Here is a 461,373-nt window from a genome sequence, read left to right as displayed (position 1 = left end):
AGTATTAAAGTGGGGGGGCATAAATTAAAGAGTACCGTGGTTTGTCGCGGTGATCCTTTCGCAACCGGAAAAATGTAGGGGCGGCAGCAGATAACTCGGCCAATTCTAGTTAAGAATAGCCGGTTTGATTTACTGGAGATCGTATCTGCTGTCGCCCCTACCAAGCACCCCAACCCGAGGTATTGTCGTCACTTAATCATTTATCTATAACCCTATATACGACCAGAGTTAGCTCTTGGATGCAGTAATTTGAAATAAACAGTTATTTTTTGCTTTTGTGCTTAATTCAGCTCGCGACTGTGATAGAAAGACCACTAGAAAATTTAACCCGCGTGTACTAAGCAATGGCGATGCAGAATGACAATCAACAGCTCTCTCGGTCACTCAGCCGTGTCAGTCTCGGAGACCGAGCTGAATTTGAGAAGCTATATCGGGCGACATCACCACGTTTGCTGTCAATTTTACTGAGAATGATTCCTGACCGAAATTTGAGCGAAGACCTTTTGCAAGAGGTGTATATCAAGGTCTGGCATCGAGCGGGCTCTTATCGAGCAGACCACAGTCAAGCAATGACGTGGTTAGGTAGTATTGCGCGTTACACGGCTATTGATTACTTACGCAAGGGGCAGCGCCAAGTTGAAACGGTGACAAATGAGGCGGTTGCCGAGCCATTAAGTGAAGTTGGCGCAGAGCTTGATTCTGATCAATTGCAATTGTCGCGTTGTCTTAATCGACTAAATATCGAACAGCGAGAAGCCATCGTCGCAGCGTATCTGGGTGGCTACACTCATCAAGAATTAAGCGTGAAAACTAATAATCCGCTCGGGACTATAAAAAGCTGGATACGACGTGGACTGTCATCGTTGAAGGAGTGCTTGTCACAATGAGATATCAGAACCCAGAATTACGCGCTCAGTTGAGCGCCGCATATGTAGTTGGAACATTGCAAGGTTTGGCACGTCAGCGCTTTCAAAGTCTATTGCAGTCTGACGCGTCGTATCGTGATGAAGTGGCAAAATGGGAACAGCATTTTAGTCATCTAGATGGTCAATCAGCAGCGGTGACGCCGAGCTCATCAACGTGGTCTGCAATTCAGACTCGACTATTTGGGGAAGCCCAGAAGCATTCATCATCGACTTCATGGTGGCGTGGACTGGCGGTGCTGGCTAGTGCCGCATTAATAGCCATGTTCGTTTTGCAGTGGAACCAGCGGCCGCCCGCGGAGTCCGACTCGTTTGATTTTGTGGCCGTTATGCAGACCGCTGACAGCCAGCCTTTGTGGTCGATTACCTTGAGTGATCAAGGCCGCAAGCTTGAAGCTGTGGCTCTAAAAGTACCCGCTTTGCCGAGTCAGCAAGACTACGAGTTATGGTTGTTAGCCGGTGAAGGCGTGGCTCCGGTATCACTCGGCTTATTGCCAAAATCTGGAGTGTTAACGCGGCAACTCATTGATGTATCACTGGATGGCGCTTCAGCACTCGCCGTGAGCCGTGAAGTTGAAGGTGGCTCGGTTAGCGGTGCGCCCGCCGCGGGCGCGGTGCTGTATGTTGCGCCATTGTATAGCGCAAGCTAAGCTTGCTTGAGAGCGTAACTAACTCAACTTAAATAAGCTGAGCGGCGCTTAAATAAACGTCGCTCAAAATTTCGCGAGGGTTTTAAGCGCGCCGACTGCTAACAATGATCTCAGCGACTTGGTTAGTTCATCGCATAAACGTTGGTTTTGAATAAGGTCATCAGCAAAGATTTCGCGTATGCCTAATAAACCAGTAACCAGTTTTACGGGATCTTTCTCCGCGTCGTTAACGACCGCCTTGAAGCGCGCTGCCAACGGGTCTTGGACTTCAAATGGTTCGCCATTTTCACGGTGTGCCATCACATAGCGCATCCATGCTGCAATCGCGAGACTGGAGGCTTCAATCGGACCGTTGTGTGCTAAGTGAAAACGCAGTGTGCTTAACAAGCGCTGCGGTATCTTTTGGCTACCGTCCATCGCAATTTGGTAGGTGCGGTGTTGCAGTGCGCTGTTATCGTATCGCTGTTGTAGGTTATGTCGATACTCATCGATATCAAGTCCGCTCGGAATAGTCAGTGAGGTAGCCGCCTCGTCGCGCATAAAGATGTTCACATAACGTCGTAAATCCGCCTGAGCCATCGCCTGATGAACAAAGTCGAAGCCGGCCAGATAGCCTAAATAGGCGAGTGCAGAATGGCTCCCATTGAGCATCCGCAACTTAGTTTCTTCGTATGGCTCTACATTGCCGACCAGCGTTGCTCCAACCTGCTCCCACGCCGGCCTAGATGCGGCAAAACTGTCTTCGATAACCCACTGGGTGAACGGTTCGGTTTGTAATATTGCTTGGTCAACGACGCCTGTTGCTTCGGTGAACTCAGCGACCGCGCTGGGCTCCATTGCTGGGACAATACGATCAACCATGGAACTCGGGAAGGTGACGTTGGCATCAATCCAAGCGACTATGTTAGGGCAGGTTAGTGCTGCAAAGCGCGTGACAATACGGCGCAGTGTTTGCCCATTACTTGGTAGATTGTCGCAACTTAGTAACGTAACGGGCCCGGCATTGGTGTTGCAACGTTGTTGCAGAGCCGCGACTAGAAACCCAATGGCGGATTTTGGAGTGCTTGGGTTAGCAATATCGTGCTTGATGTCAGGGTGATTCTGATTTAGCTCGCCGGTGGCCGGGTCATGGCAATAGCCTTTCTCGGTAACCGTGAGGGAAATTATTTTGGTTTCGGTGTTGCTCATCGCAGCAATGACATCGACTGCTTGTTCGGGCGCGAACAACACATGGTCGATGCTGCCGATCACACGCCGTTGGGTCTTGCTGTTATCGCGCACTTCAATCGTATAAAGCCCGTCTTGCGGATTGAGTTGGTCGCGAATCGTGGTGCTTCGGAGCGACACGCCAATGATTTTCCAGTTGCCACGATTAGCGGCAATAGCATCATCAGTGTAAACCGCCATATGGCAACGATGGAATGCGCCAATGCCGAGGTGGACAATGCCAACGCCGATTTCTTCGGGTGCATAAGCAGGCGTGTCGATACCGAGCGGCAGACACGCCAAGGTCGTCTTCGAAAGTCGCATTACAGTTTGTAGCCTTGTTTGGCTAAATTGTAGCTGAGATCATTGGCGAGTATTTCGGCGTCGTGTAATCGGAGTCTGCCTTCTGCGACGAGTGTGGCTAAAAAGCGGCAGTCCATACGGCGCGCGACATCGTGTCGAGCCGGGATCGATAAGAACGCTCGAGTGTCATCATTGAAGCCAACCGTATTGTAGAAACCTGCTGTCTCGGTTGTTTGCTGGCGAAAGCGCAACATTCCTTCTGGGCTATCATGAAACCACCATGGTGGGCCAAGTTTGAGGCATGGGAAATGCCCGGCTAACGGCGCTAACTCTCGTGCATAAGTAGTCTCATCCAAGGTAAACAAGATAATGTTTAGTTTGGGTTCGTTGCCGTATTTATTGAGAAGCGGGGCTAAGCCGTCCAAATAGTTGGTGGGCGAGGGTACGTCGGCGCCTTTGTCGCGGCCAAAGCGTTGGAAAACCTGTTGATTTATATTACGTCGAGCACCGGCATGAATTTGCATGACCATACCATCTTCTATGCTCATTCCTGCCATTTCAGTTAGGATTTGCGCACGAAACAGTTCGGCATCTGACATGCTGGCTTGCCCTGATAAACAGCGCTTAAATAGTGCTTCGCACTCAGAGTTTGACAAATCAGCAGTGGCCGCCGTGGGGTGGCCATGGTCCGTCGCCGTGGCGCCAAACTCTCTAAAGGTTGCACGTCGAGCACGAAGCGCGTTTAAATAGCCTTGCCAGTGACTGGTGTCTTCACCGGTGATGTCAGCCAATTGTGCAACATTTGCAACAAAATCATCGCGATCCGGATCGGTCGCATCATCAGGACGGAAGGTAGTGATGACTCGTTTAGCCCATGGGCTGCCAGCAATAGCTCGGTGGTGCGTCAATGGGTCCGTGGCGCCCTCGGTAGTGGCAATCAATTCAATATTAAAGCGATCCAACAGCGCGCGCGGCCGATATGCGTCGGTTTGTAGTTCCGCTGTAATGAAATCATAGAATGAATCGGCTGTTTCGCTCGAAAACGGTTCTGTTAAGCCAAACACGCTGTGAAATACATGATCCATCCACATGGACGATGGCGTACCACGATACAGATGATAGTTCGCAGCGAATACTTGCCAGATCTTACGGGTATCGGTTTCGACTTCGCCGCCGTCAATCCTTGGCACGCCTAGGCTTTCCATTGAAATTCCTTGTGAATACAACATCCTAAACAGATAGTGATCGGGAATTAGTAGTAGGCTAGTCGCATCAGGAAAACAGTCGTTATTCGCAAACCAGCTGGGGTCTGTGTGGCCATGAGGACTGATGATTGGCAAATTGGCGATTGGCTCATACAGCTCTCGAGCAATGTTGCGGGTTTTTTGGTCAGCCGGAAACAATCGATCAGGGTCGAGCAGAATGTTAGTTACTGTATTCATGATTGCGTTTATGTTTTGTTGTCGTTATGTATGTTCAGAGCGTTACGCCGGTTTTCCACAAGGCTATTTCGCGGTAGCCATTTGTTTCATTTCGACTTGGTTCGCCTGATGCGGTGCGCAAAATTTGTTGCCACAGTGCGTCAGCAACGGCTGTTAACGATTCGCCGTCAAGCAGCGCGCCAGCATTGAAATCTATCCAGCGCGATTTGTCGGTCGCGAGCGTACTATTTGAGGCTATCTTCATGGTCGGAACGGGGAACCCTAATGGTGTGCCTCGGCCGGTGGTAAAAAGAATGAGGTTAGCGCCGGCGGCGGTCAGTGCGGTTGATGACACGGCATCGTTACCTGGGCCTTGGAGTAAGCTTAGTCCGGCTTTAGTGACTTGTTCGCCATAGTCAATAACATCGTTTACCGTTGCTACGCCGCCTTTTTGAATCGCGCCCAATGATTTTTCTTCAAGGGTGGTAATACCACCTTCGATATTCCCAGGCGATGGGTTTTCGGATACCGGTTGATGATTGGCGGTGAAGTAGCGCTTGAATTCTTCAATTAATTCCACAGTTTGCTGATACACCTCTGGAGTTTCAGCTCGATTCATCAATAGTTGTTCAGCACCAAACATCTCGGGTACTTCTGTAAGTATCGCGCGGCCACCTTGGGCGGTGACGCGATCGGTCATTTGACCAACCAACGGATTGGCAGTGAGGCCTGAAAATGCATCCGATCCGCCGCATTTCATGCCCAGCGTCAGCAGTGAAGTAGGAAGCGTTTCGCGCTTGTCTTCAGACATGATCTCCATTAGCTCTTGCACGGCATCAAGCCCGCTTAGCTCTTCATCTTGTACGCGCTGGGCGCTAAACGAACGAATGCGCTGCTTCACCGTGGGATCTACGGTTTCAAGTAGACGGTCTAATTGATTGTTCTCACAACCCAAGCCGATGATGACAACCCCGCCAGCGTTGGGGTGCGAAGCCAGTGCGGCCAGTATTTTTCGAGTATGGTCTAGGTCGTCACCTAATTGACTGCATCCAAATGGGTGCGAGAATGCATGTATTCCCTCCACAGCGCCACTTGCTCGACTGCTTGTTGCAACTCGAGCGGCGGTCGCATTAACGCAGCCAACGGTATTTAGTACCCATATTTCATTACGTGTTCCGGCGCGGCCATTGCTGCGCAGGTAGCCTTCAAATGTGTCAGTGTGGGTATGCGAGAGCGCAGGTTTGTCCGCCGGTTGATAGTGATAAGCATCGCCGCTAGTTAGTGCTGTTACTAGGTTGTGGCTGTGAACGTGTGCCCCCGCGCTTATAGTCTCGGTGGTGCGGCCAATGGGGTGGCCATACTTTAAGATCGCTTGGTCTTTTGCGATGTCGCTCAACGCGAATTTATGACCTTTAGGAATAGCCTGCGTTAACTGCAGCCCTAGTACTTCTTCGCCACCGGCAAGGTTCTCAAGCGCAACACCAACGTTGTCGAGCTGATGTACTTTTAAGGCTTTCACGACGCGGTCTCCGTGGCTAAATCGTCAAGGCTATTAATCGCTTTGCCGTCAACCGACATGTTTTGAAACCGTATATCACTGACGTTTTCAACGATTGACGGCTTTTCGGCGTGGTCAATAGTGATGTGGTTTAACGCAATGTTCTGAATTTGTGCATGTTTGAAACCGCGTACATTTAAAATGCGTTGAGCATTCGCGCAATGAATATGGTCAAACGTCAGTCCGTTGACGACTGGAGTAAAGTCGCCAGCTTCGCCTTCCTCGTAGTAGTAATTGATTAACAGCATGTCTCGTACCGTGCCGATATCAATGTGACGTACATTTAGGTTGGTGACGCCGCCGCCACGCATAGCATTGGTTTTGATACGAATGCTGCTCCATAAGTCAGGACTGCTCATTTTGCAGTGTTCGACAAAAATGTTCTTGATTCCGCCGGACAGCTCGCTGCCCATTACCACGCCGCCGTGCCCGGCTTTCATGCTGCAGTTGGCAACAATAATATTTTGCGACGGCACATTAATTCGACGCCCATCGGCGTTGCGACCAGATTTTATTGCGATACAGTCATCGCCGGTGTCAAATAGGCAGTTCTCGATTAGCACGTTGTTACACGATTCTGGATTGCAGCCGTCGTTATTCGGTCCGTAGCTGTGGCAGGTAACGCCGCGAACCGTAATGCTGTTCGAAAGAACGGGGTTTATTAGCCAGAAGGGTGATGCCGTGATCGTGACGTCTTCGATCAAAATGTTGTTGCACTTATAGAACTGGATGAATGGAGGGCGCAAGTAAGCGCCTTTAGCATAATCTCGTTGCTCTGGCGGAACCCCTTGCTCAGCTTCAATGAAGAGCTGCTTACGAGCACTGTTTTGGTTAGTTTCAGAGGTGGGGTTTTTAATCCCTTTCCATGGCCACCAATGCGTGTCATCCGCTCCGCCGACCAATCTTCCTTGGCCACTAACAGCGATGTCGGATTTTCCATACGCATAAATAAGGGGCGATAAGCCCATAAACTCCACGCCTTCCCAGCGCGTGAAAACGGCCGGCAAATAGCGATCAGGTTCAGGTATAAATGACAGCGTAGCGCCTTTCTTTACATGTAGGTCTATGCGATCTTGTAAATGTATTGGGCCGGTCATAAAGGTGCCCTCAGGCACTGTTACACGGCCTCCGCCAGCTTTGGTTGCCGCCGCGATCGCGCGGCTTATAGCGCCGGTGTTGTCATGCTTGCCGTCGCCTTTGGCACCAAAATCGGTAATAACAAATTCGCTGTCGGGAATAATTGGCAGCTGTATTCGAGCCCGTATCGAAGTGGCGAGTAACCAAGGGTCGTTGGGTGATTGCGGCGTGCTTTTAGCACAGCCAGCGATAAAAAATGACGGCGCGATAGAAGCTCCAGTCAGTCCCGTTAACACCGCGCGACGCATTTTATTAGCCATAAAGGATTTACTCGATTGGGTTGAAATTTGCCATCAATTTAGATTTGAGGTGCAAGGATAGTGTTTTTTGCTACCGGTGGCAATATTTCAATGCAAACTAATATTCGAAGCTTTCAGGTTTGTGCCAGTGCTGCGCTGTCGAGGGGCGGCTTGGTCTGCTAGCGCTTACGCACGATCTCAAGTTGTAATCGATGCGTGAGAATCAAATGTGCTGCTGGAGCACAGCGGTAAAAAAATTAATCTAGGAAATAGCGATGATAAGCACTCTGGCTTTACTCATCTGATGACTTATTCGAAATAGATTGGGTGGGGTGGTGAGTCGTTTAAGTCATCAAATGTTAGTCGATTGCCTGAGTCGATTGGCGCTTGATCAAGGAGGGCACGAGCATGACCGAACTGCTTGCTTCTTCCTTGCGACCATCAATGGAAGCAATCAGTTTTGATGTCGCTAGTCTAGCCATCTCTTGCACTGGGCGGCGTAATGTGGTCAATGGCGGCATAATTCGCGATGCTAAAATACTGTCGTCGAAGCCTGCCACGGATAGGTCGCCAGGCACTTTCAATCCCATATCTTGTGCGGCATTAATTGCCCCCACTGCCATCTCGTCATTACTGGCAAAGATCGCGGTTGGTGGGTTTTTATTGGCAAGTAATTCGCGTGTGCAATTGATGCCAGACTCAAATGTGTAGGCGCCCAAGGCGATCATATCGGGTTCAGGTTTGCAGCCGTGCATCTCGAGCGCATCGCAAAACCCTTCTAGCCGCTCACGGGTTGAACGCATCCGTTTGGGGCCGGCAATATAACCAATTCGACGGTGTCCTAATCTCACCAAGTATTCAGCCATGGCTGCGGCTGCGGATCGTTCATTTGAGATCACTACATGTTCCGCGGTATCGAGTGCAATAGAGGCGAGGCGTACGTAATTAACGTGTGCTTTACCAAGAGCGCCTGCGAGATCATTGTTTTCTGAGATCGGTGGCAAGATAACAACCCCATCGAGTTTCGAGCGGTTAACAAAGCTTACAGCTTCATCGATTAATCGATCAGATGTCATGTCACAGGGGTGAACCACAAGTTCATAACCGAATTCACGGCAAATGCTTAACACGCCCCGCTGTACGTCATTAATGTACAAGGCATCGGGGTTATCGTAGATCAGGCCGAGCAAATATGAGCGTCTAGCCGCGAGGCCGCGTGCCTGCGCATTTGGGCTGTAATCCAGATCATCCATGATTTTTTGCACACGAACGCGCGTCTTCTCGCCCACTTTCGTAGACTTGTTGATTACTCGTGAGACTGTCCGCTTGGACACTTCAGCGAGTCGCGCAACGTCATTAATGGTTGCCTTTTTGTCTCTTAGATCGTTCATTGCATCGTCATTGTTGATTGCGAAATATCAGTCTTATATCGCTTAGTCTAGCGTCGTTTGGGCGCTGCCGCTCGTATTCTAATGGAAATACATCTCTGTGCCTTATTACAGCGTGAGTTTGGCTAAGAAAGCTAATTGCTACCGATAGCAAAAATGCTCTGGATAATTTCATTGCGACTTGCATATACCAGACAGGCTGTCTATTAAGGTCGCGTTTAGGGTGATTGTAACGACTATAAAATGAAGCATAAGCTCATTAATATCAATGGTTTTTAGTGATTGCTCAATCGCTTAGGGATATTTTTGGTGATATTTATGCTCTAAAAACAAAAATGCCACCGATGGCATTTATTGCTTGCAATTTCCTTAAAATTTGTGAATCATGTCATTCCATTAGGGTATGAGTGTCATTACCCAGAATAAATAGAGCAGTTTCAACCGCCCTTAATAAGTATTAAAAATTTCGATAAACCAGAGGAGAAAAACATGCGACACCGGTTAAATTCAATATCCCGTGCAATTGCGTTAATGGCCAGCAGCGGGCTGTTGGTTGCGTCGGCAATACCAGCTTACGCTCAGGACGTAGAGCCACAAGGTGAAACTTTAGAAGAAGTAGTGGTAACTGGATTCCGTGCTAGCTTGCAGAGGGCGACTGCCTTGAAGCGAGATGCCGTCAATGCTCGTGAGAGTATTGTCACTGAGGACATAGGCAAAATGCCTGACTTGAACCTTGCTGAAGCAATCCAACGAATCCCAGGAGTTGCGATCGTACGTCAAGGTGGCGAGGGTCGCCAAGTTTCACTTCGTGGTTTAGGTGCTGGTTTTACACACGTGACACTCAATGGCATGGAAGTGCCAGCCTCTACCGGTGGTTTAGACAGTTCCGGCGGCACAAACCGTGGTCGTAATTTTGACTTCAATGTTTTCTCGGCAGAGCTGTTTAGTCGAATTGATGTTAATAAGTCGCCGACGGCCTCTATAGAAGAAGGTGGTATCGCTGGTAATATCGACCTCTATACAGTTCGACCGCTAGACAAGCCGGGCATGAATGCTTCGGTGTCAGCTCAGCTTGGTTACAATGATCTATCTGAAGAATCAGATCCTCGTGTTACCGCCACGATTAGCAATACTAATGAAGACGAAACGTTTGGCTATTTATTGTCGGTTGCTTATACCGAGCGCACGACGTTCCAAGACGGTTTCGGAACGGTTCGTTGGGCACAACCAGACCAAGACTTCGCGGCAAATAACGTTTTAAATGGTGTCGACCTGCGTGAAGTATGGTTTCCACGTCTGCCTCGACAAGACAGCTTTCGTCACGAGCAAGATCGCTTGGGCGTAAGTGGTGCATTGCAATTCCGACCTTCTGAAGCGCTAACGTTAGGCGTCAACTGGGTGCATTCTGAATTTGATTCGCAAACCGATAGCTATAACTCGTTTGGTGAATTTAGACGCAGTGGCGGCTATGGTTATCCAGCTATCACACCGAATGCGGTGACTCTGGATGGCACCGGCATCGTCGCGCTAGCGGGCAATTTTGATGGTGTTGGTCTGCGTACTGAGAGTCGTCAAACTATCGATGAAACATCGTTTGATCAATTTACCGTTGATTTCGAATACGACCTAAATGACAGTATGTCACTTAGCGGTATGGTTGGTACCGCAAGCTCTGATTATGCTGGCGAAATTTTCCGCGTGAATATTGAGACACCAACCGGTACAAACTTCTCTTATGATTTCACTCAAAATGAAAACGTGGCGGCCATTGATTACGATATTGATGTAACCAGTGTTGCTAATTTTGAAATCTTAGACGGCGAGCAGCTCCGCAGTAACAACATCGACCGACAAAACGATACGCTACGATTGGATTTTGATTGGCAGCTCAATGATTCGAGCAGCTTGAAAATTGGTGCGATCATGAATGATCGGGTGGTCGATGCAGTTGAGGCGGATCGTGTATCGAATGACCCTAGAAACCTAGCCGACCTAGGTAAAATATTCACTTATACTGATTCTGGTAGCTATGGAAGCGCCACTGAGTTGAACTTCTTGGTCTTAGATTTCGATAAGGCGGTACCAGCATTTGGTCAGGGAGCATACATTGCACGTCGTGGACCTGGCGTACCAACTTGGCAGATTGAGGAAGAAACGACTGGTCTCTATGTTGACTACAATCTCGATACTGAGCTTGCCGGACGAGGCCTAAGAGTTAACCTTGGTGGTCGTTATGTTTCGACTGATGTTACGGCAACCGGCTTCTTGGATGTGAATACGCCGAACGTTGAAACTAATGATTACAGTGAGTTCTTGCCATCATTGAACTTGGCGTACGATGTTACCGAGAAGCTAGTGTTGAGAGCGGGGCTGGCACGCACCATGACGCGTCCAGATCTAACTAGCTTGGCACCGTCTAAAGCTTATTCGGATGTGAATTTCACGGTAAGTGGTGGCAATTCGCAACTTGAGCCATTGGTGTCAGACGACATCAACTTGAGTGCCGAATGGTATTTTGGCGAAGATGCATTGCTAGCATTTAGTTATTTTAAGAAGGATATTGATAGCTTTATTTCATCGCCAACAAGCTTTGAGCCATTGCGTGCTGAAGACGCGGCAGTGATTGCATCGATTTATCCGACCCAACCAGGCTTGTTGGACCCTAGTTTAATCTGGCGCTACAGCAGCTCGTCAAATACCGAAGGCACTGAGTTGGATGGCTTTGAAATTGCTTATCAACAAGGTCTGACCTTTTTACCGGGTGCGCTTAGTAATCTGGGTGTGATTGCCAACTACTCGCATGTTGAGGCAGAAACAATCGTCACTCGCGACGATATTCCAACCATTGCGCCACTTCCTGGCTTGTCTGAGAATTCGTATAACTTCACTTTGTATTATGAAGTTGATCAATTCGGTGCGCGGATTTCGTTAAACAATCGTGATGATTATGTAACGCGCAACATCGGTAGTAACGGTAACTTTTCAGAGAATACAACGGGCCCAACGCATGTTGATTTCAGCGCCTTTTATAATCTGAATGACTTAGTCACCTTCACGTTTGAAATAATCAACTTAACGGACGAAGACGAGCGCTTATTTACCACTGGTAATGGGTCGCAAAACTTAATTCGTGAATACAACAATACCGGACGTCAGTATTTTGCTGGTGTTCGCGCCAACTTTTAGAGCTCCTTCTTTAAAAGGCATTGTTGCCCCGACCAGCGTGCTGGTCGGGGCTTTTTTTGTCAATTTAGACGCGCTTAACAGGTTGGGGAGAGATGAGTGAAAAGTAGAGGATGAAATGAAGCGGATGAAAATAGATAGATTAAAATCGGTCTATAAATGTTGGAGTGGATATTGGAGTGTGTGCGACCGGCCGGGTACTGTAGCAAGCCGCAAGGTCTTAAGTCGCAATCGAGCAGAGCTTACGATGCTGTATTTGTTTAGAAACGAAACGCCCTCCCGTTGATAACGGTATCCGTGGCGCACGGCCGCATTAAATTCTCTAGCCGATTACTGTGGTCGCTGCTCGCCACCGTCACGCCGTTTAACTTAAGCGATTCGATTGGTGTGGCTTCTGTGCCGGGTAAGTTAAGTGCTCGGTAAGCGCGCTGGCAGTTAAGATTAGTGATGCTTATATTGCGTATGACCGGGGCAAAGTTATGGTTGTTTTGTTCTTCTGGATCGTCTTTTAACGGTTCACTAAAATCGGCCTGAATTTCTATTAAGTTCTCCAGCGCCTGTTCTATGTCTGCATTTTTTATATGAATATGCTGGTTAATACCGCCGCGTCGCATATTGGTTTTGATGCGGAAAAAACGGTAGACATGAGTGGCAACTACATCGCTGATATAAATATTCTCTATTCCGCCAGAGCTCTCACTGCCACATGAGAGCGCTGAACGCTCACTCGAGAAGTGGCAGTTTGAAACAATTACGTTGCGGCACGGAGTATTGATTCGTCGTCCGTCGTGATTGCGTCCCGACTTAAGTGAAATGCAATCGTCGCCGGTATCAAACCTTGAGTTTTCAATCAGCACGTAATTGCATGACTCAGGGTCAATGCCGTCAGCGTTCGCGCCAACTGGGTTATGAATGGTTACGTTACGTGCAATCACATTGTTCGAGAGCACCGGATGTACTGACCAGAACGGTGCGTCATTAATTGTGACGCCGTCAATTAATACATTGCTGCATCGGTTGAACTCTATCATGGCTGAACGGAGGTAGTGCCCGTCGCCAAATCGTCGCTCTGCTACTGGTACGTCGTTGGCGGCCATAGCCATCAATTGATTGCGGCTCGCTTTCTGATACGGCATTCCTGGTTGCCAACCTGTTGACGTGCCTGATTTTGCACCTTTCCAGCTGCGCGGTCCGCGCCATGACCACCATCCATCAAACGTGGCTTGACCATTTAATGTGCCGGTTCCGGTGATGGCGACGTTGTGGCAATCAAATGCATAAATGAAAGGGCTGTAGTTCATTAGTTCTACACCTTCAAACCAAGTTTGTACTAATGGTAAGTAATCGGAGGTCTGGTCTGAGAAGCGCAGTTCAGCCTTTGATTCTAGGTGCAGCTCGGTATTGCTCCTCAAATGGATTGCGCCGGTTAAGAATAGGCCGTCGGGCACTAATACTGTGCCGCCGCCAGCGGTGTGACAAGCCTGAATCGCTGCATTGATTGCTTTTGTATTCAGTGTTTCGGCATCGTTAACGGCACCAAAATCGAGGATATTGAAGATCCGTTTAGGGAAAGTCGGGGCGATGATTTGTTTGCGAATGAAGTCGGCCTTGGCCCATTCGCTCTCTAGATTTGTATTGCTGCAGATGTCGCCTGGCTGGGCATAACTTTTTGAGTTGGCTAACGCTGTGCTGCTGGCGCAAGCCGCTAGCACAAACTGCCTACGTGATAATAAATGGGGAGTTTTCATAGTCAGGATTGTCCTCTAATGGCAAAATTGCTACCGGTGGCATTATATTTAATATATACTAATCACATAAAAGCTGCACTAAGCAGATGGTTCATAAATACCGGATTGGAGAGGAGAATGGGCATACCATTAAAATGGGGGCGGCGACTCTTAATTGTTGCGCTGACCTTGCTGGTCACATCCTGCAGTGGCAAAGACGATACCGTCGTGCTGAAGCTCGGTCATGCGCTGGATACCGGTGCCTCTGTGCATAAAGGCATGGTGTACATGGCGGAACGATTAGCGCTGTATTCAAACGGCAAAATGAAAATCGAGATATACCCTAGCGGGCAGCTTGGTTCTGAGCGTCAGCTGGTCGAATTGCTGCAGATTGGTAGCCTTGCCATGACTAAGGTGTCGTCTAGTCCCTTAGAGAGTTTCGTGCCAGAAATGAAAGTGTTCAGTTTGCCTTATGTGTTTGAGAATCAGGCGCATTTTAAGCGGGTTCTGGATTCTGAAGTTGGCAAGGCATTGCTGCTATCTCCTGAAAAAGTACGCTTACGCGGCATGGGCTATTACGACGCGGGTAGCCGTAGCTTTTACACAACGGATCGCCCAGTACGCTCGCCAGCCGACCTGAAAGGGTTAAAAATCCGTGTGCAAAAGAGTCAGACCTCGGTAGATATGATTGCCGCGATGGGCGGCGCGGCGACGCCTATTTCTTGGGGCGAGCTGTATACCGCGCTGCAACAAGGTGTGGTCGACGGTGCGGAAAATAATCCCCCTAGTTTGTACGACTCGCGACAGTACGAGGTGAGTAAATTTTACAGTTTAGATGAGCACACCTTTGTTCCTGATATTTTGCTAATGAGCTTACATATTTGGAACAACTTAGATGCGCAACAACAGGAATGGTTGCAAAAAGCGGCTGATGACAGCGTTAAGTTTCAAGGTGAGCTATGGCAGCAAGCCAGTGACGACGCCCTGAAAGCAATCGAAGCGAGCGGCGTTGAGATTATTCGTCCAGACAAAAAACCATTTATGGATGCTGTCGTTGATATGAAAGCAGCCTACCGCGGAACGCCTGTTGGCGACACGCTTGAAGCAATCAAAGACTTGTAGGGGTAACCGGCTTATGACATCTGCAGTTGAACGAGTGACATCTGGGCTAGACAGCTTGGTACGATTTTTAGTGGCGGCCTGTATGGGCCTAATGGTGTTGGTGGTGTCGTGGCAGGTGTTGTCTCGTTACATCTTAGGTGACCCTGCCGCGTGGACCGAAGAGGTGGCGCTTACTCTATTAATTTGGGTTGGTTTGCTGGGCGGTGTGTACGCGTACCGTGAGAAAGCCCATTTGGGTTTGGATTTGTTGGAGCATCGCTTAGGTCCGCTCGGCAAGCATCGAATTCACATGTTTTCGGACCTGTGCTGCGGCGTATTTGCCTTAGCTGTGTTGGTGGTTGGCGGTGGTGCATTAGTGCAGTTGACATACCAGCTCGAACAAACTACCGCGGCGCTTGGCGTGCCGATGGCGTATGTGTATGCGGTGTTGCCCCTTAGCGGTTTGTTAATCGTTTATTACAGCATCGTATCGCTATTTACTAAATCTCAAGAGGCTGACGTATGACCATCGCAATTTTACTTTTAGTCTTCATTGCCTTGCTGCTAATGGGTGTGCCGATTGCGTTTTCGATTGGCATAGCGACGGTGGCGACCATGTTGGTGTCGATTGATGCCTTACCCGCATTGACCACCGTTGCGCAACGCATGGCCGGCGGTTTAGACAGTTTTTCCTTATTGGCGATTCCGTTTTTTATTTTGTCTGGGCAGCTGATGGGGCAGGGCGGTATCGCACGTCGCTTGATTGATTTCGCACGTTCCCTAGTCGGAATGTTGCCTGGTGGGCTGGCGTTTGTGAACGTAATCTCTTGCACCTTGTTTGGTGCCATTTCTGGCTCGGCGGTCGCGGCGACCTCGGCGATTGGTAGCTTCATGATGCCGGTGATGGAGAAAGACGGTTACCCCAAAGAATTCAATGCGGCGTTAACCGCGGCATCATCCACCACTGGCTTACTGATTCCACCAAGCAATATTTTAATTGTGTTCGCGGTGGCAAGTGGCGGTGTGTCCATTTCGGCCTTGTTTGTTGGTGGCTACTTGCCCGGTGTATTGGTTGCACTTGGCTTGATGATGGTTAGCGCGGTATACGCAAAAAAGTATAACTTTCCACGCGGTGAGCGGGTCAAACTAGCAACGGTCATTAAGAGCACAACGGCCGCACTCCCCAGTCTATTTTTAATCGTACTAGTTATCGGCGGTATCTTAGGTGGCATATTCACCGCTACTGAAGCCGGTGCGATTGCGGTGCTCTACGCGCTGACTTTGTCCGTGTTCGTATACCGCGAAGTACAGGTGTCTGAGTTGTACGATGTGCTGATTAAGTCGGCAAAAACTACCGCCATTGTGATGTTACTGATCGCTACGTCCACCGCTATGTCATGGATTCTGGCTTACGAGAATATTCCAACTCTGGCGGCCCAAGCTCTGTTAACGCTTAGCGATAACCCGATTATTATCTTACTTATCATCAACTTGATTCTGCTACTGGTTGGCGCATTTCTTGACATGACGCCCGCCGTACTGATTTTTACACCCATTTTACTCCCCGTTGCGGTGGCACTTGGAATGACGCCGCTGCATTTCGGCATCATGATGGTGCTGAATCTGTCCATTGGGCTGTGCACGCCACCGGTTGGCAGCGTGTTATTCGTTGCCTGTGCGGTCGGTAAAACACGGGTGGCCTCCATTGTTCGACCATTAATGCCGATGTACGTCGCCATGTTTGGTGCGCTATTGGCGGTAACTTACATACCGGGTCTTAGCGAATGGTTGCCTCGCGCATTTGGATTAATTGACTGATTATTTTTTATACGGATACCAACATGAAAACAACGTTATTAAGCTCCCTTATTGCAGCGATTCTCGGTGCTGGTTCTACCGGACTCGCGCAAGCTGATGGTCACGCTGAGTCGGCTAAAGTTAACGAAGTTAAGTCTCACACGCTAAAAGTTGACGAAGTCGCGCGCGTGGATGTTGCCAACCCATCTGATTTTGCGCGGCCAGACAGTCTGATTAGGTTTAGTCTGAATGAGTTGGGCACGTCCTCGCAGGCACTACAGGTTTGGCTCGGCGATCAAGCCGTTCCCACTCAGCTAATTGACAGCGACGCCGACGGTGTAGCCGATCAATTGGCGTTCTTAGCCAGCCTCGATGCAAAGCAAACGAATCAATACGTCATTAATAATCACGTTAGTAAGCAACAGATAACAGCGCGGACTCAAGCTGAAGTTTCGATTAAAGACGGCGGTGAATGGCAAGACAAAGTTTATGTGGGGGGCACCTTTAAAAACGTGTCACAGGTCACGCCACCGTCGCAATACACCGATCACAGTGAATACATTCGCTATGAAGGTCCTGGTATTGAAAGCGATCAAGTCGGGTATCGAATTTATTTAGATTGGCGCAACGGTTTCGATATTTTCGGTAAGAAAACCTCAGACCTAGTATTACAAGACGTGGGGCAAGACGGCTACGCGAGTTATCACGAAATGTCAGACTGGGGCGCCGACATTCTTAAAGTTGGTTCGAGCCTCGGTGCCGGTGGCTATGGCTATTGGACTGGCGAAAAAGTTGAGTTGGTGTCTAAGGTCAAACAACGTTCTACCGCTATCAAGGTTAATGGTCCGCTGTATTCGGCGCTTGATATTGACTACCAAGGTTGGGACACCGGCTCCAATGTGGTTGACCTAACGGCCAGTCTTGCCATGCAGGCGGGTAGCCCAATGGTCGATGTTGAACTGCGCACCTCGGAGCCGTTGAGCAATCTCGCAATTGGGCTGGTAGCGCACCAAGGCACTGAGCTGTTAACTGGCGATTTAGACATTACCGGTGAAGCCTGGAGTTACGTCGCCAGCTTCGGTAAGCAGTCTTTGTTTGACGATAATTTAGCGATGGTGCTGCTGTTCAAAAAACGTGATTTTATTGAGCAAACCCAAGATGAAAATAGTTATGTGGTGGTATTGCAGCCGCGTGGCACCTACGTTCAATATGCATTTGGAGCCTTGTGGTCAGGGCAGCCTGGTGGCGTGCAAACCAAACAGGAACTGGAAACCTATTTACACAATGAAGTTGAGCGTCGAACCTTAGCGCCACGTATTCGATTACAAACCGCTGCGTCCAAAGTCTTAGCTAAACAAACGCCGGCCGAAATTGCGACTGGCTTGTCCAAGTCAGAGGTCGCACGCCGAGGCGACAGTTTAATATATGGCCAGTTCGACGATATCCGTGAGCGTGGAACACAATGGACTTACACCACCGGCTTATTGATGCAGGCCTTAGACGACGTGTCGCAGCTGACCGGCGATGCGCAGTTTAGCGACTACGGTGTGCGGATCATGGACAGTTATCTTGATCCCAAAGAAGCCATCAAAGGCTACGATCCAAGCAAGCACAATATTGACGACATTAACGGCGGTAAGATGATCCAGCGCTTGTATCAGCGCTCGAATGATCCCCGCTACCGTAAGGCGATTGATGCCTTAGCCGCTTCGTTGGAAGACCATCCGCGTACCTCCGAAGGCGCGCTGTGGCATAAACTACGCTACCCGCATCAGTTATGGTTAGACGGCGTGTATATGGGCATGCCTTTTCTGGCCGGTGTGGGCTTAATGCAAGGCGATGAGCACAAGGTCCAGGAGTCGGTAAACGAGTTTGTAATTGCACGATCACACCTCAGAGACCCCGACACCGGTTTGTACTTTCATGCTTGGGACGAGGCCAAACAGCAAGTTTGGGCTGATCCTGAAACGGGTCGTTCACGCTATGTTTGGTCACGAGGTTTAGGCTGGTATGCGATGGCTTTGGTGGATATTCTTGATGTTATTCCTGCCGATAAAACGGAGCTTCGCCAACCTTTGTTGGACATTATCCCTGAGCTCGCCAGCAGCTTGCTAGAAACTCAAGACGAATCCGGTGTGTGGTATCAAATCATGGATATGCCAGACGCGACGGGCAATTATTTAGAAGCGTCAGGCACGGCAATGTTCACCTATTTCCTAGCCAAAGCGATTGATCAAGGCTATTTGCCGGACACCTATCGAAGTGCCACGCTAGACGCATATGAGGGCTTGGTAAATGAGTTCGTGTCGATTCACGCTGACGGCACGTATCATTTGAATAACATTTGTGAAGTCGCTGGCTTGGGCTATGGGCGAGACGGCAGCTATCACTATTATATGAGTGAACGGCTGGTCTCGAATGACCCAAAAGGATTGGCTCCGGCCATCATGGCTAGCGTTCAAATTTCGAAACTATTGAATTCAACAGAGTAACGGTTATGACAACACATTACGAAGAACGATATGCCGTACATCCGGCAGACTACGAGCACTACAACATGGAGCGCCTACGTGAAAATTTTCACGTAGACGGCTTGTTTGTTGAAGGTGAAATAAATTTGGTTTACACGCAAATTGATCGCTTTATTGTGGGCGGTGCCTGCCCAACCAGCAGCGCGCTAAACCTCGATGCGGTGAATCCACTCAAGGCTGACCATTTTCTTGATCGGCGTGAACTGGGCGCTATTAATGTTGGTGGCGCTGGCTCCATCACCGTAGACGGTGAAACCTATGCAATGGCCTACAAAGAAGCCTTGTACATTGGCGCTGGCGTTAAAGAGGTCACCTTTGCGAGTGACGACCCGACACAGCCTGCTAAGTTTTATTTGAATTCGGCGACCGCACACCACAGCTACCCAGTAAAAAAGGTTGGTTTGGACGACGCCATTAAACTTGAGCTAGGTTCCTTAGAGACTTCCAATCATCGAGTTATTAATAAGCTATTGGTGAGTGGTGTGGTCGAGACCTGCCAGCTGCAAATGGGCATGACCGAGCTTAAGCCCGGCAGTGTGTGGAACACCATGCCGGCGCATACCCATGGTCGACGCATGGAAACCTATTTCTATTTTGAAGTGCCTGAAGAACAAGCCGTATGCCATTTTATGGGGCCGCGACACGAGACTCGCCATATTTGGGTGGCCAATGAACAAGCGGTCATTTCACCAACATGGTCTATTCACTCGGGTGCCGGAACGTCTAATTACACGTTTATCTGGGGCATGGCTGGTGAGAACCTAGACTACGACGACATGGACAAACTTACCCCCGCTGATTTTGCGTCATCAGGAGACTAACGTGAGTAATCCATTATTTGATCTAAGCGGCAAAGTAGCGCTAGTGACTGGGTCAACTCACGGCCTAGGCATGGCTATGGCAATGGGGCTTGGTGAAGCCGGTGCCACATTGATTGTAAATGGCTTTTCCAGTGACGAGAAAATCGCGGAAGCTGTTGCTACTTATCAGCAAAATGGCATCACCGCCCACGGCTACCGATTCGATGTAACCAATGAAGACGCGGTGGCAGACGCCGTTGCTAAAATTGAGCAAGAAGTCGGCCCCATCGATATCTTAGTTAACAACGCGGGAATCATTAAGCGGGTACCGTTATTAGATATGTCAGTGGCCGATTTTGAGCAAGTAATACGCACTGATCTAACCGGCGTATTTGTTATGACCAAACCGGTTGTGGCATCAATGATTCGTCGCGGCGGCGGTAAAGTCATCAATATCTGTTCAATGATGTCGGAGCTTGGCCGTAACTCAGTGGGCGCGTATGCGGCCGCTAAAGGTGGCTTGAAAATGCTAACCAAAAACATGGCGACAGAATGGGCGGCTAGCAATGTGCAAGTTAATGGAATTGGCCCTGGTTATTTCGCAACCAGCCAAACTGCGCCAATCCGGGTCGATGGCAATCCGATGAATGAATTTATCATTCAGCGCACACCAGCCGGCAAGTGGGGAGACCCCAATGACCTAAAAGGCGCTGCAGTGTTCTTGAGTGCTCCAGCAAGTGACTTCGTAACTGGGCAAGTAGTCTATGTGGATGGCGGTATTTTGGCCACCATTGGTAAACCGGCGAACGAGTAGCCTTTGAGTGCTACCCATCGCCGCGTTATGTCGCGGTGTCATGGCTAAGGCCGCAAATATTACGCCAAGCACTTCGTGCGGAACTCAGCAAAGACTACTTAGATCAAGAATTTAACAATGAAAGAACGTATCGCAGTGTTAGGCGAATGCATGCTCGAACTCAGGCAAGCGCCGGTAGGTCAAGAAACAGCCCTGAGCGAAAAAACAGCCCTGAGCGAACAAACAGCCCTGAGCCAGACCATCAGCTCACGGCCAATGAACATGGGCTTCGGTGGTGACACTTTAAACACCGCTGTTTACCTAGCTCGCTTAGGTTGTGAGGTGTCGTATTTTACCGCGCTCGGCGACGACCCAATGAGTGATTGGCTCATCTCAGAATGGACCAGTGAGAACGTAAACTGCATGAACGTAATGCAATTCCGAAACTCGGTCCCCGGCCTCTACATGATCAGCCTTGCCGACGATGGTGAGCGCTCATTTTACTACTGGCGCAAACAGTCACCGGCCAGCTTAATGTTTGAAGAGCCGAGTCGAGCTGACGCGGTGTTCGACGCCCTTCGTGACTTTCAATACCTTTACTTGTCTGGCATCAGCCTGGCCATTCTGCCTGACGCCTCGCAACAACGATTGCTCACCTTCTTGGCAGAATATCGTGACTCCGGCGGCCGCATTGTGTTCGATGGCAATTACCGGCCAAGTTTGTGGAGTCATCCGGGTATCGCACGCGCAAGCTACCTAAAGTTGTATCGCCTAGCCTACATTGTATTGCCAACGTTTGACGACGAGCAGAGCTTGTTTGATTACACCAGTCCTGAGCAATTGGTCGCCGCGGTTCATGCTCTGGGGTCTACTGAAATCGTGGTTAAAATGGGCGGTGAATCATGCTTGTACAGTTCGCCAGAGGGCACTGACTACGTGCCAGCTAAGCCGGTTAAACCGGTCGACACTACGGCTGCGGGCGATTCATTTAACGCCGCTTATCTCGCTGCAAGGTTAGCCGGCAAAAGTGCTAAAGACGCGTGCCAGCACGGTCATGCTCTGGCCTCAACCGTTATTCAGCATCGCGGAGCAATAATCCCGCGAAGTGGCATGCCGGCAAATCAGGCCTAGCGCACCTTCAACAGATATCTAAACCTCGAGCTAAAATTATGCGATTAAGTAGCCGCGCTTTTGTTGTTATAACCTTTTGCATTGGTGTGTTGCTTAGCGCTACTAACGCCGTTGCTAGAACCATTTATATTGCCGGCGACAGCACCGCCAGTGAATACGGTTTAGAGGTCTTTCCGCGCATGGGATGGGGGCAAGTGCTCAGCCATTTTTATACTGATATCAATGTCGTTAATCTGGCTCAGTCGGGTCGCAGCGCTAAGAGCTATATTGACGAAGGCTTCTTTGATGAGCTCGCCGCGAGCATTGGGTCGGGCGACTTACTGCTTATTCAATTTGGCCACAACGACCAAAAAATCGACAGCCCAGAGCGGTATGCTGACGCGGGCACTGACTATAAATCCTTGTTAATGCGTTATGTTGAGTTAGCGCGTGAGCATGCTGCCACACCCGTGTTGATTACTTCAGTGGCGCGACGTCGATTTGACAATGGCCAGGTTGTCGCCACACATGGCGATTACCCGCAAGCCGTGCGCGACCTTGCGGCGGAGCACCACATTGCCCTAATTGATCTGAACACTCAGAGTCGTGAATTGTTGTCGCACTATGGTGAGGCCGACAGCAAACGCTTGTATTTACACTTGCAGGATTTACACACACAAAATTTAATCCTACAGCGCAACGGTGGCTTAAAAAGTGATGACCAGAGCGATTTACAATTCGCTTTGAACGACGAGCCAACTGTAGACGATTCACATTTCTCCGAATACGGAGCGTATCGAGTTGCGGCATTAGTCGCACGCGAATTAGCGGCACTCGATTTAGCCGAACTCTCTCAGTTCGCTAGGCTGTCTGGGTTTGCTGAGCCAGCTCCGTTGAGCAACGACGCCAAACAACAAGCGACGATATTTATACGCGTTGAGCAAGACGGTTCTGGTGACGTAACTCGCATCAGCGACGCACTGAGCCGGTTAAACGACTCGCAAGCGCCAGCCATAATTTTGATTGGCGAAGGCGTATTCGAAGAGCAACTCATGCTGACGCGTGACAATGTAACGTTGGTTGGCAAGGGGCGTGACAAAACCACCATACGAACCAGCTTATTAAGAGCCAATTGGCGGCAAGATCATTTTGATGATTGGGGCGCGTCGACCATTAATATTAAGGCCAACGACATAACCTTTATGCAACTCAGGGTGGTCAACGATTACGGCCTTATTACCGGCGATCACTCGCACCAATTTGCGCTGCGCTTGCTAGAAGGCACGCGCATCATCACCGAAGACAGCACGTTTATCACTGGTGGGGCAGACACTGTCAGTCTATGGAATAAAGACAGCGGAATGTATTACCACCGACGCGGGTATTTTGAAGGCTACACCGATTTTGTGTGTCCGCGTGGTTGGAGCTACATTACCGACAGTCAGTTTTTTAGTCGAGGTGGAGCCGCTGCGATTTGGCATGATGGCCAACGCCAAGAGTCGCAAAAACTGGTGGTGAAACGATCCACATTTGATGGCGTGCAAAACTTCATTTTGGGGCGCCGCCATTACGACGCGCAGTTTTACCTGATCGACAATCACTATTCCGCCAACTTATCTGACACGCCAATTTTTCGAGTAACCTACGAAGACCAAGCCAAGAATAGACCAAATCTATGGGGCGACCGCGCGTACTTTTATGGCTCGCACAAGCAAGGTGAGCCGTATGCATGGTTGGCCGATAACATCTCCGAGTCAGCTGCGAGCATTAGTGCAAAGCAAACTTTTGATGGCCATTGGGACCCAGAGCAAAAGCTCGCACATTTAAAAGTCGTCATGGCTTTGCATGACGTAAGCGTATTGCCCCTACAAGCGCGCACTTCGCCGGCAGCTAAAGGGGGCAATGCATTTGAGCCAGAGATATCAGCCGTAACGCTAGCAAATCAGCATATAGAACGATTCCCCGAGCCATGGTTAATGCGTAAATCCGACGGTGAATACGTTTGGAGTTATACGCATGGTTTAGTGTTGTTAGGCATGCAGCGCTTAGCTGAGCAAACCGGCGACACGCATTACAACGACTATATCAAAGCCTACGCAGATCACTTTATTGATGAACAAGGCGCTATTACCAGCCTCAAGCTGAGCGAGTTTAATATTGACTCAGTGAATGCTGGCAACATCTTATTTGAGCTTTATCAAACAAGTGGTGACGAGCGCTATAAGCACGCCATGGATCAGTTAATGTTGCAGCTAAAGTGGCAACCCAGAACCCGCAGTGGTGGCTTTTGGCATAAGCGTAAATACCCCTGGCAAATTTGGTTGGACGGCCTGTATATGGCGCAGCCGTTCTATGCGCATTATCAACGAGAGTTTGGCGGTGAACCGAATCGCTCTTATGACAATGCTCAGCAAGACGTTAGTTATCAAGACCCTGTTTATCAAGACCCTGTTTATCAAGACCCTGTTTATCAAGACATTGTTAAACAGTTTGTTGAAATCGAACAACAAACCCGCGATGCCGATACTGGCTTGCTGTATCACGCTTGGGATGAGAGTCGCTTACAACCGTGGGCCGACCCAGTCACGGGTCGTTCACCGGGCTTTTGGTCAAGAGCCATGGGTTGGTATGCCATGGCTTTAGTAGACACCGTAGAGCACCTACCGCATAACCACGCGGGGCGCAAACAGCTTGGCGACATACTGAATCGTTTGGCGCAAGCCATTACACCGTACCAGCACGCAAGTGGCATGTGGTATCAGGTGCCGGATCAAGGCCAACGAGCTGGCAACTGGCTCGAGGCATCCGGTTCATCAATGTTTGTATACGCCATCGCTAAAGGCGTAAGGCTTGGTCTGCTCGATGCCAGCTACACCGACGTTGCTAATCGCGGGTACCAAGGCTTGTTAACCCACATAATCAGCACCGACCAACAAGGCAAAGTGCACGTGAATGACGTCTGCCGCTCAGCCGGGCTAGGTGGAGAGCCATACCGTAGCGGCACGTTTGAGTATTATGTTTCAACCGATCGCGTGTCCGACGATGCGCATGGCATAGGCGCATTCTTGCTCGCGTCGGCAGAGATATTACGAGCCAAAAAAACCGCAATAAAGCCGCTTTAAACACTACAAATGCTAACCGAATCCTGATTAATAACTAAAGTTGAATATTTTCACTCAAAAACGGTTATCAAGCCTTGACTCAATGGCGGCGCAAGTGTATTTTCTCGCCTCTAAATTCTCAGCTACACACCATTACAGGTTGTTGGCTAAGAATGAACATAAGCGTGTATTTGACCAACAAATAACAGGCCAAACAAATGTTCAAAACGCCAAAGGACGGCAGAAGTTAAAGATGGCTATGTAGCTCAGTTGGTTAGAGCACAGCATTCATAATGCTGGGGTCGGTGGTTCAAGTCCACCCATAGCCACCACTTTACACCAAAAAAACCTTTTAAAATCAACGGTTGCGCTTTTAGGTGACGACAGATTTCCTATGGTCTGTTACTGGGGTCTGTTACTATGACTCGCAGGCAAGGTTCATACATTACTAAGACTAAGCATGGTGTGTATTATTTCCAGATAAGAATCTCTATATCTGAAGCGACAAAACTGGGTTTAAAACCGCCTTTATTTAGAAAATCTTTAAGGACAAAAAACAAAGGTCAAGCAATCCATTTGGCTCGTCGATATTGGAACACACTTGAGAGGAAATTAATGATGGGTGACAAGTCTTCAACGGACAAATCAAATAATGACTATCAAGAATTTCTTCAAATTGAAGAAGAGTCTCAGCATCAAGAGCTATACGAGGCTGGGTTGATTAGATCGGCTCTGAGTTTTACTGAAAGATATAATGCCATCGCTGAGTGGGATGCTTTAGAGAGGGAGCATCTTTGGATGTCAATGACCGAAGCTGAAAGAGTGGCTATGGAGTGGGTTTCGTCTGAAGGAATTGATCTTAGTGCCTATCGAGCCCAAACTAACATGGCGGTGGGTAGTGAGAGGCATGACGAGACTATTCAAAAAAACACGAATCAAACAGAACTGCTAAGTAATCTGGCTGAAAAGCACTCAGCCAGATTGGAACGAAAAGGAATTAACCCGAGGACGATTAAGCTTTACAGAAGCTATTTGAAAACATTTATCGAATATGTGGGCGACCGCCAATCATGTGAGTTAACGTATAGGGATGTAGAGAAGTTTGTAGAGGTTCTTCCAAAAATCCCTACGAATAGAAACAATGGAAGATATCAAGGTCTGAGTATTGACCAGATTATTGAGCAACAATTTGGCACATATAATACTTTGGCAAAAAATACTCTGAAGGAGTATGCGCGAACTATTCGAAGCTTCTTACAAGAGTTCGTCAAGAAGGGTTATATCGATCCGATTTCTGCTACGGCGATCGAGAAAGAATTTACAACTAAAGAAAAAAATCCATATCTACCTTTCGACAAAAGTGACCTAGAAAAGTTATTTTATAGCGATGAGTACTTGAAGGGAAAGCACACAAAGGCATCCAATTATTGGGCCCCCCTGTTAGCGTTATTTACTGGGGCACGGTCAAATGAAATTTGCCAACTTCTGGTTTCAGATATTCGGCACGAAAAAATTGATCACAGGGTAGTTACGTATATAGATATTAATGAAGAAGAAGACAAGGAGCTTAAAACACCAGCCGCAAGAAGGGTTGTGCCAATACATTCGAAGTTGATTGAACTAGGATTTCTTGGATACGTTGAGACTGTGATCAATCAAGGTAGCAATGCCTTATTTCCAGAAATTAAGGTAGTAAACGGAAAACACAACCATGCGTTAGGTAGATGGTTTCGAGATACGTACAAGCGCAAATGCGGAATTGAAGACATCGGGAAGAGTAAGAAAGTCTTTCATTCTTTTAGACATACCGCTGTGCAGCACCTGTGGGATTCTCAAGGCTATGAATTGTCTAGGATAGGTGAGCTAGTTGGGCATACTCATACTACGATTACGGGCGGATATACGCATACTTTGAGTTTAGCTAAGAAAGCAGAAATGATAGAGGCTATGGATTACGGGATTGATTTTTCTAGAATAAGATTATGGCGGCCTAAGTGAAGTACTAGAGCTAGAATTGTTCGGGGTGTTTCATCATATCTGTCAAAATTGAATTGACCGATTTAGCTGACACCGTTTGGTTTCTCAAATAAATGGGGTCGATTTCAATATTTGATCCGCTGATGATTAAACCTTCTTCTAAAGGTACTATTTTCAATAATTCGACTCGATTTGCTTCTTTGATTTGATATTCCAGTCCTCCAGTGTGAACCAAAATGTTGCGTACTTTTTGCATACGACTAAGTCGCTCTGAAAGATTAGCTTCGATTTGCAAGTTCAGCTTCAAAATATGTGAGAAGTACTTCTTCCATTGTTGTTGAGGTGTTCTAGCGCGAGTATCTTTTAGGGACAATTTATGTTCAAGCCTTCTTTTAAAAAATTCAGCGGTATCAAATACCGATGACTCGATAAATCCTCAAATAGAGGCAAGCATTTGTTCTCGGAAAATCTGAGGATACTTATCAACAAACTGATGTTCGATAACAGACATTTCTAGTTGATAGTCTTCACTATTTTCATCTATGCCCGATTGCTTAAGCTCCTCATGAACCTTGGTTTTCGTTTCGCTGTAAAGAGTCTTGAATTGTAGCTCCATGGTATCCATGTAGCGCACTAGATATCCCAGATGAAATTTTTGCTCAAAAGCAACAGCATTAAAATTCAGATTTACCATTTAGTCCCAAATTGCCTCAAATCGTTTAATTGATGTGCGAGTGTAAATTACGGTGTGCTGAATGTTTTTATGACCGAGGTAGTCTTGTATCAATCGAGTGTCGTGGCCTAACTCAGCAAGAGCGTAACCGCATCCATGGCGAAGCATATGCGGATTAACATGAAAGGGTAAGCCGCCAAGTTTTGAGCATTGTTCTAAAAGGTGGTTAATTCCGCGTCTCACAAACTGATCGTTTCTCTCGTTCAGAAATAGTGATCTCTGATTGCTTTGACGTATCTTAAGATACTTCTTCAAGTTGCGTAAAACATCTGGGCGAATAGGCTGCGTTGTTGGTAAGCTATTTTTTAGTCGTTTGACAATCAAGCGAGCATTCTTTTCATCTAAATCATTTCGATTGAGTTCGCAGAGCTCAGTAACGCGAAGTCCGTGCCAAAACATAGTAAGTAATATTGCTTTGTTTCGAATTGGATGACGAGTCTTGGACGCGCCTTTTAATAATAAATCGAGTTCAGTTACTGTGATGAAATTCCTATCCTTTGAGCGATCAATAGATGGATTTGTAAAACTTGTCACATTACGATCATTTTTTGCTGCGGTATTCATAGTCATAAGCCCTTTGTCTATAAAGGTTTATTATACCACACATGTCACAAAAGGGTTGTTTTGAGACATGTATAGTGTTGTACACAGACTCAATGTAGGTGGTTCAGAAATACCGAGTGGAATAACTGGTACGATAATTGAAATTGCCGAGCCGCACCTTGGCTTGGTGTTAGGTTTCCGTTGCAGATACCTCGTTAGGATCAATCGGAATTAACCAGTCAAATTCGTTTTTGATCGTCTGCTGAACAGGTTTTTGTAGGGTCTGCATATAATTCGGCAAACCTGTACAATGGTGGTAAGGGCATAGCCCAAAATGGCAGACCAAAGCTTTCAGCTAAAGCTATCATTGGACAGGCTATTGAAACATCTCTAAATTATAAAATATACAAACAGGAGAGTTTATGAAAATCACTAAATTAGCAGCACTGGCTATTATTCTATGCTTCATGTCTGGGTGTGCTACTGCGCCGAAATTTAATGTTATTGATGACCCGTCCTCTCCGTACACCTTTGATGTGTTTTCTAAAGATGGTTATATATTCGACGGTACTATGATGTTGACATGGATAGAAGCAAAGGCCGCTCTAGTGTCTTCGTCAAGGGGCTGTACACATTTTAGGAAGTTGTCTCATGACACGAAGATGAAGGCTAATTATTGGACCGGTGGCGTTAATTCAAGAAGCTCTGCCATTTATGAATGTGTAGATATCACTAAAACTAAGGCCGTTAAAACTTCGAACGATACGATCACGATTAGTGATGGAGAGAATATTGGGGCATCACATAGAATCTATAACGATATAAAACCAGTATTGTTTAGGCATAGAGACCTTATCGCACGTATCCGGAAGGAGTCAGAGTAGTTGTGATTATCTCTACAGGCCAATATCATTCATTTATAAAATAGATTGACTATTGTTATAGATGAATTGGAACTCGCTCGTCGCAACAGTAGGCATATATTTCTTGATGAAATTTTTGATGGAATACTAGGTAGGGCTAGATGGCCTTTATTCATGTGGATGATTTAAAAGAATTGGCACTTAGGAAAATCGGTAGAAACGTACTGAACTTTCAGAAGATCGAGGGCATGTTGAAGCAATTTGTCGGTGCAAGTAATTTTCAATCACCCGTGAGCAAAGTTTCAGAGACGTTGGTTCAGCGTAAAATGTCGATTGAAAACAAAACGATGGGAGTGCTAGCTAAAGAGTATTTCAAATCCTTTGATAGAAGCGTCGAGGATATTCATAAGTATCCTGAAGGAAGGGACGAACCATGGGTGTCCCTCAGTTTCAAGATCGACAATGAAGATAGCTCTTTAGCTCAACAAAAAGCAGCGTTTTCATTCTTGGTTTCTGAACGAAACAGGTTAATTCATCACATGCTTATGGGTTTTGATGCTGCATCGGATCCTAGTTGTAGGGCGTTGATCATAGAGCTAGATAAACAAGATGAAATGATTCAACGGGAGCATCGAAACTTGTATACGTTGCTTAAGGTATTCGATGAAGCAAGCGCGGTGTTAGTAAGTGAATTAACCCAAGAACAAGCCAAAAAAATCAAGAGGTAGCATGAATTTGATTTAGTCACTTATAGCACGGCTAAATCGGATGCCACCGTTACTCGGAAATCCGATGCAATCAAACTCTACGCTCGTACGTAAATCAAAGTGTCTAGTTTTGAAAGCCTGATTCATGGGGATGTCGGCTATTGTTAAATTGATGATTTCAGTGTCATCTACAAAGCCCTTCCATGTTTTCATTTCATTAATAGCCCATATTAAAGCATCGCGTATTAGCGATTTTATCAATTCAGGATTAGTGAAAATAGAATCGGGGTCGCAAAAAATGGCTTCAATATTAGTAGAACTAGAAAAATTGGTTCTGGATAGACTTTGATCTAGTAGTAAATCACTCGAGAAAGCATATAAGCGAGTGCATCCATCTTTTGTTGGGCCGATGCTTTGGTTAAGTCGTTCATAAAATCTGTTCAAAATATATATTGATTCAGCACTGCTGACCATTCCATTAATTGAAAAAGTAAGATGTATGATTGGTTTTTCTGACCTGATCCAGCTATGTATTTTGTCGGCGTTTGGTTTTCCGCAAGCGGCCGAAATATACCGTTTTAGCCTTGGTTGCAGTTGTTCAAAATAGCGCAGTCTCATGCCCATAAAGTTCATTTTTTGTAGTTGATATTCTTCTAGAGATGAGAGCTCATTGGACGAGTTATTAAGATTAGTTTTCATTATTGGTTTCCTACTCAATGTTGTTTGTGATTAATCGTTATATGAGTATTTATAAGTCCAGAAAAACGGATGCCTTTGAGTTTTAATCAATCAACATGAGAATCAGATAGTCCATAACATTAACTTATTGAAATGATTTGATAAATGAATTTTATTTAGCTAAACCATTGATATTGAAACGTTATATCTGAAATTCATGTTCAGTGTCGTCTTTTGATTTCAGGTGGCGTGTGGGTGTGTCTATTGCGGCGTCTAGGGGGGGTGACTCGCTCTCTGGGGCTCTAAGTTCGGCTGATTCAGGAAGTGGCCTCTGTGTGCTGTCGCGCGGCTTGCGCGGGCAATGAGGCGGTTTGAGTGCTAGTTATATACTCTTTCTCCGAAGGTGAAGCCCTCGATGCTAGGATAGGCTATTTGATCAAATTTCAGATCATTATTTCTAGCGTGGTTTTCGAGATTCTTGGTTACATAGTTTTCCAGTCCATCATCACCATGATTGAAGTATTCCTGAACTTTGCATCTTGTTATTTGCGGGACAAAACACTTATCAGTGTTATCGGCCAACATGGCCTTTTTAAAATCACTATTTGCTTGGCATCTGGCAGATTCGATATCTATAACTATGGAACTAGTGTCATCGAAGATGGCATTGTCATCACATAAAATTAGATGAAAGTGGTTTGAATCTTCGTGTTTTAGGGACGTTTGCTTGTTTTTATCCTTAACAGCATTCTCGAGAAACGCAAACATCGAAATGAATTCATTTCTCTTTTTGTAAGTTCTGCCAAATTGATATTTACATAGGCAGCCATAAAAGCGATTTAGAAGATCGATGCTTTGATCGTGATTAATTGCACAATTAAAAACCATTGTAATAGCAGCAATAGGTTTCTCACTCTTTATCCATTTAATAACATCATGTCTTGCTATTCTAGTATTCGTTTTATCTAAATATTCTTGGGTGCGAGAGCTGAATTCATTAAATTCGTGTTTTGAAAAATTAAATCGCTTATTCCTTTTATTAATAAAATCATTTTTTGTTGATAGGGAAAGCTGATGATTTATATGAGTATTTCCTTCAGTTTTTATAGTCATTTTAATAATTTTTATGAGGTTAAGTTTACTGTGGGTGCAACTAACCTAATATAGGGAGCTATCCTAAATGGTTTTGAATCAGCGGCTCGAGGGAGAAGTTGTCCTACGGTGGTGTGCTCGTTTTCTACTATCTCAAGGTGTATTTATAAATTTTTCAATTTTGCTGGTTTCTCCCCCTCATTGCGTATTTATATGTTTTACAATATTGAGGGACGTTAGGAAGCCACGGGGAGCGAGATGCCAAGTTGAGTTCGACATCCCGCCCCCTCAATCCCAAACTAAGATTAAACAACTCATCACTTGTATTTATATGGGGTGAAAACATCAACCACACTCATTCAACCGATCACGAGTACACTTACGAAGGTGATATGTCTTGTTCAATTTGTAGATACTGTCTGCGGCTTGTCGGGCTAGGGCTGGGTTGGAGGTGCAGGCACTCGGCTAATAAGGTCGATAACAAGCTATTTCTTATTCCCCACCGTAATCACTTGTGCAAAAAATTCGAGAGGGCACCTGATGATCTCGAAGTAGAATCTAACTAAAAGTGATTCATCACTGCATATAGATCAGAGTCGTAGTGCTAGCGAGCAGTCCATTTAAATTACTTAAAATTATCGATGAGCAATCTGATTTCAATTGACTATGGGGATTGGTGAAAAATACTTGAGTGAGGTGTTAGCTCATGTTTGAATATAAACTCCAACAGTAATAATTGTTTTGGAACCAATCCAATTGGCTTACTTGGGTGGAAATTTCAATTTAGACAAGAGATAGAAAGATCATGGATTCGATACTGATCGCTGCATTCACTATAGTAATTGTACTTATTGCATTTGCAATAATTGTAAAGCAATCGCCAAGGAAACTTCAGGGTGCTGGAAACCTACAGTATCAAAAACTCAATATTTTGTTTACAGCAGCTGAGAGGTCATTCCTAGGAGTTCTAAAACTCTCCCTGACAAATAAGTTCGAGGTATTTGGAAAGGTTCGAGTTGCCGATGTCATAACGCCTAGAAAAGGCCAAGATAGGAGTGCTTGGCAAAAGGCGTTCAATAAGATATCTAGTAAGCATTTTGACTTCATAATTTGCGATAAAGATGATCTTTCGCCTATCTGTGCTATTGAATTAAACGATAAAAGTCATAATTCTAAGAAGGGAAAAGAAAGAGATAGATTCTTAGAAAGTGCGTGCAAATCGGCAGGAATGCCACTAGTCCAAATCCCCGCCAAAGCTACATATCAAGTAACAGATATTAATGAGGTTTTGTCTGCACATTTGCCTCAAATAGAATCGATCAAAGCTAAGATTGCCCCAGAATTTGCTGGAAGAAAATCAGCTCCAGAGATAGCTAGTGTCAAATCAACTTCTGAAAAAGTTTGCCCGAAATGCTCTTCTAGCATGGCGATGAAAATTGCCAAAAAAGGAAAGAATGTAGGCAAGGAGTTTTGGGCATGCAGCGCCTTTCCGAAGTGCAGGCATATAGAGGCGAAAGATGGCAAATAAAAAAGCCTCTACCCTTAGTCGTTTAGAGTACGTAAAACTTCAGCACCTATTCTCTGATGTTCATGATGATGAAGTTTTTGTTAGTGGGTCAAGTTTACCCCTGTCCGAGTTTGATCCTTTAACCTATTGATCATATTGTGGTGATGTGGTTAGCTTCTTAATTAACCATGGCGCAACACCTATTTACAAAGGCAGCGTTAGGCAATGGATAAAGGACAAGGTTAAATGAATCGTAAAGGTTCATGATAATGGATAAAGACCGACTGTTCGAAAAGGCCAAAAATTTGCATAACAAGGGCTTTATGAAGAAGCGTTTCTCTATTTTTAACTGGTGTCGAAAATGGTGAAATATTGCACGTGGCTCGCCCTGAGAACATGTATAGCTGCTGATGGGGAGATGAGTATGTATATGGTTTGGCGAAGCGTTATTATGCTCTGAGGAGGGCTTATGCAAATCGTAAATGTTGACATTAAAAACTTTAGAGCGCTGAAGAACGTTAGTGTGCCAATTGAAAAATTCAGCGTGCTAATTGGCGAAAACGATGTAGGGAAGACGTCTTTCCTAATTGCATTAGAAACATTCTTTGGGGTGAAAAAGTTAAGCTCTTCTAAAGATTGGTATAAGGATGAGACTGATGTTGATATATCGATTGTAATTACGTTTAAGAGTTTTGGCGATTGCGATCTTATCCAACCCTTCTTGCGAGACGATGGAAGCGTTGTAATTAACAAGCTATTTAAGTTTAATCAAAATGCGACATGGCAAGCAGAGCTATCGGATAATACTGTCTTGACTGTGCCCAGCAACGTTCAATCAAAATGGTTTTCGTCAGATAACTTCCACTTCATCCCAGTTAGACGTGATTTAAATATTCAATTTTCTATGAATAAAGCGGCAATGTTGGGGAAGTTGTTGAGAGCAAGAATGAAGATAGCAATTGAAGAGCAAGGATCGAGAACTCAGTTGGAGGAGGTTATTGCTGTTCTTAGAGAATCACTGACTGAGCCTCGCTTAGATATTGAGGCGTTCCTTAGAGAGCAGCTCAATAACGAGTCTTTTAAAGTCGGTTTCGATGAACTGACGATTGATCCTACAGAGGGAGTCAAATTTTCAATTTCTTTATCTGACGATCGTGCTAGTAACATAAATATTGAAGACCGAGGAGCGGGCACACAAAGTAACCTCATAATCGCTCTATTTAGACTTATTGCCAAGACCAACGTTTTGGGTACATTCATATTTGCGATGGAAGAACCCGAGAATAGCTTACATCCCAAAGCTCAAAGGCAATTACTTAGTGTGATCCAAGAAATTAGTGAAAACACTCAAGTCATTGTTACAACTCACTCCCCAGTATTCATAGACCGAAGTAAATATGAAAGTAACGTGCTTTTAAGTAGAACAATACAGGGAAATACCGTTAGTCGAAGTTTTAGGGCGGATGAACTCTCTTCGGTCAGAGATGATTTGGGTATTCGAGCTTCGGACGCATTACTAAAAGGAGGGGGCAATTGTGCCTTACTAGTTGAAGGTAATACCGAAGAGGAGAGTTTTCCGACATTTTTGGAGATGCAGGGTCTTAGTGAATTTAGATTAGGAATAGCCTTAATCAATATTGGCGGTTCAGATAATACTAAGACTTCGTTAATTGTCGATTTGTTGAATAGTTATGATATTCCGTGTGTGATTGTTTTAGACAACGATGCTCAGGGCACAAAGAGCGAGTTAGAACACAGGATGGCTGCTGGCGGATTGGCAAATATTCGAGAAATTTTCGTCCTCTCTAAAGGGACAATTGAAGACTATTTTCCACCTTCCATAGCTCTTGAAGTATTCAACTCTGAATTTCAACCTGACCCGCCTTTAACTGATAGCGACTTTGATCCAAATTGGTCGGGTGATGCTAGAATTTCTGGTTATTCAGCATTGCTCTGGAATCGAGCCAAAATGGGCTCTAAGGAACGTATAAAGCAGGTGCTGGGGGCGAAGGGAGCTAGGCTAATGCAAAAAAATGGTGACAGCCTAGACCCAGAAATTATCGCTATTATCGATAAGGTTAATGACGTTGTTGAAAAATCTGGTTAAGTGCGCTGAATCTCGATATCGCAATTTAGAAAGAGAAGCTTTAACTAATCATTGCTTCTCTGAAACCAAAGCAAATTTGATAGAGCCAAACCGATGATTTCACTGTTATCACAAAACTCAGAATATCCTCTGCATCTTCTCGGGTGGAAAGCCTTTCAAGATATCTCGCTCGTGATCGCTGAGGAATGTCTAAAACGACCCGTTCAAAGTTTTTTGGATACAAATGATGGTGGACGCGATGGTGCGTTTGTCGGAGCGTGGAGCGAGGATGACGACAATGCTGGAGAGTCCACTATTCAGTGTAAATTCACGTCTAAGCCTGATCTTAATTTAACACTCTCTATGCTGTCTGGCGAAATTGAGAAAGTTCGTAAACTAGCCAGCGAGGGATTAGTCAAAGACTACATCATCTTGACCAATCACAAGATTACGGGAGTCAGCGAGTTAAAGATAAAGATAGCTTTTAAAAAAGCTGGAGCAGGTAATTGTCGTGTATTTGATCATGGTTGGATAGTCAAAAAAATCAAGACCACTCCGAATTTGCGAATGATGGCGCCTCGCCTTTATGGTCTAGGGGACCTTAGTGAATTGCTTGATGCCAGAGCATACGATCAAGCAAGATTAATATTGAGTGCAATGGGAAATGATCTTGAGAAATTGGTGATTACGGATGCCCACAAAAAGAGTGTCAAAGCTATAACTTCATATAATTTTGTCCTGTTGTTAGGCGCACCAGCGGCTGGAAAGTCGACCATCGGTGCTAGCTTAGCAATTGGTGCATCAGATATTTGGAAATCTGCAACTATCAGGGCAACCTCACCAGAGGATGTGAAACGGCATTTAAGTTCCGCAGCAAATCAATTTTTTTGGATCGATGATGCATGGGGCAATACTCAATACCAAAAAGATAGGACTGAAGCGTGGAATCAAATATTTCCATTGATGCAGGCGGCTATGCACGCAGGGTCAAAGTTCCTAATAACTTCGAGAGACTATATTTGGAACTCTGCGCAGAAAGATTTAAAATTACATGCTCTTCCTGCGCTCACACAAAGTCAGGTGATCATCAATGTTGAAGAGCTTTCAGAGCAAGAAAAAGCTCAAATACTTTACAATCATCTTAAGCTTGGAGACCAAGATAAGAAATTCATTTCTAAAGTTAAACCATATTTACCCGAAGTGTGTGGTAAAAAAAGTTTTCTTCCAGAGTCAGCACGAAGGCTTGGGTCTCATTTTTTCACTAAAGAGCTTTATGTTTCGCAGGAAAGCGTCAGTGGTTTTTTTGAAAATCCCCAGCAGTTTCTAAGAGATACGATTTTTAATTTAGCTGCTGATTGCAAGGCTGCGATTGGTCTCATATTTCTGAATGAGGGAGAAGTTGAGTCACCTGTTACGCCGTGTAAGCTTAAGGGGGCAGCAGATGCATTCGGTGTTCCCGCAGCAGACGTTAGAGACCAATTAGATGCACTGAACGGAAGTCTACTTGTGTTGATGGAACGAGATACAGGATCATTTTGGACATATAAGCACCCCACAATTAGTGATGCCTTCTCAAGTTATGTTGCGAGCACTCCAGAGTTAATTGATATCTATTTAAAAGGTGCAAGTACAGATTCAATCCTAAAAGAAGTTGTATGTGCAGGTTGTAAGCTCGGTGGGGTATCGGTGGTGATACCTGATTCACGGCATAATTTATTATTTGATCGCCTTTCAAGCATTCCTGAAAGCAGGCTTTGTACATTTCTTTCGTATAGGTCAAATCAAAAGTTTTCGAAAAAGGTTATTGACGCTCGACCGTCAATATTAGAAAGGTTTAACTGGTTTTATGCGCCATTGAGGGATGACCGCGACGTTACGCTATTCTGTGCCTTGAATGAGCAAGGGTTAATTGACGAACAAAGGAGAGTAATATTTGTTGAGAGCGCAAGAATAGCTGCAACGACTGAGGCTGATTCGAGTGTTATCGACGACTACACGATATCTGACTTGCTGACCGAGGAAGAGTTAGAAGGAATATTGCTTGAAGTCCAAGAAAAGGTATTTGGTAACGTCCCTTACTATCTAGACCAATTTAAGGATAGTTGGGATTCTGACTATGACCCAGAAAATCACTTTGAACCTATTGCTGACGACCTCAAAAATTTTGCTGAAAGAATTTATCCTGAAGATCAATTGGCAGGAGTTATGCAGGCCGTAGCTAAGGAGATTGACAATTATGTTGCTGACTTATACGAGCAATACGAGACTCCAGAACATGACTCAGCACCAGAAATCTCGACACGACATGAACCAACGGAGTTAGAGAAGCTGTTCGTAGATGTAGACGACTAAAGTATGGTTGATCTAGTCTGTTACAACGGTCGTATACATTGCAGTTCTGAAGTATCGTAAGACCATGAAAACAATGACTTACAACGGTATGGTGGCTATTCCACCCATAGCCACCATCTTTTCTTATTAAAATCAATATATTGCAGACTGAAAATAGAGAGTTGGTCGTGCTAACTTAGTCTTGATTGATGGTTGTAGGGCGCAGGGCCTGATGTCGAGCTAGTCGCTCAAGTTATGGAAACCTTGTTAGCTATTTGTTGTGGGTTAAGGTGCTTCAGAGAATCACCCCTTTTGATTTTCACGCTTGAATTTGAAGGTTGCTCTCGCGTCTTGCGTTTGGCTTTCTACGCAAATGGCCTTTAGTTTCATTCTGATAGGCCCTATCATATGTGTGTAACTCGGAGTTCTATTCGATTATTTATAGATTATGAACAATATCCAGAAGGAGAGCATTTCAAGAACCCTTGAAGCGTTTGCTTACATAGCGAAACGCGCTCCAACTCATAAGCGAAATATGTATAACGTCTTGAAGGTATTTTACCTTGCTGACAAGTTACATATGGAACGCTATGGGCGCTTTATTTTTGATGATACATACTCGGCTATGCAGCGTGGCCCTGTGCCATCGGCAGCTTATGACCTTATCAAAGCCATTAAAGCAGGAAGTGAGCTTCCGCTCTCTATTGAGTCCCCTGTAAGGTTCGTGGAGGAGCATGTTCTTCGTGCTGAGCGAGAAGCAGACGAGGATTTGTTTAGCGGGTCTGATCTGCTTTGTTTAGATGAAGTGATTGCTCTAAGTGAAACAGAGGACTTAGGTGAGTTAAGTCATGATTCCGCATGGGAGGCCACTCAGCGCAATCAACTAATTCCAGTCGAAGCGATTCTATCTACGCTTCAAAATAGTGATGCTCTTATTAATCTGAATCAGAATAGGTATAACTAGAGCATCTGTTTGTTACGGAGTGTTTCTGGCAAGGAAAGCTGTATGCAAGTTGGTCACAATCCGTTGTCCACTTTAGCAGTAAACAACTTGAGAGTTGGGTCGGTGATATATAAGTTTTGTGATTTCACTACCCCACCCAAGCATAAGTTCATGGTTGTCGCGTCAATGGAGCCTAGACTATTGGTATTGATGATTAATTCAGAAATCAATCAATATTTTTATATGAACAATACTGATCAGTTTCACGTTGAGATAGATGCAGAGAGTCATGCGTTTCTAACACACGACTCATACGCGAATTGTGTCGCGGCCCACCGTGCCTTTGATTGTACTGACCTTAAGCAAGAAATTGCGCAGAACTATCGTAATGTCTTTAAGGGTTGGCTGACCGATGACTGCTTAGTCGCCGTTTATCAAGCGGTGAAAGGGAATATAGAGATAAGAAGGGGACATCAAAGAGAAATAATGGCTTCGATAGAGCAGCGCTTACCTCACTTGCATTCTGCTTTTTAGTAGGCGTGTTGAGGGGGCGACGACGTTAGTCGCCCTCTAAAACCTTAATGAATTAGGCACTTAACCTTCATCGAGTCAATTTTAAGTTATTCCCTTTATCTGACCACTCTGTGACCACCCCTTCAACAAAAACAACCGTACTCACTCCATACCTCCAAACGATTTCGTTGGTATGATTGTGTACTGTTGAAGGGTTCCCTTGAATCGACTGTATCTGCTTCATCTTCATGCCAATGGTGATGCATTTATACTCAGCATATGACTCTTGTGGGGCACTTAATTCAGCAGTCTTCTGTCTTGATTCTATATTTTCATACACCCTATAAAGCTCATTATTAAACTCTAGATTCTCGGCTTCAATTTGAGCCCTTTTCGTAATAGGGGCGCTCAATTCAGCAGTCTTCTGTCTTGATTCTATATTTTCATACACCCTATAAAGCTCATTATTAAACTCTAGATTCTCGGCTTCAATTTGAGCTTTTTTCGTAATAGAAGATTCAACTTTCTTCCCTTCCCGCAATTGGTTTTGGTCTAAATTTATATTCCATATGACTATTCCCACAATAGAGGCTGTACCTAAAACCATAGCTCGCCGCGGAAAACTATTCTTCGGTGATACATTTCGAAGATGGTCAAGATCACTTCTATCTGGAATCGGTTTAGGTCGCAGGCCATCAAGTCTAACTTTAGTCAATACCGCTAAGACGAACCCTAAACAAAACAAAAGGGGTGAGGAACTATATACACCGAATGCAATAAGGCCTATCGAACCAAATACCCCACAGGTTTGACAGAATCCTCGATGTAATTGTTCTTGTTTGAGTTTGTCGGTTACCCACTTCTGCCGTCGACCTTCTTCCTCAACCAAGCGAAGCCGATCTCTAGCTTCTGCTCGAGCACGTCTTGTGAACTTTTCCTTGTCCTCAATGGCTTTAGCTGCCGCTCCAAGCTCTCTATCTAGAACTTCAAACGCGTGTTTTACGCTGCACTTAAAGAACTCTTTATCATGGTGTACGGAGTTAAGCGCTCGGTGTGCTTTTTTTTTATCTTGACGTGGATTATCAGATTTGAATGCATGATCTACCTTGTACTGCGAAGGGACTCCAGCCCAACTACTATTCTCGTCGGTCCGTTGATGAGCTACGCGCGTTGTATACCCAATTTTCACTAAGTTAGGGATATCTGGGTTTGACATTATGTATATGTAGCCACCTTTGTTTGATGTAGATTTCATGAACGAATATTGCCAAGCCTGTTGGATTATATATAGAGTAAAACACTACTGAACTTCTCGCAAATTATGCAATTGAGTTAAACCCGTAAAGTCCGTGTTTCAGAAGCGATCTACACTATAAGTATTTGTTGACCGTTCAGTTTATAAACCCCTGTATGTCAAAGCTTACAAATAACCCTATCACACCAAAATCTGATTTTAATGTTGAAAGATCCCTGTGACTGTTATGGGTACAGCCTGTGCGAAAACGAAAAGATGAACTCGTGAACTGAGCTTTAAGCCTCAAAAATATTATAGAAAACCTCTGCAGCAACAGCCAAACCAATCAATTACAGAGCTTTTTAGCCCTCTCCGCACAACAATTTCTCACATACTCTTGGCGAATTTAAAATTTGAATTTTCACGCAGTCTGACTGGATAAGACTCATTGCGCGGAGGCGCAACAGGTAATATCGATACTTTTAGGTATACTCAAAAAGAACCAAGCGATTGGCATTGCGTTATTTCCAAATAGTATACGGGTCTCATATACTCGTGCTGGAACATTTCAGTCTGAGGAATCAATATCTCGTGATCTATCAATCAGATATGAACTCTTGAGAAGAGGTCTTTCGAGAACCTCTTAGGATTCAAATATGTACGGTTGTTATAAATGCAAGGAATTTGGGCTCGAGTTTAATCGATGCTATAAACCTGAGGAGTTCATTGAGGCGAAGACTAATAGCCGTATTTGGGTAATTGGCCTAAGTCCTGCTGTTGAAAAAGGAAGAACTATTTCATCTAAGAAATGCTACTAAGTTTTGGGGAAAGGTCAGGAGTTATTGATTGATTATCAGTGTTGAGAGTTCTACTAAACAGTATCAAGGGTAAGTCAGGGAACTTTGCTTCAGACCTATCAGCTCTAAAGTAATTTAGCCGGTTTTTCAAGTCGAGTTTTATTTAGGAGCTGGCTTACTTGTAGCTTAGTCAATGGGTGTGCTTTCATCAATTTTTCGATGCCATTACGATCAAAAATATAGATTGGCTCAAACATCTTTGCATAACCCCTAACTTTTCGGGCAATCAACTGGTTTGAAATCACAACCTTTTCTAGCTCTATTTCTAAATATTGACTATAAACTTTAGATCCAGTTTCAACTTCTATAATGGCATCCTTAGAAGCCAATTTCCTGCGCTTCGGGTTATTGGAGTGTTTGCTTTGTACTGCATAGTTGGCCTTAATGGATCGAATTATGCTGTCGATGCCATCATCACCACCTGTCGTGGTTAGTTCGACACTACCGTCGAAATGCTTGGCTAATAGCAAGGCTGAAAACGCTTCAAACCACTCGTAAGAGGCGCTATCCACATCGTCCATTGTAATGCTTGGAGAGTTATTAGCCTCCTCGTTACCACCTACTAAGCCAAAGCAGTCAAACTCTGATTCCGAGAACTGTTCTGGGACAACCACTGCATCGCTCCAGCTCGTTTTGTTGGCTAGTAGGTCATTAAGATTTTGTTCGTAACTTTTTACTAGGCGGTTTGAGTGATGCGTCACAGGCAAGTAGACATTAACGTTTTTTATCTGTCCAATTCGGTAGACACGATCCGTCGCTTGCGCCTCTTTTGCGGGATTCCAATGGCGCTCCAAATGAATAACGTTATTGGCTCCTACGATAGTTAGGCCAACTCCTGCAGCAATTGGTGACAGCAACATTATACCGAACCCGGGGGTCGCCTCGAACTGTTCAATTAGACTAGTTCGAGTCTCAGCGGTGGGGTTCTTCGCTGTTGCTTTAACATCGCCATTTATGATCGGAATATTCAGATTATAAATCTTGCCTAATGCAGCTTTTAGGAAGACTTGAAGATCCTTATTTACCAAGAAAATTAGCACCTTTTCGTCTCGAAGTTTGATTTGATCTAATAATTCTGTCATTTTTTGAAGCTTACTAGACTCTGCAATAATATTTTGAGCATCACTCATAGACGTAGGAAGCTTTTTCAGACCGGTATCATCCGCTAGTCTTGGATGAAGTGATGCGTTCCTTAACGCGTGCAGTGCCGTCAATACTTTTCCTTTTCGCGTATCCTCAGGATTTAACACATACTTTATGATTTGATCGTAAACTATCTCTTGATAGCCCGACATCGTCGAGTCAAGTATCTCTGAATATATCTCAGGCCCTGTTGTTTCTTTTGTGCCAACAAAGACTGTTTTACTAGGGAGTCCATTCAAATTATCCTGTTTAGTTCTTCTGCACATTAACGCGCCAACTTGCTTGCGAAGGGCTTCGCCGCACTCGACTTTTATTCTACTTCTAGACTCATCATTAGCCACCGATACCGGTTTCATATACTTACTATTGAAATCACGATATGAGCTTAAGTATCCCGGTCTTGCAGTATCCATTAGACACCAAAAATCGTTTAGCCCGTTCTCGACAGGAGTGCCAGTTGCCAGCAATTTAAAGTTTGCTTTCAGCCCTTTTGCTGCGATGGTTGCTAGCGTGTTAGGGTTCTTTATTCTTTGAGCTTCGTCAAAAATAACGATGGACCAATCAACTTTTGCTAGCGAAAATTGATAGCCTGCTAGGGTCTCATAAGTGGTGATTACTAGGCGTTTGGGCATATCTAAACGGGAATTTAAGTATTCGCCACCTACCTTTAGAGCGTATTTAATAGAGGCTTCATTGGCTCCTCTATTAAGGTTTATCTCATTCCCACCGTGGTTATTGCTACGATATTTTCGCAAATCTGCATCTGCTTGCAGAATAACTATGTCTCTAAATGGTCCATTTTCAGTACCAAAAAATTTGGCGACCTCAGCCTTCCAGTTTTGCATCAAGGTCAATGGCGCAACTATCAACATCGGTTTGTGGCTCTTATTGGCTTTATTGCATAATTCCATGTATTCGGATAAGGCTGCGAGTGACATGAAGGTTTTACCTAAGCCCATATCATCAGCTAGCAGCGCGCCAAGTTTTCCCATGTCGTTAGACTCAATATTCATAGATTGTTGAGCTAAACCAACGATCCACCGAATGCCTTCCTCCTGGTAGTCATAGGGTTTATATCGGTACTTTGTCCAATCAATGTCAGCCTTGCACGCTACTTCATTAATCGTTTTGCCAGAGAAGTATTCTTGAGCATCACGTGCATAGGTAATGCCATCGATGTTTTCATGTATCGCCAGCGCCTTTTTGCTGGGTTGTTCCCCTGTCTCTGATCCTGAGTCTGACTCAGTGTCACTATCCGAGCTAGTTTCGTGATCTTGAGGAGCATTTCTCTGAATTTTCTCCGAGGCTATTATCGCCTCCTCAAGAGGGGCTTCCCCAAACCAGTCTCTTTCAGAGTCTTCAAATTCAGTGAACTTGACAGGAATGTAGTCGGTCAGCCCTAAGACTCTTGATGAGAACCCTTCATCCAAATTAATTAGGGTGGAGTCGATAAAAGCAGAAGGGTTTTGAAGAAACTTTTTTAAATTATCTTTTGTGATTACTTTAGGCCGTGAGCCTTTACCTAGTAGCTCTCGTGTGGCCGCCATGATCCTTTCATCGAGAATCAGTCTTTTATGGCCAACCCTAAGAGAACCAACTCTCTCACCGTGAGAGAGTTGCGCAAGTCGGTTTACTAGATCGCTTTGATGGATGTCATTACCGTAATCGGGTAATAATAAGTAGCTACCATCACCCTGTGGATCCAAACTCACTTTTACTTCGGTGGGTAACACAACGTCGATATTATCAAATTGATCTAACTTGATTGACATCGACTCCGATTCCATTAATTCGTCGCTGCTCTCTGGGTTTTCAGACTCGGTTTCATCAATTTTTTTTGCTCGCTGCAGCGCATGTATTAACTGGAGATTCCTTAATTCGGTCGGTGTTGTTGAATCACTCTTATGTTTTGAATAAGCATCGAATGCTAGGTATTCTCCAGACGTCATTAGATATTCTGCATCACCGATTATTTCAATTAGTGCGCCTCTGATCTTATAACCGTGTTGGTGATGCACCTCTTCTCCATTAGGGAGATGAGGTATAATTGTTAGCCTGAATTCGGCCTGATCTAGCTGAGATACTGTTTCAATTTTAAAGTAGCCAGGAAAACGAGAGGGTAATTCAAATAGCCGCCGTAGGTCTTTGTTAAATTGAACCACCATCTCATTAGGGACTTTGAAGCCATTTGGAATTGGTTCCGCTAAACCCCGTTCAGCAAGCATCTCTAAATGAATGTATTGAAATGTAGCGAGTTCTGATCCGTTGGTTAATTTTAAAAGATCCAGAGCAGCTTTGTTTTCAACTAAAAAATACGCTGCATCTGCTTCAAAGTCGACAGTGAACGAATCATTTTTAGATGGTTCAGATATGAAAATGGAATTGATTATCTCTTTTACCGTCACTGCCAGATTCCTCGTAAACGTGACCGTTTACCGTATTTTCGGATAAACCATTGCATTTTCTCACGCGGTACAATATCGGCTTCTGTTACATCGATATTCGCTTTTCTCAACTCTTCTAAAAGGTCGTTGACCCAGCTTAAATTTACTGCGTGAGTTTTTTCTATATACCCCAGCTTCGTAGCAAATTCCTTTATCCACATAGTTTTAAATCCTTGCCCTCTGAAATCAGAAAGGTCCACTGCCGACTTAGAAAAGTCCATAATCGGCAACTTGGATGGGACTTGATCCATTACCTTAAGCTTAAAGCTGTGTGTTCCCTCAATAATATGCTTTGAACCAATTTTTAGATAAATCATGGAGGTTTTCGCGTCGTTGACTTTTTTATAGTTCGGCAAACGGTCTAAGTCTTTCATCCTTTTTAGGTGGAGCTCTGCCTGTCGACTCAGAAATAATCTCGATTCATCGATCACGCCTAACTTATCTAACCCTTCTATTACGGTTTTTCTATCGGCATACATGCGTCGCATGTCTTCATCCGTTGCACTTTGCTCTAAAATATCCAAAAACAATTTTAGATCAACTTTTGACATCCAACCGCGAACCTTAGCAACTAAATTCTGGTCGAGATGAGCCCACCATCGCTGATAGCTTTCAGATGTCTTTAGCACTCTCGGGTCGCTTGCAATAGATAAGATCGTATCAAGCCAAAACTCTGAAATACCTGATGCACTTGATCGCTCGATTAATATTTCTAAGGCCGCATGACCAACTCTTTTATGTTCGTCGATAGATAATTTACTGACGGATTCACTACACACTTCTTCTAATACTCTGTGTGGCTCTCCCAGAGGTATGGTCTGCAGCTTTTCTAGATAGTACAAACTTGAACAGAGTTGAGTGAACTCGCCAGAAATTACGTGTCTCAGTCCCATTTCTTTGAAAACAGCGGTCAACTCAATATCCTGGTCGATAGCTCGTTGAACGATCATCTTGGGCGCGTCACTATTGAAAAGCACAGATGACTGCGCCTTAAATTTTGAAAGCTGCGTAACGTTCTGGCTCTCGTTCAAGATCTTTAAGCTCTCAGCAATAAAAACGCTTAAATGGAGTATGTTCCCTTGCTGTCGTATTGAATCGTACTTTTCGAAATAGACACTTATCAAATTTAATAATGTGATTTTACTTATTGTGTCTTCATCTAGTTTAAGAGACTGAATGAGGTTCGTGTCGAGTTGTATATTTGTGAGTGACTCAGCCTCTCTAATGATGTCCAAAATGGCCTTGGCATGAAAAAAGCTGACAATTTTAATGTGTAGATGGTTATCAAGCCCGTGGGCTATATGCCGTTCTAATTCGCTCCTCGCTGCTTTGTATCTGTCTGAACCTTGTCCAGCTGATTGGGCGAGAGCGACTAGTTTTTTTTCATTTTTCTTAAGCTTATCAAAGGCAAAACTCGACCATGTTTCTTCGATGACATTACTACCTTTCCAGAGTGACGTAGGCAATGGCATTAGCGATTAACCTTTGCTGAATTCATTGAGAATGTTTCTGATATCTTCGCTCTTTGGGCGTTTAACGGTAATCCTCAAGTCTATTCGTCGATTCTGTCTAAGCTGCTCATTTGTCTGTTGTATTTTTTGTGTGGGGCGTGTTTCTCCATACCCGCTCACAGAAAATAGAGGAGCATTGCTGTGGTTCATTAATGAGCTTAGCTTGCTATTGTTATCTAGCGATTCCTCCCAAAACAACCAGACTGAAGCCGCACGAAAAGTAGACAAGCCCCAGTTACCCATATTTCGATTGCTTGGTCGAATATCGGTGTGACCTTCTACAAAGATAGTATCAAGATATCCCCATCTGTTTTCTTTTCGAATTGCTTGAGAAAGCACCGAACCTATTGCTCGAACCCTGTTTCTTAGTTCAACATTGTCGGGGATTTCAAACCTATTGGTTTTAAACGTAAGGGTGCTCTCAGGAATACGTAAAACGGTATCATTATCACCAATTTCAACCACAATATTGGCTTTTGCTAATTCCTCTCTGACTTCACGCAAAATATCTGCACGCACGCTCTCAGCCTTTACGAGTTCTTGGAGGCTTTGACTTACTCGAATCTTAGTGGCCATTAATTCTAAGATGAGAGCTAACGCGGCTAATATGAATAAGACTAATAGGCCCGCCATAATGTCTGAAAATGACACCCAGTAAGGGTTCTCTTCTTCATTTTCCGTACTTTTTCTGTATGTTCTGACGGCCAAACTGGTGCTCCTTCAGTTATCGTTGATTATCTTAATTATCGTCGGTTATCTTAGTTTTTAGATTTGGTGACTCTATCCATTTGATCTACAACACCTTGTAAAGCATTCATTGCAGACAGCATATTGTCGGTAAAGGTCTCTGTTTGCGTATTCCACTCAGACATTCGCTTTTCAACCGATGCTGACGTCGACGCTGCATATTCATTAAGTAACTCAGCCATCTTTTCTTCGATCTCCTTAACGTGATCGATGAGTGATTCTTGATAATCTTTGATCGACTCTCGCACATGATCGAACCCTTGCTTGGCGTCGACTACGGTTTCTCCTAATGCGCTCGAAGTGTCTGAAAGTGATAAAGAGGTGCGTTCGAAAGCTGGTGGTAAACTAGCTAAAAGAGTCGAAACCTCTTTTGAGTTTTCAACAACCTCAAGGGCAAGCGTTGTAGCGTTTTTGATATCTCGGCCCAGATGGCTACTAGCATCCTTTAGTGCTCCACTTGTGTCAGAAAAATCACCGGATACTTCACGCATTTTTTCAATTGTGACTCTCATTTCAAGGGCGGCCGCTTCATGCGCTTTTATTAAATCATTAAACGACTCTCTAACTATTAGGAGTTGCTCCACCGCCACCTGTTGATTTTGGTTCACTTGGGTGATTGCGTCCGTTGTTCCTTGCAATCGAGCTTGTTCTCTGGCCTCTGCAAGTTGCATCATATTGGAGATTTTTTCGGACATTTTTTGCATGTTCGAAGCGATTGAGTCGGAGGCGGAGTTGAAGCCCTGAGTCGCCTCTAATGTGGTGCTAACTTGATGGTTGCCAGCTTCAATAATTGCAGACTTCACCTCTGCTGCTGTGTCCGTTAATGCGCTTGCGCTGCTGCCTATTGCAGATGTTTGTGAAGCACTTAGTCTGGCAATGTCGGTTGACATCGCTGTGACTGTATTTTTGAGATCACGTGTTACGGTTTCAATCGACGATGACAGGGCGATTGAGCTTTCTTGCATGAGATGTTGTTGAGCTTGACCAGCATTGCCGACTTTCTCAAGAAATTTCTCAAGCAGCGCTTCAAGTACTTTTTCAGATGACTCTCTGGCGCCGTTAGTCAACTGTTCCATTACTGGTGCAACACCAGACAGCCCCTCGACAATTGCGTTGCTCATTGAGTCGGTTGCTTCAGACATCACTTCTTGCATGCGGTCGCCTATCTGCTCGGCAAGTGTTTTTAACGCAATATGAGAGCTAGTCAACGTTCTGTCTATACTCGCTAAGCTCTCTTCAGAAGTAACTCTTGGGTATAAGAAATCTATTTTATTCCTTAGTTTTAGTATTTGTCTACGAACAACTGACTCACAAGGTTTCTCAATTACGCTAAAAAGTAGGCTAGCGCCGACCCCCCAAATTGATGTGAAAAATGCGGAGCTTGCTCCAGCGATCATTACATTAATGCCGCCACGGAGTTCTTCTGCATTGCCTCCGCCAACATTGATTCCCTTTAAGCCAAACCATAGACCAGCAAAAGTCCCCAATACTCCAATTCCAGTTAGTAAGCCTGGGGTTGCTTTGACAAAGCGGCTATTTATAAATACTGGCGCAATGTTCTCCATATTGAAGAAATGCACGGCGTCAATAGTGTTGCCCAAGCGGTTTTTTTCTTCTCCGGTTAATACAAGAGATTCATCAAACTCATTCCAAAGTGATCTATATTTTTCACCCAGATTACGCTTTATTGTTTGCCTTGTTTGGACGAGATTCCGCTCATCGAGGTCTTTAATGGCATTTAGATATTGGTTTGTTGCTGTCCAACCGCTGAATGTTCCACTAATAACTTTTAAGATAGCCACCAAAAATAAGATGATGATCAGAAATTCACACCATGCTGTAATAGAATCTGCGCTGCTTAAAAAATCAGCCCTCAACCCACTTAGAAGGCTCAATGTAAAATCAATAAACCAGTTCAAATGATATTCCCCTACCCGAGCGATTTAGTTTTTATACAATCACAATATGCAGCACATTATGGCCTTCTCTTTTCAGGAGCGTCAATTTTTGAGGACATGTTTTCACAATGATTAACTCCCTGTTAGACTTTTGGGGCGTTGGTTTTTGCTTTCATATTACAGCTAATCAAACTAAACCCATGCCTAATCCACGCTTCTAAGCTATGGTGCTTTTATTGTTATATGTTGCTTTTATTTTATTTAGTTGCGCAACACTCCAAGGTTAAGTACTAAACAAAAAAATAAATCTTTATGTTAATCCAATCAGCAGGTTGCTTGTCAAGCCCTCTAATATGGTTCTATTAAGAACTGTCTACACCATAGTGTTTTTTTACGTGCTCTAGCCCTGGATTTAAAACAAGGTTTTAATTACCTATCGTCATGGGTAAACTCTAAAGCGTTGTCAGGAATACCAAGTCCGAAATTAGATTACTAATTCGGCGCTAAAGCTGTGCAACAGTAGTAATATCTAGCAATACGCAAGCTAAAAGCGAGTTGCTTAAAACAATAAAAAAGGAAGGTTAGGGATGAGCGTAGGTTCAAATAATTTAGCGGCCGCCATATGGTCATTGGCCGATTTGCTGCGTGGCGATTTCAAGCAAAGTCAATACGGGCGTATTATTTTGCCCTTTGCACTGCTACGCCGCTTGGAATGCGTGCTTGAGGCAAGTAAAGAAAATGTACTTGCCGAATATCAGAATGTTCAAAAGATGCAGGTGTCAGAAGAAGCGCAAGAAAAACTAATTCTGCGCGCCACAGATAACCTATCATTTTTTAATACCTCAAAAATGGATTTGAGCAAGTTGGGCGAGGCCGGCATTAAAGATAATTTGGAGTCTTACATTCAAGGCTTTTCAAAAGATGCTCGCCAGATTTTTGAATACTTTAAATTTGCCGAATTTATTGGCGAGTTAAGCGATGCCAATTTGCTTTATAAAGTGGTCCAGAAAGTTCGCACAATGGACCTTAGCCTTAAGGCTGTATCTAACCATGATATGGGCTTGGTGTTTGAAGAGCTGATTCGGCGTTTTGCAGAGAGTTCGAATGAAACTGCCGGTGAGCACTTTACCCCGCGCGACATTGTTCGCTTAACCACTGCTTTAGTCTTTTTGGAAGACGACGACGCGCTTACCAAGCCAGGCATTATTCGTACTATCTATGATCCCACGGCGGGTACTGGCGGCTTTCTATCATCGGGTATGGAATATGTGCATGAGTTAAATCCACAAGCGGTGATGCGGGCCTTTGGTCAAGAGCTTAATCCAGAAAGTTACGCTATCTGTAAGGCCGATATGCTGATTAAAGGCCAAGACGTTAGCAACATTAAGCTTGGTAATACACTGTCTAATGATCAGCTCTACGCAGACAAATTCGACTACATGCTATCCAACCCACCGTTTGGCGTGGATTGGAAAAAAATTGAAGAAACCATCAAAGACGAAAACAAGTTAAAAGGATTTGAAGGCCGCTTTGGCCCAGGCTTACCTCGCGTATCAGATGGTTCGCTACTATTCCTATTACACTTAATTAGTAAATTACGTGATGAATCCGAGGGCGGTGGCCGAATCGGCATTATCCTTAACGGCTCACCGTTATTCACGGGCGGAGCCGGTTCAGGTGAGTCTGAGATCCGTCGCTATATTCTCGAGGCGGACCTATTAGAAACCATCGTCGCGTTACCCACTGACATGTTTTACAACACTGGCATTGCGACCTACATTTGGGTGTTGTCCAATAAAAAATCCAACGAGCGCAAAGGCAAAGTGCAATTGATTAACGGTGTTAATCTGTATGCCAAAATGCGTAAGTCGCTCGGCTCCAAACGCAAAGAGATAGACGCCGACGATGTGGCCATTATTACCCGCGCCTTTGGTGGGTTTGAGGCAATCGATGCACGCGAGTTAGATAAACCCGCTGAGCAAAAAAGTAACCGTGGTCGTCAATCAGCTAACCCCAAAGAGGAAACAGCCAAAACCTTTGCCAGCAAAATATTTGCTAACCATGAATTTGGTTACCGCCGCATTACTATTGAGCGCCCCTTACGCGAAAGTTATAAGTTTAACGATGAGCGTATAGCCGCATTACGCTTTGCGCCCAAGCCACTTAACGCGCCAATGCAATGGATTTATGAAACCTATGGTGCCGATTGGTCAGACGACCCAAGCTGCCAATACTATGGCATGCTCGCCGAGCATGCCGTGGATATTCGCATACATCTGAAAGCCAATTTCAGCGAGCTGAAAGAAGCCAAAATAAAAGACCTACTAAACAGTGAAATTTGGCTGGCTCAAAAACACGTTTTACTTAAAGCCAAGCAATTGCAGCAGCAAATCGGCACCGAACAGTTTAACGATATGAATGGCTACGAGGCCAGTCTAAAAACCGCCTGCAAAGCGCAGGAGATCAACCTAGATGCTAAGGAGAAAAAACAAATTACCGCTGCGGTTAGTTGGAAGAATCCTGAAGCCAAAAAAGTTATTAAAAAAATCCATAAAAGTACCGCAGCTAATCCGCTGTATGGCCTGTTCGATGTGGGTGATCAAACAATCGAATACAAACCCGATTCCGACCTGCGTGATTATGAAAATGTGGCGCTTGACCCATCGCAGTCAGTGAATAATTTAAATGAGGCTTACTTTAAAAAAGAGGTGCAACCGCATGTGCCAGATGCTTGGATTGATGCCAGTAAAACCGACGAGCAAGATCAAGAAGTCGGCATTGTTGGCTATGAAATCCCATTTAACCGGCATTTTTATCAGTATCAGCCGCCTAGGGATTTAGCGGAGATTGATGCCGATTTGGATGCGGTGAGCAGCGAAATTATGAATCTGCTGCAACAGGTGCATTCGTAATGGCGGGGAAATATCAGGGGTATCCTGAGTATAAGAATATAGGCTCAAAATGGGTGCCTGAAATTCCAGTGCATTGGGAGCCAATTTTATTTAAGCGAATTGTGAATGAAATAAAAGATGGTACGCATGGAACTCATGTCAGGGTTAATGATGGTTTGCCATTTTTAAGCGCCAAAAATGTATTACACAAAGGCATTGAAATCACTGAGTCTGAAAGCATGATTTCAGAAAAAGATCATCAAGAAATTACAGGGAATGGTTTTCCTAGGAAGGGGGATTTATTAATAACTTGTGTCGGAACAATCGGCCGCACTTGTGTTTACGAGTTTGACGTGCCTTATGCATTCCAGCGGAGCGTTGCATTTCTTCGATTGTCAAAACTGGCAGATCCAAAGTTCTATAAGTATTTTGTTGAGTCGAAGACTTATCAATCTCAATTGGAAGCACAATCTAAAGCGAGTGCGCAAAGTGGGGTATATATGGGCGATCTTGTTAGCACCTCAACAGTTCTGGCACCAATTGACGAACAGCAAAAAATCGCCAACTTCCTCGACCACGAAACCGCCAAAATCGACACCCTGATCGAAAAGCAAAAACGGCTGATCAAACTGCTAAAAGAAAAACGCCTTGCGTTAGTTGATATAGCATCAAAGGGCGCTGAGCTCGTCAGATTGGAGAATTGCTCTGACCTTATTGCCAGGGAAGTCGTTTGCATTGATGATGAATTTTATACGCCGATAGGGCTATACAATAAAGGTAGAGGGCTTTTCCACAAAGATCCAACTTTAGGAAAAGAGCTTGGGGACTCGGATTTTTTTTACATTGAAGATAATGATCTGATTTTTAGTGGGCAGTTTGCCTGGGAAGGTGCTGTTGCGCTAACTGATGAGAAGGATAGAGGATGTATCGCATCACATCGTTACCCTGTAATCAAAGGAAACGATGGCATTTTGGATACCGCATACCTTTGGGCATTTTTCACTTCTCAGAAAGGGGCGTTTCTGATGAATGAATGCTCGAGAGGGGCAGCGGGCAGAAACAGACCTCTCAATATAAGCTACCTGATGAAAGAAAAAATTCCGGTGCCTTCAATGATACAACAATTGGCAATTTCGCGATTAGTGTGGAGTGAAAGGAAGATTGAGGAAAGAATAAAAAAAGTGATTTCTACGCTAAATGAAAAACGCACTTCCTTAATTTCAGCTGTAGTCACTGGAAAAATAGACGTCCGAAACTGGCAAGCCCCAGAGTAGATAAATTAAGAATTTATTCATCTAACAAAAGAGGAAAAGTAATGGAAGCAAGAAATAGACCACTAAAGGATTGGTTTTCTGAAATCAGGAATGGATACTTAGCGTTGCCGCGCTTTCAAAGGCATGAAGCTTGGTCACATAAACAAGTCGGCGCATTGCTAGATACAGTGTTGAACCAATTACCGGCAGGAGCTGTTTTAACGTTAGACGTAGGAGACAAGAAACCGTTTATATCGCGTGCTGTTGTGGGAGCGCCTGACTTACATGACAAAGAGACCGCGTATTTGTTAGACGGGCAACAACGTTTAACGGCGCTATGGCGAAGCCTGCATGATGGCTATGAAAATAGGAATTTTTTCGTCAAAGTGAGTGATGACGGCTCGTTCAGCACTGAATCTGTAGGACGTTGGTTGCATAAATCAAACAAGGTTTATCCTTTGTGGGCGGATGAAGCAAAAGAGCAATGGAGTCGCAATCTAATCCCTTTAACGTTGCTGTGCCCTAATCTTGAAAATGGGACAAAAGTTAACGATTGGGCTAAATCAGCCGGCAGCAACTCTGACGAAGTTCTAGAATTGGTCAGCTTAGTTGGAACACTCAAAGAATTGATCTCTAGCTTTAATATTCCTTTTTTATCTCTGAAGAAAGAGACAAGTAAAGACGTAGCGTTAGATGTTTTTATAAAAATGAATACATCGTCTTCTCCACTAACAGCCTACGACATTGTGGTAGCTCAAGTTGAAGCGGGTACTGGGCAATCTTTGCATGATTTAGTGGATGAGGTTAAAGAGGCCGCACCATTTGCTGAAAACTATCTTCATCCTGCTGACTGGGCTTTAGCGGTCGGGGCTTTGTTACAAGATAAGACAACGACTAAATCTGTTTATCTAGAACCGGATTTCAGCGCTGCCTTAATCAAAAACTGGGAAGACGTTAAACGCGGCATTCGCAGAGCGACCGAGTTTTTGAGGGAGCAACATATTTATGATAATCAGCGGCTCGCAACAGATGTGGTTCTCTACCCGTTGGCGGCACTATGGTCTAAGGTTAGTGACGGCGGAGACTCGGAGGGAGAAGCCCGAGTAATATTAAAGAAATATTTGTGGCGTGCGTTTTTTACTGAGAGGTATGAAAAAACATCGGCCACAAGAGCCTTAGTTGACTTTAAAGATCTTTCAAACTTACTAAAAGGTGAGAGCGTAAAAAGTCCTATCATTTTCGATAGCACACTATTCCCTCTACCTGAACAAGAGGAACTAAAAACTGCAGGTTGGCCTAAACGACGCGATCGCCTACCTAGGGCGATGCTAGCGTTGAGTCTCAATAGTGGTGCGTTTGATTTTGCTGATGGGAGCCAACTATCGTCTGAGAACATTGGTAAGCGAGAGTATCACCACTTATTTCCTGATGCGTGGCTAACAAGTAGAGGAGTTGAGTCTAACGAAATTTACCTCGCTCTAAATTGTGCGCTTGTTACATGGAAAACCAACCGCACGATGGCAGCGAAGGCACCTTCGGTTTATATGGAGGAAAGAATGAAAGTAGGCTCTGATGAAATAATGAGAAGGCTCAACGCTCACTACATTCCCATGAAAGAATTAATGTTAGACGACTACGAAACTTTTTTGGATGCGAGAGCTACTGAAATGCATAAAGCAATTTTAAAAGTTTGCGAGTAAATGATGATTCGCGCCAGAAATTATCCGGCCAAAGAACTGGCCATAAACTGGGTTTGAGCTGTTGTTGTTTTGATCTAACTACAATAATATCAATGCTTTAAATTAAATAATAACTGGCCAATAAACTGGCCATATAGATAAGTGCCAGTGCTATGAGCTTAATCCACACGATCAGCAGGGCTTAATGTCTGACTCAATTTTAAATTTAACACCTTTTGTGCCTAGCGATATTGCATTGCAGGCATCGTCGCTGCCTGATCAGGCAACACAGCTAAACCGATTGTCGGCTCAGCTAACTGGGCGTTTAGCCAAACCGGCTCAAGCCACACTTGAGCGTTATATGAGGGTAATTAATTCCTATTATTCTAATTTGATTGAGGGCAATGCCACACGACCGCATGAGATTAGAGCGGCACATAGTGGTCAATACAGTAGCGATCCAGCAAAACGCGATCTACAAAAGGAGTCTGTTGCGCATATGGCGGTACAACAGTGGTTACAAAATCAATCGCCGGATTTAACTGAGGTATTTAGCCCAAGCTTTATTAAACAAGTGCATGCGCGGTTTTACCAGCAATTGCCCGAAAGCTTATGGGATGTAAAAGACCAACAAGGCCAAGTTCTAGGTAGAGTCGTTCCTGGAGAATGGCGTAGCCAACCGGTAATTGTGGGTAGGCATGTGCCGCCTAAGGCTAATGATATTTCGGCTTTAATTAGTTCGTTTAGTGACACCTATGGCTCAGGTCGATTTAAAGGCGACCAACGATTAATTGCGATTATGGCTGCACATCATCGCTTTGCTTGGATTCATCCATTTCTAGATGGTAATGGCCGAGTAGGTCGACTAATAACCGACGCAGCACTAAAAGCGGCAGGGCTTGAAAGTTATGGCGTGTGGTGCCTAAGCCGAGGGTTGGCAAAGAGAACTGGTGACTATAAACAGTTACTGGCGTCGGCTGATATAACAAGGCAGGGCGATTTGGATGGGCGCGGCCAGTTAACTGAAAAAGGCTTGCTTATATTTTGCGATTATATGATGGCCACCGCCATTGATCAGATCGACTATATTAATAGCTTGCTTGATTTGTCTGAGCTGCGAAAACGAATAGACGCATATGTTAGCGCTCGGAATGATCATCGTGTGCCGGGTATTCAAGGCGAGCTTAAACCGATTGCAAGCTTGATATTGCATACGGCTTTTATGTATGGCGAGTTAGAGCGATCTCATGCGTTAGAGCTCTGTGGAATGCCTGATCGCTCAGCTAGAAGACTATTAAGCCAATTAAAAAGCGATGGTTTATTAAGTGATACTAGCAATCGATCATCACTGCGCTGGGAAATACCTGAACATGCAGAGCCATGGTATTTTCCAAACTTAGCGCCACAGGTTTAAAAATTAAAATGGAATCATAGGGAAATCAACAATGGCTAAGGCTAACGAACTAACCTTTCAAAACGACATGATTCGTCAGCTAGTTGCAAACGGCTGGCTACTCGGCAAACCAGAAAACTATAACCGTGAACTGGCGCTGTATGAAGAGGACGTTCTTGGTTTTGTTAAAGAGTCTCAAGATGAGCAATGGCAAAAGTTTTGTACGCTTTATCCTAATGACCCAGAGGATACGTTTTTAAAGCGCGTTGCAACCCAGCTAAATAAAGCAGACCCCAATGCGGCGAATAAGGAAATGCGCACCTTTGGCACATTGGGCGTGCTGCGGCATCAAATTCGTGACCGGGGTACACGCTTTAATCTTTGCCAATTTAAGCCTGAGCATGATCTAAACCCAGATACATTGGCACGTTATGGAATGAACCGTTTACGCGTGGTGCCCGAACTAGTGTATTCGCCTTGGGCTACGGCTGAGCATGAAGCAGAAACGGGAGTGCGGGCTAATAAATGGCGAATTGATTTAGTTCTATTTGTGAATGGCTTGCCAGTAGCGACGCTGGAATTAAAATCTGAATTTAAACAGGCGGTGCAAAACGCTATTAAGCAATATAAAACAACACGTTTTGCCATAGACCCCGTTACCAAAAAACCAGAGCCCTTATTAACCTTTAAACGCGGCGCATTGGTGCACTTTGCAGTAAGTCAATACGAAGTGTATATGGCGACTCGCTTAGATGGCGAAAACACATTCTTTTTACCGTTTAATAAAGGCACGGCTGATGGCGGGGCGGGTAACGATGTGCCTGAAGATATAAATCAGTATGCAACTGATTACCTATGGAATGAAGTGCTACTGCCCGATAATCTACTGAATATTTTAGCGCGCTATGTACATTTGCAGATTGAAGAGAAAGAAGACTGGGAAGGCCGAAAGTATAAAAAAGAAACACTGATTTTTCCGCGATACCATCAGTGGGATGTAGTGACAAAGCTTATTGCTGCTTCAAAATCGGAAGGGCCAGGCCATAAATACCTTGTTCAGCACAGCGCCGGCTCAGGTAAGTCAATGTCAATTGCTTGGGTTGGGCATCAGCTATCAGCACTCTACGACGACGCAGGCAATAAGCAATTCGACTCAGTGATAGTAGTGACTGATCGCACGGTATTGGATGACCAACTGCAAGATACCATTTATCAGTTCGAGCATGTGGATGGCGTGGTTGGCCGCATCAATCGTGAAACGGGCGATGGCTCAAAATCAGAAAAGCTGGCTGCAGCCTTAGAAAATTCACAGCCCATTATTATCGTGACTATTCAAACGTTTCCATTTGTCTTGAAAGCGATTGAAAACAGCGTCAATTTGAAAGAACGAAACTTTGCAATCATCGCGGATGAAGCGCATTCGTCACAGACTGGCTCAACTGCCCGTCAGCTGAAGGAAGTGCTAATGATTGATGGTAGTCAACCCGACGACGACCTAAGTGCTGATGATATTATCGATGCAGCGGTTGCCGCGCGCCGAGTAAGCCCTAATTTAAGCTATTACGCCTTTACCGCAACACCAAAAACTAAAACATTAGAACTCTTCGGGCGTTTACCGAACCCGAAGGAACCAGCCTCTATCGATAATTTACCTGAAGCGTTTCATGTATACAGCATGCGCCAAGCCATTGAAGAAGGTTTTATTCTGGATGTGCTTAAAAACTACACCAATTACAAAGTGGCATATAACCTTGCACTTAAAATCGAAGAAGCTGATAACGAAGTTGAAAGTAAGCGAGCTAAGGTAAAGCTAAACCAATGGGTGCGATTGCACGATTATAATATTGCGCAAAAAGTACAGGTGATAGTCGAGCATTTTAAAGACAATGTAATGGGGCTATTAGGTGGTCAAGCCAAGGCAATGGTAGTTACCAGTGGTCGTAAAGAAGCGGTACGTTATAAGCTGGGATTTGATAAATACATTGCGGATAAAGGTTACAAAAAACTACATGCCATGGTGGCATTTTCTGGCGACGTGCAATTCGATGAAAAAGATCCGAATAGCAAAGAATTACTAGGGGAAAAATTCACCGAAATTAGTATGAACCCGAATCTCAAGGGGCGAGATATGCGCAAGGCATTTGACTCGGACGATTACCAAGTGATGATTGTTGCCAATAAGTTTCAAACTGGTTTTGATCAGCCCAAACTATGTGCGATGTATGTGGATAAAAAGCTGGGCGGCGTGGAATGCGTGCAGACCTTATCTCGATTAAATCGCACCTATCCGGGTAAAGCGGAAACCGGCACATTTGTCTTAGATTTTTTCAATGAGCCTGATGATGTGTTGGGTGCGTTTAGACCCTATTTCAAAACTGCTGAATTGGATGATGTGTCTGACCCGAATTTAATCTTTGAGTTATTCGAAAAGTTACGTGGCTCCAGCATATTTCAGTGGCATGAAGTGGAACAATTTTGTAAGGCCTTTTATGTAAAGAATAAGAGCAATGCGGCTATCGCAAATATATGCAAGCCCGCGGTAGAACGTTGGACCATGCGCTATAAGTCTGCTGTAGAGGCTTACAAGCAGGCTAAGGATATATTTGAGCGGACCAAGAAGTCTGGTGATGCAGTCTTAATGGCCAATGCCGAAAATAGTTTTAACGACTGCAAAAAGGAAAAGGACGCATTAGAAATTTTCAAAAAAGATTTGGGTACGTTTGTTCGTTTTTATGAGTTTATGTCGCAGATTGTCGACTACGATGATAAGAACTTAGAGAAGCTCAGCTTATATGCACGAAACCTGCGGCCAATGCTGAGGGAGTCTGCAATTGAAGAGGATGAGATCGAATTAGACAATATTGTTTTAAGCCATTACCGCCTTTCCAAAATTCGCCAACAAGATTTAACCATGGAAACGGGTGAGCTCTACTCACTAACGCCTGGTGAAGGGTTAGGGTCAGCCACAGCAAAGGACAAAAAGGAAGAACGCTTATCGCAGATTATTCAAAGACTCAATGAGATATTTCTTGCCGATGAACTGACCGAAGCCGACATGGTGAGCTATGCGAACACCATTAGAGATAAGGTTAGAGAAAATGCTCGGGTAATGAAACAGATTAAAAACAACTCAGCTGAGCAAGCTATGTTAGGAGACTTCAGCAAAGCCATAGATGATGCCGTGATGGACAGTGAAAAAGCGCACAAAACGCAGATGCTACAGTTACTGTCTGATCCTGCGCGTGCCAAAAATTTCGCTAAAGTGATTTTTGATATGTTGAAGTTGGTAGATTAATAAAATGAATCAGCCGTTTCAAAGAATTGGTTCTAAATCGAACTCACAAGTTGGCTCTGATTTTGAGAAAGCTGCGCTCGCTTGGTTCGAGGCTCAAAAAATCAATCTAGTTAGAAATTTTAAGGTTCCGGTGGGAGTGAACGAAAATAAGAAAGTTCATGCATTCGATTTAGGTTGCGCTGAGCAACGCATAATCGTTGAATGCAAATCACATAGGTGGACTTCAGGAAGAAATGTTCCAAGCGCAAAATTAACGGTATGGAATGAGGCGATGTATTACTTTATGAGCGCCCCTAAGGGCTACCGCAAGATAATGTTCGTGCTCAAAGATTACAGCGCAAAAAGAAATGAATCACTAGCTGAATATTACCTCCGACGATACTCACATTTAGTCCCTGACGATGTCGAGTTTTGCGAATTTGACGAAGAGACAAGGGTCGGCAGCTTTTTAAAGCATCGCTTTTAATTGGCTAGTAGAGCTTGCCTAGAGATAATATGCACCGCTAGATCACTGCTCGGTTTAGAGTATGAGGTTGAGATAGAAGAGTTCTATTTAGCATGCAAAAAGGTTTGCGAGAACAAATTAACACGCGTCAAGAGTACCCAATCTAGTATTCTATTATGATCGAGGCTCCATCTACGCATAAGGGAGTTAATAGAACGATTAGTTTTTAAAGTCGACGCGTGTCACAAGCGAGAAATTGAGTAAGTCAATTCGAAAGCCATGTCGGCAGAGTGTAATCTTGACGTCCCGAGCAATAGTCAACATTTGAGGAGAGACAATGACAGCTAAAAAAGGTGATTCAGCATTGATAATTGCAGCTATATTTATAGTAGCTTTGGTATTTTTAGTTTCTATGATCGCGGTCGCTACGCCTATAGTTTTGCTAATTGTACTTTCTTATTACACTTATAAATCGGACAGTGTTAAAAGAACGCTGGCTGGTGACATGTCAGATTTTTGGTTAAACGAAAGTGAAAAATCTGAGTATAAGCAAACACTAACAGAATACCAACATGCCGACCATTTGATTCAAGAGGCCAATAGTCTCGGTAAAAGCGAAGGTGTTAGTCGCAACAAAGACGGAACTTTTAGCGCTAGGAGTAAATTAGGCAAGAAACTTAGATCGACAATTGAGCGATATCAGCCCAATCGAACAGCTTCGTTAGACTATTTAATACTGATATCAGAGCTGCCGATTTCCCGTTGGAGCGAGTTTAACGACAATCTGAAAAAGCGCTTTGCATCGATTTTTGCAATTTTAGCCTGGGTCTCAACACTCATCTATTACTCAGTGAAACTGGGGGTAGAGTCAGTTCGAGATGTACTTTCTGCTTACATTGCAATGGCTTCAAACCCATTTCGAGGTAGCGAAAATCAGCTACCAACCGCCGCCGGCGATTGGGACATGATTATCATTTCGAGCTTAGTCGCAATAATTTCATATTTTCTATTCAAGTTTATTTTTCGAAATCCAGCAAGCACGTTCACTCCAAAGCCAGAAACAGTTTCAATGGAAAACATAGATTCGTATTGACCTTAATCTCGCTATGGTTTACCAACAGCACTTATTAATAGTAGGTAGCCACAAAAAAGATCAGGTAATAATCCGAGTCTCATACAAATCAAACTTGATCACAATATAGTGATTAAGAAATTAGATAGCGATTGCCTCACTACTAAAACCTTTACTTTAGAGTTTTAAAAACGCATGAACCTGTTCAAAATTTTAGCTAATGGTAATGGCTCTCTAAATGAGCCGAATGTGTCAGCGTTTTTGGGGTATCTGCTCGACCCCAATCAAAACCACGGACTAGAATTCGTTTTTCTTGAGCGGTTTCTTGATCAATTCCTTAACATTAACGAGGATTTTCAACTAAGAAAATATGACTATGAAGTTCACTTCGAACAAGGCTTTCAACGTGAGACTACGGCGAAAAAAGAAATCGTGGATATTGTTATTCTTTGCTTTGAACGAGCGGAGAACACTGGCAAGCAATCAATTGTGCAAAGCGCGCTATCAGTTGAAAGGACGCTTAAGAACATTTTCTTAATAGAGAATAAAATCACTAAGGGTGCTAAAAATACTCAACAACTCTCTCGTCAGTATGCCGCCAGCATTGGTGCACTCGGGCTGGAGGCGGATTCAAATAAAGTAATCAGCCTGTATGTAACGCCTACCGGGAAAAATTACTCTACTGAATTTATGAGCTTTGACAACCAAAGGCATAAGTTTCACCTGACCTGGGAGAGCGAAGCAGATATCGGTGATCTGAATATCGATGATGAAATAACTAGTTCTATTTCAAGAGTCATTGAGTCGATCATTTATGAGGAAAGCATAGGAAGAATCGAAGCAATAGATGTGTACACGAGGCACACACTGATTTCGTTTTTGAAATTCATAGAAAGTGGCTTTAAGTCTGAGGCCACTGAAAGAAAGGAAAATAAAGAAGGGAAATATCAAAGAGATCTCAGCCATAGCGTTGCAAGCCTAAAACAAAAAAAACCACAGCTGATTAATTCAAGAGCATGGGCTATTTTGTCGGACGTCGAGTCTTGGCTGACGACTTACGAAAGTCCGCACATCACTTACCGATGCTCAAAAACGCATCCTATATCTGTTTTTTATGACGATAAGAAGGTTCTCAGCCTGAGTAAGTTGGGAAAGAACCTACGGTTTTATTTTATTCTCAGCAGAAACTTCGATTACACGAATGAACATAAAGATTACCTTACTGCACTCTTATCAGGGAGCAAAGGAGAAGTGTCTGACTCAGATGAAGGTGTGAAACGCGACTCCTTCTCTTCGGAGGAAGCCATATATTGGCTCGAAGAAATAGTCAAAATTTGCTCTCAGATTTCATAGCTTTAACTTTTCCGAGCAACGGTTAAGCTTAATAGTGACGGTCCTTTACACATTAATTTGAGCGGACTATTCTTGCCAAGACACCAATTTGTATTTGACTCCAATTTCAATATCGCACCGGTGTACTCCCCGACTTGTAACGCAAAGAAATCTAACACGGACTTAACATTGCGCATCGACACGCACTTTGATTATTGGGCCGACATTAGTCCTGGCCTCAGCATCTGGGATGCTAAGGGATCAAGAGATCCAGACTCGTCAAGCAAGCCGCTACAAGCGACTCATCAACTTCTCTGGACGAAACGGCTACCAAATGGCGCACGCGGCATGCTGTCGAAGATTAGTGTCCGAATGGATTTAACGCTTGAAACTATTCGTCGTCACTATGTTGGCGAAGTATCGCCGATGACCGATGTGTTAGAGCGCTACTCGGACTTCTTCGAGCTATTCGTTGATTTTGCTCAGTATGTCGACTTTTGGTTGCTGAACGATTTAGCTGATGATCAATATCAAGTACGGTTCTTTCTACCCTTCGATGGCTTCCAGCGGAATGCTACCCCCGCAAACGTCAATGAATACATTCAGCTGAAGCACGCAACAGTCGAATTTTTGAGCGCTAGAAACGCACGGATTGCTGAACAAGTATTTGCATGATTTTAAATAATCGGGGATTGATGATGCAATGGTGGTATTTGCGCTTGCTACATAACTAAGATATTCTCCATTCCGAAGGAACACCGCTGATTTAACTGGCAACTTGCGAGCGGTATACAAATTCAGCTAAAGCGTTATCCTTATTTTAGGCTTCGCCGTTGCCTTGATTATTCTTATCAAGGAGAAAGCAATGCAAATTTCTACGGTTTATAACGGTGAGCAAATCACCAGCGAGTTGTTGAATCACACCCGCTCATTTCTTGAAGTTCAAATAACCTCACCCTACGCCAATCACACTACCTCGTTGTCTGTGCCTACCTTTGCGCGAGCGCACACTCAGTACCAAGGTGAGATGTTAGAGAGTCGGTGTAACCAGCTTTTGATTGAGCTCTATGAGTTTGGTTCATTAATCGACAAGCATTTTTCGACATTGGTCGAACGATTTCGTTCGAGTAGTATTCCTGCATTACAATCAAGCGTTAACGAGTTGGCGGCTGACCTTCGGACTCGTAAGCAAGGTCTACGTAAGCTATTCATCAAGAATGAGATCACGCAGCGCGAGTATCAAAGTCAACTAAAGGAGGTGCGGGGCTTGATCAACAATGCGCAAAACCGAGTATGCAGCGCGATTGACGATTTGTTTGAAGGTTCACCATTTGATGGTGTTAGTTTTGATTTAAGAGCGATGCTAGTGCAACAGCTAACGCAGCAGACGTAATTCATCAGGTTTTGAGTCGGTAGCAGCGAGGACAAATTTCAAGGCCCAGAAGCGCCGATTGTCGCGGGTCATTCGGTTCTATTCTCTTGTCGAGTCAACAAACTCGATTACATGCGGCTGGTCAGTTTTGTCTCGGCGTTGGAAGAGTTTTGATTGTTTCTAGTTGATAAATCAATGGGGAGACAATCGCTTAGGGCTTGCTAAATAATTTGTCGATTAGTTATCTTCAAATTAGCAGGCTGCACCTTCTGACCAAGCCAGTTGTTACAGATATTTATTACCTCTTTGACTATTGATGTTAATAATTTTCTTCTCGCGTATCTCGATACCTTGGTTTTCGCATGCAATTACGAAATTTTCTTCTTGATAGAATTGTGAAGGCGCTAATAGGGTAATCCTCCCCCAAAAAAGTTAGGAATACCGGAATGACGGTGAGTGTAATTGACCAAGATGGACTTCCCAGGGTTTGCTAGACCCTAAATAGCGTTATATGGAGTTCCCCCGATCGCACGGACACTCATCCGTTATTTCCGATCTGAAAAGCTCTGCAATACCATTTGAACAATCCATCCTATTTTGAGCTACACTTTTATTCTGTGGGCATCATAAATGTAATCTAATGAACGTTAACGAAATTTCAATAATCGTACCGGTTAAAGATAATCAGCGGGGTATAGATGTTTTATTAACGACATTTTTCGATACCTTTAGTGCTGAAGATTGTCCGCTCGAGATCATTATCGTTGATAATGGATCGGCTCCATCTATAAGCATAGATCCCGTGTTTTTGGGTCGTTACTGTGCTGTTCGACTGTTAACTTGTACTAAGCGAGGGCCCGGTGCAGCAAGAAACACCGGAGCTAAGAAAGCAAAGGGTGCATTTTTACTCTTCATCGACAGCGACTGTGTGCCAGCTGCAAGTTTACTGACTGGTTATGTGAAGGCGAGGGTTCAAGACAAATACAATTCTGTGGGGTATTCGGGGTTTGTTGATGCGCTAGGAGATGACGTTTTATCGAACTATTATGTGAGCCAAAATATTCACCTGCCTCCTAAAGTTGTAAACTCAGATGCTGAATACTCACCCAAATACTTAGTAACCGCTAATGCACTAGTGTGTAAAATCGCATTTGATAGTGTTGGTGGGTTTGATGAGTCTTTTGTGTTAGCGGGAGGAGAGGACATCGATTTAGCGCTTAGGCTTAAACAATTCGGGGCCTTATCGTTCGCATCTGAGTCCGTTGTTTTCCACGATTTTAACGATGGTTTGATCGGTTTCATTAAGCGGTTTTTCCGCTATGGTCAAGGTATTCGATTGGTTAAAGAAAAACATCCAGATTACCGTTTTCCTGCTCCATTTACAGCGAACGAAAAAAAAACATTGATTAATAACGTGTTGGTCATTCTTCAGTGGGGGTGCATGTATTTGGGTTACCTGAAACAAGAAAGAGAATTTTTAAGTGAGGGTTAATTTATTGCCTGACTCACTACTTGAACCTTCATCTAAACCGTTAATTGTTGCTTCAATTCTAAATTGGAATCAATTTGAATTGACTGTGCGCTGTCTCACATCTCTGATAGAAAAGGGTTATCCAAATCTAATAGTCTGTGTTACTGACAATCATTCAGCGGTGTTTGATGAAAAACACTTACTATCGTTGTTTCCAAATTTAATAATCTTAAAGAACGGCCAAAATCTAGGTTATGCGGGAGGGCATTTAAAAGCCCTTGATTATGCTTTGTCGGTTAATGCCGAACTTATCTGGTTACTCAACAACGATACAGTTGTAACCGACCAGACATTGCCTCCATTGTTAAATGCTTACAACCGAGAAGGTGTGGCTATTTATGGCAGCCTTGCGATCAACTGTGATGGTGATATTAGTGAAGACGTGATCTGGGGTGTTACCGAACAGCTCAATGGTGCTGTCTGTAGTTTTGCAGCATTGACTCAAGATGAGTTAACCGAAATGCCAATCAAGCAGGTTGCAAACGTTTTAGGGTGTAGCATGTTGGTACCATTAAGTCTCATAGAAGCTTATGGGTTTATCGACACCAGTTTTTTTCTATATTTTGAAGAAACAGATTACTGCCTGCGTTTGCTTGAGCTCGGAGTTCCATCTTATATGGTAAGTGGTAGTGTTATTATGCATGAAGAAAAAGCAAGTATTGCCTCTAACCCTTGTTTACAAAAGAGAGTAGATTATTACCTGTATCGTAACCTTCATCGCTTAATATTGAGGCACGGTTCTAAGATGCTGGCCTTTCACTATTTAACGACAGTATTAAAACGCCTTGTGATAGCCAATGTTTTTAGAAGCAAACATATGTCAAAAGTAAATCGCTTTGAAGTTCTTGGGGTATTGCATTCATACCTTGGTGTCACGGGTAAGTATTATGATCCTGAACTTTATAGACAAGTTTGATTTTTTACCTTAATTTAAAAATCACATGGAAATTGACATTATAGCGAGTGGTTCGTTCTCAATTTTTATTAATGTTATGGTACATGGCCTCTTAGTAGCCTAATTAAATAGTAGCCTAATTAAAGTACAAACTGACTGCGCTTTCGGCTGTGGTGTTAAGTGAATGATATGATTAAAGCAAGCATAAAAGAATTCCTCTTGAATGAATTGTGCCCTCAGTATAGTGGTGACTTGGATGACGATGTAAAGCTGATAAGCGATGGGCTTATTGACTCAATTTCGGCACTTCAATTGGTAGATTTCATTGAAAAGCGTTTTAATATTGAGTTTGAAGCGCATGAGGTGGACAGAGAAAATCTCGATACGCTCTCCAATATCGAAAGATTTATTGTTGCAAAGCAATAGATGCTACCTTTTGCAACGCTAGGTGAATTAGTACGTAACAGCTTAGATTCTTTTTCGGGCCAGGCCTGTGATGACTTGTTAGTGAGTCGTAGCTATCCCGAACTTAAACGAGATGCTGAACATATCGAGCAACAGTTACTCGCTATTGGCGTAGAACAAAGCGATAGAGTTTGCCTTTATGTAAGCAAAAATACCCAGAGTTACGCCGCGTTGTTGGCTTTAGTTCTGTCTGGTGTCTGCTATATTCCTATTGATCCGCTTGCACCAAGTGCGAGAGCTAAAGAGATCATCCACGACAGTGCTCCAGCTGGTATTTTGCTTGATGCGACGTTATTCGATGATATTGGTGAGGAATTTCAAAATATATCCGTTCATCCTGTTGAAGGCACGTCACTAATCTTCGTTGGATTTAGTTTCGAAAAGCAAACTGGCAGTGATTCCAAGCTAGCCTACATACTTTACACTTCTGGTTCCACAGGGAAACCAAAGGGCGTATTAATTACTCACGAAAACGCCCTCAGTTTCATTAATTGGGTGGTGATCACATTCGATTTAAGTGCGTCAGATACGTTTTCTTCTATCGCGCCATTTCACTTTGATTTGTCAGTATTTGATTTGTTTGTATCGCTATACCACGGCGCGAAGGTTGTACTGTTTAATGATAAGCATATTCGCAATCCTTTGTTACTGGCGGCACAAATTGAAGAACACAATATTTCGGTATGGTATTCAACACCAACCATTCTGGTGTTACTTGAGCAATATGGAAAACTATACAAATACGCTCACTTATCCATGCGTGTCGTGCTTTTCGCCGGAGAAGTTTTACCGCTTTCGAGTTTAATTAAAATCAAATCCCATTGGCATAAAGCTAAATTATATAATTTGTATGGGCCCACAGAGACCAATGTAGTGACGTGGATCAAAATTGATGACGCCTTAGCTAATGATTACGATGTGTCACGTATTGGTCAGTGTTGCGAGCACGCCGCTGTGGCGATATTGAAAATGGGAGAAATTAAGCCGCTTCGATTGGGGCTTGAGGGCGAATTACTTGTTAGTGGTGTTGCGCTTAGTCCAGGGTATTTAAATAATGACACCATGGATCTCAAACACACAATCCATTGTGACAGCGTTCGCTGGTATAAGACGGGAGATCATGTGCGTGTGATCGATCAACTTTGTCTAAAGTACATTGGTCGGCTTGATCGAATGATTAAAAAGAGGGGTTACCGAATAGAATTAGATGAGATTCAGCAAACAATCGATCAGTGTGTTAGCGTTGAACGAGCTGGCGTTATTTCAGTAGATAGGAATAAGACACCGTTTATCATTGCATTTTATAAAGATCAAAATAGTACGTTTAATGAGACCGAGGCTACGGATAACAGTCTTCAGATATTGGGGGTTATTCAAGCTTATGTCAAAGAGCGGTTGCCAAACTATATGTGGCCAGATCAGTGGATATGCTTAGATAGCTTGCCACTGACCGGAACTGATAAAATTGATTACAAGGCGCTAGCCGATTACGACAGAGCATAATCATGGATTTCTCTCTTACAGAACAACAAGAAAAAATCAAAGGTGAAACACTCGATTTTGCTCGTGCGCATTTTAATAATGATTTGATCGAGCGTGATAAGAATCAAAAATTCGATCGAGACTTATGGCGGACTGCCGGAAAACATAAGTTAATGGGGCTTTGCATTCCAGAGCAATATGGTGGCAGAGGGTTAGACCCCTTGACGACTGTTGTTGCCCTTGAAGCGTTTGGTGAGGGTTGTGAGGACGGTGGTTTTTGCTTTGCTATTGCGGCACATTTGTTTGCAACCGTGGTACCCATTTGGATTTTTGGTTCGGATGAGCAGCGCCAACATTACTTGCCTAACCTTTGTGATGGTACTTGGGTTGCCGCTAACGCAATGACCGAATTAACATCTGGGTCCGACGTTTTTAACCTCGCCACTGCAGCAGTAGATATAAGCGCCGGAGATGAAACGCGCGAATTTGAACTTAACGGCCATAAGACCTATGTGTCGAATGCGCCGCATGCCGATATTTTGCTGACTTATGCAAGCACTGATTACAGCAAAGGCTTTTTTGGTGGCATCTCCAGTTTTATTTTGAATAAGTCCGAGCACAATTTTAAAGTTTCTGAGCCTATCGATAAAATGGGGGCACGAACGTGTCAGATGGGGGAAGTGGTTTTTGAAAACTTAATCGTAAGTCATTCTGCGCTACTGGGTAATGTCGGTGGAGGCGGAACTGTTTTTAATCGCTCCATGGAGTGGGAGAGAGTCTGTTTAGGAGCGACACATTTGGGCGTTATGAATCGTATGCTAGCTAAAGCGGTTTCATTTACCAAACGACGTATGTCAAGTGGTGTCCCCATTGGGCAGAATCAAGCCATCAGTCACGCATTGTCAGATTTGCGTACGCGCTTAGAAGCGGCTAGATTGTTGACGTATCAAAGTGCCTGGAAGCTTGGTAAATCAAAAAGAGGGATGGCACTCGATGCCTCGATGACTAAGCTGAGTGTGAGCGAATTGTTCAAAGATTTTTCATTAATTATTTGTCAAATTTATGCGGGAGAAGGATACGTCAATAACCATGAAGCCGAGAGAGTAATGAGAGACGCTTTAGGCAGTACTATTTATTCAGGCACCTCCGAAGTGCAAAAAAACATCATTTCGAAGCTAATTTAAGTTACTCGGGAGTAACCAGATAATGAAGAAAACATTTGATGTAATCGTTGTTGGGGGAGGCCCAGCGGGTAGCACTGTTTCAACCTATCTTTCGCGAGCTGGTTTTAAAGTCCTGGTGTTGGAGAGGGATGTTTTTCCCCGCTTTCACATCGGAGAAACCTTGCTGCCGTATTGCTATCATCTATTTGAGGACCTAGGCGTGCTGAAACAAATGGAGAGGGACTTTTCAAGAAAGCCTGGTGTTACGTTCTCTAGCGAAGATAATAGTAGCCATTCAAACTGGTGCTTCGCACACTTAATTAGAGATGAGTCAAGCCTCTCTTTTCATGTTGAACGAAGTCGCTTTGATGACATGTTACTGAAAAACTCAGTTAAAGAAGGTGTTGTGGTTTGTCAAAACACAAGAGTTGTATCGAGTTCAATAGATCAGGAAACACAAAAAGTTTGGGTGAAAACACAAGATGGCGATAGCTACGAAGCGCGTTTTTTAATTGACGCTTCCGGTCAAGACTGCTTTCTTGGCAATACCCAAAAAAGCAAAAAACCTAATCGTAAATTATCACCAAGAATTGCTGTGTCGTGTCAGTGGGGTAACGCTAATCTCGATGCGACCTTAAGAAAAGGCGGCCTCAGGATTATTCATTTGGAAGGTGAGAAGAAAGGCTGGTTGTGGATGATCCCAGTCGCTGAAGGCAAGCTGAGTGTAGGTGTAGTAACTGAAAGCTCATATTTTTTAGCAAGAAAAAAACAACTTGCTGAGTTTGGTCAAGAGTGGTGTGCTGAATTTTATCGACAGGAAATTTTTACAACAACACTCGGTAAACAGATACTCGATGAAGCAAACACTCTTAATGAAATACAGACCAACGGGGACTATTCTTATACCAATACTGACAAATATGGCGAGCATTACGCTGCGATAGGAGATGCGTCAGCATTTTTGGACCCTATGTTTGCGAGTGGGGTTTATCTTGCGATGAAAAGTGCAGAGTTACTCGCACAAGCGTTAGTAAAAAAACTAAATCATGATGACAAATCAGCATTGAAAGAAGCCTATAGTACTATTGATGGGGCTTATACTCTCATAGAGAAAATGATTAACATTTATTATAACCCTGACGCTGTCAGGTTTTCCGACGCACAGCAAGCACTGACATTCGATGATCAAGAAGGGGCATACGCGATGATACACTTTCTGTTAGCGGGTGATTTTTTTGCTAATCAAGAAAAATATAATCGGGCTTTGGAAATATTAAACAGTAAGAAAAAGATTGAAGGCTTTTTTCAGCTAATTGATCAAAAAGAAATATCCCGAGGAGCCCTTTGTGAATAGCGTTTACTCGATTTATTTACAAGAGGCCGCTACTTACACTGGATCATGTGATCGTTGTCGTGAACTCAGAAACAACCCCTTTACATTATGATATCGATTGTTATTCCATCAAATAGACTTGATGAGAAATTTGAACGATGCTTACTGGCCATTGAAAATGCTGTAATGCCAGATAGTACTGAATTGATTATCGTTTTGGATGGTATAGCGAAGGATCTCGGCTTCTTTAAAAAAATCAACTCTATTGATTCATATATTATAGAGCTTGCTGAGAATAAAGGACCTGCCTTTGCACGTAATCAAGGGGCAAAATATGCCAACGGAGAGGTGTTACTTTTCATTGACGCCGATGTTGCAATTCAAAAAGACAGTATTTATAAAGTTGATCAATGGTTTAATAAGTTTGATTCTGGCGACGCGCTAATTGGTATGTATGATGACCAACCTAGTGACCCGTCCTTGGTCTCTAAGTTTAGAAATTTATTACATCATTATACTCATTTGCATGGATCCCCTGTTGCTTCTACATTTTGGAGTGGTTTTGGTGCTATACGCAAAGAGGTGTTTTGGTCTTTAGGTGGATTTGATTGTGTTTATAGACAACCCAGCGTAGAAGACATTGAGCTGGGCTATCGTCTTATAAGTGCGGAGGGAAATATCACTCTCGATAAGGAGCTCAGAGTTAAACACCTAAAATCTTGGATTCTGTTGAAGATGATACACACGGATATTTTTCGCAGAGCTGTGCCTTGGAGCAAGCTTTTGTTTCGATTTAAAAGTGTTAAGCAAGACGACCTGAATATCAAGTCAAGAGAAAAAGTATCAGCACTACTATTGGTATTGGCTGTTGTTAGCCTAATTGTCGGTGCTCTGTTGCCTGCTGTGTGGTTATTATTTCCAATATTAATCGTGTCCATTTTAGTGCTTCAGGCTCGTTTTTATATTTTTTTAGCGCATCATTTTTCGTTATATGAGCTACCGCTAGCGGTATTTTTGCATTGGTTGTATTACCTTAGTGCCGTGTTCGGTTATGCCTATGCGGCTATCAATTATCGTTTGATTCAGTTCAGTAGAAGTGCCTGTTTGATACGTGCTACGAAACGATGATACAAAAGCAAACGGTAGTCATTATTGGAGCGGGTCCGGCTGGGTTAACGGCGGCTTACGAGTTAGCTATTCAGGGCTCTGAATATAATATTATCGTGCTCGAGGCTGATCAGCAGGTTGGCGGTATTAGTAAAACTGTCGACTACAAAGGCAATAAAATTGACATTGGTGGTCATCGATTTTTTTCTAAGTCCGATACGGTGTTGAATTGGTGGCAACATTTTCTGCCCCTGGACTCTGCTAGTAGCGAAGTTCTAACTACCTACCAAAAGAAAACTAAGAAGGTCACCGTAGATAGAGCGGCGAGCGAGCACGAGCCAAAAATGCTTCTTAGGCCACGTAAATCCAGAATTTACTACAATAAAAAATTCTTCGAGTACCCGTTAAAGCTCAGTTTCACAACTCTTTGGAAAATCGGTGTCGTCAAGAGCGTTAAGATTTTATTCAGTATTATTTATCGTCGATTTAAGCCTATAAAAAATGAACAGAGTTTAGAAGATTTTTACATTAACCGGTTTGGAGACGAGCTTTATAAGACTTTTTTCAAAGCGTATACGCAAAAGGTGTGGGGTAAGCCCTGTTGCGATATCGATGCTCAATGGGGGCGTCAACGAGTTCAAGGGTTAGGGCTTAGAAGTATCGTTAAACATTATTTAGTGACTCGTTTCTATACAGCCGGTCAAGCCTTTATGAGCAGTAGTACTGAGCGATCTCTTTCCGAGTACTTTCTGTACCCAGAAGAAGGACCTGGGCAACTGTGGGATAAAGTCGCACAAGCCTGTCGTCGTGAAGGTGTCGATATACGTTGCCAACACATGGTTGAAGGAGTGCTCTCTGAAGACTGGCAGGTAAATAAAGTATCGGTTGTCAACAAAGCCACTAATGATACTTATGAGCTCAATTGTGATCTTATTATTTCGAGCATGGCAATTCGTGATTTAGCGAAAAGTTTCGGCGACGGTCTCCCTCTTGAGGTCAAAGACATCGCGACCAATTTGGAATATCGAGACTTCGTGATTGTCGGGCTACTTATTGATGGCAGTGATCTTAGCAACATCTCCAGCATTGATGATAACTGGCTTTATATTCAAGATTCCAGCGTAACCTTAGGTCGGCTGCAGCTGTTTCACAACTGGAGTCCTAATATGGTCGCAAATGAAAACCACCTATGGGTTGGTGCGGAATATTTCTGCCAGCAAGGTGATGATCTCTGGAGTATGGCTGACAATGATTTAATTCAGTTAGCTACTAAGGAGCTAGAAGTACTAGGCTTGATTGATGCTAGCATGAAGCTCGACGGTGTTGTTGTTAGAATGCCGAAAGCTTACCCATCCTATGTTGGAACCTATAATAGTTTAGAAAGTGCTCAGGCGTACTTTGATCGCTTCGACAACTTGTTTCTAGTTGGGCGCAACGGTATGCACAAATATAATAATCAAGATCATTCGATGTTAACAGCGATGGAGGCGGTTAAAAATATCCTTACAGGTGAGACCGGCAAAGATAATATCTGGGAAGTAAATACGGAACAGGATTATTTTGAAAAATAGCCGGTGTAGCGTTGTTTTTTTGACAGCAATCGCGCTTTTTCTTGGTGCGATGGTAACCACCATAGCGGTTCAACCACAGGGGTTCACTCACAATGCGGATATGGCGATGAGTGCAACGGGGGTGGCATTAAGCCGAACCTATTATGATCCTAATCTGGGAGTAAAAGTTAACCAACCGGGATATATCAATAATGGAGATTTCAATGTTTACCCCAATTGGCCGGCGTTAGGATTTAAAGCAATTGCCGCTTGGTATCAGTTGCTTGGAAAAGATAGTATCGACAACGCGAGGCTACTTGTTGCCTTATTGTATGCTTGCACGACAGTGTTATTTTTTGCTTTCTTATTGCGCTCCGAGTTCGACTTTAATGTCGCCGTTTTAAGCACAATCTTGTTTGTGGTGTTGCCACAACATCTTACCTACGGAAATATTATTTTTGCCGATATGTGGTTGTTGCCATTTTGGTTGCTGAGCTTTTTGATTTTCACCGCACAGCCTAAGTTCTATTTTCTAATCGTATTCATAGCCATATTTGCAACACTAAATTTCATGTGGTTTGTGTTCTTCGTTATTCCGGCTTTGGTCGTCATGTTGGTGTATCGACATTATGCGTTGTCCGCTAGACAAATGGGTCTTTTACTGCTGTTGTCGGTTGCTTCAATATGGCTATTTCAGAAACTGCTGCTAACCGTATTTGATAATGTTCCTTTGTTTGCAGAGCTCAGGCAATGGTCTGTTTTCCCCTTGCTCACTAACATTAAACTCAGTGCATATTTAGTGCTAAAAAGTAGTGCAAGAGTATTGTACGAGGCCATTCCGGTCCTGCTACTAGTAGGCTGTGTGACCTATCTCGGAGTTGTTCGTAACGGTCTGCGCTTAAGGGCGAGGCATCTTGATAGTTTTATCTTTGTAGGTTTAACTTTATTCTTTGCGGTGTTATCTCTGCCAAGCTGGTTTGTGACCCATAATACAAGCAGTGTGTTTTTTAGCGTATTGATTGCCGTGACTGGAGCCTTAGTTCTACAAAGTAGCAATCAGCAACAACCAAGAAAGACCGTTCTTTTAGGGTGTTTGAGCATTGTTGCCGCGGTGGCGCTCTATGCAGGGTTGCCGCACCTAACACAGGGGCGTTCAAATATAGCGACATTCAAACAAATTGTTGAACATATTAGTCAAACTGACCGTCATACTTTAAAGCGTCCTAATGTTATATTTTCATTGCGCAGCGATAGAGGGTGGTCCAGGCATGGATTGAAAATGGCGGTTAAAGAAGAGCTTCGGGCCTATATTTTCAGAATCCGAAGTCCAAAAGAGCCAATTAAATTAGTAGACTATTTTCAAAGTTCCACCAGTAAACTGCGTCGCTTAGATGCTCCTGGCTTTGATTCGTCTAAGTTTTATTATGTGACTGACTTTCCCTATACCGAAAAATTGTTGCATTCAAATTATTTAAGTTTTACGGAATATTCTCTACCGTCTGGCGTATTTTTATACGAATTTGAACTAGAGGTAGCGCGTTGATTTCCGTCATTATCCCTACCTTTGACCGCCCCCAAGCATTGCTGAAATGTATCTCGGCTTTGTCATTGCAACAATATGATGGCCAATGGGAAGTGATCATAGTAGATGATGGTGGTCTTCATAACCTATCACCTGTGGTTGCTGGTTTCGAGACAAAATTAAACATCACACTAATTCGGCAAGCTCGTAACAAAGGGCCAGCCAGTGCGAGAAATGCTGGAGCATATCAAGCCAGTGGTGAATATTTAGCTTTTCTTGACGATGATTGCGAGCCAGATGTTAACTGGATTCGTGCCGTGGCGGTCAAGCTTAGAAGCGGCGTATTGCTTGGTGGTTATACCAAAAATAAACTGTCTAACAATACTTATTCGGAAGCGAGTCAGTTGTTGGTCAGCTATCTTTACTCTTATTTTAAAGAAACACCTTGGTATTTTTTTACCTCAAATAACTTTGTAATGGACAAAGTAAGTTTTTTTAATATAGGTGGCTTTGACGAATCATTTACAACATCGGCTGGAGAGGACCGAGCTTTTTGTGCACGCTGGATTAAGTATGGGTATCAATTAGAATACGTTCCTAGTGCACTCGTTTGGCATTCGCATGAGTTAACATTGTCTTCTTTTTGTTCACTGCATTCAAAATACGGGAAAGCCGCTGCCCATTTTAGGGTCAAGTTGCGTGAATGGGGCATTCAAGAAAACGCCTTTACGATGCGTTTTTATTTTCGGTTAGTCAGCTTTGTTTGCCATAAAGAGAAATACAGCGCAGTCAATAAGCTCAATATATTATTATTGTTAGCGCTAAGTCAGTTATGCACTTTTTATGGAGCCATGACTGCAGTCGATAAATAGAGTATATTTTTCTTAATGAGTGTGCACATTGGAATAACGATAAATTAGTCGCTGCACCTTTTTACAATACAAAAGTAAAGACAGGGAACATAAATATTTTGCCCTGTTTTGAGATGAAGTTCAGTTTTAATATATCGTTTTCCGTAGTCACATAACTCGTAGCGATCGTCATCTAGAAAAAGTTTTTCTATCTCAGGTTGGTCAATACCCAAAGGAAGTAGATTCCCTGCCAATGTTTGTCTCAACTTGTAAGGTAGTTCAGAAAATTTATGATTTTTAAGGTCATTTAAAAACTTTCTATCTACTTCATGTATAAACAAGGCACCACCGTGGCCTAATAAGGTTTTTAAAGATTGGGCGACAAACTCTCGGTCTCTAGTTTGTATTTGATGTAAAACGCCTTTTACATACACATTGCAATCGCCTAGTTTAGAGTGCAAAGCAACTGCTTCTGGCACATTAACTCCGTCAAATTGTGAGAACTCAATATCCGAATACATTGGGTTCCGATTGTTTTTATCGATTACCACCTGTGATGTATCGACCCCTATCACCTTATTAAAGAAAGCAGACAGAGCGAGAGTATGTTTACCAAAACCGCAGCCAAAATCGACAACGGGCAATGATTGGTTAAAATATTGCTTTAATAATATTGCATCTACATCAGTCATTGCTTTCTCCCAGAAAGGGAGTGAGTTATCGGCAGAAGAGTAAAAGTGATCCCAACTGTGCGAGTAGATTGATCTATTTTTTTCGACCCCCGATGATTGACTGCAGCGTTTTTTACTGTCCAAAAAGGCCTCCTTCTATACTAGATTGTTTATTTAGCATGAACCCAGGTTATTTGACTACGGTTGTTGTCTTAGCGAGTGCCTCTGATATCAACTGTTCTGTTAGCTCAATTTGTGCTTTTGCAATTTAAAAAGATTGGTCAGTGGCTACGTTATCTCGTATCAATCTATCACCGATTCTTTGTGCCCAAATGTCATGAACTGCTTCAATTGGGTGACCATCACCACGGATTGTGTTTTTGTGGGTGAGAGGCACTTGGCTATCGATATAACTGATCTGATTTTCATCGATGAAACTATCTGTAATGGGGTCATCGGTTTTTGATTTGATAAATACAGATAGATAAAACTTTACGTCATTCTCAAGACACAGTCGCTGCATTTCTAGCACCAATATCTGAGTTAGCTTGCTCATATTCTGTACTCGCCGGTAGGCGAGCAATTTATTGACGAGGGTTTCAGCCTTTGACAAGGTAACCAACTTTTCGCTAAATGGTATCTTCGTCATCCCTATTGGTACTTGACGTTGATATTCACCGAGGTCGTTCAAGGTTACATAAGGAGTTTTGGGGTGCACTTTTCGACTGTTATAGTGCACTAATTGAAGCCATCGAGGGTGGGCAACATTGCGAAAGCGGTGAGCGCCAATATAGCCATAGATGACTGCTTTCGGTTTATCTTCCTTTTTAAGCTCTTGTTCTAAAACTATTAGTGATTGATAGGTTCCGTAAGCGCCCACTCCGAGGTTGCGAATATCTAAATTTTTGAACCTGCTTTGAAGCTTCCACGTGAAGACTTGATCATCATTCAGACCGCTACCAAACGTAAAGGAACCACCTATAAATACTAGTTTTTCTAACCCCTCTGGCCGGTCTTCGCTAGTGGTTGCTCGACCGCCCTCTGGCAAGATGCTAGCATGCATTGAATGCCCCCATCTATTCACTGGGACGTCATACTGGCCCGGAGCGAATTTCCACCCAAGCTCCAGATCTTCCTGATGATAGATCGGTCCTTCAAGCGATTTTCGAGACATATGTGGTTGAAAACCAAGAAATCTCAACGAGAGCTCAAGACCTATAAAAGTGATCATCGCATAGAGGCCGACAAAGCTGAGTATTCGGCAGAGATTGGTTTTACGATCTGTTTTATTGCTTTGAGGTCTGGTATTCAAAGGCGTTACCTATAATTATAGATGCTAATAAATTTCTGCTTCGATAAAGCAGTGCTAGTTGTCGCGAATTTAGGACTAATTCAATTCAGGCTAACACTCATCGCTTTGACATGACTGGTTCCAGCGAGGGCACGGTTTTAAAAGGCGAGAAATAACTTGCTAATATACCACTCTCTAGGAATGATCCACATTGCTATTGATAATAAGAAAATATCTTGAAATAGGCTTAGAAATCATTTAGAAAGACCACTAGGGTTGAGCCCTCTTCCTGCTGCACTAATCCGGTTCTATACATACAATGAGGTTTTGGTGAACAGCAAAGCTAATTCAAACATTGATAATTCCTTTGCTGGTTTTAATTCATACGTTGCTGACCTTGGCCAATATGGACTGCTGATTTTCCAGCTTCTTATTATCGCTGCATTTATCCACCATTTTAATGTGGAGTCAGCGTTTAATTTGCCACTCTTGTTCTTGTTGGTGATTGGTGCATTTGTATTGCGGTTTTTCATTCCCAGCACGTATCGGCAATGGTTTTTTGTGCTGGTTACAATCGGTGCCTTGCTTATTGTGCTCGCTTGGCAGCAAACACTTATCTTCTTGGCTATTGCACTGACGATGATTGGTGTTTGTAATTTGCCAATACACCTGAAATGGCGTCAATTTATTCTGTTGGGAATAGCCATTTGGCTTGGAGTTATTAGGTTCGGTTTCGGCGTTCAATGGCTAGCGTCTTCGACATTAATACTTCTGAGTAGCATGTTTATGTTCAGAATGTTATTACTTCTATTTGAGCTTAAGCACCAAAAGGAAGCGGTGCCCATCGCAACTCAGGTCAGCTACTTTCTAATGCTGCCTAATGTGATTTTTCCTCTTTTTCCTGTAGTTGACTATAAACTGTTTCAACGGAATTACTTATCTTCAATTGATATCGAGCGTTGTCAGAGGGGGGTGTACCTGATTGCTAAAGGTGTACTTTATCTCTTTGTGTATCGCTTGATCTACTCTTTCCTAATACCATCGAAGTCAGACGTGGACTCGCCACAAGCATTTATGGTTTATATAAGCTTATCCTATTTGCTTACTATACGTTTAGCTGGAATTTTTCACTTTTCGGTCGGTGTCTTACACCTTTTTGGTTATAAATTACCTGATGTATTTAATAACCACTTTTTTGCTTCAAGCTTTTCAGATCTTTGGCGGCGCTTAAATATTTATTGGAAGGAGTTTATTGCTAAGCTGTTTTTTAATCCGCTTTATTTCATGTTGAGAACATATGGTGCTAAGCGAGCTATTTTCATTTCTACCATTGCAGCCTTTATTGCCACCATGATATTTCATCAGTATCAGTCGTTTTGGTTGACAGGGGTATTCGAAGTTCAGGGCAAAGACCTTGTTTTTTGGGGAGTGTTAGGGAGTGTGGTTGCTTGCCAAAGTTTGATTAAAGTGAAAAGGCCTGCAAGTTCGCTGTCTACCTCCATCTTATTGATGGCAAAAGTCTGTCTCACTTTTTCATTAGTCTCACTGTTATGGTCCATCTGGATAAGTGAAGGTCTTAGTCAATGGTTTGAGTTCACGAAAAACGCTATGCAAGTTTCCCTGTCTGGCTTGCTAGGGTTGGGCGCTGTTGTATTTCTGATGGTTGTTGGGGGCGGTTGTCTCTATCATTTTGCTCAGCATTTGCCTTTCACTAAGCATAAGAGGTTGATCCATCACCTTCCGATTGTATTACTGCTTATATTAGTGGTTGCTTTTAATCAGCAAACGCTAAGTGTGTACTGGAATAAGCAGCTTGCGGGCAACGATATCCATCGGATCTTCAATTTTGTACTGACCAAGGAGGACAGCCAGCGTGAGATAGCTAGTTATTACGACAATATTTTGACTGTAGGAGATCTAATGACTCCGATCATGAGGGATAGCGTGACTAAGTCGAAAATGTTTCAAAAGGGCTTATACAGTAAGGAAATTTTAGTAGCTAGCGAAGACGCACTTAAGAGAGTATTCACACCATCTTCTCAGATGACACTACAAGGCATTGACGTATCCATCAACAAATGGGGTATGTACGATAAAGAATATAGTCTGCTAGCGCCAGATGACACTTATCGAGTCGCTTTTTTAGGTGGCTCTATAGAGATGGGGTGGGCCATTCCCGTCGAGCAAGGCTTAGACAAATTAATTGAAGCACGACTGAACGAGGAAGCTATATTTTCAAAGTCTCAATATACTAATATTGAAATTCTTAATTTTTCTGTTCCTTCCAGAAACATCCTTAACCATCGTTACGCTCTAAATAACCACATACTTAGTTTTAAGCCACATATGGTGGTCATTTTTGATCACGACGAACATGAATGGCTAAATATTGTGAATGGGTTTCAGGAGTACGATTATTCTCAGGATTTTAATGGTGTGGTAGGAGAAATATACACGTCGATTCAATCATTACAAAGAAAGACCTTTACTGAATTAATGTTTGAGCTTGAGCAGTTTAGAGAGCGTCTTTTTCATGAAGCTTACAGTGATATTTATGCTGTTTCCGTTGATAATGATATTTTCCCGGTGGTTGTGAGTATGCCCGAGCTTCGAACGGGCCATACTGATGTTCGATATAACCACGCTGTGATTGCTGAGAGCATTGGCTACGAATTTATAGATTTAACATCAATATTTAATGGGAGTGAAGTAGAAGACCTTGTTATGGACTCGGCAGGCCACCCTAATTTATCAGCTAATGGTAAAATCGCGGCTGAACTTTATGTTGAATTACTCGATACCATAACGCGACGTTTTGAGATCGTTCGGTCGTTAAATGACAATAATGAGCAATAAGAAAAATCATGTGGTTGTAACCGGAACGGGAAGAGCTGGGACGACCTTCTTGATTGAGCTATTTACGCATTTTGGCCTCGACACAGGTTTTACTCCCGACACGCTAGTTGATAATAGTTACCAGCACGCTAATGCGGGTTTGGAATATCAAATAGGGTCTGATTTTTGCCCCTATATTGCCAAAGATCCATCCTTCTGTGATTACGCTGAAGAAATTTTTGCCAGAGAAGATCTCTTTATTGAACATATATTTATTCCAATAAGAGATATTAATTCGGTCGCAGCTAGTAGAAGACATAATGAAAAAGAACATATTAAAAGGATGTCGTTTAAAGAAAAGTTATGTTTTATAACAAAACCATATCTGATCCCTGGCGGACTCCTAGGTACGCACTCTCACACTAAGGGTGTGCAGGAAGCAATACTAATCGAAAAATTGTTTGGCTTATTGCTTCAAGTATCTCAATATCATATCCCGGTAACCTTCATACAGTTCCCTTATATGATGAGTCACCCTGAGTATTTGTACCAGAAACTATCTCCGATCGTATCACATATTCCTTTAGCTGATTTTATAGCCATCTTTAGAAAAATAGCACAAGAAAATTTGATTCATACCTACTAATGTTGAGGCTTCTAGATGAAACGTTCAGTATCAAGTAAGCCAAGCTTAGTCGAAGATATAAAGTTGATTCCTTACTATTGGGAAACGTTTTTGATTCTTTCTTGGAGAAACTTGCGTCTGTATTACCATTCTCCTTTATTGGTTTTCTGCTGGAACGTTGTCAGCCCATTATTGATGGCTAGTATTTTTTACATAGTCCTTAACAAGCGAGTTGGTGTAGATATTCCACATTACTTTATCTATGTCCTTTCTGGAATCATTTTTTGGCATACGTTTGTCGGAGGCTTATCGCAGGCATACCCAAGTTTTCTGCAGCATGCTGACATGGTCAAGCAAATTTATTTTCCTCGGTTTTTATTGCCACTTACTTTTTTAGCATCCAAGCTGATTGATTTTTTTATTGCTTTTACGGTGTTCGTTTGTTGTGTCTTAATTTCTGATTTAGAGCTGAACTGGTTTGCCTTCATTGTTTATTCGGTACTCGGCATAATAAACTTCATACTTGTTTCGACAGGTATTTACCTTGCATTTTCAGTGATATATGTTCGTTTTAAAAGCTTTCAAATGTTTTATCCCTTTCTGATTCAATCACTTTTTTTTAGTTCACCTATTGTTTACAACCCCTTTTTTGCAATAGAAAATGAAACCATTCAAACAGTATTAGAGTGGAACCCAATAGCTGGCATTTTATATATTTTCAGATCTGGGATATTCACTGACAGCGGTGAAACTATGACAGTAGTTTTTTATACGCTGTATTCAGCTATTGTCTTTATTGTTGGTTTTGTCTGGTTCCGCATGGAAGATATTCATTTGGCAGACCGACTATGAGCAAAGATAAGGCAGTAATTTTGGAAGTGGATTCTATCGGTAAAATGTACTGGCGCACTGACCCTGTCTCTGGAAAGAAAAATCAGTTTTGGCCATTAAAAGATGTCTCATTTTCAATGCAGAAGGGCTGTTGTATTGGCCTGACTGGCTCAAATGGGGCAGGGAAGTCAACCTTACTAAAAATAATAAGCGGTATTACTACGCCAACTTTGGGGCATGTAAATGTTGATGGCAAAATTGCCCCACTATTGGGGCTGGGAGCTGGATTTCACGAGGAGCTAACCGGTAAAGACAATATTTTTGTTTATGGGGCATTGATCGGAATTAAACACCAAGAGCTGAAGCTGCAGTTCGATGCGATTGTTGACTTTGCTGAAATCGGAGCGTTTATAGGTAACAAGGTTAAGAATTACTCAACAGGAATGAAAGTTAGACTAGCATTCAGTATTGTTAGCAGCGTTCGCCCCGATCTTATTCTTGCCGATGAAATACTTGCAGTGGGGGATGAGAGTTTTCGTTGCCGGATTATGCAGAGAATGCTTGAGTTAAAGCTTAATGGGACATCAATTTTACTTGTACAGCACGATACGTCGATTATTGAAACTATTTGTGACAAGGTTGTTAAATTAGAGGGCGGTCGCCTACAATCGTCTTACTAGTAAACACTACTTTTTTAAACATAGGCGCATAGACCATTGAAAACAATAGTTCATATCGGTCAGCATCGAACTGGTACAACATCGTTACAGTATTTTTTAAGAGATAATAAAAAACGTCTCTTAAAAAAAGGTCTATATGTGCCGTCGAAAGTAGCCGGACATACTCATAAATCTCATTATGTACTTAACCTATATGCTCTAGCTGATAACAGATATTCACCAAAAAAAGATGAAATTATCGCTGCAAGGGGTCATGCATATCTCAATAAATTAAAAATAGACATTCGCACGGGTATAGAAAAAGTTTATCGACAAGCATTGGCTCGTAAATGTACGACAGTCTTATGGTCAAATGAAGGTTTATATTTGTTAAATTCAGTCTCCGAATATGAGTCTTTGAAGGGGCTTTTTTCTCAATATTCAGACCAAGTACAAGTTGTTTGTTGTTTCCGAGATGTAGAGTCTTTTAAGAATTCTTATGCTCAGCATTTAACTCTTCAAGGGATCACATTCTCTGAACAATTGGACTCATACCGTTATGTAGAATCAGACTCCTGGTTATTTGACTATGAACGAAAACGGGCCTTGCTATCGATTGTTTTTGATCATTGTGTATATTTTCAATATGACTCTGGCGATAATCTAAAAGTGTTTATGCAGAGTATTGGATATGGTGACATTGACTGCGATGGTTACCGATTAAATACCAGCACCAACTAGTTATTAAAATATGAATCGCGGTAGCTGATCGGTATTGTTCAATAGCGGAATAGGATTTAGCAAAATAAAGGAAGAATATTAAAAGCTGCAAATGCAGGTGAGCGAAAAGTAGTCGGCAAACACTATTTTGGGTATCTCGCTTGCCGATGCTGTTTACCATGGTTAGTTTGATGTGCATTGGTGACCTTATACACAATCGACGCCGTTTTATAATTGACTAAAGGTAGTATGATATTTGACTTAAAAAAATTTACTAGCTATTACAGTTTTATAGTGTCCGAGACGTTATGAGCCATTGCTTTCTCTAGGCAGATGAGTTGGCCGAACCTAGTAGGGTAATTGCATAGTAAAAGCAGTGCGTTTTAATTACACTTTATGAAGTTAACTTGTAAGTCACTTCAGGAGAGCACATCTTTTTATTAACTCTTAAGCCATTAATTTTACGCTGTCTTCGGTTTTCACCAATTAAGTTTCTAGGTGCATTATTGTTGATGCTATTAAATAGTGTTAGCTCGGGAATTAGTATTATCTTGATCATCCCCTTGTTGGCTTCGGTGGGCATCGACGTAGGCGACAACTCTACAAATTCAGGCGCGGTTAAATACATTGTTGATTTTAGCGAGAGCGTGGGGGTACAGCTTAACTTCGCATTGGTTTTATGCTTGTATTTAGTTGTAATTATATTTATGGCTAGTTTGAGCTTTGTAAGCTCAGTTGTCACTACGGCGTTAACGCAGTCATTCATTATTGATTTGCGTAATGAAGTTAATAGATCGTTGTTTTATGCCCAATGGCAATACATTAATGGGCAATATTTATCTGACTTTATACGTTTATTGACTGGACAAATTAACCGCGTCGGGAGTTGTTTGAATTCCTTGCTGAGCTTGATAAGCAGTTTGATTCTTGTTTGTGTCTATGTGGTTTTTGCTATGTTGGTTTCGGTTGAATTGACGGCCCTGGCTCTTTTATGTGCTCTGTTGTTAGCAGCGGCGTTACTGCCAATCAATAAACGCATACACAAAAGTGGTGGCGTTGGCCTGAGTGCCAATATTGATATTCAACGAAGTATTTACGACAACGTTAATAGTTTGAAGATCATCAAAAGCTTTGCGGCAGAAGAGCAATATTTGGCTCGTATGATGCGCAGCAATACCGTGCTCGAATCTCAACTAGTACGCTTGGCGAAGTTCAACGCGCTTACTCGCTGGGTAAATTTGGTAGGTGCTGCGGTTATATTTACTGTGCTTTTTTATAGTTCATTTCAATGGCTAAATCTGCCTATCGCAAACTTGCTGGTGATACTGTTTATTTTTTCGCGCTTAATGCCGCAAGTTTCAGGTATTCAAAATACCATTCAGCGCTTGATCCATCAGGCTCCTACTTTTGAGGATCTGATGCGAAGGTTAGCAGAATTAAATCAGTGGTCTGAGAAATTTAATATTACTAGTAGCCATGATGCGCCGACATTTAGAAAGAAAATCGAAATTAAAGGGCTTTCTTATCAATATGCCGATAAGAGCGTCTACGCATTTAGCGGTATAGACGCATGTATTCAGTGCAACGAGACTGTTGCTATTGTTGGTCGGTCGGGAGCTGGCAAGTCAACGTTGGCTGATATTCTATCTGGACTATTGCCTCAGACATCTGGTGAAATATGGATTGATGATGTGCTATTGAGTGATGATAACCGCCTCGCATGGCGACCCAAAGTAGCCTATGTAACTCAGGAAGTATTTTTGTTTCATGACACCGTCAGAGCAAATTTGGACTGGGTGACGAATGGCAAAGTATGTTCTGACGATGATTTGTGGCGAGCTTTAAAATTGGCGGCAGCGGACGGATTTGTTAGATCTCTTCCTCATGGCTTGGAGACGATTATTGGCGACCGAGGTATTAAGCTGTCTGGTGGTGAGCGTCAACGTTTGGCATTAGCACGAGCGCTGCTATCCGATCCGGATGTGCTAATTTTAGATGAGGCGACCAGTGCCCTTGATAATAAAAATGAACAATTAATACGCGATGCACTGGTGGCTTTAGATGGCCAGCTTACTATTTTGATTATTGCTCACAATGAAGCCACGATTGAGCATGTCCAAAACCGGATTGTCTTAGTCTAGTCTACGAAACGTGCGCAGTCTCATATAAAAGTAGCTCAAAGTCTATGTATGCGCCATTATTTAACGCAATAGTCTAAATTCTTTTAGTACGCATTTTTATCTGTAAAAATAGTATGCAGAGTTTTAAACAGAATGCGTATATCCAAAGCAATAGACCAGTTCTGAATATATTCTAAGTCATACCTTAAGCGCCTTTGCATCTTTTCGATGACTTCAGTTTCACCGCGACAACCATTAATTTGAGCCCAACCTGTAATGCCAGGACGAATTTTGTGACGTGCCATATAGCCATGAACTTTATCGCGATAATATTCATTGTGCGCGACAGCATGAGGACGAGGTCCAACTAAAGACATGCTTCCATTGAATACATTTATCAACTGAGGAAGTTCATCAATCGAGTATTTGCGAATTACCGCTCCTACTTTGGTAATACGAGAATCACAGCGACTGGCCTGTGGAACATCATCGCCATCTTCAGCTACTGTCATTGAACGAAATTTCCAGACGATGATTTCTTTACCGTCCAGACCGTAACGCCGCTGCTTGAAAAATACCGGTCCACTAGATTCCAGTTTAATCGCCAAAGCCGTTATCACAAAGACTGGGCTTAACACTAGTCCCATTATGCTGGATAGAAACAAGTCTTCTATTCGCTTCAATCGATCTGATCCACCAATCATTGGCGTTGCTGATAGGTTTATCATCATGATGCCTGCGGACTCTACCAGCGAATATTGAGTGAAACTTGCGCCGAATAAATCAGGCACTAAAAACACATTAGTCGCGGTGTTTTGCAGACTCGTCTGTAGATGTTCGATTTTTTCGGCCGACGTTAATGGTAATGCAATCCAAACTTCCTTTATGGCGGCCTCGGGAGCTTGGCGTCGATCCTCAATAAAGTCGATAGCTTGAGAAATCGGCCCAACAATTTCAACGTCACGATAACGTGTATTTTCAAGGTTAATATCATCATCGAACAAGGCGACTACCTTTAGTCCGGCCCAACGCTCCTCGATAATGGCGTCACAAGCGTTTCTACCCAATTGCCCAGCACCGATGATAACGACATTACGTCGGTTCTGTGCCCCTTTTTGTTGTGCTTGCGAGTAGCTCCAAGCAAATAAGCGAGCACTAATCATGACGATGTAGGTACTGGTAAATGTCATCAATACCCATAGGCGTGAGAAGGTTTCTCCCGATTTTGTGAAGAAGGTAATCATACCCAAGCACAATGCCACGATGACCCAAGCCGTTGTTAAATTGCTAAGAGACTTGTATAGCCAGCGTCCATGCTCGGTTTTATAGACCCCCCACCAAGAAAACACGTAGAGAGTGACGAAGATAATGACTAATAACAATAATTGGTAATCGCCTTTTGGCAACCAAAAATTATTTCGAATTCTATACATGATCACCGCGCACAAGACAATCGCCAATATATCAAGAAATTGGAACAACCTATTTGGAGCGAGATGACGAAATTGCATATGCCTTTGAGTATGTCGTGGACGCTTACTCACAGGGTGAAAATGAATGTGAAAATACTCATGTCTATCTACAAGATTATTATTAGTATGAGGACATCTTTGTGCAATAACTATTACACCAACGTACACTGTTTGTCGATAGGTATAAGAGGCTTATTGGCGCAGATAGAATGACAGAAGCTCTTTTATAAAGGTTTTGTAGACAACCGCCACTCCTGTGATATAGATATATTGGTTGAGTCCAGCTCACTCAGGCTTGCCTCTGACACTATTATATCAGCTGATTACCAACAGCGAGAGCCGTGCGATATTAGCAAGCTTATTAGCTTTATCGAAAGTTATGAGCATTGGTTCCGGTGGCGTGATATCGGTTTTAGAAAGAAGTCGTTGGGCGTGGAATATATCGACTTACACTGGCGCATAGCTGACAGCTTTACCATTCCAGTAGAAACTCACGCGTTATTGGCTAAGGTCGAATTTATTTCAGTTAATGGCAAGCCGGTCGCAAGCCTGCCGTTCACAACGTTGTTTATTCACGTATGTGTACATGGATATTTAGATTACTTTTTCCGCTTGCGCTAATATGGTTTCCTGTGGCTTGGCTAATTCGACTCATTGCCTTGCTGAAGAAATAGTTAAAACCTTCGGGCTTATAGTAAGCTGCCTGAGTATTTAACCCGTTTATTATCTGCAAGGTGCGGCCATTGAGTAAGGCATAGGTCACAAAATTTACTGGCATACTTTCCTGAAACGGACAATTTGGAATGATTTGCCATGCTGTCGACCCAAATGGTTTTAGCACCGATTAGCTGACCAAACAATACAGCAAAGAAACCTGGTGCCGCGCCGGTGGAGATAATGTAATCAGGCCTTTTCCTAATGATTAGGGCTGCCATTTGTATGCTTAACGGAATTAACCTGACTTTTTGCGACAGATCGGCATCGATAACCACGCTGAGATCTGTTTGAGATTCGATCGCACTTAGGTTGAGATCAGTCGTCACATAGTGAATATCACAATGCTTGAAAGACTCACTTAATAAAGATAGTTGAACCCAGTGGCCGCCACCAGAGGCGACCGCAAGAACTTTTTTAGTATTAATGTTCGCTTTAGTCATGGAGAGCTTTGTCGATTAACGTCAAAAATTAATTCGCTTACTACCGCGCGATGATCACTTAAATTCGATGCATTCACGGTCTGGGTATGAATGGGTATAAATGCACGGCCTAAAATATAATCTATTCTAATCAACGTGCCGAGGATAGCTGACCTACGTTGCGCATTTGGGTAAGTGAACCCATAGCCACTGATAATTGAATCATTAAAGCCGTAGCGAGAAATTAATAAGTCATACAAGGAGTTATTTGGAGTGATATTGAGGTCTCCACATATAATGGCCGCTGAAGAATCGTCGATAAACTTGAACAGCTCTTGCCAACTCTCGGCAATGCCGTCCGACAAATATGGGCGATGCATGTGAGCGTTAATGACTCGTATCGGGCCAAATTTAGGATGGCTAAGTAAGCTTGCTTGAAAGTAGCCTACGTCCTTAATAGACCTTAGCGGGAAACGGCTCAAGGTCAGCTGGTTATTCGTGTTCTGTGTTTTATGTGGATATAACTTATTCAATTGCTCAGCAATAAGTTTCCGATCTTTTTGTGCCACTTCTTGTAAGCATAAAAGATCAGGAGCCTCTGATCTGGCGAACTTGATGATGTCCGAGGTATTGCTGGTTCTGGTTAATGTGCTGAACGTGGCAATGGTCAATGAACTAACAGCGTCTTTTTGGTCTAGAGTGTCGCTAATGCGGAAATTAGGGGCTATAAATATTAGATTGATAAATAGTGCATAGCACAGCGCCGAGTATAACCATTTGTGTTTTCTCCAGGCAGCGTAGATACCAAAGCAGAGGAGTGTGGCGACTGTGATTGGCTGCAAAGCGGCCTTGAAAATAAACAGAGCAGGTGAATGCAGGTCCGACGTAAAGTGGCTTAACGCCAATATAGTCGAGACCCCAACAATAAATAGGCTGCCAATTAGCGGTTGCTGTTGTCTTTGGCCCATGAGTCATTACCTGTAAAGAATTGCCACCTTGCCAACAGTAACGCAGCAATATTTACCAACTTGTAAATCAGTATATCGATGGCGTTTATTGGTGCTGTTGCCATGCTATCAGTTTCCAATTCACTCTCGGTTGTTTTTTTGGGAACCAGGATATGGCGGTCTTCAAATTGGTGGTCATTTAAAAATTGCTTTAGTTCCAAATTCCCGAGTTTTGAACGTGCTTTTACTTTAATTAATATGCTGGTAGTAAGCGGTGCTTTTACTATAACTTTTAAAGAATGCAGGATGTGTATTTCAGATGTGTTGAATTGACTTCGAACAAAACCATCATCGGCGATCAAACGAGGCCACTCATTGAATCGTTTTCGACCGGCCTGGTTTAGCAAATAAGCCCCAGCGCCATAGCCAAGTTGCTGAACAAATGGTGTGTTGTACCACACTTTATAAAAGCGCTTAACTGCCATTTGGCTTTGCTGAGTGATGATAGTTGAGCTGGGTACAATCAATGCGGGAGCTTCCTGTTTGGTTCCGGCATCGAATAGAGCTTTAGCATCCGCGGTCGCTAGTATTATGTCGGCATCGAGATATAATCTTGGGAATCCTGGAGACAAAGACTCAGCAAAGCGAATAGCTAAAGATTTTGATGCTTGTTCTAGAGAGACACAGATGACATCAGCAAAGTCTTGCTGAATAATTTTCTCAGTATCGTCGCTACAGCCGTTACAGATCACCAATATTTGATAATCTCTATTTTCACAACCCTCGATAAGTGCACTCAATGTATCGCGAATGATCGATGCTTCGTTACACGCTGCAATAATCACAGTTGCCATTGTTGATGATAACGCGGAACTATTCACTTTCAGTTTGTGATTTTTCACGGCTTAATTGGTTCTTGGTTAGACCTAAGCTCAATATCGATAATCTTGACCATTCGCGGCTTGAATTTAACTGCCCCAGAATGAGTGTTTTGCCAGCTCGTATAAAAGAGCCAATGGCAATAAAAAATCGAAATAACAGTGTGTAGAGCTGGCCGTGATGTTTGTCTATATACTGTATTTTCGCTAAAAATATAATGACGACTCTGTGTGCGGATTCTTCGTTTGAATGTGTTGAATGAGTCAGCTTCGCTCGAGGTATTACGGTAGGTTGATAACCTAAAGCTCGTGCTCTGCGACACAAATCTATCTCTTCAGAATAGAGAAAAAAATCAGGGTCAAAGCCTTGAGTTGCCTGCCATGCTGAGTTCGATATCATTAAGCAACACCCTGATACGCAATCTACATAATAGGGTTGAGCTTGATTGCTTACATGGTGTTGATAACTATTTTGCCAATTGGGCGAGCGAATAAATTTCTTGAGGCCCGTGGCCCATGCAAAGGTATTGGTTAGCGACGGCTCTCGCCAGGCATGTCGATAATCAGCTTGAAAGTGTCGGTCTACCGTAAGCCCGCCCCAGATGCCTTGGTGAGGATTGCTCGACGCATGATCTAGTAACAGAGATAGCGTATCCGGCTGCAGTGTTACATCGGGATTAATGAAACAAGCGAAATCAAATGATTGATTGTGCAAGCCAGCATTGATAGCATTTCCAAATCCCACATTGCACGAACTAAAGATCAGATTAACTCGAATGCTAGAGGTATCTTTTATTTTTTTTAATGCTAAGCGTTGATCTTTATTAACACTATTATCCACACAAACCACACGGGCATTGAAGCCCTCATCAAGATCCTGAGTATTGATTTGTTGGACCAGTTTTTCGATCAAATTAGCTGAAAAGTAATTGACGATCACGACCAGCAGCGTCATCTTTGTTCTATCACGCTCAGTCATTATCAATACTAGTCATTATCTATGAATGCTCTAAGAGACGATATGAGCTCTCCTCTTGAATCATTTATTTGCACTGATGTGGCTGGTCCGCCTGTTGACGAATTCAGTATAGCCAATATGGCCAACTCAAGTTCCTCGGCGTTGTCAGCAACTACAACCCCTGCTCGGTGTGTCAATGCCTGCGCTGTACCAACTTGGTGATCGCTTATATGCTCACCGAAACTCACACGTCTTGGCATAATTATCAGCGGCTTTTTTAGTTGTGCGGCTAATAGTATGTTGCCCATTCCGGCATGACTCACAAAAACGTCACAATCCGTCACGGCGAGTTCGAATTGATCGGTACTTAAGTTGGGTATTAATTCGATCGTGGACGACGTGTAAGGAGTGTTTCCAGCTTGTGCCTTGACCCGAATGTCAGGGTGTCTGTCAACTACTTGTTCAAGGCTGCTCAGCATTCGGTCCATCGAAAAACGCGAGCCGACAGAGGCAAAGACCGTTTTAACTTTGTTGCTCGTGGACATCAAAGAATAGCGCTTCATGCATAAAGCTCAGGCTGTTGATTGAAATAATAACTAGAAAGAGAGCAGCAAAGCCAGGCATGTGTAACGGGAAATCAACTAAAGAATGTATAGCCACGCTTATAATGCTGTACAAGCTGGCATAGGCGAAGGTTTTTTTCATTGTTGTGGTGCGGTCTGCGAGTACTCTTAAATTGTCACGGACGATTGTGATTATAAACAACGTTAGTAAAGAGACACCTAGTAGTCCGTACTCAATCCAAAATTGTAAGAAATCGTTATGGGCATAATTATAATACGTATTGCCAATCTCAAGTGTGCGGTATTGCGAAAACTGCGAGTAAAAAGAACCTCCGCCAATTCCAAATAGCCAGTTGTTTTTAAGCATGGCAAAACCCGCTTTGCTAAGTTCGACTCGTCGTAAAAAGGTGTGCTCAAAGCCTGAAATTTCATCTTCAATAATACTGTAATCTAAGGTCAATAAGATGGCTATGGCAATTAAGACCAGAGAAGCGAGTCCGAAGGAAATTGATTTCTTGTGTCGTGATTTCCGTATAACGTTTAATGTCATTATGCTAAAAACAACACTCAAAGCGACAAGAGCTCCGATCGATTTCGTGAGTATTAAAGTAATAAGCAAAAAGCCTAGAATGATGAGCTTTGGGCTATAAATGGCATCAGATAAGGTTGCAAAAATATTTTGGTGATGTTGCCGATGTGCCTTGGCGAGAGAGTGTGATAAGCACACTATGATAGCTAAAACCACGTAGGAGGCAAAATGGTTTGAGTTTACAAAGAAGCCCGTGGGGCGATCAAGGTAATGAAGCTTAGGCATCCAGAGCAATAGGTTCGCTTCGCTTAAAAATACCCAAATTCCATAGCCAGCTTGAATGGTCGTGAATGTGACTATGCAAGCATATAGCGCAGTCATGGCTTTATTTAGGCGGATATTGAAGAACCAAAGCGTAAGCAATAGTGTGAATCCCATACCGATCATGCTTTGGTTTAAGCTAGCTGTTTTATCGACAGAGAGTAGGCTAAATTGAAGTAAGCTCCAGAGCTGAAAAAGAATCAAGTAAATAGCGGGTAGAAAAGCACCCAAATTTTTTCTTGTGTTTGCCAAATCGGTGCGTAACGACGGGCTGCTGTACATAGCTATGGGAACAGTAATTGCACACATTGCAGTCCAAAATAGTGCCACCCACGTTGGCGCTCCGGCCTTAACTAAACAAAGACTGAATGTGAGGATCAATGTTATGGCCAGTGTGACACTGGAATTAGTATTTCTGATTGGCAAGAGGCTTTGTCGCTCCAATGTTGTTTAGTGGCTTGGGTTCAGCGAAAGGTCTCGTAGAGTCTATCAGTGCCAGCTGGTAAAAAAAAAGAACCTCGTAAAGAGGTTCTTTTTAGTCGTTCTGCCAAAATATTTTAAACATTCATATCGTTGGCCAACAAGTTTTCGATCTATCCCTTTAGGCTGGGTCTGTTGATGGCGAGCTCTATATACTAATTGCTTGGAGAACCGCCTGGCGCAGGAGTGGTTGGTACAGCAACTCCACCGCCGGCGCTGATCGCCGTTGATAGTGTCGGTGACTTTTTGTTTAAAGAACGTTGTGCGAACGAGCCTCCCTTGTTTTTCGTATCATCCGCAGCGCCAACAGTGTAAGTGTCGAGTTCACCTAGCTGGATTAGGTCACCGTTTGCTAGAGTGATAGAAATAGAGGATGCTGAGCCAGTGTTGAGTACATCGCCTTCGTTAAGAGTGTCGCTGTCGGTTAACCTTTTAACTTCACCGTTTGAGTTGGTGGCAGTAACATAGCCGATCAAACTTTCAATAGATGCCGCACGGCTATTACCAAAAGCTGAACTTGCCGAAGTTAATAATAAAAGAGTTGTAGTGAGAACGACTGAGAAGTTAACAGTCTTTTGAAAATTTAGTCGCATATGAAAAACTCCAAGTTTTACATTTAATCAGGCGGTCAACATCCGTTAAATACTTTATTCCGCAAAGGATCTTTAACTTCTAAACTAGAATAGTTAATAGACATTGCAAACACTATATCACTATATTAGAGTATCAGAAAAGTGACTTATCGTCATTTGTTATGCGTTTCGAACTTAAAGTGTTCTGAAATTCATTTATTGTGTTGAGAGCAGGCTCTTTCATTTGAGTAGCTTGATTTTTTCTAAAATAAATTTTGTTGATATCAACTGGCCTCATTGAAACGGCAATACGTTTGAAAATAGCGTTTTGCGTTTATTATGATTGTCGAGACAGTAGGGGGGCGAAGGTCAAGTGTCTCTTTATCCATGTGTATCCCACACACAGTGGCATATTGAATTGAACAATTGATCTTTACTAATACTAATTTTATTAGCTTCAACTTAAGAAAAACTATGAAAACTATACCTGCGTCACGATCCACGCTTATTGCTTCTGCAGTAATGACGAGTTTGCTTTTAACAACAGACGTCACTGCTCTCGAAAGCAAACCTCATAAAATCGGAGCGACGGAAGTTGATGCACAGATAACTAGTTCTTTAGGATATGGGAACAATGTTTTTCGCGGTTCAAGCGACGAAACAAGTACTGGGATTTTTAGTATCCAACCTATAGTTCAAGCTATTAGAGAAACTAATGAGCAAAGAATTGCATTTGGATACGAAGGTAACGGTGTGGTTTTTTTCGATAGCCGTGATGACAATTATTTATCCAGCAAGCTCTCTGGCGATTATTTACGAAAACTCAATGATATTAGTGAATTTGGTATTGGCTTGAGCTTTGAGGATGGCAGTACGGTTCGGGGAACGGATATAACCGAAGGGTCTAACGGCAGTGTTAAAGGAGCAACTGATTTTACGCGCAAAGACCTTTCTTTAAGTTATGGTATCGGAAGCTATAAAGTTGGTCCCAGTTTGGAGCTAAGTTATAACTTTACAGATTTAGGGTTTGATAATTTTGAACTTATAAATCAGGGTCGTGATTATAAGCTAGATAATTTGTCAGCAAGATTAGGCTATCAATATTCTGTGGCGACCAAGGTCTTCGTTGACTTGGGCTACAGTGATTACAAGTACGATTCAGTGACTCGACGTCTTGGTGTAAGTTTAGATAATACCGAGCAGTCATTTTTGATTGGCGTTCATTGGCGGCTGAGCCGCCTAACATCGGGTGAAGTGAGTGTTGGTAAGGTCGATAAAGAGTTTGATAGCTTTGAAGACCCCGAATCATTCACTTCATGGAATGCGCAACTGGAGTGGACGCCAACTCCTAGAGATAAAGTCACGTTGGAAAGTTTTTCAAGGCCGTTTGAGCAAGCTGGGACTGGTTTATTTCAAGACGTAGATCAAGTTTCGATAGAGTGGGTTCGGGAGCTCTCCAAAAAAGTAAGCGCCTCAGGCGGACTAACTATTGGCTCAGTTGATTTCGGTAGCGTTCAGCGTGACGATGATTATGAGTCTTTTAGGTTTGGTATTTTATATCGTTCAGGGCGCTACTCAGAATGGGCTTTAGATTTCGAGCGCGAAGACAAAAATTCCAATTTGCCACAATTCGACTATGGCGTTAACACGCTATACCTGTCATATTCATTGAGCCTTTAATCTGTTTGGGATGACTATAATATTTTCGCTAATGTCTTGTGTTTTGTTTGTTTTAAGACGTAGTTTATTGTGTTTGACGGTAGTCTTCGTTTTCAGTGGAGTGGCGTCTTCTCAATTAGACTCAAATTATAAACTCGGTGCAGGCGACAAGATAAAAATTCTGGTATTCGAAGAGCCAGATATGTCTTTTGAACTAACAGTCGATAACGCGGGAATAATTTCTTACCCTTATTTAGGGGAAATCAAAATTAAAGGGAAAAGTACTTCCGAACTGGAAAATGAGTTAACCAAAGGCCTAAAAGGGCGTGTTCTAGTTAAACCCAATATCGCGGTGTCCGTGGTCGAGTATCGACCATTCTCAATTGGTGGTGAAGTTAGAAATCCCGGAAACTACCCGTTCGAGCCTAATCTCACTCTCAGAAAAGCAATCAATTTAGCGGGTGGTGTGACTGAGTGGAGTAATGGCAAGCGCTTTAAAATTGACCGTGAACAAAAACAAGATGACGACCTTCTTAGTTTAGATTCATCGGTATTCCCCGGTGATGTGGTGACTGTTTTACCTCGGGGTTTCTAAATAATGCCCCGACTCTTGATTAGTTGCACTTAAACCAATTTTTTAAATTTATGCCTCTAAACAAGGTCGGAAATTGGATCTTTGACGATCCAGTCAGCATAGACAATGAATGATTATTACAACTCGTCGGCGATGGATCTACCATATTATTGGCAGATTCTAAAAACGGTTTTTAAGAAAAATTATAAAAAATCGATTTTTATGGCGTTGCTCGTTGGTGGGTTAACGTTTTTGTACTCGCTGACCCTTGAGTCACAATATCGAGCCACAACGCTGTTGCATGTAGCACCTAAGTCGACTGCCGTATTCAATTTAAGGGAGTTATTTCTTGATCGGCGTGACCCCGCTTTCCAGTCTACACAAATAGGCATTATGCGTTCGCGTGTATTATTGGCTAATGTTGTGGAACGTTTAGAGTTAGATAAGAGCCCATATTTTTCAGGCACAAAGGTAAGTGTTTTAAGCAAATTAAAACAAAAGGTCGGTTTGGGTGGTTCTAAACCAAGTGCCGAAAATAGAAAGCGTTTGATTGCATATACGCTCCGAAACAAGATTGATATAGATTCTGCAAAGGACTCGTATTTGATGACGATTTCTTTAGATTTGCCTGACCCCCAATTGGCCGCTGACATTACAAATGCGCTTGCAGCTGAATATATTGAATCGGTCGAATCGAACCAAAGAAAGTCAACTGAAGCCTCCGAAGAATGGTTGTTGAACCGACTCGCCGTGGTTAATGCTGACCTCAAACAAGCTGAGTTTGAACTGCAAGAGTTTAAGGAGCGCGAGGATATAATTGGTAGCAGTAGACAGAATGACGGCATGGCGTCACAAGAAGTCGATATGATTTCCAGCCGTTTGCTTGAGGCTAAACAAAAGCGCCTAGCTTCAGCTGCTTTATACCAGCAGATAGTCGCTACCGAGAAAGGAAAAGGCGATTTGCAAGGGATCAACGCAATTCAGAATGATTTAATAGTTCAAAGCATTCGAAAGGAATTGTTAGAACTTGAAAGTAGGCGCGGAGAATTAACTCAACGATATGGCTCTGAGCACCGACGGATGATTGAGGTGAACTCACAAATTGCTGCGGCAAACGAGAACTTACAAAGGCAGACCGAGCGCGTGGTTTTAGCCATCAAATCAGAATATGAATTAGCCAAAGAAAGTGAGGCATTTTTGACAAGTTCATTAGGTGCTTCGACTAATAAAGTTCAATCACTTGGGCGTAAGCAATTTGATTTACTTGGCCTTGAGCAAAACGTTCGCACTCAACGTGATGTCTATCAAGCGTTTCTAACGAGGTTGAACGAAAGTAGGGCAACCGGCGTTAGCGTAAATGAAAACGTCCGAATTGTTGACCCAGCCGGTAAGCCGTTGCAACCATTGGCCAGTAAGGCGCCGCTGCTGGTAGTTTTGTTATCAGTGCTCAGCGGTTTATTGGGCTTATTCATTGGTTTGTTACGAGAGCTGTTTGATAACACCATTAGCAATGATGACGATGTGGATAAAACCCTAGGCACCATTAGTCTAGGCTCCGTGCCGTTGATCGATGATATACCAGACGAGGCAGATCCCGATATCGCCTACAATTATTTCGGTAATCACTTAGTTTCTCAGTTTTCTGAATGTATTAGAACCGTGCGCTCGAGTTTGATGGTTTCATCAATTGACGAAACTAAGCGCCGAATTCTAGTGACCTCTACCGTGCCAGGCGAAGGGAAAACATCGATGGCGATTAGTCTAGCGATGGCATTTGGGCAGGTACAAAAAACGTTATTAATTGATTGCGATTTACGTCGTCCGTCGTTAGACGGGCTACTTGATAGCACGCCGTTCAACCGGAGAAGAGTCGGCTTGAGTGATCTATGTTTAGGGACGGCGTCTCCGTCTGAATGCATACACTCATTACCTATAACTGGGCTGCATGTGATTATGGCCGGAACGGTGAACCCGAATCCACAAGAATTATTTTGCTCAACTAAGTTTAGCGAGGTGTTAGATAAGCTCTCTGAGGTATATGATGTTATTGTAATCGACTCACCACCAAGTGGTGGGTTGAGTGATGCCATGCTGCTGTCAACTTACGTAGACCAAATAGCTTATGTTATAAAAGCTAATTCCACTCCGGTGACTAAAATTAGGGCAGCGATACAGTCAATGTTGAAGTCTGGAGCTCCGATTACCGGAGCTGTTTTGAATCAAGTGCCGTTGTTAGATTCTTCATTTTCTTACTATTATGGGCGAGGTTATTATGCTGAATCATTGCAGTACGACGCCAAGGACGCTGGGCCAGAACTAAATCAAGGCACATAATGCACGCACTGAGTAGTTAGTGTTTATGTGGTCCTTCACCTATAGGCTTGTCCTGATATTGGTGTTGTGTGGTTTCGCTATATGGTCAGGGCGTTATGCAATCTCAGCTTACTACTATGAAAGAGCCAAATCTTCATACGATGCAATTGATTTAGACTCTCTTGAGTACGCTAGTGATCTTTTACCTTTCATCAACGACGTAGATGAGGCTTTGCGCTGGCGTGAACAGTATGCAGATGCTTTGGATCTAAAGGGGGACCTTCTTTATCAATCATGGTGGTTGTCTCCAGATGGCCAGTATTTAGAGCAATCTACACTATTACAAACGGCGGCGATGTTGCACGAACGAGCTTTGCTAATTCGCCAGAATTGGTCATTTTCAGTAGCGCGTTTAGCGTTAATTTATTCCAACCAAAAAAAATTGGGCGACGAATTTTCATTGTGGTTTAGTGAGGCACATAGGCTAGGTTTGAACGAGACACGCGTCGCCTATTCAATGATGCAAATTGGCTTACATCATTGGCCCGTATTATCTGGACAACAGCGCCAACAAACCACTGACTTTACACGCATTTCGATTGAGCAGAAGGCTAATAGCACCAAAGTGATTCGGGCGCTACTGAGTGGCTATGGGCAGTTAGATTTTATGTGTAGTGAATTACCTGTCACTAAGCGTATGCAAGAGGTTTGCACAAACCGTACCGCCACTGAAACGAAGTAGAGGCTATTAGGTTGGGCGAAATTTACTCATCAGTAGTATTTGGATAACGCGCAGCAGTTTCAATGATTGAGCTCGGCATAGCGCCGATGAGGCATTAAAAAAACCAAGCAGGATAAACATACTGGCAAGGTAGTAAGCGGCTTTGTATATGAATGTATTGTTGTCATAGGTGAGCCAATACAAGACGTAAAATACGCTACTCGACATTACGGTTATCGCTAATAGTATTAGACTGTACTTTCTGATTCCATCAACCGATTTTGACAACAACTTCGATAGGAAAATAACATAGGCCAATTCACATAGAATAAATGCTAATGTAAATAGCCTAACGTCTTCACCTTTAACGACAATTAAAAGACCGATAGCTAACACTAAAATGCGCACCATATCGGCATAAAGGATTAATTTAGTTTCGTTTCCGCCCACTACTATTTGGTTTAGCCAGTGGCTCAGTTGACGTATCGCAACCAGCGTCACAACAGCGGGTATCAGGTACGGTATCGGTGGGTATTGTGTGCCAAAGACAAGACGAATAATTAGCTCTCCAAATATTGTAATAGTTAGCAAAAGAGGCAGCGCTAGGTATAGAGTGATCACGCCATTGCCATAAGCTGTATGACTAAGTTGGTCTTGAGTGGCTGTGCTGATTCTACGAATGAATATTTTCGATAAGCCAACTGCGATTATGTTTGCTGCATTTGCGGTAATCATCATGGTCAGAAAGTATAGGGTAAACTGATGTAGGCCGGAGTAGCTTGCAATGAGTGCTTTGTCGATTTCAGTGCCGAAGTACTTTAATATTCCGACCGCAACCAGCGGCAGACCAAAATGCCACAGTTCAAATATATAGTCTTTATTGAGGGCTAGGCGGTATGGGCGACTTGCCCAAAAATGAGATAACACTGTGCTAATTGAGTGACGAAACACGAATGAAATATAAAATGCCCAATAACTACTCCAAATTAGAGCACAGAGCAGCGCCATAACGATGGATGCGATATCAGCAGTAATCCCGATCTTTGCAGTTATAACAAAATTATTTTGGCGATGAAGGCGCTGCGGGTCCAAGTGAGTGAAACCATTTATGAATGGCACGACGGCTAATAATGCATAGTTAAATACACTAGATTGGACATTTAGGAAGCTCGCGATAGTCGGTGAGATCAATACAATGAACGCTGCGATAGAGAAGCCTCTCAATACCATGACACTTTGCATGGTGGCTTGAAACCGTTCCTTGTTTCCGTGCTCCGAACGTTGCATAAGCATTTCATGCCCAAAGCTAGTCATGTACTCAAAAAGAGATAACACAACGCCAAACGTAAGGGCTATTGAAAAGTCGTAGGGACTGAGTAAACGAGCAAAAAGAATGTTCCGCAAAAGCATGGAAACAATTGAGCTAGCATAGGTGCCCGAGGCCAAAAATGCGGATTGAGTATAGTTATACATGCGTTAATCTCAAAATCGCACGCACCATTAATCTACGGGAGAGGGCGAAACGCGCCTACCAATTTTATGTTGTGTTGTGGTACCTGAGCCCGATCGCTTGCGGCGCGGTGGAGTCCTGCCGACACAAGCCGCCAAAACCATAACGTAAACGCAGGCCATCTGGCCCCAGAAGTGAACCGTTGATGCTATTAGTGTCATAGCAAATGCAGATATAAACCATGCCTGCATCAAGCGACGGTCCTTTCTTTTGCTTAATCGGCGCGTTTGCTTTAGTGAACGACGAAGTACAAACAGCAGAAAAACTGCGAATAATGCGGCCATTGTGGCGCCATATCGAAGCATTAACACTAGCCAATAGCTGTCGACAGTATTTTGCATTAAGTTGCGTGAATAAAAATCATCTATAACGTCGAAAATGCTGATGTCGTAGCCATAACCGAATACCATGCCCCAAGTCGATTGAGTCAATACTTCTATGCCATTGATCCACATGTAGTAGCGTGCGTATCCAGTTGCTGGGTTTATTAGTAGGTAACTGAACATAACCCTAACAGGGTCGCGGTTCGAGAGTATGTCTACGAACACATAGAATACTAAGAACAGCAATAATAGCAGCCACCATTTATTAGCGTGGCGCCGTAATAGCAATGCCCATGTCAACATACCTAGCTGCACTAGAATCGCCAGAATGGGGGCTGACGATGCCGAAATCACCGCACCACCTCCAGCGAAAAACACCGCAGGCCAAAACTTCCTCTGCCGTTGAGCCAAGGTTATCGCGATAACCACGAAACTTGCACACAAAGTACCAAAGAGTATCGCGTGATCCATTGGTCCAATGGCTCGCCATATTCCATACCGCTGGTCGGCTATGCCTGTATAACTTTGGCCGGTTAATTGAGCGGCAATTTCATGAGTGAAATGTTGCCCAGTAATGGCTTCGGGTAAGCCTACCAGGAATAGAATAGTGACCATGGTGAGAAATGACGTGGCTAGCTTCTTTCTTTCATCGTAATTATTTACGTTTAAGCGAACGAGGAGATAGGGAACGCCCATTTCCAAGGCGAGAACGCCGCCTGATTCAATCGCGGCTGTTAAGCCTGTATTTAGGCCAAAGGCCAGCGTAGGCCATATAAAGACGATGCAAGCCATAACATCGCAATGATTCCAATCGACGTCATGTCCCCGTTTGAGCATTAACCACAGTATGTAAGGGGCCAAGGCAATCAGAACTATCCGATAACCACTTAATACGAGGCTGCCTAAGGTTAGGCTGAATTCGTCAGGAATCAGAAATGAAAAAATTAATATGCGAATAGCAGTCATGATTAATGTTGTCTAGTTATTCGTAACCAAGTTGCCTGGCGAGTTCGATGGGGTTTTTACTGCCAGCAGCTTGATTTGGAATTAATTTTAAAATGCGGCGATACGCGAGCCCAAAACGTATGCGTTTGTATTGAATTCCCCATTTTGTTATCGCGCCGCACACTGCATGCAATGGCAATTCATTGTGCCATTTTTTTTGTAGGTAGCGATAAGCGACTGCATAGTCTCCGCCAAGCGATTGGGTCCGCTTGCTATTGTGAATAACGGGTGCGTGGATCGCGTAAGAGTGTTTGCCTTTCGAACGCATCGTTGCGCAATAATCGCTGGCGAACAGATGGAACCCGACTAGGTCTGTGTCGAATGCTAACCTGTCTTGTGGTTTAACGATTAGCAGTAGCTCGTCTAAGGTTTCCACTTCGACTGGTGTGGTAAAGGCTTCACCTAGCTCGCGATCAAGGCCGCTGTCCCACACCCTGCCGGCGTTGTCGCCGTGAGATGTCTTGCCGAAAACGCCTAACACCCCCCAGTCTACCTTCCGATCAGCTAGTTCTTCGAGTGCGTCGACTAGATGTTGATACCAATTACGGGGCAGGTAAACGTCTTGGTGTACAAGTATGAGAACATCCTTATCGGCAAACTGCTCTAGTCCTTGGTTGTAGGCTTCGGCAGCAGAATTAGCACCCGTCACAAAGTAACGAGGGGTATCAATTTGTGAGAAAATGGGGGAGCGTAATAAATTACTATTAAGTATGTCTGAATCTGATACCGCCGCGACAACCGCGATATTAAGTGGCGGGTTCATTGTTGTGATTCGTCACTGGCACGCACAGCATATTGGAGATAGGCTGAGTCAAAACCGTATATTAATTGCATTATGTAAGAAAATACTAAACGTGACCCACCACCGCCACTACCATAGCGATTAACCCCCTTGATTATGTCAACTTTCCAGCCTGTTTGTCGCATTACTCGAAGTAGACTTTTCTTAGTAAAGAAACGAAGATGGGTGAGATCCAAGACCCCTGCATCTCGGTATCGCCAATCTTTCGAGAACAGAAGCTCATTTATATTTGAAAGGTAGCGTACATTCGGAATGGATAAAATAAGGCTTCCACCAGGGCTTAGTTTCGATTTTAAGTCTAACAAAAACTCGATATGATTTTCCATATGCTCAAGAACGTCATTGCATACTATCAGATCGAAATACTGTTTCGGTAGTTGATTAGATATGTCTTCGTAGTTGCCGACACTAACTTTGTCTAGTAGCACGCTCGCTTTTGTTGCGGCATCTTGATTTTGCTCAACCCCCCAATACTCGTGTTGCTTTTCCAAGTTGTTTCGAAAATTGCCTTCGCCGCACCCGATCTCTAATACCTTAGAATAGTTTGTTGGCAGAAACTGTCGCATTTCCTGTCGCTGAGATTGGTAATATGTGGGGTGTAGCTTTAGCATTTTATGTATCGAGCGACTTCGCTTTATAGTGAAAAGTGGTTGGGTAACGGATAGTCGATCTAGTCGTTACTTCTAATTAGTACAAGCAATGTTTTTAGTTTAGACCTAAAAAACTCTTTAATTTTTCTGACGGGAGTGAGGGTGGCGTTCTCCAATAGAATTAACCAATAGTGCTCATGCACGAGTTGTCTTTTTATAAATGGGAAGGCGTTGACGAGCACAATATTTTGAACTCGATAGCCTCTAATGCGGTTTGATACATTGTGTTTGTGAATAACCTGTAGCCACATGGCTTGCGAATTCAATTGATGTATCGTGCCAAAGTTGTGTAATTTAGTGTGTTGATGCTGCCAAATCGTTTTAATATTCGCCGACAACGGTTCCAGAACTGACGCAAATGGATTGCTCGTGTCGTGATGCGAATAGACTCGGTCACCACAGAGTATCAGCCCATTTTGGTAATTCATCACTAATGCGTTAGACTTATTGCTCAATGGTGCCGCGGCGGTTTGAAGTTTGCTAACAAAGTCTTTGTTAAGCGCATCATCGTTGTCGAGGCGAGTGGTTAATAGGTACTCTTTGTGCTCAGGTGCTCGTTCAAAAATCTGCTTTTGGATGTCGGCTAAAGGTATGTTTTTCCCCCAAAAGATAGTGATTTGCCGATATTGAATTTCGTATTGTTTTACACGCGTGCGAAACGGCTCAGGCGTGTCTCTGTCAAAGTAAATAAACCATTTGAAATCTGCATTAGATTGCTGCATCACTGATGGCAGGCAGTACGTTTCAAATAACTCAAAGCGGTTTTCCAGCCAGTTTGGTGAATTCCTTATTTTTGATTCACGCCCGCCTGAAGGCAGGTTGAACCGAGTAAGAATAATATGGCAGAGGTTTGACTTTGGAGGATTCATTTCAAGTGAAACAAAGCAACATCAATTAAAAGAACACAAGACCAATGCCCATGTTGCCCTGCTTGTTATCAAATATTATTTCCTTTGTCTGGTGTGTCAGTTTTAGCTCGTCCCAAAAACGATTTACCTGAATAGAGGGGTCGAATTGGTTTTTGATAATATCGTGAAGAATGATGATTCCTCTTTCCGCAACAAGGCTGCTGTAGAGTTCAAAGTCTTGTTTAACGCCTTCGTAACTATGATCGGCATCAATCATAATGGCATCAAATTTTCCTGTTGGCGTTATTTCTTGAACGCGACTAAGCGTGGATGGCAGGTGAGAATTCAGGCGCAGTAGGTGCAGCTGTTGAGTGTCTCCAGCAAATTGTGCATACAGGTCGGTTTTCCAGTTCGGGAAGCCACCTCCGTTGATGCCTCCAGGTAAATCAATGCTCACAATGGTTGCGTGCTTGGCGGCCGCTCGGCAGAATAAAAAGAGTGATCCACCATTCGCCGTGCCAATCTCTAGTACTGTTTCAGGTTTTCGCTGAGAAACGATTTCAATCAGGTTTAGTATTTCCTGAGGTTGCTGAATGGGCCTAAAAAAACCATTGTTCGCGTTCCATATAAAATCAACCCATGCTTGGGGAGAGCTTCCAAACTGGCGTGGTAACAGTGATGCTGCCGCGCCCTTTTTCTGTGTGCGTTGGCGTAGAGATTTAATATGGGCGTTGGCCGCTACTAATAAATTGATTAAAAACGTGAATTTTCCTTCTGCGCGAAGTTGGCGTAGCCGATATTTGATGTTGCCAATCATTTTTTATCAATTGCCCAGTGCTTGTCCCAATTCATTATACGAGATTTAGTGGTAAGTCAGTTCGTTAAATTGTGAAGTACTAAAATTTGAGAACGCCTAAGAAAGACTAACTAAAATACCCTTAAGACATCACAGGCAACCAGTCGGACAGTGGTTATGTATTACGTACAATGTCCCGCACTGTGCTAAATCAATTTATTAGATAATTCCTGAATGGGCATTTATAAACGACTACGGATTCCCTCAAAAGTAATTCAACACGCACTTTGGCTGTCATCTCGGTTTCATCTGAGTCATCTCGGTTTCATCTGAGTCATCGCGACATTGAAGATATTTCGTTCTGATTTTTGTTATCGCCGAGCGTCGTGCAATCCCCCCGAAAATTAGTTGGAGTTTTAAGTAGATTATTCTTTGATCCTAACAGGAGAGTTTTTTATGCGCAGTGCTAAATTTTCAGGCAACCGAATCATCGCTATCTTGAAGCAAAACGAAGAAGGTGTTTCAGTTCCAGATATGTGCCGCGAGCACGGAATGGGCCATGCGGCTTTCTATAAATGGCGCGCAAAATTTGGTGGAATGGATACATCTCTGATGAGGAAAATAAAAGAACTCCGAGCCGAAAATGCTCGTTTGAAGAAGATGTATGCTGAAGAGCGCGTCAAAGCTGAGATACGTCAGGATGGTATCAAGGCCATCTCAGCGTAAAGAGCTGGCCAAGAATATTGTCACCGCTCGCCAAGTGACAATCCGTCTTGCATGTATATTCATGAATATCAGTGAAACTTGTTATCGATATCAGGCAAGGTTGCCGAGCGAGAACATGCTCATTGCTGGCTAGCTGCTCCGGCTCATGCAAACCAACAAGCGATGGCGATGCCGTGAGAAATATCGAATTTTGAGTATGGTTATCTTAGTTTCAAAAACATCATTTAGACGATTGAGCTTGTCGCCAAAAAAACAGCTCAGACAACAGTGAGGTTTTTCGATATATCGAAATTCGAAGAGCCGTTGGCGGTGTAACTTGTCAGTCTTAGTGACTACGCCCAGATTTCCTCATCGGTCGGTACAGGTTTGTGGTTCATCGTGAAGCCAATGCGCTGCAGGTTGAGCATGTGTTGGTAGTTTAAGTTCTCTGACGTGGAGTTGTTGCCCCAGAAGCCGCAGCCAAGGGTGCCAGTTGGCACGAAACCGTTTTGCAATGTACCGCCCACCGACAATGACCCAGCCTCATTGATTGCTATGCGACTGACCGGTAATGCGGCGCCAATTTTTTCGATGTGCTCTACCGTGTGCGAATGAATAACACAGGTGTGGCCTTTACCTCTTACCTCTAGATTGAGTTTGGCGATAGAGATTGCTTGCTCGAGGTCTTGGTAGGCGAACACCGAAAGTACAGGGCACATTTTCTCACTGCGCAATACGTCGTCGGCGCGGCCATTCGATTTTACTAGAATTACTTTTGCTGTATCGGGTACATGAAGTCCCACATATTGAGCAATCACTTGAACATCTTGGCCGATCAAGTCAGGGTTTGTGTAGCCGTCTTTAAACAATGCCTCGCGCAATTTGTCCGCCTGTTGCTGGTCCTCTATATAGTAGGCTCCTTGTGACGTAAAAGCCTCAATAACCTGCTGGTAGTGCTGCTTAGGAATGATAATGCTTTGATCGCCTGAACAGATTATTCCGTTATCAAAACACCGTCCTGCAATGACTTTTTGTGCAGCGACTTGATAGTCTATGTCTACATCAAAAATGGTTTGTACGTTACCGGCACCGACCCCAAAAGATGGCATGCCGCTGGAGTAGGCGGACTTGACCATCGCCGGCCCGCCGGTCGCGACCAGTACATCAACCGATGCCATGAGTTCATTGGTTAATTGCATCGAGGGTTGCTCAATACATTGGACCAAATTTTCTGGTGCCTTAAGTTTGTCGAGTTCAGCGTTAATAATCGACACTGTTTTAGCGCTCACTTTTTTGGCGCGCGGGTGTGGTGCGATCACAATGGCATTGCCACCTTTGAGTGCGCACATCACATTACACATAATCGTCATGCTTGGGCTCGTAGTCGGTGTGACTGCCCCAACCACACCAGCTGGATGAGCAATGGTAATCATGCCGTTGGCTTCGTCTCGCTCAATGACTCCGGTCGATTTTTTTCCTTTTAGGTAGTGCCACACATTACGTGACTTGCTTTGGTTTTTAAGCGTTTTATCCGCCACATTTCCCATGCCGGTTTCGTTTACCGCATCTTCGGCCAGTTCCTTAGCGTTGTCGTAAAGAGCTTTACCAACTGCGCGTGCGCAGGCATCGAGTTGCTCTTGAGAGTAGTTTGCAAAAACGGCTTGTGCCGAGCGGGCGTCATTCAAAATTGTTGTCAGAGTTAACATGGCATTGATTTTCAAAGTAATAGGCTAGTGCTTGATTGGCATAATTAAGGGGTTTGGTATACGGCCAATTGGCTTACTGTCCGGTAAACGACTGAATGCCGGTTTGCGCCCGGCCTAGAATAAGCGCGTGGATATCGTGGGTACCCTCGTAGGTGTTGACTGTTTCTAAATTCACCATATGGCGAAATATTGGGAACTCATCCGAAATACCATTTCCACCTAGCATGTCTCGTGCTGCACGCGCTATATCGAGTGATTTACCGCATGAGTTGCGCTTGATGAGCGAGATTAGCTCTGGCGCCAGCCGGTCCTTCTCTTTTAGTCGCCCAGCTTGTAAACAGCCAAGCAAGCCCAGTCCAATCTCTGTTTGCATGTCCGCTAGCTTCTTTTGAATTAACTGGTTTGCCGCTAAGGGGCGACCAAACTGCTTTCGATCTAACACGTATTGTCGCGCCGACTCCCAGCATGCTTGGGCAGCACCTAACGCGCCCCAGGCGATGCCAAAGCGGGCATTGTTCAGGCAGCTCATTGGCCCTTTGAGGCCCTGTACATTGGGTAGCTTATTTTCTTCTGGAACGAACACATCTTGCATAACGATCTCACCAGTAATAGAAGCACGTAACGATAACTTACCTTCGATCTTGGGAGCGCTTAGACCTCCGTCACCTTTTTCCAGAATAAACCCTTGTATGGTGCCATCGTCGGTTTTAGCCCATACCACGAAAACATCAGCGATTGGGGAATTTGAAATCCACATTTTAGCGCCATTTAAACGGTAGCCACCGGGGACACTTTTAGCACGGGTTATCATGCTGCCTGGGTCGGAACCGTGGTCTGGTTCGGTCAGTCCGAAACAGCCGATAGACTCGCCGCTAGCCAATTTCGGCAGGTATTTTTGCTTCTGTTCTTCACTACCAAAGGCATAGATTGGGTACATGACTAAGCTTGACTGAACGCTCATCATTGACCGATAGCCAGAGTCGACGCTTTCAATTTCACGCGCAATTAAGCCGTAACTTACGTAACCTACACCTGAGCATCCATAACCCTCAATGGTCGGGCCGAGCAACCCAAGTGAACCTAGCTCACGAAAAATAGCTGGGTCAGTGCTCTCATCTCGGTACGCTTGAATAATGCGTGGCTGTAACTCTTCTTGCGCGTACTTGCGCGCCGTATCACGAATTAACTGCTCCTCTTCTGAGAGCAGATGTTCAAGTTGGAATGGGTCTTGCCAGTCGAAGTTAGGTCTTTTAGGCGTGCTCATGGTCGATTCTCCGCTGAAATCTTAAGCTGGGTAGTTTTATTGCTCGGCAGCACACACAAGGTTCTTTTTTGAGGCGTATATCTGGCCGTAACATAGTTCACAGGTGGCAGAGTAAACTGGAATTTGAATTGTTAATAGTTGCTAAACATGAGTGTTCTGGTGAGCTGCTAGCACCAGCTAAGTCATTATTCGCATCTCCAAAGTTAAGTCGCATCGTCTTATGATGATCTACATTAAAATAACGAGTATGGCTTAGATTCGACTAACCTAGGCTTTGTTCAACTAAACGTGATGGAAGATGGCGATTATGCAAATTATAAATTGGGCGTTGGTGGCTTATGCTATGACGGTGGCGTTTTCAAGCGCCTCGGCAGCAGGTTCAGACCCTGTTGACGCAGGCGCAACGGCACTGATTGTGTGTGTTGATGCCTCGAAGTTTGAACACTGCGATTTTACCGGTGGTGATGCCATTCAACAGGCAGTGGATGCGGCAGAATCCGGCGCCGTGGTGCACATTAAGTCGGGCGTCTATCAACCTAAATCCTATCGAGATACGCCGCTGAATGAATTGCAGATTCGCGGTTACACTCTTATCGAAGATAAGCAGCTCACGATTATTGGTGAAGGTGAAGTGGTGATCGATGGCTCGCTCAGTGCGGCCAATGGCTTCGTGACAAAAAACAGTCAAGTTAGCTTCAAAAACCTAAACTTGCAGAACTTTAAGTGGGGCATTCAAGAAGACGATATCTACGACGGCCATGGTATTTTTATTATCAATGGGGAGTCCAAGATCGCTGATGTGTCGATACAGAAGGTGCAAAAAATGGCGCTCAGTGTGCATGGAAATGCCAAGGTCGATGTTACCAATTTAACCATTACTGATAGCCATCTTGGGGTTTGGACCAATGATGACTCTAACGTCAGTATTAGCAACTCAGAATTTTCCGGTAGTGAGTCGGCCGGTTTGGCGGCGTACCAAAGGTCGCAGGTCGTGATATGGCAATCGGTGTTCCAAGCGAACCAAGACGACGGGCTATTTGCCAGTGATGACGCGCGAGTGTCAGTAACCCAGTCAGTTGTATTAAATAACAAGCCGTATGGACTGAATGCTGATGAAAACGGCGCGATTGAAATCGATAAAAGCTATGTGTCGGGCAATGACACAGACTTTGTCGTTGATAAGGTCAAGCGTATCAACGTTGGGGCCACGATGCTAAATGCTGACCCTCGACCTTTTACTGCTCTGTAACAATTGGGCAAGCACTGGAGTGGAGCTTGCTTGAGTTTCATCATTGATGTGGTTTGCTCGTTCGATCGCATCAGTTGCCAAGTGCAGCAGAGCGCAGAAGAGTGCAGCAGGGCGCAGCAGAGCAGCGACGGTTTAGTGTGGAAGTGGAATCGCTAGTCGGTATGACCAGCAAATAATTACTATTTTTGGAGGCGACGACATGTCGTGTTTTTTGAAAAAATTGTCAACAGTCAAACGGCTTAGGTTACTTGCGCTGACTGCTTGTTACTTAGCTTGCGCAAATTTATTGGCGCAGGCCGAAGACTGGGACATAAGTGATACCGGCCAGCCGTATATTGATGTCGAATTTACACTGAACGAAGGAACGTGGATGAGTTTGGACGTCAGTCCAGACGGTCAAACTATCGTCTTTGATTTGCTCGGTGACCTGTATAGTCTGCCGGCGACAGGTGGTGAAGCGCTTTTAGTGAGCGGCGGCGCGGCGATTGATCGAATACCCAGTTTTAGTCCCGATGGCAGTAAGCTGGTTTACATTAGTGATCTAAGCGGTGACGATCGCGTTTGGGTGGCAAATGCAGACGGAAGTAATGCACGAATGGTCACCGTAGTGTCTGAGAGTATGTTGACCAATCCTGCATGGAGTGCTGACGGTGAATACGTGGTCGCCACCAGTGTAGATCTTGGGTTTAATGATCAGAAAACGTCTTCCCTACGCATATTCCATTTAGGTGGCGGTTTAGGTCGCACCTTAGTCGATGCGCCGGAAAACAAACGTGATATTCAAGAACCCAATTTATCGCCCGACGGCAAATACGTGTACTACACGCAGCGACTCGTCGACCATCATATTTACGTGGATGCGAATCATGTTAACTATGCCATTATGAGACGCGACCTTGAAACGGGTGAAACCGTTGCGTTGATAAAAGGCTTTGGCGGTGCGCTTTCACCTCAGGTGTCGCCGGACAGCCAGAAGCTTGCTTTCGTCCGTCGTGTTAAAGACAAAACCATACTGTTTGTGTATGACCTTCAGACCGGTGAGCAGCGGCCAGTGTATGCCGAACTTGATCGCGACCAACAAGCAGACTTTTATCAGCAAGGCGTCTACTTTCCGCAATTCGACTGGTTTCCAGACAACACGCATGTGGCGATTTGGGGTAAAGGTAAGCTGTTCAAAGTAAACATGGATTCCGGTGTTGCCAAAGAGATTCCCTTTGTTGCTCACACTAAGCACAGGATTATACGGTCGCCTAAGTTTGCTGATACTTTGATGCCGGAAAAGGTTCAGGTAAGAGCGATTCGGCAGCTTGCTGTGGCAAACAACAATGACGAAATGGTCTTCAATGCGTTGGGCAGGTTATGGAAAAAAGCACTACCAGATGGTACGCCTAAACGCATCACGCAATCGCCTTCGTTTGAGTTTGATCCAGCCTATTCGCCGAATAATCGCCGTCTTGCTTATGTTGAATGGGATGACGAAAAGGGCAGTGCGCTACAGTTGATATCGCCGAGCGGGGGCAGTAAAAAAACGCTGGTCAAAAGCCGCGGTGTTATACGCCAACCGGCATTTTCTCCAGACGGCAAGACGATTGTCTATAGTATCGAAGAGGGCGGCAACGGCTTAGGCGGTTATCGCTCCACGCCAGGTTTGTATACTGTTGCAGTTGCTGGCGGAGAGCCCCAACAAATCGGTGACGCCGCCAGTAAGCCGAGCTTTTCAGCTGACGGAGAGCGAATTTACTTCACTAGCACGGTGTCTAAAAATACCTCAATTTCGAGTGTGACAGTGGATGGCTATGAGCGCCGAGACCACGCGCAAGCATTGGGCGCGGACCGCAGCGAGTTGTCGCGCAGCCCAGATGGCAAATGGATCGCTTTTAAGGAAAACCAACAATATTATGTGATGCCCTACAAGGAAACTGGAGGCTTAACTCCGGTATCTGCCACGGCTGGCGCGGTACCGACGTTTCGCTTGACCGAAGGCAGCGGCTACAACCTGACGTGGTCATCCGACTCGCGAACCTTGAATTGGAATTTAGGTGACGATTTATACCGTGTTGACGTAACCGAGTTGACGACCAACGATAAGCCACTGCCGCAGCCATTTGCGACTGTGGGTTTGAATGTGCCGCTGGATCGCCCGAGCGGTATGGTGGCTTTCCGTGGTGGCAGACTTATCACAATGGATGGCGATCAGGTTATCGAACAAGGAACGGTGGTGGTTGAAGGCAACCGCATCGTGAGTGTTGGGCGAACTGACGAAGTGGTGATTCCAGAAGATGCGTACGTGGTTGATACCACCGGTAAAACGGTGATGCCCGGCTTGATTGATATGCACGGGCATATCGACTGTTGTTATTACGGTGGCATCATGCCGCAGAAACACGCCAGCCATTACGCTGCCGCTGCGTACGGCGTCACCACCAACTATGACCCGTACACCTCGGAGTTGGCAGCCTATGCAACCACCGAAATGTTGCAGGCCGGTGAGCTGGTGGGGCCTCGATTTATTTCCACGGGCAAGGTAATTTATGGCCGCCCGGGAAAAGGTGATCGCACTTATGTGCCGCTCTACACGTACGCCGATGCCGAAAATACCATGCGTCGTAAACGAGCGCTAAATGGTCGAATCATTAAGAGCTATAAGCAACCATCGCGCCGTGCGCGCCAGCAACTGGTTAAAGCCGGGCGCGAGGCTGGTGTAATGGTCGATGCAGAAGGGGAGAGCCACTTCTATTTTGACATCAGCATGATTCTTGATGGCCACATGGCGTTGGAACATAACATTCCGGTTGCGAACCATTACGATGATCTTGTGCAGTTAATGGCACACAGCGACATCGCGAATACCCCAACTTTGAACGTCACCTTTGGGGAGATCATGGGAGAGAATTATCTGTATCAGACCACTAAAGCCTGGGATGAGCCTAAAATTAAGTCTTATGTTCAAGAGACAACATCGAGTTACAGCCCGGTTGGCACGCCCTACGGCGCGCCTCTTCACGTGCGCAGTATGACCGGCTTGCATGCCGCTGAAGAAATTTGGGACATCGGGTTTCGTGCGGTCAGCCGCTCAATTAAAAAACTGGATGATGCTGGTGTAACCATCAACGCGGGTTCACACGGGCAAGTCTTTGGGTTGGCGTTGCACTGGGAGCTGCAGTCGATGGCGCAAGGTGGTATGAGCAACCATCGAATTCTGCGAACAGCAACGGTTAACGGCGCTGAGACCCTGGGGCTCGATACTCAAATCGGTTCTCTGCAAGTGGGTAAGCTGGCCGATATTATCGTGCTCGATGCCAATCCGCTCGACGATATAAGTAATACCAATAGCGTGCGTTACACCATGCTCAATGGCCGCCTGTTTGATAGCCTAAGCATGAACGAGATTGGTAACTACGACCGTGCGCGGAGCAAGTTCTATTGGGAGCTGCCCGATTACAAGGGTATTGATTGGAACGAAGCTTGGTCTGGTCAGTAATTGTTGAGTCAGAATTTCGTTGTTAGTAGTTGTAACCAAAAGGGATCCCGATGCGTATTAACCGAATTGCCAATAGATTTTCCTGTGTAGTCTTAGCGTTGTTAAGTTGGCCCTCATTTGTATTGGGCTGGGACGTTAGCGATACCGGTCAACCGTATACTGACGCTGCGTTTCGCCTTGAAGAAGGAACCTGGATGAGCGTTGATGTGCATCCAGACGGTGACTTATTGGTCTTCGACTTGCTTGGCGATATTTATACTTTACCAACAACTGGTGGGCTAGCAACGTTAGTTCATGGCGGCTCAGCGATGGTGCGAATGCCGCGCTTTAGTCCAGATGGCAACTTGCTTCTGTATGTGAGTGATGAGAGTGGCGGCGATAATGCATGGGTGTCGAGGTTAGATGGGTCGCAAGCGCGCCAAGTTACGCGTGAAACCAAAGACGTGTTAACCAACGTCGTTTGGAGCCCAGAAGGTCAGTACATCGCTGCCACCAAGTTGTCGTCAGCGTATTCTGATCTTTTTACTTCAGAGCTGCGAGGGTATCACCTTGGAGGCGGTGCTGGATGGCCGATAGTTGAATCACCTAGCGCATTTCAAAATATTACTGAAGCCCAGTTTTCCCCTGATGGTCGATACCTGTATTACACGCACAAGGTCGGCGGCCCTGAAGGTACAGGGGTCTATATCGATGCCAACCATACTGTGCATGCGGTTATGCAGCGCGACCTTAAAACAGGTAAGACTAAGGAACTGTTGAAGGGCTTTGGTGGCGCTACCACGGCGCAAGTTTCACCAGACGGCAAGACAATTGCGTTTGTGCGACGCGTCAAAGCGAAGACCATATTGTTTGTGTACGACCTAGAAACTGGAGAGCAACGCCCAGTGTACGATCAATTGGATCGTGATCTTCAAGGTGAATGGATAGCTCAAGGCACTTATTATCCGCAGTACAGTTGGTTTCCTGACGGGCGCTTTATCGCTATTTGGGGTAAGGGAAAGTTATACAAAGTGGATACCCACACGGCGAGCGCCAATGTGATTCCCTTCACCGTCGATGCCAAGCATCGAATTACTCAGGCAACTCGATTTGATGCCAGTGCGGCAATACAAACAGACACCGTAGCGGTTAAAGCCATCCGGCACTTAGCTGTGTCACCGGACCAACAAACAATTGTGTTCAATGCATTGGGTCGCTTATGGCATAAATCACTACCAAACGGCAAACCAGAGCGGCTGACTAAATCCCGGGCATTTGAGTTTGAACCAGCCTATTCGAGTGACGGTAAACAGATTGCGTATGTTGAATGGGATGACGAAAAAGGCAGCGTTATACGCGTGATGTCAGCAGCTGGTGGTAACGCGCGGGCTGTGATTAAGAGTCGAGGTGTGATCCGAGAGCCAGTATTCTCTCACGACGGCCAAACACTTGCCTATCGGGTTCAAGATGACAGTAAATGCATGGGTGGCTTCGGTAATGACAGCGGCGTGTTCTTGCTCGACATACGCACTAAAACATCACCTGTACTGGTTGCTAAGTCCGGCGTTAAATTACAATTTTCGCCCGATGATCGGCGACTATTTTTGCAACATAGCAGCTATCAAAATGGCGCTGTGGTGACTGAGCTGCAGAGCGTCAATTTACGCGGCTATGAAAAAAGAACGCATGCCGTGTTGTCGGGTGCCGATCGAACCGAGTTGAGCGTCAGCCCAAATCTAAAGTGGATTGGGTTTAAGCAACAACAGAGCTACTATGCCATGCCACTGAATGACGCCGGTGGCGCCATGAATGTGTCTGCCAACGCGCCCGCCACACCGCTGGTTCGTCTCTCGGATGAAGGGGGCTATAACCTAGCTTGGGCGAGTGATTCTGAACGGCTTTATTGGTTGTTAGGTGACACGCTTAACAGTTTTTCGGTTGACGATTTAGCGTATTCTGCGCCGGTATCAATTGACCTGACGGTCGAGCGTGATGTGCCAAAAGGAATGCTGGCCTTCACCGGCGCGCGTATTATTACCATGTCCGACAGTGACGTAATCGAGAACGGAACCGTGCTTGTTGATGGTAATCGTATTGCTGCTGTTGGCCCAGTCGATCAGGTCGAGATTCCTAAGTCAGCCAAGGTTATTCCCAGTCATGGCAAAACAATTATGCCAGGGCTGATCAATATGCATGGTCATGTAGAAAGCTGCTATTACGAATCAACCGGAGGTATTCCGCAAAAGCAGGCGGCGCTGTACGCATCATTGGCATTTGGTGTTACTACAAATTTTGATCCGTATTCTTCGGAGTTATCCAGTTACTCATCTGGCGAAATGCAACGCGCTGGGGTGATTGTGAGTCCGCGCACAGTGAGCGTCGGTAGTGTGATTTATGGGCGCCCCGGCAAAGTTGATTCAGTCTACACGCCGATATCAAACTTAGCCGATGCTGAAAAAGTCATGACTCGCAAACGTGCGCTGGGTGGCACCACAATTAAGAGTTACCGCCAACCATTGCGTAGCCAACGCCAACAGTTGGTCAAGGCAGCACGAGCGGCAGGCATAATGGTGTCGATCGAAGGTGAGAGCCATTTCTACAACAACATTAGTTCGATACTCGATGGTCACAATACCATCGAACACAATTTACCGGTCGCGAATTATTACGATGACGTAGTGCAATTATTTGCCCACAGTGAAACCGCTAGCACGCCGACGCTGGTTGCACTATTTGGTGAAATATTGGGCGAGAATTATATTTACCAGACCTCTCGAACGTGGGAAGACCCTCGCATTGATAGTTTTGTGCCCGAAGTTACCAGTGGGTATAGCCCGCTGGGTATTCAGTATGCGGCGCCCTTATATGCACGCGGAATGACCAGTTTGCATGCCGATGATGAGCGTTGGGAGATCGGTTTCAGGTCGGTCGCTAGATCCACTAAAAAACTCGATGACGCGGGCGTGTTGGTGAATGTGGGGTCTCACTCTCAAGTGCAGGGCATGGCCATGCATTGGGAAATGCAATTAATGAGCGAAGGCGGTATGAGTAACGAGCGTGTGCTCAGAGCAGCCACGGTAAATGGCGCTACAACCTTGGGCCTCAATAAGGTGCTGGGGAGTCTTGAGGCTGGAAAATTGGCCGATCTGATTGTGTTAGATAAAAACCCGCTTGACAACATTCTGAATACAAAGTCGGTACGTCAGACGATGATTGGTGGCCGACTCTATGACAGTGGCAGCATGGATGAAATCGGCAATTATGATCGCCCTCGAAGTAAGTTCTATTGGGAGCAGCCAGATCATACTCACTCAGGTTGGAATCGGGCAGCGTCAGGTCAATAGCTGGTTCATGGTGATGTTTATGCACCGCTGCGGTGTTGTTTGGCAACTTCCTAACCATACAAAAGTAACGCTACTATGACGGTTCAGTGAAAAACCCACTTGGGATAACAATTATGAAGAGAACTAAAATAGACAGGGCAATAGTCATGGCAGTCGCAGCGTTGGGAACGACTCTAGCAGTGGAAGCCAGTGCCGAGCAGGTACTATTAGACGAGATTATTGTTACAGCGAGTAAGCGCGAACAGAGCTTAGTTGAAGTGCCGATGGCCATTGCAGCTATAACTGGCGATGAGTTAGAAATGCGAGGTATCGACACGATTCAAGACTTGTCATTCGCCGTGCCAGGGTTAACAATGCGCGAAGACGGCCCAGGCAGCTACCAGATATTTCTACGTGGAATCGCGAATGCTCATGGCGGCGGAGCCCTCACCAGCATTTACCAAGATGAGATCCCCATGGCCCTAACTGGTTATGAAGTATTGCCAACCCGAGTATTAGATCTGGAGCGAGTTGAAGTGCTCAAAGGTCCGCAAGGTACCTTATATGGTCAAGGTGCGGTTGGTGGTGCGATTCGTTACATCACTAAGCGGCCGAACACTCAAGAGTTTTCTGGTAGTGTGCAAGGTGACGCATATTCTGTTACTGACGGCGATACCGGTTTGGGTGTTACGGCAATCCTGAATATGCCAGTAGTCGAGAATAAGTTCGCGATGCGTGTGGTGGCTGATGTTAAAGATGGTGGTGGTTGGCAGGACCAGCCAGAGGCCGGTATCGAAGACGGCAATGGCGAAGACCTCTCGACAGTTCGTGTTAAAGCACTGTGGACGCCAACTGACAGTCTTGATGTATTAGCAACGGTGGTTAAATACAACGCCGAGTATGAGCTTGGTCAAGGCTATGAACAGCCTGATCGGACCGTCTATGTTCCAACTGACCCAGGGCTTACGTTAAAGCCAAAAGTATGGGACTATGATTTGTATAACTTGGAAGTAACTTATGATCTTGGTTTTGCTGAACTGTTGAGTTCAACCTCCTATGCTGAGATGGATCTCGACTACCCATTCTCTTATTTTGGCGGCCCAGAAACAATCTATGGCGGAACGCTTGCTGGCTACAGCAACCGAAATAACGTCGGAAATCAGTTTGCCCAGGAGTTGCGTTTAGTCTCAAATGCAGACGGTCGTTTACAATGGACCGCCGGCATATTCTACCGTGACATGGAAGTGGACCTAAATATTCCTGAAGTTGTGACTGAGTTCGGTCCCGATATTTTCTTATCTTCATACTACACACATGACACATCAGAATCTTTATCGGTATTTGCGGATATGTCATACCAGATAACCGACAAACTGAATGTTGGCGTTGGTGCTCGATATTTTGAAGACGATCAAACTCAATTCATTGAAGGTTCTACAGGTGTTCAAGCCGGCTCATTTGATTCAGTCGACCCTCGAGTTTATCTCTCTTACAACTTAAGTGATGATAAGAATATTTATGCCAGCGCAGCTAAGGGTTTTCGTAGTGGTGGCTTTAATGGCTTCGACTTCAATGGTGTTGAATTACCCGACTTCGACCCTGAGTCGTTGTGGAGTTATGAGCTAGGTTACAAAGCTAACTTGTTTGAAAACAAACTGTATTTTGATGCGGCTGTTTATTTCACTGAGTACGACGAAATGCTGCGTCGGGGTCTAGTGTTTATTGAAGGTCGTGGTTTTGAAAGCTTTGTCAGTAATATCGGTAAGGTTGAAGTCGCAGGCTTTGAAACGTCGATGAGGTGGCATGTAACAGATGCATTCACATTTGATGCATCACTGGCCGTGATCGACGCCGAAGTCAAAGAAATTGGCGGCACCGACACAGCCAACATCGTCGGTGACCCGATCGATTACGTGCCTGACTACAGTTATACCTTAGGTGCGATGTATAACTTTAATTGGTCTGCCGACAAGCCGGGTTTCTTCCGCTTGGGTTATAGCTATCGTGACGAAATGCCATATGTGGATCGAACCAGTTTCTCTGTGGAGAACATTGGTCAGTTTTCTGATGCCATTGGTCTTTTAGACGCGCGCTTAGGCATGACCATCGATGGGATTCGTCTTGAGTTATATGGTCAGAATCTCACCGATGTGAATAAGTACATTGACCCATATCATGCTTGGAACAATGCTAATCGTACTCGTCCTCGTACGGTTGGCCTAAGAGTCAGCTTCGATTTCTAACGTCCCCCCCGAAGGACTTCTCAAGTCGGCTAGCCCTTGTAGGATAGTTAGTCGGCTTGAGAATTTTGACTGGTGCAACCAACCGGTAATTCCTCTTCTTAAGTTAACCGCAGATTCAGTATCTGCTAGGCAAGGATCGCCATCAACATAGTTACCTATAGGTAGTTTCTTTCTTAGTCAGTCAGTAACGCTGCTATTTGTGGCCTGTGCTGAATACAAAACTCCCTTATGCCTTATGTTGAGTCTGCGCAGAACAATGCCCATTGGCATATTCTTTCCGTTCGCGTAGCTGGGCAGCGAGCTGGGCGGCTACGTGAGCAAGATCTTTAGCGTTGCTCAGGAAGACGTTAATTAGAAGGTGGAGTACATGAATGGATTGAGTTCGAATCAGTGGTCGGCCAAATGCCAATCTAGCTGGTCTTCGAGCTTGATCTGGCGCGCAGACTCGGTTGTTGAAGTTTTGCGGCTTGGCGAGTCTATATCACGACTTTTTCCAGATGACGCTCAAGCCGCATTGGTGTTGCACGATTGTGTGGCGACGGGTTGTTAGCTACGAGCGTCGGTGGCGAATACTGCCTTTTAAACTACGTAGCAATGCGTAAAGGAATACTTTGAATGACAGTGCTGCGGTAAGTAAACCGACCAGAAACACCCAGAACTGGCTTGCTGTGCCGAGTAATCGTCCGCTATGCAGCGGTAATTGGCTGAAGTAAAACAGGTCGCCGGCTGTTCCCTGGGCTGGTGTTTTAATTGCGACGATGCGGCCGTCAACGCCGCTCAGATAAAGCCAATTGTTGCCCATTCCACTGGGGTCTCGACTACCAAAAGCCATACCGTAGAAGTTATAAGCTCGGCTGTAAAACAGCTCGCCAATGGGGTATGGCCAGTTACGCTGAGCGCCTAAGCCAGTGGCCAGGTTATAAGCGTCTGTATAGCTGAGGTTGCGGTCACCAAAATCTTGCTCAGCTTTGCTGCCATATTCTTCATAGACACTGGGTTTAACGGGGGAGAAGACAGAGGTGATGGGTTTGAAAATCTCAGCTGAAAAATTCATAGCGATGCTACTGATGGCGAATGGCAGCATTACCAGTGCGACGATTATCGTAGCAGGAGCAGACAGTGATAGCCAAGTTGCTCCCTTTTTTGCAATCAAAGCTCGCGCCAGCAGGCTCAAACAGGCGAGTAACCATAAGCACGCAACCGCGCCGATTAATTGAAATCCGCGTGCGCCAGGTATGGTTAATGAGTGATGAAGCTCATAAAGGTAGTTGACCAGGTTTTCTGGTTCAAAACAGCATTTGCCCCATGCCCGAGCGCCAATAATTTCACCATTGCTGGGGTCGACATAGTAATAATTGTACTCTAGCTTCTGTGCTGCTTGCTTACCCAAAGGCTTACGCGGAGAAACCGCCAACATGCTACTTCGCCCAGGTTCCTCTGCGACTTGTTGGTACCAAACCTCGGCACTAGGAACCTGTGCCTCGAATTGAGCGATGATCTCCGCCGGCGGTAGCATCGGCCTGTTGTTGTCGGTTTGATAAAAATCAGGGTTTAGCCATTCATCGATCTCATAGTAGTAGGCCTGTACGCTACCGGTTAAGGCGACAATAACAAGTAATAATGCGGTTGCGGCACAGGCTAGCCAATAGGTACGAGTGAGTATTATTTTCACCATGCTTGTTCTCCAGTTTACCGATAGTCAGTGTGGCTGATGTAGGCTCAAGTATGCCTAGTTTGACGAGTTTCTTAGGTGTGAATTTGTCACCAATGGTGTGTGATTAAGCAACTACCTGATACCGATCATCTCTCTATACTTATAACTTCCCAGCGGCAACCTAACAACACACTGAAACCTAGGTGAAGGTGAATGGCGCGGCTGAAAGCTTAGATGAGTTTGACCGAGAGAGGAGATTGTCTTTGTTTGTCTACCAAAAAAGTATTCCTAAGATAGGGCCGTTTTCACTTCGCCCCTACAACAATACCGCAGACGTAAAGTTAATCCACGCTTGGGTGAACGCCGAGCATGCTAAATTTTGGATGTTGCAAAACACCAGCGTGGAGCAAGTAGCAACGGAGTACGAAAAAATTTTGGCGACCCAAAACACACAGGTCTACATCGGCTGCTTTAACCAAGCTCCAGTGTTCTTGTTTGAGTTTTATAATGCTGAGCATGATGACCTCGCCGAGTACTACGATGCTCAGCAAGGCGATTACGGTATGCATATTTTAGTTGCGCCGACACAAACCCCGTTGCCTAAGTTCACTTGGCATGTGTTCAAATTTATCCTTGAGTTTATTTTCTCTCACGCACAAGTCCAGCGAGTCGTGGTAGAGCCGGATGCAGATAACTCAAAAATTCACGCCTTGAACCTAAAAGCAGGTTTTCGTTACCAAGGTGTAATCGAGATGCCGACCAAGCGCGCGCGGCTGGCATTTTGTACTCGCGACGACTTCCGTTTGGCTGTAGCCGAAGAGGCTGAATCATGACTATATTCTTCTGCCAAGCTACGCCGTCTATTTGGTGCGAAAACCATGAACTTTAGCCAATATGCTGACTGCGATGGCCTTCAGTTAGCGCAATCTGTTAAGGCCGGCGAGATCAATCCACAGCAATTGCTCGAGCTTGCTTACCAACTTGTTGCTCAGCTCAATGAGCCATTAAACGCCTTCGTGTCAATGCAAACCGAATCCGCGTTAGAGCAAAGTCGTAACCTAGATTATGTCGCTGATTTTGCTGGCGTTCCATTGGCGATGAAGGATTGCGTGGGCTATGTCAAGGGTGTGGCGCGCGACTTCGGCAGTCGCTTGGCTCGCGGTACGGTGATCGATTTCGATGCTGAGGTTGTCAAGCGCTACAAGGCGGCTGGCCTTATTCTCATGGGTACCACCAATGTACCGGAGTTTTCATCATCGCTGACCACAGAGTCGCAACTGCATGGCCCATGTCGTAATCCATGGGACGTAAGCCGTTCTAGCGGTGGCTCGGGTGGTGGCGGCGGGGCGGCAGTCGCGGCAGGTATAATTCCAATTGCTTACGGTAACGATGGCGCTGGGTCAATTCGTGTACCTGCGTCTTGCAATGGCGTGTTTGGTTTAAAGCCGAGTAGAGGGCGGGTGCCAACTGGTCCAAGAGATGGCGAGTTTTGGTATGGCTTGATGACACATCATGTCATTACTCGTAGTGTACGAGACAGCGCTCTAATGCTGGATATTAGTGGTGGTCATGATACCGGCTCGCCATACTCTGCACCGCCTAAAAGACGCCCTTACTTACACGAGGTGAGTGCGGCACCGCAACGCCTCAGAGTTGCGGTGTGCGATGGTCGTGCGCAAGGGATTAACGTGCACCCAGATTGCCTAGCTGCGCTGGATGAGACCGCGACTTTGCTGAGTGATCTTGGTCATGACGTGGTGAAAGCCTCAGTCGATTACAGCGCGCCAGAGCTACATGATCACGTCACCACGATGTTAGCGGTCTCGATGGCGGCAGAACTCCAGCAGACCGCCAACGACAGGTGCCGAGAAATCGATCACACAACGGTAGAGCGCTGTAACCTTGCGCTCTACCAAAGAGGCTTAGCGACGAGTGGCGTCGAATTAACTAACGCGCTGCAATATCGTACTGAACTGGGTCGGTGCTTGGGCGCATTTATGCAGGACTGGGATGTCATGTTGACACCAACTTTAGCGCAGCCTCCAATTAGGCTGGGCGTGCTGGATGCTAACTCGGGCGATCTTGACGCGTATCTTGAACAAATGTGGCGCTATTGTCCTTTCACGCCGCTGGCGAATGTGACAGGCGTACCCGCTATGAGCGTGCCGCTCTGTTGGAACCCTAATAATTTACCGATCGGCATGATGTTTACCGCTGCGTATGGTGGTGAGGACACATTGTTTCGATTGGCGGGGGAACTCGAAGTCGCTCGTTCTTGGCACGATAAGCATCCTCCTCTAAGCGCTTGGTCGGTGTAGTAGCAAGTGTACTTTGCCAACCCAGTTTCAAACCGCTTTATGCCTGCACGCAATAGTGCTGCCAAGAGGCAAAACATCGTTCAGCTTTCTAACACTCCTTCAAATATGTATGACATGAATAATCTTGAATCTGCGCTTAGTTACCAGCCTTACCGACATCATGGTATTTGTCGAAGCTACTGGTTATTTGGGCTGCTGCTTGTGGGCTGCTTTTTGTCCTCTATTAACGTCGCTGTTGCTCAGAGGAGTGAGTTTGAACCGGTTTGGAGTGGTGCATGGACCGACGGAGAAGGTGGAGACATTTCGGTGCGGGCAGATGGCCGATTTCTGACTGTTTCTGGACGTGATGCCTACTCGGTCTACCAGACTAAGTGTTTGTTGTCAGCGGATCGGAAGCAGGCTACCTGTCAAGGTGATGGGGTTCAGATGCTCTCTGGAAACCGATTTTTATACCGCAGTGAATGGACATTGACGCCAGATGGAATTAATGAAAAGTGGGTAGCTGATCTTGCTAAGGAGCAACTCCATGGTGAGCTTAGTTTTAGTCGCAATGCTAACGCGCCCCGTTAAGAAAATGCCGATGATCAAGAAGGGTAGCGCTATGTACAGAAAAATATCCGCACACGTTATTTTAGTGTTTTCTATATTGTTATGGTGTCCATTTGTGGCCGTGGCAGAAGACAGCTTAGAGGAAATTCGGGCTCTGGTAAATGCGCAGGAACGTCAATTAAACGAACTCAAGAGTAGGCTAGCGCAACTTGAATCGGCCGCCGCTGGGTCTGTTGCTGAGCCTGTCGCAGTAGGGGTAAACAGCCCCGATTCAAATCCAGCAAGCGCCGCTATGGCTTGGGCTGGGGCATCGCCCCAGTTTAGTAAGCCAGAAAGTGAATCGCGATTTAGGTTTCGCGGTAAATTTCAAACCGAGCTTATGACGACCAGCAGTGATGTTGAGACAACTGACTATGGTCGAGCCAGTGAAATTCGTCGAGTTAGATTGGGCGCTCAAGGCGCATTTTCCCCGTCGCTAGACTATGTGGCCGAGTTGGATTTCAGTGGTGACAAGATAGGCTACGAGGATATTTTCATTCGATATCGAATGAGTGATCACACGGCTATTCGCCTAGGACACCATGAAGCCTCAGTGTCACTGGATGATGAAACCAGCGACTCTAATCATAGTTTTTTGGAGCGCTCGCTGCACAATTCACTAAGCTTAGGGCGTTCGGTAGGGCTAGGGTTTGAAACCCAGGGTGAACGTTGGTCGCTCAACGCAGGTTTGTTCGGCCAGTCTCAGCTCGACACGGAAGTGGGTGAGAGTGAAGGCTGGAAGGCGGCCGCACGGCTTATGTGGACGCCGTTGCACAGCTCGAACCACACGTGGCACCTTGGTGCAGCGAGCTATTACGTGTCACTTGGTGAGGAAGATTATCGGGTCTCGGCACGCCCGGAGAGTCATCAGTTAGCTGCGCTATTTGATACTGGCGAACATGCCGCTAATGACGTGAAATACGTTGGTTTGGAAGCGGCGTTTCAGCATCATAGCCTGCTGTTCCAAGCTGAATTCGGTGAGCAAACAGTGGACTATACGCAATTAGATGAGTCACGCTTTGTGACCGGCTATGCGCAAGCGGCTTGGTTGATCAGTGGCGAGCAGCGCAACTATGAACGCAGTCACGGAAAATTCGGCGGTGTTGTACCAGCGACTAGCTGGGGTGAGGGAGGTCAGGGTGCTGTCGAGCTGGCATTGCGTAGCAGTTACATGGATCTCGTCAGTGGAGATATAAGCGGCGGTAAGGGGGCGACACTTTCGGTAGGCTTGAATTGGTATCCAAAATCGTTTCTAAGATTGTCGGCTAATTGGGTTCACTTTGATATTGATAACAGTCTTGAAGTGTTACCTCAAGGGTACGCAGCACACAAAGGCGATGCTTTTGCTATACGCAGCCAGGTGACGTGGTAAAGATAATTGATTAACTGCACAAGTCAACAAAGGTTTGGCCCCGCCTTGCTCCGCTATGTGTTGTTTTGCGCTGTTCTGCATTGGAATGACGTTTTAGCTGATGTGGAGACCAAACCAGCGTTCGAATTTGGTATTGAAAAGCATAGCAAGTATGTCTCTCAAGCCAGAGACAGCCTCGATAGCGGAGGTTTGATCTCAGTTGAGGCTGCGATGAATTGGCAACCGCTCCGAGTCACCGTTTGGTTTGGGGATGGCGGTAGCGAACCGTACCAAGAACTAAACTTTGGCATAGCTCACGATTTGGAATTGGGTGTGGCTAATGTGTCTTTTGGGTATACACGCTTAATGTTCTTTGACACAGACGAAACCGACAATGAACTTAGCCTCAGCGTCAGCGTTGACCGTGATTTTTGGATTGTTCCCCGCGTCGACTACATCTATTCAACGGAAGCTGCTGCCGGCGTGTTCGAGCTGTTTCTAAGTTCTGAGTTTGGTCTTGGGTCAGAGTCAATTAGTGTCGAGCCTTATGTAATGCAGGGGTTCGATTTTGGCTATGCCGGGCAGGAAAACTATTTGCAGGCGGGGGTAAACGTTAGCTGGTCACTTTCCGAGGTGGCCGGTTTGTTCGCCAGCGCTAACCGCAGTTGGTTGGCTAGCAGTAAGAGGTATGCGCTACCGACTGATCAAGCTTGGATTACCGTAGGTTTATCAGCGGAATTTTAGCAGTGTGTTGTCGATGGAAAAAAGTAATAAATTGAATTTGGGTGATGAGGTTATTCATGCGTACTAGCTTAGTTAAGTTACATAGGTATCTTGGATTAGGAATGGCGTTGTTTTTGTTGTGCGCTGGCTTGACCGGAAGTGTGATTGCCTTCCAGGATCGTCTTGAAATTTGGCTCAATCCCGAACTATTCGAGATTGACGAAGTCGGTGAACCTAGTCTTTCGGCAACGGAACTGGTAGCGCGTATTGAAGCGAGTGATCCTCGCATAAGGGTAAACTACCAACCAATCGTCAGTGCCGCCACCTACGCTCTGGTGTCATATGTTGAGCCAAGACATAACCCAGTAACGGGTGAGCTTTACGATATTGATTATGATGAAGTGTTCATTAACCCGGTTACCGGCGAGATTAAAGGTAAGCGCATGTGGGGAGAGTGCTGCTTTGAACGGAAGAATTTGATTCCATTTATTTATAAATTGCACAACCGTTTGTTACTGCCAAAGCCGCTGGGTAGCCGCATCATGGGCATGGTTGCATTGCTGTGGGTGCTGATGTCACTCGTCGGCTTGTACCTAACACTGCCGCGAGGTAATCAGTTTTTAAAGAAATGGAAACGTGCGTGGACCGTGCAATGGCGCAACCCGTGGAAGATTAAGTTTTTGCAACTGCATAAAAGTATCGGCTTATGGTGTTGGCTGTTGATGCTTAGTAGCGCTGTAACAGGATTGTCGATGAATTTGGAAGACGAGCTATTTAACCCGCTTGTCAAAACTGTGTCGTCTTATAGCAAAACTGATGTGGTTGATGAAGCATCGTTGCCGGCGAATGCGGTGGACTTTTCTAGCGCGCTCGAGATAGCCGTCGAGTATGCTGAACGCAACCAACTTGCTGTTTTGCCTAGCGTCATAAAATACTCTACGTCCACAAATCACTATCGTGTTAATTTGGCCGAGCCAAGCACGCTCGGTTTAGGGCCTATCACGGTGTATGTTGGAGCCGGTAGTGGTCAGGTGCTGGCGGTCGCTGACCCGGCTGGTGACACTGCAGGCGACTTTGTGGCCGCACTCCGCTTGCCGTTGCATAGTGGTAGAGTCGCTGGAACCGCGGGCTCGGTGTTGGTCGCACTGACTGGTTTGATGACCGCGCTGATGGTTATTGTTGGCGTGAGTATGTGGTTTAGAAGACGCTTTCGATAGCGCAGTTCGTGCTGCGACAGAGTGTGTAAATCGACACTGTGTAAAAGCGTGAGCTAATTCAGTTACACAGTGTCGAGGCGGCGGTTAATTATCCAAATCCCAGGTGTTCATCAGTTTGATTGCCTCGTGATCGGTCCAATCGAGCTGAATCGGTGTCACCGCGATTAGCCCCTGCTCGTACACCGTCATGTCGCTGTACGATAAGTTTGCTTTCGGGTAAGAGAATGTTGGCTCAAATTTGTCACCGGTTTGGGTGAAGCCATCAACCTTGACATTATCGTGGTCCATCGGTGCGATGCGCATTCCCCCTTTGGCGTTTTCAGGTACGTTAACGTTTAGAACCACTCCCTTGGGAAGGCCGTTCTCTCGGATGCCTTCCACTAGTGTTAAAACTGCTTGCGTAGCAGCTTCAAACTTATTCTCTTTGGCCGCTTTGCTTTCAATCGACACTGCGATAGCCGGAATACCGTAGTAGGCGCCTTCCATTGCTGAGCCAATGGTGCCGGATAGGTGTGACAACGAGCCAAGGTTTTCGCCGTGGTTAATGCCAGAAATGACTAAATCAACCGCTTGGTTTTTCTCGCGTTGTTGGATGATACCAAAACGTGCTGCATCGGCAGGTAAGCCCTGCACTGAATAGGCTGAAACGTGGTAAGCGGGCGTGTCGGAGGTGGTATTTTTTAAATTGAATTTGCTAACCTCCATTGGGCCTTCCCACAACAATGTGCCGTGGCTTCTTCCGCCCCACTTTTTTGCTGGGGCGGAGACCACAACGTCGTAGTGCGGGCTCAGCGTTTTGACTAATGCGTGTAAGCCTTGAGCGTTGATACCATCGTCGTTAGTGAGCAATATACGAAAGTCTTTTGCGTCGGTTGCGAATGCCGGCGAAGTACTGATCAAGGTAAATAAGAAAAATAATAAGTGGGTAAAGAGTGAACGTTGGTGCATAGTGGATTCCTTTTAAAAGGCTACAAGTGTGGTAGAAATTAACAAGCGTGAGAGAGAAGCAAGGTTCGCTATCCGTTCCCGATGCTCATCGCGCGTCGGGTATGGTCTAGCGATGATCCAGCAGTGCTCGCCGTTGTATTAGTGTCGTTATAAGGTGCTTCTTAGCGCCTAGTTTGAAATTATTTTTTTACAAATGCGTTAAGTAAGGGGCCACGCAAAATCAGAATCAATAACCCACCAGAGGCGACAATCGCGCCATGCATTAACCAGAAAGAAGAGGGCGCCATAACCTCATAAAAACGCCCTAGCCAGCCACTAAATATTCCGCCAAAAAAAATGGCTAGGTAGTAACAACCGACTAGTGCAGAGTTGACTGACTGTGGCGCAGAGCGAGAGACTAAGGACAATATTGTGGGGCTGGCGTATAAAAAGCCGACGGAGCAAATGAGGTGAAAAATAACTGGGTAGATCAAGCTAATTTTCTCACTGCTGTCCGATATTTCTGAGTAAGCAAGCGCCAAACACGCGCTGCCGAACACAAGAAAACCAATCGATATTTTGGTTAAGTCACTGGGCTCAGTGTTTCGATTCGACTGGCGTTTCCACAACCACAGCACCACTGGAGCTAGTATTAACACCGCCAAGGTATCGATTGATTGGAACCAGCTGACGGGAATAGTGAGGTCAAATATTTCGCGGTCAACTCGGCCTTTTACCCAAATCGGGTAAGTGTTCCAAACCTGAGTTTGGGCAGTCCAGAACAGCGCTGTGATGGCAAGCAGCAATAGAATCAGCGCGATGCGCTTGCCGTCTCCTGGTTGCAGCGCTCGCACTTGTTTGTCGTCTGCTCTTGACTGAGTATCTGGTGGCAAATGGCGTCGACCTGTAATGTAGATGATCATGCCGATCACCATTCCGATTCCGGCAACGCCAAACCCGTAATGCCAACCGAAGACTTCGCCCAGTGTGCCGCAAATCAATGGTGCAGCGAAAGCACCAACAATAATGGCGATGGTGTAAATCGAATAGGCGGAGTCTCGGCGTTGATCTCCGTCTTTATATAACTGGCCGACTTGCGCGGTGAGATTGCCCTTAAGAAACCCAGATCCCAAAATTAGAAACAGCAAGGCAAACAAAAATGCTGATTCGATGGCCATTAAGAAATGACCAATAGCCATTAGTATCGCGCCGACTATTACGGCCTTGGTTCGTCCAATATAACGATCGCCAATAAACCCGCCTAAGACCGGTGTAAAGTACACCAAGCCAATATACAGACCGACAAGCTGTGTCGCGAGTGCTTGGGTCGATAGCGGACCAAATAAGCTTTCGAGCGCGGCACGAAAGCCGGAAAAAGCAATAACGTTATCAATCGTACCTGGAAGTAACAGGTAGCTGGAAAGATAGAGTATTAACAGAGCTTGCATGCCATAGAACGAAAATCGTTCCCACGCCTCAGTAAAAACAATGTAGCCCAAGCCCTTTGGGTGGCCTAAAAATGCAGAGTCGGTGTCGCTTATATCATCTGCTAACATAGTCGTAGAGGCATCTATACTCATAATTGTCCTAGGTTATTGCGCTGATTCTATCGCTTGGAGTAGAAGTTGGCAGCGGCGCTAAAGAATTCGTTATCGATTATTTGTTCGGTACTCATCGGTTTAGGTCGCGCGCTCCACACCACAATAACAACGCGCTTCTTTGGGTTAACATAAATACGCTGCCCAAAAATACCGCGCGCACTAAATGCGCCATCATCGAATGAGCCTTGCTGATCTGCGATTGCCCACCACATGTAGCCATATGGGACTACTGTGTCACCAATCTTGAACGGGGTCGTTGCTTGCTTTACCCAACCCTCGGGCAGCAACCTTTCACCGTCGACCACGCCATCGTTCATCATAAAAAGCCCGAAGCGACCATAGTCTCGTAGTGTAGCAGTGATTCCACTGCCGGCTATTTCGAGGCCGCCAGGTGACTCGAGCCACCAATGGCTATCCGATTCCATCCCGAGTTTTGACCAGAGGTTTTCACTTAGGTAATCAGCTAGGTACTGTCCCGTGGCCGCTTTTAGAAGCGCGCCAACCACGTGCGTTTCACCGGTGCTGTAGTTCCACACACAGCCAGGTTCAGCGACTTGCGGCAAGGTAGCCATGTAACGGAGGATCGCGCCAGGTTGCTGTGCGATTTGCAATTCGAGTACTTCTCTTCTTTCAGAGTGCGGGTTGGTATGGTCTTCATTCCAACGCGCCCCAGACGTCATTTGTAGTAGCTGTTTGATGGTTACTTTATCGTATGTACTGTTGACCAGCTCGGGTAGGTAGTCCGTAAGCGGGTCATCAACACTTTTGATGTAGCCTTGTTTTATTGCTATTCCAACTAAAGTAGTGCTAATCGATTTAGCCATTGACATAGACATCCAGCGAGTGCTCTCGTCGGTGCCGTATTGGTAGCGTTCCAGTAAAATCTTGCTTTGTTTTAGAATTAATAGGCCCGTTACTCGATTACTCGTGATGTAATCGTTGATGTTGTAATCACGACCATTTGAGTGGAACTGAACAGGTTCAGACTGATCTTTTTGATCTATCAGCAGATCGCTGGTACTGGGGCCTCTAGTGATGCGTCGGGTCGGAAACAAATGTTCGGTATTGCTGAACGCTTTGACTTGAATCTCTGATGGAAGTTCCCCCGCATAGGCTAAGCGAACAAACTCGTTGTTATCTATCTCATGGCCATGTCTTTGCGATAAAAACAAATTATCAGCCGGCGATGTTTTTTTCTGCATAGTCATGTTTGGGCTAGGCGGCTTTGTGGGTTGTTGTTCAGCAGGTTTTGTGACTGCCGGAACAGTGATTGAATACAGTATATGAATCAAATGATTGATGAGGAAGTTGCCAACAGAGTCGACGTCGGTGCGTCAATCACACCACTGATGCCGGCGGTGGTATGCAAGCAGCGAGGTGTGTTGCGCAGTAGACACCAGCGCAGTCGGCATTGGCATCTACATGGCATTTTGATGCCACGCTATACTGGCTGAAACAACGAATACTAATACTTAAGTCAGAGGACTCCGCGATGAAACTTGATGCTCATTGGATGCCATTTACGGCGAATAAAACGTTTAAGCAGGATCCAATATTAATGGAGTCCTCGAGTGGTATGCATGTAACGACCGAAGCCGGTCAGACCATGATTGATATGACGGCGGGATTGTGGTGTACCAATTTAGGCCATAGTCGCGAGCGAGTCGCCAAGGCGATGTATGAATCGGCGAAAACTCTAGGTTACGTGTCTTCGTTTAACCTTGGGCACCGCGCGTCGTTTGAGCTTGCCGAACGCCTGACTGACTTGTCTCCAGGAAACCTTAATCACGTGTTCTTTAGTAATTCCGGTTCGGAAGCGATTGATACGGCACTCAAAATAGCAATGGCCTATCATGCAGCCAAGGGTCAGTCTGGGCGCAAAATGTTTATTGCTCGAGAACGTGCTTACCATGGCGTGAATCTTGGCGGCACGGCCGTTGGTGGCTTAGTCAACAATACTCGTAACTTTGGTCGATGGGGTACGGTTGCTCATTTGCCTCACACGCTCGATCACGCTAACAACGCGTTTTCTCGTGGCTTGCCGAAAATAGGAGCCGAGAAAGCGCAGGCTTTAGCTGACTTGATTGCCTTGCATGGCGCGGAAAATATAGCGGCCGTGATGGTGGAGCCAATTGCTGGCGCTGGGGGTGTTTTACCACCGCCGGTAGGGTACTTAAAAGAGCTACGAAAAATTTGTGACGAGCACGACATCTTGCTGATCTTTGATGAAGTAGTGACCGGCTTCGGGCGCACGGGATCGTTCACTGCCTCTATAGAGTTTGATGTTGTTCCGGACATTTACACCTCCGCCAAAGGCTTAACTAGTGGCGCAGTTCCGATGGGCGCCACGTTTTGCAAAGATTTCATTTACGACGCAGTAGTGAATTCGGTTGAAGGCATCGAGTTTTGGCATGGCTACACTTACTCTGCACATCCAATTGCCTGCGCTGCGGCGATCGCTTGCTTGGATATTTATGAGGAAGAATCCTTGTTTACGCGGGTTAATGAAGGCATTGGTGATTATTTTGAAGAAGCACTGCATAGCCTAAATGACCTACCGCATGTGATCGATATTCGAAACTACGGCTTATTAGGTGCAATCGAGTTTCAGCCGCAGTCAGATGGTTTACCAATGGGGTCGCGAGTGTATAAAAAGGCCATGGAAAAGGGCGTGATGGTGCGTGGAGCTGGCGACAGCATTATTTTATCGCCGCCGCTTATTATAGAGCGCAGTCATATTGATGAGTTTGTTGAGAAAACTCGATTAGCGGCGGCTGAAATTGCTTAAGTGGTGTGCTGCCGAGCGGACGGCCTAATCGATCTAACTCGTTTTAGTACTTAGTTGACTAACAGTTGACTAACGCGTCTGAAGAGTAGGGTTTAGCCATGGAGCAAGGTTAAACCCTCATGTGTATGTGATTCAATTGAGGGAGTTGAGCTGGGCGTGCAAGAATGTTGGCCGGTATTAGCTTGCTCGGTCAATTTTATTTTGCATCATTCTAGCAATCGTTTGCGCGTTTGGGTCTTGGGTCTTATTTAGGCCCTTAATTACCCCCTCCAAGTCGGTCAAATCTCGGCTTTGCCCGAGTCGCTCAATACCTTCCATTTCGGATACGGTAAACCGAAAAGCCAGTACGCCTTGACTGAACTGTTCGAGTAACGTCGGGTCGGTTTTGTCTATGTGCCATGGTTCATCATTATCGCGCTCCATGTGATCGATTGTTTTGGCCAACACCTCAAGTGTTTGCTGGTGGTCAGTTATGGCGCTGAATTTCCCTCTAAGCTGAACAGCAACGTAGCTCCATGTAGGTATTTTAGGCTCCATGGTGTACCAACGAGGCGACACATAGGCATTTGGTCCCTGCAGCAACGCGATGCCTAGCGCGCCTGCGCGAATCGCCTCACAGTGTGGGTTGCGTAGAGCAATATGGCCAATAAATTCGTGCTGAGTATTTGCTGGAATTGTGGCGTCACTCGGTTCTTGCTTACCGATGTAAATCAACGGCGTGGCGGTGACTTGTAGTAAATCATTAAAGCTTGAGAACAACTGTGCGAATGGGTAGGCCTGTACGTAGCTAATAAGTTCATTGTGTTCCGAAAAATCAAAATGCTCAGGTATGAACATATGCTCGCCTACGTTATCAAGCGAGCGTTCGAGTATTTTTCCAGATATCTTTTTTGGATCAGCCACTGAGTTTCTCCTACGTGCCACGAAGGCAAGGTATGCCCTAAAAAAATGATGTGGTGCAGCGGTGACTATAGCCGAGTCGGCCGGCTTGGGCTGTTGTTAAAAACATAGTTGATGGTGATGTTTTATCACCTACCGCGTCGAGGTTTGGGCTTGATATGTTAAGCGTCAGGTTCAATAGTGATTTGCTAGGTCTAAGTTTGAGTTCTAAAGTGTATGCGCTAGGGGGGATCGATATATTGATTTGTCATTGTGGGAATTGCCGGTCAACTTAGACCCTCAAATTTGTCGTTGAACAAGCGTTATGGTTACTGTAACCTAAATTATAGCAGCGTCATTTTATGCGTCTAAGCGGTATCCTTGAACGGGTTGTTTCTGGCCCGGTCGACTTTAGGTAAGCGAGTTATTCATTTCTAAGAGAACTACATGAGCTCAGATTCCAAGTATTACGAACTTTCAAAGCGGATTCCTTCGCGAAAGTCGATACCGCCTTTTGAATCGTTACGCGCTTTTGATGCGGTAGCTCGCTTGGGGGGAATTCGCAAGGCCGCACACGCACTGTTGCGTAATCACGCGGTGGTGAGTAGGCATTTGAAAGCGGTTGAAGAATGGACTGGCTGCGCGCTGGTTGATCGAACTCCCGGTGGCGTTGTTTTGACCGAAGAAGGTCGAATTTATCATCTACAGATAACTCAGGCGTTGGACCTGATTTCTGAAGCGACGATTGCGTTAATGAAGCGCTGTTCTGATGACTCATTGCAAGTTTGGTGTATGTCCGGATTTGCAGTTCATTGGATGGCGCGTCACCTTAGAGCATTTGAAAACGCTAACCCTGGCGTGCACTTGGAGTTACGTTCAACCGGTGAAGAGCCAGATTTCACTCGTCACGAAGCCGATGTGAATATTCGAATTTACCGAGCGAACGAGAAGTCTTCCAACCTACCCCCAGGTATGAAAAGTCAGCGAATTGCTAGGCCGCATATTATTCCGGTTGCAAGCCCAGAATTTCTTGCTGATTGTGGCGATATTCGTGTGCCTGAAGATTTGCTTAAACACCAATTACTGCGGGAAGATAGTTTTGGTAATTGGCAGTACTGGTTCCAAGAAAATAACGTCGAAGACGTGGATGAACTAGATGGTGTCAAATTATGGGACGGCCATATGACGCTAGCTGCAGCTCGACATGGAAGGGGCATTGCGTTAACCAATAATTTGATTGCAGTGAACGATATAGCCAGCGGGCGACTGGTTGAAATAGGTGCCGATAACGATCTATTTAAACCGGTTTCACTCGGCTCCTATCACTTTATTGCCCGCGCAGATCGCTGGGATGTGCCGTCGATATCTCGTTTTCGAAACTGGGTAATTTCGACTTTGCAAAGCGAGTTTAAGGGTTAATCAGTTCGTTGCTCGCTGTGCGTAAGAGGTCAACGTGCACGCTTCCAAACCTTCCTAAATGAATTCTTGGTCATCGCTTAGGTGGTGATGTTCGCGCACCACGGACCACTCAATTGGCTTCTCAAGCACAATCGTGTCTACTGCTACACTGTCTACACCATTTTAAGATCATTGCCATTTATATCTATGCACGCCATTAAGTTGAGTTTGACCAAGAACGCCTTATTCGCATCGGCACTAGCGTCATTTGTATTCGCTACGACGAATCTACAAGCGGCTAGTCAAGACAGCCTAGTCCCGATAGTCAACATGGACAGCGGCGCGTCCTTGGAGTTCGATTGGCCGGGTATTCGAGTCGGAACCGCTAGCTATGAAGAAGGCCCAACTGGCGTCACTGTCTTCCATTTTGACAAAAAGGCCAAGGTGGCCATGGATGTTCGCGGTGGCGGGCCAGGCACGGTTAACGCACCTTATGTTGAGCTCGGTTACAATGTTGCTGAGTTGGATTCGATAGTGGTAGCTGGCGGTTCTTGGTACGGTTTAGAGGCCGCAACGGCGGTTGCCACGGCGATGATGGACGACGGGCTACGAGACGGTGATGCGTTTTCACTGACACCATCCGTTGCGATGTCATTGGGGTCGATCATTTTCGATTTTGGTAGTCGTCGGCTGAATGAAATCTATCCTGACAAAAAGCTTGCACAAGCGGCCTATAGAGCTGCTGTTTCGGGCCAATTCCCATTGGGAGCGAGTGGCGCTGGACGAAACGCGATGACAGGCGGGTTCTTTGGCTGCGCAGTGCACTCCGGGCAGGGTGGCGCGTTTAAACAGATTGGTGATTTAAAAATAGCCGCGTTTTCGGTGGTCAATGCCTTCGGTGCGGTTACCGATCGTGATGGCAAGGTGGATGCTTGTTATACCGATAAAGGCCTTGAGAGAGGTCTGCAAATCAAAGATATGTTTGCAAAGTTTGAATCTAAGTTTGAGGAACAAACACTCGAACGAGCTGACAACAGCAATAAAAACACCACGATCAGCGTTCTGGTGGTGAATCAGAAACTAGAGCCAGCCTTATTGAAGCGCTTGGCAGTGCAAGTTCATACTTCAATGTCACGCAGCTTACAACCTTACGCAACTCTGTTTGATGGTGACGTATTCTACGCCGTGTCGACTGAAGAAATTGATGACAAGGAGTTGAGCCCGGTGGATTTAGGTGTGATTGCGTCTGAAGTAATGTGGGATGCGTTATTAACGGCGGCACCGGCGCAACAACCTGAGCACGTGCAAGCAAACCCAAACGTGGCGTTGTCATCGGCAGACATGAATGCGATTGCGGGCGAGTACCAATTTAGCGACAAGGTGAAACTCAAGGTGTTTGTGCGCGAAGGCAAATTATTTGCACGCGCGACTGGCTCAAAAAAGGTGTTTGCAATTGCCACTGACGAAGACAAAGAACTACTGCCGGTAGCACAAGACCAGTTTGTGGTTCCATCACGAGTGCCGCTCACATTAGATTTTAGTACTGCCGAAAAGGTAATTTTGAACCCTGGTCATTGGCAGCAAACAGGGATGTTAATAGACAACTAGTAACTCCTAAATGGCAACCGGTTAGATAACGCTATTCTAGGTTGCTGACTTTAATTTGCCGATTTGTTAGTTACCCTGAAAAAAACATAGGCTTTGTGCCTAGAGGACATCATGAAACAGTTACCTTCTTTAGATAAACATTACATAAACGGTCAATGGGTGTCGAGCAAGTCGCCGGCGACGTTTGACGTGGTCAGCCCAGTGACTGCGAAGGTCGTTGATCAACTCTCGATGGGTGACAGCGCCGATATTGACTCAGCTGTCGACGCGGCCAAGCAAGCATTTCCACTATTCGCCGCTACCAGCCAAGAACAGCGAGTCGCGTTGTTTGATCGATTGATCGCCGCTTATGAAGATTCGCTCGATGATATGGCGCAGGCAATCACCACTGAAATGGGAGCGCCGATTACGATGTCGCAACAGAAGCAGACTATGGTTGGTCTGGGCTTGCTAAAAAGCATGCGCCAAACCCTGATCGACTTTTCGCCCACAGAAAAAATTGGCGATGTGCTAGTGCAAAAACAGCCGATTGGCGTTGCCGGCATGATCACGCCATGGAACTGGCCAATGAATCAAGTGGTGTGCAAAGTATCTGCCGCGTTAGCGGCGGGTTGCAGCATGGTGTTAAAACCGAGCGAATACGCGCCGTATAGTGCGGCTTTATTTGCAGATATTGTGGACCGCGCAGAGTTACCTCCGGGGGTATTTAATTTAGTGCACGGTGGCGCTCGAGCAGGCGAAGCATTGGCTTCACACGTTGATGTAGATGTTATTTCGATTACCGGCTCGGTTCGAGCTGGGGTGGCCGTTGCCCAAGCGGCAGCGCCGACTGTTAAAAGAGTTACTCAAGAGCTGGGTGGAAAGTCGCCTTTTATTGTTCTGTCCGATGCCGACCTTTCTGCTGCGGCCAATTCGTGCGTCGCTCGCTTAATGTTGAATACTGGGCAATCCTGCAATGCGCCAACCAGGCTAATTGTGCCAGAGCAACACAAGGCCGAGATTCTGGCGGCAATCAAAACCGCCATCAGTAACTTTAAGGTCGGCGACCCATTTGAGGATTCCACTGATATTGGGCCGGTGGTGAACAAGCTGCAATTTGATCGCGTAAACGCCTATATTCAAACCGGAATCGATGAGGGCGCCAAAGTGCTATGTGGTGGTGTCTCCGACCACGATGCGAGCCGCGGTTTTTTTGTAAAACCGACTTGTTTTTACGATGTTGATGAGGGCATGACGGTGGCGCAGGAAGAAATTTTCGGCCCCGTGTTAGTGGTCTTGTCTTATTCCGATATAGAGCAAGCGATACAAATTGCTAATGCGTCCAATTTTGGCTTGTCGGCTTATGTGTATGGTCACAATATCAATGACTCGATGCAAGTGGCAACCAAACTACAGGCCGGTATGGTGCACGTGAATGATGCGATTGCGACGATGGATGCGCCATTCGGTGGTTTTAAGCAATCAGGCAATGGTAGAGAGCGCGGAGTGTTTGGTTTAGAAGAATATTTAGAGGCCAAGTCCATTTATGTTGGCTAAAATGGGGCTTAATTTGGAGCTAGCGCAACCCTAAAATTTCGAGCTGATCACAAGTTTGCTTAAAATGGGTCCGGTTTATGTAGAGTCTTTAAAAAGATTTTTTTGAACCCCTAGTTCCTTAGCATCGGAGAGATCGAATGATCAAGCAAGGCGCACTGTCGCACGTTAAGGTTTTGGACTTGTCGAGAGTATTAGCTGGGCCGTGGGCCGGGCAAGTACTTGCTGATTTTGGCGCCGACGTGATCAAGGTTGAGCAGCCAGAAAAAGGAGACGACACTCGGCATTGGGCGCCGCCGTATATGCCTGATGCGAATGGTGCCGATACGGCAGAGAGCGCCTACTACCTGTGCGCGAACCGAGGCAAAAGGTCGATTTGTGTGGATATTCGTAGCGCTGAAGGTCAAGCTGTGCTGCATGCGCTGGTGGAGGACAGTGATGTCGTGATAGAAAACTTTAAGACTGGTCACTTGGCAAACTATAATCTTGATTATGACACCTTATCTAAGATTAATCCGGCTCTGATCTATTGTTCTATCACCGGGTTTGGTCAAACCGGACCGTATTGTGAACGGCCCGGCTACGACTTTTTGATTCAAGCCATGAGCGGGCTAATGAGTGTGACCGGAGACCCTGATGGTCCACCACAGAAAGTCGGCGTTGCGGTAACGGATGTACTAACTGGGTTGTATTCGGTGATCGGGGTTTTAGCCGCTTTGTCAGAGCGTTCGATCTCCGGATTAGGGCAACACATCGATTTGTCCCTATTTGATGTTGCGGTCGCATCCATGGCAAACCAAGCAAGCAATTACCTCGTTGGCGGAATGACTCCACAGGCGATGGGCAACGCGCATCCAAATATTGTTCCGTATCAGAGCTTTGAAACGCAACAAGGACACTGTGTGTTAGCCGTTGGCAATGACTCCCAGTTTGTGCGGTTTTGTGCCGTTGTTGGGCGTCCGGAATGGGGCGACGATGAGCGCTTTAAATCGAATAGTCAGCGGGTTAATAATCGGCGGGTCTTAGTTGCTCTAATTGCCGAAGAGATGCGCCGTGATACGCGTGACAACTGGTTGGCAAAGTTTCAAAAAGCAGATGTGCCAGCCGCGCCAATTAACAACTTACAGGATGTTTTCAATGACCCTCAAATTCTTGCTCGGCAGATGAAAATCAATGTGCCGCATCCGAGCAATCCAGACCTCGAGTTAGTCGGCAACCCAGTTAAGTTTTCTCGCACGCCGGTTAGCTACCATCGTCCGCCTCCTGAGCTGGGAGAACACACAGAGGAAATACTCAATAAGCTCAATCGGATTTAGTGCGTGAACGTCTCAATTGCCAGATGAGTCTAGAAAGTCTTTACCAAGCGTTATTAACTTTTTCATGGACACCAGCGACAATAGGCTAACCCACTAATTTTCCGAAAATGCTGCAGGTGTACCGAATAAAGCGTATCAGGGGGCGTGCATCACCCTTTGATGAATACTCCTAAACGATCTCCATGTCCGGCTGAAAAATCAGTTATGCAGTTTGGTTGTTTTCCGTATTAATTTAAGCCGTCGAGATTTTCGTCAGAGTAGATGGTATCCAATACTATTTGTGGTGAGCTGTAGATCAAGGCGGTGACGTCTTCGATGTGCTTCACGACACGTCGTAACACAAGAACAATCGTGCCGAGCTTCCACACCAACTAGCAAGAGTTTGAGCGCGCGGGATGAGAAAGTTTAAATCAACCATGCATGCTCAGAGATTTGTCCATGCGCAGGCATCCATTTACAACGCAATTATCCTTGGCTGCCATCTGCTTAATGCCAGTCACTGTCAATACCTAAAGACCTATACGTTCGTTGGTTGGAGCCAAGTAATTTCTTAGAAATTGCGCTTTTTCTAACTTTGTTCCAGGAAGTTACCTTGTCCTTTGTTCTAGGAAGTTACCTTGTCGGTGCTTCAAAGAGTCGGCTAATAAGCTTTTCCCACCCTACGCTGTTGGAATAATATTCTGCATGAGGAAGAAGTCTAACGCCATTTTCATCAACCAATATGAAAGTGGGGAAACCTTGTATATGCCATTTATCCATTAATAGATGAGTCTCTCGAATGACCGATTTAATGTCATTCTTAGCCTGCTCCATTTCTTTTATCCACTGAGTAGCGTCCACGTTTAAACCAGTTGCAAGATTGGTTAGCACTTCATGCTTTGTCGTGTCGATGCCGTTCTCGTAGTGCGCGTGTTGAATCGCTTTCAGCATCTCAAAGCCTCGACCATTTATCTTTTGCATGACGTGTATGGCTTGGGCTGTAACGATTGAATCTAAAACCACGGGGCTGTTTTCGGAGATTCTTTTTTTGTAAGCATGACCAAAAGATTGACCTGTCATGCTTGCGATATGTTGATCTTGAACTAAAACACGCGCTTTAAACTCAGAACTTAATGGTTTGTTATCGATCATGCCACCCGGGTGCATGACGAGTTCAATATTGTCGTTTTTGGCCAGTATTTCTGTGAGTGAAGTGGCGCCGTAGCACCACCCACACATTGGGTCGTAAAAGTAATGAATATTTACCATTTCATCTCACCCATATGAACCTTGGCTCCGATGTTGAGTGCTAGGGATAGCTGTGCTTCAGGGTACAGAGTAGTCATAGTTTCAATCAAAGCTTCGCTGCTTTTACTATTTTGTTTGGCAGTATTAAAAGCCTTTAGATATTCAATGGTATAGCGAATTCCATCACCATTTAGTTTACTTCCTGCTGCCATATGACCCGGAACGACGACTTCTGGCTTAAGGGATTGCATTTCTTCTAGTTGAGCGAACCATTCTTTTTGTAACTCAGGCGTCTGAACGTCGGCAGTCCAAACATGTAAACCATCAAATACGGCGATATTGCCGACAATGGCTTTTAGTGACGGTACCCAAAGGTATGGACGATGAGCTAAGCCACCTTCTGTGCCTTTAATTTCAATACGGTAACCATCAACAGTAAATGATTTTTGCTTAAAAGGTTCTGGTGTAACTGGGTAAACCGGTGCGTTCACTCCCATCTCAGGACTCCAAAATGCAATTTTTCCGGCCTTCTTCTTTTCAAGCATTTTCAGGACGCTGGGTGTGGCCAGTACCTTGGCATTTGGGAACATCTGCTTCAACACTTCAGCGCCAAAGTAATAGTCAGGGTCAGACTGACTGATAAAGATGGTCGTCAATGTTTTACCTGAGTCAAGGACATTGGCTGCAATGCGCAGGCCGTCAGCTCGGGTAAAGCCGCCATCGATCACAACGGCTTCTTTTTCGCCATAGATCAGGGTTGAATTAACGTGAAAGCTTTTGTCGGAAGCGTTATAGACCTTTAGTGTTAGCGGTGTTTTCTCCGTCGCGAGAGTTGAAGTGCTAATCAGTAAGGCCGCAAACAGTGTCAGTAGTTTCATTGGTTTTACATACAGTTGGTTAAGTGTGGGAAGGAGTATGGCTGATTGATTTGCTCGGATAAACATCATAAACTGACCAACATTGTTTCTTAATTCGAGCAGGTAATGGATAGAATTACAGCAGCTGAAGTGTTTGTTGATGTCGCTTATTCAGGTAGCTTCAGTGCTACTGCACAAAGGCTCGACATGTCTCGACCGATGGTTACACGGTACATTGAGGCAATGGAGATTTGGTTGGATGTGCGTTTGTTTCAGCGAACTACGCGGAAAGTTAGCTTGACCAGCGCTGGTGAGCGTGGGCTTCAAGATATTGAGCATTGGCTTAAAGATATGAAGCGTTTTGTGAGTGATGTAAATCCGTCAGATCAGCTCTCAGATTCCATCCGAATTTCAGTTAGTCAATCGTTTGGCTACAGTCAGGTCATGCCCGCCCTCATCGATTTTATGCAACAGCACCCTAAGGTGAGAGTTGATGTCGATTTACAAGACACTACCGCTGATCTAGTTGAAGAGCGAATCGATTTGGCGATACGTATTTCCTCGAGTCCACACCCTTCGCTCATAGGTAAACCAATAGCTTTATGTAAATCAGTACTGGTTGCTTCTGAAGCGTATCTAGCAAGCAAGCCAGTAATACAACAACCGACAGATCTAGCAGACCATGCTTGTTTGGGGTACAAAAACTTCGAGCGTAATATTTGGCACCTCAGTAAGGGAGCGCAGCATGAATCTGTCAGTGTTGACTGCCGTTTAACCGCCAACGAAGCAAATGCACTGATGTATGCTGCCATTCATGGGGCAGGGATTGCTTTATTGCCGACCTATTTAGTAAATGAACACATACGGAAAAACAAGCTTCAAAGGGTTCTGGCAACATGGGAGCCCTCCACAATGAAAATATATGTGCTTTATTCATCGCGTAAGCATCTGTCGCCAACGGTGCGAACACTCATTGATTTTTTAGCAGATCATTTTTCTAAAAATTATTGGGATGTTTGTGACCAGAGTGAAAACTGAGCGCTGTGCGTGAATACCGATAACGGTCAGTCAATCAATTGTGAGTCGGTATTTAGCAATCGAAACACAACCAACCGTTCAACTTGAGCCTCAAATATTGTCTGAACATAGAGGGGTTGCGTTGGCCAGTTGGCCGCATTGCTCTCTGCGGCCATTCGGTCTACAAAAGAGCTTCCAGACGGGTGCTCATAAAAGGTTATTGCAGAAAAAGCACCATTGAGGCTAACAAGCATATTCGAATGTACCTAGCATTTTAGGCATTTGTTAATGTTTGCTCCGAGCGTGCAACAACCTGAGCCGAGCATCATTCGACCGAAGACCTCAAGTTGCTATTTCGGTTATTCAAAATGAATCGAATAATCGAATTCGGTCATGCTTATGCCGGGCCCCACGGAGAGAGCTGCAAGCCTCTCGGATTGAACCAGCCAATTGCTAGGAAAAATCAAGTTTCAGTTAAGTATCTTGCAAGCCCCGCGCGTGAACAAAATGCTTTAGCTTCAAATACCTCATTACAAACTGAAAATTGCGGCTTTGCCGTTGCTTAGCGGAACCACAAAGAAGCTAGGGTCGTAAAAGGCATAGGATCCAATGTCGCATGACGTGCGTGATTCACCTCGTTTATCCTTCGTAGGGCAGTCGTTTTTTACCCCGGCGCCGATGGCTGGGCTGGATGGCTTTAATGCATGGCTTTTTGTTGGGCCGCCATTGGCGGCTAAGGTGTCTAAGATTGAGGTTAACGGCGTTGGGTAGTCGCCGTCGCTGGTGGCTGTGATGTCGGTGTTGGACAAGGTTATCCCCAAAATAGCGTCGTTGTTAATGGTGTCAATAGTTCCAATAAGGTTGCCTGCTGTATGAACCGTGCCAGCAAATCGGCCGATCTCCGATCTGAGAATTCCATTTTTTGCGAAATTCCCAGAAAAAATATTGTTGGTGGCAAACACTTCCGATGTCTCGCCAGTTACCGTTAGTCCGCCGCCAGCCAGGCCAGTGGTGGAGTTGCCGGTAATAGTATTGTTAAGTAACATCGCTTGGCCGCCGGCGTGTACATGTATTGCCGGGTTACTCGAGTTGGCCGACAGTGTGCTATTGATTATATAAAAATTACTATCATTGCTAATCTTAACGCCGCCCCCTATGTTGCCCGACACCGAGCTATAGGCGATCTGGCCGTTTGTGGCATCGGCAATTAGCCCAGCTCCGCCGCTTAGCCCCGCTGCTTGGTTTCCTGAAATGTCACTGTTAACCAGCTGTACTTCGGATGACAACACTCTTAGTCCACCGCCAGTCCCGCCTGCGTAATTATTCCGTATTGAACAGTTGTGCAAGCGAATTTCGCTTGATCCTGTGACTGAAATCCCCCCGCCGTTGCTGGCTGCAAAGTTTCCATGAATTGAGCAATTATTCAGAAATAGGCCGCTTGAGCCCTGCACCAGAATGCCGCCGCCTTCATCGGCTACGCTACCTCCGGTAACGGTAACTCGGTCAATAACAACTTGGGCAGAGTTCGATATTGTCATTGCTCTGTCGTTGTTGCCTGCGTCAAGCGTGACCGTGTGAAGGGGCGGCAGGGCAATAGTCACATCATGGGTGATGTTGATGGCCGAGTTCAGCTCAATCACAAGGTTCTGGTTCAGCATTAGTGTTGATACTTTGTCGTTATCACCAAAATCTCCGTTAAATTTAAAGCATCCGGCTTCGAGTGCTCCATTGTTTATAGACTCAATGGCTTCACGGAATGTGCATAACGCATCGTTGTCCTTCACGTTGTCGAACAAAATAGTGGCTGCATCAGCTGAGGCGCAGATAAGAGAGCTAATAACAACGGCTAAGTGTTTTTTGCGTAATTTGGAAATTAAAGCCATGAGCGTTTTGCCTATGTGTGGTCTAAGGTTTAGTTGCGAATATCAAAAGACGTTAAATACCCATTTGTCTTGTGTAAGACAAAATACTTGGTTACGTAGTTTGATTGTCGGCTCTTCAATTCTGTGCCAGTGACCTAACGCATCGTGAACAGCCATTGCGGCGATACGTTACGCACTCACCAGCTATTTATCTACTATCCAAACGGGTAGTTTGGCCCGTTCAAAATAGTTGGCCTTAGCACGAACCAACGAGGTAATGATTGTTAAAACGCAGTAGCCGAATGTTTTTGCCACACTCAAACCACGCGAGCTAATCAAAACTATTTTTCCAAACCAGTCGCTGTCTGCTAAAGTTGACAAATCTTAAGTCTGAGACATTCAGTTTTTTGAGAGCGAAATATCGCTAAACGAGTCAATGAGCATTACTTCTTCGTAGGGGGGGGAGACAATCAATGGCGAGGAGAAGAAAGAGCAAGGAGTCAGCTGGCGCAGAAGCGGTAGGCATAATCATCATCTTGGCGGTGGCATTTTTTATGCTAAACGGATCTTCATCGAACCCAGTCGCTGCGGCGGTACTTAGTACGCTTAAAACACCGCTGATCCTGCTGATATGTTTTGTGGCTGTAATGGCTGTGATCCGGTTTTTAGCGGCGCAAAATAGTTCGAAAGCTAAACCGCAAAAGAAACAGAGCTATCAGAAAGCCCAGAGACCAACAAAACCTAAAGCCAAGATCGACTCAATTCGCGCCAACGATATGCCCAAACCCACCGAGTGGAGCGAAGCACTCATCAACCAACTCGAATGGCGTGTGTTTGAAAAACTCTGCACTCGCCTATGGGAAGAAAAAGGCTTCTCAGCCAAAGAAACCAACGCAGGCGCGGATGGCGGTGTCGACTTCTACCTCTACGCCAACAGCACCAAACAAAAGATTGGTGCGGTGCAATGCAAAAGCTGGGGCAAGAAACAGATCGGCGTAAGCGTGTTACGAGAACTACAAGGCGTGGTCGCGTCCGAGCAACTCAAACTCGGTTTGCTGATGTACTCAGGCGAGTTATCAAAAGCGGCGAAAGAGTTTTTGGCGCTTTCTACCGTTTCAATAAAGTCCCAGGGCAGTGCCGCGATATTAGCTGAAATTGAAAAGCTGAATGAGGCTCGGCAGCAAGCCTTGTTGAGAGAAATTACCGTAGGCGATTACACAACGCCTTCTTGCCCGAATTGTGATGTTAAGTTGGTTGAACGCACGGCGCAAAAAACGGGGAAAGTGTTCTGGGGTTGTTCTAACTTTCCGCGATGCCGTCATGTTATGAACTAAGTTAGTTGGATGCGAGTGTTAATTTTAAAGTGGGGTATAAAGCGTTGAGTATTAATTTACATTCCTGGTCGTTAGCTGACATTGCGCGAAGAGGGTCGCAGTACGTATGGCACCATTGCCGCCTAGGGCGCGAGAGTGGAATGCAGTTAGGTGAAAATTCCATTACTGATTTTTATCTCTTAAACTTCAAATATTGGCTAGATAAGCACAATCATTCAATAAAGATTCACCACTACACACAGTACGAAGAGGGATCAACAGGCGCGGATTGGGCGTGGTTGTTTACCGATCCATCAGGCCAATGGTTTGGGTTCTTAATTCAAGCCAAAGTAATGAACTTCAAAAAGGGGAGCTTTGAGAAGCTGTACTACCAGAATCATAAGACAAAACAAAAGCAGGTAGACCTGTTGATTCAGCATGCGAAAAATGAGTCTTTAATCCCGTTGTATGCGCTGTATTTAAATTGGGAAAATAGGAAGTATGACAAGTCTTCATCATGCAAAACGTTTTCCAATAGCATTACGCACTATGGTGCTTCATTGTTAAATCCTCATTTCGTCAAGCGCAACCATGCGTTGAAGAACAAGCCAAAATCATTGGCGGCTCTTTTGGCTCAGCTGAAGCCATTGCATTGTATTTTTTGTCCGGCTTTAATGAATCAGTCCGGGTTGGTTCAGTCAGTAGCTCGATGGGCAGAACAAAACCTGCCTGAATCGACCAGAGATACCAGTACACTCATTCAAGACGGTAAACCTCCGTTGTTGACCTATTTCGAAACAGCATCAGAAGCGTCGCAAGAAAATGATCTTTCCAAAAACGTACTAACTGACTATGGAAATGTAAAGGGGCTTACTGTCGTTGAGCAATTCGAGCAATGAAAATTTAGTGTCTTAGAGAAAGCAAATTTTTAAATCAGCGGGGCAGAAAGGTAGTTGGAGATGTGCCACATGGGCTTAGAGGATAGGTCCTCGAATACTACCCATAAAGGGCTCTGACCCCTTAAATTCTAAGACACCAAGGCATGGCCCTTATATTCGCTACTGCCAGTAGTGTTTGAAGTGGTGGTCGCTAATGCGCTCATTGAATTTCCCTCGCTAGGTAATTAAGTTACAAAGCGCCGAACACAAATCGCGCTCTCATTAACTTAGATACATAATTTGGGCTTTTGGATTCAAATTTGGGGGGGGGGGGGGGGGGCAGCGTCGCGGCGCAGTGGTAATTAAGCGACAAAGGTGGGTTTTCTCAATAAGCGTTGAACTGTAGACTTGGGAAAGATCAATATGTCTTTGAAAGGGGCGGGGGATTTATGGCAGGAAGGCTTAAGCGCAAGTGTGTTCGAGGTTCACTATGCTTTGCATTGGTTGATCAATAGCCATGAACTACTGGTGGGTAAATCAAAAGCAAACCTTCGCTCAAGAAGTCGGTAACGGAGACGGTTATCTTTGGTCACCCAAATTACAGTCTGACGGTCGACGTAATTTCTCGTATGAGTTTATGAAGAAAGTGCGCCAAGGCGACGTTATATTTTCATATGCCAACAGTGCAATTATGGCAATAGGTGTTGCGCAAACTCACCACTACAGTTTCCCCAAACCAGATGAGTTTGGCAACGCTGGCGCAAATTGGTCTGATGAAGGCTGGAAGGTCGATGTTCGATACACTCGGCTAACCAGCCCGGTTCGAACCATTGACCACATTAACAGTCTGCGAAATTTACTACCTAAGCAATACTCCCCATTGCAAGCGACAAACGGTCATGCAAATCAAGCATATTTATTCAAAATTGACCAACATTTAGCGCTTGCGCTGGCAGAATTAATAGATCAACATGCCGTTGAACTGGTGCGCCAAAACAAAGTGAATGCAGAAACTGTAATTGTGCCACAAGTGTTTGAGCGAATAGAGGAGTGGGAGGATCAAATTCAAAGTAAGATTGAGTCAAATGATTCACTCTCGCCAACTGATCGTCTTACCCTAATAAAGGCGCGACGAGGCCAGGGCCAGTTCAGACAAGATGTTCTTCGGGTTGAGCAACGTTGCCGAATTACCGGTGTTGCTCGTGCTGAGCACTTAATTGCGAGTCACATCAAACCTTGGCGAAGCGCAAACGACGCTGAAAAGCTCGACCCGCAAAACGGTTTCATCCTAACGCCTACGGTGGATCACTTGTTCGACAAAGGCTATATTAGTTTCGAAAACAGCGGAGAGGTCGTGCTTTCCGATATTTTAGACAAAACGGCTTTGTCAAAAATGGGTGTCATCGGTCATGCTAGTAGGATCAATGCGGTGCAAATGTCAGTTCCAAAACGCCACTATTTAGAATGGCATCGGGAAAATATCCTTTTGTGATGCGCTGAGTCGCTCTCCCCTTAAATTGAACAGAAAGATCAACGAAGCTATAAGCCATTGCCACATATAAGCTAAAAAGCAAGAGATAAAGGGAGAAATGAAATGCGTAAAAAAACTAATATGTTTGAAGAGTGTACGAGTATTGGTAAAGAACTGGTAACTTCGTTTCATGCGCAATTTGCCCAAAATCAAAATCACCATCAATCTCTGTTTTTACAGGTGCTCACCGTACTGCTGACGGTGCTAATCGGATTCGGCTATTTATACGTCCGCGTAGGCATTAATGAAGAACAAGCTGGCATTAGAGTAACGCCAGAGACGATTTATGGGTTTTTAGCACTTGCGGCCGCATTGCTCTCGCTTTCGATTGCCCTGATTTCAAATATGGCTCTTGGGTTTCGACGCGATCAATTAGTTGCATGTAATATCCGCGTAAAGGCTGGTGTGATGCTATCTGAAAAAGGCGAAGACGAAAATTACTTCATCGGAAGATTCAACCCAATAAAGAACACTAAATTCTGGAATTGGATGCCGGAGTTCCATTTCATTTTCTTTTGGGCGTTGATAGTGATAAAGGCTCTTCTATTCTTTGGTTTAATTCTCAATAGTGAATTTGGCGTTGAATTAAGCTGTAGCTTCGATGCGATAGTAGCCTCGACCGTTGTCGTTGTTTGCATAAGTTTTATCGTTGATTTCATCGTTTTTAGGCATTATCAGTGCAAGTGGAAAAAATATGCAGCAGCAGCACCAGAAAGGTTAAGGTGAACCTATTTTCAATAAACCAAAATTGGTATAAGTAGGATGAAAGCCGCATTGTATTAACTCATACCTATTCAATCAGATAAATTATGGATGTGCCCCAGAAAAATGATTAACTCCTCACTGTTTCGCTCTGACTTTTTAGTATCAGCTAAGTATTTTCTTAGCTATATGGGTGTTGCTGCATGAGCACACAAGACTTCCAACCAATCGCAAATTTCATCTGGTCCGTAGCTGATTTGCTTCGTGGCCCATATCGTCCGCCTCAATACGAGCGGGTTATGCTGCCTCTTACCGTGCTACGGCGTTTTGATTGCGTATTGGCCAACACCAAGGAACAGGTGCTTGCTTCCCATGCAAAACTTCTAGCTAGTGGAAAACTTAAGGACCTCGATCCGACGTTGAACAGGATTGCTAAAGATACTAAAGGGACTGAGCTCGGTTTCCACAACCACAGTCCGCTCGACTTCCAAAAGCTTAAGGGCGACCCCGATAATATCGGGCGCCATCTCCAAGACTACATTAACGGTTTTTCGCAGAATATTCGCGACATCTTTGACAAGTTCGAGTTCGATAAAGAAATCGAAAAAATGGAGGAGTCAAACCGGCTCTATCTCGTTGTTTCCAAGTTTGCTGAGATGGATTTACATCCAGATCGAGTGGATAACATCACCATGGGGCTCGTCTTCGAGGATCTCATTAGGCGGTTCAATGAGGCTGCCAACGAAACTGCTGGGGATCACTTTACACCGCGCGAGGTCATTCAGCTCATGGTCAATTTGCTCATGGAGCCGGACGACGACTTACTCACCAATGGTAGCCCTATTGTGACTATCTGCGACCCTGCTTGCGGCACAGGCGGGATGCTTGCCGAAGCGCAGAACTGGATCCGAGAACACAACGAAAATGCCATCGTTAAGGTTTTTGGTCAGGACTACAACCCGCGCTCTTTCGCTGTTGCTGCTTCAGATTTGCTTATTAAGGGACACAAAGACAGTCGAGTAGAACTTGGCAATACTCTCACTGATGCGCCCTTCGATGATATTGAAGGCTTTGACTACCTCCTAGCCAACCCGCCCTTCGGAGTGGATTGGAAGGCTGAGCAGAAGGAGATCAAAAAGTGGAAAGACTTTCACGGCTATGATGGTAAGCTCCCGCGCGTGAATGACGGCGCACTCCTTTTTCTGATTTACATGCTATCTAAGCGGCAGGACTTCCGCCCGTCGCCTGATCCGCAGAAAAACAAGCGTGGCACACGTATCGCCATCGTTTTTAATGGCTCACCTCTATTTACTGGTGGTGCAGGTTCAGGGGAGAGTGACATTCGTCGTTGGATCATCGAAAACGACTGGCTTGAGACCATCGTCGCCATGCCGGAGCAGATGTTCTATAACACAGGCATCGGAACCTTCATTTGGGTCGTCACCAATCGAAAAGAAAAGAAGCGCAAAGGTAAAATCCAGCTCATCGACAGCCGCGACCGCTGGACGCCGATGAAACGCAGCCTTGGCGACAAACGCCGTTACCTTGATGCAGAGACCATCAATACCCTTACACGCGAGCACGGCACTTTCGCAGAAAGTGATACCAGCAAGCTTTTTGACAACGCCGACTTCGGTTATCGCAGAATCACAATCGAGCGGCCTCTACGCTTGCGCTTTCAGGTAACCGACGATGCCAAGGAAAGCTTTCTCAATGCCTGCCCTGAACTCTTCGATGCGGTAGAAGCCATCGAAGAAGAATTGGGTACAGAACCATATCTCGACTGGAATCAAACATGGGTCGATGTGCAGCGCATCGTCAAGGGTTGTGAAACAGGTTGGGACTCAGGAGCCAAGGGCACTAAGCAGAAGAAATTTTTCCGCGACTGTTTTACGGAGACAGATCCAGATGCCGAGCAGGTCATCGCTAAACGCGGCAGTTTCTCCGGCATCGTAGGCAAAGGGGAGTTCCCTGGACAAAAGCTCATTGGCAATCTCGAATTGAGTGAGCTCGATCAAGTCTTTGGTGTTGTTAATGAGAGCAAAGGCAAGAATGGCCAGGCAATTCAATACGAAGCCGACCCGAAACTACGCGATAACGAGAACGTGCCGTTAGACGAAAACATCGTCGCCTTCTTTCTCCGTGAAGTCCGCCCATATTTTGCCGACTCCTGGATAAATGCCGATGCTAAACTCTGCGACGAAAAGGACGGAGGCATCGGCAAGGTCGGTTACGAGCTCAATTTTAACCGGGAGTTCTTCAGCTATCAGGAACCGCGCAGCTTGGAGGAAATCGATAAGGAGTTAGCTACCGTCGAAAGCAAAATTCTTGAAATGCTTCAAGAGGTGACGCAGTGACCTCTTCAATGCTGCTTTGCTCAACACTTCCAGTCTCTTGGAAGTCGGTGCCTTTGAAATCAGTAGCTACTTACGAGGTAAGCAATGTTGATAAACACGCGCATGACGACGAATTAGCCGTTCGGCTTTGCAACTACACCGATGTCTATAAAAACGAACGTATCACTCTAGATATGGAGCTGATGTGGGCAACTGCTACGGAAAATGAGATTTCTAAATTTCACCTCGAAGAAGAGGATGTCGTGATTACGAAGGATTCAGAAGAGTGGAGTGACATTGCGGTTCCAGCGCTTATTTCAGAAACTGCCGATGATCTCGTTTGCGGCTACCATCTTGCTTTTATCCGCTCCAAGCCCGGAGTCTTGTCAGGACGATACTTGTTTCGCGCTATACAATCGCGACCAGTCGCCCTCCAACTTGAGCTAGCGTCTACTGGGGTCACACGTTGCGGGCTTCCTAAAGGAGCGATTGGTGCTGCCAAGATTCCTCTTCCACCACTTCCAAATCAGTTAAAGATTGCAGACTTTCTTGATTCAGAGACCGCTCGAATCGACAGCTTGGTCGAAGCAAAAGAATCAATGCTAGATCTTATAGGGCAAAAACGCTCGGCTCTGATCAATAATTTGGTTACTAGAGGGCTCAATCCGGAAGCTCCGATCAAATCCTCTGGACTCGACTGGCTCCGCGACATTCCGCAGCATTGGGAAATCGAGCGGGCAAAGAATCTCTTCTCAGTGCGCGATGAGCGATCCAAAGAAGGCGATGAAGAGTTGCTCAGTGTTTCTCATATCACGGGAGTGACCTCTCGGGCTTCAAAGGAAGTCAATATGTTCTTGGCTGAGAGCATGACGGGCTATAAAAAGTGCCAGAAAGACGACTTTGTGACCAATACGCTCTGGGCGTGGATGGGTGCTATGGGAATCAGCCCGCTTGATGGCATTGTCAGTCCCGACTACCATGTCTATGAATCGAAAGGAAAAATTCTTCCAGAGTTCATGGAGCTTCTTTGCCGCTCCAAACCCTTTGTAGCGGAAGTGACAAGATGGTCAAAAGGCGTTTGGTCTTCGCGCTTGAGGCTCTACCCTGAGAACTTTTTCGAGATTCGTTTCCCCGTTCCACCTCACGAAGAACAGGAAGCAATTGTTGCCGAAGTCGCCGTTTTTCGAGATAAGACTACAAAGCTTACGGAGGCACTTATTGACTCCATAAGGCTTCTTAAAGAGCGTCGTTCCGCACTCATCACCGCTGCCGTGAACGGAGAAATTCCATTGGAGGAAATGGTCGCATGAAGCTCAAATCAATAAGTTTGGCGAATTTCCGTGGCTTTGAACAGGTTGATTTCAGCTTTGAAGACGATGTTAACGTTATTGCTGGTGAGAATGGGATTGGTAAATCGTCGGTCCTCTGTGTGCTGGCAACTATACTCTCTCATGCTGTACGGGACACAACTCCTGCACGAAGTAGTGAACTGAAATTTTCAGATGCGGACGTCCGATTTGGATCAGAATCATTAATTGCTTCTGCCAAGATGGAGGTTGAAGGAAAGGTTCTGGATTACTCGATCAGGCGATCTCTAGAGAACAGAGAGAAGACAAACACACTCGTTAATGAATTGAGCGATCGACTAAACGAACTGCGAAAGGTTGAGGGCGGCAACAAGCGCGACCGCGAGAAGGAACAGGCGAAGATCCAGCGGAATATCGTATCGTTGAAACGAACCCTCACCGAGGGTGAAGACATCCTAAACCTCATTGTGAGCGGCATGGACGTTACGCCAGCAGTCGATGATTCAACAGCACAGACAAGGGCTGAAAAAGCATTCATGGCGGGCCTGCGGAATCGCGAAGGACAGCCAGTGGCGGTCTACTACTCGACCAAGCGTTTTTTCAACGATGAGTTCAAATCGATTCCGAAAACCCGCCCGTTTACGATAGCCAAGGCATACTCAAACGCCCTCGAAGACCTAGACGTCAGCTTGAAGGAATTTGCCCACTGGTTTCACTTCGCCTCCGAAAGTGAGAAGGGAGTCAGAATTGCTGGTCGAATGGTCGAGGTTATTTCAGAGTTCATTCCCGAGTTCAGCAATCTCCGATTGTCCGATAAAGGGCCACTTCGATTCCTTGTCGATAAAGGTGGGGCAACATTGCAACTGACACAGTTGTCAGACGGTGAACGCGGCCTTTTGGCAATGGTTTTTGATTTGACACGCCGCCTTTCACTTGCTAACCCAGAAAGCGAGAACCCTATCGCTGAAGGAAAGGCAATTGTCCTGATTGATGAAGTTGAACTGCACCTCCACCCGAAATGGCAGCGGGAAGTGCTTCGCCGACTGGAGTCTACCTTTGAGAATTGCCAGTTTATCGCCACTACACATTCGCCGCAAATAATCGGGGAAGTTGAGTCGAGGGGGGTAAAGCTTTTTTACAAGCGAGAAGGGAAAATCTTGGCCGAAACCCCAGGTATGGCATTCGGAGCGGACTCCAATTGGATTCTAGATGTCTTGATGGATGCCGACGACCAGAACGCGGAGGTGGAACAAGCTATCGGCGAGATTTCCAAACTTCTCGCAGAAAAAAATCTCGAATCGGCAGCTAAAAAAATCGCAGCACTTCGCGACACCATTGGCAATACCGCGGCGATCCAACGAGCCGCTTCAAGCTTAGACCGCATACGCCTGCTTGGAAAATGAGGCGGATTGAAAAACAAGCTGGCACACCCGATTGCTTGAGCGAATTTATCGAGCTGCAGCTGCAGTCGGGCCCTCCTGTGGTAAATCTTTGCTATCCGGAGTTTAAGAACCCTGGAAAGAAGCAGCTTCATGAACTACTCACGCGGGAGCAGTTTGGAATCTGTGGTTACACTGGAGCCCCCATTGACGAACGAATCGAAAATCTTCAGGTTCCGCGACCTAAGATCGCATATTCCAATCATATCGAGCACCTGAAGTGCCAGGAAGCATGCAAGGCCGAACTCGATGCCGCTGGGTTGGAGTACGGCTGCGATCTTTGCGATGATTTAGCCTATCACAATATGATTGCGGCCCTCGAGGTTCGGGGTGTGAAGGAGGAACATTTTGGTGCTGTTTATAAAGCTGACAATGAACTTCGTATATGGCCAACACAAGATGGATGCGAAGAAAGATTTCGATTTCATGAGGTCGACGGCGGGGTAAGTGCACTCGATCCAGATGCTAAACACGCGGTAGAGGTATTACACCTTAATCACGATACACTGAAAGGCTGGAGAAAAGCAGCGCTCGATAGTTTTCTCGACCCCGAAGTCATTGTGACACGAGAAGATTTTGAACGGGTGGTCCAAGCTGTAGAGCAGTCTTCAAACGACAAACTTCCTGAATTCTCATTCGTAATTGCCTCAGTGGCGAAACAGTATCTAGAAGCATGAAAACAACCTCTGAATTAACATTTGAGACGGCTATTGAAGCAGTTCTGCTGTCGAACGGTTATGTGAAGCACAAGTCGAAGCAGTTTGATGCTGAACTGGCAATTTTCCCCGAAGTAGCCTTAAGCTTTATTCAGAAAACCCAACCCAATGTTTGGGCTAAGCTCGAGACCTTGCATAATGAAAAAACCGGCGAACGCGTAATTGCTGCACTGTGTAAGTGGATGGATACGCACGGCGTTCTGACAACACTGCGACATGGTTTTAAGTGTTACGGTAAAACGCTGCGAATCGCTTTTTTCAAACCAGCACACGGCTTGAACCCTGAATTGGAGGCACGCTACGCAGAGAACGCTCTAGGCATCACAAGGCAGTTGTATTTTAGTACCAAACGCCCTAAAGACAGCCTAGACATGACCTTAAGCCTAAACGGATTGCCTATAGCCACATTGGAGCTGAAGAACCCGTTAACCAGACAGACGGCAGAGAATGCAATACACCAGTATCGCCATGATCGTGATCACAGAGAGAAGATATTTGAGTTTAAGAAACGCTCGCTAGTCCATTTTGCTGTGGATACCGAAGTAGTCCACATGACGACACGGTTAGCGGGAGGCTCAACTTATTTTCTGCCCTTTAATCGAGGCCGAGATGGCGGTGCAGGAAATTCACCTGACCCGGAAGGCCGGAATTACCGGACGGCCTACCTCTGGGAAGAAGTTCTTGAGCGTCACAGTCTGCTCGATCTACTCGCACGCTTTCTTCATTTGCAAGTCGAGGAGAAGCGCACGGACGAGGGTAAAAAAGTAAAGAAGGAGACTATGATCTTTCCTCGCTACCACCAACTGCGGGCGGTACGAGAAATTGTAGAGGCCTCGGCTGTGGAGGGAACTGGAAACAATTATCTGGTAGAGCATTCTGCTGGGAGCGGTAAGAGTAATACAATTGGCTGGCTTGCGCATAGGCTCTCGAATCTACACAACACTTCAGATGAACGAGTGTTCGATAGCGTGATTGTTGTGACCGATCGTTTAGTGCTCGATCAGCAGCTTCAGAACACGATATACCAGTTCGACCACCGTCAAGGTGTGGTCGAAAAAATCGAGGAGAACTCACGGCAGCTAGCAGAGGCGCTTGAAAATGCGGTGCCGATCATTATTACCACGCTGCAAAAGTTTCCTTTCGTTTCAAAACAGCTTCTCAAAATGTCGGAGGAGCGCGGAGAAGAGCGCAGTTACCTGCCAACCCGAAATTGCGCCGTCATTATCGACGAAGCGCACAGCTCGCAATCCGGAGAAACAGCCACTGACCTAAAGGAAGTGCTAGGTGGTGAGGCGTTGCGAGAGACCGCGAAGGAGTTAGCCGAAGATGACGGTGAATCAAATCTTGAGAAGATGTTCCGCAGCATGGCCAAGCGAGGTCAACAGCCGAATCTTAGTTTTTTTGCCTTTACAGCGACACCGAAGCACAAGACCTTGAAAGTATTTGGCCGAGATGGGAAGACCTTTAGCAAATACACGATGCGCCAGGCCATCGAGGAAGGCTTCATCGAGGACGTGCTCAAGAACTATGTCAGCTACAAGACCTACTACAAATTGCTGAAAGCGTGTGAGGATGACCCGAATGTAGAACGCAAGAAGGCAGCCCGTGCTCTGAGTCGCTACATGCGACTCCATCCGCACAACATCTCGCAGAAAACAGAGGTGATGGTAGAGCACTTCCAGAATTACAGTCGCCATAAAATTGGTGGGCGCGCGAAGGGAATGGTTGTTACTGGGTCTAGGCTTGAAGCCGTACGCTACAAGCAGTCTTTTGATAAATACATCAAGAAAAAGGGATACGAAATAAAGAGCTTGGTTGCGTTCTCTGGAAGTGTGATCGACGACAAGATTCCGGATAAGACTTACACCGAAGTAGAGATGAATAATGGCATCCGTGAGAAGGATTTGCCGGAAGAATTTTCAGGGAATGAATACAAGGTACTTTTGGTGGCAGAGAAGTATCAAACTGGATTTGATCAACCATTGCTCCACACCATGTATGTGGACAAGCGATTGGCAGGTATTCAAGCTGTGCAGACGCTGTCCCGCTTGAACCGAACCCATCCACTCAAAGAGGACACGTTCGTTCTCGATTTTGTTAATGACCCCGCTGAAATCCAAGAGGCATTTAAAGTCTATTTCGACGGCGCCACGCTCGGGGAGGAGGTCGAACCAGAGAGGCTCTATGAGATCAAAGCAGAGTTGGATGAATCCGGCATTTATCGCAACGATGAAGTAGAGGAGTTTTGCAGAGTCTTTTTCGCCCCGCGCAAGCGTCAAAGTGCCAACGATCATAAAGCTATGAATGCAATTCTGGACAAAGCTTCGGCTCGATTCGAGGATTTACAAAGGAGCGCTGAAGAAGAAGCCGAGCTTTGGCGTGGAAAACTTCACGCGATTAGAAATCTCTACGCATTCCTAAGCCAAGTCATTCCTTATCAAGATAGTGATCTCGAGCGACTCTACATCTATCTGAAACACCTTGCGCTCAAACTGCCCAAGAGGAAGTCGGGACCAGATTACCAGTTCGACGACGAGGTGCAGCTCGAATACTACCGCCTGCAGAAGATTAGCGAAGGATCAATTAGCTTAAACGAGGGCTATGCAAAACCTCTCGATGGCCCAAAAGAAGTTGGAAGCGGCATGGTTAGGGAGGAGGCCGTTCCACTCTCCCGCCTTATCGATCTGATTAATGAGCGATTTGGTGAGAACCTGAATGAAGCCGATCAATTGTTCTTTGATCAAATTACCGAAGCAGCAACTCAAGTCGACGCCATCAGGCAAGCTGCTGAGAATAATCCAATTGGTAAATTTCAGCTTGTCTTTGGAGAGATTCTTGAGTCTTTATTCATAGAGCGAATGGATCTGAACGAGGATCTTTTTGCCCGCTATATGAACGATCCTGAGTTTAAATCGGTTGCAGCTGAATGGCTTGGCCAGCAGGTTTACTCTAGGATTCCGAAGACTGTTTTGTATGAGAAAAATTAATTTAAGGGGTCAGAATTTAAGGAATTTAAGGGGTCAGAGCCCTTTTACACAACCACTTGTTAAGTGATACGCTGACAAGCGGAGAAAAAACAGAATCAAGGAGGATTCTATGCCAAGGAAATCGAGGTTTTATTTGCCGGGTGTGCCGGTTCATATTGTTCAACGTGGTCACTGCCGCGAGCCTGTCTTTTTTGATCGTCAGGATTACGTAACGTACCTACATTGGGTAAAAGTGTCTGCGAAAAAATATGAAGTATCGGTGCATGCCTTTGTGTTGATGACGAATCATGTGCATTTTCTTATTACTCCCAGCGAGGTAAATAACCCAAGCTTATTTATGCAGTATATTGGCCGTCGCTATGTGCCTTACATCAACCATAAATATGGCCGCAGCGGATCACTTTGGGAGGGGCGATACAAAGCTAGCTTAGTTCAAGAGGAAGGTTACTTTCTAAAAGTAATGAAGTACATTGAACTCAATCCGGTAAGGGCTAGCATGGTTGATGCGCCAAATTTGTATCGTTGGTCCAGCTTCTGTCACAACGGTGGCGCTAAGGCGATTGAGTTTTTAACCTGTCACGATATCTATTTAAGCTTAGGGTCATCTAAGAGTGAACGGACTGACGCTTACATAGAGCTCTTTAAATATGATCTTTGTGCACAAGATATGCGACGAATTCGAGACAGTTGGCAGACTGGAACACCACTCGGGAATGACTATTTTTTGGAGCAAGTGGAGCGTCAGCTGGTTTGCAAGGTGGGTCAAGCGCGCCGAGGGCGGCCTAGAATACGAAAGTCAGAGTAGGAAAAGAGCTCGAAAGGGCTCAAAAGGGCTCTGACCCCTTAGATTTCTTAAAAAGGGCTCTGACCCCTTAGGTTTCACCCCTTAGGTTTAATGGACATCTGTAGTAAACTACAACATGGAAAGGGATATTATCAAACGCAACAGAGTTAATGATTGCAGGAGAGATCATGATGAAAAAACAAAAGTCTACAGTAACCAGAGTCGGGCATTTTTTGCTGTGTGCCCTTACAGCCTTGTTAATCGCTTCGCCTATTCAGGCAGCGACTGTTTATAAGAGTAAAGAAATCTATTATCCGCCAAACCCCAATAATTTGGACTATCGCTATACTGATGGGCTACATAAAATTGGTCCGCGGCATGCGGTTTTCGTTGTCCCAACTAGTGAAGAAGGTGGTGTTTTTGGATCTTACCGGGAAGAGGGTTTGTACGTCTTTGATGCAGTGACTAAGCAGGCATCCAAAGTAGCCAGCCTCCAATCTCCAGGGGATACGTCTATTCGTGTTACGAGGGCAAATAGTCGTGAAGTTTGGGTCGATGTCATGGGGAACCTGTTTTTAGCCAATTCACAAACTGGAAGCGTTAAACTCATCAACTACTTTGGCGTGGAATACGGGGGGAGCTTGGGGCCGTGGCAATCATGTTTGGGGTTCGGGTCAGAGATCTTTGTGGTCAATAACTTTTCTTACATTTCAGTAAGCGATTACTGTGAAGTTCAACCGGGTGATTCACGTAATTTTATTTTTGACCACAGCAGACAGACACTTTCGCCAATCACTTACGATTTTCTTCCGGATGGCGAGGAATATTGGGGTAGAAAATTTGTATTCGATAACCCTTTACAGTCTGATAAGACTGCAATTGGCGTGTACTTAACGCCAGAAAACGGTGACGCCCCCCAAGTAATGCAATATTGGGAAATAGACCCCGAGTCAAAGAAAACGCGTCTATTAAAAGAAGATAGTATGGTCTTTTATTATTCCAGATTTAGTGGCAGCGCTAAGACCTCAAAAGGCATTTTTGTTTGCTCGCACGATAACGTCATCCGAATAGCAAATAATTTGAGCGTGGATGTTATGCCAAATTATCCGGATGCCGGCTGTGATCACATCAAGGAATATCAAGACCACCTTATTTGGGAGCCCGATACTCGGAACATATTCGTATTGTCAGATGGCACATTGCGGTCTCCAACTTATCTGGAATACAATAAAAATACTTACTTATATTTGGGGTGTGAGACTTGGGGTAAGCTGTTTTATGAGCGGTTTTCAGGATCATCTTATTCTCCTGCCTCATCAATAAATTACATCGATGAACGATTTAACCGTGTTGAGATTCCCCTCGATACGGAAACCGGAATCTATTCTTGTCTGAATAATAAGTTGGTGCTTACGTCAAACGGAGGGCAAAGATCAATTTACGACCTTCTGACCAATACCAATACTAAGGTATTTGGAAGCGGATATGAGAGTGGATTAACACAGTTCGTTGAGCTTGGGAGCAGTTTATTTGTCTTGAAATCCAGAAGAGAAGAGTCGGAGAACGGTAATGTGGAAAAGGTCGATTTTTCACTGCATGAATTGATCTTGGCCGACTTGCCAACTATCTCGCCGATTTATGATTTGTTATTGAGTGACTAGTTTTTAGCCATGATTATTTGATTAGGGCTTAACCTAACACCGCCGCTGGTTGTGAAGGAGTTACTCAACCACGAGCCAGTGTATAGCGAATCGATGATATGAACAGAATAATGAGGAAACTATGAAACTATGAAGTGTCCAAGCTGTAACGAATTTAAGGGCTCTGACCCACTGCTGTCTTCAATGTGAGGACTAGTCTAGCGCCGACTAATAAAGTTAAACAATGGGCCATTTGGACTAGGTGTTGTGTTTGCGTCTAAACTACACACAACAACAAGCGGGCAATGGAGGTGATTCATCGCGCGCTCAGAATCTAACCGTGACGGCGTTGCTTACCGTGTGCGGGACACGTGGGTGGCCCAATACACTGGGCGGTTGCTCGCCCAGGTATCAAAGCCACGTATCTCGATGAACCATTGGCCAGTTTGAATTGTGCCAGTAGCGCGCGCGCGCTCAAACACACTGTTCACATTCTGCGATACCCCGCGCAGCGTTCCGTTGGGATCAATAATGCGTAAATCGATGTCACTGTGAAAGTTATCGAACATGCCAGCAATCATTGCATTGTTACCTAAAACCGGTCCCTCGTGACCTTCTGGCCACCATAGAGCGGCGTCGACCACCACATTATTGTTGCCATTTACATTGACTGGAATACGAATAACGTCGCCTTTGGACACTGTGGTTTTACCCCAGCTGGCGCGGCCGTTGACTGGTAAGCCAAGCATGCCAGCACCGTTATTGTTGTCCATTGGGCCGGTCAGTTGGCCAGACAGAATCAATTGTGCATAGACCTGACCTGGGTCGATTGAGAACGAAGTTCTGCGTAACCAGTTACGTAGAAGTGCCGCTGCGCCGGCAGCATAGGGGGTTGCACCGCTGGTGCCGCTGAAGGTGCGGTAGCTCGAGTCACCACTACCGCGTGCGGTCTCTGTGACCGAGGGTGCTTGCACGTCTGGCTTTATGCGGCCATCGCCGGTAGGGCCATCGATTTGATCATTGCTCGGCACATTACTCCCTAGGTCAGTACGACCCGTACCAATGCCGCGATGGGCATTGCCCGGTGATGCAATGTTCGCTGGGCCATTGCTTACGTTGCCATTAGCCGAGACTACCACCGCGCCAGCATCAAATGCCGCATCGGCCGCTAAGCTCACGTCACTCCAGTGATCGCCACCTAGTTGCAGTTCGCCAACAATGACACGATCTAGTACCGCCAAGGCTTGTTGGAACGCATTAACTGAGGCGCTGCGCGTTGAGCCACCGGCGCCTCGCGCAGGGTAGACTCGGAAGCTGTCTAAGGTGATGTCGGTCACGCCACGGTGCGGCGCACTGACGCCTGATCCACCTGAGATAATCGCCGCCGACGAAGTGCCATGTGGCCAGATGTCGGTGGTGGTGATCGCACCCGTTCGGCAGTTCGCACCACCGTCAATGCAGTCGCGTAAAAAGTCGAGATTGTCGGGTGACGAGAACACTTCGTGTGTATCGCGGACTCCGGTGTCGAGTAGACCGATGTAGCCGCCGTTCAAACCCAAATTAAAGTACGGGTCACTGCGAATTATTGCCCGGCCATCTTGCACGTCGTTATTGCTATTGCCATCGGGCGCAGGTGGTAGATATTGCGTTTGATTCAGGCCAAAGAACACCGTATCTGGCCGCTTGGCTAGGGCTTTAAGTGCGCCGAGTGGCATGTCGACTAACATCGCATCAATTAGCCAAAATTCTTGCAGTACCTCGATCTCGTACTTTTTGAGCATCTCATAACGCGGATTATAGAATTTAGAACGTTGTTCTTGCAGATCGCGAATCAGCGCTTGAGTGCGTTCCATTGCTTGCTGGTTGGCCTTGCCCTTACGCGGCTCATTGGCAGCCGGTTCCGGAAACCGTGGCACACGCACTTGGCTAGCAAAGGAGATCATTACTCGGTCTCGATGCGCCTCGCCCTTGTCTTTTAATAAGGCCAACAATTCCGCATCAATCTTATTTCGTGTGCCGGTTGAATCGTTCGGTTTGGGTTGTTTTTTCGGTTCAAAACGATTGCCCCGTGTAATCTGCTTCTCGCTAATCTCATCAACCACCAGTGTGCTGGGGCGAGCCTTTTCAAGCTCAACGCTGTAAATCAGATTAAGTGGGTCTTGGGTTTCACGCAGATCAACCGTTTGCATCGGCTTAGCGTATTTCGCGTCGGTGGCATTTAAAAATTCTGCTAACTGCTTGCGAGGTTCTTCATTTGGCTCGGGTGTGTCAGCGCTGGCAATTCCTGGTAGGTTAAGCATCGCCGTGGCCAAAAGGCACAAACCGATTTTAGGCTGCAGCCGCCGTATAGCGGCCAGGGTAGGGTGGGTAAATTGTAGTCCTTTTTTAAACATGGTTCCGTTCTCCGTGGGTGAGTGTCATTGGCTAATCACTTAGCCTAGTGACCTATCAAGTCGAATGGTTGATTTAGGCAATGAGTTGCTGCTCAGTTGCCGTGTCAGCACCATCGATTCCATAACCTGCAGCTTGTAAGATCGCGCCTATAGTTTGCGCCTATAGTTTGCGTCGATTCAGGCAGCTAGCAGAAGGTTGGTGTAGCCAGTAGAGAGAATCTCTCAAGCAAGGAGTGATTCTTTACTGGTCAATATTTGGGATTGACAAATTTAAGGTGTCAGAGCCCTTTTACACAATTTAAGGTGTCAGAGCCCTTTTACACAATCACGACCCTTTTTATTTGACCAGCACCTTTTAATGCCTCACTGAAGAGCATTAGGGTATGCACAATAATGAGTCCCGAGTTGCGGTCTCTTAGGTGGACAGTTATTAAACCAAAGTTGATAATGATGACAATGCGCAGAATTAATATCAATATGGAGCGTTGCAGGATTATCTTCTTCGACCTGGAGTTTTATGTACCAACCGAAAGTAGGAGAGAAGGCGGGTTCTGCTATAACCCATGGGACAAAAAGAGTAAGTTACTCGGCGGTTCCTTTCTCTCACTATCGCCGACAAACGATTTTACCCAAGAGGACTCGTATCTAAATGAGATGATTCAACCGCTATGGCTTTGGAACCATGATTCGGAAAGATCTCTGCTTGAAAATATATTTGGTTACATGGAAAAAATACTCCAATTTGTCTCTAAAGATAATTCACCAAGCGTGTCACCTCTGCTTTGCGGTATTGGGATAACGACATCGGATGTGCCGGTGCTATTCGAACTTTTTAAACGTTATAAGATTCTGTCTAATGCGGAGGCGTTTCAATTTCAGAGTCAGTTTCGGTCTATAGACTTGTCGCAAGTAGCTATTGGAGTCTTTAATCATAAACACGATTTCTTATACCCTAAAACAAAGGGTAATCTCACAACCAAATATTTTGGCTCGAACGTTTTTGATGATGGAAGAAGTGTGTGGGATCTTTATGAGAGGCAGTGCTTGTCTGAAATTGAGGAGAGAACACATGCTGAGGTGCTTTACACATTAAAATTATATAGCAGCATCCTTAGAGATTTTCGCCAATCTAAAAAGCACGAACGGCGTATTCAGAATTTGGAAAAATTATTAGTTAAATTTAAAAGCAAATCGTGAAAGACCACTATTTAGAGTCAAATCGTGCGTCACTTATTATTCGAACTTTACGCATCCGAGCACAAGTTCGATCGAGTGAACGTGGTCTGTCTTTGAAAATCTAAAACAGCACCATAAAAAATATGACGAAAGCAGCAAAACTATTTGATCAAGCGATTAAAGACGCGGAAGGCTTATTGAGTCGTTTTGACAGTGAAAATAACTCAGACGCTGAAGGAAATTCTGAAGCCTTAAAGAGAGCTGGGATGGTAATGGCATTAGCCGCGTGGGAAACGTATGTGAAAGATAGGTTTAAAGACGAAATTGGAACTTGGCTATTGGCTGTCAGTGGGAGTCAGTTGGGGAATTTCGTACAGCGGCGTATCGATGATGATATGAAGCGGTTTTTTAATCCTAATAGCGCGAAAACCAAACAGCTATTTATGAGCTATTTTGAAATCGATATTACTTCGGGTTGGAAGTGGGACAACTACAACCCAGCTCAAGCGAAAAAGGTTCTTGATGAACTTGTCTCAAAACGAGGAGATGCCGCACATCAAGCTAGTACCATGCTTGGACAACCTCATATCGTAAAAAGAGATGAGCTTGAAAAGGCCATTCGGTTCCTGAAGGGGCTGGTACATGCAACAGACTGTATACGGATAGCAAGCTAGTAAAACCTAAGGGTGACAAGCTCTTTTTCGAAGCTAATAGAGTCAGCTGGCATGCAATGTAGAGCAGTCGCTTTGAGAGCGGCCTAGATTACCAGCCTAAAATAGAAGTTTTGGTAAAGGGCTTTACCTCCTTAAGTTGGACCTTAAGTTACACCATTCAAATCCCCCAGCGCGCCACGTACTGAATATCTGGACAGGGCACGTTTAAAGGTCTCGCCCCAGTGACAAAGTGAAACCGGACGCTTAAGTCCAAGGCGCGCCGGTAGTAAAGCCATTAAACCTAGCCTACCCCTAACTCTTCCAGCGCTGCAAGGTTTTGCTCTATCATACGGTCTTTGAGCTAAGGCCTGAACTGTCTCAACAAAACCCGTCACACTCTAGAGGAAACAATTATGAAAGCACTGAGTTTACTGCTACTGCGTTTATCGACTGGAATTTATCTCATCCTTTGGGGGATCGTTAAGTTGGCCGCGACCGATAAGGCAAACGCGGTATCTGACAAATACTACGGCGGGTTTCTGTCGGGCGACATGATCAACTTGGGCCTTGGTAGCTTACAAGTTTTGTTAGGGGCGTTGGTTTGTATTGGTTTCGCTCGCGCATTCTCATACACCGCTCAACTCGTTTGGTATATCGCCGGCATTGTGCCTATCATGGTCTATATTCTTGATCCGTTTGGCCGATACTTGACCGATGAAGCGAAACTGACCTTTTTTCCATCTACCACCTTGCTGTTCGCGTCGTTAATACTCATTGCATTTCGTGAGTATGATTCGCTCTCTGTCGACGCGAAGCGAGGTCGCTAGCGAGTCGGTAACAAAATCTAGGCAGCCCCCATTTTTACTACTGGGGGTATGGTCACCAAATCCTCGCGTACCTAGATTAAATTTAGCCTTAGTTAGACTTTTCTTGTTAGAGTAAGCCCATATTAAATTCTTTATTGGCTTCACTTTATGATCAACCTAAAGGCGACACTCTCTGCTGGTCTGTTGAGCCTAGTTATTTGTATGCCATTGGCACATGGCGGGCAAACAGAGACGCTCAGTTATCCGAGCTCTATTTCACCAGATTTAGCGAACCGTTTTTCGGCTTTGGCCATCGCTTGTGTGCAGCAGGAGTTCCCCAATAAGATTTCTAGAACCACCGACAACGCTGAGGCCATTGGTCGGCCTCGTGAACTTTTTCCAACGTTTTACGGATGTTTCGATTGGCACAGCGCGGTGCACGGGCATTGGCTATTGGTTCGTTTGCTGCGAGTAGGGCAACAAGATGCCGCTTGGCGGCAGGATGCTATTACAAAGTTAAACGAAAATTTCACCCAAGAAAATATCGCAGGCGAAATCGCTAACTTTGCGCGCCCTGCGCGCGGCTCATGGGAGCGCCCCTACGGCTTAGCGTGGTATTTGCAGCTCACCACTGAGTTACGGCAATGGGACGATCCGCAAGCCAAAGAATGGTTGGCGATACTTGCTCCGCTGGAAAACGACATTGCCGATAGCCTAAAGGTATGGTTACCAAAACTGGTTTACCCGATTCGCCTAGGCACGCACAATCAAAGCGCCTTTGCCTTCGGCTTAATGCTTGATTGGGCTCGTGAAGCGAACGACCAAGAAATGGAAACGCTTATTATCGAGCGTTCGCTGGCGTTCCATAAAAATGATGTTGATTGCCCGTTGGCTTACGAGCCCAGTGGCGAAGACTTCTTGTCTCCCTGCTTAATGGAAGCCGACTTAATGCGGCGCATATTACCCAGTAAAGCGTTCTCTACATGGTTTAGTCTATTTTTACCCACCGTGCCGACAGATGGCTCGGGCAATTGGCTTGCGCCGGGACTAGTAGACGACCCGACCGACGGCAAGCTAGTGCATCTTGATGGTGTGAACTCTTCACGTGCGTGGAACCTCTACAATATCGCAAGGGCTCTGCCTGACAACGATCCGCGTAGAGGCAGCTTGGTCGCCGCCGCCAAAATTCATGCCGACACGGGCGTTGCCGCGGTGTCAGATGAACACTATTCGGGGTCACACTGGCTTGCCAGTTTTGCCACGTATCTAATGACTGACAGAGGCTGGTCGCAAGAGTAGGAGTTAGCGGTAACTCATAAACACTGCTTAGCGCTTAAAATCGAAGACTGCCAACTCGAATTGATCAGTTTTGTTGAGGAGGGAAAAGTAACATGGCAACTATTTCAGCCTCTATTAGCCTAAACCAGCACGCCCCATGTCATACCTCAAACGCAGGCTACGCGCTTCAGAGCGGAGCGATGGGTCACAAGTTGCCGGAGCGATGGGTCACAAGTTGCCACTTGGGGTGCCACGCTTCGCTCCTAGATAATGATCAATGAAATAAGACAATCAGCTCGCCAGAATCGGAGTGCCTAAACGGTATACTCGGTTTGGAGAAGAGCTCGCATTAGGCGCGAGAGATGTCTGTTAACCCAGTTAAGTTGAGAAGGGTTAGGTGGCTCAATACTAGTCTGACTAATTAAACGTGATTTATTTCTGTTTAACCAACCTCGACTCCAACCGTACTTGAGCCACCCAAGCCAACCCAAACCAACCCAACCCGGATCAGATCATTGCACTATGAAAGCTAACAGGGCAGCTATGACTAAAGGCGTTAGTTCTGTCATAAACAACTTGATAACTTGGTATCAGGTTAAACTTCACGTCTAGTCGCTCACCTTCAGTGACTGACGCTGCGGTCCAGCGGTAGGTTTTTGTGCGAATACCGTCAGGTTCAATCTCGCCGAATTTAAGGTACTCGTCTTCCCTGCTTACTCGACGTCCATAAATATCGCAAAGGTGCGCATCCCAACTGGTACCTGAAACATCTAAATCTACTAACACCATTACGTCTTTAAGTTTCGTTTTGTTGCAGCAGGTGTTGGTTACTTTAATTGTATGAACAACTGTGTCTGGCCCGCTGCGGTCTACGGCAGATATACGATACGTGTGTTCAATTTTTAACGGACCATCTTGAAACGTCTCAGTTTTGTCTTGGCCTACCCATTTAATATAGTCTAATGCTGACATAATATTTCTCCACTATTGCGATGATGTGATTGCTGGCTCCGTATAAACAAGCTACCCATTTAATATATTCCTCAGTGGATGAAAATGTGATTTCTTTTTATTACACCGGGTTATCTGTCGGGGGAAATATCGAACTCAAGACGGCCATCGCAACGGCAAGGACCCAGCTGGTGACATTACTGACTGAGGGGCCGCCCGTATTAATTCACTGCGCCACTTTTATATCATCTTATTACACACAAGGTTCCAGGTAAGGAAATGCTGTTACGATGCAAAGGTGGGATGTCGAGCAATCTTAACTAATTTTATTTTAGAGGATATTTAGATGACTGAAATCAGCACAAAGACCATTGATGTACCATCCACTGGCGGATCAACAACTATTTACCTTAAAGTTGAAAAGAAAGTCGTGGGAAATGCGCCCCCCACCTATAAAACCACGCCGTATAGTGATATCACGCTTAAAGAAGAAATTTCAGAAATTGACTTTTCATTTCCAGCAAACGGTAGACCTGGCTACACACTGAACTTTCAAATTGTGACGGCTGACTACCAATTTTCCAACAACAGCCTCAACTTTCCTAGTGATGATAGTTCCGATGTTTCAGCGGGGGAACTTACTGGCTCCGTTGGTCGGACTGACAATATTCTACCTGTTACTTTCACAGACGTAGTCACCATTTCTAACGCAGTCAGCTTAAGCTTCAATGTGACTGAGGGCTCGTCTGGTAAGAGTTTTTTGGCCGACCCCCAGGTTAAGATTACGCGGAAAACAAGTTAAGTATTGTTTACGGCCCTAAAACCATTCTAGCGCTAATCTCAGGATGGTTTATTTTTCGATTCTCTTTTTCGTAGTGAATGATAAGGCCCGACTAACGGATGTCGGGCAATATTATTGTTAATATTTTTCTTAAATAGGATTCTACAATGACTGAAACAATCTTACATATTCCCATTTCTTCTACAGCATCGAAAAGTCCGCCGGTTGTCTACCTCAAAGTGACAAAGAGACGTTTCTTTTGTTTCTTGTGCAGGCACTGCCGTTTCTTTTGCAGGTGGTGCTTTAAAACCACGCCGTATAAGGACAGCAATCTGACTCAATCAATTTCAGAAATCGTCGTTACTTTTCCCGAAACGGGCGATCCTACTTACAAGGTTAATTTTCAAATCTCGACGCCCGACTACAGCTTTGCAAATAAGGGTTTGACGTTTAAGCCCTCAAATATGAAATGCAAAAATGATGTCAAAGCAGTAAAACTTTATGACACGGATGGGCGAACTAATAGTGTACTACAGGTAGCTTTTACTGATAAAGTTTCCATTGAAAAACCCTTCAGCGTGAGCTTTAATGTCAAAAGGGGGGCTTCTTCTAAGACCTTTCTTGCCGACCCACAAATTAAAATAACACGCAAGACTAATTGACCGCCGTATCTCGTAACTGGACACAAACCTGTGGCGTTGAATCAGTATCAAATAGGGCTGTAAAGCGAGGGTAAGAGCACAACTTTTCAAACCACTTCATGGAAAACCAAATTGTGCCCATCCCTTGTGATATAGCATCTTCAGTTTCGACAATGGCCGCTCCGTAGTTTCCAGCGATGGAATGAACGATGGCTGATGAATACGATAGGTCGGGTGAATCAGAATACTGCTTTTTTGCGTCCTGCAATGTTCTAATCGCCTCAATGTGCAGACCCAAGTGCGCTTGAGCTTGTGCTCGCCCAGTATATTGCATTACGTTAGACTTGTTATCGGTGGCGGCCAAAACCTGTTGGTATATGCTTTTTGCTGTCGCTAGATCGCCCTGTAAATTGTAACTGTCGGCCAAATTGAGTAGGGCGCTTGGGCTGGTTGGATTTAGACTTAGTGCGCGTTGCTGATATTCTATTGCTCTTTTATAGTCTCTTTTTAGCATCAGTGACAAACCCAAATTACTTAAGTTATCGCCGTTTGGAATTTTAGACACTAAGGCCAAGTACGAACTTATTGCTTGTTCTAGATTGCCTTGCGTTAACGCAATGGCTCCCAATAGATTATGGGTGTCTGTGTCTTCAGGGTTTATGTTGAGTGCCAGATTTGCTGAGCGACTTGCCAACTCAAAATTACCTAAATAAAACTCTGATGCAGCAAGGTTATATAAGCGAGACAGCGTCGGCCTAAGTTGTGCATTCTCCCGCTCAAATAGCACCGCAGACTCGTAATCGTTATTGTGTGCTGCTAAGTCGGCGCGGAGCTCGTTGACTAAGAGTCGCTCGGCACCCGAAGTTGTTAGCTGATCTATTATTTCTTGGGCCTCTGCAACCTGACCTCGAAGCAATAATAGATCGAACTCCAAGGATTTGAACTCAGGCCGGGCTCTAGTGGACAACGATGCCCGCTGCAAAAAGTTTGATGCATCTTTAAGGTAGACCGATTCGTTTGATTCCTTATAAAGATCGAGAGCCGCTGTAACATAAAGCTCATAAAGCGGAAAGAAGTCTAAGTCCCGATAAATTCTCTCGAGTTGCCTTAAGTGCTCAGCTGTTGCGTCAACTCCTGCTCCACTCTCTTTGTATATGTCGAGGTATTCCCGATACGCGGCCTCATCAACATTTTGACTCTCGCCGGAGACTTGCTCGCCATCAAATAATTGATATAACTCCGACAAGGTTGTATGTCGAATATCGCTTAGCGAAGTGGCAATGGCAGGCCAATTTTTTTGAGTCTGTACGATCCATTGAGGCCCCGATAATCGTTGCAAATTAAGCTGACATTGTGAGCGCGAGCAGCTAGCTTCGATTCTCAATATAACGTCGGCGGCCATGGCATCGGCAAAATTTTGATAGTTATTATCAAATGACTCAAGATCGTTCTGTACAATTAGGTTTACATGCTCCAAATTAATAACGCCCTCTTGCATCGATGTCTTTAGCGTTGTTGTTATCTGCCGCTTAAACTCCTCATCGAATTCGCCCTGTGTTTCAATTACTGGCTCTAAAACGGCGACATAAAGCGATGGCACTGCTTTTTCGGGCCACCACTGCCATGCCAAAAGCGCTAAGGTGGCGGCGCCAATTATTGATATCAGCGCCGCCGCGGCGAACCAAATTCCCCGTGACTTTTGCCAACTTGCTTGCGGTGTAATCGGTGTTAGAACACGAGTGTGGTCTTCCGTGTCGAACGACGAATTTTGACTGTGCAAAATTTGTTGTAGCGTCGTGGTGACTTTGTCCATATTAGTCGGTCTGTTCTGCGCCTTTTTTTCTAGTAGGGCGCTGATTAATTCCATTAACTCATTGGACATTTCAACGCGGTCTAACGCGTTGAATTCAAAACGCTGATGCACAATCCGGTGCATAATTGTTTGGCTGTTTTCCGATGAGCCAAACGGGTGGCGGCCGGTCAACAACTGATAGAGCAATAGGCCGAAAGAAAAAACATCACTTCTAAAGTCGATCTTCTGGCCTTGAGCCTGTTCTGGCGAAACCGCGTGGTAACTGCCACTGATTGCGGCTGCAGTGTCAACGTCAAGTGATGTCGTTGGCAATTGTAGTTTGGCAATTCCAAAGTCGGCAATCTTAAGAATGTTGTGGTTGGTGACAATAATATTGTCTGGCTTGAGGTCGCAATGCACAATTCCAGACTGATGGGCGTGACACAAACCCTGAGCGACTTGTATCGACCACTCTAAGGCCTGTTCTGTGGTGGGTTTGCTTTGTCCGAGTTTATCGGAAAGCGTCACACCGTCAACGTATTCCATTACAAGTCCGAGTACTGTCTCGGTCTTAACCACGTCGTACAACTGCACTATATTCTGATGGTTGAGTTGCGCTGTTAATGCGGCTTCTCGTTCAATGGATTGCGTAACACTTTGATCATCTACATTAATGTCGATGCACTTGACCGCAACTTGTCGATGCAACTCAGTATCAATGGCTAGGTATACTTTGCTAGTACCTCCCACGCCAAGTAAACGCTTAAGCTCATATCTGCCTATTCGGGTATTGCTGTAATCAAGTGTAGGTTGCATTTATTATTATAAGTCGGCGCTAAATTTCTCGTTTCGAGCCTTTGTAGATCGAGTACTTACTAATCCCTGTGCGAATGGCACCGCGACGCCTCTCAAACAATTTGGCGCTTCCAGAGTAGCCAAGTAAAGCTTGCCCAATCTGCTTTCGCGCGCGAAATATCATGATATTTAGGTATTTTTCATCAACCCCCATGTCGCGGCCTAGATCGCTACAACTCATCCAGCCTGCGTCGAGTAAGTCAATTGAATCCATCAGCTGTGCATGTTTATGCCTGAGCAGATGTGCCAAAATGTAGTGATGCCCACGCTCGAAAAGGTCTTGCTCTTGCGTACCCTGAATTAATGTCAACTTGGTAGATTCTTCGTCTTGACTGATATCAAACCTGAATTCAACGGCCGACATCTCTGGCTTAATTGACTCTATCACGACGGTCTTTGATTGTTCGCTGCCTAAAAAAAATCGCCAGTGATTCCCGCCCACGTTAAGTTCGCTGTCGTGTTCAAAAGGCCCTAGTTCGCTTTGATGACCTTGCTCGGCACCGACTCGAGTAGCAAACCATTGCTGACGCTCCGGACATTTATACAATTCGACTTCAGGCGTTTCGTCGTTAGGTAACATGCAATCTTCAGTCAAGGAGCAGACATTTAGCTTTTGCTCTACTTGATAGATCATGTCGTGCGGTGGCGATTCGTCACAAAACTCAAACTTGACGCCGTCTTGCCCAGCAATTTCAATGACGTCTCCTTTTTTTAACAAATACGATGTGAAGGAATCAATCCGCTCTCCATTTACCCACGTTCCATTCGCGGACATATCTCGAATCATCCAGCACTCACCCTTCCATTCGATTAGGCTATGTAACTTTGAAACAAAATCAAATTCCAAACAAGTATTGACCTGGTTTCGTCTTCGCCCGATTGTGTGATAAGCACGAAGATAGGCAATATCTTGAGTTTCTGAATACTTGAGGTGAGCCATTAAATTCAAAAAAACGTAGTGGGGTTGAATTTTCTGGACAATTATAGTCATAAATCGAGTGCAACGTCGTGCCAAAGCATCACAAAAGACCGAATGAACTCCTTGAGATTAGCCAAGTGAGTCGGGACAGACCACGTTTTAGCGTCAAGTCGTGCGTCGATCTTTACTCGACATTTACGCGTTCAACCACGAGTTCGATCGATTAAGCGTGGTCTGTCCGTACTGAATTCAAACTACTCAATTCAGTTAACTCTCCGCCCGCAACAGCATCGAGTTGAATGTGCTCGATGCGTGTTTGATCAGGTCTGTGGTGTTCTACGTATTGCGAAGGTGAAAGTGCATGCACTTAACGTCACGAGCTTACGCCGGATTCAACCATGGTTCATTCTGTGTGCGAATAATCACTTCCAAACGATTTTGGGCATTGAATTTCGACAGAATCGATGACACATGGGCTTCGATGGTGCGAATAGAACGTGAGAAGTTGGCGGATATTTCGGCGTTTGAGCGACCTTCCAGTATTTGATGCAGGACTTGTTGTTCTTTGCGCGTGAGGCAGAGTGGATGCTGTTCGGCGTCGGTGCTTTGCATCGCATCATTCATGTCGATGGAGCGAGTGTCAGCATTCTTAATTTCACAATTAGTTATGGTTTTGTTGAGCATGTGAACTACCTCGACGATCAGGAGCTTGGCGGCGGTGTCTATGCTAGCAACGGCGCAAGTGTGCGGGTGGGTAGATGTATTATTCGGAATAACCGTGCGGATATTGGCGGCGGTCTCGGCGCGGACATGAGCAGTGCTTTGTCGATTTATGCCAGTCTGGTTGGCGAGAATAGCGCCGTAGCTGGCGGCGGCGTGGGAGCAATTGACTCCTCGCAGGTGTATATTTTTTCTGAGGCGGTTATTGACAATAATCATGCCACGGAGCTTGGTGGCGGTATTGGCATGCGAACCTACGGTCGCCTGCAAATTAGTCGGAACAGCAGAATCACCAACAATCGGGTCTACGCTAACCCCGACGATTTTAGCGGGATGGGGACGGTCAGCCCCCCTATCACCGAGGGCGGTGGTATTTATATATCAAATTCGCTATCTGAGATAAGCGAGAGCATTATCGAAAATAACCTTTCTGAAGGTATTGATACGGTGTTCAACGAGCACGTCACCCTAAGGCGTGGTTTCGGCGGTGGCGTACACCTCGACTCTGGAACGCTGACCGTACTCGACACTGAGCTACGGGGAAATTCAGCTGCCACTGGCGGTAGCTTTGCCATTTATGCCGGCAGCGATGCCGCAAGCGGCACAATCTCTGAATCAACGGTGGCCGATAACATTGCGCAAAACACTAATGTCGTCACGTTTTGCTTGTAGCGATATTTTGTTAGCGCAGTGTTAAGAAAACTTGGCATAAGCAGAGCATAAAAGCTTAAATAATTTATAGAGGTATCGCATGTTTATTAGAAATCTTGCCGCTGCACATTGTCTTATATCTGCGTTTGTCGCGAGCTTTCTTGTGATGCCTAATGTGGTTGCTGCCGCTGAGTCAACGCTTCGCGCTTACCCTTACTCAGTTAAGGCCGGTGTTAAAAACGGTGATTACTCTTTTTCCGTTCCAACGCGGGTAAATGAATCACCGATAGTGGAGGTGCATCAATCTGACGGGAGATTCGCGGTGATTCTTAGGGATAAAGACGTTCACTTCAAAACATCGTTCAGTATCGATTGTGGAAATAAATGGCAACTAGAGAAAGATCCTCTGCTGTCGGTCTTCGGGAACTCGGAACACGTTACGGCAGAAAATCTTGGTGTGTTGTCTGCCAACTCTCAGTATTCACATATGACGTCAAGAATGACAAGCTTTGAACCGACTCTTTCGTCGTCACCGCAACACGCGTGCAACACGATTGTCGACGATCGCGCTAATGCTGGATTAGACACGGCCTCGCTTCTAAAAAAAGGGTTTTGGACTAAGATCGATCAGGCATATAAGGTCGGGTTACGCTATTCCTGTGTCAGAACTAAGAAAAGAAAAAGAAATCTTTTTAATCCTACTCGGTCTAAAAAGCTTAGCGCTTGGCAACCACTCTTTGTTCATTGTGTCGGTGACTCCGATTACGGTAAGCAGTTCGCAAAAACAAGTAGAAGTACCAGCGCCAGTAGCGCAAGTCATGATGACATCAAAAAGGCGCTAGCAAAGAAACGCAAGCCTACCTCGTCAAAACAAGCAAAACGCACCAACCCAAAGACGGCGGTTGATGGTGAGCTTCTTTATCAAGGGTTAATCAACTCTGGACATGAGAAGCGAGTTGTATCACCGCCAAAACTATTCGACGACTTTCTTGAATACGGCGCCACAATGACGTCCGCTAGGCAGATGCGTTTAGTCGACTTTGAAACACTGCGCATGAACCAGCGACAATATTATGTTGGGCTCTGGCAAAAAGGCAACGGAACCAGCCTGTTTGTAAAACCACTGACAGTTGCAAAATTTAATAAGCTTCATCAAAAAAATATTAATAAAGGGCTACGTCTCGCCGATTTTGAATTGTTGCAAATCAACCAAGATACCCGTGTGGTGAGCCTGTGGCAGTCCGGCAAGTTAGACGAACAATTTTCACCGAACATGAGCGCTAAAGGGTTCAAGCAACGCAATGCGACGCTAAAGAAAACGGGTTTATATCCCGTTGATATAGAGATGCTCGTCAACGACGGGGACATTCGCTACGCCGCATTGTGGCGTCAATCTAGTTCGAATCCGCCGACAAATGATTCGACCATATTGTCTAAACCAGCTCAATTTATGCCAGCGCTCGAGACAAAGCAATTTCGAACGACCAGAGATGAGCTTGTCAAGAAAGGTAAGCAATTGGTTGATGTTGAACGCGTGGTCAGAGACGGCAAAACATATTTTGCCGGACTATGGGTAGACGGCGACGGGCCTTCACGCTTAAGTAAGCCTCGAAATATAGTGCAGTTTAAGGATTTTATTAACTCGTCTAAGGCTCCGTTTGTCCAAGACTTGGAAATCCATTTCCAGCCGGAATAAACATTTTCAAAAAGCGGGACAGACCCCGTTTACGATACCTTGCGCTAGGCCGCATCATCAGTCTGCGATTTTCCCTTAAGGGGAATATTTTAAACGCTGAACGCGTTAATAGTGCCGTTCTGCGGTGAAAATAGACCGCTCGTCAGCAAACGGTTTGCCTCGTTATTTTGATTAGGGTAAATGTGGAACTCACTCCAACCACGCAATCAATCCTGCCTTTGTTGATCTGTACCTAATCATTGCTCACACCACATGCTAAAAATAAAACTCAACCTTTTCTTAGTGCTGGCCACCGGACTCACGACCGTTGGGCTTGCCAACGCGATGGTCGCCTCACAAGAACATGCTTCTCTGTTGGTTCCAATCATTGGGCTGTTACTGGATGACGATGGCGAGCAATCGATCGTCGACAGTGATAATGACGGCGTGCCCGATCATTTAGATGCCTTTCCTTTTGATCCGAACGAACAAAGCGATAGCGACGGCGATGGCCTTGGCGACAACCGAGACCCGCGTCCTAATACAGCCGAGAGCATCATCGTTTTTACGGCTGAACAGCAGCAATCGAGTATTGCCTTACACTGGTTCACCAACCTCCCAAGTGGCTGTCGAGTTTTATCGAGTCACAACCGTCAGCGGCCAGAGCGTGTGCACGTTAATGGGTTAGGGCGAGCGACGGAGTATCAACTTCTCTTAAACGCCAACCAAGTCGGGCAGTATCAAATATTCATCGAGTGCTACGACAATTTGGGGAACAGTCTTTTTTCTGAGCCGATGAACATGGAGGTAGGTGCGTAATGTTACTACAAGTTGAAAATACCCTGAGGGCGTGTCGCACACTGGCGGTCTGCCTGACGCTGAGTTTGGTGTTAAATGCAAATGCGTTCGCTGCCGACTACCCAGAAAACCGAGACTATGGAACGCAGGGTGATTTCCTTGCTAAACGGGGTACCGCATTTGGCCGCACTGCCGATTTAGGTGTGGTTGGCCCTCTCTTGGTGAATTTGCCCGAAGGCCCAGGCAGCACCTCAGATGGCATTCCATACCGCTCTGAAGATACGGTTTGGGACATCACCGATTTAACCAATCCCGTAATGATCCGCTCGCTCACATGCGACAATTGTTATCTAGGCCAGCCGATTGGCGCACATGCTACCGTGACGCGTTTTGATGAGACGCGCGGGTATTTGTATACCCGTAATGGAAGCCCGGCCGAAGACGGTGATTGGATGACATACGATCCCGCTGGCGTTGACTCGAATAGCCAGGCAGTCTCACGGAATTTGTACACTCGAGGCCGCGAGCCCTTTGCCTACACCTTGATGTTCTCGCCGTATTTTGCACATAGTTTTTGGAACTATGGCAATGCACCGGGGCGCTTACAACAAATTCGCAATGCGGATGTCTTGGGTGATTCAACGCAAGACCCTGACGAATACTGGTTAGGTGAGGTCGTTGTTGAATGGGATCATTTGGCAGAGACAGGCGTGACTGGGTTTGGCTCGTGGCTTGGCAATTTATTTGTGATGGCATCGGACCAAATGTCGACCGGAATGGCGATCTACGATATGGCCGGTGTACGCGATGGTCAACGACCTAGGTTGCTCAGTGTGTTTAACCCGACTCAAACCGAACCTGATGGTAATCGTATCGGCATCGGCGGGTACTGGGTTGAACCGTACGGCACCAACAAAATGGTTTGGGCCGCGCGCGAGCGCGTAGGAGTTTTGCCTGAGCGTCACTATCCTGCGATCTACGTTGTAGACTTCAGCGATCCTGAGTCACCGTTTTTGAGCTGCGAGATTTATTTTGATCAAGATCAGCAAAGTCCTCACGATGGCGATGCATCGAGCGACCCCATGTACGTGAACTTTCAAGATCAGTATGCGTTTGTCGATCATTTTCGCGTCGACTTGGAGCGCTGTGAGACGGCCTACGCTGATGGGCAAATCGACAGTACGGAGTTCGACCAGATTGTGGTGCGGTACAACGACATACAAAACAGTTGTGACGGCAGCCAGTACTTTCGTCCACTGGGGCAGGTGGGGATCTTTGGCGGTTACGATTGGTGGGAAACACAGGCAAAAATTCGTGTCAGTGGTGGTGAGTTGGAGTTGAATCGCTGGCATACCAATCAGTCTGGACAAGGTTTCAATCCGTTATGGCGAACTCCCTCGGGCGACTACGTGATTACCAGCCGCGACATGAGTGTTGGGGATGTGCTTACCAATTCGGCGACATCACAAACCTACACCATCACGGATTTGCAGCGCGACGAATCCATTAACGAGCAGGGCATGTGCTTTTATGTGATCCATGACGAGCCGGATACCCGTCCGCCTTTCGTGTCTGGGCATCGGCCAACGGCAAATCAAACCAATTACCCGATTGACGGGTACATTCACTTACACATTCCCGAAACACTGCGCTCAGAGAGCATGGTTAACGCATTGCAGGTGCAAGAGTTGGATGCTTCAGGCAATCCGGTCGCCAGCGTGTCATTTCGACATCAATTTACGCATACTGGCACGTGGTCAATATGGCCTAACTCGTACTTGAAGCAAGATACCAGTTACCGTGTTTCGGTGGACGGCGTGCAGGACTTTATGGGCAACACGCTGTCGCCTTATAGCTTTATATTCACCACCGGCAATGAATTGCCAACGAACCCAGACCCGGATCCCGGTGATGAGACACCGGCACCCAGTTTTCCTGGTACCCCATACATGCCTCGCCAGTCGAGCCAATTGACCTGTGATGACGAATCTCAAACCAACAATATTTGGGCAGTCAACCCTGACAATGACAGTGTCACCATTGTTGATACATCAATTGATTCGACGTCGTTTGAACTGAGCGTGTCGTCTCAACAGGAGCTGTATCTAGATTACCAAAATCCAACTTCCGCAACGCGCGTTGGAGCGTATGTTGCCATTACCTATCGTGCAGATGACAAAGTAGTTTTTCACGACGCTGATACGACGTACCCTGTGTTCGCCATTGATACCGGCCATGGCTCGCAGCCCGTCGCGGCGATCGAACACGGTGGCGACTTACTGGTGGCGACCTACGGAACCGGCGAGGTTATTCGCATTGACGTCGCTTCACAACAGATTATGCAACGCTTGGCGGTGGGCCCTACACCCAGGGCCATGGCCATGTTCGACGATCGACTGCTGGTCACGCGGGAGATTTCGGCTGACCAATACGGCGAAGTTTATGATCTGCGAGTCGGCCAAGAACTGACTTTGCAGCGCCGGATTCGGATTAATAAGGTCACCGTGCCAGATGACATCGACCATGGTTCAGGCGTGCCGAATATTCTGTCGAGCATTGTCATTAACAGAGATGGCACTCGCGCGTATGTATCGGCAATTAAGGCCAACACTGACCGCGGACTGTTTAGAAATGGTTTGCCGCTGGATGACGATAATACGGTTCGTCCAATGCTGGTTGAGATTGACCTAGTTAATCACCGTGACGCGAATACGCAACCCAGCTCACGCGCTGGGACGGTTGATTTTGACAACGCCGCTGACCCAACCTTTGTTACCTATTTGGTTGACGGGACTACCCGTGTTGTCGCTATGCAAGGCAACAACCTAGTGTTTGCTGAAAACGCGCAGAATAATACTGCCGCGCAATTTCTTGCCGGCGGAGCACCACAGGCAATGTGTGCAACGGTTCGACAACTTTACGTAAAAAACCTAACCACGCGCTCGGTAAGTGCCATTGATGTGGCGGGCTTTATTCATGACGGTCGCAATCAACCACGTATTGTGACGATTAACACCGTACAGGACGAACTGTTTACTGAAGTTGAAAAACGCGGCAAGCAAGTTTTCTATCATGCTTCGATGCCGGCCATGGGGCCAGAGGGCTACATCAGCTGTTCGGGTTGTCACGTGGATAGCGGCGACGATGGACGTGTGTGGGACATGACGGCTTTGGGAGAAGGGCTGCGCAACACACTCAGCCTTAATGGCGCCATGGGCACACGGTTTGGCGCGTTACACTGGTCGTCTAATTTCGATGAGGTGCAAGATTTTGAGCTGCAAATTGAACAGCTCAACAAAGGCGTTGGATTGATTGATGGCGTTACGTTTTTTGGTCAGTCGCCGTTGGACGAGCAAACCCGTGGGCGAAGTGCAGATCTTGATGCATTAGCGGACTACCTTGCCAGCTTAGGAAAACGCAGCGTTGCTCGATCGCCTCATCGAACATATACAGGCCAACTGACGGATGCCGCCCAACGAGGACAAGCCGTGTTCGCTGCTCAAGGCTGCGCGAGCTGTCATAGTGGCAGTGCATATCGAGATGGACTCAGCCATGACGTTGGTACCATTAAGTCCGGATCTGGAAGCCGCCTGGGCGGCGTTCTCACATCCATTCGCACGCCAAGCCTAATTGAGTTATGGCAAAGTGCGCCGTATTTTCATGATGGTTCCGCTGCGACGCTTCAAGATGTGCTTTCGGCCGGCAGTCACGCGGTGAATTTAACGAGTGACGAGCGCGCCGACCTAATTCAATTTTTGTTGTCGATTGATCGTGACTTATATATTGATGATGATCAACCTTTTACGCCGTGATAGTGGGTTGAACGCTATGCTATTAATGATGCGGTTCGTGCTCAAACACGAATCAAACAATCAGGTTAATCTTCTTCATCCCCATAAGGTTTTAAGTCGTGAATCAAGGATCTCAAAGTTATTTTTCACAGTTGCTGCGGGCAATGAGAAAGCAATATGGTCTTACACAGGCAGATTTAGCGGATCGCGTTGGTACAACGGCACGGCATGTCTCCTTTCTCGAAACAGGGCGATCTCGCCCTCGACCCGGCATGGTTGGCAGAATTGCCAACGCGTTCAATATATCGAGTGTTGAAAAAAACAGTTTGTTGGCCTCGGCAGGGTTGCCTGTCGAGGAAGTAAAGTTTGACCGCAAGGAATCCAACAGTCAGTTTATCGAGAAATCGATAAAATCGATTCTTCGAGATCACGAGCCATTTCCTGGGTGTGTGGTCGATGTGTATTCTCGTATCAAATATGTGAATACCCCATTCTCGGCCTTTTTTTCAAACCTCATCCGGGACTCTGCAGAGGAATCTATCGATGCGTTCTTTGCCGACCCCGAAGTCAAAAATTGTCTAGTGAATTGGCAGGAGATTGCCGATGCGTTCTATCAACGTCGATTATTCGAGTCCATACGAACTGGCGACCATGACCTGAAATCGTTAAGCGATCAAACCAGACGATACATTGACCGGCGCGAAAAACCCAGTGCGGAGTTACAATCTTCAGACGACATGGTGTTATTCCCGATTCTCAAGGCTTTTGGTTATGAGACAGAATTTTTTATGACTGTGTTGCGCTTCGAAAGCGTGAAACAGGGTGCGCTAAGTGAGCTGCGCGTGGAGCTGTTGTATCCAAAAGATGCACATGCGGAAAAGCAGTACACAAAAATTATGCGAGAAAAACTTAACCATATTCAACAATCCGGTTAACCATTGCGAATACATCGAAGCACTTCGGGCGTTAGAAGACGTTCGACTCATTGAGTGCTACTTGGGTTGTATTTCTGTTTGATACTCAACAAAAGGGGACAGCCTGAAGCTGTCTTAAGCATGTCCTTACTTAAACGTAACTCTTAGGGTTCGACGTAGTCTACCTTGAATTCAAAACCGGTCCCACTGTTCTCACGGGTGCTTACAAACCAAAGTAATGCCGGATGCCCGCCTTTCACCAACAGTGGCGGCGGAAGTTCACGTCCGCTCAATTTCAACAGTAAGTTGCGCTGTTCTGTGGTCTCACCGGCAAATAGGTGAATGATGTCATGATGCAGTTCCGTGTCGAGCTTGGTGAATGTGATCTGCGCGTTTTCACCTTCAGGCGGAACCACCAGCCACTGACAATCACTCAAATGCGCATAGTCACTGCCTACGCTGCCATCAGTGTACACGCCTTCAGCTTCGATGCGCTGAAGCCCCTGGCAATAGCGTTTAGAGAGTTGAACCAACTTGAACGCATAGCGCATACCAAAGCGAAAATCTTTGCGACCTTTGGCTTGTAACTTGATCTGAATAGCGTGACTGGAAAACTCCAACTCATGCGGCAGCGCATCGGCTTTGCCTTGCCATAAGTGTTCACCGTCTAACGAGGAGATCGTCACCTGCACAGACTTATTCTTGCCTTCGAAGAAGGGCTTGAGCACAACACCAGAATATGCGCCTTCAGGCTGTATTCGCCAGTTCAGCTCAGGTTTGCGTGCCTTACCTTTGGTAAATAGCAGCACGCCTTCTGGGTTGCTAAACGTGTGGTTGAGCGGCAACCCTGCTTTAACACAATTTATTGCCGCCGAAATATTCAACGCACCAGCACCAAACTGGCCAGGAAAAAGTGGATTCAGCTTGTCGACAGCATACGACGTCATACTCAGGCATGATTCTATCTCGAGCTTAGTGATTGAAGGGCGTGCCAGTTTCATCAATGCCACCGCAGCCGAGACACGTGCGGTGGCTATCGAGGTGCCTCGGTCTCGGCGAACGCCGTTATTACTGGCCACGTCCGCCGACTCCGTCTCTGCGCCCATGGCTGTTAGGTCCGCCTCCTCACCTAGGTTTCCGTCAATCGAAATACCCCTCTCATCAACACCAGTCACCGCGAATACTTGACTGTGTGCAGCTGGGTAAATCTGTTCGTCCTGGTAGTGATTGCCCATGGCAGCCACCACGAATGCATGACTATCAGCAATACCTGCTAACGCGCTTTTGGCTTGATCGTCGACGAGACCACCACTCCAACTCAAGTTCACCACGTTTGCGCCGCTTTTGAGCGCGTAGTCCAAGCCTCGGTAGCCATCTTCGACGGTGTCGCGGATAGACGCATCGGACACGGCTTTAACAAACATCAGTTTGATGGGATAATCATCTCGCTCACCAAGTTGATCTCGAATTATCTCGGCGATTACCCCGGCAATAAAGGTACCGTGATACAGCTTCGACTGCCGATCGACAGCGGGCAATACGGTCCCATCCATGTCGGAGACGTCCCAGCCGACGAGATCATCCACCACACCGTTTGCGTCGTCATCGATCGTGTTGTTGGGGACTTCCCCCGGGTTTCGCCACACCATGCCTTGGAACAGACGGTGGTTATGATTAAAGCCGTCGTCGACGATGGCAATGACAATAGGCAAATCTGAAAACGTCGATGCACTCGTCACACCATGAGGAATCACGGCGGCAACTATGCTTGTCACCGCCACCCAAAAAGCAGATTTCATTTTGCGTTTGAAGAGACCTTGCCGTCGCGTGCTACTGAACCGGAAGCGCCAAGTTTCTTGTTTCAGCTCCGCCTTTTTGCCCTTCGCGAATATCGGTTAAACCTGGTCCCGACCCTGCACCGATTGGCGATCTACCTCGCAAATCAGGCAGTGCAAATGTAGTTTCTCCATCGCCACCATATATCGTACCGATTAAGGAATACAAGGCTGAGTTCTGTGCGATAGGCAACAATTGCCCTTGGCAAAGCGCCCAACCTCTCGGTGCAAAGGTACCAGCAAACATCACGATTTCGGCCAAGATAGGGTTCTCACTATTTCTGGAAGGGTAAAGACCTTGCATGGCGATAATGTAGTTCACGCCAAGCCAAGGGTCACGAATATTCACTGGCGAGGAAGTTCTTGCAGTCAAACCCGATGGATTAAATGCAATCACTTTTTGGGCAGGCAGATTGGCGTCCGGGGTTGTAATTTGAATTCTGGATCCAGCTGAGTAGACGATGCCGCTCAAGGTCTTCTCATTCGGATTGGCTGCATCAGGAATCGTTTCAAAGATTGTCGTATCGTCTACGCTAATAATCGTACCGTCTGCACCATCGGCCCCTGCCGGCCCTTGAATACCTTGCGGTCCAATTGCACCCGGATCCCCTTTGTCACCCTTATCACCTTTGAGGCCAGTGTCACCGGTATCGCCTTTGTCACCCTTGTCGCCTTTGAGGCCAGTGTCACCGGTATCGCCTTTGTCACCCTTATCGCCTTTGAGGCCGGTGTCACCGGTATCGCCTTTGTCACCCTTATCGCCTTTGAGGCCAGTGTCACCGGTATCGCCTTTATCACCCTTGTCGCCTTTGAGGCCAGTGTCACCGGTATCGCCTTTATCACCCTTATCGCCTTTGAGGCCGGTGTCACCGATATCGCCTTTGTCACCCTTATCGCCTTTGAGGCCTTGAATGCCTTGCGCGCCGGTCGCGCCGGAAGCTGCAACGAGATTCCAATACTCAGTGTCGGGTGGTATGTTTGCGAGACTGGACGTGTGAGACTTGACTGCAATATAGCTGCTGCCACCTTCTTCAATCACTTCCGCCTTTGAATAATTAGTATCAACCTGCCAACTTCCGCGCCAGGTAGATTCTTCTCCCATTAAGGGCACCACCACTACTTTATTTCCATACTGGGACTGCGCGTTCGCTGACACACTGATCAACCAAACCAGCCCAATTAGACAAAAACGTAATTTATTCATCAACCCATACCTTTTTCTATATATCAATCAGTCAATGAAATGTTAACATAAATTAACAGTTTGCCCACACGATATCCTCTGAATAGCAACACACAATACAATGAATAATTCTAAACGACGTTCACTTAAAATCGCGCTAGCCGGTGGTGCGACATTACCTTTGTGGCACAAACCTTTGGTCAACGCCATTGTTCTGCCTGCTCATGCACAGACTTCTAGCTCCGGGGTCAGTAATATCATTGCGGCCTCTTTGGATAGTGAAAATCCTTTCTCTCGCTTTGTTTTGATTGTCGACGACAATGATAATGTGTTGGCAAATTGCGGAGAGAGTGGTGGCACCGCATCAGCGGAGAATCTACCCGCAGGAACTTATCGCGTGTTTGCTGACAGTGACGGCGTGCAATCTCACATCGTCGATGTCACGGCAGGCGACACGTCACTAAGTGTGACTGTACCAACTTCTACCGGTAACTGCGATTTTCTGGTCGCCACGGTCGAACTACCGAGCGGCACGATCATGCCAGCTAACGGCGAACAAATCGCAAGCAATTGGCGTTGCAGCACGAATCAAGGTACCAACTGTCAGTAGCGCGCCGATCCACGCTTAGAAATAGGGCTTCACGGTTACTGATGGACTTAAATGAGTGCTTGCTCTCGATCTGCTAGTTCATAATAAAAAACAGAGGTTTGCTATGCCAAGGTGGTGTGAACATATAGTTGTAGGCAAGAAAAGGTATTCAGTGTTACCTTAAAAAGTCTGACTGTTGTGAAATAGTGTGATTCTAATGGCTCGATTGATAATTGGCATTGTTGTTACTTCGTTGTATTCCGCGGTATTAATGGCCGGAGGAACGCATGCAGAACATATGGCTGTTCTGAGTCTTTTAACGCCAGATCAGGCTTCGCACATAGCGGTAAATAGTCAGGATTGGTCTAATCCGTCAACGTGGTCGAGCGGTAGTGTGCCAGGGACTGGTGCCGATGTGTATATTCCAGAAGATATTTCCGTTTCTTATGATGCTAATAGCAATTCTAAATTAGACGTTGTACGAATTGATGGAACGTTAAGTTTTGATCGTTCTGTGAATACGAAAATCGTCTTGCAAACAATGATAACAGGGATGAAATCAAGCCTTAAAATTGGCACAGTTAATCAGCCTATTGGGGGAAACGTTAAGAGCGAAATTATCTTTATTGATGACGCAATCGATAAAAATATTGACCCCAGTCAAATGGGGCACGGCTTAGTTGCGATCGGTCAGGTTGATATTCATGGTGCTGCGAAGTTGCCGTATTCCACATTGGGTGCGCCAGCATTACGGGGCATGTCTTCGATACGTTTGAACGGCGACCTAAGTACTTGGCGAGTCGGGGACGATATTTTGATTGTTGGTACCAACGGTGACACTAAAGCGGAAGATGAAATTAGGCGCATTGTGCAAATTTCAGATAACGGAACGGTGAGTTTGGATAGCCCTCTAGATTACGACCACCGACCGCCGCAAGGATATGACGATTTGCCCCTGTATGTTGCAAATACATCACGAAATATTGAGTTTCGTTCTGAAAATGTGAATGGCATTCGTGGGCATACGATGTTTATGAATGAAAGTACCGACATTCGTTTTGCGGAATTTTTAGGTTTAGGTCGAACAGATAAAGGCATCCCGCTGGATGCAGACGGCAACGCGCTCGACGGCAGCGACAACATTACTGGGCGGTATTCTATTCATTTCCATGAAATCGGTGTTGGTGATGATTATCCGTTAGCGATTGCCTACGGGAATTCTGTTCACGATAACCCCGGTTGGGGAATCACACATCATAGCTCGAATGCGGCCATTGATTTTAATGTGGTGTTTAATGTCAAAGGTGCCGGAATTGTTGCTGAAGATGGTAACGAAACGGGTCAATGGGTGGGTAATTTAGTCACGGGAATATACGGAGACGGTGATGATGCGTCGATTAATCGTGATGAAAAATTAGGGGATTTTGGTCATTCCGGTGAGGCCTATTCTTCAACCGCTAGATCGCTTTTACAAAAAGATAATATCGCCGCGAACTCTACTTATGGTTGGAAGTTTACGGCTTTGCAAAGCGATGCTTCGTATGATTCTTATGCGAGCATACTTGATAAGTTTAACCCCACACCACTGCTAAAAACATCAGTTGGTACGACTGGTAATTTTATTGGTTTTCACGGCAATACGGCCATAGGTGTTAGCATAGCGCTCGATTCAGGGCATCGAAGAGGCTTTTCTTTAACGTCCGATGTTCGCAGTGATATCGTGGACTTTACTGCATGGGAAGTGACTGATAAAGCGTTCGACTTTTTTTCATACACCGCTGATTACGTTATTAAAGACTCGCTTCTAATTGGCGCTGATAGTGGTGCTGGCTCTGGAGTGAAATTAGATAAAAAATCAGAAGGTACGTCTTTGATTGATGTGCATTTTGAAAATTTCAATGTGGCGATCAAGGACTCTGGGTTAAACAATCTAGGTGAATACGTGAATGTGTCATTTAAAGACAATAATACAAATTTGCGGGCTGAAAATTATGGCGAAAATATAGAAGGGCGAGTTTTTAATCACCCGTTTAGAAACACAAGCGGGGTAAATCTGAACCAAGCTATAGCGGTCGTATTAGATGCAGAGTCTGATCTAACGTTAAGTCCAAACGACAATAAAATTTTTATTTCAGGCACGATCACCGATAGCCTCGGAAGTTATCCCTTAGGCGAGAATGTTTGGCTCTCACAAAGAAACGGTGTTTATTTTATTGAGAGCTACAAACTCGGTTATACCAATAATAGCGATAAAACAATCTCAACGAACATCGTAGGTAATAGTGGATACACGACTGCTGAAGAGCTTCTTGAGATGCACGGCGCATTCCAAAAACCAAATGGCAGTTGGGTCATGCAAGTTGTTTTCTGGGTGACTGATCGCTTTACAGCAACTCATACGCCAATAGTAATTGAGGTACAGCTTTCCGGTTTTACCAATTCATACTTATCTCAATACAAGACAACGGCTAAAACCCCAGATGGGACACTCACTTATAGAGACGTTCTAACTGGCAATGTCTTAGATTATGCTGGTAATGTGGTCGGTAATAATGGCGATGGTCCACCGTCTTATCCAACGCCTCCAGCTGACTCGCAAGGCTCATTCGTTGTCCCCACAATTATGTTGTTATTGGATGACTGACTTTATAAGTCTACGTTTGAATAACCAATAAACGACTCAGAGTGAGCACGAGTTCGATTGATCGAAGGTGGACGGTCTCTGATTAGTTTCTTGCTATCATTTTGCTCTCGGTCCTGATCCAATAAGGCTACTACACGATGCGATATAGATATACTAGACGAGCGTTCGCGCAGAGGTTGTGCGCATTGTTTCTGATTCTATGGACCGTTAGCTCAGCGTTTGCTCAGCCGGTTTCGGACGATGACGAGCTATTATTCTTGCCGTCGATTCTTGCAAAAAGAGCGGCTAGCACGCCAAGTTCGGTGTCTCTGTGTCGTGGTTTTACCGTCAACGATAAGCAGAATCGGCCTATGCGTTCAATGCTTAAACCGTCTGCTGGCGCGAGCTATGTTGATGCGGTGTTTGGGAGCACTATCACGCGCATTAGTGATTCATCGCAGATTAGTAGTGGCATTATTAAAACGCTCTACAGCACCATTCAAGCGTGGAATGCCGACGAATCTTTGATGATTTTGTGGCATCGAGGCGCAGGCCATTATTTATATGATGGTCAAAACTATAGGCTGCTAAGCCAGCTGCCGGTGTCACCGGTTGATATTGAGGAACTATTTTGGAGTACCTCGAACCCTGATTTAGTGTACTACCCGAACGGAGCGATTGGCCAAACGGTGAGCACCGCACAAGGACCATATCGTCTCAAGGGTAATGAGTTGATGAGTTACAACGTAGCCTCACAGCAGCATTCGGTTATCAAAGATTTTAACGCAGTATGCCCTGGTGCCGATGCCGTGACTGCCGGCGGTGATGTGCAAATGATGTCGTACGACGATGACGTATTTGGCTTGCGTTGCGGCACCAAAGCCTTCAGTTATCAACGCTCCAATGACACGATTACGCTGCTGCCGATAGCCGCGGGCGGGAATGCGCCATCGGTGTTTCCCAGTGGCAAGCTGTTTTATCACCAAGGTCATGTGTTAAACCAACAACTCGCAGCGGTTCGTAGCTTTGACCTAGCCAGCGCGAATGAGCACTCTAGCGTGGGGCGTTTAGCCAATGGTAATGATGCCTCTACCGGTCAATGCAGAGTGCTGGTAGGCCAAGCCAACGGCTATCCGTATACGCTGTCTGGCACGCACATTAGCGCACTTGCGCATCAGCGCCCCGGTTGGGCTGCAGTGTCGAGTGTCGGCTATGGCGATGAAGGCGACACCGCTCTCGAACAGGAGTTGTATTTGGTTAACTCAGACCCAAACCAAGCGGAAGTATGTCGAATTGCGCATCACCGTTCGGCAGCCCGCTATGGTTTGGTCGGTTATTTTGCTGAGCCGCATCCGGTGCTCAGCCGGAGTGGCACGCGGGTGCTATTTAATTCCGACTGGAATAATAGTGGTTCAGTTGATGTGTATGTTGTTGAGCTTGCCGGATACAAAAGCCGTAAGAAAAACTGACGGTATCGGTACAAGATTCGGTATCTAACTATTTTTAACAATGAGAATAGCCCTCTAAATGCAAAGCTCTCGCTATACTCGTTCGTTGACACTAACGCCAGCCGCCATCTGTTAGCCTCACGGGTATGAAAATTATCTCAAAACTAGTTATGGCGGGCTTGGTGGCGCTTTCTGTCGCGGCCTGTGCTACCCGCGCGCCGATGCCTACTGTGGAATCGGTTGATCTGACTAAATTTATGGGTGATTGGTATGTTATTGCCAATATCCCTACGTTTATCGAGCGTGAAGCCTACAATGCGATTGAGAGCTATGAGCTTGATAGTGATGGCAATATTGCAACGACCTTTACCTTCAATAAGGGCAGTTTTGATGGCCCGTTGAGAACTTACAATCCGAAGGGCTTTGTTAAAGACAAGACCAACAATTCGCTTTGGGGTATGCAGTTTATTTGGCCAATCAAAGCGGATTATCGAATTGTTTATCTCAACCAAGATTACAGCCAAGTGATTATTGGGCGCAAAGCACGAGACTACCTTTGGCTGATGGCGCGAACCCCACAAATAAGTGACGCCGACTACCAAGCCCTAGTGCGAGAATCTGAACGCTTAGGATATGACCCTGAACTGTTACGCAAGGTGCCGCAGCAGCGCTTAGGCGAGCGTTAATTACGGATATGCGAGTGAAATCGTGGCGTCACTGTTTAGATTAGCGAGAGACTCTTGACTGACCTTTTACCACGTTGGTTCAAACTCACAAAGAAGTGCGCAACGATAAACGAGTGCCCACATTCATTGATGTTGATCAGTTTTCACAATCTGAAGCTAAAATACCGCTATACTTAAGAATAATGTTCGTTTTCTTATGGGCAATAAAGCCACCTCTCTGATTTATCATTAGGCATGGTTGCCGAACAGAGACTTATTCGCCAAAATAACGGCGTAGATCGATGCGAAAAGCGCATAACGATAATTATTAAAACTAACCCTGCATGCGCCCCGTGCCCCGTAAACTTTGTTAAAGCATAAGTACATTTCTCGTTATTTTTTATGGCTAGCGTTGCTTGTTTCCGCGCTGCATCTGAGTGCTTGTGGGCGATCACAACCTACCGATGTTGAGATTCAAGCTTACATTGAGAATTACCAGGTTACCCACGACTACAAAGTAGCGTTGATGGACTACGATGTTGAGCCCAGTCAGAGCGGTGATTCGGGTAGCATTCGGGTGTCAGGAAAGTTAGAACTGCGTCACCCGTTATATATCGAAGACCTTGGGAACACGGAGTTCCGCGAGCGAGTTGAAAAAGTACTGCGGCGCAACCGTTTCTCAGAACGTGAGATAAATCATGAAATCTATGACCGTGTGATCCGTGCAATGGCTCGCATAGAGGGTCGTGAAAACGAGTATTACACTTTCTTAAAAGAAGAGTATGCGCCGGGTTATATGATCAATTTTTCTGCTGATCTGATCTACAGTAAAGGCGCAAATGGTTACGTGCTTGACGGTTTGGTTAACCATCCTAAATTGCAAGGTTCGCGTTTGGTGAAGTTCACCAACCCAGTGGTGGATGACACAAAGCTGGTAGACAAAGCCGTTGAGGCCGTGTTGGCAGAACAGGCCCGCTATCACGAATTAATGAAAGCCAGTAGCGCGGTGTTGACTAAGCTTTGGGACAACGAGCATGGCTTGGTTGTTTGGAATCGTAAAGTACCGTATTTAGGCGACGAAAACTTGTCGGCGAGTGAGCGTGCTCAATTGCAGGAATACACCGATTGGCGCGGTGTTTATCGTATTTCAAATATTAAGCCGGTGCAGTTTAATACGCCGCATGCCTCAAACTTCTTTGAACTGGGCAGCTACACCACTGATGGCATTGCCACGTGTTTGCGGCCAACTGGTTTCGCTCGAGAACTTAAGCACAGCAAAGCTAATTTTGAGCACTATTGCGAGTTTGGCAAGCAGTACCCAATTAAGGTGTTGCTGGCTTCACTGCTAAATGAAACAAATGAATTCGACGCCTTGGTTGAGTTTGAGATTGGCGGAGCCAGTACCGGCGAATTAATTTTTCAAGAATCATACTTTCAGCGTGAGGAAAATGAATTAGCGCGCTACAGTGACCGACAACGTGTGGTTTTTCTCGAGCAACCGTTTGATCTGGCAAGCCATAATCGGCCTGCATTTAGATTAGTCAAATCGAGTGATAATAAAGAAGAATTGCTACGCCTTGAGTACACTGGCGCAACCGACTACGTGGCAGCCGGACTCGGAGAGATTCCACAAGAAGAGTTGATAGACGTAAGTAGTTTGAGTCAAGCCGTCGATGAAACGTCAAGCGATGCCGTGCAGCTCAGTGTGGCGCCGACGGTGGGCGAGAACAATGCAGAAAGTAACAAGAACAAAGCCATTGATAGTGCACCACCTTCGGCCGAAACCGAGATGGTCAAAGCGATTCAAACCGAGTTAAAGCGACTCAATGTGTATACCGCAGAGATTGACGGTATTGCCGGAGAGCAGACATATTGGGCTATGGATTACGTGAAAAAGCAGTTAGGTGATAACAGCGCGGTTAGGCCGTCGCAAGCGCTTTTGACACAGCTGAAAGACACACCCGATACTGCGATTATGACGCCGACAGAAGCCGAAAGACTTGCCGCAGAGCAATCCCAAGAAGCCATTGCAGAGCAGCCTAAGAAGAAAAAAACCTTAGGTGGTTGGTTCAGTGGCCTATTCAAAAAGAAAGACAATAAACCGAAGGATTAATATCGGGCTGCCTCACAGTTCTGATGTGGACTTATGCGCAAATACATAATTATACTGCTGGGGCTGGGCCTGATCGGAATCGGTTTAACCGTTTATTTTCTGACGCAAGAAAAGAAGCTGGATCAAACGGTGTATCTGCAAACTACCGAATCGATTCGTAACCTGCAGACCCTCGACAAAAATCTGCGGTTGTTGCTGAATCAGTCACGCTTTAATAGTCAGTTTGATCATCACCGTTTGCGTGACGTGAACCTGGAGCTGAGCGCTGAATTTGACAATTTACGCTTTGAGGCACTGTTTGAAGAGATTGAAAGTAGCCAACAACTAAGTGAGACGGTGACCGCTTTTGAGCGCGCGTTTACCAATCGTAATGAGTTGTTAGAGCAATATATATCGGCCAATACGCAAATTATTAAGAATCTGCTGCGAGTCAATACGACCGCTCCGGTGTTGATGTCGAACGCGGAGTTGAAGGAACAAAGCGATTTGTACGATTCAATCATTAATGCGCAATCTCAATTGTTTAGCCTAACCTTGGGCAGCGGCATGATTGGCGAGCTAAGCCTGACCGAAGAGAATCCTACACAAGAGTTGCTGCTTGCGACCGGACGTTCATTGCAGCGCTACCGGGCGGCAGTGCTCGGCATTGCTGAGCTCTACCCTATGGCCGACGCGCAGTACCAACAGTTGACCTCAATCGAGACCGGTGATTTGCTAAATCAGATCGAATCCGATTATGCGGCGTATCATAATGACGCGATAAAGAGCTCTAACTTGCTGCGTAACGCGCTGGTTGCTTATGCGCTGCTATCGTTGTTGGTATTAGTATTTTTCGCTTATAAAATTTGGCGCAACTATGAGTCATTGGAGCACCAAGTAGCTGAACGCACCGAAGAGATTAAGAAAGCGTACGAGGAATTGCGAGAATCTCAACAACAGCTGATTCAAAGTGAAAAGATGGCGTCGCTCGGTCAGATGGTGGCTGGGGTCGCGCATGAAATCAATACGCCGCTGGGCTACGTTACCAGCAATGCTGGGTCACTCAAACTGAACCTGTCTGAGCTCAATACGCTGTTGAACAAATTGCATGATCTAGCCAATGATTACACCGCTCAAGACCAAAGTGCAGAGACCATTGCGGCCAAACTCGAAGAGTTGATTGAAGAAGAACGCGAGCTAGAGGCGAATGAATTGATCGAAGAGAGTCAGCAATTGTTGAACGATGGCATGTTCGGTCTAAGTGAGATTTCAAAACTGGTTCAAAGCTTGAAAAACTTCGCGCGACTTGACCGTCAGTCAACTGAGAATATCGATATTCACGATTGTCTAGATAGCTCTTTAACCATTGCCAGTAACCCTATTAAGGAAAATGATGTTACTGTGGTACGTGAATTCGGTACGCTACCTACCATTGAATGCGCACCGTCTAAACTGAACCAGCTATTTTTGAATATCATCACCAACGCGTGTCAGGCGATGCATGAACGACAAGGTTCACTGACGGTTCGCACCGAGGTTGAGAACCAGGAAATCCGCATAGATTTCATCGACCAAGGCGGCGGAATGGATGAGGCGACACAGCAAAAAATGTTTGATCCATTTTTCACCACCAAAGATATTGGTGAAGGCACCGGCATGGGAATGTCGATTGCGTATAAAATCATTGAAGAACATAATGGCCGTATTGAGGTCAGTTCACAGTTGAATCAGGGCACCACGGTATCGGTTTTTTTGCCCACCACATAACGTGACCGATTTAAGAAAAGTTAGGGATGTCAGCATATGAAGTCGAATAAAAAATACACTATATTGTGTGTCGATGACGAACCCCGCATTACCAGCGCGCTCAAGGCTTTGTTTCGACGCGAGTACTCGGTATTGACTGCAAACAGTGGGCAAGAAGCCCTAGAAATCCTTGAAGACTGTACGGTAAACGTACTGCTCAGCGATCAGCGGATGCCTGGTATGTTGGGTAGCGAGCTCCTTACTCAAGTCAGTCAACTGTACCCGCAAACCATACGAATTCTATTGACCGGCTTTATGGATCGTCAGGCTATTGTCGACTCGATCAACGAAGGCGAGGTCTACCGATTTATCAATAAGCCGTGGGACAATGTTGAAATCAAAGAGGTAGTGGCCGAGGCCTCAGAAGCCTCAGAGCTTCCGGCCGGCACCGTTTTTTTGGGCGATGGCACGGTGGTTCAAGGTGGCGAAGACGAAGCTTTTCTGTCTGCGACACGCGGTAAAGCTATTGTACTGATTGAGCAGAATAAAGATGTTCGCAATCAGATTCGGCGCTTTTGCTCGCAGCGTGAGATTATGGCCTACAGCACTCAAAACGTGGAGCAGGCGATTACTGCCGCGACCACCCGAGACAACGTCGGTGTGGTGATTGTGGAATTGAGTGGCGAAGAGCAAACGCTACAGACCATCAATCTGCTCAAACAGGCTCGACCTGAATTGGTAGCCATTACCCTGACCAAGGAATATGACGCCGATACGGCGGTTAACCTGATCAATCAAGGTCAAGTATTCAAGTATCTCGCGTACCCTATAAGCAACGAAGACCTCTACAGCACAATCGACAAAGCTTTTCGCCGCCATCTGTACTTAAAAGATAACTCCGCATCCTGGCGCCGTTACAAAGTAGAAAAAAACAGCGGACGTATCTCATCTGGGCTGCACGCATTGTTCGGTAAACTTCTAAGCCCGGTTAATTAAGGTGCTGAACGGTTTTAGCTAAGCCATTTTTAGCCTATCAAGTTGGCGATTCGAAATATCAGGGTACACTCAGATTGCGCGTTTTGAATACGGGCTATTGTTAATTATTCGACCTATCCCTTTCTCGCGATCACGCAATGATTATGAAACACCCGATACCATCTGGAGTGCTCCCGTAGTATCCAAGGTACGAAATCAGTCTCGTCTTGAATGCTCAACTTTTTGTCGATTAGCAGCCTGTTAACGGCTTCATTGGATGGCGTATCGGCATCTCCAATCCAGTTATCAATTGGAACATCGTCTGACCCCCAAGAGTAGGGTGACGTGAGTATTAGTAGCCCACCGGGTTCTAAGCGATCAATCAACACGTCCAAAAATGCTTCTGGGTCTGGCACGACATCAATAACGTTGAGCGCGGTAATAACATCAAATTTTCCGGCCACGGGCAGTTCAAATAACGAAGCGACCAGAAACTCGACGTTGGTGTTAAAAGGACCGACGGTAATTTCTTCATGCCGCAGACCATCGATATATCGGCGCACCGTTGTTTTTGCGCTGGGTAGACCTAATTGAAGTTTGCGCGCAGCAAGTAATGGATTGAATGCTGTGTCAATCGCCAAGACTGACTCAGCTTGCGAGGCTAATCGCCATGTCATGCCTCCGACATTTGCACCAACGTCGAGCGCACGTTTGATACCTTCGGGCTGGAGGCGCTTAAGTGTGTTGGCAACATATTCAAACACTGAGGGTTGCTTTGCTAATAGTGCGCCAAGTTCTGAATTGTCATCGGACCCGGCGGGTACGGGATCGTAGTGTGTAGCAAGAAATATATCTACCCAGCGTGGTAACTCGTAGTAATTATTAGCCGGTGAGGCGGACATTCGCCAGCCATGCTGATCTAAGTACTTCCTTAATGGTTCACTTATGCCGCCGCTGTTGAATGCGCCTTCAACAATATAACTGTAGTTCGAGCGCAACCATGAATTAGGATTAGCCAGCAATATGGCGATGCCACAAATGACGGGGTATTGCTTAGCACAGCTAGTGCACACCAGTATGCCCTCATGCAGCTCATTGTTGGACTCTCGATAAACCGGCTTGGTGGCCGCTTCATCTACGGTCAGCATCGATTCACATTTTGGGCATTGGATAGAATTGATTAATGATGTCTTCATGTGTTGCTTAGCTGGTTGGTTTTATTGTGACTATGCTGAACTCTCAATTTAGCCATTCAGAAAGGTCTCTATTAAGGAGGGCTTCTAAGTTTCGGACTTCGCTTTGAAAATAGCTGCGTAACAAGCGTTCAGTGCTTGGGTCAAGTGTCGGCCGCTCGCCAGATGCTAGGTTCCAATCTCTGACTCTGTGCCATAGTGAGGCTTGCCTATGGCTTTTTCGGTTACCGCTAAAGCGTGCGCGTAGCCAGTTGGCGACAGTGCCTTCCCCATCAATGAGTGTATGTAGGGCTTTGAACTTTGGCTGGCCAGATGGGTTGTAACGATAGTCCCATTCACCTTGAAAGTGCTCGTCAACGTTCAGAAAATCAAATAGCGCCTGCATCAATGTGTGCGGTTTATTAACTAAGTCATCAAACCAACAGACATGAACTTGGTGCGTGCCGAACAATTCGATGTAGCGTTGTATGTTGTCGCAAACGAGGCCCTGTTTTAGATAGTTGAAGCTGAATTCGCCGCCACGGACAAAGCGAGTGGCTTGTTGTTCCTGAGCTAATGCCTGTTCAAAGCTGTGCTGCTCTAAGCCTTCCCGTACTTCATGCATATAACCGGAATAAGCCCGCACAGTGGGGTCTCGTAAAATTACCACAATCTTGCAATCGGGTAGGGCTTGGTGAATAAGGTTTGGCGATTCGGGGTAGTACAAATAGCCAGTCGACGCTTCGCCTCGGGCAGTATAAGTATCTGTTTTTTCAAAAAGCGTTTCATAGTCGTCTAGCGCCATGGCAGGGTATCCGCACCATTTGGTCGGAGCGAAATGATGCGGCTCTTTTTGGTTAGGCAGAAAGATGTCAGGATGTTGGCTTAGGTAGTGATACAGCGATGTTGTGCCGGCTTTAACGGCGCCAACAATCAAGAAGTTTGGCATCGTCACGTTAATGCTACTCCTGTGTCACTTAAGGCATGTTGTTGTGTGTGAAAACTCACTTTGACTCAGTCCTGTGGTGTGACGTCAGAAATGAAATTCTGAAATTTTTTGCCGGGCTGCTCAATCTTGTCCAACTCTAGAATTGTTAATTTTGCGGGTTTGCCTTTTGCAACAGCACGCCATTTTTGGTGAATTTTAGTCTTTAGTGTTTGGCTGATTGTGCCGTCAACTTTCAACTTAAGACTGAAATTATCGGCCGCTAACTGATGTAACTGATATTGCTTAATCGTGCTCATTTCTTCTGCCGAAGCTTGACCGAAAACTCTTAGTAACCCATCCCAGTAATCCCAAGTGCCAGCTGGCAGGTGGGCGGTTCGTCGGTAACGGCCTTGTAGATTCATAAAGCTTTGCATCGATCGGCCGCACGGACATTGTTCGCTGGGGTATTCCGCAAGATCGTCGGTATCGTAGCGCAACAATGGCATGGCGAGGTTTTGTAATGCCGTGACCAGCAGTTTGCCAGGCTTGCCCGGTTCGCAGGGTTCGCCGTTTGAATCGACAATTTCGATTAAGCAGTTTTCGTTATGCACATGATATTGACCACTTTCGGGGCACTGCATGGCCACTAAGCCGATTTCATTTAAACCATAGTTTTGGTGTACTGATGGCGCTACATGTTGTTCCACAAGGCTGCGCATTCCGTTTGTGAGTTGCTGCGAAATTGACACTGCGCTAACTAATTTGGAACGGTGCTCGGTGTTAGTAAAGCCTAGTGCAATTTGTTCGAGAACCGCGGCCATGGCCATTATATAGCTTGCAGATTGGCCTTGTAGCCATTCCACGATGTAGTCGGTACCGCTGGTATCAGGCAACATAACCATATCGCCAGTCTGAAAGTAGCGGTCAACATATTGCCAGCCTCCAAGTGTGAACGACGATTTAGCGTTGATTAACTCACCGCTTGGTCTGGGTAAGTCGACCGCTGGGCGAACAACGGCCATGGCGTGCGCGGGGTTAAAGCCCCAACTGCGGTATTCGCGTTGTTTTAAGATGCTGAACCACATGATGCTTAGATCGGTGTGTAGCACCTTAATCGGTTGCCCCGTGCTCCCTGAGGTGCTTGCGAAGCCATAGAGTGACTGGTCAACCGGAAGCTGGGTTGACTGTAATTGGTCGGAGTTGTCCTTAATGGTTGCTCGGTCGATTATTGGCAGAATTTTCAGGTTATCCATTCCGCTGAACGATTGAACGTCAATGTCGTGTTGTGCAAAGGCCGCGCGATAGTAGGGCACGGTAGTGGCGCAATACCGTACTAGCTCAGCCAGTCTATTATTGAGGTTGTTTCGTCTTGTGTGGTGATGGATAAACTCGTTTTCTAGCAGGGTCGAAAACTGAGTTAAGTGTTGATGTTTAGGCCATAACTTCCATTTGCGCAATTCTGAACGCTGATATTCTGCGTAGGACATAGCGTCAAACACGCCTCAGCGCAAGAATCGAGCGAAGCTTGTATCGGACTCCCAAAGTGTGACGGACTCTACTGGAAAATTCTGTTGTTCAGCATAGTTGAAAATAAGCTCTGCGATATTCTCAGCGGTCGGGTTTTTGTCCATTAAGTAGAATTTTTCTTGATTGTCGGTCAGCACGGCGACAAGGGGATCGTCTTTGCATAGCAGCATGGTGTGATCAAGGTTGTCATCGATCCAGGTTTTGATTACTGATTTGATATCGCCGAAATCCATCACCATGCCGCGTTCGTCTAGTTGTTCGCTCGCGAGCGTTATTTCTGCTCTGGCGTTATGACCATGCAGGTTTGCGCAGGGGCCCTGATACTTAAGTAAGCGGTGGCCGTAGCAAAAGGAGATTGATTTCAGAATTTGATACATACACTTTATTATTTATTGAATAATTTCAGTTTAGTTCAAGTGGCATAAGGTGTGGCATCTTCAATGCCAAGCCGGTGGTACGCCAACTTTCGCTCTGCGCATTTATTACACCGACCACAGTGTAACCCTTTATGTGGCCTGATACAGGAAAACGTTAAATGTAGCGGAAGCTTGCCCCCAAGCTGCAACACTTGGTCTTTGCTCATATTGGAGAACGGTCTGATTATGTCCATGTTCTGGCCTGAAGAAATTTGTATGGATTGCTCGATTGCTCGATAAAACGCATTGGAGTTATCCGCAAAAGGGTTTCCGGACAAGGGCGCAAGAGCAATTGTGCGTATTCCAGTTAAAGAGCACCAGACGCTGGCTTTTGCCAACAATAGTAGATTTCGACCAGGCAGGAAAACCGCATCATCTTGTGTGTTCTCGTCAGGCACATTATTGCCAGAAACGCTCCAGTGTGACTCGTACATATCAGTCACTGGAAGCTCAAGAATTTTTAGTTCGGCGATATTAGGTCGTGCAACCGCGCATAGAAATCGTGTTAGATGGTCACGTTCGGTGGCTTCCCAGTAGAGACCGTGCTGTATGTAAATCGGGTAGACATGGTAGTTCGAATCGCTTAAATGAACGGCAAGAACGCTGCTGTCAAGTCCGCCACTAACAAGAACGGCGACGTCAGTCACTGCAGAATTATCCATTCAATATAACCAACCCTATATTTATTATGACGGCGTCTCAATTAGGTCTGGCTAATATGTGTGCTGTAGTAGACCAAAGCCAGTATTTGTTTCATTTGCCTGACGATTTTTAACCATATCGCTTGATGAGTCAACGTGGCTGACATTGCTCGAATCATTATCGATTGGTAATCTTCGCGCTTGAACTAGCAAAAATAGTAGGCAGTCGTAAGCTGATTTGCTACAAAACTGCCAAATCTGTCTATCTACTCGGTAATTATTGTCATAATATAAATAAAATTTAAGAATAAAAGCAGCGGATACAAAAATGCCCCCCTTAAATAATTTCCAGAAAAGCTGTATTGCTCTCGCCGTCGGTCAGGCGCTAATTCCAACAAATTTACGTGCGGCAACTATCACGGTTGATGCGCCAGGCTCCATTGACGAGTGCAACTTGTACGATGCTATTGCCTCTGCGAATACGGATTCTGCGGTAGGGTTTTGTGTTGCCGGTAGTGGTGCAGACACTATCGAGTTGTACGCGAATGCTCGCTTTGTATTGGACAATCCTGGTACCGAAGGCTTACTTATTAACAGCGCGGTTACTATCAATGGTAACAACTCTATCATCACTCGAGACACTGCTACGTTGACGGCGAAAAGGCTGATTGATATTGCCGCAGGAGCAGTGGTGACGATTAATGATTTGGCGCTCGATGAAGGGCTTTTGCAAGCTGGCGATGGTGGCGGTGCTGGAATACGTGTCACAGACGCAAGTTTGACTCTCAATAATAGCTCGGTGACTGATAATCGAGTTAATCCAAGTGACCCACCTGAATCGGGTGGTGGTATCTTGGCTAGCGGGTCACACGTTGAGCTGAATTATGTAAATCTCTATCGTAATTCGGCCGGTATTGGCGGTGCGATATCTTTGGTTGGCGGCTCCAGTTTAACCGTGACTCAGTCGTCCGTTAAACGTAACTCTGCTACATACCACGGCGGCGCTATCCACACTACCGGGACGTTGGGTATGTCGATCTCGGGCTCGGATATTCGTCGAAATACAGCGGGATATTCAGGTGGTGCAATCAGCAGTGTTACGGATACCACAATTGCATCGAGCTATTTCAGTCGTAATCGAGCAGGAACAAACGGCGGTGCGATTATAGCGGGTCCAGGTCCGTTAGTTATTTCTGATTCAAACTTTACTGCTAATGAAGCGTATGAGCAAGGTGGCGCCATTGACGTGAATGGAAGTACTACTTTTTCGATGGACAAGACGGCTCTCTCAGACAACTTTATTGGTGGTGAATATGGTAGTCCTTCGTTGGTAGGTGGTGCTGCAATTGCCTTATCGGCGTCCATTAATTCCAGTAATACGATCAGTAACAGTACGGTGTCTGGGAATCTAGTTCGAGCAAACTCAGTTGCGCTTTATGGCGGAGCTATATTGCTTGGTGGAAGTAGCCTGTCAATTGTAAACAGCACGATCGTTGGTGGTGAAGGCGGAGAATTTGGTCCCGACGCGAAAGCAGAGGGAATCTTCGCCTACGATAACTCTTCAGTCGCGCTGATCAATACAGTTATTTCTAAGTCAAATTTCGCTAGTATAGGCGGCGTGCTGGGTAATTCTTACGGCGGTGAACTCAGTTTATGTGACTTTGAAGCTGGATCAAGTCTTAGCCAAAATATCAATAATTTCTTCTCCGATGAGAGTTGCGATGGCGTTGCCGATGGAGACGCTAAATTAAGCCGACTAAAGGTTAAATCCGCGAACGATGGTGGTGAGTTCGCTATTGCTGGTGCAAGCGTGAATACGAGCTACGTGAATTATGGGCGCGCAACACAGACGGTATACCCTGTATATCAATCATTTTATATGCCTCTGTTTGGCAGCCCATTGTTAAACGCTGGCGATGTCACCGTATGCGGGGCTAGCCCGGTTTCTGGTTTTGATCAGCGGGGCCAGGCTCATTCTTCGGGGGCATGCGATATTGGCTCGATTGATGTCTCGATTGGAACGCTGTTGGTCGATAACACTGGTGATGAGATAAGCGATGCTATCAGCGCCTGTACGCTCAGAGATGCGTTGATCAGTACCAGTATTATTGGCGGGGAAGGTGGGGAGGGCGGCGAAATACCTCGTACAGGTAGTACCTGCGACGTAGCCTACGACCTGACTAATATTCGATTTGATTCCGCTGTATTTCCACCCAATGGCAGTTCTATGATCACCTTAGGTGATGAGCTTCCGATAATAGTCTCTGCTGTGAGTGTTCAAGGCCCAAGTCAAAAAGTGGGTGCCCTAAGTATTAGCGGTAATGATGGGGTTCAAGTAATGCGAGCTTACAATGCGGATTTACAGCTGAGTAATTTAACTATATCTAATGGTTCTAGCGGTTTTGCTGGTGGTGGTATTGCAGTGTACGCGAGCGCATTAACCCTCAGTAATGTGATGGTGTCGAATAACACCGCCACCCAGGCAGGGGCAGGTTTGCGCATTTCGTATCAGTCCACCGCATCGCTTACCAACACTACGGTGTCGGCGAACTATTTAACAGGCACTAGTTATAGTGCAAGTGGTGGGGAAGGCGCGGGAATAAGTGCTGCATATTTTAGTAGACTTATTATTGACAAATCTACTATTTCAAGCAACTCGGTCGGCACATTCAGCGGCACAGTTGGGCTGCAAGGCGGTGGTATCGCGCTGAGTTCTGCAGCTATCGCCTCTGTGCGTAACAGTACGATATCTGGTAATCGTGCAGATAATGGTGGGGGAGTCTATGTTACTCAAGGAGGTGAAATGGCCAGCTATAATTCCACTATTTCAAACAATTACGCCATGAGCCAAGGTGGTGGTGTTAATGTCGTTAATGGCGGCGAGCTTTTCGTGCTGAATAGTATTGTTTCGGGCAACCGAAGTGGGCTGGTCGGTAAAGAGGTATCGGTGAATGACTTCGCTAACACGGTGTTCTTCGGTAGTATTTTGGGGGAAGCCAGTAACACATATGTTGACTCGGTATTCACGTCGAGTAGTACGGCTGGCTTTTATAATTCTGATACGAGCTTTGTAGCGACTAGCGATGTTTCCGGTGGTGCGCCTAACCCTGATGCAACGGCATTGAGGTCCATTATTGGTCCGCTGCGTAATAACGGCGGGCGAACCTTTACACACAACTTAGTCAACAATAGTCCGGCTATTGATGCAGGCCAACAGTTCCTTTGTGGAGGCGAGTTTGATTTGCCTCGTGATCAACGAGATTTTTATCGCAATGACGGTGCCTGTGATATTGGCTCAATTGAGTATGTGAAGGACGCTTGCTTTGTCGTACCGATTGCAGGTGGTAAAGCAGTCGTGTTTTGCTTATAGAGTTAGTGTCTAGGAAGTGATCTAGTCGTTTCTGCTTATCGTTGCGCTGATAAACCCTAAGCACCAGTTCACATAAAAATGTGTGCTGGTGCTTTTTGTCCCCAATTTTTCCATTGCGTCATCTATCGCACTATCCTCAGGGTGTTTGTCCATACTAAAGAGCAGCCGAAAATAGTCTCTGGCCTGTTCTCGGTTGCTGAAGATCCAATCAAAATTTTCTTGAGTTAATTCACTTCTGAAGCCGACGCTAACGAGTTCTTGTTGTTCTCGTTGTGGCTGAAGAAAGTCGCCTTGATGGCCTAGGCTATTCCACTGGTCAACAAAGTTGTTTAAGAAGGCGTCCTGCGGGCTATGTTGTAAAATATCACCGATGATCAATTTCCCTTCTGGTTTTAATATACGTTTTAGCTCTTGATAAAATCCAAGCCGGTCCTCAACGTGGTGTAGTGCTGCTAGGCAGATTATGTTGTCGACACTGTTATTCGGCAGTTCGATTAGGGTTTCATCGCAGGTAGTCACATTCGTTTGACCATGCCCGAATGCGCCTGCGAAATCATAGCCCAAGTAATCGAGCCCGTCAGGGAGATACGCTTTTAAATATCCGCCACCAGCCGGAACATCAAGAATGTTATCGCCCTTTTTTAGCTCGAGATATGATAAAGCGGCGAGAAATTCTTGATCACGAGCGTTAGTTTGGAGTTGCATCGCTTGGTGGTAGGATGCGCCGTTTTGTTTAAAAATCTCCGCGTAATATTTTTCAGCCATGCGCTATAAACTCGCTGACTTCCTTGCAGGTGGGGCATTTCTTGCATGGCTCAGCATGCCCACCTGGGCGATATTGTGGATGCCGACAGTACCATGTCGCGCTTTGAACCGGCTCAGGTAGGCTGTCCCAAATCTCTTCTTTGGTCATATTGATGACTGGGAAGATATACTCTGGAATAGTCTCTGGCTCCAATGAATATACCGCGCGATAAATAGTTTGAGCGCGCTCCATTCTCTTTTGAAAATTATCACCGCCTGATTCGACATCGGTCTTAGTGCGGCCCATGGCTACTTGTCGAACGTCTTTGCGAGCCACGCTGATATTGCCGGCGGTGAATGCGCACACATCCATATCGAAAGGGAAGCGGCTAGCTTTTAGCGGTGCAAATCCGGTGGTATTGAATACGCTCTCGGTGTACGTGAAGCCTCTATGTGGATGTTCTGCTTGATAAAAATCGATGATTTTGCGTACTGACTCCATCTCCGCCTGAGCGCGATTTTCTCGATTCTGCAGAATGATGTGGTGCACAATCAATGCGCGGTCGTGAAAGTCTTCATCAGTGATTAGCGTGTGCAGTACTCCGGTCGAGTCTATGCCGCCAGAAAACATACATAAGATGCTCGGTTTGCTCATTAATCCATGTTCCTAACAAGTGGCTTGTTGTTGTAAATATCTGTAGTCATGCAGTGTAAGTGAGACTACAGGCTTGGGTAAAGGGCTACGGGGTACCGCTGAAAATGATGTCAAAGCTTAGCAGAATGACATTTATTTGACATGGGTCAATTTAATTGTTCAAGCATTCGTTATTCTAGAACCTAGTTTACTTTTATTTGGAGTTCAATATGAAAACGACCGCTGATGTTAAAGATAAATACCAATCGCTTATTTCCACTCTCAAGCGCGAGCGTGATGAGTTAAATGTAAAAGTACACCTCGCCAGTATGGAGGTTCGTGACGAATGGAAGGGGGTTGAGGAAAAATGGGAGCACCTGCAGTCCAAAGGTCGTCAGCTCGGCCAAGCGACGGACGAGTCGGCCCACGAATTAGGCGACGCAGTGTCGATCTTAGGCTCTGAGCTTAAAGAAACGTATAAGCGCTTGAAACGCGCGCTCTAGTTATTCGGATTACCCTTCTAGAGGCCTAGCGATTACATCTGGGCCTCGTATTTCATTGATCGTATAGCGCTCTGACTAGATTAGTTAATCGATGTATCGATCGCTGGTTAGCTGTGAGTTGAGTTTCTTGCTTGCTCGGCGGCGTCGATTTAATAAATATAAAAAGTTGATATATCGGATTCTGTTACTAAACTTCTATTAGTGAGCTAAGACTGTTCTTGGTCAGGACTAGTCTTTAAGGACTATTTTGTTGTTTGCCTAATTGTGGTGCAATACTAAATGAGGCGACAACACAGTTTAGGTTGGGGGGAAACATGAATATTGAGGAAATGGACACAAAGTATTTGTCCGCAAAGGCACTCGCGTTGGTTTCAGAGTTTGCCTTAACACTATATCGACTGAATCGTACTATTATCAACGTGGATGCCGATGATGTGTTGTTTCGAGTGTCTGAGCAGGCCATGTTGATGCAGGGCAAAGACGATCGATTACATGCGGTATACAAGCGTTTGAGAGTAGAGTTGCAGCGAAATTTCTTAACTTCGTTGCCGCCATCGAGCGCCGCAGCTTTGCGAAAATTATTGGCAAATCAAGATGCTATCAGTCGACGAGATTCCAATCAGTCGAAACCGCATTAGCTGAAACCGATTCGCCACGGAAAGGCGTAAGTAAAAGGTCTTTGCTGTTTGTGAGGGCAGGGCTTGAAATCAGGCTCGGGTGTCTGCGCACCGATGCAGTCAGTGAGTCCAGGTTAGTTTGCCCTGCTGGGATCTGACGTGGCTTGTTCCAGCTGTTCGCTAAACCAATTGATCTTTCGTCCCGCACGGGTTTATTTTTGTGGCGGATGTGGCACACTACGCGCCGACTAAAATTACCCAAAGCGTCATTTCGATACTTGGGAAACTCTCATACAGATTAAAGATCATGCGAACTAACTTGTTTTTACTACTGCTTACCGTTGCCTCTGCGGCGGCGGCGAATGAACCTCTCGGCTGGTCTGGTCAGGGCGAAGCTGGTATACAAAAGGCTAGCGGTAATACCGACAGCGAGACAGTCAATCTTGGCTTAGCATTTCTTTGGACTAATCAAGATTGGTCTAACGAATTTGATTTGTCAGTATATAAGTCATCTAACAACGGATTGGATTCAGCGAATAGTGTTGAAGCTGGTTATACGCTGAAACGCGAATTGACCGAGCGTAGTAATTTGTTTTTTAGTCTGAGCTATTTGGATGACGAATTCGACGGTTTTAACGAGCAAAGCAGTGTGTCGGCTGGTTACGGTTATAAGGTGTTTGATACCGAAACGCTCACCTGGGAAACCAGTATTGGTGTGGGCTACCGAGATGCTGAGCAAGTGATTTTGCCGGAAATTGGCAGTACTGATGAAATTCAGTTTGTCGATGTTGGTGGTGCCACGGGAGTACTTCGTTCAAAGTTCAAAAAGCAAATCACTGAGAACACTAAGTTTAAATGGAATATTAAGAGTGAGATTGGCTCAGACAATACCTTTGTGCAAAGCGATGCGGCGCTGTTCGTATCTATGAACGCACGATTCTCGCTTAAAGCACAGCTGTTAGTGCGGCACAATACTGACCCCGCGCCGATGCTTGATGAGACTGATACGATTTCGATGCTGAGTTTGGTGTATAACTTCGGTGATCAGCCCAAGGCTGAATAAGCGTGGTTAACGCTGCATTTGGCGAGCCGTTTTTTCAGGCGTCCAGCCCTGTGCCCAGCCGCGGTTAATTCGAATCTTGTTATCTTTGATAATAAAGTAAGCCGCCACGCTGTCGCAGCGGAATTCGGTAAACAGCGCGTTTGAAACCTGATTGACGTAACCGTGGTAAGTCACGCCTTTTAACCATGGCGCACGGTTACGTTCGTTTATTGCTAGAATTACGCGATTAATGATTTCACGACGGTTTAGGTGCGATGCGTGTTTCACCACAAACCCTGCACGGGCGACCGCAGTCAGAAACAAATTGGATTTTGACAATCGGCGCAAATACTTAATTGAACGTTCCCAATTTCCAGCCTCGATGTGTTTCAAAAACGAGCGCATCGCGCGCTTATTAGTATCAGTCAAGGCTTCACGCTCGACATTAATGCGGGGCGGTATTCGCTTATGCAAAACTTCCGCTTCCTCAGAAAAATAGCTAATCGTTCTCAACCCACGCATGCAGTGCCTTCTTTGACTGTTTTAACAATTCGGTTCATTGGCTCGGCGTCATTATAAACCAAATTTGCTTGAACAGGAGGCGACGAGTGCTTGTCGTTCGTCAGGCATCTGGCAAAAATGTCTATTTCCAGAGAATTTTTAACTAGCTCGATTTAGCAAAAATCAGTATTATATGTTTTGTATACGAAACATATAAAGGGTAAGGCTGAATTGTGGGAATACTAAAGATTAGTGATCAACTTCATGACGAAATTAGAGTATCGAGCAAGTCCATGTCGCGTTCGATTAATGCTCAGGCTGAATTTTGGATTCGTTTGGGGCGGTTATGTGAGTTAAACCCAGAGTTAACATACAACGATATTTTACAACAATACCTATTGCCGGCCGTGGCGCCGGATGCTGAGGCTTCTGCCTAAACCATGATGAGAAATAATATAAACCGGCCAATCATTAAGTCGGCTGCGCAAATTGAACAAATGCGTGAGGCGGGCCGTTTGTTGGCGCAAGTATTCGAAATGTTAGACTCGATAGTTGCACCGGGCGTTACCACGATGCAGATAAACGATGCGGCAACTGACTATATTCGGCAGCATCTGCGGGCGCGACCGGCCAGTATTGGTCAGTACAACTACCCGTTTGCGCTGAATGCATCAATTAATCATGAGGTATGTCATGGCATGCCAAGTGCTCAGCGCAAATTGCAATCGAGCGATATCGTCAATTTTGATATTACGCTAGAGAAGAATGGGTATATCGCCGATTCCAGCAAGATGTATACGCTACCTGACGCACCAGATAATGCCGTGCGCTTGGTCGAGCAAACTTATCAAGCGATGTTGCAGGGCATACGGTCAGTGCGTCCGGGTGCAACATTAGGTGACATAGGCTTTGCGATTCAGCGACACGCGGAGTTAGCTGGCTACAGTGTGGTGCGTGAATATTGTGGCCATGGGATTGGGCGTGAAATGCATGAGGAACCTCAAGTTTTACACTATGGTCGACCTAGTACGGGCCTAGTTTTAAAGCCCGGTATGACGTTCACTATTGAGCCCATGATCAATATGGGTGGGCGACATACAAAGCTACAGAAAGATGGTTGGACCGTAGTTACGCGTGACAACAAGCCGTCAGCCCAATGGGAGCATACGGTGTTAGTAACCAATCGTGGTTTCGAGGTATTGACGCAGCGTGCTGAAGAGTCGATTTCAGTCTGAGTTTTGTAAATAGTTGGTTAATAGTTGACCTTCGGTTCAATAGTGGTTCCTGCAAAATGTTGATTTTTATCACATTTTTTGAACATTTCTGGTGTATATTCGTTTGACGAGCTCGGTTGGGAAGCTCGCTTTAGATTTAATTACACGGCGCGTGTTGCATGATCAGCGTCCGAGTTAACCAGAAAAAACAGGATACCCAACCATGTTAGAAAAATTGATAGAACGCCTTTCTCCCGACAAGGCCACACCGGTTAGTCGAGAAGTGGTTAATACTCCATTAAGCCAAATTCCTTCAACTACCCAATTTGCCCCCAATACTAAAATAGCCTACAAACCCAAGCTCGTGCCGCTGCTTGAACAACAGCACCGAGATTTAATGGCAGTCTATTGGAAGACTTTGACGGCTGCGCAAAACCATAAAAATGAGCTAACCAGGCAATATCTAATCGAATTTAAGGATCTTTTAGTCGGACACTTATTGCAGGAAAACACCTCGCTTTATATATATCTGCGTAACTCGGCGCGTAAGCCGAGCCAGAAAGAAGCGGTTACCGCGATCAAAACTGAAATGGATAAGTTGGCGCGCGGTATTAAGCAGTTTTTGGATAAATCCATTAAAAAAACTGACTACGACGCGGATTTTGTCGAGCGCTTGAAGCTGGTTGGTGATGCTCTTCTTGAGCGTATCGAGAAGGAGGAGGCGTATGTTTATCCGAATTATGTGGCGAATTAGCGTGCCGTGTAGATGATAGGCAATAAGCGCGAATTGGTTTCGCTTGGAAAGTTTTGCTGAGGCGTGGGATTGCTAGTTGTCAGTTCTGATTGAGTGTCTCTGCTAGATGGCTGTGATTAAAATCATCGACAGCCATCTGCTTTGAACCACCAGCATTAGATTGCTGAGCCGGCGCTAGCGTCAATGCTAACTTTGTTCGTGTTGCCTTTTGCTAACTTGTCAGAAAAACTTTCGACCATAAGCTCGACTGAGTCTTCAATGGCTGATTGTGCGATGTTAAGGCTATACACTTCAAAGTTGGCAGCATCGCCATTTGAAACGACATACACAGTGTCAATTTTATGGTCGCTCGTAGTGTTGCCGGCGATCGTATGGCTAGTGATGTCGCTTGCCATCGACGTGGCGCTAATAAGTAAGCTTGAGATCATGGTTAAGCTAAGAACTAGGTGTTTCATTTTTTTGCTCCAATCTATTTACGAAATACCGTAATTGGTGTTTCTATAAAGTTAGATGCCTGACTGGCCAAAGTGGATTCAAAAAAATGATTTTTTTTGTTTAGCTGATTACTCGACTGTTTTATAGGCGCTTTTAAAATGGCGGCGACACAGCGAAACGTAGCGATCATTGCCGCCAATTTCGACTTGAGAGCCCTGCTGGATAACTTCACCTTGTTGGTCGACGCGTACCACCATATTGGCTTTGCTACCACAGTGGCAAATCGTCTTTAACTCGACCAGTACATCGGCCCAGGCCAGTAACCACTGGCTGCCATTAAATAGATGCCCTTGGAAGTCGGTTCGGATGCCGTAGCACAACACAGGAATGCCTAATTCGTCACACACCTCGCTGAGTTGCCAGACTTGGTCTTGACTTAAGAATTGTGCCTCGTCAACCAACACGCAATGGATGGGTGTTTCGGAGTGACGTTGCGTGACGTGTTTAAACAGGTCATCACCATCCGAAAACAGGTCGGCGCTTTGCGACAAGCCAATTCGTGAGCTGACCTTGCCCTTGCCGTAACGATCATCAAACGCCGCGGTTAGCAACAAGGTATGCATGCCGCGTTCTCGGTAGTTGAAACTGGACTGCAGCAGCGTCGTAGACTTACCCGCATTCATGGTCGAGTAGTAAAAGTAGAGTTTTGCCATGCGTTAATACTATTTACGAAAATGGAAAATTGATGAGGGTCTCAATAAACAGTGATTGTACGCGGTCGGCATCGACCTCAATCGCGGCTCGGCAGTCGGGGAGATCGCTCCAATATGGTAGTAAATAAGGTTCACGTTGTGTATCAATAGTGAGTTGACCCAGTGCGACGCCATCATGGATGACTCGAGCTGGTCCGCTGATAAACCCAAAGGCGCTCGGTTCGACTGTGTAAACTAATGCGCTGGCATCATGCATTGCACAGGCTCGGTCTAGGTCGCCAGCGCGTTCTAAACGGCTTGCATAAAAATCGATATAGAAGCGGCTACTGTCCCACAAGAACTGACCTGCTTTGCCGGAAGATTCTCTGATTGTGGCCAAATCATGGTCGCGCAAAACGGTTTGCAGAGTTACATCTAGACCAATAATTGATAGTGGCCAGTCGTGCGCGCACACGATGTCTGCCGCGTGCGGATCATTGATGAAGTTTGCTTCAGCCAGCGGCGTTACATTGCCAGCCTGATGTACCGTGCCGCCCATAACCACTAGTTCTTTCAATAGGCTTGGTAATTCTGGGTCTAATGTGACTGCCTGCGCGATGTTAGTTAACGGGCCAATGGCTACCAACGTGATCTCACTGGGATGCGCTCTAGCAAGGCGCACAATGGTTTGCGCGGCAGTCTCATTGAGTGCTTTGGTGCTGGGCTCGGGTAGATCGATGTTGCCGATACCGTCGGCCCCATGGACAAAATCGGGAGCCGGGAACGGAGCCATTTCTAATGGCACCTCAGCGCCTGCCGAAACGGGTATGTCGGGCCGGCCGAACACGCTCAAAATCGACAGCGCGTTGCGTGTTGTTAGCGCTACCGAGGCATTGCCGAACACGGTAGTGAGTGCCAGCAGCTCGATATCCGGATGGGCAATGGCAAAGGCAATAGCTTGTGCATCATCAATACCTGGGTCGGTATCTAGAATAATTTTTGGCATGTTTCAGTTCTTGTATCGACTCAGTTCATCGAGGGTTGGTATGGAAGAAATGGCTCCCGATCGGGTAACCGCAATTGCGCTGGCAAGGCAGGCTCTGGCTAAGGAGTCTTGATCGCTCAAGCCCGCCACTACGCCAGCCAGAAAATATCCAACAAAAGTATCGCCAGCGCCAGTCGTGTCTACTGCAGTGACATGCTCAGCGGCGCATTCCAGTATTTTCCCTGAATGCGCGAGGAGGGCACCTTGAGCGCCTAAGGTGATTACTAGCCGAGTATTCGGTAAGCGGTCACGCAGCGTACGTACAACGTCATCTATCGCGATTTCACCGGTCAGGCCTTGGGCTTCGCCTTGATTCACAATTAACGTATCGAGTAGGTGTAATGGCAGGTCAATAATGTCTTGCGTCATCGGTGCTGGGTTTAAAACCACGGCGACGCCTAATTCATGAGCTATTGCGAACGAATCAGCTAGCAGGTTGCATTCATTTTGTAGCAACAGACACGCGGCCTCAGAGTGCTGTGTTAATACCGAGCTTACGGTGTCTGGCTTAAGCGTTTGGTTGGCGCCACCATGCAATACAATTGCATTTTCACCAGCGTCGTCTACTTGAATGATAGCGTGGCCGCTGGCTTCGCTTGATAGTTGAATCGCATCAGTTCCAACCCCTGCGGCGGTGAGTTGCTCAACTGCCCAGACATCTGATTGATGAACTTGGCCGACGTGTTGAACATGACCGCCGGCCGCCGCAATGGCGACCGATTGGTTGGCACCTTTGCCGCCCAGCCCTTTGCTTAGGGTTTGGCTCGCAAGCGTTTCGCCAGGTTGCACAAAATGTGGCACTCGGTAAACGTAGTCGATATTGATCGAACCAATATTGATGATTGGTCGACTCATTTCATTAACCCTATTTGGATAAGGCGTTCGGTTAAATAATCGCTAGCCGTGATCGGTGGGTATTGTAGTGGTTGATCGTCGGTAACGCATTGCGGTAGGCAATCTAAGCGCATGGTCGGGTTGGGATGCATGAAAAACGGTATTGAGTAACGACTTGACTTGGCCTTGTCGCCCTGTGGATTAACTACTCGGTGTGTCGTTGATGGTAATGTTCCGTTACTGAGGCGTTGCAGCATGTCGCCGACATTGCAGATAATCGTGCCCTTAATCATGCTGATCGGTACCCATTCGCCTTGCCGGCTCAACACTTCTAAACCTTCTTGCTCCGAGCCGACCAACAAGGTTAATAGGTTGATATCTTCATGTGCCGCGGCCCTTAAATTTGGAACATTACCATCCAATATTGGTGGGTAATGCAGAATCCGCAGTAGTGCTTCGCCGTGATTGACGCGTGTGTCGAAATAATCCTGCGGGAGCTCCAAGCTCAGCGCGAAGACTTGTAGCAGTCTGTGAGCCAAGTCATCAAGTGATGTAAAGAGTGACTCAAAACTGGATCTGAAGGCGGTAATTTCAGCCGGCCACACATTCGGTGCGAGGTGCGCGATGCCAGCAACCTCGCGGCCAACATGGTAAAACTCTTTTAGGTCAGAAAATTCTGAGTCTTTCGCTTTTTCCGTGCCAAAGGGAACATAACCACGGGAGCGACCAACGGCGTCGGTTTCGTAGCGAGTCTTTTTTTCAACTGGCAGCGCGAAGAATGCTTGAGCCGCCGCGAATGCGTTACGTATCTGCTCTGGGTCAATACCGTGGCCGGTAATGCCAGCAAACCCCCATTCGGTATAGGCTCGTTTAAAGGCATTGGTAAATCCCTCGGGGTCGTGGCCAAAGTCAGAAATGTCTAGGGTTGGAATTTGATTAATCATGAGTTAGTCAAAGGTGGTAAAGGTTTTTCGCGATACTAAAAATACCGTAGATAGAATAACGTACTGCTGAAAAAAACCATAACCAGTTTGTGTTTGATTCGCGAGATTGAACTAACATTTATCGGTAACTTTGTTGCAACACCGCGTTAACTCGGTGGTCGGTGATGAGTTCATGCTTGCTGTCGCCAACCCCGAAAATAGCAATCGCTTGCGCCCAGTCGGACTCAATAGTGAGGTCTAGAATGTCTTCGGCCGACAGGGTTTTACGCCCGACTCGTTCATGCAGTGGGATGCGGCGTCCAGCAATACCATCAAACGCTCGATAAATTACCTCGGTGCAGACCAGTTGGTCGGCGCGAAAGAAATCAAAGTCAAAGTTATACGCTTTACCGGCGTGTACCGCGACTCGGCCTAGCGCTTGGGCGATATCGGTTTGACTAAAGTTCGGCCGAATTACTACAAATGCGTCGACACTTAAGGTGGATGCTAAGGAGCGAAAATGTACGCCGTCTTTAAGTGCCTCGAGCGTACACGCAGACTCACACCAGAAGCGATGATGTATCGGGTCGTGCGGTATCTGCAGGCGGTCGCGATCGTGCTCATAGCCGACATACAATGCCGCATGTGGCCAATAGCCAGGCAAAAACAAATTGGTTAGCGCGCGGCTATGACGGGTTATGAAAATGTCGCCTGGCTGAATGAGCTTAGCGAGTTGGTCGCGGACTGTCGGTGTGACTTTCTTGGGTCTAGGTAGCGACAATTCAGAGGCTAGTCGACCGCTGTACTCTAATACGGTGAACAGAGACTTTTGTTTAGCCGATGCGCCACGTCGCCGCCACACCAGCTTGCGGGACTTGAGCCAAGCTAAGAAATAGTGTCTGCGGCTTAGATTCAGATAGCGTTCCTGCTGCGGTAGGCGTGACAAAACGGATTCCACCGGAGAGTCTCTAACCGCGAGTTGAATCGTTTCGGCGTGTCGCTTTAAGGTGCGATGTGCTTGGTGAATACGCAACGCGTTCGCAGGTTGAACCAGTGCCTGATAGATTTCGCTAAACTGTTTACGCTCAATGCGGTGCTGAGGTAAGGCTTCATTGAGCTTACGTTGAATAATGGTGTGTGTGGCGACTTTGCCGACCAAAAAGCGATCCATTCTTATTAGTGAGCATACCGCTGAATAGGCGAGTACGAAAAAAGGGTAGTCTCGTTCGGCTGATAATTTGCTGATACCGCCGGTGGTTTGAATGCCGGCTTCAACGATGGACCACAAATTGCGACGAATGGTTATAAAGCGTGCAAACCAATAACCCATTTGCTCGTCTTCTTGAGGCGAAAATAGTCCTTCACTCGAGATCGCTGCCAATTTTTCAGTATTGAAAGCATCTTTGAACAGCTGCGGTAACGACTCATTTAATGTTACTAATGCCTGCGTAAGTCGCGTGAGCTCGGCAGTTTGCTTGGCGGATGTCGTCATTACTATACTCGGTGTGAAGCACGGAATGTCTTCAGTTGATCGGTTGGCTCGGCGCCGCCGACGTATAGACCCATCCCTTGGGGGGAGAGTTACTATTCATGCGAACACTCATCAAATCACTCTACTGGGTGAGGCGCTGAAGTGTATTGCTGGTTACACTGAATTTCAATTGAGAACATGGAGGTTCCTATGAAAATTCAAGCCCGTCAACTTAACGAGTCGATTATTTGTCGTTTGCCCAATGGTATTGAAATCGAAGTTACAATGTTTATCGTGGTCGGTGAAGAGTGCGACCCAGACGTTGATATCAACCGAGCAATTCGCTTGATTCAATCATGTCCACAGATATTGTCGAAATTCACCTAATCATAGGCTGTCAGCGAATCAATCACAGCGATATCTGCTTAATGAATTGATTCGTTGTATAGTCGGTGTGTGAGCAAGCACTGGTTCGCTCAGGTACTTATTACTTTTGAGCCTGAGCAAAGGCTAATGGCATGGTGGTGCTAAGTTTGTGAGCAGGCCGATTGAGGGGCGGAGTACGTTCAATCGAAATTTAGTCGATGCAGTAGAATGGATGTTGGTTTTCTGGGTCTAGGTTTAGGGTTGAAAAATGAAGAACATATTGTTGGTGATGCTTGCCTCGCTGGGGTTGGGCATATGTTGTGGTGTGCAAGCGGCAGAGCGTATTTTACTTAGCAATCAAGGCGGTAATAGTTGTACTGGCAACTATCTTGATATCACGGCTAAAGCCAAGCCCATTACGGTCAATGCGCTTGGTTTATCACTGTCGCCGGGCACTCACCGATTGCGGATTTTTACTAAGCAGGGCAGTTATTTAGGGTCCGAACTTCGGTCTGAGAGTTGGCGGAAAGTGTCTGATTTTTCTATTCAATCTCAAGGCTTTGATAAATTTACTCGGCTTGATTTAAGTGATTTTATTGTCGACTCGTTTGAGACTACGGGGCTTATGGTAGTGAGCTCCAATACCTTGTTTTACTCCAATAGCGAGGACAGTGAAGCCTATCTTGAGAATAGTGATCTTGCGGTCTACGCAAACGATGCTGTGTGTGGTGAGCCGTTTTCTGGATCAATACCTAATCGAGTGCTTAATGGTGTGGTCTTTTACAACGAAGGGTTTTGCTTTCCGCTGATTGTGCCAAACCGCCAGCCGTCAACGGACGGGAATGCCAAGCATCTTGTCGCGCCTATATGCCTTTGAGTTAGGCTTGGCGTTCGCATAGCATAGCTCGATTAAGTTCTGTTGCCGTGCAGTGTGTTTTTTTGACAAGCACTCTGCAAACTCTAAGTCGTGTTACGTTAGCTAGCTTATTCTTTTGGCGCAAGAGCGGCGAAAACCTCGGCGCCGGTCATCGTCGGTGTTGTTTGTTTGAAGCTGTAATACGATGGTTTTTCGTCAATAAATATTTGATGGTCAAAGACCAGGTCCGTTTGTGCATCAAATAGGCCAACCGGCATGATGAATGTCTGGTTGCCGATTAGCTTATAAAATAAGTGTGTGCCGCAGTGTGGGCAGAACCCTCGCTCAGCCCAGTCTGAAGACGAAAAACTGGATACGTCCCCGATGAAAGTGACTTGTGTTCCGCAGTCTAGGCCTAGAAACGGTCCGCCGGACCAAGTGCGGCACATACTGCAGTGACATGCGCCAATTTCTTTTACCACAGCGGCCGCAGTGAATGTCACGGCGCCACAAAGGCATTTCCCGTGTGCAGTAAATTTTTCAGACATATTGACTCCATCGGTAGTTAACGGGTAGTTGTTCAATCTAACGATAGCGTAAATCGAGGATCGACACGAGCGCCAAGGGTTGGGGTGATTCAGTTGGCAGCTCGCGCATTAGTGGTTACTATTCAAATATGCCAAATACGAGTCAACTTTGTAGTGTCGATGAGCTAAGTGATCGACTTAATGATCCGACGCTGAGAGTGTTGGACGGATCTTGGTACCTGCCATCGGCGCAACGCAATACGATTGCAGAATACCAACAACAGCATATACCGGGGGCGCAATTTTTTGATATTGATATGGTCTCCGACACGCAGTCTGAGTTGCCACATATGCTGCCAAGCGCTGACATCTTCTCGACGCATGTCGGGAACTTAGGCATCAGCAATCGGCATGAGGTGGTGGTTTATGATACCGCCGGTTTGTTTTCGGCGGCTAGGGTATGGTGGATGTTTAAAGTATTTGGACACCAACGAGTTCGAGTTTTAAATGGTGGGATGCCAGCTTGGATTGCTCATGGCGGCGCGATAAGCGCTGCGCAAGTTCAGCTACAAGCCGAAGTATATGAGTCATCGGAACCCGCGGGGTTGGTGGTTAATCATGCCGATTTATTAGCGAATTGCCACACCGCTGACTATACCGTGCTCGACGCTCGCTCAGCTGCTCGTTTTGCTGGCCGAGCGCCAGAGCCTCGAGCCGGTTTGCCGTCTGGACATATACCCGGTTCGAAATCGCTGCCGTTTGATCAGTTGTTGCTCGATGGTCAACTTCGTTCAGCTGCAGAGTTGGGGGCCTTATTCGAGAGTTTGCAGGATCAGCCCGAACCGAAATTTATTACCTCATGTGGTTCTGGAGTAACCGCGGCAATCATTAGTTTGGCATTGTTCGAAGCGGGTTACGGTTTGCAGCGTTTATATGATGGTGCTTGGGCGGAATGGGCATCATTGCCTGAGAGTCCCATCGAGGTCGCGTAGCCTGTGGTCTCGCACTCAGATTTAATGCCTGCTCAGTTGCGAGATATCCCCCATTACGATGACAGAATTCGCGTTTAAACAGTTGCAAAGCGAGTTGTCTGCTCGGGTTCCTTATGCTGCGTTGTCGACCGATAGTTTGCCACAAGTGCCGGAGCTGGTGTTGAGTTTACTCGCTGCTGACTACCCGCAACATAAATTGACTGGGACACAAGCGCAGGCATTGATGGACGAACCGCCGTATTGGGCGTTCTGCTGGGCCAGTGGTCAAGTGCTCGCGCGCTACTTATTGGACCGTCCAGAATTGGCCAAAAATAAGTTGATAGTAGATTTTGGCTGTGGATCAGGTGTGGCCGGAATCGCTGCCGCATTGGCTGGCGCAGAGCATGTGCTCATGGTTGACTCCGACCCAATAGCATTAGCCGCTGCTCGCTATAACGCTAAACTAAATGGAGTTAGTGTGGAGTGTTATCCAAGCTTGGACGCGTTTGATCAAAATACCGCCGCCGCGACGGTGCTTATTTCTGATGTGTTTTACGATCGTGATAACTTGCTGCTACTCGACCGATTCTTGGCTGATTTTGGACAGGTGATCGTAGCCGACTCGCGCATTACTAAAAACTTATTGCATGGAGTTGCTGAGGTGGCGACTTATCAGAGTCATACCGTGCCGGATTTAGCAGAGTCGGCTCAATTCAATTTGGTAAGAGTTTACCAATCTGCCTAACCGTTCGCGTTGTTCAAAAAACGGCGCCTTAAGTTCCTACCACCGTCCTTCGCTGAACAATACTAACCGTAGCTTCACAACATCTGCTTCACAACATTAAGATGTGAACGATTAGAAACGGTCGATCATTGCGTGGGTTGGTACGCCGTTGCCGTTACCTGTTGCGCCACGTCGGGTACACATTGTTTCAGGCACGATTTCAGCTGGAAATTCGACCTCGCCTTCAGTGACGTCGAACAACGTGATCTCGCATCTTGAAACTTGGCCGCTTACTTTAAATTCACCACGATAACGTCGTCCAGCAACCGGTGTAAAGCCTGCCGCTGCGGAACATGAACGTTCGGTATCACGCCGTTTTTCTTCATAGTCAACTTGAAAAATAAACGGTTCAGTTGTGGCGATATCAATCGTATCAAACGTTTCAATGTCTTCTACGTATTTTTCACGGTATAAACGGGAATTGCGTTTAGGTTTCGCGCACTTTTCGTCCAAGTATCGTACCACTGTATAATGCCGACCTAGAGTTTGCTCTGAGTCAGTTTTACCAATCAAGTTGAAACTTGCACTGCCGCTTATGCTGTCTTGTGCTTGTACAGTCGTTGCCCACGCACAAAAGGCGAGCACACTCACTGCGGTAAAAGAAATTTTGTTTGAGCCACTTTTCATTTTGATATACGCCTACCCCGACCTAAAAATATACTCGATTTCTCGAGCCCCAATCGATCTACGCTGGAAAGCGGGAAGTTGCTTCCCTAGGCATGTCGTCTATTACCCTACGTTATCACGAAGCTAAATTCAAACGTATTGGCTTAGTAACTTAACCAGCGCGGTGATAAAAATCCCTCTAAGATCGTCTTGATGATAGCGAAAAAGCTTGGTGATAGGTGTTTTATTTTTGACAATCATCCTTTATCGAGTGTTTTTGGCTTATTGGCGTTGGCGCGGAATTCGCTCGGTGTCTGCCCGGTCTTCTTTTTGAAAAATGTATTAAAAGTCGCCTTAGAGTTAAATCCGGCTAGTGCCATGACTTCCAAAATGGTTTTTTCGGGATGGTTACTGAGCAGGTGCGTGGCTTCGTTTACTCGGTAGCCGTTAATGAATTCGTAGAAATTACAATTGAACTGGCGATTAATTACGTTCGATAGTGTGCGTGTTGGCAGGCCAATTTGGTCGGCAAGCCGATCAATGGTTAAGATGGTGTTGGTGTAGGGTTTATGCGCTTCAATATAGTCCAGCACATTTTGTCGATGTTCGGGAGCGATCGGTTTGGGCTCGGCTATGTCGACATCGCGGTCAATTCCTTCATGTACATGCGCGTGGCCCAAGCTATAAAATATTAGTAGGCTGACCAGTAAAAATGCTGTGTAGTTGCCAAGTAGGCCAGCCGCCCCAAAGTTTACTGTGACACCAAACAACACGCTCAAAATCATCAATGACACAACAATCATTGACCATGCGCGGAGCAAGGTGAAGCTGGTCACTAATATCGTTAGCCATGCCAGTTCGTCATGATCGGCGCTATACACATTGGTTCTCAGATGGCGACGATAACGTTGTAGTTCAATTAAACAGACGACGCCCAGCGCCACTCGGAACATTTCTCTTAATAGCGTAATCCAGTGAATATATTCTTCTGTGGTCTGTAATTGATAGGTCTGTAGTTCGGCAACTCGATCTACACTGCCGACGCTGTAAAAGTAGATCCATTGATGGGTTAAGTAGGCTAAAAACGGCACCAGCAGGACTAGGTCGGTTGCGCGCAAGCTGTAATTTTTATAGATAATCGACCTTACATACCAAAGCAGCAATGGTGCCTCTAACCAATAACCATAACTGAAGAAATAGAACAAATTGGGCGAGTAATTCAGTGCTACCGATCTAAATTCTTCACCGAAACTAATTAAAATATCTAGTGGGATTGCCGCTTGTTGTATCAGAAACAGTGATAAAAATATGTTTGAAGTGCGCTTGCTGCTTTTAAGGGTGAGCAGCAATAACGCAAACAGTAGGCACAAGAAAGCCGTCATCAGTAAAATGACGTCATGGATATTGAAAATGGTTTCGCTCAAAGCAGTTAGGTTCTCGGATTTTGGCGAGCCATACGGTGCCCTGGATAATGTCGCATACGTTTCAAGCTGCGAAATATAGCAGCCGTAATTAAAACGTGGCAAGCAAGGTGTTTAAGTTGGCCGTTCAAGTTAGCCATTTAGTTCGTGCAGCAGCATCGGAAACCACATAATTGTCTACAGCCTGTTAGAAAATTGTTTTAAGATAGATTGGTGACTATCCTACTCCCTTTCTCGGCGGCCTGCGAACGCAACAAAGACGCTATTTTGGACGTTATTTCAAGCGTGCTAGATGAAGTCGACCATGTGCTTGAAATTGGTACCGGCACCGCCCAACACGCACTCCATTTTGCTCAAGCTAAACCGCACCTCGAATGGCAAACAAGCGACTGTGACGCCTATTTAGATGGTATTCGAGCGCAATTGCTTAACGCTAAGGTGGAGAATATCCGCCTACCGCTGGGGTTAAATGTTAATCAAACAGTGTGGGTAGAGGCTGGCCTTCGTTTTCCGTTAATTTATACCGCGAATACCTTGCACATTATGGCCTGGACGGAGGTTGAAGCGTTATTTGCTGGCTTGCCGACGGTGTCTGCTGACGGTGCGTACTTTATTGTTTATGGCCCGTTCAAATACCATGGGCGTTTTACCAGTGAGAGCAATGCTCAGTTTGATCAAAGTCTGCGCGGGCGCGGGCAGGGTAGCGGTATTAGAGACGTTGAGGCGGTAGTGGGCTTAGCTGATCAAGCTGGATTTGGCTTGTTGCGAGATGTGAGTATGCCGGCTAATAATCAATGTCTAGTGTTTCGCCGACGAGCGGATGCGTAGCGCTCGCGGCAGTTGCGTGGCGGGTATCAGAACTATTCAGCGAGCGATAAATGCTACTGTGATTCAGTGTCAAACACGTGTCGCTTTGGAAAACACAAGCAATGCGAGTGTTCGCTTTGGGTATTCAACTTGATTTCGTTGAGCCCAAAGGAAGCTAGAAAGCTCGCACTATTAGGTCAAGGCTTGTTGCGCTCCCGCGAGTTTGGCTCTGGGCATCAGGCGGTCCGGCGTGCTATTCAACAACTCAGTTATGTGCAAATTGATACGATCTCGGTGGTTGCTCGGGCTCATCATCATACTTGTTGGAATCGTATAGACTCTTATCGGCCAGATCAGCTCGATCACCTAATGCGGCAAGGCCACGTTTTTGAATATTGGTCGCACGCGGCGGCTTACTTGCCGATTGAAGATTATCGCTATTCTTTACGTCAAAAAAAGAGTTTTGCGGATGGCGAGCGCCACTGGCACGGAAAAGATCAGGCGATGTCGAGCGCGGTATTACAACGAATTGCGCAAGAAGGCCCACTTAAAGCCAGCGACTTTAAGCATCAGAAGCTTGGCTCAGGTAGCGGTTGGTGGGAATGGAAGCCGGCCAAAATAGCCTTGGAACAATTGTTTATGGAAGGCAAGTTAATGGTTGTTGAGCGGCGTGGCTTCCAAAAAGTTTACGATTTAACTGAGCGTGTTTTGCCCGCCGGTATTGATACGTCGATGCCATCTGAAGATGAGCAGTTGATGTATCTGGTGGACCGTTATTTGTCATGTAATGGTTTAGGGACTCCAGCCGAGATAGCGTATTTACGCAAAGGCACTAAAACTAAAGTCGTCGAGTTGTGCGAGCGCTTGGCGGAACAAAAGCAACTTGAAAAGCTTTCGGTTAATGGTCAAGCGTACTTCGCGCGCGGTGCCGAGCTCGAGTTGCTGGCCAAACCTTTGAGCCAGACTAAAGTTAAAATTCTATCGCCCTTCGACAATCTAGTAATTCAACGTCGCCGTTTGCAGGAGCTGTTCGACTTTAATTACCAAATCGAGTGCTATGTGCCTGCCAATAAACGAGTGCATGGTTATTTTGTATTGCCGTTGTTATGGGGGCAGCAGATGGCCGGCCGAATGGATGCCAAGGTGGATCGCAAAACTGGCGTGCTCACCATTAACGCGTTGTACATTGAGTCTGACATTAAAACTAAGCGAATTGCGGCCTTCTTGGACGCACTAATTCCGAGCCTTAAGATGTTTCGCGATTTTAATCAGGCCAGGCAAATCGAGGTGTTGTTGGTATCATCAGCGAACGGAGAAATGACTGCCAGTGATCGAAGACAATTGGTATTTAGGCTTAATTCCGTGTAAAACAGATTTTCTCTAATTTCTTTGCGACGTTTTTAAACAGGCTCGCATCCTTGAGTTATGCACGGCAGAAACTCTTCTATACAGTATCAACGCTTTCAGCAGGTGGTGGCTGAGGACGTATTGCGAGACGCGAAGCGTGGGGATTCCCGTGCACACGGTCAGCTGTATAAAACGTATTCTCGGGCCATATTTACCCTAGCGTTGGGAATTTGTGGATCAACCGAATGTGCAGAAGACGTGCTGCACAATACGTTTATACAGCTGATTAATAAACTGCCGTCTTACGAAGGACGAGCGCCGCTCGGCATGTGGCTTCGACAGATTGCTGTCAATGAGAGCTTGATGTATTTACGCAAGCACAAAAAACACAATGTGGTGGTATCCAGTGATGAATTTAGCTTCTTTGAGCAGGTTCAAGACACTGACGATGATCAGCACTTTCCCTCTTCGTCAGACGACTTTGCTCAACGACTGGGCGATCAAACCGACATGACGACACTGTTGAATAAATTGCCCGAAGACATGCGTATGATCTTATGGCTTAAAGAAGTTGAGGGGTATACGCATAATGAGATAGCTGGGCTGGTCGATAAGACGCCGAGTTATTCCAAGTCTGTGGTTGCGCGTGCACTACAATTTTTGCGCGAGCGGATTCCACAATCTGAACTGCTACCAACAGTAGGTGAACACTAATGCATGCAACGATTGAACAACTGACTGACATCCGAGACGGTATCCAGACCTCGGTGACAGCACACGTGCAAAACTGTGAACAATGCCAAGCTGAAATGGCGTATCTGGATAAATTGGCTGGGCATTTATTTGACAGTGTAGACCAAGCGCCTAGTGATGATGCATGGCAGCGAATTTTACAGTCCAGTGATTTGCCGGCAGCGAATGTTGTTGACTTGGCGTCAGCTCGGACTAGCGCTTCGCCGGCCAAGCAAAACAATTCTTTGACGCGCGCGATCTATACTCTAGCCGCATCAATAGCCTTTGTTGGTATGTTTAGTGTGTTTATGGTTACCCAGCAAACCACTCAGCAGCAGCAAGCAACGAGTCAAATGCAAGCGAAAATCAATCAGCTAATGTTGAATTCACGCGGGCTAGAGAACGTGTTGCAACAAGTAGTTGTGCAGGAAGATGGTCTGAGTGAATCGGACCGTGCGGCGGCCGAGCGGCTTTACTGGAAGCTGACCTCAGTCGATCAAGCGTTGCAAGAAGCCAAACCTAATACGCCGCAAGATGCTGAGCGTCTGCGCATTCTTTGGACCGATCGAGTGGAAGTTTTAAACGAATTAAACCGATTGTTTTATCAACGTAAAGACAATGTGGTTAATGCTAAGTACTAGTTTTAGTGCCAAGGTGACAAAATGAAGATGAGTACAATAATTTTTTCTACAATGCTGCTGCTAACGTTATCGCTTGCGTCAATCGGTGTGAGTTATGCGGGCGAGACTGGTGGTAAAAGTCAAAAAGAGCGAGAAAAAGCGCTAGAGTCTAAATTTTGGGATGAAAAGAACCATACCGAAGAGCTTAAATACGAAATCAGTTTTCTCGCCAAAAAATTGCTTGATATGAGTGGTGAAGAAACCATTACGGTGAGCCAGGAACCGATCCGTAAACCGTTCTTGGGGATTTGTTCTGAGGTGCGCCCTGGTGGTGTCGAATTAACCTGTGTGACACCGGGTCACAACGCTAAGTTGGCAGGGTTGCAAACCGGCGATATAGTTGCTGAGTTAAATGGGGCTAACCTTGTTTCGTCAAAAACATCAGAGGTTAAAGAAAGATTTTACCAAGAGCTGAAGGTGATGAAAGCTGGCCAGGTAATGGCGTTCAAAATATATCGTGGCTCGGAAGAATTAGATATTGACGTGACTGTCGGTGAGATTAATCAGCCTGGCTACACCATGACAATTCGGCGCAAATAAGACCCGGTTATTGACCTAACATTCTCAGCGGCGAAGCCTCATAACGGGCACGTTGCTCAGTGCTTAACAAGCTAATTAGCGCTGACTCAAAGTCGGACAGGCGTCTAGCTTGGACTGAACCTGCCGCACTAAATTGATCACCAATGGTCGATCCTAGCGGTACTTGTTCGAGGCTCTCGTTTAATTGTGACTCTAATATGGCATCCAGTTTTTGTTGCTGATCTGCGGATAATTCACCGACACCAATCTTAAATGACACCGCGAGCATGGCGGATTGCTGTCGCAGGTTCATGCTTGCGCGCTGCTGTTCGAAGGCTTGAAATGCGCGCAGTTGTTCGGGTGACAACAGGTCATGAACCGCATCTTCAAAATCAATTCTATTTTCCTCAAATTTCATTAGCTGCTCATCATACAGCTTGAGCTCGACTTGTTGGGCTGGGTCAAATTGGTCATTGGCTTGCCCCTGATCCGATGAGTTAGCGGTGAGATAAGCTAATCCGCCGTCGGTCATTGCCAAATTAGCATCTTGTTGAATTTTCAATTCGGTGAGCTTTGTTAGCTCATCTAATAATGGCACGTCATCTCCAATAAACTGTGCATATGCTGCACGCAATTGCGCAACCTGATCGCTGATCACAAAACCCGCCATGCGTTGCGAAAGTCGGCCATCTTCACTGATAAACGGGTTGGCGACACTTTCAATCGACTCATGCAACGGCGCTGGAGTGAGTGAAAGGTTCGGTTGCTGTGGGTTCTCTTGAGCATCACTTTGTGTACCAGTTAACGTTGGTTCACTCGTTGTTGTGGTGAAAAAGTAGATACCGACCATACCGAGCATAACTGCCGCGGCGATAATGATTGATTTTGATTGCATTGGATTAGCGCTCGGGATACGTTTGCCTGAGGCACGACTTTACCCTAAGCAGTCGATAAGCGGAATTTTAACTACGATGGAACACGATGATGAGGACAATTGGTTTGTTAGGCGGCATGAGTTGGGAGAGTACCGTTACTTACTATCGTGAAATCAATCGCGGTGTAAAACAACGACTCGGTGGATTGCATTCAGCCAAGCTGGCTATGGTAAGTGTTGATTTCGCTGAGATTGAACGTATGCAACATGCTGGTGATTGGGCGGGTACGGCTGAGCTACTAAGCGCAGCGGCTATCTCGGTAGAGCGAGCCGGTGCCGAAGCCTTATTGATTTGTACTAACACCATGCACAAAATAGCTGAAGAAGTTCAGTCAGCTGTGTCGATTCCGCTGTTACATATTGCGGATGCTACTGCCTTAGCTCTACAGTCTGCGGGTATTTCCAAGATCGGTCTGTTAGGTACAGCGTTCACCATGGAGCAGTCGTTTTATCGCGGTCGCTTGGAGCATCATGCGATTGAGGTACTAACCCCTAACAGTACGCAAAGAGCAGAGGTGCATCGGGTGATTTATGACGAACTTTGTAACGGAGTCATATCGTCAACATCACGCCAGGCTTATCTACAGATTATTGATGCGCTGGTTGAGCAAGGTGCCGATGCAATTGTTTTAGGTTGCACCGAAATTGGTTTGCTGGTGACTGATGAGTTCACCTCGGTGCCACTGTTTGATACAGCTGCGATTCATGCGCAAGCGGCGGTGGACTTTATGTTAGACCCCGTGTCGGACTCGCGTGGTGAATCGTAAGGAAAGGCACCCTATTCATGCTGCAAGTAGTACACTCAATTTAACTATCGAAACCGTCATCCAGCCAATAATCGCATGATTTATAATTTTGTATCGCAGGTAAATAGCGTCTTGTGGGGCAGCGTCCTCGTATATTTATTGATCGCGGTAGGCATTTGGTTTTCGGTTAGGTTGGGCTTATTGCAGTTGCGTCACTTTGGTCACATGTTTGCATTGCTCAAAGGCAGTCGACACTCTGATGAGCGCGGTATCAGCTCGTTCCAGGCCTTGTGTACGAGTTTGTCAGCGCGCGTCGGAACCGGCAACCTCGCGGGCGTTGCCATTGCTATTTCATTGGGCGGCCCTGGCGCCATATTTTGGATGTGGGTTATTGCATTTCTTGGTATGGCGACGGCTTATGCTGAGAGCTTGTTAGCCCAAGTTTATAAAGTGCACGATAGCAATGGAGAATTCCGTGGTGGGCCAGCTTATTACATTCAGCTGGGGCTTAATCAGCGCTGGTTAGCGGTTTTGTTCTCGCTGTCGTTATTGTTCGGCTATGGCTTTGTTTTTTCTGCGGTGCAGGCTAATACCATCGCTGATGCGCTTAACAATACTTACCAGTTTCCGGTGATGTCGACTGCGGCGGTGGTGACCGTGTTAGCGGCGCTTATCGTCATCGGTGGACTCCGCTCGATTGGGCGCTTTGCCGAAATCGTAGTGCCGTTTATGGGCTTGGCGTTTGTACTTACTGCATTGACCATCACTTTCATGAATATTAGTCTGGTGCCAGACCTGCTGCTTAATATAGTGACGTCAGCATTTGGTTGGCAGGAAGCTGGCGCGGGAACGTTTGCCGCGGCGCTCAAAAATGGCATCCAGCGGGGCCTTTATTCTAACGAAGCTGGGGCCGGCAGTGTGCCGCAGGCGGCGGCGAGTGCCGCGCCGAACCCGAATCATCCGGCGTCGCAAGGCTATCTGCAAATGCTTGGCGTATTTTTCGACACGATGGTGGTCTGCACTTGTACTGCCTTAGTGATATTACTGGCGCAAGGCGGCGAGGCTGGTGATATGGAAGGAATTCGTTTGACCCAGCGCGCGATGGTGGAACACATCGGCCCGTTTGGCAGTCATTTTGTGGCGTTGGCAATTTGCCTGTTTGGCTTTACGTCGATCGTTGGTAATTACGCTTATGCTGAAAGCAATTTACACTTTTTCAAGCTCGATCATCGTTGGGGGCGGCATACGTTTACATTGATATTTTTGAGTATGATGTTTATTGGTTGTCGGTTTGATTTGGTGCAAGTGTGGGCCACCGCTGACATGGCGTTTGGCTTGATGGCTGTGATCAACGTGGTGGCTTTGCTATTTTTGACACGCACGATTATCGCGGTGACAAATGACTATCAACGTCAACGAGGCTCTGCAAATGCAATCAGCTTTCGCGTAGCCGACTGCAAGGTACAAGGTAAAACTGAAGATTCAATCTGGTGACCGAATCTTCAGTTGTTGTTGATTGCTAGTGCGGCTTGTCTACGTTTTAATAATGGGGGTTAAGGTCAACGGCAGTAAGTCGATCGGCTTACCAATCGGAGCTGGTTGGTAAGGCATTTCATAGCCAGGCTTAACGCTGATTTGGTAGTTTTTAAGTAAATGAAATAGCACCAACTTCACTTGAAAATCGGCGAACCGTAAACCTAAACATTTATGTGCTCCGCCACCGAATGGAATCCACGCGTGTTTATGGATGCGATCTTCGGCGCGCTCCTTCGAGAAGCGTTGTGGATCAAATTTATTGGGTTCAGTCCATATCGCTGGTAAGCGGTGGGTAAAATACGGGCTGACAAATACTTGGTCGCCTTTGTCTATTTGGAAACCATTAAACTCGCATGCTTTAATTGCCAAACGAGGGATGGTTGGTAGTGGGGGGTACATCCGCAGCGCTTCTTTAAAAACTAACTCGGCGGTTTCAAATTCGGCCATTTGTGAATAATCTAGCGTGCTTGAGCCGAGAGCTTCGATGTCGGAGCGAATCCGGTCTTGCCACTCAGGATTTTTCGCCAGTGCGTAACACACGCTGGACAATGAGCTGGTGGTCGTGTCATGCGCTGCCATCATCAGAAAAATAATGTGGTCAATGATGTCTTGATTGCTAAAGCTACTGCCGTCATCGCCTTCGGCGCGACAAATTTCGGCGAACATGTCGGTGTCATCAGAGTCCTTTTTAGCGGCTATCCGTGAACCAAAGTAGTCTACTAAATAGGCGCGTCCCTCTAACCCTCGTTGATATCGGTTGCCAAGCATTGGGTATCTAACTAACACCATTGATGCTTCTACCATATCCACAAACGCTCGATTGACTCGTTCCGACTCGCGGCTCAATGATTGACCAATAAAAGTGCTGGCCGCCAAGTTAAGGGTCAACTTTTTGATCGCTACATAGAAGCGAAAGTCTTTCTGTAGTCCCCAACCCGCCACGGTGCTGGCAATATCTGGGTTCATATCGTCGACATAGCGTTCCAGTGCGCTGGCTTTAAATGGCGCTCCCATTAACCGGCGGTGGTGTCGGTGTTCATCGCCATCGCGCAGCATTAACCCATTTGGGAATAAATGCTTTAACGAGCGATTCCACGCTTTGCGACTCGAGAAGTTTTTATCTCTATCCAGCAATACAAACTCATTGCCTTCAGGGCTCATGATATGTACTGCCTTGGTTGCTAGGTAATGGTTGTAATATATTGGGCCGTATTTTTCATGCATTTCATCGAACAAGTTATTGCAGTTACGAATGAATCTCATGGTGTGCCCAATTACTGGAAGACCTTTTTCTCCTGGGATCGTCTTGAGTGCAGCAGTCATTATAGAATAATCCTGATTATTTTTTATTAGACATAATGTATATCAAATCAATGGTCGTTATGTGAAGTAAGTAGCGATGAAAAGATTTTGTTTTAGGTTCAGTGGCAAAAATCAGCTAAGCTCACGCTACTGACTAACGAACCAACAAAAATAGTATTTGATGCATTAGGATAATGACGGTATCAGAAAAAACTAAAAATTACGTTACCCCTTATGCGTTTACCGTGTCGAAAGAGCTACTGGGAAAACGTCTAGCCAGCCCCCATAAACGCGCTGTCGCGATCACGGTGGACATGTTGCTGGTTGCGGTAATTGCGACATTCAACGGCCTAATTTTGGTCGCATTATTGGGCTCTCTCGCATTGATTCAAGGCTTTAAAGCGCTGATTTACCGTAACCGAGTCGGCCAAGCCATCGCTTTGTTAAGCACTAGTGCATGCTGCCTGATGATACTTGGCGTTAGCCTCTATAGCGGCAACTCGTTTAAGTTTGACAGTGACCAAGTGGTCGTTCCGCAGATCGCTGAGTTTGACGCTTCAGTACCGGCTGAAGTTGGCGAGGAGTCCTTACCTAACCCAAGTGAGGCCTCTTCTGTTACGGACCAAGATACAGACGAGCTGAACAAGAATGAGTCTGAACCTCCCAGTGTGGTGGCTTGGCTGCATGGCTTAGTATCAGACCTTGGCTTAAGTTTTGGCTGGGCAGCGTTTTATTTTACGGTCTTCGTTGCTTGGATGGATGGCCAAACACCGGGTAAAAAACTGGTTGGTACAAAAATTATTCGTATCGATGGTAAGCCGTTAAGTTTATGGGACAGCTTCGGTCGTTACGGTGGATACGGAGCTGGCTTCGCGACCGGTCTACTCGGTTTTCTCCAAGTGTATTGGGATCAAAATAGACAGGCGATTCAAGACAAAATTGCTGAGACCATGGTCGTCGATCTGCGTAAACCATGCATTGAGGTTGGTCGGTCAAATCCCCCATTGGGTAATGACGGAGTCAACGCCTAACAAGCTTATCGTTACGCTGCTTAGAACTCGGTGAATAATGCCATTACTCAGATTAGGAGTTTTCATGCACGCTATTGAAGGTAATATTAAGTGGATAATGTTGGTGGTTGGTCTGATCACATGCAGTACTCTGTTAGTTGTTATCAGTCCACAGGCTGGCTTGATGAGCATGTTCGGCGCATTGCCAAGCGCTCTTGATGAGGGCGTTACACAAATATTGGTGCGTAACTGGGGAGCCTTGATTGCCTTAGTTGGCGGTATGTTGATCTATGCGGCATTCAGGCCTGCGCTGCGTAGTTTTTCAATAGTTGTCGCTTGTATTAGCAAAGCGACCTTTATTAGCTTAGTCTTGGGGTTCGGTGGGGATTATTGGGATCAAGCTCTATTTGCAATTGTATTCGACAGTGCAGCAATAGTGATTTTTCTGATGTATCTTTTTTCCACCGATTCAAATCAATCATAAAGGAGGCGCGAATGCCATTTTCTAATGAACTGTTGGATGAACTTAGTGTCTTGGCCTTGTTCAATCTGGATACTGACCTAGAGGGCATCAAAGTCCACTCGACGGCTGGTGACGGTAAGGTTGTAGCGGCTAAGCGCTTATACGAAAAAGGCTTAACGTCGCAGGTGGATGGGGGGTATTTGACCAGTCTTGGACGCACTGCGGCTGAGCACGCTCAGGCTTTGCTGCAAATTTTGCGATAGGTTTTGGATATCTCATAAATCCAAAACGTCGTTACCAGTAGGGCCGAAGCCAGTGTAAATCACAGTAAATGCCCAAGCGGGCAAATCGTAAAACAATAGCTCGGTCATCCAAACTTAAATGAACGAGCCGGAGTCAACGATTTCGCCTGCTTGTTTTGGCGTTGGCAATACTTTTCTAGTAAGCAAGGACTCAGGCTGCGTATGATTCTACGTAGCTCACGCAGAGGCCAAATTCTTGATAGTCCTCCACTACTAGATTACATCGCTCGTGAATTGTGCCGACATGGCGCAACTCTTCAGCGAGTTGGTGTAAGTTATCAAGTAGGTGAGTGCGTAACTCCGTGAGCGGAGCTTGGCGTAGAATTATCTCGAGCTTGGTGAATAGTTCTGGATCTCGTAGAGACACGGTTCTGCTTGTCATTGAATGGGTTTGCCGCGCAATGTTAGAAATTTTCTGAAGTTGGCGACCCGTTAGTTTGGTAGGCGTTAATATTTCATTGTACATGCTGATCTCCTTTCCCTTTTTTGATAGCAATAGACGGCACCGAATACCCAAATGATTCTTTAATCGGCGTTAATTGAACTGAGTCAACGTTGGTCCATGCTGACTCTCTATGTGGTTAATGCTACGCCGATAAACGCTATCTACAATCACCCGATTGGATGATTTTTGGGCAAAACTCACGGTTTTAGCGGCTAATTGTACAAATTATGATGATGCTTGCTGTTGGGCGATGGGGTATTGGAGAGTTGTCGCGTTAATGTATGGCTGAATCGTTCTTCGTCGGTGGACGCCGCGTTGTGCTTAGCGGTAACCTTTATTGCACCAAGAGACGAGCATATAGCGCTTTAACGGAGAGGCAATGAGTGAACCAATTAGTGTAAGTGGGGTAGGGCAAATTGCTCGAACCGTAAGTGACCTTGCCCAATCAGTCGCGTGGTATTCCGATGTGCTGGGACTGAGGCATCTTTATACCTTTGGCAATATGGCATTTTTTGAGTGTGGAGAAACGCGGTTAATGCTGACTGAGACGGAAGCCTTAGCGCCGGAGTCTATCGTCTACTTCTCATCGTCGGATATTGTTGGCGATAGCAATACCTTGATAGCGCGAGGAGTTGAATTTGTTCAAGCTCCACAGTTGGTACACCAACATGAGGATGGTTCGCAGGAGTGGATGGGGTTCTTCAACGATCCAGATGGCAGACCGTTAGGGTTGATGGAGCGGCGAGTCGGTAACTAACCGCTAAGGCTCCTTCACACAACGGTAGTCACGCGCTCAGTATCATGCAGTCAAATAATTAGAAAAGTGGTTGGAACGATGAAAAGAATTCTCAAGGTGTTACTGGGGCTGGTTGGGGTCTTGATTTTGGCGGCATTAGTGTGGCTTTACGATCCATTGCCGGCGACGCCATCTGCGGCGTCGCTAAGCAAAGGCATGGCCGACTACCCCGTGGAGATCATTCGAGATCAATGGGGCGTGCCACATATTTTTGGTAAGACCGATGCTGACGTTAGTTTTGGGTTGGCGTATGCGCATGCCGAAGACGACTATCAAACCACGCAAGAAACCATTGCCGCGACTCGTGGCGTGCTAGCTCGGTATCGTGGTGCGAAAGCTGCGCCGACCGACTATATCGTGGCGCTGATGGGCATTTGGAAGACTGTCGATAGTCGCTACCAGCAAGATGTGCCCGACGATGTTAAAGCCATTGCCACCGCTTATGCAGAAGGCTTAAATTTGTATGCGGCTCATCACCCTGATAAAACCTGGGACGGCTTAGCTCCCTTTACCGCGCAAGATGTGGTTGCTGGATTTATGTTTAAAACGCCGTTTTTCTATAGTCTTGATAAATCTTTACTGAGTTATTTTGATGTTGAGCGCGACTTAGAGCTGGCGTTAGCGCCAAACGCGCAGCAGCAAGCATTACAGGTTCGACCTGCACAAGGCGGTGAGTTGGGGTCGAATGCTATGGCTGTTGCGGCAAAACGTTCAGGCGACGCGACGACGCGTTTGCTGATTAATTCACACCAACCAATGACCGGCCCAGTGGCCTGGTATGAAGCGCACGCGGTGTCAGAAGAAGGGTGGAATATGTTGGGCGGTGTGTTTCCAGGTACACCTGTTATTCTGCATGGGTTCAGTCCAAATTTAGGATGGGCCAACACGGTAAATCATATCGATTTAGTCGATAGCTATGTGTTAACGCGAAACCCCAACAACGAATTACAGTATCGACTGGACGACAAGTGGCAAGATTTTGCAGTCGAAGAGCTGACCATTAAGGTCAAACTATTTGGGCCTTTTCATTATCCGGCAACACGCCGAGTATTACGCAGTGTGCATGGGCCGGTAATCGAAGCCGGCGATAATACAATCGCTATACGCTACGCGGGTATGGACGAGATACGTCAGTTGGAACAATATTACCGCTTAAATAAGAGCCAAAATTTTGCTCAGTTTACTCAGTCGATGGCACTCAACGCGCTACCCAGCATTAATTATATCTACGCCGACCGTGCCGATAATATCGGTTTTATTCACAATGCCCAGTACCCAGCTCGAGCCGATGGCTGGGATTGGTCTAAAGATCTACCTGGCGATCGAAGCGATTTAATTTGGCAAGGCTACCGACCTTATTCGGAGGTGCCAAAATTGATCAACCCGAAATCTGGCTTGGTGTTTAATGCCAATAATACGCCTTTTAATGCGACCGATGGGCCTGACAATTTAAGCGCAGACCAGTTTCCGGCGTCGATGGGGCTAGCGACTAACCAAACCAATCGTTCCCTGCGATTTATGGAAATGAATGATGGTGTTCAGACGCTCGACCGTGACGCGATACTGGCACAAAAGTTTGATACACGTTACTCCCAAGACTCTGATTATGTGGCGATCATCAATAAGGTTCTACAGCTCGACTTGAGCGACAAGCCAGTGCTGGCGGCAGCTCAGGCACATTTGCAAGCGTGGGATCTGAATACCGATATTGACAACCCGCATGCCGCATTAGCTATCGTTTTGCTACGACAGATTATCCGCGGTGAGTCGCCAGATGATCATTCTGATGCAGCACTTGTCAGCGCATTGAGTGATGCGGTTACGTACATGAATAAGCATTTCGATGGATACCAAGTGCCTTGGGGCACGGTCAATCGTTTGGTACGCGGTGACACGGATGTGCCGATCAGCGGTGGCCCTGATATTTTGCGGGCGATTTATTCAATAGGTTACACGCCGGATGAAAAGCCTAAGGCGACCCACGGTGATACTTGGATTGCATTGGTTGAGTGGAACGCAAACGGGCTGCTTGACGCTAATTTAATTCACCAATTTGGTAGCGCAACGTCGGATACCCGCTCGCCTCATTTTGACGATCAAGCACCACTGTTCGCGAGTGAGCAGTGGCGCAAAGCTGAATTTGATAAAGCCACGCTACGCGCCCAAGCGGAACGAATTTATCGTCCGCAAGACTTTTCCGTGCAATAAGTTATTGCTACGAAGATTTCACTTGTTGGCCTTGTGCTGGGCTTAAAGCAGCCCAGCGTGATCCAATTGTTCGGCAAGCGGGCTGAGTTGTGTTGCATATCGCTTCCAGCGGTCTATGCCATGTGAAAAAATCGGCTGCCGTACTTGTTTGGCACTCAGCGTTTTAACCACGCGCGACGATTGATGTGGAGCGTAGCAGGCTGGATCGTCTGTGAGCCCACAAAATGCTAATACTTGAGCAATGATTTCATTTGGGCGCGTTACTAACTCTTCGTATTGTATGCGCATTACGAACTCGGGCGTAACCGTTTGCCAGTGCTGGATCAAGCTGTTGTAACTCGCATACATTTTAGCAATCTCGTCAAATTGATAACTAAACTTCGCGCCTTGACCGCCAAATAATTGACGATAACAACCAAACGCCACGTCCATTGGTGCGCGATCTACCACAATTACTTTGGCGTTGGGTAGACTCGCCTTAATTACCCCAATCGAGCGATGATTAAACTGATTCTTATCGGTCACGATAGTTTTGTCACCACGTACAAAACGCATATTGTGGACATAGGCATTTCCTATCTTGGCCCAATCGCTTTTGCTACGCGTTGACAGCCATTGGTTGACCGGAATGCGTTCACCAGAGGTCATCTGTACTCGTTTGATGGCGTTTGATAGCGCCGTGTATTCGTCGCCACCAGCAACATCTGGGTGGCTGGCGATGATTTGCTCGACTAAGGTTGTGCCGCTACGTGGCATACCCATGATGAATATAGGTGTTACTGCCGCGTCTGGAGCTGGGTCGAGGCTCTGCATATAAGCCGTATTAAAAATTTCTTTGGCGCTGTTATCGATCGCAATTTCAGCATCCAGATCATAGTTGAAAGTACGTCGTTTAAGGCCATTAGCAATCTGCAGATGCTCGAAGGCCATAGCGTCCTGGCCTGTTTTTTCGGCTAGTTTGTAAGCAGCGAAGTGGCAAAAATGCGCTTGCGGTGTGGCTAGTTTGCTAGAGGCAATAGTCTGCGTTACCGCATCTAAGTCGACTTGTGGAGCTGTGCTGTAATCGGCGCGATGCCAATGTGCAGGGGCGAAGTCTGGGTTTAGCTTGAGGGCTTGATCAAAACACGCTTTGGCATTTTTGGCATTGCCGACCTCGGTGTAGTAAACGCCAAGAATATTGTGTAGCGTAGGTTCGTTGGGGTTAACGGCGACGACATCTTTGACTGATTCGATAAGTTCTTGATGACGAAACATATGTTGCAGAGCATCAAGTCGCCGCGAAAAAGTTACTTTGCAGTTGGGTTGCGAGGCGAGTCGCTCAGTGGTCACTTGGAGCAAATCCTCAAACATAAAAAGATCGAGTAGGCGCTGATAAAACGCATTGAGCAAACGGATCGCATAAGGGTTTGCTTGAGTAAGTCGATGGTAGTGTACCAGCGCTCGCTGTATGTCCTGCTCGGCAATGCTATCTAACATATACATGGCTTCGTCTTCTGAGATAGCTTTCTGCACTCCGTTTTGAGTGTAAATAACGGGTCGATCGCCAGCGGGTTGGGTATTTTCAGTCATGCTTAGGACACAAATAATTATCGTTATTTTTTAGCGCTACGAAGCTACCCCAATTCGGCTTGAAAAAGTAGGGCAGCACATTCATTATCGGATTAAATTTCGTATTACACAGAGCGCACGAATGGGTTTCAAGGTCGTTTTTCTGACAAATCAAGCGTCTTATCATCAGATGGATTACGCACGCGCTATGGTGGCATGCCTTGGTGTAGACAATTTTCGAATTGTGTTTCAAAAGCCCACATCCGACGCTCGCGCAGAAATGGGCTGGCAAGATGATTACCGCGATGCTTGCATCATCCGTTGGTGGAAGTCTGACGCAGATCAAGCATTGGCGCGAGAATGGATCGCCACGGCCGATGTCGTGTTGCAAGGACGTTTTCCGATCAATGAGGTGCGCAAGCGCATTCGGCAGGGTCGCTTAACCATTGCGTGCCAAGAACGACTCTGGAAACGTGCGCCGAACTGGTTGCGCCGAGTATCACGCCTTCCCCATTTGTATAAAAATTATTATTCGGTCGATGTTGCTAACTACCACTTCTTTGCGATCGGTGCGTTTGCGGCCGCAGATTTGCGCGGCCTAGGCGTGTTCGCGAACCGCATGTGGCAGTTTGGCTATTTTATTGATGCGCCGGATTATCCTGAAAAGTTACAGTCCGACGTGCCGATTCAACTGTTGTGGTGCGCCAGATTGAGCGCCGTCAAACAGCCGATCAAGGCGGTTCATATGCTCAGAGATTTACTGAAAAAAGGTTTAGATTGCCATTTGACTCTGATTGGCGATGGCGACCTGCGGACAGCGGTGGCTGCTGAAATAGACCGCTTAGGATTGGCATCGAGCATTGATATGGTCGGTTGGCAGACTCAAGATCAAGTGCGCGAACATATGGCACGAGCCGATCTGTTTATAATGACCAGCCATCATGGCGAGGGCTGGGGTATGGTGGTCAATGAAGCGATGAGTTATGGATGTTGTGTACTGGCTAACCAAGAGCTCGGTGCCGCCGCTTGGTTGGTTGAGGACGAGGTCACGGGCTTTTTGTATGACGACCAACACGTGTCCGAAGTAGTCGATAGGATTGCTAATTTAACGCGAGATCAATTACAAGCAATGGGTCGGGCTGGACATCAACGAATGCACCAACAGTGGTCGGCTAAGGTGGCGGCTGATCGCACGGTGGCATTAAGCAACGCGCTGCTAAATCAGGATTTAGGCGTCGCTCGAGCATTGTTTCCTGATGGGCCGTGCTCACCGCTTTAGGTTGGGCATTTCGGCTTTTATCGGTAATGTTGCTTACTAGCCCGAGTTAGTCAATCTTGTCATCGTAGGCTTGAAGTCCCTGTCGGTGCTTGTGATACTAGCCATTCCTGGTGAACGTGTCACAGGGCTAAGGGTCTGTGACATGCTTCTCGTTGATCGATTTCTATTTCTTTATTGGACTTTATATGCGTTTACGACACTTATTAGCCGTCGCTCGATTGGTTTTTCTGTTTTCTGTTTTTTTCGCGGCATCCGCGGCTCATGCCTGGGGCGAGCGCGGCCATGACGTGGTAACAAGAGTTGCCGTGCAGCATTTGCGAGTCCTAGCAGACGACAACGCGGCGTTGATTAAACCGTTTGCTGCACGTGACCATATGTTAGCGCACCTGTCGAACGTGCCCGATATAGTGTGGCGTGCACCGTACATGAGTCAATCCGACCGCGACGCGAATTACACAACGCATTTCATTAATTTGGAGCGAGTTTATCCGGAGGTGCGAACCTACACCGATTTGCCGGTGGACTTTAGTCGCTACGACGCAGACTCAATAGCCAAAGGCTTAACGGCGTTCGAAGTCGGCACGGCTCCGTGGCGCATCTTACAGCTTCATGCGGAGATGGTAGCGGCGATGAAACTGGCGGGACAAGCTGAGACCCGACAACAAACCGAAGACAGCGTTAATCAAGTGTTGCTGTATGCAGGCCTGATGTCTCATTTCGTTGGTGATCTTGCTAATCCCCACCACACCACCGCTAATTATGATGGTCAACTCACGGCTCAGAAGGGCTTGCATGGCTACTTTGAATCGGACGTTGTGTCAGCTCTACCGCTTGATTTGCCAGCTAAGGTTTACGCGTATGCGCAAGATGCTGCTTGGTTATCTGAGTATGAGGCAGGCGAAGTTGACCTTATTGAGGCGGATCCTCAGACACTAGTTTGGGCTTTGTTAGCGGAAAGCCACCAAGACTTAAACACTTTGTTGGCGTTAGATAAAACCCATTCACTAGTTAAGGGCAGTGACGACCCAGAGGTGCGAGCCGAGCGTAAGTCGCCCAATTTGATTGCGTCCGAGTATGAGGGCTTCGCGGTAAAACGTTTGGCGGTCGGTGCCATTGCGCTGTCTAAGTTGTGGCTATTGGCTTGGGAGCAGGCCGGTCAGCCAGATCTTTCAAGCTATCGGAGTTATATCTATCCAGTACAGCCTGATTTTGTTGAGCCGAATTATTTTGCGCCGACACATGTCAGCACTGAAGCAAACAAAAATGATGATGACACATGGCGAACGCTGGATTTGGATCGTGTGATTGTTATGCAGCTGGCGAGCGGTAAGGTGGTCATAGAATTGGCCCCTCAGTTTGCACCTAAGCACGTTGAGAATATTTTGTTAATGGCTAAACAGGGCTATTTTGACGGGCTCGGTGTGGTGCGGTCGCAAGAAAATTATGTTGCGCAATGGGGCGATCCCAAAGAAGGTACTGAGCATGCCAAACCGTTAGGCGATGCCGTAGAAAAGGTAAAAGTCGAATTTTTTGTGGATCCCGAGGATGCGGGGTTTACACCGATTGAAAGTCGCGATGCCTATGCAGACAAGGTGGGTTTTGTCGCAGGGTTTCCGACCGCAAGCGATGGTAAGCGCGCTTGGTTGACGCATTGCAATGGCATGGTTGGGGTTTCGCGTGGCATGGGCGATGACAGTGGAAATGGTTCAGGACTATATGTAGTAACTGGCCATTCGCCGCGACATTTGGATCTTAACGTCACCTTAGTAGGGCGTGTTTTACAAGGTATGGAACATCTAAGCACCTTGCCGCGCGGTACTGGCCCACTGGGATTTTATGAATCAGCCGAGGAAATAGCCCCAATTGAGTCGGTTAAAGTGGCCAGTTCACTTCCGGCCGGAGCCTTGAATCTGCAAGTAATGAGAACCGATAGTCAAGCATTTGCCGACCATGTAGCTGACCGCACCACTCGCAGTGAGGAGTGGTTTTTAGAGCCGACCGGTCGAATCAGTGTGTGTAATGTCGCGATTCCAACCCGGCCCGCTCCACCAATAACCAAGTAGTTTCAAGCGCTGGCTTGCGAAAGACTTAGGCCGTGAGCGAATCTTTAGTTGTTCGCTCGCGGCCTACTTTTTCTGTTTGGCGCAGAAACCGGACTAGTTAGCCAAGAATGCGTTCTCGTTGATAAAGCTTAACTGCAAGCAAGGCGAGTAACAGCGCTAATAAGGTGCTAGCGCCCATCGAGAGTGCTACTAGGTTCCACGCAATATCTTCACCTTTGAAGGTTTGAATAATGATCAAACCTTGGCTAAAGCTGGGGATCCACATGTTGCTCAAAGAGGGCTGTGGCGACATCATCATCAACAACATCAGTGGCAAGCTGGGAATGATCATCATCATGCCGAGGTACGATTGTGCTTCTTTGTAACTCTTGGTGAATGACGCGAGTAACACCATTAGCGCGCTCCCGAGTAATACAAAAGGTAAGCAGGCAATAAAGGTTTTAACAATAATCGCGCTATCAATTGATAATGAAATCATGTCTATCGGCACGTAGTCCATAGACAAGCCGATGCCGATTAATACTAATAGCAGTGTCAGCGCTGAAAATACCACGGTGGCACCAAGCTTAGCGAGCAGGATGGTGCTCCTAGAAATTGGTTGTGTTAACAGCGGCTCCAACGAGCCTTTTTCACGTTCGCCTGCCGTGGTATCGATTGCCAAATACATTCCACCAACCATGATAAATAAAATAATCAGGTAAGGCATCATACTCAGTACCTGTGCATTACGGGCTTGCGGTGATGCTACGTCTGAGACATTAATCTGTACTGCTTTTACGATACTTGGATTTACGCCACGGGCGACTAGCCGCATAGATCCAATCTGGGAACTGTAGGTTAGTAGCGCTTTTTGTACGGTTCGGTAACCAATTTTGTCGAGACCGGAGATTGAGCTGTCATGGATTAATCGTACTGGGGCACTTTCACCAGCGGTAAACGCCGCCGCGTAGTTTTCCGGCACCACTAACACCACGCGAAGCTCGCCACGTTTTACGGCTTGTTCTGGTTCACTGGGAGGCGCTACGATTTCAATGTTATTCTGCGCTAGCCAAGTCATTAAGTTTGGCGCATTATCAGCGCCGACAACCGGTAGCTGAGTTGGCTCAGCATTGACTAAGTCGGTTTCTTCTTTGACGGTTTTTTCAGCAAACCACAGAAAGCCAAATAGTAATAATGGGCCGACTACAATAGACACGGCCATGGTGGTAAGTGTGCGACGATCACGCAAGTTGTCGATGACTTCTTTGCGCAGTATCGTCCAGAAGCCACGTAGATTATTAATGTTATGTGTTTGCATTTATACCAACCCCTCTTCTGATCCAATCGCCTTCACGAAGGCATCCTCTAAGTTCGATTCGCCGGTGGCTGTTCTTATCTGATCTGGTGATCCGCTGGCCGACACTTTACCGCCCGAGATGATCACTATTTCGTCACAGAGTGCGGCGACTTCCTGCATCACATGACTGGAAAATAGCACACAGTGACCTTCTTGCTTTAGCCGTTGAATTACTTGTCTTAAGCCACGTGTGGCCATCACATCCAAACCATTAGTGGGTTCGTCGAGTAGGACATTGCGAGGGTTGTGAACTAGGGCTCGTGCTAATGCGACCTTGGTTTTTTGTCCCTGCGAAAAGCCTTTAGCGCGTCGCTCGATAAACTCTTGCATGTCGAGCAAGTCAGCAAGTTCATCAACACGTGCTTGCAGCGCTTTGCCACGTAAGCCGTGCAGCTCTCCAAAGTATGCAATGTTTTCACGCGCCGTTAATCGTTCGTAAACACCAGCTCCGTGCGTGAGTACGCCAATTGAGGCGCGCACTGACACGCTGTGTTTGACAATGTCGAATTGATCAATCGTGGCTGACCCTGAGTCTGGTCGAAACGCGGTATACAGCATGCGCAAAGTGGTTGATTTACCAGCGCCATTGGGACCTAGTAAACCGGTGATTTTGCCATCATCTGCATTAAACGACACGCCATCGACGGCCTTCACCTTGCCGAAACTCTTCTTCAAATTATTAACTTGGATCATGGCTTAGGTCCTGTGCTGTCGACGAAAAATGGCATAGCACGTTCGCGCTCAATGCATGTGGGGTTGAAATCTTCAAAATTTGCTGCAACGACAAAATCCCTTGCTAGGGCTGGAACACAGCCGCGGCTGATTACGCCGTGGCCATGGGCCGGAACTACTAGATGGCGGGAGTTGGCGAGCATGGTGTGGGCGCGTTCGCCATTCTCTGGTGGCGTGATCGGATCAGTCTCGCCAGACAGAATGAGTACTGGCACGGATGATTCAAATGGGTCTCTAAAATCCTCGTCCATAGTACCCTGTGGCCAAACTTTACAGGCCACTTCGACTGATTTGCGTATTGCATCGCTCATATAAGTGTCTTCGACGCCGGCGTGATCTGACTCGTTTACAAAAGGATAATCTTCAGCACACATCACCGAGTACTGCATCCCCATTGCAAAGCCGTCAGTCATGGAGCGTTCAATTAACAAATATTGAGCCGCCAGCGCAGTGTAATCTCCTTGATAAGCGTGATCGACCAATAGCGGCAGTAGCGCTAGGCCCTCAGTCGCGTAAGGCAGCATGCGAATGACACCGAATAGATGTTGCTCGGTCAGGGTTTTGGTGACTGGCTTAGCGGTGGTTGGGTCGGGAATCGTGACACTCACCGGTTGTGCTTTAAGCCGTTCGGCGAGCTGTGTAAATTTATCTAACACGTCACCAAATCGCGCTTCACAAGCGGTATCGAGTTTGCATCGCGCCGACACACCGGACAATGCAGCCTGCGATTGTCGAGCTATTTCGCCACCAGCTAGGTTAAGTCCAATATGCGCGACTCCATCTAAAATAACCGCGCGGGTTGTTTCTGGGTACCGCCGTAAATAGTGCTGAGCAACTCGTGTGCCGTAGGACACGCCATACACTGTGAGTTGTGAGTAGCCAGCCGCGATTCGCATTGCTTCTAGGTCTTGAACCGCGATGGAAGTGGTGTAATAACGCAGATCAGAAGCTGACAGTGCGGCTTTGCATTTGTTTAGTTCCGCTTCGGCTCGCACGGGGTCAAATGCTAAAAATGTGTCTTCGATTTCTGACTCAGGGCAGGACAGTTCGTTCGATCGTCCGGTGCCGCGCTGATCGATAATGATCACATCGCGTTTACTCAGTATGGTCTCGATGATTGGGTAGTAGTTGATCGCCATGTCAATCGATGAGCCGCCAGGGCCACCTTGTATAAAGGTCATAGCATCATCGGCCGGTTTGGCCGCCGTGGACGGAAACTTGGCGACAAACAGCTCTATTTGTCTGCCGTTCGGCTGATCGGGGTTCTCTGGTCTCAGTAAGCTTGCACACTCAGCGTCGCGTTCGACCGCAGCAAGTTTTATTTGGCATCGTTCAAACGCTAGCTCAGCGGCATGCAGTGTGGTTAGCGTTGAACTTGAACAAACCAGCACTAGTAGCCAGATCGCACAGTAAAAAAACGTCTTGTTCATGCAGGATGTCCCTGTGGGAGGTTAGGTGTTAATAGTAAGTTATCACAGTTGAGCTGTGAGCTAGAGTGATTGGTGATAGTTGGTGTTATATGCTTATAGTCGGCCAAATATGCTCTTTTTGTAGCGATTAAGTGCTTGGCTCATCGTTAGGTTTAGCTGTTAAGCGCTTGCGGTACTGGCCTGGCGAGGTGCCAACTATTTCTTTGAAAGCGGTATAAAAATTCGATTGAGTTTTGAATCCAGTCATTAAACTAATGGTTAGTACCGAAGTTTGTAATTCGTCGAGCAACAGCTTTTGCGCAGCTCTTACGCGGTACTCGCGTACAAAACGAGAGAAGCCGTGTCCATAATGAGTATTGATTAATTCGGAGAGTTGATGCGGAGTTAAGCTCATCATCTCAGCCATTATCGGTAAGCTCAAGTTCTCATTCTCATATTGCTTTTCATGGCGCATGAGTCGTTCTAGTTGCTGTACCTTGACGTCGGTATCAATACCCTGGAGTTTTGACTTTGCGTAAGCAAGCTCGGTGATGTCGTGCAGGTCGCCGAGTAAATGTGGGAAGAAAATAAGTGCAGCAACGATTAGTAACACTGCCCCAGATACTGAGTTGGCATACAGAACATAGTAGTAGTGATGCGGAATGAACGGCAGTGCTAGGCCAAGCCCTAGGGCCATTAATGCCATGATCGCGAATATCCCAAAGAAAAAGAGTTCGAAATGAAATCGTGTATGTTGGCCACGAAGTCGAATGACCTGTATGACAAACCATAAGGTGTAGCCGGTACCCACTATGAACGCATAAACTGGCAAATAGGCTTGCGGCAGTAATGGGCTAAATAGAATGGGTAGTAGGTGGACTAAGTCGTGTGCGCGATAGCTCACGTGGGGGAACAACACAACTCGTGTGAAGAAGAAAAAGGCGGCAGGAATCGTGACTAGCAACGCACCGTATAACGGTATGTCGAGCAATGGTGTTTGCTGAGTAAAATACAGGTAGTGGCCGATTTGCAAAAAGATCAAGCTAAGTAGCAGGATTGCGCAAGCCAGCTTGCTCAACGGGCTTTTGCGCATCTCTGGTAAAAATAAGCCATATGCGGCTAGCAACACTAACATTGCGACTACGCTGAAACCGGTAAGAATGATTGAAATATGCTGGATCATAGGTGACCGTGTCGCGTAGCGCTCTTATCTGAGGTTGGTTTCCGGTACTATTAATAACATGCCTAGTAATATCATGACTAGCTCGTTACTAAAACGTCTTAACGAGCCTTTTCCTACCCGCGACAGTGTGTCTCACGACTTGCTGAGTATCCTGTATGTGGGAGCCTTTATCACGGCGTTTCTATATTTTTTTAAACCGTTTGGCTTGCACCGTGTTCCGCATGGTCTGTTTTGGGTCTGTTTTGGTTTTGGACTGATAACGGTGTTGTTTGGATTTGGCTTCAATCTTGTTACTCGCTATGTGTTGCGAATAAAAACCGATGTTCCAAGTTGGACACTTTGGAAGTGGGTCGTGCAGTGCTTAGTTATGATTGGTTTAATCGCGTTCGCCAATACGCTGTATCTAATGGTGTTGTACCCATCTTACTTCGGTTCGCTAAGAGTCTTTTTCGGGATGCTGCGTAACACCTTGTTGATCGGTGTCGTGCCGGTCGCGTTTTCAGGCTTATTGATACAATTACGTGCGGCGACATTGAATCAGCAAACGGCGGTCGATATTGGGTCGTCTACACCGCGTTCGCCATCTTCTGAACTATTTGTCTTTGATATTTCACATGATCAGCAGTTGCGATTGCCGCATGATGATCTGGCTTATATCGAAGCCATGCAGAACTATATCGTGGTTCATTACTGGTGTGACGGCAAGTTGGCGAGTCAGGTTATCCGTGCCACCATGGCGGGGGCTGAAAAAATGCTGGCGGAGAGCCGTGTCGTACGTTGCCATCGTTCCTATTTTGTTAATACCGCGGCGGTCGCCGAGATAAGCGGTAATGCTCAAGGTTTAAAGCTTCGTTTACATAATATTGATGATCTCTATGTGCCGGTCTCGCGAACGTTTATCTCGGCGTTTAAAGCTGCGATGGCTTAAAAAGTCGCGTGTTATTTGTCCCAGTTGAGTGCAGCTAATCCCACGGCAGTGCAATTGGTCACAAAGCTTTGTTGCTGATCCCGTTTTGTTATAGCCAGAGGAATTAGCAGAATATTGTGATGGCATGTTCAATTTTTGAGTGTGTTTTTACGATGCAATTTATTAGTACGATTCTTCTTGTTATTCATGTGCTGGCCGGCGTGGCTAGCCTAATTCTGTTTTGGATACCCGCGCTGACGCGAAAAGGTGGTCGCAACCATCGATTAGCGGGGCGATGGTACGTTAAAGCAATGTGGGTAGTGGTTGTAACCGCCATCAGCCTCAGTGTGAAAAATGTGATTATCGGCGACTATGTGCTGGCCGCATTCTTAGGCTTTTTATCGTTGTTGACAGCCAAACCATTGTGGATGGGAACGGCGATTCTTAGCAGTAAGCACGGTGTTAATGCGCGCTATCGGTCTAACTTGATGGTGCTCAATGCGTTGCTGGTCATTGCTGGCGCCACACTTATTTACTACGGCATAGTTTTGGGGGCACAAGGTATAGCGGTTTTTCTATTGGTATTTGGTGGTCTAGGTCTCAGCAATATCATTGAGTTTGTCGGCTTATGGCGGGCACCTGATTCGCGTCAAATCGATTGGCGAAAACAACATATCGTGGGCATGGGTACGAGTGGTATTGCCGCACACACAGCCTTTTTAGCATTCGGTGCGAGCAGTCTTATCACAAGCTTGGTTAATAGCTATTGGGCCTTGGCTCCGTGGCTAGCTCCGACGGTTATTGGTACCATTGCTATTCGTTTGGCGGTTGGAAAATATTGTTTGGATAAGTCGAGAAATAGCGATGTGATGTTGTCGCATTAAGCGCTTAATATTATTTGGCTATCAATGTAGAAGGCGATCTGTCATGGATTTTCTGGGCTGAGCACGTCATAATCGAGTTGAATTTCTGTCGAGACGTGCGTCCAATAGCTAATGAAAAATCTGTTAATTATTCTTGTTTTTATTGCCATCATACTTTTTGCTGGCAAGTTCTATGTTGAGTACAGCTACGAAAAGGCACTCGACGACGGCATCTCGATGATTTCCTCGTATGCGGACGTGCAATACGATCGGGTCGAGTTAGGTTTGGATGGTTCGCTATCACTGCATAAGCTAGACGTTAAAATCCGCACCTCAGGTGATAGCGTTACGGTGTCGGAGATTAAGATGGAGTCGTCTGATCGCTTTTTGGCACTAAAAGGGGACTCGGCGTTTGACGGCGGTAAATTCCCAGATTCGTTTAGTCTGAGTATTGATCGATTAGAAATGGATTCTGATTTAATTGAATTAGCGCCGGAGAAAGATCAATGTCGTAACTTCAATTCAAGTTTTGTTTACTCCAAGCTTGGATTAGAGCGGATACGCGCAGATGGTCGATTTTCGTTTGATTTTCGAGATCCATATAACGCCACGGTGGGGCTTTACTACAACGATGATATTTCAACCACAGATTTCCAATGGTTAATCAACGGTGCTGAAATCGGCTCAGTTGCGATGACTGGTGAAATGCCCATTAAGGAAATGTCGGTTAGCATGGAGTTGAGTGCTGACGTGGCGAACGCCGTGGCCGAATTTTGTGCGGCTAAGTTTGAGATCACTCCTGAAGAGTTCTTGGTTAAAGTTGTGGGTTCATCAAAGTACTCGATAAACTCTTTCGGCGCAGACCTTGGGCCGGATTTTCGCGCTGCATTGATAAAATTTATGCGTGGTGGATCACAAATTGAGTTGCAATCAACGCCAAGCAAGCAGCTGTTAGATATTGGTAATGCACAGTTTTTTAAAGCTAAGGATGTGGTTCGATGGTTGAACCTGAAAATGAGTGCTGATGGCGTAGCGGTGCCGATTAATGTGATAGAACAAGTTAAACCCAAAAAGGTACAAAAAAAGGTTAAGCAAGGAAAGTACAGCAAAATTAAGGTCAGCCAAGCACGAAACTATCTCGAGCAAACGATTCGTATTAAGCGAACCGACGATCGTTCATCAGTTAAAGGCCGCTTATTAAGCGTGACTGGCGATTCATTGAATGTTGAGATCTATCGATACACCGGAGTGATGACCTTCTCGGTTCCAAAATCGGATATTGCATCGTTAGAAGTGTATACAATTATTGAAGAGTAACCCGACTGTAACCGCGTAGCGATCGACTTTTGAATTCGGCAATCGATAGCTTTACGCTTGAACTTGGGCGCGCGTCTGAGATCGGGCTCGCGATATCGCTGATACTGATGATGCTGGGCGTTGCGCTTGGGTTGAGGCCAGCGCATTTCGGTTTTTTTCGCACCGCGCCTAAAGTCTTTCTCGCTGGATTGGTCGGGCAGTTACTCGGTTTGCCTTTACTCACACTGGGGTTGTGTTTTTGGTTTCAGCCGATGCCTTCAGTGGCGCTGGGTATGATTCTGATTGCCTGCTGCCCCGGTGGCAATGTTTCGAATTTATTGGTGCTTCTGTCTCGCGGTGATATTGCTTTGTCGGTTTCACTCACCGCTGCCTCGAGTCTTAGCGCGGCGTTTATCACTCCGATTATGATTGTGTTTTGGAGTGGTCTATATCCTCCAACCGCGTCGCTGCTCGATAGTTTGAGTTTCGATGCAGTCGCTTTTTTGATTCAGACCGCTGCGCTGCTGGCATTGCCTTTAATTGTTGGCATGATCATCGCCGGCGTGTGGCCTAAATTGGCGAATCGCTTACGTGGTCCACTAGTGACTCTAGGTGGAACCGGTTTGCTGGGGATAATAATCTTAGGGTCAGTGCAATACCTTGATGAATTTTGGGCAATTGGCGGCGCGTTAATTGGTATCGTGGCAGTGCACAATGCTGCTGCATTTCTACTCGGCAATATTGTTGCTCGCTTAGCACAAGCCGACACGGCGGCCAGACGCGCGATTACGTTTGAGGTCGGCATACAAAACAGTGGTCTAGGGATTGTGATTTTGCTAACCCAACTTGGTGGACTTGGTGGCGCCGCCGCGGTGGCGGGTTTATGGGGGACTTGGCACTTAATCGCTGGATTGGCTTTGGTGCTTTTTTTTCGCACCGCCGATCGTGTATCCTAGAAGCACTATAACGAGCTGCGGAACACCGTAGCCAGAGTGCGTTACCAATTGAGTAATGCCTTTTTTTGTTTTTATCGGAGGAGTTAGAACATGTTTGATCTCAAAATCATGAATGGGCTGGTGTACGATGGGCAAGGTGGTGAGCCAGTGACAACCAATCTGGGCGTTAACGGTGGCATTATCACTGAGATTGGTGCTTGCACAGCGCCAGCTAAACACACATTAGATGCGAGTGGTTCGATTGTTACGCCAGGGTTTGTTGATGTGCATACCCATTATGATGGCCAGGTCTCTTGGGATGAAGAGCTGCAACCATCGGTGAACCACGGCGTTACTACGGTGGTACTCGGGAATTGTGGGGTCGGGTTTGCACCATGCAGAAAACAAGACCGTGAACAGCTTATTAAACTCATGGAAGGTGTGGAGGATATTCCTGGCACCGCATTACACGAGGGCATTCAGTGGGACTGGGAGAGCTTTCCAGAGTACATGGATGCGATCGAGAAGTTACCGCATACCATTGATTTCGCGGTAATGGTTCCGCATGACCCATTGCGAGTTTACGTTATGGGCGAACGTGCGATGTTTGATGAGATGGCTAACCCAGACGATATCGCAGCAATGCAATCGGCGGTTCGTTCGGCACTCGAAGCTGGCGCGGTAGGTTTTTCCACCGGCCGCAGTGACTCTCACAAGACCGCAGATGGTGATTGGACTCCCGCGAGCGAGGCCGGACAAGACGAGCTAGTGGGTATTGCTAAGGCATTCAATGGTATGCAACATGGCGTGCTACAAGCAGTGAATGATTTTGACATGGTTCGACCGCAGGATAATTTTGAAAAAGAATTTGAGCTGATGGCGGCTTACTTTCGCGCAGGCGGTCGACCGGGTTCAATGTCGCTGATGCAGAGAGATTTCGCTCCAGATGATTGGCGTAAAATTATTGCCGGTGCGGAGCAACTTAATGCCGAAGGCTTGGATATCAAACTGCAAGTGGCGCCGCGTGCGATTGGCGTATTCAATGGTTTGAACTGTACCTTTCATCCGTTGATGGGGCACCCGAGTTATATCGGTATTCGTGATAAGTCATTGGCTGAGCGTGTGGCGATAATGCGTGACCCAGAGTTCAAGGCGCAGCTGTTATCCGAAGCGCCGGTGGCTCTTGCGGGCAAGGGGTCGTCGGTTCCGCCATTGGTGGACATGATGATTGCGCAGTTTCCACAGTTGGCAGAAAAAATATTTAAATTGGATCATCAAGGGATTGTTGACTATGAGCAAGACAGTGATACGTCCATAGCTGGTATGGCTCGACGTGATGGCGTATCGGTTTGGGAGAAAGCTTACGATTTAATGCTTGAGGATGACGGCCAAACACTGCTGTATTTTCCGGTGTTTAATTACACAGAGATGAATTACGACAATGTGTATACCATGTTAACGCATCCTGCTGCGTTGCCTGGCTTATCCGACGGTGGCGCGCATGTTGGAACTATTTGTGACGCCAGCTTCCCAACTTACTTACTGACGTATTGGGCACGCGACCGAGCTAGAAAGAATCGTTCTTGCATTGAGTTGTCGCGGGCTATCCAAATGTTGACCGCCGATGGTGCTGATTACCTTGGAATGACCGATCGCGGTAGGTTGACTGAAGGTATGAAGGCTGACATCAATGTAATCGACTTTGATCATCTGTCGCTTGGTGTGCCGAAAATGGTCCAAGACTTACCCGCTGGAGGACAACGGCTATTACAACCGGTCAGCGGATACAAGGCGGTCTTTGTGAGTGGCGAACAAGTGATTGCCAACGATGAGATTTTGCCCGCGCGACCAGGGAAGTTAGTGCGAATGGCAAGCTAAGCTTGGTTCGGTGGCGGTAATTTCCATTAGATTCAACTTCGCAGTTTGCCAAGTCACAACAGGAAAATCGCGAAGTAGTGGCAAACGCTGCCGCCGATCACAAACAGGTGCCAAATGCCATGGCACCATGGGTACCAGTGATCTAGTACGTAGAAAATGACGCCGGCGGTATAAATAATTCCGCCGGTAAGTAGAAAGTAAAATCCCAACTCCGACATGCCGGCGATCATCGACTCCATGGTGAATACGCAAGCCCAGCCCATTGCTATATAGATTATGATCGGCAGAATTCTTGGCCCAGGGATGGGTAAATTTTCGATAATCATGCCGATGGCCGCTAAGCCCCAGACAACACCAAATAACCACCAACCGACCGCGCCTTGTACCGCGATCAAGGCGAACGGTGTATAGGTTCCGGCGATCAGTAGATAAATCGCGTGGTGGTCAAACTTTTGAAAAATGTCTTTTACCCGCCCTTGAAAGCTGTGATACAGGGTTGAGGTTAGATACAAGATAAAAAGCGTGGCACTGTAAATGCTGTAGCTAACAATCTTGAGTGCATTACCGTCGACGGCCGCCAGTGTAATTAATACTGATGCTCCGACTAATGCCAAAGCCGCGCCGACTAAATGGCTGATACTGTTAAAACGCTCGCCTTTGTACATGTAACCGTGTGCTTAAATTTTATAGATTAGGGTTGTTGATATAATGATTTAAAGAGCCGATTTGTAAAGACTCTTAAGTGGTTTTGCGAATACTCGACGTACCATTGGTTCGAATTCGGTCAACGATAGTGTTGGTTTGCGTGCATCAAACGCCAAGTCGTCATACTCATTTACGAATCGTTCAGTTTGCGGGTAATAAGGATGGTCACGTAGTGAGTCACGTAAATTACGATCCATGCCAATGTAATGAAAGAAATTATAGCCCTGAACAACAGCGTGATGCTTAATCATCCAATGGTTTGCGTCTGATACAAATGGCTCCAGAATTGCAGCCGCTACATCCGCGTGATTGGCGCTGCCGAGAGTGTCACCGATGTCATGTAACAGTGCGCAGACTACATATTGTTCATCTTCTCCAGCTTCGGCCGCTAACTCGGCGGTTTGCAAACTATGTTGTAGACGATCAACTGGGAAGCCACCGTAGTCTCCGCTAAGTAGTTCAAGGTGCGTTAGCAATCGGTCAGGCAGTGCTGTGAAAAATTTTAGTTGTTCGCCCATAATGAGCTGCCAATCTTCGGCCGTGCTGTCGGACATTTTATGAAATTTGGTTTGCATGTTTCTCTCTCCTCGGATTGGCTAAAACGATACCCTATCACAATCCAGATTTACGCTGTATTTCCTATTCAACGTAAGTTGCGTATGATGGCCATTCACTTTACAACATGAAGATACTGGTATTGATGTCAGCGAATTGTTTACGTCTTCTGTTGCTCCTGTCATGCGTGCATCTGTGCTGGCTGTTCTCCCCTTATGTTGCCGCGCAAACGGACTACGTCAATTATGACTGGCAGTTGAAACGCGACCGCCACGACATTCGAATTTATTTAAGTAAAGTGCCTGACTCAAAGTTCCGTGCGGTTCGTGCGGAAATGCAAGTTGATGCATCTGTCGAGAGCCTAGTTGCCCTGATTACGGATTTGCCAAATTGTAAAAAATGGGTAGTGATGTGTCAAAAAGCCGAGCTTGTTGAGCAGCTTTCGTCGACCGAAAGTATTGTGTATACCCATAATGATGTGCCATTTCCGGTTCGAGATCGAGACGTGTATTCGCATGTGGTTTGGTCGCACGATGAAGCGACTGGCGTAGTGAAGATGCGCAGTGAAGCCATTGATGCGTCCAAGTACCCGGTTCGTCGAGGACGTGTGCGTATTGTCTATGCGGTATCGGAGTGGCATTTTAAGCCGTTGGCTAACGGCCAAGTGGCGATTGAAAGCTTTGCTCATGTCGATCCAAATGGTGCGGTCCCAGCGTGGTTGATCAATTTCTTAATTGTCGATGCGCCGTATAAAACGCTTAAGCAGATGCGGGCAAGAGTGCAGCAACCGCAATACCAGAATGCCGAAGTCGCGTTGTTCCAATAATGGCGAATATTCAACTAACTTGATACGGCACTCATTCGATATAAACTACACTGCAATACACTCAAATTTGTTTGGAAAATTTTATGATTACTCTTCATCATCTACGCATTGGGCGTTCATTGTTTACGGCTTGGTTATTAGAGGAAGTTGGCGCTGAGTACCAGTTAGAAGTTTATCACCGTGACCCTGCAACCATGCGAGCCCCGGCTGCGCTGCGTGAGATACATCCGTTAGGTAAGAGCCCTGTCATTGAAGATGAAGATTTGACACTCACTGAGTCGAACGTGATTACGGCGTATATGTTGGAGAAGTTTGACCAACAGCACGCCTTGCATCCTGATCGCAGTGATCTCACGCGATGGGCTCAATATCAGCAGTGGTTGGCCTATCCAGAGGGTTCAGTATTTGCGCCGCTGTTGCTCAAGATGTTGACGCTACGAAGTGGTGTTGAACATCCGGTTATCTCGCCATTTAGTGACATTGAGATCAAGCTGCATTTTGACCACATAGCGCAACAGTTAGGTGATAATGATTACATTTTAGGCGATCAATTCAGTGGCGCTGATTTTGGCATTTGCTACGTGGTGTCGATGGCCCAGCGTCTTGGTCAGCTTAAGCCGTATCCGACCCTACAAGCCTATTTACAGCGGTGTATGAATCGTCCTGCTTTTGTGCGAGCGGTTGAACGCGCAGTTGAATAGTGTTGTTTAGCTTCAGGAACCTGTGCCGCCATGTTTCGTGGCATTGTGATAAGGTTCTCAAACTTAAATTTGCTCGGAAATTCTAATCATGAGAAAAGTCTTTTTATCCGCAATTTGCGTACTATTAACGATTGCTACGAGTTCAGCCGCTGATCGAGTCACTGGAGAGACATTCGCACTACGTTCTCCGGTATTGGCAAGTAAAGCAATGGCGGCTACCTCGCAACCATTAGCGACCCAGCTTGCACTTGATGTAATGCGTCGTGGCGGTAACGCCATTGACGCGGCGATTGCTGCGAATGCGCTATTGGGGCTTGTTGAACCGACAGGCAATGGCATCGGTGGCGACATCTTCGCTATTGTGTGGGATGCAAAGACCAAGCAGTTAGTTGGGCTGAATGGTTCGGGGCGCTCGCCTAAATCGTTGACTAGGCAGTGGTTCGTTGATAATGGCTACCAGAGCATACCTTCGCATGGGCCGCTGCCGGTGACCGTGCCGGGTGCTGTCGATGGCTGGTTTATGTTGCATTCGCGCTTTGGTTCGCTACCGATGAGTGAGTTATTAGCCCCGACTATTGCTTATGCCCAAGAGGGCTTTCCTGTGTCGCAATTAATTGCGTATTACTGGCAGCGATCCGTTCCGAAGCTGGCAAAGTGGCCGGGTTTCACCGCGCAATTTACCTTGGACGGCCAAGCTCCGTCACAAGGGCAAATATGGCGTAACCCAAATTTGGCGAAGACCTTGAAAATTATTGCGGATAAAGGTCGAGACGGTTTTTATCAAGGCGAGGTGGCCAATACGATCGCCAACTATATGCAGGCCAATGGTGGTTTTCTATCGGCTGAAGATTTGGCCGATCACCAAGGTAATTGGTTAGATCCAGTAAGCACCAATTATCGTGGTTATGATGTTTGGGAACTGCCACCGAATGGCCAGGGCATAGCCGCACTGCAAATTCTCAATATTATGGAGCTGCATGATGTGTCAAAGATGCGTCCAGACTCGGCAGAATACGTCCATCTATTTACCGAGGCGAAAAAATTAGCTTTCGAAGATCGAGCTAAATATTACGCTGACCCAGAGTTCAACCAGATTCCAGTTAAGCAGTTGATCTCTAAATCTTACGCTAAACAACGCGCAAGCCTGATCGATCCCAATCAAGCGAGTAAGGAACTGAGTGCTGGCAATATTCTCGAAGACGGCGATACCATTTATTTAACTACGGCCGACTCTGAAGGCAATATGGTGTCGTTAATTCAGAGTAATTATCGTGGAATGGGTTCCGGTATGACGCCGCCAGGACTGGGGTTTATTTTGCAGGATCGTGGCGAAATGTTCTCGCTGGACGATAAGCACTTCAATCGATTCGAAGGCGGTAAAAGACCTTTTCATACAATCATTCCCGCTTTTGTCACTAAAGATGGCAAACCCTGGATGAGCTTTGGGTTGATGGGCGGCGGAATGCAGCCACAGGGGCATGCGCAGGTGATCATTAATATGGTCGATTTTGGCATGGATATTCAAGCGGCGGGCGATGCGCCGCGGATACAGCATACAGGCTCTTCTGAACCGACTGGCGAGAAAATGACCGACGGCGGCATATTGAACCTAGAAACGGGTTTTCCATATGAAACGATCCGAACGTTGATGCGCAAGGGGCATGTAATTCAATTTGCTAATGGGCCTTACGGTGGGTATCAAGCCATTCACCGCGCAGACAATGGCGTTTATTGGGGCGCGACAGAAACCCGTAAAGACGGTCATGCCGCTGGTTTTTGACCACATAGTAAAGGTTAATCGGGAACGGTCAGCGCAAAGCGAAGACCGTTCCCTTACACCCGTTATTTATTGTAGCTGATGAGTTCCAACTCGATATCATCAGTGGTTTTCACGTAGAAGCGGCGCCCAGGTTCGTAGTCCCGATAGTTAAAAGGAATTAGCCCCGCCGCCCTGATCTTGACTTCGATTGCATCTAGGTCATTCACCACAATGCCCAGGTGGTTCAGGTTGCCAGTGTTTCGCTGACTGTTTGGATTGTCGGTCGGGTCGACCGGCGCGTAGAGTGCTAGATAAGATTGGTCGCCGCCGACGTGCACGGTATAGCCGTCGTTCAATGCTGGTCCCGACCAGCGAATCCGCCAACCCAGCACACGACACAGCAGCTCGGCAAATTGGTCTGGGTTTGAAACGGTAAGATTGGTATGTTCAAGGTAGGTCTGTTGCATGAGAGCCTCATAGTTAAATTAGTTGTTGATGACTCGAAGTCTAATATCTCAAGTTAACTTGAGGTCAAGCGTAAATTTAATTATGGTGTCAGCTATGAAACAAGACCCGTTGTTAAGTATTGGAGAGGTTGCCAAGCGGACTGGCGCAAATGTATCGGCGATACGGTTTTATGCAGATCAAACCTTGATACCGACCGTGCGCAGCGCTAGTGGACACCGACTCTTTAATCGTTCGGTGATTCGCCGAGTGTCATTTATTTTGATTATGCAGGGCTTGGGCTACAGCCTTAAGCAGGTTGCTTCGGCATTAGAATCTTTGCCCGATAACCGAACTCCAACCAAGTCTGACTGGAATCGACTTAGTCGGCAATTCAGTGCGGAAATTGATCAGCGCATAGCTCAGTTAAATAAACTGAAGGGATCATTAACAAGATGCATCGGTTGTGGATGCTTGTCATTACAAAAGTGTCAGCTCTATAACGCAAACGATCGTGCCGCCGCGTTAGGTGATGGTCCGCGCTATTTCATCGGTGATGATATACGCTAGGGCACGTGGCTTGAACAGTTAAGACTGGATTCGTGCTTCTGTGGTTGGTCGCTCAGTTGTGACCCTCGGGCCAGCTGACTTCACCACAAGAAGCACGCTACTGTTTTGGCTACGCCTCAGTGGTGTCCACAGTAATCACGATATCGGATGTCGGGAAATCGCTAAACGGAAATGGGCGCTGATCGGTGTTGAACGTCACGTAACGCAGTATCTCTTGCACGTATTTACTCAAGCTTTCACCAAATTTAAGCAAATAGCTATTGGGCGCGCCGCTAATAAGTGTAAATAAGCATTGCGCAATAACCACAGCGGCGATGACTAGCTGAGTTAGGTAAAAAACCAGCCAAAATGCAGCAATGAACAGCACTCTAGTCCAGCCTTGTTTTCCTTCATATTGATCGGACATTGTTAGTTCTCCCAAGTTGTTGATACCTTATTACTAAGGGCGGAATTGTCAGAATCAAACTCTATAGGATGAAAAATGTTGCTATTGGGTATTTTCGCTCAGTTGCAACATTGGTCGCTACATAAGCTGTTGCGCCTAGCGTTTAGTGCGTCATAGAGGCTCGGTTTATGCAGTTTTTTCGCGTTGTTTGATGGGTCGATTGGTTTTGACAGTGCTGGCGTTCTCTTGTACCATCATATTTATCATATAAATCTACATTGGGTTTGGCGATTATTTAGGTTCTGACAGATTACGCATTGAAGCGAGTAGCTGTAGCCTTAGTCAGCGTAGTGTGATTGATTCGAATTTAACTTATCTCATAAGACATCTTAGATGACTATTCAAGCGGTCGTGCTCGACTGATGGAGACCCTTTTGCAATGAAAATAACAAACTTTCGACTCTACTCCGTAAAGCCGCGTTGGTTATTTTTAGCCATTGATACGGATGAAGGAATCACCGGATGGGGCGAGCCGGTGATCGAAGGTCGCTCCCACTCTGTTGCGGCTGCTGTCGAGGAGCTATCGACTTATTTGATCGGCAAAGATCCGCGACGTATTAATGATCATTGGCAGACTCTATATCGTGGCGGCTTTTATCGTGGCGGGCCAATTTTAATGTCGGCCATTGCTGGTATTGACCAAGCGCTTTGGGACATTAAGGGCAAGGCTATGGGCCAGCCTGTGTATGAGCTGCTAGGCGGTTTAGTTCGTGACAAAATGAAGACCTATTCGTGGGTCGGTGGCGACGATCCGGCCGAAGAAAGTGAGCAGATGAAGCGTTTGATGGCGCAGGGTTGGGATACTTTCAAGTTAAACGGCTGTGGTCGCTTGAAGATGGTTGACGGTCATCGAGCGGTGGATAAAGTGATTGAACGAGTTGCTACCATTCGCGAGAACTTAGGAAGTTCAGTGGACTTTGGTTTGGATTTTCATGGTCGTGTATCCGTGCCTATGGCTAAAGTGCTACTTAAAGAGCTCGAGCCATATCGACCATTATTTGTGGAAGAACCCGTGCTTGCCGAGCATGCCGAGCAATATTCTGAGCTGGCTTGCGGTTCTAGCATAGTTTTAGCTGCTGGGGAGCGAATGTTCAGTCGCTTTGAGTTCAAGCGTGTATTTGAGCGTGGCGGCATCGGCATCATACAGCCCGATCTATCGCACGCTGGAGGCATTACTGAATGTCTGAAAATTGCCTCAATGGCCGAGGCGTATGATGTGGCCTTGGCTCCACATTGCCCGCTTGGGCCAATTGCATTAGCCGCTTGTCTTGCAGTCGATTTCGTTTCGTACAATGCGGTGTTGCAAGAGCAATCGATGGGCATCCACTATAATCAAGGCGCAGAGTTGCTTGATTATGTGTTGAACAAAGATGACTTCGCAATCGACGGCGGATACATCAAGCCACTAGCCAAGCCTGGTCTTGGCGTCGAAGTAAACGAAGATTACGTCAAGGAAATGGCTAAAGAGGGTTGTGATTGGAAGAACCCTCTTTGGCGTCATGAGGATGGAACTATCGCCGAGTGGTAGCTGCGTAAGCACTACCATCTTACCGAGCCTGTCGCAGTAGAAAGTGCTTTATAAATTTAGATTTAGCGACTTGAGTGTGGCGGCACTAGTGTTATTTTTTGCGTTCTTCTAAGGCGCTCACAATAGTTGCCAAGGCGCTATCCATTAATTTTTTGGCCTGTTTAGCGGCGGCCTCTGGTTGATTTTCAACGATTGCGTCATAGATCTTTTTATGATCATCGTGATTGCCTGCATTAACGCCTGTGCGCATGTTAGTGAAGCGAATACTGACCCGCAATGTGGTGTCGATAATGCGACCTAGCTGTGAGAAAAACCGGTTTCCGCTGGCATTTAGCACGCTCAAATGAAACGCAATATCTGACTCAAGTGGGTCGTCCATACCAGTTTCAGCATTTTTCATGCGAACCAGTGCCTCTGCAATTTCAGCAATTTTTTCAGAATCCTGGTGCTGGGCGGCTAACCTAGCAGCATCAGGTTCGATGGCGACACGTAGCTGTGTGAACTCGCGTAGTAGCTCGAGTGAAGGGTTCGAGTCTCGCATCCAGCGCAGTACATCCGCGTCAAATAGGTTCCATTCGCTCTCTGGAAGTACTTTAATGCCTTGTCTCGCACGGCTGGTGATAAGCCCTTTGGCGGCAAGAGATTTGACGGCTTCACGCGCCGCACTTCGGCTTACTTGTAATTGCTGGCACAAAACAGCTTCACTAGGCACTGGGTTATGCTCTCCGTAGGTGCCGTTAATGATTGCGTTGCCTAAAGAATCAGCGACCTGTTGAGTGAGGTTCATACCTCGATTTGCACGGTTCATATCTGGCTGTATTCCTTGGTGTGGTAGAGGCTAAGGTGCGACACGACGCGATGGGGCACGGTGCGCGTAGTTTTGATTGGTCGATTGTACATAAATATGATAATTGACGCAATTTGCTGGCTTCATTAGTCTCGGGAAATGCGCCTTTGTTGAAATGTATTATATATATGATAATATTGATTGAATGCTGCGCCTGACAGCGCATATTGTCGATATACTCATACTTCCTCAATTGCATAGTTTACTAATTGATCGTGGACTGCTGTGAGTCGTCGGGCTGACGTTTCAGTTGCTGGCCCGTTATGTAACTATTTGAAAGTGAGCTTAAATATGTCAACGTTGATTCATGTCTCAGGAACTGCGCGCGAAAACTACACGACCGATGCCAGTGCACAAGAGGCTACCCAAAATGGCCTAGTTTTCAACCTATCAAATCAGCGAATTAGCTATGTGTTCCGTGTATCCCGCGAAGGAATTTTAGAGCACCTGCATTTTGGCGCTCGCGTGAGCCCTCAAACAGATTACCCAAGTGTTCCTCGGCGTTTACATCGCGGATGCGTATTGGAATTTCAGGATTCACTTGACTACAATTTGACCGATATTCCTCAGGAGTATCCGGTGTTTGGAACGACTGATAATCGAACGCCGGCTTTCCATGCTCAGAACTGCGCCGGTAATACCACCACTGTACTGCGTTATGTTAGCCATCAAGTGGTGAATGACAAGCCTGCGCTCACGGGTTTACCGTCCGCACGCGGCGCAGATCATGGTGCTAGTGAAACATTGATTGTTAGCTTAGGCGATGCTGAGCTCAACTTGTTGGTTCGCTTGCATTACACGATTTATGCAGAACACGATTTGATCGCTCGATCAGTTGAGATTAACAATCAATCGACAAGCAGTATTAACATTACGCATGCGATGAGTTCTAGTTTGGATTTGCCGTGTGCCGATTATGAAGTTTTGCATTTGCACGGTACTTGGGCGCGCGAAATGAATGCCCAGCGGCATGCCATTCCATATGGACGATTTGTGCTTGAATCAGCAACCGGAACCAGTGGCAATGTGCATAATCCATTTATCGCGCTAATGGATTCAACGACCACCGAACACCATGGCGATGTGATTGGTACGGCGCTAGTCTACAGTGGCAATTTTGCGATTAGCGTAGAGCGTGGTGAGTTTGGCGCAGTGCGCCTGACCAGTGGTATTAACCCGTTTAATTTTGCGTGGAACTTAGCACCAGGCGAGACTTTTACTAGTCCCGAGTCATTGCACGTGTTTAGTGCGGATGGACTTAATGGTATGAGTCAGGTTTGGCATCGCTTCGTGCGCGAGCAGATAAGTCCTCCGGCATTCAAAAGTCAGCCACGACCGACCTACCTCAATTCGTGGGAGGCCGCGTATTTTGATATTGATGAAGATTCGGTGCTGGCATTGGCAGATCGCACTAAGGCGCTAGGCCTAGAAATGTTGGTGGTCGACGATGGTTGGTTTGAAGGGCGTAATGATGACACCACGTCGCTAGGAGACTGGTTTGCGGATGCAAAGAAATTCCCCAACGGCATCGAGTCAGTCGCGGCTAAGGTAAAAGCTAAGGGTTTAAAATTCGGGTTGTGGTTTGAGCCTGAAATGGTGAACCCAGATAGTCAACTATTTCGGGCCCATCCTGATTGGATTATTGGTGTTCCGCAGCGCTCGTCTTCGAAGGGGAGAAATCAATTGACGCTTGATTTGGGTCGCATTGAGGTCCAGCAATATCTTTTTGATTGTATTGATAAACTATTGGCTTGCGGCGACATCGACTACGTGAAATGGGATATGAATCGTACCATGTCGGAGATAGGTTCGTTTGCGCTCGATGCGAGTCGTCAGCAAGAAACCGCGCATCGTTACCTATTGGGCGTCTATGCTTTAGTTGGGCGGCTCGTTGCCAAGTATCCGAATGTTTTATTCGAAAATTGCGCATCCGGCGGTAATCGATTTGATTTGGGAATGTTGTCGTATATGGCGCAAACGTGGACCAGCGATATGTCGGAACCAATTGGGCGCTTACCGATACAGAATGGCGCATCCTATGTGTTTCCGCCAAGCGTATTGGCATCGTATATCTGCCCGGTGCCTAGTCATCTAAATGGGCGACAAGTATCATTGCAAACGCGCGCGGATGTGGGATTCTTTTGTGCCGCCCGCGGCCTGTCGCTAAACGCCAATGATGTTGATCAAGATTTTGAAGCGCTCGCGGCGCATGCGCAGCACTATCAGCAAACCGCGCAAGATGCCGTTGAGGGTTCTTTCTTTCGTTTACGTTATGACCAAAATGAGGTTTGTTGGCAGCTGATGTCGGCAGATGGGGCTCGCATCTACCTTGGCTATTTTCATATTCTGTCAGAGGCCAATTTGCCCTTACGTCGCATCCGATTGGTTGCTTTAGATCCGCAGCAACAGTATCGCCTAGCTGACAATGACCACGTGTATGGTGGCGATGCGCTTATGCACCTAGGTTTAGATTTGCCCCATGTGTGTGCTATGCAGCGCTCGTCTGCGGACTATTTACCGCAAGGCGATTTCGCCTCGCGGATTATTGTATTGACGCGCCAGTAAATCGCTACTGATTACCGCGAATAAAGCGAACACCTGCGCCCCACCGATCTTTAAAACCAGGCCATGGCGGGCTTAATTTACCGTCGGCCTGTTTGGTTTGCACATTGTGTTCGCGCTCGGGTAAGAATGCGCAAGCGGCTTTGTCTGACTTCACATGGCAGTCAAGGAAAGCTAAGGTCATGTGCTGATTAATGCGTGTAATGGACTCAGAATCCCAACTCGGTTCGTAGTAATGACCTATGTCTAAGTCACTTTGATAAGCAATTTTCGGAGCTGGATGAGCGGCAATATTATGACGCGCATTTTGGTATACCATCAGATATTTATTTTTAGAACCCAATTGCTTATACAGTTTTTCGATACCGTTTTCGAAGCCGGACACATCGTCTTGATCGCCCGCCACTAGCAATGCAGGAAGTTGCAGATTGGCGAGTGACTCAGCCTTGTGTACATTTTGCTCTCCGCCCCAAGGTGAGAACGCTACTAACGCCTTCCAGCGTGGGTCTGGGCTTGTTCGTCCGGCAGCGCAGCTGCTAAACAGTGGTGCAAGGCTGGCTGCTGCGGGTTCGGGGAAGCCCATCGCGGCTAACGTGGTTGGGGCAAAATCATAACAGCCACCAACCGTATTTAGTGCACCGTAACCGCCCATTGAGTAGCCTATCACGGCGGCCTGCTCGGGGTTGATGAGTGATTTAAAGGTCGCGTTTTCTAGCATTGCTTCGAGTACAAATTGTTGGTCTCTGGAGCGATTAAATAAGGTGCTTGAAAATCCAGCGCCAGGGTTCTTGGCAAAATCTATCTCAGCATTAGTAGAGTCGGTGTGGTCGATGCTGGCTACCACATAACCGTGGCTGGCTAGGTGCTCGCCTAAGTAGAACATGATGCTGCGATACCCGGTGTAGCCGTGTGACATCACAATTAATGGAAATGATTGTTCATCAGAGGCTAATGGGGCATCTCGCCAAGCGTTACCGGCCAAACTAAAAGCCGCGCCTGAGCGCAACACATCTTGATACACCGCTGGTGTGCCACTTTGCTTGCTATCGGTACTGCTGGGATACCACACCTCAAGTGCCAAAGAACGATCATTGACGCCTTGAAACGTTGTGGTGTTCAGCTGACCAGGGTTGGTTACGCGCAGCGTTTGCACGCCAACCGACCATGGCCCCGAATGTGCAAGTTCAGGTGTTACGGTGGGCTGCTCGGTAAATAAGTGTTCTGCCTCTGCCGCAAATGTTTGCGAGTGAGATGATAAATAGAGTGCCGCAAGGAGTATGGTTTTAACGTGGAGAAAGCGCATTGTTCGATTCGGTTTTAGTTTTTTTATAGATCTTATACTATCTCACTTTGTGTCATGAGTGTGTTGAACCAGAGTGAGTAATTTACGGTGTATACTGAGCCCGCGTTGGCGTATTGGAAAGCCGACAAATATGATTGAAGAGAAATGAATAATTCAAATAAAACGGCTCAAATCCTACGTAATTTATATACCTGCTCGCAAGTGTGGCGCGGCCTGAATATCGCCTTGCTGATTAGTTTAGTGCTGCTGAGTATTTCTACTACTATTCACGCTAACGATGACTTTGCGGAATATTACGATCAGGTCTATCAGATTCGGGTAATAGCACCGCAAGCTGGCAGTAAATCATCAATAGGTTCGGGTTTTCAAGTTAGTAAAGATGGCCTGCTGCTGACTAATTTTCACGTGGTCGCATCGTTTGTGCAAGCGCCACAGCGGCACCAAATTGAATATCAATCACATACCGGCCAAAAGGGGCAACTTAAGTTGCTGGATTTTGATGTGGTGAATGATTTAGCGGTATTGCGTCATTCGAATCCGAGTGATCAATATTTGCAATTCGCTCCTGATGCTTTGCGTAAGGGCGAAACAGTTTACGCGTTAGGTAACCCGCGTGATTATGGAACCAGTTTAGTTAAAGGGCCAAATAATGGACTGGTGGAGCACAGCTACGATTCGCAAATTCTATTCTCGGGCAGTTTGAATCCGGGTATGAGTGGTGGCCCCGCGTTCAATGCTAATGGTCAGGTGGTCGGTGTAAACGTCGCGACCGCCGGTAGCCAACTTAGTTTTTTGGTGCCCGCTGAAAAGGCTAAACTATTGCTGGCGGCTGATCGTGAAGTGATCGAACAGGATTATCAGTCCGAAATCGCACGGCAAATCAAACTGTGGCAGCGAAATCGGGTGCAGGAGCTTATTGATCAGCCGTGGCCAAATGAGATGTTTGCTGACCGTCCGTTGTTTGGCGAGATTCGTAAAGATTTTCAATGTTGGGGCTACACTAATGATGATGTCGAAGCGCGCACCGTGGCGAGTGTCTCTAAGTCGTGCCGAGCCGGCAACTCGCTATACTTGAATGATGATTTACACGCTGGCGAGCTGTACTTTAGCTTTGCTGACTCAAAGTCACTAACGTTGAATGCGACCCAGTTCGCACGCAGTATTCGGCCATGGATGTCGGCTAATAATGAATCCAGCTATAGCCACTCGACCAATTATCAGTGTCAGGTGGACTTTCTGCAAAATGACCCTGTCGAAGCGCAAGCTGGCACCGATAGCTTTACGCGCGTTACGGCCTGTGTTCGCGCATTTAAAAAGTTGCCTGGTTTATACGACTCCTTATTATTGGTTGAACAAGTAGAGAATCTGCAAAAGTTTGTTTCGCATTTGTCGGTATCTGCGGTTGAGAAAGATCAAATACAGCAACTTAATCGTAAATTTCTGGAGCGCACACGATGAGAAAATTGGTCGTGAAAATCGCTGATAAAAGTGGTGAAAGATTAGAACGAGTTATCTTAAAGTCCCGCGGCTTGGCAATTGGTCGAGCGTGGGATAGCGATATCATTATTCAAGATAAATTCGTTGACCCTGACCACTTGTCGCTCAGTCTTGGGGACGGCGATGCGCTGCAAATAACCGACTTAAATAGTACCAATGGGTCCTCTGTGGCTGGGCGCATGCTGAATGCTAATTCTGTTAGTTATCGGCTTGGCGATAAAATTCGGGTAGGGGATACCACTTTACAAATATTTGATCAGGCGGTGGGCGTCGAAGTCACCGCGATTCGGTCTAATTGGTTTTTGTTGAGCGATCGATTTAAAACATGGCCGGCTTTCTTGGCATTGACTGCAGTAGCGGCGCTGGTGCATTTTTTATCGAGTTGGATGTTTGCCGTCAAGCCGGTGAATTTTAACGAAGCGATGTCAATCTTATTGCAAATGTTGATCGTGTTGGCCGCGTGGAGTTTGATCTTGGGCTTTACCAGCAAGCTAATTCGCGGCGAGAGTAATATCCGCGCATTTTGGATACTCGGGTGTATCGCCCTTATCCTGCTTGAAATAGTTAACTTCACGTTGATGTTGGTGCGGTTTAATCTGCAACATAATCAATTTGGTGATTGGTTATCGCTTACTGTGTTTTGTGTGTTGGGCGTGGTGGTTATGGTTGGCGTTTTAACGTACTCGACCCATTTACGTAAACGCACTCAATGGGTGAGTGCCAGTTTAGTTGTTGTTGCGGTATTGCTGTTGACTAAAAGTGATGATTTACTCAAGCAAGATCATGAGCGTTGGAGTGCTCAATCCGACACCGAAGCGACCACATTGCCGCCAGCGATGTTGTGGCGACGCCCCGTTACGCTAGATGAGTTTCAAGCTAAAACTGATTCATTATTTGAGTTTGACATTGAGCCGCTTGAGCGTTCAGAACTTAAGTAGGCCGAGCCGCCGTGAGCAAGGCGCTTCGAATGGCAGCGCTAGTTGGTCGACTGTTCAGACTCAACCATTTTAGCGACCACATCCGGCAGCGTTGATTTAGCTTTCCAGCCAAGGTCTTTTTCGATCAATGCTGGGGAACCGGCGCTACAGCGTACGTCGTTGGGTCGTACAAACTGATCTGAAACGTGTAAATGATCACGATAATCAAGTCCAACAACCTCGAAGCTCAACCGCACAAAGTCTTCGAGTGTGTAGGCATGACCGGTTGCGATGACATAATCTATTGAGTCTTTTTGTTGAAGCATCAGCCACATGGCCTCAACAAATTCGCTGGCCCAACCCCAGTCACGTTTTATCTCGAGGTTGCCGAGTGTGAGCGATTCTTGTTGACCCTTGGCGATGCGACAGGCGGCGGCGACAATTTTTTTCGAGACGAAGTTGGGGTTTCTAAGAATTGATTCGTGACTAAAAAGAATGCCAGAGCAAGCGTGGAGTCCATAGGCTTGCCGGTAGTTGATGACCGACCAATAAGCCGAAGCTTTGGCGACAGCATAAGGGCTCTTAGGCGCAAATTTAGTTTGCTCGGTAGCCAGTGTGTCGCCAGTTTCGCCGAAGCACTCCCCTGAAGAGGCATTGAAAATCCGGCTGTTTAAATCCAGAAAACGAACCCCTTCCATCACATTTAGCACGCCTAGCGTAAACGAGCGTATCGTTTCAAAGGGCAATTCATATGAGATTCCCACCGAACTTTGCCCCGCCAAATTATAGATTTCGTCGGGTTGTGCTGTGTTTAAGGCGGTGAGGACCGATTTATAATCGGTAATATCCACTGTCATATAACGAATATCTTGATCGATACCGAGCGCATTCGGGTTGGTTCGTATATTTCCTACGGAGTCGCGTGATGTGCCAAAAACAGTGTAGCCTTTTGCCAGCAGAAATCTTGCTAGGTAGGCTCCGTCTTGCCCCGTTACGCCAAATATCAATGCATTCATGCGGCGAGTGAACCACGCTCAATGATGAATGTCAAAATCTTGTTTTAGATATGAACAAATATCGATGTACGCTCCGCCTTAGGGTGCGACACGGTCGACTGATTCGATGGCATAAAGTGCCACGGTGCCGCTGACTTCATTTGCCGTGATTAAAAATGGTTTGCCCGTCGGGCTATCCTCAGCACTAACAAATACAATGCTTTCCGGCGCGATGTCGCCAGCGTCAGGATGTTCGTCAGGTAAGTCGGCATTGCGTGTATTTAGATAATCGACAAAACGCGCCTCGCGCGGTTTGCTGATGTCATAAACCATCACGCCGCCACTACGCTCAAGTCCAATAAACGCGTAGCTCACGTTGTTGACGCGACCAATGGTCAGAGCTTCGGGCTCGGAACCTTTATTGTCACTTCGGTCGTCGCCATTATTAAACAACTTAGGGTAAAGGCGAGCGGAGACATCGGCAAACTCGGAACCGCTGTCGTAGACTTGTTCGCCATCGGCAGTCCAAATTGAAAATGAGCGTGTGCCAAATGCATACAGCGTGTCCACGCGGTTGTCGCCATCGGTATCCGCATTGACAGTCGAAACTTTCAGCCGTCCAAGCCGGCGTTTGTGGGCAAGCTTAGGGTCATCGTCAAGCAATATTTTAGACAAGGTCATTTTGGCGACGCGGGTTTCTTCTGAATAGCCATCATAGTCACGTGCATCGCCCTCGTTGGCAGTGACGATATAAGTGTGTCCATCAACCTCATAGCTGGCAATCGTGTCCGGTTGATACATTCCGAGTACGGGCCAGTTTTGAATATTGATGCCGCCGTCTTCGTCGCTGGCATCAATGCCATTGCCCAGCGTCGAGTGCGATTGCGTCCCGAGTGGCAGAAGTGCCGTGATCGTGGCTTGATTAATGTCTAGAACCGCTAGCGCGTTATTCTCTTGCAATGAGATCCATGCGGTTTGAGAGTCGGCCGAGACGGTAATATATTCAGGTTCTAAGTCTTGTGCGACGGAGGCGTTTTTACCAAAAACGCGAATTCGCGGGTCTAGCTTTTGCTTATTGAAATGAGTGAAGCCGGCTGTTCGTACGGTTGCCATATCAAATGATTGCGTCCGCTCAGCCAATGTGATGATGGTGATTGAGCCCTCAGGGTCTACCGAATAATCGTCATTTGGTTCACCTTCATTGGCGACCAATAGCCGTTTTCCATCCGGAGTGAATGTCACCATGTCGGGCAGGGCCCCGGTGCTAAAGGTATGCAGGTACTGGCCTTGCGTATCAAATAGCACGACAGACCCATCCGCTTGTTTTGGTTTGCTGGCAACCGCCACAGCAACTAAGCCATTGTTAACCGCGACGCTATTTGGTGAGCCAAATTTCTTAACACTTATGCTGGTGAGTAATGTTGGCTTGGTCGGGTCGGCTAGTGACAGAATGTCGACGGATTTGGTTTGCCCGTTGACTACGAAGGCTCGTTTGCTGATGGCGTCAAAGGCGGCGATTTCGGCTGCACCTTGGTCGAATGAGCCTAATTTTATTTGGCTCATCGGTGATAGCTTGATGGTGCTGGACTCGGCGTTAGCTGAGTTAATCGACCATGCCAGTGAATTCAGTAAGAAAAATGCGATCAGGGAATGTTTCATAGTATGTGGATGCACCGCAAACAAGGGTGAATGTAGCCGTCATTTTTATAAGGACTACAACTTAGTTTTAGACTGTGACATTATCATGACATTGCCGACTCTCGTCGGGTTCTCTTATGACATCTTACCACTGGGCGACGCTAAGCTCGGTGCCGTGGTATCACATGAATCGTTTTGTTACGGAAATTAATTCTCTTATTAAGTTAGCCGCGCCGGTCTCGCTGGCTCAGTTGTGCCTGGTTGGAATGACCGCCACCGATGTCTTATTTGCTGGCCAAGCCGGTACCACGGACTTGGCTGGAATGAATCTGGGTGCCAATACATGGAGCCTAATAATATATTTTTTCATGGGAGTTGGCTTTGCCACTCAGCCATTGGTTGCTAAGCACTACGGTGCGCGCGATGAAGCGGGCATTAAGCACCAGATACACCAATCGATGTGGATGTGCTTTGCGTTAGGCATAATTGCGACCTTAGTGGTGTGGGTAAGTGCATGGGCGATTCAATTTATTCGGTTTGACCCTGATTTATTAAGCATTGCACAACAATATTTGATGGCGATTAGCTTATGTGCGATTCCCATTACCATGATCCCGGCGCTGCGCGGCGCGCTCGAGGGTATGAGTCTAACCCGCGAAGTCTTTCTGGTTAATTTCGGCGCGTTTTTGCTCAATATTCCGATGGATTATGTGCTGGTTAATGGTTTGTACGGGCTGCCTAAGCTGGGCGGCGTTGGGTGCGCTTGGTCAACGGTCGGATTGATGTGGCTAGTGTTCTTGGCTAGCTCGGTGGTCGTTAGCCAGCATCATAAGTTGCGTGATAAAAAGCTATTAAAGAATTTTGAACGACCGAATATTCCAACTATCGTTCGCACCCTAAAAATGGGTGTGCCGATGGGGGCCTCATTGCTGATCGAACTAAGTATGTTTGCCGGAGCGGGGATGATGATTGCTATGTTTGGGGTAATTCAAGCTGGCGCGCACGCGGTAGCGATTACGGTCGCCTCGATGAGCTTTATGTTGTACATGGGAATAGGGCAAGGCGTGACTATTCGTGCCTCACAGTTTTTGGGTGCCGGTCGAGCTGATGATGCGTGGTACTCGGTGCGTGCGGGGACTATTTTTAACTTAATGGTTGCCATTGCAATATGTATCGCGTTTGTACTATTTACCGAACCGTTGATTCGCTTATTTAGCGATGACCCCGACGTAATCCAGCTGGCGATCGTGCTGCTCTATTTTGGCGCGGCCTTTCAAGTGGCTGACTCATTACAAATTGCCGCAATCTGTGGGTTACGGGCATACCATGACACTCAAAGCCCTCCGAAGTATCAGTTTATATCGTTTTCGCTGGTGGGCTTGCCGCTGGGTGTTGGAACGGCGTTTTATGGTTGGTGGCCCGGCCTCGAAGGCGCTAAAGGCATGTGGTTCGCGATGGTGGTTAGTTTGTCGTTAGTCGGACTATTGCTGTTGTGGCGCTTGGCGACACGAGTGCGCGACACGGCGGTCTAATGAAATGGCAATTTAACGCTGACATGCGGGGCGCTATACTCGCTGTATAAGCACTACTGAGTATCGGAATATTATGGGTATTGTTGTCACACTGGCGATGTTAATCGGACTTGTTATATTGCGGCCAACCCCTTGGCGCGCAGAGCTTGAGTTGTCCGCACCTCACACACTGCAAGTCTTCGGTGGGGCTTGTGTTGCGTTGCTTGGTGTTTGGAATCTTGGCTACGGACTGCGCCACTTAGGTGAGTTTTGGGGTTGGGCGGCGGCTTTATCGGGGCTGGTAATGATCAGCGCTGCGATGTTGATTGCGGCTTTGAACCGACTTAACTCAAGCCAACGTTCTTCGGCTATTCTACGTTATCGGGGCTTGATTACGTTTGCCCTTGCTGGTTTTTTCTTGCTCTATAGTGTGACCCTAGTGTTGTTAAATTTTGGTTTTCCGATTATTCGTTAATCGGGCCGCTGATTAAATTTATTCTTTTTAGAAGGTGTATCGACATATGAAACAAAGCAGATCAATTATTCTTCAGCGAGCCTCGTTATCGTTCTTCGTGTTGCTCGGGATGTTGTCAATGATAATGTCTACTGCCGCGCAGGCCGAGACTAATTTGGCGAACTCTCTAAGCCAAATTGAACCTAAGTTAATTGAGTGGCGAAGGCACTTACATGCTAACCCTGAGTTAAGTAATCGAGAAGTTAAGACAGCTAAATACGTCGCCGATCATCTCCAGAAATTGGGTTTAGAAGTGCAAACTGGAGTGGCGCATACTGGTGTGGTTGCAATCCTAGAGGGCGGATTACCCGGGCCATTAGTGGCATTGCGCGCAGATATGGATGCGCTGCCTGTTACCGAACAAGTCGACCTCCCTTTTGCTTCAAAGGTGACTGACGTTTATCGTGGTGAGAGTGTTGGCGTCATGCATGCCTGTGGACACGATACCCACGTCGCAATATTAATGGCGGCAGCTGAGTTGTTGGTTGCTCAACGTGAGTCATTGCAGGGTCGCGTCATGTTCATCTTTCAACCGGCTGAAGAAGGTGCGCCAGAAGGCGAAGAGGGCGGTGCAGAACTGATGTTAAAAGAAGGGCTGTTCAAACAACATAAGCCTGACGCCGTGTTCGGTTTACACACTACCTCAAGTATTCCGGTGGGCATGATCGGCATGCGTGCCGGTCCAATGATGGCGGCCTCGGATAAATTTGAAATTACCGTGAAAGGACGACAAACGCATGGTTCACGTCCATGGGGCGGCATCGATCCGATCGTCGTGTCGGCACAAATTATCAACTCAATGCAAACCATTGTGTCGCGTCAGAGTGATATAACGAAAGCGCCGGCGGTGGTGTCAGTTGGGGCGATAAAGGGCGGTGTACGTAATAATATTATTCCCGAGTCAGTCAATATGGTGGGTACTATTCGTAATTTTGACATGCAAATGCGTGAGGATATTCATCGGAGTTTAGAGCGAATTGTGTTAAAAACCGCCGAAGCCCAAGGTGCTGAAGTGGAATTTGATATCGACTTAGGTTATCCGGTCACCGTTAATAACCCTGAGCTGACGGCCAAGATGCGACCTACTTTAGAACGAGTATTCGGTGCAGCGCGTATTGTTGATCCTGGTTTGATCACCGGTGCTGAAGATTTTTCGTATTACGCTTTGGAGACACCGGGTTTGTTTTTCTTCCTCGGCGGAACGCCTGCCGGAGTCAATCCTGCGACGGCGCCAAGCAACCATTCACCATTGTTCTATGTGGATGAGTCTGCGCTTATTAGCGGTGTTCAAGCGCTGGTTGAGTTGACTTTGGATTATCAATCAATGGCAAAGTAGTATGGGATTAGCTAACGATATTTAATCGAAAAATTATAATAAAAAGGCCGTGCTACTCAGTAGCACGGCCTTTTTATATTGCGCTTAATCAAGTTCTGGCACTGGCTTTTACTTGATCATATTCGCCAAGCATAGGTTGCATCGACGAACTGATTTCGCGACGTAGGCGTTAGCTTTGTTGCGCGGCAACCCAAGCATCGACCTTTTGCTCAACTACGTTGAGAGGTAATGCGCCATACTTTAAGATTTCATCGTGGAAACCACGAATATCAAACTTATCGCCTAGGGCTTCTTTGGCTTCGTTACGCAGTTGCAAAATTTTCATCATGCCAATTTTGTAAGCGGTCGCTTGTGATGGCATTACAATATGTCGTTCCACCATTTTCACGCCGTCAGAGACTGCATTTGGCGTGTTGTCGGTGTAATAGGCAATGCCTTCTTCGCGAGTCCACTTTTTAGCGTGAATACCGGTGTCGACTACTAAGCGACATGCACGCCATAGTTCCATGGCAAGACGTCCAAAGTCGGAGTATGGGTCTGCATAGGCACCAAATTCTTTCGGTAAGTACTCAGAATATAGTCCCCAACCCTCGGTGTACGCCGTGTAGCCGCCAAATTTACGGAACATCGGTACGCCTTGAAGCTCTTGCTGAATAGCCAGCTGCATATGGTGACCAGGAATGCCTTCGTGATAAGCCAATGCTTCCATTTGGTAGGTTGGCATCGCCTTCATGTCGTATAGATTAGCGTAATACAAACCAGGTCGTGAGCCGTCTTCAGATGGACGTTGGTAAAATGCCTTACCGGCAGACTGTTCACGGAACGCTTCAACCGCTTTGACGTTCAAATCGGCTTTCGGCTTAGTGATAAACATGCCGTCCAGCTTACCTTTCATGTCTTCGATTAATGCCGTTGCTTCAGCTAGATAGCGGTCTTTGCCCGCTTGGTCGTTGCCGTAATAGAACTGCTCATCGTCGCGCATGAATTGCATAAAAGCTTTAAGGTCGCCGTCAAACTTAACTTTGTCCTTAATCGCACGCATTTCGTCGTGAATACGGGCAACCTCAGATAGTCCGATTTGATGAATTTCATCGGCGGTCATATCTGTGGTAGTGGTGCGTTTCAAGGCGACATTGTAAAACGTATCACCGTCTTTCCATTTCCAAATACCGTCGTCAGTGGTGGCTTTGGTTTCAAGTTCGGTTAAATGAGCGACTAATTTTTCATAGGCCGGTTTGACCGACGTTTTCATCGCTTCGCTAGCGGCGGTTAATAACGATGCTTTTTTCTCATCGCTTAGTTCAGTGCCGTCTTTAGACGCTAGCGCATCTAGTTTTGATGTGAAGTCAGCGAGTAGCGTGCTTGGCTCTCCATCGTCAAATGGTGCACCTTTAATAATGTTTTGGCTGTCACGAATGACATGCGGGAACACAAATTTTGGTGGCACGATGTTGGCTGCGGTGCGTGCTTCGATATTAGTAATCAACTGGTCAAACAATGGCGCTATTCCGTTGAGCCGCGCAACATAGTTTTCAGCGTCTTTAACACTACCAATGCGGTGTTGGTTAATTAGCAAAGACACAACACTAGAATGTGTGCCAAACATTTGGTTGACTGGGTAATTGTACAGACGCCATTTGTGGTCAGCGATATCTTCTTCTAGCGACTGTTTCAGTAAGTCGTAGCTGAGTGCTGTCGGTGCATCTAGCTTGGAGCGATCCAGTTCTTTCAATTCGGCGAGTTGCGATTTGCTTAGCTCGAGGTTGGCCTCAGCGGCGGCATCGGAGCGATCATCCCATTCGTCAGCGCGTTCTTTACGGCCAAGGTATGACAGGGTTTCAGGACTGCGTGCAATCGACTCCTCAAAGAATCGGTCGTATAGCGCGTTGGCCTTTTCTGATTCGGTAACGGTATCGGCGACTTCGCTTGCTACCGCCGGTGCAACTTCGGCTGCAGGTGCTACGTCGGCGGCTGTCGGTGTCGTGGTTTCAGGTGAGTCACCACAAGCGGCGAGTGCAGCAGATGCGAGTAGAACCGCAAGTGTGGATTTGAGTGCTGGTAAAGTGCGCGTGGCCGGGCGATGCCCGTTCTTTATAACCATTTGAGTCTCCAATAAATTAAGTTGTGGCGGCATTGTAGCAACAACAATGCCGCTCGATGTTAAAATTGAGGCGCAAATTGTAGAGTTATGGGGCTGTGACCACTGTAATGCTGAATCGCACCTGAGTGATTTTTACATAACCACCACGAGTCCCTCGTCGGCTGGAATTTTTCCGTTGGCGATGTCGGCATACACTTCGGCGAGCCCAGCTACGCCATCGAGCTCTTTAACCTTGAGCCATTCTCGGCTTTTGGCTGAGGTGTGCATTACGTAGGCGATTGAGCGGCGATCAAATTCTTGCGCCCCTAATTCCTTAATGCGTTGTTGAATATGACCCGGTGCAAAAAACATTTGGCTACGTTCCTGATTGATACCCGCGACTTGTTGAGGTTCTTCCCAGTGGGTTAAGCCAACATTGCTACAGAAACGCATATTGTCGCCCAGGTGCGTGTGTAGTCGGCTCAGTACATCGGTGTTGGCGGACATGTCGACTACCACGGTTGGCAAGGTCGGGTCGATATCGCCCAAATTGTCGTAGGTATAGGCTTGCTCATAAGCGCCGAGAGATTTAACTAAATCCAGATTGCGGGCCGATGTCAGACCGACGACGGTGGGCGCGTCTGCATCGGCTTCAAGTCCATACGCCAAGCCTGTGCTGGTTTTGCTTGAAGCACTAATAATGACGATTTGTTTGGCTCCGAACCAATTATTTTGTTGCAACATGTCTTGAATGCAGTAGGACGTTAAATGCAACACAAACAACAACATACGTTCATCATCATATTGTTTGTTGTAGCCCGGCTCTGAGAGTACACGACGGTACATATTGTAGGCTGGTGGTAAATGTGAGCGATGCGCCGATGCGTCAATAAAACGATCCGCTGACACGGCGGTTGGAGTCACTTTTAGTTCGTTTGACGGTAAGAAGTAGCCAAATAATCGATCGCCAACCGGCAAGTCGTCGCATTTAGACTCGACAACGTCAGCAAAACCCCAGACCGGAATGATGCCCCAGTCTTCGGCATTGTCGCCATGTGGTTGAAAGAAGTGCCAATACTTGAGCTTATCGCCCAATACCGCATAGGTGATATTATTGGCCGTGAAGGCAAAACGATCGATTTTAAGGCGTGCTTCGCCGGCTGCCAGCTCAAAAGTAGGGGCTTCGACGATTCGACTTTTACTCAGGTCTTGCTTGTTAGTTTGAAATTCTTGCATTAAATTGCTCCTTCTAATTGTTACAGTGCTTGCTTACGCTGCATGGCTTCGCCCATCAATTTGGGTAAATTGGCAATGACCATGGGTACCAGTTCTTTTAGTTTTCCGAGTAGCTGCATTTGTTCTGGGGTAGCCTCGTCGCTGGGTTGCACCAGTGCGGTGAAGCCATCTAGGCGATTTTGAATTAACCAGTCACGTAAGCCCGGCTCTTGTGACCAGCGGTACTGATTTTGCATTTGCGCTGCAGCGCCGATCAACCAGTCAACATCATGGTTGGGTAAGGGTACCACTTTGCAGATGTCATTTTTTATAGCTTCGTCATCATAGTTCGCTTCGATATGGGCAATAAAGGCGGCGCTGAAAACCGGTTGGTATGAGCGTACGGTTTGTACCGTGACTGTATCGCCATTGAATACTGGGTATGTCTCGGTGACTGGCACTGCGCGCGCGGAGCAATCAATATGCAGCGTGTTAGGTGTGGTGGCAATTGCGGTGTCAGCAAATGTGATTTCATTCAAACCGATGCGACTAACCCGACCGTGTCGTACTACATTACTAATGCGTCGCAGCTGAGTTGCTTCTTCTTGGCTAACGGTGGCGCCGTGAAACATTGCGGGTTTTACGTTCTTATCGAGCCGCAATAACACGCCTCCAGCTTCTAATCGCACAAATAAATCATCTAACGATTCGGCGTTGGCCAGCGCTTCCATTTGTTTTACTTGCGCGCCAATTGAGTAGTTAAAGAACTCTCGCGTAGGTTGGGTATTTTTGCGGTCTATCCACCAGCCGTCGCGCGGCATTATCCACGTTATATCGTCAGGGTCTATATGATTGTCGAGCAGCCATAGACAAGCATCAATACCGGTTTTGCCACCGCCGACGACTACGTAACCATCTTTGGGTTCAGTCAGGTTCGGTAGATCATTGAGCGGTGCGAATTGCACGCCGTCAGCAATCTCAAAGTTTGGTGTGTGCGTTGCAGGTACTGACGTCTTGAAGTAGGTTCCATCAATTATTTTTCTATTAACGGTTACCTTGTATTGTTTGTCAGACAGCATTGATGAGAACTCGCCATTGCCGCGGTAGTCGCACATAGGAAAGTATTGCACTCTGCCTGATGGCAAGAATTGATGCTTCATGACTTGGTCAAAATACGATAATACTTCTGGGCCGGACGCCAACTCGTGCAAGCCTTTGTTCATACCTATTTCATCGCGTTTGCCGTTACTGAGTTCAAGCGAACTAACGCCGTAGAATGCCGAAGGTTGATGCAGTGTCACAAACGAGTAAGCGTCGTTCCAGTGACCGCCCGGTTTATGATGTTTGTCGACGATAATAATGTTGGCATCGGTCTCGGCGAGTAGTACGTCAGCGAATGCCATGCCGACAGCACCGCAGCCGATAATTAGATAGTCCGTTTCAAGTTGGGTCGTATGCATGATGAAGGTCCGAATGAATAAGGTTGATATATAACGCTGTTATAAAATATAATAACAGTGTTATATTTGTCAAGACGTTGACTGGAAATATGAAGGTTTACTATGAGTTCTAGAAGCAAAATTCTAGCCGCGGCCTCCGAGCTGTTTTTGGAAGGAGGGGCATCGGCTCTTAGCGTGCGCGCTATTGCTAAGCGTGCTGGGCTGTCAACCATTGGCATTTACAGTCACTTTCAAGGCAAGCAGGGCATTTTGGATGCCCTGTATATTGAAGGTTTCAACTATGTTTACGACGCAATGGATGTCACCTTAAGTGAGACAGTTACGCTCGATGATGTTCTGCAAGCATCAGCCGGGTACCTACGTGTGGCCGTTGAGCATGAGGCTCATTATCGCTTGATCTTTGGTGAAGGAGACGCTGGGTATCAGCCGTCGGATGAGGCGCGAGCGGCGGCTGATCGCGCGTTTACCAAATTGGTCCATAACACCGGAAGTTATATTAATGATGCTGGCCTAACTACCGATCGGGTCGTAGCCGCGATGGACATTTGGGCGTTGGTGCATGGCTATGTCAGCATTTCTCATCATGCTCGAGCTAAGCAAGATTGGGATTGGATGGCAATGGCACTCAATGCCGTTCGTTTGCATCTAAACGCGCTTAAATAGACGAGACTTAAGTCTCTGGCGATGCCGACCCTGCCAAGCTTTTTGGTGGGATTCAGGTTGGTGATTATTTCTCGTGTATTCAGGTAGCCTTGCATTTTGTTTAATCTTAGTGATATGGTTATATATAACACCATTACACATGGGCAATAAGCAATGCCGGAGAACTGGAATGACGAGCAACCGATTTATCGGCAACTGCGAGACCGCGTCTCAGGGTTGATCATGGACGGAACATTTAGTGAAGGCGAGGCGGTGCCATCGGTACGGACCGTTGCCGCTGAGCAGCAAATCAATCATTTGACCGTCGCCAAGGCATATCAGGAATTGGTTGATATCGGGGTTCTAGAAATGAAGCGTGGTCGAGGCATGTTTGTGTTAAGTGGCGCTCGCCAAACCTTGTTTGACTTGGAACGCCAGAAATTCGAGGTCAACGAAGTTCCGGCGATAGTCGCACGATTAGAGATGTTAGGTATATCTATAGATCAATTCATCAGCCTCCTAAAGGCAGCCAAATAGAGCGGGGACGAGTTTATGAAACCAGTAGTAACAGCCGAGTCCGTATCCAAGCATTATGGGCAGTTTGCGGCGCTAAGAGACCTTAGTTTAACAATTGCAGAGGGCCAAATTCTTGGGCTTATCGGCCCCAACGGAGCGGGTAAAACCACCTTGCTTAGATGCTTGTTGGGCCTGTCGAGTTTTGATGGAAGTTTGAATGTGTTGGGTAAGAATCCGAAAACTAGCCGCACGACTTTGTTGCAAGATGTTGCTTATATTGCCGACACCGCCGTGTTACCTAGTTGGATTAACGTCGCACAGTTGCTCGAGTACATGCAAGGGACGCATCCGAAGTTCGATATCGCGAAAGCCAAATCTTTTTTAGCGGACACCAATATCGCGGCTAATAGTCGCGTCAAACAGTTGTCAAAAGGCATGGTTACTCAGCTGCATTTGGCCTTAGCGATTTCGATTGACGCTAAGCTACTGGTGTTGGATGAGCCAACCCTCGGACTAGATATTTTGTACCGCAAGCGCTTCTATCAGCAACTTTTAACTGATTTTTACGATGCCGAACGGACCATCATTATTACCACGCATCAAGTTGAGGAGATCGAACACCTGTTGACCCATTTGATATTTATTAATGAAGGGCGTCTGTGCCTCGACCTTGCAATGGATCAAATTGCTTCGCATTACGTCGAAGTCCAGGTTCCGGCCGATCAGATTGAACAGGCTAGGCTGCTCAATCCATTGCATGAGCGAACGTCTTTAGGTGGCAATATCATGCTGTTTGAGAACCCAAAATCGGACTCGCTCGCAGACTATGGGCCGTTACGAACGCCCAGTATTGCCGACCTTTTTGTCGCCAAGATGAGTTAGCTAACACCGGTGAATAACATTATGAATAAAATTATTTTAGGGTTTAAGCGAGAATATTGGGAATATCAAAAAACCGTGATTGTGGTTCCTTTGGTTTTGAGTGCGCTAATCATTTTAGCTTCAGGCATGGCGACCTTACATGACAACTATGGGGGCGCTGAGCCTGCAATTACTGCGTCGCAAACAGACTCGCCACTAACTGATGAATCGAATCAGGAGTCCGGCGATAAGGCAATTTCGTTGAGTCTCGACGCGGTACAACAGCGAACGCCGATTCGCTTTACGGCGTTGTACATCGGCTTGTCGTGGTTGGTGGCGCTGATCTATCTATTGAGTAGTCTTTACAGCGATCGTCGTGACAACAGCGTACTGTATTGGAAGTCATTACCCGTTTCCGAAACGCAGACTGTGCTCACCAAATTTGCGTTCGGTAGCATAGTGATAGCGTTTGTGTCACTGCTAGTCGCTTGGGCGGTGTACATCTTGCTCACGGTGCTTGGTTGGGGCGCTATCGATAGTTTAGATGGCGGCCAAAGCTGGCGTTTTATCGAGCGTACTTTTGATGCCAGTCGCCTGTTTATTTGGTCAAGTGTAAGCATCGTGATTGGCGCTATGTGGGGCGCTCCGTATTTTGCTTTCGCATTACTCGTGTCGTCGTACGCTAAGCGCGTGCCGTTTCTACTTTGGATTCTGTCGCCGCTAGTCGTTGCTGCACTTGAAGGCATATTTTTTAGATCGACAAACTTGCTTGGCTTTTACCTCAGTCACTTCCCTTTTGCGGTACTTAAGCAGCTTGGAGATAGTCAAAGCCTTGTCGGTCTGCTTAATACGGTATTTGTTGAGCAGGGCGGTCAAATGTTGCTTGGCATCGTCGTGGCGGTGTTGTTTCTGTGCGTGGCCATCTGGAATCGAAATCACCGCTTCGAGCTCAAAACTTAATTAGCGAAACACTTTTTACGGATTGAATATGACTATTAATGTTATTGCCGCGGGACAAAGTCCTGCCAAACTGAGTCGCTCACTGCTAACGCTGTCAGCCCAGGCGTGGTTTACTGTTGCGGTTGCTGGTCAATGGTTATTCGTGAGCTATATTGTGGGTTTCTATGGGCTAACTTTTGCTCAAGGAAACTCTGCCGCTTGGTCCGAGGTGCTGCCACATGGCCTGGTCGCTGGCCAAGTTATGAATAACGTTGCCTTGGTCACGCACCTGCTGGTCGCGGGAACGATCACATTGGCTGGTCCATTGCAGCTTATGCCGATGGTCCGTAACCGCTTCCCGAAGTTTCATCGTTGGAACGGGCGCGTTTATTTAGTCACTGCCTTGTTAGCGAGTCTCAGCGGTTTGTACATAGTCTGGACGGTCGGCACGGTCGGAAATTGGGTACAACAAACTTCCATTTCATTGAACGCGATATTGATAATTGTGTTTGGACTTATGGCGTTAAAAACAATTTTGGCACGTGATGTGTTACGTCATCGTCGCTGGGCATTGCGGCTATTCCTTGCTGTGAGTGGCGTTTGGTTTTTTCGAGTTGGCTTGATGAGTTGGTTGGCGATCAATCAAGCTCCGGTTGGTATTGATTTTGCGACCTTTACTGGGCCATTTCTCTACTTTTTGGGGTTCGCTCAATATCTGTTGCCGTTGGCGGTACTTGAATTGTACTTCTGGGCTGCCGAGCAGCGCAGTATCAGTCGCAATGCTGTTGTGTCGGGCATCTTAATTGTTGCTACTGGCCTCACTACCGTGGGAGTGTTTGCGGCGTTCATGGGAATGTGGTTGCCACGGCTTGTTTAAGCATTGTCACCCTATTACGGCGGGCCTGTGATCGAGGGCCATGATTTTCTCTGATATAGATATGCTGGAGAAATCTATTGAGCGCAATACCTTACCCGCTAGCGATCCCTAAGTTTACGTGTATAAAGCTAGTTAACTATTTATTTGCTATTGTTGATTAGATCGTCGAGTTCTTGTTGATCAAACCCGGCTTGTAAGCGAGCAGCGATGTTAAATGGTCCGCGGACGACACCGTGGAAATGTTGTTTGATTAGATTTTGAAAGGCGATACGGGGAGCTATGCCCCGCTGTTCACAGTGATAGTTAAACCACTTTGATCCGATTCGGACATGCTCAATTTCGTCTTGGTAAATAATCCGCAAAATGTCAGCTGCCTGAGTATCACCGACCGAGTCTAGACGCTTAATCATTGCCGGACTGACATCTAAACCGCGCGCTTCTAATACCCGTGGAACCAAAGCCATTCGATCAAGTACATCATGAGCGGTCTGAACCGTCATTGACCATAGGCCGTTGTGGGCAGGATAAGCACCGTATTCACAATCGTTTTGTTTCAGGTAGTCGTTCACTAAACCAAAATGTCGAGCTTCATCACGCGCCACAAATAACCAATCCTGATAAAACTCAACTGCTTGCTGACGAAATCGATAGGCCGCATCGAGTGCCAAATGAATCGCGTTGTATTCAATGTGGGCGATGGAGTGCATCAAAATATTGCGCCCGGTTTGTGCTTGTATTCCGCGTCGCGGCAAGTCTCGAGGAGCGACTAACGCAAGTGCCGATGGGTAGCCCGGTTGCGCAATCGGCTGTGGTGGTTGATCATCACTAGCGGCCTCGAGTTCTGCGTTGCTGAAGGTCAAAGCTTGCACGCCGCAGCGTTTAGCCTCAGGGTCGACTTCCATGATCAACTGAAACAGTTGTTGGTTAATGTTTGGCATATGCGTCGTGATTAACTGCAGTAGAGAACAACAATAGCTATGGTGTGCAATGTGAGAACTCTACTACATTTTTGTCAGTGTGCGTTTGCTTTAGCGCGCTATTGGTCTTTGCCCAACCATTCGACTTTGTATAGGTCGCGTCGGCGATCTAAGTAGTTGCGAACCGAACCTTCATTCTGCAACTTGTTTAATTTTTCTAGATCTAAGTCAACGATTAGGGTCATTTCAGTATTGGGTGTGGTTTCAGCCATTATCGCATCGTGTGGAAATGAGAAGTCAGATGGCGAAAACACCGCCGATTGTGAGTATTGAATATCGGCACCGTCTACTTTAGGTAAATTGCCAACGCTTCCGGCGATAGCGACATAACATTCATTTTCAATGGCTCGAGCCTGTGCGCAACAACGAACTCTGAGGTAACCGTTTTTGGTGTCAGTCCAAAACGGCACAAATAGCATCTGCATGCCTTGCTCGGATTGCAATCGAGCTAACTCAGGAAACTCGACGTCGTAACAAATAAGGATGCCAATTTTGCCAAAATCAGTATCGAACACTTTTAGATCGTTACCGCCTTGCATGATCCACGAGCGTTTTTCGTATGGAGTCGGATGTAGCTTGTATTGCGAGTCGGTTGTGCCGTCACGACGACATAAGTAGGACACGTTCAATAACTCATCATCTTCGAGTACCGGTATGGAGCCCGCGATGATATTGATATTGTAAGACACTGCAAGCTTAGAAATAGTCTCGACGATCTCATCGCTGTACTCGGTGAGTGCCTTAATGGAATCGATCGAGTTCTTGTGATTCTCGAGGCCCATCAACGGCGCATTAAAAAATTCTGGCAATAGCGCTAGGTCGCATTGATAATCTGACAAGGCATCAACAAAGAATTCAACTTGTTGAATGAGTTCATCTACCGAGTTGAAAGGGCGCATTTGCCATTGGATACAGCCAATGCGAGCGGTAGTCCGTTCGGCGCCAATTAATAAAGCTTTTTCCGGATCATAGTAAAGATTGGTCCATTCCAACAGTGTGGCATAGCCGTGCGACTCGGTATCTTCCGGTAAGTAATCCTTTATTAAGCGCTTTACTTCAAACTCGTTGGACAGTTGAAAACTGAGGATCGGGTCGTAGATTTCTTTACGTTTTACCTTCTCAATATACGCTTGCGGACTAAGCGTTTTCGAATGGTTTTGATAGTTAGGAATACGCCCGCCGGCGACAATGGCTTTTAGATTGAGGTTTTGGCAAAGCTCTTTGCGGGCCTCATACAACCGTCGACCCAAGCGCATGCCGTGGTAATCCGGTGAGACAAAAACATCCACGCCATACAATACATCGCCTAACGGGTCATGAGTTGTCAGGTACGCATTACCGGTGATTTCGTCATAGGTATGTTGATCACCAAACTTGTCGTAATCGACGACGATACTAAATGCCGCTGCAACCACGACACCGTGGTCTTCGATACAGATTTGCCCATCGCCAAATATTTTCAGCTGAGAGCGGAATTTCTTCTCCGTTAAGGTCCAGCCTAAACCGGGGTAGACAATGTTCATTAGATTCTTGATGTCGTTAAAATCATCAAGCTCCAAGTGTCGGAGGTTTAATTTATGTTCTGTTTCGTCGTTCATGTGGCTCACTGCAGTAAAGTAGCGGATTGAGATAAAAATAAGTGTTTGGTAATGCTATGAATAGCGCCAAATCAGCGCTGATATTAGCACCTTGTTTGACTCGCTCGTTAGACATTTAGCCGCGCAGAGAGCCGATAGTTTGATCATCCTCATCAGGCTTAGCCTGGCCTCGAGTCGGCACCGATTGGCTCATTAAAAATCTCAATGTGAAGGCCGAGTGTTGCCATTCGATGCCTAGGATGATTTGAGCATGGCGTAAGCCTAAAAATCCCGCAATAGGAATCCTAAAATAGAAATATTGGGGAAATAGCCCATGGCGGTGGTGCAAATCCCCCGAAACTGCAAACTCATTGAGGCGATTACAAGCTGACACGACCTGAGAGCCCTGTTTAAGCGATTTTTTGGAGTTGGCACGACCTTTGCTGAGTCAAATAGGCAATCAAATTGCAACCAGATGATTCAAAGTCATTATCAGCAGTAGCTGTATTGGAATTGATAACACGGTTGCTAAATTAACCTTAAACTTTATGGAGATTTATCATGGCTAAACCTAGCTCAGCAAATATTCAACGCGTTGCCGACAAAGCTCATACGGCAGTAGACAAAGCAGCGGACGTAGCGGAGGCGACGGAAGTTAAGGCGCGGGCAGCGGCCAGCGATGTAAAAGCCAAAGCCGATGAAACTATTGATACAGTTAAAGCTGCATCAGGCAATGCGCAGGAAAAAGTAACGGAGTACGTAAATGAGAATCCACTTAAAGCAATCGGCATCGCATTTGGCGCTGGCCTCATTGCTTCCGCACTTCTTCGCAAATAATCCAGTCGGTATAAAGCTCTCAGGTCTTGAGAGCTTTTCCGCTCAACGAGGTTTTCACAAGACAACTTAAGGGCTCAGCACATGGATAAACAGTCTAATACCGAGCAGCAAGCTAGCGATGCTGCTCTGCCTGAATCAATCATACAAAGTATGGTAACGGTATTCCAAGACGTTAGCGACTATGCGTTGAGTCGATTATCGCTAGCGGCGATAGAAGCGAAACTGGCCATGGTGAGCATTGTTCTAATGTTCGCCATGGCATTGTTTGTGCTCATGCTGCTGGCGGGGTCATGGGCCTTGGCCTGCTACCTGTTAGCAAGCTGGCTTATCGACAGCAGCTTGGCTTCACATGCACAAGCTATTGGGGCTGTGATTGGCGTCAATGTGGTGGGTTTGCTAATAAGTATTTCAGTAATTATTCGCCTTGCGGACGGCCTTACTTTCAAACATACACTCAACTTTCAGCCGAGCACTAGAACCAACGCTCAAGAAGGAAACTAATCATGCCATCGCTTAAAAAACAAGTGTTACAGCAAGTAAAAGAGGCGCAGGCCAGTAAGCATCGTCTTGATAGCCATGCTCAACAACTCAAACAAACTGTTGTCGACATAGCTAAATCACCGAGCGCCTTTCTAGGTTATTTTTCTGTCGGAGCGATGACTGGCTGGCTGGCGACCAAACCAGTGAACAAGACTTACAAAGTCAATGTGATGAATGACGCCGACTTGGCAGATGCGTCTCGTACATCAACACCTTCGGAACCTATTTTCAATCAGTTATCTCACCAGTTAATCAGCGCTGGGTCGGCGCTAGCGATTGCTGAGCTTAGTCGTCAGCTGGAAACATGCATGCACAAGGAGCAGCAAAGCTCGGGCACTGAATAGTGACGATTACTATATGTCTGCAACCGCAGCAGTCACTGCGTCGATAACCCGATTAATTTGATACTGAGTTAGGGATCCAAACAGCGGCAGTGTGACGATGCGGTTAGCAATGTCTTCGGCCACGGGAAACTGCTCATGGGAATTTGCGAATCGGCTAAATACCGACGTGTTTGGCAACACCTCTGGGTAATGTACAGAAGCCATCACACCTTGTGCTCGGAGCTTTAAGGTGAAGCCATCGCGATCATAATGACTGGGCACCAAAATGTTGAGTGCCTGGTACACTGAATGGCGTTCTCGGTATTCAAAACACTCTATATCTTTTAAAGGCCTTAGGCCTTCGATGATTTTCAGCGCTTTGCGTCGTCGTGTTGACGCAATGTCATCAAGCCGCTGCAGTTGAACCATTCCCATCGCCGCATTTATATTACTCATGCGAAAGTTGTAGCCGGCCTCAATTTGTTTACGATGCCATGGCATCAACTGTTGCTCACGATCCATTGTGCTGGAGTTATAACCGTGATTGGCTAACGTTTTTGCTCGATCTAACACTGCAGCATCGCGCGTGACTAGCATGCCGCCTTCGCCGGTAGTGATCATCTTGGTTGGGAAGAATGAGAAGCACGAAGTTACACCTGAGGTTCCGGCTTTTACGCCTTGATATTCCGCACCTAGGGCTTGGGCACAATCTTCAATTATGACTAGCTTATGTTTTTTTGCGATGGTCAATATGCGGTCGATATCACAGATTACGCCAGCTAGGTGAACTAATAGAATTGCTTCCGTATTGGGAGTGATTGCGGCCTCAAGTTTGGCCGGATCTAGGCCTAAAAAGCGAGATTCGATATCGACGAACTTCGGCGTTGCTCCAGCGGTAACCACGGCGTTAATGGTGGCCGAAAAGGTAAAGGCTGGAACCAACACTTCACGCGTAATATTGTGTGCCTGTAGCGCTAAGAATAACGCCGATGCGCAGCTGTTTACGGTGAGCGCGTGTAAGCCTTCAACGCCAAGGTGCTGTAAGAACGCATCTTGAAATTGAGTGTTATAGGGCCCGCTGGTGAGCCATCCGGTTTGTAGTACGTCGTTGATCGATTCAAACTCGCTAGACAGCACATCTGATTTTGCCAGCGGAACAATACTGTTTGGAACCAGTTTTCGCTGAACAGATGGCTCGACGTGTTGTCCTTCACCTTCAATTAGGTTAAGCAACCCAGTTTCTAGCGGATATGCAGGTTCATAGCCGAGCAGCCGGATCGCCTTCTCAGAATTTAATGCGCCACGTTTTGCGCTTGGGTGCCCAGTGTCAAAGTTCTTGCTAATTTTGCAGGTTGGATAGAAGGTAGCGAGCAGTGACACAAGGTCATTGATTGACCGCGCCTCACCAAAAGAGATATTGAAGTCATCCGAGGTGTCGTAGTCTAGTGTGGCGACCGCGCCTGACACCACGTCGTCAACATGGGTGAAGTCAAGTGATTGAGAACCGTCGCCTGATACTGTTAGCGGCAGGCCACTGCGTGCTTGATTTAGCAGTTTTGCTACCAGGCGGTGTTTGAAATCATAAGGGCCGTACACCGCGGTAGGGCGAATAATGATCGACACTATGGCGTGTTCGCGAGCCCAGCCATTGACTAATACTTCCGTCGCGTGTTTATAGACGCCGTATCGGTCAACCGGCTTTTTGGAATGATTTTCGTTGATGATGGTATGACGAAAGTCGCCATAAACCATGGATGAAGAAAAATAGACTAGTCGAGCTACTTTGGTGCTGGCTAGTTTGGTCAACAAGGTGTTGGTTATGCCAATTACTTGATTGAAACCTTGGCCTTCATAGGTTGTTTTGATCGAGCTTGAGCCAGCCAAATGAAATACCGTATCGATATCTCTGCCGCGCAGAAACGCATCCATTCCATCATTATCGAAAATATCGAGATGGTGCAGGCGAACGCCGGCCGCTTGCAATATTTCACAGCGTCTTAGGGTTTCAGAATGTGGCGCTGCTTCTAAGCACGCGTTATCGACGACGTGTACTGAATGCTGATGTGAGAGTGAAAGTGCTAACCGATGGCCAATGAACCCAAGTCCGCCGAATACTACTAACTGTCTACTACTTGCCATGGCCCGAAAATCCTTTCTGGAGGTCTAAAAAATCCGGCGTAGTATAGACGATCGTTTGAGGGGCAAAACCGCTTTGGACAATCTTTATTGGTATTCGTATTAAAATTCGAGTTGAGTGCTGTTGTTGCGTTGTTGGAACTTAGCGTTAGTTAAGCGTCGACGTATACGCAGTAGATTCAGAAAAGTCATCGGAGCGACTGACTAATTTTACTGTTTTTCAGGCTCTTCGTCGTGAAACACTCCCAATAGCGCATTCTTGATAAGGCCCAAGATTCCTGAAAGCACGTCGATGTCAGGTTCAGAGAGTGTGCCATTAAGCTCAATCTCGGTTGTGAGTCGGTCTTGTTTACCGACCTCCAATAGCCATTTGGCAACGTCTACTAGGCCTTCCCAGGCCAAAATCACTGGAGTGTCATGTTGTTGTTCTACGTCGTCTTGCCAGCGCAGCACGTTGAGATTTGTGACTTTGGGTTGGAGTTTGCCAGTTAGAGCAAAGCTCTCACCGTCTTCGATAGTTGCGAGCGCTAAGTCAGCCTGCAGTGTGCCTTCTTGAAAGTCTAGATTGGCATAAGCTCTGGCAAAGTCATTCAATGCGGTAACATCTAATTCTGAAACTTCTAAAGACAGCTCCCCCTTTGCTGGTTGGCGTAATAGATTAAAATTGGATGTAAGTCGAACCTTACCGGCGCCGATAGTGCTGGCGGATAAACTTATCTGAGCTTGCTTTGAATCTTCGACGACTAACTCGTTGGTGAGGTTCAGCGCCTGTGCTTCAATGTTTTCTAAATATAGATCCACTGGGGGCTGAGATGAAAAATTTCGAAAATGAACCTCTCCGCGCCTAACATAAATGCGGTTTATTTCGAATGGGTATGCGCTCTCCAAGGCAGCGCGCCAGCGTATTTCCTGACCTGTTTGAGCGTTTTCTTGGCGACCGGCATCAACGATATTCAAAACCGGGCGTGTCACTACGATGTCGCCAAATAATCGGCCACGAAATAGGTCTCTCCACGACACTGAAAACGTTACAGTGTCAGCACTGAATATCGGCGCAGGAATAGCCGCTCCAGCTTTGTTTAGAACTAGGTCATTAATGCTGATTCGCCCACTTAATAACCACAGGTCAATGTCGTTTATACCACCGTCGACTTTGGGGTTTTGCGCAATCAATCGGTTGATCCGTGTCTCGACAATCGACGGCAGCATTAGGCGCGTAGTAAGCGCCAGAATAAGCAAGGTTAAGAGCAAGACCTTGCTGCGTGGGTAGCTTTGAAGCAGGGCCATGCTTAACCTCCGAGTTTAAATCCTAATCCCAATCGACGGCTCTTCACGTCATAGTCGATGAGGCTTTCGCCATAACCGTCAAAGTATTGTAAAAAGAATTGTAGGTCTTCTCGTCCGGCCACAGGAAAACTCCAGCCAAGTTGAATCGAGCCGCGGTTATTGTTATCGAGTGTGTGTCGACCGGCCCATTCGAGCGTGTGATTGCCCAGCTGATGGGTTCCAGCTAATTCAAAGCGACCTCTAAACTCTTCGATGTCCGGGTTGTCTTTGATGTTGGATAAGCTACTCCACGGACGAATTCGTATCTCATTATTCGCATTGCTGAACGCTAGCTCAGCGAATGCTCTATTCCAAGTGCGTGAAAACTCACCTGATCGGCCGTTAGATTGATGGCTAAGCCCTAAGCGTACATTAGCGAGTTCCCAACCGGCATACGAAAAGTCGCTCGGAATATCCACGAATAGTTCGGGTTGGTGATTAGTTTCTCGGAAAGGGCTTGATTCATCACGGTTGTATGCTTGCCACCATGAGGTATTGGTGTAGCTGGCATATAGATTTGCCCGGGTGTCGAGCAGGTCTTGCCACAACAGAGTTTTGAAGCTGATTTGAAATTTGAATTCGGTTGGGTCGATAGCACGTTGCTCACCATCAGGTCCGATCAGTTCGGTGTTTTCGGCATCAAAATTATACGCCACCGGCAGCAGGTAGTTCGGTCGATGCTGGAGTAGGGTAAATCGGTTGCGTGCGATGGATTGCTCACTGACTTGACGCTCTTCAGTTGTGGTATCGACGGCGTCTGAGGCTGCGCTGACGTGCTGATTACATTCCGCAAAAAGCGTGCTTACCGTGGTATCGGCGTTAGCGCTCAACACGCGGGTCGCCACGCATTGATCTACTCGTGCTGCTTTAGATATCTCAGGCTTAGAGCTGTCGCCAAATGCTAAGTTGCTATTAGTACAGACTATTAATAGGGTCAGTATGCTTGGGAATATAGTGCGGTTGGCAACAGTAGTTTTTATCGACATAAGCGTGTTGTGAGTTGTTTGGTTGGCGAGCGGGTCAGATGATATTGAGCGGGCAAGAAAAAAGGCGGAGCTAACGCTCCACCTATTTCTGCTTAGTTAAAGCTTTGGTTTGCGGCCTGTGATAGCGAAGACAATCGCTAAAATAAGACCGATAACAAATAAGATATAAGCAATTGAACTCATGGTGCCTGCGATGCCTGATAGTCCAAGTACACCAGCAATAATTGCGATAATAAAAAAAGTGAGAGCCCAGCTAAGCATAATTTTTCTCCGTTAGTTTTTGTGATTAGACAATTGTTAATGGTGTTGAGGTTGGTTCTTCTAACGCAACTATTAACGTAAATATGTTTTAACGACATAGATTGCCTAGTTGCGTAGCGTTTCCAGCTAAACGACCATTCAAAATTAACAAAGCAGCTTTCATGCCAAACTTTTGTTTTGGCATCGTTGTCAATATAAGCCTTTGAAATATATAAGTTAAATGTGAATTGGTTTTAGCCGCCTTGCTGAATAATGAGATTTGCACGAAATTTGGGCTTTTGTGGTTTTCAACCAAATTCTCAGCAAAACCACCAACCCCTGCTTAAAACGGCTGGAGCCGAGTCGATTGCACCATATGTTTAGCGTTTAGGCCGCACACGCAGTGCTTAGATTGAGCCTGGATCCGCTGTGTTTACAGAAACTATCAAGTGCTGAGGGTTAAATTGGATTTTCTTTGCATGTTGGCACGATTGCTGCTTCTAGATAACTAGACGCCGTGTACTGAAGCATTTATTCAAGCGGTGTAAGTTTTTCTGTCGCTAGTGCTGATGCCTGATTCATTAAACATCGCGCTACCCGACAACCAGTAACCGAATTAACACTTAATCAATTAGAGGAAATTATCTATGAAACACGCAAACTTGAAAAAGCTATTACTAACGTCTTTGTTCGCTAGCCTAGTTGCCTTAGCGGGTTGTGAAGAAAAGGGGCCAATGGAGAAAGCCGGTGAGAGTATTGATAATGCGGTAGACGATGCCGGTGATGCTATTAATGATGCCGGAGACGAGGTTGAGGATGCAGCCGATGACGCCGCTGACGAAATTGAAGATGCGGCTAATTAATAGTTAAACCAACAAGTAATTAAAAAAAAGCCAGAGTTAAGACTCTGGCTTTTTTTTGTGCTTGGAATTAACTTCATTGGCTGTCACGTTGGTCCATAAAGAGCTTGTATTGCTCGGCCAATTGCTTTTTATCATTATCCGATAATACCTTGCCGGCAACTGGGAATATCTCCTTTTCTTCTTCATCGAGATGATGAAATAGTTGATGCTTTAATTTCTTACAAGTAGCGAGCCAACTGGGTGATGACAGCTCGGTGTCTTCAATAGCCTCGACTAATTCGTCCATTTCGTGATGTTCTGCGATGCTATGACGGGCCTTCTCTTGAGTTAAATCGATAGCGATGAGCGGCGTATAAAAATATCGTTCTTCACCGTCGGCATGATTGGCCATATTGTTCTTAAGCTCTGAAAATAAGCGCGCTCGAGTTTTGGTGTCGCCGCTGGTGTCGATGAGTGCTTCCATAATTTTTCGCTGATGAGCATGATCTTCGCGTAACTTTTCAAAAATATTCATAGTGATCTTTAAGTCTCCGGTTATTGATTTGTTGTTAAAACTGCAGCGCCTGTGGTGAACTTGCCAAGCGAGTAAAAAAATAGCGGACGACCTACCGACCATCCGCTATTCGTACTAGTTGATGCGCTACAATGTGCTCGCATACTTGCTTACTGTCTCGTTGAGCTTTGCTTAGCTGCCGAATTCAAATTTGACACCTACCGTTACCAATTCGGCTTCAGTTTCATAATCGTCGGAGTCCAGCCTTGAGTATTCGCCAAATAAATTGAACCCACCGAAATCCAGTTCTGCACCGAGTGCCCCGAAAGGAGCTGTATTGGTTTGTGCACCTTGGCTTGCTTCAATGCCTAGTACCTGAAGAGTTCGCTCGGTTTCTACGCGCGCTGCGCCAGCTCGAGCATACAAATCAAGCTTATCGAGTGGTGAAAAGTTTATGACGAATGCCAACGTCGCGACTTCAGCCTCATAGCGGCTAGCGGAAATTAAGCCAACATCAGTCGCGCGGTAAGTACCTAAATCTGTATAGCCGAGGTCAACGCCAAAGGCGTCATTGAACATATAACCGAGTCGAATTCCTTGTGTTTGATCACTGTCTGAGAGCTTAACTAAATCGCCTGCCAGATAATCAATATCAACATCATTGTAGTTTGCGCCGATATAGAAGCCACTGTCGTCGTCCGCACTTGCGATGGTTGGAACAGCAGCAGACATCGCCAATGTTGTTGCCAATGCTAGATTTGAAAGTTTACCTAATGTCTTCTTGTTGGTGTTCATGATACCTCTATGTGTCTTGGTTGAATTGTGATGATCATTTTTGATGATCGCTTGCTGACTTAATAAGAAGTCAGTTACCAATTACCACTTAGCAATGACTGTGCCAACCATGAGTGATGCGGTCGAATATTATTTAAGTTGTTGATATATAAAGTGATTGTGTGATTTTCGTTGGTGCGGATTCGGGGTTTGCTTGGTGGGGTAATCCACCACCAGAGGCAAGATGGTGGTGCTATTAACCCGCTTATGCTCGGCGCAAGAAAACGGGTTTAAGGGGATTTAAGTGTTAACTCGTGAGCGCGAAGCAGCAAGCCACTCGGCATGGGCCGATGGCGTAATTGGGTGGCCACGTTGCACCGCGTAGGCTTGAGCTACGTTGGCGCCAAAGAATAGAATTAGACAGGTATAGTTAATCCATAGCATCACTAGAATGATGCTGCCAGCTGCGCCAAATGTGTTCCCTGGTTGGCTATAGCCGAAGTAAATGCCAAGTAGGGTTTTACCGATGGTGAACATCAAGCCTGCGGTGATGGCCCCGGTCCAAACCGAGCGCCAACGGATGTCAACATCTGGCAGCACTTTAAACATTAACGCAAATAGTAACGAAGTTAGCCCAATTGAGAGCGTGATGTTGATAGCTCTAATGATGAATAACCAGCTTGGTCCGAGAGATGTTTCAATCCAACTTGCGATAATCGAAATGGTGGTCGACATAATTAAAGAGATGAGTAGCAGAAAGCCAATTGCAATAATCACTCCCAGCGACGTCGCTCGATCCGCTAGCAGTTTCAGCAGGCCATTTCGTGCTGCTGATTTAACTCCCCAAATCTCATTTAAGGATTTTTGTAACTGCAGAAAGAGTGTGGTCGCGCCGAATACTAGTGTGCCAATACCGAGTATCTTCATCCATGGGTTGTCTCGGTCGAGTCGGGCATTGGCAATGATTTTCTCAATAGAAGTCGATCCGGAGTCCCCTAAGTATCGAGTTAATTGCTCGCTCAATTGACCTTGAACTGCGTCTTGACCAAATACTGCGCCGGCAAACCATATGACAATAATCAGTAGCCCCGGCATTGAAAATATAGCGTAGTAGGCGATGATCGCTGCGTGTCGAAACGGATCGTCGTTGTTCCAGTTCTTAGCGGCTTTAGTGAGGATATCTAACATGACCGAACCGATTAACGTGGTTCGCTATCGCGGATGAATTCGGATAGAGGCTTGAGTGAATCAACATGCTGGCATACCACATTGATAGCCGCAATTATTGGAATTGCCATTAAGGCGCCAGCGATACCCCAAAGCCATCCCCAAAAGACGATGCTGATAAATACCACAACGGGGCTAAGCGAGAGACGTTTACCAATCAGTTGATGGCTAATGAACTCTCCTTCGATGATGTTGATTAGCAGCACTACTAACGGCACCACGAGGGCTTGAGCCAACGTATCCAAACTGATAACTGCAGCAATTGTAATAAGCGTAAGACTTATTGCAGGGCCAACGTAAGGGGCAAAGTTGAGTACTGCCGCTAGTGCTCCCCATAACCACGGATTGGGCATGTCGAGTAAATACATTGCGAAGGTAACCACCATACCCAGTCCGATATTGATTAGGGTTCGAACAGTTAAATAGCGAGAGGTGTCGCGCTGAACTTCTCTAATGATTTCAACTGCTTTGCGTTTATCTTCGAACTTTGGTGTGATTGACACCAACTTATTCAAAAATGTGTCGCCGGCGGCTAATAAGAAGTAAAGAAGTACCACGACGATCCCGATACTGCTTAGAGCGCTTGATGTGTTTGAGAGCATGCGCTCAATTCGGCTTTGTTGCGGTTCGACACTAACACTAATAGTCGGTTGATTACTGGGTCGATCGTTGGTTTGGTTGTCGATCAATTTATCGACGTCTTCAGCAGCCTTTTGAGCTCCCTCGATAGATCCCAACATTGGGCTGATTTTGTGTTTGATTTCTTTAACGATTTGCGGCGCTCTATCGACCCATTCCTCAGCTGGTTCGAACAGTGAGTAAATCGCAAAAAGGGCGGCTGTTAGAAAACACATCACCACGAATGCCGCACTCAGAGGCGGTGGTATGCGCCATTGACTTAGTCTGCGAATAAGTGGCGAGAGTAGTAAACTAAGCGAATATGCGATCGTTATCGGAATTAAGATGTCGGCTGCAGCATGCAATGAGAACAGCACTAGAATGACGAAAATACCGGTTAAAGATACGGATCGTATCAGCATAAAGTTAGGGAGTTTTGGCGTGGTGACCTGCGCTTCGGAGTGCGAAGGAGTTTCTTGCTGAGTGCTTTCGATCGTCATTAGTTGCCTCGTGATGGATGGCTTGGTCGGCGTCGGCTGATATGTTGCGCTAAGCTGCAACTAGGTTGTATCTAATTCTTTTGCGTTGCAGCTTAGCAGCGGCGGTTTTCACTAACCCTTGGGGCCTGCGAGGAACCAGATGATCAGGCCGATGAGAGGCAGCAGTAGCACGAGTAATACCCAAATTATTTTCATGCCAGTTGTGGCACTTGATTTAACAATGCTAAGGATCGCCCAGATAGCGATGATTAGATGCAATATTCCTAGAATTCCTTCAAGCATAAGATATCTCCTATAAGTTAGTTGAGTTGGTCTCGACTAAGAGCCCTATGTCCCGAACTTTAATTAGCTCAGTGTGGTATTTAAGGGTTCTCAGTAGTTGTTCCAAAGCACAGACCGTGCCAAGCACTCGATTGGCTGACAATATTTTGCTGTAAGAACTCGTCTTTATTTGTAACAGTTTGATTTTAATGTGGAAAAAATAATCTATGGCGCAAAATATTGCGTTCAGCGCTTTAGCTAGTGAGCGGCGTGCTCTGCTTGCTTGGCCAGCTAGCGGCGCTTGATTGCTGGTGCTAGGTGATTTGCCCCAATCGGGGTGGGGCAATTGCCCCGTTTGTTCAGCGAATTAGTGCTGGTGAGGTAGGCGCGCGCTGGTGCACCTAGGGAGATTATTCAGATCGGTATGCAATTGGATGTCGCTAAAGCCGCACTGTCGCATCTTTTTTGCGAGCGCATCAGCTTGGTTGTAGCCATGCTCTAAAATTAACCAGCCGTTTGGTTTTAAGTAGTGTCGGCAACCCTCAACAATCGTGTTCAGGTCGGCAAGCCCATGGTCTGTTGCAATCAGCGCGGTTGTCGGTTCGAAACGAAGGTCGCCTTGCTGTAAATGCTCATCGTCCGGTTCAATATACGGTGGGTTTGATGCAATTAAATCGAATTGAGCGTGCAGTGGAATGTTCTCACACCAGTTGCTGAGTAAAAAAGTGACATTATCGACTTGATTCGACTGAGCATTAGCGCGTGCAATCTGAAGTGCGTCGGGCATTAGGTCGGTTGCTAGTACTTGCGCGAGTGGTCGTTCCTTCCCCAATGACAGCGCAATCGCGCCACTGCCGGTTCCCATGTCCAAAATGTTTAATGGCGTGTTCTCGGGTAACCGCGCCAATGCATTTTCGACTAGCACTTCGGTGTCTGGTCGTGGGATTAACACCGCTGGGCTGACCGCTAAGGTTAACGTCCAAAAATCACGATAGCCGATTAAATAGGCAACCGGCTGACCCTGTCGGCGCTGCTCTATGACGATATAGTACTCGCGAATATGCTGCGGCGTGGCGATGGTATCGCCGTAAGCAATGATCCATGCCATATTGCGCTGCACAATATGCTGCAACAAGACTTCAGCATCGATCCTTGGCGTGTCTGAAGTCTCGTGAAGTTGTTGCGCTGCGTCGTTAATTAAGCCCTGATAGGTGGGCGATGCTAACGTCATTAGGCATCGTCACCTAGTTCCGCCAAGAGGTTGGCCTGATGCTCAGTTGTGAGTGGATCGACAATTTGGCCCAAATCACCAGCCATAATGGTATCGAGCTTATACAGTGTTAAGTTGATTCGGTGATCGGTAACGCGGCCTTGTGGGTAGTTGTATGTGCGAATTCGCTCTGACCGGTCGCCACTGCCAACTAGGCTCTTACGAGTTTCAGCTTGCTCGGCATCTTGTGCTTGGCGTTCGGCATCGAGTATTCGTGCTTTTAACATCGACATTGCGCGTGCTTTATTCTTGTGTTGTGACCGTTCGTCTTGGCATTCGACAACGGTGCCGGTCGGAATATGCGTAAGGCGCACCGCTGAATCGGTTTTGTTTACGTGTTGTCCGCCGGAGCCTGATGCTCGGTATGTGTCGATCCGCAGGTCACTTGGGTTGATCTCCATGTCATCACCAACCTCGTCGGCTTCCGGCAGAATCGCTACGGTGCAGGCTGAGGTATGTACTCGCCCTTGAGTTTCGGTTTCGGGTACTCGTTGTACACGGTGCGCGCCGGATTCGAATTTCAGTTTTGAATAGGCTCCGTGGCCTTCTATACGTGAAATAATTTCTTTGTATCCGCCGTGTTCACCGAGGTTTTTGCTCAACACTTCAACTCGCCATTTTTGCGATTCGGCATAGGTTTGATACATTTTAAATAGATCGCCAGAAAAGATGGCGGCTTCATCACCGCCAGTTCCAGCGCGAATCTCTAAGAATATATTATTGTCGTCATTAGGATCCTTAGGCAGCAGTAGTTTTTGCAGTTCGCTAAGCAATTGCTCTTGACGCTGTTTTATTTCTTGTAGTTCGTCATGCGCCATCTTACGCATATCTTTGTCATCTTCCTCCATCATCATAGAGGCGGCTTCGGCGTCTTCTTCAAGACCTTTATATTCTAAGTAGTTCTCGATCAGAGGCCCAATTTCAGAAAGCTCTATACTGAGTTTGCGGAACTTATTTTGGTCGCTCATGGTGTCGGGTTGAGACAGCAACACGTTTAGTTCTTCTTGGCGCTCGACCAAACTCTCGAGTTTAAAACGAATGGATTCTTTCACAGGGGTTCTCTGCTTGTTTATTTATTATTTTTTTTGTCTAGCCCAAATAATTCTCGGGTAGCGAGAAGTAAGGCTTCATCGTGCTTTTGTCGCAACGATTCCGTAGGATGATGCATGAATTTTCGTGACAATGAATGAGCGAAATGTTCAAGTATTGTGGCTGGGTCTTCGCCAGCGGCCAAGCGTCTTTGCGCAGATGCGAGCTCGTGTTGCGTGATTTGGCTAGTGCGATCACGTAATTGACGAATGGTTGGGATCGATTGCAGATTTTCAAACCAGTGCATGAAGTTGAGCGTGTGCTCTTCGACAATTTTTTCCGCTTCGATCGCGGCGTCTTGCCGAGATTTTAAGTTCTCTGTGACGACTTGATTTAAATCATCAACGGTATACAGGTATACATTGTTAAGGTCGCCAACCTCTGTTTCTACATCGCGGGGTACCGCAAGGTCGACCACAAACATCGGCTTGTTTCGGCGCTTTTTAAGTGCGCTCTCGAAGGCGCCCTTGCCTAGAATTGGTAAGGTGCTCGCGGTTGAGCTGAATACCATGTCGGCGTCAGGTAGTCGAGTCGGTAGCTCATGCAAGGAAATTACCGATGCGCCGAATTCCTTAGCTAGCCCTTCGGCTCGTGCCAGTGTGCGATTGGCGACAATAATATCTCTGACGCCTTGTGCGTAAAGGTGGCGACAGGTTAGCTCGATAGTTTCACCGGCGCCAATCAGTAATACTGTTTGCTGCGCAATATCTGAGAAAATTTGTTTCGATAGTGCTACGGCAGCGTATGCGACGGATACCGCGTGGCTACCAATGTGTGTGCTGGTACGGACTTCTTTTGCAACCGAAAATGTGTGTTGAAATAGGCGGTTGAGGACCTTGCCGGTGTTGCCGTTTTTGTGTGCGGTGGCAAATGCGGTTTTCATTTGTCCGAGTATCTGTGGCTCACCGATAACCATTGAATCGAGCCCCGATGCCACGCGAAAAGCGTGTCTCACGGCATCTTGATCGGGTAGGGCATACAGATAAGGTGCGACTTCGTCGCGCTGGAGCTGGTGAAAGTCACATAGCCATTGGCTGACGATGTTGACGCCGCCTTCTGGAACTTGGCAATATACCTCGGTGCGGTTACAGGTTGACAAGATAGTCGCTTCTTCGATCTCAGCAAGTTGAGCGATGTCGCTTAACGCATCATTCAGGTGCTCAGCCGCGACGGCTGCGCGTTCGCGCACCGCTATTGGAGCTGTCGTATGATTTAGGCCTACTGATAGAACGTGCATGAGATCAATGGTCGGGACGGTATGCCCGATTAATGCGCGCATTTTACCCTGTTTGACGAAATTTACCTATTGCTTATCTTGTTTTAGCGTGTCGATTGTTGGACTAGAACAATGCTTCATCGGCACTGGTACGGAATCCGCTGATTATAGCAATAATGGGTCGCCACCATAATGCGGTGACACACAATAGCAACACAATAGCGGCGGTAGTGTGGAAATAGTGCGACGCGAGTATCCACGATAGCGTTATAGCACCAACTTGTAAGCCGCCTAATACCGCTAAGCTAAGGCTAATTACTGAGAAGGCTTTACGTCGCCCCGAGCTTGCTTGGCTCAGCGTCATTCCCATCATCAAATGAGTGGTTAGACTCCAGCCCAGCATGCCAATGATGAGCCATACGTCAACGCTAATGCCGCGGCTAATAAAGTACGCGCTAGACAGAAATATTAATATGGCTTGCAGTACTTTGGCTTCGAGAATAACCGATATAGCGGTTTGCTCTTCTCGCTCTTCGAGGGTCAACTGGTTGGCGCACATCAGCATGAAGCTAAACCCAGTGAAGCACAAAGCGGCCAACAGCAGGGTGTGCATCAGTGTGCCGGTTTCGGCGTCAGGGTTGATTAGGTTTAGCATGCTGGTGATCGCTAGATTAAGTTGATCCAGCAGGTTGAGTGAATCATTCCACTCAATGAAGTGAGTCTTCCATGCGCCAATTCCAATGGCTGCCGCTAAACTCAGCACGAGCGCCACGAGTAGCGTAAGGTGAAGTAGGTTGCCTAATTGAAGGCGCCCAAAATGCTCTGGGCCGCGCGTGGTTCCGTTTTCTTCTTCGATCAATAACCGTATCAGCAGACCGGAAAACCCCGCAAAAATAAACAGCGACAGTCCAGCGAAGCTGGGCAACGAGGTGCTGCGTACCTGAATGCTTTGCATTGGGGCGTCTAATAAGGGGGCTAGCCAAACCAGTTGTACCGTCATCAAAATAACGAGAATTACTATGATGAGGCCGGCAAACGCAGACAGGTCAGATTTAAACCCTTGATTTAACTCTAGCTGAAATACTGCCACGACCAGTACGGCGGCAATTACCGTCGGGTTGTTGAAGCGTAGCCAATCGAGCATCGTGCCAAATGGCGCCCAGTCGCCATATACTGAAAAACCCAGCCGATCGCTGAATGCCAGTCCTGCTGCTAATAAGCACAATGCTCCAACGATTCGTAGCGCAAGCGGCATCACCGGGCTGGGGTGCCGCCATAAACTGCGTGCAGGAAGTAAAAACAAAATGGCGAATAGTAGTCCGGATTGGCGATCTACCAAGGTTGCCATTAATGCGGTGACCACGCCCATGGAGAGCAAAAAAAACGCTTGTATTAGGCCTTGCTCAAGCATGGCTGGTAACGGTTTTTCGGCGCGCAGCAGGTGGTCGGCTACGTCTAATTGTTTGTCTTGGGAGCTAAATTGTAAATGGCACATTGATTCAACAATTAGATGAAAAATCAGTAGCCATAGTAGAGCCGGCCCCCAGCCCCAGAATAACAATAGGCTAGTAGCTGGCAAGCTTACGAAAAAAGCACTGCTTCCAAGGTTGCGCAGTAATCGCGCGGTCATCATTTGTTTAAAGTAACGCTGGATTCCCGCATCGGGAAACGCTTGCCGCGTTAGCATGCGCACCAAGCTTGCGTAGCCGAATACTAGAAAGCCGAGGGCGGCAAGAAGAATTGCAATGCTAGTGGGCATGAGTTGCTGTTACTTTACAAGTTGGTAAGGTGAAGATTGTAGTTACTCGGCCTGATAAAGTTAAGTATATAATGACGGTATGCTGATTTTCGCATTTCCACTTTGCGCGTATTTAGTGCGCGTTCTATTCAGACGTAAGAGTACCCATGAGTTCCGGATGACAAATTTTTACCAACGTAGCGCTTCGCCTTATCTGCTCGGCAAGATACTGATGTGTATGGTGTCGGTTAGCCTTGTCGGAGCCTGTGCCAGCTCAGGGAGCGGGCCGTCAGGTGTAAGTCCTGACGCGGTGATTGGATTGAATGCTGATCAGATTGAAGTGGTGTCGGACGCGGAGCTTGCGAGCGATCCTGATTTGCCAATGCAGGATCTTGATGCGGATACCTTGGAAAAATTATTGTTGTCGAACCTCGCTTCGTTTACCGGTCAGTGGGATCAGGCAACACTCAATGCACTAGATGTTGCGCGGTCAAGTGGCGACTTCCGAGTGGCAAGATTGGCAACGATGCTTGCTTTGCGCAATGACGATTACGTCACTGCAGCTGCCGGAGGCCGGCTTTGGGTGGAGCTAAAGCCAGCCAGTGAAGATGCGCAAAATATGTATCTGTTGTCATTAGTGGGGGCGGGCGAGACCGGTGAGGCGATCCAGGCGATTGAAAAGCAGGCACAGCATCGGCAGATGGATGACTATGTAAAACAGCTGGCGGCGCTTCTGGTTCGGCAGAAGAATGATGTGTCTGGATTTGCGATTGCTAGCTATTTGGTAGAGCAATATCCCGACTCTGCGCAAGTGTTGCTGAGCTCAGCCTATGTTGCCGAGTCGTTTGACCTTTATGAAGCGGCCGAGGCGTGGGTTGCTAAGGCTCTAGTGATGCGGCCTAGTTGGGATTTGGCGGCTCAGATGAAGGCTAATTTGCTGTATGCCCAAGGCAAGACTGAGCAGCGCTCTGAGTTTGTCGCTGAGTTTGTTGAGGCCAATCCAAAATCCGTTGCGATGCGGATTAATCATGCGGCCGAGCTGGCACGCGGCAAGGACTATCAAGGTGCTTACCAGCTCATATTAGAAGTGTTGCAAGATGCACCAAACAATAATGGCGCATTGCAATATGCCGGTGCGTTGGCGGAGGCCTTGGGGCAGCCCGATCGAGCGATTAAGCACTACAAGCGTGCTATGCAGGAATACCCTCAAGATGATGATGTGCGTTGGTCGCTGGCGCGACTTGCCGTTGGTCAAGAGCAATATATTACTGCCGAACGGTTGTTTAGTGAGATTCGACGTGAGGACTTGTTGTTCCGAGCCAGTATTCAAGCCGCCAATATGCGTTACGAAACTCAGGGCGTTGATGCAGCGATAGATGCGTTATGGTCGATTGAGCCGACCAGCTCGGAGGAATGGCTGGAGTTGGTAGAGACTCGAAATTTCTTGTTGATGCGGGCTTTGCGGTATGAAGAGGCGCTGGGATATATCAATGAAGCTATCTTGTACGTGCCCGAGAGCGTTGAGTTGCTCTACGCTCGAGCATTAGTGACCGCTGAGTTGAATAGAGTGGAGTTGGCTGAGCAAGACTTTCGCAGAGTTATCGAGATCCAGCCGGATCATGCAAACGCGCTAAATGCGCTTGGTTACACATTGGCTGATCAAACAGATCGTTATGAAGAAGCCCGTGAGTTAATCCAGCAAGCCTTGCAAATGCGCCCCAAAGACGCGCATATTTTAGACAGTATGGGGTGGGTTCTGTATCGCATGCAAGAATATGCCGAGGCCATTGACTATTTGCAGCAAGCTTACGCGGCAAGTCCTGAAATCGAAATAGCTGCGCACTTAGGTGAGGTGTTATGGGAGTCTGGCGAAACCGAGCGCGCCACTCAGGTCTGGGAAGAGTCATTCAAGCAGGACAGCAATAATCCAGTGTTGAATAAAACCCTAGAGCGTTATGGTATACGGTTTCCCAATGCGGCAGCGTCAGCTGAGTAGCCTAAGGTAAGTTGTTATGTGGATGCGCTATTGCTGGCTAATTGGTTTGGTTCTTACTGTGAGTGCGTGTACCAGTGTTCCCAAGCCTGACATGGATGGAGTTGGCCGTGAATGGTTATCTGATGCTAGTCGTTTTGCGGAGCCAACACGGTTGTTCTTAGAACTCAATAATTGGCAGTATCAGGCCAAGGTCGGCGTAAAGACTCCGCGTGCTAACGAACAAGCCAATTTAATTTGGCGGTATGGCGATGAATCACATGAAGTCAGGTTGTTCGGGCCATTGGGTGCGGGAGCGGTCAAGATTCAATTCGACCAATTTGGTGTGGTATTAAGCGACAACAAGGGTAATGTGCATCGCGGCAACAGTGCTGAAAAGTTGTTAACTGAAATTGTTGGCTGGCCGATTCCGATTGAAGCGCTCACTTATTGGCTATTCGCGATTCCTAATCCGCAGCATAGCTATCGTTACCAAGTGGATGAGTCGGGGCAGGTAGCGCTATTGCAACAACTTGGTTGGTCTATTCAGTGGTCTTCGTATCAGCCATATCATGCTGAGCACAGTTTGCCGCGCAAGTTGATAGCTACAAAATCACTACGTAATGGCAAGCAGGTCGTGGTGAGACTCGTTACAAAAGGCTGGAAATGGTCGCAATAGTTAATTCGCCGACTTTGTCGCGATTGGTTTGGCCCGCCCCAGCGAAAATAAATTTAATGCTGCATGTCGTTGGCAAGCGTTCTGACGGATATCACGAATTACAAACGGTATTTCAGTTTCTCGACTATGGCGATGAGCTGACTTTCGATATCACGCAAGACGGCGAAGTGCGTCGAAACTACGATTTCGGGTTCTCGGTTGAGTCGGATTTATGTTTACGAGCGGCGCTACTTTTAAAACAATTCGCTGCCGATGACTGCGGTGTGATAATCGATTTGCTTAAGCGTTTACCGATGGGGGGTGGTTTGGGCGGTGGGAGCTCCGATGCGGCGACTGTGCTAATTGCCCTTAATCAGTTGTGGAATGTAGGGCTAACGCGCGACAAGTTGGCTGAGCTTGGTCTTCAATTAGGCGCCGATGTGCCGGTATTTATTTATGGGCGAGCTGCGTGGGCAGAGGGTGTTGGTGAGCAATTGTCAGCGATTAATTTGCGTCAACCATGGTATTTAGTACTGAACCCGAATATATCGGTGTCAACAGCGCAAATTTTTTCGAATAAACATTTGACAGCGACCCCTCATATGAAGAAAATACGCGCTCTCGAGAAAGACGCCGAAATTGTTTCAATTGACGCGTTGTTTTCACAAGGAGTAAATCAACTTGAACCAATCGTTCGAGCGGAATACCCCGAAGTGAATTATCTTCTCGAGTGGCTTAGTCAGTATGGCAGTCCACGCATGAGTGGATCCGGCGGATCAGTTTTTTTACCGCTTGATTCACAACAGCAAGGGCTTGATATTCTGGCTAATAAGCCTCGAAACTCTTTAGGTTTCGTTGCCAAGGGGATGAATTTTCACCCTTTATTGATAGAAGAAGGATAAACTCCGGCAGCTATCATTATTTACGCACGGTATGATGTACCGGCGTAATCGGCAAAGGACGCTAATGTAGTGAGAGGTTTGCGAGCTTGCTCGTATTTGGATGCAAATGACACTGGGGTGTGGCCAAGTGGTTAAGGCACCGGATTTTGATTCCGGCATTCGAAGGTTCGAATCCTTCCACCCCAGCCATCCAAGCGCGATTTATCTCATGCACGTGTTACGTGCAGTTTGTTGATTTAATTCAACATTCACACAAGAAGTAGTCGTTACAGTATTAGAAATGTAGTCGCTGTTTATAAGTCCTAATTATAGATACTAGTTCTAAAAGGCTAGGCGGTTATGTTCCATTTCTCGGTCTGATATCATTTCGAGCCTGAAAAGCATCATCCTTACTTAAGAGAACGAGGTCACCGTGGCGATCGATAATCTGCTTGTTTTTTCCGGTAACGCAAACCCAGAGCTATCGGCTCAGGTGGTTGACTATCTGAAGGTTCCTCTCGGAAAAGCCCGCGTAGAACAGTTTAGTGATGGTGAGATCACCGTTGAGATTCAAGAGAATGTACGAGGCCGAGATGTCTTTATCATTCAACCTACTTGCGCTCCGAGTCATAAAAACCTTATCGAACTGCTGTTGATGATTGATGCGTGTAATCGCTCATCGGCAAATCGAATTACTGCTGTCATGCCGTATTACGGTTATGCCAGACAAGACCGACGTCCACGAAACTCGCGTGTTCCAATCAGTGCCAAGCTCATTGCGTCGATGATTAGTACTGCCGGTGCTGATCGTGTGCTGACGATGGATCTACATGCAGACCAAATTCAAGGCTTTTTCGACATCCCGACCGACAATATTTATGGGTCGCCGGTGTTATTGGATGATATTCGCAGTTTAGGCACCGATAAGATGATAGTGGTGTCACCTGACGTCGGTGGTGTGGTTCGGGCCCGTGCTTTAGCCAAACGACTCAATGTGGATTTAGCCATTATTGATAAACGCCGACCTAAAGCCAATGTGGCTAAGGTAATGAATATTATTGGTGAGGTCGACGGCCGTAGCTGTGTACTTATTGATGACATGGTCGATACCGCCAATACGCTTTGCAAAGCCGCCGATGCGCTTAAAGAGCAAGGCGCGATCGCCGTTCGCGCCTATTGTACTCATGCCGTTCTATCGGGTGAGGCAGTGAACAGTATTAATGCATCAAGCATGGACGAAGTGGTTGTCACCAACACCATTCCATTGTCTGATGCCGCCGCCGCGAGTGACAAGATCCGACAATTGTCGATTGCGCACTTGTTGGGAGAATCGATTCGTCGAATTACAGTTAGTGATTCGGTGAGTTCGTTGTTTGTTGACGAGGAATAGCCCAGAGGCCGTTCCCCAGCAAACGTTGTACACGCATTTAGGTAATGATGCCGATGTGTTTTTGGAAACGCTGAGCGTACTGTAGAAGTGACGCTCAGTTTTATTTTAGAGATAAAGTAATGGCTAATTTTATAGTAGAAGCTGAAGTAAGAACCGGATCTGGTACTGCAGCATCACGTCGTTCACGTCGTGAAGGTAAAGTGCCCGTGGTGGTCTATGGCGGTGGAGAAGATGAGCAATACTTGCTGGTAGATCATAATAAAATGATTCATCAGTTAGATGTTGAAGCTTTCCATTCCGCATTGGTTCAATTGCATGTTGGCGATGATTTGCAGCGCGCGATTTTGCGTGACGTTCAAATGCATCCGTTTAAACAACAAATTATGCATTTGGATTTCCAGCGCGTAAGTCGTAAAGATACAATTTCAATGACTGTACCGTTGCATTTCAAAGGCGAAGAAGACGCTCCAGGTGTGAAAACTGACAGTGGTATTATGACGCACAACATGACTTCTGTAGACATCACCTGTTTGGGTAGTGATCTACCTGAGTACGTTGAGGTAGACGTGTCAGGTCTAGGCCTAGGTGAATCTGTACACCTTGGTGAAATCACCTTACCAGCAGGCGTTCAGTTTGCACCAACGGTTCAAGAGGCTGATCTTGAATTGCCGGTTGCTGCTGTATTGGCACCGAAGAAGCCGCAATCTGAAGAAGATGAAGATGCTGATGTTGCTGGTGAAGATGCTGTTGACGCCGCTAAGGGCGATTCCGAAGAGTAATTCGGATGACTTCATCGCCGATCAAACTGATTGTCGGTTTAGGCAATCCGGGCGAAAAGTATGCAAAAACCCGGCACAACGCCGGGTTTTTGTTTTTGGATAGTTTGTGTGAGCAGTTAGGCATTAGCTTAAAGGCTGACAAGCAATGCTTTGGCCGTAGTGGTAAAGCGGTTATCGCGGGGCAAGAAGTTCGACTACTTGCGCCTGATACCTTTATGAATCTGAGTGGCAAGGCGGTGGTAGCCGCTACACAGTATTATAAAATTGATCTAGCTGAAATTTTAGTGGTGCACGATGAGTTGGACTTGGACCCAGGTGTCGCACGTTTAAAGCTGGGTGGTGGTCACGGTGGCAATAATGGGCTGCGTGATATTGCTCAAATGTGTGGCTCTAAAGATTTCGCTCGACTGAGGCTCGGTATTGGTCACCCGGGTGTTGGACGCGATGTGGCTGCCTATGTCTTAAAGCAAGCTAATCGTGATGACCAAACAAAAATTGAGCACGCAATTGCCGAGAGCTTGCGTGTTTTGGAATTAATTGTGCAGGGAGATTTCCCACGTGCAATGAATGAACTGCATACAACGCTTGCTAAGTAAGCGCTGATAGGAATTACTGATATGGGATTTAAATGTGGCATCGTGGGGTTACCCAACGTAGGTAAATCGACTCTGTTTAATGCGTTGACTAACTCCGGTATTCAGGCCGAGAACTATCCTTTTTGTACCATTGAACCTAATGTAGGTATTGTCGAGGTGCCGGATCCTCGCTTGCAACGTTTGACTGAGTTAGCTGCGCCAAATAAGACAATCCCCGCGACTATGGAGTTCGTCGATATTGCTGGTTTGGTAGAAGGTGCGTCAAAAGGTGAAGGCTTGGGTAATCAATTCTTAGCCAACATCCGTGAAGTTGATGCCATTGCACATGTAGTACGTTGTTTTAATGACGAGAACGTTATTCACGTCGCCGGCAAAGTAGACCCAGCTTCGGATATTGAAGTGATTCATACTGAATTAGCGCTAGCCGATATGGATACCGTTGCCAAGGCGATTGAACGTGCCGGTAAGCGTGCTAAGTCGGGTGATAAAGAGCAAATTAAATTAAAAGCCGTGTTGGAGCGGGTGTTCGCACACCTCGATACCGGCGAGCCAGTGCGCGGTTTGGATTTAGACAAAGATGAAAAAGTGCTGATAAAGCCGCTATGTCTGATGACGGCTAAGCCAACTATGTACATTGCGAACGTTGACGAATCTGGTTTTGAGAATAATCCACATCTGGATACCGTTATGGGTATCGCCGACAAAGAAGGCGCAGACGTTGTGGTAATTTGTGCAGCGCTAGAGTCCGAAATCGCCGAGCTTGAAGACGATGAGAAAACCGAATTTTTGTCGGAGATTGGCCAGGAAGAGCCCGGTCTCGATCGAGTTATTCGGGCTGGCTACGCGTTGCTAGGTTTACAGACATACTTCACTGCCGGTAAAACGGAAGTCCGCGCGTGGACGATTCGCGTAGGTTATACCGCACCGCAAGCGGCAGGCGTAATTCATACTGATTTCCAACGCGGTTTTATTCGTGCTGAAACAGTGAGCTATGCGGACTACAATCAATACGGCGGCGAGCAAGGTGCTAAAGAAGCCGGCCGTTTTCGATTAGAAGGCAAAGAGTACGTAATGCACGACGGTGACGTAGTTCATTTTCGATTTAACGTATAGTCTTCAGGATGTCATCCTTTTAGAGCTTGAGAGTATCGCCCTGCAGCTAGTTTACAGGGCTGAAGTTCAGATATCTGATATTCAACGGTACTCTCATTGAGAGTCTATCCAGCAGCCATGGAAGGTAAGCGGAATAGCCTGTTTCATCTGAATTTTAGCGGTGACCTCCAGGGTGTCGCTATTGATAATGAACAATTGGCTGTGCTGTGTGTTTGAATCAAAAACCATAGACGCAATATAGTTCTGCTCTCCCTCTATTAAAACGGGTTCTAGGCAAATTTGACCGATGTCCATAGGGATGTGTTTAAGCTGACCGTCGCTGGATAACTTAGATAGCCTAAATATCAATTGCCCGTGTATTTCTTCATTACTTTGCATCCAAATGTCGTTGTATCTTCCGGCCACTCTCTTAGTTGAAGCCTGTGGATATTCACAATTCCCATCCCAAAGTGGGCTGGATTCAAAATGTAAGGATTCGAGATCGATTACGCCTCGATGAAGTTTGCCATGCACTTGCGAATCTAACTCGTTCCATGACACTTTGGTTCCGTCGCCTAATGCACCTAACAGTGCGCTATCTGGATACCAAACGTAGTCGACAAACAGTCGGTTATCTTGTTCAAATGCACCGGCAAAGTGAAATACCATAAACGAGTCAGTATGGAATCGCTTAATATTCTTTGGCTGGTCGATCGGCACGATAATAATTTCGGTACCCGCTTCAGGTGACCAAGCTATGTTTTTCTGAAATGGTTTGAGCGCCAACAACATTCTGAAGACTCGAACCTTTGCCGGCGGAATGAAAAAGATTAGGTGATTTTCCGTCACGATAAAATCATGCAACATTACTGGGTGCGCGAGAGGAATTTCACACAGCACTGATGCATCACCGACATCCGGTAACTGATAAACTGTTAATTTTGTTTGTTTGCCGTAGGTCAGACCATAGTTGAATAAACTTTTGCGTGATTCGATTCTGTGTGGATGGGCAGAAAAAGATCCCTTAATAGTGCTCTGGAAGCTGGTTTCGCCCACGGTATTTAGTGTATCAGGGTCTATCTCAACGGGCTTACCTGCCTCATTCAATGCATACAATTTTCCTTGCCACGGCATTACATTGGTATTGCTGGTATTTTTCCGCCCGCCGAACAGCATTCTTTTAAATCGAGTGGGCCACGCGGCCGCAAAGCTGCCTAGATGCCGGCCAACTTTACGTTCTTCGAGTAAGCCTTCACTCTTAATGATTTTAGATGCGGAATAAACTTTGCCGTTATCAAACCGAACCGCGGTTATAGCACCGTCGCATTCAAAGATATGGTCATAGCGTTGGCCAAATTGTTCAAAGATACCGCAGCCATTCAGATATAAGGTGCCGTTTACGTCTGCTATGTCGCCGGTAACTGGAATCGATTCGAAACCATGCTCATGTTGTAAATTGGAAAATAGGCCAATGGGTTGTGGGGGAGTTTTCATGTTAATTGATTATGCTCGTTCAACGTGGCCAAACTATATTTGATTAATACTTGAGTGGTCAAGGTTAAATCAAGTTATTATTTATTTTTTAAAAGTAAAAGGCTCTTGAAGCTTGAGTCGGCTAGGCGTCGATCTGGATCTCCGAGCGGGCGGTGTTTGTGGAAATGCGGTTCGAACCGTTCAATTGCGAAAACCTTGGTGGTGTTGAAACGCCATTGGGTGGGCGTTGTTAACAGAGCAGGATTGGCGGGTATCTTATGTTTCTCGCAAACAGTTGATTAACTGGGTGTTCTAGTTGTTACTATTAGACCTTAACGAATAGGTCGGCCCACTCCTTGTTTAATTTTAGAGTGTGATTACCTATTCATTGTTCAGTTAACCTTGGCGCTTCGATTATTTTGGTCCAGCGGCCGACATGTTAATAATCTTTTTTATAAAAATATGCATCAATTTATTCAGCAATGGGTAACGAAAATACCCGGTACCGCAGGCTATGAGAGCCTATTGACGAGTAGTATCACTATGGTGGTGATAGCTGTACTCGCGGTTATTTCGTTCTATCTGGTTAAGTACATTCTTCTTCGTTTGATCACTAAGTTGATAACGAAGACTAAATCGAACTTAGACGACATTTTGATTAAGCACCAAGTGTTCAGTCGAGTGGCGTACTTGGTTCCTGCATTTTTAGTCTACAAGCTAACTCCGGTGGCACTGAGTGCGTATCCTGCATTGAGTCAAATGATCGTTACATTGGCAGCGATCTATATGGTGTGGATGGTCGTGATGATTGTGGATGCGCTCATCAATTCCCTGCTCGATATCTATTATGCGGTAGATATTTCTCGTCAATTACCAATACAGAGCTTTGCCCAAGTGGCCAAGTTAGTGACCTATCTATTCGCGATTATCGTCGTTGCCGCTTTGGTAATTGGTGAATCACCGCTTAAGCTCTTTGCTGGTTTAGGCGCGATGACCGCCGTTTTAATGTTGGTGTTCAAAGATCCAATATTGGGGTTTGTCGCCGGTTTACAGCTAAGCTCAAATCGTATGGTCGGCATTGGCGACTGGGTAGACATTCCACAACATCAAGCAAGTGGTGACATCCTTGAGATTGGCCTGACTACGGTTAAGGTCAAAAACTTTGATAACACCATCACCACCGTGCCGACTCAGAGTTTGATTAACGACTCGTTCAAAAACTGGCGTGGCATGCAAGAGTCCGGCGGGCGACGAATTAAACGTTCCATTTTCATTGACGTCAACTCGATCAGATTTTGTGACGAAGAGGCACTGAATCGATACCGAAAGATCAACTACATCACCGAGTATATCGATAAGAAGCTGGCTGAGGTCCAGGCTTACAATGAGAAGTCCAACATCACGCTTGACTCTTCGGCCAATGGTCGGCGCTTAACTAACATCGGCACTTTCCGTGCGTATGTGTTGGCATACTTAAAGAACCACCCCGATATCAACCAAGACTTAACCGTCATGGCTCGCCAATTAGCGCCAACCGAGGCCGGTATACCAATTGAAATCTACGCGTTTAGTTCGGACAAAAACTGGGTCAACTATGAGGCTATTCAAGCTGATATTTTCGATCATTTATTAGCTGTGGTTGGTGAATTTGATTTGCGTGTGTTCCAAACTCCTAGCGGAGTTGATCTGCGGCGTTTAGTGAGTCCCAGCAGCTAAATTTATCGGAGGCTTAAGCGATTTCGCCGCGTTACTAGTCTGCGCCTTATAGGCGGTTGTTAAGCGTGCTCTATTGACTAGTTTCATGCTCGGCTTGGTAGCGGCTTGTTATTTGTTTGAGTAGCCAGCGCGCGACAAACGGTAGCAGGGCTAGTAATACTAAGGCGATTATCATCTTTGGCTTAAATATGGCGGACATGGTGTAGTTTTCAATAGCACCTAACTCGGCGCCAAAATGCACTAATATGGCGGTTATCGGTAACATGCCGAGTAGTGTTGCAAAGAAAAAGTGCTTAGTGTCCATTTTAGTGAGTCCCATTAGTAGGTTTAACAGCCAGAAGGGGATGACTGGCACCATACGCAGACTGAACACATAAAAGGCGCCATCTTTTTGAACGCCACGGTTGACCTTTTGGTAGGGCGCGGAAAAGCGCTTTTCAATGAAATCGTGGAGTAAGTAGCGCGACGATAAAAATGCCAAAGTGCCGCCAAGTGAACAAGCAAAAAGTGCCATTGGTAACCCTATCACACGACCAAAGATGATGCCGCTGGCAATCGACAGAATGGCACTAGACGGCTGTGAAATAGCGGTGCTCACTACATAGATAGCAAAGAACACCAGCGCGGTCGTCAATGGCGAATCTCGATACATAGCTTGATAGTAGTTAGGGCTTAGTAACTCCTCACCACCGAATATAAAGTAGCACGCGATAATAGAGATTATCAGTGCGACCAGTGCTAGTTGTTTGATGTTCATTAGTTCGGTCGTTGGTCATTAGCTATTGAAGTAAACGCTTAGCATACCGGATTAGCCCGTCCCGTATAGCTTCGGTTAAGCAAGTGAGTATCCGAGTGGGCTAAATACGGGGACACACTGACACCTTAGTCGTCCGATATTGTGCGCAACCGCTAGAATATTAGTTAAGTAAAGCGACTTTAGTCCCATAGAGAAGCGTTAGTGGCGCGTCCATATTCGCAGCCGATATCGCAACAATAAGCGTGGCGGTGGGTAGCGTGTCCGAGACGTTTGCTATAGCTCGGTTCACGGCCTTCAGTCTGGTTAGGCTACGGTGAATGTTTAGGGTCTTCTGCGTTACGGCATTCGTTCTACGGGGCGCTCTAAGGATTTGACGGCGTATCAAACATCAATGATTAATAAAAGAATTAAAGGATGGGTCATGGTCAAGTATACATTCGTGCTGCTACAAGCGGCTTCTACTGCGGTGCTCTCAAGCTTAGTGTCCTTAAGTCTTTGTGTGATGGCGAACGCCGTGCGGCCTGCAATGTGAACGAGGTGGGCGGTTTAGCAGAAGCAATCAGTAGCGCTGAACTCACAGCGGGAGATGACACCTTGGAGCTGGCCTCAGGGTGTGTCTACACGCTGGAGACCGAGGAGTTTAGTGGCTTCGACTCAAATTTGGCCTTACAAAAACTTGATACGAACATCGTAATTAATGGTAATGGCGCAACCATCACACGTAGTGATACGGCTCCGCGGTTCAGAATTTTAGAAATCGCTAACGGGGCGAATGTCACCATCAACGATTTAACCATCAGTAATGGCTATACTGAGAATGGTGGTGATGCCGATTACGGTGTGCCGGGAGCCGGTATTTTGAACCTCGGCACCTTAACCATCAATCGTTCCACAATAAGTGGCAATACAACCGGTAATGGCATTGATGTGATCTTGGGGCACGGTCGCAATGGTGGCGCTGGTGGCGGAATTGCGCTAATGAATAACGCCACCCTAAATGTATTCGAAAGTAGCATCGTCGGCAACCGGACTGGTGATGGTGGCAATGCTCGCCATGGCAGCGGAGAGAACGGACAACCTGGGCGCGGCGGCGGCATCTATAATGGCGAGAGCAATTTAAATCTACAACGCAACCTAATAGCAGACAATGTCATAGGCGCATTAGGCATAGGCTCAACAACCAACTCGAGCCTCTTTGGCGGCGGTGGTGTTTACGCGAGTTTGCAGGGCGCTTTTGGCAGCCTAAGGCTAAGCAGCAACACCTTTAGTAATAATACGCTCCCGATGTCCTTACAAGCGGCTGGGGGAGCTATGTACGTTGGTAATTTCGGCACCTCAACGATCAATATCTTTCATAATACCTTTGCTAGTAATACCAGCGGCATTTTGGTTTCCTCTCTCGACCACCCTGTTTTTTTGACGGGCAACATTTTCACTGGGCATGCCGGACCGGATTGCACTAGCAATGAGTTTGGTACCTCCACAGTTTCAGTGCAATTTAATTTGTTTCAAGGCACAAGTAGCAATGCCTGTGGCGCGGCCGACGGGGCCAATGGTAATGTAACAAATGGAATAGCTAACCTAGCTCCTCTTGGCGATAACGGCGGCCCAACGCTGACCCATGATCTGCTGCCGGGAAGCGATGCGATTGATTCAGTCTCAGTGAGGGCGACCTATCAAGACCAACGAGGAGTTCGTGTTGGGCAAGATTACGACAACCTAGCACCATTCAATGACCTTGCCGATATGGGGGCTTTGGAGCATATTCGCATCGACAAAATAAGCCAAAACACCAATGAAAGTGGGCTGGAAATTGCTACCGCCAGCCAACAATATGTATTCGAAGTTGAATTGAAGAAAGGCCAGAGGGTAACCGCCAGCATCTTTTTCACACACGGCGACGGAGACCTTGATCTGAGACTAATTGCCAAAAAGGATCTATCGAATACGATTGCAATTTCAGACAGCGCCGATAATCAGGAGTCAATCGAATTCAGCGCCAGCGAGTCAGGTGTGTACTGGTTCTACGTTTACGGCTACACCGGCGCATTAAATACCTTCGACTATGACTTTGAATTCGACGGTGATGAACTATGCTTTCCTGTTGGAAAAACGCCAAGGATTGCGGTTGTTTGTTTGTGACGGAGAAAGTGGTGACGGTTAATATCGACGATTTGTCAGAAGTTTGGAGGCTATCTTTTGCTCAAACTTGTAATCGATAAGGCAAGGAAGGTCAGCGACTTTCGAACTCTGTGTTGAGTATTCGCCAAACCTCGGTATCGAGATTCAGTCTAGTTAGAATTGGAGGTGTGTTTTGCTAGACATAGCCAAATACGTTTTTACGAACCGCGACATTTCCTAGTCAACCGGCGGCTTACACTATTTCATAATCAAGGTACCCTGATGAATGCTGATCATTGGGTTATGGGCGGCTAGCAATCCATCAATACCCCGCCGAGAGTCAGTCACTCCAGCGGGGCGCATGCTTTAGAATCGAATAACGATTTGCTCTTGCATGTCGACATCGATGCCATCGGTCTCATTAGCCATAGCTTGCATTTCATCACGTGGCAGTGAGCCTAAGGTTTGCATTTTCTTGAGGCCTTCCATATTGCCCATCAATTTGTCCATGCGTAGGTCGGTTAACACCACCGTGTTGCCGTCGCGGTGAATCGCATTGGTTTCTTTGATGTCATCGATACCTTCAACGCTAACCGCAATGCGCATGCCTTGAAACATAGCCGCCATCATGCCAAGCATTTGTGGTGGCATGTTTTCCATATCGTCATCGGTTGGTGCGTCGTTGGTGTCAAACTCATGTGGGATTTTGATCAGTAGGACGCCATCTTTCATCGAGAAATCAGGAACCTGAGTAAGCGCTTCTTTTTGATCAGAGACTTGTGCATCGTCGTCGCCTTCGCCTAAGCTTTCACGCATTTTGACGGCAATTTTATTGATGTCATCAAACGCATACGTAGCATGGTAGCCTTTCATGCCGATCTCATTATTGCCTAGTTCGTATTTTTCAACCGAGACGCCTTCGCCCATCTCGCGTGCGAAATCTTCAAAGTATTGATCGTCAAATTCGTTTTTAACTTTTTGATCGATAGCGTCACCGGCACCTTCCATGCCTTGCTCATCCATTAGTCCAGATAAGAAGCCGCCCATGGCATCTTCAACGTTATTATATGAGTAGTGCTCGACCAAGCCAGAACCGTCTTTTTTAACCTTAACCACAACACGTTCCTCGATGCACGCGCTTAGGCTAAATAGCATGACGACTGCCACGGCAATCTTATTGATCCAATGATTCATAAATATTCTCTTGTAAATTGTGGTCAGGGGAGAGCAAGCTTAAAACGGAAGCCTAGCGACGTCCAGCTAGGTTATTTAAATAATCCGCCGAGATACTCAATCGAGGGATTCCGATTGTTTTGTCAGGTGCGGTACTATTGGCGCTTGGTGGAATAGATAGAGCAAAATTATGAGTAAATTAGCACGCGTACAGATGTCGCCGAGTGGGCCAAGCTTTTCTGAGTTAGTGCTCGGTTATTGGCGCATGGGCGATTGGGAGCGAACCGACCAGCAGCATTTGGGTTTTCTCGAGCAGCACCTTGAGTTGGGTATTACCACGGTGGATCATGCCCATGTTTATGGCAGCAACCCGAGCTGTGAGGAGATGTTTGGGCGTGCTTTGAAGTTGGCGCCGGCGCTGCGAGATAAAATTGAGATAGTCTCTAAATGTGGTATCGAATTAGTGGCGCCAAATGGACCTAGCGTTAATCACTATGACTCCAGTGTGGGCGCGATCATTGAGTCGGTGGAAACCTCATTACGTCGCCTAGGCGTCGATCATCTAGATGCCTTATTGATACACCGCCCTGATTGGCTGATGGATGCCGACGCGGTTGCGCGTGCTTTTGAGCAGTTGCAGGTGGCTGGCAAAGTGAGCCATTTTGGGGTTTCAAATTTCACTAGTAGTCAGTTTCAGTTGTTGCAATCGCGTTTAGATGGGTCGTTAATAACTAATCAGATTGAGTTAAACCCATTGCATCTAGAGTCGATAGCCGACGGTACCTTGGACTATTTGCAGCAGGTTCGTGTACGGCCGATGGCTTGGTCGAGCTTAGCTGGTGGCAGAATTTTCACTGCCTTAGAACAATCCGCAAGACGCGTGCGCAAAGAGCTGGAAGCAATCAGTGACGAGCTCGGCGCGAGTTCCATCGATCAAGTTATCTATGCGTGGGTAAGACAGCTGCCAAGTCGGCCAGTAGTGGTTCTTGGCAGTGGCAATATCGATCGCATTCAATCCGCTATTGATTCGATTAAATTAACCCTAAGCCGAGATCAGTGGTACCGAATTTGGGTGGCTTCCACCGGTGAAGGTGTGCCGTAATGCTGGGATTTCTATCACTTGAACGCTGATGCTGGGGCAGGTCACGGAAATTTCACACAATCCCCATCAAGCGATGACGTGTAGGCTCGCATACTACATAGCGTAAATGAACTACCAACTAATTCTAAAAACGAGACTGAATCGATGAGACGACGAATGGATACTGGCCGGTTACTCATACTTGTACTGCTTTTTATAGTGGCTCCAACATATGCTCAGTTAGCATATGACTCAGCTGATTTTAATCAGCGTAATGAGATGCTTTCATTACTAAGAGTGACGCCGCATGGTGAGCAAGTGCCGATATCCAATCGTCAGGTTGTTTTTAAATTCAATCAGCCGGTGGTGCCGGTGGGCGACATGCAGCGTGAGTCGGCGAGTATTCCAATTACGTTTCAACCTGCGGTCAACTGCGAATGGTTGTGGTTGGATACCAGTTCGCTTGCGTGTCAGTTAAAAAAACGGGATCAGCTGCGTTTGGCGACGCGCTATTTAATTACGGTTAACCCGGGCATCACTACCGTTGCTGGTGACGCGATGTCATCTCCTCAGACCTTTGAATTTACTACTATTCGACCAGCTGTTTCGCGGGTATATCTCCACCAATGGGTCGATGCTGGCCGACCGGTGATGCAGGTTAGTTTTAATCAACCGGTTACGCGTTCTTCGGTGCTGCGGTTATTGTCTTTATGGACCGGTAGCCAAAGTATTTCCTTAGTTGCACCAGAATTGCATAACTCGCTGCGGGGCTCCTTCCATCTGCGAACCACCAGTGATGCTGAGTTTGAGCAGACCCGCAGTCTAGGGCGAGCAGTGGCCGAAGAACCCGATACGTCTGAGGTCGTTGCAGAGCTGGACTCGCGTCGTAATGCCTTCGATTATGCTCGTAGTACCTGGTATTTGGTGCCTTCAAAAGACCTGCCAGTTGACACGCCAATTACACTGAGGCTACACGCCGGCTTGACGTCAATCTGGGGTAATCGTACCGGCAGCTCTGACATGCAAGTACATCAATTTCGTTCACTGCCAGAGTTCAGTTTTGTGGGCGTAGAGTGTCGTCAGAAGGACTCGAACGAGAACGTGGTGGTGGCGCCAACACACACAACACAGACCTTGTTGCGTGATGCCGAGAGCAAGCAAAAGATATTCGCTGACCTGCCTGAGTGTCAGCCTCTATCCAGTGCGTCACTATTGTTTAGCACGCCGGTTAGTTATGCCACCGCTAAATTAGCGCTGACGGTTACGCCGGATTTGGCTGGTGGTTTGGTCGACTATGACCCGTGGGCAGCGCGTCAAGATGAATATCAATTGCGATATTTCTTCAAGCGCCGGTTCAATTATGCCGACACGCGGCCATACCGAATGATGCTGCCGGAAGTGCTTAAGGCCTTCGAGCAGTACCGACTAACGTCAAATGAGAACTTGCTGGACGAGCTGGGGCGCGCATTGCCGAGTTCGATGGACATGAGTTTTCTAACTGCACATCGCACGCCGCGGCTCCATTTAGATCATCAGCATTCGGTGTTTGAGAAGACCTTAGACACGGAATTGCCCGTTACGGTCACCAATTTGGACAAGCTCGTAGTCAACGGTTATTCAAAGACCACTGCGACTGAGCACAGCGCTAACCAACAGTACGAGAAGCCGCTGCCTGTGGTTGAAGATATTGCCTATGCCGTGCCACTGGGCGTTCGTGAAATGCTTAACGGCGAGTCTGGCATTGTGGTTGGTGAATTGACTGCTCAGGCGAGCGAGCCAGGCCTCACCAATTATGTGCCACGCTTTGTCTCGCAGGTAACGCCGTTCCAGGTGCATCTGAAATTGGGGCATTTTAAGTCGATCGCCTGGGTTACGGATTTAGCAACCGGTGAACCGGTAGCCAATGCATCGCTGCGTATCGAGGTCGATAACTATCAGTCAATTAGTCCTTTCGTTAATGGCAAGAAGCTTGACAATGATTCAGCTCCGACGGTTAAAACCGATCGGCACGGAGTTGCGGTGCTGCCAGGCCAGTTAGCGGTGGATCCGACGCTTCGCTGGTTGGGCGCAGGTAACTATCGCCATGATCGGCTAATGCTCAAAGTGTCTAAAGGAGATGACTTTGCGGTGTTGCCGGTTGATTATAATTATTCTGCTTGGAGCGATGTATGGCCGCACATGCAGCGCAAAAACAGTTATACCCATGCATGGGGCACCACCGCTCAAGGTATTTATAAAGCGGGCGATACAATTCAATACAAGCTCTATGTGCGCAACCAAAGTAATGATCATTGGGTAGCGCCGCCTGCAGGTGAGTACACGCTAGAAGTGGTGGATCCCAAAGACCAAGTAGTTGAAAAAATCTCCGACTTAACGCTCTCTGAGTTTGGTTCCTACGCTGGCGAATTTAACACGAATGCAGCTGCCGCAGTGGGTTGGTACCAGTTTCGCTTATCGATTAAGGCAGATGGTGCACATCTCAATCTAGCGCCTATGCGTGTGTTGGTAAGTGATTTTACACCAGCGTCGTTCCGCGTTAGCACTGAGCTAAATGGCGATCAGTTTGAGTCCGGTGATACGTTACAGGTCAGCACGGCGGCCAAGATGCATGCCGGAGGTCCGTATGCTGATGCCGATACCCGTGTTACCGCAATGATCAATCCCACACGGTTTGTGAGTAGGCATCCGGCGGCGAAGGGTTTCTTCTTTGGTAAGCAAGTTCACAGTGGCCGCATTACTGCGCATCAGAGTGTTGCGCCGGTAAGCCAAGAAGGTGAATTAAATACTGAATTTACGCTGGGCGACTACGCTCCCTATTTTGGGCGTTTGGTGGTCGAGAGCGCAGTACGCGACGAACGTGGCAAGTACGTGGCCAGTAGTGCCAGTGCGGACTATGTCGGGCGCAACCGTTTTGTCGGTTTGAAGAACACTCGATGGGTACATAAGGTATCAGAGCCAGCCAGTGTTGAGGTGGTAGTGGTCGATGCCAAAGGCCAGCCGGTATCGAATACCGCTGTGTCGGTGCAAATCGAACACGAGGTTACTCGTGCGGCCAGAGTGAAGAGCGCTGGTAATGCGTATCTCACTCAATACTCTAGAGAATGGGTCAAGCAGAGTGACTGTCAATTGGTCTCTACTGAGCAAGCATTAAGCTGCGATTTTGAGCCAACTGCGCCAGGGCGCTATCGTATTGTTGCCAATATTCAAGACACAAAGCAGCGCGCGAATCAAAGTGTGCTTAAAGTATGGGTGGTTGGTAAGGGGCAAGTGGTCTGGGGCGATGATGATAGACAGCTCGAGTTAATTGCTGATGCAGAGTCGTACAAGAGCGGTGATACGGCTAAGTTTTTGATCAAAAATCCGTATCCCGACGCACAAGCATTGATCACTGTGGAGCGCTATGGTGTGCGTCGCCATTGGCAGCAAACATTGCAAGGCAGCACGCCGATTATTGAGGTGCCGATTGAGGCCGACGACTACCCCGGTGTTTATGTGTCGGTGGTGGTGACTTCTCCGCGGGTCGCGCAACCGCTTGGTGACGGTCAGGTTGATCTGGGCAAACCTACGTTTAAGCTTGGTTATGCTGCGCTCAAAGTGGTGGACGATAGTAAGCAGCTTGAGGTTGAGGTTAAGTCTGATCGTGAGCTGTATCGACCTCGTGAAACAGTGGTTGTTGACCTGCGCGCGAAACCCAAGGCCGGTCGAGCGACGCCCATTGAAGCGGCGGTGGTGGTGATCGACGAAGCTGTGTTCGATTTAAATCGTAGCGGTACAGCCTATTACGATCCGTACCTTGGGTTTAACCACTTAGATACCTTGGGCGTGTCTAATTACAATTTATTGATGCGCTTAGTGGGTCGGCAGAAGTTTGAGAAGAAGGGCGCTAACCCTGGCGGTGGCGGCGGTGGCGAAGACGCGCCGGATTTGCGAAATGTGATGAAGTTTGTGGCTTACTGGAACCCATCGATCAAGTTGGACAAGCGTGGTAAAGGGCAGTTTGAGTTTGAGTTGCCAGATAACCTAACGGGTTGGCGTGTCTTTGTTATGGCCGTCACCAGCGAAGACCAAATGGGGCTGGGCGATGCACAGTTTAAGGTTAATCGACCGACCGAGCTGAGACCGGTTATGCCTAACCAGTTAACCGAGGGCGACCAAGTTCAGGCTGGCTTCAGTGTTATGAATCGGACTAGTCGAACGCGTCAAATCACCGTTGATCTAAAGGCGGCAGGCGACGCATTAAGCGCACCATTGAGTAAACAAGTTACGCTAGCAATGGCGCCCTATGAGCGGACTCAAGTTTGGTTGGATGTTTCGGCGGCGAAGTATGGTGAGATCGCATTTATGGCTAAAGCTGGCGATCAAGAAGACCAAGACGCTCTCGAGCATCACGTGCCGGTGAACAAACGTCGTGCGCTTATTTCGGCGGCAACTTATGGCACCACCTTAGGTGAAACGGTGTCTGAGAAAATTGCCTTTCCGGCTGGCATTTACTCTGATGTTGGCGGGTTGAGCGTGCAAATTTCGCCTACGGTTCTGGGTAATTTAAACGGTGCATTCGAGTATTTGCGCGACTACCCATACTTTTGTTGGGAGCAACGACTGAGTAAGTCGCTGGGCGCTGCGCAGTTTATGTCGCTTAACGCCTATCTCGATGACGATCTTACCTGGCCTGAGAGTCAGCAGGTGGTGAGTGATACTTTCGCTAGCGCCGCGTCATTTCAAGCTCCGAATGGGGGTATGACCTATTGGATTAACGACAACCGCTACGTTAGCCCGTATTTAAGCGCATACACAGCTATGGGTTTTGTGTGGCTGCGTAAGGCTGGTCATACGCCACCAGAACAAGTAGAAAGTCGGTTGCACGAATACCTCAAAACCTATTTACGCCGAGACGACAGTGATTTGTCGAATCAGCAACGAACCATGCAAGGTATGCGTTCATCGATACGTGCAGTGGCCTTGGCAGCGCTTGCCGCCAGCGGACAATTAGATGCGCAAGAATTGGCACGCTATAAGCCACATTGGTCAAGCATGGATTTGTTTGGCAAGGCGCACTTCCTACAAGCCGCTGTGGCCTTAGAGCAACCTATCGAAGAGCTATCTGAACTTAGTCAGAATCTGCTGTCGTTTAGTAGTCAGTCGGGCGGAAAATTTCAATTCAATGAAAGTCTCGGAAATGATTACGGTGCGATGCTACATACGCCGTTGCGTAGTAATTGCGCGATTCTGAGTAGTTTGCTACAAGCCACCGCTGGGTCGCCAGAGCTGTTGCATCTAATTGGTGACGTGCCGTTTAAACAAGTGCGAGCAATTACTCAAACACGTGGTAATCGCGATCATTGGCAGAATACGCAGGAAAATGTATTTTGTATGAATGCGTTGTTGGAGTTTAGTCGGGTTTATGAAAAAGAGCCGCCAGCCATGTTGGTCGACGTCACTTTGCATACTGACAAATACGGCGTGCAAGATCTTGGCAATACGCGCTTTGACGACCTGCGTAACCCGCCAGTTACCTTAGCTAACGAGACTCTGCCGGTAGAGTCGAATTTAGCGGGAGATGTGGCGATTAACAAACAGGGTACGGGTCGTGTGTATTACGGTGTACGTTTGCAATACGCTAAAACTGAGGACGCGGCGAGCGCTGTCAATGCCGGCATGGAGATTAACCGAGAATACTCGGTGGAGCGCGATGGGCGGTGGCATTTGTTGGAGAGCCCAATGCAACTTGAAAAAGGCGAGCTAGTACGCGTTGACTTGTTTGTCTCAACACCTACGGCACGCCATTTTGTGGTGATTGATGACCCCGTTCCGGGCGGGCTTGAGCCGGTCAACCGCGATTTAGCGACCGCATCCGAAGTCGATGCAGATAAAGGTGCTTTTATTGCTTCGCAGCATTCGTGGTGGTTTCAGCGTGACAGCTGGCAGTCGTATGGGCGTTACGGATATAGCTTTTATCATAAAGAGCTGCGCCACAACTCGGCACGCTTTTACTCTGATTACTTGCCTGCAGGCGACTACCATCTTAGTTACACCGCGCAAGCGATAGCTGGAGGCGAGTTCTCGGTGATGCCATTCAAGGCCTCGGAAATGTATGACCCCGATGTTTATGGATTGGGCGTGCCAGCGAGTCTGCAAGTTGAGAAAGTGAAGTAGGCCATGCTATTTGGTCGGCGGCTAGTTGCTAAGTGGTTGCGGCGCAGTGTGCTGCTAGGCACCTTCGCTAGCGTTGTTTTTATGAGCGTGTTGGCGGTGCTCACAGTTCGCTCGATGCAGCCCTTGCCAAACAACTTGAGTGCGGTCACAACGGCATTAACCAAGCCGCAGTTGTTGGATCGTACCGGGCGTCCGCTGACCATTACCTATCAAAACAACTGGAATGCGCACGATACTGTTGCGCTGCATCAGGTGCCTGAGTTTCTTCAGCACGCGTTTATTCTTGCCGAAGATAAACGTTTCTACCAGCATAAGGGCATTGATTGGTCGGCTCGATTCAATGCGCTGTTGCAAAACATTTTAGCCTTAGAAGGGATTCGCGGTGCCAGTACGATTAGCGAACAAGTGGTGCGTATGCTGCATCCTCGACCGCGATCCGTATGGGCTCGCTGGGTTGAAGGCTGGGAGGCTCGCGAACTGGAACAACAGGTCGATAAAGCGTCGATTTTGGAATTCTATCTTAACCAAGTGCCTTACGCGGCGCAGCGCCGTGGTGTGCAGCAAGCAGCGACCTATTATTTCGACCGTGACCTGCATACGCTTAGTCAAAAAGAGATGCTGTCGTTGGCAGTGTTAGTTCGCGCGCCATCACGCTTTGATTTGTACAAGAGTACAGATCGAATTAATGGTCGCCTGAATGTGTTGATCGACCGTGCAGCTGAGTCCGACTTAGTAGCTGATCCGTCGGTAATCAAACAGCAAGCGTTAACCGTGCGACGACCGCCGGCACTGATTGATGTTTCGCATTTTGCACAGCGTGTCTACACCTCGCATGCAAATCAAAACCATCAAATACCCACCACCTTAGACACAGAGCTACAACAGTTTGCCGAGCATATATTATCCAGTCGCTTGCGTGATCTAGCGCCCAGGCGGGTTAACAATGCGGGCATGATTGTGGTTGACCACCAAACCGACGAAGTGCTTGTTTGGGCAGTAGGCAATGGAAATCAACAGGTGCAAAAAACCGCTTACGATACCGTACAAGTAAAACGACAGCCTGGCTCGACGTTAAAACCGTTTGTGTATGCGATGGCGCTGGAGAAGGACTGGACAGCCGCGACGTTAATTGATGATAGTCCGTTGAGTGAGGGCGTTGGCCAAGGTGTGCATGCCTACCGCAATTACAGTAACACGTACTACGGGCCGATATCGGTACGCGAAGCGCTCGGGAATTCATTGAATATTCCGGCCATTAAAACAGCTCAGTATGTTGGCGTTGAGCCCTTGCTCGATAGGTTCAATCAATTAGGCATGACGAATCTTACACTGCGCTCGGTAGACTACGGCAATGGCATCGCCTTGGGCAATGCGGAGATTAGCTTGCTAGAGTTAACAACGGCGTATGCGACTTTAGCGCGAGGCGGTGAATATCGGCCGTTGAAGACCACATTTTTACCGTCGAGCAATCAATCCACTCGAGTGTTTTCAAATGCGGCGAGCTCGCTGATCGGCAATATACTGTCTGATCCAGATGCTCGTCGTCGTGAATTCGGGCGTGGAGGAACACTTCATTTGCCTGTACAAACTGCGGTAAAAACCGGAACCTCCACCGATTATAGAGATGCCTGGGTGATGGGCTACAACCATCGCTATGTGGTCGGCGTGTGGATGGGTAATCTCGACAATTCACCTATGGATGAAATTACCGGTTCCAGTGGGCCGGCGTTGGCCATGCGGGCGATGTTTTCTGAACTTAATCGACGAGGTGATACACGTGGGTTGCCAATCGCGCGTAACCTCCAGCGGCAAACAGTCTGCATTCAAACTGGTTTATTAGACGACGGCCAATGTGCGACGCGTGACGAATGGTTTATTCGCGGCAAGTTGCCCGCTTCGCAAGCTCCAATTGAGACAATGCTGAGGTATCGTTTAGAGCATCCGGTCGATCAAATGTTGGTTGCGCGCGACCCTCGCATTCCCGACGACAGTGAGGCTCTCGAGTTACGGTTAAATCAGCAACAGCGTGTTGCCCGCGTGCAATGGTGGGTCGATGGTCGCTTGGTCGCGACGACCAATGAAACACGTTATCTATGGCCGCTGGAAGCTGGCGAGCACCGCTTTCATGCACGTGTTTTCACTGTTGATGATACTGCGGCTCAGCTGACTAACTCGGTCTTGCTCACCGTAAGGTGATTGTGCCGAGCATTCTAAGTGCTTTAGCTAATTTCTCCAGAGCGGCTCCATACGCCGAACAAAGTATAGATGCCAATGGCAATAAAGCCGATGCCGGCAATTAGATGCAAATAGCGTTCGTCGATATATTTAGCCAGCCAACTGCCAGCAATAACGCCAATTGCGGTTGCCACAATCAGTGCGGCGCTAGCGGCAAAGAAAATCATCCATTTACTGACTTCTTTGTCGGCCGCAAATAACATGGTGGCTAATTGGGTTTTGTCGCCGAGTTCAGCAATAAACACTGCGAAGAATACGGTTAGAAAAATCTTTAAATCCACGATCGGGCGCTCAGTTAGTTGGGTGGCGTTAGTTGTCTAATTATAACCAGCTATCAGCATGGAATCACCACATCAATTAGTAAGCGATCTGTTATAGTTTTCGGTAGCGCGGCCAATTATTGGCGCGCAATGAACCGTTCTCTTGGAGAGAACTAAAGTAGGAATGATTAATGAAAATAGCGATACTTTCGCGCAATAAAAAACTGTACTCGACCAAGCGTTTAGTTGAGGCCGGTGTAGCTCGTGGTCATCAGGTTGATGTGATCGATACGTTGCAATGTTATATGGATATCACTAAAGCGCGTTCAGTGGTGCGATATCGTGGTGAAGAGTTGCCACGTTATGATGCGGTTATTCCGCGCATCGGTGCGTCGATTACCTTCTATGGCACTGCCGTGGTTCGTCAATTTGAAATGATGGGTACGTTCTCCGTGAATGAGTCTGTGGCGATTAGTCGTTCGCGCGACAAGCTGCGATCGTTGCAACTGTTGTCACGTAAAAACGTTGGCTTACCGCGTACCGGTTTTGCCAATAAGTCGACCAATATTAAAGACCTGATTAAAACCGTTGGCGGTGCGCCGCTGGTAGTTAAACTGTTAGAAGGAACTCAAGGTATTGGCGTAGTACTGGCAGAGAATAATAAGTCGGCTGAGAGTATTATCGAAGCGTTTATGGGGCTTAACGCGAATATCTTAGTGCAAGAATTTATCAAAGAAGCCGGCGGCGCTGATGTGCGTTGTTTCGTCGTCGGTGGCAAAGTCGTTGCCGCCATGAAGCGCCAAGGTGCCGAAGGCGAGTTTCGCTCTAACCTTCACCGAGGAGGGTCAGCTAAGCTAATTCGTTTGAGTAAAGAAGAGCGAGCTACCGCCATGAATGCCGCCAAAGTAATGGGCTTGAATGTATGTGGTGTGGATATTCTGCAATCGGCCACTGGGCCAGTAGTGATGGAGGTGAATTCAACTCCAGGTTTAGAAGGAATCGAAACCGCCACTGGCAAAGATGTGGGCGAGCTAATTTTCAAGTTCATTGAAGAGAATGCCAAGCCGCATAGAACTCGAACTCGTGGTAAAGGGTAGACCGGTGGATAAGCTGGTAATAGGTGGTCAGGAAATAGCGCCAGGTACGACCTGCCAAATTGAGCTGCCGGTGGTACGTTTGTATACCGATACTGACATCAGTATGCCGATCCATGTTATTCGCAGTCGTAAAGATGGCCCAACTATGTTTGTATCGGCAGCAGTTCATGGTGATGAACTTAACGGCATTGAGATTATTCGTCGATTGATTCGCATGAAAAGTTTCAAGTTGAGCCGTGGAACTTTGATTTTGGTGCCGATGGTGAACGTGTACGGCGTGTTGAGCCAAAGCCGTTATATGCCTGATCGGCGTGACCTTAATCGCTGTTTTCCAGGCTCGTCGAAGGGCTCATTGGCCGGCATCGTGGCGCATAAGCTGATGACGGAAATCGTCAAGCATTGTCAGTACGGTATTGATTTACACACTGGTGCGATCCATCGCTCAAACTTGCCTCAAATTCGCGCCAATCTAAAAGATGCTGAGACCTTAGAGCTAGCGGAGGCTTTCGGTGTGCCGGTGCTGTTGAATGCCAATTTACGTGATGGCTCGTTGCGTCAGTCAGCCTTAGAGCAAGGCACAAAAATTCTATTGTATGAAGCTGGCCAAGCTTTGCGCTACGACGAATTGTCGATTCGTGCCGGTGTCCGTGGTATTCAGCGTGTTTTAGCAAAACTCGGCATGACTCGATCTAAGCCACAAAAGTCTAAATATACGCCGTATGTAGCGAACACCAGTTCATGGGTGCGCGCTAGTCACAGTGGGTTGAGCACCAGTCGACGTAACTTGGGCGACCATGTACATAAGGGCGATGTGCTTGCGCAAATCGGAAGTCCGTTAGGCGAAACCTTTGGCGAGGTAGTAGCCAGTAAAACTGGGATTATTATTGGTAAGCAGAACATTCCATTGGTGCAAGAGGGTGATGCAATGTTTCACATAGCCTACTTTAGTGAAGAGGAAGGGGATATCGCCGACAATATTCAGTCGATGTCGGAAACCTTACTGTCATCAGAAACTACCCAGATCAATGGGTAGAACGAAAGACTGTTTTATGTTCATTTCATCGTTCAATTTGTCAATGTTGTGGCTTGACGCAATGAAGTGGAGCTGGTCAGAATAGAGGTGGTTTTGGGGGCTTTCAACCTTTGATAGGAGAGTGTAAATGCAGTCGATCTACAAAATATACAACCTCACACACGCTGTTGTTGTAACCCTTGCGCTTTGTTTGTTACCACTACTTGCCAGCGCGCAAAACCAGGAGGCTCGACGTCTGTGCACAGAGGCTGCTCAAGGGTTATTGCCCGAAGATGCTCCTGCTTATATTGCAAACTGTGTGTCTGATTATAACGTCAATATGGGTGTCGAAGCGGATACTCGGATGGATCGGAATACTGTCGATGATGAGTTTATCAGCGACGCAGACTTGACTGATAATGACCAAGTAGGTAACGGCGATGATGGTGCCATTGATAGCGGCATTGATAGTGGCTCTGACAGTAGCGAGTCATACCAGGAAGACGATCCGCAGTCGCAAGACTGACTTGCTACCTCTTGCGCGGTGAGATTTAAAACGATACGAGTTAAATCAGCTCTGTTTTAACCCTGTAGTATTATCTCGCGATCAGCAAATCGCTTGACCCTATGTTGCTCGGTTTTTTCATGTTGAATTAACCGAGTCACGACACTGACATTAATGCCCATTGTGATTAACACGCCGAGACCATGAGTTTAGATAACGAACCAACCGTCGAGATAGGCTCAAGCGCGACCGAGCTTGCGCACTTTCTAGAAAGCCAGCCATTGACCGAGCGGGCGGCAGCTTGGTTGGCGCTATCGCAAAAGGAGCGTAGCGACGCGTTACCGTATTTACACGACGAGATAAAAGTAGCGCTGCTTGAAAGCACGCCGATTGACGAAGTGGTGTTGCTGGCCGAGAACATGGAGCCCAGCGATGTTGCGGATGTCATCGACTTGGTGGATGTCGAGCTGGCGAAGGAGATTATCGACAGTCTCTCTGACGCGGAGAAAGCGTCAGTAGAGGCGTCACTCGATTACAATGATGACGTGGTCGGCCGATGGTTAAAACGCGACGTTATCACGTTGTCCGCCAACCGTTCTGTTGCGCAGGTGTTGCGTTACATTCGAGTTAATGGGCTGGCTTCGTATACTGACCAAGTGTTTATTGTGGGGCATGATAAAAAATATCGCGGAGCGGTTGCGCTGGCCAGCATTCTGGAGGCAGACGAAGGAACACAACTCAAAGAGCTGCCGTTTATTGATAGTACCACTGTGTTAAATCCAGCCATGCCGCTAAGCGATTTAACCATGCTGTTTCGTCGTAAACACTTTATTTCGGCGCCGGTAGTTGATGAGTCGGGCACCTTACTAGGTCGCGTCACGGCAGATGATGCTATTTCGTTTATGCAAGACGAAGCTGACCATCAGTTTATGAGTATGGCTGGTCTGGATGAAGAGGATGATTTATTTGCGCCAGTGTTTTCGTCATCTAAACGTCGAGCGGTGTGGTTAGGCATTAATTTACTCACGGCCTTTTTAGCCTCATTCGTCATTGGCCAATTTGAAGATGTTCTACAAGAAGTTGTCGCCTTGGCCGTGTTAATGCCAGTGGTCGCCAGCATGGGCGGAATCGCTGGCAGTCAAACGCTGACTATTGTTATTCGAGGACTAGCACTGGAACGGATTAGTGATAGCAATATACGACCACTGTTAATCAAAGAGTTGGGTGTGGCAGCCTTGAACGGCTGTACTTGGGCAATAATTGTTGGCTTGGTCGCTTTTTGGTGGTTCTCAAATCCAATGTTAGGAATCGTCATTGGATGTTCTATATTGATTAACCTCGTTGCTGCAGCGTTTTCTGGCTTATTGATTCCAGTGATATTGGAAAAATTGGATCTCGACCCCGCATTATCGGGATCCGTGGTGTTAACCACCGTGACCGACATCGTAGGATTTCTGAGCTTTCTGGGTATGGGTGCATGGCTGCTCGTTTAATGGCCGTGTAAAACTAGTAATTTGCTGTCGATTCTGTGTTTCGTGCTCGGTTATAGTCTGGTCTAACATTCAGCATTTTAATTAACCGCACAATAGAGCAAGTTTCACGATGCACATTCCAAAAGTCTTTCAGCAACAGAATCAGGAGCAACTCCTGAATGTGGTAAAGCAGTACCCTTTTGCTAGTCTAATAGTGACTTCGGCGAGTGGTTTGGAGGTTAATCACATTCCCTTGATTTATCGTGAGGTGAGTGGTGCACCGGTGCTGCAAGGTCATATCGCCAAGGTTAATCCTGTCTGGCAATCTCTGTCAGACGGTTCCGAGGCATTAGCCGTATTCAGTGGGCCCAACTGCTATGTGTCACCGAGTTATTATCCAACTAAACGCGAAAACGGTCGTGCGGTGCCCACATGGAATTATGTGGCGGTACATGTCTCTGGTTTAATACGTTTCATTCATGACGCACAATGGAATGAATCGATGTTGCGCGAGCTAACCTTAGAGCATGAGGCGGGGCGAGCCGAGCCGTGGTCACTGGACGATGCACCACGAGCTTATATAGATAAACTGTTACCGGCCATTGTTGGTGTTGAATTATCAAGCCTCAGCTTCAGCGGCAAGTGGAAATTAAGTCAAAATCAGCCGCCGCGAAATCAACTCGGTGTGGTATCTGGTTTAGAACAGGAGCCGAGCGATGCCGCACAAAAAATAGCGCAGTTGGTGCGCAATATTGCGAACTACTAAACGTTAAAGTACCTATTTATTATGCTAGATTTACTGGGTGCTAAGCGGTATTAGATAACTAAAGCCAATCGCAGCATCTTGAATTGCGGACTCGAATGTTCAATTTGACCATCAACAACGCGATCTAAAAAAATCAGCAAATGATAATCCGTCGGGGCTGCTGTTTAGGTTTCTATACGGTAAGTTAAATTTGGCGAGCGACCTCGATGGACTGATACCCGCATTGTTTAAGCATGGTTCATGGCATAAGCTGCATCATGCTGGTTATCGGTATCGAGAATGCAGTCGTTGGTATAAAGTACTAGAAGAATGACAAGCTATCTAACGAGCATATACAAGCTGGCAAATGTCACTTTGTTGCAACACACGCAGAGTCGCGGTGAGCGACTTCTGTAAGCTGCTGACAGTAGTGTAGGCGAACCACAGATGGAGGGGCCGTGAACAAAATATTGGTGCTAATTCTGTTTTACTCATGGAGTCTTACCAGCGTTGCGCAGGAGTGTGTCGTGTTGTTACACGGAATGGCACGTACCGAGCATTCGATGGATAAAATGAGTGCTGAGCTTAGCAAGGAGGGGTACTTAGTGGTTAACTATGGCTACCCTTCAACGAGTGAAAATATCGATGAAATTGCCACCACTCATGTTGCTAAAGCGGTGTCGGAGTGTGAAAACGCAGCTCCTGTGAATTTTGTCACTCATTCTCTTGGCGGCATTGTATTACGCAAGTATTTGAGTATGACTAAACCTGAGACGCTTGGTCGGGTGGTCATGCTTGGTCCGCCTAATCAAGGCAGCGAAGTTGTCGATACCTTAAAGAATGTTCCGGGCTTCAAGTTAATAAATGGACCTGCTGGCATGCAACTCGGTACCGATGATGACAGCGTACCCAATTCCTTGGGGCCTGTTGCTTATCCGGTTGGTGTCATCGCCGGCAGCGCAACTATCAATCCGATTTTATCGCAGATGCTTCCCAATCCAGACGACGGCAAGGTCTCAGTCGAGCGTACCAAAGTAGATGGCATGTCGGATCATATTGTTGTGCCGGTGTCACACCCTTTTTTAATGCATAACCCCGAGGTAATAGCGCAGGTGAAGTCGTTTTTAAAGGCCGGAAAATTTCTTCGTGATGAGCTTGGCCGGTGACAGCTGCTTAGGCCTTTTTCGACAACATTTACATTGTTTTAACTAACCCCTTGAGGCATGGAGTAAGCGAGAGAGGTGGTAGCCGATACTGTAACGACAAACTGAAAAAAAACTTGGCACAATGAGAGTTATGTGAGCTACAAAAGCTGTATGCCATCTAAAGGTTATACTAATACGTTAAGCCATGCTGAAGCTTTGAATGACTGATAACACGGCAAAACACTTCCCTATACACAAAGAGGTTTTCGATGCTTTTGATTGCGTCAGCTATTTTAATTTTATGTGGTGTCACTCATTCATATTTAGGTGAGAGATATATCCTAATGCGCCTTTTTCGTAGTCACAGCATTCCCCATTTGTTTGGCAGTGATGAATTTACCAAAGGCACGTTAAGGTTTTGTTGGCACATCACGTCAATAGCGTGGTTTGGTTTTGCTGCGTTACTCATCGGTAGTGAATTCACATATTTATTTATGCTCAATGTTGTAAGCCTTGTTTTCTTGCTAAGTGCATTGTTTTCAGCATATTTCACTAAGGGCAAGCATTTGTCGTGGGTCGCCTTTCTAGTGGTTAGTGTCTTAACTTTTTTGGCAAGTGGTGGTGTATAGCAAGTTGTCGAAGTGTGCTCTTCTTGCTGGGAATGTCGACATTGTTTCCTCAATTCAAGTTCATACTGCGAGTTAGAATGTAGGGTTAAAAAGCACATGACAAAAACCTTAGATAAACTGCATTACCTAGTCATTATCTAATCGTTATCTAATCATTATCTGGCTTTGGTTTAGCGGGTGTGCATATGCTCATCCAGACGCAGAGGGGTTTACCGAACGCGCTATATCAAGGCTATATGGTTTTCATAGTAGAACAGTGTGCCCCCAAATTTAGTTGCGTAGGGACATTTGAGTTGTCACTCTGAATTAAGTATGGCGATCACATGGGCGTGTGTGTCTTTCTTTATATATTTGGGGGCATTATGGTGGACCAAGAATGGACTAACTTAAGCAGGGTCTTATTCGACTGAACTCGCTTAAATCGTGCCATTTATTAAGGCGTTAGCCATTCAGAAGTGAGGACGACCTCACCTCTCAAATTTACCAGGGGACGACCTCTATAATTGAGAGGTGTTTTATGAGCTGGTTCATTCTTTCCGTGGCGGGGCTGCTTGAGGTTGGGTGGGCAATTGGGTTGAAGTATACCGAGGGCTTTAGCAAATTTTGGCCAACAGTCGGGACCGTGTTTGCGCTAGTTTCGAGTGTTTTATTGCTTGGTATCGCAATGAGAGCGTTACCTGTTGGTACAGCTTATGCTGTGTGGGTTGGCATCGGTGCTATTGGCACCGCAACGCTTGGGATAATTTTGTTCAACGAGCCCGCTGACATACTGAAAATCCTTAGTTTGGGATTTATTCTTATTGGTATTGTTGGCCTTAAACTGGCGCATTCCTAATAATTAGCCACGCACGTGCTTACTTTCCTACGCGTCTTTTTGTGGTTGCTGAGTCGGGTAAAGGCGAGTGTCGCTCTAGGCTACTCTAGTTAATTGATAAATCGCCAGTTACCGCAATGAGCCTCAACCTGAGGGCTATTTTAATGGGGTAAGCTCGTCTTATTCGCTGACTCGAATCGAGTTTTGATCGCCGGTTGCAATGCCGTCGGTGTTAATCGGGTTGATGTTTGGTGCGATAATAATTGTATTGCGGATGCGGTTAGATAATTCGATTGTGTCTTCCAGTGTGTCTGAGCTATCGAAATTGTTGGCTTTGACCGTAGTGTAGCGAACATAGCCATGTCCCTCATCTGAGTCTTCACTTGTATTGGGGTCGCAGTTAATTGATAAATTATCAACAAACCCGCCGATTGCGTAACCGCCTATGAGTAGGTCGCCAAATCGGCTCTCGCTAGTTTGGTTGTTAATGACGCTAATATTGGCGGTTTCAACACAGTTTTCAGCTCCCACCTCAATCGCCCACGGCGTGTCGGACACTGTGTTGTTGGTTACCAATACGTTTTGCGCTCCGTCTAGGTAAATACCGGCGGCATAAGAGTGTTTGCTGCCGTAGGCTGGATTATCGAGTGTGCTCATACTGGTGATACGATTATTTTCGATAAAGCCAAAACGAGCGACATCAAGCTCGCCTGGTACAATTCGACCATTCACTGTTTGAGTTGGCGATGTACCTTCACCTCCGATGGCATCGATCGCGATGTTGTTAACTCGACTAACATCATTATCGATGATCTCCCAATGGGAAACATTGCCGTTAACGACTATCGACTCGCTTGATCCTGTACGAAGATCTTCCAGTCGATTGGACTCGATGATTAAATTAGAAATCGCTGATTGTTCTGTTGCGCCAGTGCCGAGTGCAGCGATGCCATGTGCGTTTTGCTTGCCATCTAAGTGGTGAATATAGTTGTCCTTTATGAGGATTTGACTAATGTTGTTTCCGTACAGGTTAATGGCATAGATGTCGGGGTTTCGTTCGGCCGGAATATTGTTAATGCGGCCGTCGATCTCAAGACCTTCAAGAATAATATTAGATGTATTGCTTTCGATAAGAAAAATGCTGTCGGTACCGTTGTAGGTTATTTTGTTGCCAGCCTTACCAAGCAATTTAACGCTGGATTTATTGATGTAAATTGTTTCGCTCAGATTGAGTTGATCAATCAAAATCACACAAGGCAGCATCCCCGAACAGCTATCAATTGCATCTTGTAACGGTTCATTCAGTGGTATGGGTGTCGCACTATTAAACGCGTTGATCCAATCACGAGTTGGGCGTGCGCTTGAGTTAAGTGGTAGCGCCCCGAACCTAGTGCTATCGTTGGGGGAAGTCGACTCATCACTCAACAATAACTGATACAACATTGGGGGAAGTTGTTGAGCCTGCGTGTGTGTCGGCAGTAATAATAGGGTGATTAGATTAGCCGCGGCAAGCATGCGAAATGGGCTAATACGGTTGGAGCTACTGGTTGGTTTTTGAGTCACAGTATTACGTCGATGAGGTGAGCCTGGCGGGTAGCTACAAACTTATACAGCAAATTTTCAGGAAGGACTAGTTACTGCTTAGTGTGTTAAGTGCGCGGTGTTTACTCGACCAGTTTCGCGCTATCTTTAGCTACGTTGCTATCGGCATCAGACAATGAGGAGTTGACTAAGCATTGGCGGATTAATTCATACTGCGCTACTGGCAGCATCACGACTTGGTCCTTGCCGGCACCATCAATGGTGATTGCTTGTTCAGTTTCACACACTCGACGCATGGTTCGAGCAAGGTATTCTTGCGCGGTGAGGTAATCTATTCGTTCCATCGTATGCATTAATTATTAAATAGTCGGCGGTTAAAAGGATTGGAATCGGCGAAAGCTGCCAATCACCACGCCCCAGATAACGAGGTCTGACTCTGACTCTAATTCGATATCAGGGTAGGCCGGATTTTCTGGTAATAAACGAACCAATCCGCCACGGTGATATAAGCGCTTAACGGTGAGTTCGCCGTCGACCGCTGCGATCACAATTTTGTTGTGTTCCGCTTTAAGTGACCGATCAACTATCAGTATGTCGTTTGGCAAAATGCCGGCGTTTTTCATTGACTCGCCTTCAACCCGCAACATAAACGTACTGTCGGGGCGTCGCACCATATAGTCATTTAAATCTAATGTGTCTTCGATATGGTCTTCAGCGGGAGACGGTATACCAGCGGCTACACTGGAGCTATATAAGGGAATCTCGAGTCGATGCACATTGTCCGATGAATCGCGGACTGACGAGCCAATCTCAACTACGTCTGGGTATCCTTCCAAGAACTCTTTAATATAGCTAACGCTACTTTCGGGCACGCGAATAGCCTTGGTCGGCTCTTTATATTTGCCAGACCCTTTAGGCCTTCCTGCGCCGCTTCGAGCTCCTCCGTGAGATGTGTTTTTTGTGCTCATTTGAATAGTGTACACATATCCAAATGAGCCTGTCCAGTACTCTTTTTAGTCGACGCGCTATGGTTGTGCTTGAAACACTGCAGTGCCGTCGATGTAAGTACCGAGAATCTTAGTGTCTAAAATTTCAGCGACGGGTATCTGCATGATATCTTTTGACAGCACTACAAAGTCAGCCCGCTTACCGACTTCAATTGAGCCAAGCTGATCTTCTTGGAATGCGGCATAGGCTGCACCTAAGGTGAACCCATGTAGTGCTTGTTCACGGGTTAACGCTTGATCTGCGTACCAACCTTTCTCTGGCCAGCCTTTGGCATCTTGTCGCGCAACCGCGGCATAAAAGCCGGGTAATGGGGCGGCGCGTTCAACCGGAAAATCAGAACCCAAGGCCAATGGAACACCGGCCTCAATAAATGTTTGCCAAGCATAAGCACCTTGAATGCGCTGTGGGCCAACACGGTCTTCCGCCCAATACATGTCGCTGGTTGCGTGTGTAGGCTGCACTGAAGCGATTAAACCTAGCTCTTTGAAACGCTTGAAGTCCGTTGCTTCAACGATTTGTGAGTGTTCTATACGGTGGCGGCCGGGGTTATCTTTAGTGTTAGACGCTTCGAGCACGTTTAAAGTAACGCGATTGCCGCGGTCGCCAATTGCGTGGATATTAACCTGCAAGCCGCAAGCCTCTGCGCGGGTAGCGTGCTTTTTGAGTGTGTCTTCACTTTCAATTAATAGCCCCATATTGCTGGGGTCATCGCTGTAATCACTAAGTAGCGCAGCGCCACGAGACCCTAACGCACCATCGCTGTAAAGTTTAACGGCGCGCGCGGTTAAGCGAGCCGCTGGGTCAATGCTGGCACCGTTATCACAAAGGTAGCTCAACATCTCGTTAGCGCCATCGGCCATGGCATAAACACGTACGGTTAATTTGTCTTGCTGATTAAGGGATTCGAGGAGCTTCCATACTTGCAATGAAGTGCCGGCATCGTGCATGGCGGTTAAGCCCACACTGGCGGTTTTTTGCATGGCGAGTGTTAACGCTTCGGTTAGTTCTGCTTCGGTAGCCGCAGGTACTTGCTGCTGGATAAGAGCGACGGCGTTATCGACAAATACACCACTTGCTTGGCCCTTAGCGTTCCGTACTATTTCGCCCCCTTCGGGTTGCCAGTCACCACTGAGATCTTTGTTGGCAAACGACATGGCTTTGCTGTTGCCCCAGTTCGCGTGACCATCGACACGCTCCAACCATACTGGGCGATCTGGAAACGCTGCATCAAGATCGGCGGCGGTTGGAAGCTCTTTAACTGGCCAATCATTTTGGTCCCAGCCGCGACCTAATAGCCATTGGCCATCTACCAAGTCTTTTGCACGTGCTTGTAATAAGGCAATTATTTCAGCCTTATTATTGGTGCCCATTAAGTCTGCAAACATTAAGCTTTGGCCTAAGCCGAGTAAGTGACCGTGGGCATCAATAATGCCAGGAACCACGGTGGCGCCGTCTAAATCAAGCGGCATTGCATCTGGGTAGGCATTACGCAAGTCGGCGTGTTTGCCAACCGCGATAAACTTGCCATTCTGATAGGCGAATGCATCCGCCGTCGGTTGCTCAGAATCCACTGTGTAGACTGTCGCATTGCTGACTAGCGTGACCTTGCTTTCGGCTTTAGCACCGATTGAAAAGATAGCAATGGACAGAGCAATCAAGTACTTATTCATAGGGTGTTCCTCGAAATTCAATTTGGGCGTCAGCTTTAAGCATGACTAATCGTTAGAGCTTTGTGTTGGGCATAGTAACGCAGGGTCTAGATCAACCCGTTCACATTTTGCGAGTTGCTAGTGACATCTGTGCGGCCACTGCTATTTAGCTATCAGCGCCATTAGCCGATAACAGCCATCAACGTTAAGTTGTGACTATAGCGCCTCTGTAGGGCGCGAGCAATTCGAGGGACTATTGGTGACGAAAGTTAGCTCGGTTGACCGAGTACAACGCCACTCAATCAGTGGTGATGCTGTGTTTCGCAGCGTGACGATGCGCAGGTGATTGACTGGCAAGCTCGGTAGTTGAGGAAATGAGAGCATGCTAGCACTAAGCCGCCCAAGGTTGTTACCCATTTCTCGCCGGTAAGCCCGAACCAGCTGTGACCAAACGTGGCGACCGCAATAAGAATGGCCATGCCAGCGCCGCCGGTTATTACAATTGACCAGCGACGGTGTTTACGACATCCAAGAAAGAGTCCCACCACACTGGTCGGAATCACTAGCCAAAGCAGTAGTTGGTGAAATAATACTTCTTCAACCGTAACACTGAGTGACACGATTGGTAGCAAGGTGATTAGAATTGGCGCGACCAAGCAGTGCACGAGACAGATGCCTGACAGGAAAATGGCAAGTTTGTCTAACGATGTGGATTTAAGCATGCTGGCAACTATTATGATTCGGGTGTAATGTAATAGTATAACAAATAGTGGTGTGAAATTGCCAGCATAGATTCGCAACTCGATTTTAGTGGCTCAAGTACTGATGTAATAAGTTGTCAGCCGAGTCCCTAATGTGCTCTTTTTCTGGAGGCTTTATAGCTTCTTTATAGTCTGGAAGCGCCAACCAGCATTAACATGGCGAGCATTCCCAGTACAAAGCCGAAGATAAAAAAGCTAAGCCGCCCGCTTGGTTTACGCAGAGTTTCTTGCTCGTTTGGGTCGACCGGTAGCTGCATAGATTCCCACTCATTAATGAGCGCTTGCGCTTCAGGGAGATCGTTTTCGCTAACAATTACTCGCACCATTCCAATGGCTTGTAAATCGCCAATACCACCTTGTAAGTGCTCGCCAAGTACTTCGGCTGAGATACCGTCTTGGCCCAACAAGTTCTTAATCATGTGGGCTTCAATGCCGGACGATGCTTCGTAAACACATTGCATAGTGAGCTCGCTTAAACTAGGCGGCAACGAAACGACTTGCCCTTAATTTTGCCATCACTCAGTTTGCGCAGCGCAAGCTTAGCCACATCTCGTTCCACCGCAATGTAGGCCCAGTTATCCATAATCTGGATCTTGCCGAGTTGGGTCCCAGCAATGTCTTCGCCTTTGGTTAATGCGCCGACTAAGTCGCCCGGGCGAAGCTTCTGTTTCTTTCCGCCTTCGATTCGCAGCGTCGACATCTTGGGGCGGGCAGGAGATTGCGACAGAACCGCCATAGGCGGCAATTCACCGATGCTCAGTGATCGCCCCAGAACACCTTCCAATTTGCTTACTCGGAATTCTTCAGACGCTTGAAATAGCGAATAAGAATAACCTTTAGCCCCCGCTCGACCGGTGCGTCCAATACGGTGAGTGTAGACATCTAACTCTTTAGGTAGGTGGTAGTTAATCACCACATCCAATGACTCAATGTCTAAGCCGCGCGCAGCGACATCGGTGGCTACCAACACGTTGATGCTGCCATTGGCGAAGCGTAGCAATGTTTGGTCGCGATCTTTTTGCTCCATGTCGCCGTGTAAGGCCGAGGCACTAAAACCGCGACTCTTGAGTGAGCCTGCGACGCTTTGAGTGTCAGCCCGTGTATTGCAAAAAACCACCGTGGGTTGATTTTCCAACGGCATAAGTAAGCGCTGTAGTGCTTCAATGCGTTCTTTCTCATTGGCGACTTTGTAAAGTGTCTCGTCGATCCGTACGGTATCTTGGGTTGGTGCTACTTTAAGAAACTCGGCGTCAGTAGTAATACGCTTTGCGATAGATTCAATTTCAGGCGGGAAGGTGGCGCTGAACAGTAAGGTCTGGCGTTTGCGCGGAATCAGTTCGATAATCGCATCCAAGGTTTTTTGGAAACCCATATCTAACATACGATCGGCTTCATCGAGCACCAAGGTGTTGAGCGCTTCTAACGGTAGGCTGCCTTTGTTCAAGTGATCTTCGATACGACCCGGTGTGCCCACCACAATATGCACGCCCTTAGCCAAAGATTCGGTTTGCGCTTTGATCGGCGTGCCACCGTAAAGCGTTAGTAATTTAACATTCGGGATGCTCCGACCCAGACGACGAATTTCGCCTGACACCTGCTCGGCAAGTTCGCGCGTAGGGCACAATACCAAGGCTTGAACGGCGAACTGTGATACGTCTATTTTGTTAAGCAAACCGAGTCCAAATGCGGCGGTTTTGCCGGAGCCAGTTTGGCCCTGTGCAATCACGTCTTGGCCGACCAGAATGAATGGCAGACTCAAGGCTTGGATGGCGGTCATGGAATTAAACTCCAAAGACTCAAGGTTGCTCACCAAAGCGGGGTTTAGCTCTAGTGATGAAAAAGCATACTGGTTCATGATGGTGCGGTCGTAGATCGTAATAAACGCGTAGTGTAGCGGTTCTGCGGCAATAAAGCTGGTTTGTGAGACACAGACTTTTTATTCGCTTAAATTTTAGCCTAATAGAAATGTCAGCAAGATAATAGTACACACTCAAAGGTTTATAATTGGCAAGGTTAAAACCACCGAGTGGCAAGTTTGTAGTGAAATCTAATAGCGACATAAATCTTAAGTACAAATTTCAGAGTTAATCGACATGAAGCCAGTAGAATTTAGTAGTCAAGAAAAAGAAATCCTCGTAGCCAAAGTTAAACAATATTTTGCGGCCGAACTTAACCAAGATATAGGTCAGTTCGATGCCGAATTCTTGATCGACTTCTTTTCGTTGAATGTCGGTGGCTATTACTACAATCGAGGATTGTCAGATGCACAGCTAGCCATACGCAGCAAACTTGATGATATTGAAATGGAAATCGAGAGCCTTGAAAAAGTCACAGAGTTTGTAAAATGAGTCAATGCAGCACGTGCTATTGCTAAATAGGGCACGTGCGAATAATAGCTCTGTGTTTACAGCCTATTTGATAAACCCCTTTACAATGTCGGCGATGGCGCGTTGACCGGCCGGTGTCGGATGAAACGGTGCTTGGCTGTCACGATTAAGCCACAGCACACTTAAGCCGTAGGTCCAAGGGTCGTCACTGCACCAACGGTGGCCATCCATCACTTGCGAAATATCGGCAACTTGCACGCCAGGAATTCCGGTGAGTGTGTCTTTTATAACACGGTCGAGTGTGGCTTCTAGCGTGTTCAAGTAATCGACTTCGGCGCGATCAAGGTCTAATAAATCATGACAATCGATTGATTCAGATGCCGTAGGCAAGGGGTTGTGATAGGTGGTGAAGATTATATTCGGGACTTTCCCCGCCTGTTTTCCGGCCGTTTGGATGGCTGAGACCATATCTAGATAGTGCTTTCTTAAGGTGCCATTATTCACTAATTTCCAAAAATACTCTTGAATTGGTTTGCCTGGATTTTTTGCAGTACAGTAAGACGAAAATAGTGATCCGGTGTCGAGCTTTGCTTGTTTATGTTTTACATATGTTGCTTGGTCTGGGTACTTTTCTGTGAACTTCGCTTTAATGGTCGCTGATACGTCGACACTGTTAAAAATACGCTCAACCTCTTCGGCGTCCGCCAAGGTATAGCCGGTCGCACAGAATGTGACGATATCAACAAAATTCACATCATCGGCACCAAATGTAATAATTACTGTGTCAGGAGCTGCTTGTTTGTAGTCTGGGTTTAGCTGGCTGGGCGTGCCGAACTCGGCTGGACGGTAGATCTTGCCATTATATTCTCGTTGACCGACTAGCCCGTTCTGGTAAGTAGCGCCAGTACATGCGAATTTTGCGAGATTTGCGCCTAAGTCATTGGCAATTACATTGCCATAAGCCTGTGCGGAATCATGGCACAGTGGATAGGGAGGTTGCCAGATGGGGGCGTCAGTACCACCAATCCAGCGTGCCCCCAATAGACTAGTATTGTCATAGCGATAGCCATAATTTATGCCTTCTCCAGCCGCAACCGAGTCGCCCAAGACAACAATTGAATGTGGCGCAGCAGCCAGTTCTGCAGTCGTTTTTGGTGCTAGCTCAGGCGTGATGGTGGACGAAGCGGAGTCTGTGGCGGAGTCCGCGGTATTAGCCGGGGGCTGTTCGGCTTGGCTCGTCGTAAGGGACAACACACTAAGTAGTAGTATTAGGTTTAACTTCAAACGTTGATTCATCATGAGGCTCCTTGTTAGCGCGCTTGGCGTTTATCTAGCGGGGGAGGGCTTAAAGTTGAATAGCGTTTAATCCCAGTGAAGGTAACCACAGTAACAAAGACATGCAAAGCTACAAAGTCGACTTTCGTCCAATTTGTTGAGGAGTATGAAAATGCTTTATTTGCCCTCAGCCACAAAAGAGCCCTCAGCCACAAAAAAAGGAGCCTATTTGGCTCCTTTTTAGCTTCTTAATGTTCCAAAAGGATTTATCTTAAGCCTTCGTTGATCTCATCAAGTATTGATGCGCCAGGACACAGCACCGATTGCTCTAGTTTGTTCAGCGGTGTATCCGGAACATTTAGCATCTCGTGAAAATTCTCCGACTCAGGTTCAAGATAAATCAGTCCAGTGAGTAATTTATCGTTGGCTTTATGTTCATGAAGCACTTGGATGGCGTGTTGACGGTTAGTTGGGTCATAGTCGTCATCTAATTTACTCAAGCGTACCGAATCACCGTTGTGGAGTTCCACTTGCTGCGTGGAACCCTTGATTTGGTCCAGCGTTATTTCTTGAGCGTGTGGCACGAAATCAACCACGGCACCGGCTTGCACATGCTCTCGCGTGTAATCATAGCTTTTGGTTGAACCGGCGTGATTATTGAACGTTACGCAGGGCGATATCACATCGATTAAGGCAAAGCCTTTGTGGGACATGGCGGCTTTCAGCAGAGGCACTAACTGTTGTTTATCTCCAGAAAAGCTGCGAGCCACAAAGGTGGCGCCGAGCTCTAGCGCTAAGGCAACTAAGTCGATGGCCTCAAACGGGTTGATGGTGCCTTTTTTGCTTTTGGAGCCTTCGTCAGCAGTCGCTGAATCTTGACCCTTGGTTAATCCGTAGCAGCCATTGTTCTCAACAATGTAGCTCATATTTAGGTTGCGGCGAATGACATGAGCAAATTGCCCCATGCCGATCGATGCAGTGTCACCATCACCGGATACGCCGATGTACAGTAACTCACGGTTGGCGACGTTTGCACCGGTAGTTACCGACGGCATACGCCCGTGCACTGAGTTAAAGCCGTGGGCTTTATTCAGAAAATAGTTTGGTGACTTTGACGAGCATCCAATGCCGGACATTTTGGCGACTCGGTGCGGCTCAATATTGAGTCCCCACACGGCTTGAATAATTGCCGCGCTAATTGAGTCGTGGCCGCAGCCTGCACAGAGCGTGGAGATGCCACCTTCGTATGCACGCGAGGTTAAACCAAGGCTATTTTTGGGGGCTTCTGGATGTCGGAAAGTAGGTTTGAAAAAGCTCATGGTCGCGTCCTATTGTTGCGCGTCGTTCGCGGCCACAGAGGGTTGGCTGCTCGAGGTTTCTAAATGTGATTCGATGACCGAGCGCACCACGCGTGCGCTGATCGGGTCGCCGTTATAGTGCAGCACTGAGGTCAGCGATTTTGGATGTATTTCGAGTTCGTTTACTAATAACGATTTGAATTGCGCATCACGGTTTTGCTCAACCACAAAAATTTTGTCGTGACGTTCAATGAATTCAAGCACTTCGGCGTGGAATGGGAATGCGAGTACACGTAAGTCGTTAGCCGCATGGCCATCAGCTGTGAGTGTTTCTAACGCCTCTCGAGTCGCTTCATTGCTGGTGCCGAAATGAATTACACCAACTGAATTAGAGTCGTCACGTAAGGTTTCGATCGGCTTGGGAAGATACTGCGGTGCAGTGGCCCACTTAACTTCTAAGCGTTCCATGTTGCGCTGATACTCTTCTCCTTTTTCGGTGTACACCGCGTATTCATCGCGTGATGTACCGCGGGTAAAATAAGCGCCTTTTTCAGGGTGGGTTCCGGCCACCGTGCGGTAAGGAATACCGTCACCATCGACGTCGAGGTATCGACCAAAACGTCCCATATTGTCGAGATCTTCAGCGGACACGAGCTTGCCTCGGTCGTAGGATCTTGTGTCGTCCCACACAAGGTTGTCGCATATATGTTCGTTCATGCCGAGATCTAGATCAGTCAGCATAATCACTGGAGTCTGTAATCGTTCGGCGATATCAAAGGCGTCTGCGGTGAGTTCAAAGCACTCTTTGGGAGTGGCTGGAAATAGCAGAACCTGTTTGGTGTCGCCATGTGAGGCATACGCCGATATCAATATGTCGGACTGTTGAGTGCGGGTCGGCATGCCGGTCGATGGGCCAGTGCGTTGCACATCGATTAACACCGCAGGAATCTCAGCGAAATAGGCTAGACCCAAAAATTCTTGCATCAACGATACGCCCGGTCCACTGGTGGCAGTAAACGATCTCGCACCGTTCCAGTTGGCACCAATAACCATGCCGATAGCCGATAATTCATCTTCGGCTTGCACGATGGCAAAATTGTTTTTACCGGTTTCAGGGTCAATACGAAATCGCTTAGCGTATTTTTCAAACCCTTCGGCAACCGACGTTGATGGCGTGATTGGATACCAAGCACAGACCGTCGCACCGCCGTAAACCGCACCTAAGCCACATGCTGCATTGCCTTCTAGTAAGACTTTACCGTCATTTTTGTGACTGCGTTTTAATTGCAGCGGAAGTGGGTTGTCATAAACTTTCTTGGCTTCGTCAAAACCGAGTTGCAGCGCTTCTATGTTCGGTGGAATCAGTTTTGGTTTACGTTTGAACGTATCGTTAACGATGCTCTCTAAGGCTTCGAATTCGATGCCGATCAAATAGGCGAGTGAGCCCACATAGATAATGTTTTTGAACAATTGTTGCAAACGAGGATTACTAAACGCATTGTTAGTAATCTCGGTTAGCGGTAAGCCAATATAGTGGATGTCGTCGCGGATTAATTTGAAATCCAGCGGATAGGTGTTGTCGTAAAAGAAGTAACCACCAGGGCAGACACTATTTACGTCGTCGGCCATGCTTTGTGGATTGACCGAAACCATTAGTTCGACTTGGCCACCGCGTCGACCTAAGTAGCCTTGCTCGGAAATTCGAACCTCGTACCAAGTTGGCGCACCTTGGATATTTGACGGAAAGATATTGCGCGGACTCACCGGAATACCCATTCGAAAAATAGCTTTGGCAAACATGCTATTGGCACTGGCTGAACCGGAGCCATTCACGTTGGCGAACTTGACGACAAAATCATTCACCACGGGTTCCATAACCGGTGGCTTGTTTAACGGGCTCATGCGGCTTGCTCCTGTTTCGAACGCCCCTTGGTTTGTTCGACGAGAATCGGTGCGGGTTCATTACCAGCTTTAGTGACGGTATAAAGATACTTCTGCATGTCCCATGCGGATGTAGGGCAGCGTTCGGCACATAAACCGCAATGCAGGCAGACATCTTCGTCTTTGACCATGACTCGGCCAGTTGGCAGGTCTTCGGAGACGTAGAGATCTTGTTCTTTATTTAAACTGGGAGCGGTTAGTTTTGCGCGCAAGCCACCTTCTTCGGCATTCGGCGTAAAGGTAATGCAATTGGTCGGACAGATGTCGGTACACGCGTCACACTCAATACATTTTTCTTCTACGAAAACAGTTTGCACGTCGCAGTTCAAACAGCGTTCTGCTTCGGTGAAGGCCACTTCTGGTGAGAAACCAAGTTCGGACTCAATCTTACGGCTAGCCAAGGCTTGATCTACTGGAAGGTGGGCTGAAGCTTGACGGTCATCGTCAATCACTTGACTGTCGTATGCCCATTCATGGATACCCATTTTAGTGCTAACTAAATTTGTTCCGGGCGCTGGTCGTGCATCACGAACTGACTCGCCGTTTAGAAACAAGTCGATTGAAATCGCTGCTTGGTGACCATGGGCCACAGCAGTAATAATATTTTCCGGACCAAAGGCAGCGTCACCACCAAAGAACACTTTTTCGTTGGTCGACTGAAATGTTTGCTTGTTAACGACCGGCATGTCCCAGTCACCAAACTCAACACCAATGTCACGCTCAATCCATGGGAAGGCGTTGTCTTGGCCGATTGCCATAATCGCGTCTGTGCACTCAACGGTAACAATTTCACCGGTTTCTTTAATCGTGCGCTTGCCGTTTTCGTCGTAACTTGATTCCACCACGTTGAATGTCATGGCGACTAGTTTGCCGTCTTCAACAATAAACTCGCGCGGGCTGTGGTTAGCTAAAATTGGAATACCTTCGGCCAGCGTATCGTCTTTCTCCCATGGCGAGGCTTTCATCGCTTCGTAGGTCGAGCGTACCGTGACGGTGACTTCTTCACCACCGATACGTTTGGCCGTTCGGCAGCAATCCATAGCGGTATTACCACCGCCGACGATAATGACTTTTTTGCCAATGCTGTCTTGGTGTTCGAATGCTACGCTTTCGAGCCAGTTGATACCAATATGGACACTGGCATCGGCTTCTTCGCGGCCAGGGATGCGTAGGTCTTTACCTTTCGGTGCCCCAGTGCCGACAAACACTGCGTCGTATTGTTTGTCTAGAATTTCACGCAGACTCTCAACACGGGTATTGAATATTTTTGTTACGCCCATGTCCAAAACGTAGTCAACCTCTTGGTCGAGTACTTTTTCTGGTAGTCGGAACGATGGGATTTGGCTACGCATAAAACCGCCACCTTTGGCGTTTTCATCGTATAGATCAATCTCGTAACCAAGCGGCATCAGGTCGCGAGCGACAGTGAGTGAGGCTGGCCCGGCGCCAATCAAAGCTACTCGTTTGCCGTTTTTCTTAGCTGGAATGACCGGCATTCTGGCATCGATATTGGCATCGTCCTTGTAATCGGCCGCGACTCGCTTCAAACGACAAATAGCCACTGGCTCTTCGTCTACTCGACCACGTCGACACGCGGGCTCGCAAGGGCGGTCACAGGTACGTCCGAGGACGCCTGGAAATACATTGGATTCCCAGTTAACCATGTAGGCATCGCTATAACGACGCTGGCCAATTAAACGAATATATTCAGGAACGGGAGTGTGCGCAGGACACGCATACTGGCAATCGACTACTTTATGAAAGTATTCTGGATTGCTGATATCAGTAGCTTTCATTTAGCTATGTACTCAGTCTGTTTTGCGTTTGCTTAAAGCGGTGATCTTGCCAGAGATAAACTGCTTTCTGGCAAGAGGTTTTTCCGATGGTATCACGGCTTAGTTCATCCGTGCAGCGAAATTTTACAATCGTGTTACAGCGACCAATCATTAAACGTCACCAACGGTATTTGTCCCACATATTTGGGTTGGCCCAATTGTTGGGATTTAGCCAGTCAGGTGTCGATTTGTAATCGTCTATGTTGTACTTGAATAACCCTAATTGGCCATGCTCGGTTTGGTATTCGTTGACCTTTTTCAATGCAAAACTAAACAGCTCAGTGAGTTGCCAGGTCGGTGCCGACTGGTCGTTATCTGCAGTGCTATTGGCTAGTGGTAGACAGATGCAGTACTGCGGTGTCAGCACATCACGCAGCCGTGACAGCAGGCGAACCCCGGTCTGTTTAGGAATGTGTTCGAATAAATTAATCGCTACCGCGACATCGAAGCGTTCCTCTAAGCTAATGACTTGGTCAACTTGAGCGCTGTTAAAGTGGGTCAGTGTGCAAGCTTGTTGTAATAGGGCTTTTTGCTCGACGTAACAATTCAATAGGTCTGAGCTGACGTCGCCCAGCAATAGGATTGAACGTGGTTGCGCTTCATTAATGAGCGTTTCAATGTCAAACAGTGCGTGGTTGGGATAAGTCATGAGTTAGAAGCTAAAGTTCGGCTGCAGCTTGATTGTAGAGAAATCGGCTCCCTGTGTCGGGTTTTTTGCAGGTAAACCGCATTTTACCATTGCTGATTCGAGGCGCTTTGAGTAGTCTTTCCGTTTGCAAAATTGGGCCGAAATCTGTCTTGTTTTGCTGTCCGCCTCAATCACTCTTTACTCAATTTGAACAAGCAACGAGAATTACAAACGACTTCATGAGCGCACATTTGGAACAACAACCGCTGGCGGATTTTGCCGAGCAAGCGTACCTCAATTATTCGATGTACGTGATCCTCGACCGAGCACTGCCTTTCGTCGGCGATGGACTCAAACCGGTTCAACGACGCATTGTCTATGCGATGTCGGAATTAGGGTTACACAACGCCGCTAAATACAAAAAGTCCGCGAGAACCGTGGGCGACGTGTTAGGTAAATTTCATCCGCATGGTGACAGCGCTTGCTATGAAGCGATGGTGCTGATGGCACAGCCGTTCAGTTATCGTTATCCGCTAGTGGATGGGCAGGGTAACTGGGGCTCGACCGATGATCCGAAGTCCTTTGCCGCCATGCGTTACACCGAATCGCGGCTAGCACCGTATGCCCAGAGTTTGCTGTCTGAACTTGGGCAAGGTACCGCTGATTGGCAGCCCAACTTTGATGGCACCATGCAGGAGCCAACCAATCTCCCAGCCCGCTTGCCGAATATATTGTTGAACGGGGGATCTGGTATTGCGGTGGGTATGGCGACCGATATTCCGCCTCACAATATTCGCGAAGTGGTCGATGCCTGTGTGCATCTGATTGAGAACCCAAAGGCTACAGTCACCGATTTGTGTGAATTTGTACAAGCACCGGATTTTGCTACCGAAGCCGAAATCATTACCCCTCGTGCGCAGATTCTAGAGATGTACGAAACCGGCAATGGCTCGGTTCGGCAGCGTGCGCTGTACACCAAAGAAGATGGTAATGTAATTATCCATGCGTTGCCGTATCAAGCATCTGGTTCTAAGGTGTTGGAACAGATTGCCGCGCAGATGCAGGCTAAGAAGTTGCCAATGGTCAGCGATTTACGTGACGAGTCAGATCAAGATAATCCAATTCGACTGGTCGTCGTACCGCGCTCTAACCGGGTCGATATCGAAGCTTTGATGGGGCATTTATTTGCCACCACCGATTTAGAGAAAAGTTTCCGTGTTAATATGAACATGATCGGCCTAGATGGTCGACCACATGTTTACAGCTTGCGCGACACACTCAAGGAGTGGATAACGTTTCGTATTGAAACCGTGCGTCGACGTTTGCAATATCGTTTCGACAAAGTCTCTGACCGTCTACATATATTAGATGGCTTATTGGCAGCGTTTCTGAATATTGACGAAGTGATCGAAATTATTCGGAGCGAAGATAAGCCCAAGCCGGTGCTTATGGCGCGATTTGATCTTTCCGATCTTCAAGCCGAAGCAATTCTTGAGTTGAAGTTACGCCACCTTGCTAAGCTTGAAGAAATGAAAATTCGCGGTGAGCAAGAAGAGCTTAGAAAAGAGCGCGAAAGACTTGAATTGTTACTTAGTTCTGATGCACGTTTGAAAACGTTAGTAAAAAAAGAGCTGCGTGATGATGCCGAAGAGTTCGGTGATGCACGTCGCTCTCCGTTGGTTGAGCGTGGCGTTGCTAAGGCGATCGACGTTAGTGAGTTGGTACCAAGCGAAGCCATTACGGCGGTGCTGTCAGCACAAGGTTGGATTCGTGGTGCAAAAGGTCACGAGATTAATCCGCGTGAGTTAAATTACAAGTCTGGAGATAGCTTCGCTAGTGCCGCTCGCGGCAAATCTAACCAGATGTTGGTTGCATTAGATTCGACCGGTCGAACTTATGCGGTACCGTCCCACAAATTGCCGTCAGCGCGTGGTCAAGGGGAACCGCTTACTAGTAGCGTAACGCCACCACCTGGTGCGGTGTTTAAATCAATTATGATGGGGCCGGATAGCGACCAGTATGTAATGTTGAGTGATGCTGGTTACGGTTTTATTTGTGAAATCGAAAACATGCTAACCAAGAACAAAAAAGGCAAAGCAACATTGAGTGTGCCTAAGGGCGCACAAGCTCTGCCATCGCTGCCGATAGAGAGTATTGAACATAACTATATTGCAGTGGTCACTACAGCGGGTTACCTGACGATTTATCCGGTGAGTGAGCTTCCAGAACTGGCGAAGGGTAAGGGTGTTAAACTGATTAATATTCCGTCCAAACTGCTTAAAGAACGCGAAGAATATGTGCTCGGGGCAACTACCTTTAAGAAAGGTCAGCATGTTTTAGTGCATTCTGGTAAGCGCTATTTACGCTTAAAAGGCCAAGATCTTGATAGCTATATGGGGGAACGTGGTAAGCGCGGACGCAAGTTACCAAAAGGTTTTCAAGCAGTTAAGGCCATTACCACTGAGAAGGCATCCGCAACGCCGGATGAAATACAAATCGATTAGCGCTCCGTTTTACAAGCGAGCCCGCAATAAATTAACTTACTTTGACACACTCTGACCGAATACTGAGTAATCACATGAATAAATTACAGCAATTAAGAAATATGACCGTGGTCGTTGCCGACACTGGCGAGCTGCCAGCCATTGCCGAATACAAACCACAGGACGCAACCACTAACCCTTCCTTGTTATTAAAAGTAGCGCAGGACTCCGCTTACGCCGAAATCATTGAGCGTGCCGTGGCGAAAGCGAACGGTGATTTAAATGATGCTGTGGATAATTTTGGTGTAGATGTTGGCTGCGAAATTTTGAAGATTATTCCGGGCCGAGTGTCTACTGAAGTAGACGCACGCTTATCGTTTGATACGGCTGCAACGGTTGCAAAAGCGAAAAAACTGGTTGCTTTGTACCAACAACGCGGGGTCGAAAAGGATCGCATTCTGATTAAAATCGCCTCTACGTGGGAAGGTATTAAAGCCGCCGAGCAACTCGAAAAAGAAGGCATTAACTGTAATCTCACATTGTTATTTAGCTTTGCTCAAGCGGTTGCTTGTGCCGAAGCCGGTGTGTTTTTAGTGTCGCCATTTGTTGGGCGAATTATGGACTGGTATAAAGCCAATGGCGGTAAAGAACAGTATGAGCCGATGGAAGACCCCGGCGTTATTTCCGTTACGCGCATTTATAATTATTACAAGCAGCATGGCTACAAAACTATTGTGATGGGCGCGAGCTTTCGTAACACCGGTGAAATTGAAGCCTTAGCCGGCTGTGATTACTTAACTATTGGTCCGAACTATCTCGAGCAATTACGCAACGATGAAGGCGAGTTAGTGCAACGATTGTCGGCTGATGCCACTGGTGATGCGCAAGCTAAGCTGTCGTTGGACGAAGCCACGTTCCGCTGGATGCAAAACGACGACGCGATGGCGACTGAAAAATTAGCGCAGGGCATCAGAGCGTTTGCGGTTGACCAAGTCAAGCTCGAGCAATTGATTGCTCCTAAGCTGTAATTTTAAGGTGCTGACTTTGGTCTCAAAAACCGAGGTCAGCGCTGAATATCGGTGATGTTCTTGCTTACAGCTATTCGTCGTTACTGGCTGCCTTTGACGGTTATTCAATTGGTAGCCATTACCATTTTATCGTTGCTGCCGTTGCCGGAGTTGCCACCACTGCCCGGTAACGATAAGACTCATCATCTCATTGCTTACGCTAGCTTGATGTTGCCTGTTGCCTTTGTTCGACCTCGGCATTGGATGTTATTGGCAATGGGTTTTGTGGTTTGGAGTGGTGTGATCGAGCTGATTCAGCCGTCGGTTAATCGATACGGTGAATGGCTTGATCTGGTGGCGAATTCGATCGGTATTTTGCTGGGTTATCTGTTGGCGCTATTAATGCGACGGCTAGGCTAGCTAGCGGTTCAAAGCTAGTGATTTCGATAGCTGTAAGCGTCTAATGCAAGCGTTTTGGAATGGCGAACTAAGTTTCTCAGAAGGCATTGTAGTTTATCGCGGTCTGAGTGCTGACAACAGTCAACATGCGCATGCTACCTTGCAAATAACGGTCTCGGGCACGGATCCCATAACACTGCAAGACGAACTCGGCGCGCATCATTCGGGTCAGGCTATTTACGTTCGCCCTGGTGTTAAGCATGCGTTATTTGCTAAGTCAGAAATCACGTTAATATTGATCGAACCGCAATCAGCGCTGGCCGCCGCCAGCTTGTCGGAATTTCCTGCTGCTGATATTGGGCTGCTGTCGGAACCATTGCGTTCGATCATCACGGATGATAAATCGCCGTCTGCAATAATGAGTGAGCTTAAACGGTTTGCATTGCCGCACGATGCGCCGCTGGATGAGCGGTTGGCAGCAGCCATGGAATTGCTGAAAGAGGTTCCGTTAAAGAACGCGATTCAGCGAGTTGCGACTCACTGTGGTCTATCTGAATCGCGGCTTAGAGCAATCGCACAAAAGCAGCTGGGGATACCTTTGTCTAAATGGTTGTTGTGGTGTGCTATCGCTCGCGCGGGTCAAGCCACCGCCGACGGCAAATCTCTGGTGCAAGCGGCGATGATTGGTGGTTTTTCAGATCAAGCCCACTACACAAGGACTGTGCGTAAGCTATTGGGTGTTACACCGGGCCAGACTCGCCATCTATTCTAGCCGTTGTGCTTGACCAGCAAATTTAGTTTGCAGGCGAATTGTTCAATACGCTAAGTTTTGCTGGTTTTATGCTGTGCTCCTACTTACTCGATACGCTATTGATAAGAAAGAGGACTTATGACGATGAAGAACCGTGAAAACACCACTGGTAATCGTAAGCTAGAATTAACGATTACATTCGCAAAAGAGCTGGCGGCGGCTAAGCTCACCTATCAACAAAACTATCTGAATCGCTCATTCGCGCATTTAGAGCGAGCACACATTCTTGGTCAGCGTTACTTTTTTCGGCATTGGCGTACCCATTGGTGGATGCTGAAGGTGGGTTTAAAACGTGGCGATTGGCATGAAGTTGTTGGTCAGTGTGTACGGCTAGCAGCCGTTATTCCGGGGTTCGTCTCCGGCTGGGTACCCAAGGGCAACACTGGTGGAGCGAATGTGTCGCCAATCAAACCCATGCCGATTCCACCTGATCTGGAATCGTTACTAAGTGACTATCATGTTCTGCGTGACGTGTTGTGGCGCGGTGGTGTGTATCTACTTCTTGCGTTGCTGCTGTGGTATTTGACCTCGTCGGCAACGGTTTGATTATATTGTTACCACGGCAATCCAAAGACTCGGCCAATTGCACGCAGCCCGAGTAGTGTGATCACCACAATCACTACGGTTCCGAGAGTATTGGCCTTCCAACCATTAACGTGTTTACCCAGAATATTTTTGTTGTTCATAGACCACAGTAGGAAGCCCGCAATGATGGGCAGGATTAGACCGTTAGCGAATTGCGCTAACATGATTAGTTTGATTGGCTTTATGCCCGTTAGAGCTAGGCCGGTGCCGATTAGCAAGACGCTCAAAGCAATGGCTTTGAAGTTCGTTTGGCTTGGTTTTCCTCCCAGAGACAGAATTTCTGAAACGGCGTAAGCGGTAGCGAGCGGCGCGGTGATAGAGCTACTCAGCCCAGCGGCGAACAGTCCAAGACCCAGCAAGATTCGTGAAGCGGAACCGAATAAGGGCTCAAGTTGTATCGCCATGTCTGCCGCACTGTTTACTTCTAGCGCTTGCTGATACATAGACGCGGCAGCGGTTGAGACAATCAAAATAGTGACTAGACCGCCTAGCCCTATCGACACCACGGTGTCGGTCCGAGCATGCTTTAAATGTGCGGCGCTGTGCCACCGAGCTTTGGCTGCCGAGGCATGTAAGAACAGATTATATGGAACCACGGTGGTGCCAATTAATGCGATCACCGTCAGTAAGCTTCCCGCTGGAATGGATGGGGAAAATAATCCCGAGAGCATTGCGCTAAAATCTGGACGTACCACGAGAAAGGATACGATGAACGCGAGCGACATCATCAACACGAGCACAATCAGTATGCGTTCAACCGTACGATAGTTGCCGGCTAAAAGTACTGACGCTGCAATCAGTGATAACACGATAGTTGCAAACTGTTTGACGTTTGAGTCTGTGCCTAGCACGGCTTCAATACCCAGCGTTGCGCCTGCTAAATTACCTCCTTCGTAGGCTGCATTACCACCGTATAGCGCCACCAGCACCAGTGCGGTCATCGGCCACTTGAACCATGAGTGTTGTAGCATTTCAGCGAGCGCTTCCCCGAGACCTCGCTGGGCAACGGTTCCGAGCCGCGCCGTCATTTCTTGTAATGCCATGGTGGCGAGTGTAGCGAATAGGAGTGCCCACAATAGAACGTAGCCGAAGTTCGCGCCGGCTAAAGTGCTGGCGGTAACTGTGCCTGGTCCAATAAACGCCGCGGCTACTAACATGCCGGGACCAATCTGTTTTAAACGTTGTGTAAGCATGCAGCGCAATTGATTCTGTTTTGTTTGTGTTCCATGCTAGCGGGTTTTTGCCTGTGTGCAATATATTCCGCATAAAAGTCTTGATTATGATTTTATTCGATAGGAATATAGAATTAAGTCATTGAAAAATATATTAAATATATCTATATAACTAATTAATCTATTAATCTATAGAAAAAATTTAGACATTTCGGCGAGGATCCCTATAATGCGCCAATGAAATCAACTTCGAAGACTATTGAAACGCCGGTAATGAGCAATAAATACGCTCAGAAAAAGGTTGTGGCGATCGAAGCGGCAGCGCAAGTATTTGCTGATAAGGGATTTCATGGAGCGACAACGCAAGACATTGCCGCTGTGATGGGCATTAAGCAAGGTAGTTTGTATTACTACTTCCGCTCCAAAGAACAAGCCTTGCAAGAGGTGTGCGAATACGGCTTTGAGAACTATGTGGCGCAGATGGACAAAATCTGCGCGCGCGCTCAGCCTTTTCAAGCGACCATGCAGATGATTATTACTTCGCATTTGACGAACTACCGGCAAAAAAATAACGCGATGAAAGTGCACAACGATCAGCGTTTGTATTTGCCGAAAGAACGTCGAGTGCTACTGAAGGAATTAGGTACTAAGTATCGCCGCTTACTGGAGAGCACGATCTCCGATGGGATCAGTAGCAACGCACTGCGCGCCGATATAGACCCACATTTTGTGGCGTATTCAATTATCGGAATTTGTAATTCTTGGGGCGCCTATCTAGTGCGAGATGAAGCGCTCGACCTATTTGACACAATTGAACAATGCGCAGACTTAGTGTTGCGCGGAATCTTAAATTAAATTTTTCTCTTAATAAAAAATGAGTAGCGACATGGAACAGCAAAAAGCAACAAACCTAACCTGGCATGACGGCGAAGTAACGCGTGCTGATCGATTTAACCGTCTTGGTCAGAAGGGCGTGACGCTGTGGTTCACAGGCTTGTCTGGCAGCGGTAAGAGTACGGTAGCTGTTGCAGTTGAAAAGGCATTGCATAAGTTGGGCAAGCTGAGCTATCGACTCGATGGCGATAATATTCGCTTAGGGATCAATCAAAACCTAGGGTTTTCGGCTGAAGATAGAACGGAGAATATTCGTCGTATCGGTGAAATTTCTAAGCTCTATTGCGATACCGGTATTATCACTTTGAGTAGTTTTATTAGCCCTTATCGTGAAGATCGTGATCAAGTTCGGCGCATTCATGAGCAAGGCGGCCACAACTTTATTGAGGTCCACGTTGACTGTTCTTTAGCTTGTGCCGAAGACCGTGATCCAAAGGGTCTTTATAAGAAAGCACGTGCTGGCGAAATTAAAAACTTCACTGGTATTGATGATCCTTATGAAGCACCGGCAAATCCTGAAATCCATCTGCATACGGATGAGATGACCCTCGAAGAAGAGGTGGATATTGTGCTCAACTACTTGCAAGAGCAACGTTACTTGATTCTGTATAAATAAATTCAAATTGAAATCCATTGTCAGCCCTGAATTGAGAGCGCAGTGGGTTTTGAGTGTCAAAACTAATTCGATGTCTGTAGCGAGGTTACACGCCCCGTTATGGTCATCACACTGATACTTTTATCGGAGATTTACCGTGATTAAACCACATGGGGCTGATGCCCTGACCCCGCTGTTTGTTGTTGACCCTGCGGAGCGCGACGCCTTAGGCGCAGCTGCGCAATCCTATCCACAAATTGTTGTCAGCTCAGCGACTGCCGCGAATGCTGTGATGTTGGGCGGGGGTTATTTTACACCACTCAAAGGCTATATGACGAAGGCCGATGCCTTGTCTGTGGCTGACTCGATGAAGACCGAGGATGGTGTGTTCTTTCCGGTGCCGGTGTTAAATTTGCTACCCGCAATCGATGCTAAAGTAGGAGACCGAATTGCTTTGCGTGATCCTAATGTTGCAGGAAATCCTGTCATTGCGGTACAAACTATTTCGGCCATTGATGAGTTTAGTGAGCAAGAGCTGCAGCAAGTCGCCCAAGCTGTGTACGGCACTACCGATGCCGCGCATCCAGGCGTGGAAGCGTTCTTAGCGCAAGGCAAGTTTGTGGTGGCGGGTCCAATTGAAGTATTGAATTTCAGTTACTTTGAGACCGAATTTGCCGATACGTTTAAAACGGCTGTTCAAATTCGTGCCGAAATTGAGGCGCTGGGCTGGAATAACGTAGTGGCTTTCCAGACTCGCAATCCGATGCATCGTGCACACGAAGAACTTTGTAAAATGGCAATGGAAGCGACCCAAGCTGATGGCTGCGTGATTCACATGTTGCTGGGTAAGTTAAAAGCTGGCGACATTCCTGCTGATGTGCGCGACGAATCAATTCGGGAGATGGTGAAAAACTATTTCCCAGAGAACTCGGTGATGGTATCGGGCTACGGTTTTGACATGCTTTATGCCGGTCCCCGTGAAGCTGTATTGCATGCCCTGTTTCGTCAGAATATGGGCGCAACACATTTTATTATTGGTCGTGATCATGCTGGTGTCGGTGACTATTATGGCGCCTTTGATGCACAAACTATTTTCGACACAGATGTGCCAAGTGATGCTTTGGAAATTGAAATATTTCGTGCCGACCACACCGCTTATTCGAAAAAACTAAATAAAGTAGTGATGATGCGCGACGTACCCGATCACAGTTTCGAGGATTTCGTTATTTTGTCTGGTACCAAGGTTCGGGAATTGCTCGGCAATGGTATTGCGCCGCCGCCAGAGTTCTCACGTCCTGAAGTAGCTAAAATTTTGATGGACTATTATCAGCAGTTAGACGCCAAATAGACTGCGTCGGTTCTTTAATATTTGTAAAGGCCCTGCATTGCAGGGCCTTTTTTATGGCTAACAATATTGCCGCGAGAGCATATCGTTCTTCATGTTGGCGGTGTTATTATGCATTTTGACTAGTATCTCAAAGAAGATAACGTCACTGTTGCTCCGCATACAGGGGCAGCGCAATCTACATTCGGTTGGTCAAATAATGGGTTTTCGAGTGATTCAGTATGAGTAAACACGGGAAGTTAACACCGGAGTTTGCCCATCATTGGCGCGCATGACATTGCCACTTAGCCGTATTGCGGATTGAATAATAATCAAAATCCGAAGGAGGATTAATGCGTCTATTCAAATGCCAGTTGAATGCTGTTCGTAGTGTGGGTTTGTCGTTGGCTGTAATCGTGGGGTTGTCGGCTTGCAGTTCAGAACCGCTCGAGCCGAATATAGCCAGCGTAGACACGGCGCCCAAAGGTTCGGTTGAACATGTGCAGAAAGTCAGCGCTATTACCGATTCAGACTTGGTAACTGCCGATAGCAACGCTGCCGATTGGTTAAGCTATGGTCGTACTTATTCGGAAGATCGATACTCTCCACTTAAGCAAATAACACGCGAATCTCTAGACTCCTTAGGCTTGGCTTGGTCGCTTGAACTCGGCACTAAGCGCGGCATTCAATCAACGCCAGTGGTCGTGGACGGCATCATGTATTTCACTGGTCCGTGGTCGGTAGTGTGGGCAGTCGATGCCAGAAACGGGGCAGTATTGTGGAAGTATGATCCTGAAGTGCCGACCGCTATGGCGAGTAAACTTTGCTGCGGTGTGATCAATCGAGGCGTGGCGATTTATCAAGGTGCAGTCTTTTTTGGTACCTTAGATGGTCGCTTGATTTCGTTAGAGGCTAGTTCTGGTCGCATCAATTGGTCGGTACAGACTGTGCCGGAAGACGGTTTTTATTCTATTACTGGGGCCCCGAGAATTGTTAACGGTAGAGTGCTAATCGGCAACGGTGGTGCCGAGTTTAAGGCGCGCGGTTTCGTTACAGCGTATGCGGCGGACACCGGTGAGCAAGTTTGGCGATTTTATACCGTACCAGGTAATCCAGCCGATGGTTTCGAGCAGCCGGAGCTGGCACTTGCCGCAAAGACTTGGAACGGCGAGTGGTGGAAACAGGGCGGTGGTGGCACTGTTTGGGATGCTATCAACTATGACCCAGAACTGAATTTGGTCTACATTGGTGTCGGCAATGGGTCGCATTGGAATCGAGAAATTCGCAGTCCGGGCGGTGGTGACAATCTGTATTTATCCTCGATAGTGGCGCTCGATGCGGACACTGGAGAGTATCGCTGGCACTTTCAAACTACGCCAGGTGATAGCTGGGACTACACCGCGACACAACCGATTATTTTGGCCGACCTTGAGATTGATGGTGAGCCACGCAAAGTGCTCATGCAAGCCCCGAAAAATGGTTTCTTTTATGTGATTGACCGAGTAACAGGTGAATTTATTTCGGGCGACAATTATGTTTATCAGAATTGGACGACTGGCTTAGATGCTAATGGCAGGCCGATTGAGGCTGAAGGAGCTCGGTATCTGAGTGGTAAGGCTCACTGGCTAACGCCAGGGCCGTTGGGCGGGCACAATTGGTTTCCGATGGCATTTAATCGTGATACTGGTTTGGTCTATATTCCGACCGGGCATCAATCGATGGCATACAGTTATCGAGCCGATGTTGGGTACGCCTCGCACGAAGTTCCGTTTGGTCCGCTAGGCGGCAACATGAGTCTTGACGGCAAGTTGTATAACGAACCGGTGTTTGACCCTAAGGCGCCACCACCGGGTCAGCGGTCAGGCCGACTAATAGCTTATGACCCGATTAAGCATGAAGAAGTTTGGGGTATCGATCAACCGTTTTTTTATAATGGTGGCGTGCTAACTACTGCGGCTGGTTTAGTGATGCAAGGCGATGCAGAGGGTATTTTTTCGATTCGTGATGCCAGTACTGGCGAGGCGGTGTGGCAGTACGATGTGCGTTCCGGCGTGTTGGCACCGCCGATTACCTATGCGGTAGACGGCGAGCAGTATATCTCGCTGTTGGTTGGCTGGGGCGGGAGTCAGGGCTTATTGGCTAAGGCTGTTGATAAGCTTTATCCCGGTACGTTGTACACTTGGAAGTTAGGCGGGTCTGCCGTGGCGCCGGCCAAGCAAGCGAGCGATATGGCCGCGCTCACTGAATTAACCACTGACGCTGATTTAATTGCGGTTGGACGTGGTTTTAATCATTTTATTAATGTGTGTTCTGGTTGTCATGAATTAGGCGCCGGCGGTGGTGCAGTACCAGACATAGCGCGCTCAAGTGACGCTGTTTTTAGCATCTACGAGGACATCGTATTAAAAGGCGCTTTGGCTAGTCAAGGCATGCCGAATTTGGGTGCGGTATTGAATCAACAAGAACTCGCCGATATCAAGGCTTATGTTCTGTACCATGCGGCCAGATTGCGTGCCGGGGTTGACCCGATGGCGCTGATGGCAGAATTAGGCGGGTTGCAATACCAGGCCGATCAAGCCACTCGGTCTAAGACACCGGTAAATAATGTTAAACCTTAAACCACATTCTTATATGCGTAATCGCCGTACTCTAACCAATTCTAGGAATCGTAATTTTTTTAAAGTAACCGCTGGGGCGATGTTGATTGGCTGCGTTTCGACCTCGGCGCTTGCCGTCGACGAAAAGTCGATTGAAGAGATAGCGGTTATTGCGACGCGCTTGGCACAGCCGGTATCGGACTTATCGAGTAACGTTTCAGTGTTAGGTGAGAGTGCATTAAGCAAGCTAGCGCCAGTGCATATTCAGCAAGCGCTGAGTCAGGTGCCTGGTGTTAGTTTGCAGCGCGGTAATGGGCAGGAGTCGTTACCGGCGATTCGCTCTGCCGTGCAAACTGGGGCTGGTGCATGTGGCAGCGTACTGGTGTTAGAAGAAGGGATTCCAGTGCGGGGGGCAGGTTCCTGCAACGTCAATGAGCTGTTCGATACGCATTTCGAGCAAGCCAGTCGTATTGAAGTAGTACGTGGTGCCAATTCGTCGTTTTATGGTTCGAACGCGCTCAATGGTAGCGTCAATATTGTGTTACCAGCTTCTGGCACGAATCGATTAGCTATTGAAGCTGGACCGAATCAATATTGGCGGGCTAAAGCGGCCGTGTCATATAAGCTCGGCGACAGCGGAGTCATGTCTACGCTAGAAAGAAATGCTGGGCGGTTTTATGTCACGCTCGCCGACGACGGTGGTTATCGTGAAAATGCTGGATACCAACAAGAGAAATTCAGTTGGCGGCATCAATTAGATTTTTCGCGTTGGGAGTGGGAGCTAGGCGCGACAATTACCCAGCTTGACCAACAGACCGCAGGCTTTATTGTTGGCTTAGATAGCTATCGTGATCCGGTTTTAGCGAAGCAGAATTTGGATCCCGAAGCATTTCGTCGTTCGGATTCTGCGCGATTGTGGGTCAGCGCAACGCGTCATAGTGACCGTGGGAATAAGCTTCGTTCTACTGTGTATGCGCGCGATACCGAGATGCAATTTCTGCAACACTTTCTGCCAGGCGATCCGCTCGAACAAAATGCTCAACGTGGTATAGGTTGGCAGTCAGTGTATTACGTCGAAGCATCGACGGCGCTGAATTGGGCGCTCGGTGTTGATGGGGAGCTGAACGATTCTTCATTACGGCAAAGCCAAGCGCAACCGACGTTAGGCTCTGCATTTCTGCAAGCGACGATTCCGGTTGGAACACATTACGATTATCAAGTGGACAGTGAGCAGCTTGCGATCTTTACACACCTAGATTGGCAATGGGCTGAGCGCTGGCGGTTACTCACTGGTGCGCGTTTGGAAACCATGCGCTACGATTACGATAATCTTACGTTGACTGGCCGAACCCGTGATGACGGTACTGCGTGTGGCTTTGGTGGTTGCCGGTATAGTCGTCCCGCCGATCGTAACGATCGCTTTACCAATCTGTCGCCACGTATGGAGATGCGCTTTCAGGCCAATCAACAATGGCGTTGGTCGCTAACCTTGTCGGACTCGTTTCGTTCCCCGCAAGCAACTGAGTTGTATCGCTTGCAACGAGATCAAGTGGTAGCAGATTTAGACGTTGTTAATGCTCGAACAATTGAAGTATCCACACGCTATGAATCCGCCAATACTCAGTTTGAGTTGTCTTTATTCGACATCGATACGCAAAATGTAATTGTTCGCGACGGTGATTTTTTCAATGTGGATGGACAGCGTACGCAAAGCCGCGGTGTGGAGTTTGCGCTACAACATCAATTTAATGCGCAGTGGCAGGCACGTTTGATTGGCAGCCTTGCTGAGCACACTTATGCCTCTGATCAACGCGTCGGTGACGTCAACCTAAATGGCAATCAAGTGGATACCGCCCCAAATGCATTTGGTAGCGCTTTCTTAGGTTGGTTGGTCAGCGATAAACTAAGCCTGGAGTCCGAATTGCAAACGATGGGTGATTACTACACTGACCCAGAGAATAATAGTCGTTATCCTGGTCACACCTTGCTGCATTTACGTGGAAGCTATCAATTGTCCGATAGGTGGCGAGTGTCACTACGGGCGTTAAATCTGACTGATCGACGCTATGCTGAGCGCGCAGATTTCACGAGTTTTACCAATGAACGGTATTTTCCTGGTATGCCGCGTTCGCTGTATGCTGAACTTGCCATGGAGTTTTAATCATGACTGAATCTAAAAGCCGATCGTTGGCGCATAATTTAACCAAGCTACATACCTTGATTATTGGCGCTGGGTTTGCCGGTCTGTGCATGGGGATTAAGCTGAAAGAAGCTGGCTTAAGCGACTTTTTGATATTAGAAAAAGCCGATGATCTTGGTGGAACCTGGCGTGAAAACACTTATCCGGGTGCGGAATGTGATATTCCGTCAGCGCTCTATAGTTACTCTTTCGAGCATAATGCCGACTGGCAGTCTAAATGGTCTGGTCAAGCGCAAATTCTGAAATATCAGCACGACACGGCGCTTAAATACGGACTTGAAAATCATTTACGATATGGTTGTTCGGTTGACTCTGCGAGCTATGACGATGCGCGCGCGCGGTGGCAAGTTCGCACTTCTGATGGACAAGAATTTGAAGCTCAACATTTAGTGACAGCTGTAGGGCAGTTGCATTATCCGTCGACGCCAAGCTTTCCTAATGCGGAGGCGTTTCAAGGTCAAGTATTCCATTCGGCTAAATGGGATCACGCCGTGGATTTAACCAATAAACGAGTAGCGGTGATTGGCAATGCCGCCAGTGCGGTTCAGTTTATTCCAGAGATTGCCAAGAAAGTTAAGTCTCTCAGCGTGTTTCAGCGTAGCGCAAATTGGATTTTACCGAAGATGGACCGCCCGTATGCAAAGTGGGAGCAGCGTTTGTCGGCGCGCGTGCCGATGGTAATACGTGTGTACCGCTGGTATATCTGGGCGGCAGGTGAGTACGGTGTGTTGTCGGCGATCAATGGTAATCGGCTGACACGCTGGGTTGTTCGGACTCTCTGTCTGCGTAATTTAAAGCGTCATATTAACGACCCTGAGTTGAGAACCAAGTTGACACCAAATTATCCAGTTGGTGCAAAACGGGTATTGTTTAGTGATCACTTTTATCCGGCCTTGGCGCGCGATAACGTGGCGTTGGAAACTGCGTCTATTGAGTCGTTTACCAGCCGTGGGCTTAAAACTAGCGACGGCGCAGAGCACGAATTCGATGTGATCATTTATGGCACTGGATTCCAAACAAATCCATTTTTAGCTCACATTGATGTTCGCGGACGCAACGGCTTGTCGATTCGAGATGCTTGGCGTAATGGGGCTCACGCCTATTACGGGGTCTCGACGCACGGCTTCCCCAACTTACATATGTTGTATGGGCCAAACACTAATCTAGGCCACACCTCGATCATCATTATGCTCGAGGCGCAGGTTGATTATGTGGTCCGTTTAATGCAACGAGTACAGAGTGCTCAAGCGTCTGCTTGTGAAATTGATCAAGCTGAAGAGGCTAAATTTAACCAAGAAATGCAAGCTCGTTTATCGACAATGGCATTTAGCCAAGTGGCGAATAGTTGGTATATGGATGGCAATAAAATCACCAATAATTGGGCGGGCGGCACCAAGGAATATGTGCGGCGCTTACAACAAGTCGACTGGAGCGTATATCGGTTGAATTAATGTTTGGGCATATCGACACAAATAGATCCAAAATCGAGATCTAATGTGCTGGTGGCCGACGTAAATGGTAAGCGTGAGGTGGGGTAGCAATCTCGCCCATGTTTAACAAAATAGACAGTAAAACTAACACCAATAATGAGGAGTAATTATGACAGAGCAGGCTAAGCCTTGGGATTTTGTATATCAAGAAGCTGGTGTCACACTGCCACCTTTTGATGAGCAACCGTTGAGTGTATATGTGCAAGAACATGCTCATGCGATACCAGATTTTCCGGCCCTCAAGTTCTACTCTAAATCGATCACCTACGCTGAGCTTGATCGGCTTGCTAACCAGTTGGCAAACGTGCTTATTGACCTAGGTGTAGAGAAGCAAGATGTTGTTGGCTTCCATATGCCGAACATTCCACAATATGTGATTGCTGTCTTAGCCGTAGCTAAAATTGGCTGTGCTGGTTCTGGAGTGTCGCCATTGTTGACGCCTTCAGAGTTAGCTTATCAGATTGAAGACGCGTCGATTTCGACACTCATATCCTTAGACGCACTGGCCAACAGTAGTCTAGCGGGCATCGAGAATATGCCGAGCTGTTTAACTACGGTCTTGGTATGTGGTGCTACTGATTATTTGGCTCCAGCAGAACTAACTTTGCCGACTCTAGACAATGTGAACGTGATGCCACTGCTAGCACAAATGGCCGCCGCGAGTGATCAGTTCGAGCAGCGCGAAGTGCATTGGAATGACACCTTTCTTATTCAGTACACGGGCGGTACGACCGGTAAACCGAAAGGCGCCATGCTATCAGTTCGTAATATTGTGCGTTGCGCGGCGACACAATATGCCCTACAGCCACTCAACCCTGGTGAAGAAACCTTTTTAACTCCGTTCCCTATGTTCCATATTGCAGGAATTGGTGGGGTTGTGAGCGGCTTGAGATACGGCGGCTGTGGAATACTGGTTCCGGATCCCCGCGACCTTGATTATATTTGTGATCAATTAATGGCCAATCCACCGTCGTATTTCGGTGCGGTGCCGACTTTATTTCAAATGTTGCTGCAGCATGAAAAGTTCAAGAAAATTGATTGGTCAAAGCTTAAAATGGCTATCTCAGGGGCGGCGCCGCTAACCGCTGATGATCGTCGCAAAATTGAGCAAGTAATTGGCGAAAATAAAATCTGCGATGCGTTTGGTATGACCGAGACATCACCGGTGTACGTGGTCAACCCCTGTACTCGCATCAAGCCGTCGGCACTGGGAATTCCTGTGCCAGGAGCTGACGTTAAGATTGTTGACGTTGAAACTGGTACCCAGGAAATGCCCGTCGGTGAGCCGGGAGAAATCATTACTGCTGGACCACACGTTATGAAAGGGTACCTGAATCTGCCGGAAGAGTCCGCTAAGGCGATGCGCGAATTTGACGGAAAAACGTGGATGTATACAGGCGATGTCGGGTTTATCGACGAAGAAGGTTATATCAGTATTTCTGACCGAGCCAAGGACATGTTGATTGTTGGTGGTTTCAAGGTATTTTCGGTGGAAGTGGAGGATAAGCTCAATAGTCTGGATTTTGTTGCCAACTCAGCCATTATCGGTGAACCTGATGCGGCTCGTCCCGGCAACGATTTGGTTAATGTGTTTGTTGAGCTGAGTCCGCAATCACAGGACCGCGATAAAGGTGAACTAGAGTCACAGTTAATGGCGTTCTGTCGTAAAAACCTGTCGCCTTATAAGGTGCCGAAAGTGGTGCATTTTATTGACGCAATACCGCTGACTGCGGTGGGTAAAATCGATAAAAAATTGCTACGTGACCAACTCAGTCAAAAGCAAGCGTAGGCTAAGTTTGACTACCTAGAGGAGGCTTGCAATTTAATGCTGGGCTTTTGGCAACGATAAGCGCCGGAAGCCCAAATTGCGATGCGGCAGTTAGTTGCAAATTGTATGGGCTTCGGTATCGACATTGCTGATTGCTTGGCCGTCGCCGCGAGGTTTGTCGGTAAGGTGATTCAGTATAGTTGTGCCGACTGAAGCGTTGGCAGCATTGGCGATTGGCTCGCTTGATCGCCGTTAGCGTAAAAGTTGGCACATTAGTTGGTGCGAAATGTCATAGATCATTAACGTGCGCGACTCTACAATAGCCATTACTATAAAACTGTTGTCACTCAAAACCCTGAGAAATCTATGTCTACCATTGTTAATCGACGCGACCTCGACTTTTTAATGTACGAAACCTTGCAACTGGATTCGTTGCTAGAGACTGATCGTTACAACGATTACGATCGTGAAGCCGTGACCGCAATTCTGGATTTAGCGCAATCTATTGCCGAAGATAAGTTTCAGCCGTTTGCTGGGTTTCTCGACGAGAATGAGCCTCAGTTTGTGGATGGCAAGGTAGAGATTATTCCACAGGTCAAAGAGGCCATTGATGCCTATAAAGAGGCCGGATTATTTCTCACTGGATATGATGCTGACTTGGGCGGAATGCAGCTGCCGTGGATGGTACATCAAGCGTTGAATGGTGTGTTCGTGACGGCCAATACCTCGGTCTCCAATTATGCTTTTTTAACGCAAGGTGTGGCTAATATGCTGCACGCTTGTGGCTCTGATGAGCTAAAACAAAAATACTTACCTAAGTTGGTGGAAGGCGAGTGGTTTGGGACGATGTGTTTGTCTGAACCTCAAGCTGGATCATCGTTAGCCGACATTCGGACCAAAGCCGAACGCCGCGAAGATGGCAGCTATAAAATCACCGGTACCAAAATGTGGATATCTGGCGGTGATCATGAGATGACCGACAATATTATTCATATGGTGCTCGCCAAAGTGCCTGGCGGTCCAGAAGGTGTGAAAGGGATATCACTATTTCTCGTACCCAAACATCAAGTGGGCGATGACGGTGCGATTGGTGAATCGAACAAGATTGCACTAGCCGGGTTAAATCACAAAATGGGCCATCGAGGCACCACAAACTGCCTATTGAACTTCGGCGAGAGCGGCGAAACGGTCGGTTACTTGGTTGGTGAAGAAAACCAAGGACTTACCAATATGTTTCATATGATGAATGAAGCGCGTATCGGCGTTGGCATGGCCGCTACGGTGATCGGACTGGGCGGGTATCTTTACTCTTTGGATTATGCTCGCAATCGACCGCAAGGTCGCCATTTGGCAAATAAAGATCCGAAGACACCAATGGTGATGATTTCTGAGCACGCTGATGTCAAACGGATGCTGATGACGCAAAAAGTCTATGTTGAAGGCGCTCACGCATTGATGCTGTACTCAGCCAAACTGCTTGATGAGCAAAAACTGGCTACCACTGAGCAAGACAAGATGCGTGCCTCGTTGTTGCTTGAACTCTTGACGCCGATTTGCAAGTCATGGCCGTCGGAATTCTGTCTAGAGGCAAATAAGTTGGCAATTCAAATTTTAGGTGGATACGGCTATACCCGGGAGTATCCGGTTGAGCGTTACTATCGGGATAATCGTTTGAACCATATTCATGAAGGTACTCACGCGATCCACGGTCTTGACATACTGGGTCGAAAGGTACGCATGGCCGATGGAGCCGCGCTTAAAGCCTTGGTGCAAGAGATCAACGCTGATATTGCTCGAGCCAATAAGCATGCCGAGCTAGGCTGGTATGGCGAACGACTTACCGCCGCGATGGCTAAAGTAGATGAAACCTTAGCAGCGGTGAGTATGGCAAAAGATATGTCTCTTGCCTTAGCCAATGCGACAACCTTTTTGGATGCGATGGGACATGTTGTGATCGCGTGGATGTGGTTGAAGCAAGCGACTGCAGCCAGCAATGGTCAACAGCAAGGAGCCGCTCATGATGCCGATTTCTATGCTGGCAAGTTGGCGGCCTGTAAGTTCTTCTATAAGTATGAGTTGCCCAAAGCCATGGCGAAGTTTGACTTGGTGGCTGAACTTGATGACACTTTTTATAGCGTTGAGGCAAGTCAGTTCACTGGGCAATAAGCGTCGACATTTTTGTTACGTATTAGTCAAGCGATTAAGAAGTACCTCGGCTGATATTAGGTATTGTCCGAATATTGTTTGCGTGCGGTGATGGCCGCTCTGATGTTGTGTTGTCAATATTGGAGCGCGACCTGATACCTAAAATCAGGGGGGCGACAATTTCCGCCAAGGTTCTTAGTGTACTCATTTCAATGGTTCGGCAGCCTAAAAGCAGATTCATACAGAATGTCCAAATATTTACAATATCCCGACATCATGTCGGATAATAAAACTGTTATGCACATGAAGCCCACCGAGCCCATCTGTAGTGAGTGATTTTATTCAAATTGAAAGAGTTCCTTATGAAGAGCCCCATCATATTGAACTCAACTGGAAAGTATCGAATCGCAGCATTTGCACTGAGTTTACTTATTACGATAATGCTACTTCATTGATTCAAATTGCTAACGGTCTTGATGCATTTCCAAAACACGCAAATGATGTCTTTCTTTACGAAATCGGATCCGAAAAACCTGAAGATAATTTTGCTTATTACTTTGGATTTAAATTATTTACTATTAATGGTGTTGGAAACTCAGCAATACAAATAAGGTTTTGTGATAACCCCACAATGTCTTATCCAGAGATAAGTCAGCTTTGTATCCAGGCAGAGCCTGCCGATCTACACAGGCTAGGAAAACAGTTTAGAGAATTCTCTAAACTGGAAAAGACTTTTTTGGCTTGGTCGAGGAAAGAATCGTTCATTGGAGAAAAATATGACTATGCATAACAAGGCGCCAAAGTTTGCTACATTCGCTACGCTCATTCCGCGGGACGGCGATACAACGCGCCGCCCCTTGGTTTAGCGTTACATCACATAAAATATGAATACCGAGAAGTTCAGAGAGTAGTTTTTTCCAGACAGAGTTGAGGTTCTACTAGTAGGTGAGTCTCCTCCTAAAAAAGGTGCTAAATGAGCACAGCGCATATGGAATGCCACAAACTTAAAAACTACCCCACACTGTGTTCACTCGCACGCGGTCACAACGTCTCCGTTTGAAAGGCGTTGCTATGAAATGCTAGCTTTGGGCAAGGTTGCGCCAATTAACATGCTGAGGAATACTCAAAACGGACGTTCAAATTTTGAATCCAAATAGGAGTTTGAAGTATCTAAATAAAAACTAAAACTCATCATTAACTACTAATGAATATAACCAAGGACAGATTTCGAGCTTCAGTCCCATCTCTAACCACATTTCTAATTCTCACAGTAATTTTTTACTGTGTTGGGTATTGGCTGATTTTTAGACTTGAGCGAGCATCACCCTTGATGATGTCGGTCGGTTTGGCGGCTATAGTGACGTGTTTTTTACATGGACGTCGGCTTTCTTCATTCGGGTTGTTGTGGGGAAATAGTCGTTACCAATGGATTAGTTTTTTAGTACCTCTTGGCATCGCGGCATCATCATATCTAATCATTTGGGGTTTGGGTTTTGCTGAGTTTAATTCTGATTTTGCTAACGGTTCGCGAGAGACTTATAACCTACGTGGATGGAATGATATTTCCATAATTCTATTCCATATCGTATTGAGCATGACATTCAGCTTAGCTCTATCAATACCATCAATTTTCGGTGAAGAGCTAGCGTGGCGAGGCTTTTTAGTTCCTGAGCTTTCGAAATCGATGTCTTTTGGATTAGTTACGCTTATAAGCGGTTTGTTTTGGTCCACTTTTCACTGGCCTCTGATGATCAAAGGCTTTTATGGCAGTAGTTACACTCCGCTCATTTTCCAACTAAGTATCTTCACCCTATTTATTGTTTCTAATTCGGTGACGATGACTTACCTAAGGTATAAAACAGAAAGTGTTTGGAGTGCTGTTATATTTCATGCATGTTCAAATATGGTTATCCAAAAAGTGTTTACGCCACTAACTATTGTGGATGAAAATTCTGCTTGGTATATAGACGAATTTGGGTTAGTCGTACCTGTCGTCGCGCTTTTCGTAGCTGTCTTTTTTTGGAGGAAAGCAAAGCAAGAATTTAGCTAGATTATTAAATTTATTATCTAACTATAAATGGCTGTTAAGGGCAATTTTTAGCCAAGGGTTTTACTTTTTAATCGGTCAGAAACATACTCATTTTAGACATTTTGTGATTTTAAACTGGTTAAAGTTATAGTGTCCGAATATTGTAAAAGAAGCTCACTCATATCTTAAGAAATTTGAAGGTGAGCTGGAAGGCCTAGAGATGTCGGAGAAGAACAGTAAAACGTTTAACCTATTTAATCAAAGAGTTAATGAATTTAGACGTGTAGTGAAGAAACTTTTGAAGTTACAAAAAGACCGAGTTAATTTAAACGACTATTTGGACTTTGAATGATTTGATCATTACGATAAAAGAGAACGAAAAAGGGGTAAAACTGGGCCAGGGCAACGGCCTACGCTTAAATGACTAACTAATGGGCTCAGAGTGAAGTTCAGGAGAATAAATTGATGCACAGATCACTATTATAAAAGGGGCGATGATAAATGAATCTGATCCGCATTCAGCGCTCGCTTTTATTTTAGTTAGTGTCTGCTTTGAGCAACTTTCTCCCGTTCGCGTTGACATAACTGAATGAGTCTTTAATACTCGAAGTAGACATTCAAATCTCAACACATAACACCATTTTGCACTGTTATTTTGAGCTATACTGACGAAGGACAATATTCAAACTGGTAAATAATTAGACTAGGCAAGTAAAAAGGTTCACACGGACAGAGGGGGGGACTATTGAAGAAAATTGACTTTCACATGCACACCGTGGCAACGTTCAGCGACCCATATTTTGATTTCTGTTTAGAAACACTAAAGCGCTATGTTGACGAGGCAAAGCTGGACGCGATAGCGATCACCAATCACGATATTTTCGACTTAGATCAATTCATAGAAATTCGTGAAGCATTAGGCATTGTCGTGTTTCCGGGAATTGAGATTAACCTAGAACGTGGGCATTTGCTGCTAATCAGTGACGGAGAGGATCTCGATGACTTTAAAGCCAAGGCAGATATGGTTTCCGCTAAGATCAACAGTGTTAGCGATGACATAAGCGTCGATGAACTAGATCAAATATATGGAGATTTAAGTGAGTATCTCCTGATACCACATTACGAAAAAAGACCACCAATAAAGACTGAAACCCTAGCTCGACTTAAAAGCTACATCCAGGCTGGTGAAGTTAGAAGCGTTAAGTTATTCGTTGGTGCAGCAAAGGAGCCCAGCAAGCTCACCCCTGTATTATTCAGCGATGAGCGCATCTGTGCGGAGCTGGATGAGTTACCAGTTAGGCAAACATTCATTGACTGTGGCGATTTGAAACTCAATGCAATTAAGCAATGCTTTCTAGATAAGAGCAAAGTAACGCTCACTGAAAAGGACGGAAATTCTCTTTTTCTTGTCTTTAATGATGGCCCATTGATTTCGACCGGATTAAATGTGCTATTAGGAGCGAGATCTTCTGGTAAAACGGTTACCTTAGACAAAATTCACGCTGCTAATAAGGACATAAAATACATAAGGCAGTTTGATCTAGTTCAAAAAGACCCTGAAAAAGATAAAAAGGAATTTGAGGACAACTTAAGAATTCAACGAAGCCAAAGCGCAGATGAGTATTTGTCTGGATTCAAGCGTGTTCTGGAAGAAATGGTCGATGTTGATCTTCGTTACAACGAAAAAGAAGTAGAGAACTATGTAGAAAGTCTTCTAAAGTCAGCAGAGGAAGCTGATCGGGAAGACAGCTTTTCAAAAATGGCTTTGTTCAACGAAACACTTTTCAAAGCTCGAAAAGATGATGAACTAAAGAAACTATTTCTATCAGTACAACATGTGATTGAGAATGTTGCCTATCGAAACACAATTGAGAAACACATTGATTTAGTTGCTATGAAACGCCTGGCGTGCGACTTGCTAAACCAGCTTTGGGGCAAAGAACTGCTGCTAAAAAAGAAAAAAGTGGTCGATGAAATGGTAACCAATATAAAAGCAGGATTAAAAAGAAAAAGTAATGCGGTGCAACTTGAGGATGTTGATTTTTATGATGTTGCGATGGACATTAAACGCGTCGAACGGTTTAATGAAATCGTAGGTTTTCTAAAGGCCGACTATAAAATCGAAGAGGAAAACATCCAAGGCTTTCGCATTGTCGTACGAAAAAAAGCGTTTGCTGGTGCAGGTGAAGTACGAGATGCCAGCACCAGTAAACCCGCTTTTGGAGATGCCTATAAACATTACCGGTCTCCTTATGAGTACCTAAAAGCGCTCCAAGGTATTGACCGCCTGCCTGAGACTGAACTTTTTAGATTATTCACCAGCATTAGCTATGAAATTCTCAATCGCGATGGTGATCCAGTATCCGGTGGAGAGCGCTCCGAGTTTAGATTGCTTCAGAAGATAAAAGACGCTCACCATCATGAAATGTTGCTTATTGACGAACCGGAATCGTCTTTTGACAATGTTTTTCTCAACGAAAACGTTAATCAGATTATCAAAGACATATCAGAGACAATGCCGGTGGTGGTCGTTACCCATAACAGCACGCTGGGTGCGTCGGTGGATGCCGACTATACATTGTTCGCAAGTAAGGAGTACGACGTTTTTGGGGACACGGAATATAAGCTTTACTCCGGATACCCAACTGATAAAACATTAGTGGCCTTGGATGGAAGCCAGAAGAGTAACCATGAGATTATGATGACTTCATTAGAAGCAGGGGAAGTCAGTTACCAAACACGTAAGGATAAATATGCAGCTATTAAAAATTGAAAATAATCAGGGTTTCTTCCTTGATGAAAACGATGATTTCTTGTCGGTGGAGAAAATCACCAAAGAGCACCTGTTACGACTGGTAGATTTAACCTTGACTAAAGACGTAACCTTTGATGAATTCAATGAAGAGGCATTACAGAACCGTGCGCACCAGATAGTCTATAAAAACATTTACGAGAAACTTGTCGAGTTACAAGGTAAGCGAGACGATTTTACCGACGAATCCGCCAGATTATATTTAGAAGATTACAATAAATACCAACAGGATATTGCCGATCATTAAAGACTAAGCCCGCAACAATAAAAGGTGTCACGTCTTGAATCTTGAATGACCGTTGTGGGCAATTAGCTGACTATCAGGTCTGGATAAAACATCGGGATGCTGATTGTTAGGGTGTGTCTAGACTTCTAGAGATAAGTGTATGCAGGTTTGTTTTGAGAAACTGTTTGACGCGAGTTGTTCGATGGTGAGCAATTGTGTTCGTCTTCCCCGTACACTACTGTATAGGCTAAACTACACACGACTCAGCATTCACTTTAGGTGCGTACACTAGCGTCATCGTCAACTTAACCCCAACCAAACATAACGCTTATGAACATATTAACGACCTTACGTAAAAAAATGATACTCCTTGCTGCAGCCTTTATGTTGCTGCCAGTGGCGACCGTGCAAGCTAACCCGCTCGAAGGTATTCCATCCGGAAATTACGATTTAGATCGGACTCACGCCAGTGTGGTGTGGAAGGTCAGTCATCTTGGTTTTTCGACTTACGTCGGGCGGTTTACTAACTTTGATGCCGATTTGACCCTCAACACTGAGAAATTTTCTGACAGTGCTGTCAACGTGGTGATTCAGGTTGATTCGCTGGACACGGATTACCCTTTTCCAGAAAAAGAAGATTTTAATAAAAAACTTTCAACCGACTGGTTTAAGTCTGGTGAGCATCCAACGATCACCTTTGCGTCAACCAAAGTGAGTGCATTGCAAGACAGCAATCAGTTTACGATTGATGGCGAGCTTACTTTGATGGGGCAAACGCATGCTGTGACGTTAAACGCGGTGCTCAATGGCGCTACGCCAAATCATCCTTTTATGAAAGTGCCGTTGGTTGGCTTTTCAGCGTCGACAAGTATTGACCGGACTGTCTGGGGACTTAGTAACTACGCACCGAATATCGGTGCTGATGTTGTCATTGAGATTGAAGGCGAGTTTGTTAAGTCAAAGGACTAATTGAGTCACAGAAAGGAATACTGCGAGCGCCACTCATCGGGAGGGCGCTCGTCGTGCATTAGACCGCTTTGGGCAATTTTGAATTGCAATCGAAGACAAGCTCAGCGTATTTGGTTATTCTCACGCTTTCGGTATGAAGCATCATCACCATGGTCTAGGTCTGAAGTCGTTTAAGTCAAAAAGAGTCTAAGCAATTATCGCGCGGATGTTTCGTTTTTTCATTTAGCACTAAGCTATTTTCGCGGCAACGATTGAAGCAAATCAGCTACGTTGAGTAGTCAACGCGGTATACCATTGACCTGATAATTTTGACTGATGTTCGCCAAGATTAATTAACCCATCACACACCACTCTATGTCTAAGTCTGAATCAATTTACGATACCCTCGTGTTCAAGAACGCCAAATGGGTACTGCTATTCTTCGTATTGATCGCGGCACTATTGTCGCCGTACGCAACGCAGTTTCGCTTGGATGCATCCTCTGATTCGTTGGTGTTAGAGAACGATAAGTCGCTGAAATATTTTCGCGATGTGGTTAGCAAATACAGCGGCGACGAGATGCTCATTTTGACATATTCGCCTGAAACCGAGTTATTTGCTGATGAGACGCTTCAAGATCTCAGCGTGTTACGCGAAAAATTACTGAAGTTGGAGTTGGTCAAGTCGATCATTTCTATTATCGACGCGCCACTCACGCAAAGTCCGCCTGTGACCATGGCTGAGTTGGCCACGAGTCCACAAACCCTATTGGATAAGCGTACGGATCGAGCACTGGCGAAACGCGAGTTTACTCAAAGTGACCTATATAGTGATTTATTGGTCAGTGATGATTTTTCTACTACCGCGATAGTAATGTCGCTGCGTGGCGATGCTGAAGTGCTTACGTTACTTGATCGTCGCAATGCCCTTAGAGAGCAGCGAGCTAAGGGCGCTTTGAGTCCTGAATTGCGCGCTGAGCTAAAGGCTGTTACCCAAGAGCATCAGGTTAAAGGAGCGGCCGCGCAAGCTCGCCAAGCGGCATTGATCGAGCAAGTACGCGCCATCATGCTGGAGCACGATCAGCAGGCGAAATTGTTCCTCGGCGGGTTGCCAATGATTGTGGCTGACTCGGTGGCTTTCATCAATGCCGATGTGGCTACGTTTGGTGGTGCCGCGTTGTTAGTGATCGTGTTGATCCTTGCGATTGCGTTCCGTCAGTTTGGCTGGGTTTTCATGCCACTTATCAATTGTGCGGCGACCGGCTTTATCATTGTGTGTCTATTGGGCTTGCTTGATTGGCCGATTTCGGTGGTGTCGTCTAATTTTCTCTCGTTGTTGTTGATCATTACCTTGTCACTCAATATCCACTTAATCGTGCGCTATCGTGAATTGGCAAAGTTGCATCCCAATCATGATCAGCGCTCGTTGTTGAGTGAAACGGTACGCTCTAAGTTTATTCCTTGTATTTACACCGCACTGACTACCATTGTTGCGTTTGCGTCGTTGATCGTGAGCGGTATCCGACCAGTTATCGATTTCGGTTGGATTATGTGTTTAGGAATTGTGGTAGCAGTAGTTACTACGTTTACCTTGTTTCCGGCGCTCGCCGTTTTTATGCGACCACGTAGTGTGACGGAGAATCGCGATGCCATTAGTAAGCTAATTTTGGATGGTGCGCAGGCTCTGCAAACCCGCGCAGTGTTAGTTCCGCTGTTTTTCGTGTTGGTCGCAGGTGCAGCGGGTTACGGGATTGCCAATTTAACGGTCGAGAATCGCTTTATCGATTACTTCAAGCCGGAGACTGAAATTTACCAAGGTATGGTCGAGATTGATGCCAAGCTTGGTGGCACTACGCCGTTGGATATTATCTTAGATGCGCCACCTGAGTTCCTTGCTCAGGCAACGGCTACGACTCCGGCGGTGGCAGCGTCGGTAGCTGATGATGACGAGGATGATTTTTTTGATGAGTTTGACGATGAACCTGGTACCGAATCAGGCAATTTAGTGTTGTCTTCCTATTGGTTCAATAAGCAAGGCTTGGATCGCTTGAAGGCGATTCAAAACTCTTTGGACGCGATTCCATCGACCGGAAAAGTGATGAGTTTGGCGACAAGTATGAGCGTATTTGAAGGGCTGCGAGATCAAGGCCCGATGGACAATATCGATTTGTCGTTCATGATGACCGTGTTGTCAGACGATAACAAGAAAACGCTAATTGACCCGTACCTGTCTGAAGATGGTAATCAAGCGCATATTAATATTCGTGTTTTTGAGACATTTAAGGGCTTAGATCGAAACCAACTCATTCAAGACATACGTAGTATGTTGGTGGAAGAACACGGGCTGGCTGACGAGCAGGTTAATATTTCAGGCATGTTAGTGTTATACAACAATATGTTGAACTCATTGTTTAACTCGCAAATCCTCACGTTAGGGACTGTGTTTGTTGTGATCTTCTTGATGTTTATTGTGTTATTCCGCAGTTTTAAATTAGCGCTTATTAGCATTGTGCCGAATGTGTTTTCGGCCGCAGTGGTACTCGGAATTATGGGTATATTTTCGATTCCACTGGACTTGATGACAATTACTATTGCCGCGATTAGTGTGGGGATAGCGGTCGATAATTCGATCCATTTCGTGTCGCGCTATCGTGACGAAATGGCGGTTCGTGCCAACAATGCGATGGCGATCGACTCAGCGACTAATAACGTTGGTCAGGCCATGTTCTATACCACGATTGTGATTACCGCGGGATTTCTCATTATGGTGTTCTCAAACTTTGTACCAACGATGTATTTTGGTGTGTTGACAGCAATCGCAATGGTCACCGCGTTGATTGCAAATTTGGTAATGTTGCCAATGTTGGTGGCTAAGTTTCAACCTATTGGAGATCAATAAATAATGCGCCACAGACTAGCAATTGCAGGCTTGGTGTTTGCAGCATCGACATTTTTTAATCCAGCAATGGCGGATGACTCTAGTGGTGATGTGACGCCCAATAAGACCGTATTAAGCACCAACGAGCAGGCAATGGTGGAATGGATTGATGGTCAGCAGGCGAATATGTTGGCTGAACTTAAAGCGCATGTCGAGCTTAATACTGGCACCGATAATATTGTTGGCTTAAACCAATATCGAGAAATCCTAGCGGCGGAATTGAGCCGTCTTGGTTTTACTACGGAGACTGTTGATTCTGACCCCATTGCAACCCTGAGTTGCGATGCAGGTAATGTTGAGATTGCGCCGCACTTAGTGGCTAAGCTACGGGCTACCGGCGGTCGTCAAATATTGCTTAACGGGCATATGGATACGGTATTTTCAAATGAAGACGAGTTTCAGACATTACAAGTAGACCCTGACGGCACGTTGCATGGTCCCGGTGTCGCCGATATGAAAGGCGGGATTGTCGTTATGTTGACAGCTTTGCGGGCGTTGTCAGAGCAAGGGCTGCTCGATCATGCAAACCTGACTGTATTGCTAAATAGTGATGAAGAAATTGGTTCACTTGGGTCGCGTGAATTGATTGAGGCCTTAGCTCAACAACATGATGTCGGTATGGTGTTCGAAGGCACCAGCGCGAATCAATTTACCCGGGCGCGCAAGGGGCTTGGTCAAGTTAGACTGAAAGTTATTGGGCGTGAGTCTCATGCTGGTGGAGCACATGCCGATGGCGTTTCGGCCAATTTGGAATTGGCCCATAAAATTATCGATATCGAAGCCTTGACCGACTACTCAAGCAACGTCACGGTGAACGCCGGTGTCATGCGAGGCGGTGAAAAACGTAATACCGTAGCCGGTTGCGCCGATGCGTATATCGATTTGCGATTCCCTTCACAAAGTGAGGGCGAGCGCTTAGTCGCTGAGATTAACCGCATTACCGCAACGGCGAGCGTGCAAAATGAACGCTTTCCCAACCTCCCGACAATTGAATCATGGTCAGTGCTACATCGGCCGGTTAAGGCGCAAGATGACCAAGTGGACAAACTGATCGCAGATGCCATGGGAATATCCAGTCTGGTTGGTGCACCGATTGTCGGCACGCGTTACTCTGGTGGTGGGACTGATGGTTCCATTGCGCAAAATGTCGGGTTGCCGACCGTTGATAGTTTAGGTGTTGACGGCACCGGTGCCCATTCATCGCGTGAGCAATCTTCATTACAAAGCTTGCTCGAGCGGGCTAAATTAGCTGCGATATTGCTGGCTCGTGAAATCTCAGGTGCGGCTGAATAATCGCACTCTCGGTGGGTTTCCGTGGCAGCACATAAACTAGGCGGCTTGGTTATGCCTCACACTTGGTCGCGTCTGGCGCGCTTCACGTTGATGACTACCGTGATCAGTTTATTCTTCGCGCTGTTAGCAACGCAGGCTTTCAGTGCTACTCCCTCTTCAAATAAAAAACTATCTACTATGTCCCTTCAAACAAACTCTATTGAACTCGTACATGGCGAAGGCAAGGTCGAATTCGCGGTAATCTGGCTGCATGGATTAGGCGCTACCGCTGATGATTTTCCGCCCATCGTGCCTGAACTAAGCTTGCGCACAGACCGAGCCATACGATTTATTTTTCCGCAAGCGCCAGATCGGCCGATTACCATCAATGGTGGTATGCGGATGCCGGGCTGGTACGACATCAAAGGTGTCGACATTAAAGACAAGCAAGATGCTGAAGGTATGGCGGAATCGCAAACCTTGCTAGAAGCCTTGATTCAATCGCAAATTGACGACGGTATACCAAGTCACCACATAATTATTGCTGGCTTTAGCCAAGGTGGTGCCGTGGCGTATTTTACTGGCTTGCGTAGTCAGCATAAGCTAGGCGGTATTTTGGCGCTGTCAACGTATCTGCCGTTTGCCGAACAAAGCAAGCAAGCGCATTCGGCTGTCAACTTAACCACGCCGATATTTGCCAGCCATGGTAGTTTCGATCCAGTGGTGCCGGTATCGCTTGGCGAGACCAGCGTTGGGCATCTGAAAGAGCTGGGGTATGCGGTTAATTGGCAGGTATACCCAATGGAGCACAACGTAATCATGCCGCAAATAAAAGATATCGGGCGTTGGATAAATGGGGTTCTCAGCGACGCTGATTCAAGGTAGAGTGAAACGGGGAGGAGAGTAACCCATCATCGAGGAATAATAATGAAATATAACCTTCGAACACTCGTGCATCGAACTCGTTGGAGCGCAGTGGTCGCGACTGGAATCGTGTTGACTGCTTGCGGTTCACAGTCTGGTCTCAATCGAGAGTCGCAAGACAGTCTAGCTATACAGCCAGCTGCGGCGGCTCCAAGTGCGCCAATAAAAGTAAACCAAATCGGTTATTCGGTTGCTGCACGCAAAGTGGCGATTGTGCCGGTTGATGACGTCGCCAGTGCGGCAAGTAAATTCGATGTCGTGCGTGTGACTGATGGCGTGACGGTATTCTCCGGCGACTTGAGTGCGCCATTGTTTTGGGAGTTCTCTAATGAAACCGTGCAACAAGCAAATTTTTCTGGGTTTCGCGAAGCAGGGAGTTATCTAGTTCGGGTAGCTGGGGTTGGAGATTCATACCCGTTTGAGATTGGTGATACGGTACTCGGCGGTGTTCACAAAGGCGCGCTGAAGTCCTACTACTTGAATCGTTCTGGCATGCCAATTGAAGCACAGTATGCAGGGCAACATGCGCGTGCGGCGGGACATCCTGATACGGCCGTTATTGTGCATGAGTCGGCGGCCACTAAGGCACGTCCGGCAGGCACCATCTTATCGTCACCTAAAGGCTGGTATGACGCTGGCGATTACGGAAAGTACATTGTTAACTCAGGCATATCGACTTACACCTTGCTGACGGCTTACGAGCATTTCGCGGATTTTTATCAAACGGTGGTGCTGGATATTCCAGAATCCGCAAATCAAGTTCCGGATATTATCGATGAGATTAAGTGGAATCTCGATTGGATGGAGTCGATGCAAGATTTGGATGGTGGTGTGTATCACAAGCTAACTCTTAAACGATTCTCGGCGATGGATGTGCAGCCCAGCGATGAACACGGCGACCGTTACATTATCGGCAAGTCGGTCACCGCTGCACTTGATTATGCAGCGGTAATGGCCGTTGCGAGCCGTATCATGCGGGGGTTTGAGACACAATTCCCTGGCCTGTCAGCGCGCTATAAAGACAATGCTATTCGGGCTTTCCAGTGGGCGTCGGACAATCCAACAGCTTTGTACCAGCAGCCCGACGATATCAAAACTGGCGAATACGGCGATAAAGATGCCAGTGATGAATTTGCTTGGGCGGCGGTAGAGTTATTTTTGCTGACTAAAGATCGACGTTATTTTGGTGAATTTTTGAAGCATGATGTGGTGCCGTCCGGAGACTTGTCTTGGCCGCGCGTTGCTGTGCTAGCCTATGCGTCGTTGATTAACGGGGCTGAAGAACTGTTGTCAGATCAATCGTACGCCGAGCTTAGCGGCAAGTTAATTGCAGCTGCAGATACTCAAGTAAAAGTGTTTACCGAGTCGGCTTATGCGGTTGCCGCCGAAGCGTCAGATTTTGAATGGGGCAGTAATTCGAATATTTTGAATAATGGGTTCTTATTGTTGCAGGCCTATCGTCTTACCGGTGACACGAAGTATCGAGACGCCGCTTTTAGCACGCTCGACTACGTGTTAGGACGCAACGCCACTGGTTATTCATTTGTGACCGGCTATGGCGACCTTACGCCGCTTAACATTCATCATCGGCCATCTGTTGCCGATGCTACTCCGGTGCCAGTGCCTGGGTTTTTAGCCGGCGGACCGCACACCGGCCGGCAAGATAAATGCCCGTATCCTGGCGATCAACCCGCGACTAATTATGCTGACACAGTGTGCAGCTATTCAACCAATGAGATCGCCATTAATTGGAATGCGCCATTGGTTTACTTGTTAGCCGCGAAGAATGATTTAGATTGATTGCCTCGCTCACATAAAGCGTTGTATTGGCTCACACAATGTAGTGCGCGAAGCCGCTTAACTTGATCGACTCGCCGACGTTTGAAGTATTTTTTTCGAGCGTCGGTGAGCGGTTTATGTTGGGGTCGCTTAGGTTTGAGTGCTTGAGGTGCTCTGCAGTGATACGTGAGGGCGCGCCCATATCATCGCCTTGGTTGATTTGGATCTGACCGCCACTCGGCCAGGCAATGTCACGTAGATAACCCATAAACGCCGCTGCTGCTGCACCAGTGGCCGGATCTTCTAATACTCCGCCCGACGCAAAGGCATTGCGCGCCAAAAAAAGCTGCGGACTCTGTATTTGTACTAGCATTATGGTGGTTAAATCTCGGTCTCGCATAAATGCTCTTCCCTCACTTAAGCTGTATTGCATGGCGGATAAATCAGCCTGTGTCTTGAGCGCGAAGAGGTAGTGATTGGCGCCGGCGTTAATACGCGCTGGTGCAATACGCGTATCGAGTTGATCTTGCTGATAGCCGAATAGAGCTAAGCTGGCTTGGATTTCAGCCGCGTCTATGGTTTGGCTGTGCGTCGGTGGAGAAATCAGTGATGCTTTAAAGCGGTCGGCGTCGACTTCGCCACTTACCGCGACCTGCCCATGGTTTAGCTTGAGTTGATACGTGGCATTACCATGTTGTTCAGCCAAGGCAGCGCCCAGTGCGATTGTCGCGTGGCCGCAGAACGGGACTTCAGATTCTGGAGAAAAATAACGTACTCGCCATTCGCTTGAGTCTTTGAGTGGGCTCGCAAAGACGGTCTCGGAATACCCTACGGCTGCCGCAGTGGCTTGCATTGATTCCGTGCTAGGGAGTTGTTCGCACAACACAACGCCGGCAGGGTTGCCGCCAGTTGCGCCATCGGAGAAAGCTGAGATTTTTCGAATTTTCATAAGGGAGTGGTAATTGGCTTTTATATGGATCTACTATAAAAGTTAAAAGTGGCTTTTAGAATAACTATAGTTAGTTAATAATGTAAATATTACTTTTATAGTAAGGTGAAATAATGTTATGTCTTTAGATAATAAAGTTAAGTTGGATGGGGTCGACCGCCAATTGCTACGACGACTCATCACTGATGGCCGTGTTAGTGTTGCGGAACTAGCGCAGCAGATTGGAATGTCGGCGCCCGGTGTGAATGAACGCCTTAAGCGTCTAGAGCGACGCGGTGTGATCCGGGGATTCTCAGTGGAGGTAGACTTAGCCGCATTGGGCTTCGCGTTTGAAGCTATTGTGCGGATTAAGCCGCGCCCCGGCGCACTGAAACAAGTTGAGGCTATGTTGGCGAAACAAATTAGATTCACCATGTGCGATAAAGTTACTGGTGATGATTGCTTTATTGCTCGCTTAGCGCTCTATTCTATTACTGAATTAGACGACATACTTGACCCATTTCATGATCTGGCCGAGACCAATACGGCGATTGTGAAGTCGTCTCCAGTGCGACATCGAGTACCGATAGACTTATCGTGATGGCACAAAAAAAGCCCACAATTATGCGGGCTTTTTGATGTATGACGGGTAATTAAGCCACTACGCTCGAGGCTTTAGCTGCTTAATTTTTCACGGCCTAGATTTCTACTGCTTAGATTTCTACTGCTTAGGTTTCTACTGCTTAGGTTTCTACTGCTTAGGTTTCTACTGCTTAGGTTTCAACAAAAGCCCGTTCGATCACATATTCGCCGATGTCTGAGCGGATGGTTTCTTTAAAGCCCATGCCGTCTAGAATCACACAGAAGTCTTTTAACATGGATGGGCTGCCGCATAACATAAAGCGATCATCTTCTACGTTCACCGGCGGCAGGCCAACGGATTCAGCGAGCTTGCCGGAGGTTAGGGCGTCAGTCAGACGGCCTTGCGTGTGGAAGTCTTCGCGCGTTACGGTTGGGTAGTACAATAAGTTACCTTTAACCATTTCGCCAAAGAATTCATTCTCAGGTAATTCATTAATAATGTCTTGATAGGCGAGCTCAGAGACTTCACGAACCCCATGCGTCAAGATCACTTTGTCGTAGCGCTCATAGACCTCGGGGTCTTTAATAACACTCATGAACGGCGCTAGACCGGTACCGGTTGCCAATAAGTACAAGTTTTTGCCAGGCTTCAAATTGTCTACCAGCAGTGTGCCAGTTGGCTTGGTGCTGGTGAGTAACTTGTCGCCAGGTTGAATTTTCTGCAAACGAGAGGTAAGTGGCCCGTCTTGAACTTTGATACTGAAGAACTCCATGTGCTCTTCATAGTTAGCGCTCGCAATGCTGTACGCGCGCATCAATGGCTTGCCGTCAACCATGAGACCAATCATGATGAACTGGCCGTTTAGAAATCGAAAGCCTGGGTCACGAGTTGTGGTAAAACTGAATAAGGTATCGTTCCAGTGATGTACGGTTAAAACTTCTACTTCTTGAATGTTTGCTGCCATCAAATTCTCTGCGCGTTTGGCGCGTGTCAGGTTGTCTTTCGATTTAACAAAGCGCTTGCGTTAAACCCACTCTAGGCCTTGATATTTCACGCCGAAAGGGTATAGAGCCATCGCCTTTTTGTAAACCGGCGACCCACATATTTTTAGAATAATTTGCTATATGTTATCTCGTTTTGCTTATAAGAATTAATGTTAAGCGGAGGATTTTTAATAACTGCCTATTTTATGAAGCTTAATGTCTATTGGCTTGTCTTCATGCTTAGTCCGATCACTGGCATACATGCTAAATCGTTGAATAGCCGCCGTTGTTTGTTGTATCAATGAAGCCTTTTAAGTAGCATTCAAAGCATGACAAATTTTTCTCATTTGAATGCCGTTGGTGAAGCGCACATGGTCGATGTGTCCGATAAAGACACCACTAAACGCGTCGCGTTGGCTCGATCTCGCGTGCGCTTGAGCGCCGCTATACTGACTCAAATTCGTGAGCAACGACTGGCTAAGGGTGACTTGCTGGCGACCGCGCGCATTGCCGGCATTATGGCCGCTAAAAAATGCAGTGATTTGATTCCGCTATGTCATCCATTGCCGCTGACGAATGTAACCGTACAAATCGAAGAATATCGATCTGGGCTCGAAATTATCGTGCGTTGCACCACAAATGGTCAAACCGGGGTCGAAATGGAAGCGTTAACTGGTGCATCGGTGGCCGCGCTTACGGTTTATGATATGTGTAAGGCATTGGATAAAGGTATTGTAATTGAATCAACCTGCCTGCTCGAGAAGCAAGGCGGAAAGTCCGGTGAATGGCAACGCAGCGAGTCTCAAGAGAATGATTAAAGTGTTATTTTTTGCCCATCTGCGAGAAATGGCTGGGACTAATTCGGTTGAGGTTCCGCTTGGTGACATGGCGCTGGCCAGTGATCTGCTTACGGGCTTAAAAGGCTATGTACCTGATGCGCTTCTCAACGAACTGCAAGATCAAAGCGCAATGGTGTCGATTAACCATCGATATGCCGGATGGCAAGGGCAATTGGAGGAGGGGGCCGAAGTCGGCATTTTACCTCCGGTGTCAGGTGGCTAATGGACGTTATTATTACGTCGACTGATTTTTCTGTGACTGAGCATTACGACTTTGTTCGCGCCGCAGCACCTCATGCTGGCGCGGTGGTGATGTTTGTCGGCTTGGTGCGAGACTTTGTGAGTGCGCAAAATTATCAGCAAGCAGGGCTGGTTGAGGTTGAGACGGCCGCAAACATAGACTATCTAGAATTGGAACATTACCCAGGTATGACGGAAGCGTTGTGCCAAGATATTGTAGAGCAGGCTCGCGAGCGCTTTTCCTTAGATGCGGTTCGCGTCGTGCATCGGGTTGGTAAGATCGCCGCCAGTGAACAAATTGTGTTAGTGGTTGCGGCCAGTAAACACCGCGAAGACGCCTTTAACGGCGCGCAATTTGTAATGGACTACCTAAAAACTCAAGCTACTTTTTGGAAGAAAGAAGTTGGTACTTCGGGGGAGCAATGGCTGGGGTTGAAGCAGACAGACTGTGACGCAGCGAAGCGTTGGGGCGAACCGAGTGACGCTAATAATACTCACGGCAATGCGCATCCCAACTCGCAAGGCACTTCGTAAATACATTGAAAGTCACATTAACCGGTATAAATTAGGCTTTAACATGACAGCAGAAACTACTCTGATTCCACTAAGTATCGCTGTGTTGACGGTGTCTGATTCGCGTTCCATAGAGACCGACACATCCGGTCAATATTTGGTCGATAAATTGATTGCACAGGGGCATCATTTAGCGGCCCGTGAAATCGTGATTGACGATATTTATTTGATGCGCGCTGCGGTGTCCAAATGGATCGCTGATCCAGCGATTCATGCAATTATTACGACTGGAGGTACGGGGTTTACTGGGCGCGATAGTACGCCTGAGGCACTCTTACCTCTGTTTGATAAGACCATAGATGGCTTTGGTGAGCTGTTTCGGCACCTGTCGTTATCGGATATCGGTACGTCCACTGTGCAGTCGCGCGCGTTTGGGGGCATGGCGAACCAAACTGTGGTGTTTTGTTTGCCTGGTTCCACTGGTGCCTGCCGCACGGCATGGGAGGGAATCCTGATAGAACAGCTGGACAGTCGCTTCCGCCCCTGTAATTTTGTATCACATACTCGCGCCAAAGCATGATTTCGGTTTCTCAAGCACAGCAAATGATCTGTGCGTCTGTCGAGCAATGCGCTGATGCTGAGAGGGTTGCTGTTACCGCCGCGTTAGGGCGTGTATCAGCCGCTGATGTGCCCGCTACGCTCGCGATTCCTCCGTCAGATAATAGCGCGATGGATGGCTTTGCGGTTCGCTCATCTGAGGTGAGTGAGGGCACTACATTAGCCATATCGCAACGCATTCCTGCTGGCGTTTCGCCTGAGCCGCTAGCTATTGCAACGGCTGCTCGTATCTTTACCGGCGGTGTGCTTCCAGAGGGAGCCGACGCAGTGGTGATTCAAGAGCATTGCCAATACGACGAACAGCACGTCACGTTTCTCGAAACGGCTAGTGCGAACGCAAATATCCGCCCCAAAGGCCAAGATATCGCATTGGGTTCGCGAGTTGTGGCTTCTGGCAAGCGCTTAACGCCGGTCGACTTGAGCTTGTTGGCGTCGATAGGTCAATCGGACGTTAGCGTGTTTAAGCCGCTTAAAGTGGCTATTTTTTCCAGTGGCGACGAATTAGTTGAACCAGGTGTGCCGTTGCAGGCTGGGCAAATATACAACTCAAATCGTCCCTTGCTGCGCGGGCTCTGCGAATTGCTGGGTTTTGAAGTGATTGATTGTGGAATCGTTGAAGATACCTTAGCGGCAACTCAAGCGGGTCTTGCGCGTGCAGCATCTCTCGCTGATGTTGTGTTGAGCAGTGGTGGAGTGTCGGTTGGTGAGGAAGATCATATTAAGCCCGCCGTTGAATCACTAGGTGAGCTGCAGCTTTGGAAAGTGCAGATGAAGCCGGGCAAACCCGTTGCCTATGGTCATATTGATGGCACACCGTTTATGGGGCTGCCGGGCAACCCTGTGTCGTCTTATGTGGTGTTTCAACTATTAGCGCTGCCACTGCTGCGTACTTTACAAGGTGAAGCGGCACAGGATATTACTTATTACTCGATTCGCTCTGGTTTTGATAAGCCGGTGACCTTGCGTGAGGAATACCTGCGGGTCCGTCTAATACGTGAATCCGATGGTGTACTAACGGCGCAACCGTTTGCCAATTTGAGCAGTGGTGTTATGTCGTCTCTTGCTTGGGCAGATGGCTTGGTTCGACAATCGGTGGATCAATCGATTGCGTGTGGACAGTTAGTTGATTACTTTCCGCTTCGCGGAGGTGTGCTATGAGTGAGGGACAACTAGTCGATGGGTTTGGTCGCACGGTACGCTATTTGCGTTTATCGGTGACTGATCGATGTAATTTGCGGTGTACCTACTGTATGGCCGAGGACATGACTTTTTTGCCGAAATCACGGGTACTGTCGTTGGAAGAAATGGCCTTGGTTAGTCAGGCCTTTGTAGCATTAGGTGTAGAGAAAATACGTTTAACTGGCGGTGAACCTTTGGTTCGTAATGGTTTACTTACGTTAGCGCAAAACTTATCAAAGTTAGACGGCTTGCGTGAATTGGTGATGACCACAAACGGTGTATTGCTTGATCAATATGCTGTGCCGTTGCGTGACGCAGGAGTGAGTCGAATCAATATTAGTATCGATAGCTTACGTGCCGAACGATTTACCACTTTGACGCGGTTTGGGCAGTTAGATGACGTGCTGCGTGGGATTCAAGCGGCGCGACAAGCGAGCTTCGAAAAAATTAAGCTCAATGTGGTGGTACTGAAAGGAACCAATGATGATGAGGTCGTTGAATTAACTCAATTTGCGGTTGATAACGGCTTAGATATTGCGTTTATCGAAGAAATGCCGTTAGGTGAAATCAGTAGTCATGACCGAGTCGATACCGCACTAGATAACGCCTCAGTACGCCAACAGTTAGCTGAACACTTTTGCCTGCAGGCATCAAATTACAAGGATGCAGCCAGCGGTCCAGCGCGCTATTTGCAGATAGCCGATAGTGATACCAAAGTTGGATTCATCTCGCCAATGAGCGATAACTTTTGCTCGAGCTGTAATCGAGTGCGGGTTACTGCCGAAGGCCAATTACTATTATGTCTGGGAAATGAGCACTCATTAGATCTACGCGCAATCGTGCGCGACAATCCCGACGAGCTGCAATCCGCTATTATGCAGGCCATGCAACGTAAACCTGAAAAGCATACCTTTGATCCGAATGACATTACGATTATGCGCCATATGAGCGCCACCGGAGGCTGACATGATTCCAGTGGTCAATGATAAATATCGCTACATTTTGCTGTATTCGGCAAAGTCGGGGTGCACGTCGCTGCGAAAATTGTATTTGGAGGTTCATAAGAATGAACTGAGCGATACTCAGCAAGCGTCACTCGACCATTATCACAACCTGCATGAAATACAGCCTTATCAGGCTGATCGCGACTACAGCGATTACTTTACCTACACGATTACGCGTAACCCATATCTGCGCATCGTTAGTGCCTATCTGGATCAATACGTTTATGCCCGTAATGCTGGCATGCAGGCTATGCTCGATCGCGATCCACCGGTGGATGCCTTGCCAAATAACTTTATTGAGTTTTTGGAGTATCTAGAAAGCGTGCCGGATAGTCACCGAGATGAGCACGTCCAGTCACAAGCTTACTTTGCGTATGCTGGTCCCGTGGTGACCAACGCTAGTCGTCGTTATAAATGGTTCGGCCAAAAGCCAAATGGTGCTTTTGGTGTACAGTATTATGGCGATATCAGTGGTTTTAAGCGCCACTCTGAGCACGTGTTTAAGCGTGTGTTTAAACATGATAAGGCGCAACTTGATCACGCCTTAACAAAACTGGCACAATCGTCCAAACACAATTCGTCGTTTTACGGTGAAGTGGACTATGCCGATGCCGCGCAACTAACCGTGGCAGAACTCGATGAATTAGTCTTTGCGCCTAAGCCACAAGACTTCTATCGCAGTGCTCGAGCGCGCGAACTCGTGCAGCGAATATACGCGGCTGATTTTGAATTGTTCAACTACGACGCAAACGATGTGCCTGAACGGCCAGCGTCAAAGGAAATTCACTTGGTTCCGGCGGATTTAGATTGGCAAATGTACCTGCGGCTAAATCCGGATTTGACCCCCGATGTGTTTTATAACGAGCGTTTGGTGATTCGCCATTATCTCGAATTTGGACGTTTTGAGACGGTGCCAAGGGCATATAAAATTGAAGCGCCGTCGGGATTTGACTGGCGTCGCTATTTAGCCCTTCACGAAGACCTTAGCGCGGCGGGTATCACTACTGAGTCTGCGGCTATAGAACATTACATTAGTTTTGGAATCCGCGAAGAGCGGGAGATTTAATATGTCAATTTATGAATACAGCGCCACCAATATTCGTGGTGAAGAAATCAGCCTTGCCGACTTTGAGGGTAAAGTTTTGGTCGTTGTGAATACCGCTAGTAAGTGCGGGTTCACACCTCAGTTTGAAGGTTTAGAAGGTTTGTACAATGATTTAGAAGCGAAAGGTTTGGTGATATTAGGCTTTCCCTGCAATCAGTTCGGTTCGCAAGATCCGGGAGCCGATGGGCAGATCGAAGAATTCTGTCAGCTGAACTATGGTGTTTCGTTTCCGATGTTTTCGAAAATCGATGTTAATGGTAGCAAGGCTCATCCCTTGTTTAAGTACCTAAAAAAGGAAGCGCGTGGCGTCTTAGGTTCTGAATCAATTAAATGGAATTTCACCAAGTTTTTAATTAATCGGGACGGTGAAGTTGTGAAGCGTTATGCCTCAACCGACAAGCCTGAAGGTATGCGGGCTGACATCGAGAAGTTGCTGTAATCCCGTGTACAATATTATTGATATTGCGGCAGTTCTGATTAGTGTGTCCGCGCTATTTGCCTATATAAATCATAGATTTATCGGGTTGCCGACGACGATTGGAGTGATGGTGATTGCCTTACTGGTGTCGCTATTGGTAACCGTTTTGGATTTGCTTGGTTTGGGCGATTTTCATTCAGCGGCTCAGCAGCTTCTCGGCGGCATTGATTTTAACGAGACGTTGCTGCACGGCATGCTGAGTTTCTTGTTGTTTGCTGGTGCATTGCATGTCAATTTGTCTGACTTGCGTGATCAGAAGTGGATCATCATCAGTCTAGCCACTGTGGGCGTTTGTACCTCGACCTTTTTGGTGGGGACTGCGGCCTATTATCTACTGGCAATATTAAACTGCCACCTACCATATATCTATTGCTTGTTGTTTGGTGCTCTTATCTCGCCGACTGATCCAATCGCCGTAATGGCAACAGTGAAACGTTTGGGTGTTAGCAAAGAGCTTGAGACAACCATCGCCGGCGAGTCATTATTTAATGATGGGGTTGGCGTTGTGGTGTTTATGGTGTTGTTATTGTTACTACAGCATCCTGAACAAATCACAGTCAGTCACGTTGCACTGCTATTTGCCGAAGAAGCGATTGGTGGTGTTCTGTTTGGCTTGGTATTAGGTGCGCTGGGTTACTATTTAATCAACAGTATCGACAATTACAAAGTAGAGGTGTTGATAACGCTTGCGTTGGTCATGGGGGGTTATGGCTTGGCGTTGTACTTGCATACTTCTGGCCCAATCGCCGTTGTGGTGGCGGGCTTGATTACTGGTAATGTATTGCGTCAGCATGCGATGTCTGACCAGACACGTCAAAGTATCGATGATTTTTGGGAACTGATTGACGAAATTCTCAACGTGATTCTATTTGCTTTGATTGGTCTAGAAGTGTTGATTATTCCATTTGATGCGCAATGGGTCATTGCTGGCTTTATTCTGATTGTCGTGGTGCTTGCAGCGCGCTTTATCAGTGTTGGTATGCCGATTAGGTTGATCGGTTTACGTGCTCAAATAGCGCCGCATTTAGTCAAAATATTAGTTTGGGGCGGTCTGCGTGGTGGCATTTCAGTGGCTTTAGCACTTAGTCTGCCGTTGGGCGAATTTAGAGATTTGGTATTATTTCTAACTTATATCATCGTCGTGTTCTCGATCATTGTGCAAGGTCTGACGCTCGGACCATTGATTCGTAAACTGACTTAGCCTGCTTGTATTGATTACACCACGACGAATAACACCACAACATTAAGTGGTGAATGAACTTCGCTGCAATGCAAAGCACCATCAGTTCGGGTGCTTTGCTAATTAAATTCCTTTACCTTAATTGGTGCCGTTGTGAGCTCGGTTGTCTTTCCAGCCGAGTAGGCGGGCTGGTAAAAAGAGCGCGGCTTTAAGCAAGGCAAACACCGCCGAAACTGAAATGCCGATTAGTTTTAATGGTAACGAAATCAACCAAACGATTGGCCACAACAACAAAGCGAGCAGAGCGAGTGGCCAGCAAAGGACAAATAAAATGCACCACAGAATCATAAAAGTGAGTGTGTTCATATAGTTTTTATGCGGTCAAAGTCGCAAAAATAAAGAGCACACGATGAATCTCTTAGGCGGCATTTTGACGAGCTGTTTCGGCTACTGCAGCCAATACGGTTGCAGAATTCGTTGTTAGTTCGGCAACCGTGACGAAGGTTGAATCTTCAATGCCAAGGAATGCTAGAAAGTGCTTGAGCCATGGCGTTAGGAAGTCCTGAGCGCCACGCACTTCGGTGCCACCAGAGTTGGTTACCACAATAGCGCGCTTACCTTTGAGTAAACCTTCAGGGCCTGTGCTGGTGTACTTAAAGGTGATGTTGGCACGTGCCGCTAAATCACACCATGCTTTAAATGCGGCCGGCGCGGAAAAATTATACATTGGCACACCGATGATGATTAAATCGGCATCAATCAGTTCTTGGGTTATGCGGTTAGATTCCGCGATGTGTGCTTCTTGTTCCTCTGTTCGTTGTTCCGCTGGCGTAAAATATGCATTGACCATCGCTTCGTTTAACAACGGCAGTGCGGCGTCGGCATTACGATATTGAACGCGGCTGTCTGGACCTGCAAGTAATGAGACTAGTTGTTGGCTGGCCTTTCGAGTTGTCGATTCGGTCGAGCGTGCGCTGGCATCGACGTGTAATATTCTATTCATTTTAATGCTCCCAATTGATGAGTTTGATCAGTCTTTAGTGTTTATTAATGCGTCGCGGCATGGTTCTCGCTCGGTATGTCGAGTAGCAATATTTGGGCGTCGCTATGGGCTAACAATTCAATTTGTTTTTGGTCGGTGATCTCAGCGCCGTCGCCTTGCTCCAGCAACACGTCGCCGAGTTGTACCGACCCTGACGAAACCAATAAATAGCCCTGATGTTTCAGCCGCTGGCTGACGCGTGTGTTAGCGCTTAGTCGTCCGGCGTAAACATCCGCATCTTGATTGATTTGCAATGGAGCACGGCCGTCGCCAGACACCAGTAATTGCAAAGCATCGGTATCGTTTTTTGGAAATTCATGAGCGTCCCAGTGAGGTTTAACGCCGAGCTTATTCGGCTCAATCCAGATCTGATACAGCTGTGTGTCTTCGCTTTCCAAGTTATATTCCGAGTGATAAATGCCGGTTCCCGCGCTCATGACTTGGACGTCACCAGCCTCGGTGCGACCTTCGTTGCCTTGATTGTCGCGGTGCGTAATAGCGCCACGTCGTACAAAGGTGATGATCTCCATATTTTGATGTGGATGCAGTCCGAAGCCCGCTCCCGCCTTAATAATGTCGTCGTTAATCACGCGTAATACGCCGAAGTTCATGCGTTTAGGATTGTAGTATTCGGCGAAACTGAAGTGGTGCCGAGCATTGAGCCAGCCATGGTTAGCATGGCCTAATGATTTAAATGGTACGGTGTTAATCATGGTGACCTCTTGATTCTAATAATGTTTGTAGTGCGCAACCCAGCGTTATGATTTAACTGCATTTGGGATCCAGGCGTCGATTACCGGCAGCTTGCGTAGCGCAAACTTACCTGCACCCTGTATCGCTACAATCACCGCTAGCATCGTTAGTAGTAAGGGAAATTCCCAACCGCCGCCTTGGTTGCTAAATACCCAGCCATTAGCAAGGTGTACCCAAGTGGCTCCGACCAATATAGGTAGGGTGGCAAGCGCGGTTAGGCGTGTGTAAAGGCCTAAGATAAGTGCTGCGCCACCGGCAAGTTCGCCGAAGATGGTTAAGTACGCGGCGATTGCTGGTAGTCCTAGGCTCTCGAAATAGCCGACCGTTCCAGCTAAAGTGAAGACCAACAATTTCAATAACCCATGGGCTAATAAAATGGTACCGAGCGTGAGTCTGAGTAGCATTGCTGCAGTCGCGTTAGAAGATGTGTTCATAATGATATTCCGTAAAGGTTAATTGCTTGTGCCGTTTAGTATTGTTGAGCTGAAGTGCGTTGAAGTAAGGTATAACGAACTCGCCCTCTGTCATGGTTATCACTTTATCTATTTACAAACGCTTTGATAATAGGTAAAAAATGCAAATAATTAATAACTATAGGTTATCAATCTATGCTGATTTCTCGAATTGAAATGTTTATTGAGGTGGTGCGGCACGAGAGTTTTGCCGGCGCGGCGCGTAAACTAGGGGTGTCGGGTCCAGCCGTAACTAAGCAGGTTCAAGCCCTTGAAGAGGCCTTGGGGGTCAAGCTGCTGTATCGCACAACGCGTAAAGTCACGTTAACGGAGGAGGGCGCGATCTATTTTGAGCGTGTCGAAAAAGCGATCGATGACCTAGCCGAAGCCGAGCAAACGATCCAAGAGCTTAAGGCCTGTCCAACCGGTCGGCTGAAGGTGAACGCGCCAATGTCGTTTGGTAGCCAATATTTAGCCGGACCGATTGCCGAGTTTGCCCAGCGTTACCCAGATGTCGCGCTGGAAGTAGACTTCGATGACCGCTGGGTCGATGTGATCGGGGAGGGTTTCGATGTGGTGATTCGTATTGGTACCCTAAAGGATTCATCATTGGTGGCGCGTAAGTTAGGCGACTGTCCTTTGGTTATGTGTATTGCACCAGACTGTGTCGCTAAGTATGGCCCTATCGATCGCATAGAGCAGCTCGCTGAGTATCCTGCGGTGGTGTATACCAAGCATGGTCAAACCGAAGACTGGCGCTACATTGCCCCAAGTGGCGAGCATGGCTCGGTGAAGTTGAGACGAGCGTTTGCTGGGAATAGTGCGCCGATGCAAGTTGCGGCATGTAAGCAGGGTCTTGGAATTGCCGTGTTGCCGATTTTTGCCGTGTGGGAAGACTTACAAAGTGGTGCACTACAGCAGGTTTTGCCGGATTATCAATCGTACCCGGTCCGGGGTATTTACGCCGTGTTCCCACAAAATCGCCATCTGTCGACACGGGTTAGGCTGTTTGTCGATTGGATGAGTGAGGTGAATCAACGTTTCCCGTGGTTGCCGTAGTCAGTTATCAACACGAATAGCAAAGGACAACGCTTGGCCCATTTCATCTCCAACACAGAATACTGAGTGCCAGCAGCAGGACTCCACATTGGTTTGCGGTAGAAGTAGTACGTCACCAGGTGCGACATGGGTGCCAAAGCCTCGAGCAAGAAGGTGTTGTACAAACCCTTGAGTCTCGTTGATGAGGTGAATCAAGCTAGAATTGGCGAAGCTATCTAGCTCTTGAGCGAGGCGTATTGGTTGTTTAACCAATAGAATTAGCTCGGTACGCATCTCGCTGCTAATAGACGATGGCAGACTGTTTGCGTCGACGAACGCTATGATTTCATCAATTAAAGCCGAGCGTGGCAGGGCTAACCAATACGTATGCCCCGTGAGTTGTGCGTAAACCACACCAGCATGGCCGCGCTCAAGGTCGTGGTGCAGATATGCGCCGCCACTCGGCGCATTGAAATAGACAATTCGTTCTACAAAACGTATCGATGGTGAATCAACGATTTCTTCTAATTTGCGCAATAGCGTTGGGTTGTCGGTGATGATGGTCGACTCGGGGAATACTGCGTCGGCAAGTTTCGCCGCGTATTCTTGTCGGTGAGGGTCCGCTGCGACGTCTTCTGCAAGGTCAATGCCAAACGAGAATCGAAATCGTAAAGAGGCGTCTTCGTCATGAAAGGATAGCCAAGAAACCTTCATCCACAAGTCTTCGGCAATACAGTTTTCATCGTCCATTGCATCAAACAATACGGTTTCGATTTCTTGATCATCGCCTTCATTGATAGCGCTTCCGAGGTTCTCAAACATCGGTTCGAGTCTCGATCGGTAAGGTGCATGGTCAAGTATTTGATCGCATTGTTCTTCGTTAAGAATTGCTTGGACTAATGTCTCTGACTGCTGAATTGAGTCGAAATTGAGAGGGATCTGGTCGTGGCACACGGCTGGTAACAGGCTGACATATCCGGCTTGCCAGGCCGATTTATTGGTGCGCGTTTGTGGTGTATTTTCGCTAGGTGCATTGCCAAGCTTATGGCCGCGACGGGTTAATTCAAACATGGTTGGATATTGTTCGGTCTTGTTAGTGGTAAGCTGAGGTGCGGGTTAGTCCACTCTCGTTGAGTTGACAGTTGTTGACAGAATGTCTGGCAAAATTAGTCTATTGTGCATGGATAAGTCACCACTCACATCGGACAATTATCATGAATCAATCTGCCAATGAAATACAAGTTACCAGCCTAAATAGCACCTGCCTGTCTATATTACTAAAATATAGCCGGTTGGTTAAAGCATCTGCTGGTCTGGAGGTATCGTTGCGCGACGAAAACCTAGTGAGTTGGGTATATGCTCACGCCGAGCAAAGTTCAGATCCAGAACTGCGAAGTTTGGCCAATCGCTTACATCATGAGATGGTCAGCTATCTAAAAGATTGTGATAAACACGCTGCCCAGCTCAAACATTATCAGCCGCTAGCACAAGCGACGACACGTATCGCCGCTTGAAGCCAGTGAGTGGTTTAAGTTACATGTTTGAATAGCTCGGGCCGCCGCCACCTTCGGGCGCGATCCAAACAATGTTCTGAGTAGGATCTTTGATATCACAGGTTTTGCAGTGGATGCAATTCTGGCTATTGATCTGCAGTTTAGGTTCGCCGACATCTTCGCCAATGATTTCATACACGCCGGCTGGGCAATAACGTTGCTCAGGTGATGCATATTCATTGTAATTAACTTCAATCGCCACCTTGGGGTCTTTGAGTGTTAAATGACAAAAGATATCTTCATCATGATATGTGTTGGATAAGAACACCGAAGAAGGCTTGTCGAAACTCAGTTTTCCATCTGGTTTTGGGTAGGCAATTTTTTCACTATCAGCGGCTTTCTTGAGCTGTAAATGATCGGGGGTATTGTCCCGCAAGGTTGGTAGTATTCCACCAAGCACTTGGTCGATATAGTTATACGTGCCGCCCATCCAAGCGCCAAATTTGTGTAGCGCTGGGCCAAAAGAACGTGATTTTTTAAGCTCTTTGCCCGCCCATGATGCACGAAATGCGGTGTCGAATTGTGACAAAGTTTGACCTGCCGCGCCATCGTTTGATAAATGCTCAAACAATACTTCCGCGGCGATCATGCCCGATTTCATAGCCGTGTGTGTGCCTTTGATTTTGGCGAAGTTAAGCGTGCCAGCATCGCAACCAATTAGCAGTGCGCCGGGCAGGCTTAACTTTCCGAGCGCATTCCAGCCGCCTTTGGTAATAGCTCGAGCGCCATAGCCTAAGCGTTTACCGCCTTCTAGCACCGACGCGAATTGTGGATGATGTTTCATTCGCTGGAATTCGTCGAATGGACTGAGATACGGATTGCTGTAGTTCAGATCGATAATAATGCCTAGTGTCACCATGTTGTCATTCAAATGGTACAAAAATGAGCCGCCAGTCGAACCTTTGGTAAGCGGCCAGCCCGAGCCATGAACCACTTTGCCGGGCTCGTGATTTTCTGGTTTCACTTCCCATAACTCTTTAAAGCCTATGCCGTAATGTTGTGCGTCTGCTTCTTGATTTAGGTCAAACTTAGCCATCAGTTCTCGACCTAATTGGCCGCGCGACCCTTCAGCAAAAACGGTGTATTTGGCATGCAGTTCCATGCCCGGCTCGAAAGATGGCTTACGCTTGCCTTCGGCATCTACGCCATTGTTTGGTGTTGCCACGCCTTTGACACTTCCATCTTCGTGATAGAGTACTTCCGCCGCCGCGAAACCAGGGTAGATCTCAATGCCTAGTGCTTCGGCTTGTTCGCCTAACCAGCGCACCACGTTGGACAAACTAACAATGTAGTTGCCTTTGTTGTGCATCGATGGCGGGATCATTAAGCCGGGGAACTTAATGGATCCTGACTCATTGAACATATGTAATTCGTCACGCTTGACTGGTGTTTTCAGCGGTGCGCCAAGTTCTTCCCAATTAGGTAGTAATTCGTTGAGTGCGCGTGGCTCGATCACCGCGCCGGATAAAATATGAGCACCAACTTCGGCACTCTTTTCGAGTAAGCAGATGGTGATCTCTTTGCCCTTGGCGTCGGCGAGTTGTTTTAATTTGATTGCCGCGGACATACCAGCTGGTCCACCACCAACAATAACGACATCGTATTCCATGCTTTCGCGTTGGATTTCAGGGGCTGCATCACTCATGGTTTTCTCCAGACTAGTCATTCATAAAAAATTGTTTAATTGCCACGGCTTAGATGGCGGACGCCGACATGCGACGTTGAATTCGTTCTCTAGCGTGCACAATATGGCGACGCATGGTTACTTCGGCAAGTTGTGCGTCGCGCAGTTCAATGGCATACACAATTTGCCGATGCTCGATCAATGAGTTGGTCGAGCTATTGCGGGCAAATTCGTTTTGATACCGAAACATCTTAATTAAATTATACAGCTCGCGCAGCAACGCGGCTTCGATCACCTTATTCTTACTGCCGCGGATGATGGTTTCATGAAACGCATAATCGCTTTCGGCCGGTATAAACGCTCCCGAGTTCTCGCGCATGTGTTTACTCTGGGCGTCGATTAATCGGTGTAACTGATCAATCTCTTGCGAACTCATGTTTAAGGCCGCCAGCGCCACCGCTTTGCTCTCTAGTGCTTCACGTGTTTCGTATATCTGCAACACCAATTCCATGCTCAAGGTAACTACTCTAGCTCCTTGTTGTGGAATGTGTTGGATTAGATTCATGCCTTCAAGCCGCCGTATCGCTTCTCTAAGCGGTCCGCGGCTAACGTCCAACTCTTTAGCAAGTTTGGTTTCGCTTAATTTAGCGCCTTGCGGAATCTCACCAGTAATGATCGCGTCCCTCAACGTATCGGTGAGTTCGCTGCTTAAGGTGTTGGCAAAAGAAGGTGCATGGCTCATAACGCTGGAAAATAGTGTTATATCCGTAAAATGTCAACATTTCTTATAATAAATGCTATTTATTAGCTTTATGTGATGCATAAATAGTAAAAATGTCGACATTAATTGAAATGTGATGTCGCTTCGCCTAAACTGTCCAGACTCGGCGCTCTGTTCGCACATCGCCTTGCATAAGCAATTCTTTATTTGGAGTAGATAATGAAAGTTTTAGTCCCAGTTAAACGCGTTATAGATGCCTATGTAAGCATCCGCGTAAAGAGCGACGGCTCCGGTGTTGATACCGACAACGTAAAGATGTCACTAAATCCATTTTGTGAAATTGCTTTGGAAGAAGCGATTCGCTTAAAAGAAGCGGGTGTTGCATCGGAAGTGGTTTTGGTGAGTGTTGGGTCGGCTGAAATTGACACAGTAATTCGATCTGGTTTGGCGATGGGCGCTGATCGCGCTATTCGCATTGATGCCGACAACGATGTTGAGCCGCTCGCGATTGCTAAGATTTTGAAGTTCGTGGTCGAGAAAGAAGGCGCCGGCTTGGTCATTACTGGTAAGCAGTCGATCGACGGTGATAATAATCAAACGGGTCAAATGTTGTCCGCGTTACTGGATTGGCCACAGGCGACATTTGCTTCGGAAGTTGTTATTGATGGCGATAACGCTAAAGTCACTCGTGAAATTGATGGCGGTTTAGAAACCCTGTCGATTCCTTTACCAGCGGTGGTGACTACTGATTTGCGCTTGAATGAGCCACGTTACCCAACTTTGCCAAATATCATGAAGGCCAAGAAAAAGCCTTTGGATGTGATTGCGCTGGCAGATACGGGTGTTGATGCGACTAAGCGCCAAACGGTATTAAGCGTCAGTCCACCAGCCGAGCGTTCAGCGGGCATTATGGTGAGTTCAGTCGAAGAATTAGTCGACAAACTCAAGAACGAAGCAAAAGTTATTTAAGGGGCGAAAATTATGACTACGTTAGTAATAGCACAACACGACAATGCAGAGTTGCATGCCTCTACGCTTAATACGGTTATGGCGGCAACCCAGATTGGTGGCGATGTCCATGTTCTGGTAGCTGGCAGCGGTGCCGGTGATGTAGCTGCTCAAGCCGCCAAGATATCTGGTGTTACCAAGGTGTTGCATGCCGATGCAGATCACTATAAAGATGGTGTTTCGGTAGAAGTGGCAAACTTAGTGGTGAGCCTTGCTGGTGACTACTCGCACATCATGGCCGGATCAACTACGTCAGGTAAAGATATGTTGCCACGTGTAGCGGCGCTGATCGATTCGTCACAAATATCCGACATCATTAGCGTTGAGTCGGCTGATACATTTACTCGTCCAATCTACGCGGGTAACGCGATTGCAACAGTTCAGAGCTCTGATGCCACTAAAGTATTAACGGTTCGCCAAACTGGTTTTGACGCTGCCGGCACCGACGGTTCTGCCGAAGTGGTTAGCATTGATGCAGCCGCGGTCAGCGGAACTACGTCAGTAGTTGGTCGCGAACTCACAGTGTCCGCACGACCTGATCTCGGTGCTGCCGAGATTGTAGTCTCTGGCGGACGTGGTGTGGGTAGTGCTGAGAACTTTAAAATCATCGAAAACTTAGCAGATAAATTAGGTGCGGCTGTTGGCGCATCGCGCGCTGCCGTTGATGCAGGCTACGTGCCGAATGATTACCAAGTTGGTCAGACGGGTAAGGTCGTTGCGCCGAGCTTGTATATTGCGGTTGGCATTTCAGGCGCCATTCAGCACTTGGCTGGTATGAAAGACAGTAAAGTGATCGTCGCAATTAATAAAGACGAAGAAGCACCTATTTTTCAGGTTGCTGATTACGGTTTGGTTGCAGACTTATTTGAAGCTGTTCCAGAATTAGTAGGCGCTTTGTAATTCAAGTGCTTCACTGATCTGAGAAAAGCCCCAAGATCTAGGTCTTGGGGCTTTTTTTATATTCAAAATCAGCTCCACGCATAGTGTTTTGGGGTGATTTCTATATAATTCGAAGTCCACGAAAAAGCCACCTAGATCCGATCGTTGCCGCTGTGCGTGCCGCGACCTAGGTACCTACAAACACGTCTATTCGAAAGAGGCTAATATGACTCGCGAAGTCAGTCAGCAGTATTTGGTAAATTGGAATGAGCGTCAGGCGCTCGCCGAAAGTATGGTTCCCCTTCTTGGTTCCTTGTATCGAGGCCCCAGTGTCGTGGTCCGAGTTTTTGGCCAGAAGATTGTCAACACCTCCACCATTACAATCATCAAAGCACATTTGCATGGGCGCTTGATTGTCGGCAAAGCCTTGGATATGAAAAAGAGTTTCGAGATGCTGCAATTAATCGAGCTGATGGACTTGCGGCCTTGTCGATTAGACCTTGGTAAACTCTGTCATGAGTATTTGTCGCAAGATGGCGATGAGTCAATGCAGGACTTTTTAACTCGCCGACTCAAACAATTGCTTGGCGAGGCTACTGCCGAAGAGCGTGAGTCACATGATGTTGTGCTGTACGGTTTTGGACGAATTGGACGTTTGTTAGCGCGCTTATTGATCGACCGAACAGGCACCGGCGCTAAACTGCGATTGCGCGGTGTGGTGGTGCGTGCCAAGGGTGATGTGGGCTTAGATTTAGAGAAGCGCGCTGAATTATTACGTCGCGATTCAGTTCATGGCGAGTTCGACGGGGCAATTAAAGTTGATGTGGAAGCACGAGCGATTATTGCTAACGGTAACTTTATTCAGTTTATTTACGCCAATAGTCCGAGCGAGATTGATTACACCGTGTATGGCATTCAAGACGCGCTAGTAGTTGACAATACCGGTATTTGGAAAGATGAAGCTGGTTTGGGGCAACACACATCTTGCCCAGGAATCTCCAAGGCGTTGTTAACTGCTCCAGCCAAAGGTGACATTAAAAATATTGTGTATGGCATCAATGACGACATGATCGAGGCCGCTGACACAATCTTGTGCGCAGCGTCATGTACCACCAACGCAATTGTACCGCCGCTTAAAGTGATTAACGACAAATATGGCATTGTAAGTGGTCATGTTGAAACCATTCACTCCTACACTAATGATCAAAACTTGATCGATAATTATCACAGTGCCGAACGCCGCGGTCGTAGCGCGCCATTGAACATGGTGATCACCTCTACCGGTGCCGCCAAAGCGGTGTCTAAGGTGTTGCCAGAATTGTCTGGAGTGCTGACTGGCAATGCTATTCGAGTGCCGACGCCGAATGTTTCTATGGCTGTGATGAACTTGAACTTGTCGCAAGAAGTTACCGTGGAAGAGCTGAATGAAACGTTCCGGCAGATTTCTTATCACTCGCCGTTGCAAGAGCAGATTGGCTTTACCTATTCGACCGAAGTCGTGTCGTCTGATTTAGTTGGGTCGACTCATGCTGGCGTAGTCGACGGTGGCGCCACTATTGCTGACGGTTCTCGAGTTGTACTCTATGTGTGGTATGACAACGAAGCTGGCTACAGCAACCAAGTGGTGCGCGTAATGCAAAAAGTAGTTGGTTTATCACTCGACTGTCTGGGGAATTAATGACGTTGCCTAATAGTGAGTGCAAAACGACTCAGCTAGACATTCGCGGATTGAACTATCACGTGCAGGAGTGGGGTGATAGTTCAAATCCTACTTTGATTCTCATTCACGGTTGGATGGATTGTGGTGCCACGTTTAATCACGTGGCCGAAAAATTGGTCGATGAGTACCATATTATTGCGCCGGATTTGCGCGGCTTTGGTAATTCTGACCATGCTAGCGGCTACTGGTTCGCCGACTATTTTGCTGATTTAGATGAGCTGCTTAATCACTACACGCCTGACCGACCGGCTAGGCTGATAGGGCATAGTATGGGTGGCAATATCGTTATGATGTATGCCGGTATTCGCCCAGAAAGGGTGGCGAGCGTGTTGAGTTTGGAAGCCTTGGGCATGGCACCAACCGAAAGTCATGAAGCGCCTGGCAAATATCGGCAGTGGATGACACAAATATTGAGTGGCGAGTCGGTTAAGATTTATCCTAACATCGAAGCGCTGAAACGATCTATTCGAGCGGGCAATCCCAGCCTACCGGAACCGATTGTTGATGAATTAGCTGTGCATTGGGGAACGCCTGTTGGGGAAGATGGCGCGTATCGCTTGAAGCATGATCACAAGCACCGCTATGCTAATCCAGTGCGCTATAACTTTGATGATACATTGGCGGTGTGGCGCGAAATTACTGCTCGAGTTGGTATCGTTATGGCCGAGCAATCCAGCCTGTATCGAAAATTCAATCAGCTCGGCAGAATCAAGCAATCGATGGAAGTATTGAAAGTCTCTGCTAGTGACTACTTTTTAGTTGAAGATGCGGCGCATATGTTGCATTTGGAGCAGCCTGAATCAACCGCTGAATGTGTGCGACGATTTTTTGCCGCGCGGTAGTGATAAAGCAAGTTGTTGTGCTGGGCATAAAGCGGCTGTGGTCGCTGTATGCTCAGTCAGCATGAGGTAAACTTACATAGACTAATAGAGCAAGGATGAATAAATGAAGTCTCTAATGCGGTGCGCTTTAACCTTAATGCTTGGCTTACTAGCACAAACAGTGATTGCCGGCACGTTACAGGTGACGCAGGACCCTAAATTGGCACGTTACCAGTGTCCGAGTGCCGATTTGCTGCGGCAATTTCTGAACTTTGACGATCTGTTGATTGGTGAATTACACGGCACCGTTGAAACGCCGGCGTTTTTCAAATGCCTTGTCGATTTTAGTGTGACGCATGCCAATGAGCGGGTCATTGTGTCGCTTGAAATGCCCAGTGCCGCCAGAGAGTCTAGCGATGAATTTTGGCGCAAAGGTGAATTTGAGGATGGTCGCTCCTCGGTGGCTATGTATCATCTGGTGATGTATTTGGTCGAGTTGGAGGCCCAGTTGTTGATCGATTTGCATTTCCAGCACCGTAGTCGTCATTTCAATTCGCAAATAGAATTAAGTAAATTCCGAGAGAATCGTACTGTTGTGGTGGGTTCTGAAATAGAGGCGTTATCGCAAAAGGGCAAGGTGATTGGCCTCGCGGGAAATTTGCACACACCTAAAATCCGGCCAAGCTTTATGATTCCTGAGCAGGATTTCGAGGGAAGGCATGTTGGGCCTAGCTTTACGCACATCCTTATTGACTCAGCCTTGGGCGGAGAGGTTTGGTTGTGTCCAGGTATGGGTGAGTGCGGTTTACAGCAACTAATGGTGCAAAAAACAGCGCGTCGCGGATCACTGATCGCAGATAGTGAAAGAGGGCATGACTATATTTACTACCTCGATATAGATGGGTTTACTGGGTCAGCGCCGCAACAATGAAGTGTTATTGTGTTTATGCGATGAGCTGATCGGGCATGAATTGACACTAGGCTGATATTCCCTCGTGCATCGCTATGCGCTACTATACTCAGCCGTCACGGCGAGTGATTATGCTAACTTCCGGCTAGCGTCGTGCTTGGCCACAAACTAATACCAAAAGCGAGATACCACTATGTTTAGTCATATCATGCTTGGCGCCAATGACGTCGAGCAATCAAAGAAATTCTACGATGCTATTTTAGCTACCATGGGCCACAAACCTGGCGTCATGGATGACATGGGGCGATGCTTTTATTTCACCAAAACTGGTGTATTCGCTCTGACGAAACCAATTGATGGTGAGCCTGCGTCTCATGGCAATGGCAGCACCTTTGGGTTTGCCGCTGAGAGTCCTGAGGTTGCCGATGCATGGCATGCCGCTGGTCTTGAAAATGGTGGCACCGCCTGTGAAAACCCTCCTGGTGTTCGTGAAGGCGCGAGTGGCAAACTGTATCTTGCCTATCTGCGTGACCCGTCAGGCAATAAAATATGTGCTTTGTATCGCATTCAGTAGTTTACAAGCCTTTGGTTTGAGTTGTTTTCTAAGCGCGGTAATTCCGGCGACCTGAACAGCTATTCTGTCTACAACTCAAACCTAGCTACTCTTTACTTATAACTACCGGAGTCAGGCCGGTATGCAACCCGACTGGGCCATGACTTTAGTTGGCCGATCGACGATTTACTTGTTATCATCGTGACTCACTACAGCGAAACCATGTTGAGAATCGATAATAGATACCTATGCGCAACGGAGGCTTAACTTATCTGCTGGTTTTATTGATGTGCATGGAGTCTGCATTCGCGAATGTTGCTGCATTTGACCAATGTGATGCAGGTAGTATCGAGTCGATATATCAGTCTGAGTCACTCCAAAATGACGTCGCAACGGACGCGGTGCTAGAGCAAGCAGCGAGCAGTGATAACGCACTGATTGCAACAATGGATTGTTGTGTAGATTGCAGTGACTGTGCCTGTTGTGTGCATTTAACGCTTCCTTCGATTTACTCAAATAAACCGATTACACGAGCGACTCAGTTACGTTTGGATTACCACCTGTCGGTTGTCGAGATTCCAGTCGTTTCATTTTTACGCCCACCTAAACACTAACCTTTTTGTATTTGCAGTTCTGAGCTTCATTGTCAGTGGCAGTGAAGCTCAGTTGTATTTTTTTAACATAGGGTTAGTACTAAATGCTGTATTCACTAAATGCGCCAAATGATGGTGCGTACACACGTGCGAGAAATCGCCGATGGTCAATTTTGGTTAGCTTATTGCTTCTGTCAGTTTGTTCAGCAACGCAGGCTGAGCAACATGGCAATACGTTGACATTGGCGACGGCGATTGAGCGTTCATTAGAGCAAAACCCGTTATTGCGGGTATTTGAGTTTCGTCACAAGTTGTTAGACGGTGATAGCAATATTGCTAATTTACCCCCGGCGTATGAGCTTGGTTTTGGTGCCGAAGATTTTGCTGGAACTGGCGATTCAAAAGGGTTTGATGGAGCTGAACTGTCTGTGTCGTTGTCGTCTATTCTAGAATTGGGTGACAAACGTTTGGCGCGTAATAACGTTGTGGATGGGAGTCGTGCAGTTCTCGATGCGCGACAACAAACTGAGGCGCTCGATCTGCTCGGCGAGGTGACGCGTCGTTATGTCGAGGTGTTGGCCGCGCAAGCACGGCTGACACTAGCTCAAGTGGCGACTCGGCTGGCTGAAGACACGTTAAATGAAGTAAAGAAACGCTCTGATGCTGGTGCGGTACCCGTAGCGGAGGTTCAACGTGCGCGGGCAGCGGCGGGGCAGGCGCGACTAACGGCAGCATCTGAAACGCAGCAGCTGAACTATCGTCGGGTTGCATTAGCGGAATTATGGGGTGAGAGGACACCGTCCTTTACCAGCGTCGAGGGAAGCCTTTATCAGTTTGGTGAGGATAGAGAGTTTGAAGCCTTGTACGCAAAACTTACACAAAACCCTGCGATTCTTGTGTTTGCTGCGGAGCAGCGGCTAAGGGACGCCGAGTTGCGCTTGGCGAATGCACAGGCCAATACTGACGTGCGATGGTCGGTCGGGCTGAAGCAGTTCCAAGAAACTGATGACACGGCGATTATGGCTGGCTTCAGTGTGCCTCTATTTTCGTCTAAACGTAATCGTGGAGCGACGCAGTCAGCGGTTGCTGCGCGTGATGAAGTCGCCGTGCGAAAGGAAGCCGCGATGCTGAGCTTGCACACTCAGCTGTTTCATACTTATAGCAATCGGCAGCAGGCAATTCTTACTGTGAAAGCACTGCAAAGCAGCATCATTCCATCACTCGAGCAAGCTCTCAGAGAAACCCAAAGAGCCTATCAACACGGTCGATACAGTTATCTGGATTATTTGACCGCACGACAGGAGCTGATATCCGCACGTCGCACTTTAATAGACGCTGCCTCTGCGGTCTTGCGCTATGGCGCAGATATTGAGCAACTGACGGCAACGCCATTGAGCGAGGTCCGGACTAACTCAGTCGAACAAATTCAAGGAGTATCACAATGACACATCAATCGTTAATAGCACAGACACGCAAGGTACGAGCTTGGCGTTGGCTAATCCTAGCGTGCCTATTGCCGGCGACAACAACCAACATTGTCGCTTTTGCTGGATCCGACGATCCGCATCACGATGACCACCAAGCATCTGGGGCACATGATGAGCATGACGAAGGCTCGCGTGGCGGCAAGTTATTGGTAGACGGCGCTATTAGTGTAGAGATGTATCTTTTAGAGCAAGGCGATGGTTCACGGTTTCAAGCATGGGTGGATCGCGACAACAAGCCTGTTAAGAATCGAGAGTTGACTCTGACAGCGGATTTGACACGCCTTGAAGGCCAAGTAAGTCGTATACATTTCACATATGAGGATGACCGATGGATAAGTACAGAAACCATTAGCGAACCGCATTCGTTTGCTGTGGACGTTGCGTTGAGGCTGCAGAATGAACCGTATCAATGGTCATTTGAATCGTATGAAGGTCGTGTAGAAATAGCCGCTGAGATTGCGTCCAATGCCGGCATAACGCGCGCAGTAGTTGGGCCTGGGCTTATTAATCAGACGGTTAAAGTTTACGGTAAAGCGGTAATGGACCCGAGTAGCGTTAGCCATGTTCGTGCTCGCTTTCCTGGAACCGTAGTGCGAGTACACGCAGAACGTGGTGATCGGGTTAAGGCTGGTGATGCGTTGTATGAAATTGAATCCAATGAAAGCTTGCAGCGCTATACATTGACTTCGCCACTAAGCGGTGTAGTGACTATGCGCAATGGTAATCCAGGAGAGTTAGCGCAACAACAAGTGCTTATGACGGTAGCCAATTTTGATCGGATGTGGGCTGAGTTTAAGGTTTTTCCAAGCCAGGCTCAGCAGGTTTCGGTAGGCCAAAAAGTGCGGGTGTCAGCTGGAGTTAGTGAGTCAGAATCAGAGCTTGAGCACTTGTTGATGAGTAATCATGGCCAGCCTTTCCTGCTCGCAAGAGCGCGGTTGGACAACGCTAAGCAGCAATGGACTTCAGGTTTGTTGCTGGAAGGGGATATTACGCTAAAGCAGGTTCAGTTGCCGGTGGTGGTGGACAATCGTGCATTGCAATTTATCGATGAAAAGCCTGTGGTCTTTGTGAATGTGGGGAATAGTTATGAGGCCCGCGCGTTAGAGCTCGGGCTTAGCGACGGCAAATTCTCCGAGGTAACACACGGCCTTACAGCGGGTTCTTCGTACGTGGTGGAAAATAGCTATCTAATCAAAGCTGACCTCGAAAAGGCCGGCGCTACACATGCTCATTAGCAGGACTTCACAATGATTGAATCCATAATGCGCTTGTCAATTGAGCGCCGCTGGTTGGTATTATCAATGAGCCTTATTTTGTTGGGTGTAGGTAGCTGGAGTTATACAAATCTACCTATTGATGCTGTGCCAGATATCACAAATATCCAAGTGCAGATCAATACTGTGGCGGAAGGCTACTCGCCATTGGAAACCGAGCAGCGGATTACATTTCCGGTTGAAACAGCGCTCGCAGGAATTCCACAGTTGTCATCCACTCGCTCATTGTCGCGCTATGGCTTGTCGCAGGTTACGGTAGTGTTCGAGGAGGGCACCGATCTGTACTTCGCTCGCAACATGATCAGTCAGCGGCTGGCGTCGGTTAAAAGTATGTTGCCGTCAGGAATCGAACCAATAATGGGGCCGATTACGACTGGTTTGGGCGAAATATTTATGTATACGGTCGATGCGATGCCCGGCGCATTACAGGCCGATGGCCGCCCGTATGATGTGACGGCCTTGCGCGAGGTTCAAGATTGGATCATAAAACCTCAGCTCGCATTGGTGCCAGGTGTGACTGAGATAAATACTATCGGTGGGTTTGATAAACAGTATCACGTTACACCAAGCCCCCAGAAAATGCTTAGCTTTGGGGTTTCTCTGCATGATATTAGCCAAGCACTTCTCAACAATAACGATAACCGCGGCGCTGGCTATATAGAGCGAAACGGCCAGCAGTTGTTAGTTCGGTCTCCAGGTCAGCTCCACAGCATCATTGATATAGAGCAAGTTGTTGTAAAGAATATTGAGGGAGCGCCGGTGCGCGTTTCCGATGTGGCGGATGTGGCAATTGGCAGAGAATTGAGAACCGGAGCGGCGACTCGGAAAGGGGTCGAAACGGTGCTCGGTGGAGCCATGATGCTAGTCGGCGAAAACTCACGGTCAGTATCACGCGCGTTGGCTAATAAGCTGGTCGAGATCGAACCATCGCTTCCACAAGGCGTTAAGGTTGAGGCTGTTTATGACCGAACGGCGCTAGTGGATAAGGCAATTGCGACGGTACAAAAAAATCTCGTTGAAGGCGCGCTCCTCGTGATATTTGTGTTGTTCCTGTTGCTTGGCAATATACGTGCAGCACTGATCACCGCAGCGGTGATTCCGTTAGCGATGTTGGCCACCTTAACCGGTATGGTGCAAACCGGTGTGTCGGCAAACCTAATGAGCTTAGGAGCCTTGGATTTTGGCTTGATCGTTGATGGCGCAGTGATTATTGTCGAAAATTCGATTCGTCGGCTCGCCGAAGCTCAGCGTCAAAATAATGGTGATAAATTAGCGCTAAATGACAGACTGAGACTTGTATTTCAGGCAAGCAATGAAGTGATCCGGCCTAGTTTGTTCGGCGTACTGATTATTACCGTGGTATACATTCCATTGTTCTCATTATCTGGCGTAGAGGGCAAAATGTTTCATCCGATGGCTGCTACGGTAATCATGGCGCTGCTGGCCGCGCTGGTGCTGTCATTAACCTTGGTGCCCGCTGCCCTAGCGGTGTTTATGACGGGTGATATTAGCGACCAAGAGAGCCGTTTTTATGGGGCGACTAAAGCTATCTATGCACCGCTACTAAACAGCGCGCTTAAGTTGCGTGGCTGGGTGCTTTCAGCCGCATTGCTATTGGTGCTTTTGACGAGCTGGCTGGCCTCGACGCTTGGATCAGAATTTATTCCCCAGCTCAATGAAGAAGATATTCTGTTGCAGGCCATTCGTATTCCAGGCACGGGGCTTGAGCAGTCTGTTGCTATGCAGCGCTTACTCGAAGATCAAGTTGCTAAATTTCCACAGGTGAAAACAGTATTCTCCAAAATCGGCACACCCGAGATTGCCAACGATCCGATGCCGCCCAATATTGCCGATACCTTCATAATGTTAAAGCCTCGTAGCGAATGGCCTAACCCAGACCAAACTCATAGCGAACTAGCGTCCGAAATCGTCGCCTCAGTAGATGGTCAACTCGGTAACAACTATGAATTAACTCAGCCTATCGAGATGCGTTTTAATGAACTTATATCGGGTGTGCGTGCGGACCTTGGAGTTAAAGTAGTTGGTGATGATATGTCGCAACTACTGCGTTCCGCTGACGCGATTCGTGCGGTGCTCGCCAGCATGGATGGTGCAGACGATATTATGGTTGAACAGGTAACTGGTTTGCCTATGTTGTCAATTGTTCCTAAACGCATGGCTTTATCTCGTTATGGCTTGAATGTATCGCAGTTGCAGGCAACACTTGCAACCGCCATTGGCGGAGAAGGCGCCGGGGCGATTTTTGAAGGCGATCGCCGCTTTAAGTTGGTTGTGAGGTTGCCTGAATCAATCCGTAGCGATGTTGGAGGGTTAAGTGATTTGCCTATTCCCTTGCTAAACGGTGACTATGTTCCGCTTTCCGAAGTGGCGACTCTGGAGATTGCGCCTGCGCCGAACCAAATTAGTAGAGAAAACGCTAAGCGCCGGATCGTGGTCACCACCAACGTTAGAGATCGTGATCTAGGGTCGTTTGTTGCGCAAGCAAAAGAGCGCGTTAGTCGTGAGGTTGTGTTGCCTGATGGGTATTGGCTGAGCTACGGTGGCGCGTTCGAGCAACTCGAATCAGCTAGTCAGCGACTTTTCTTGGTTGTGCCATTGACGTTATTGTTGGTATTGGCGCTGCTGGTTATAGCGATTGGTTCGGTAAAGGATGCGTTGATTATTTTCACTGGCATTCCACTCGCTTTAACTGGTGGTGTGGTTTTGTTGTGGTTGCGTGACATGCCGCTATCGATTTCGGCTGGTGTTGGCTTTATAGCGTTGTCCGGCGTCGCGGTGCTCAATGGTTTGGTCATGCTTACGTTTATACGAGAGCTGTGGCATAAAACCGGCAATCTGCTCGAATCGGTGGTGGAAGGCGCAATGATCCGACTGCGCCCGGTGTTGATGACCGCATTGGTTGCGAGTCTTGGCTTTGTGCCGATGGCGCTAAACTCGGGAACCGGCGCAGAAGTGCAGCGGCCGTTGGCCACAGTGGTAATCGGCGGTATTATTTCGTCCACTTTGCTAACACTATTCGTGCTGCCAATTTTGTATAAGATGGTGCATGCGCGTATCACAATTAACCGCTAAGTTAGACGTGGCTGCTTGTGTCAATGTAGAGAAAAAGAGCTCAGCGCTAGATTGCAGAGGTGCTATTTCCGGAGCGACAATCGGTTTCTTTGATTCTCAATGTGAGCGGTGACCAAAACTTCCCACAGCCAGGCTGCTGCAGGTGACAAATAGCGGGGCGACTAAACTAGCCTGATTAAAGTTTTTCCAGCTCCGCTAGTTCTTGTTCTACCTCTTCGATACGTGCGGCTAATCTTGCGCGCTGGTATTCGCTTTTAGTTAAGCGGAACGCGCGTTTGTATTGTTCCACCGCGAATTTGTAGTTTCCGCGTAGGTAATGGTATTCGCCGCGTTCTCGATATGCTTCGTAGTCATTGCCTTTCTCACCGTGCGCGCGCGATAGTAAAATGTGCAAATACGGTTCATCAGGGTTAACTGATAGTGCTTGTTGCAAGATCGGAATGGCTTCGTCGTGGTGGCGAGTTAGCACTAATGCATTGGCGAAGTAGATGTCGATCAAATGGTTTCCTTTGGCTGTTTGTTGTTCGTACAACCTGCGCAATATAGCCAAACCGTCTTCAATTTTGCCGGCTTCAAGTTCATTATCCGCTTGAATTAGTTCGACGCTAATATTGCCCGGGTAGTCAGCGAGTAATTTGCTGATCTCCTCGCGGGCTTTATCAAATTCGCCATTTTGAGATAGAGCCAAAGCGTATCCATAACGATTCGGTAAAGTGTTCTGACCGCTATTAATGAGACTTAGATATTGGTCGCGAACCAGAACGTGGTCTTCGTTATATCCGGCATTGGCCTTGGCGCGCATTAGCAAGAACTCGCTTTCGTCTTGCGGTGGGCCAGGCGGGTAAGCACGAACCCGTTCAGCTGACTCGGCGATTCGGTTGATAGTCAACGGGTGAGAGCGCAAGAATTCCGGGGCGTGTGATTCACTGACTCGGCTTTCGTCTAGCAAACGTTTGAAAAACACCGGCATCGCGGCAGGGTTAAAACCAGCGCGGCTTAGCAAGCGAATACCTAAGGAATCCGCTTCGGCTTCATAGGATCGGCTATAACTCAGTTGGCGTTGAATGATACTTGCTTGCGATACGCCGATTGCGGCTTGGGCGACTTCGCCACTGCCGGATGCGGCGGCGGCGAGTACCGAGGCTAACACCAGCCAGCCGTCGTACTGCGACGATTCTAGTTTTCGAGAGATGTGATTCTGCGTGACATGCGAGATTTCGTGACCAATCACCGAAGCTAATTCACTCTCGCTTTCTGATTTGGTCAGAATGCCACTATGGATAACAACATGCCCGCCTGGTACCGCAAAGGCGTTGATCACGCGATTGTCGACAAGGTAAAAACGATACGGATGGTTGGCGTCGCTGACTGACAATAGCCGATTGCCGAGGCGGTTAATGTAGTCAACTAATTCAGGGTCAGAGATATAGGGCAAAAATGATCTAGACTGTCGAATAAACGCGCGCCCGAGCTGTTGCGATTCATATTCAGATAGAAAACTGGCGGCGCTTGATCCTAGGTCGGGTAGTTGGTCAAATGGATCTTGCGCAGCTTGTGTCGTTATGTTGCGACGAATCAGCGAGTCGGATGGCGCTTGTTCAGTGGCAAGGTCAGCGGCACCTAAACTCTCTTGTTTAGAGCTTGCGAGATCATCGACTCGTTGGGCATAGCCGCTCGGTGCAGTTACGATAGCGCACGTTAAAAAAGACCACAATAAGGTGGTTTGAGTGAGTCGTGCGAAGCTCTGGCGTCTGTCAATCATAGTTAGAGTGGATAAATCAAATAGTCAATCTTGTGATACTTTCAATAACAGGCGGCGCGAGACTTGGTACTATTGCGATTCGTTTACGTCGTCCGATAATAATGCGTTTTCTAGTATAAGTGACCGTGGATATTATTGGATTATTGCTCAAGTCTACACCAAGCCTACTGTACGATAAATTAAACTCATGAAAGACCAATTCAAAATAAGTCACTCAGTTGACGCGCGGGGCTTGCGGTGTCCGATTCCGTTGTTGCGTGCGAAACAAGCACTCAAAGCCTTGTTGGTCGGGGACTATCTTGAGGTGTTGACTACTGATCCGAGCGCCAAAGGCGATTTTGACGCGATGCTAAAGCATCTACCACACACGCTTGAATCACATTCGATGGTAGCCGCTGATGATGAAAATGGAACTGAATTTGAACGCTTTGTGATCCGCAAGGCATGAGTCTTCTTAGCTTTATTCATAGAATCCGCTGTGTAACTTTAATAATTTAACTCATACGACGATAGAAAAACCATGAACTGCTACGTATATAAGGGCGCTAAAAAAGACGACTATTACTTGTTTCTCCCTGATGAGTTTGAGGAGTCGGCACCACCAGCAGCACTGCCTGAAGTGATTTTACAATTACTTGGTGAGCTTTCGTTGGTGGTTGAAGTTGAGCTGACCGCTGACCGAAAGTTGCCGCAGGCTGACGTTAGCCAGGTTATCGGCGACATTCAGTCTCAAGGCTTTTACCTGCAAATGCCGAAAAAAGATATGCGCGCTGAAGAAGCGCAGTATTTTAACTAATGGCGGCAATCAATTTATTGGTGACCGGCGCGGTGTTTTCTACGCAAGCCGGGTTTAGTGCTTTACGGTTTGCTAATGCAGCTATTGCCGCCGGCCACAGCATAACCCAAGTCTTTTTCTATCAAGATGGTGTGACGCAGGGTTCAGCACTATCTGTGCCATTGGGGGATGAGTTTGACGCGTCTTCAGCATGGGGCGAGCTTGCTGATAAACAGGGTATTGAACTGGTGATTTGTGTGTCGGCCGGAGAGCGCAGGGGCGTACTGGGCGACGCGCAAGCTCACGAATTTGCTAAAGCTGCGCACAATTTACACTCTAGTTTTCGCGTTGAAGGTCTAGGTGTGTTGCATGATGCATGTTTGCAAGCAGATCGAACGGTGACATTTAAATGAGTCAGCGTCGTTTTTTGTATGTGGTGACACAAGCGCCTTATTCTAATGTGTCTGGTCAAGAAGCTCTCGATGCGGCTCTAATCGGTGCGTCGTTTGACATTGAAGTGGCTATTCTGTTTATCCATGACGGTGTGCACCAAATTAGGCGCAATCAGGCTGCGGCAAGTGTTGGTATGAAGCCGGTAACTAAAGCCTTCGCCGCGTTAGCGGATTTTGATATTAGTCGCGTCTATGCGCACTCGACCAGTTTGACAGCTCGTGGCTTGTCTAAGCAAAATTTGATGATCGAAGTGCAGTTGGCCGATGACCAATACGTTAGGGCGCTGATTGAGCAACATGACAAGGTGATTACGTTTTGAGTACTTTGTATACTATAAATCAGTCGTGGCATCGTATGACATGGCTCTTCGAGCAGGTGGCATTTGCGAATAAGGGGGATGCTATATTGCTTATCGAAGACGGTGTGTTGACGATTGATTCAAGCACCACTTTAGCGTCGTTTGCGGCTAAAAGTCAGGCTGCTGGCATTGCCGTGTTTGCTTTGCGTGAAGACGCAATCGCACGAGGTGTTGGTGAGCCGATTAATGGCATTGAGCTGATAGATGTGGATGGCTTTGTATCGTTAGTCGCTGAACATGATAAGCACGTAGCGTGGTAACGAGAATGACCGAATCAATTGAGTTTAACGGCCAGCATTACGCTGTTGACGCGCAGGGCTTTCTTAAAAATCGATTGGCATGGACCGAAGCGCTTGGTCGCCATATTGCGAGTCTTGAAGGGGTTGAATTAACTGATGAGCACTGGGAGGTAATTCATTACTTCCGAGAATATTACGACGACTACAATATTCCACCGCCGATTCGCATGGTAATTCGTGTGTTTAAACAGGCTTTTGGCGAGGAGAATGCCAATAGTCGATACCTTTTGAGTTTGTTTCCAGAAGGCGCGACTAAGTCGGCGAGTAAGTATGCGGGCTTGCCAAAACCGAAGAATTGCAAGTAAGCAAGTGAGGCATTGGGTGCGGCGATAGAATCCGTATTCCATATTGCTAAAATAAAACAAACATTGATCTACAAAACCGTTAAAATCCGCGGTATGAATTTTGTAGATGAAGCAGAGATTTCCGTAAAAGCGGGTAACGGTGGGCATGGCGCCCTGAGTTTCCGTCGGGAAAAATATATCCCTAGAGGCGGACCAGACGGTGGCGACGGTGGTCGCGGTGGCAGTGTGCTACTGCGTGCCGTAGAAGGCCTTAATACCTTAGCTGATTTCCGCTTTGTACGGCATTACCAAGCTAAAGGCGGTCAAACCGGCGGCGGCAAAGTCAAAACCGGCCAAGGCGGTGACGATCTGATGATCGACGTGCCGATCGGCACCATGGTGTATGACGCTCAGACCGAAGAGCTGATTGCCGACATGACCGAAGTAGGCGAGGTTGTCCGAGTTGCCCAAGGCGGTGACGGTGGTCTGGGAAACACCACGTTTAAATCTAGTACTAACCAAGCGCCGCGTAAGATCACTAAGGGAAAACCCGGTGATTCGAGAACTTTGCGGCTTGAGCTTAAAGTATTGGCCGACGTTGGCCTGCTTGGTTTGCCGAATGCCGGAAAATCAACCTTCTTAAGGTCTGTGTCGCAAGCCACACCTAAAGTGGCGAACTATCCGTTTACCACGTTGCATCCAGAATTGGGTGTCGTAAGTTTAGGGATGGGTAGCAGTTTTGTTATTGCCGATATCCCCGGGCTGATCGAAGGCGCATCTGAAGGCGCGGGCTTAGGAATTCAGTTTTTACGGCACTTGGCTCGAACCAAGTTATTACTTCACATCGTTGATATAGCGCCATACGGTGACGAAGACGCTGAGCTAGTGAACGACGTGCGGACTATTGTCGGCGAATTGAAGCAATACAGTGAGCAAACTGGTGCTGAGTTGGATCAGCTTGACCGCTGGTTAGTGATCAATAAAACCGATGTCGTGCTTGAAGAAGACCGCGAGCGAATTGTTAAGGAGTTGCTGGCCGAATTGGACTGGGATGGTCCGGTATACACCATTAGTGCAATTAGCCGTGATGGCACTCAGCAGCTTTGTAATGACATCATGAATTATATTGATGCTGAACTTAAGGCCGCTGAGAAAGAAGTATTTGTTTCAATACCTGATCCTAACGAAGTGGTATGAGCGAACGAAGTGCAATTAAGGATAAGCGTCGCTGGATTATAAAAGTTGGCAGCGCACTGCTCACCAACGATGGTAAAGGATTGCATATTCCGGCTATCACGGAATTAGCTGAGCAAATTGCATTTTTGCGTGACAAAGGCATCGACGTAATTTTGGTGTCTTCTGGGTCAGTTGCCGCTGGCGTGACTCAGTTAGGTATGAAAGCCCGGCCGGTTAAAGTTAATGAATTGCAGGCCGCCGCCGCCGTAGGTCAAGCTTCATTGGTTCGGCATTATGAAGATGCTTTTCAGCCTTATCGAATCAATATTGCGCAAGTGTTGTTAACACACTCGGATATCGCTAATCGAGAACGGTATTTGAATGCCCGAAGTACGCTGATTAAGCTCCTTGAGTTGGAAGTGCTCACCGTGATCAACGAAAATGATACCGTTGCCACCGATGAAATTTGTTTTGGCGATAATGACAGTCTGGGCGCATTGGTGGCGAATCTAGTTGAAGCCGATTTGTTGGTAATCTTGACCGATCAAAACGGGCTGTATACTGCCGATCCGCGGTCTAATCCGGATGCTGAGTTGTTGTTTGAGGCGCAAGCCGATGATGAATCATTAATGGCCATGGCCTCTGGTGGCAGTAAGCTGGGTCGCGGTGGCATGTTAACTAAGCTATCGGCGGCGCAAAAGGCCAGTCGGTCGGGTGCCTCCACAGTAATCGCAAACGGTCGTGAGGAGCGCGTATTAGAGCGGCTGTATGCCGGTGAGCTGCTTGGCACTTATTTGCATGCCAGTGAGCGTGTTGCCTCGCGTAAACAATGGATGGCAGGGCAAATGAAAATTTCCGGTACGCTGCACTTGGACGCGGGCGCATCAAAGGTGCTTAAAGAAGCCGGAAAAAGTTTACTGCCGGTCGGTGTTACCTCGATTGATGGACAGTTTAAGCGCGGCGAGTTAGTCAGTTGTGTTGATCCAGAAGGTAATGAGGTAGGTCGCGGTTTGGTGAATTACCATGCCGACGAAGCGAGCAAGATTATTGGCAAGCCCAGTGAGCAGATTACTGAAATTCTGGCTTACGGTGGCCCCGATGAGTTAATTCATCGCGACAACTTGGTTGTCCATCGATAGTCTCAGGCGCGCGAGTCATGACCGGGCAAGCGGATGGATCAAGCTGTCCAGTCTTATTGGAAGTTCAGCTCGACTAAATCGTTATTTAATATCTCAGCGTGTTTTAGCTAAAATGGCTTAGCCAATAAAAGCTTAGCCAATAAAAGCTTAGCCAATAAAAAAGGACCCAGTTGGGTCCTTTTTTGGAAACAAGTAGTCGCGTATTAGGCGGCCATTTCTTTCACGCGTTTGTTCAGACGGCTTTTCAGACGAGCAGCACGATTTTTATGGTGCAGGCCTTTGATCGTTGCTTTATCGATCATTGACACAGAAGCCACATATGCTTCGTTTGCTACTGCCTGGTCGCCGGCTTCAATCGCTGCATCCAATTTTTTGATTGCTGTACGAACAGCAGAACGCTGCGAATGATTACGCAATCGACGAACTGAATTTTGCTTGGCGCGTTTACGCGCTTGCGGTGAATTTGCCACGTTTATTTACCTCTTAAAATCGAATCGGGAATATGCAGATTTAGAAATTAATTGTCAAGGGTTAAACCAAAGTAATCGACTTTGATGGTCGTGTATTCTAACTTTTCTGCTATGTCAGCGGTTATACTTGCAAAAAAATGACCATACCTACTAAATAACGCTGTGTGAAGACCCAATGCTGATCCTGTCAAGTTTTGCTGGCTGTCGCCGCTCGAATCCACGATAGCCATAAATAAGTGTCCAAGAAATTACTAAAATCGACGGCTGTCGTCAGCCTGATGACGCTGCTTTCGCGTATCAGCGGCTTGGTCCGTGATGTGGTGATGGCCAATATATTGGGTGCCGGGTCACTGTCTGATACGTTTTTCGTTGCGTTTCGGATTCCCAACTTTTTGCGTCGCATATTTGGTGAAGGTGCGTTTTCTCAAGCGTTTATTCCGGTATTTAGTGAGCTGACTGAACGCAACACCGAAGAGGCCCGGCGTTTTGTTAACGCAACCACCGGTGTGCTTGCGGTTGCCACTTTATTGCTGTCCACACTGGGGATTGTCTTTGCGCCCGAGATAGTCGTGTTGTTTACGCCTGGATTTGCCGACGAACCGCTCAAAGTGGCGCATACTGTCGAAGCTCTGCGCATTATGTTTCCTTATCTGTTTTGTATTTCCTTGGTCGCGATGTCGGCTGGAATTTTAAACACCACGAATCGATTTGCAGTACCAGCCGCCACGCCGGTCATTTTGAATCTGTGCATGATACTTGCATTGCTAGTGTTGGTTCCGTTGTTGCAGGATGCGACCAAAGCGCTGGCGATTGGTGTATTAATCGCCGGAGTTGTGCAACTATTATTTCAATTGCCGAGTTTACGTGCGGCGGGTTATTTGCCGCGCCCCGTTTTGACCTTAAAGAATGCGTCAACGCACCGAGTGTTTACCCTGATGTTGCCTGCGATATTCAGTGTGTCAGTGGCGCAAATCAATACCATTATCAACACCATTTTGGCATCGTTTCTCGCCGCTGGTAGCATTTCGTGGCTGTATTACTCGGAACGCTTGATGGAGTTCCCAGTTGCGGTGTTTGGCATTGCGCTAGCTACTGTGGTGTTGCCCAGCTTGTCAAAGGAGCACAAATCCGGTTCCGCTGAAGGGTTTGCTACCATGCTTGATTGGGCGCTGCGTTGGGTCATTTTGATTGCCACGCCTGCAACGTTTGCATTGTATGTATTGGCGACACCACTACTGACTACGATTTTTCAATACAATCAGTTTACGATTGAGTCAGTTCAAATGTCCGCCTTGTCGCTGCAAGCTTACGCGGTGGGCGTGAGTGGGTTCATCTTCGTTAAAGTGCTGGCACCAGGTTTTTTTGCTCGCCAAGACACCAAAACGCCGATGAAGATCGCGATTGTTTCGGTGTTGAGTAATGTGGTGCTAAGTTTGTCGTTGGTGGGAACTTATAAGCATACCGGCTTGGCTCTGGCTATTTCATTGGCGGCATGGGTCAATGCGTCGCTGTTATTCAGCGTGCTTTGGTGGCGTGGTATTTATCGGCCGCAAAGCGGTTGGTTGGGGTTTATTCTCAGAGTTGGCTTGGCGGTGACGGTGATGGTGGTGGCTATTCAAGCTTTGAATAGCGCGCCGGAGGTCTGGTATGCACGAGACTTGTTAACGCGTTTTGCGCACCTTGTGTTGCTGGTTGGGGTTGGTGCCGTCAGTTACTTTGCGACCTTATTCTTGACAGGAGTTCGACCACGTCAATTGTTGTTAGCGCCAACCTCGACCAAGCCGTAATGCCAGCCTTGCAAACTGATATTGGTCAACGCGATAAGCTTTTCAATCTGGTGGAAGCGCGCGAATTACTGCCGCTGGTGCAGGTGATTACTAACAAGCATCACGAAGAGTTGTCGCCGATCCGGTTACGCTTAGAAAAAATGTTATCGAATGATCCGCGCAGAGCCTCAGTCGAGCAGCAGTATGAGCAAGTGGTTTCGCGTTGGCGAGATAAGATAGAGTTGCTCGGTGCGCGCGTGTCAGGACTTTGGGTGGTTGAGTTTAATGTTGGCGAGGGATGTTTGTCATGGCGTTACCCCGAACTTTACTTGGGTTCGTTTCGGACGCATGACAAGGCTTTATCAGATCGCCAGAACCTTACAGACTATATAGAGGAATTTGACCCTGATTGGGCGTGTTGAAATTGTGGAACTGATAACTGGAATAGATAAAATTGAAGACCGCCACGCTCCGAGCGTCGTGTCGATAGGCAATTACGATGGTGTGCATCGCGGGCATCAGTTCGTGATTAAAACGTTAATCGCCCATAGTCAGCGTTTGCAAGCGCCAGCTACGGTAATCACTTTTGAACCGTTAGCGAAGGAGTTCTTTGCGCCCGGCTCAGTAGAGCGCATCACTACGATTGAGGAGCGGGCGCAACGCTTATTTGAACTGGGTGTTGAGCGTGTGTTGTGTATTCCTTTTGATACAGATTTTGCCGCTTATTCGCCGGAAGGTTTCGTGAATGATGTTTTGCTTGACGGACTGGGTGTGCGGCATGTTTGCGTTGGTGATGACTTTCGTTTTGGTAAAGCGCGTGCTGGTGACTTTGATTTGCTACAACGCATTGGTCGAGATGCTGGATTTGAAGTATCGGCGCACGAAACGTTTGAGTTGGCAGGGTGCCGCGTAAGTAGTGGTCGTATACGAACGGCGTTAATCGCCGGAGATTTTGAGTTAGCCGAGCGATTGCTGGGGCGGCCCTATACCATTCAAGGTAAGGTTCAGGTGGGGCAGCAACTGGGGCGTACTTTGGCGTTTCCAACCGCTAATATCGTGTTGCCAGAGATGGTGTTGCCAGTTGATGGTGTGTACGCAGTTTCTACTCGAGTGCAGGGCGCGGAGGTGGCTGGTGTCGCTAATGTTGGGCGCCGCCCGACTGTCGATGGCAAGGAGAATCGGCTGGAAGTTCATTTGTTTGATTTCGATGCCGATATCTACGGCCAAAACATCGAGGTTCGGTTTGTCGCGAAGTTGCGAGAGGAAGTTCGGTTTGACTCAGTCGATCAATTGAAAGCGCAAATTCAACGCGATGCCCGAGCTGCGCGGAAAATATTTGCTGAGATGCGCTAATAATGTAGAAATCTGCATAAAAATCTTCGATTGCCACAGCTTCAGGTTGGTGGTGAGTCGTTAACTAACATAAAATACCCCATTAACCTCAAACTGGCGGCGCGATCTATTTCTGCCAATGTTGAGCAACGCGATGTCAAACCGATCAAAAATAATGACTGTAGAAAAACCAGGAAGTCAGTACAAAGATTCTATTAATTTACCCAAGACTTCATTTCCAATGAAAGCGGGCTTACCTAACCGTGAGCCACAGATTCTTAAGAAATGGGCAGAATTGGATGTATACCATGCGCTGCAGTCGCAGCGGCAGAATGCCGAGTCTTATGTATTGCACGATGGACCTCCATACGCTAATGGGAATATTCACATCGGACATTCGGTTAATAAAATTCTAAAAGACATTATTGTTAAGTCGCGCAACCTGCAAGGCTTTCGAGCGCCATATGTGCCTGGCTGGGATTGTCATGGCTTGCCGATCGAAATTCAGGTTGAAAAGAAACACGGTAAAGCCGGTCAAAAAATTGACAAAAAAGCCTTTCGACAGAAGTGTCGGGAGTACGCGCAACGTCAAGTGGAAACGCAAAAAGCTGATTTTATTCGGCTTGGTGTTCAGGGCGATTGGGAGAACCCCTATTTGACGATGGATTTCGTGACTGAGGCAAATATTGTTCGCAGCTTGTCGAAAATTGTCGAAGCGGGGCATCTTTACCACGGCTTAATGCCAGTCTATTGGTGCCCAGCCTGTGCGTCAGCACTGGCTGAGGCGGAAGTAGAGTATCAAGACAAGGTATCGCCAGCGATTGACGTAACGTTTGCGGTGGCTGACGAGGCTGATTTCGCTAAGCGAATTGGCTTGGCCGCTGATCAATTACATGACCCGTGCGTGGTTATTTGGACTACCACGCCATGGACTTTGCCTGCCAATGAAGCGGTATCGCTACATCCTGAGCTAAATTATGTATTGGTGGCGACCGGTGGTCGTCAGTTGATATTGGCGGAAGACTTAATGGAATCCGCCTTGGCGAGATACGAGTTGGAGGCTGGCACGGTGTTGGCGCGGTTTACTGGCGCAGCGTTAGAGCTATTGAGTCTGAAGCATCCGTTTTACTCTAAGCAGGTGCCGGTGATTTTAGGGGAGCATGTTACTACTGAGGCTGGAACCGGTGCTGTGCACACCGCGCCCGCGCATGGTGGCGATGACTTCGCTGTTGGCAAGCGTTACGACATTCCGGTTAACAATCCAGTTAGTTCTAACGGCACGTTTCTCGAGTCTACTGAGCTATTTGCTGGCGAATTTGTGTTCAAAGCTAATCCGCATGTTATCGAGGTTTTAGCAGAGCACGGCGCATTGCTAAAACACGTCGAGTATTCGCATAGTTATCCGCATTGCTGGCGCCATAAAACCCCGATGATTTACCGTGCCACGGCGCAGTGGTTTATCGGTATGGAGCATTTGTCGGGCGACAAAGGCTTGCGTAAGCAGGCGATCAAGGCGATCGATACGGTAGATTGGGAGCCCGATTGGGGTAAAGCACGAATCACCACAATGGTGGAAAATCGCCCCGATTGGTGTGTCTCACGACAACGCAACTGGGGCGTGCCAATTGCGATTTACTTGCATAAAGAAACGGGTGAAATGCACCCGAATACTATCGAGTTGATGGAGTTGGCTGCGCAACGAATTGAGCAGCAGGGTATTCAAGCATGGTATGACCTAGATGATCGTGAGTTGCTAGGTGACGACGTCGATGCCTATGACAAGGTGACTGATACCCTTGATGTATGGTTTGACTCAGGTGTTACACATCACAGTGTGGTCGATGCGCGAGAAGAATTGCGACGGCCGGCCGATTTGTATTTAGAGGGCTCAGACCAGCATCGTGGCTGGTTTCAATCGAGTCTGTTGACCAGTGTGTCAATGAACGGTGCAGCGCCGTATAAGACCGTGTTAACTCATGGCTTCACGGTCGATAAAGATGGCAAGAAGATGTCCAAATCACTTGGCAATGTGATGGCCCCGCAAGAGGTTATCAATACGCTAGGGGCGGATGTGTTGCGACTTTGGATCGCCGCAACGGATTATCGTAGTGAAATGACCATCTCGCAGGAAATTCTACAACGCACCAGTGAATCGTACCGCCGAATTCGCAATACGGTTCGTTATTTGCTCGGCAACTTAGACGGTTTCGAGCCATCACAAGTATTGCCATACGACGAGTTGCTGGATATTGATCAGTGGGCGGTGCGGTTGACAGCGCAGGTCCAAAAGCAGATAGAAGCGTCGTACCAAAGCTATCAGTTCCATCAAATCTATCAGCGCCTGCACCAATTTTGTGTGGTGGATATGGGCGGTTTTTACTTAGATATCCTAAAAGATCGCTTGTATACCACGGGGCAATCGTCGCAAGCTCGCTTGTCAGCTCAATCGGCGATGCAGCACATTCTAGAAAGTTTGGTGCGGTGTCTGGCGCCAATTTTGAGTTTTACCGCCGAAGAAATTTGGGGGCATATGCGCGGTGAGCGCGAGCAGTCAGTGCTATTTGCTACGCGCTATAGCGAGCTTGATGAGGTGCCGGCTGATCCCGTTGATGACCAGCGTTGGAAAACCATCATCGACGCACGAAATGAAGTCGCTAAGCAAATCGAAGTGACTCGTACGCAGGGCAAAGTGGGTTCTGCGCTCGACGCTGGTGTCAGTTTGTTCGCAAAAGCCGAAGTTGCGACCGCGCTTGAGTCGGTGTCCGATGAGTTGCGGTTTATTTTGATTACGTCGGCAGCGACGTTGGCGCCATTTGATGACGCGCCAAGTGATGCGGTGCAGAGCGAGATCTCTGACCTGAAGCTGAAAGTGAGTGTGTTAGAAGATCAGAAATGTGTACGATGTTGGCATCGTCGACCGGACGTTGGCTCGATTTCGGCTCATCCTGAGTTATGCGGTCGTTGCGTTGAAAATATTGAGGGCGACGGCGAGGTTCGGCGTCACGCTTAAAGCGTGATTGTGCGGATTTTCACTAAAGTAGCGATTTCAAAGATAGATTATGCAAAAAACACAAAGTAGTAATTTGAAGTGGCTGTGGTTGTCGCTAATTGTGATTCTTGTCGATCAGCTGACAAAGTATTGGGCGGAACACATACTTGGGCCGTCTGGCGTTGTTGAGATATTGCCTGTTTTTGATTTGTCATTAGCGCACAACACGGGGTCCGCATTTGGTATGTTTAGTGGCCCTGGCATCACGCAGCATCTGTTTTTTGTTACCTTAGCGCTCATTATCTCAGTAGTGTTAACGGTGTTTATCAAGAATCTAAAATGGTTTGAGCGTCACCTTGCGTTAGCTTATGCGTTGATTATTGGTGGCGCCATTGGCAATGCAATTGACCGCGTGATATATCAGTATGTGGTCGACTTTATTCATTGGTTCTACCAAGGGTGGCATTACCCTCATTTTAATGTGGCCGACATGGCAATCTTTGCTGGCGCAGCGCTATTAATCGCTGAGGCGTTTGGCAAACCATTTTTAAATCAAAAGGCATCATGAAAATATTACTAGCAAACCCCCGTGGATTTTGTGCTGGCGTTGATCGCGCTATCGACATTGTTGAGCGTGCGCTGGAGCTTTTTGATGCGCCGATCTATGTGCGCCATGAAGTAGTGCATAATCGTTTTGTGGTCGATGACCTTAAAAATAAAGGTGCGGTATTCGTTGATGAATTAACTGAGGTTCCCGATGGTGCAACGGTGATATTCAGCGCGCATGGTGTCTCGCAAGCAGTGCAAGATGAAGCAGCGAGTCGTGACCTAAAGGTGTTTGACGCCACCTGTCCGCTGGTGACTAAGGTGCATATGGAAGTGAAACGGTACCGTGATCGACACACCGAAATCATACTGATTGGCCATGCCGGACATCCTGAAGTCGAAGGTACTATGGGGCAAGCCAATTCTGGGATGCATTTAATAGAAGAGCCTGATGATGTGGGTCGTTTGCAGGTGACTGATCCTAATAATTTGGCCTATGTGACTCAGACTACATTGTCAGTCGATGATACGCGTCGGGTTATTGATGCGCTTAAAGAGCGCTTTCCAAGCATTCAAGGCCCAAGAAAGGATGATATTTGTTACGCCACGCAGAATCGGCAGGATGCCGTTAGAGCGCTATCGAGAGACGCTGATGTGGTGATTGTTGTTGGCTCGCCCAATAGCTCTAATTCTAATCGTTTACGTGAACTGTCCGAGAATATTGGCGTGCCAGCTTATTTGGTGGATGAGCCGGGTCAGATCGATCGTAGCTGGTTTGACGGCGTCGACGTAGTCGGAGTTACCGCAGGGGCATCGGCGCCAGAGATTTTGGTGAAGCGCGTAATTGATCAAATTAAGCATTGGGGCGGCACCGTTGTAAACGAAGCCAAAGGTCCAATTGAAAATGTGTCTTTTTCGCTGCCAATCGAATTGCGCGTAGGTTCTTAATTGCATCGTTAGCTGGAGCTTCGATGAGGAAAGGCTTGGTTGATTGACCGTTAATCGGACGATTTTCGCCGCTCGTCCATAATTATTTGAAACCTAACCCGCTGAACGCGTAAGCTCTAGCCTGAAAATAAACGTATCTGCTATTGGCGCCCGCGCATGTTAATTGAATACCCGAAAAGAGTTGAGTCAGGAAGAGGCTTCACGATTATTGAAGTGATCAGTGCTTTGGCGTTGTTGGCTGTGCTAGTCGCACTAGCCGTGCCGAGCTTTTCTGACTTTATGCGTCGTCAAAATGTCAAGGCGCAAGCAACTAACATCGGTTCCATTATGAGTTTGGCGAGAACAACGGCCATCTCTCGAGGTTCCGTCGTTCGTGTGTGTTGGAATAACACCAACTCGAATATTACCGATAGTGGCGTAATCGTGGAACCTGGCGATATGATGGCAAAAGTAGCTCCCGCCGAAATACTTCAAGTTGTGAACTATCAAGTTGAGAGTTATTTTGTCGATGATGATCTAGTGGCTGACTGCCTCAATTTTGATAGTCAGGGGCGTACCACGGCAGTGGTTAATTTTGCGGTTTGTAGCAAGAAAAATCTTGTTGATGATTCCTTGATGGTAGAGCTTGGTCGTATGGGGCGTGCGCGTGTGTCAAAAAATGGCACGTTGGATTGTCAGTAAATGATTATTTGGTGTTCAGATATATAAAATGGAAATACAAAACAAATTACACGGCTTTTCTCGAGCTGGAATGCAGTTTGAGAGTCAGCGAGGCGCAACCCTAATCGAAGCGATGGTGTCACTATTGATTTTTTCGGTTGGGGCATTGGGTATTGCCGCGATGCAAACAACATCATTAGTCAGAGGTGACGATACCAAGCAGCGATCTGTAGCGATTTGGAAAGGTCAAGAATTAGTGGATCGGATGCGTTCGACCAAAACCATTGCTGACCCTGACGGGTTGTTGGATGAATATTTGACGGAAATAGGTGCTTCTACCGCAGCGGCCATAGGGTCTTACACTGCAAAGGGGGCATACTCATGTCCGGCAAGTGCCCCAACTCGATGTGATGACCAGCAAGGTTCAGCGGCAGGTACGTGCTCAGCTTCAGATATAGTTAAGTTTGATGTATGGAGTGTGATTTGCGATCCGATTACCGGTGCTTCTGTTGGGCCTGCCGGCGTCGCAGATGATTCGTCGTTCAAACTCAAGAATCTTGATATCGCGTTAGTCGCAAATGATGTGGATTTTGATAGTAATGGCACAGTAGATAGTCAAGAGTACTTTCTCTATTTTGAATGGCTTGCGCGAAGTGCGGAACAAAACTCGAACATTCAGGCTAGTAGCGGAGCAGCCAAGACTATTGTGACAGAGCTCTGTGGTACCGATGTAAATGTTGATACACGGTTAGATGCATATTGCTTGAGGTTTCATTAATGAGTACTTTCAAAACAGAAGCGCATACGGTTAAGCCATTTGTTCGCGCCAATTCCGGCTTTACTCTCGTTGAGTTACTGGTCGGGCTATTTTTGTCGTTGTTTATCGGCGGTATGGCGTTAACGTATATGGTCTCTTCGTCCCGAACCTTTCGCATCCAGACTGGCGATAGTATTTCGCAAGAAAACGCGCGATTTGCATTGGAAATTATTTCACAGAATTTACGTTTAGCGGGTATTAACCCGAGTAACTCCTTCGCCAATAAATTGGATGTCGTTTATAACGGCGATAATTGCCCCGCGAATGAGTCGAGTATCTCAAATGGGGATTCTCAAGGGTGTACCGTGGACGAACTTGCGAATAATTCAGATCGCATAGCAGTAGATTTTATTGCGGATAGTAGTTTTACTGGGTGTAATTTTGCAGCGGTAACGGTGCCGCTCGGCATCGAGAAGAGATACGCCAATGTATTTTGGACTGCGGACCTCGACAATGACGGTGTGCGATCGCTCTACTGCCAAACTTACAATATCACCGATAGTCAAATCGAAGGCCCAGCAGCGCCATTGATTGATGGTGTTGATCGGTTGCAAGCGCAATATGGCGTTGATAACGATCAGGATGATGTGATCGACCGCTATCAGTCGTATACGAACTTAACGCCAGCATTCTCAAGTCGAGTAAAAAGTATTCGATTCGCGCTTTTGGTAGGTAGTGGCGTTGACCTAGATGCAGGCGCAAACACTGAAGATAATATTGAACGTAAATACCAGTTGTTAGACGGTCCGGAAATCAGTATTACCGACCGAGTCAAACGAGAAATTTATTCAACCACAGTAATGTTGCCGAATGGCATGTAGTTCATTGCGCAGCGATTTATACGAGCGAATACCCAAATGAAAATGTCAAAACAATTTTCGATACACAAGATAAGCGCACAACGTGGCGCGTCGTTGTTGATCACTATGGTTGTACTAATAGTGTTAACAGTAATTGCGGTTACAGCGACTAACAACAGTCAAACTCAAGCATTTATGGTCCGTAACAACCAGTTTCGATTGGAAACATTTAATGCCAGCTATGCGGAAATAGACGCTCAGATCGACACTATTAATAAGCGCAAGCTGAGTGATGGTGTGCCGTCATACATTATCGCTATGACTGACAATGCTGTTGGCACTACGGTGACGCCTGCGAATTCGGATTTAGAGATTTATGCGCCGGTGCAAAATACGTACATGACTAAAGTGGCTGAACAAAGCTATCGCGGCAATTGTGCTGTGTTCGGTCAGCAGCTTGGCGCTGGTGCAGAAAAAATCCGCTGCAATGAAATTAAGATCTTGGCTGACTCAAAAATGGTTAATACCAAAATCGATTCGACTCAACATCAGGTTTACGAGTACAGAACACTTGCTGAATAAACCGACCATATATCTCACTTGCCTCAGAGAGGGGTAGACTTCATGAAAAACACTAAAACAATACAATGTCTCTTAGATCGAAAGCGTCTTATGGGATTCCAGCGCAACACGATTGTCAGTGCATTTGCGTGCATATTCACTCTCGCCTCTGGCACCGGCCAGGCTGAGGATATTGAGATATACACTGGTGTGGTTAGCGGCGGTACTGGCGCAATACAAACTAATCCTGATTTTTTCCCGAATGTGTTATTCATATTGGATAACTCAACCAGTATGGGGGAGACTGAACCCAACCTGGTTGGTTATATTGATGAGAGTCCTGATACTGGCGGTGGTGGATGTAATGTCGATTTATCTAGCTACGATCCAAGTTTCGATTATTCATTTGGAGTAACGCCAAATGATTCAAATATATACATATATAAAGACGGCGCTTCTGGAGATAATTACAGTGGCAAATATGTGACTGAGGCTCAAAACCACTGTCAAGCGTATCGTGATGAATTTAATAGCGCGACATCTAATTACCCTGTATTTCGTGATAAGTTAGTTCAGTTTGGTTTCAGAAGCGGGTCGAATACTGAGTATGGTTGGGACGACGATATAGACAACTTAGATACCGACCCCGTGTCAGGTGTTGAGTGTCAGGATGATAATCGTGATCATGGGCATAATACGGTTAATACCTACACTAACGATAGACCTCGTAATACCAATGGTGCTGAAGATAACTCGACCATGACAGCACACTATTTTTCACGTAATTCTGGAGATGGTGTATACAGGGATACTGAAAATGTATATTGGGTGGCGAGTAACTATCATCAATACTTGCAGCTTACCAGCGGGAACACGCTACCACCTGAGTCCTGTTCAAAGGATGGAACCGCTAAGGTACGTGGCTATAAACTAGCCAAGTTGGGTGCCGAAGACGAGCCTGTAGAGGTTGATTACAAGGCTCAAGCTTGTGGCGGGAATTCTAAGGATAGAGATGCTGATACTGGTTACAGTCAATATAAGAACATGTATTTCAAAGTCCAAGATGATGCAGACCCTGACCTCTATGCGGTGTATAAATGTATTACACGTCTAGAGAGTATGAAGACCGCGCTAAAGAATTCTTTAGCGGATACGTCAAAAGTAAATGCTGGCTTAATGCGCTTTAATGAAAATTCTAGCAGTGCTCGAAGCGGAGGCACCGTTGCCAAGGCTGTATCTAATATGAATGTTGATGCAAATAAAACGGCATTGCTGAATGAAGTTGAAGCAATTGAGTTTGGAAAGTTTACACCTCTGGCTGAGTCTATGTATGAAGCGTATTTATACTGGGCAGGAAAGAACATAGAATATGGTCATAAAACACTTAAAGGCAGCTACGGAGAACACGCGACATTCAATGTAGATTGGGAGGACAAAGCGACATATGATCGTACCGAGTATATCACGGACCCTGATGCTATTGATCCGACTAACTCAACTAAGTACAAGTCGCCGATAACTAGCCAATGTCAAGCTAATAGTATCGTTATGTTATCGGATGGCGACCCGACTAATGACAACAATGCAAACTTAAAAGTAAAGGACGTGATCGGTTCTGCTTGTAGTACTTGCGCAGACGAGCTGTCGCTTTACATGGCGAATCATGACTTGTCAGACTTGCCCGGTGTTATCGCTGAAGTTAACACGTATACGATTGGTTTTAACCTGTCCTCTAGCTACTTAGCCAGTATTGCGAATAATGGTCGGCCTGACGATGCACTGCCAAACTCGGGGTACTTTGAAGCTACCGATCTGCAGGGCTTGGAGTCTGTATTTCGTTCTATTCTAGACGGAATTTCTAACGCGGATTCAGATGTGTTCTCTGCACCGGCGGTCACGGTTAATGCTTTTAACCGTTTGCAAAATAAAGAGGATATCTACTACGCATTGTTCAAGCCTGAAAATAATTCACGGTGGGACGGCAATGTAAAGAAATATAAAGTTACCGCCGATGCGAAGATTGTGGATGCAAATTCTCAAACTGCGATTGGTTCTGACGGATTTTTCCATGAAGATGCACAAAGTTACTGGTCTACTTCGCCAGATGGCGGTGAAGTGAGTGATGGTGGTGCAGGGGAGCATATACAGCCGGCCAGAAAACTGTTTGGAAATGTTGATGGTTCGACGATTGTGTCTTTGAGCGGAGCCGACCAAGTTGCTGCTGTTGAACAATTTTTAGAACAAACCGCACGCAGACCAGCCGGTGACGCGATTCCGTCTATCGATATTGGTGCAAGGGGGGGAGACCCTAGTGCGATTGACGCTAATCAGGTGGCAATCGCGAGTTGGACCCTTGGCTATGATGTTGACAATGAGCTTGGCAATGGCGCTACACTGACTAACCAGTACATTGGCGAGAGTTTACACGGAGTTCCTTATGTGTTGAGTTTCGGCGCAACTGAAGCCAATCCGAATGACATTGTTTTTTATACTTCGAACCAAGGTATGTTGCATGCGATCAATGGTGCAGATGGTACAGAAGCATGGTCATATGTCCCAGATAGATCATTATTCAGTAACTTGGGCAACTATTATAATAAGGATAACAATGGAAAAACTTACGGGCTAGATAGCGAGATCGCCTTTTTGGTTCGACGTGATGCCAGCAGTGCAGTAAGCAGAGCACACCTGTTTTTCGGGCAACGACGTGGCGGCAATAAACTTTTCGCTGTTGACGTTTCTGATGCAACTGATGTGGCTAACCCTGTGAGCAAGCTTTGGACTATCGAAGGCGGCTCAGGCGACTACGCTAGATTGGGGCAAACTTGGGCCGAGCCAGTGGTCACAAAAGCGAATTATTGTGAAGCTGGAGTTGGCGGTGGTGCCGAGGTTTGTGGACTACGTGATGTGTTGTTTGTTTCCGGTGGTTATGATGAGCAATATGATACCCCCACAGCTAGTTTGAGTTCGCTGTCAAACAACGTGCTCGGCAACTCGGTATATATGATTGATGCGGCGACTGGAGAATTGCTCTGGATGGTTGGTAAAACAGTGGTTAACTCTACTCGTGACCTGACTATTCCTGAAATGACTCACAGTGTGGTGTCAAAACCGACCGTGCTTGACGTCAATAAAGATGGCGCGGCTGACATGCTATTTTTTACTGATATCGCTGGGCAAGTGTTCAGAGTTGATTTTCGGGCAGCAGCGCAAGATGAAAACGATATTTCGGCATCTGACAACTCACAAAACGACTCGGTTAAAGACGCTGATGGCACCACGAACGTCACTATCGACGATGTAGCTGGTGGCCTAATAGCTGATTTACAAGTCTCAGGTGTTAATCGTCGTTTCTACAACCCAGTTGATGTTACATTATTGCCAGAGGTGCGGGCTGATGATGGCACATTAGTTGCCAGCGCTCGATACGCTTTGGTTACGGGGACTGGGTATCGTGCAAGCCCACTTACTACTGAGGGCTTCTCAAATCAATTCTATGTGTTGTACGATAAAAACGTTACGCAGCCTCTTTATGATGAAGAAGTGTCGCCTAGCTCTGATTCTGACTCTGTTAAAGAAGCCGTTTATACTTACGTAGAAGGTTCCTCGGTTTGGGGAAAGATTGGCGCATCCGACTTGGGATCTGCGTTCCAAGCTGGAGGGAATGGCTATTCGATTACAATTAATGGTGTTGGCGAGAAGTTTATAAATCCAACACTAATTAGTGATTTTAAAGCCATTGCGGTGTCTTATCTGCCTGCAGATAATAATGCGGCAAACTTGGGTGATTCGTGCAATGCCGGATTGGGTACATCGAAAGCTTATGCATTCAACTTATTGAATGGCGGCGTTGAGGTGACTGAGCTCGAAAAACCAGGTATTACAGCTACGCCGGTGGTTATTTATGTACTCGATACTATTACCGTGATGGTAGATGGTGTCGCAACTCAGCAAGAGGTTTTAAAACCCATTGTTATTATTGGTACTGAACCATTTGATGGTGAAACTCAATTTGGGCTCAGTAACCTGAATTTGGGTAAGGCTGATAAAAAAGTATGGTGGGAAGATGGTCGTGCACGCTAATTCCAATTACCTAATTGAGGAAAAATAATATGACTCGATATCGCCAAACAACTGGCTTTACCTTGATTGAGTTGCTGATAGTGGTTGCGGTGATTGGGATTCTGTCTGCAATTGCTATTCCCACTTACTCTCGATACGTTGTTAAAGCTAATCGATCAGAGGCTCAGGCGAGCCTTACCGAAATTATGTTTGAACAAGAGCGCTATCAAAGCCGTAAACGAACTTATGTAACTGACCTTACAACACTGGGCTACGCTGTTAGCCCGGTGATTACTGAAAATGGCCATTACAGTGTTGCTGCTGCAGCGTGTCCGACGTTGTTAATAGCTGACTGTGTTTTGTTGACGGCTACGCCAGTTGCTGGAGGGTTTCAGGCGTCGCATGGTGAGGTAGCTTTGACGTTGAACTCTCAGGGAGTTAAAGGCGGTAAGTGGCGTCGTTAGGTCGGCATTTTGAGTTAATCTTCAGTGCTACAAGGTACGCGTTTGTCAGCAGGTGACTTTCAGATATTAAGGTATGTGCTGATTATGGTGTTGGTGAATAACGCCTTGAGTTCTGGGTAGTCTTGTGTCTACCCTCTCTCGGCGTCTCGTGCTTCCTAATTTTTGCCGAAATACCAGTATCTTAATCGTCGTTTTAGTGACGCAATTGGTCATTTCTGTTGTGTGGCTATCGCAGACGACGACTCCCAAATGGCAAGAATTTGCTACGTGGTCTCTGTACGCTCAATGGATAGTAATTGGCGATTGTTTCTTTTTGTGTTTGCTACGTGAAGTCATCGCTAAACGGAAATTTGCGATTGGAGCTCTAACTGTTGTAGCGGTGTGCAATGCGTCCGTGCTGGTGGTTGAGTTAGCATCACAGTACGCACTTAGCGGCCCTTATAGTACTCAGATCGACTTCTGGCGAGTGGCGCGACTGATGCTCGCATCTACCATCGTATGCTTGTTGTTAATTCGATTTTTCGTGCTTCTTGATACTTTAAATGAGCGCAGTCAAGCTGAAGCGCAAGCGCGAATTCAAGCTTTGCAGATGAGAATTCAGCCACATTTTCTATTTAACAGCCTGACAACGATCTCTGAACTAGTAGCGACCCAGCCGGACAGTGCTGAGAAGGCTATTGGTTCACTGTCTATGCTGTTTAGGGCAGGTTTAGAGAATGAGCGTAAACGGCATACATTAGAAAGTGAGATTAATCTTTGTCAAAGATATTCTGAGCTCGAGCGATGGCGATATGAGGATCGTTTGACCATTACCTGGCAATGCGGAGTGAACGACCCAAGTGCATGGGGAGTACCGAAGCTGATACTTCAGCCGTTGATCGAGAACGCGATATTGCATGGTGTTGAGTCCGATGGCACCATTAATATTACTGTAGATATTCGGGAATCTGCTCGCCATTTGTCGCTAATGATCGAAAATGGTAAGGGAGAGTCGACTATGCTTCACAAGGGGCATGGGATAGGCCTGGCCAATATACGAGAGCGACTATTCGTTCTATATGACGATCAACAGCATGTTAAAGTTGTCGATAAAGATCAAAAATACTCTGTCATTATCCGGTTTCCGAAACAAGCTTTGAGTTAGAGGGCACATTTATATGCAGATACGGGCCGCCGTTGTTGATGACGAACCGCTTGCTCGAGCGAGGTTAAAGAGACTGCTACAACAATGCGATGTCAATGTTGTAGCGGAAGGCGTGAATGGCCAAGAGGCAGTAGATATGGTTTCCCAGCACGCAATCGACATACTTTTTATTGATATCAATATGCCAGTTAAAAATGGATTGCAAGCTGTGCGAGAAATGGATTTGTTAGAGATTGATTTGCCCGCAGTGTGCTTCTGTACTGCCTATAACGAGTTCGCTCTGAAGGCGTTTCAAACTAACGCCATAGCGTATTTATTGAAGCCTGTACAATTAGACGACATTCGTGCTGCGCTGACCAAAGCGGCTCAGTTCAATCGATATCAGCTGAATAGTTTATTGCAAAAAAACGTAGCTACTAAATCCATTTCTCTATGTCTTCACGGCGCTTTAGAGAATGTTCCTGCGAATAGGGTGTTATGTTTTAAGGCGATTGAAAAAAATATTTTTGCCATTCTGGATAGTGGGGAAGAAGTTCTCGTTCAGAAAACCTTAAAGGAACTCGAGCAGGAGTATTCTGAGGTGTTCATAAGAGTACATCGAAATGCTTTGATGAATATGAATGAAGCTCATCGTTTGGAGAAACTACACGACGGTCAAAACACAGTAGTTTTACGAACCCTCGACCTAAGTTTGCCGGTCAGTCGTCGTCATTTGGCACAGGTGAAAAAATGTTTTCGATAAGAATTTTGCGTTTGCTGGTAGTCGCTAGTATCTGCGGCTTGCTGATAGGTTGTGCGAGCAGGCCACTGAGCAATAAAGAAGATGTCTGCGCGATCTTTAATGACAAGCCACATTGGTATCAAGCGGCTAAGCGAAGCACGGAGCGCTGGGGCGGGCCGATTCATGTGCCAATGGCAATCATTTATCAAGAGTCTACTTTTACCGCAGACGCTAAACCTAAGATGCAGTATTTCTTAGGCATTATTCCAACTGGTCGCCCAAGCGATGCCTATGGCTATGCGCAGGCATTGAAAAGTACTTGGCGTGAATATGAGATAGCAGTCGGTTCACGATCGCCTGACCGCGATGATTTTTCAGATGCGGTGGATTTTGTGCTTTGGTATATGAATGTGACCTATCAACGCAATGGCGTTTCAAAATGGGATGCTTACGGACATTATCTCAATTACCACGAAGGTCAGGGTGGTTATTCCAGAGGGTCTCATCTGAGCAAGCAATGGCTACTTAATACCGCTAAACGAGTAGACACGCGAGCCAAAAAATTTGCTACCCAGCTCAGTCAGTGCCGAGCGGAGCTGGATAGCAAAAAACGTGGTTGGTTCTAATTTAACTTAGCGTTTAATAATAATTAATAGCGGCTTATTCAGACGCTTCGTATTCACTCATCGACGGGCATGAGCAGATTAGGTTCTTGTCACCATAAACGTTGTCAATACGACCGACCGGTGGCCAGTATTTAACGCTGTAATCTGATTCGGGATCTGGATGGCAAGCTGCAAGCCGCGAATAGGGTACATCTAGATTGTCTTGCAACACAAAGTCCATGGTATGCGGAGCGTTGCTCAACACCGAATTATCAATCGGAACGTCGCCGTTTTTCACTGCCGTGTATTCGTTAAAGATTCCTTGCATTGCACGACAAAAACGATCAAGTTCCGCACGTGATTCGCTTTCCGTTGGCTCGATCATCAACGTGCCTGGAACCGGAAAGCTCATGGTTGGCGCGTGAAAACCGTAGTCGATCAAACGTTTGGCGATATCGTCAACCGATACACCATGGTCTTTCATTGGGCGAGTATCGATAATGCATTCATGCGCGACTAGCTCAGCATTACCGGTAAATAAAATTGGGTAGTTCGCCTTCAACTCATGCGCCATGTAGTTAGCGCTTAAAATTGCGCATTGGGTAGCCTTGCGTAATCCGCGTGCGCCCATCATTCTGATGTACATCCACGAGATAGGTAAGATGCTGGCGCTACCGAACGGTGCGCCACTAATTAGTGCGCCAGTTCGTTCAGTATTATGCTCGTCTTTTGGTAAAAATGGCGCTAAGTGTGAGCGAACGCCAACCGGGCCAACACCTGGGCCGCCGCCGCCATGTGGAATGCAAAATGTTTTGTGTAGGTTTAAATGTGAGACGTCGCCACCAAACTTACCAGGCTGTGCCACACCGACCAAGGCGTTTAGGTTGGCACCGTCAATGTATACTTGCCCACCAGCTTGGTGTACTGCTTCGCATACTTTGGTTACGTCCTCTTCGAATACCCCGTGAGTAGAAGGGTAGGTGATCATAATCGCTGCTATTTGTGCAGGATTAGCATCAATTTTTGCCTGTAAATCTATTAGATCGACATTGCCGCGTTCGTCGCATTTAACCACTACCACTTGCATATTCGCCATTTGCGCACTGGCCGGATTAGTGCCGTGCGCAGAGCTTGGTATCAAACATATGTTGCGTTGCTGGTCACCATTTGCCTCGTGGAATGCTTTGATTGCCAACAAGCCGGCATACTCGCCTTGCGAACCCGCATTGGGTTGTAGAGACATGGCATCGTAGCCGGTGCAAGCACATAACATTTCCTCGAGTTGAGCAATCATTTTCTGATAGCCCAGTGTTTGGTCGTGCGGCGCGAACGGGTGAATATTTGAGAATTCAGGCCAAGTAACCGGCGTCATTTCCGATGCGGCATTGAGCTTCATGGTGCATGAACCGAGCGCGATCATGGCTCGGTCTAGTGCAATGTCTTTGTCTGACAGACGTCGTAAATAGCGCATCATTTCGGTCTCACTGTGATATTTGTGAAACACGTCTTGGGTCATGTATGTGTCGCTACGCAACCAGCGATCTTCCGCTGTTGATGCCATGTCCAACGATTGCTTGCTGGATCCGAGAATGTTAAGCAACGACACCACGTCAGCCTCCTCGCAGGTCTCATCCAGCGAAATAGATACCGTGTTGTCGCTGCGCTGATTAAGGTTTATGCCCTGTTTTACAGCAGCACTAACGATGTCGGCAGCTTTGACGTCGTACAGCGTGACGGTGTCGAATACCACTTCATTAGTCTGAATTCCGAATGCCTTGCATTCGTCGCGCAGCGTATTCGCTAACTGGTTTACTCGTTGGGCGGTGGAGCGCAGGCGAGTTGGTCCGTGGTAGCAAGCGTATAAGGTGGCCATAATGGCAAGTAATGCTTGTGCGGTGCAGATATTAGAAGTGGCCTTTTCTCGTCGGATATGCTGTTCGCGCGTTTGTAATGCTAAGCGGTAAGCCGGGTTGCCATGCACGTCTATCGATTGACCAACAAGGCGACCAGGCATAGAGCGTTTGAATTGATCGCGCACGGCGAAAAATCCCGCGTGTGGGCCGCCAAAGCCAAGCGGCACGCCGAACCGTTGTGAGTTCCCGATGACAATGTCTGCGCCTAGCTCTCCGGGCGACTTCAATAAGGTTAGCGCCAATAAGTCGCTAGCCATAATCACCAGCGCGCCGTTTTCGTGCGCGGTATTACACAAGTCGGTTAGCTCAGTGACGGTTCCGTAAGTATCTGGGTATTGTACGATGACGCCGAAAGTATCGTCCCAAGACTCCGCAGGGCTAGTTTCGTCGAATTCGACTAATTCAATGCCGAGCGGGGTAGCGCGAGTTCTCAATACTTCCAGTGTTTGTGGATGACAGTTTTTTGAGACTAAGCAGCGGTTGCGCTTACCGCGTAGCGCGCGATGTGCCAAAGTAAGTGCTTCACCGGCGGCGGTTGATTCATCGAGTAAGGAGGCGTTAGCGATGTCCATACCGGTTAATTCTGTCACCATGGTCTGGAAGTAGAATAGAACCTCCAAGCGGCCCTGCGAAATCTCCGGCTGATACGGAGTATAGGCCGTGTACCACGCTGGGTTTTCTAACACATTGCGCTGAATGACTTTAGGCGTATGCGTGCCGTAATAGCCTTGTCCAATCAGTGATTTAAGCACTTTGTTCTGTGCCGCGAGTTGCTTAAGTTCCGCTAACGCCTGCTCTTCGCTTAGCGCGGGTTTAAGGTTCAGCGCTGCGTCGTCTGCAATGCTAGCGGGAATTACTGTATCAGTTAAATGGTCAAGTGATTCATAACCAAGTACGTCGAGCATTGATTGGATATCTGAATCGTTTAGCCCAATGTGTCGATTGGCAAAATGGTCTTGAGGAAAAGTTACTTTTGACATGAGGTATTCTCGATTAGTTGGTTGCTGAGCCGTTTTTGACAAACGGAAATCGCGCAACCACTGCATTTAAATGTTTTTGTCTAACGGCAATTTGCACGGTTTGGCCAATCTCGAGCTTTTTATCGACGCGTGCCAGTGCAATAGATTGCTCAAGCGTGGGGGAATAGGTTCCGCTGGTCACTTCGCCAATCACTTGATCATCTAGTACCACAGATTGGTGGCCACGCAATACACCACGGTCAGTCAAAATTAAGCCTACTAGGTTTTTTTCAGACGGCTCTATCAGTGCTTGTTTACCAACAAAGTCGCGTTCTTCCTTCAAGCTAACAGTCCATTCCAAACCTGACTCTAACGGTGTATGCGTTTCATCTAGATCGTTGCCGTGTAATGCCATGCCTGACTCAAGGCGCAGGGTATCACGTGCGCCAAGTCCGCAAGGTTGTACTCCGGCTTCTATAAAAGCACTCCAGAGTTGCTTGGCTAGATCGGCTGAGACAATGAATTCGACACCGTCTTCACCGGTGTATCCAGTCCGGCCAACGAATTCTGTACCCCAATAGCGGCCTTCAAAACGCGATAGCTCTCCGACGATATTAGCAAATTCGGCGGGCAGTATTTCGGCACATTTTGCTAATGCGTCGGGGCCTTGAACAGCTATTAGCGCCAGCTCTGGCTGTTCGGTAAAGGTGATGTCAAAGCCGGATGCCTGTGTGGCAACCCATGCCATGTCTTTTGCATTGGTGGCGGCGTTAGTTACTAAGCGGCAATGGGTGTCGCTCATGTAGTACGTGATTAGGTCATCGATGACACCGCCTTGTTCATTCAGCATGCAGCTGTAAAGTGCTTTGCCGGGCGTGTTGGTGACTTTGGCAATATCGTTTGCTAACAGCTGGCGGAGAAACGGGATGGTGTCTGCGCCATTGATGTCGGAGACAGTCATATGTGAAACATCAAACATGCCACATGCGTTGCGCACGGCATGGTGCTCATCTATCTGAGAACCATAATTAACTGGTAGCGCCCAGCCACCAAAATCGACTATTTTGGCGTTGAGTGATGTGTGTAGGTCATATAGCGGAGTTGTTAAAAGACTGGAGGGATCGGACATAGAGGCACCGGCGGCGAAACGTTGAATGGCGCACCACTGCAGCATCTCATCGCTGAGATCATTCAATGATACGATCGTTCGCTCCTCTGTCCGGTTACCTGAAAGATTACCCCTTCGGTGTCTTGAGTGTGGTTATTGGTTCACACCAAGCGCTCTCCAGAGACGACGTTTCAGCTTTGCGGTCCGTTTGCCTGAGCGGTTACGAGCACGTTGCGCCTTCGGCGGGTTGTCTGAAACAACCTCTCTTCCACAAAGATTTCGTCGAGTCGCGATTATATATAAGCGAATCAGCAAAGGCTAACCCTGTTGCGGTATTTTTAGCAAACTAAGGATTTTGTCTAAACGATTTAGCTTCGATCTTATGCTTATTAAGTAGTCGATGGAATTCAGTGCGGTTGCGTTGCGCCAGATCTGCGGCGCGCGTCACATTGCCATTAGTACGCTTTAGCACCTCAACCAAGTATTCGCGCTCAAAATCCCGATGAGCATTGCTCAGTGGCGGTAGAGAGTCTTCGTTGTAATCAATTCGAGTTTTTACCAGCGTGTCTGAGATAATCTTGGTGTTACTCAGGTTGGCGCATTGTTTCACCACGTTAATGAGCTGTCGAATGTTGCCCGGCCAGTCGGCATTGAGCAGCAATTGAATGGCTTTGTTTGAGAATTGGTAGTCGGATTTCCCCTTTAAATTGTTGAGGCAATGGCTCGCGATAAGTGGAATGTCTTCGCGCCGCTCGTCCAGCGATGGCACCGCCAAGGTCGTGAACTCAAGCTTGGGTCCCATCTGCCATAGAGATTCTTGGTTTTGACCAAACTTGCCAATGCGCGTGGTAGTACACAGTACCCGTACGTCAAACTTATACGCCTGGTCAGAGTTAACGGGAGTGGCCTGTTGGGCGTGCCACGCCACCAGTAGACGTTTTAAAAATTTCGCTGATACTCCGACGAAGTCAGTCATCAGGATCGCGCCACCATCTGCGCGCATTAATGCCCCGAGCTTTTCTTGCTGTTGCTCAGATTGTCCGCCCACTCGACCAAACATTTCGGCTTCGAGGTCTTCTTCCGGTGCGGAATCAAATGAAATGGAGATTAGTGGTTTATCCGCGCGGTCACTGCGGGCATGTAAAGCTCGCGCCAATTCTTCTTTGCCGGTTCCGTGTTCGCCTTCGAACAGGACGACATCGTCAGAATTTGCTAACTCGGCTACATGACTGAGAAGTGTTTCCATTGCTGGATTTTTTGTCACGATATGCTGCCGCCATGAATTACATTCTGACCGGGTTACGGTATCGGCTACATAGCCGCTGGCGAGCAGGGATGACTGTATTTGGCGAACCAGCGTATCGCTGTCGAACGGTTTGGTTAAATAGCTGGCAACCCCAGATTGGGTGGCGGCGACTGCATCCGGAATAGTGCCGTGAGCGGTAAGAATGATGACCGGCAATACTGGGTGTCTGGAATGGATGTGTTCGAATAACTCCATGCCGCTGATACCGCCCATTTGCAGATCAGTCACCACTAAGTCAGCCCGCCAAAGCGCTAAAATGCTGATGGCTTCTTCCGCTGAAGTGGCTGTTTTTAGCTCAAACTTTAGCGGCTTCAAGCGTAATGAAATCAGCTTCAACAAGTCAGCATTGTCGTCGACCAGCAGCACTTTGGCATGATGGGTGCGCTGGAGCTCGTTATTGCGGTGTTTCTTAGCTATTGGCATGTAGTGCTCCTCAACTAGTTTAAGGAGGTGAGAGCAAGGGTTATTGAGTTAAGACTACTCTAAATGTGGCGCCGTTTCGAGTCTCCAACGCCTGAATGCTGCCTTCATGCGCTTCTACGTATTGTTTCGCAATTGATAAGCCCAAACCGGTTCCTTTTAATGTGGTGTTGGTTGCTTGGTCGCCAACAAAGAAGGCTTGGAAAATTGCATCTTTCTGAGCAGGGTTAATGCCGGGACCTTGATCTTTAATGAGGAACTCGATTTTTCTCGGTCGTAGGGCGTGCAAAGATATGTCTATTTGGCCGCCCGAAGGTGAGTGTTTTATGGCGTTGGATACCAAGTTTTCGAACACCGTCAAGATCTGTGACGGGTCGACCTCGTGAGTTATTGCTTGTAATTCTAGGTTTACGTCTAATTGTTTTTGTTTGATTTGTAATGCATGTTTTTCGACTGCACGGCGGGTCAGTTCGGCCAAGTTGGTGGAGTCTCGTCGCCGTATGTTGCTAGCGGCAATCGCCGCGCTGTAGTCGAGTAGGTTTTCGATCGCCGATTGTAGCTCGAGGCTGCTTCTGACTAAAATATTAGCTACTTCTCGCTGCTCAGCGTTGATGGGGCCAAGCATGTCTTCTTGCAGCAGCGTTGAGCCCTCTTTAATGGAAGTTAGTGGTGTTTTGATTTCATGAGATATATGACGCAAAAACTGAGTCTTTTGCGCATCACTATGACGTAAACGTAAGCGTAGCTTATCCAGCTTGCTGCCCATTGTTTGAAAGTTGCTGGCACCGGTTATAAGCACTGCTTTGTCGAGGTCGTCACGGGCGAGTGAATCGATCGCTGAGTTCAATTCGTCGAGGGGGCGTTTGAGTTTGATGCTTAGCCACCAGATGACTAGGGCGCCGACCAATAAGATAAGACACCAGATATACAGCACGGCGGTGCGGACATCGGACAAGCTAAGCGCTACTTTAATATTCTGATGGCTGTCTAAGTTCACCTTTGGTGATAAAGAAAACGGCGCGTTGATCTCGCGCAGTGTTTGGCCTACCGCAATAAACCATGTGTTCCTTGGGGTAATGGCAACGGTAAAGCGATCGCCGTCGACAAAGCTGGCTTGCGCTTCTTCGATTCGATAATCAATTGCGCGTGCCGCAAATAATACGAACGTGATAGCGGGTATCGCAATTACCATGTAGGCCAGTGCGAGTAATTGACGAATAGAGGTGGATGGTGGTCGGTTTTGCATCAATACAGTCTAGCTTAGCCGGCGACCAGCAACAATATTGCTTGGCTATGTAACGATATCGGCGTATCTACGCCGATACTCGGTCTGCAGGCGTTTTGTGCTGTGTCATTCCGGTGTATCATGACGCCCACTATTTTTGGTAACCCTCATGGCGAGTTTATGCCTTTTGCGACTGTAGATTCTAACAATCAAAACCTTGCGTCATTGCTGTTTAGCTGCGTGGATCAAGTGGGTATTATTGCCGCTCTCGCGAATTATTTTTCTGAGCGTGATCTCAATATATCGCGTTATGCGGAATACACCGATGATGGTCATTTCTTCTCTCGTCTGGAATGGCCTATGAATGACCGATGGGAGGATGAGTCAGCCTTCGAGGTTGAATTTGCGAGTATGGCTGCGCATTATAACGCTCGTTTCGATGTGCGCTTTATGAGCCAACAACAAACCATTGGTTTGTTTGCTTCGAAGCAACCGCATGCTTTGATCGAAATTCTCAATAAATATGAGGCAAATTTCTTTCCTAATATTGAGGTGTCGTTCATCATTGGCAATTATCAGCCGATGCAAAAAATCGCCGACCGGCATGGTATACCATTTTTCTTCGTGCCTACCGATGGTGATACTGCAGCGTACGAGCGTAAGCAGTTAGATATCGTACATCGCTATAAGCCAGATTACTTAGGCTTAGCCCGGTATATGAAAGTGTTAAGCGAGAATTTCATCGATACTGCGGGCTGTCCAATTATCAATATTCACCATTCCTTTTTGCCTTCTTTTGTTGGAGCTAAGCCTTACCAGATGGCTTATGATCGAGGTGTTAAGTTGATCGGTGCTACGTCACATTTCGTTACAGCCGAATTAGATCAAGGGCCAATTATTGAACAAGATGTTGCACGTGTCGCGCCGGGAGCATCAGTGCAAGACATGGTTAAGATGGGGCGAGATATTGAGCAAAAGGTGTTCGCTCACGCGCTTTTGAAAGTGCTAGAACACAAAGCGATTGTGCATAAAAACCGCACCATTATTTTTAACTAAATTCCATTAATTCTATGCAGTTTGAACGTGACGGTGCCTTAGCATCACAACATTTACAGTCGTTGGTTGATAGCGGAGTAATCTGCCTTGAAACCCCCGCGCAGGCAGATCAGATTCAACCCGCCAGTATTGACTTGCGTTTGGGCAGTCGAGCGTATCGAGTACGATCCTCTTTTTTACCAGGTAAGGACCGCACCGTAGCTGACTGTTTGGATGATTTAGCAATGCACAGTGTTGATCTGGTTGACGGAGCGGTGCTCGAAAAGTCGTGTGTCTACATCGTGCCATTGCAGGAAAGCTTGAATTTGCCTACTAATCTCGTGGCAGCTGGCAACCCTAAGAGTTCAACTGGGCGGATTGATGTGTTTACCCGCTTGATCACTGACTATGGTGTGGAGTTTGAACAAGTGCCCGCGGGTTACAGTGGTCCGTTATATGCGGAAATTGCACCACTGACTTTTAGTGTGTTAGTGCGAAAAGGTTCGCGCCTTTCACAATTGCGAGTACGCTCTGGCGTGTCGAGTATTGATAATGAGAGCCATTTTGAACTGCAACAGTCTGAGCGATTAGTCGATGTGAACCTCACGGCTAATCAGGTTAAAAACGGCGTGCCCGTGAGTGTAGACTTAGTGGGCGATCAACAATCGGGATTGGTTGGTTTTCGCGCTAAGCGACATTCTGGCGTTGTTGACGTGGATTTACCGGCCGCGCATCCCTATATCGATTTTTGGGAACCGTTATATGCTCGCTCTAAGCAGCTGATTTTGGATCCAGGTGAGTTTTATATCTTGGTCTCGAAAGAGGCCGTGCACGTGCCATTTGATTTTGCCGCTGAAATGGTACCGTATGACACCTTAGTGGGTGAGTTCCGTGTGCATTATGCGGGCTTTTTCGATCCGGGTTTCGGCGCTGCCGCGGCCGGTGGTAAAGGTGCTCGTGCGGTGCTGGAAGTCAGAAGTTTCGATGTGCCATTTTTACTTGAGCATGGTCAAAATGTAGGACGTTTAGTTTACGAGCGTATGCTTGAGACTCCTGACCGAATTTATGGTCAAGGAGTACCGTCGAACTACCAAGCTCAGGGCTTAAAGCTTAGTAAGCACTTTATTATGGGTTGATGGTTGTTTTTCTGCTTGCTGCTTAAATATCACCCGTTGGGGTGATGTGGTGCCCATTTCGATTCGTTACAGTTTAGGTCGACTCACTACTGAGTCAACGCAATGGATGCGTAAACTTTTATACGGAGATTTTCATTTATGAAACTAAGTAATAATATTGTTCGGTCATTTATCTTCACCGCCACCTTAGCCGGTGCGGGTGCCATTGGATCGGCCTCAGCGGCTAGCGCTTGTAAGGGACTTGATACCGATGCCTGCGCTAGCAACTCAAGTTGCCGCTGGGTCGAAGGCTATGAGCGCAAGGATGGGCGCCAAGTCAAAGCATTCTGCCGAAGCAGTCCAGTTAGTAAAAAGGCGGCAAAAGCGAAGTCCGGAGATGAACCGGCGAAGTAAATAAACTGGTTGTTCAGCAGCAGAGGGGTGAATGTGCCCCTCTGCTTTTATGGGTTATGCGAAGCATACCTTTTGCTGCTTCTAGTCGGCGCGGCGAGAGACAGTCAAGACTATCGGTGAGCGATAAATGTGCCGCGTTTTGGGGCTGGGTATCCTTCTACCGTCTTGCTTTGATCGATCGGATCAAGAAACTCTTTCAGGGAATGAAAGGTCATCCAGTCAGTACTGCGTTGTTCGTCGGTGCTGGTGATTGATACGTCGACACATCGAGCATCTTTAAAGCCAGCTTCGGCTAATAGTTCGAGAATCTTATCGATGGTCATAATACTCCATACATTGCGCATTTTTGCGTAACGATCTTTGGGAGTGAGCACGCCATTGTCAGCGTCATCAATAATTAGCGTTTCTAACACCAGCTCGCCGTCGGCTTGTAGTAAGCCAGCAAGTTCTAATAGATGGTCAATCGGGCGTCGACGATGATATAGCACGCCCATCGAAAACACGGTGTCAAACACCGGCATGTCAGTGGGCATGTCTTCGATGCCGAGTGGCAGTAGGTCAAATCGAGGGTTATGTGCGTAGCGTTGGAGTGCCAAGTGTTGCACGATGAAACGCATCGATGGGTCGATCCCGAGGACGTAGCGTGCGCCGTCGCCGAGCATTCGCCAGCAATGATAACCGGTGCCGCAGCCTACATCTAATACCGTTCGATTGTTCAGGTCGCTGATATGCGGAGCGACGCGCTGCCATTTCCAGTCTGATCGCCATTCGGTGTCAATAAACGTATCGAATACTTGATAAGGTCCTTTGCGCCACGGCTTAAGTGCGAGCAGGCCGGCCCGGATTTTCGCTGCTTGTTCTGCGGTTAGGTCATCCGCCTTACCGAAAGTGACGGTGTCGCGATCGAGATGTATCTCACTTGGCCGTGCGTCAGGCAGTTCGTGTAAAATTGCCAGCCAGTCGGGTAGGTCGCCGTGGCGTTTCGGGTCGGTACGTCGTTCAATCGCGTCGTGGAATACGGTATGCCACGCTGAAAATTCGGGGTGGCTGAAGAAGTTGTCAAAGTTCATTAGCGATTCTCAAGGTTCGTTTATTTAATGGCTAAAATAGAAACGAATTGGAGGTTTTGTACCCACGGCGTGGCGATTGCGAAACCCGCCTGGTTAAGTCGGTCGAGATGGGTGTCAAGGGTTTCAGGAATGAGTACATTTTCGATGGCATCTCGTTTTTGGCTAATTTCCAGCTCGCTATAGCCTTGATCGAACTTGTATTGGTGGTGGATGTTCGTTAAAGCCGCAGAGGTGCCGACATCGTCAAACTTAATTTTCTCTGATAGCACCAAGGCACCACCTGGCAGTAAGCTCTGATAAAGTCTTTCAAGCAAGGTGGTTCGATGTTCAATCGGAATAAACTGCAGGGTGAAGTTCATCAGAATCATGGCCGCGCGCTCGAACTGACAGTCTTGGATGTTTTGCTGTTCTAGGCGAACGGTGAATTTATCGAGGTGCGAAATATTATTGTCTGCTTGGGCTAGCATGGCGGCTGAATTATCGACGCCGATCAATGTCGCGGAGCTGCCTTTTAGCCCTTCTGCCATAGCGAGCAAGCCGGCACCTAAGGAGCAACCTAAGTCGTAATAGTTGGCATCGCTTTGAGTAAACTGACGCGTCAGCGTCGGTAACATCTGTAGGATTTGCTGATAGCCTGGCACAGACCGCGAGATCATGTCTTCAAACACGCTGGCAACCCGGTGGTCAAAGGTGAAGCTGCCTGGGGTTGCGGTTAACTGCCTAAAAAGTTGGTCTTTCTGTTGGCTCATGGTGCCGTCGCTATGTTTGGTTCAGCATGTTTGTATTGCCGCATAGTATAAATCAACGGCTGCGGATAGTGCGTTTAGATCTTTGTCTTGTGTCGAGCGCAGGTTACACTGGACTTTGATTCCAGTCACGTCACTCCTTTAGAATGATCCAACAAGTTTTTTCCATTGTCGTTCCGTTGTTTGTTATTGCTGCAGTGGGTTATTTCTACGGCTCTCGTGTGCGACCGGAAATGCGCATAACTAATCAGTTGATAATGGATGTGTTTATGCCAGCGCTGATTTTCCACGTCATGATCCAAGAAGACTTTTACCCATCGCAGTATCTTCCGATCATGCTGGCAGGCGTGCTTCTCATGCTGGGCTCTGGGGTAATCGCATTTGGCTTAGCGCGTCTTATTCACTTGCCTTGGCGTGGTTTTGTACCGCCTGCAATGTTTTCAAATTGGGCGAATCTCGGTCTGCCGCTGTACGTATTCTCGCTCGGCGATGCGGCATTGGGGGCTGGGGTGATGTTGGTGGTGGCCGGAAATATTCTGTGTTTCACCATTGGCACGTATATTTACTCGGGAAAATTGTCTAGTTTGGAAGTGCTCAAAACGCCGGTTATCGTGGCGGTCATATTAGGTGGAGCCTTTAACTTTCTGGATATTCGATTACCGCTGGCGTTTGATAAGTCCGTTGAGATGCTAGGGCAAATTGCAATTCCTTTGATGTTGTTTTCGCTTGGGGTGCGGCTCACTCGCGCTAGTTGGAAAGATTCTCGTGCTGGTGTCATTATGGCCATGTTCTGCCCGATGGTCGGTGTGGCTCTGGCCTTGCTGCTGATTGAATTGATTCCCATGAGTGCAATGCATCAAAATATTCTGATTTTGTTTGGAGCTTTACCACCAGCTGTGGTCAACTTTATTCTCGCTGAGCAATACCAAACTGAGCCTGATGCAGTGGCTTCGATGGTGCTGATTGGTAATTTCTTTGCGGTTATTTCTTTGCCTGTTGTGCTCTTTTTTGTTCTATCGAACTAATGGTAAGGTTATGTATAGTATTGAATTACGCTTGATTTTTTTTGGTTAGCGGTTAGTCTTGCATCCGACAAATAAATGCGGATAGCTTGAATTAAGTCGAGCCTAAGCCGAAACCTTTTCCCTGTAATATTATGAAAAAGCAAAGTAGCTATAGTTACCAAGACATTATCGCTCATGGCAATGGAGAGTTGCCAGGTCAGGACATGTCGCGACTTCCTCTTCCTCCGATGTTGATGTTTGACCGTATCGTTGAGATTAATGATGACGGTGGCAGTCACGGTAAGGGCATGGTGATCGCTGAGCTTGATATCAAACCTGAGTTGTGGTTTTTCGATTGTCACTTTAAAGGTGACCCTGTTATGCCTGGCTGCTTGGGGCTTGATGCTGTGTGGCAGCTGGTGGGATTTTATCTCTCATGGTTGGGTATGCCTGGTAAAGGTCGCGCATTGGGCGTAGGCGAAGTTAAGTTTACCGGCCAAGTGGAGCCTGATGCTAAATTGGTGCGCTACGAAGTTGAGATGAAGCGCGTGATTTCGCGACGCTTAAATATGGGCATCGGTGATGCGAAAGTCTTGCTTGATGGCGAGTGCATCTACACGATGAAAGATTTGAAAGTCGGGCTGTTCGGCGCTGACAAATAATTAACGCAACACAGAATCGAAAGAGTGAATGTGATGAATAGAGTAGTTGTTACCGGAATGGGTGTAGTGTCGAGTCTTGGCAATGATGTGGCGTCAGTTACAGAAAGTTTGCGAAATGGCAAGTCAGGTATTCAGTTCTGTGAGGATTATGCTGAGCTTGGTATGCGCAGTCAGATTGCTGGTCGAATTCATATCGACCAAGCGGCGCTGATCGATCGTAAGAAACTTCGTTTTATGGGCGATGCGGCCGCATTTAGCTATATTGCGATGGAGCAAGCGATTGAAGATGCTGGCCTCGACCCTGAGTCATTGCGAGATCCTCGCGTCGGCTTGATTACTGGTTCGGGCGGTGGTTCACCGTCTAATAACGTACTGGCCGCTGAGATTGCTAAAGAACGCGGCGTTAAGCGTGTTGGTCCGTACGCAGTTCCGAAAACGATGGGCAGTACTACATCTGCCTGTTTGTCGACTATGTTTGGTATTCAGGGTACTAGTTACTCAATCAGCTCGGCCTGTTCAACTAGTGCGCACTGTATCGGCCACGCTGCGGATCTTATTCGCGGTGGTCGTCATCACACGGTGTTTGCCGGTGGCGGCGAAGAAGAGCATTGGACTATGTCGATTTTATTTGATGCAATGGGAGCAATGTCGAGTAAATATAACGACACACCAACCAGCGCATCCCGTACTTATGATGCCAATCGAGACGGATTTGTAATCGCCGGTGGTGGTGGCATTTTAGTATTGGAAGATTATGAGCACGCAAAAGCTCGCGGCGCCAAGATCTATGCTGAGTTAGTTGGCTTTGGCGCAACGTCTGATGGCTATGACATGGTTGCACCATCCGGTGAAGGAGCGATTCGTTGTATGCAGCAAGCGATGGAGACGGTAGACGGCCCTATTGATTATGTAAACACTCATGGAACGTCGACGCCAGTTGGTGATCTAAAAGAGCTAGAAGCATTAAAAGCAGTGTTCAAAGATAAAGTGCCATTCATTAGTGCGACTAAATCTTTGTCTGGTCATGCTTTAGGTGCAGCTGGTGTGCACGAGGCGATTTATTCACTGATTATGATGAAAGAAAAGTTCTTAACGGCATCGGCTAATATCAAAGACTTGGATCCTGCGGCGTTGGGTTTGCCCATTTTGTTGGAAAACTTGAGCCAAAAGGTTCGCACAATCATGTCGAATAGTTTCGGTTTTGGCGGCACTAATGCAACCTTGGTGTTTCAGGACATCTAACGATTCATCACCTTAAATGTTGTCAGCGCGTTGCAATGTCGTAGCGGCGCGCTGCTTCACATAATTTCTACTAATTGTTCACCGCCATCCGATACGATCGGCGCTCAGTTCACTGATCAATGAATACCATGAATCAAACACCGGAATATCGGCATGCCTTAGCGCTCGGTTATTGGCTGTTGTTTTGCGCTGCTGTCGTCTACCTGATGATAGTCGTTGGCGGTGTTACCCGCCTTACTCAGTCTGGCTTGTCTATGGTGGAATGGTCTCCAATAATGGGTATTATTCCGCCGATTGGTGAGGCTGAATGGATGGCTGTGTTTGAGAAGTACCGGCTCTCACCAGAGTATTTGAAAGTGAATGCGGGTATGTCGCTGCATGAGTTTAAATCCATTTTCTATTGGGAATATGGGCATCGTGTACTGGGTCGAGTTATTGGCTTGATATACCTCATTCCGCTATTGATATTTCTGTATAGAGGAATGGTTCCCAAGGCATGGTACGGTCGCTTATTTGGCTTGTTTGTGCTGGGTGGGCTACAAGGCTTGATGGGTTGGTATATGGTTAAAAGTGGTCTAGTTGATATGCCACGAGTTAGTCAGTACCGCCTAACGGCGCACCTTGGCTTAGCTTTGATTATCTTTGCCACGATGTTGTGGTTCGCCATGGATTTTCTGCGGGGTGAAACTAAGTCTGCTAATGTTTCTGCTGGCTACCTTAAGTGGACCGCGGCAGCTGTATTGGTGGTGTTCGTCATGATGTTAAGCGGCGGTTTTGTTGCTGGCACTAAAGCCGGTTACATCATGAATACCTTTCCGTTGATGAATGGTGAGTGGGTGCCAGTGGGCATCGCTAATATGCAGCCTGCATGGCGCAATTTATTTGAAAACCCAATTACCATCCAATTTATCCATCGCGCAATTGCTGTGTTGGTAGCGTTAACCGTGCTGGCGTGTTTCTGGGTGTCTAGGCGTCAAGCATTTCAAACTTATGCGTGGGTTTTACTGGGGCTTATGCTGCTGCAAGTTACGCTCGGAATTTCAGCGCTGGTAACACGCGTGCCAGTCGCACTGGGAGCGGCACATCAGGCCGGTGCAGTCGCCTTGTTGTCGGCGGCGTTATTGGTTGCGCATGTTGCTCGTAAGCACGCGGAATCGAGTTAATATAGCTTGCCTACTGCGGATCGATTGCTCGCATCAGAGCGCCTAGTTTTGATTGACGCTTACTTCGCTTGGCCACTAGATTTTCTCGCTTAGCGTCGTCATGATTTTCGCGGTAGCGCGCATTAAATCTTTTATTGGTCTCGGTAGTTCTGCCGCGCCACTGGTTTCGGCCATATCCGCGTGCTGAGCTTCATCTTTGGCCATTTGTGTGACGACCGCACGGCTAATCGTGTCTTGTTTTGGCAGCCGATCTAAATGTGATTCAAGATGCTCAACAACTTGTCGCTCAGTTTCAGCCAAAAAGCCTAAGCTCCACCGATCTCCGGTTAAACCAGCGCCGATTCCTAATGCCAGTGACCCCAAATACCAGATAGGGTTTAAGTAGCTAGTGTGACCGTCAAGTTGTTCAATTCGTTGATAGCACCAGTTTAGGTGATCAATTTCTTCCTTTGCGGCGTATTGCATCTTCTTTCTAACTTCTGGCGACCGCGAGGTTAACGCTTGACCTTGGTAAAGGGCTTGAGCGCATACTTCACCAACATGGTTTACCCGCATCAACGAGGCTGAGTATTGCTTTAGATTGGGTTGTTCATGCAGCGGGTCTTGCTGAATTGCATCGCCGGGAGACACTCGGTCGGCCGCTGGTTTGGTAAATGTGCTGCGTAGCCCGTGGTCGAGACTGCTAACAAGTTGATCTATGAATGTGCTGGGCTGGTGTTTCATCTTTAAGTTGGCGCGGAATACGTAATAAAAGAATTATAGATCGAGGAAGCGAAGAATGTGTCCGCCAAGAGAGAAAAATAAGGAATGATGCCCTTCAATTCCATGAAACATAGTTATATCAAAAATAATGGTCGTTTATATGTGTTTATATACAACAGCTTATGGCTACTTGTTGCTATAAGTGTTGTGTAAATATACTTTGACCAGCGCTCGGTTTGCCAGCATAATTCAGTTGTAGGGTTGGTAGCGAGCAAAGCGCTCACCACTCGGACAAGTTTCTAAAGTTAGCTGCAGTTTAGCTGGCTTGCACATCTCCTCCATCCTCCTTTGGTGGTTTGGGCGCGACAAATGTCGCGCCTTTTTTTTGTCCACTCGAAACGTCTTTGCTTGCATGTATAGCGTTTTTACCGGCTTTAACGCGAACTTGTCTTGATAATCAAGCCAGAGTCTCTTATTATCGCGCGTCCTTGCGGGATTCTCCGCTCGGATCGTTATTTGGACCCTTGGTTACAGAGCTCGGGCAATAACAAAGAATTCAACGTCTGAAGAAAAGACATAGACTGTAGAAATAAACATGAAAACATTTTCCGCAAAGCCAGCAGAGGTAAAGCGCGAGTGGTTCGTCATTGACGCCGCTGACAAAGTGCTTGGCCGTGTGGCGACTGAAATCGCCGTTCGTTTGCGTGGCAAACACAAACCTGAATACACTCCGCACGTCGACACTGGTGACCATATCGTGGTTATCAATGCTGAGAAAATTGCCGTAACTGGTAATAAAGAAGAAGACAAAATGTACTACCGACACACTGGTTTCCCCGGTGGTATTAAAGATGTCAATGTTCGCAAACTTCGTGAGCATGCACCTGAGCGTATTATCGAAAATGCAGTGCGTGGCATGTTGCCAAAGAACCCTTTGGGACGCGCAATGTTTAAAAAGTTACACATCTATGTTGGTCCTGAGCACAAGCATCAAGCTCAAGAGCCAAAAGCACTCGAAATCTAGGAGATACGAATGGCAACTTCAGAAGTATATTTAGGCACTGGCCGACGTAAATCATCGACTGCACGTGTACGCATTCAGTCAGGTGCTGGCTCAATCACTGTTAATCAACGTCCATTAGACGAGTACTTTGGCCGTGAGACCGCACGCATGATCGTGCGTCAGCCGCTAGTTTTGTTGGATATGGAAGGCACTTTTGACATCAACGTTAACGTCCAAGGCGGCGGTGGTAGTGGTCAAGCTGGAGCGATCCGACACGGCATTACTCGCGCACTGCTTGCTTATGACGAAGCGTTGCGACCTGCACTTCGTGCAGCTGGCTTTGTTACACGTGATGCTCGTGAAGTCGAACGTAAGAAAGTGGGCCTCAAAGGCGCGCGTCGCAAGCCACAGTTCTCGAAACGTTAAGCGTTTCGTTGCGGCTTGTCCTCAACTGCTTGCAGTTGAGAGACGACAAAAAACGCCAGCCATGTGCTGGCGTTTTTTTTTGCTTAGACGAAGTGTCTTTGAAGTGAGAGTAAAAGCGATGTTTTTTACCGGCTTAACCTGAACCGTGATTGATAGCGGTTGACTGGAACCACAACTCTACTAAACTAAGGGACGTTAATAAACTCCCTCTTAAAGACTCAATCCTCTCGTGAACAAAATAAAGGTTGGAATAATTGGCGGCACTGGCTATACCGGTGTTGAGCTTCTAAGGTTGTTGGTCACGCATCCATCGATCGACGTTGCCTTAATTACCTCACGTGCTGAGGCCGGTCGCGAAGTAGTCGATTTGTTTCCGAGTTTGCGAGGTTTCACCGACTTATGTTTTAGCCCGCCTGACACTGAGCTATTAACGGCATGTGATCTCGTTTTTAGTGCGACTCCGAACGGCATAGCAATGACGCATGCTCGCGCGCTTACCGCCGCGGGTACTAAGTTAATTGATTTGGCTGCTGATTTTCGAATTCGTGATATCGCGACTTGGGAAAAGTGGTACGGCATGCAGCACGCTTGTCCTGAGTTGGTCGCACAAGCGGTCTACGGCTTGCCTGAGATGAATCGTCAAGAGATTACGAATGCGATGATTGTTGCCAACCCAGGATGTTATCCCACTGCAACGACATTGGGCTTGTTGCCGTTGGTGCAGGCTGGCTTGATTCGTTCTAACAATTTGATTGTGGACGCGAAGTCAGGAGTAACTGGTGCTGGGCGAGGAGCAAATGTGGCAAGTTTGTTCAGCGAAGTCGCTGATAGCTTTAGGGCCTATGGTGTAGCGGGGCATCGTCATCATCCTGAGATAACACAAAATATTCAATCCGTGTCTAAAAGCACGGTCGACCTTACCTTTGTGCCGCATTTGGTGCCGATGTTAAGGGGTATTCATGCCACAATCTATGCTGATTTGATCGATCTAGATAAGTCGCTAGAAGATGTCCATCACATGGTTTCTAGCTTTTATGCTGATGAGGCGTTTGTCGATGTGATGCCGCTTGGTTCGCATCCCGACACGCGTTCGGTAAAGACTTCAAATATGTGTAGAATCGCATTGCACAAGGCTGGCGGATCGGGCAAATTAGTCATCCTGTCTGTTATTGATAACCTAACTAAGGGCGCGGCGGGTCAAGCGGTACAAAACATGAATATTATGCTCGGACTCGATGAAACTTTAGGGTTGATGAGTCCAGCGGTCATGCCGTGACAACTATACGATGAGTCCCAAAAACGAGATTTACTATGATCCGCAAGCCGACCAGTGATTTAACGATCCGCCCTAAGATGTCTAGATCGTTGATTATGACGTTAACGGTTGTCGGGTTCTTTGTGTTCTTTGCGTGCCTATATCTTGCATATGGGCAGGGTATTCGTGCTGGGCACGTGCGATTTGCTGAAGATCAAGCGCTGATTGAGCAAATGCGCTCGACCTTGGATGAGCATAGAACTCAAACAACTGAGGCGCAACAAAGTTTAGCTTTTGCTCAGCGTCAGTTGCAGATTCAAGAAGAAGCCTATCGCCAAATTTCAAAGGCGTATGCCAATTCCGAGCAAAAAAATAGTGTATTGGGATCGCGCTTGGATTTTTATCGAAGTATTATCTCCCCTGAAGACGGCCAAAGTGGGCCAGCAATTCAAGATTTAGATTACACCTACGCTGACGGGCGACTCTCATTCGATATTACTTTGGTGCAAGCGATTAAGCATAAGCATCAAGTCCGTGGCAATTTGAAGATCACGCTATACCAAAACGACACGGCGCTCGCACAATGGCCAGTGTCGAGTACGAGAAGTGTCAGTTATCAATATTTTCAGCAGGTTTCAGGTTTTATTGAGCAGTCTGAATTATCTGCGGCGGCTAAGCTTAAAGTTGAACTATCACTTCAAGATGGCGAGACACTTGAGCGCTGGTTTGACGTGGCAAGCCCGGCGGTTGAAGCTATAAACACTAACGAAGTATCTCCGACTTCTTAGAAAAACACATTAATGAGTTATTACTATGAAAAGAAATAAAGAAAAAACGAGCAAGCCGGTTGAAACGATTGATACATTGATCGGCTCTGGTTCTATTCTACAGGGCGATTTGGAGTTTACTGGCGGTTTGCGAGTCGATGGCCATATCAAGGGTCATGTGTCTGCTCAGGATAGTAATAACGGTACCTTGGTGTTGAGCGAATCAGGTGTGATTGAAGGCGACGTCAATGTGCCGCATGTGGTAGTGAATGGCACGGTTCGTGGAAATATTGCATCCAATGGCCATGTCGAATTGCAGGCTAATGCGAAAGTAACAGGCGATATCCACTATAAAGCGGTAGAAATGGAGCTGGGCGCGGTGTTGAACGGAAGTTTAGTGTCTGATGTCAGTTCCCCGGTGTATGATGTGGTGTCCGGCGGTAAAGAGAAAAACGAGGCTTGATAACGTCAGTTTTGGCCGCATAATTAGACAAGAACACAAAGGTGAGGATGCGCGGACACGCTTACGCTATGCTGCTATCCCGACCCCTCTGATTAACAGGTTTAGATAACGTACTATGATAGAGACTGAACAAGCTACACCAGCATCCCCGCTTGATTTCACTACAGCGGCGGCGAGTAAGGTGGCAGAACTAATTGAAGAAGAGGCCAATGATCAATTAAAGTTACGTGTTTACGTACAAGGTGGTGGTTGCTCTGGATTTCAGTATGGCTTCACTTTTGATGAAGAGCAGCAAGAAGATGATACCTCGGTAGATCGGGACGGCGTACGTCTACTCGTCGATCCGATGAGTTTTCAGTACTTGATCGGCGCCAAAATTGACTATAAAGATGATTTGGAAGGAGCCCGTTTTATTATCAATAATCCGAATGCCAGCACTACTTGTGGCTGTGGGTCTTCATTCTCGGCTTAGTACCTGATTGAGCTTAAGCGATTATGTTGCTTGGTTTGTCATCACTTGCTTAGTGACAAATAGTCAAATCGATGACGTTGGCAGGGTAATAGTCGGTTGTGCAAAAAAGAGCGCTTTAAGCGCTCTTTTTTATGCCTATTTACGATCACAGCATGAGTCGACCAATCATCATCGGTAGTCGTATGCTGATGGTCAAGAATTCGGTTCAAAGCGTTCACCAAGCACCACCGCAGCAGATGCACCGGTGACGCTCGGGAGGTTGCTTGGAATCTGCTGCATGAAGCAATAGCCAAGCCAGGCAAAGCCGACCGCTTCAACCCAGTCACTCGGCACGCCGATTTTGTCGGTGGTGGCCACCTCGAAATTTGCGAGCTTGGCGCGCAATTTAAGCATCAGTGCTTGGTTCTGTGCACCGCCGCCGCATACGTATAGTGAGCCTTGAGCCGCATTCAATTGCTGTAACGCTAGCGCGATGGTCTCGACTGTAAAGGCAAGAAGCGTCGCTTGTATATCTTGTGCGGCGAAGGTTTCAAGGTCGCTAATTTGTTGCGCCAGCCACTCGAGATTATAATAATCCGTGCCTGTGCTTTTGGGGTTGGCTTGTTGAAGATACGGGTCATGCATTAATTTTTCGAGCACTGGTTCGAGCACAGAGCCAGTGTTAGCCCATTGACCGTTTAGATCAAATCGCTTGCCCAGGTGATGCTCAATCCATTGATCAAGGAGGCAATTGCTCGGCCCTGTATCAAAGCCGATCGGGTTATCCCCCAGGCGAGAAATGTTGGCGATGCCACCGAGGTTCAACACAAATTTGTTAGTACTCGACCCATCGCAAAAGATTGCGTTGTGAAAAGCCGGCATCAATGGTGCGCCTTGGCCGCCAGCGGCCAAATCGGCTTGACGGAACTGTGTGATCGTGGTCACTTTGGTGCGGTTGGCGATTATTTGGCCGTCGCCTAACTGGAGGCTAAACGGTGGTGTGGCGTTTGGTTCATGGCGAACCGTTTGCCCATGGTTAGCAATCGCGCGAATTTTACTGCGACTGAACTGGGATTTGTCGAGCAACGACAATGCCGCATTTGAATAGTGTTGTGCGAGTTCGGTGTGCAGAGGGGAGTCTTGAATGTTGAGTAACGAGCTATTGGGGCGCGCAGCCTCTGCAATGGCGCTTCTCAAATGGTCTGGAAACGGCGTGAACTCGGTATCGATCACCGATAGGCGAGTGCTGGACTCGAACGCCACTAAGGCGGCGTCAATGCCGTCCATGCTGGTGCCGGACATTAGGCCAATGTAATACTCAATCATTGGCCTACTGGTTTATAAGAGTGTAGTCGAGCTTTTGGCTTTCGCTAATAAGTAATCAGTTTGCACTGAGTCGAGCTCTTTGCTTAAGCTGGCTACTAACGCCTCAAAGTCCTTTCGGTCTTCCGGCTTCACTGATGAGGCTTTTGGTGTTTTGTAGGTCAATGAGTTGCGATGGACGCCATCAACCTGAAATTCGTAGTGTAAATGTGGGCCGGTTGAGTATCCGGTGGTGCCCACGTAGCCGATGGTTTGACCTTGTTTTACTCGGGTGCCGGACTTTACGCCTTTAGCGAAACCGTTCATGTGTGCGTACAGGGTGGTGAATCGGCCGGCGTGGCGTAACACAATAGTTTTACCGTAGCCGCCCTTATTACCGGCGTGAATCACTTTGCCGTCAGCGGTGGCTATAATTGGTGTTCCACGGCTTGCTGCGTAATCGACGCCTTTATGCGTTTTCCATTTTTTTGAGATCGGATGACGCCGCTTACCAAAACGCGAGGAAATGCGACTAAACTCTACCGGTGAGCGAAGAAAGGTGCCCAACATGCTATCGCCTTCTGGCGTGTAGTAGCTGACTTCACCTTGTTGGTCAACAAAGCGAATCGCGCGATAGGTTTGCCCTTGAGTTGTGAATTCAGCCGCTAGAATGTCTCCATCAGCGACCTTTTTGTCGCCAACTCGATGGTCTTCGTAGACCACATGGAATCGATCGCCGACGCGGATATCTTGCACAAAATCAATATCCCATCCGAAGATTTTGACCATGTCCATGGTAATGTTGTTGCTTAACTTCGCGTCCATGGCCGCCTCATAAAGTGATGAGGTGATTTCCGCTGACGCGGTTTGTTTATGTGTTGAATACGCTAAGTCTCGAACGTCGGCACCGGTGATTTCGCCGTCTTGAATGTCAACAACTAGCTCGGTTAAGTAGCTGGTTGGATAGCGGATCTGGCGTAGTGAATTAGCTTGATCAAATTTGAAGGTTAATGCTTTACCGACGGTAATAGATGTCAGTTTCCCAGCTATTGGGTGCTCAGCCAGTTTGTGCGGCAGCGAATAACCTAAGCCTTCTTTGCGGAAAATAACCCCTAGGGATTCACCAGATTTAATAACATGTTGTTTGGAGATCAGCACTTCAATCGGCGCGGCTAACGGTAAATCATCGCCGAGCGTCTCTATATTGACCTTTTCGAGGTCTGCTAGAGATGCTATGTCGTTACTGGGTACAGGTGAGATTTCGCTTATATTTTCCGCATCGTTTGACAGCTCCAAGGCGCCTGCTGTCGGCGCTATAGCGTCGGGCAACGGCTTTATGGTTGCGGTCGTGGTATGTGTTATCCAACTGCCGGTTAATACCACTAAGGTACCTAGTACCCAGTGATGTTTACGAATTGGTGTTCGGCTAGCGGGTTGAGTGCGGTCACTTCCTTTTAGGATGTCCGCGAACAGCATAACAAGGGGGTGCGATAAACTTGGTGGCATAGTGGCGTATTTTGGGTGGTTATCGGGTTGCTTTGATTGTCTTTTGGATTGAGCTAGAGTCGTTGCTCATCTCTTTGCATCTTTGCAATCTTAAAATTGTGTAAAACTTAAGAAGCACATTCTGCGCGTTTCGGCCAAACATGGCAAATATTTACCATTAAAAGTGGATGAAATTGCTGTCATTTTGTTGGACGGGCGTCAAATTTGGTTTGGTGGCTCTGACTTTTTCTTGATAGCGTAAACAAATTAACTGATCTGACGCGGGCATGACTTGTCATTCAACAAATGAGCGTTTAGTCTTGCGGCCTAGCACCGCTTGTTGCATGGTAATCTGGCTGCAAGCACAATATTGTTTCATTTAATTGATATTATTCATCACTGACGAGTCGAAAGAGAGTACACGTGTCATCAGAAAATCATTCATCGGGTAAGCGGTCACCGGACCAGTCTCCAGTCGCAACGTCAGAGGCGCCGTCGGCAGTAATGCAAGAACTGCTGCGTGGCGCAGACGAAATCATTCCTCAAGCCGAACTGGAGGCGAAGCTAGCGACCGGCAAACCTCTTGAAATTAAGGCTGGTTTTGATCCCACGGCTCCTGACCTGCATTTGGGGCACACGGTTCTAATTAATAAGCTCCGTCAGTTTCAAAAACTGGGCCACAATGTCACGTTTCTGATCGGCGATTTCACCGGCTTAATCGGTGACCCAACTGGCAAAAGTGCGACGCGCCCAGCATTGACTGAAGCCGAAATAAAGCAAAATGCGGAGACCTACCAAGCGCAGGTTTTTAAGATTCTGGATCCAGAGTTAACGAAGGTTCGCTTTAATTCTGAATGGATGAGTCAAATGTCCTCGGCGGATATGATTCGCCTTGCTGCGCAATACACTGTGGCGAGAATGCTAGAGCGGGACGATTTCAGTAAGCGTTATGCGGCGCAACAATCGATCGCAGTACATGAATTTTTGTATCCACTAGTTCAAGGTTATGATTCGGTTGCGTTGGAATCGGATGTTGAGCTTGGTGGGACCGATCAGAAGTTTAATTTGCTGGTCGGGCGTGAAATGCAAAAAGCTTACGGCAAGCCGCAACAGGCGATTTTGACTGTGCCTATCTTAGAAGGCCTAGACGGCGTACAGAAAATGTCTAAATCGTTAGGCAACTATATCGGCATTACCGATACGCCAAATGAGATGTTCGGTAAGTTGATGTCAATTTCTGACGAGTTGATGTGGCGCTATTTTGAACTATTGAGCTTTCGCCCGTTGACGGAAATTAGTGAGTTTAAGTCGCAAATTCAGCAGGGCGCGAACCCGCGTGATATTAAGTTTTTATTGTGTGAAGAAATCATAACGCGGTTTCACGACGCGTCGGCGGCTGATAGCGCGAAAAATGATTTTATCCAACGTTTTCAGAAGAATGCTATTCCGGATGATATCGCTGATGTGCAGGTGCCGATGGGTGCCGAAGGTCTGCCGATTGCGTCCCTTATAAAGGAGGCGGGTCTATGCCCGAGTACTTCTGAGGCCATGCGCATGGTGAAGCAAGGCGCGGTTAAAATTAATGGCGAAAAGGTTTCAGATCCGAAGCAGGTGATTGTTGAATCGGAACCATTTGTACTGCAAGTTGGTAAGCGCAAATTTGCGCGAATTATCCCTTCATAGACATGCGCGGCTTGGCTTATTACCTAATTATTCTCTGTGGGCTTTGGTCTACGTGTAGCCAGGCTCGACTTGAATTGTGTAATCGTACTGATTTAGTGTTGATGGTGGCGGTTGGGTATGACACGACGGACGATCGGACCGTCAGTGAAGGCTGGTGGAAGGTCTACCCAGGTAACTGCGAGGTGCCAGTGGATGTGGCTTTGTTGAAAGGTAGTTATTACCTGCATGCGGAGTCGAATCCTCGCTCAACGATGCCCGATGATGCATTTTCATGGGGTGAAGAAAAGCCGCTTTGTGTCCAGTTAGCGGATTTTCGTATTCCTGACGGTAATCAATGTAGTGCTGATCAAATAGCGATCCAGTTTAATCAAGTTGACAAGAATTGGCGCAATTCAAACAAAATCGATATCTTTTACGCGAAGCGGTCTTATGCTGATCGTTTCGAAACTCAAGTTGCAGGAATTCAGCGTTTATTGTCCATGTTGGGGTATGACGTGGGCGACGAATTCGGTCGTTTAAATGAGAATACCGTCGCGGCTCTGAACCAAATTGGCCAAAGCAAAGGAGTGTTTGGGCTAAATTTTGATCAACTTTTCCCCGTGCTCGAGCAACTGATTGCACACAAGCATAAGCTTGATAACTAACTGAAAACGTTAGCTTTTCACCTTTATTTAGAAGGTCAAGGTCTGGCTCGTTTAATGAAATTGTTGCCGTGTCATTTTTCAGATGCGACTAAAGTCCCTTGCTCAGCTAGTCCATATTACGTATTTTCCAAGCACAAGTAGATCGTTATATTTCGTCGGGAGCGGAATAGGTCTGCTTATTGGGTTGGGTTGTTTTTCGTCAAGTTTGGGAACTTGATATTGGTTAAGCGTCGTTTCTAGATGTGGATCCGCCCCCCCAATTTAAGTTAAAACGCAACTGGGGTTGGGAAATGTTGGGTGATTTTTTTCGAGAACGACTTTTGGGTCGTCTCAAGACAATAGGGTTGACGAGCGCCTCTCATCGAGGGGTTGCTAATGACCAGTCACGTATACACGGCTTTTACGAGCCAAGCATCGATCTGATGCTGCCCTCTCGAGCGCTTCCGCTCAGTGCTAACTGTAAACATTCTTTGCCTCTTGACGATGGTCGTCTTGAGCCTTTATTGCATGGCGATGAACCCGTGCAAAAACGTCTGTTTTAGGGTGGGTCAATGCAATTCGAACACATATTGAATTTGTGCATCACCGATGTTCAAGCTCGACGCTTGAATAGAGTTGCGTGTCGTCCTGGCTTTTCTTTTCGTCAATTTCTTTGTGGCGCCTTATGCGTCATTTGTGCTGTGTTCGCTGCTTCAGCGGCGAGCCATTAGTTCCTAATTGGGTTCCTAATCATGAAAATCAATCATTCCTTCTTCGCTTCAATCGAAACCACAGACGATTTGCGTCTCGCGCCTTTAACCGAAACACCACGAGGGCCTTCAGATATGAAATCTATAAATTTTCGAGTCTTAATTCTTATTTCGATTATTTCATTATTCGGAGCGAATAGTTCGCATTCATTCGCTCAAGCAGTTAACGCGGTGAACACACAGAGCGTGACTGAGACCGGCCTTGGAGATATCACGGAAGGTGGTGATGGTGGTATATCTGAGAGGGGCAATGGCGACATCTTCGAAGGTGGCGATGGCAATATTATTGAAACAGGCGATGGTGATATTTCTGAAAGGGCTGGAGGTAGTATTACTGAAGGTGGTGATGGGAATATCTCAGAGACCGGCACTGGCAATATTACCGAGGGTGGTGATGGGAATATCTCAGAAACTGGAGCGGGTAATATCACTGAAGCAGGCGGCGGCTATATCCGTTCTTCCGAAGGTGGCGAAAGCACGACTATTGATGACAATACAATCACCTCAACGGACGGCACCAATGTAACCACGATAAACGAGGACGGTGTTACCACTAACGGTGCTGTTCAAGCTGATACTGTTAGCGCGGATAATGGGCTTGCTGTAGCGGCCGGTGGTGCGCTTATAAACGGTGGGGTCGATACCAACGGCAGTAACATCGTAACGGGTGGCGGAGTGGTTAATTCGCAGGGAGGAACGATCAGATCGGCTGGCGGCAATATCGTTACTGGTGGTGGTGTTATCAATACGCAAGCTGGCAACATCGTAACGGGTGGCGGAGTGATTAATTCGCAAGGCGGCACGATCAACTCGTCTGGCGGTAATGTCGTAACGGGTGGTGGTGTTATCAATACGCAAGCCGGCAACATCGTAACGGGTGGCGGCACGATCAACTCGTCTGGCGGTAATGTCGTTACTGGTGGTGGTGTTATTAATACGCAAGCCGGCAATATCGTAACGGGTGGCGGAGTGATTAATTCTCAAGGCGGCACGATCAATTCAGCCGGCGGTAATATCGTTACCGGCGGCGGTAATCTTAATGTCGGTGGCGGCGGCAACCTAAACGTAAGCGGTAATAGCGACATTGCTGGCTCTTTGAATGTCGATGGAGCCACGTCCACTAACGGACTTAGTAATACTGGTGCGTTTACTAATGCCGGTGATCTACAAGTTAATGGGGATATTGATGCAAGCGGCGACGTTCAAGGTGACACATTAACTGCTGACAGTGGTTTGACTGTATCGGGTGGAGGAGCTGACATTACCGGTAATGTCGATATTCAAGGTGGCAATGTACGAACCAATGGCGGTCAGGTTAATACTGATGGCGGCAATATAATTAATGTCGGTAATCTCGATGTTAATGGCCAAATCTCTAACGACACAGGCGCCGTTGTTATTAATGATAATGTAGATGTTACCAACGGCAATCTGCGTATGAATGGCGGTCAAATCAATATGCAAGGCGGCCAGATTGTTGATTCCAGCGATGGTGAGGTGGATGTTGCTGGCGACTTGCAGGTAAACGGCGGCTTGAATGTTGATGCGCTTACAACACTTGATGAAACCACTATCGACGGCACTTTAGACGTTAATGGTGCGGCGACCACCGATGGTCTAACTAATGATGGAACCTTACAGAATAATGGCGACCTGAATGTCACGGACAATGCCGATATTGGCGGAAATCTTAACGTTGCTGGTGCTACCTCTACCAACGGTATTAGCAATACAGGAAACTTAGACCAAGTTGGCGACACCTCGATAGAGGGCGCTACGAGTATCAATACTACTGGTGGCGCCGACACAACGATTGGTAGCACTGGTGTCGTTACTTTACGCAGTGGCGACAGCGAGCTGGTTTTGGATAATGGAAATAGTTTACTGGGTTCACGCAACACACTAGCTGGCGCTGATTCGATTGTAGTCGGTGATGATAACGAAGTTGATGGTGATAACACCTATGTTTCAGGCACTAATAATGCCACCTTGGGCGACGATAATTTTGTCCAAGGCGACAGCAACTTGGTCGAAGGCTCGGGCAATATTGTTACCGGCTCAGGGAATTTCATAGATCCAGCGAACGACAATATTATTAACGGTGATAACAACACGATTAACGCCAATGATGGGCTCGGCAATGGTGGCAGCATACCTGCAGCAAACCCTTTTCTGTCACAAGGTGCAAACCGCGCCAACGACAATATTATTGATGGCAACGGTAACTCGATTGAAGTAGTCACTACATCGGCAGACAGCGTTTCTACCGCGAATGCTAACACCTTAACTGGTTCAAATAATAACGTGTTCGGTTCTGCTGATGGTGTGGATGCGACGTCACGTATTAATGATAATGCAGTGGATGGTAGCGATAACATTTTTATCGGAGCTGCTGACGGAACGGATGCGACGTCTCGAATTAACGATAATGAGTTAAGTGGTAATGGCAACGCGTTGGCCGCAGCAGCGCTTGGCGATGACTCTTCTGCGCGCAGCAACGATAATGTATTGACTGGGTCGCAAAATATCACTGGTGCGCTTGCCATCGATGGCGGTGAAGCGCGAACCAATAATAACCTGATTAATGGCAATCAGAACATTAATGGTTCAGTGGCGGACCAAGGCAGCGACTCGCGTGCCAATGATAATCTAATTAATGGCTCGCAAAACCTAAATACTGCAATTGGGTCGGGTGACGCCACCGCACGCGCGAACAATAATATTATCGACGGCGTGCAAAATGTTAGTGGTGCATTAGCCTTGGATGAAGGGAATGCGGCGGCCAATGATAATACTCTTAGCGGTGTAAATAATGTAAATGGTGCGGCAGCAATTGGTGCCGATTCTATCGCACGTGCGAATGAAAACTCAGTTGAGGGTAATCAAAACATATTGGTAGCAGGTGCCACTGACGGCGCACAAGCTAGAGCCAACGACAACAGTATAAACGGTAATAATACATTCGTCTCTGCCACCTCAGATGGTACGGACAGTACTGCAGATGCGAATCAGAATGAAATTGATGGTGGTGAAAATGCGATAATCGTTGACTCCACTAACGGTGGTTCAGCAGCGGCCAACGACAATGATGTCAACGGTTCAGATACGTTGATCGAGGTGCAGGCTGACAATAATGGTGATGCACGGGCCAACGATAATGATGTGGATGGAGATGAGAATGGGCTATTCGTATTCGCCGATGACGAAGGCGACGCAAGAGCGAATCAGAATAATATCGACGGGTCTGAAAACGAATTAGTTGCCGAAGCTGATGGTGTAGGAAGTATCGCTCGCGTTAATGACAACGAAATTGATGGGGGCGAAAACTTCATCGAAGCGAGAGCTTTGGATGGTGGCGTTGCGCGTGCTAATGACAACGAAATCAATGGTAGCGATTCGTCGATTGATGTTGACGCGTCAAATGGTTTTACCGCGACGTCTAACGATAATGAGTTGATTGGCGATGACAACGATATAGTTGTTATTGCGACGACAGCTGATGCCAGCGCCGACAATAATATTTTGTCCGGCCAGGACAATGATATTGACGTGGCTGACTCTGTTGCCGATGACAATATCTTGGTCGGCGTAGAAAACACACTTACAGCGACAGGCGAATCAACTGTATCGGATAACTATGTAGACGGTACCGATAACACAATTTCTGGATCGTCTGGTAGCAGGGCGCAGAGTAATTGGGTGATCGGGGCAGGCAATGCAATTAATGCTAATGACGGCGGCACGACTCAAAATAACCAGGTTAATGGTTTCGATAACACCGTCAATAATGCCAGTGATAATTTGGTTAGCGGTAGCGGCAACCTTATAAACGATGGTAGCGATAATAATATTGTTGATGGGCAAAATAATCTGGTTGATGGTGGTGCTGCCGATAACCTGGTAGTCGGAGAGTCTAATACGGTCACCGGCGACAACAATGAGATATTTGGCCGCGACAACGAAGTGTCGGGCGATAATAATCTAGGGGTGTTCGGTTCTGGCAATACTGGGTTGAGTGGCAGTGGGAACGCCGTATATGGCGATACTAATGTGAACTTGTCTGGTGACAACAACAATATATACGGTAGTGATAACGACAATGTTGACGGTGACAACAACTTGATTGTTGGTGACCGAAACGATGGGATGTCTGGTCAGTTCAATAATGTAGTTGGTGATGCTAACGTTGATGTGGATGGCGATGGCAACGACATTGTTGGTAGCTTGAATAACAACATTACTGGTGATGACAATCTTATTGTCGGTGATGCAAATAGCAATATGTCAGGGGACGACAATCAGGTTTTGGGTACAGGTAATACCGGAACGTCGGGTAGTGGCAACCAAATCACCGGTAACAGTAATAGTGATATGGATGGCGACAACAATCAAGTTGTCGGCAACGGGAATACGGGCATGTCAGGCACATTTAATAATGTGGTGGGCGATGCTAATACCGACGTCGATGGCGATGGCAACGACATTTTCGGTAGTTTGAATGACGGTGTGACGGGTGATTCGAACCTTATTATTGGCGACAATAATGATGCAATGTCGGGCAGCGATAACGCGGTTGTGGGTGACGGCAATACCGATATGGCAGGTAACTTCAACAATATCGTGGGTGATGCCAATACCGGCGTCGATGGTGATGGGAATGATATTTTTGGTAGCCTAAACGACAATGTGACTGGAGATTCGAATCTCATTATTGGTGATGATAATGACGATATGTCTGGCGACAACAATGTGCTTACGGGTGATGGCAATAGCGGTATGTCCGGTAGCGGTAATGCCGTGACGGGTAGCGCAAATACTGATATGTCCGGCAACGATAATACGGTGCTCGGCAGCGGTAATGAGCTCGTCCGCGGAAATGATAATTTCATCTCCGGTAACGGCAACTCGAACATGGATGGTAACGATAATGCTGTTTTTGGTGATGACAACTTTAACTTAGATGGCGACGGTAACAGCATTGTTGGTAATTCTAATAATGGAATTGAAGGCGATGGAAATGTGATTGTCGGTAACGGTAACAATAATGTCGACGGCAATGACAACGTTGTTACCGGTAATACCAATGCCAACATGCAAGGATCTAATAATACGGTTAGCGGCTCGAACAATACTGGTTTGGGTGGCGACGATAACTCGATTTTCGGTAACGGCAATGGCGGAATGGATGGTGACGGCAATGTCGTCACCGGTAATGATAACGATAACCTCGATGGCGATAATAATACGGTTGCTGGCAGCGGCAACACAGGCATGGACGGCAACAATAATCGCGTCTTTGGGAATAATAATGATCAAATCGATACTGACGAAAACAATATCGTGGGTGATAACAACTCTATTACTGTGGGTGGCAATAATACGATTGTCGGCGACGGCAATGGCGTTGCCGGTGCCGATAATGCTGTTTCGGGTAATAACAATACCGGCTTGAGTGGCGATAACAATCAAGTCGTCGGTGATAGCAACACTGGTTTAGTAGGTGACAATAACCTTGTGACTGGCGACGATAATGCTGATTTGGTTGGTAACAATAACCGTGTAATTGGTGTGAGCAACGAGAGCGTTACCGGAAATAACAATACGATCATCGGTAACAATAATGACGACCTCACGGGTAATGCGAACCAAGTCAGCGGTAATCAAAACTCCGGTTTGTCAGGTAACCGCAACGACATCACTGGTGATGGTAACTCGGGCCTAACCGGTAACAATAATCAAGTTGCAGGCGATGGAAATACCGATCTTGTTGGCGATAGTAATTTACTGACCGGCGATAACAATACCAACCTGCAAGGTAATAATAATCGCGTTGTTGGCACGAGCAACGACAACGTTGCGGGCAATAATAATACGATTATTGGTAATAACAATGATGGCCTTAGTGGCAATGCCAACCAAGTCAGTGGTAATCAAAATACTGGTTTAACGGGTAGTGATAACGATATTAACGGTGACGGAAACTCTGGGTTAACAGGCAACAATAATCAGGTTTCTGGTGACGATAACCTTAACTTATCCGGTGATGACAACTTGCTGACTGGCGACCGAAACTCGATAAGCAGCAACGACAATAATATTCTCGGTGACGACAATATTGTAGGCGGTGGTGATAACAACACGGTGCTGGGTGACGACAATACGGCTAATGGCGAGAACTTGGCGATTACTGGTGGCGCGAACAATGTCAGTGGTACCGATTCAATTTCAGTGGGCAATCGCAATACTGTCGCGGGTGACGGTAACATCGCGATTGGTAATGACTTGATGGTGACTGGTGGAGCCGACAACGTGGCTATCGGTGGTGAAGATAATGTTATTAACACTATTAATGGCGACCACAATGCTATTTTGGGTGGTCACGATAACACCATTTCTGGCGATGGAACTGAAGACAATATTATTCTTGGCGGCAACAATAATCTAGTTTCGACAGGTGCCACGGCCAATACCGTGAGTGGTGTTTTCAATACGGTGGACGACAGTGACAATAACACCGTCAGCGGGAACAATAATAATGTTGTTGCCGGAGCTGATGGAAATCAAGTTTCAGGTAGTGCCAACTTCGTGAATGATAGTGACCAAAACGATATCAGTGGCTCAGGTAACCAACTTGTCGTCGGTTCCGATCAAAATAATGTGTCGGGTTCATCTAATTTGCTGAATAACTCTGATCAGAACGACGTTAGCGGCAACGCTAATCAAGTAATTAGCTCAAATCAAAATGATGTATCAGGTGCCGCTAACTTGGTTAATGCTAGTAATCAAAACTCTGTGGCTGGCAATGCTAACCAGCTGCTTAATGGCTCGGATCAAAATGACGTTTCTGGCAATGGAAACCTACTCAACGGGGCCGATCAAAATGCGGTTAGTGGGAGTGCCAATCAGCTACTGAATGGCTCAGATCAAAACGCCGTGTCTGGTAGTGCGAACCTGTTGGAGGGTTCGGATCAAAATAGTGTTAGCGGAAACGCGAACCGGCTAGTAAATGGCGCAAACCAAAATGATGTATCAGGTAATACTAACTTAGTCGACGCTTCAAGTCAGAACACCGTCGGTGGTGATTCGAATGTGTTGATCTCGGGCTCCGATCAGAACGATGTTTCCGGTGCGTCTAACTTGCTGGACAGCAGTGATCAGAATGCCGTAAGTGGTAACTCCAACCGTCTAGTAAATGGTGCGGATCGTAACAGTGTGTCAGGTAACAATAATTTGCTGGATAGCAGTGATGACAACGATGTCAGTGGTAACGGCAATCAAGTAATTTTGGGGTCTGATCGCAACGCGGTATCGGGTAATGCAAACCTAGTCAATGGCAGTGATGATAATGCCGTTAGCGGTAACGCCAACCAAGTACTCAATGGTTCTGACCAAAATAATGTAAGCGGATCTACCAACCTATTAAATGACAGTGATGCGAACTCAGTGTCCGGTCAAAGCAATACGCTGGTAAATGGTTCCGATGCGAACACCGTGGCGGGCGAGCTTAATGTTGTGGACAACTCCGACGGCAACACCGTTTCAGGTTTATTGAATGAGCTGACTGATTCTGAAGCGAACCAAGTTTCGGGGTATGGAAACGTACTGAATGACGCGTTGGACAACCAGGTAGCAGGTGCCGAGAATACCGTTGACGAAAGTAATGGTAATACTGTCGCTGGCTTGGGTAATACCATTGAAGACGATAGTGATGCCAATAGCGTTGCAGGTTATGAGAACACGATTACCAATGAGTCACAGGCTAATCAAGTTGTTGGTGCTGACAATTTAGTTGATGACAGTAATGGCAATACGGTGTCGGGTGTCAGCAATGATGTAGTCAACTTCAGTAATGATAATGTGGTAGCCGGCGAGAGTAATGAACTGGATAACTCTGGTCAGAACTCGGTGGTGGGTCTGGATAATGAGCTCGAAGACAGTAATGGCAACACGGTATCAGGCCAAGGTAACATTCTCGACGAAGCATACGACAACCAAGTTACTGGCTTGGAAAATAGTGTGGTGCTTTCGGAAGGCAACACTGTCGCGGGAAGTTTCAATACTGTGGACGACGTGTTTGATAACACTATTGCCGGTACCAATAATCGAGTGGTTGATCAATCAGACAACAACACGGTGTCAGGTGACTCCAATGTGGTTCGTGATGACTCGAACAACAATACCGTCGCGGGTGAATCTAATACCGTACGTGAAGGATCAGACGGCAGCACCATAAGCGGCTTTGATAA

At 46.8% G+C, this 461,373-nt stretch carries 385 protein-coding genes, 2 tRNA genes, 5 pseudogenes and 1 riboswitch; of the genes and pseudogenes, 254 read left to right on the top strand and 138 right to left on the bottom strand.

Annotation, left to right across the window (positions count from 1 at the left end; translation table 11 throughout):
• Window positions 1-344: 344 nt before the first annotated feature.
• Window positions 345-887 (top strand): sigma-70 family RNA polymerase sigma factor, encoded by a 543-nt coding sequence (locus DFR28_RS01995; RefSeq protein WP_113952627.1) that lies wholly within the window; start codon window positions 345-347, stop codon window positions 885-887.
• Window positions 884-1,573 (top strand): anti-sigma factor, encoded by a 690-nt coding sequence (locus DFR28_RS01990; RefSeq protein ID WP_113952626.1) that lies wholly within the window; start codon window positions 884-886, stop codon window positions 1,571-1,573. Before DFR28_RS01995 ends, DFR28_RS01990 begins: the two co-directional genes overlap by 4 nt.
• Before the next feature lie 63 nt (window positions 1,574-1,636).
• On the opposite strand, the gene DFR28_RS01985 is transcribed toward DFR28_RS01990, so the two are convergent.
• The 5 genes from DFR28_RS01985 to DFR28_RS01965 form a co-directional block, all read right to left on the bottom strand.
• Complete coding sequence (locus DFR28_RS01985) at window positions 1,637-3,103, bottom strand: mannitol dehydrogenase family protein (protein WP_113952625.1); 1,467 nt, start codon at window positions 3,101-3,103, stop codon at window positions 1,637-1,639.
• Window positions 3,103-4,524 (bottom strand): glucuronate isomerase, encoded by a 1,422-nt coding sequence (gene uxaC, locus DFR28_RS01980; protein WP_113952624.1) that lies wholly within the window; start codon window positions 4,522-4,524, stop codon window positions 3,103-3,105. The genes DFR28_RS01985 and uxaC overlap by 1 nt, the downstream gene beginning before the upstream one ends.
• Window positions 4,525-4,558: 34 nt before the next feature.
• Window positions 4,559-6,022, bottom strand: a complete 1,464-nt coding sequence (locus tag DFR28_RS01975; RefSeq protein WP_113952623.1) for a UxaA family hydrolase — start codon at window positions 6,020-6,022, stop codon at window positions 4,559-4,561.
• Window positions 6,019-7,458 (bottom strand): glycoside hydrolase family 28 protein, encoded by a 1,440-nt coding sequence (locus DFR28_RS01970; RefSeq protein ID WP_113952622.1) that lies wholly within the window; start codon window positions 7,456-7,458, stop codon window positions 6,019-6,021. The genes DFR28_RS01975 and DFR28_RS01970 overlap by 4 nt, the downstream gene beginning before the upstream one ends.
• Window positions 7,459-7,796: 338 nt before the next feature.
• The gene (locus tag DFR28_RS01965) at window positions 7,797-8,828 is read right to left on the bottom strand and encodes a LacI family DNA-binding transcriptional regulator (protein WP_113952621.1); all 1,032 of its coding nucleotides are present in this window, start codon (window positions 8,826-8,828) and stop codon (window positions 7,797-7,799) included.
• A 486-nt stretch (window positions 8,829-9,314) separates the two neighbouring features.
• Between DFR28_RS01965 and DFR28_RS01960 the strand changes: the two genes are divergently transcribed.
• Window positions 9,315-12,011, top strand: a complete 2,697-nt coding sequence (locus DFR28_RS01960) for a TonB-dependent receptor (protein ID WP_113952620.1) — start codon at window positions 9,315-9,317, stop codon at window positions 12,009-12,011.
• 257 nt (window positions 12,012-12,268) lie between these two features.
• On the opposite strand, the gene DFR28_RS01955 is transcribed toward DFR28_RS01960, so the two are convergent.
• Window positions 12,269-13,756 carry a glycoside hydrolase family 28 protein gene (locus DFR28_RS01955; RefSeq protein WP_113952619.1) on the bottom strand — a complete coding sequence of 496 codons (1,488 nt, stop codon included), beginning with the start codon at window positions 13,754-13,756 and terminating at the stop codon, window positions 12,269-12,271.
• Window positions 13,757-13,873: 117 nt separating this feature from the next.
• Here DFR28_RS01955 and DFR28_RS01950 point away from each other — a divergent pair, with 117 nt between their 5' ends.
• The 10 genes from DFR28_RS01950 (at window position 13,874) to DFR28_RS01905 (ending at window position 26,966) form a co-directional block, all read left to right on the top strand.
• On the top strand, window positions 13,874-14,857 hold the full coding sequence (locus tag DFR28_RS01950; protein ID WP_113952618.1) for a TRAP transporter substrate-binding protein: 984 nt from the start codon (window positions 13,874-13,876) through the stop codon (window positions 14,855-14,857).
• Window positions 14,858-14,870: 13 nt separating this feature from the next.
• On the top strand, window positions 14,871-15,362 hold the full coding sequence (locus DFR28_RS01945) for a TRAP transporter small permease (RefSeq protein WP_113952617.1): 492 nt from the start codon (window positions 14,871-14,873) through the stop codon (window positions 15,360-15,362).
• A complete protein-coding gene (locus DFR28_RS01940; RefSeq protein WP_113952616.1) occupies window positions 15,359-16,654 on the top strand; it encodes a TRAP transporter large permease in 1,296 nt (431 codons plus the stop codon). The genes DFR28_RS01945 and DFR28_RS01940 overlap by 4 nt, the downstream gene beginning before the upstream one ends.
• A 23-nt stretch (window positions 16,655-16,677) precedes the next feature.
• Entirely contained in the window at window positions 16,678-19,125 is a 2,448-nt protein-coding gene (locus DFR28_RS01935; RefSeq protein ID WP_113952615.1) for a glycoside hydrolase family 88 protein, read from the top strand.
• 5 nt (window positions 19,126-19,130) lie between these two features.
• On the top strand, window positions 19,131-19,985 hold the full coding sequence (gene kduI, locus DFR28_RS01930) for a 5-dehydro-4-deoxy-D-glucuronate isomerase (protein WP_113952614.1): 855 nt from the start codon (window positions 19,131-19,133) through the stop codon (window positions 19,983-19,985).
• Window position 19,986: 1 nt separating this feature from the next.
• Window positions 19,987-20,778 (top strand): gluconate 5-dehydrogenase, encoded by a 792-nt coding sequence (locus DFR28_RS01925; protein WP_113952613.1) that lies wholly within the window; start codon window positions 19,987-19,989, stop codon window positions 20,776-20,778.
• A 117-nt stretch (window positions 20,779-20,895) separates the two neighbouring features.
• A complete protein-coding gene (locus tag DFR28_RS01920; RefSeq protein WP_113952612.1) occupies window positions 20,896-21,888 on the top strand; it encodes a sugar kinase in 993 nt (330 codons plus the stop codon).
• Between the two features lie 38 nt (window positions 21,889-21,926).
• On the top strand, window positions 21,927-24,989 hold the full coding sequence (locus DFR28_RS01915) for a pectinesterase family protein (protein ID WP_113952611.1): 3,063 nt from the start codon (window positions 21,927-21,929) through the stop codon (window positions 24,987-24,989).
• A gap of 234 nt (window positions 24,990-25,223) precedes the next feature.
• A tRNA-Met gene (locus DFR28_RS01910) sits at window positions 25,224-25,300 on the top strand.
• A gap of 88 nt (window positions 25,301-25,388) precedes the next feature.
• Window positions 25,389-26,966 (top strand): site-specific integrase, encoded by a 1,578-nt coding sequence (locus DFR28_RS01905; protein ID WP_113952610.1) that lies wholly within the window; start codon window positions 25,389-25,391, stop codon window positions 26,964-26,966.
• Between the two features lie 10 nt (window positions 26,967-26,976).
• Here the strand turns inward: DFR28_RS01905 and DFR28_RS01900 are convergent, their stop codons facing one another.
• The 3 genes from DFR28_RS01900 to DFR28_RS01890 all read right to left on the bottom strand — a co-directional run bounded on the left by DFR28_RS01900 (window position 26,977) and on the right by DFR28_RS01890 (window position 28,242).
• Window positions 26,977-27,318, bottom strand: coding sequence for a hypothetical protein (locus tag DFR28_RS01900; protein ID WP_147250903.1), 342 nt, complete (start codon window positions 27,316-27,318; stop codon window positions 26,977-26,979).
• A 63-nt stretch (window positions 27,319-27,381) separates the two neighbouring features.
• The gene (locus DFR28_RS01895) at window positions 27,382-27,639 is read right to left on the bottom strand and encodes a hypothetical protein (RefSeq protein ID WP_113952608.1); all 258 of its coding nucleotides are present in this window, start codon (window positions 27,637-27,639) and stop codon (window positions 27,382-27,384) included.
• Window positions 27,640-28,242: a tyrosine-type recombinase/integrase gene (locus tag DFR28_RS01890; protein WP_170131942.1), complete on the bottom strand. Its 603-nt coding sequence runs from the start codon at window positions 28,240-28,242 to the stop codon at window positions 27,640-27,642.
• Between the two features lie 401 nt (window positions 28,243-28,643).
• Between DFR28_RS01890 and DFR28_RS01885 the strand changes: the two genes are divergently transcribed.
• Together DFR28_RS01885 and DFR28_RS01880 are read left to right on the top strand one after the other, a co-directional pair.
• Window positions 28,644-29,105, top strand: coding sequence for a hypothetical protein (locus DFR28_RS01885; RefSeq protein ID WP_113952606.1), 462 nt, complete (start codon window positions 28,644-28,646; stop codon window positions 29,103-29,105).
• A 140-nt stretch (window positions 29,106-29,245) separates the two neighbouring features.
• Window positions 29,246-29,812 carry a hypothetical protein gene (locus DFR28_RS01880; protein WP_113952605.1) on the top strand — a complete coding sequence of 189 codons (567 nt, stop codon included), beginning with the start codon at window positions 29,246-29,248 and terminating at the stop codon, window positions 29,810-29,812.
• Window positions 29,813-29,824: 12 nt separating this feature from the next.
• Here DFR28_RS01880 and DFR28_RS01875 read toward each other — a convergent pair whose 3' ends face one another.
• The gene (locus DFR28_RS01875; protein WP_113952604.1) at window positions 29,825-30,490 is read right to left on the bottom strand and encodes a hypothetical protein; all 666 of its coding nucleotides are present in this window, start codon (window positions 30,488-30,490) and stop codon (window positions 29,825-29,827) included.
• Window positions 30,491-30,847: 357 nt separating this feature from the next.
• Window positions 30,848-31,582, bottom strand: a complete 735-nt coding sequence (locus DFR28_RS01870) for a hypothetical protein (RefSeq protein WP_113952603.1) — start codon at window positions 31,580-31,582, stop codon at window positions 30,848-30,850.
• A gap of 784 nt (window positions 31,583-32,366) precedes the next feature.
• Between DFR28_RS01870 and DFR28_RS01865 the strand changes: the two genes are divergently transcribed.
• From DFR28_RS01865 to DFR28_RS01845, 5 genes are all read left to right on the top strand, one after another.
• A complete protein-coding gene (locus tag DFR28_RS01865) occupies window positions 32,367-33,089 on the top strand; it encodes a DUF2726 domain-containing protein (RefSeq protein ID WP_113952602.1) in 723 nt (240 codons plus the stop codon).
• 448 nt (window positions 33,090-33,537) lie between these two features.
• Entirely contained in the window at window positions 33,538-35,175 is a 1,638-nt protein-coding gene (locus DFR28_RS01860) for an ATP-dependent nuclease (protein ID WP_113952601.1), read from the top strand.
• 93 nt (window positions 35,176-35,268) lie between these two features.
• Window positions 35,269-37,506: an nSTAND3 domain-containing NTPase gene (locus DFR28_RS01855; RefSeq protein WP_113952600.1), complete on the top strand. Its 2,238-nt coding sequence runs from the start codon at window positions 35,269-35,271 to the stop codon at window positions 37,504-37,506.
• 427 nt (window positions 37,507-37,933) lie between these two features.
• Window positions 37,934-38,449, top strand: coding sequence for a Panacea domain-containing protein (locus DFR28_RS01850; RefSeq protein ID WP_113952599.1), 516 nt, complete (start codon window positions 37,934-37,936; stop codon window positions 38,447-38,449).
• Window positions 38,450-38,599: 150 nt separating this feature from the next.
• A complete protein-coding gene (locus DFR28_RS01845; RefSeq protein WP_147250902.1) occupies window positions 38,600-38,962 on the top strand; it encodes a hypothetical protein in 363 nt (120 codons plus the stop codon).
• Window positions 38,963-39,029: 67 nt separating this feature from the next.
• Here the strand turns inward: DFR28_RS01845 and DFR28_RS01840 are convergent, their stop codons facing one another.
• The 5 genes from DFR28_RS01840 to zorA form a co-directional block, all read right to left on the bottom strand.
• Complete coding sequence (locus DFR28_RS01840) at window positions 39,030-40,196, bottom strand: GIY-YIG nuclease family protein (RefSeq protein ID WP_113952597.1); 1,167 nt, start codon at window positions 40,194-40,196, stop codon at window positions 39,030-39,032.
• 901 nt (window positions 40,197-41,097) lie between these two features.
• On the bottom strand, window positions 41,098-44,580 hold the full coding sequence (locus DFR28_RS01835; protein ID WP_113952596.1) for an SNF2-related protein: 3,483 nt from the start codon (window positions 44,578-44,580) through the stop codon (window positions 41,098-41,100).
• The gene (locus tag DFR28_RS01830) at window positions 44,577-46,091 is read right to left on the bottom strand and encodes an EH signature domain-containing protein (RefSeq protein WP_113952595.1); all 1,515 of its coding nucleotides are present in this window, start codon (window positions 46,089-46,091) and stop codon (window positions 44,577-44,579) included. The genes DFR28_RS01835 and DFR28_RS01830 overlap by 4 nt, the downstream gene beginning before the upstream one ends.
• A gap of 6 nt (window positions 46,092-46,097) precedes the next feature.
• Window positions 46,098-46,838 (bottom strand): OmpA/MotB family protein, encoded by a 741-nt coding sequence (locus tag DFR28_RS01825; protein WP_211316811.1) that lies wholly within the window; start codon window positions 46,836-46,838, stop codon window positions 46,098-46,100.
• A gap of 50 nt (window positions 46,839-46,888) precedes the next feature.
• Window positions 46,889-48,796: an anti-phage ZorAB system protein ZorA gene (zorA, locus tag DFR28_RS01820; RefSeq protein ID WP_113952593.1), complete on the bottom strand. Its 1,908-nt coding sequence runs from the start codon at window positions 48,794-48,796 to the stop codon at window positions 46,889-46,891.
• A 566-nt stretch (window positions 48,797-49,362) separates the two neighbouring features.
• Between zorA and DFR28_RS01815 the strand changes: the two genes are divergently transcribed.
• From DFR28_RS01815 to DFR28_RS01720, 20 genes are all read left to right on the top strand, one after another.
• Window positions 49,363-51,687, top strand: coding sequence for a type I restriction-modification system subunit M (locus DFR28_RS01815; RefSeq protein WP_113952592.1), 2,325 nt, complete (start codon window positions 49,363-49,365; stop codon window positions 51,685-51,687).
• Window positions 51,687-52,940, top strand: coding sequence for a restriction endonuclease subunit S (locus DFR28_RS19620; RefSeq protein WP_170131941.1), 1,254 nt, complete (start codon window positions 51,687-51,689; stop codon window positions 52,938-52,940). Before DFR28_RS01815 ends, DFR28_RS19620 begins: the two co-directional genes overlap by 1 nt.
• Window positions 52,941-52,981: 41 nt before the next feature.
• Entirely contained in the window at window positions 52,982-54,619 is a 1,638-nt protein-coding gene (locus DFR28_RS01805) for a DUF262 domain-containing protein (protein WP_113952591.1), read from the top strand.
• Between the two features lie 184 nt (window positions 54,620-54,803).
• Entirely contained in the window at window positions 54,804-56,012 is a 1,209-nt protein-coding gene (locus DFR28_RS01800; protein ID WP_113952590.1) for a Fic family protein, read from the top strand.
• Window positions 56,013-56,043: 31 nt separating this feature from the next.
• The gene (locus DFR28_RS01795; RefSeq protein WP_113952589.1) at window positions 56,044-59,286 is read left to right on the top strand and encodes a type I restriction endonuclease subunit R; all 3,243 of its coding nucleotides are present in this window, start codon (window positions 56,044-56,046) and stop codon (window positions 59,284-59,286) included.
• 4 nt (window positions 59,287-59,290) lie between these two features.
• Window positions 59,291-59,752: a hypothetical protein gene (locus tag DFR28_RS01790; protein WP_113952588.1), complete on the top strand. Its 462-nt coding sequence runs from the start codon at window positions 59,291-59,293 to the stop codon at window positions 59,750-59,752.
• Window positions 59,753-60,068: 316 nt separating this feature from the next.
• On the top strand, window positions 60,069-60,824 hold the full coding sequence (locus tag DFR28_RS01785; RefSeq protein ID WP_113952587.1) for a hypothetical protein: 756 nt from the start codon (window positions 60,069-60,071) through the stop codon (window positions 60,822-60,824).
• A gap of 174 nt (window positions 60,825-60,998) precedes the next feature.
• Window positions 60,999-62,156 (top strand): PDDEXK-like family protein, encoded by a 1,158-nt coding sequence (locus tag DFR28_RS01780; protein WP_113952586.1) that lies wholly within the window; start codon window positions 60,999-61,001, stop codon window positions 62,154-62,156.
• 72 nt (window positions 62,157-62,228) lie between these two features.
• Window positions 62,229-62,810 carry a DUF6994 family protein gene (locus DFR28_RS01775; protein WP_211316810.1) on the top strand — a complete coding sequence of 194 codons (582 nt, stop codon included), beginning with the start codon at window positions 62,229-62,231 and terminating at the stop codon, window positions 62,808-62,810.
• Window positions 62,811-63,000: 190 nt separating this feature from the next.
• Window positions 63,001-63,528 carry a hypothetical protein gene (locus DFR28_RS01770; RefSeq protein ID WP_113952585.1) on the top strand — a complete coding sequence of 176 codons (528 nt, stop codon included), beginning with the start codon at window positions 63,001-63,003 and terminating at the stop codon, window positions 63,526-63,528.
• A gap of 619 nt (window positions 63,529-64,147) precedes the next feature.
• Window positions 64,148-64,999 (top strand): glycosyltransferase, encoded by an 852-nt coding sequence (locus DFR28_RS01765; RefSeq protein WP_113952584.1) that lies wholly within the window; start codon window positions 64,148-64,150, stop codon window positions 64,997-64,999.
• 4 nt (window positions 65,000-65,003) lie between these two features.
• Window positions 65,004-65,954 carry a glycosyltransferase family 2 protein gene (locus tag DFR28_RS01760; RefSeq protein WP_170131940.1) on the top strand — a complete coding sequence of 317 codons (951 nt, stop codon included), beginning with the start codon at window positions 65,004-65,006 and terminating at the stop codon, window positions 65,952-65,954.
• A gap of 168 nt (window positions 65,955-66,122) precedes the next feature.
• Complete coding sequence (locus tag DFR28_RS01755) at window positions 66,123-66,359, top strand: acyl carrier protein (protein ID WP_113952582.1); 237 nt, start codon at window positions 66,123-66,125, stop codon at window positions 66,357-66,359.
• Window positions 66,360-67,901 (top strand): AMP-binding protein, encoded by a 1,542-nt coding sequence (locus DFR28_RS01750; protein WP_113952581.1) that lies wholly within the window; start codon window positions 66,360-66,362, stop codon window positions 67,899-67,901.
• A 2-nt stretch (window positions 67,902-67,903) separates the two neighbouring features.
• The gene (locus DFR28_RS01745; protein WP_113952580.1) at window positions 67,904-69,064 is read left to right on the top strand and encodes an acyl-CoA dehydrogenase family protein; all 1,161 of its coding nucleotides are present in this window, start codon (window positions 67,904-67,906) and stop codon (window positions 69,062-69,064) included.
• 22 nt (window positions 69,065-69,086) lie between these two features.
• On the top strand, window positions 69,087-70,397 hold the full coding sequence (locus DFR28_RS01740; protein WP_113952579.1) for an NAD(P)/FAD-dependent oxidoreductase: 1,311 nt from the start codon (window positions 69,087-69,089) through the stop codon (window positions 70,395-70,397).
• 87 nt (window positions 70,398-70,484) lie between these two features.
• Window positions 70,485-71,504 (top strand): glycosyltransferase family 2 protein, encoded by a 1,020-nt coding sequence (locus tag DFR28_RS01735; protein WP_113952578.1) that lies wholly within the window; start codon window positions 70,485-70,487, stop codon window positions 71,502-71,504.
• Complete coding sequence (locus tag DFR28_RS01730) at window positions 71,501-73,054, top strand: NAD(P)/FAD-dependent oxidoreductase (RefSeq protein ID WP_113952577.1); 1,554 nt, start codon at window positions 71,501-71,503, stop codon at window positions 73,052-73,054. Before DFR28_RS01735 ends, DFR28_RS01730 begins: the two co-directional genes overlap by 4 nt.
• On the top strand, window positions 73,044-74,576 hold the full coding sequence (locus tag DFR28_RS01725) for a glycosyltransferase family protein (RefSeq protein WP_170131939.1): 1,533 nt from the start codon (window positions 73,044-73,046) through the stop codon (window positions 74,574-74,576). The genes DFR28_RS01730 and DFR28_RS01725 overlap by 11 nt, the downstream gene beginning before the upstream one ends.
• Complete coding sequence (locus DFR28_RS01720; RefSeq protein WP_113952575.1) at window positions 74,573-75,427, top strand: glycosyltransferase family 2 protein; 855 nt, start codon at window positions 74,573-74,575, stop codon at window positions 75,425-75,427. The genes DFR28_RS01725 and DFR28_RS01720 overlap by 4 nt, the downstream gene beginning before the upstream one ends.
• A gap of 44 nt (window positions 75,428-75,471) precedes the next feature.
• Here DFR28_RS01720 and DFR28_RS01715 read toward each other — a convergent pair whose 3' ends face one another.
• On the bottom strand, window positions 75,472-76,098 hold the full coding sequence (locus DFR28_RS01715; protein WP_113952574.1) for a class I SAM-dependent methyltransferase: 627 nt from the start codon (window positions 76,096-76,098) through the stop codon (window positions 75,472-75,474).
• A 247-nt stretch (window positions 76,099-76,345) separates the two neighbouring features.
• Entirely contained in the window at window positions 76,346-77,389 is a 1,044-nt protein-coding gene (locus DFR28_RS01710; protein ID WP_147250900.1) for an SGNH/GDSL hydrolase family protein, read from the bottom strand.
• 309 nt (window positions 77,390-77,698) lie between these two features.
• Between DFR28_RS01710 and DFR28_RS01700 the strand changes: the two genes are divergently transcribed.
• The 6 genes from DFR28_RS01700 (at window position 77,699) to DFR28_RS01675 (ending at window position 85,179) form a co-directional block, all read left to right on the top strand.
• Window positions 77,699-80,224 carry an SGNH/GDSL hydrolase family protein gene (locus DFR28_RS01700; RefSeq protein ID WP_113952571.1) on the top strand — a complete coding sequence of 842 codons (2,526 nt, stop codon included), beginning with the start codon at window positions 77,699-77,701 and terminating at the stop codon, window positions 80,222-80,224.
• Window positions 80,214-80,849, top strand: a complete 636-nt coding sequence (locus DFR28_RS01695; RefSeq protein ID WP_147250899.1) for a hypothetical protein — start codon at window positions 80,214-80,216, stop codon at window positions 80,847-80,849. The genes DFR28_RS01700 and DFR28_RS01695 overlap by 11 nt, the downstream gene beginning before the upstream one ends.
• 15 nt (window positions 80,850-80,864) lie before the next feature.
• Window positions 80,865-81,680: an ABC transporter permease gene (locus DFR28_RS01690; RefSeq protein ID WP_113952569.1), complete on the top strand. Its 816-nt coding sequence runs from the start codon at window positions 80,865-80,867 to the stop codon at window positions 81,678-81,680.
• Complete coding sequence (locus DFR28_RS01685; RefSeq protein ID WP_113952568.1) at window positions 81,677-82,339, top strand: ABC transporter ATP-binding protein; 663 nt, start codon at window positions 81,677-81,679, stop codon at window positions 82,337-82,339. Before DFR28_RS01690 ends, DFR28_RS01685 begins: the two co-directional genes overlap by 4 nt.
• A 36-nt stretch (window positions 82,340-82,375) precedes the next feature.
• Window positions 82,376-83,059, top strand: a complete 684-nt coding sequence (locus tag DFR28_RS01680; RefSeq protein WP_147250898.1) for a hypothetical protein — start codon at window positions 82,376-82,378, stop codon at window positions 83,057-83,059.
• Between the two features lie 491 nt (window positions 83,060-83,550).
• The gene (locus DFR28_RS01675) at window positions 83,551-85,179 is read left to right on the top strand and encodes an ABC transporter ATP-binding protein (RefSeq protein ID WP_113952566.1); all 1,629 of its coding nucleotides are present in this window, start codon (window positions 83,551-83,553) and stop codon (window positions 85,177-85,179) included.
• Between the two features lie 83 nt (window positions 85,180-85,262).
• On the opposite strand, the gene DFR28_RS01670 is transcribed toward DFR28_RS01675, so the two are convergent.
• On the bottom strand, window positions 85,263-86,669 hold the full coding sequence (locus tag DFR28_RS01670; RefSeq protein WP_113952565.1) for an undecaprenyl-phosphate glucose phosphotransferase: 1,407 nt from the start codon (window positions 86,667-86,669) through the stop codon (window positions 85,263-85,265).
• 219 nt (window positions 86,670-86,888) lie between these two features.
• Here DFR28_RS01670 and DFR28_RS20140 point away from each other — a divergent pair.
• Window positions 86,889-87,251 (top strand): annotated as a pseudogene (locus DFR28_RS20140) (nucleotidyltransferase family protein); the annotation flags it as partial.
• Between the two features lie 68 nt (window positions 87,252-87,319).
• Here the strand turns inward: DFR28_RS20140 and DFR28_RS01660 are convergent.
• From DFR28_RS01660 to DFR28_RS01630, 7 genes are all read right to left on the bottom strand, one after another.
• A complete protein-coding gene (locus DFR28_RS01660; protein ID WP_113952563.1) occupies window positions 87,320-87,787 on the bottom strand; it encodes a glycosyltransferase family protein in 468 nt (155 codons plus the stop codon).
• Window positions 87,784-88,734: an endonuclease/exonuclease/phosphatase family protein gene (locus tag DFR28_RS01655; RefSeq protein ID WP_113952562.1), complete on the bottom strand. Its 951-nt coding sequence runs from the start codon at window positions 88,732-88,734 to the stop codon at window positions 87,784-87,786. Before DFR28_RS01655 ends, DFR28_RS01660 begins: the two co-directional genes overlap by 4 nt.
• Complete coding sequence (locus tag DFR28_RS01650; protein WP_113952561.1) at window positions 88,707-89,567, bottom strand: glycosyltransferase; 861 nt, start codon at window positions 89,565-89,567, stop codon at window positions 88,707-88,709. The genes DFR28_RS01655 and DFR28_RS01650 overlap by 28 nt, the downstream gene beginning before the upstream one ends.
• Before the next feature lie 19 nt (window positions 89,568-89,586).
• Entirely contained in the window at window positions 89,587-90,546 is a 960-nt protein-coding gene (locus DFR28_RS01645; protein WP_170131936.1) for a glycosyltransferase, read from the bottom strand.
• 32 nt (window positions 90,547-90,578) lie between these two features.
• Window positions 90,579-91,112, bottom strand: coding sequence for a glycosyltransferase (locus DFR28_RS01640; RefSeq protein WP_113952559.1), 534 nt, complete (start codon window positions 91,110-91,112; stop codon window positions 90,579-90,581).
• Complete coding sequence (locus tag DFR28_RS01635) at window positions 91,072-92,244, bottom strand: O-antigen ligase family protein (RefSeq protein ID WP_170131935.1); 1,173 nt, start codon at window positions 92,242-92,244, stop codon at window positions 91,072-91,074. The genes DFR28_RS01640 and DFR28_RS01635 overlap by 41 nt, the downstream gene beginning before the upstream one ends.
• 353 nt (window positions 92,245-92,597) lie before the next feature.
• Window positions 92,598-93,035: a hypothetical protein gene (locus DFR28_RS01630; protein WP_113952557.1), complete on the bottom strand. Its 438-nt coding sequence runs from the start codon at window positions 93,033-93,035 to the stop codon at window positions 92,598-92,600.
• 453 nt (window positions 93,036-93,488) lie between these two features.
• Between DFR28_RS01630 and DFR28_RS01625 the strand changes: the two genes are divergently transcribed.
• The 4 genes from DFR28_RS01625 to DFR28_RS01610 all read left to right on the top strand — a co-directional run bounded on the left by DFR28_RS01625 (window position 93,489) and on the right by DFR28_RS01610 (window position 98,302).
• Entirely contained in the window at window positions 93,489-94,694 is a 1,206-nt protein-coding gene (locus DFR28_RS01625) for an outer membrane beta-barrel protein (RefSeq protein ID WP_113952556.1), read from the top strand.
• Between the two features lie 10 nt (window positions 94,695-94,704).
• Window positions 94,705-95,268 carry a polysaccharide biosynthesis/export family protein gene (locus DFR28_RS01620; RefSeq protein ID WP_113952555.1) on the top strand — a complete coding sequence of 188 codons (564 nt, stop codon included), beginning with the start codon at window positions 94,705-94,707 and terminating at the stop codon, window positions 95,266-95,268.
• A 105-nt stretch (window positions 95,269-95,373) separates the two neighbouring features.
• Entirely contained in the window at window positions 95,374-97,581 is a 2,208-nt protein-coding gene (locus tag DFR28_RS01615) for a GumC family protein (protein WP_113952554.1), read from the top strand.
• A gap of 19 nt (window positions 97,582-97,600) precedes the next feature.
• Window positions 97,601-98,302, top strand: a complete 702-nt coding sequence (locus DFR28_RS01610; RefSeq protein WP_211316808.1) for a hypothetical protein — start codon at window positions 97,601-97,603, stop codon at window positions 98,300-98,302.
• A 6-nt stretch (window positions 98,303-98,308) separates the two neighbouring features.
• Here DFR28_RS01610 and DFR28_RS01605 read toward each other — a convergent pair whose 3' ends face one another.
• The 6 genes from DFR28_RS01605 to DFR28_RS01580 all read right to left on the bottom strand — a co-directional run bounded on the left by DFR28_RS01605 (window position 98,309) and on the right by DFR28_RS01580 (window position 104,236).
• Window positions 98,309-99,754: an oligosaccharide flippase family protein gene (locus DFR28_RS01605; protein ID WP_113952552.1), complete on the bottom strand. Its 1,446-nt coding sequence runs from the start codon at window positions 99,752-99,754 to the stop codon at window positions 98,309-98,311.
• 27 nt (window positions 99,755-99,781) lie between these two features.
• A complete protein-coding gene (locus tag DFR28_RS01600; protein WP_113952551.1) occupies window positions 99,782-101,080 on the bottom strand; it encodes a hypothetical protein in 1,299 nt (432 codons plus the stop codon).
• Window positions 101,081-101,096: 16 nt separating this feature from the next.
• A complete protein-coding gene (locus tag DFR28_RS01595; RefSeq protein WP_113952550.1) occupies window positions 101,097-101,882 on the bottom strand; it encodes a glycosyltransferase in 786 nt (261 codons plus the stop codon).
• Window positions 101,879-102,487, bottom strand: a complete 609-nt coding sequence (locus DFR28_RS01590; RefSeq protein WP_170131933.1) for a class I SAM-dependent methyltransferase — start codon at window positions 102,485-102,487, stop codon at window positions 101,879-101,881. Before DFR28_RS01590 ends, DFR28_RS01595 begins: the two co-directional genes overlap by 4 nt.
• Before the next feature lie 104 nt (window positions 102,488-102,591).
• Window positions 102,592-103,440, bottom strand: coding sequence for a glycosyltransferase (locus tag DFR28_RS01585; protein ID WP_113952548.1), 849 nt, complete (start codon window positions 103,438-103,440; stop codon window positions 102,592-102,594).
• A 25-nt stretch (window positions 103,441-103,465) separates the two neighbouring features.
• The gene (locus DFR28_RS01580) at window positions 103,466-104,236 is read right to left on the bottom strand and encodes a class I SAM-dependent methyltransferase (RefSeq protein WP_113952547.1); all 771 of its coding nucleotides are present in this window, start codon (window positions 104,234-104,236) and stop codon (window positions 103,466-103,468) included.
• A gap of 435 nt (window positions 104,237-104,671) precedes the next feature.
• On the opposite strand from DFR28_RS01580, the pseudogene DFR28_RS01575 reads away from it, so the two are divergent.
• Window positions 104,672-105,068: pseudogene (locus DFR28_RS01575) on the top strand (transposase); the annotation flags it as partial.
• Window positions 105,069-105,273: 205 nt separating this feature from the next.
• Here the strand turns inward: DFR28_RS01575 and DFR28_RS01570 are convergent.
• On the bottom strand, window positions 105,274-106,626 hold the full coding sequence (locus tag DFR28_RS01570) for an aldehyde dehydrogenase family protein (RefSeq protein ID WP_113952545.1): 1,353 nt from the start codon (window positions 106,624-106,626) through the stop codon (window positions 105,274-105,276).
• A 73-nt stretch (window positions 106,627-106,699) separates the two neighbouring features.
• Window positions 106,700-107,890 carry an acyl-CoA dehydrogenase gene (locus tag DFR28_RS01565; RefSeq protein WP_113952544.1) on the bottom strand — a complete coding sequence of 397 codons (1,191 nt, stop codon included), beginning with the start codon at window positions 107,888-107,890 and terminating at the stop codon, window positions 106,700-106,702.
• A gap of 307 nt (window positions 107,891-108,197) precedes the next feature.
• On the opposite strand from DFR28_RS01565, the gene DFR28_RS01560 reads away from it, so the two are divergent.
• From DFR28_RS01560 to DFR28_RS01540, 5 genes are all read left to right on the top strand, one after another.
• Window positions 108,198-109,139 carry a right-handed parallel beta-helix repeat-containing protein gene (locus tag DFR28_RS01560; protein ID WP_170131932.1) on the top strand — a complete coding sequence of 314 codons (942 nt, stop codon included), beginning with the start codon at window positions 108,198-108,200 and terminating at the stop codon, window positions 109,137-109,139.
• Window positions 109,140-109,338: 199 nt separating this feature from the next.
• Window positions 109,339-112,620, top strand: a complete 3,282-nt coding sequence (locus DFR28_RS01555; RefSeq protein WP_113952542.1) for an amidohydrolase family protein — start codon at window positions 109,339-109,341, stop codon at window positions 112,618-112,620.
• A gap of 50 nt (window positions 112,621-112,670) precedes the next feature.
• Complete coding sequence (locus DFR28_RS01550) at window positions 112,671-115,943, top strand: amidohydrolase family protein (RefSeq protein WP_113952541.1); 3,273 nt, start codon at window positions 112,671-112,673, stop codon at window positions 115,941-115,943.
• Between the two features lie 113 nt (window positions 115,944-116,056).
• Window positions 116,057-118,165: a TonB-dependent receptor gene (locus tag DFR28_RS01545; RefSeq protein WP_211316807.1), complete on the top strand. Its 2,109-nt coding sequence runs from the start codon at window positions 116,057-116,059 to the stop codon at window positions 118,163-118,165.
• Between the two features lie 367 nt (window positions 118,166-118,532).
• Window positions 118,533-118,715 carry a hypothetical protein gene (locus DFR28_RS01540; RefSeq protein WP_113952539.1) on the top strand — a complete coding sequence of 61 codons (183 nt, stop codon included), beginning with the start codon at window positions 118,533-118,535 and terminating at the stop codon, window positions 118,713-118,715.
• On the opposite strand, the gene DFR28_RS01535 is transcribed toward DFR28_RS01540, so the two are convergent.
• A complete protein-coding gene (locus tag DFR28_RS01535; RefSeq protein WP_113952538.1) occupies window positions 118,716-119,840 on the bottom strand; it encodes a PepSY-associated TM helix domain-containing protein in 1,125 nt (374 codons plus the stop codon).
• Between the two features lie 182 nt (window positions 119,841-120,022).
• Between DFR28_RS01535 and DFR28_RS01530 the strand changes: the two genes are divergently transcribed.
• From DFR28_RS01530 to DFR28_RS01505, 6 genes are all read left to right on the top strand, one after another.
• Complete coding sequence (locus DFR28_RS01530; RefSeq protein ID WP_113952537.1) at window positions 120,023-120,652, top strand: GNAT family N-acetyltransferase; 630 nt, start codon at window positions 120,023-120,025, stop codon at window positions 120,650-120,652.
• A 45-nt stretch (window positions 120,653-120,697) separates the two neighbouring features.
• On the top strand, window positions 120,698-122,137 hold the full coding sequence (locus tag DFR28_RS01525; protein ID WP_113952536.1) for an amidase: 1,440 nt from the start codon (window positions 120,698-120,700) through the stop codon (window positions 122,135-122,137).
• Between the two features lie 114 nt (window positions 122,138-122,251).
• A complete protein-coding gene (locus tag DFR28_RS01520) occupies window positions 122,252-122,707 on the top strand; it encodes a hypothetical protein (protein WP_147250895.1) in 456 nt (151 codons plus the stop codon).
• A gap of 31 nt (window positions 122,708-122,738) precedes the next feature.
• Window positions 122,739-124,097 (top strand): OprO/OprP family phosphate-selective porin, encoded by a 1,359-nt coding sequence (locus DFR28_RS01515; RefSeq protein WP_170131931.1) that lies wholly within the window; start codon window positions 122,739-122,741, stop codon window positions 124,095-124,097.
• Window positions 124,098-124,103: 6 nt separating this feature from the next.
• A complete protein-coding gene (locus DFR28_RS01510; protein WP_147250894.1) occupies window positions 124,104-124,820 on the top strand; it encodes a hypothetical protein in 717 nt (238 codons plus the stop codon).
• A 56-nt stretch (window positions 124,821-124,876) separates the two neighbouring features.
• Complete coding sequence (locus DFR28_RS01505; protein ID WP_170131929.1) at window positions 124,877-126,016, top strand: PepSY-associated TM helix domain-containing protein; 1,140 nt, start codon at window positions 124,877-124,879, stop codon at window positions 126,014-126,016.
• 84 nt (window positions 126,017-126,100) lie between these two features.
• On the opposite strand, the gene surE is transcribed toward DFR28_RS01505, so the two are convergent.
• From surE to DFR28_RS01490, 3 genes are all read right to left on the bottom strand, one after another.
• Window positions 126,101-126,964, bottom strand: coding sequence for a 5'/3'-nucleotidase SurE (surE, locus tag DFR28_RS01500; RefSeq protein WP_113952531.1), 864 nt, complete (start codon window positions 126,962-126,964; stop codon window positions 126,101-126,103).
• Window positions 126,965-127,143: 179 nt separating this feature from the next.
• The gene (locus tag DFR28_RS01495; protein WP_113952530.1) at window positions 127,144-128,523 is read right to left on the bottom strand and encodes a peptide MFS transporter; all 1,380 of its coding nucleotides are present in this window, start codon (window positions 128,521-128,523) and stop codon (window positions 127,144-127,146) included.
• A 26-nt stretch (window positions 128,524-128,549) separates the two neighbouring features.
• Entirely contained in the window at window positions 128,550-129,746 is a 1,197-nt protein-coding gene (locus DFR28_RS01490) for a serine hydrolase domain-containing protein (protein ID WP_211316806.1), read from the bottom strand.
• 81 nt (window positions 129,747-129,827) lie between these two features.
• On the opposite strand from DFR28_RS01490, the gene DFR28_RS19615 reads away from it, so the two are divergent.
• On the top strand, window positions 129,828-129,998 hold the full coding sequence (locus tag DFR28_RS19615) for a hypothetical protein (protein WP_170131928.1): 171 nt from the start codon (window positions 129,828-129,830) through the stop codon (window positions 129,996-129,998).
• A gap of 38 nt (window positions 129,999-130,036) precedes the next feature.
• Complete coding sequence (gene aptA / locus DFR28_RS01485; protein ID WP_113952528.1) at window positions 130,037-131,332, top strand: omega-aminotransferase AptA; 1,296 nt, start codon at window positions 130,037-130,039, stop codon at window positions 131,330-131,332.
• 177 nt (window positions 131,333-131,509) lie between these two features.
• Here aptA and DFR28_RS01480 read toward each other — a convergent pair whose 3' ends face one another.
• Window positions 131,510-132,235: an FMN-binding negative transcriptional regulator gene (locus DFR28_RS01480; protein WP_113952527.1), complete on the bottom strand. Its 726-nt coding sequence runs from the start codon at window positions 132,233-132,235 to the stop codon at window positions 131,510-131,512.
• 423 nt (window positions 132,236-132,658) lie between these two features.
• Between DFR28_RS01480 and DFR28_RS01475 the strand changes: the two genes are divergently transcribed.
• The 4 genes from DFR28_RS01475 (at window position 132,659) to DFR28_RS01460 (ending at window position 138,066) form a co-directional block, all read left to right on the top strand.
• Window positions 132,659-133,630 carry a LysR substrate-binding domain-containing protein gene (locus DFR28_RS01475; RefSeq protein WP_113952526.1) on the top strand — a complete coding sequence of 324 codons (972 nt, stop codon included), beginning with the start codon at window positions 132,659-132,661 and terminating at the stop codon, window positions 133,628-133,630.
• 186 nt (window positions 133,631-133,816) lie between these two features.
• Window positions 133,817-135,217, top strand: a complete 1,401-nt coding sequence (locus DFR28_RS01470) for a P1 family peptidase (protein WP_113953371.1) — start codon at window positions 133,817-133,819, stop codon at window positions 135,215-135,217.
• 111 nt (window positions 135,218-135,328) lie between these two features.
• Window positions 135,329-136,753: an aldehyde dehydrogenase family protein gene (locus DFR28_RS01465; RefSeq protein ID WP_113952525.1), complete on the top strand. Its 1,425-nt coding sequence runs from the start codon at window positions 135,329-135,331 to the stop codon at window positions 136,751-136,753.
• Window positions 136,754-136,890: 137 nt separating this feature from the next.
• The gene (locus tag DFR28_RS01460) at window positions 136,891-138,066 is read left to right on the top strand and encodes a CaiB/BaiF CoA transferase family protein (protein ID WP_113952524.1); all 1,176 of its coding nucleotides are present in this window, start codon (window positions 136,891-136,893) and stop codon (window positions 138,064-138,066) included.
• A gap of 612 nt (window positions 138,067-138,678) precedes the next feature.
• On the opposite strand, the gene DFR28_RS01455 is transcribed toward DFR28_RS01460, so the two are convergent.
• Both DFR28_RS01455 and DFR28_RS01450 read right to left on the bottom strand, forming a co-directional pair.
• Entirely contained in the window at window positions 138,679-139,314 is a 636-nt protein-coding gene (locus DFR28_RS01455) for a DsbA family protein (RefSeq protein ID WP_113952523.1), read from the bottom strand.
• Entirely contained in the window at window positions 139,308-140,171 is an 864-nt protein-coding gene (locus DFR28_RS01450) for an MBL fold metallo-hydrolase (protein ID WP_113952522.1), read from the bottom strand. Before DFR28_RS01450 ends, DFR28_RS01455 begins: the two co-directional genes overlap by 7 nt.
• Before the next feature lie 105 nt (window positions 140,172-140,276).
• Here DFR28_RS01450 and DFR28_RS01445 point away from each other — a divergent pair, with 105 nt between their 5' ends.
• Window positions 140,277-141,188 carry a LysR family transcriptional regulator gene (locus DFR28_RS01445; RefSeq protein WP_113952521.1) on the top strand — a complete coding sequence of 304 codons (912 nt, stop codon included), beginning with the start codon at window positions 140,277-140,279 and terminating at the stop codon, window positions 141,186-141,188.
• 509 nt (window positions 141,189-141,697) lie between these two features.
• Here DFR28_RS01445 and DFR28_RS01435 read toward each other — a convergent pair.
• Window positions 141,698-143,050 carry a right-handed parallel beta-helix repeat-containing protein gene (locus DFR28_RS01435; RefSeq protein WP_113952519.1) on the bottom strand — a complete coding sequence of 451 codons (1,353 nt, stop codon included), beginning with the start codon at window positions 143,048-143,050 and terminating at the stop codon, window positions 141,698-141,700.
• 452 nt (window positions 143,051-143,502) lie between these two features.
• Here DFR28_RS01435 and DFR28_RS01430 point away from each other — a divergent pair, with 452 nt between their 5' ends.
• The 11 genes from DFR28_RS01430 to DFR28_RS01380 all read left to right on the top strand — a co-directional run bounded on the left by DFR28_RS01430 (window position 143,503) and on the right by DFR28_RS01380 (window position 158,683).
• Window positions 143,503-144,363: a restriction endonuclease gene (locus DFR28_RS01430; protein ID WP_113953370.1), complete on the top strand. Its 861-nt coding sequence runs from the start codon at window positions 143,503-143,505 to the stop codon at window positions 144,361-144,363.
• 140 nt (window positions 144,364-144,503) lie between these two features.
• Complete coding sequence (locus DFR28_RS01425; protein ID WP_113952518.1) at window positions 144,504-145,241, top strand: DUF6615 family protein; 738 nt, start codon at window positions 144,504-144,506, stop codon at window positions 145,239-145,241.
• Window positions 145,242-145,737: 496 nt separating this feature from the next.
• Window positions 145,738-146,712: an HNH endonuclease gene (locus DFR28_RS01420; RefSeq protein ID WP_113952517.1), complete on the top strand. Its 975-nt coding sequence runs from the start codon at window positions 145,738-145,740 to the stop codon at window positions 146,710-146,712.
• Window positions 146,713-146,814: 102 nt separating this feature from the next.
• Complete coding sequence (locus tag DFR28_RS01415) at window positions 146,815-147,477, top strand: hypothetical protein (protein ID WP_113952516.1); 663 nt, start codon at window positions 146,815-146,817, stop codon at window positions 147,475-147,477.
• Between the two features lie 179 nt (window positions 147,478-147,656).
• Window positions 147,657-149,810 carry a type I restriction-modification system subunit M gene (locus tag DFR28_RS01410; RefSeq protein ID WP_113952515.1) on the top strand — a complete coding sequence of 718 codons (2,154 nt, stop codon included), beginning with the start codon at window positions 147,657-147,659 and terminating at the stop codon, window positions 149,808-149,810.
• An 8-nt stretch (window positions 149,811-149,818) separates the two neighbouring features.
• Window positions 149,819-151,099 carry a restriction endonuclease subunit S gene (locus DFR28_RS01405; protein ID WP_281268357.1) on the top strand — a complete coding sequence of 427 codons (1,281 nt, stop codon included), beginning with the start codon at window positions 149,819-149,821 and terminating at the stop codon, window positions 151,097-151,099.
• Window positions 151,096-152,499 (top strand): AAA family ATPase, encoded by a 1,404-nt coding sequence (locus DFR28_RS01400; RefSeq protein ID WP_113952513.1) that lies wholly within the window; start codon window positions 151,096-151,098, stop codon window positions 152,497-152,499. Before DFR28_RS01405 ends, DFR28_RS01400 begins: the two co-directional genes overlap by 4 nt.
• Window positions 152,496-153,212, top strand: a complete 717-nt coding sequence (locus tag DFR28_RS01395) for a hypothetical protein (RefSeq protein ID WP_113952512.1) — start codon at window positions 152,496-152,498, stop codon at window positions 153,210-153,212. Before DFR28_RS01400 ends, DFR28_RS01395 begins: the two co-directional genes overlap by 4 nt.
• The gene (locus tag DFR28_RS01390; RefSeq protein ID WP_113952511.1) at window positions 153,209-156,238 is read left to right on the top strand and encodes a type I restriction endonuclease subunit R; all 3,030 of its coding nucleotides are present in this window, start codon (window positions 153,209-153,211) and stop codon (window positions 156,236-156,238) included. The genes DFR28_RS01395 and DFR28_RS01390 overlap by 4 nt, the downstream gene beginning before the upstream one ends.
• 109 nt (window positions 156,239-156,347) lie before the next feature.
• A complete protein-coding gene (locus DFR28_RS01385) occupies window positions 156,348-157,043 on the top strand; it encodes a transposase (RefSeq protein WP_113952510.1) in 696 nt (231 codons plus the stop codon).
• A gap of 170 nt (window positions 157,044-157,213) precedes the next feature.
• A complete protein-coding gene (locus tag DFR28_RS01380) occupies window positions 157,214-158,683 on the top strand; it encodes a hypothetical protein (protein ID WP_147250893.1) in 1,470 nt (489 codons plus the stop codon).
• Between the two features lie 332 nt (window positions 158,684-159,015).
• Here DFR28_RS01380 and DFR28_RS01375 read toward each other — a convergent pair whose 3' ends face one another.
• Window positions 159,016-160,962 carry a S8 family serine peptidase gene (locus tag DFR28_RS01375; RefSeq protein ID WP_170131926.1) on the bottom strand — a complete coding sequence of 649 codons (1,947 nt, stop codon included), beginning with the start codon at window positions 160,960-160,962 and terminating at the stop codon, window positions 159,016-159,018.
• Window positions 160,963-161,511: 549 nt separating this feature from the next.
• Between DFR28_RS01375 and DFR28_RS01370 the strand changes: the two genes are divergently transcribed.
• From DFR28_RS01370 to DFR28_RS01355, 4 genes are all read left to right on the top strand, one after another.
• A complete protein-coding gene (locus DFR28_RS01370) occupies window positions 161,512-162,252 on the top strand; it encodes a hypothetical protein (RefSeq protein ID WP_147250892.1) in 741 nt (246 codons plus the stop codon).
• Between the two features lie 122 nt (window positions 162,253-162,374).
• On the top strand, window positions 162,375-162,905 hold the full coding sequence (locus tag DFR28_RS01365; RefSeq protein ID WP_113952506.1) for a HEPN domain-containing protein: 531 nt from the start codon (window positions 162,375-162,377) through the stop codon (window positions 162,903-162,905).
• A 392-nt stretch (window positions 162,906-163,297) separates the two neighbouring features.
• Window positions 163,298-163,711: a hypothetical protein gene (locus DFR28_RS01360; protein ID WP_113952505.1), complete on the top strand. Its 414-nt coding sequence runs from the start codon at window positions 163,298-163,300 to the stop codon at window positions 163,709-163,711.
• Between the two features lie 147 nt (window positions 163,712-163,858).
• Window positions 163,859-164,989, top strand: a complete 1,131-nt coding sequence (locus DFR28_RS01355) for a DUF2891 domain-containing protein (RefSeq protein ID WP_170131925.1) — start codon at window positions 163,859-163,861, stop codon at window positions 164,987-164,989.
• A gap of 486 nt (window positions 164,990-165,475) precedes the next feature.
• Here the strand turns inward: DFR28_RS01355 and DFR28_RS01350 are convergent, their stop codons facing one another.
• Window positions 165,476-165,940, bottom strand: a complete 465-nt coding sequence (locus DFR28_RS01350) for a hypothetical protein (RefSeq protein ID WP_113952504.1) — start codon at window positions 165,938-165,940, stop codon at window positions 165,476-165,478.
• A gap of 325 nt (window positions 165,941-166,265) precedes the next feature.
• On the opposite strand from DFR28_RS01350, the gene DFR28_RS01345 reads away from it, so the two are divergent.
• Window positions 166,266-166,721, top strand: a complete 456-nt coding sequence (locus DFR28_RS01345; RefSeq protein WP_113952503.1) for a hypothetical protein — start codon at window positions 166,266-166,268, stop codon at window positions 166,719-166,721.
• 146 nt (window positions 166,722-166,867) lie between these two features.
• Window positions 166,868-167,362 carry a hypothetical protein gene (locus DFR28_RS01340; RefSeq protein ID WP_113952502.1) on the top strand — a complete coding sequence of 165 codons (495 nt, stop codon included), beginning with the start codon at window positions 166,868-166,870 and terminating at the stop codon, window positions 167,360-167,362.
• Here DFR28_RS01340 and DFR28_RS01335 read toward each other — a convergent pair.
• The 3 genes from DFR28_RS01335 to DFR28_RS19800 all read right to left on the bottom strand — a co-directional run bounded on the left by DFR28_RS01335 (window position 167,355) and on the right by DFR28_RS19800 (window position 171,591).
• Complete coding sequence (locus DFR28_RS01335) at window positions 167,355-169,949, bottom strand: serine/threonine-protein kinase (RefSeq protein WP_113952501.1); 2,595 nt, start codon at window positions 169,947-169,949, stop codon at window positions 167,355-167,357. The two genes, DFR28_RS01340 and DFR28_RS01335, sit on opposite strands and share 8 nt — an antisense overlap.
• 19 nt (window positions 169,950-169,968) lie before the next feature.
• Window positions 169,969-170,979 carry an FHA domain-containing protein gene (locus DFR28_RS01330; protein ID WP_113952500.1) on the bottom strand — a complete coding sequence of 337 codons (1,011 nt, stop codon included), beginning with the start codon at window positions 170,977-170,979 and terminating at the stop codon, window positions 169,969-169,971.
• Between the two features lie 309 nt (window positions 170,980-171,288).
• Complete coding sequence (locus tag DFR28_RS19800; protein WP_211316805.1) at window positions 171,289-171,591, bottom strand: response regulator transcription factor; 303 nt, start codon at window positions 171,589-171,591, stop codon at window positions 171,289-171,291.
• Here DFR28_RS19800 and DFR28_RS01320 point away from each other — a divergent pair, their 5' ends adjacent.
• The 5 genes from DFR28_RS01320 (at window position 171,592) to DFR28_RS01300 (ending at window position 179,477) form a co-directional block, all read left to right on the top strand.
• Entirely contained in the window at window positions 171,592-172,299 is a 708-nt protein-coding gene (locus DFR28_RS01320) for a hypothetical protein (RefSeq protein ID WP_211316804.1), read from the top strand.
• A 79-nt stretch (window positions 172,300-172,378) separates the two neighbouring features.
• Entirely contained in the window at window positions 172,379-173,974 is a 1,596-nt protein-coding gene (locus DFR28_RS01315; RefSeq protein ID WP_113952498.1) for a hypothetical protein, read from the top strand.
• A gap of 252 nt (window positions 173,975-174,226) precedes the next feature.
• A complete protein-coding gene (locus DFR28_RS01310) occupies window positions 174,227-174,772 on the top strand; it encodes a hypothetical protein (protein WP_113952497.1) in 546 nt (181 codons plus the stop codon).
• Complete coding sequence (locus DFR28_RS01305; protein WP_113952496.1) at window positions 174,772-178,563, top strand: Ig-like domain-containing protein; 3,792 nt, start codon at window positions 174,772-174,774, stop codon at window positions 178,561-178,563. The genes DFR28_RS01310 and DFR28_RS01305 overlap by 1 nt, the downstream gene beginning before the upstream one ends.
• A 98-nt stretch (window positions 178,564-178,661) precedes the next feature.
• On the top strand, window positions 178,662-179,477 hold the full coding sequence (locus tag DFR28_RS01300) for a helix-turn-helix domain-containing protein (RefSeq protein WP_211316803.1): 816 nt from the start codon (window positions 178,662-178,664) through the stop codon (window positions 179,475-179,477).
• Window positions 179,478-179,620: 143 nt separating this feature from the next.
• Here DFR28_RS01300 and DFR28_RS01295 read toward each other — a convergent pair whose 3' ends face one another.
• Window positions 179,621-181,255, bottom strand: coding sequence for a S8 family serine peptidase (locus DFR28_RS01295; RefSeq protein WP_113952494.1), 1,635 nt, complete (start codon window positions 181,253-181,255; stop codon window positions 179,621-179,623).
• 49 nt (window positions 181,256-181,304) lie between these two features.
• A pseudogene (locus DFR28_RS20030) lies at window positions 181,305-181,595 on the bottom strand (phage tail protein); the annotation flags it as partial.
• Window positions 181,596-182,595: 1,000 nt separating this feature from the next.
• Between DFR28_RS20030 and DFR28_RS01280 the strand changes: the two are divergent.
• From DFR28_RS01280 to DFR28_RS01250, 7 genes are all read left to right on the top strand, one after another.
• On the top strand, window positions 182,596-183,084 hold the full coding sequence (locus DFR28_RS01280) for a hypothetical protein (RefSeq protein ID WP_113952493.1): 489 nt from the start codon (window positions 182,596-182,598) through the stop codon (window positions 183,082-183,084).
• A gap of 196 nt (window positions 183,085-183,280) precedes the next feature.
• The gene (locus DFR28_RS01275; RefSeq protein WP_113952492.1) at window positions 183,281-185,707 is read left to right on the top strand and encodes a G8 domain-containing protein; all 2,427 of its coding nucleotides are present in this window, start codon (window positions 183,281-183,283) and stop codon (window positions 185,705-185,707) included.
• A gap of 137 nt (window positions 185,708-185,844) precedes the next feature.
• The gene (locus tag DFR28_RS01270) at window positions 185,845-187,155 is read left to right on the top strand and encodes a hypothetical protein (RefSeq protein ID WP_147250890.1); all 1,311 of its coding nucleotides are present in this window, start codon (window positions 185,845-185,847) and stop codon (window positions 187,153-187,155) included.
• A gap of 125 nt (window positions 187,156-187,280) precedes the next feature.
• Window positions 187,281-187,820: a lipocalin family protein gene (locus DFR28_RS01265; protein ID WP_113952490.1), complete on the top strand. Its 540-nt coding sequence runs from the start codon at window positions 187,281-187,283 to the stop codon at window positions 187,818-187,820.
• A gap of 346 nt (window positions 187,821-188,166) precedes the next feature.
• Window positions 188,167-189,912, top strand: a complete 1,746-nt coding sequence (locus DFR28_RS01260; protein WP_113952489.1) for a hypothetical protein — start codon at window positions 188,167-188,169, stop codon at window positions 189,910-189,912.
• Window positions 189,913-189,945: 33 nt separating this feature from the next.
• Window positions 189,946-191,658 (top strand): ATP-binding protein, encoded by a 1,713-nt coding sequence (locus tag DFR28_RS01255; RefSeq protein WP_113952488.1) that lies wholly within the window; start codon window positions 189,946-189,948, stop codon window positions 191,656-191,658.
• A 36-nt stretch (window positions 191,659-191,694) separates the two neighbouring features.
• Window positions 191,695-192,633 (top strand): response regulator, encoded by a 939-nt coding sequence (locus tag DFR28_RS01250; protein ID WP_113952487.1) that lies wholly within the window; start codon window positions 191,695-191,697, stop codon window positions 192,631-192,633.
• Between the two features lie 113 nt (window positions 192,634-192,746).
• Here the strand turns inward: DFR28_RS01250 and DFR28_RS01245 are convergent, their stop codons facing one another.
• The 5 genes from DFR28_RS01245 to DFR28_RS01225 all read right to left on the bottom strand — a co-directional run bounded on the left by DFR28_RS01245 (window position 192,747) and on the right by DFR28_RS01225 (window position 197,317).
• Window positions 192,747-193,808, bottom strand: a complete 1,062-nt coding sequence (locus DFR28_RS01245) for a class I SAM-dependent methyltransferase (protein ID WP_113952486.1) — start codon at window positions 193,806-193,808, stop codon at window positions 192,747-192,749.
• Between the two features lie 43 nt (window positions 193,809-193,851).
• On the bottom strand, window positions 193,852-194,733 hold the full coding sequence (locus DFR28_RS01240; RefSeq protein WP_113952485.1) for a sulfotransferase family protein: 882 nt from the start codon (window positions 194,731-194,733) through the stop codon (window positions 193,852-193,854).
• Between the two features lie 65 nt (window positions 194,734-194,798).
• Complete coding sequence (locus DFR28_RS01235) at window positions 194,799-196,199, bottom strand: phenylacetate--CoA ligase family protein (protein WP_113952484.1); 1,401 nt, start codon at window positions 196,197-196,199, stop codon at window positions 194,799-194,801.
• Window positions 196,200-196,214: 15 nt separating this feature from the next.
• Entirely contained in the window at window positions 196,215-196,616 is a 402-nt protein-coding gene (locus DFR28_RS01230; RefSeq protein WP_113952483.1) for a 6-pyruvoyl trahydropterin synthase family protein, read from the bottom strand.
• Window positions 196,617-196,651: 35 nt separating this feature from the next.
• Window positions 196,652-197,317 carry a 7-cyano-7-deazaguanine synthase gene (locus DFR28_RS01225; RefSeq protein WP_113952482.1) on the bottom strand — a complete coding sequence of 222 codons (666 nt, stop codon included), beginning with the start codon at window positions 197,315-197,317 and terminating at the stop codon, window positions 196,652-196,654.
• 307 nt (window positions 197,318-197,624) lie between these two features.
• On the opposite strand from DFR28_RS01225, the gene DFR28_RS01220 reads away from it, so the two are divergent.
• Window positions 197,625-200,666 (top strand): choice-of-anchor Q domain-containing protein, encoded by a 3,042-nt coding sequence (locus DFR28_RS01220; protein ID WP_113952481.1) that lies wholly within the window; start codon window positions 197,625-197,627, stop codon window positions 200,664-200,666.
• Between the two features lie 21 nt (window positions 200,667-200,687).
• Here DFR28_RS01220 and DFR28_RS01215 read toward each other — a convergent pair whose 3' ends face one another.
• A complete protein-coding gene (locus tag DFR28_RS01215; protein WP_113952480.1) occupies window positions 200,688-201,431 on the bottom strand; it encodes a class I SAM-dependent methyltransferase in 744 nt (247 codons plus the stop codon).
• Window positions 201,424-202,065 (bottom strand): 7-cyano-7-deazaguanine synthase, encoded by a 642-nt coding sequence (locus DFR28_RS01210; protein WP_113952479.1) that lies wholly within the window; start codon window positions 202,063-202,065, stop codon window positions 201,424-201,426. Before DFR28_RS01210 ends, DFR28_RS01215 begins: the two co-directional genes overlap by 8 nt.
• 209 nt (window positions 202,066-202,274) lie before the next feature.
• On the opposite strand from DFR28_RS01210, the gene DFR28_RS01205 reads away from it, so the two are divergent.
• From DFR28_RS01205 to DFR28_RS01195, 3 genes are all read left to right on the top strand, one after another.
• Complete coding sequence (locus DFR28_RS01205) at window positions 202,275-202,547, top strand: hypothetical protein (RefSeq protein ID WP_113952478.1); 273 nt, start codon at window positions 202,275-202,277, stop codon at window positions 202,545-202,547.
• 314 nt (window positions 202,548-202,861) lie between these two features.
• Complete coding sequence (locus tag DFR28_RS01200; RefSeq protein WP_113952477.1) at window positions 202,862-203,185, top strand: hypothetical protein; 324 nt, start codon at window positions 202,862-202,864, stop codon at window positions 203,183-203,185.
• 286 nt (window positions 203,186-203,471) lie between these two features.
• On the top strand, window positions 203,472-204,227 hold the full coding sequence (locus tag DFR28_RS01195; RefSeq protein WP_113952476.1) for a DUF481 domain-containing protein: 756 nt from the start codon (window positions 203,472-203,474) through the stop codon (window positions 204,225-204,227).
• 6 nt (window positions 204,228-204,233) lie between these two features.
• On the opposite strand, the gene DFR28_RS01190 is transcribed toward DFR28_RS01195, so the two are convergent.
• The gene (locus DFR28_RS01190) at window positions 204,234-204,728 is read right to left on the bottom strand and encodes a hypothetical protein (protein ID WP_113952475.1); all 495 of its coding nucleotides are present in this window, start codon (window positions 204,726-204,728) and stop codon (window positions 204,234-204,236) included.
• A gap of 212 nt (window positions 204,729-204,940) precedes the next feature.
• Here DFR28_RS01190 and DFR28_RS01185 point away from each other — a divergent pair, with 212 nt between their 5' ends.
• The 3 genes from DFR28_RS01185 to DFR28_RS01175 all read left to right on the top strand — a co-directional run bounded on the left by DFR28_RS01185 (window position 204,941) and on the right by DFR28_RS01175 (window position 206,675).
• Entirely contained in the window at window positions 204,941-205,144 is a 204-nt protein-coding gene (locus DFR28_RS01185) for a ParD-like family protein (protein WP_113952474.1), read from the top strand.
• A gap of 18 nt (window positions 205,145-205,162) precedes the next feature.
• Window positions 205,163-205,942, top strand: coding sequence for a type I methionyl aminopeptidase (map, locus tag DFR28_RS01180; protein ID WP_425455467.1), 780 nt, complete (start codon window positions 205,163-205,165; stop codon window positions 205,940-205,942).
• Window positions 205,943-206,144: 202 nt separating this feature from the next.
• A complete protein-coding gene (locus tag DFR28_RS01175) occupies window positions 206,145-206,675 on the top strand; it encodes a hemerythrin domain-containing protein (protein WP_113952473.1) in 531 nt (176 codons plus the stop codon).
• A gap of 155 nt (window positions 206,676-206,830) precedes the next feature.
• Here DFR28_RS01175 and DFR28_RS01170 read toward each other — a convergent pair whose 3' ends face one another.
• From DFR28_RS01170 to DFR28_RS01145, 6 genes are all read right to left on the bottom strand, one after another.
• Window positions 206,831-207,130: a hypothetical protein gene (locus tag DFR28_RS01170; protein ID WP_113952472.1), complete on the bottom strand. Its 300-nt coding sequence runs from the start codon at window positions 207,128-207,130 to the stop codon at window positions 206,831-206,833.
• A gap of 108 nt (window positions 207,131-207,238) precedes the next feature.
• Window positions 207,239-207,823 (bottom strand): thymidine kinase, encoded by a 585-nt coding sequence (locus DFR28_RS01165; protein WP_113952471.1) that lies wholly within the window; start codon window positions 207,821-207,823, stop codon window positions 207,239-207,241.
• A 13-nt stretch (window positions 207,824-207,836) separates the two neighbouring features.
• Window positions 207,837-208,808, bottom strand: a complete 972-nt coding sequence (locus DFR28_RS01160) for a nucleoside hydrolase (protein WP_113952470.1) — start codon at window positions 208,806-208,808, stop codon at window positions 207,837-207,839.
• A 3-nt stretch (window positions 208,809-208,811) separates the two neighbouring features.
• Window positions 208,812-209,702, bottom strand: a complete 891-nt coding sequence (locus tag DFR28_RS01155; protein ID WP_113952469.1) for a ribokinase — start codon at window positions 209,700-209,702, stop codon at window positions 208,812-208,814.
• Window positions 209,699-210,625 (bottom strand): isopenicillin N synthase family dioxygenase, encoded by a 927-nt coding sequence (locus DFR28_RS01150; RefSeq protein WP_113952468.1) that lies wholly within the window; start codon window positions 210,623-210,625, stop codon window positions 209,699-209,701. Before DFR28_RS01150 ends, DFR28_RS01155 begins: the two co-directional genes overlap by 4 nt.
• A 118-nt stretch (window positions 210,626-210,743) precedes the next feature.
• The gene (locus tag DFR28_RS01145) at window positions 210,744-212,096 is read right to left on the bottom strand and encodes a YiiX/YebB-like N1pC/P60 family cysteine hydrolase (RefSeq protein WP_113952467.1); all 1,353 of its coding nucleotides are present in this window, start codon (window positions 212,094-212,096) and stop codon (window positions 210,744-210,746) included.
• Window positions 212,097-212,285: 189 nt separating this feature from the next.
• Here DFR28_RS01145 and DFR28_RS19610 point away from each other — a divergent pair, with 189 nt between their 5' ends.
• Together DFR28_RS19610 and DFR28_RS01135 are read left to right on the top strand one after the other, a co-directional pair.
• Window positions 212,286-212,462: a hypothetical protein gene (locus DFR28_RS19610; protein WP_170131923.1), complete on the top strand. Its 177-nt coding sequence runs from the start codon at window positions 212,286-212,288 to the stop codon at window positions 212,460-212,462.
• Window positions 212,463-212,709: 247 nt separating this feature from the next.
• Entirely contained in the window at window positions 212,710-213,318 is a 609-nt protein-coding gene (locus DFR28_RS01135; protein ID WP_147250888.1) for a hypothetical protein, read from the top strand.
• A gap of 107 nt (window positions 213,319-213,425) precedes the next feature.
• Here DFR28_RS01135 and DFR28_RS01130 read toward each other — a convergent pair whose 3' ends face one another.
• On the bottom strand, window positions 213,426-213,845 hold the full coding sequence (locus DFR28_RS01130) for a GFA family protein (protein ID WP_113952464.1): 420 nt from the start codon (window positions 213,843-213,845) through the stop codon (window positions 213,426-213,428).
• Window positions 213,846-213,973: 128 nt separating this feature from the next.
• Here DFR28_RS01130 and sseA point away from each other — a divergent pair, with 128 nt between their 5' ends.
• The gene (sseA, locus tag DFR28_RS01125; protein ID WP_113952463.1) at window positions 213,974-214,816 is read left to right on the top strand and encodes a 3-mercaptopyruvate sulfurtransferase; all 843 of its coding nucleotides are present in this window, start codon (window positions 213,974-213,976) and stop codon (window positions 214,814-214,816) included.
• A 58-nt stretch (window positions 214,817-214,874) separates the two neighbouring features.
• Window positions 214,875-215,540, top strand: a complete 666-nt coding sequence (locus DFR28_RS01120) for a class I SAM-dependent methyltransferase (protein WP_113952462.1) — start codon at window positions 214,875-214,877, stop codon at window positions 215,538-215,540.
• Between the two features lie 111 nt (window positions 215,541-215,651).
• Here the strand turns inward: DFR28_RS01120 and DFR28_RS01115 are convergent, their stop codons facing one another.
• A complete protein-coding gene (locus DFR28_RS01115; protein WP_113952461.1) occupies window positions 215,652-216,206 on the bottom strand; it encodes a hypothetical protein in 555 nt (184 codons plus the stop codon).
• 236 nt (window positions 216,207-216,442) lie between these two features.
• Window positions 216,443-217,609: an AraC family transcriptional regulator gene (locus tag DFR28_RS01110; RefSeq protein ID WP_147250887.1), complete on the bottom strand. Its 1,167-nt coding sequence runs from the start codon at window positions 217,607-217,609 to the stop codon at window positions 216,443-216,445.
• Window positions 217,610-217,819: 210 nt separating this feature from the next.
• On the opposite strand from DFR28_RS01110, the gene DFR28_RS01105 reads away from it, so the two are divergent.
• The 5 genes from DFR28_RS01105 to DFR28_RS01085 all read left to right on the top strand — a co-directional run bounded on the left by DFR28_RS01105 (window position 217,820) and on the right by DFR28_RS01085 (window position 221,712).
• Entirely contained in the window at window positions 217,820-218,434 is a 615-nt protein-coding gene (locus tag DFR28_RS01105; protein ID WP_211316801.1) for a DUF938 domain-containing protein, read from the top strand.
• Window positions 218,435-218,563: 129 nt separating this feature from the next.
• A complete protein-coding gene (locus tag DFR28_RS01100; RefSeq protein WP_113952459.1) occupies window positions 218,564-219,781 on the top strand; it encodes a winged helix-turn-helix domain-containing protein in 1,218 nt (405 codons plus the stop codon).
• A 57-nt stretch (window positions 219,782-219,838) separates the two neighbouring features.
• Entirely contained in the window at window positions 219,839-220,474 is a 636-nt protein-coding gene (locus DFR28_RS01095; RefSeq protein ID WP_113952458.1) for an RNA polymerase sigma factor, read from the top strand.
• The gene (locus DFR28_RS01090; RefSeq protein ID WP_113952457.1) at window positions 220,474-221,133 is read left to right on the top strand and encodes a hypothetical protein; all 660 of its coding nucleotides are present in this window, start codon (window positions 220,474-220,476) and stop codon (window positions 221,131-221,133) included. The genes DFR28_RS01095 and DFR28_RS01090 overlap by 1 nt, the downstream gene beginning before the upstream one ends.
• 27 nt (window positions 221,134-221,160) lie before the next feature.
• Entirely contained in the window at window positions 221,161-221,712 is a 552-nt protein-coding gene (locus DFR28_RS01085) for a PDZ domain-containing protein (protein WP_170131922.1), read from the top strand.
• A gap of 7 nt (window positions 221,713-221,719) precedes the next feature.
• Here DFR28_RS01085 and DFR28_RS01080 read toward each other — a convergent pair whose 3' ends face one another.
• Window positions 221,720-222,586, bottom strand: coding sequence for a hypothetical protein (locus DFR28_RS01080; RefSeq protein WP_113952455.1), 867 nt, complete (start codon window positions 222,584-222,586; stop codon window positions 221,720-221,722).
• 89 nt (window positions 222,587-222,675) lie between these two features.
• On the opposite strand from DFR28_RS01080, the gene DFR28_RS01075 reads away from it, so the two are divergent.
• The gene (locus tag DFR28_RS01075; RefSeq protein ID WP_113953364.1) at window positions 222,676-223,392 is read left to right on the top strand and encodes an aspartate/glutamate racemase family protein; all 717 of its coding nucleotides are present in this window, start codon (window positions 222,676-222,678) and stop codon (window positions 223,390-223,392) included.
• A gap of 75 nt (window positions 223,393-223,467) precedes the next feature.
• Window positions 223,468-224,865: an alanine/glycine:cation symporter family protein gene (locus DFR28_RS01070; protein WP_113952454.1), complete on the top strand. Its 1,398-nt coding sequence runs from the start codon at window positions 223,468-223,470 to the stop codon at window positions 224,863-224,865.
• Between the two features lie 39 nt (window positions 224,866-224,904).
• Here the strand turns inward: DFR28_RS01070 and DFR28_RS01065 are convergent, their stop codons facing one another.
• Window positions 224,905-226,230: a cytochrome P450 gene (locus DFR28_RS01065; protein WP_113952453.1), complete on the bottom strand. Its 1,326-nt coding sequence runs from the start codon at window positions 226,228-226,230 to the stop codon at window positions 224,905-224,907.
• A gap of 173 nt (window positions 226,231-226,403) precedes the next feature.
• Between DFR28_RS01065 and DFR28_RS20135 the strand changes: the two genes are divergently transcribed.
• The 3 genes from DFR28_RS20135 to DFR28_RS01050 all read left to right on the top strand — a co-directional run bounded on the left by DFR28_RS20135 (window position 226,404) and on the right by DFR28_RS01050 (window position 227,945).
• Window positions 226,404-227,240: an RDD family protein gene (locus tag DFR28_RS20135; RefSeq protein ID WP_113952452.1), complete on the top strand. Its 837-nt coding sequence runs from the start codon at window positions 226,404-226,406 to the stop codon at window positions 227,238-227,240.
• 64 nt (window positions 227,241-227,304) lie between these two features.
• Window positions 227,305-227,703 carry a hypothetical protein gene (locus DFR28_RS01055; protein WP_113952451.1) on the top strand — a complete coding sequence of 133 codons (399 nt, stop codon included), beginning with the start codon at window positions 227,305-227,307 and terminating at the stop codon, window positions 227,701-227,703.
• 11 nt (window positions 227,704-227,714) lie between these two features.
• Window positions 227,715-227,945, top strand: a complete 231-nt coding sequence (locus tag DFR28_RS01050; protein WP_113952450.1) for a TIGR02647 family protein — start codon at window positions 227,715-227,717, stop codon at window positions 227,943-227,945.
• 190 nt (window positions 227,946-228,135) lie between these two features.
• On the opposite strand, the gene DFR28_RS01045 is transcribed toward DFR28_RS01050, so the two are convergent.
• Entirely contained in the window at window positions 228,136-228,450 is a 315-nt protein-coding gene (locus tag DFR28_RS01045; protein ID WP_113952449.1) for a hypothetical protein, read from the bottom strand.
• A gap of 358 nt (window positions 228,451-228,808) precedes the next feature.
• Between DFR28_RS01045 and DFR28_RS01040 the strand changes: the two genes are divergently transcribed.
• Together DFR28_RS01040 and DFR28_RS01035 are read left to right on the top strand one after the other, a co-directional pair.
• Window positions 228,809-229,186, top strand: a complete 378-nt coding sequence (locus tag DFR28_RS01040) for a VOC family protein (RefSeq protein WP_113952448.1) — start codon at window positions 228,809-228,811, stop codon at window positions 229,184-229,186.
• 78 nt (window positions 229,187-229,264) lie between these two features.
• The gene (locus DFR28_RS01035) at window positions 229,265-231,433 is read left to right on the top strand and encodes a penicillin acylase family protein (protein WP_113952447.1); all 2,169 of its coding nucleotides are present in this window, start codon (window positions 229,265-229,267) and stop codon (window positions 231,431-231,433) included.
• Between the two features lie 42 nt (window positions 231,434-231,475).
• Here the strand turns inward: DFR28_RS01035 and DFR28_RS01030 are convergent, their stop codons facing one another.
• Complete coding sequence (locus tag DFR28_RS01030; RefSeq protein ID WP_113952446.1) at window positions 231,476-233,002, bottom strand: sulfotransferase family protein; 1,527 nt, start codon at window positions 233,000-233,002, stop codon at window positions 231,476-231,478.
• Between the two features lie 121 nt (window positions 233,003-233,123).
• Here DFR28_RS01030 and DFR28_RS01025 point away from each other — a divergent pair, with 121 nt between their 5' ends.
• Entirely contained in the window at window positions 233,124-234,260 is a 1,137-nt protein-coding gene (locus DFR28_RS01025; RefSeq protein ID WP_113952445.1) for a glycosyltransferase family 4 protein, read from the top strand.
• A gap of 185 nt (window positions 234,261-234,445) precedes the next feature.
• Window positions 234,446-236,323: a peptidylprolyl isomerase gene (locus DFR28_RS01020; RefSeq protein WP_113952444.1), complete on the top strand. Its 1,878-nt coding sequence runs from the start codon at window positions 234,446-234,448 to the stop codon at window positions 236,321-236,323.
• A 97-nt stretch (window positions 236,324-236,420) separates the two neighbouring features.
• Here DFR28_RS01020 and DFR28_RS01015 read toward each other — a convergent pair whose 3' ends face one another.
• The 4 genes from DFR28_RS01015 to DFR28_RS01000 all read right to left on the bottom strand — a co-directional run bounded on the left by DFR28_RS01015 (window position 236,421) and on the right by DFR28_RS01000 (window position 240,983).
• Window positions 236,421-237,620, bottom strand: coding sequence for an ABC transporter permease (locus tag DFR28_RS01015; RefSeq protein ID WP_113952443.1), 1,200 nt, complete (start codon window positions 237,618-237,620; stop codon window positions 236,421-236,423).
• Window positions 237,621-238,352 (bottom strand): ABC transporter ATP-binding protein, encoded by a 732-nt coding sequence (locus DFR28_RS01010; protein WP_113952442.1) that lies wholly within the window; start codon window positions 238,350-238,352, stop codon window positions 237,621-237,623. It lies immediately after the preceding gene.
• The gene (locus DFR28_RS01005) at window positions 238,349-239,821 is read right to left on the bottom strand and encodes an alpha/beta hydrolase (RefSeq protein ID WP_113952441.1); all 1,473 of its coding nucleotides are present in this window, start codon (window positions 239,819-239,821) and stop codon (window positions 238,349-238,351) included. The genes DFR28_RS01010 and DFR28_RS01005 overlap by 4 nt, the downstream gene beginning before the upstream one ends.
• Window positions 239,822-239,948: 127 nt before the next feature.
• Entirely contained in the window at window positions 239,949-240,983 is a 1,035-nt protein-coding gene (locus DFR28_RS01000; protein WP_113952440.1) for an AraC family transcriptional regulator, read from the bottom strand.
• A 73-nt stretch (window positions 240,984-241,056) separates the two neighbouring features.
• Here DFR28_RS01000 and DFR28_RS00995 point away from each other — a divergent pair, with 73 nt between their 5' ends.
• The 5 genes from DFR28_RS00995 to DFR28_RS00975 all read left to right on the top strand — a co-directional run bounded on the left by DFR28_RS00995 (window position 241,057) and on the right by DFR28_RS00975 (window position 246,862).
• Window positions 241,057-241,911 carry a LytR/AlgR family response regulator transcription factor gene (locus DFR28_RS00995; RefSeq protein WP_170131920.1) on the top strand — a complete coding sequence of 285 codons (855 nt, stop codon included), beginning with the start codon at window positions 241,057-241,059 and terminating at the stop codon, window positions 241,909-241,911.
• A gap of 152 nt (window positions 241,912-242,063) precedes the next feature.
• Entirely contained in the window at window positions 242,064-242,774 is a 711-nt protein-coding gene (locus tag DFR28_RS00990) for a DUF2306 domain-containing protein (protein WP_113952438.1), read from the top strand.
• Between the two features lie 111 nt (window positions 242,775-242,885).
• On the top strand, window positions 242,886-244,070 hold the full coding sequence (locus DFR28_RS00985; protein ID WP_113952437.1) for a hypothetical protein: 1,185 nt from the start codon (window positions 242,886-242,888) through the stop codon (window positions 244,068-244,070).
• Between the two features lie 29 nt (window positions 244,071-244,099).
• The gene (locus DFR28_RS00980) at window positions 244,100-245,005 is read left to right on the top strand and encodes a bile acid:sodium symporter family protein (protein ID WP_113952436.1); all 906 of its coding nucleotides are present in this window, start codon (window positions 244,100-244,102) and stop codon (window positions 245,003-245,005) included.
• 90 nt (window positions 245,006-245,095) lie between these two features.
• Window positions 245,096-246,862 (top strand): N-acyl-D-amino-acid deacylase family protein, encoded by a 1,767-nt coding sequence (locus DFR28_RS00975; RefSeq protein WP_113952435.1) that lies wholly within the window; start codon window positions 245,096-245,098, stop codon window positions 246,860-246,862.
• 53 nt (window positions 246,863-246,915) lie between these two features.
• On the opposite strand, the gene trhA is transcribed toward DFR28_RS00975, so the two are convergent.
• Window positions 246,916-247,527 carry a PAQR family membrane homeostasis protein TrhA gene (trhA, locus tag DFR28_RS00970; RefSeq protein ID WP_113952434.1) on the bottom strand — a complete coding sequence of 204 codons (612 nt, stop codon included), beginning with the start codon at window positions 247,525-247,527 and terminating at the stop codon, window positions 246,916-246,918.
• Between the two features lie 48 nt (window positions 247,528-247,575).
• Entirely contained in the window at window positions 247,576-248,142 is a 567-nt protein-coding gene (locus tag DFR28_RS00965) for an HD domain-containing protein (RefSeq protein WP_113952433.1), read from the bottom strand.
• Between the two features lie 107 nt (window positions 248,143-248,249).
• Here DFR28_RS00965 and DFR28_RS00960 point away from each other — a divergent pair, with 107 nt between their 5' ends.
• The 3 genes from DFR28_RS00960 to ggt all read left to right on the top strand — a co-directional run bounded on the left by DFR28_RS00960 (window position 248,250) and on the right by ggt (window position 251,429).
• Entirely contained in the window at window positions 248,250-248,948 is a 699-nt protein-coding gene (locus tag DFR28_RS00960) for an START domain-containing protein (RefSeq protein ID WP_113952432.1), read from the top strand.
• An 83-nt stretch (window positions 248,949-249,031) separates the two neighbouring features.
• A complete protein-coding gene (locus tag DFR28_RS00955; protein ID WP_113952431.1) occupies window positions 249,032-249,649 on the top strand; it encodes a glutathione S-transferase family protein in 618 nt (205 codons plus the stop codon).
• Window positions 249,650-249,737: 88 nt separating this feature from the next.
• Complete coding sequence (gene ggt / locus DFR28_RS00950; RefSeq protein WP_113952430.1) at window positions 249,738-251,429, top strand: gamma-glutamyltransferase; 1,692 nt, start codon at window positions 249,738-249,740, stop codon at window positions 251,427-251,429.
• Window positions 251,430-251,491: 62 nt separating this feature from the next.
• On the opposite strand, the gene DFR28_RS00945 is transcribed toward ggt, so the two are convergent.
• Window positions 251,492-251,875, bottom strand: coding sequence for a VOC family protein (locus DFR28_RS00945; protein WP_113952429.1), 384 nt, complete (start codon window positions 251,873-251,875; stop codon window positions 251,492-251,494).
• 94 nt (window positions 251,876-251,969) lie between these two features.
• Here DFR28_RS00945 and soxR point away from each other — a divergent pair, with 94 nt between their 5' ends.
• The gene (gene soxR / locus DFR28_RS00940) at window positions 251,970-252,422 is read left to right on the top strand and encodes a redox-sensitive transcriptional activator SoxR (RefSeq protein ID WP_113953363.1); all 453 of its coding nucleotides are present in this window, start codon (window positions 251,970-251,972) and stop codon (window positions 252,420-252,422) included.
• Window positions 252,423-252,531: 109 nt separating this feature from the next.
• On the opposite strand, the gene DFR28_RS00935 is transcribed toward soxR, so the two are convergent.
• On the bottom strand, window positions 252,532-252,828 hold the full coding sequence (locus DFR28_RS00935; protein ID WP_113952428.1) for a DUF4389 domain-containing protein: 297 nt from the start codon (window positions 252,826-252,828) through the stop codon (window positions 252,532-252,534).
• A 418-nt stretch (window positions 252,829-253,246) separates the two neighbouring features.
• Between DFR28_RS00935 and dgoD the strand changes: the two genes are divergently transcribed.
• Window positions 253,247-254,395 (top strand): galactonate dehydratase, encoded by a 1,149-nt coding sequence (dgoD, locus tag DFR28_RS00930; protein WP_113952427.1) that lies wholly within the window; start codon window positions 253,247-253,249, stop codon window positions 254,393-254,395.
• 91 nt (window positions 254,396-254,486) lie between these two features.
• Here dgoD and DFR28_RS00925 read toward each other — a convergent pair whose 3' ends face one another.
• Complete coding sequence (locus DFR28_RS00925; protein WP_425455466.1) at window positions 254,487-254,993, bottom strand: FadR/GntR family transcriptional regulator; 507 nt, start codon at window positions 254,991-254,993, stop codon at window positions 254,487-254,489.
• 3 nt (window positions 254,994-254,996) lie between these two features.
• Window positions 254,997-255,182 (bottom strand): annotated as a pseudogene (locus DFR28_RS20130) (winged helix-turn-helix domain-containing protein); the annotation flags it as partial.
• A 351-nt stretch (window positions 255,183-255,533) separates the two neighbouring features.
• On the opposite strand from DFR28_RS20130, the gene DFR28_RS00920 reads away from it, so the two are divergent.
• Window positions 255,534-257,807, top strand: a complete 2,274-nt coding sequence (locus DFR28_RS00920; RefSeq protein WP_147250886.1) for an alpha-galactosidase — start codon at window positions 255,534-255,536, stop codon at window positions 257,805-257,807.
• Window positions 257,808-257,811: 4 nt separating this feature from the next.
• Here the strand turns inward: DFR28_RS00920 and DFR28_RS00915 are convergent, their stop codons facing one another.
• Window positions 257,812-259,107, bottom strand: coding sequence for an alpha/beta hydrolase family protein (locus tag DFR28_RS00915; RefSeq protein WP_113952424.1), 1,296 nt, complete (start codon window positions 259,105-259,107; stop codon window positions 257,812-257,814).
• Between the two features lie 144 nt (window positions 259,108-259,251).
• On the opposite strand from DFR28_RS00915, the gene DFR28_RS00910 reads away from it, so the two are divergent.
• Together DFR28_RS00910 and DFR28_RS00905 are read left to right on the top strand one after the other, a co-directional pair.
• Window positions 259,252-260,565: a S1C family serine protease gene (locus tag DFR28_RS00910; protein ID WP_113952423.1), complete on the top strand. Its 1,314-nt coding sequence runs from the start codon at window positions 259,252-259,254 to the stop codon at window positions 260,563-260,565.
• Complete coding sequence (locus DFR28_RS00905) at window positions 260,562-261,542, top strand: FHA domain-containing protein (RefSeq protein WP_113952422.1); 981 nt, start codon at window positions 260,562-260,564, stop codon at window positions 261,540-261,542. Before DFR28_RS00910 ends, DFR28_RS00905 begins: the two co-directional genes overlap by 4 nt.
• Before the next feature lie 38 nt (window positions 261,543-261,580).
• On the opposite strand, the gene DFR28_RS00900 is transcribed toward DFR28_RS00905, so the two are convergent.
• Window positions 261,581-262,537 (bottom strand): GDP-mannose 4,6-dehydratase, encoded by a 957-nt coding sequence (locus DFR28_RS00900; protein WP_113952421.1) that lies wholly within the window; start codon window positions 262,535-262,537, stop codon window positions 261,581-261,583.
• Window positions 262,538-262,615: 78 nt separating this feature from the next.
• Window positions 262,616-264,175, bottom strand: a complete 1,560-nt coding sequence (locus DFR28_RS00895; protein ID WP_113952420.1) for a choice-of-anchor I family protein — start codon at window positions 264,173-264,175, stop codon at window positions 262,616-262,618.
• Window positions 264,176-264,291: 116 nt separating this feature from the next.
• Between DFR28_RS00895 and DFR28_RS00890 the strand changes: the two genes are divergently transcribed.
• From DFR28_RS00890 to DFR28_RS00880, 3 genes are all read left to right on the top strand, one after another.
• Window positions 264,292-265,686, top strand: coding sequence for an MATE family efflux transporter (locus DFR28_RS00890; RefSeq protein WP_113952419.1), 1,395 nt, complete (start codon window positions 264,292-264,294; stop codon window positions 265,684-265,686).
• 73 nt (window positions 265,687-265,759) lie between these two features.
• On the top strand, window positions 265,760-266,140 hold the full coding sequence (locus DFR28_RS00885; protein ID WP_113952418.1) for a hypothetical protein: 381 nt from the start codon (window positions 265,760-265,762) through the stop codon (window positions 266,138-266,140).
• Between the two features lie 109 nt (window positions 266,141-266,249).
• The gene (locus tag DFR28_RS00880) at window positions 266,250-267,515 is read left to right on the top strand and encodes an amidohydrolase (RefSeq protein ID WP_113953362.1); all 1,266 of its coding nucleotides are present in this window, start codon (window positions 266,250-266,252) and stop codon (window positions 267,513-267,515) included.
• Window positions 267,516-267,684: 169 nt separating this feature from the next.
• Here DFR28_RS00880 and DFR28_RS00875 read toward each other — a convergent pair whose 3' ends face one another.
• From DFR28_RS00875 to DFR28_RS00865, 3 genes are all read right to left on the bottom strand, one after another.
• Entirely contained in the window at window positions 267,685-269,616 is a 1,932-nt protein-coding gene (locus DFR28_RS00875; RefSeq protein ID WP_113953361.1) for a DUF885 domain-containing protein, read from the bottom strand.
• 132 nt (window positions 269,617-269,748) lie between these two features.
• On the bottom strand, window positions 269,749-270,831 hold the full coding sequence (locus tag DFR28_RS00870; protein WP_113952417.1) for a DUF2855 family protein: 1,083 nt from the start codon (window positions 270,829-270,831) through the stop codon (window positions 269,749-269,751).
• 20 nt (window positions 270,832-270,851) lie between these two features.
• Window positions 270,852-272,270, bottom strand: a complete 1,419-nt coding sequence (locus DFR28_RS00865; protein WP_113952416.1) for an NAD(P)/FAD-dependent oxidoreductase — start codon at window positions 272,268-272,270, stop codon at window positions 270,852-270,854.
• A gap of 102 nt (window positions 272,271-272,372) precedes the next feature.
• On the opposite strand from DFR28_RS00865, the gene DFR28_RS00860 reads away from it, so the two are divergent.
• The 5 genes and pseudogenes from DFR28_RS00860 to DFR28_RS00840 all read left to right on the top strand — a co-directional run bounded on the left by DFR28_RS00860 (window position 272,373) and on the right by DFR28_RS00840 (window position 276,105).
• Window positions 272,373-272,933: a TetR/AcrR family transcriptional regulator gene (locus DFR28_RS00860; RefSeq protein ID WP_113952415.1), complete on the top strand. Its 561-nt coding sequence runs from the start codon at window positions 272,373-272,375 to the stop codon at window positions 272,931-272,933.
• A 153-nt stretch (window positions 272,934-273,086) separates the two neighbouring features.
• Entirely contained in the window at window positions 273,087-273,449 is a 363-nt protein-coding gene (locus tag DFR28_RS00855) for a GntR family transcriptional regulator (RefSeq protein WP_113952414.1), read from the top strand.
• 84 nt (window positions 273,450-273,533) lie between these two features.
• Window positions 273,534-274,310, top strand: a pseudogene (locus DFR28_RS00850) (ABC transporter ATP-binding protein); the annotation flags it as partial.
• A gap of 21 nt (window positions 274,311-274,331) precedes the next feature.
• Window positions 274,332-275,249 (top strand): hypothetical protein, encoded by a 918-nt coding sequence (locus tag DFR28_RS00845; RefSeq protein ID WP_113952412.1) that lies wholly within the window; start codon window positions 274,332-274,334, stop codon window positions 275,247-275,249.
• Window positions 275,250-275,277: 28 nt separating this feature from the next.
• The gene (locus DFR28_RS00840) at window positions 275,278-276,105 is read left to right on the top strand and encodes a DUF2306 domain-containing protein (RefSeq protein ID WP_113952411.1); all 828 of its coding nucleotides are present in this window, start codon (window positions 275,278-275,280) and stop codon (window positions 276,103-276,105) included.
• 140 nt (window positions 276,106-276,245) lie between these two features.
• On the opposite strand, the gene DFR28_RS00835 is transcribed toward DFR28_RS00840, so the two are convergent.
• Complete coding sequence (locus DFR28_RS00835; protein WP_113952410.1) at window positions 276,246-277,043, bottom strand: ferritin-like domain-containing protein; 798 nt, start codon at window positions 277,041-277,043, stop codon at window positions 276,246-276,248.
• A 98-nt stretch (window positions 277,044-277,141) separates the two neighbouring features.
• On the bottom strand, window positions 277,142-278,680 hold the full coding sequence (locus DFR28_RS00830; protein WP_113952409.1) for a bifunctional GNAT family N-acetyltransferase/carbon-nitrogen hydrolase family protein: 1,539 nt from the start codon (window positions 278,678-278,680) through the stop codon (window positions 277,142-277,144).
• 540 nt (window positions 278,681-279,220) lie between these two features.
• On the opposite strand from DFR28_RS00830, the gene DFR28_RS00825 reads away from it, so the two are divergent.
• From DFR28_RS00825 to DFR28_RS00815, 3 genes are all read left to right on the top strand, one after another.
• Window positions 279,221-279,496: an ElaB/YgaM/YqjD family protein gene (locus DFR28_RS00825; RefSeq protein ID WP_113952408.1), complete on the top strand. Its 276-nt coding sequence runs from the start codon at window positions 279,221-279,223 to the stop codon at window positions 279,494-279,496.
• Window positions 279,497-279,577: 81 nt separating this feature from the next.
• Window positions 279,578-279,997 carry a hypothetical protein gene (locus DFR28_RS00820; protein WP_113952407.1) on the top strand — a complete coding sequence of 140 codons (420 nt, stop codon included), beginning with the start codon at window positions 279,578-279,580 and terminating at the stop codon, window positions 279,995-279,997.
• Between the two features lie 2 nt (window positions 279,998-279,999).
• Window positions 280,000-280,380, top strand: a complete 381-nt coding sequence (locus DFR28_RS00815) for a hypothetical protein (protein WP_113952406.1) — start codon at window positions 280,000-280,002, stop codon at window positions 280,378-280,380.
• 9 nt (window positions 280,381-280,389) lie between these two features.
• On the opposite strand, the gene DFR28_RS00810 is transcribed toward DFR28_RS00815, so the two are convergent.
• The 4 genes from DFR28_RS00810 to DFR28_RS00795 form a co-directional block, all read right to left on the bottom strand.
• Window positions 280,390-282,498, bottom strand: coding sequence for a DegT/DnrJ/EryC1/StrS family aminotransferase (locus DFR28_RS00810; RefSeq protein WP_113952405.1), 2,109 nt, complete (start codon window positions 282,496-282,498; stop codon window positions 280,390-280,392).
• Between the two features lie 207 nt (window positions 282,499-282,705).
• Complete coding sequence (locus tag DFR28_RS00805; RefSeq protein WP_113952404.1) at window positions 282,706-283,782, bottom strand: DUF748 domain-containing protein; 1,077 nt, start codon at window positions 283,780-283,782, stop codon at window positions 282,706-282,708.
• Window positions 283,783-283,784: 2 nt separating this feature from the next.
• Window positions 283,785-284,807, bottom strand: a complete 1,023-nt coding sequence (locus DFR28_RS00800; RefSeq protein WP_113952403.1) for a phospholipase A — start codon at window positions 284,805-284,807, stop codon at window positions 283,785-283,787.
• A gap of 96 nt (window positions 284,808-284,903) precedes the next feature.
• The gene (locus DFR28_RS00795) at window positions 284,904-285,068 is read right to left on the bottom strand and encodes a DUF1328 domain-containing protein (protein ID WP_113952402.1); all 165 of its coding nucleotides are present in this window, start codon (window positions 285,066-285,068) and stop codon (window positions 284,904-284,906) included.
• 626 nt (window positions 285,069-285,694) lie between these two features.
• Between DFR28_RS00795 and DFR28_RS00790 the strand changes: the two genes are divergently transcribed.
• Entirely contained in the window at window positions 285,695-285,910 is a 216-nt protein-coding gene (locus tag DFR28_RS00790) for a hypothetical protein (protein ID WP_113952401.1), read from the top strand.
• A gap of 73 nt (window positions 285,911-285,983) precedes the next feature.
• On the opposite strand, the gene DFR28_RS00785 is transcribed toward DFR28_RS00790, so the two are convergent.
• The 9 genes from DFR28_RS00785 to DFR28_RS00745 form a co-directional block, all read right to left on the bottom strand.
• Window positions 285,984-286,424, bottom strand: coding sequence for a hemerythrin domain-containing protein (locus DFR28_RS00785; RefSeq protein WP_113952400.1), 441 nt, complete (start codon window positions 286,422-286,424; stop codon window positions 285,984-285,986).
• A gap of 171 nt (window positions 286,425-286,595) precedes the next feature.
• Window positions 286,596-287,198 (bottom strand): porin family protein, encoded by a 603-nt coding sequence (locus DFR28_RS00780; RefSeq protein WP_113952399.1) that lies wholly within the window; start codon window positions 287,196-287,198, stop codon window positions 286,596-286,598.
• A gap of 279 nt (window positions 287,199-287,477) precedes the next feature.
• Window positions 287,478-288,365, bottom strand: coding sequence for a YihY/virulence factor BrkB family protein (locus tag DFR28_RS00775; RefSeq protein ID WP_113952398.1), 888 nt, complete (start codon window positions 288,363-288,365; stop codon window positions 287,478-287,480).
• A gap of 11 nt (window positions 288,366-288,376) precedes the next feature.
• Complete coding sequence (locus DFR28_RS00770; RefSeq protein ID WP_113952397.1) at window positions 288,377-289,522, bottom strand: AI-2E family transporter; 1,146 nt, start codon at window positions 289,520-289,522, stop codon at window positions 288,377-288,379.
• A gap of 111 nt (window positions 289,523-289,633) precedes the next feature.
• Window positions 289,634-289,804: a PLDc N-terminal domain-containing protein gene (locus DFR28_RS00765; protein ID WP_113952396.1), complete on the bottom strand. Its 171-nt coding sequence runs from the start codon at window positions 289,802-289,804 to the stop codon at window positions 289,634-289,636.
• A 346-nt stretch (window positions 289,805-290,150) separates the two neighbouring features.
• Window positions 290,151-291,014 (bottom strand): peptide chain release factor N(5)-glutamine methyltransferase, encoded by an 864-nt coding sequence (gene prmC / locus DFR28_RS00760; protein WP_113952395.1) that lies wholly within the window; start codon window positions 291,012-291,014, stop codon window positions 290,151-290,153.
• Entirely contained in the window at window positions 291,014-292,105 is a 1,092-nt protein-coding gene (gene prfA, locus DFR28_RS00755) for a peptide chain release factor 1 (RefSeq protein WP_113952394.1), read from the bottom strand. Before prfA ends, prmC begins: the two co-directional genes overlap by 1 nt.
• Window positions 292,106-292,122: 17 nt before the next feature.
• Window positions 292,123-293,421, bottom strand: a complete 1,299-nt coding sequence (gene hemA / locus DFR28_RS00750) for a glutamyl-tRNA reductase (RefSeq protein WP_211316800.1) — start codon at window positions 293,419-293,421, stop codon at window positions 292,123-292,125.
• Window positions 293,422-293,482: 61 nt separating this feature from the next.
• On the bottom strand, window positions 293,483-295,117 hold the full coding sequence (locus DFR28_RS00745) for a hypothetical protein (protein WP_113952393.1): 1,635 nt from the start codon (window positions 295,115-295,117) through the stop codon (window positions 293,483-293,485).
• Between the two features lie 157 nt (window positions 295,118-295,274).
• Between DFR28_RS00745 and DFR28_RS00740 the strand changes: the two genes are divergently transcribed.
• The 8 genes from DFR28_RS00740 (at window position 295,275) to ychF (ending at window position 302,485) form a co-directional block, all read left to right on the top strand.
• The gene (locus tag DFR28_RS00740; RefSeq protein WP_170131918.1) at window positions 295,275-297,092 is read left to right on the top strand and encodes a tetratricopeptide repeat protein; all 1,818 of its coding nucleotides are present in this window, start codon (window positions 295,275-295,277) and stop codon (window positions 297,090-297,092) included.
• A 16-nt stretch (window positions 297,093-297,108) separates the two neighbouring features.
• Window positions 297,109-297,747: a lipoprotein insertase outer membrane protein LolB gene (lolB, locus tag DFR28_RS00735; RefSeq protein WP_113952391.1), complete on the top strand. Its 639-nt coding sequence runs from the start codon at window positions 297,109-297,111 to the stop codon at window positions 297,745-297,747.
• Entirely contained in the window at window positions 297,735-298,628 is an 894-nt protein-coding gene (gene ispE / locus DFR28_RS00730; RefSeq protein ID WP_113952390.1) for a 4-(cytidine 5'-diphospho)-2-C-methyl-D-erythritol kinase, read from the top strand. The genes lolB and ispE overlap by 13 nt, the downstream gene beginning before the upstream one ends.
• Before the next feature lie 113 nt (window positions 298,629-298,741).
• Window positions 298,742-298,817 (top strand) — tRNA-Gln (locus DFR28_RS00725).
• A 223-nt stretch (window positions 298,818-299,040) separates the two neighbouring features.
• Window positions 299,041-299,997 (top strand): ribose-phosphate pyrophosphokinase, encoded by a 957-nt coding sequence (locus DFR28_RS00720; RefSeq protein WP_113952389.1) that lies wholly within the window; start codon window positions 299,041-299,043, stop codon window positions 299,995-299,997.
• Between the two features lie 119 nt (window positions 299,998-300,116).
• Window positions 300,117-300,776 (top strand): 50S ribosomal protein L25/general stress protein Ctc, encoded by a 660-nt coding sequence (locus DFR28_RS00715; RefSeq protein ID WP_113952388.1) that lies wholly within the window; start codon window positions 300,117-300,119, stop codon window positions 300,774-300,776.
• Between the two features lie 5 nt (window positions 300,777-300,781).
• Window positions 300,782-301,372 carry an aminoacyl-tRNA hydrolase gene (gene pth / locus DFR28_RS00710; RefSeq protein ID WP_113952387.1) on the top strand — a complete coding sequence of 197 codons (591 nt, stop codon included), beginning with the start codon at window positions 300,782-300,784 and terminating at the stop codon, window positions 301,370-301,372.
• 21 nt (window positions 301,373-301,393) lie between these two features.
• Window positions 301,394-302,485: a redox-regulated ATPase YchF gene (ychF, locus tag DFR28_RS00705; protein ID WP_113952386.1), complete on the top strand. Its 1,092-nt coding sequence runs from the start codon at window positions 301,394-301,396 to the stop codon at window positions 302,483-302,485.
• Between the two features lie 93 nt (window positions 302,486-302,578).
• Here the strand turns inward: ychF and DFR28_RS00700 are convergent, their stop codons facing one another.
• A complete protein-coding gene (locus tag DFR28_RS00700) occupies window positions 302,579-303,958 on the bottom strand; it encodes a carotenoid oxygenase family protein (RefSeq protein WP_113952385.1) in 1,380 nt (459 codons plus the stop codon).
• A gap of 441 nt (window positions 303,959-304,399) precedes the next feature.
• On the opposite strand from DFR28_RS00700, the gene DFR28_RS00695 reads away from it, so the two are divergent.
• Window positions 304,400-305,653: a mechanosensitive ion channel family protein gene (locus tag DFR28_RS00695; protein ID WP_113952384.1), complete on the top strand. Its 1,254-nt coding sequence runs from the start codon at window positions 304,400-304,402 to the stop codon at window positions 305,651-305,653.
• A gap of 70 nt (window positions 305,654-305,723) precedes the next feature.
• Here the strand turns inward: DFR28_RS00695 and DFR28_RS00690 are convergent, their stop codons facing one another.
• A complete protein-coding gene (locus DFR28_RS00690) occupies window positions 305,724-306,410 on the bottom strand; it encodes a TVP38/TMEM64 family protein (RefSeq protein ID WP_113952383.1) in 687 nt (228 codons plus the stop codon).
• Between the two features lie 414 nt (window positions 306,411-306,824).
• Here DFR28_RS00690 and DFR28_RS00685 point away from each other — a divergent pair, with 414 nt between their 5' ends.
• Window positions 306,825-308,552 (top strand): PPC domain-containing protein, encoded by a 1,728-nt coding sequence (locus tag DFR28_RS00685; protein WP_113952382.1) that lies wholly within the window; start codon window positions 306,825-306,827, stop codon window positions 308,550-308,552.
• A gap of 345 nt (window positions 308,553-308,897) precedes the next feature.
• Here DFR28_RS00685 and DFR28_RS00680 read toward each other — a convergent pair whose 3' ends face one another.
• Window positions 308,898-309,725 (bottom strand): hypothetical protein, encoded by an 828-nt coding sequence (locus DFR28_RS00680; RefSeq protein WP_113952381.1) that lies wholly within the window; start codon window positions 309,723-309,725, stop codon window positions 308,898-308,900.
• A gap of 169 nt (window positions 309,726-309,894) precedes the next feature.
• Between DFR28_RS00680 and DFR28_RS00675 the strand changes: the two genes are divergently transcribed.
• The 3 genes from DFR28_RS00675 to DFR28_RS00665 all read left to right on the top strand — a co-directional run bounded on the left by DFR28_RS00675 (window position 309,895) and on the right by DFR28_RS00665 (window position 319,134).
• Window positions 309,895-310,806: an aldo/keto reductase gene (locus tag DFR28_RS00675; RefSeq protein ID WP_113952380.1), complete on the top strand. Its 912-nt coding sequence runs from the start codon at window positions 309,895-309,897 to the stop codon at window positions 310,804-310,806.
• A 144-nt stretch (window positions 310,807-310,950) separates the two neighbouring features.
• The gene (locus DFR28_RS00670; RefSeq protein ID WP_113952379.1) at window positions 310,951-316,938 is read left to right on the top strand and encodes an alpha-2-macroglobulin family protein; all 5,988 of its coding nucleotides are present in this window, start codon (window positions 310,951-310,953) and stop codon (window positions 316,936-316,938) included.
• A gap of 3 nt (window positions 316,939-316,941) precedes the next feature.
• Window positions 316,942-319,134, top strand: coding sequence for a transglycosylase domain-containing protein (locus DFR28_RS00665; protein WP_113952378.1), 2,193 nt, complete (start codon window positions 316,942-316,944; stop codon window positions 319,132-319,134).
• Window positions 319,135-319,157: 23 nt separating this feature from the next.
• On the opposite strand, the gene DFR28_RS00660 is transcribed toward DFR28_RS00665, so the two are convergent.
• Window positions 319,158-319,454, bottom strand: a complete 297-nt coding sequence (locus DFR28_RS00660) for a TMEM165/GDT1 family protein (protein WP_113952377.1) — start codon at window positions 319,452-319,454, stop codon at window positions 319,158-319,160.
• 170 nt (window positions 319,455-319,624) lie between these two features.
• Here DFR28_RS00660 and rimK point away from each other — a divergent pair, with 170 nt between their 5' ends.
• From rimK to sugE, 8 genes are all read left to right on the top strand, one after another.
• Window positions 319,625-320,530, top strand: a complete 906-nt coding sequence (rimK, locus tag DFR28_RS00655; RefSeq protein WP_113952376.1) for a 30S ribosomal protein S6--L-glutamate ligase — start codon at window positions 319,625-319,627, stop codon at window positions 320,528-320,530.
• Window positions 320,531-320,534: 4 nt separating this feature from the next.
• On the top strand, window positions 320,535-321,563 hold the full coding sequence (locus DFR28_RS00650; RefSeq protein ID WP_211316798.1) for a succinylglutamate desuccinylase/aspartoacylase family protein: 1,029 nt from the start codon (window positions 320,535-320,537) through the stop codon (window positions 321,561-321,563).
• A gap of 127 nt (window positions 321,564-321,690) precedes the next feature.
• The gene (locus DFR28_RS00645) at window positions 321,691-322,068 is read left to right on the top strand and encodes a hypothetical protein (RefSeq protein WP_113952374.1); all 378 of its coding nucleotides are present in this window, start codon (window positions 321,691-321,693) and stop codon (window positions 322,066-322,068) included.
• A 182-nt stretch (window positions 322,069-322,250) separates the two neighbouring features.
• Window positions 322,251-323,540, top strand: coding sequence for a magnesium transporter (gene mgtE, locus DFR28_RS00640; protein ID WP_113952373.1), 1,290 nt, complete (start codon window positions 322,251-322,253; stop codon window positions 323,538-323,540).
• A gap of 109 nt (window positions 323,541-323,649) precedes the next feature.
• Window positions 323,650-324,285, top strand: coding sequence for an FMN-binding negative transcriptional regulator (locus DFR28_RS00635; RefSeq protein ID WP_113952372.1), 636 nt, complete (start codon window positions 323,650-323,652; stop codon window positions 324,283-324,285).
• A gap of 521 nt (window positions 324,286-324,806) precedes the next feature.
• Window positions 324,807-325,430 (top strand): esterase/lipase family protein, encoded by a 624-nt coding sequence (locus DFR28_RS00630; protein WP_425455465.1) that lies wholly within the window; start codon window positions 324,807-324,809, stop codon window positions 325,428-325,430.
• A gap of 323 nt (window positions 325,431-325,753) precedes the next feature.
• Window positions 325,754-326,038, top strand: a complete 285-nt coding sequence (locus DFR28_RS00625) for a hypothetical protein (protein WP_211316797.1) — start codon at window positions 325,754-325,756, stop codon at window positions 326,036-326,038.
• Window positions 326,039-326,555: 517 nt separating this feature from the next.
• On the top strand, window positions 326,556-326,873 hold the full coding sequence (sugE, locus tag DFR28_RS00620) for a quaternary ammonium compound efflux SMR transporter SugE (protein ID WP_113952370.1): 318 nt from the start codon (window positions 326,556-326,558) through the stop codon (window positions 326,871-326,873).
• Window positions 326,874-327,032: 159 nt separating this feature from the next.
• Here sugE and DFR28_RS00615 read toward each other — a convergent pair whose 3' ends face one another.
• From DFR28_RS00615 to dbpA, 7 genes are all read right to left on the bottom strand, one after another.
• Window positions 327,033-328,415 carry a right-handed parallel beta-helix repeat-containing protein gene (locus DFR28_RS00615; RefSeq protein WP_147250885.1) on the bottom strand — a complete coding sequence of 461 codons (1,383 nt, stop codon included), beginning with the start codon at window positions 328,413-328,415 and terminating at the stop codon, window positions 327,033-327,035.
• A 101-nt stretch (window positions 328,416-328,516) separates the two neighbouring features.
• The gene (locus DFR28_RS00610; protein ID WP_113952368.1) at window positions 328,517-328,738 is read right to left on the bottom strand and encodes a hypothetical protein; all 222 of its coding nucleotides are present in this window, start codon (window positions 328,736-328,738) and stop codon (window positions 328,517-328,519) included.
• A gap of 30 nt (window positions 328,739-328,768) precedes the next feature.
• Window positions 328,769-329,362, bottom strand: a complete 594-nt coding sequence (locus DFR28_RS00605; protein WP_113952367.1) for a LexA family protein — start codon at window positions 329,360-329,362, stop codon at window positions 328,769-328,771.
• A gap of 57 nt (window positions 329,363-329,419) precedes the next feature.
• Window positions 329,420-331,072: an amidohydrolase gene (locus DFR28_RS00600; protein WP_113952366.1), complete on the bottom strand. Its 1,653-nt coding sequence runs from the start codon at window positions 331,070-331,072 to the stop codon at window positions 329,420-329,422.
• 281 nt (window positions 331,073-331,353) lie between these two features.
• Entirely contained in the window at window positions 331,354-331,773 is a 420-nt protein-coding gene (locus DFR28_RS00595; protein ID WP_113952365.1) for a MerC domain-containing protein, read from the bottom strand.
• A 164-nt stretch (window positions 331,774-331,937) separates the two neighbouring features.
• On the bottom strand, window positions 331,938-332,273 hold the full coding sequence (locus DFR28_RS00590) for a putative signal transducing protein (RefSeq protein ID WP_113952364.1): 336 nt from the start codon (window positions 332,271-332,273) through the stop codon (window positions 331,938-331,940).
• Between the two features lie 11 nt (window positions 332,274-332,284).
• Window positions 332,285-333,667: an ATP-dependent RNA helicase DbpA gene (gene dbpA, locus DFR28_RS00585; protein ID WP_113952363.1), complete on the bottom strand. Its 1,383-nt coding sequence runs from the start codon at window positions 333,665-333,667 to the stop codon at window positions 332,285-332,287.
• A 238-nt stretch (window positions 333,668-333,905) separates the two neighbouring features.
• On the opposite strand from dbpA, the gene DFR28_RS00580 reads away from it, so the two are divergent.
• Entirely contained in the window at window positions 333,906-334,160 is a 255-nt protein-coding gene (locus DFR28_RS00580) for a DUF2164 domain-containing protein (RefSeq protein ID WP_113952362.1), read from the top strand.
• A 63-nt stretch (window positions 334,161-334,223) separates the two neighbouring features.
• Here DFR28_RS00580 and DFR28_RS00575 read toward each other — a convergent pair whose 3' ends face one another.
• The 5 genes from DFR28_RS00575 to DFR28_RS00555 form a co-directional block, all read right to left on the bottom strand.
• Window positions 334,224-335,435, bottom strand: a complete 1,212-nt coding sequence (locus tag DFR28_RS00575) for an SGNH/GDSL hydrolase family protein (RefSeq protein WP_170131916.1) — start codon at window positions 335,433-335,435, stop codon at window positions 334,224-334,226.
• Window positions 335,436-335,680: 245 nt separating this feature from the next.
• On the bottom strand, window positions 335,681-336,733 hold the full coding sequence (locus tag DFR28_RS00570) for a 2-oxoacid:ferredoxin oxidoreductase subunit beta (protein WP_113952360.1): 1,053 nt from the start codon (window positions 336,731-336,733) through the stop codon (window positions 335,681-335,683).
• Between the two features lie 9 nt (window positions 336,734-336,742).
• Window positions 336,743-338,614: a 2-oxoacid:acceptor oxidoreductase subunit alpha gene (locus DFR28_RS00565; RefSeq protein WP_211316796.1), complete on the bottom strand. Its 1,872-nt coding sequence runs from the start codon at window positions 338,612-338,614 to the stop codon at window positions 336,743-336,745.
• Window positions 338,611-340,449: an FAD-dependent oxidoreductase gene (locus tag DFR28_RS00560; RefSeq protein ID WP_113952359.1), complete on the bottom strand. Its 1,839-nt coding sequence runs from the start codon at window positions 340,447-340,449 to the stop codon at window positions 338,611-338,613. The genes DFR28_RS00565 and DFR28_RS00560 overlap by 4 nt, the downstream gene beginning before the upstream one ends.
• A 157-nt stretch (window positions 340,450-340,606) precedes the next feature.
• A complete protein-coding gene (locus tag DFR28_RS00555) occupies window positions 340,607-341,137 on the bottom strand; it encodes a DUF6231 family protein (protein ID WP_113952358.1) in 531 nt (176 codons plus the stop codon).
• Between the two features lie 218 nt (window positions 341,138-341,355).
• Here DFR28_RS00555 and parC point away from each other — a divergent pair, with 218 nt between their 5' ends.
• From parC to DFR28_RS00530, 5 genes are all read left to right on the top strand, one after another.
• Window positions 341,356-343,620: a DNA topoisomerase IV subunit A gene (parC, locus tag DFR28_RS00550; protein WP_113952357.1), complete on the top strand. Its 2,265-nt coding sequence runs from the start codon at window positions 341,356-341,358 to the stop codon at window positions 343,618-343,620.
• A 74-nt stretch (window positions 343,621-343,694) separates the two neighbouring features.
• Window positions 343,695-344,627, top strand: coding sequence for a transaldolase (gene tal / locus DFR28_RS00545; RefSeq protein ID WP_113952356.1), 933 nt, complete (start codon window positions 343,695-343,697; stop codon window positions 344,625-344,627).
• 54 nt (window positions 344,628-344,681) lie between these two features.
• Complete coding sequence (locus DFR28_RS00540) at window positions 344,682-345,026, top strand: VanZ family protein (protein WP_342773263.1); 345 nt, start codon at window positions 344,682-344,684, stop codon at window positions 345,024-345,026.
• Window positions 345,027-345,069: 43 nt separating this feature from the next.
• Window positions 345,070-345,777, top strand: a complete 708-nt coding sequence (locus DFR28_RS00535) for a helix-turn-helix transcriptional regulator (RefSeq protein WP_113952354.1) — start codon at window positions 345,070-345,072, stop codon at window positions 345,775-345,777.
• Between the two features lie 117 nt (window positions 345,778-345,894).
• Window positions 345,895-346,362 (top strand): DUF3703 domain-containing protein, encoded by a 468-nt coding sequence (locus tag DFR28_RS00530; RefSeq protein WP_245941719.1) that lies wholly within the window; start codon window positions 345,895-345,897, stop codon window positions 346,360-346,362.
• Between the two features lie 8 nt (window positions 346,363-346,370).
• Here the strand turns inward: DFR28_RS00530 and DFR28_RS00525 are convergent, their stop codons facing one another.
• Complete coding sequence (locus tag DFR28_RS00525; protein WP_113952352.1) at window positions 346,371-347,594, bottom strand: Nramp family divalent metal transporter; 1,224 nt, start codon at window positions 347,592-347,594, stop codon at window positions 346,371-346,373.
• A 216-nt stretch (window positions 347,595-347,810) separates the two neighbouring features.
• Here DFR28_RS00525 and DFR28_RS00520 point away from each other — a divergent pair, with 216 nt between their 5' ends.
• From DFR28_RS00520 to DFR28_RS00440, 17 genes are all read left to right on the top strand, one after another.
• Complete coding sequence (locus tag DFR28_RS00520; protein ID WP_113952351.1) at window positions 347,811-348,428, top strand: TetR/AcrR family transcriptional regulator; 618 nt, start codon at window positions 347,811-347,813, stop codon at window positions 348,426-348,428.
• A gap of 31 nt (window positions 348,429-348,459) precedes the next feature.
• On the top strand, window positions 348,460-349,083 hold the full coding sequence (cysC, locus tag DFR28_RS00515) for an adenylyl-sulfate kinase (protein WP_113953357.1): 624 nt from the start codon (window positions 348,460-348,462) through the stop codon (window positions 349,081-349,083).
• A 136-nt stretch (window positions 349,084-349,219) separates the two neighbouring features.
• On the top strand, window positions 349,220-350,410 hold the full coding sequence (sat, locus tag DFR28_RS00510) for a sulfate adenylyltransferase (protein WP_113952350.1): 1,191 nt from the start codon (window positions 349,220-349,222) through the stop codon (window positions 350,408-350,410).
• A gap of 329 nt (window positions 350,411-350,739) precedes the next feature.
• Complete coding sequence (locus DFR28_RS00505) at window positions 350,740-353,004, top strand: PQQ-dependent dehydrogenase, methanol/ethanol family (protein WP_113952349.1); 2,265 nt, start codon at window positions 350,740-350,742, stop codon at window positions 353,002-353,004.
• On the top strand, window positions 352,991-355,144 hold the full coding sequence (locus DFR28_RS00500) for a TonB-dependent receptor (RefSeq protein ID WP_113952348.1): 2,154 nt from the start codon (window positions 352,991-352,993) through the stop codon (window positions 355,142-355,144). Before DFR28_RS00505 ends, DFR28_RS00500 begins: the two co-directional genes overlap by 14 nt.
• Before the next feature lie 2 nt (window positions 355,145-355,146).
• A complete protein-coding gene (locus DFR28_RS00495) occupies window positions 355,147-356,634 on the top strand; it encodes a flavin-containing monooxygenase (protein ID WP_113952347.1) in 1,488 nt (495 codons plus the stop codon).
• Window positions 356,635-356,782: 148 nt separating this feature from the next.
• Entirely contained in the window at window positions 356,783-358,462 is a 1,680-nt protein-coding gene (locus DFR28_RS00490) for a class I adenylate-forming enzyme family protein (protein WP_113952346.1), read from the top strand.
• A 345-nt stretch (window positions 358,463-358,807) separates the two neighbouring features.
• Window positions 358,808-360,607 carry an acyl-CoA dehydrogenase gene (locus DFR28_RS00485; RefSeq protein ID WP_113952345.1) on the top strand — a complete coding sequence of 600 codons (1,800 nt, stop codon included), beginning with the start codon at window positions 358,808-358,810 and terminating at the stop codon, window positions 360,605-360,607.
• 307 nt (window positions 360,608-360,914) lie between these two features.
• Entirely contained in the window at window positions 360,915-361,376 is a 462-nt protein-coding gene (locus tag DFR28_RS00480; protein ID WP_113952344.1) for a hypothetical protein, read from the top strand.
• A 414-nt stretch (window positions 361,377-361,790) separates the two neighbouring features.
• Complete coding sequence (locus DFR28_RS00475; protein ID WP_113952343.1) at window positions 361,791-362,636, top strand: CPBP family intramembrane glutamic endopeptidase; 846 nt, start codon at window positions 361,791-361,793, stop codon at window positions 362,634-362,636.
• A gap of 724 nt (window positions 362,637-363,360) precedes the next feature.
• A complete protein-coding gene (locus tag DFR28_RS00470; RefSeq protein ID WP_113952342.1) occupies window positions 363,361-365,388 on the top strand; it encodes a phosphotransferase in 2,028 nt (675 codons plus the stop codon).
• A complete protein-coding gene (locus DFR28_RS00465) occupies window positions 365,369-365,674 on the top strand; it encodes a hypothetical protein (RefSeq protein ID WP_113952341.1) in 306 nt (101 codons plus the stop codon). The genes DFR28_RS00470 and DFR28_RS00465 overlap by 20 nt, the downstream gene beginning before the upstream one ends.
• A gap of 309 nt (window positions 365,675-365,983) precedes the next feature.
• Window positions 365,984-366,622, top strand: a complete 639-nt coding sequence (locus DFR28_RS00460) for a YceI family protein (protein ID WP_113952340.1) — start codon at window positions 365,984-365,986, stop codon at window positions 366,620-366,622.
• Between the two features lie 354 nt (window positions 366,623-366,976).
• Window positions 366,977-369,499 (top strand): efflux RND transporter permease subunit, encoded by a 2,523-nt coding sequence (locus DFR28_RS00455; protein WP_113952339.1) that lies wholly within the window; start codon window positions 366,977-366,979, stop codon window positions 369,497-369,499.
• A 3-nt stretch (window positions 369,500-369,502) separates the two neighbouring features.
• The gene (locus DFR28_RS00450) at window positions 369,503-370,831 is read left to right on the top strand and encodes a M20 family metallopeptidase (protein ID WP_113952338.1); all 1,329 of its coding nucleotides are present in this window, start codon (window positions 369,503-369,505) and stop codon (window positions 370,829-370,831) included.
• Window positions 370,832-371,008: 177 nt separating this feature from the next.
• Window positions 371,009-371,695: an alpha/beta hydrolase gene (locus DFR28_RS00445; RefSeq protein ID WP_113953356.1), complete on the top strand. Its 687-nt coding sequence runs from the start codon at window positions 371,009-371,011 to the stop codon at window positions 371,693-371,695.
• 42 nt (window positions 371,696-371,737) lie between these two features.
• Window positions 371,738-373,534 carry a glycoside hydrolase family 9 protein gene (locus DFR28_RS00440; RefSeq protein WP_113952337.1) on the top strand — a complete coding sequence of 599 codons (1,797 nt, stop codon included), beginning with the start codon at window positions 371,738-371,740 and terminating at the stop codon, window positions 373,532-373,534.
• Between the two features lie 31 nt (window positions 373,535-373,565).
• Here the strand turns inward: DFR28_RS00440 and DFR28_RS00435 are convergent, their stop codons facing one another.
• Window positions 373,566-374,462 (bottom strand): PhzF family phenazine biosynthesis protein, encoded by an 897-nt coding sequence (locus tag DFR28_RS00435; RefSeq protein ID WP_113952336.1) that lies wholly within the window; start codon window positions 374,460-374,462, stop codon window positions 373,566-373,568.
• Window positions 374,463-374,580: 118 nt separating this feature from the next.
• On the opposite strand from DFR28_RS00435, the gene DFR28_RS00430 reads away from it, so the two are divergent.
• Window positions 374,581-375,042 (top strand): Lrp/AsnC family transcriptional regulator, encoded by a 462-nt coding sequence (locus tag DFR28_RS00430; protein ID WP_113952335.1) that lies wholly within the window; start codon window positions 374,581-374,583, stop codon window positions 375,040-375,042.
• 172 nt (window positions 375,043-375,214) lie between these two features.
• Here DFR28_RS00430 and DFR28_RS00425 read toward each other — a convergent pair whose 3' ends face one another.
• Window positions 375,215-375,988, bottom strand: a complete 774-nt coding sequence (locus tag DFR28_RS00425) for a ferredoxin--NADP reductase (protein ID WP_113952334.1) — start codon at window positions 375,986-375,988, stop codon at window positions 375,215-375,217.
• A 348-nt stretch (window positions 375,989-376,336) separates the two neighbouring features.
• Between DFR28_RS00425 and moaC the strand changes: the two genes are divergently transcribed.
• Genes moaC through DFR28_RS00380 form a run of 9 tightly spaced genes read left to right on the top strand, consistent with a single transcriptional unit; the run spans window position 376,337 to window position 383,184 of the window.
• Window positions 376,337-376,825: a cyclic pyranopterin monophosphate synthase MoaC gene (gene moaC / locus DFR28_RS00420; protein WP_113952333.1), complete on the top strand. Its 489-nt coding sequence runs from the start codon at window positions 376,337-376,339 to the stop codon at window positions 376,823-376,825.
• Window positions 376,818-377,069, top strand: a complete 252-nt coding sequence (locus DFR28_RS00415; protein WP_113952332.1) for a MoaD/ThiS family protein — start codon at window positions 376,818-376,820, stop codon at window positions 377,067-377,069. Before moaC ends, DFR28_RS00415 begins: the two co-directional genes overlap by 8 nt.
• Window positions 377,069-377,620 (top strand): molybdenum cofactor biosynthesis protein MoaE, encoded by a 552-nt coding sequence (locus tag DFR28_RS00410; protein ID WP_113952331.1) that lies wholly within the window; start codon window positions 377,069-377,071, stop codon window positions 377,618-377,620. Before DFR28_RS00415 ends, DFR28_RS00410 begins: the two co-directional genes overlap by 1 nt.
• Before the next feature lie 43 nt (window positions 377,621-377,663).
• Window positions 377,664-378,179 (top strand): molybdenum cofactor biosynthesis protein B, encoded by a 516-nt coding sequence (moaB, locus tag DFR28_RS00405; protein ID WP_113952330.1) that lies wholly within the window; start codon window positions 377,664-377,666, stop codon window positions 378,177-378,179.
• Window positions 378,176-379,375, top strand: a complete 1,200-nt coding sequence (locus DFR28_RS00400) for a molybdopterin molybdotransferase MoeA (protein WP_113952329.1) — start codon at window positions 378,176-378,178, stop codon at window positions 379,373-379,375. Before moaB ends, DFR28_RS00400 begins: the two co-directional genes overlap by 4 nt.
• Window positions 379,372-380,361: a GTP 3',8-cyclase MoaA gene (gene moaA / locus DFR28_RS00395; protein ID WP_113952328.1), complete on the top strand. Its 990-nt coding sequence runs from the start codon at window positions 379,372-379,374 to the stop codon at window positions 380,359-380,361. Before DFR28_RS00400 ends, moaA begins: the two co-directional genes overlap by 4 nt.
• Window position 380,362: 1 nt before the next feature.
• Window positions 380,363-381,466, top strand: a complete 1,104-nt coding sequence (locus DFR28_RS00390; protein ID WP_113952327.1) for a sulfotransferase family 2 domain-containing protein — start codon at window positions 380,363-380,365, stop codon at window positions 381,464-381,466.
• Between the two features lies 1 nt (window position 381,467).
• Complete coding sequence (locus tag DFR28_RS00385) at window positions 381,468-381,944, top strand: glutathione peroxidase (RefSeq protein WP_113952326.1); 477 nt, start codon at window positions 381,468-381,470, stop codon at window positions 381,942-381,944.
• A 4-nt stretch (window positions 381,945-381,948) separates the two neighbouring features.
• A complete protein-coding gene (locus tag DFR28_RS00380) occupies window positions 381,949-383,184 on the top strand; it encodes a cation:proton antiporter (protein WP_211316794.1) in 1,236 nt (411 codons plus the stop codon).
• 117 nt (window positions 383,185-383,301) lie between these two features.
• On the opposite strand, the gene DFR28_RS00375 is transcribed toward DFR28_RS00380, so the two are convergent.
• The 4 genes from DFR28_RS00375 to DFR28_RS00360 are packed head-to-tail and all read right to left on the bottom strand — an operon-like array spanning window position 383,302 to window position 385,392.
• Window positions 383,302-383,529, bottom strand: a complete 228-nt coding sequence (locus tag DFR28_RS00375) for a hypothetical protein (RefSeq protein WP_113952324.1) — start codon at window positions 383,527-383,529, stop codon at window positions 383,302-383,304.
• Window positions 383,530-383,581: 52 nt separating this feature from the next.
• A complete protein-coding gene (locus tag DFR28_RS00370; RefSeq protein ID WP_113952323.1) occupies window positions 383,582-384,166 on the bottom strand; it encodes an FMN-dependent NADH-azoreductase in 585 nt (194 codons plus the stop codon).
• Between the two features lie 44 nt (window positions 384,167-384,210).
• On the bottom strand, window positions 384,211-384,918 hold the full coding sequence (locus tag DFR28_RS00365; RefSeq protein ID WP_113952322.1) for a pirin family protein: 708 nt from the start codon (window positions 384,916-384,918) through the stop codon (window positions 384,211-384,213).
• Window positions 384,919-384,963: 45 nt separating this feature from the next.
• Window positions 384,964-385,392 carry a DoxX family protein gene (locus DFR28_RS00360; protein WP_113952321.1) on the bottom strand — a complete coding sequence of 143 codons (429 nt, stop codon included), beginning with the start codon at window positions 385,390-385,392 and terminating at the stop codon, window positions 384,964-384,966.
• 174 nt (window positions 385,393-385,566) lie between these two features.
• Between DFR28_RS00360 and DFR28_RS00355 the strand changes: the two genes are divergently transcribed.
• The gene (locus DFR28_RS00355; RefSeq protein ID WP_113952320.1) at window positions 385,567-386,469 is read left to right on the top strand and encodes a LysR family transcriptional regulator; all 903 of its coding nucleotides are present in this window, start codon (window positions 385,567-385,569) and stop codon (window positions 386,467-386,469) included.
• Here DFR28_RS00355 and DFR28_RS00350 read toward each other — a convergent pair whose 3' ends face one another.
• Window positions 386,470-387,519: a hypothetical protein gene (locus DFR28_RS00350; protein WP_113952319.1), complete on the bottom strand. Its 1,050-nt coding sequence runs from the start codon at window positions 387,517-387,519 to the stop codon at window positions 386,470-386,472.
• Between the two features lie 143 nt (window positions 387,520-387,662).
• Between DFR28_RS00350 and DFR28_RS00345 the strand changes: the two genes are divergently transcribed.
• Window positions 387,663-387,962, top strand: a complete 300-nt coding sequence (locus DFR28_RS00345; protein ID WP_113952318.1) for a hypothetical protein — start codon at window positions 387,663-387,665, stop codon at window positions 387,960-387,962.
• Between the two features lie 19 nt (window positions 387,963-387,981).
• Here the strand turns inward: DFR28_RS00345 and DFR28_RS00340 are convergent, their stop codons facing one another.
• Entirely contained in the window at window positions 387,982-389,646 is a 1,665-nt protein-coding gene (locus DFR28_RS00340; RefSeq protein ID WP_211316793.1) for an electron transfer flavoprotein-ubiquinone oxidoreductase, read from the bottom strand.
• Window positions 389,647-389,695: 49 nt separating this feature from the next.
• Entirely contained in the window at window positions 389,696-390,367 is a 672-nt protein-coding gene (locus DFR28_RS00335) for a GntR family transcriptional regulator (protein ID WP_113952317.1), read from the bottom strand.
• A gap of 198 nt (window positions 390,368-390,565) precedes the next feature.
• Here DFR28_RS00335 and DFR28_RS00330 point away from each other — a divergent pair, with 198 nt between their 5' ends.
• The 10 genes from DFR28_RS00330 (at window position 390,566) to DFR28_RS00285 (ending at window position 402,684) form a co-directional block, all read left to right on the top strand.
• Entirely contained in the window at window positions 390,566-391,315 is a 750-nt protein-coding gene (locus DFR28_RS00330; RefSeq protein WP_113952316.1) for an electron transfer flavoprotein subunit beta/FixA family protein, read from the top strand.
• Window positions 391,316-391,327: 12 nt separating this feature from the next.
• The gene (locus DFR28_RS00325; RefSeq protein ID WP_113952315.1) at window positions 391,328-392,254 is read left to right on the top strand and encodes an electron transfer flavoprotein subunit alpha/FixB family protein; all 927 of its coding nucleotides are present in this window, start codon (window positions 391,328-391,330) and stop codon (window positions 392,252-392,254) included.
• Window positions 392,255-392,459: 205 nt separating this feature from the next.
• Window positions 392,460-393,911 carry a glyceraldehyde-3-phosphate dehydrogenase gene (locus DFR28_RS00320; protein WP_113952314.1) on the top strand — a complete coding sequence of 484 codons (1,452 nt, stop codon included), beginning with the start codon at window positions 392,460-392,462 and terminating at the stop codon, window positions 393,909-393,911.
• A complete protein-coding gene (locus DFR28_RS00315; RefSeq protein ID WP_113952313.1) occupies window positions 393,911-394,795 on the top strand; it encodes an alpha/beta fold hydrolase in 885 nt (294 codons plus the stop codon). Before DFR28_RS00320 ends, DFR28_RS00315 begins: the two co-directional genes overlap by 1 nt.
• A gap of 103 nt (window positions 394,796-394,898) precedes the next feature.
• A complete protein-coding gene (locus DFR28_RS00310) occupies window positions 394,899-395,705 on the top strand; it encodes a hypothetical protein (protein WP_147250884.1) in 807 nt (268 codons plus the stop codon).
• Between the two features lie 172 nt (window positions 395,706-395,877).
• Window positions 395,878-396,258 carry a VOC family protein gene (locus DFR28_RS00305; protein ID WP_113952311.1) on the top strand — a complete coding sequence of 127 codons (381 nt, stop codon included), beginning with the start codon at window positions 395,878-395,880 and terminating at the stop codon, window positions 396,256-396,258.
• A 227-nt stretch (window positions 396,259-396,485) separates the two neighbouring features.
• Window positions 396,486-396,851 (top strand): hypothetical protein, encoded by a 366-nt coding sequence (locus DFR28_RS00300; RefSeq protein ID WP_113952310.1) that lies wholly within the window; start codon window positions 396,486-396,488, stop codon window positions 396,849-396,851.
• A gap of 83 nt (window positions 396,852-396,934) precedes the next feature.
• Window positions 396,935-398,275 (top strand): TolC family protein, encoded by a 1,341-nt coding sequence (locus tag DFR28_RS00295; RefSeq protein ID WP_113952309.1) that lies wholly within the window; start codon window positions 396,935-396,937, stop codon window positions 398,273-398,275.
• Entirely contained in the window at window positions 398,272-399,552 is a 1,281-nt protein-coding gene (locus DFR28_RS00290; protein WP_113952308.1) for an efflux RND transporter periplasmic adaptor subunit, read from the top strand. The genes DFR28_RS00295 and DFR28_RS00290 overlap by 4 nt, the downstream gene beginning before the upstream one ends.
• 12 nt (window positions 399,553-399,564) lie before the next feature.
• A complete protein-coding gene (locus DFR28_RS00285) occupies window positions 399,565-402,684 on the top strand; it encodes an efflux RND transporter permease subunit (protein WP_113952307.1) in 3,120 nt (1,039 codons plus the stop codon).
• Window positions 402,685-402,859: 175 nt separating this feature from the next.
• Here the strand turns inward: DFR28_RS00285 and DFR28_RS00280 are convergent, their stop codons facing one another.
• Window positions 402,860-404,446 carry a beta-barrel assembly-enhancing protease gene (locus tag DFR28_RS00280; RefSeq protein ID WP_113952306.1) on the bottom strand — a complete coding sequence of 529 codons (1,587 nt, stop codon included), beginning with the start codon at window positions 404,444-404,446 and terminating at the stop codon, window positions 402,860-402,862.
• 187 nt (window positions 404,447-404,633) lie between these two features.
• Between DFR28_RS00280 and DFR28_RS00275 the strand changes: the two genes are divergently transcribed.
• The 8 genes from DFR28_RS00275 to proB all read left to right on the top strand — a co-directional run bounded on the left by DFR28_RS00275 (window position 404,634) and on the right by proB (window position 408,930).
• Window positions 404,634-404,894, top strand: coding sequence for a sulfurtransferase TusA family protein (locus tag DFR28_RS00275; RefSeq protein WP_113952305.1), 261 nt, complete (start codon window positions 404,634-404,636; stop codon window positions 404,892-404,894).
• Window positions 404,895-404,966: 72 nt separating this feature from the next.
• Window positions 404,967-405,242, top strand: a complete 276-nt coding sequence (locus DFR28_RS00270; RefSeq protein WP_113952304.1) for a YcgL domain-containing protein — start codon at window positions 404,967-404,969, stop codon at window positions 405,240-405,242.
• Entirely contained in the window at window positions 405,242-405,634 is a 393-nt protein-coding gene (gene tusD, locus DFR28_RS00265; protein WP_113952303.1) for a sulfurtransferase complex subunit TusD, read from the top strand. Before DFR28_RS00270 ends, tusD begins: the two co-directional genes overlap by 1 nt.
• Window positions 405,631-405,993, top strand: a complete 363-nt coding sequence (gene tusC, locus DFR28_RS00260) for a sulfurtransferase complex subunit TusC (protein WP_113952302.1) — start codon at window positions 405,631-405,633, stop codon at window positions 405,991-405,993. Before tusD ends, tusC begins: the two co-directional genes overlap by 4 nt.
• Window positions 405,990-406,292, top strand: a complete 303-nt coding sequence (tusB, locus tag DFR28_RS00255; RefSeq protein ID WP_342773261.1) for a sulfurtransferase complex subunit TusB — start codon at window positions 405,990-405,992, stop codon at window positions 406,290-406,292. The genes tusC and tusB overlap by 4 nt, the downstream gene beginning before the upstream one ends.
• 5 nt (window positions 406,293-406,297) lie before the next feature.
• A complete protein-coding gene (locus tag DFR28_RS00250) occupies window positions 406,298-406,636 on the top strand; it encodes a TusE/DsrC/DsvC family sulfur relay protein (RefSeq protein ID WP_113952300.1) in 339 nt (112 codons plus the stop codon).
• Window positions 406,637-406,729: 93 nt separating this feature from the next.
• Complete coding sequence (gene cgtA, locus DFR28_RS00245) at window positions 406,730-407,812, top strand: Obg family GTPase CgtA (protein ID WP_113953354.1); 1,083 nt, start codon at window positions 406,730-406,732, stop codon at window positions 407,810-407,812.
• Window positions 407,809-408,930: a glutamate 5-kinase gene (proB, locus tag DFR28_RS00240; protein WP_113952299.1), complete on the top strand. Its 1,122-nt coding sequence runs from the start codon at window positions 407,809-407,811 to the stop codon at window positions 408,928-408,930. Before cgtA ends, proB begins: the two co-directional genes overlap by 4 nt.
• 203 nt (window positions 408,931-409,133) lie before the next feature.
• On the opposite strand, the gene rpsT is transcribed toward proB, so the two are convergent.
• Complete coding sequence (gene rpsT / locus DFR28_RS00235) at window positions 409,134-409,400, bottom strand: 30S ribosomal protein S20 (protein ID WP_113952298.1); 267 nt, start codon at window positions 409,398-409,400, stop codon at window positions 409,134-409,136.
• 236 nt (window positions 409,401-409,636) lie between these two features.
• On the opposite strand from rpsT, the gene murJ reads away from it, so the two are divergent.
• The 15 genes from murJ to DFR28_RS00155 all read left to right on the top strand — a co-directional run bounded on the left by murJ (window position 409,637) and on the right by DFR28_RS00155 (window position 426,836).
• Entirely contained in the window at window positions 409,637-411,187 is a 1,551-nt protein-coding gene (gene murJ / locus DFR28_RS00225; RefSeq protein ID WP_113952296.1) for a murein biosynthesis integral membrane protein MurJ, read from the top strand.
• Window positions 411,187-411,588, top strand: a complete 402-nt coding sequence (locus DFR28_RS00220; protein ID WP_113952295.1) for a DUF2203 family protein — start codon at window positions 411,187-411,189, stop codon at window positions 411,586-411,588. Before murJ ends, DFR28_RS00220 begins: the two co-directional genes overlap by 1 nt.
• 4 nt (window positions 411,589-411,592) lie before the next feature.
• Window positions 411,593-412,519 (top strand): bifunctional riboflavin kinase/FAD synthetase, encoded by a 927-nt coding sequence (gene ribF, locus DFR28_RS00215; protein ID WP_113953353.1) that lies wholly within the window; start codon window positions 411,593-411,595, stop codon window positions 412,517-412,519.
• A gap of 154 nt (window positions 412,520-412,673) precedes the next feature.
• Window positions 412,674-415,508: an isoleucine--tRNA ligase gene (ileS, locus tag DFR28_RS00210; protein ID WP_113952294.1), complete on the top strand. Its 2,835-nt coding sequence runs from the start codon at window positions 412,674-412,676 to the stop codon at window positions 415,506-415,508.
• 49 nt (window positions 415,509-415,557) lie between these two features.
• The gene (gene lspA, locus DFR28_RS00205; protein ID WP_113952293.1) at window positions 415,558-416,055 is read left to right on the top strand and encodes a signal peptidase II; all 498 of its coding nucleotides are present in this window, start codon (window positions 415,558-415,560) and stop codon (window positions 416,053-416,055) included.
• Window positions 416,052-416,981, top strand: a complete 930-nt coding sequence (gene ispH / locus DFR28_RS00200) for a 4-hydroxy-3-methylbut-2-enyl diphosphate reductase (protein ID WP_113952292.1) — start codon at window positions 416,052-416,054, stop codon at window positions 416,979-416,981. The genes lspA and ispH overlap by 4 nt, the downstream gene beginning before the upstream one ends.
• A 156-nt stretch (window positions 416,982-417,137) precedes the next feature.
• Complete coding sequence (locus DFR28_RS00195) at window positions 417,138-417,662, top strand: GspH/FimT family pseudopilin (RefSeq protein ID WP_113952291.1); 525 nt, start codon at window positions 417,138-417,140, stop codon at window positions 417,660-417,662.
• Window positions 417,663-417,690: 28 nt separating this feature from the next.
• On the top strand, window positions 417,691-418,419 hold the full coding sequence (locus DFR28_RS00190) for a type IV pilus modification PilV family protein (protein ID WP_211316792.1): 729 nt from the start codon (window positions 417,691-417,693) through the stop codon (window positions 418,417-418,419).
• A complete protein-coding gene (locus DFR28_RS00185; RefSeq protein ID WP_113952290.1) occupies window positions 418,419-419,279 on the top strand; it encodes a PilW family protein in 861 nt (286 codons plus the stop codon). The genes DFR28_RS00190 and DFR28_RS00185 overlap by 1 nt, the downstream gene beginning before the upstream one ends.
• Window positions 419,280-419,321: 42 nt before the next feature.
• Entirely contained in the window at window positions 419,322-419,840 is a 519-nt protein-coding gene (locus tag DFR28_RS00180) for a pilus assembly PilX family protein (protein WP_147250883.1), read from the top strand.
• A 42-nt stretch (window positions 419,841-419,882) separates the two neighbouring features.
• Complete coding sequence (locus DFR28_RS00175; RefSeq protein ID WP_113952288.1) at window positions 419,883-423,902, top strand: pilus assembly protein; 4,020 nt, start codon at window positions 419,883-419,885, stop codon at window positions 423,900-423,902.
• 29 nt (window positions 423,903-423,931) lie between these two features.
• Window positions 423,932-424,345, top strand: coding sequence for a type IV pilin protein (locus tag DFR28_RS19965; protein WP_113952287.1), 414 nt, complete (start codon window positions 423,932-423,934; stop codon window positions 424,343-424,345).
• Between the two features lie 124 nt (window positions 424,346-424,469).
• Window positions 424,470-425,489, top strand: coding sequence for a sensor histidine kinase (locus tag DFR28_RS00165; RefSeq protein WP_147250882.1), 1,020 nt, complete (start codon window positions 424,470-424,472; stop codon window positions 425,487-425,489).
• A gap of 13 nt (window positions 425,490-425,502) precedes the next feature.
• Window positions 425,503-426,231 (top strand): LytR/AlgR family response regulator transcription factor, encoded by a 729-nt coding sequence (locus DFR28_RS00160; protein ID WP_113952285.1) that lies wholly within the window; start codon window positions 425,503-425,505, stop codon window positions 426,229-426,231.
• A complete protein-coding gene (locus DFR28_RS00155) occupies window positions 426,219-426,836 on the top strand; it encodes a transglycosylase SLT domain-containing protein (protein WP_113952284.1) in 618 nt (205 codons plus the stop codon). Before DFR28_RS00160 ends, DFR28_RS00155 begins: the two co-directional genes overlap by 13 nt.
• 34 nt (window positions 426,837-426,870) lie before the next feature.
• Here DFR28_RS00155 and gcvP read toward each other — a convergent pair whose 3' ends face one another.
• The 4 genes from gcvP to DFR28_RS00135 all read right to left on the bottom strand — a co-directional run bounded on the left by gcvP (window position 426,871) and on the right by DFR28_RS00135 (window position 433,767).
• The gene (gene gcvP / locus DFR28_RS00150) at window positions 426,871-429,708 is read right to left on the bottom strand and encodes an aminomethyl-transferring glycine dehydrogenase (protein ID WP_113952283.1); all 2,838 of its coding nucleotides are present in this window, start codon (window positions 429,706-429,708) and stop codon (window positions 426,871-426,873) included.
• A gap of 13 nt (window positions 429,709-429,721) precedes the next feature.
• The gene (gene gcvT, locus DFR28_RS00145) at window positions 429,722-430,882 is read right to left on the bottom strand and encodes a glycine cleavage system aminomethyltransferase GcvT (RefSeq protein ID WP_211316791.1); all 1,161 of its coding nucleotides are present in this window, start codon (window positions 430,880-430,882) and stop codon (window positions 429,722-429,724) included.
• Between the two features lie 103 nt (window positions 430,883-430,985).
• Window positions 430,986-431,076, bottom strand: a riboswitch (glycine riboswitch).
• Between the two features lie 65 nt (window positions 431,077-431,141).
• Window positions 431,142-432,524 (bottom strand): response regulator, encoded by a 1,383-nt coding sequence (locus DFR28_RS00140; RefSeq protein WP_113952282.1) that lies wholly within the window; start codon window positions 432,522-432,524, stop codon window positions 431,142-431,144.
• A 40-nt stretch (window positions 432,525-432,564) separates the two neighbouring features.
• On the bottom strand, window positions 432,565-433,767 hold the full coding sequence (locus tag DFR28_RS00135; protein WP_113952281.1) for a sensor histidine kinase: 1,203 nt from the start codon (window positions 433,765-433,767) through the stop codon (window positions 432,565-432,567).
• A gap of 120 nt (window positions 433,768-433,887) precedes the next feature.
• Here DFR28_RS00135 and DFR28_RS00130 point away from each other — a divergent pair, with 120 nt between their 5' ends.
• The 3 genes from DFR28_RS00130 (at window position 433,888) to DFR28_RS00120 (ending at window position 436,310) form a co-directional block, all read left to right on the top strand.
• Window positions 433,888-434,802, top strand: a complete 915-nt coding sequence (locus tag DFR28_RS00130) for a formyltetrahydrofolate deformylase (RefSeq protein ID WP_113952280.1) — start codon at window positions 433,888-433,890, stop codon at window positions 434,800-434,802.
• Window positions 434,803-434,816: 14 nt separating this feature from the next.
• Window positions 434,817-435,917 (top strand): 2'-deoxycytidine 5'-triphosphate deaminase, encoded by a 1,101-nt coding sequence (locus DFR28_RS00125; protein WP_113952279.1) that lies wholly within the window; start codon window positions 434,817-434,819, stop codon window positions 435,915-435,917.
• A gap of 138 nt (window positions 435,918-436,055) precedes the next feature.
• Window positions 436,056-436,310, top strand: a complete 255-nt coding sequence (locus tag DFR28_RS00120; RefSeq protein ID WP_113952278.1) for a hypothetical protein — start codon at window positions 436,056-436,058, stop codon at window positions 436,308-436,310.
• 110 nt (window positions 436,311-436,420) lie between these two features.
• On the opposite strand, the gene cmoB is transcribed toward DFR28_RS00120, so the two are convergent.
• Complete coding sequence (gene cmoB / locus DFR28_RS00115; RefSeq protein WP_113952277.1) at window positions 436,421-437,380, bottom strand: tRNA 5-methoxyuridine(34)/uridine 5-oxyacetic acid(34) synthase CmoB; 960 nt, start codon at window positions 437,378-437,380, stop codon at window positions 436,421-436,423.
• Window positions 437,381-437,400: 20 nt separating this feature from the next.
• On the bottom strand, window positions 437,401-438,129 hold the full coding sequence (gene cmoA, locus DFR28_RS00110; protein WP_113952276.1) for a carboxy-S-adenosyl-L-methionine synthase CmoA: 729 nt from the start codon (window positions 438,127-438,129) through the stop codon (window positions 437,401-437,403).
• Between the two features lie 143 nt (window positions 438,130-438,272).
• Between cmoA and DFR28_RS00105 the strand changes: the two genes are divergently transcribed.
• The 4 genes from DFR28_RS00105 to DFR28_RS00090 all read left to right on the top strand — a co-directional run bounded on the left by DFR28_RS00105 (window position 438,273) and on the right by DFR28_RS00090 (window position 442,197).
• Complete coding sequence (locus DFR28_RS00105; protein ID WP_113952275.1) at window positions 438,273-439,151, top strand: AEC family transporter; 879 nt, start codon at window positions 438,273-438,275, stop codon at window positions 439,149-439,151.
• Between the two features lie 131 nt (window positions 439,152-439,282).
• A complete protein-coding gene (gene fabA / locus DFR28_RS00100; RefSeq protein ID WP_113952274.1) occupies window positions 439,283-439,792 on the top strand; it encodes a bifunctional 3-hydroxydecanoyl-ACP dehydratase/trans-2-decenoyl-ACP isomerase in 510 nt (169 codons plus the stop codon).
• Between the two features lie 33 nt (window positions 439,793-439,825).
• The gene (fabB, locus tag DFR28_RS00095) at window positions 439,826-441,034 is read left to right on the top strand and encodes a beta-ketoacyl-ACP synthase I (protein WP_113952273.1); all 1,209 of its coding nucleotides are present in this window, start codon (window positions 439,826-439,828) and stop codon (window positions 441,032-441,034) included.
• Window positions 441,035-441,162: 128 nt separating this feature from the next.
• Window positions 441,163-442,197, top strand: a complete 1,035-nt coding sequence (locus DFR28_RS00090) for a COX15/CtaA family protein (protein WP_211316790.1) — start codon at window positions 441,163-441,165, stop codon at window positions 442,195-442,197.
• 75 nt (window positions 442,198-442,272) lie between these two features.
• Here the strand turns inward: DFR28_RS00090 and coq7 are convergent, their stop codons facing one another.
• Window positions 442,273-442,920 (bottom strand): 2-polyprenyl-3-methyl-6-methoxy-1,4-benzoquinone monooxygenase, encoded by a 648-nt coding sequence (gene coq7 / locus DFR28_RS00085; protein ID WP_113952271.1) that lies wholly within the window; start codon window positions 442,918-442,920, stop codon window positions 442,273-442,275.
• Window positions 442,921-443,494: 574 nt separating this feature from the next.
• Here coq7 and rplM point away from each other — a divergent pair.
• From rplM to erpA, 6 genes are all read left to right on the top strand, one after another.
• Window positions 443,495-443,923 (top strand): 50S ribosomal protein L13, encoded by a 429-nt coding sequence (gene rplM, locus DFR28_RS00080; RefSeq protein WP_113952270.1) that lies wholly within the window; start codon window positions 443,495-443,497, stop codon window positions 443,921-443,923.
• A 9-nt stretch (window positions 443,924-443,932) separates the two neighbouring features.
• Complete coding sequence (gene rpsI / locus DFR28_RS00075) at window positions 443,933-444,328, top strand: 30S ribosomal protein S9 (RefSeq protein WP_113952269.1); 396 nt, start codon at window positions 443,933-443,935, stop codon at window positions 444,326-444,328.
• A 229-nt stretch (window positions 444,329-444,557) separates the two neighbouring features.
• Window positions 444,558-445,604 carry an N-acetyl-gamma-glutamyl-phosphate reductase gene (gene argC / locus DFR28_RS00070; protein ID WP_113952268.1) on the top strand — a complete coding sequence of 349 codons (1,047 nt, stop codon included), beginning with the start codon at window positions 444,558-444,560 and terminating at the stop codon, window positions 445,602-445,604.
• Between the two features lie 35 nt (window positions 445,605-445,639).
• The gene (locus tag DFR28_RS00065; protein WP_113952267.1) at window positions 445,640-446,371 is read left to right on the top strand and encodes a DUF6776 family protein; all 732 of its coding nucleotides are present in this window, start codon (window positions 445,640-445,642) and stop codon (window positions 446,369-446,371) included.
• Between the two features lie 25 nt (window positions 446,372-446,396).
• The gene (locus tag DFR28_RS00060) at window positions 446,397-446,813 is read left to right on the top strand and encodes a bactofilin family protein (RefSeq protein WP_113952266.1); all 417 of its coding nucleotides are present in this window, start codon (window positions 446,397-446,399) and stop codon (window positions 446,811-446,813) included.
• 115 nt (window positions 446,814-446,928) lie between these two features.
• Window positions 446,929-447,285: an iron-sulfur cluster insertion protein ErpA gene (gene erpA / locus DFR28_RS00055; RefSeq protein WP_113952265.1), complete on the top strand. Its 357-nt coding sequence runs from the start codon at window positions 446,929-446,931 to the stop codon at window positions 447,283-447,285.
• A gap of 192 nt (window positions 447,286-447,477) precedes the next feature.
• Here the strand turns inward: erpA and DFR28_RS00050 are convergent, their stop codons facing one another.
• Complete coding sequence (locus DFR28_RS00050; RefSeq protein ID WP_113952264.1) at window positions 447,478-448,590, bottom strand: anhydro-N-acetylmuramic acid kinase; 1,113 nt, start codon at window positions 448,588-448,590, stop codon at window positions 447,478-447,480.
• A 12-nt stretch (window positions 448,591-448,602) separates the two neighbouring features.
• Complete coding sequence (locus DFR28_RS00045; RefSeq protein ID WP_170131915.1) at window positions 448,603-450,042, bottom strand: M23 family metallopeptidase; 1,440 nt, start codon at window positions 450,040-450,042, stop codon at window positions 448,603-448,605.
• A 513-nt stretch (window positions 450,043-450,555) separates the two neighbouring features.
• On the opposite strand from DFR28_RS00045, the gene tyrS reads away from it, so the two are divergent.
• The 3 genes from tyrS to DFR28_RS19605 all read left to right on the top strand — a co-directional run.
• Window positions 450,556-451,734, top strand: coding sequence for a tyrosine--tRNA ligase (tyrS, locus tag DFR28_RS00040; protein WP_113952262.1), 1,179 nt, complete (start codon window positions 450,556-450,558; stop codon window positions 451,732-451,734).
• A gap of 2 nt (window positions 451,735-451,736) precedes the next feature.
• A complete protein-coding gene (locus DFR28_RS00035; RefSeq protein WP_113952261.1) occupies window positions 451,737-452,378 on the top strand; it encodes a DUF1036 domain-containing protein in 642 nt (213 codons plus the stop codon).
• An 824-nt stretch (window positions 452,379-453,202) separates the two neighbouring features.
• Window positions 453,203-461,373: beta strand repeat-containing protein (locus DFR28_RS19605; RefSeq protein ID WP_170131914.1), on the top strand; the 8,171-nt coding region annotated here is incomplete at its 3' end.

This window comes from Arenicella xantha, assembly GCF_003315245.1.
Classification (GTDB): Bacteria; Pseudomonadota; Gammaproteobacteria; order Arenicellales; family Arenicellaceae; genus Arenicella; species Arenicella xantha.
The sequence above is the reverse complement of the archived record's forward strand: the minus strand, read 5'-3'. Positions and strand labels throughout refer to the sequence as shown.

Excerpts from the sequence above, each read along its gene's own strand:
- DFR28_RS01995 (WP_113952627.1), top strand. The coding sequence starts at position 345 with ATGGCGATGCAGAATGACAATCAACAGCTCTCTCGGTCACTCAGCCGT.
- DFR28_RS01990 (WP_113952626.1), top strand. The coding sequence starts at position 884 with ATGAGATATCAGAACCCAGAATTACGCGCTCAGTTGAGCGCCGCATAT.
- DFR28_RS01985 (WP_113952625.1), bottom strand. The coding sequence starts at position 3,103 with ATGCGACTTTCGAAGACGACCTTGGCGTGTCTGCCGCTCGGTATCGAC.
- uxaC (WP_113952624.1), bottom strand. The coding sequence starts at position 4,524 with ATGAATACAGTAACTAACATTCTGCTCGACCCTGATCGATTGTTTCCG.
- DFR28_RS01970 (WP_113952622.1), bottom strand. The coding sequence starts at position 7,458 with ATGGCTAATAAAATGCGTCGCGCGGTGTTAACGGGACTGACTGGAGCT.
- DFR28_RS01965 (WP_113952621.1), bottom strand. The coding sequence starts at position 8,828 with ATGAACGATCTAAGAGACAAAAAGGCAACCATTAATGACGTTGCGCGA.
- DFR28_RS01960 (WP_113952620.1), top strand. The coding sequence starts at position 9,315 with ATGCGACACCGGTTAAATTCAATATCCCGTGCAATTGCGTTAATGGCC.
- DFR28_RS01955 (WP_113952619.1), bottom strand. The coding sequence starts at position 13,756 with ATGAAAACTCCCCATTTATTATCACGTAGGCAGTTTGTGCTAGCGGCT.
- DFR28_RS01950 (WP_113952618.1), top strand. The coding sequence starts at position 13,874 with ATGGGCATACCATTAAAATGGGGGCGGCGACTCTTAATTGTTGCGCTG.
- DFR28_RS01945 (WP_113952617.1), top strand. The coding sequence starts at position 14,871 with ATGACATCTGCAGTTGAACGAGTGACATCTGGGCTAGACAGCTTGGTA.
- DFR28_RS01940 (WP_113952616.1), top strand. The coding sequence starts at position 15,359 with ATGACCATCGCAATTTTACTTTTAGTCTTCATTGCCTTGCTGCTAATG.
- DFR28_RS01935 (WP_113952615.1), top strand. The coding sequence starts at position 16,678 with ATGAAAACAACGTTATTAAGCTCCCTTATTGCAGCGATTCTCGGTGCT.
- kduI (WP_113952614.1), top strand. The coding sequence starts at position 19,131 with ATGACAACACATTACGAAGAACGATATGCCGTACATCCGGCAGACTAC.
- DFR28_RS01920 (WP_113952612.1), top strand. The coding sequence starts at position 20,896 with ATGAAAGAACGTATCGCAGTGTTAGGCGAATGCATGCTCGAACTCAGG.
- DFR28_RS01915 (WP_113952611.1), top strand. The coding sequence starts at position 21,927 with ATGCGATTAAGTAGCCGCGCTTTTGTTGTTATAACCTTTTGCATTGGT.
- DFR28_RS01905 (WP_113952610.1), top strand. The coding sequence starts at position 25,389 with ATGACTCGCAGGCAAGGTTCATACATTACTAAGACTAAGCATGGTGTG.
- DFR28_RS01895 (WP_113952608.1), bottom strand. The coding sequence starts at position 27,639 with ATGGTAAATCTGAATTTTAATGCTGTTGCTTTTGAGCAAAAATTTCAT.
- DFR28_RS01890 (WP_170131942.1), bottom strand. The coding sequence starts at position 28,242 with ATGAATACCGCAGCAAAAAATGATCGTAATGTGACAAGTTTTACAAAT.
- DFR28_RS01885 (WP_113952606.1), top strand. The coding sequence starts at position 28,644 with ATGAAAATCACTAAATTAGCAGCACTGGCTATTATTCTATGCTTCATG.
- DFR28_RS01880 (WP_113952605.1), top strand. The coding sequence starts at position 29,246 with ATGGCCTTTATTCATGTGGATGATTTAAAAGAATTGGCACTTAGGAAA.
- DFR28_RS01875 (WP_113952604.1), bottom strand. The coding sequence starts at position 30,490 with ATGAAAACTAATCTTAATAACTCGTCCAATGAGCTCTCATCTCTAGAA.
- DFR28_RS01870 (WP_113952603.1), bottom strand. The coding sequence starts at position 31,582 with ATGACTATAAAAACTGAAGGAAATACTCATATAAATCATCAGCTTTCC.
- DFR28_RS01865 (WP_113952602.1), top strand. The coding sequence starts at position 32,367 with ATGGATTCGATACTGATCGCTGCATTCACTATAGTAATTGTACTTATT.
- DFR28_RS01860 (WP_113952601.1), top strand. The coding sequence starts at position 33,538 with ATGCAAATCGTAAATGTTGACATTAAAAACTTTAGAGCGCTGAAGAAC.
- DFR28_RS01855 (WP_113952600.1), top strand. The coding sequence starts at position 35,269 with ATGATTTCACTGTTATCACAAAACTCAGAATATCCTCTGCATCTTCTC.
- DFR28_RS01850 (WP_113952599.1), top strand. The coding sequence starts at position 37,934 with ATGAACAATATCCAGAAGGAGAGCATTTCAAGAACCCTTGAAGCGTTT.
- DFR28_RS01845 (WP_147250902.1), top strand. The coding sequence starts at position 38,600 with ATGGTTGTCGCGTCAATGGAGCCTAGACTATTGGTATTGATGATTAAT.
- DFR28_RS01840 (WP_113952597.1), bottom strand. The coding sequence starts at position 40,196 with ATGAAATCTACATCAAACAAAGGTGGCTACATATACATAATGTCAAAC.
- DFR28_RS01830 (WP_113952595.1), bottom strand. The coding sequence starts at position 46,091 with ATGCCATTGCCTACGTCACTCTGGAAAGGTAGTAATGTCATCGAAGAA.
- DFR28_RS01815 (WP_113952592.1), top strand. The coding sequence starts at position 49,363 with ATGAGCGTAGGTTCAAATAATTTAGCGGCCGCCATATGGTCATTGGCC.
- DFR28_RS19620 (WP_170131941.1), top strand. The coding sequence starts at position 51,687 with ATGGCGGGGAAATATCAGGGGTATCCTGAGTATAAGAATATAGGCTCA.
- DFR28_RS01805 (WP_113952591.1), top strand. The coding sequence starts at position 52,982 with ATGGAAGCAAGAAATAGACCACTAAAGGATTGGTTTTCTGAAATCAGG.
- DFR28_RS01800 (WP_113952590.1), top strand. The coding sequence starts at position 54,804 with ATGTCTGACTCAATTTTAAATTTAACACCTTTTGTGCCTAGCGATATT.
- DFR28_RS01795 (WP_113952589.1), top strand. The coding sequence starts at position 56,044 with ATGGCTAAGGCTAACGAACTAACCTTTCAAAACGACATGATTCGTCAG.
- DFR28_RS01790 (WP_113952588.1), top strand. The coding sequence starts at position 59,291 with ATGAATCAGCCGTTTCAAAGAATTGGTTCTAAATCGAACTCACAAGTT.
- DFR28_RS01785 (WP_113952587.1), top strand. The coding sequence starts at position 60,069 with ATGACAGCTAAAAAAGGTGATTCAGCATTGATAATTGCAGCTATATTT.
- DFR28_RS01780 (WP_113952586.1), top strand. The coding sequence starts at position 60,999 with ATGAACCTGTTCAAAATTTTAGCTAATGGTAATGGCTCTCTAAATGAG.
- DFR28_RS01770 (WP_113952585.1), top strand. The coding sequence starts at position 63,001 with ATGCAAATTTCTACGGTTTATAACGGTGAGCAAATCACCAGCGAGTTG.
- DFR28_RS01765 (WP_113952584.1), top strand. The coding sequence starts at position 64,148 with ATGAACGTTAACGAAATTTCAATAATCGTACCGGTTAAAGATAATCAG.
- DFR28_RS01755 (WP_113952582.1), top strand. The coding sequence starts at position 66,123 with ATGATTAAAGCAAGCATAAAAGAATTCCTCTTGAATGAATTGTGCCCT.
- DFR28_RS01750 (WP_113952581.1), top strand. The coding sequence starts at position 66,360 with ATGCTACCTTTTGCAACGCTAGGTGAATTAGTACGTAACAGCTTAGAT.
- DFR28_RS01745 (WP_113952580.1), top strand. The coding sequence starts at position 67,904 with ATGGATTTCTCTCTTACAGAACAACAAGAAAAAATCAAAGGTGAAACA.
- DFR28_RS01740 (WP_113952579.1), top strand. The coding sequence starts at position 69,087 with ATGAAGAAAACATTTGATGTAATCGTTGTTGGGGGAGGCCCAGCGGGT.
- DFR28_RS01735 (WP_113952578.1), top strand. The coding sequence starts at position 70,485 with ATGATATCGATTGTTATTCCATCAAATAGACTTGATGAGAAATTTGAA.
- DFR28_RS01730 (WP_113952577.1), top strand. The coding sequence starts at position 71,501 with ATGATACAAAAGCAAACGGTAGTCATTATTGGAGCGGGTCCGGCTGGG.
- DFR28_RS01715 (WP_113952574.1), bottom strand. The coding sequence starts at position 76,098 with ATGACTGATGTAGATGCAATATTATTAAAGCAATATTTTAACCAATCA.
- DFR28_RS01695 (WP_147250899.1), top strand. The coding sequence starts at position 80,214 with ATGAGCAATAAGAAAAATCATGTGGTTGTAACCGGAACGGGAAGAGCT.
- DFR28_RS01690 (WP_113952569.1), top strand. The coding sequence starts at position 80,865 with ATGAAACGTTCAGTATCAAGTAAGCCAAGCTTAGTCGAAGATATAAAG.
- DFR28_RS01685 (WP_113952568.1), top strand. The coding sequence starts at position 81,677 with ATGAGCAAAGATAAGGCAGTAATTTTGGAAGTGGATTCTATCGGTAAA.
- DFR28_RS01675 (WP_113952566.1), top strand. The coding sequence starts at position 83,551 with ATGCTATTAAATAGTGTTAGCTCGGGAATTAGTATTATCTTGATCATC.
- DFR28_RS01670 (WP_113952565.1), bottom strand. The coding sequence starts at position 86,669 with ATGCAATTTCGTCATCTCGCTCCAAATAGGTTGTTCCAATTTCTTGAT.
- DFR28_RS01660 (WP_113952563.1), bottom strand. The coding sequence starts at position 87,787 with ATGACTAAAGCGAACATTAATACTAAAAAAGTTCTTGCGGTCGCCTCT.
- DFR28_RS01655 (WP_113952562.1), bottom strand. The coding sequence starts at position 88,734 with ATGGGCCAAAGACAACAGCAACCGCTAATTGGCAGCCTATTTATTGTT.
- DFR28_RS01650 (WP_113952561.1), bottom strand. The coding sequence starts at position 89,567 with ATGGCAACTGTGATTATTGCAGCGTGTAACGAAGCATCGATCATTCGC.
- DFR28_RS01645 (WP_170131936.1), bottom strand. The coding sequence starts at position 90,546 with ATGACGCTGCTGGTCGTGATCGTCAATTACTTTTCAGCTAATTTGATC.
- DFR28_RS01640 (WP_113952559.1), bottom strand. The coding sequence starts at position 91,112 with ATGAAGCGCTATTCTTTGATGTCCACGAGCAACAAAGTTAAAACGGTC.
- DFR28_RS01635 (WP_170131935.1), bottom strand. The coding sequence starts at position 92,244 with ATGTACAGCAGCCCGTCGTTACGCACCGATTTGGCAAACACAAGAAAA.
- DFR28_RS01630 (WP_113952557.1), bottom strand. The coding sequence starts at position 93,035 with ATGCGACTAAATTTTCAAAAGACTGTTAACTTCTCAGTCGTTCTCACT.
- DFR28_RS01625 (WP_113952556.1), top strand. The coding sequence starts at position 93,489 with ATGAAAACTATACCTGCGTCACGATCCACGCTTATTGCTTCTGCAGTA.
- DFR28_RS01620 (WP_113952555.1), top strand. The coding sequence starts at position 94,705 with ATGACTATAATATTTTCGCTAATGTCTTGTGTTTTGTTTGTTTTAAGA.
- DFR28_RS01615 (WP_113952554.1), top strand. The coding sequence starts at position 95,374 with ATGAATGATTATTACAACTCGTCGGCGATGGATCTACCATATTATTGG.
- DFR28_RS01605 (WP_113952552.1), bottom strand. The coding sequence starts at position 99,754 with ATGTATAACTATACTCAATCCGCATTTTTGGCCTCGGGCACCTATGCT.
- DFR28_RS01600 (WP_113952551.1), bottom strand. The coding sequence starts at position 101,080 with ATGACTGCTATTCGCATATTAATTTTTTCATTTCTGATTCCTGACGAA.
- DFR28_RS01595 (WP_113952550.1), bottom strand. The coding sequence starts at position 101,882 with ATGAACCCGCCACTTAATATCGCGGTTGTCGCGGCGGTATCAGATTCA.
- DFR28_RS01590 (WP_170131933.1), bottom strand. The coding sequence starts at position 102,487 with ATGCGACAGTTTCTGCCAACAAACTATTCTAAGGTATTAGAGATCGGG.
- DFR28_RS01585 (WP_113952548.1), bottom strand. The coding sequence starts at position 103,440 with ATGAATCCTCCAAAGTCAAACCTCTGCCATATTATTCTTACTCGGTTC.
- DFR28_RS01580 (WP_113952547.1), bottom strand. The coding sequence starts at position 104,236 with ATGATTGGCAACATCAAATATCGGCTACGCCAACTTCGCGCAGAAGGA.
- DFR28_RS01570 (WP_113952545.1), bottom strand. The coding sequence starts at position 106,626 with ATGTTAACTCTGACAACAATTTTGAATGACGCCCGCTCGGCACAAGCC.
- DFR28_RS01565 (WP_113952544.1), bottom strand. The coding sequence starts at position 107,890 with ATGAGCACGCCTAAAAGACCTAACTTCGACTGGCAAGACCCATTCCAA.
- DFR28_RS01560 (WP_170131932.1), top strand. The coding sequence starts at position 108,198 with ATGCAAATTATAAATTGGGCGTTGGTGGCTTATGCTATGACGGTGGCG.
- DFR28_RS01555 (WP_113952542.1), top strand. The coding sequence starts at position 109,339 with ATGTCGTGTTTTTTGAAAAAATTGTCAACAGTCAAACGGCTTAGGTTA.
- DFR28_RS01550 (WP_113952541.1), top strand. The coding sequence starts at position 112,671 with ATGCGTATTAACCGAATTGCCAATAGATTTTCCTGTGTAGTCTTAGCG.
- DFR28_RS01545 (WP_211316807.1), top strand. The coding sequence starts at position 116,057 with ATGAAGAGAACTAAAATAGACAGGGCAATAGTCATGGCAGTCGCAGCG.
- DFR28_RS01540 (WP_113952539.1), top strand. The coding sequence starts at position 118,533 with ATGAATGGATTGAGTTCGAATCAGTGGTCGGCCAAATGCCAATCTAGC.
- DFR28_RS01535 (WP_113952538.1), bottom strand. The coding sequence starts at position 119,840 with ATGGTGAAAATAATACTCACTCGTACCTATTGGCTAGCCTGTGCCGCA.
- DFR28_RS01525 (WP_113952536.1), top strand. The coding sequence starts at position 120,698 with ATGAACTTTAGCCAATATGCTGACTGCGATGGCCTTCAGTTAGCGCAA.
- DFR28_RS01520 (WP_147250895.1), top strand. The coding sequence starts at position 122,252 with ATGAATAATCTTGAATCTGCGCTTAGTTACCAGCCTTACCGACATCAT.
- DFR28_RS01515 (WP_170131931.1), top strand. The coding sequence starts at position 122,739 with ATGTACAGAAAAATATCCGCACACGTTATTTTAGTGTTTTCTATATTG.
- DFR28_RS01505 (WP_170131929.1), top strand. The coding sequence starts at position 124,877 with ATGCGTACTAGCTTAGTTAAGTTACATAGGTATCTTGGATTAGGAATG.
- surE (WP_113952531.1), bottom strand. The coding sequence starts at position 126,964 with ATGCACCAACGTTCACTCTTTACCCACTTATTATTTTTCTTATTTACC.
- DFR28_RS01495 (WP_113952530.1), bottom strand. The coding sequence starts at position 128,523 with ATGAGTATAGATGCCTCTACGACTATGTTAGCAGATGATATAAGCGAC.
- DFR28_RS01490 (WP_211316806.1), bottom strand. The coding sequence starts at position 129,746 with ATGCAGAAAAAAACATCGCCGGCTGATAATTTGTTTTTATCGCAAAGA.
- DFR28_RS19615 (WP_170131928.1), top strand. The coding sequence starts at position 129,828 with ATGAATCAAATGATTGATGAGGAAGTTGCCAACAGAGTCGACGTCGGT.
- aptA (WP_113952528.1), top strand. The coding sequence starts at position 130,037 with ATGAAACTTGATGCTCATTGGATGCCATTTACGGCGAATAAAACGTTT.
- DFR28_RS01475 (WP_113952526.1), top strand. The coding sequence starts at position 132,659 with ATGAGCTCAGATTCCAAGTATTACGAACTTTCAAAGCGGATTCCTTCG.
- DFR28_RS01470 (WP_113953371.1), top strand. The coding sequence starts at position 133,817 with ATGCACGCCATTAAGTTGAGTTTGACCAAGAACGCCTTATTCGCATCG.
- DFR28_RS01465 (WP_113952525.1), top strand. The coding sequence starts at position 135,329 with ATGAAACAGTTACCTTCTTTAGATAAACATTACATAAACGGTCAATGG.
- DFR28_RS01460 (WP_113952524.1), top strand. The coding sequence starts at position 136,891 with ATGATCAAGCAAGGCGCACTGTCGCACGTTAAGGTTTTGGACTTGTCG.
- DFR28_RS01455 (WP_113952523.1), bottom strand. The coding sequence starts at position 139,314 with ATGGTAAATATTCATTACTTTTACGACCCAATGTGTGGGTGGTGCTAC.
- DFR28_RS01450 (WP_113952522.1), bottom strand. The coding sequence starts at position 140,171 with ATGAAACTACTGACACTGTTTGCGGCCTTACTGATTAGCACTTCAACT.
- DFR28_RS01445 (WP_113952521.1), top strand. The coding sequence starts at position 140,277 with ATGGATAGAATTACAGCAGCTGAAGTGTTTGTTGATGTCGCTTATTCA.
- DFR28_RS01435 (WP_113952519.1), bottom strand. The coding sequence starts at position 143,050 with ATGGCTTTAATTTCCAAATTACGCAAAAAACACTTAGCCGTTGTTATT.
- DFR28_RS01430 (WP_113953370.1), top strand. The coding sequence starts at position 143,503 with ATGGCGAGGAGAAGAAAGAGCAAGGAGTCAGCTGGCGCAGAAGCGGTA.
- DFR28_RS01425 (WP_113952518.1), top strand. The coding sequence starts at position 144,504 with ATGCAGTTAGGTGAAAATTCCATTACTGATTTTTATCTCTTAAACTTC.
- DFR28_RS01420 (WP_113952517.1), top strand. The coding sequence starts at position 145,738 with ATGAACTACTGGTGGGTAAATCAAAAGCAAACCTTCGCTCAAGAAGTC.
- DFR28_RS01415 (WP_113952516.1), top strand. The coding sequence starts at position 146,815 with ATGCGTAAAAAAACTAATATGTTTGAAGAGTGTACGAGTATTGGTAAA.
- DFR28_RS01410 (WP_113952515.1), top strand. The coding sequence starts at position 147,657 with ATGAGCACACAAGACTTCCAACCAATCGCAAATTTCATCTGGTCCGTA.
- DFR28_RS01405 (WP_281268357.1), top strand. The coding sequence starts at position 149,819 with ATGCTGCTTTGCTCAACACTTCCAGTCTCTTGGAAGTCGGTGCCTTTG.
- DFR28_RS01400 (WP_113952513.1), top strand. The coding sequence starts at position 151,096 with ATGAAGCTCAAATCAATAAGTTTGGCGAATTTCCGTGGCTTTGAACAG.
- DFR28_RS01395 (WP_113952512.1), top strand. The coding sequence starts at position 152,496 with ATGAGGCGGATTGAAAAACAAGCTGGCACACCCGATTGCTTGAGCGAA.
- DFR28_RS01390 (WP_113952511.1), top strand. The coding sequence starts at position 153,209 with ATGAAAACAACCTCTGAATTAACATTTGAGACGGCTATTGAAGCAGTT.
- DFR28_RS01385 (WP_113952510.1), top strand. The coding sequence starts at position 156,348 with ATGCCAAGGAAATCGAGGTTTTATTTGCCGGGTGTGCCGGTTCATATT.
- DFR28_RS01380 (WP_147250893.1), top strand. The coding sequence starts at position 157,214 with ATGAAAAAACAAAAGTCTACAGTAACCAGAGTCGGGCATTTTTTGCTG.
- DFR28_RS01375 (WP_170131926.1), bottom strand. The coding sequence starts at position 160,962 with ATGCTTAACCTACCAGGAATTGCCAGCGCTGACACACCCGAGCCAAAT.
- DFR28_RS01370 (WP_147250892.1), top strand. The coding sequence starts at position 161,512 with ATGCGCAGAATTAATATCAATATGGAGCGTTGCAGGATTATCTTCTTC.
- DFR28_RS01365 (WP_113952506.1), top strand. The coding sequence starts at position 162,375 with ATGACGAAAGCAGCAAAACTATTTGATCAAGCGATTAAAGACGCGGAA.
- DFR28_RS01360 (WP_113952505.1), top strand. The coding sequence starts at position 163,298 with ATGAAAGCACTGAGTTTACTGCTACTGCGTTTATCGACTGGAATTTAT.
- DFR28_RS01355 (WP_170131925.1), top strand. The coding sequence starts at position 163,859 with ATGATCAACCTAAAGGCGACACTCTCTGCTGGTCTGTTGAGCCTAGTT.
- DFR28_RS01350 (WP_113952504.1), bottom strand. The coding sequence starts at position 165,940 with ATGTCAGCATTAGACTATATTAAATGGGTAGGCCAAGACAAAACTGAG.
- DFR28_RS01345 (WP_113952503.1), top strand. The coding sequence starts at position 166,266 with ATGACTGAAATCAGCACAAAGACCATTGATGTACCATCCACTGGCGGA.
- DFR28_RS01340 (WP_113952502.1), top strand. The coding sequence starts at position 166,868 with ATGACTGAAACAATCTTACATATTCCCATTTCTTCTACAGCATCGAAA.
- DFR28_RS01335 (WP_113952501.1), bottom strand. The coding sequence starts at position 169,949 with ATGCAACCTACACTTGATTACAGCAATACCCGAATAGGCAGATATGAG.
- DFR28_RS01330 (WP_113952500.1), bottom strand. The coding sequence starts at position 170,979 with ATGACTATAATTGTCCAGAAAATTCAACCCCACTACGTTTTTTTGAAT.
- DFR28_RS19800 (WP_211316805.1), bottom strand. The coding sequence starts at position 171,591 with ATGCTCAACAAAACCATAACTAATTGTGAAATTAAGAATGCTGACACT.
- DFR28_RS01315 (WP_113952498.1), top strand. The coding sequence starts at position 172,379 with ATGTTTATTAGAAATCTTGCCGCTGCACATTGTCTTATATCTGCGTTT.
- DFR28_RS01310 (WP_113952497.1), top strand. The coding sequence starts at position 174,227 with ATGCTAAAAATAAAACTCAACCTTTTCTTAGTGCTGGCCACCGGACTC.
- DFR28_RS01305 (WP_113952496.1), top strand. The coding sequence starts at position 174,772 with ATGTTACTACAAGTTGAAAATACCCTGAGGGCGTGTCGCACACTGGCG.
- DFR28_RS01295 (WP_113952494.1), bottom strand. The coding sequence starts at position 181,255 with ATGAAATCTGCTTTTTGGGTGGCGGTGACAAGCATAGTTGCCGCCGTG.
- DFR28_RS01280 (WP_113952493.1), top strand. The coding sequence starts at position 182,596 with ATGAATAATTCTAAACGACGTTCACTTAAAATCGCGCTAGCCGGTGGT.
- DFR28_RS01275 (WP_113952492.1), top strand. The coding sequence starts at position 183,281 with ATGGCTCGATTGATAATTGGCATTGTTGTTACTTCGTTGTATTCCGCG.
- DFR28_RS01270 (WP_147250890.1), top strand. The coding sequence starts at position 185,845 with ATGCGATATAGATATACTAGACGAGCGTTCGCGCAGAGGTTGTGCGCA.
- DFR28_RS01265 (WP_113952490.1), top strand. The coding sequence starts at position 187,281 with ATGAAAATTATCTCAAAACTAGTTATGGCGGGCTTGGTGGCGCTTTCT.
- DFR28_RS01255 (WP_113952488.1), top strand. The coding sequence starts at position 189,946 with ATGCGCAAATACATAATTATACTGCTGGGGCTGGGCCTGATCGGAATC.
- DFR28_RS01250 (WP_113952487.1), top strand. The coding sequence starts at position 191,695 with ATGAAGTCGAATAAAAAATACACTATATTGTGTGTCGATGACGAACCC.
- DFR28_RS01245 (WP_113952486.1), bottom strand. The coding sequence starts at position 193,808 with ATGAAGACATCATTAATCAATTCTATCCAATGCCCAAAATGTGAATCG.
- DFR28_RS01240 (WP_113952485.1), bottom strand. The coding sequence starts at position 194,733 with ATGCCAAACTTCTTGATTGTTGGCGCCGTTAAAGCCGGCACAACATCG.
- DFR28_RS01235 (WP_113952484.1), bottom strand. The coding sequence starts at position 196,199 with ATGTCCTACGCAGAATATCAGCGTTCAGAATTGCGCAAATGGAAGTTA.
- DFR28_RS01230 (WP_113952483.1), bottom strand. The coding sequence starts at position 196,616 with ATGTATCAAATTCTGAAATCAATCTCCTTTTGCTACGGCCACCGCTTA.
- DFR28_RS01225 (WP_113952482.1), bottom strand. The coding sequence starts at position 197,317 with ATGGATAATTCTGCAGTGACTGACGTCGCCGTTCTTGTTAGTGGCGGA.
- DFR28_RS01220 (WP_113952481.1), top strand. The coding sequence starts at position 197,625 with ATGCCCCCCTTAAATAATTTCCAGAAAAGCTGTATTGCTCTCGCCGTC.
- DFR28_RS01215 (WP_113952480.1), bottom strand. The coding sequence starts at position 201,431 with ATGGCTGAAAAATATTACGCGGAGATTTTTAAACAAAACGGCGCATCC.
- DFR28_RS01210 (WP_113952479.1), bottom strand. The coding sequence starts at position 202,065 with ATGAGCAAACCGAGCATCTTATGTATGTTTTCTGGCGGCATAGACTCG.
- DFR28_RS01205 (WP_113952478.1), top strand. The coding sequence starts at position 202,275 with ATGAAAACGACCGCTGATGTTAAAGATAAATACCAATCGCTTATTTCC.
- DFR28_RS01200 (WP_113952477.1), top strand. The coding sequence starts at position 202,862 with ATGAATATTGAGGAAATGGACACAAAGTATTTGTCCGCAAAGGCACTC.
- DFR28_RS01195 (WP_113952476.1), top strand. The coding sequence starts at position 203,472 with ATGCGAACTAACTTGTTTTTACTACTGCTTACCGTTGCCTCTGCGGCG.
- DFR28_RS01190 (WP_113952475.1), bottom strand. The coding sequence starts at position 204,728 with ATGCGTGGGTTGAGAACGATTAGCTATTTTTCTGAGGAAGCGGAAGTT.
- DFR28_RS01175 (WP_113952473.1), top strand. The coding sequence starts at position 206,145 with ATGTTAGAAAAATTGATAGAACGCCTTTCTCCCGACAAGGCCACACCG.
- DFR28_RS01170 (WP_113952472.1), bottom strand. The coding sequence starts at position 207,130 with ATGAAACACCTAGTTCTTAGCTTAACCATGATCTCAAGCTTACTTATT.
- DFR28_RS01165 (WP_113952471.1), bottom strand. The coding sequence starts at position 207,823 with ATGGCAAAACTCTACTTTTACTACTCGACCATGAATGCGGGTAAGTCT.
- DFR28_RS01160 (WP_113952470.1), bottom strand. The coding sequence starts at position 208,808 with ATGCCAAAAATTATTCTAGATACCGACCCAGGTATTGATGATGCACAA.
- DFR28_RS01155 (WP_113952469.1), bottom strand. The coding sequence starts at position 209,702 with ATGAGTCGACCAATCATCAATATTGGTTCGATCAATATCGACTACGTT.
- DFR28_RS01150 (WP_113952468.1), bottom strand. The coding sequence starts at position 210,625 with ATGATTAATCAAATTCCAACCCTAGACATTTCTGACTTTGGCCACGAC.
- DFR28_RS01145 (WP_113952467.1), bottom strand. The coding sequence starts at position 212,096 with ATGACGACATCCGCCAAGCAAACTGCCGAGCTCACGCGACTTACGCAG.
- DFR28_RS19610 (WP_170131923.1), top strand. The coding sequence starts at position 212,286 with ATGAAAATTCAAGCCCGTCAACTTAACGAGTCGATTATTTGTCGTTTG.
- DFR28_RS01135 (WP_147250888.1), top strand. The coding sequence starts at position 212,710 with ATGAAGAACATATTGTTGGTGATGCTTGCCTCGCTGGGGTTGGGCATA.
- DFR28_RS01130 (WP_113952464.1), bottom strand. The coding sequence starts at position 213,845 with ATGTCTGAAAAATTTACTGCACACGGGAAATGCCTTTGTGGCGCCGTG.
- sseA (WP_113952463.1), top strand. The coding sequence starts at position 213,974 with ATGCCAAATACGAGTCAACTTTGTAGTGTCGATGAGCTAAGTGATCGA.
- DFR28_RS01120 (WP_113952462.1), top strand. The coding sequence starts at position 214,875 with ATGACAGAATTCGCGTTTAAACAGTTGCAAAGCGAGTTGTCTGCTCGG.
- DFR28_RS01115 (WP_113952461.1), bottom strand. The coding sequence starts at position 216,206 with ATGAAAAGTGGCTCAAACAAAATTTCTTTTACCGCAGTGAGTGTGCTC.
- DFR28_RS01095 (WP_113952458.1), top strand. The coding sequence starts at position 219,839 with ATGCACGGCAGAAACTCTTCTATACAGTATCAACGCTTTCAGCAGGTG.
- DFR28_RS01090 (WP_113952457.1), top strand. The coding sequence starts at position 220,474 with ATGCATGCAACGATTGAACAACTGACTGACATCCGAGACGGTATCCAG.
- DFR28_RS01085 (WP_170131922.1), top strand. The coding sequence starts at position 221,161 with ATGAGTACAATAATTTTTTCTACAATGCTGCTGCTAACGTTATCGCTT.
- DFR28_RS01080 (WP_113952455.1), bottom strand. The coding sequence starts at position 222,586 with ATGCAATCAAAATCAATCATTATCGCCGCGGCAGTTATGCTCGGTATG.
- DFR28_RS01075 (WP_113953364.1), top strand. The coding sequence starts at position 222,676 with ATGAGGACAATTGGTTTGTTAGGCGGCATGAGTTGGGAGAGTACCGTT.
- DFR28_RS01070 (WP_113952454.1), top strand. The coding sequence starts at position 223,468 with ATGATTTATAATTTTGTATCGCAGGTAAATAGCGTCTTGTGGGGCAGC.
- DFR28_RS01065 (WP_113952453.1), bottom strand. The coding sequence starts at position 226,230 with ATGACTGCTGCACTCAAGACGATCCCAGGAGAAAAAGGTCTTCCAGTA.
- DFR28_RS20135 (WP_113952452.1), top strand. The coding sequence starts at position 226,404 with ATGACGGTATCAGAAAAAACTAAAAATTACGTTACCCCTTATGCGTTT.
- DFR28_RS01055 (WP_113952451.1), top strand. The coding sequence starts at position 227,305 with ATGCACGCTATTGAAGGTAATATTAAGTGGATAATGTTGGTGGTTGGT.
- DFR28_RS01050 (WP_113952450.1), top strand. The coding sequence starts at position 227,715 with ATGCCATTTTCTAATGAACTGTTGGATGAACTTAGTGTCTTGGCCTTG.
- DFR28_RS01045 (WP_113952449.1), bottom strand. The coding sequence starts at position 228,450 with ATGTACAATGAAATATTAACGCCTACCAAACTAACGGGTCGCCAACTT.
- DFR28_RS01040 (WP_113952448.1), top strand. The coding sequence starts at position 228,809 with ATGAGTGAACCAATTAGTGTAAGTGGGGTAGGGCAAATTGCTCGAACC.
- DFR28_RS01035 (WP_113952447.1), top strand. The coding sequence starts at position 229,265 with ATGAAAAGAATTCTCAAGGTGTTACTGGGGCTGGTTGGGGTCTTGATT.
- DFR28_RS01030 (WP_113952446.1), bottom strand. The coding sequence starts at position 233,002 with ATGACTGAAAATACCCAACCCGCTGGCGATCGACCCGTTATTTACACT.
- DFR28_RS01025 (WP_113952445.1), top strand. The coding sequence starts at position 233,124 with ATGGGTTTCAAGGTCGTTTTTCTGACAAATCAAGCGTCTTATCATCAG.
- DFR28_RS01020 (WP_113952444.1), top strand. The coding sequence starts at position 234,446 with ATGCGTTTACGACACTTATTAGCCGTCGCTCGATTGGTTTTTCTGTTT.
- DFR28_RS01015 (WP_113952443.1), bottom strand. The coding sequence starts at position 237,620 with ATGCAAACACATAACATTAATAATCTACGTGGCTTCTGGACGATACTG.
- DFR28_RS01010 (WP_113952442.1), bottom strand. The coding sequence starts at position 238,352 with ATGATCCAAGTTAATAATTTGAAGAAGAGTTTCGGCAAGGTGAAGGCC.
- DFR28_RS01005 (WP_113952441.1), bottom strand. The coding sequence starts at position 239,821 with ATGAACAAGACGTTTTTTTACTGTGCGATCTGGCTACTAGTGCTGGTT.
- DFR28_RS01000 (WP_113952440.1), bottom strand. The coding sequence starts at position 240,983 with ATGATCCAGCATATTTCAATCATTCTTACCGGTTTCAGCGTAGTCGCA.
- DFR28_RS00995 (WP_170131920.1), top strand. The coding sequence starts at position 241,057 with ATGACTAGCTCGTTACTAAAACGTCTTAACGAGCCTTTTCCTACCCGC.
- DFR28_RS00990 (WP_113952438.1), top strand. The coding sequence starts at position 242,064 with ATGCAATTTATTAGTACGATTCTTCTTGTTATTCATGTGCTGGCCGGC.
- DFR28_RS00985 (WP_113952437.1), top strand. The coding sequence starts at position 242,886 with ATGAAAAATCTGTTAATTATTCTTGTTTTTATTGCCATCATACTTTTT.
- DFR28_RS00975 (WP_113952435.1), top strand. The coding sequence starts at position 245,096 with ATGTTTGATCTCAAAATCATGAATGGGCTGGTGTACGATGGGCAAGGT.
- trhA (WP_113952434.1), bottom strand. The coding sequence starts at position 247,527 with ATGTACAAAGGCGAGCGTTTTAACAGTATCAGCCATTTAGTCGGCGCG.
- DFR28_RS00965 (WP_113952433.1), bottom strand. The coding sequence starts at position 248,142 with ATGCAAACCAAATTTCATAAAATGTCCGACAGCACGGCCGAAGATTGG.
- DFR28_RS00960 (WP_113952432.1), top strand. The coding sequence starts at position 248,250 with ATGAAGATACTGGTATTGATGTCAGCGAATTGTTTACGTCTTCTGTTG.
- DFR28_RS00955 (WP_113952431.1), top strand. The coding sequence starts at position 249,032 with ATGATTACTCTTCATCATCTACGCATTGGGCGTTCATTGTTTACGGCT.
- ggt (WP_113952430.1), top strand. The coding sequence starts at position 249,738 with ATGAGAAAAGTCTTTTTATCCGCAATTTGCGTACTATTAACGATTGCT.
- DFR28_RS00945 (WP_113952429.1), bottom strand. The coding sequence starts at position 251,875 with ATGCAACAGACCTACCTTGAACATACCAATCTTACCGTTTCAAACCCA.
- soxR (WP_113953363.1), top strand. The coding sequence starts at position 251,970 with ATGAAACAAGACCCGTTGTTAAGTATTGGAGAGGTTGCCAAGCGGACT.
- DFR28_RS00935 (WP_113952428.1), bottom strand. The coding sequence starts at position 252,828 with ATGTCCGATCAATATGAAGGAAAACAAGGCTGGACTAGAGTGCTGTTC.
- dgoD (WP_113952427.1), top strand. The coding sequence starts at position 253,247 with ATGAAAATAACAAACTTTCGACTCTACTCCGTAAAGCCGCGTTGGTTA.
- DFR28_RS00920 (WP_147250886.1), top strand. The coding sequence starts at position 255,534 with ATGTCAACGTTGATTCATGTCTCAGGAACTGCGCGCGAAAACTACACG.
- DFR28_RS00915 (WP_113952424.1), bottom strand. The coding sequence starts at position 259,107 with ATGCGCTTTCTCCACGTTAAAACCATACTCCTTGCGGCACTCTATTTA.
- DFR28_RS00910 (WP_113952423.1), top strand. The coding sequence starts at position 259,252 with ATGAATAATTCAAATAAAACGGCTCAAATCCTACGTAATTTATATACC.
- DFR28_RS00905 (WP_113952422.1), top strand. The coding sequence starts at position 260,562 with ATGAGAAAATTGGTCGTGAAAATCGCTGATAAAAGTGGTGAAAGATTA.
- DFR28_RS00900 (WP_113952421.1), bottom strand. The coding sequence starts at position 262,537 with ATGAATGCATTGATATTTGGCGTAACGGGGCAAGACGGAGCCTACCTA.
- DFR28_RS00895 (WP_113952420.1), bottom strand. The coding sequence starts at position 264,175 with ATGAAACATTCCCTGATCGCATTTTTCTTACTGAATTCACTGGCATGG.
- DFR28_RS00890 (WP_113952419.1), top strand. The coding sequence starts at position 264,292 with ATGACATCTTACCACTGGGCGACGCTAAGCTCGGTGCCGTGGTATCAC.
- DFR28_RS00885 (WP_113952418.1), top strand. The coding sequence starts at position 265,760 with ATGGGTATTGTTGTCACACTGGCGATGTTAATCGGACTTGTTATATTG.
- DFR28_RS00880 (WP_113953362.1), top strand. The coding sequence starts at position 266,250 with ATGTTGTCAATGATAATGTCTACTGCCGCGCAGGCCGAGACTAATTTG.
- DFR28_RS00875 (WP_113953361.1), bottom strand. The coding sequence starts at position 269,616 with ATGGTTATAAAGAACGGGCATCGCCCGGCCACGCGCACTTTACCAGCA.
- DFR28_RS00870 (WP_113952417.1), bottom strand. The coding sequence starts at position 270,831 with ATGCAAGAATTTCAAACTAACAAGCAAGACCTGAGTAAAAGTCGAATC.
- DFR28_RS00865 (WP_113952416.1), bottom strand. The coding sequence starts at position 272,270 with ATGCATACGACCCAACTTGAAACGGACTATCTAATTATCGGCTGCGGT.
- DFR28_RS00860 (WP_113952415.1), top strand. The coding sequence starts at position 272,373 with ATGAGTTCTAGAAGCAAAATTCTAGCCGCGGCCTCCGAGCTGTTTTTG.
- DFR28_RS00855 (WP_113952414.1), top strand. The coding sequence starts at position 273,087 with ATGCCGGAGAACTGGAATGACGAGCAACCGATTTATCGGCAACTGCGA.
- DFR28_RS00845 (WP_113952412.1), top strand. The coding sequence starts at position 274,332 with ATGAATAAAATTATTTTAGGGTTTAAGCGAGAATATTGGGAATATCAA.
- DFR28_RS00840 (WP_113952411.1), top strand. The coding sequence starts at position 275,278 with ATGACTATTAATGTTATTGCCGCGGGACAAAGTCCTGCCAAACTGAGT.
- DFR28_RS00835 (WP_113952410.1), bottom strand. The coding sequence starts at position 277,043 with ATGCCAAACATTAACCAACAACTGTTTCAGTTGATCATGGAAGTCGAC.
- DFR28_RS00830 (WP_113952409.1), bottom strand. The coding sequence starts at position 278,680 with ATGAACGACGAAACAGAACATAAATTAAACCTCCGACACTTGGAGCTT.
- DFR28_RS00825 (WP_113952408.1), top strand. The coding sequence starts at position 279,221 with ATGGCTAAACCTAGCTCAGCAAATATTCAACGCGTTGCCGACAAAGCT.
- DFR28_RS00820 (WP_113952407.1), top strand. The coding sequence starts at position 279,578 with ATGGATAAACAGTCTAATACCGAGCAGCAAGCTAGCGATGCTGCTCTG.
- DFR28_RS00815 (WP_113952406.1), top strand. The coding sequence starts at position 280,000 with ATGCCATCGCTTAAAAAACAAGTGTTACAGCAAGTAAAAGAGGCGCAG.
- DFR28_RS00810 (WP_113952405.1), bottom strand. The coding sequence starts at position 282,498 with ATGGCAAGTAGTAGACAGTTAGTAGTATTCGGCGGACTTGGGTTCATT.
- DFR28_RS00805 (WP_113952404.1), bottom strand. The coding sequence starts at position 283,782 with ATGGCCCTGCTTCAAAGCTACCCACGCAGCAAGGTCTTGCTCTTAACC.
- DFR28_RS00800 (WP_113952403.1), bottom strand. The coding sequence starts at position 284,807 with ATGTCGATAAAAACTACTGTTGCCAACCGCACTATATTCCCAAGCATA.
- DFR28_RS00795 (WP_113952402.1), bottom strand. The coding sequence starts at position 285,068 with ATGCTTAGCTGGGCTCTCACTTTTTTTATTATCGCAATTATTGCTGGT.
- DFR28_RS00790 (WP_113952401.1), top strand. The coding sequence starts at position 285,695 with ATGAAACACGCAAACTTGAAAAAGCTATTACTAACGTCTTTGTTCGCT.
- DFR28_RS00785 (WP_113952400.1), bottom strand. The coding sequence starts at position 286,424 with ATGAATATTTTTGAAAAGTTACGCGAAGATCATGCTCATCAGCGAAAA.
- DFR28_RS00780 (WP_113952399.1), bottom strand. The coding sequence starts at position 287,198 with ATGAACACCAACAAGAAGACATTAGGTAAACTTTCAAATCTAGCATTG.
- DFR28_RS00775 (WP_113952398.1), bottom strand. The coding sequence starts at position 288,365 with ATGTTAGATATCCTCACTAAAGCCGCTAAGAACTGGAACAACGACGAT.
- DFR28_RS00770 (WP_113952397.1), bottom strand. The coding sequence starts at position 289,522 with ATGACGATCGAAAGCACTCAGCAAGAAACTCCTTCGCACTCCGAAGCG.
- DFR28_RS00765 (WP_113952396.1), bottom strand. The coding sequence starts at position 289,804 with ATGCTTGAAGGAATTCTAGGAATATTGCATCTAATCATCGCTATCTGG.
- prmC (WP_113952395.1), bottom strand. The coding sequence starts at position 291,014 with ATGACGTTAGCATCGCCCACCTATCAGGGCTTAATTAACGACGCAGCG.
- hemA (WP_211316800.1), bottom strand. The coding sequence starts at position 293,421 with ATGCGCGCATTAATCGGGCATACCGTCCCGACCATTGATCTCATGCAC.
- DFR28_RS00745 (WP_113952393.1), bottom strand. The coding sequence starts at position 295,117 with ATGCCCACTAGCATTGCAATTCTTCTTGCCGCCCTCGGCTTTCTAGTA.
- DFR28_RS00740 (WP_170131918.1), top strand. The coding sequence starts at position 295,275 with ATGACAAATTTTTACCAACGTAGCGCTTCGCCTTATCTGCTCGGCAAG.
- lolB (WP_113952391.1), top strand. The coding sequence starts at position 297,109 with ATGTGGATGCGCTATTGCTGGCTAATTGGTTTGGTTCTTACTGTGAGT.
- ispE (WP_113952390.1), top strand. The coding sequence starts at position 297,735 with ATGGTCGCAATAGTTAATTCGCCGACTTTGTCGCGATTGGTTTGGCCC.
- DFR28_RS00715 (WP_113952388.1), top strand. The coding sequence starts at position 300,117 with ATGGCTAATTTTATAGTAGAAGCTGAAGTAAGAACCGGATCTGGTACT.
- pth (WP_113952387.1), top strand. The coding sequence starts at position 300,782 with ATGACTTCATCGCCGATCAAACTGATTGTCGGTTTAGGCAATCCGGGC.
- ychF (WP_113952386.1), top strand. The coding sequence starts at position 301,394 with ATGGGATTTAAATGTGGCATCGTGGGGTTACCCAACGTAGGTAAATCG.
- DFR28_RS00700 (WP_113952385.1), bottom strand. The coding sequence starts at position 303,958 with ATGAAAACTCCCCCACAACCCATTGGCCTATTTTCCAATTTACAACAT.
- DFR28_RS00695 (WP_113952384.1), top strand. The coding sequence starts at position 304,400 with ATGCATCAATTTATTCAGCAATGGGTAACGAAAATACCCGGTACCGCA.
- DFR28_RS00690 (WP_113952383.1), bottom strand. The coding sequence starts at position 306,410 with ATGAACATCAAACAACTAGCACTGGTCGCACTGATAATCTCTATTATC.
- DFR28_RS00685 (WP_113952382.1), top strand. The coding sequence starts at position 306,825 with ATGGGTCATGGTCAAGTATACATTCGTGCTGCTACAAGCGGCTTCTAC.
- DFR28_RS00680 (WP_113952381.1), bottom strand. The coding sequence starts at position 309,725 with ATGAATCATTGGATCAATAAGATTGCCGTGGCAGTCGTCATGCTATTT.
- DFR28_RS00675 (WP_113952380.1), top strand. The coding sequence starts at position 309,895 with ATGAGTAAATTAGCACGCGTACAGATGTCGCCGAGTGGGCCAAGCTTT.
- DFR28_RS00670 (WP_113952379.1), top strand. The coding sequence starts at position 310,951 with ATGAGACGACGAATGGATACTGGCCGGTTACTCATACTTGTACTGCTT.
- DFR28_RS00665 (WP_113952378.1), top strand. The coding sequence starts at position 316,942 with ATGCTATTTGGTCGGCGGCTAGTTGCTAAGTGGTTGCGGCGCAGTGTG.
- rimK (WP_113952376.1), top strand. The coding sequence starts at position 319,625 with ATGAAAATAGCGATACTTTCGCGCAATAAAAAACTGTACTCGACCAAG.
- DFR28_RS00645 (WP_113952374.1), top strand. The coding sequence starts at position 321,691 with ATGCAGTCGATCTACAAAATATACAACCTCACACACGCTGTTGTTGTA.
- mgtE (WP_113952373.1), top strand. The coding sequence starts at position 322,251 with ATGAGTTTAGATAACGAACCAACCGTCGAGATAGGCTCAAGCGCGACC.
- DFR28_RS00635 (WP_113952372.1), top strand. The coding sequence starts at position 323,650 with ATGCACATTCCAAAAGTCTTTCAGCAACAGAATCAGGAGCAACTCCTG.
- DFR28_RS00630 (WP_425455465.1), top strand. The coding sequence starts at position 324,807 with ATGGCACGTACCGAGCATTCGATGGATAAAATGAGTGCTGAGCTTAGC.
- DFR28_RS00625 (WP_211316797.1), top strand. The coding sequence starts at position 325,754 with ATGCGCCTTTTTCGTAGTCACAGCATTCCCCATTTGTTTGGCAGTGAT.
- sugE (WP_113952370.1), top strand. The coding sequence starts at position 326,556 with ATGAGCTGGTTCATTCTTTCCGTGGCGGGGCTGCTTGAGGTTGGGTGG.
- DFR28_RS00610 (WP_113952368.1), bottom strand. The coding sequence starts at position 328,738 with ATGGAACGAATAGATTACCTCACCGCGCAAGAATACCTTGCTCGAACC.
- DFR28_RS00605 (WP_113952367.1), bottom strand. The coding sequence starts at position 329,362 with ATGAGCACAAAAAACACATCTCACGGAGGAGCTCGAAGCGGCGCAGGA.
- DFR28_RS00600 (WP_113952366.1), bottom strand. The coding sequence starts at position 331,072 with ATGAATAAGTACTTGATTGCTCTGTCCATTGCTATCTTTTCAATCGGT.
- DFR28_RS00595 (WP_113952365.1), bottom strand. The coding sequence starts at position 331,773 with ATGCTTAAATCCACATCGTTAGACAAACTTGCCATTTTCCTGTCAGGC.
- DFR28_RS00590 (WP_113952364.1), bottom strand. The coding sequence starts at position 332,273 with ATGCAATGTGTTTACGAAGCATCGTCCGGCATTGAAGCCCACATGATT.
- dbpA (WP_113952363.1), bottom strand. The coding sequence starts at position 333,667 with ATGAACCAGTATGCTTTTTCATCACTAGAGCTAAACCCCGCTTTGGTG.
- DFR28_RS00580 (WP_113952362.1), top strand. The coding sequence starts at position 333,906 with ATGAAGCCAGTAGAATTTAGTAGTCAAGAAAAAGAAATCCTCGTAGCC.
- DFR28_RS00575 (WP_170131916.1), bottom strand. The coding sequence starts at position 335,435 with ATGAATCAACGTTTGAAGTTAAACCTAATACTACTACTTAGTGTGTTG.
- DFR28_RS00570 (WP_113952360.1), bottom strand. The coding sequence starts at position 336,733 with ATGAGCTTTTTCAAACCTACTTTCCGACATCCAGAAGCCCCCAAAAAT.
- DFR28_RS00565 (WP_211316796.1), bottom strand. The coding sequence starts at position 338,614 with ATGAGCCCGTTAAACAAGCCACCGGTTATGGAACCCGTGGTGAATGAT.
- DFR28_RS00560 (WP_113952359.1), bottom strand. The coding sequence starts at position 340,449 with ATGAAAGCTACTGATATCAGCAATCCAGAATACTTTCATAAAGTAGTC.
- DFR28_RS00555 (WP_113952358.1), bottom strand. The coding sequence starts at position 341,137 with ATGACTTATCCCAACCACGCACTGTTTGACATTGAAACGCTCATTAAT.
- parC (WP_113952357.1), top strand. The coding sequence starts at position 341,356 with ATGAGCGCACATTTGGAACAACAACCGCTGGCGGATTTTGCCGAGCAA.
- tal (WP_113952356.1), top strand. The coding sequence starts at position 343,695 with ATGAATAAATTACAGCAATTAAGAAATATGACCGTGGTCGTTGCCGAC.
- DFR28_RS00540 (WP_342773263.1), top strand. The coding sequence starts at position 344,682 with ATGTTCTTGCTTACAGCTATTCGTCGTTACTGGCTGCCTTTGACGGTT.
- DFR28_RS00535 (WP_113952354.1), top strand. The coding sequence starts at position 345,070 with ATGCAAGCGTTTTGGAATGGCGAACTAAGTTTCTCAGAAGGCATTGTA.
- DFR28_RS00530 (WP_245941719.1), top strand. The coding sequence starts at position 345,895 with ATGACGATGAAGAACCGTGAAAACACCACTGGTAATCGTAAGCTAGAA.
- DFR28_RS00525 (WP_113952352.1), bottom strand. The coding sequence starts at position 347,594 with ATGCTTACACAACGTTTAAAACAGATTGGTCCCGGCATGTTAGTAGCC.
- DFR28_RS00520 (WP_113952351.1), top strand. The coding sequence starts at position 347,811 with ATGAAATCAACTTCGAAGACTATTGAAACGCCGGTAATGAGCAATAAA.
- cysC (WP_113953357.1), top strand. The coding sequence starts at position 348,460 with ATGGAACAGCAAAAAGCAACAAACCTAACCTGGCATGACGGCGAAGTA.
- DFR28_RS00505 (WP_113952349.1), top strand. The coding sequence starts at position 350,740 with ATGCGTCTATTCAAATGCCAGTTGAATGCTGTTCGTAGTGTGGGTTTG.
- DFR28_RS00500 (WP_113952348.1), top strand. The coding sequence starts at position 352,991 with ATGTTAAACCTTAAACCACATTCTTATATGCGTAATCGCCGTACTCTA.
- DFR28_RS00495 (WP_113952347.1), top strand. The coding sequence starts at position 355,147 with ATGACTGAATCTAAAAGCCGATCGTTGGCGCATAATTTAACCAAGCTA.
- DFR28_RS00490 (WP_113952346.1), top strand. The coding sequence starts at position 356,783 with ATGACAGAGCAGGCTAAGCCTTGGGATTTTGTATATCAAGAAGCTGGT.
- DFR28_RS00485 (WP_113952345.1), top strand. The coding sequence starts at position 358,808 with ATGTCTACCATTGTTAATCGACGCGACCTCGACTTTTTAATGTACGAA.
- DFR28_RS00475 (WP_113952343.1), top strand. The coding sequence starts at position 361,791 with ATGAATATAACCAAGGACAGATTTCGAGCTTCAGTCCCATCTCTAACC.
- DFR28_RS00465 (WP_113952341.1), top strand. The coding sequence starts at position 365,369 with ATGCAGCTATTAAAAATTGAAAATAATCAGGGTTTCTTCCTTGATGAA.
- DFR28_RS00460 (WP_113952340.1), top strand. The coding sequence starts at position 365,984 with ATGAACATATTAACGACCTTACGTAAAAAAATGATACTCCTTGCTGCA.
- DFR28_RS00455 (WP_113952339.1), top strand. The coding sequence starts at position 366,977 with ATGTCTAAGTCTGAATCAATTTACGATACCCTCGTGTTCAAGAACGCC.
- DFR28_RS00450 (WP_113952338.1), top strand. The coding sequence starts at position 369,503 with ATGCGCCACAGACTAGCAATTGCAGGCTTGGTGTTTGCAGCATCGACA.
- DFR28_RS00445 (WP_113953356.1), top strand. The coding sequence starts at position 371,009 with ATGTCCCTTCAAACAAACTCTATTGAACTCGTACATGGCGAAGGCAAG.
- DFR28_RS00440 (WP_113952337.1), top strand. The coding sequence starts at position 371,738 with ATGAAATATAACCTTCGAACACTCGTGCATCGAACTCGTTGGAGCGCA.
- DFR28_RS00435 (WP_113952336.1), bottom strand. The coding sequence starts at position 374,462 with ATGAAAATTCGAAAAATCTCAGCTTTCTCCGATGGCGCAACTGGCGGC.
- DFR28_RS00430 (WP_113952335.1), top strand. The coding sequence starts at position 374,581 with ATGTCTTTAGATAATAAAGTTAAGTTGGATGGGGTCGACCGCCAATTG.
- DFR28_RS00425 (WP_113952334.1), bottom strand. The coding sequence starts at position 375,988 with ATGGCAGCAAACATTCAAGAAGTAGAAGTTTTAACCGTACATCACTGG.
- moaC (WP_113952333.1), top strand. The coding sequence starts at position 376,337 with ATGACAAATTTTTCTCATTTGAATGCCGTTGGTGAAGCGCACATGGTC.
- DFR28_RS00415 (WP_113952332.1), top strand. The coding sequence starts at position 376,818 with ATGATTAAAGTGTTATTTTTTGCCCATCTGCGAGAAATGGCTGGGACT.
- DFR28_RS00410 (WP_113952331.1), top strand. The coding sequence starts at position 377,069 with ATGGACGTTATTATTACGTCGACTGATTTTTCTGTGACTGAGCATTAC.
- moaB (WP_113952330.1), top strand. The coding sequence starts at position 377,664 with ATGACAGCAGAAACTACTCTGATTCCACTAAGTATCGCTGTGTTGACG.
- DFR28_RS00400 (WP_113952329.1), top strand. The coding sequence starts at position 378,176 with ATGATTTCGGTTTCTCAAGCACAGCAAATGATCTGTGCGTCTGTCGAG.
- moaA (WP_113952328.1), top strand. The coding sequence starts at position 379,372 with ATGAGTGAGGGACAACTAGTCGATGGGTTTGGTCGCACGGTACGCTAT.
- DFR28_RS00390 (WP_113952327.1), top strand. The coding sequence starts at position 380,363 with ATGATTCCAGTGGTCAATGATAAATATCGCTACATTTTGCTGTATTCG.
- DFR28_RS00385 (WP_113952326.1), top strand. The coding sequence starts at position 381,468 with ATGTCAATTTATGAATACAGCGCCACCAATATTCGTGGTGAAGAAATC.
- DFR28_RS00375 (WP_113952324.1), bottom strand. The coding sequence starts at position 383,529 with ATGAACACACTCACTTTTATGATTCTGTGGTGCATTTTATTTGTCCTT.
- DFR28_RS00370 (WP_113952323.1), bottom strand. The coding sequence starts at position 384,166 with ATGAATAGAATATTACACGTCGATGCCAGCGCACGCTCGACCGAATCG.
- DFR28_RS00365 (WP_113952322.1), bottom strand. The coding sequence starts at position 384,918 with ATGATTAACACCGTACCATTTAAATCATTAGGCCATGCTAACCATGGC.
- DFR28_RS00360 (WP_113952321.1), bottom strand. The coding sequence starts at position 385,392 with ATGAACACATCTTCTAACGCGACTGCAGCAATGCTACTCAGACTCACG.
- DFR28_RS00355 (WP_113952320.1), top strand. The coding sequence starts at position 385,567 with ATGCTGATTTCTCGAATTGAAATGTTTATTGAGGTGGTGCGGCACGAG.
- DFR28_RS00350 (WP_113952319.1), bottom strand. The coding sequence starts at position 387,519 with ATGTTTGAATTAACCCGTCGCGGCCATAAGCTTGGCAATGCACCTAGC.
- DFR28_RS00345 (WP_113952318.1), top strand. The coding sequence starts at position 387,663 with ATGAATCAATCTGCCAATGAAATACAAGTTACCAGCCTAAATAGCACC.
- DFR28_RS00340 (WP_211316793.1), bottom strand. The coding sequence starts at position 389,646 with ATGAGTGATGCAGCCCCTGAAATCCAACGCGAAAGCATGGAATACGAT.
- DFR28_RS00335 (WP_113952317.1), bottom strand. The coding sequence starts at position 390,367 with ATGAGCCATGCACCTTCTTTTGCCAACACCTTAAGCAGCGAACTCACC.
- DFR28_RS00330 (WP_113952316.1), top strand. The coding sequence starts at position 390,566 with ATGAAAGTTTTAGTCCCAGTTAAACGCGTTATAGATGCCTATGTAAGC.
- DFR28_RS00325 (WP_113952315.1), top strand. The coding sequence starts at position 391,328 with ATGACTACGTTAGTAATAGCACAACACGACAATGCAGAGTTGCATGCC.
- DFR28_RS00320 (WP_113952314.1), top strand. The coding sequence starts at position 392,460 with ATGACTCGCGAAGTCAGTCAGCAGTATTTGGTAAATTGGAATGAGCGT.
- DFR28_RS00315 (WP_113952313.1), top strand. The coding sequence starts at position 393,911 with ATGACGTTGCCTAATAGTGAGTGCAAAACGACTCAGCTAGACATTCGC.
- DFR28_RS00310 (WP_147250884.1), top strand. The coding sequence starts at position 394,899 with ATGAAGTCTCTAATGCGGTGCGCTTTAACCTTAATGCTTGGCTTACTA.
- DFR28_RS00305 (WP_113952311.1), top strand. The coding sequence starts at position 395,878 with ATGTTTAGTCATATCATGCTTGGCGCCAATGACGTCGAGCAATCAAAG.
- DFR28_RS00300 (WP_113952310.1), top strand. The coding sequence starts at position 396,486 with ATGCGCAACGGAGGCTTAACTTATCTGCTGGTTTTATTGATGTGCATG.
- DFR28_RS00295 (WP_113952309.1), top strand. The coding sequence starts at position 396,935 with ATGCTGTATTCACTAAATGCGCCAAATGATGGTGCGTACACACGTGCG.
- DFR28_RS00290 (WP_113952308.1), top strand. The coding sequence starts at position 398,272 with ATGACACATCAATCGTTAATAGCACAGACACGCAAGGTACGAGCTTGG.
- DFR28_RS00285 (WP_113952307.1), top strand. The coding sequence starts at position 399,565 with ATGATTGAATCCATAATGCGCTTGTCAATTGAGCGCCGCTGGTTGGTA.
- DFR28_RS00280 (WP_113952306.1), bottom strand. The coding sequence starts at position 404,446 with ATGATTGACAGACGCCAGAGCTTCGCACGACTCACTCAAACCACCTTA.
- DFR28_RS00275 (WP_113952305.1), top strand. The coding sequence starts at position 404,634 with ATGAAAGACCAATTCAAAATAAGTCACTCAGTTGACGCGCGGGGCTTG.
- DFR28_RS00270 (WP_113952304.1), top strand. The coding sequence starts at position 404,967 with ATGAACTGCTACGTATATAAGGGCGCTAAAAAAGACGACTATTACTTG.
- tusD (WP_113952303.1), top strand. The coding sequence starts at position 405,242 with ATGGCGGCAATCAATTTATTGGTGACCGGCGCGGTGTTTTCTACGCAA.
- tusC (WP_113952302.1), top strand. The coding sequence starts at position 405,631 with ATGAGTCAGCGTCGTTTTTTGTATGTGGTGACACAAGCGCCTTATTCT.
- DFR28_RS00250 (WP_113952300.1), top strand. The coding sequence starts at position 406,298 with ATGACCGAATCAATTGAGTTTAACGGCCAGCATTACGCTGTTGACGCG.
- cgtA (WP_113953354.1), top strand. The coding sequence starts at position 406,730 with ATGAATTTTGTAGATGAAGCAGAGATTTCCGTAAAAGCGGGTAACGGT.
- proB (WP_113952299.1), top strand. The coding sequence starts at position 407,809 with ATGAGCGAACGAAGTGCAATTAAGGATAAGCGTCGCTGGATTATAAAA.
- DFR28_RS00220 (WP_113952295.1), top strand. The coding sequence starts at position 411,187 with ATGCCAGCCTTGCAAACTGATATTGGTCAACGCGATAAGCTTTTCAAT.
- ileS (WP_113952294.1), top strand. The coding sequence starts at position 412,674 with ATGACTGTAGAAAAACCAGGAAGTCAGTACAAAGATTCTATTAATTTA.
- lspA (WP_113952293.1), top strand. The coding sequence starts at position 415,558 with ATGCAAAAAACACAAAGTAGTAATTTGAAGTGGCTGTGGTTGTCGCTA.
- ispH (WP_113952292.1), top strand. The coding sequence starts at position 416,052 with ATGAAAATATTACTAGCAAACCCCCGTGGATTTTGTGCTGGCGTTGAT.
- DFR28_RS00195 (WP_113952291.1), top strand. The coding sequence starts at position 417,138 with ATGTTAATTGAATACCCGAAAAGAGTTGAGTCAGGAAGAGGCTTCACG.
- DFR28_RS00190 (WP_211316792.1), top strand. The coding sequence starts at position 417,691 with ATGGAAATACAAAACAAATTACACGGCTTTTCTCGAGCTGGAATGCAG.
- DFR28_RS00185 (WP_113952290.1), top strand. The coding sequence starts at position 418,419 with ATGAGTACTTTCAAAACAGAAGCGCATACGGTTAAGCCATTTGTTCGC.
- DFR28_RS00180 (WP_147250883.1), top strand. The coding sequence starts at position 419,322 with ATGTCAAAACAATTTTCGATACACAAGATAAGCGCACAACGTGGCGCG.
- DFR28_RS00175 (WP_113952288.1), top strand. The coding sequence starts at position 419,883 with ATGAAAAACACTAAAACAATACAATGTCTCTTAGATCGAAAGCGTCTT.
- DFR28_RS19965 (WP_113952287.1), top strand. The coding sequence starts at position 423,932 with ATGACTCGATATCGCCAAACAACTGGCTTTACCTTGATTGAGTTGCTG.
- DFR28_RS00160 (WP_113952285.1), top strand. The coding sequence starts at position 425,503 with ATGCAGATACGGGCCGCCGTTGTTGATGACGAACCGCTTGCTCGAGCG.
- DFR28_RS00155 (WP_113952284.1), top strand. The coding sequence starts at position 426,219 with ATGTTTTCGATAAGAATTTTGCGTTTGCTGGTAGTCGCTAGTATCTGC.
- gcvP (WP_113952283.1), bottom strand. The coding sequence starts at position 429,708 with ATGTCAAAAGTAACTTTTCCTCAAGACCATTTTGCCAATCGACACATT.
- DFR28_RS00140 (WP_113952282.1), bottom strand. The coding sequence starts at position 432,524 with ATGCCAATAGCTAAGAAACACCGCAATAACGAGCTCCAGCGCACCCAT.
- DFR28_RS00135 (WP_113952281.1), bottom strand. The coding sequence starts at position 433,767 with ATGCAAAACCGACCACCATCCACCTCTATTCGTCAATTACTCGCACTG.
- DFR28_RS00130 (WP_113952280.1), top strand. The coding sequence starts at position 433,888 with ATGACGCCCACTATTTTTGGTAACCCTCATGGCGAGTTTATGCCTTTT.
- DFR28_RS00125 (WP_113952279.1), top strand. The coding sequence starts at position 434,817 with ATGCAGTTTGAACGTGACGGTGCCTTAGCATCACAACATTTACAGTCG.
- DFR28_RS00120 (WP_113952278.1), top strand. The coding sequence starts at position 436,056 with ATGAAACTAAGTAATAATATTGTTCGGTCATTTATCTTCACCGCCACC.
- cmoB (WP_113952277.1), bottom strand. The coding sequence starts at position 437,380 with ATGAACTTTGACAACTTCTTCAGCCACCCCGAATTTTCAGCGTGGCAT.
- cmoA (WP_113952276.1), bottom strand. The coding sequence starts at position 438,129 with ATGAGCCAACAGAAAGACCAACTTTTTAGGCAGTTAACCGCAACCCCA.
- DFR28_RS00105 (WP_113952275.1), top strand. The coding sequence starts at position 438,273 with ATGATCCAACAAGTTTTTTCCATTGTCGTTCCGTTGTTTGTTATTGCT.
- fabA (WP_113952274.1), top strand. The coding sequence starts at position 439,283 with ATGAAAAAGCAAAGTAGCTATAGTTACCAAGACATTATCGCTCATGGC.
- fabB (WP_113952273.1), top strand. The coding sequence starts at position 439,826 with ATGAATAGAGTAGTTGTTACCGGAATGGGTGTAGTGTCGAGTCTTGGC.
- DFR28_RS00090 (WP_211316790.1), top strand. The coding sequence starts at position 441,163 with ATGAATCAAACACCGGAATATCGGCATGCCTTAGCGCTCGGTTATTGG.
- coq7 (WP_113952271.1), bottom strand. The coding sequence starts at position 442,920 with ATGAAACACCAGCCCAGCACATTCATAGATCAACTTGTTAGCAGTCTC.
- rplM (WP_113952270.1), top strand. The coding sequence starts at position 443,495 with ATGAAAACATTTTCCGCAAAGCCAGCAGAGGTAAAGCGCGAGTGGTTC.
- rpsI (WP_113952269.1), top strand. The coding sequence starts at position 443,933 with ATGGCAACTTCAGAAGTATATTTAGGCACTGGCCGACGTAAATCATCG.
- DFR28_RS00065 (WP_113952267.1), top strand. The coding sequence starts at position 445,640 with ATGATCCGCAAGCCGACCAGTGATTTAACGATCCGCCCTAAGATGTCT.
- DFR28_RS00060 (WP_113952266.1), top strand. The coding sequence starts at position 446,397 with ATGAAAAGAAATAAAGAAAAAACGAGCAAGCCGGTTGAAACGATTGAT.
- erpA (WP_113952265.1), top strand. The coding sequence starts at position 446,929 with ATGATAGAGACTGAACAAGCTACACCAGCATCCCCGCTTGATTTCACT.
- DFR28_RS00050 (WP_113952264.1), bottom strand. The coding sequence starts at position 448,590 with ATGATTGAGTATTACATTGGCCTAATGTCCGGCACCAGCATGGACGGC.
- DFR28_RS00045 (WP_170131915.1), bottom strand. The coding sequence starts at position 450,042 with ATGCTGTTCGCGGACATCCTAAAAGGAAGTGACCGCACTCAACCCGCT.
- tyrS (WP_113952262.1), top strand. The coding sequence starts at position 450,556 with ATGCAAGAACTGCTGCGTGGCGCAGACGAAATCATTCCTCAAGCCGAA.
- DFR28_RS00035 (WP_113952261.1), top strand. The coding sequence starts at position 451,737 with ATGCGCGGCTTGGCTTATTACCTAATTATTCTCTGTGGGCTTTGGTCT.